Source organism: Alkalimonas delamerensis, assembly GCF_030717955.1.
GTDB classification, from domain to species: domain Bacteria; phylum Pseudomonadota; class Gammaproteobacteria; order Enterobacterales; family Alteromonadaceae; genus Alkalimonas; species Alkalimonas delamerensis.
The window spans coordinates 342727-804099 of the sequence record NZ_JAUZVY010000001.1 but is presented as its reverse complement, the minus strand read 5'-3'; the positions used below and the strand labels follow the sequence as shown (position 1 = coordinate 804099).

General features: G+C 53.2%; 407 protein-coding genes, 9 tRNA genes, 1 other RNA gene and 1 riboswitch (2 of these 418 cut by a window edge). Of the genes, 132 read left to right on the top strand and 285 right to left on the bottom strand.

Annotated elements, in window-relative coordinates:
- Positions 1–320: the start of an asparagine synthase-related protein gene (locus Q3O59_RS03655; protein ID WP_305944277.1), read on the bottom strand. It extends 1201 nt beyond the left edge of the window; only the first 320 of its 1521 coding nucleotides appear in the window; the start codon lies at positions 318–320; the stop codon falls past the left edge of the window.
- Positions 321–324: 4 nt separating this feature from the next.
- Positions 325–2046, bottom strand: a complete 1722-nt coding sequence (locus Q3O59_RS03650) for an asparagine synthetase B family protein (protein WP_305944276.1) — start codon at positions 2044–2046, stop codon at positions 325–327.
- A 352-nt stretch (positions 2047–2398) separates the two neighbouring features.
- Here Q3O59_RS03650 and Q3O59_RS03645 point away from each other — a divergent pair, with 352 nt between their 5' ends.
- Positions 2399–4003 carry a phosphotransferase gene (locus Q3O59_RS03645; RefSeq protein ID WP_305944275.1) on the top strand — a complete coding sequence of 535 codons (1605 nt, stop codon included), beginning with the start codon at positions 2399–2401 and terminating at the stop codon, positions 4001–4003.
- Positions 4004–4030: 27 nt separating this feature from the next.
- On the opposite strand, the gene Q3O59_RS03640 is transcribed toward Q3O59_RS03645, so the two are convergent.
- The 9 genes from Q3O59_RS03640 to wecB form a co-directional block, all read right to left on the bottom strand.
- Entirely contained in the window at positions 4031–5461 is a 1431-nt protein-coding gene (locus tag Q3O59_RS03640) for an oligosaccharide flippase family protein (RefSeq protein WP_305944274.1), read from the bottom strand.
- Positions 5461–6567: a glycosyltransferase gene (locus Q3O59_RS03635; RefSeq protein ID WP_305944273.1), complete on the bottom strand. Its 1107-nt coding sequence runs from the start codon at positions 6565–6567 to the stop codon at positions 5461–5463. The genes Q3O59_RS03640 and Q3O59_RS03635 overlap by 1 nt, the downstream gene beginning before the upstream one ends.
- Positions 6564–8498: an asparagine synthase (glutamine-hydrolyzing) gene (gene asnB, locus Q3O59_RS03630; protein ID WP_305944272.1), complete on the bottom strand. Its 1935-nt coding sequence runs from the start codon at positions 8496–8498 to the stop codon at positions 6564–6566. Before asnB ends, Q3O59_RS03635 begins: the two co-directional genes overlap by 4 nt.
- Positions 8499–8505: 7 nt before the next feature.
- Complete coding sequence (locus Q3O59_RS03625) at positions 8506–9981, bottom strand: O-antigen ligase family protein (protein WP_305944271.1); 1476 nt, start codon at positions 9979–9981, stop codon at positions 8506–8508.
- Between the two features lie 63 nt (positions 9982–10044).
- The gene (locus Q3O59_RS03620; protein ID WP_305944270.1) at positions 10045–11136 is read right to left on the bottom strand and encodes a GNAT family N-acetyltransferase; all 1092 of its coding nucleotides are present in this window, start codon (positions 11134–11136) and stop codon (positions 10045–10047) included.
- Complete coding sequence (locus Q3O59_RS03615; RefSeq protein WP_305944269.1) at positions 11133–12266, bottom strand: GNAT family N-acetyltransferase; 1134 nt, start codon at positions 12264–12266, stop codon at positions 11133–11135. Before Q3O59_RS03615 ends, Q3O59_RS03620 begins: the two co-directional genes overlap by 4 nt.
- Positions 12267–12311: 45 nt before the next feature.
- On the bottom strand, positions 12312–13319 hold the full coding sequence (locus tag Q3O59_RS03610; protein WP_305944268.1) for an NAD-dependent epimerase: 1008 nt from the start codon (positions 13317–13319) through the stop codon (positions 12312–12314).
- 29 nt (positions 13320–13348) lie between these two features.
- Positions 13349–14674, bottom strand: coding sequence for a hypothetical protein (locus tag Q3O59_RS03605; RefSeq protein ID WP_305944267.1), 1326 nt, complete (start codon positions 14672–14674; stop codon positions 13349–13351).
- Positions 14647–15774: a non-hydrolyzing UDP-N-acetylglucosamine 2-epimerase gene (gene wecB, locus Q3O59_RS03600; RefSeq protein WP_305944266.1), complete on the bottom strand. Its 1128-nt coding sequence runs from the start codon at positions 15772–15774 to the stop codon at positions 14647–14649. Before wecB ends, Q3O59_RS03605 begins: the two co-directional genes overlap by 28 nt.
- A 349-nt stretch (positions 15775–16123) precedes the next feature.
- On the opposite strand from wecB, the gene wecC reads away from it, so the two are divergent.
- Positions 16124–17371: a UDP-N-acetyl-D-mannosamine dehydrogenase gene (gene wecC / locus Q3O59_RS03595; protein WP_305944265.1), complete on the top strand. Its 1248-nt coding sequence runs from the start codon at positions 16124–16126 to the stop codon at positions 17369–17371.
- Between the two features lie 23 nt (positions 17372–17394).
- Positions 17395–20148 (top strand): XrtA/PEP-CTERM system TPR-repeat protein PrsT, encoded by a 2754-nt coding sequence (gene prsT, locus Q3O59_RS03590; protein WP_305944264.1) that lies wholly within the window; start codon positions 17395–17397, stop codon positions 20146–20148.
- A 47-nt stretch (positions 20149–20195) separates the two neighbouring features.
- Here prsT and Q3O59_RS03585 read toward each other — a convergent pair whose 3' ends face one another.
- Positions 20196–20957, bottom strand: coding sequence for a PEP-CTERM/exosortase system-associated acyltransferase (locus Q3O59_RS03585; protein WP_305944263.1), 762 nt, complete (start codon positions 20955–20957; stop codon positions 20196–20198).
- 298 nt (positions 20958–21255) lie between these two features.
- Between Q3O59_RS03585 and Q3O59_RS03580 the strand changes: the two genes are divergently transcribed.
- Positions 21256–21966 (top strand): PEP-CTERM sorting domain-containing protein, encoded by a 711-nt coding sequence (locus tag Q3O59_RS03580; RefSeq protein WP_305944262.1) that lies wholly within the window; start codon positions 21256–21258, stop codon positions 21964–21966.
- Between the two features lie 69 nt (positions 21967–22035).
- Here the strand turns inward: Q3O59_RS03580 and Q3O59_RS03575 are convergent, their stop codons facing one another.
- From Q3O59_RS03575 to Q3O59_RS03565, 3 genes are all read right to left on the bottom strand, one after another.
- Complete coding sequence (locus Q3O59_RS03575; RefSeq protein WP_305944261.1) at positions 22036–23670, bottom strand: FAD-binding oxidoreductase; 1635 nt, start codon at positions 23668–23670, stop codon at positions 22036–22038.
- Between the two features lie 304 nt (positions 23671–23974).
- Positions 23975–24850 (bottom strand): PEP-CTERM/exosortase system-associated acyltransferase, encoded by an 876-nt coding sequence (locus Q3O59_RS03570; RefSeq protein ID WP_305944260.1) that lies wholly within the window; start codon positions 24848–24850, stop codon positions 23975–23977.
- Between the two features lie 55 nt (positions 24851–24905).
- Complete coding sequence (locus Q3O59_RS03565) at positions 24906–25748, bottom strand: patatin-like phospholipase family protein (RefSeq protein ID WP_305944259.1); 843 nt, start codon at positions 25746–25748, stop codon at positions 24906–24908.
- A gap of 136 nt (positions 25749–25884) precedes the next feature.
- On the opposite strand from Q3O59_RS03565, the gene Q3O59_RS03560 reads away from it, so the two are divergent.
- Genes Q3O59_RS03560 through prsR form a run of 3 tightly spaced genes read left to right on the top strand, consistent with a single transcriptional unit; the run spans position 25885 to position 30058 of the window.
- Entirely contained in the window at positions 25885–26628 is a 744-nt protein-coding gene (locus tag Q3O59_RS03560) for a S1 family peptidase (RefSeq protein ID WP_369812341.1), read from the top strand.
- A gap of 14 nt (positions 26629–26642) precedes the next feature.
- Positions 26643–28667 (top strand): XrtA/PEP-CTERM system histidine kinase PrsK, encoded by a 2025-nt coding sequence (prsK, locus tag Q3O59_RS03555; RefSeq protein WP_305944257.1) that lies wholly within the window; start codon positions 26643–26645, stop codon positions 28665–28667.
- A 26-nt stretch (positions 28668–28693) separates the two neighbouring features.
- Positions 28694–30058 (top strand): PEP-CTERM-box response regulator transcription factor, encoded by a 1365-nt coding sequence (gene prsR / locus Q3O59_RS03550; RefSeq protein WP_305944256.1) that lies wholly within the window; start codon positions 28694–28696, stop codon positions 30056–30058.
- A gap of 37 nt (positions 30059–30095) precedes the next feature.
- Here prsR and Q3O59_RS03545 read toward each other — a convergent pair whose 3' ends face one another.
- The 14 genes from Q3O59_RS03545 to tkt form a co-directional block, all read right to left on the bottom strand.
- Positions 30096–31202: a nucleotidyltransferase domain-containing protein gene (locus Q3O59_RS03545; protein ID WP_305944255.1), complete on the bottom strand. Its 1107-nt coding sequence runs from the start codon at positions 31200–31202 to the stop codon at positions 30096–30098.
- Positions 31189–32070: an HprK-related kinase A gene (locus Q3O59_RS03540; protein WP_369812340.1), complete on the bottom strand. Its 882-nt coding sequence runs from the start codon at positions 32068–32070 to the stop codon at positions 31189–31191. Before Q3O59_RS03540 ends, Q3O59_RS03545 begins: the two co-directional genes overlap by 14 nt.
- A complete protein-coding gene (locus Q3O59_RS03535; protein ID WP_305944254.1) occupies positions 32036–32302 on the bottom strand; it encodes a hypothetical protein in 267 nt (88 codons plus the stop codon). Before Q3O59_RS03535 ends, Q3O59_RS03540 begins: the two co-directional genes overlap by 35 nt.
- A 19-nt stretch (positions 32303–32321) precedes the next feature.
- Complete coding sequence (locus tag Q3O59_RS03530) at positions 32322–32915, bottom strand: hypothetical protein (protein WP_305944253.1); 594 nt, start codon at positions 32913–32915, stop codon at positions 32322–32324.
- A gap of 290 nt (positions 32916–33205) precedes the next feature.
- Positions 33206–34477 (bottom strand): tetratricopeptide repeat protein, encoded by a 1272-nt coding sequence (locus tag Q3O59_RS03525; protein ID WP_305944252.1) that lies wholly within the window; start codon positions 34475–34477, stop codon positions 33206–33208.
- Positions 34478–34479: 2 nt separating this feature from the next.
- Entirely contained in the window at positions 34480–35100 is a 621-nt protein-coding gene (locus Q3O59_RS03520) for an energy transducer TonB (RefSeq protein WP_228591956.1), read from the bottom strand.
- Positions 35101–35104: 4 nt separating this feature from the next.
- Positions 35105–35503, bottom strand: a complete 399-nt coding sequence (locus Q3O59_RS03515; protein ID WP_228591958.1) for an ExbD/TolR family protein — start codon at positions 35501–35503, stop codon at positions 35105–35107.
- Between the two features lie 12 nt (positions 35504–35515).
- A complete protein-coding gene (locus Q3O59_RS03510) occupies positions 35516–36040 on the bottom strand; it encodes a MotA/TolQ/ExbB proton channel family protein (protein ID WP_091342575.1) in 525 nt (174 codons plus the stop codon).
- A 2-nt stretch (positions 36041–36042) separates the two neighbouring features.
- Positions 36043–37410 (bottom strand): MotA/TolQ/ExbB proton channel family protein, encoded by a 1368-nt coding sequence (locus Q3O59_RS03505; protein ID WP_305944251.1) that lies wholly within the window; start codon positions 37408–37410, stop codon positions 36043–36045.
- A gap of 7 nt (positions 37411–37417) precedes the next feature.
- Positions 37418–38176 (bottom strand): DUF3450 domain-containing protein, encoded by a 759-nt coding sequence (locus Q3O59_RS03500; RefSeq protein WP_305944250.1) that lies wholly within the window; start codon positions 38174–38176, stop codon positions 37418–37420.
- Positions 38177–38505: 329 nt separating this feature from the next.
- Positions 38506–39543, bottom strand: a complete 1038-nt coding sequence (fba, locus tag Q3O59_RS03495; protein ID WP_305944249.1) for a class II fructose-bisphosphate aldolase — start codon at positions 39541–39543, stop codon at positions 38506–38508.
- 64 nt (positions 39544–39607) lie between these two features.
- Complete coding sequence (locus Q3O59_RS03490) at positions 39608–40789, bottom strand: phosphoglycerate kinase (RefSeq protein WP_305944248.1); 1182 nt, start codon at positions 40787–40789, stop codon at positions 39608–39610.
- 14 nt (positions 40790–40803) lie between these two features.
- Entirely contained in the window at positions 40804–41823 is a 1020-nt protein-coding gene (gene epd / locus Q3O59_RS03485; protein ID WP_305944247.1) for an erythrose-4-phosphate dehydrogenase, read from the bottom strand.
- 75 nt (positions 41824–41898) lie between these two features.
- Entirely contained in the window at positions 41899–43899 is a 2001-nt protein-coding gene (tkt, locus tag Q3O59_RS03480; RefSeq protein ID WP_305944246.1) for a transketolase, read from the bottom strand.
- Positions 43900–44263: 364 nt separating this feature from the next.
- Between tkt and metK the strand changes: the two genes are divergently transcribed.
- Complete coding sequence (gene metK / locus Q3O59_RS03475) at positions 44264–45412, top strand: methionine adenosyltransferase (protein ID WP_305944245.1); 1149 nt, start codon at positions 44264–44266, stop codon at positions 45410–45412.
- A gap of 70 nt (positions 45413–45482) precedes the next feature.
- Here the strand turns inward: metK and Q3O59_RS03470 are convergent, their stop codons facing one another.
- The 11 genes from Q3O59_RS03470 to Q3O59_RS03420 all read right to left on the bottom strand — a co-directional run bounded on the left by Q3O59_RS03470 (position 45483) and on the right by Q3O59_RS03420 (position 61399).
- The gene (locus tag Q3O59_RS03470; RefSeq protein WP_305944244.1) at positions 45483–47399 is read right to left on the bottom strand and encodes a SurA N-terminal domain-containing protein; all 1917 of its coding nucleotides are present in this window, start codon (positions 47397–47399) and stop codon (positions 45483–45485) included.
- A gap of 187 nt (positions 47400–47586) precedes the next feature.
- Positions 47587–47859 (bottom strand): nucleoid-associated protein HU-beta, encoded by a 273-nt coding sequence (gene hupB / locus Q3O59_RS03465; protein WP_091344524.1) that lies wholly within the window; start codon positions 47857–47859, stop codon positions 47587–47589.
- A 208-nt stretch (positions 47860–48067) separates the two neighbouring features.
- Entirely contained in the window at positions 48068–50464 is a 2397-nt protein-coding gene (gene lon, locus Q3O59_RS03460; RefSeq protein ID WP_305944243.1) for an endopeptidase La, read from the bottom strand.
- A 156-nt stretch (positions 50465–50620) separates the two neighbouring features.
- The gene (gene clpX, locus Q3O59_RS03455; RefSeq protein ID WP_305944242.1) at positions 50621–51901 is read right to left on the bottom strand and encodes an ATP-dependent protease ATP-binding subunit ClpX; all 1281 of its coding nucleotides are present in this window, start codon (positions 51899–51901) and stop codon (positions 50621–50623) included.
- A 76-nt stretch (positions 51902–51977) separates the two neighbouring features.
- Positions 51978–52604, bottom strand: a complete 627-nt coding sequence (gene clpP / locus Q3O59_RS03450) for an ATP-dependent Clp endopeptidase proteolytic subunit ClpP (RefSeq protein WP_305944241.1) — start codon at positions 52602–52604, stop codon at positions 51978–51980.
- Positions 52605–52762: 158 nt separating this feature from the next.
- Entirely contained in the window at positions 52763–54076 is a 1314-nt protein-coding gene (gene tig / locus Q3O59_RS03445; protein WP_305944240.1) for a trigger factor, read from the bottom strand.
- 231 nt (positions 54077–54307) lie between these two features.
- A complete protein-coding gene (locus Q3O59_RS03440; protein ID WP_305944239.1) occupies positions 54308–55558 on the bottom strand; it encodes a glutamate-5-semialdehyde dehydrogenase in 1251 nt (416 codons plus the stop codon).
- The gene (gene proB / locus Q3O59_RS03435) at positions 55555–56682 is read right to left on the bottom strand and encodes a glutamate 5-kinase (RefSeq protein WP_305944238.1); all 1128 of its coding nucleotides are present in this window, start codon (positions 56680–56682) and stop codon (positions 55555–55557) included. The genes Q3O59_RS03440 and proB overlap by 4 nt, the downstream gene beginning before the upstream one ends.
- Before the next feature lie 262 nt (positions 56683–56944).
- A complete protein-coding gene (locus Q3O59_RS03430; RefSeq protein WP_305944237.1) occupies positions 56945–57970 on the bottom strand; it encodes a malonyl CoA-ACP transacylase in 1026 nt (341 codons plus the stop codon).
- The gene (locus tag Q3O59_RS03425) at positions 57967–60180 is read right to left on the bottom strand and encodes a thiamine pyrophosphate-dependent enzyme (RefSeq protein ID WP_305944236.1); all 2214 of its coding nucleotides are present in this window, start codon (positions 60178–60180) and stop codon (positions 57967–57969) included. Before Q3O59_RS03425 ends, Q3O59_RS03430 begins: the two co-directional genes overlap by 4 nt.
- A gap of 43 nt (positions 60181–60223) precedes the next feature.
- Entirely contained in the window at positions 60224–61399 is a 1176-nt protein-coding gene (locus Q3O59_RS03420) for an acyl-CoA dehydrogenase (protein WP_305944235.1), read from the bottom strand.
- Positions 61400–61515: 116 nt separating this feature from the next.
- On the opposite strand from Q3O59_RS03420, the gene Q3O59_RS03415 reads away from it, so the two are divergent.
- A complete protein-coding gene (locus tag Q3O59_RS03415) occupies positions 61516–62340 on the top strand; it encodes a LysR family transcriptional regulator (RefSeq protein WP_305944234.1) in 825 nt (274 codons plus the stop codon).
- Between the two features lie 215 nt (positions 62341–62555).
- Here the strand turns inward: Q3O59_RS03415 and Q3O59_RS03410 are convergent.
- From Q3O59_RS03410 to Q3O59_RS03395, 4 genes are all read right to left on the bottom strand, one after another.
- A tRNA-Pro gene (locus Q3O59_RS03410) sits at positions 62556–62632 on the bottom strand.
- A gap of 15 nt (positions 62633–62647) precedes the next feature.
- Positions 62648–62723: transfer RNA gene (locus Q3O59_RS03405), tRNA-His, on the bottom strand.
- A gap of 28 nt (positions 62724–62751) precedes the next feature.
- Positions 62752–62828, bottom strand: a tRNA-Arg gene (locus Q3O59_RS03400).
- Between the two features lie 114 nt (positions 62829–62942).
- Positions 62943–63019, bottom strand: a tRNA-Pro gene (locus tag Q3O59_RS03395).
- A 244-nt stretch (positions 63020–63263) separates the two neighbouring features.
- On the opposite strand from Q3O59_RS03395, the gene folD reads away from it, so the two are divergent.
- Complete coding sequence (gene folD / locus Q3O59_RS03390) at positions 63264–64124, top strand: bifunctional methylenetetrahydrofolate dehydrogenase/methenyltetrahydrofolate cyclohydrolase FolD (RefSeq protein WP_305944233.1); 861 nt, start codon at positions 63264–63266, stop codon at positions 64122–64124.
- Positions 64125–64457: 333 nt separating this feature from the next.
- Here the strand turns inward: folD and Q3O59_RS03385 are convergent, their stop codons facing one another.
- Together Q3O59_RS03385 and cysS are read right to left on the bottom strand one after the other, a co-directional pair.
- Positions 64458–66029 (bottom strand): methyl-accepting chemotaxis protein, encoded by a 1572-nt coding sequence (locus Q3O59_RS03385; RefSeq protein WP_305944232.1) that lies wholly within the window; start codon positions 66027–66029, stop codon positions 64458–64460.
- 163 nt (positions 66030–66192) lie between these two features.
- Entirely contained in the window at positions 66193–67590 is a 1398-nt protein-coding gene (gene cysS / locus Q3O59_RS03380; protein ID WP_305944231.1) for a cysteine--tRNA ligase, read from the bottom strand.
- Between the two features lie 122 nt (positions 67591–67712).
- Between cysS and Q3O59_RS03375 the strand changes: the two genes are divergently transcribed.
- On the top strand, positions 67713–68207 hold the full coding sequence (locus Q3O59_RS03375) for a peptidylprolyl isomerase (protein ID WP_305944230.1): 495 nt from the start codon (positions 67713–67715) through the stop codon (positions 68205–68207).
- On the top strand, positions 68200–68937 hold the full coding sequence (locus tag Q3O59_RS03370) for a UDP-2,3-diacylglucosamine diphosphatase (RefSeq protein ID WP_305944229.1): 738 nt from the start codon (positions 68200–68202) through the stop codon (positions 68935–68937). The genes Q3O59_RS03375 and Q3O59_RS03370 overlap by 8 nt, the downstream gene beginning before the upstream one ends.
- Positions 68938–68976: 39 nt before the next feature.
- Here Q3O59_RS03370 and Q3O59_RS03365 read toward each other — a convergent pair whose 3' ends face one another.
- Together Q3O59_RS03365 and miaE are read right to left on the bottom strand one after the other, a co-directional pair.
- Complete coding sequence (locus Q3O59_RS03365) at positions 68977–69147, bottom strand: hypothetical protein (protein WP_228591255.1); 171 nt, start codon at positions 69145–69147, stop codon at positions 68977–68979.
- Between the two features lie 77 nt (positions 69148–69224).
- Positions 69225–70007, bottom strand: a complete 783-nt coding sequence (gene miaE, locus Q3O59_RS03360) for a tRNA isopentenyl-2-thiomethyl-A-37 hydroxylase MiaE (protein WP_305944228.1) — start codon at positions 70005–70007, stop codon at positions 69225–69227.
- A gap of 226 nt (positions 70008–70233) precedes the next feature.
- Here miaE and Q3O59_RS03355 point away from each other — a divergent pair, with 226 nt between their 5' ends.
- Entirely contained in the window at positions 70234–70833 is a 600-nt protein-coding gene (locus tag Q3O59_RS03355) for a Yip1 family protein (RefSeq protein ID WP_305944227.1), read from the top strand.
- 65 nt (positions 70834–70898) lie between these two features.
- Here the strand turns inward: Q3O59_RS03355 and Q3O59_RS03350 are convergent, their stop codons facing one another.
- Entirely contained in the window at positions 70899–71243 is a 345-nt protein-coding gene (locus tag Q3O59_RS03350; protein WP_228591249.1) for a Grx4 family monothiol glutaredoxin, read from the bottom strand.
- A gap of 278 nt (positions 71244–71521) precedes the next feature.
- Here Q3O59_RS03350 and sodB point away from each other — a divergent pair, with 278 nt between their 5' ends.
- From sodB to Q3O59_RS03330, 4 genes are all read left to right on the top strand, one after another.
- Positions 71522–72106: a superoxide dismutase [Fe] gene (sodB, locus tag Q3O59_RS03345; protein WP_228591247.1), complete on the top strand. Its 585-nt coding sequence runs from the start codon at positions 71522–71524 to the stop codon at positions 72104–72106.
- A 209-nt stretch (positions 72107–72315) separates the two neighbouring features.
- A complete protein-coding gene (locus Q3O59_RS03340; RefSeq protein WP_305944226.1) occupies positions 72316–74238 on the top strand; it encodes a PrkA family serine protein kinase in 1923 nt (640 codons plus the stop codon).
- Positions 74239–74257: 19 nt separating this feature from the next.
- Complete coding sequence (locus Q3O59_RS03335; protein ID WP_228591243.1) at positions 74258–75526, top strand: YeaH/YhbH family protein; 1269 nt, start codon at positions 74258–74260, stop codon at positions 75524–75526.
- A 21-nt stretch (positions 75527–75547) separates the two neighbouring features.
- Positions 75548–77062 carry a SpoVR family protein gene (locus Q3O59_RS03330; protein ID WP_305944225.1) on the top strand — a complete coding sequence of 505 codons (1515 nt, stop codon included), beginning with the start codon at positions 75548–75550 and terminating at the stop codon, positions 77060–77062.
- A gap of 40 nt (positions 77063–77102) precedes the next feature.
- On the opposite strand, the gene Q3O59_RS03325 is transcribed toward Q3O59_RS03330, so the two are convergent.
- Positions 77103–78071 carry a sensor domain-containing diguanylate cyclase gene (locus Q3O59_RS03325; RefSeq protein WP_305944224.1) on the bottom strand — a complete coding sequence of 323 codons (969 nt, stop codon included), beginning with the start codon at positions 78069–78071 and terminating at the stop codon, positions 77103–77105.
- A gap of 2 nt (positions 78072–78073) precedes the next feature.
- On the bottom strand, positions 78074–79093 hold the full coding sequence (locus tag Q3O59_RS03320; protein WP_305944223.1) for a response regulator: 1020 nt from the start codon (positions 79091–79093) through the stop codon (positions 78074–78076).
- 95 nt (positions 79094–79188) lie between these two features.
- Between Q3O59_RS03320 and tpx the strand changes: the two genes are divergently transcribed.
- Complete coding sequence (tpx, locus tag Q3O59_RS03315; RefSeq protein WP_305944222.1) at positions 79189–79800, top strand: thiol peroxidase; 612 nt, start codon at positions 79189–79191, stop codon at positions 79798–79800.
- A 47-nt stretch (positions 79801–79847) separates the two neighbouring features.
- On the opposite strand, the gene adk is transcribed toward tpx, so the two are convergent.
- From adk to apt, 6 genes are all read right to left on the bottom strand, one after another.
- Positions 79848–80492 carry an adenylate kinase gene (gene adk, locus Q3O59_RS03310; RefSeq protein ID WP_305944221.1) on the bottom strand — a complete coding sequence of 215 codons (645 nt, stop codon included), beginning with the start codon at positions 80490–80492 and terminating at the stop codon, positions 79848–79850.
- A gap of 271 nt (positions 80493–80763) precedes the next feature.
- Complete coding sequence (htpG, locus tag Q3O59_RS03305; protein ID WP_305944220.1) at positions 80764–82686, bottom strand: molecular chaperone HtpG; 1923 nt, start codon at positions 82684–82686, stop codon at positions 80764–80766.
- A gap of 130 nt (positions 82687–82816) precedes the next feature.
- Entirely contained in the window at positions 82817–83419 is a 603-nt protein-coding gene (recR, locus tag Q3O59_RS03300; protein WP_305944219.1) for a recombination mediator RecR, read from the bottom strand.
- A gap of 14 nt (positions 83420–83433) precedes the next feature.
- A complete protein-coding gene (locus tag Q3O59_RS03295; protein WP_228589668.1) occupies positions 83434–83760 on the bottom strand; it encodes a YbaB/EbfC family nucleoid-associated protein in 327 nt (108 codons plus the stop codon).
- 57 nt (positions 83761–83817) lie between these two features.
- The gene (dnaX, locus tag Q3O59_RS03290) at positions 83818–86016 is read right to left on the bottom strand and encodes a DNA polymerase III subunit gamma/tau (protein ID WP_305944218.1); all 2199 of its coding nucleotides are present in this window, start codon (positions 86014–86016) and stop codon (positions 83818–83820) included.
- Between the two features lie 12 nt (positions 86017–86028).
- Positions 86029–86577, bottom strand: a complete 549-nt coding sequence (gene apt / locus Q3O59_RS03285; RefSeq protein WP_305944217.1) for an adenine phosphoribosyltransferase — start codon at positions 86575–86577, stop codon at positions 86029–86031.
- A 358-nt stretch (positions 86578–86935) separates the two neighbouring features.
- On the opposite strand from apt, the gene Q3O59_RS03280 reads away from it, so the two are divergent.
- The gene (locus Q3O59_RS03280) at positions 86936–87304 is read left to right on the top strand and encodes a TraR/DksA C4-type zinc finger protein (RefSeq protein WP_305944216.1); all 369 of its coding nucleotides are present in this window, start codon (positions 86936–86938) and stop codon (positions 87302–87304) included.
- A gap of 4 nt (positions 87305–87308) precedes the next feature.
- Here the strand turns inward: Q3O59_RS03280 and Q3O59_RS03275 are convergent, their stop codons facing one another.
- The 5 genes from Q3O59_RS03275 to Q3O59_RS03255 all read right to left on the bottom strand — a co-directional run bounded on the left by Q3O59_RS03275 (position 87309) and on the right by Q3O59_RS03255 (position 94225).
- Complete coding sequence (locus Q3O59_RS03275) at positions 87309–87578, bottom strand: hypothetical protein (protein ID WP_305944215.1); 270 nt, start codon at positions 87576–87578, stop codon at positions 87309–87311.
- Between the two features lie 70 nt (positions 87579–87648).
- Positions 87649–89589 carry an alpha/beta hydrolase family protein gene (locus Q3O59_RS03270; protein WP_305944214.1) on the bottom strand — a complete coding sequence of 647 codons (1941 nt, stop codon included), beginning with the start codon at positions 89587–89589 and terminating at the stop codon, positions 87649–87651.
- Between the two features lie 28 nt (positions 89590–89617).
- Positions 89618–90268 carry a putative 2OG-Fe(II) oxygenase gene (locus tag Q3O59_RS03265; RefSeq protein ID WP_305944213.1) on the bottom strand — a complete coding sequence of 217 codons (651 nt, stop codon included), beginning with the start codon at positions 90266–90268 and terminating at the stop codon, positions 89618–89620.
- Between the two features lie 2 nt (positions 90269–90270).
- Positions 90271–91290 (bottom strand): prolyl hydroxylase family protein, encoded by a 1020-nt coding sequence (locus Q3O59_RS03260; protein WP_305944212.1) that lies wholly within the window; start codon positions 91288–91290, stop codon positions 90271–90273.
- 31 nt (positions 91291–91321) lie between these two features.
- Positions 91322–94225 carry a TonB-dependent receptor domain-containing protein gene (locus Q3O59_RS03255; RefSeq protein ID WP_305944211.1) on the bottom strand — a complete coding sequence of 968 codons (2904 nt, stop codon included), beginning with the start codon at positions 94223–94225 and terminating at the stop codon, positions 91322–91324.
- A gap of 470 nt (positions 94226–94695) precedes the next feature.
- Here Q3O59_RS03255 and dinG point away from each other — a divergent pair, with 470 nt between their 5' ends.
- The 4 genes from dinG to Q3O59_RS03235 are packed head-to-tail and all read left to right on the top strand — an operon-like array spanning position 94696 to position 99016.
- Positions 94696–96741: an ATP-dependent DNA helicase DinG gene (gene dinG, locus Q3O59_RS03250; protein WP_305944210.1), complete on the top strand. Its 2046-nt coding sequence runs from the start codon at positions 94696–94698 to the stop codon at positions 96739–96741.
- An 11-nt stretch (positions 96742–96752) separates the two neighbouring features.
- Positions 96753–97532, top strand: coding sequence for a sulfite exporter TauE/SafE family protein (locus Q3O59_RS03245; protein WP_305944209.1), 780 nt, complete (start codon positions 96753–96755; stop codon positions 97530–97532).
- 1 nt (position 97533) lies between these two features.
- Positions 97534–98085 (top strand): primosomal replication protein PriC, encoded by a 552-nt coding sequence (priC, locus tag Q3O59_RS03240; RefSeq protein ID WP_305944208.1) that lies wholly within the window; start codon positions 97534–97536, stop codon positions 98083–98085.
- Position 98086: 1 nt separating this feature from the next.
- Positions 98087–99016, top strand: a complete 930-nt coding sequence (locus Q3O59_RS03235) for a histone deacetylase family protein (RefSeq protein ID WP_305944207.1) — start codon at positions 98087–98089, stop codon at positions 99014–99016.
- Here the strand turns inward: Q3O59_RS03235 and Q3O59_RS03230 are convergent.
- On the bottom strand, positions 98990–100084 hold the full coding sequence (locus Q3O59_RS03230; protein ID WP_305944206.1) for a tryptophan 2,3-dioxygenase family protein: 1095 nt from the start codon (positions 100082–100084) through the stop codon (positions 98990–98992). The genes Q3O59_RS03235 and Q3O59_RS03230 overlap by 27 nt on opposite strands.
- A 432-nt stretch (positions 100085–100516) precedes the next feature.
- Here Q3O59_RS03230 and Q3O59_RS03225 point away from each other — a divergent pair, with 432 nt between their 5' ends.
- A complete protein-coding gene (locus Q3O59_RS03225) occupies positions 100517–100777 on the top strand; it encodes a late competence development ComFB family protein (protein ID WP_228589641.1) in 261 nt (86 codons plus the stop codon).
- 11 nt (positions 100778–100788) lie between these two features.
- Here Q3O59_RS03225 and ffs read toward each other — a convergent pair.
- Positions 100789–100885, bottom strand: an RNA gene (gene ffs, locus Q3O59_RS03220) — signal recognition particle sRNA small type.
- An 84-nt stretch (positions 100886–100969) separates the two neighbouring features.
- Positions 100970–101884 carry a DUF3014 domain-containing protein gene (locus Q3O59_RS03215; protein ID WP_305944205.1) on the bottom strand — a complete coding sequence of 305 codons (915 nt, stop codon included), beginning with the start codon at positions 101882–101884 and terminating at the stop codon, positions 100970–100972.
- 219 nt (positions 101885–102103) lie between these two features.
- On the opposite strand from Q3O59_RS03215, the gene Q3O59_RS03210 reads away from it, so the two are divergent.
- A complete protein-coding gene (locus Q3O59_RS03210; RefSeq protein WP_305944204.1) occupies positions 102104–103246 on the top strand; it encodes a patatin-like phospholipase family protein in 1143 nt (380 codons plus the stop codon).
- Between the two features lie 140 nt (positions 103247–103386).
- Entirely contained in the window at positions 103387–104286 is a 900-nt protein-coding gene (locus Q3O59_RS03205) for a GGDEF domain-containing protein (RefSeq protein ID WP_305944203.1), read from the top strand.
- Here Q3O59_RS03205 and tilS read toward each other — a convergent pair.
- From tilS to rpsB, 18 genes are all read right to left on the bottom strand, one after another.
- Positions 104277–105641 carry a tRNA lysidine(34) synthetase TilS gene (gene tilS, locus Q3O59_RS03200; RefSeq protein WP_305944202.1) on the bottom strand — a complete coding sequence of 455 codons (1365 nt, stop codon included), beginning with the start codon at positions 105639–105641 and terminating at the stop codon, positions 104277–104279. The two genes, Q3O59_RS03205 and tilS, sit on opposite strands and share 10 nt — an antisense overlap.
- A 40-nt stretch (positions 105642–105681) precedes the next feature.
- Positions 105682–106638 carry an acetyl-CoA carboxylase carboxyl transferase subunit alpha gene (accA, locus tag Q3O59_RS03195; RefSeq protein WP_305944201.1) on the bottom strand — a complete coding sequence of 319 codons (957 nt, stop codon included), beginning with the start codon at positions 106636–106638 and terminating at the stop codon, positions 105682–105684.
- Positions 106639–106666: 28 nt separating this feature from the next.
- Positions 106667–110140 carry a DNA polymerase III subunit alpha gene (dnaE, locus tag Q3O59_RS03190; protein WP_305944200.1) on the bottom strand — a complete coding sequence of 1158 codons (3474 nt, stop codon included), beginning with the start codon at positions 110138–110140 and terminating at the stop codon, positions 106667–106669.
- Positions 110137–110733, bottom strand: coding sequence for a ribonuclease HII (rnhB, locus tag Q3O59_RS03185; protein WP_305944199.1), 597 nt, complete (start codon positions 110731–110733; stop codon positions 110137–110139). The genes dnaE and rnhB overlap by 4 nt, the downstream gene beginning before the upstream one ends.
- The gene (lpxB, locus tag Q3O59_RS03180; RefSeq protein ID WP_305944198.1) at positions 110726–111895 is read right to left on the bottom strand and encodes a lipid-A-disaccharide synthase; all 1170 of its coding nucleotides are present in this window, start codon (positions 111893–111895) and stop codon (positions 110726–110728) included. The genes rnhB and lpxB overlap by 8 nt, the downstream gene beginning before the upstream one ends.
- A 53-nt stretch (positions 111896–111948) precedes the next feature.
- Positions 111949–112719 (bottom strand): acyl-ACP--UDP-N-acetylglucosamine O-acyltransferase, encoded by a 771-nt coding sequence (gene lpxA / locus Q3O59_RS03175; RefSeq protein WP_305944197.1) that lies wholly within the window; start codon positions 112717–112719, stop codon positions 111949–111951.
- Position 112720: 1 nt separating this feature from the next.
- On the bottom strand, positions 112721–113173 hold the full coding sequence (gene fabZ / locus Q3O59_RS03170) for a 3-hydroxyacyl-ACP dehydratase FabZ (protein WP_305944196.1): 453 nt from the start codon (positions 113171–113173) through the stop codon (positions 112721–112723).
- 25 nt (positions 113174–113198) lie between these two features.
- Positions 113199–114236 carry a UDP-3-O-(3-hydroxymyristoyl)glucosamine N-acyltransferase gene (lpxD, locus tag Q3O59_RS03165; protein WP_305944195.1) on the bottom strand — a complete coding sequence of 346 codons (1038 nt, stop codon included), beginning with the start codon at positions 114234–114236 and terminating at the stop codon, positions 113199–113201.
- Positions 114237–114752, bottom strand: a complete 516-nt coding sequence (locus Q3O59_RS03160; RefSeq protein WP_228590703.1) for an OmpH/Skp family outer membrane protein — start codon at positions 114750–114752, stop codon at positions 114237–114239.
- 25 nt (positions 114753–114777) lie between these two features.
- Positions 114778–117270 (bottom strand): outer membrane protein assembly factor BamA, encoded by a 2493-nt coding sequence (gene bamA / locus Q3O59_RS03155; RefSeq protein WP_305944194.1) that lies wholly within the window; start codon positions 117268–117270, stop codon positions 114778–114780.
- A 25-nt stretch (positions 117271–117295) separates the two neighbouring features.
- Positions 117296–118651 carry a sigma E protease regulator RseP gene (rseP, locus tag Q3O59_RS03150; RefSeq protein WP_305944193.1) on the bottom strand — a complete coding sequence of 452 codons (1356 nt, stop codon included), beginning with the start codon at positions 118649–118651 and terminating at the stop codon, positions 117296–117298.
- Complete coding sequence (gene ispC, locus Q3O59_RS03145; RefSeq protein WP_305944192.1) at positions 118648–119859, bottom strand: 1-deoxy-D-xylulose-5-phosphate reductoisomerase; 1212 nt, start codon at positions 119857–119859, stop codon at positions 118648–118650. The genes rseP and ispC overlap by 4 nt, the downstream gene beginning before the upstream one ends.
- Complete coding sequence (locus Q3O59_RS03140; RefSeq protein ID WP_305944191.1) at positions 119860–120723, bottom strand: phosphatidate cytidylyltransferase; 864 nt, start codon at positions 120721–120723, stop codon at positions 119860–119862.
- A gap of 1 nt (position 120724) precedes the next feature.
- Positions 120725–121495, bottom strand: a complete 771-nt coding sequence (gene uppS, locus Q3O59_RS03135; RefSeq protein ID WP_305944190.1) for a polyprenyl diphosphate synthase — start codon at positions 121493–121495, stop codon at positions 120725–120727.
- 85 nt (positions 121496–121580) lie between these two features.
- Complete coding sequence (gene frr, locus Q3O59_RS03130; protein ID WP_369812350.1) at positions 121581–122102, bottom strand: ribosome recycling factor; 522 nt, start codon at positions 122100–122102, stop codon at positions 121581–121583.
- A gap of 80 nt (positions 122103–122182) precedes the next feature.
- A complete protein-coding gene (gene pyrH, locus Q3O59_RS03125; protein ID WP_228590718.1) occupies positions 122183–122917 on the bottom strand; it encodes a UMP kinase in 735 nt (244 codons plus the stop codon).
- 142 nt (positions 122918–123059) lie between these two features.
- On the bottom strand, positions 123060–123932 hold the full coding sequence (gene tsf, locus Q3O59_RS03120) for a translation elongation factor Ts (protein WP_305944188.1): 873 nt from the start codon (positions 123930–123932) through the stop codon (positions 123060–123062).
- Between the two features lie 91 nt (positions 123933–124023).
- Positions 124024–124752, bottom strand: coding sequence for a 30S ribosomal protein S2 (gene rpsB, locus Q3O59_RS03115; protein WP_305944187.1), 729 nt, complete (start codon positions 124750–124752; stop codon positions 124024–124026).
- 267 nt (positions 124753–125019) lie between these two features.
- Here rpsB and map point away from each other — a divergent pair, with 267 nt between their 5' ends.
- The 3 genes from map to dapD are packed head-to-tail and all read left to right on the top strand — an operon-like array spanning position 125020 to position 129278.
- On the top strand, positions 125020–125808 hold the full coding sequence (map, locus tag Q3O59_RS03110; protein ID WP_305944186.1) for a type I methionyl aminopeptidase: 789 nt from the start codon (positions 125020–125022) through the stop codon (positions 125806–125808).
- A 14-nt stretch (positions 125809–125822) separates the two neighbouring features.
- Positions 125823–128444 carry a [protein-PII] uridylyltransferase gene (gene glnD / locus Q3O59_RS03105; protein ID WP_305944185.1) on the top strand — a complete coding sequence of 874 codons (2622 nt, stop codon included), beginning with the start codon at positions 125823–125825 and terminating at the stop codon, positions 128442–128444.
- A gap of 9 nt (positions 128445–128453) precedes the next feature.
- Positions 128454–129278 (top strand): 2,3,4,5-tetrahydropyridine-2,6-dicarboxylate N-succinyltransferase, encoded by an 825-nt coding sequence (gene dapD, locus Q3O59_RS03100; protein WP_228590728.1) that lies wholly within the window; start codon positions 128454–128456, stop codon positions 129276–129278.
- An 81-nt stretch (positions 129279–129359) separates the two neighbouring features.
- On the opposite strand, the gene Q3O59_RS03095 is transcribed toward dapD, so the two are convergent.
- Genes Q3O59_RS03095 through Q3O59_RS03085 form a run of 3 tightly spaced genes read right to left on the bottom strand, consistent with a single transcriptional unit; the run spans position 129360 to position 130943 of the window.
- Positions 129360–129809 carry a flavodoxin gene (locus Q3O59_RS03095; RefSeq protein WP_305944184.1) on the bottom strand — a complete coding sequence of 150 codons (450 nt, stop codon included), beginning with the start codon at positions 129807–129809 and terminating at the stop codon, positions 129360–129362.
- Entirely contained in the window at positions 129806–130609 is an 804-nt protein-coding gene (gene truC / locus Q3O59_RS03090) for a tRNA pseudouridine(65) synthase TruC (protein ID WP_305944183.1), read from the bottom strand. Before truC ends, Q3O59_RS03095 begins: the two co-directional genes overlap by 4 nt.
- Positions 130587–130943, bottom strand: coding sequence for a YqcC family protein (locus Q3O59_RS03085; RefSeq protein WP_369812339.1), 357 nt, complete (start codon positions 130941–130943; stop codon positions 130587–130589). Before Q3O59_RS03085 ends, truC begins: the two co-directional genes overlap by 23 nt.
- A gap of 92 nt (positions 130944–131035) precedes the next feature.
- Here Q3O59_RS03085 and Q3O59_RS03080 point away from each other — a divergent pair, with 92 nt between their 5' ends.
- Complete coding sequence (locus tag Q3O59_RS03080) at positions 131036–131350, top strand: DUF3301 domain-containing protein (RefSeq protein WP_305944182.1); 315 nt, start codon at positions 131036–131038, stop codon at positions 131348–131350.
- Between the two features lie 29 nt (positions 131351–131379).
- Here the strand turns inward: Q3O59_RS03080 and Q3O59_RS03075 are convergent, their stop codons facing one another.
- Entirely contained in the window at positions 131380–132030 is a 651-nt protein-coding gene (locus Q3O59_RS03075; protein ID WP_228590736.1) for a GNAT family N-acetyltransferase, read from the bottom strand.
- Between the two features lie 124 nt (positions 132031–132154).
- Between Q3O59_RS03075 and Q3O59_RS03070 the strand changes: the two genes are divergently transcribed.
- Entirely contained in the window at positions 132155–132385 is a 231-nt protein-coding gene (locus Q3O59_RS03070; protein ID WP_305944181.1) for a DUF2789 domain-containing protein, read from the top strand.
- Between the two features lie 52 nt (positions 132386–132437).
- Here the strand turns inward: Q3O59_RS03070 and Q3O59_RS03065 are convergent, their stop codons facing one another.
- Positions 132438–132803: a DUF3192 domain-containing protein gene (locus Q3O59_RS03065; RefSeq protein ID WP_305944180.1), complete on the bottom strand. Its 366-nt coding sequence runs from the start codon at positions 132801–132803 to the stop codon at positions 132438–132440.
- A 155-nt stretch (positions 132804–132958) separates the two neighbouring features.
- Between Q3O59_RS03065 and Q3O59_RS03060 the strand changes: the two genes are divergently transcribed.
- Complete coding sequence (locus Q3O59_RS03060) at positions 132959–133258, top strand: DNA-binding protein (RefSeq protein ID WP_305944179.1); 300 nt, start codon at positions 132959–132961, stop codon at positions 133256–133258.
- Complete coding sequence (locus Q3O59_RS03055) at positions 133258–134031, top strand: DUF2310 family Zn-ribbon-containing protein (protein ID WP_305944178.1); 774 nt, start codon at positions 133258–133260, stop codon at positions 134029–134031. The genes Q3O59_RS03060 and Q3O59_RS03055 overlap by 1 nt, the downstream gene beginning before the upstream one ends.
- 326 nt (positions 134032–134357) lie before the next feature.
- On the opposite strand, the gene syd is transcribed toward Q3O59_RS03055, so the two are convergent.
- Positions 134358–134909, bottom strand: a complete 552-nt coding sequence (syd, locus tag Q3O59_RS03050; RefSeq protein ID WP_305944177.1) for a SecY-interacting protein — start codon at positions 134907–134909, stop codon at positions 134358–134360.
- Between the two features lie 81 nt (positions 134910–134990).
- Here syd and queF point away from each other — a divergent pair, with 81 nt between their 5' ends.
- The 9 genes from queF (at position 134991) to Q3O59_RS03005 (ending at position 144478) form a co-directional block, all read left to right on the top strand.
- Entirely contained in the window at positions 134991–135830 is an 840-nt protein-coding gene (gene queF, locus Q3O59_RS03045; protein ID WP_305944176.1) for an NADPH-dependent 7-cyano-7-deazaguanine reductase QueF, read from the top strand.
- 468 nt (positions 135831–136298) lie between these two features.
- The gene (locus tag Q3O59_RS03040; RefSeq protein WP_369812349.1) at positions 136299–137858 is read left to right on the top strand and encodes a diguanylate cyclase; all 1560 of its coding nucleotides are present in this window, start codon (positions 136299–136301) and stop codon (positions 137856–137858) included.
- Between the two features lie 17 nt (positions 137859–137875).
- Positions 137876–139234 carry a nucleotide 5'-monophosphate nucleosidase PpnN gene (gene ppnN / locus Q3O59_RS03035; RefSeq protein WP_305944174.1) on the top strand — a complete coding sequence of 453 codons (1359 nt, stop codon included), beginning with the start codon at positions 137876–137878 and terminating at the stop codon, positions 139232–139234.
- 3 nt (positions 139235–139237) lie between these two features.
- Positions 139238–140062 carry a flap endonuclease Xni gene (xni, locus tag Q3O59_RS03030; RefSeq protein ID WP_305944173.1) on the top strand — a complete coding sequence of 275 codons (825 nt, stop codon included), beginning with the start codon at positions 139238–139240 and terminating at the stop codon, positions 140060–140062.
- Complete coding sequence (locus tag Q3O59_RS03025; protein ID WP_305944172.1) at positions 140055–140447, top strand: DUF3192 domain-containing protein; 393 nt, start codon at positions 140055–140057, stop codon at positions 140445–140447. The genes xni and Q3O59_RS03025 overlap by 8 nt, the downstream gene beginning before the upstream one ends.
- Positions 140419–142053 (top strand): hypothetical protein, encoded by a 1635-nt coding sequence (locus tag Q3O59_RS03020; RefSeq protein WP_305944171.1) that lies wholly within the window; start codon positions 140419–140421, stop codon positions 142051–142053. Before Q3O59_RS03025 ends, Q3O59_RS03020 begins: the two co-directional genes overlap by 29 nt.
- Before the next feature lie 164 nt (positions 142054–142217).
- Complete coding sequence (locus tag Q3O59_RS03015) at positions 142218–143225, top strand: isocitrate dehydrogenase (protein WP_305944170.1); 1008 nt, start codon at positions 142218–142220, stop codon at positions 143223–143225.
- Positions 143226–143513: 288 nt separating this feature from the next.
- Positions 143514–143972 carry a hypothetical protein gene (locus tag Q3O59_RS03010; RefSeq protein ID WP_305944169.1) on the top strand — a complete coding sequence of 153 codons (459 nt, stop codon included), beginning with the start codon at positions 143514–143516 and terminating at the stop codon, positions 143970–143972.
- A 98-nt stretch (positions 143973–144070) separates the two neighbouring features.
- Positions 144071–144478, top strand: coding sequence for a hypothetical protein (locus tag Q3O59_RS03005; protein ID WP_305944168.1), 408 nt, complete (start codon positions 144071–144073; stop codon positions 144476–144478).
- A 126-nt stretch (positions 144479–144604) separates the two neighbouring features.
- On the opposite strand, the gene rlmM is transcribed toward Q3O59_RS03005, so the two are convergent.
- The 6 genes from rlmM to mutY are packed head-to-tail and all read right to left on the bottom strand — an operon-like array spanning position 144605 to position 148953.
- Positions 144605–145678, bottom strand: a complete 1074-nt coding sequence (gene rlmM / locus Q3O59_RS03000; protein WP_305944167.1) for a 23S rRNA (cytidine(2498)-2'-O)-methyltransferase RlmM — start codon at positions 145676–145678, stop codon at positions 144605–144607.
- Positions 145675–146061: a DUF423 domain-containing protein gene (locus Q3O59_RS02995; protein WP_305944166.1), complete on the bottom strand. Its 387-nt coding sequence runs from the start codon at positions 146059–146061 to the stop codon at positions 145675–145677. Before Q3O59_RS02995 ends, rlmM begins: the two co-directional genes overlap by 4 nt.
- Positions 146048–146707 carry an alpha/beta family hydrolase gene (locus tag Q3O59_RS02990; protein ID WP_305944165.1) on the bottom strand — a complete coding sequence of 220 codons (660 nt, stop codon included), beginning with the start codon at positions 146705–146707 and terminating at the stop codon, positions 146048–146050. Before Q3O59_RS02990 ends, Q3O59_RS02995 begins: the two co-directional genes overlap by 14 nt.
- Positions 146670–147605, bottom strand: coding sequence for a transcriptional regulator GcvA (locus Q3O59_RS02985; protein WP_228590328.1), 936 nt, complete (start codon positions 147603–147605; stop codon positions 146670–146672). Before Q3O59_RS02985 ends, Q3O59_RS02990 begins: the two co-directional genes overlap by 38 nt.
- Positions 147606–147641: 36 nt before the next feature.
- The gene (locus tag Q3O59_RS02980) at positions 147642–147914 is read right to left on the bottom strand and encodes an oxidative damage protection protein (RefSeq protein WP_228590330.1); all 273 of its coding nucleotides are present in this window, start codon (positions 147912–147914) and stop codon (positions 147642–147644) included.
- 37 nt (positions 147915–147951) lie between these two features.
- Entirely contained in the window at positions 147952–148953 is a 1002-nt protein-coding gene (gene mutY / locus Q3O59_RS02975) for an A/G-specific adenine glycosylase (RefSeq protein WP_305944164.1), read from the bottom strand.
- 258 nt (positions 148954–149211) lie between these two features.
- Here mutY and trmB point away from each other — a divergent pair, with 258 nt between their 5' ends.
- From trmB to Q3O59_RS02960, 3 genes are all read left to right on the top strand, one after another.
- Positions 149212–149883 carry a tRNA (guanosine(46)-N7)-methyltransferase TrmB gene (trmB, locus tag Q3O59_RS02970; RefSeq protein ID WP_305944443.1) on the top strand — a complete coding sequence of 224 codons (672 nt, stop codon included), beginning with the start codon at positions 149212–149214 and terminating at the stop codon, positions 149881–149883.
- Position 149884: 1 nt separating this feature from the next.
- Complete coding sequence (locus tag Q3O59_RS02965) at positions 149885–150901, top strand: class I SAM-dependent methyltransferase (protein WP_305944163.1); 1017 nt, start codon at positions 149885–149887, stop codon at positions 150899–150901.
- A 136-nt stretch (positions 150902–151037) separates the two neighbouring features.
- Positions 151038–151223 carry a hypothetical protein gene (locus Q3O59_RS02960; protein WP_228590336.1) on the top strand — a complete coding sequence of 62 codons (186 nt, stop codon included), beginning with the start codon at positions 151038–151040 and terminating at the stop codon, positions 151221–151223.
- On the opposite strand, the gene Q3O59_RS02955 is transcribed toward Q3O59_RS02960, so the two are convergent.
- The gene (locus Q3O59_RS02955) at positions 151206–151601 is read right to left on the bottom strand and encodes a DUF3293 domain-containing protein (protein WP_305944162.1); all 396 of its coding nucleotides are present in this window, start codon (positions 151599–151601) and stop codon (positions 151206–151208) included. The two genes, Q3O59_RS02960 and Q3O59_RS02955, sit on opposite strands and share 18 nt — an antisense overlap.
- 176 nt (positions 151602–151777) lie before the next feature.
- On the opposite strand from Q3O59_RS02955, the gene Q3O59_RS02950 reads away from it, so the two are divergent.
- Together Q3O59_RS02950 and arcA are read left to right on the top strand one after the other, a co-directional pair.
- Positions 151778–153388 (top strand): sensor histidine kinase, encoded by a 1611-nt coding sequence (locus Q3O59_RS02950; RefSeq protein WP_305944161.1) that lies wholly within the window; start codon positions 151778–151780, stop codon positions 153386–153388.
- A gap of 204 nt (positions 153389–153592) precedes the next feature.
- Complete coding sequence (arcA, locus tag Q3O59_RS02945) at positions 153593–154303, top strand: two-component system response regulator ArcA (RefSeq protein ID WP_228590344.1); 711 nt, start codon at positions 153593–153595, stop codon at positions 154301–154303.
- A 2-nt stretch (positions 154304–154305) separates the two neighbouring features.
- Here arcA and Q3O59_RS02940 read toward each other — a convergent pair whose 3' ends face one another.
- Both Q3O59_RS02940 and Q3O59_RS02935 read right to left on the bottom strand, forming a co-directional pair.
- The gene (locus Q3O59_RS02940; RefSeq protein WP_305944160.1) at positions 154306–156594 is read right to left on the bottom strand and encodes an ATP-binding protein; all 2289 of its coding nucleotides are present in this window, start codon (positions 156592–156594) and stop codon (positions 154306–154308) included.
- A 7-nt stretch (positions 156595–156601) separates the two neighbouring features.
- Positions 156602–158128: a cyanophycinase gene (locus tag Q3O59_RS02935; protein WP_305944159.1), complete on the bottom strand. Its 1527-nt coding sequence runs from the start codon at positions 158126–158128 to the stop codon at positions 156602–156604.
- A 401-nt stretch (positions 158129–158529) separates the two neighbouring features.
- On the opposite strand from Q3O59_RS02935, the gene Q3O59_RS02930 reads away from it, so the two are divergent.
- The 5 genes from Q3O59_RS02930 (at position 158530) to Q3O59_RS02910 (ending at position 170439) form a co-directional block, all read left to right on the top strand.
- Positions 158530–161445, top strand: coding sequence for a TonB-dependent receptor domain-containing protein (locus Q3O59_RS02930; protein ID WP_305944158.1), 2916 nt, complete (start codon positions 158530–158532; stop codon positions 161443–161445).
- Between the two features lie 65 nt (positions 161446–161510).
- Positions 161511–163001, top strand: coding sequence for a putative basic amino acid antiporter YfcC (gene yfcC / locus Q3O59_RS02925; RefSeq protein WP_305944157.1), 1491 nt, complete (start codon positions 161511–161513; stop codon positions 162999–163001).
- A gap of 10 nt (positions 163002–163011) precedes the next feature.
- Positions 163012–164193, top strand: coding sequence for a beta-aspartyl-peptidase (gene iadA, locus Q3O59_RS02920; RefSeq protein WP_305944156.1), 1182 nt, complete (start codon positions 163012–163014; stop codon positions 164191–164193).
- Between the two features lie 359 nt (positions 164194–164552).
- Positions 164553–169016: a glutamate synthase large subunit gene (gene gltB, locus Q3O59_RS02915; protein ID WP_305944155.1), complete on the top strand. Its 4464-nt coding sequence runs from the start codon at positions 164553–164555 to the stop codon at positions 169014–169016.
- A 10-nt stretch (positions 169017–169026) separates the two neighbouring features.
- Positions 169027–170439, top strand: coding sequence for an FAD-dependent oxidoreductase (locus tag Q3O59_RS02910; RefSeq protein WP_305944154.1), 1413 nt, complete (start codon positions 169027–169029; stop codon positions 170437–170439).
- Between the two features lie 73 nt (positions 170440–170512).
- Here Q3O59_RS02910 and Q3O59_RS02905 read toward each other — a convergent pair whose 3' ends face one another.
- Both Q3O59_RS02905 and Q3O59_RS02900 read right to left on the bottom strand, forming a co-directional pair.
- Positions 170513–171517 carry a DUF4382 domain-containing protein gene (locus Q3O59_RS02905; RefSeq protein ID WP_305944153.1) on the bottom strand — a complete coding sequence of 335 codons (1005 nt, stop codon included), beginning with the start codon at positions 171515–171517 and terminating at the stop codon, positions 170513–170515.
- A 92-nt stretch (positions 171518–171609) separates the two neighbouring features.
- Complete coding sequence (locus Q3O59_RS02900) at positions 171610–173640, bottom strand: spermidine synthase (protein ID WP_305944152.1); 2031 nt, start codon at positions 173638–173640, stop codon at positions 171610–171612.
- A gap of 166 nt (positions 173641–173806) precedes the next feature.
- On the opposite strand from Q3O59_RS02900, the gene Q3O59_RS02895 reads away from it, so the two are divergent.
- Positions 173807–175243 carry a YfcC family protein gene (locus tag Q3O59_RS02895; RefSeq protein WP_305944151.1) on the top strand — a complete coding sequence of 479 codons (1437 nt, stop codon included), beginning with the start codon at positions 173807–173809 and terminating at the stop codon, positions 175241–175243.
- A 231-nt stretch (positions 175244–175474) separates the two neighbouring features.
- Here the strand turns inward: Q3O59_RS02895 and Q3O59_RS02890 are convergent, their stop codons facing one another.
- The 9 genes from Q3O59_RS02890 to dnaQ all read right to left on the bottom strand — a co-directional run bounded on the left by Q3O59_RS02890 (position 175475) and on the right by dnaQ (position 179393).
- Entirely contained in the window at positions 175475–175942 is a 468-nt protein-coding gene (locus tag Q3O59_RS02890; RefSeq protein WP_305944150.1) for a helix-turn-helix domain-containing protein, read from the bottom strand.
- 175 nt (positions 175943–176117) lie between these two features.
- A complete protein-coding gene (locus Q3O59_RS02885; protein WP_305944149.1) occupies positions 176118–176405 on the bottom strand; it encodes a hypothetical protein in 288 nt (95 codons plus the stop codon).
- A gap of 173 nt (positions 176406–176578) precedes the next feature.
- Positions 176579–176669, bottom strand: a tRNA-Arg gene (locus tag Q3O59_RS02880).
- 53 nt (positions 176670–176722) lie between these two features.
- Positions 176723–176799, bottom strand: a tRNA-Asp gene (locus Q3O59_RS02875).
- Between the two features lie 53 nt (positions 176800–176852).
- Positions 176853–176929: transfer RNA gene (locus Q3O59_RS02870), tRNA-Asp, on the bottom strand.
- A gap of 48 nt (positions 176930–176977) precedes the next feature.
- Positions 176978–177054 (bottom strand) — tRNA-Asp (locus tag Q3O59_RS02865).
- Between the two features lie 23 nt (positions 177055–177077).
- Positions 177078–177154, bottom strand: a tRNA-Asp gene (locus Q3O59_RS02860).
- 107 nt (positions 177155–177261) lie between these two features.
- Complete coding sequence (locus tag Q3O59_RS02855) at positions 177262–178701, bottom strand: TIGR03503 family protein (RefSeq protein ID WP_305944148.1); 1440 nt, start codon at positions 178699–178701, stop codon at positions 177262–177264.
- Positions 178683–179393 (bottom strand): DNA polymerase III subunit epsilon, encoded by a 711-nt coding sequence (gene dnaQ, locus Q3O59_RS02850; RefSeq protein WP_305944147.1) that lies wholly within the window; start codon positions 179391–179393, stop codon positions 178683–178685. The genes Q3O59_RS02855 and dnaQ overlap by 19 nt, the downstream gene beginning before the upstream one ends.
- Before the next feature lie 97 nt (positions 179394–179490).
- Between dnaQ and rnhA the strand changes: the two genes are divergently transcribed.
- Positions 179491–179964 carry a ribonuclease HI gene (gene rnhA / locus Q3O59_RS02845; RefSeq protein ID WP_305944146.1) on the top strand — a complete coding sequence of 158 codons (474 nt, stop codon included), beginning with the start codon at positions 179491–179493 and terminating at the stop codon, positions 179962–179964.
- Positions 179965–179971: 7 nt separating this feature from the next.
- Here the strand turns inward: rnhA and Q3O59_RS02840 are convergent, their stop codons facing one another.
- Positions 179972–180523 (bottom strand): glutathione peroxidase, encoded by a 552-nt coding sequence (locus Q3O59_RS02840; RefSeq protein WP_305944145.1) that lies wholly within the window; start codon positions 180521–180523, stop codon positions 179972–179974.
- A gap of 179 nt (positions 180524–180702) precedes the next feature.
- On the opposite strand from Q3O59_RS02840, the gene Q3O59_RS02835 reads away from it, so the two are divergent.
- The 3 genes from Q3O59_RS02835 to Q3O59_RS02825 all read left to right on the top strand — a co-directional run bounded on the left by Q3O59_RS02835 (position 180703) and on the right by Q3O59_RS02825 (position 186424).
- The gene (locus tag Q3O59_RS02835) at positions 180703–183675 is read left to right on the top strand and encodes an EAL domain-containing protein (protein WP_305944144.1); all 2973 of its coding nucleotides are present in this window, start codon (positions 180703–180705) and stop codon (positions 183673–183675) included.
- Positions 183676–183861: 186 nt separating this feature from the next.
- Positions 183862–185829, top strand: a complete 1968-nt coding sequence (locus tag Q3O59_RS02830; RefSeq protein WP_305944143.1) for a methyl-accepting chemotaxis protein — start codon at positions 183862–183864, stop codon at positions 185827–185829.
- A 49-nt stretch (positions 185830–185878) separates the two neighbouring features.
- Positions 185879–186424 carry a GGDEF domain-containing protein gene (locus Q3O59_RS02825; RefSeq protein WP_305944142.1) on the top strand — a complete coding sequence of 182 codons (546 nt, stop codon included), beginning with the start codon at positions 185879–185881 and terminating at the stop codon, positions 186422–186424.
- Positions 186425–186504: 80 nt separating this feature from the next.
- Here Q3O59_RS02825 and folE read toward each other — a convergent pair whose 3' ends face one another.
- Positions 186505–187152, bottom strand: a complete 648-nt coding sequence (gene folE / locus Q3O59_RS02820; protein ID WP_305944141.1) for a GTP cyclohydrolase I FolE — start codon at positions 187150–187152, stop codon at positions 186505–186507.
- Positions 187153–187242: 90 nt separating this feature from the next.
- The gene (locus Q3O59_RS02815; RefSeq protein ID WP_305944140.1) at positions 187243–187596 is read right to left on the bottom strand and encodes a DUF2750 domain-containing protein; all 354 of its coding nucleotides are present in this window, start codon (positions 187594–187596) and stop codon (positions 187243–187245) included.
- Between the two features lie 142 nt (positions 187597–187738).
- Between Q3O59_RS02815 and ettA the strand changes: the two genes are divergently transcribed.
- A complete protein-coding gene (ettA, locus tag Q3O59_RS02810) occupies positions 187739–189400 on the top strand; it encodes an energy-dependent translational throttle protein EttA (protein ID WP_305944139.1) in 1662 nt (553 codons plus the stop codon).
- A 23-nt stretch (positions 189401–189423) separates the two neighbouring features.
- Here the strand turns inward: ettA and Q3O59_RS02805 are convergent, their stop codons facing one another.
- From Q3O59_RS02805 to Q3O59_RS02795, 3 genes are all read right to left on the bottom strand, one after another.
- The gene (locus Q3O59_RS02805) at positions 189424–189846 is read right to left on the bottom strand and encodes a CBS domain-containing protein (protein ID WP_305944138.1); all 423 of its coding nucleotides are present in this window, start codon (positions 189844–189846) and stop codon (positions 189424–189426) included.
- 116 nt (positions 189847–189962) lie between these two features.
- Positions 189963–191156, bottom strand: coding sequence for an amino acid aminotransferase (locus Q3O59_RS02800; protein ID WP_305944137.1), 1194 nt, complete (start codon positions 191154–191156; stop codon positions 189963–189965).
- A 14-nt stretch (positions 191157–191170) separates the two neighbouring features.
- Positions 191171–191884: a GAF domain-containing protein gene (locus Q3O59_RS02795; RefSeq protein WP_305944136.1), complete on the bottom strand. Its 714-nt coding sequence runs from the start codon at positions 191882–191884 to the stop codon at positions 191171–191173.
- A gap of 94 nt (positions 191885–191978) precedes the next feature.
- Here Q3O59_RS02795 and Q3O59_RS02790 point away from each other — a divergent pair, with 94 nt between their 5' ends.
- Both Q3O59_RS02790 and Q3O59_RS02785 read left to right on the top strand, forming a co-directional pair.
- On the top strand, positions 191979–192371 hold the full coding sequence (locus Q3O59_RS02790; protein WP_305944135.1) for a translation initiation factor: 393 nt from the start codon (positions 191979–191981) through the stop codon (positions 192369–192371).
- A gap of 182 nt (positions 192372–192553) precedes the next feature.
- Positions 192554–193237 carry a PEP-CTERM sorting domain-containing protein gene (locus tag Q3O59_RS02785; RefSeq protein ID WP_305944134.1) on the top strand — a complete coding sequence of 228 codons (684 nt, stop codon included), beginning with the start codon at positions 192554–192556 and terminating at the stop codon, positions 193235–193237.
- 45 nt (positions 193238–193282) lie between these two features.
- Here the strand turns inward: Q3O59_RS02785 and Q3O59_RS02780 are convergent, their stop codons facing one another.
- The 3 genes from Q3O59_RS02780 to Q3O59_RS02770 are packed head-to-tail and all read right to left on the bottom strand — an operon-like array spanning position 193283 to position 200686.
- Entirely contained in the window at positions 193283–194563 is a 1281-nt protein-coding gene (locus Q3O59_RS02780) for an amidohydrolase family protein (protein WP_305944442.1), read from the bottom strand.
- A 29-nt stretch (positions 194564–194592) separates the two neighbouring features.
- Positions 194593–197703, bottom strand: coding sequence for an amidohydrolase family protein (locus Q3O59_RS02775; RefSeq protein WP_305944133.1), 3111 nt, complete (start codon positions 197701–197703; stop codon positions 194593–194595).
- Positions 197704–197725: 22 nt separating this feature from the next.
- Positions 197726–200686, bottom strand: coding sequence for a bifunctional diguanylate cyclase/phosphodiesterase (locus Q3O59_RS02770; RefSeq protein WP_305944132.1), 2961 nt, complete (start codon positions 200684–200686; stop codon positions 197726–197728).
- 210 nt (positions 200687–200896) lie between these two features.
- Between Q3O59_RS02770 and Q3O59_RS02765 the strand changes: the two genes are divergently transcribed.
- Entirely contained in the window at positions 200897–201358 is a 462-nt protein-coding gene (locus Q3O59_RS02765; protein ID WP_305944131.1) for a c-type cytochrome, read from the top strand.
- 39 nt (positions 201359–201397) lie between these two features.
- Here Q3O59_RS02765 and Q3O59_RS02760 read toward each other — a convergent pair whose 3' ends face one another.
- The 4 genes from Q3O59_RS02760 to Q3O59_RS02745 form a co-directional block, all read right to left on the bottom strand.
- On the bottom strand, positions 201398–202051 hold the full coding sequence (locus tag Q3O59_RS02760) for a cytochrome b/b6 domain-containing protein (RefSeq protein WP_305944130.1): 654 nt from the start codon (positions 202049–202051) through the stop codon (positions 201398–201400).
- A 304-nt stretch (positions 202052–202355) separates the two neighbouring features.
- Positions 202356–203129: an SEL1-like repeat protein gene (locus Q3O59_RS02755; protein ID WP_305944129.1), complete on the bottom strand. Its 774-nt coding sequence runs from the start codon at positions 203127–203129 to the stop codon at positions 202356–202358.
- Positions 203126–210028 carry a toxin TcdB middle/N-terminal domain-containing protein gene (locus tag Q3O59_RS02750; protein WP_305944128.1) on the bottom strand — a complete coding sequence of 2301 codons (6903 nt, stop codon included), beginning with the start codon at positions 210026–210028 and terminating at the stop codon, positions 203126–203128. Before Q3O59_RS02750 ends, Q3O59_RS02755 begins: the two co-directional genes overlap by 4 nt.
- 27 nt (positions 210029–210055) lie before the next feature.
- The gene (locus tag Q3O59_RS02745) at positions 210056–210334 is read right to left on the bottom strand and encodes a hypothetical protein (protein WP_305944127.1); all 279 of its coding nucleotides are present in this window, start codon (positions 210332–210334) and stop codon (positions 210056–210058) included.
- Positions 210335–210751: 417 nt separating this feature from the next.
- Between Q3O59_RS02745 and pheA the strand changes: the two genes are divergently transcribed.
- A complete protein-coding gene (gene pheA, locus Q3O59_RS02740; protein ID WP_228592584.1) occupies positions 210752–211906 on the top strand; it encodes a prephenate dehydratase in 1155 nt (384 codons plus the stop codon).
- 61 nt (positions 211907–211967) lie between these two features.
- On the opposite strand, the gene Q3O59_RS02735 is transcribed toward pheA, so the two are convergent.
- The 3 genes from Q3O59_RS02735 to Q3O59_RS02725 all read right to left on the bottom strand — a co-directional run bounded on the left by Q3O59_RS02735 (position 211968) and on the right by Q3O59_RS02725 (position 215636).
- The gene (locus Q3O59_RS02735) at positions 211968–212339 is read right to left on the bottom strand and encodes a DUF3718 domain-containing protein (protein WP_228592581.1); all 372 of its coding nucleotides are present in this window, start codon (positions 212337–212339) and stop codon (positions 211968–211970) included.
- Between the two features lie 126 nt (positions 212340–212465).
- Positions 212466–212556, bottom strand: a riboswitch (cyclic di-GMP riboswitch).
- 79 nt (positions 212557–212635) lie between these two features.
- Positions 212636–214042 carry an MBL fold metallo-hydrolase gene (locus Q3O59_RS02730; protein WP_305944126.1) on the bottom strand — a complete coding sequence of 469 codons (1407 nt, stop codon included), beginning with the start codon at positions 214040–214042 and terminating at the stop codon, positions 212636–212638.
- Positions 214032–215636 carry a Na/Pi cotransporter family protein gene (locus Q3O59_RS02725; RefSeq protein WP_305944125.1) on the bottom strand — a complete coding sequence of 535 codons (1605 nt, stop codon included), beginning with the start codon at positions 215634–215636 and terminating at the stop codon, positions 214032–214034. The genes Q3O59_RS02730 and Q3O59_RS02725 overlap by 11 nt, the downstream gene beginning before the upstream one ends.
- Before the next feature lie 147 nt (positions 215637–215783).
- Between Q3O59_RS02725 and Q3O59_RS02720 the strand changes: the two genes are divergently transcribed.
- Complete coding sequence (locus Q3O59_RS02720; protein ID WP_305944124.1) at positions 215784–216668, top strand: LOG family protein; 885 nt, start codon at positions 215784–215786, stop codon at positions 216666–216668.
- Here Q3O59_RS02720 and tyrA read toward each other — a convergent pair.
- From tyrA to ffh, 8 genes are all read right to left on the bottom strand, one after another.
- On the bottom strand, positions 216665–217798 hold the full coding sequence (gene tyrA / locus Q3O59_RS02715) for a bifunctional chorismate mutase/prephenate dehydrogenase (protein WP_305944123.1): 1134 nt from the start codon (positions 217796–217798) through the stop codon (positions 216665–216667). The two genes, Q3O59_RS02720 and tyrA, sit on opposite strands and share 4 nt — an antisense overlap.
- Positions 217795–218856: a 3-deoxy-7-phosphoheptulonate synthase gene (locus Q3O59_RS02710; protein WP_305944122.1), complete on the bottom strand. Its 1062-nt coding sequence runs from the start codon at positions 218854–218856 to the stop codon at positions 217795–217797. Before Q3O59_RS02710 ends, tyrA begins: the two co-directional genes overlap by 4 nt.
- Before the next feature lie 252 nt (positions 218857–219108).
- Entirely contained in the window at positions 219109–219708 is a 600-nt protein-coding gene (locus tag Q3O59_RS02705; protein ID WP_305944121.1) for a DNA-J related domain-containing protein, read from the bottom strand.
- Between the two features lie 93 nt (positions 219709–219801).
- On the bottom strand, positions 219802–220161 hold the full coding sequence (gene rplS, locus Q3O59_RS02700) for a 50S ribosomal protein L19 (protein ID WP_228613278.1): 360 nt from the start codon (positions 220159–220161) through the stop codon (positions 219802–219804).
- A gap of 22 nt (positions 220162–220183) precedes the next feature.
- Positions 220184–220960: a tRNA (guanosine(37)-N1)-methyltransferase TrmD gene (gene trmD, locus Q3O59_RS02695; protein WP_305944120.1), complete on the bottom strand. Its 777-nt coding sequence runs from the start codon at positions 220958–220960 to the stop codon at positions 220184–220186.
- A complete protein-coding gene (gene rimM, locus Q3O59_RS02690; RefSeq protein ID WP_305944119.1) occupies positions 220960–221490 on the bottom strand; it encodes a ribosome maturation factor RimM in 531 nt (176 codons plus the stop codon). Before rimM ends, trmD begins: the two co-directional genes overlap by 1 nt.
- 26 nt (positions 221491–221516) lie before the next feature.
- Positions 221517–221768: a 30S ribosomal protein S16 gene (gene rpsP, locus Q3O59_RS02685; protein WP_228613285.1), complete on the bottom strand. Its 252-nt coding sequence runs from the start codon at positions 221766–221768 to the stop codon at positions 221517–221519.
- 109 nt (positions 221769–221877) lie between these two features.
- Entirely contained in the window at positions 221878–223245 is a 1368-nt protein-coding gene (gene ffh / locus Q3O59_RS02680) for a signal recognition particle protein (protein ID WP_305944118.1), read from the bottom strand.
- 50 nt (positions 223246–223295) lie between these two features.
- On the opposite strand from ffh, the gene Q3O59_RS02675 reads away from it, so the two are divergent.
- Complete coding sequence (locus tag Q3O59_RS02675) at positions 223296–224240, top strand: cytochrome C assembly family protein (protein ID WP_305944117.1); 945 nt, start codon at positions 223296–223298, stop codon at positions 224238–224240.
- 72 nt (positions 224241–224312) lie between these two features.
- The gene (locus tag Q3O59_RS02670; RefSeq protein ID WP_228593362.1) at positions 224313–225587 is read left to right on the top strand and encodes an HlyC/CorC family transporter; all 1275 of its coding nucleotides are present in this window, start codon (positions 224313–224315) and stop codon (positions 225585–225587) included.
- 38 nt (positions 225588–225625) lie between these two features.
- Here the strand turns inward: Q3O59_RS02670 and Q3O59_RS02665 are convergent, their stop codons facing one another.
- The 7 genes from Q3O59_RS02665 to guaB all read right to left on the bottom strand — a co-directional run bounded on the left by Q3O59_RS02665 (position 225626) and on the right by guaB (position 233520).
- Positions 225626–226249: a transglycosylase SLT domain-containing protein gene (locus tag Q3O59_RS02665; protein WP_305944116.1), complete on the bottom strand. Its 624-nt coding sequence runs from the start codon at positions 226247–226249 to the stop codon at positions 225626–225628.
- 120 nt (positions 226250–226369) lie between these two features.
- Positions 226370–227956 (bottom strand): glutamate--cysteine ligase, encoded by a 1587-nt coding sequence (gene gshA, locus Q3O59_RS02660; RefSeq protein WP_305944115.1) that lies wholly within the window; start codon positions 227954–227956, stop codon positions 226370–226372.
- A gap of 103 nt (positions 227957–228059) precedes the next feature.
- Positions 228060–228893 (bottom strand): CDP-diacylglycerol--serine O-phosphatidyltransferase, encoded by an 834-nt coding sequence (pssA, locus tag Q3O59_RS02655; RefSeq protein ID WP_305944114.1) that lies wholly within the window; start codon positions 228891–228893, stop codon positions 228060–228062.
- Between the two features lie 89 nt (positions 228894–228982).
- The gene (locus Q3O59_RS02650) at positions 228983–229561 is read right to left on the bottom strand and encodes an HD domain-containing protein (RefSeq protein ID WP_305944113.1); all 579 of its coding nucleotides are present in this window, start codon (positions 229559–229561) and stop codon (positions 228983–228985) included.
- A 106-nt stretch (positions 229562–229667) separates the two neighbouring features.
- A complete protein-coding gene (locus Q3O59_RS02645) occupies positions 229668–230087 on the bottom strand; it encodes a DUF5412 family protein (protein WP_305944112.1) in 420 nt (139 codons plus the stop codon).
- Between the two features lie 313 nt (positions 230088–230400).
- Positions 230401–231978: a glutamine-hydrolyzing GMP synthase gene (gene guaA / locus Q3O59_RS02640; protein WP_228590197.1), complete on the bottom strand. Its 1578-nt coding sequence runs from the start codon at positions 231976–231978 to the stop codon at positions 230401–230403.
- Positions 231979–232050: 72 nt separating this feature from the next.
- Positions 232051–233520, bottom strand: a complete 1470-nt coding sequence (gene guaB, locus Q3O59_RS02635; RefSeq protein ID WP_228590199.1) for an IMP dehydrogenase — start codon at positions 233518–233520, stop codon at positions 232051–232053.
- Between the two features lie 135 nt (positions 233521–233655).
- Between guaB and xseA the strand changes: the two genes are divergently transcribed.
- A complete protein-coding gene (gene xseA, locus Q3O59_RS02630) occupies positions 233656–234990 on the top strand; it encodes an exodeoxyribonuclease VII large subunit (RefSeq protein ID WP_369812338.1) in 1335 nt (444 codons plus the stop codon).
- 33 nt (positions 234991–235023) lie between these two features.
- On the opposite strand, the gene Q3O59_RS02625 is transcribed toward xseA, so the two are convergent.
- The 20 genes from Q3O59_RS02625 to trmJ form a co-directional block, all read right to left on the bottom strand.
- The gene (locus Q3O59_RS02625) at positions 235024–236247 is read right to left on the bottom strand and encodes an amidohydrolase family protein (RefSeq protein WP_305944110.1); all 1224 of its coding nucleotides are present in this window, start codon (positions 236245–236247) and stop codon (positions 235024–235026) included.
- A complete protein-coding gene (locus Q3O59_RS02620; protein ID WP_305944109.1) occupies positions 236244–237521 on the bottom strand; it encodes an amidohydrolase family protein in 1278 nt (425 codons plus the stop codon). Before Q3O59_RS02620 ends, Q3O59_RS02625 begins: the two co-directional genes overlap by 4 nt.
- Positions 237522–237679: 158 nt before the next feature.
- Positions 237680–240811 carry an efflux RND transporter permease subunit gene (locus Q3O59_RS02615; RefSeq protein WP_305944108.1) on the bottom strand — a complete coding sequence of 1044 codons (3132 nt, stop codon included), beginning with the start codon at positions 240809–240811 and terminating at the stop codon, positions 237680–237682.
- A gap of 3 nt (positions 240812–240814) precedes the next feature.
- Positions 240815–241957 carry an efflux RND transporter periplasmic adaptor subunit gene (locus Q3O59_RS02610; RefSeq protein WP_305944107.1) on the bottom strand — a complete coding sequence of 381 codons (1143 nt, stop codon included), beginning with the start codon at positions 241955–241957 and terminating at the stop codon, positions 240815–240817.
- A gap of 149 nt (positions 241958–242106) precedes the next feature.
- Positions 242107–243573 (bottom strand): ribosome biogenesis GTPase Der, encoded by a 1467-nt coding sequence (der, locus tag Q3O59_RS02605; protein ID WP_305944106.1) that lies wholly within the window; start codon positions 243571–243573, stop codon positions 242107–242109.
- 78 nt (positions 243574–243651) lie between these two features.
- Positions 243652–244836 (bottom strand): outer membrane protein assembly factor BamB, encoded by a 1185-nt coding sequence (gene bamB / locus Q3O59_RS02600; RefSeq protein ID WP_305944105.1) that lies wholly within the window; start codon positions 244834–244836, stop codon positions 243652–243654.
- A 5-nt stretch (positions 244837–244841) separates the two neighbouring features.
- Positions 244842–245480, bottom strand: a complete 639-nt coding sequence (locus Q3O59_RS02595) for a YfgM family protein (protein WP_305944104.1) — start codon at positions 245478–245480, stop codon at positions 244842–244844.
- Positions 245481–245501: 21 nt separating this feature from the next.
- The gene (gene hisS / locus Q3O59_RS02590) at positions 245502–246773 is read right to left on the bottom strand and encodes a histidine--tRNA ligase (protein ID WP_305944103.1); all 1272 of its coding nucleotides are present in this window, start codon (positions 246771–246773) and stop codon (positions 245502–245504) included.
- A gap of 86 nt (positions 246774–246859) precedes the next feature.
- Positions 246860–247969, bottom strand: coding sequence for a flavodoxin-dependent (E)-4-hydroxy-3-methylbut-2-enyl-diphosphate synthase (gene ispG / locus Q3O59_RS02585; protein ID WP_305944102.1), 1110 nt, complete (start codon positions 247967–247969; stop codon positions 246860–246862).
- A gap of 3 nt (positions 247970–247972) precedes the next feature.
- Complete coding sequence (locus Q3O59_RS02580) at positions 247973–248860, bottom strand: RodZ domain-containing protein (protein ID WP_305944101.1); 888 nt, start codon at positions 248858–248860, stop codon at positions 247973–247975.
- Positions 248850–250763: a type IV pilus biogenesis/stability protein PilW gene (gene pilW / locus Q3O59_RS02575; protein ID WP_305944100.1), complete on the bottom strand. Its 1914-nt coding sequence runs from the start codon at positions 250761–250763 to the stop codon at positions 248850–248852. The genes Q3O59_RS02580 and pilW overlap by 11 nt, the downstream gene beginning before the upstream one ends.
- A gap of 22 nt (positions 250764–250785) precedes the next feature.
- Positions 250786–251913 carry a dual-specificity RNA methyltransferase RlmN gene (rlmN, locus tag Q3O59_RS02570; protein ID WP_305944099.1) on the bottom strand — a complete coding sequence of 376 codons (1128 nt, stop codon included), beginning with the start codon at positions 251911–251913 and terminating at the stop codon, positions 250786–250788.
- A gap of 112 nt (positions 251914–252025) precedes the next feature.
- Positions 252026–252457: a nucleoside-diphosphate kinase gene (ndk, locus tag Q3O59_RS02565; RefSeq protein ID WP_228590226.1), complete on the bottom strand. Its 432-nt coding sequence runs from the start codon at positions 252455–252457 to the stop codon at positions 252026–252028.
- 150 nt (positions 252458–252607) lie between these two features.
- Positions 252608–253021, bottom strand: a complete 414-nt coding sequence (locus Q3O59_RS02560) for a type 2 periplasmic-binding domain-containing protein (RefSeq protein WP_305944098.1) — start codon at positions 253019–253021, stop codon at positions 252608–252610.
- Between the two features lie 9 nt (positions 253022–253030).
- Positions 253031–254116, bottom strand: a complete 1086-nt coding sequence (locus Q3O59_RS02555; RefSeq protein WP_305944097.1) for a porin — start codon at positions 254114–254116, stop codon at positions 253031–253033.
- 17 nt (positions 254117–254133) lie between these two features.
- The gene (locus Q3O59_RS02550; RefSeq protein ID WP_305944096.1) at positions 254134–254553 is read right to left on the bottom strand and encodes a type 2 periplasmic-binding domain-containing protein; all 420 of its coding nucleotides are present in this window, start codon (positions 254551–254553) and stop codon (positions 254134–254136) included.
- Positions 254554–254562: 9 nt separating this feature from the next.
- Complete coding sequence (locus Q3O59_RS02545; RefSeq protein WP_305944095.1) at positions 254563–255693, bottom strand: porin; 1131 nt, start codon at positions 255691–255693, stop codon at positions 254563–254565.
- Positions 255694–255891: 198 nt separating this feature from the next.
- Positions 255892–257064, bottom strand: coding sequence for an IscS subfamily cysteine desulfurase (locus Q3O59_RS02540; protein WP_305944094.1), 1173 nt, complete (start codon positions 257062–257064; stop codon positions 255892–255894).
- 26 nt (positions 257065–257090) lie between these two features.
- Complete coding sequence (iscR, locus tag Q3O59_RS02535) at positions 257091–257567, bottom strand: Fe-S cluster assembly transcriptional regulator IscR (protein ID WP_228591921.1); 477 nt, start codon at positions 257565–257567, stop codon at positions 257091–257093.
- Positions 257568–257693: 126 nt separating this feature from the next.
- Positions 257694–258413 carry a tRNA (cytosine(32)/uridine(32)-2'-O)-methyltransferase TrmJ gene (trmJ, locus tag Q3O59_RS02530; protein WP_305944093.1) on the bottom strand — a complete coding sequence of 240 codons (720 nt, stop codon included), beginning with the start codon at positions 258411–258413 and terminating at the stop codon, positions 257694–257696.
- Positions 258414–258635: 222 nt separating this feature from the next.
- On the opposite strand from trmJ, the gene Q3O59_RS02525 reads away from it, so the two are divergent.
- Entirely contained in the window at positions 258636–259463 is an 828-nt protein-coding gene (locus Q3O59_RS02525; protein ID WP_305944092.1) for a class I SAM-dependent methyltransferase, read from the top strand.
- 12 nt (positions 259464–259475) lie between these two features.
- The gene (gene purD / locus Q3O59_RS02520; RefSeq protein WP_305944091.1) at positions 259476–260771 is read left to right on the top strand and encodes a phosphoribosylamine--glycine ligase; all 1296 of its coding nucleotides are present in this window, start codon (positions 259476–259478) and stop codon (positions 260769–260771) included.
- Here purD and Q3O59_RS02515 read toward each other — a convergent pair.
- Positions 260757–261623 (bottom strand): transporter substrate-binding domain-containing protein, encoded by an 867-nt coding sequence (locus Q3O59_RS02515; RefSeq protein ID WP_305944090.1) that lies wholly within the window; start codon positions 261621–261623, stop codon positions 260757–260759. The two genes, purD and Q3O59_RS02515, sit on opposite strands and share 15 nt — an antisense overlap.
- Positions 261624–261706: 83 nt before the next feature.
- On the opposite strand from Q3O59_RS02515, the gene Q3O59_RS02510 reads away from it, so the two are divergent.
- Positions 261707–263527, top strand: a complete 1821-nt coding sequence (locus Q3O59_RS02510) for an ExeM/NucH family extracellular endonuclease (RefSeq protein ID WP_305944089.1) — start codon at positions 261707–261709, stop codon at positions 263525–263527.
- On the opposite strand, the gene Q3O59_RS02505 is transcribed toward Q3O59_RS02510, so the two are convergent.
- The gene (locus tag Q3O59_RS02505) at positions 263524–263916 is read right to left on the bottom strand and encodes an MAPEG family protein (RefSeq protein ID WP_305944088.1); all 393 of its coding nucleotides are present in this window, start codon (positions 263914–263916) and stop codon (positions 263524–263526) included. The two genes, Q3O59_RS02510 and Q3O59_RS02505, sit on opposite strands and share 4 nt — an antisense overlap.
- A gap of 36 nt (positions 263917–263952) precedes the next feature.
- On the opposite strand from Q3O59_RS02505, the gene Q3O59_RS02500 reads away from it, so the two are divergent.
- The 3 genes from Q3O59_RS02500 (at position 263953) to Q3O59_RS02490 (ending at position 267996) form a co-directional block, all read left to right on the top strand.
- Positions 263953–264885, top strand: a complete 933-nt coding sequence (locus Q3O59_RS02500) for an ion transporter (RefSeq protein ID WP_305944087.1) — start codon at positions 263953–263955, stop codon at positions 264883–264885.
- 67 nt (positions 264886–264952) lie between these two features.
- Positions 264953–265849 carry a phosphoribulokinase gene (locus tag Q3O59_RS02495; protein ID WP_305944086.1) on the top strand — a complete coding sequence of 299 codons (897 nt, stop codon included), beginning with the start codon at positions 264953–264955 and terminating at the stop codon, positions 265847–265849.
- 122 nt (positions 265850–265971) lie between these two features.
- The gene (locus Q3O59_RS02490) at positions 265972–267996 is read left to right on the top strand and encodes a hypothetical protein (RefSeq protein ID WP_305944085.1); all 2025 of its coding nucleotides are present in this window, start codon (positions 265972–265974) and stop codon (positions 267994–267996) included.
- Positions 267997–268054: 58 nt separating this feature from the next.
- Here Q3O59_RS02490 and speD read toward each other — a convergent pair whose 3' ends face one another.
- The 16 genes from speD to rpe all read right to left on the bottom strand — a co-directional run bounded on the left by speD (position 268055) and on the right by rpe (position 286910).
- Positions 268055–268861 (bottom strand): adenosylmethionine decarboxylase, encoded by an 807-nt coding sequence (speD, locus tag Q3O59_RS02485; RefSeq protein WP_305944084.1) that lies wholly within the window; start codon positions 268859–268861, stop codon positions 268055–268057.
- Between the two features lie 55 nt (positions 268862–268916).
- Positions 268917–269345: an OsmC family protein gene (locus Q3O59_RS02480; RefSeq protein WP_305944083.1), complete on the bottom strand. Its 429-nt coding sequence runs from the start codon at positions 269343–269345 to the stop codon at positions 268917–268919.
- A gap of 136 nt (positions 269346–269481) precedes the next feature.
- On the bottom strand, positions 269482–269832 hold the full coding sequence (locus Q3O59_RS02475; RefSeq protein ID WP_228592609.1) for a DUF3802 family protein: 351 nt from the start codon (positions 269830–269832) through the stop codon (positions 269482–269484).
- Between the two features lie 102 nt (positions 269833–269934).
- Positions 269935–271404 carry a succinylglutamate-semialdehyde dehydrogenase gene (gene astD, locus Q3O59_RS02470; RefSeq protein ID WP_305944082.1) on the bottom strand — a complete coding sequence of 490 codons (1470 nt, stop codon included), beginning with the start codon at positions 271402–271404 and terminating at the stop codon, positions 269935–269937.
- Positions 271405–271452: 48 nt separating this feature from the next.
- Positions 271453–272469: an arginine N-succinyltransferase gene (astA, locus tag Q3O59_RS02465; protein WP_228592613.1), complete on the bottom strand. Its 1017-nt coding sequence runs from the start codon at positions 272467–272469 to the stop codon at positions 271453–271455.
- A gap of 93 nt (positions 272470–272562) precedes the next feature.
- On the bottom strand, positions 272563–273783 hold the full coding sequence (locus Q3O59_RS02460; protein WP_305944081.1) for an aspartate aminotransferase family protein: 1221 nt from the start codon (positions 273781–273783) through the stop codon (positions 272563–272565).
- 546 nt (positions 273784–274329) lie between these two features.
- Entirely contained in the window at positions 274330–275445 is a 1116-nt protein-coding gene (locus Q3O59_RS02455) for an HDOD domain-containing protein (RefSeq protein ID WP_305944080.1), read from the bottom strand.
- A 77-nt stretch (positions 275446–275522) separates the two neighbouring features.
- Positions 275523–276140 carry an anthranilate synthase component II gene (locus Q3O59_RS02450; protein ID WP_305944079.1) on the bottom strand — a complete coding sequence of 206 codons (618 nt, stop codon included), beginning with the start codon at positions 276138–276140 and terminating at the stop codon, positions 275523–275525.
- Positions 276141–276206: 66 nt separating this feature from the next.
- Positions 276207–277838, bottom strand: coding sequence for a diguanylate cyclase (locus Q3O59_RS02445; protein WP_305944078.1), 1632 nt, complete (start codon positions 277836–277838; stop codon positions 276207–276209).
- Between the two features lie 21 nt (positions 277839–277859).
- A complete protein-coding gene (locus Q3O59_RS02440) occupies positions 277860–281003 on the bottom strand; it encodes a PAS domain-containing protein (RefSeq protein ID WP_305944077.1) in 3144 nt (1047 codons plus the stop codon).
- A gap of 13 nt (positions 281004–281016) precedes the next feature.
- Positions 281017–281403, bottom strand: coding sequence for a response regulator (locus Q3O59_RS02435; RefSeq protein ID WP_305944076.1), 387 nt, complete (start codon positions 281401–281403; stop codon positions 281017–281019).
- Between the two features lie 42 nt (positions 281404–281445).
- On the bottom strand, positions 281446–284322 hold the full coding sequence (locus tag Q3O59_RS02430; protein WP_305944441.1) for a response regulator: 2877 nt from the start codon (positions 284320–284322) through the stop codon (positions 281446–281448).
- A gap of 41 nt (positions 284323–284363) precedes the next feature.
- Positions 284364–284762: a fluoride efflux transporter FluC gene (locus Q3O59_RS02425; RefSeq protein ID WP_305944075.1), complete on the bottom strand. Its 399-nt coding sequence runs from the start codon at positions 284760–284762 to the stop codon at positions 284364–284366.
- Positions 284759–285148, bottom strand: coding sequence for a fluoride efflux transporter FluC (locus Q3O59_RS02420; protein ID WP_305944074.1), 390 nt, complete (start codon positions 285146–285148; stop codon positions 284759–284761). The genes Q3O59_RS02425 and Q3O59_RS02420 overlap by 4 nt, the downstream gene beginning before the upstream one ends.
- An 11-nt stretch (positions 285149–285159) precedes the next feature.
- Positions 285160–286164: a tryptophan--tRNA ligase gene (trpS, locus tag Q3O59_RS02415; protein ID WP_305944073.1), complete on the bottom strand. Its 1005-nt coding sequence runs from the start codon at positions 286162–286164 to the stop codon at positions 285160–285162.
- A gap of 74 nt (positions 286165–286238) precedes the next feature.
- The gene (gene rpe / locus Q3O59_RS02410) at positions 286239–286910 is read right to left on the bottom strand and encodes a ribulose-phosphate 3-epimerase (RefSeq protein WP_305944072.1); all 672 of its coding nucleotides are present in this window, start codon (positions 286908–286910) and stop codon (positions 286239–286241) included.
- 224 nt (positions 286911–287134) lie between these two features.
- Between rpe and Q3O59_RS02405 the strand changes: the two genes are divergently transcribed.
- The 3 genes from Q3O59_RS02405 to Q3O59_RS02395 all read left to right on the top strand — a co-directional run bounded on the left by Q3O59_RS02405 (position 287135) and on the right by Q3O59_RS02395 (position 288272).
- Positions 287135–287740, top strand: a complete 606-nt coding sequence (locus Q3O59_RS02405) for a TorF family putative porin (protein ID WP_305944071.1) — start codon at positions 287135–287137, stop codon at positions 287738–287740.
- 102 nt (positions 287741–287842) lie between these two features.
- Entirely contained in the window at positions 287843–288088 is a 246-nt protein-coding gene (locus tag Q3O59_RS02400; RefSeq protein ID WP_305944070.1) for a hypothetical protein, read from the top strand.
- The gene (locus Q3O59_RS02395) at positions 288075–288272 is read left to right on the top strand and encodes a DUF2970 domain-containing protein (RefSeq protein WP_228591686.1); all 198 of its coding nucleotides are present in this window, start codon (positions 288075–288077) and stop codon (positions 288270–288272) included. Before Q3O59_RS02400 ends, Q3O59_RS02395 begins: the two co-directional genes overlap by 14 nt.
- On the opposite strand, the gene Q3O59_RS02390 is transcribed toward Q3O59_RS02395, so the two are convergent.
- The 9 genes from Q3O59_RS02390 to Q3O59_RS02350 all read right to left on the bottom strand — a co-directional run bounded on the left by Q3O59_RS02390 (position 288214) and on the right by Q3O59_RS02350 (position 297076).
- The gene (locus tag Q3O59_RS02390) at positions 288214–289101 is read right to left on the bottom strand and encodes a Dam family site-specific DNA-(adenine-N6)-methyltransferase (protein ID WP_305944069.1); all 888 of its coding nucleotides are present in this window, start codon (positions 289099–289101) and stop codon (positions 288214–288216) included. The genes Q3O59_RS02395 and Q3O59_RS02390 overlap by 59 nt on opposite strands.
- A complete protein-coding gene (locus Q3O59_RS02385) occupies positions 289098–290453 on the bottom strand; it encodes an SPOR domain-containing protein (RefSeq protein WP_305944068.1) in 1356 nt (451 codons plus the stop codon). Before Q3O59_RS02385 ends, Q3O59_RS02390 begins: the two co-directional genes overlap by 4 nt.
- Positions 290435–291514 carry a 3-dehydroquinate synthase gene (gene aroB, locus Q3O59_RS02380; RefSeq protein ID WP_305944067.1) on the bottom strand — a complete coding sequence of 360 codons (1080 nt, stop codon included), beginning with the start codon at positions 291512–291514 and terminating at the stop codon, positions 290435–290437. The genes Q3O59_RS02385 and aroB overlap by 19 nt, the downstream gene beginning before the upstream one ends.
- A gap of 24 nt (positions 291515–291538) precedes the next feature.
- Positions 291539–292057 carry a shikimate kinase AroK gene (gene aroK, locus Q3O59_RS02375; protein ID WP_228591677.1) on the bottom strand — a complete coding sequence of 173 codons (519 nt, stop codon included), beginning with the start codon at positions 292055–292057 and terminating at the stop codon, positions 291539–291541.
- Positions 292058–292253: 196 nt separating this feature from the next.
- A complete protein-coding gene (locus tag Q3O59_RS02370; protein ID WP_369812348.1) occupies positions 292254–294308 on the bottom strand; it encodes a type IV pilus secretin PilQ in 2055 nt (684 codons plus the stop codon).
- A gap of 17 nt (positions 294309–294325) precedes the next feature.
- Positions 294326–294814 (bottom strand): pilus assembly protein PilP, encoded by a 489-nt coding sequence (locus tag Q3O59_RS02365; protein WP_305944065.1) that lies wholly within the window; start codon positions 294812–294814, stop codon positions 294326–294328.
- Positions 294815–294843: 29 nt separating this feature from the next.
- Complete coding sequence (locus Q3O59_RS02360) at positions 294844–295449, bottom strand: type IV pilus inner membrane component PilO (RefSeq protein ID WP_228591670.1); 606 nt, start codon at positions 295447–295449, stop codon at positions 294844–294846.
- Positions 295446–296009, bottom strand: a complete 564-nt coding sequence (locus tag Q3O59_RS02355) for a PilN domain-containing protein (RefSeq protein WP_305944064.1) — start codon at positions 296007–296009, stop codon at positions 295446–295448. The genes Q3O59_RS02360 and Q3O59_RS02355 overlap by 4 nt, the downstream gene beginning before the upstream one ends.
- A complete protein-coding gene (locus Q3O59_RS02350) occupies positions 295997–297076 on the bottom strand; it encodes a pilus assembly protein PilM (RefSeq protein WP_305944063.1) in 1080 nt (359 codons plus the stop codon). The genes Q3O59_RS02355 and Q3O59_RS02350 overlap by 13 nt, the downstream gene beginning before the upstream one ends.
- Before the next feature lie 151 nt (positions 297077–297227).
- Between Q3O59_RS02350 and Q3O59_RS02345 the strand changes: the two genes are divergently transcribed.
- Entirely contained in the window at positions 297228–299783 is a 2556-nt protein-coding gene (locus Q3O59_RS02345) for a penicillin-binding protein 1A (protein WP_305944062.1), read from the top strand.
- Positions 299784–299840: 57 nt separating this feature from the next.
- On the opposite strand, the gene argH is transcribed toward Q3O59_RS02345, so the two are convergent.
- The 8 genes from argH to metB form a co-directional block, all read right to left on the bottom strand.
- Complete coding sequence (argH, locus tag Q3O59_RS02340; RefSeq protein WP_305944061.1) at positions 299841–301223, bottom strand: argininosuccinate lyase; 1383 nt, start codon at positions 301221–301223, stop codon at positions 299841–299843.
- A gap of 2 nt (positions 301224–301225) precedes the next feature.
- Entirely contained in the window at positions 301226–302446 is a 1221-nt protein-coding gene (locus tag Q3O59_RS02335; RefSeq protein WP_305944060.1) for an argininosuccinate synthase, read from the bottom strand.
- Between the two features lie 8 nt (positions 302447–302454).
- Positions 302455–303369 carry an ornithine carbamoyltransferase gene (locus tag Q3O59_RS02330; RefSeq protein ID WP_305944059.1) on the bottom strand — a complete coding sequence of 305 codons (915 nt, stop codon included), beginning with the start codon at positions 303367–303369 and terminating at the stop codon, positions 302455–302457.
- 20 nt (positions 303370–303389) lie between these two features.
- A complete protein-coding gene (argB, locus tag Q3O59_RS02325) occupies positions 303390–304160 on the bottom strand; it encodes an acetylglutamate kinase (protein ID WP_305944058.1) in 771 nt (256 codons plus the stop codon).
- On the bottom strand, positions 304153–305202 hold the full coding sequence (argC, locus tag Q3O59_RS02320) for an N-acetyl-gamma-glutamyl-phosphate reductase (RefSeq protein ID WP_305944057.1): 1050 nt from the start codon (positions 305200–305202) through the stop codon (positions 304153–304155). The genes argB and argC overlap by 8 nt, the downstream gene beginning before the upstream one ends.
- A gap of 157 nt (positions 305203–305359) precedes the next feature.
- Positions 305360–306262, bottom strand: a complete 903-nt coding sequence (gene metF / locus Q3O59_RS02315; protein WP_228589437.1) for a methylenetetrahydrofolate reductase — start codon at positions 306260–306262, stop codon at positions 305360–305362.
- Positions 306263–308653, bottom strand: a complete 2391-nt coding sequence (metL, locus tag Q3O59_RS02310) for a bifunctional aspartate kinase/homoserine dehydrogenase II (RefSeq protein WP_305944056.1) — start codon at positions 308651–308653, stop codon at positions 306263–306265.
- Positions 308654–308657: 4 nt separating this feature from the next.
- Positions 308658–309971: a cystathionine gamma-synthase gene (gene metB / locus Q3O59_RS02305; protein ID WP_305944055.1), complete on the bottom strand. Its 1314-nt coding sequence runs from the start codon at positions 309969–309971 to the stop codon at positions 308658–308660.
- Between the two features lie 220 nt (positions 309972–310191).
- On the opposite strand from metB, the gene metJ reads away from it, so the two are divergent.
- Positions 310192–310527 carry a met regulon transcriptional regulator MetJ gene (metJ, locus tag Q3O59_RS02300; RefSeq protein ID WP_228589434.1) on the top strand — a complete coding sequence of 112 codons (336 nt, stop codon included), beginning with the start codon at positions 310192–310194 and terminating at the stop codon, positions 310525–310527.
- A gap of 169 nt (positions 310528–310696) precedes the next feature.
- Here the strand turns inward: metJ and Q3O59_RS02295 are convergent, their stop codons facing one another.
- From Q3O59_RS02295 to Q3O59_RS02255, 9 genes are all read right to left on the bottom strand, one after another.
- On the bottom strand, positions 310697–311287 hold the full coding sequence (locus Q3O59_RS02295) for a hypothetical protein (protein ID WP_305944054.1): 591 nt from the start codon (positions 311285–311287) through the stop codon (positions 310697–310699).
- A gap of 662 nt (positions 311288–311949) precedes the next feature.
- On the bottom strand, positions 311950–312210 hold the full coding sequence (locus Q3O59_RS02290) for a hypothetical protein (protein WP_305944053.1): 261 nt from the start codon (positions 312208–312210) through the stop codon (positions 311950–311952).
- A 305-nt stretch (positions 312211–312515) separates the two neighbouring features.
- Complete coding sequence (locus Q3O59_RS02285) at positions 312516–313049, bottom strand: hypothetical protein (RefSeq protein ID WP_305944052.1); 534 nt, start codon at positions 313047–313049, stop codon at positions 312516–312518.
- Positions 313050–313071: 22 nt separating this feature from the next.
- Positions 313072–313578, bottom strand: coding sequence for a hypothetical protein (locus tag Q3O59_RS02280; RefSeq protein WP_305944051.1), 507 nt, complete (start codon positions 313576–313578; stop codon positions 313072–313074).
- A gap of 177 nt (positions 313579–313755) precedes the next feature.
- A complete protein-coding gene (locus Q3O59_RS02275) occupies positions 313756–314973 on the bottom strand; it encodes a malic enzyme-like NAD(P)-binding protein (RefSeq protein ID WP_305944050.1) in 1218 nt (405 codons plus the stop codon).
- Between the two features lie 349 nt (positions 314974–315322).
- On the bottom strand, positions 315323–315799 hold the full coding sequence (locus Q3O59_RS02270) for a magnetosome magnetite crystal formation protein family (protein ID WP_305944049.1): 477 nt from the start codon (positions 315797–315799) through the stop codon (positions 315323–315325).
- A gap of 69 nt (positions 315800–315868) precedes the next feature.
- Positions 315869–317167: an inosine/guanosine kinase gene (locus tag Q3O59_RS02265; protein WP_305944048.1), complete on the bottom strand. Its 1299-nt coding sequence runs from the start codon at positions 317165–317167 to the stop codon at positions 315869–315871.
- Positions 317168–317223: 56 nt separating this feature from the next.
- The gene (gene yaaA, locus Q3O59_RS02260; protein ID WP_305944047.1) at positions 317224–318000 is read right to left on the bottom strand and encodes a peroxide stress protein YaaA; all 777 of its coding nucleotides are present in this window, start codon (positions 317998–318000) and stop codon (positions 317224–317226) included.
- A 47-nt stretch (positions 318001–318047) separates the two neighbouring features.
- Positions 318048–319688: a response regulator gene (locus Q3O59_RS02255; protein WP_305944046.1), complete on the bottom strand. Its 1641-nt coding sequence runs from the start codon at positions 319686–319688 to the stop codon at positions 318048–318050.
- Between the two features lie 206 nt (positions 319689–319894).
- On the opposite strand from Q3O59_RS02255, the gene tal reads away from it, so the two are divergent.
- The 3 genes from tal (at position 319895) to Q3O59_RS02240 (ending at position 322778) form a co-directional block, all read left to right on the top strand.
- Positions 319895–320851 carry a transaldolase gene (gene tal, locus Q3O59_RS02250; RefSeq protein ID WP_305944045.1) on the top strand — a complete coding sequence of 319 codons (957 nt, stop codon included), beginning with the start codon at positions 319895–319897 and terminating at the stop codon, positions 320849–320851.
- Between the two features lie 21 nt (positions 320852–320872).
- A complete protein-coding gene (gene pgi / locus Q3O59_RS02245) occupies positions 320873–322504 on the top strand; it encodes a glucose-6-phosphate isomerase (RefSeq protein WP_305944044.1) in 1632 nt (543 codons plus the stop codon).
- 94 nt (positions 322505–322598) lie between these two features.
- Positions 322599–322778 carry a DUF3545 family protein gene (locus tag Q3O59_RS02240; protein ID WP_228589426.1) on the top strand — a complete coding sequence of 60 codons (180 nt, stop codon included), beginning with the start codon at positions 322599–322601 and terminating at the stop codon, positions 322776–322778.
- A 57-nt stretch (positions 322779–322835) separates the two neighbouring features.
- Here the strand turns inward: Q3O59_RS02240 and ung are convergent, their stop codons facing one another.
- From ung to Q3O59_RS02205, 7 genes are all read right to left on the bottom strand, one after another.
- Positions 322836–323507, bottom strand: coding sequence for a uracil-DNA glycosylase (gene ung, locus Q3O59_RS02235; RefSeq protein WP_305944043.1), 672 nt, complete (start codon positions 323505–323507; stop codon positions 322836–322838).
- The gene (thrC, locus tag Q3O59_RS02230; protein ID WP_305944042.1) at positions 323500–324786 is read right to left on the bottom strand and encodes a threonine synthase; all 1287 of its coding nucleotides are present in this window, start codon (positions 324784–324786) and stop codon (positions 323500–323502) included. The genes ung and thrC overlap by 8 nt, the downstream gene beginning before the upstream one ends.
- Positions 324777–325733, bottom strand: a complete 957-nt coding sequence (gene thrB, locus Q3O59_RS02225; protein ID WP_305944041.1) for a homoserine kinase — start codon at positions 325731–325733, stop codon at positions 324777–324779. The genes thrC and thrB overlap by 10 nt, the downstream gene beginning before the upstream one ends.
- 15 nt (positions 325734–325748) lie before the next feature.
- A complete protein-coding gene (gene thrA, locus Q3O59_RS02220) occupies positions 325749–328208 on the bottom strand; it encodes a bifunctional aspartate kinase/homoserine dehydrogenase I (protein WP_305944040.1) in 2460 nt (819 codons plus the stop codon).
- A 231-nt stretch (positions 328209–328439) separates the two neighbouring features.
- Positions 328440–329423 (bottom strand): sensor domain-containing diguanylate cyclase, encoded by a 984-nt coding sequence (locus tag Q3O59_RS02215; RefSeq protein ID WP_305944039.1) that lies wholly within the window; start codon positions 329421–329423, stop codon positions 328440–328442.
- 11 nt (positions 329424–329434) lie between these two features.
- Positions 329435–330037, bottom strand: a complete 603-nt coding sequence (locus Q3O59_RS02210) for a chemotaxis protein (protein ID WP_305944038.1) — start codon at positions 330035–330037, stop codon at positions 329435–329437.
- Positions 330037–330402, bottom strand: coding sequence for a response regulator (locus tag Q3O59_RS02205; RefSeq protein WP_305944037.1), 366 nt, complete (start codon positions 330400–330402; stop codon positions 330037–330039). The genes Q3O59_RS02210 and Q3O59_RS02205 overlap by 1 nt, the downstream gene beginning before the upstream one ends.
- 307 nt (positions 330403–330709) lie before the next feature.
- On the opposite strand from Q3O59_RS02205, the gene Q3O59_RS02200 reads away from it, so the two are divergent.
- Both Q3O59_RS02200 and Q3O59_RS02195 read left to right on the top strand, forming a co-directional pair.
- Positions 330710–332455, top strand: coding sequence for an ATP-binding protein (locus Q3O59_RS02200; protein ID WP_305944036.1), 1746 nt, complete (start codon positions 330710–330712; stop codon positions 332453–332455).
- A gap of 85 nt (positions 332456–332540) precedes the next feature.
- On the top strand, positions 332541–333437 hold the full coding sequence (locus Q3O59_RS02195) for a recombination-associated protein RdgC (RefSeq protein ID WP_305944035.1): 897 nt from the start codon (positions 332541–332543) through the stop codon (positions 333435–333437).
- A gap of 17 nt (positions 333438–333454) precedes the next feature.
- On the opposite strand, the gene Q3O59_RS02190 is transcribed toward Q3O59_RS02195, so the two are convergent.
- From Q3O59_RS02190 to Q3O59_RS02120, 15 genes are all read right to left on the bottom strand, one after another.
- Positions 333455–334294 carry an HDOD domain-containing protein gene (locus Q3O59_RS02190; protein WP_305944034.1) on the bottom strand — a complete coding sequence of 280 codons (840 nt, stop codon included), beginning with the start codon at positions 334292–334294 and terminating at the stop codon, positions 333455–333457.
- Positions 334295–334296: 2 nt separating this feature from the next.
- Entirely contained in the window at positions 334297–334746 is a 450-nt protein-coding gene (locus Q3O59_RS02185) for an HIT domain-containing protein (protein WP_305944033.1), read from the bottom strand.
- Positions 334739–337375, bottom strand: a complete 2637-nt coding sequence (locus tag Q3O59_RS02180) for a hybrid sensor histidine kinase/response regulator (RefSeq protein WP_305944032.1) — start codon at positions 337373–337375, stop codon at positions 334739–334741. The genes Q3O59_RS02185 and Q3O59_RS02180 overlap by 8 nt, the downstream gene beginning before the upstream one ends.
- 106 nt (positions 337376–337481) lie before the next feature.
- Positions 337482–339029 (bottom strand): M17 family metallopeptidase, encoded by a 1548-nt coding sequence (locus tag Q3O59_RS02175; protein WP_305944031.1) that lies wholly within the window; start codon positions 339027–339029, stop codon positions 337482–337484.
- A gap of 125 nt (positions 339030–339154) precedes the next feature.
- The gene (gene nqrM / locus Q3O59_RS02170; RefSeq protein WP_228593532.1) at positions 339155–339367 is read right to left on the bottom strand and encodes a (Na+)-NQR maturation NqrM; all 213 of its coding nucleotides are present in this window, start codon (positions 339365–339367) and stop codon (positions 339155–339157) included.
- Positions 339367–340410 carry an FAD:protein FMN transferase gene (locus Q3O59_RS02165; RefSeq protein ID WP_305944030.1) on the bottom strand — a complete coding sequence of 348 codons (1044 nt, stop codon included), beginning with the start codon at positions 340408–340410 and terminating at the stop codon, positions 339367–339369. The genes nqrM and Q3O59_RS02165 overlap by 1 nt, the downstream gene beginning before the upstream one ends.
- A 9-nt stretch (positions 340411–340419) precedes the next feature.
- Positions 340420–341646 carry an NADH:ubiquinone reductase (Na(+)-transporting) subunit F gene (gene nqrF, locus Q3O59_RS02160; protein WP_228593528.1) on the bottom strand — a complete coding sequence of 409 codons (1227 nt, stop codon included), beginning with the start codon at positions 341644–341646 and terminating at the stop codon, positions 340420–340422.
- Between the two features lie 22 nt (positions 341647–341668).
- Positions 341669–342283 (bottom strand): NADH:ubiquinone reductase (Na(+)-transporting) subunit E, encoded by a 615-nt coding sequence (gene nqrE, locus Q3O59_RS02155; protein WP_305944029.1) that lies wholly within the window; start codon positions 342281–342283, stop codon positions 341669–341671.
- Between the two features lie 11 nt (positions 342284–342294).
- Positions 342295–342924 carry an NADH:ubiquinone reductase (Na(+)-transporting) subunit D gene (locus tag Q3O59_RS02150; protein ID WP_305944028.1) on the bottom strand — a complete coding sequence of 210 codons (630 nt, stop codon included), beginning with the start codon at positions 342922–342924 and terminating at the stop codon, positions 342295–342297.
- A complete protein-coding gene (locus Q3O59_RS02145; RefSeq protein ID WP_305944027.1) occupies positions 342917–343705 on the bottom strand; it encodes a Na(+)-translocating NADH-quinone reductase subunit C in 789 nt (262 codons plus the stop codon). Before Q3O59_RS02145 ends, Q3O59_RS02150 begins: the two co-directional genes overlap by 8 nt.
- A complete protein-coding gene (locus Q3O59_RS02140) occupies positions 343698–344900 on the bottom strand; it encodes an NADH:ubiquinone reductase (Na(+)-transporting) subunit B (protein ID WP_305944026.1) in 1203 nt (400 codons plus the stop codon). Before Q3O59_RS02140 ends, Q3O59_RS02145 begins: the two co-directional genes overlap by 8 nt.
- A 2-nt stretch (positions 344901–344902) precedes the next feature.
- Entirely contained in the window at positions 344903–346240 is a 1338-nt protein-coding gene (locus Q3O59_RS02135; RefSeq protein ID WP_305944025.1) for a Na(+)-translocating NADH-quinone reductase subunit A, read from the bottom strand.
- Positions 346241–346581: 341 nt separating this feature from the next.
- Positions 346582–347775 carry an enoyl-ACP reductase FabV gene (gene fabV / locus Q3O59_RS02130; protein WP_305944024.1) on the bottom strand — a complete coding sequence of 398 codons (1194 nt, stop codon included), beginning with the start codon at positions 347773–347775 and terminating at the stop codon, positions 346582–346584.
- A 159-nt stretch (positions 347776–347934) separates the two neighbouring features.
- The gene (locus Q3O59_RS02125) at positions 347935–348261 is read right to left on the bottom strand and encodes a BolA family protein (protein WP_305944023.1); all 327 of its coding nucleotides are present in this window, start codon (positions 348259–348261) and stop codon (positions 347935–347937) included.
- Positions 348262–348389: 128 nt separating this feature from the next.
- Entirely contained in the window at positions 348390–349001 is a 612-nt protein-coding gene (locus Q3O59_RS02120; RefSeq protein WP_305944022.1) for an alpha-ketoglutarate-dependent dioxygenase AlkB family protein, read from the bottom strand.
- 32 nt (positions 349002–349033) lie between these two features.
- Here Q3O59_RS02120 and Q3O59_RS02115 point away from each other — a divergent pair, with 32 nt between their 5' ends.
- From Q3O59_RS02115 to Q3O59_RS02095, 5 genes are all read left to right on the top strand, one after another.
- On the top strand, positions 349034–350200 hold the full coding sequence (locus Q3O59_RS02115; RefSeq protein WP_305944021.1) for a methyltransferase: 1167 nt from the start codon (positions 349034–349036) through the stop codon (positions 350198–350200).
- Positions 350197–350766, top strand: coding sequence for a YajG family lipoprotein (locus Q3O59_RS02110; RefSeq protein ID WP_305944020.1), 570 nt, complete (start codon positions 350197–350199; stop codon positions 350764–350766). Before Q3O59_RS02115 ends, Q3O59_RS02110 begins: the two co-directional genes overlap by 4 nt.
- Positions 350763–351353 carry a peptidylprolyl isomerase gene (locus Q3O59_RS02105; RefSeq protein WP_305944019.1) on the top strand — a complete coding sequence of 197 codons (591 nt, stop codon included), beginning with the start codon at positions 350763–350765 and terminating at the stop codon, positions 351351–351353. The genes Q3O59_RS02110 and Q3O59_RS02105 overlap by 4 nt, the downstream gene beginning before the upstream one ends.
- Positions 351354–351438: 85 nt before the next feature.
- Complete coding sequence (locus Q3O59_RS02100) at positions 351439–351759, top strand: hypothetical protein (protein WP_305944018.1); 321 nt, start codon at positions 351439–351441, stop codon at positions 351757–351759.
- Between the two features lie 71 nt (positions 351760–351830).
- Entirely contained in the window at positions 351831–353204 is a 1374-nt protein-coding gene (locus Q3O59_RS02095) for an AmpG family muropeptide MFS transporter (RefSeq protein ID WP_305944017.1), read from the top strand.
- 92 nt (positions 353205–353296) lie between these two features.
- Here the strand turns inward: Q3O59_RS02095 and Q3O59_RS02090 are convergent, their stop codons facing one another.
- Positions 353297–353536, bottom strand: coding sequence for a helix-turn-helix domain-containing protein (locus tag Q3O59_RS02090; RefSeq protein ID WP_228590554.1), 240 nt, complete (start codon positions 353534–353536; stop codon positions 353297–353299).
- 299 nt (positions 353537–353835) lie between these two features.
- Between Q3O59_RS02090 and Q3O59_RS02085 the strand changes: the two genes are divergently transcribed.
- Positions 353836–354009, top strand: a complete 174-nt coding sequence (locus tag Q3O59_RS02085) for a hypothetical protein (RefSeq protein ID WP_228590556.1) — start codon at positions 353836–353838, stop codon at positions 354007–354009.
- A 13-nt stretch (positions 354010–354022) separates the two neighbouring features.
- On the opposite strand, the gene erpA is transcribed toward Q3O59_RS02085, so the two are convergent.
- The gene (gene erpA / locus Q3O59_RS02080; RefSeq protein ID WP_228590558.1) at positions 354023–354364 is read right to left on the bottom strand and encodes an iron-sulfur cluster insertion protein ErpA; all 342 of its coding nucleotides are present in this window, start codon (positions 354362–354364) and stop codon (positions 354023–354025) included.
- 147 nt (positions 354365–354511) lie between these two features.
- Here erpA and Q3O59_RS02075 point away from each other — a divergent pair, with 147 nt between their 5' ends.
- Together Q3O59_RS02075 and Q3O59_RS02070 are read left to right on the top strand one after the other, a co-directional pair.
- Positions 354512–356242 (top strand): chloride channel protein, encoded by a 1731-nt coding sequence (locus Q3O59_RS02075; RefSeq protein ID WP_305944016.1) that lies wholly within the window; start codon positions 354512–354514, stop codon positions 356240–356242.
- Positions 356239–356667 (top strand): CopD family protein, encoded by a 429-nt coding sequence (locus Q3O59_RS02070; protein WP_305944015.1) that lies wholly within the window; start codon positions 356239–356241, stop codon positions 356665–356667. The genes Q3O59_RS02075 and Q3O59_RS02070 overlap by 4 nt, the downstream gene beginning before the upstream one ends.
- A gap of 23 nt (positions 356668–356690) precedes the next feature.
- Here the strand turns inward: Q3O59_RS02070 and Q3O59_RS02065 are convergent, their stop codons facing one another.
- Genes Q3O59_RS02065 through Q3O59_RS02050 form a run of 4 tightly spaced genes read right to left on the bottom strand, consistent with a single transcriptional unit; the run spans position 356691 to position 361725 of the window.
- Positions 356691–358211: a proton-conducting transporter transmembrane domain-containing protein gene (locus Q3O59_RS02065; protein ID WP_305944014.1), complete on the bottom strand. Its 1521-nt coding sequence runs from the start codon at positions 358209–358211 to the stop codon at positions 356691–356693.
- A complete protein-coding gene (locus Q3O59_RS02060) occupies positions 358204–359703 on the bottom strand; it encodes a complex I subunit 5 family protein (protein WP_305944013.1) in 1500 nt (499 codons plus the stop codon). Before Q3O59_RS02060 ends, Q3O59_RS02065 begins: the two co-directional genes overlap by 8 nt.
- A gap of 1 nt (position 359704) precedes the next feature.
- Entirely contained in the window at positions 359705–361120 is a 1416-nt protein-coding gene (locus tag Q3O59_RS02055; RefSeq protein ID WP_305944012.1) for a complex I subunit 5 family protein, read from the bottom strand.
- Positions 361117–361725 carry a hydrogenase subunit MbhD domain-containing protein gene (locus Q3O59_RS02050; protein WP_305944011.1) on the bottom strand — a complete coding sequence of 203 codons (609 nt, stop codon included), beginning with the start codon at positions 361723–361725 and terminating at the stop codon, positions 361117–361119. The genes Q3O59_RS02055 and Q3O59_RS02050 overlap by 4 nt, the downstream gene beginning before the upstream one ends.
- A gap of 345 nt (positions 361726–362070) precedes the next feature.
- On the opposite strand from Q3O59_RS02050, the gene Q3O59_RS02045 reads away from it, so the two are divergent.
- Together Q3O59_RS02045 and hemL are read left to right on the top strand one after the other, a co-directional pair.
- A complete protein-coding gene (locus tag Q3O59_RS02045) occupies positions 362071–363093 on the top strand; it encodes an aspartate carbamoyltransferase (protein WP_305944010.1) in 1023 nt (340 codons plus the stop codon).
- A gap of 16 nt (positions 363094–363109) precedes the next feature.
- The gene (gene hemL / locus Q3O59_RS02040) at positions 363110–364399 is read left to right on the top strand and encodes a glutamate-1-semialdehyde 2,1-aminomutase (protein ID WP_305944009.1); all 1290 of its coding nucleotides are present in this window, start codon (positions 363110–363112) and stop codon (positions 364397–364399) included.
- Here hemL and Q3O59_RS02035 read toward each other — a convergent pair.
- From Q3O59_RS02035 to pepB, 6 genes are all read right to left on the bottom strand, one after another.
- Positions 364396–366477, bottom strand: a complete 2082-nt coding sequence (locus Q3O59_RS02035) for a winged helix-turn-helix domain-containing protein (protein WP_305944008.1) — start codon at positions 366475–366477, stop codon at positions 364396–364398. The two genes, hemL and Q3O59_RS02035, sit on opposite strands and share 4 nt — an antisense overlap.
- A gap of 122 nt (positions 366478–366599) precedes the next feature.
- On the bottom strand, positions 366600–366812 hold the full coding sequence (locus Q3O59_RS02030; protein ID WP_305944007.1) for a hypothetical protein: 213 nt from the start codon (positions 366810–366812) through the stop codon (positions 366600–366602).
- A gap of 100 nt (positions 366813–366912) precedes the next feature.
- Positions 366913–369024, bottom strand: coding sequence for a winged helix-turn-helix domain-containing protein (locus Q3O59_RS02025; RefSeq protein ID WP_305944006.1), 2112 nt, complete (start codon positions 369022–369024; stop codon positions 366913–366915).
- 191 nt (positions 369025–369215) lie between these two features.
- A complete protein-coding gene (gene mrcB, locus Q3O59_RS02020) occupies positions 369216–371315 on the bottom strand; it encodes a penicillin-binding protein 1B (protein ID WP_305944005.1) in 2100 nt (699 codons plus the stop codon).
- Positions 371312–373768, bottom strand: a complete 2457-nt coding sequence (gene hrpB, locus Q3O59_RS02015; RefSeq protein WP_305944004.1) for an ATP-dependent helicase HrpB — start codon at positions 373766–373768, stop codon at positions 371312–371314. The genes mrcB and hrpB overlap by 4 nt, the downstream gene beginning before the upstream one ends.
- Positions 373769–373835: 67 nt before the next feature.
- Positions 373836–375131 (bottom strand): aminopeptidase PepB, encoded by a 1296-nt coding sequence (pepB, locus tag Q3O59_RS02010; protein ID WP_305944003.1) that lies wholly within the window; start codon positions 375129–375131, stop codon positions 373836–373838.
- Positions 375132–375353: 222 nt separating this feature from the next.
- Between pepB and dksA the strand changes: the two genes are divergently transcribed.
- From dksA to cutA, 7 genes are all read left to right on the top strand, one after another.
- Positions 375354–375803, top strand: coding sequence for an RNA polymerase-binding protein DksA (gene dksA, locus Q3O59_RS02005; RefSeq protein WP_228592168.1), 450 nt, complete (start codon positions 375354–375356; stop codon positions 375801–375803).
- 1 nt (position 375804) lies between these two features.
- The gene (gluQRS, locus tag Q3O59_RS02000; protein WP_305944002.1) at positions 375805–376695 is read left to right on the top strand and encodes a tRNA glutamyl-Q(34) synthetase GluQRS; all 891 of its coding nucleotides are present in this window, start codon (positions 375805–375807) and stop codon (positions 376693–376695) included.
- A 122-nt stretch (positions 376696–376817) separates the two neighbouring features.
- Positions 376818–378230, top strand: coding sequence for a polynucleotide adenylyltransferase PcnB (gene pcnB, locus Q3O59_RS01995; protein WP_369812347.1), 1413 nt, complete (start codon positions 376818–376820; stop codon positions 378228–378230).
- A 51-nt stretch (positions 378231–378281) separates the two neighbouring features.
- Complete coding sequence (folK, locus tag Q3O59_RS01990; RefSeq protein ID WP_305944439.1) at positions 378282–378776, top strand: 2-amino-4-hydroxy-6-hydroxymethyldihydropteridine diphosphokinase; 495 nt, start codon at positions 378282–378284, stop codon at positions 378774–378776.
- 73 nt (positions 378777–378849) lie between these two features.
- Positions 378850–379644 (top strand): 3-methyl-2-oxobutanoate hydroxymethyltransferase, encoded by a 795-nt coding sequence (gene panB / locus Q3O59_RS01985; RefSeq protein ID WP_305944001.1) that lies wholly within the window; start codon positions 378850–378852, stop codon positions 379642–379644.
- A 3-nt stretch (positions 379645–379647) separates the two neighbouring features.
- Positions 379648–380490 carry a pantoate--beta-alanine ligase gene (panC, locus tag Q3O59_RS01980; RefSeq protein ID WP_305944000.1) on the top strand — a complete coding sequence of 281 codons (843 nt, stop codon included), beginning with the start codon at positions 379648–379650 and terminating at the stop codon, positions 380488–380490.
- Positions 380491–380805: a divalent-cation tolerance protein CutA gene (cutA, locus tag Q3O59_RS01975; protein WP_305943999.1), complete on the top strand. Its 315-nt coding sequence runs from the start codon at positions 380491–380493 to the stop codon at positions 380803–380805.
- Between the two features lie 108 nt (positions 380806–380913).
- On the opposite strand, the gene Q3O59_RS01970 is transcribed toward cutA, so the two are convergent.
- A complete protein-coding gene (locus tag Q3O59_RS01970) occupies positions 380914–381237 on the bottom strand; it encodes a hypothetical protein (protein WP_305943998.1) in 324 nt (107 codons plus the stop codon).
- A complete protein-coding gene (locus tag Q3O59_RS01965; protein WP_305943997.1) occupies positions 381234–381512 on the bottom strand; it encodes a BrnT family toxin in 279 nt (92 codons plus the stop codon). The genes Q3O59_RS01970 and Q3O59_RS01965 overlap by 4 nt, the downstream gene beginning before the upstream one ends.
- 193 nt (positions 381513–381705) lie before the next feature.
- Between Q3O59_RS01965 and Q3O59_RS01960 the strand changes: the two genes are divergently transcribed.
- Entirely contained in the window at positions 381706–381936 is a 231-nt protein-coding gene (locus tag Q3O59_RS01960) for a type II toxin-antitoxin system CcdA family antitoxin (RefSeq protein WP_305943996.1), read from the top strand.
- 2 nt (positions 381937–381938) lie between these two features.
- Positions 381939–382229, top strand: a complete 291-nt coding sequence (locus Q3O59_RS01955) for a putative type II toxin-antitoxin system PemK/MazF family toxin (RefSeq protein WP_305943995.1) — start codon at positions 381939–381941, stop codon at positions 382227–382229.
- 41 nt (positions 382230–382270) lie between these two features.
- Here the strand turns inward: Q3O59_RS01955 and acnA are convergent, their stop codons facing one another.
- Both acnA and Q3O59_RS01945 read right to left on the bottom strand, forming a co-directional pair.
- The gene (gene acnA, locus Q3O59_RS01950; RefSeq protein ID WP_305943994.1) at positions 382271–384922 is read right to left on the bottom strand and encodes an aconitate hydratase AcnA; all 2652 of its coding nucleotides are present in this window, start codon (positions 384920–384922) and stop codon (positions 382271–382273) included.
- Between the two features lie 97 nt (positions 384923–385019).
- Positions 385020–385763 carry a ferredoxin--NADP reductase gene (locus Q3O59_RS01945; RefSeq protein ID WP_305943993.1) on the bottom strand — a complete coding sequence of 248 codons (744 nt, stop codon included), beginning with the start codon at positions 385761–385763 and terminating at the stop codon, positions 385020–385022.
- A 151-nt stretch (positions 385764–385914) separates the two neighbouring features.
- Here Q3O59_RS01945 and Q3O59_RS01940 point away from each other — a divergent pair, with 151 nt between their 5' ends.
- The 5 genes from Q3O59_RS01940 to frdD are packed head-to-tail and all read left to right on the top strand — an operon-like array spanning position 385915 to position 390133.
- Positions 385915–386817 (top strand): prenyltransferase, encoded by a 903-nt coding sequence (locus Q3O59_RS01940; RefSeq protein ID WP_305943992.1) that lies wholly within the window; start codon positions 385915–385917, stop codon positions 386815–386817.
- Positions 386817–388607: a fumarate reductase (quinol) flavoprotein subunit gene (frdA, locus tag Q3O59_RS01935; protein ID WP_305943991.1), complete on the top strand. Its 1791-nt coding sequence runs from the start codon at positions 386817–386819 to the stop codon at positions 388605–388607. The genes Q3O59_RS01940 and frdA overlap by 1 nt, the downstream gene beginning before the upstream one ends.
- A complete protein-coding gene (locus Q3O59_RS01930) occupies positions 388607–389359 on the top strand; it encodes a succinate dehydrogenase/fumarate reductase iron-sulfur subunit (RefSeq protein ID WP_305943990.1) in 753 nt (250 codons plus the stop codon). The genes frdA and Q3O59_RS01930 overlap by 1 nt, the downstream gene beginning before the upstream one ends.
- Positions 389356–389757: a fumarate reductase subunit C gene (locus tag Q3O59_RS01925; protein WP_305943989.1), complete on the top strand. Its 402-nt coding sequence runs from the start codon at positions 389356–389358 to the stop codon at positions 389755–389757. The genes Q3O59_RS01930 and Q3O59_RS01925 overlap by 4 nt, the downstream gene beginning before the upstream one ends.
- A complete protein-coding gene (gene frdD, locus Q3O59_RS01920; RefSeq protein WP_305943988.1) occupies positions 389744–390133 on the top strand; it encodes a fumarate reductase subunit FrdD in 390 nt (129 codons plus the stop codon). The genes Q3O59_RS01925 and frdD overlap by 14 nt, the downstream gene beginning before the upstream one ends.
- Here the strand turns inward: frdD and Q3O59_RS01915 are convergent.
- The 6 genes from Q3O59_RS01915 to mpl form a co-directional block, all read right to left on the bottom strand.
- Positions 390130–391101, bottom strand: coding sequence for a hypothetical protein (locus Q3O59_RS01915; RefSeq protein WP_305943987.1), 972 nt, complete (start codon positions 391099–391101; stop codon positions 390130–390132). The genes frdD and Q3O59_RS01915 overlap by 4 nt on opposite strands.
- A gap of 10 nt (positions 391102–391111) precedes the next feature.
- A complete protein-coding gene (gene panP, locus Q3O59_RS01910) occupies positions 391112–392755 on the bottom strand; it encodes a pyridoxal-dependent aspartate 1-decarboxylase PanP (RefSeq protein ID WP_305944438.1) in 1644 nt (547 codons plus the stop codon).
- Positions 392756–392858: 103 nt separating this feature from the next.
- On the bottom strand, positions 392859–393647 hold the full coding sequence (locus tag Q3O59_RS01905; protein ID WP_305943986.1) for an ABC transporter permease: 789 nt from the start codon (positions 393645–393647) through the stop codon (positions 392859–392861).
- Positions 393644–394573, bottom strand: a complete 930-nt coding sequence (locus Q3O59_RS01900; protein ID WP_305943985.1) for an ABC transporter ATP-binding protein — start codon at positions 394571–394573, stop codon at positions 393644–393646. Before Q3O59_RS01900 ends, Q3O59_RS01905 begins: the two co-directional genes overlap by 4 nt.
- The gene (locus Q3O59_RS01895) at positions 394570–395199 is read right to left on the bottom strand and encodes a flavin prenyltransferase UbiX (RefSeq protein ID WP_228591641.1); all 630 of its coding nucleotides are present in this window, start codon (positions 395197–395199) and stop codon (positions 394570–394572) included. Before Q3O59_RS01895 ends, Q3O59_RS01900 begins: the two co-directional genes overlap by 4 nt.
- Positions 395189–396610 (bottom strand): UDP-N-acetylmuramate:L-alanyl-gamma-D-glutamyl-meso-diaminopimelate ligase, encoded by a 1422-nt coding sequence (gene mpl / locus Q3O59_RS01890; protein ID WP_305943984.1) that lies wholly within the window; start codon positions 396608–396610, stop codon positions 395189–395191. The genes Q3O59_RS01895 and mpl overlap by 11 nt, the downstream gene beginning before the upstream one ends.
- 145 nt (positions 396611–396755) lie before the next feature.
- On the opposite strand from mpl, the gene Q3O59_RS01885 reads away from it, so the two are divergent.
- From Q3O59_RS01885 to Q3O59_RS01875, 3 genes are all read left to right on the top strand, one after another.
- Positions 396756–397742 (top strand): class 1 fructose-bisphosphatase, encoded by a 987-nt coding sequence (locus Q3O59_RS01885; RefSeq protein WP_305943983.1) that lies wholly within the window; start codon positions 396756–396758, stop codon positions 397740–397742.
- 65 nt (positions 397743–397807) lie between these two features.
- Positions 397808–398338: an inorganic diphosphatase gene (gene ppa, locus Q3O59_RS01880; RefSeq protein WP_305943982.1), complete on the top strand. Its 531-nt coding sequence runs from the start codon at positions 397808–397810 to the stop codon at positions 398336–398338.
- Between the two features lie 168 nt (positions 398339–398506).
- Positions 398507–400126 (top strand): methyl-accepting chemotaxis protein, encoded by a 1620-nt coding sequence (locus Q3O59_RS01875; RefSeq protein WP_305943981.1) that lies wholly within the window; start codon positions 398507–398509, stop codon positions 400124–400126.
- 60 nt (positions 400127–400186) lie between these two features.
- Here the strand turns inward: Q3O59_RS01875 and Q3O59_RS01870 are convergent, their stop codons facing one another.
- Complete coding sequence (locus Q3O59_RS01870) at positions 400187–402409, bottom strand: bifunctional diguanylate cyclase/phosphodiesterase (protein WP_305943980.1); 2223 nt, start codon at positions 402407–402409, stop codon at positions 400187–400189.
- 232 nt (positions 402410–402641) lie between these two features.
- Here Q3O59_RS01870 and Q3O59_RS01865 point away from each other — a divergent pair, with 232 nt between their 5' ends.
- Entirely contained in the window at positions 402642–403589 is a 948-nt protein-coding gene (locus Q3O59_RS01865; RefSeq protein WP_305943979.1) for a TIGR03899 family protein, read from the top strand.
- On the opposite strand, the gene Q3O59_RS01860 is transcribed toward Q3O59_RS01865, so the two are convergent.
- From Q3O59_RS01860 to Q3O59_RS01830, 7 genes are all read right to left on the bottom strand, one after another.
- A complete protein-coding gene (locus tag Q3O59_RS01860) occupies positions 403543–405633 on the bottom strand; it encodes a response regulator (RefSeq protein WP_305943978.1) in 2091 nt (696 codons plus the stop codon). The genes Q3O59_RS01865 and Q3O59_RS01860 overlap by 47 nt on opposite strands.
- Positions 405634–405665: 32 nt before the next feature.
- Complete coding sequence (locus Q3O59_RS01855; protein WP_305943977.1) at positions 405666–406412, bottom strand: TIGR04219 family outer membrane beta-barrel protein; 747 nt, start codon at positions 406410–406412, stop codon at positions 405666–405668.
- A gap of 12 nt (positions 406413–406424) precedes the next feature.
- Positions 406425–406865 carry a copper chaperone PCu(A)C gene (locus Q3O59_RS01850; protein WP_305943976.1) on the bottom strand — a complete coding sequence of 147 codons (441 nt, stop codon included), beginning with the start codon at positions 406863–406865 and terminating at the stop codon, positions 406425–406427.
- 265 nt (positions 406866–407130) lie between these two features.
- Entirely contained in the window at positions 407131–407409 is a 279-nt protein-coding gene (locus tag Q3O59_RS01845; protein WP_228590956.1) for a hypothetical protein, read from the bottom strand.
- 212 nt (positions 407410–407621) lie between these two features.
- A complete protein-coding gene (gene dusA / locus Q3O59_RS01840) occupies positions 407622–408593 on the bottom strand; it encodes a tRNA dihydrouridine(20/20a) synthase DusA (RefSeq protein WP_305943975.1) in 972 nt (323 codons plus the stop codon).
- 82 nt (positions 408594–408675) lie between these two features.
- Positions 408676–409095 (bottom strand): type II toxin-antitoxin system HicB family antitoxin, encoded by a 420-nt coding sequence (locus Q3O59_RS01835; RefSeq protein ID WP_305943974.1) that lies wholly within the window; start codon positions 409093–409095, stop codon positions 408676–408678.
- 33 nt (positions 409096–409128) lie between these two features.
- Complete coding sequence (locus Q3O59_RS01830) at positions 409129–409290, bottom strand: type II toxin-antitoxin system HicA family toxin (protein WP_305944437.1); 162 nt, start codon at positions 409288–409290, stop codon at positions 409129–409131.
- A 193-nt stretch (positions 409291–409483) separates the two neighbouring features.
- On the opposite strand from Q3O59_RS01830, the gene Q3O59_RS01825 reads away from it, so the two are divergent.
- Both Q3O59_RS01825 and Q3O59_RS01820 read left to right on the top strand, forming a co-directional pair.
- Entirely contained in the window at positions 409484–409924 is a 441-nt protein-coding gene (locus Q3O59_RS01825) for a transcriptional repressor (protein ID WP_305943973.1), read from the top strand.
- Positions 409925–410029: 105 nt separating this feature from the next.
- Positions 410030–410503, top strand: coding sequence for a chemotaxis protein CheX (locus Q3O59_RS01820; RefSeq protein WP_228590950.1), 474 nt, complete (start codon positions 410030–410032; stop codon positions 410501–410503).
- Here Q3O59_RS01820 and alr read toward each other — a convergent pair.
- The 10 genes from alr to Q3O59_RS01770 all read right to left on the bottom strand — a co-directional run bounded on the left by alr (position 410500) and on the right by Q3O59_RS01770 (position 417723).
- On the bottom strand, positions 410500–411582 hold the full coding sequence (gene alr / locus Q3O59_RS01815; protein WP_305943972.1) for an alanine racemase: 1083 nt from the start codon (positions 411580–411582) through the stop codon (positions 410500–410502). The two genes, Q3O59_RS01820 and alr, sit on opposite strands and share 4 nt — an antisense overlap.
- A gap of 2 nt (positions 411583–411584) precedes the next feature.
- Positions 411585–412967: a replicative DNA helicase gene (dnaB, locus tag Q3O59_RS01810; RefSeq protein WP_228590946.1), complete on the bottom strand. Its 1383-nt coding sequence runs from the start codon at positions 412965–412967 to the stop codon at positions 411585–411587.
- 161 nt (positions 412968–413128) lie between these two features.
- A complete protein-coding gene (gene rplI / locus Q3O59_RS01805) occupies positions 413129–413581 on the bottom strand; it encodes a 50S ribosomal protein L9 (protein WP_305943971.1) in 453 nt (150 codons plus the stop codon).
- A gap of 36 nt (positions 413582–413617) precedes the next feature.
- Positions 413618–413845, bottom strand: coding sequence for a 30S ribosomal protein S18 (gene rpsR, locus Q3O59_RS01800; RefSeq protein ID WP_228590942.1), 228 nt, complete (start codon positions 413843–413845; stop codon positions 413618–413620).
- An 11-nt stretch (positions 413846–413856) separates the two neighbouring features.
- Entirely contained in the window at positions 413857–414159 is a 303-nt protein-coding gene (gene priB, locus Q3O59_RS01795; protein ID WP_305944436.1) for a primosomal replication protein N, read from the bottom strand.
- A gap of 6 nt (positions 414160–414165) precedes the next feature.
- Positions 414166–414546, bottom strand: a complete 381-nt coding sequence (gene rpsF, locus Q3O59_RS01790) for a 30S ribosomal protein S6 (protein WP_305943970.1) — start codon at positions 414544–414546, stop codon at positions 414166–414168.
- A gap of 148 nt (positions 414547–414694) precedes the next feature.
- Positions 414695–415429, bottom strand: a complete 735-nt coding sequence (gene rlmB, locus Q3O59_RS01785; RefSeq protein WP_305943969.1) for a 23S rRNA (guanosine(2251)-2'-O)-methyltransferase RlmB — start codon at positions 415427–415429, stop codon at positions 414695–414697.
- Positions 415426–416040 carry a YjaG family protein gene (locus Q3O59_RS01780; protein WP_305943968.1) on the bottom strand — a complete coding sequence of 205 codons (615 nt, stop codon included), beginning with the start codon at positions 416038–416040 and terminating at the stop codon, positions 415426–415428. The genes rlmB and Q3O59_RS01780 overlap by 4 nt, the downstream gene beginning before the upstream one ends.
- Positions 416027–416347 carry a putative signal transducing protein gene (locus Q3O59_RS01775; RefSeq protein WP_228591401.1) on the bottom strand — a complete coding sequence of 107 codons (321 nt, stop codon included), beginning with the start codon at positions 416345–416347 and terminating at the stop codon, positions 416027–416029. Before Q3O59_RS01775 ends, Q3O59_RS01780 begins: the two co-directional genes overlap by 14 nt.
- 11 nt (positions 416348–416358) lie before the next feature.
- A complete protein-coding gene (locus tag Q3O59_RS01770; protein ID WP_305943967.1) occupies positions 416359–417723 on the bottom strand; it encodes a coiled-coil domain-containing protein in 1365 nt (454 codons plus the stop codon).
- A 153-nt stretch (positions 417724–417876) separates the two neighbouring features.
- Between Q3O59_RS01770 and Q3O59_RS01765 the strand changes: the two genes are divergently transcribed.
- Positions 417877–418272 (top strand): DUF2721 domain-containing protein, encoded by a 396-nt coding sequence (locus tag Q3O59_RS01765; protein ID WP_228591405.1) that lies wholly within the window; start codon positions 417877–417879, stop codon positions 418270–418272.
- Here the strand turns inward: Q3O59_RS01765 and Q3O59_RS01760 are convergent.
- Positions 418269–418856, bottom strand: a complete 588-nt coding sequence (locus Q3O59_RS01760) for a DUF3833 family protein (protein WP_305943966.1) — start codon at positions 418854–418856, stop codon at positions 418269–418271. The two genes, Q3O59_RS01765 and Q3O59_RS01760, sit on opposite strands and share 4 nt — an antisense overlap.
- A gap of 157 nt (positions 418857–419013) precedes the next feature.
- Between Q3O59_RS01760 and Q3O59_RS01755 the strand changes: the two genes are divergently transcribed.
- On the top strand, positions 419014–419640 hold the full coding sequence (locus tag Q3O59_RS01755) for a 2OG-Fe(II) oxygenase (protein WP_305943965.1): 627 nt from the start codon (positions 419014–419016) through the stop codon (positions 419638–419640).
- Here the strand turns inward: Q3O59_RS01755 and ubiA are convergent.
- Both ubiA and Q3O59_RS01745 read right to left on the bottom strand, forming a co-directional pair.
- Positions 419637–420506, bottom strand: coding sequence for a 4-hydroxybenzoate octaprenyltransferase (gene ubiA, locus Q3O59_RS01750; protein ID WP_305943964.1), 870 nt, complete (start codon positions 420504–420506; stop codon positions 419637–419639). The two genes, Q3O59_RS01755 and ubiA, sit on opposite strands and share 4 nt — an antisense overlap.
- Positions 420503–421033, bottom strand: coding sequence for a chorismate--pyruvate lyase family protein (locus Q3O59_RS01745; protein WP_305943963.1), 531 nt, complete (start codon positions 421031–421033; stop codon positions 420503–420505). The genes ubiA and Q3O59_RS01745 overlap by 4 nt, the downstream gene beginning before the upstream one ends.
- Positions 421034–421183: 150 nt before the next feature.
- Between Q3O59_RS01745 and Q3O59_RS01740 the strand changes: the two genes are divergently transcribed.
- Entirely contained in the window at positions 421184–421594 is a 411-nt protein-coding gene (locus Q3O59_RS01740) for a flagellar basal body-associated FliL family protein (protein ID WP_305944435.1), read from the top strand.
- A gap of 6 nt (positions 421595–421600) precedes the next feature.
- On the opposite strand, the gene glpG is transcribed toward Q3O59_RS01740, so the two are convergent.
- Together glpG and glpE are read right to left on the bottom strand one after the other, a co-directional pair.
- Positions 421601–422431, bottom strand: coding sequence for a rhomboid family intramembrane serine protease GlpG (gene glpG, locus Q3O59_RS01735; protein ID WP_305943962.1), 831 nt, complete (start codon positions 422429–422431; stop codon positions 421601–421603).
- On the bottom strand, positions 422424–422744 hold the full coding sequence (gene glpE, locus Q3O59_RS01730) for a thiosulfate sulfurtransferase GlpE (RefSeq protein ID WP_305943961.1): 321 nt from the start codon (positions 422742–422744) through the stop codon (positions 422424–422426). Before glpE ends, glpG begins: the two co-directional genes overlap by 8 nt.
- A 186-nt stretch (positions 422745–422930) precedes the next feature.
- On the opposite strand from glpE, the gene Q3O59_RS01725 reads away from it, so the two are divergent.
- The 7 genes from Q3O59_RS01725 (at position 422931) to Q3O59_RS01695 (ending at position 428162) form a co-directional block, all read left to right on the top strand.
- Positions 422931–423521, top strand: coding sequence for a LemA family protein (locus Q3O59_RS01725; protein WP_228591419.1), 591 nt, complete (start codon positions 422931–422933; stop codon positions 423519–423521).
- A gap of 6 nt (positions 423522–423527) precedes the next feature.
- The gene (locus Q3O59_RS01720; RefSeq protein ID WP_305943960.1) at positions 423528–425384 is read left to right on the top strand and encodes a M48 family metallopeptidase; all 1857 of its coding nucleotides are present in this window, start codon (positions 423528–423530) and stop codon (positions 425382–425384) included.
- Positions 425385–425451: 67 nt separating this feature from the next.
- Positions 425452–425913 (top strand): hypothetical protein, encoded by a 462-nt coding sequence (locus tag Q3O59_RS01715; RefSeq protein WP_228591424.1) that lies wholly within the window; start codon positions 425452–425454, stop codon positions 425911–425913.
- A gap of 78 nt (positions 425914–425991) precedes the next feature.
- Positions 425992–426867, top strand: coding sequence for an HDOD domain-containing protein (locus tag Q3O59_RS01710; protein ID WP_305943959.1), 876 nt, complete (start codon positions 425992–425994; stop codon positions 426865–426867).
- A 2-nt stretch (positions 426868–426869) separates the two neighbouring features.
- Positions 426870–427031 carry a DUF2256 domain-containing protein gene (locus Q3O59_RS01705; protein ID WP_305943958.1) on the top strand — a complete coding sequence of 54 codons (162 nt, stop codon included), beginning with the start codon at positions 426870–426872 and terminating at the stop codon, positions 427029–427031.
- Positions 427024–427302 carry a peptidylprolyl isomerase PpiC gene (ppiC, locus tag Q3O59_RS01700; protein ID WP_091343414.1) on the top strand — a complete coding sequence of 93 codons (279 nt, stop codon included), beginning with the start codon at positions 427024–427026 and terminating at the stop codon, positions 427300–427302. Before Q3O59_RS01705 ends, ppiC begins: the two co-directional genes overlap by 8 nt.
- A gap of 155 nt (positions 427303–427457) precedes the next feature.
- The gene (locus Q3O59_RS01695; protein ID WP_305943957.1) at positions 427458–428162 is read left to right on the top strand and encodes a substrate-binding periplasmic protein; all 705 of its coding nucleotides are present in this window, start codon (positions 427458–427460) and stop codon (positions 428160–428162) included.
- 12 nt (positions 428163–428174) lie between these two features.
- On the opposite strand, the gene Q3O59_RS01690 is transcribed toward Q3O59_RS01695, so the two are convergent.
- From Q3O59_RS01690 to Q3O59_RS01675, 4 genes are all read right to left on the bottom strand, one after another.
- Positions 428175–428699: a hypothetical protein gene (locus tag Q3O59_RS01690; protein ID WP_305943956.1), complete on the bottom strand. Its 525-nt coding sequence runs from the start codon at positions 428697–428699 to the stop codon at positions 428175–428177.
- A gap of 110 nt (positions 428700–428809) precedes the next feature.
- A complete protein-coding gene (locus tag Q3O59_RS01685; RefSeq protein ID WP_305943955.1) occupies positions 428810–429817 on the bottom strand; it encodes a LacI family DNA-binding transcriptional regulator in 1008 nt (335 codons plus the stop codon).
- 48 nt (positions 429818–429865) lie between these two features.
- On the bottom strand, positions 429866–431209 hold the full coding sequence (locus Q3O59_RS01680; RefSeq protein WP_305943954.1) for a glycoside-pentoside-hexuronide (GPH):cation symporter: 1344 nt from the start codon (positions 431207–431209) through the stop codon (positions 429866–429868).
- A gap of 15 nt (positions 431210–431224) precedes the next feature.
- Positions 431225–432223 carry a family 1 glycosylhydrolase gene (locus tag Q3O59_RS01675; protein ID WP_305943953.1) on the bottom strand — a complete coding sequence of 333 codons (999 nt, stop codon included), beginning with the start codon at positions 432221–432223 and terminating at the stop codon, positions 431225–431227.
- Between the two features lie 226 nt (positions 432224–432449).
- On the opposite strand from Q3O59_RS01675, the gene Q3O59_RS01670 reads away from it, so the two are divergent.
- The 9 genes from Q3O59_RS01670 to Q3O59_RS01630 all read left to right on the top strand — a co-directional run bounded on the left by Q3O59_RS01670 (position 432450) and on the right by Q3O59_RS01630 (position 450142).
- The gene (locus Q3O59_RS01670) at positions 432450–433709 is read left to right on the top strand and encodes a sugar MFS transporter (protein WP_305943952.1); all 1260 of its coding nucleotides are present in this window, start codon (positions 432450–432452) and stop codon (positions 433707–433709) included.
- A 57-nt stretch (positions 433710–433766) separates the two neighbouring features.
- On the top strand, positions 433767–436280 hold the full coding sequence (locus tag Q3O59_RS01665) for a glycoside hydrolase family 3 protein (RefSeq protein WP_305943951.1): 2514 nt from the start codon (positions 433767–433769) through the stop codon (positions 436278–436280).
- 205 nt (positions 436281–436485) lie between these two features.
- A complete protein-coding gene (locus Q3O59_RS01660; RefSeq protein WP_305943950.1) occupies positions 436486–439455 on the top strand; it encodes a TonB-dependent receptor in 2970 nt (989 codons plus the stop codon).
- A 63-nt stretch (positions 439456–439518) separates the two neighbouring features.
- Positions 439519–441117: a tryptophan halogenase family protein gene (locus Q3O59_RS01655; protein ID WP_369812346.1), complete on the top strand. Its 1599-nt coding sequence runs from the start codon at positions 439519–439521 to the stop codon at positions 441115–441117.
- A gap of 10 nt (positions 441118–441127) precedes the next feature.
- Entirely contained in the window at positions 441128–441835 is a 708-nt protein-coding gene (locus tag Q3O59_RS01650; RefSeq protein WP_305943948.1) for a SapC family protein, read from the top strand.
- Position 441836: 1 nt separating this feature from the next.
- Positions 441837–442835: a cupin-like domain-containing protein gene (locus Q3O59_RS01645; protein WP_305943947.1), complete on the top strand. Its 999-nt coding sequence runs from the start codon at positions 441837–441839 to the stop codon at positions 442833–442835.
- 25 nt (positions 442836–442860) lie between these two features.
- Positions 442861–444351 (top strand): tryptophan halogenase family protein, encoded by a 1491-nt coding sequence (locus Q3O59_RS01640; protein ID WP_305943946.1) that lies wholly within the window; start codon positions 442861–442863, stop codon positions 444349–444351.
- A gap of 194 nt (positions 444352–444545) precedes the next feature.
- Positions 444546–447167, top strand: a complete 2622-nt coding sequence (locus Q3O59_RS01635; protein ID WP_305943945.1) for a glycoside hydrolase family 16 protein — start codon at positions 444546–444548, stop codon at positions 447165–447167.
- A 26-nt stretch (positions 447168–447193) separates the two neighbouring features.
- Positions 447194–450142: a TonB-dependent receptor gene (locus Q3O59_RS01630; protein ID WP_305944434.1), complete on the top strand. Its 2949-nt coding sequence runs from the start codon at positions 447194–447196 to the stop codon at positions 450140–450142.
- 64 nt (positions 450143–450206) lie between these two features.
- Here the strand turns inward: Q3O59_RS01630 and rraB are convergent, their stop codons facing one another.
- From rraB to nudF, 10 genes are all read right to left on the bottom strand, one after another.
- Positions 450207–450578 carry a ribonuclease E inhibitor RraB gene (gene rraB / locus Q3O59_RS01625; RefSeq protein ID WP_305943944.1) on the bottom strand — a complete coding sequence of 124 codons (372 nt, stop codon included), beginning with the start codon at positions 450576–450578 and terminating at the stop codon, positions 450207–450209.
- A 4-nt stretch (positions 450579–450582) separates the two neighbouring features.
- The gene (locus Q3O59_RS01620; protein ID WP_305943943.1) at positions 450583–451323 is read right to left on the bottom strand and encodes a 1-acylglycerol-3-phosphate O-acyltransferase; all 741 of its coding nucleotides are present in this window, start codon (positions 451321–451323) and stop codon (positions 450583–450585) included.
- A 48-nt stretch (positions 451324–451371) separates the two neighbouring features.
- The gene (parC, locus tag Q3O59_RS01615; protein WP_305943942.1) at positions 451372–453654 is read right to left on the bottom strand and encodes a DNA topoisomerase IV subunit A; all 2283 of its coding nucleotides are present in this window, start codon (positions 453652–453654) and stop codon (positions 451372–451374) included.
- The gene (locus tag Q3O59_RS01610) at positions 453651–455069 is read right to left on the bottom strand and encodes a tetratricopeptide repeat protein (protein ID WP_305943941.1); all 1419 of its coding nucleotides are present in this window, start codon (positions 455067–455069) and stop codon (positions 453651–453653) included. The genes parC and Q3O59_RS01610 overlap by 4 nt, the downstream gene beginning before the upstream one ends.
- A 92-nt stretch (positions 455070–455161) precedes the next feature.
- Positions 455162–456166: a virulence RhuM family protein/type II toxin-antitoxin system death-on-curing family toxin gene (locus tag Q3O59_RS01605; protein WP_305943940.1), complete on the bottom strand. Its 1005-nt coding sequence runs from the start codon at positions 456164–456166 to the stop codon at positions 455162–455164.
- Positions 456167–456252: 86 nt separating this feature from the next.
- Complete coding sequence (gene parE, locus Q3O59_RS01600) at positions 456253–458145, bottom strand: DNA topoisomerase IV subunit B (RefSeq protein ID WP_305943939.1); 1893 nt, start codon at positions 458143–458145, stop codon at positions 456253–456255.
- Positions 458142–458747 (bottom strand): YqiA/YcfP family alpha/beta fold hydrolase, encoded by a 606-nt coding sequence (locus Q3O59_RS01595; RefSeq protein WP_305943938.1) that lies wholly within the window; start codon positions 458745–458747, stop codon positions 458142–458144. Before Q3O59_RS01595 ends, parE begins: the two co-directional genes overlap by 4 nt.
- Positions 458744–459505 (bottom strand): metallophosphoesterase, encoded by a 762-nt coding sequence (locus Q3O59_RS01590; protein WP_305943937.1) that lies wholly within the window; start codon positions 459503–459505, stop codon positions 458744–458746. Before Q3O59_RS01590 ends, Q3O59_RS01595 begins: the two co-directional genes overlap by 4 nt.
- Positions 459505–459960, bottom strand: coding sequence for a DUF1249 domain-containing protein (locus Q3O59_RS01585; RefSeq protein ID WP_305943936.1), 456 nt, complete (start codon positions 459958–459960; stop codon positions 459505–459507). The genes Q3O59_RS01590 and Q3O59_RS01585 overlap by 1 nt, the downstream gene beginning before the upstream one ends.
- 24 nt (positions 459961–459984) lie before the next feature.
- A complete protein-coding gene (nudF, locus tag Q3O59_RS01580; protein ID WP_305943935.1) occupies positions 459985–460614 on the bottom strand; it encodes an ADP-ribose diphosphatase in 630 nt (209 codons plus the stop codon).
- Positions 460615–460730: 116 nt separating this feature from the next.
- Between nudF and tolC the strand changes: the two genes are divergently transcribed.
- Positions 460731–461373, top strand: the beginning of a protein-coding gene (tolC, locus tag Q3O59_RS01575; RefSeq protein WP_305943934.1) for an outer membrane channel protein TolC. Its footprint extends 689 nt past the window's final position; the window shows 643 of its 1332 coding nt (coding positions 1–643); it begins with the start codon at positions 460731–460733; its stop codon lies beyond the right edge, outside the window.

Here is a 461373-nt window from a genome sequence, read left to right as displayed (position 1 = left end):
CGCAAAAACAGGCTAAGCGCTTCGGTATCGACATCCAACTCATGCTGCTGCCGAATCAACGGCACCGAATTGCTCAGCAGTAACCCATGCTTCGTTTTGAGGTAGTACAGTGGAAACAAGCCAAGACGATCGGTCGTTAGGGTGAAACGCCCATCCTGATAGTGCCAGCGAACAAAAACACCATCATCGCACGCTTTGTCCAACCGATAGCCAACAAAACCTTGTGGCTCACCTTCGAAGATCAACCTTTGTTGCTCTATTCGGAGCCGCAAGCAGAAATCTTGTTTGGTACCTAATTCAAAAAATGCCGAAGCAGCCATGCGCTCAACCTTGAGTGCCATTGCGGCTGGCAAAGCCAGCCCGATCCGCGGTGTGGGCAAAATAACCCGCCAGCGGCTTTTGTCGCAGCCATTGCCAGACCCGCCAGTAAAACAACAACTGCAGAGCTTGTGCCGGGACCGGCTCGCCTTGTTGCAGCTTTGCCAAAAACCCGGGTTCCACCACGCTATCTTGCTGCTGCCACAGCAAGGGGTTGCTCAGATAGTTCGAGGGCAATGGCTTGCGGTTGCTTGGGTTTAACCGCAATAACTTCATCAGCCTGGGCCGCTGTTGTAAAAAGTGATGAGCAGACATGCGCCCCATAAACAAATGATCGGAAAGCCTTCGGGATTGCAGCAAATCAGGCTTCGAGCCGTGCACAACCGGAAAATGCAATGCGGCCGGATCAATCTTACGATACAGCTGCTGATAAAATTGGTTGCCTTGCTTGCGGGCTGGATCGATTGCCATGGTTGCCAACAGATAGTCACGGGTCATGCCTGGCATGCAGACTCTGGATTTTTGCTGAAAGACTTTAAAGGGGTTTAACCCGTATCGATTCCGGGTACGGTGGGCGTAGTTAAATAACGCAGTGCCATCGCTGTCGTTGCTAAAGCTGGCTTTTTGTTGCTGCCATTTGCTTTCAAAGGCCTGCCACATCTCAGTTGCATGGGACTTGCCAAACACCAGTTCGGCATCACGCCAAATCCGGTGATGATGCCATTTAATTTTTGTGGCCTGAAACTCATCAAAGTCATCTTCACTGGCTTTTAAGGTTTTACCCGGCAACAACCCTTCCCACAACACATCAGCCTCGACAAAGTGCGCCACCTGACTGATAAAGAGATAAAGGCTGGGTACCAGACCTTCAGAAGCCTCAAGGTAATCCAGATAAGCAGGCGTGGAGAAAAAGTCTTTCTCAGGGCTAGCCAGCTGGTAAGGGATCTTTAAGTGACGAGCCACGGCCATGGCAGAGCGGCCATCCAAATCCAGGTTCTCGTCTGCGTGCGAGACAATGATCGCATTCAGATCGAGGGAGCGCTTGCTTAACAAGAAGGCAATCAACCGGGAATCATAACCACCACTCAATAAAATGCTGTGTTGTTGCTGCTGACAGGGTTGCAATGCCAGGTCCACACTTTGATGCAAGGTTTCCAGCACTTCAGTAATGCTGCCTGAGCTGCGGCGATAGTCAAAGGTCCAGTAAGTCTGTTGCTCGACCCGGATGGGATCGGGCTCAACCAGCATCAGGGTGGCGGGCGGCACTCGTGCTACATCGCTGGTCAGGGTATCCGAGCCAAAGGTATAGCCCAGGGCTAAAAAAGCGCCCCAGCCGACCGGACTGTGATCCCCGACAAAAGCCCGGGTGCAATCTGAAAAAACCACCTCTGTGCTGCTTTGCTTCCAGTACAAAGGCTGCAAGCCCAGGATGTCTGTGCACAACACCAACTTGCGGGCTTTGTCATCCCAGAACAGTGCCACAAAAACCCCTTCCCGCTGCGGCAGCTCTTGCATCGCCTGCTGCCAGTTGGCGGGCATGGGATCAATGGCTGGCAAGGGTGTGCCAAGCACCAACAACAGATTATCGCCATCACGCTGTACGTTGCCATTGCTGGCCAGACTGAACGAAAATCGTTGCACTTGCTGCTGTGAGGCGAACTGCTGCTCAAAATAATCGGACGTGGTGTTTGAGGTTTTCTGACCAACCCTGATCAATGACTGTTGCATACGCTTCCTGCCTGCTGCTTGTTTTTAGCTAAAATAGAACTGCGCTGCTCCTGAATTGACCGAAGGCGCTATGTTGTCCCCATTTACACTAGCAGCCAAATACAGAAATGGCTAAATTTTAAGCAGAAAAATACCCGGACATACAACAGAGTTCGCAATGAGTCATCCAGCATTGGCTATGTAAATAATCGGTTGGTAAATGTTTAGCTTCGCGTGCATCGAAATAGTATTTATCCTGAACTGTGATCTTGGTATCATACAAAGGTTGCCGTATAGAACTGCACGTCAGTGAGATTGCTTACGCTTTTTGCATCGGTAATAGCCATCAAATGAAGTGATATAGGAAGTTGTCGTGCAGCTACCCAAAGAAGTTATCCCCCTCCTACCCATAACAACCAGCAAGGCACAGGCACTGTCACTCTGGGTACAACCGGGTCATGTTGCACTGGGTAGTCTTAAAGAGTTTCATACACGACAGCAGCTGACCGATTGGCTCACCGGCACAGAAACAACTGAGCTCTCCAGATTAGAAAATGACTTCGACCAACGGGTTTTGCAAGCAGAGCTAGGTTACACCTTTATTTTTTTGGATACCTTAAGCCCAATGGCCATCAGGGGCCTGGCCACTTGGGTAGCTCGCATTCATCAGGCTGGTGGCCAACTTGGCCGCCTTGTTTTCTTTCGTCGTCTCACCAGCGCCAGCCTGCTGCGTAAAACGCAGGAAACTCAGCTACGACGACGTCTAAGAAAGCTGGCAACAGCTCTGCTGCCAGATCCTGAGCAGTCCATCTGCAAAGCGCTGCCATCATGGCAACAGAACCTGGGTGGCTATCTGGTCGAGCGCGTCCTCGATGGTAGCATCAAACGCTTTACCCCCTGCTCGCGGACATCGGTTGACGCCACTCAAGCGAAAACAAAACACACCTTGAACAAACAGCTGGCAGATCACGCCATTTCATTTGCCATGCAGCCTGCAGAGCAAGCCCCCACACCAGTTCACAGTTTGCTGCATCAGATAGCAACTGCTTTGGCCCCCAGGTCAGTCTCGCTGCAACAGATCCTGGTCAGTCAAAAAGACAAACTAATTTTATTCCTGCAAGCTGGCACCACCATCATTGGTAAAATGACGTTATCCGACAGAGCTGCGTTGGATGCCCGTCATAACGCAGCTGTACTAAAGGAATTGTCGCCCGAGCGTGGCATAAAGATACCGCAAATGCTGCTCGAGACAAAGGTAGAGGAATACGCCAGCTTTGTTGAAACAAGCTGTAGCGGTCTGCCATTAAAAAGCTTAGGGGATATCCAGCTGGAGCAGCAAATTATGTTGCAGGTGTTGACCCACCTTCGCAGCTTTAGCAGCAAACACCATGCTGCAGATGCTTCTCCAAGGCTGTCGCTATTGGAACACAGCTACCAACAACTGACCGGCTTTTTATCCGAAAGCCAACTCAACAAAGTTCGCTACTATTTTGAGCGTTGTTGCTGCTTTCAAACCGTACCGCTTGGGGTTGTGCATCACGATTTAAGCCAAAGCAACGTCCTTTATGACAGCAGCGAAAACGCCATTGCTATCATTGACTGGGATGAGAGCACCTTAGAGGGTCCTTTGCCTCTAAACTTGCTGTCTTACCTGTTCAGTCGATGCAGCAGGCAAAGCAAGAACCAATACGATGCTTTTAAAATGGTACTCCATGCAGATCGTGACGCGGAGCGGCTGGGCGCTTTTACCCAACAAGCCTATGATGCCTTAGGCTGTCCTTTGTCACAGCACCCGGTGTGGACCAGATTGCACTGGTTAATTACCCTGGCGCACCAGGTTCAGTTTGACGGGTTTTCTGGCCGTAGTCACTTATCGGAACACACAGCGAAGATTATTGATCACTTTTTTGACACTGCAAGCAGCTGTGGTATCGACCACAGCCCCCAAGTCGCACAACCGCTTTTTGTCGCAAAATAACATCTTCCGCGCAGAGCTAAATCTTAGCTAGCCTCTGGCCAGCAGACGTTGGATTTCTGCGCTTACCGGATGGCGGCATACAAAAACCAACATCAACCAAACCAGTGGAACCACCAGCAGCAGCAACACCAAAATAAAGGGCAGGCTTTGCTCTGCCACCGGACGCCACAGATCAACCAAAGTCACAAAACCCCAACACAACACCGCGATGAGAAATGCTGGTGATATGGCGCGATAAAAAGCGCGCAACGACAAACCAAGATAGGCTCTTAATGCCAGGCTGGACAGCAGTAGGTCCAACACCCCGGTGACCACAAAGGCCCAAGCAATCATGGTCAAACCATAAGGAAAAGCTTGAATCACCAATACCACGAAGAGCGAAAAAACAATCAACTCTTTGTAGAACATGATTTTTTCAGCATGATTGGCAATCAGCGCCTGAGGAGACAGCAAGTGGATGGCTCTGAACATCGCCCAAATCGCCAGAATACTGGCCGGGGTCGCGGCTTCCAGCCACTGCTCGCCAAACATAATCCGAATGGCTGGCAAGGTCACCACACTGGTCACACTGAGGACCGGCAATATGATCCCCAGCAGCATGTGACTGGCATGGGTGTAAGCCTGCGCCAGATCGGCACCGGCATTTTTCTTTTTCGATAAAAAGGGCTGCACCACAGGGCGAACGCCGGCATAAATAGAATCGGTGACAAAGTTGATAAAGCCCAAACCACGCGAAAACATCGCCACCTGCGCGGTGCTGCCAAGTTTACCGATAATGACATCCGGTGCCGTCAGTTGCATGTTGCGCAGGGTCTTCCCCAGAGTGGTGTATATACCCAAGCTGGCAATGGGCTTCATCTGGCTAAATGCCGGCCACACCAAGCTCTGTTGACGGGTAGCATACATGCCAAGGCAAAAAGTAGTCACAACAGAGACGATATGCCCGATGGCAAGGGCATAGTAACTAAAGCCCAGCAATATTAGGCCAATGGTGCTGACCAGTTGCAGGCAGGCCGCTGTAATGGCTATCAGGCTGATGCGATCAAACTGATACTCCCGACTCAACAGTGCATTGGGAATGCTGATAAAAGGCGCCAATACAAATCCGGTCGACAACATAAAAAAGATAATGCCAAGATTTTCAACCTCAAAAAAATCCGACACCCAAAATGAGGACAGCATAATCAGTGCCCCCAGTGACCAACTGACCAAGATGGTTAAACCGTAGGATGCCTGGATCTTGGCTTTGGTCAGCTCTTTTTCCCGCACCAGGTAGGTGTTGGCGCCGAGCATCCGAAAGTCAGCCATAATCATCACCAAGGCACTGGCAATGGCAAAGGTGCCAATTTCTTCCGGGGTCAGTAAGCGGGCGATGGCAATGGTGCTGATCAGTGAAATAACTTTGATCAGGTATTTACCGGCAGCCGAATGCAAAATAGCAGAGCGAACAGTGCGCATTAATGCCCTGCCTTTAAGTAAAGCGCAGTAAATGCAGTGCAGCAGGCGCTAGCTGAAAATTGCTGCTCAAAGGCGCTCTGCGCTCCCTGCCCCAGCTGAGCATGCTTAGCAGGATTGGCTAACAACTGCACAACGGATCCCTTGAGTGTATCTGCCGTGTTTTGCGCCAGCACCAGACCGCAGTACTCATGCTGCACCACTTCCGGGTTGCCCCCGACATCCGATACCACACAAGGTATCCCCAGGCTCATCGCCTCCAACAGTGTCATCGAGGTGCCTTCACTGAGCGATGGCAGCAAAAACAGCTCCATCAATGCCATGTAGTCGGTGGCTGGGCTTTTAAAGCCGGCAAAGATAACCCTATCGCTGATATTTAATCGACCAGCCTGTTGCTCTAGGTTGTGGCGCTCCGGGCCATCGCCGACCAACAGCAACACCAAATCTGGAAACTCCGGTGCCAGCAAGGCAAAGGCTTCCAGCATCATGGCCTGGTTTTTAATCGGGTCAAGCCGTGCGACTGTGCCAATCACCCGTTGTTCAGGCTTTATGCCCAGCTCTTGCCGGGCTTGGGCCCGGCCTGCTTCGGTGCTGACCAAAGGCTTAATGCCGTTGTAAATCACCTCGATTTTACTGGCAGGAATAAATTCGTACTCGACCAACGCTGCCTTGGTGGCTTTGGAAATGGCGGTAATTTTAGCTGTGGTGGCCGCCATCAGCTTGTTGATCAACCAGGCTTTACGGCGATGACGGTCGGGGAAAAAGCGGCCGTGTTCGGTAAAAATAACCTTCGCCTTGGTGCCTAAAGCGGCAAACCAGCCATAAACCCAGGGGGTGTATTGATGGCAATGCACAATATCGATGCGGTGCGCTTTAATCAACTGGCGGATGCCTTTGATGAGCGCCCAATCAAAGCCTGGCTGTCGGGTCAGCACCTCAATGCCAACACCCTCGCTTTGCAACGCCTGACCAATGGCACCAACGCTGCCTTCAATGCAGCAAATGCGGTGCTCGACTGCACTTTTATCCATGCCACGGATCAGCTGATTGATCACCTGCTCGGTACCGCCAATGCCCATGTCGTAGGTGATGTGCAACACTCGCTTCATGCTGCCGTACCCTCAAATTGTTGCTTCAAAGGAGTTGTGGCACTTAAGGCCGGTTCTATGTAGTGCTGCCACCAGGCTTCAAACACCAGGAAAGTCCAAAGCTCCTGGGTATAGCGGTGATCACCAGCCTGGTGCTGCTGCCACAGCTGCTGCACCTTGGGCAGCACAAAAAACTGCGCCAGCCCCGGAGCCTTGGCCAGCAAGAGTGCATCGCCGATGGGCTTGAGCTCGTGGCACAGCCACTCGGCCAGCGGCACGGAGAAGCCCATTTTTTTACGGTACAAAATATCGTGCGACAAAATGCCTTGCTGACTTTTTTTGAGCAGGTATTTCTTGTCGCGGCCATGCAGCTTTAAACGAGAAGGCACAGTGGCGGCAAACTCCACCAGCCGGTAATCCAGCAAGGGGGCTCTGGCTTCCAGCGAATTGGCCATGGTCATGCGATCCACTTTGACCAGAATGTCGCCCGGCAAATAGGTTTTAAAGTCGGTGTAGAGCACCCGGCCCAGGTGATCCTCGGTATCCGCCGCCTGGTAGGCATCGGTGGTGACTGCCGCCGAGTCGTAACCGGCCAGCTCGCGGGCCAATTCAGGCCGGATCAATTGCGGCCACAGCAGCGGGTTAAAAAAGGCGTTGGTTAAAAAGAACCCCTGCTCCGGGCTAAGCGACAAGGTGCGCAGCAAGCTGTGCGCTTTTCGGGCCGGCGTGCCGGGCAGCTTGGCGGCAAGAGCAGCAAGTGGACTGGCGGCCTGACGCAACCAGGCCGGCAGTTTTTGCCGCAGCTGCTGCTCGGTTTGGTCCACCGCGTACTTGCTGTAACCGGCAAAGTTTTCATCGCCGCCATCGCCGGCCAGCGCCACTGTGACTTTTTTGCGGGCCAACTCCGCCACAAAGTAGGTCGGCACAAAGGACGGATCGGCAAAGGGCTCATCAAAGTAGCGGCTGATGCTTAGAAAGCTGTCGGTGACATTGGCACGAACGGTAAACTCATGGTGATCGGTGCCAAACTGCCGGGCGATCTGTTTGGCGTACTGCACTTCGTCGAATTTTTTCGAATCAAAACCAATGGCGCAGGTGGTCACCGGCTGCTCATTCTGTTTTGCCATACTGGCCACCACAGCGCTGGAGTCCACCCCACCACTTAAAAAAGCCCCCAGTGGCACGTCGCTTACCATGCGGATTTTCACCGCATCGTCCAACAGCGCACGCAGTTGATGCGACAGCTCTTCTTCCGAAGCGGCGCTGCTGCTGGCAAAGCTGAGGTCCCAATAACACTGCTCGGTTAAGCTGCCCTGGTGCCACTCCAGGTAATGGCCGGGTTTCAACTTACGGGCGTATTTAAAAATACTTTTGGGGTCCGGCACGTACTGGTAAAAGAAGAAGTCTTGCAGCGCTTGCAGATTGAGATCGCGGTTAAAAAATGGCAGTGGCATCAAGGCTTTTAATTCCGAGCCAAAGGCAAAGTAATCGCCCTGCTGGTACAGATACAAAGGTTTTTTGCCCAGACGATCGCGCGCTAAAAACAGCTTTTGCTGCTGGCTATCCCAGATGGCGATGGCAAACATGCCATTGAGCCGCTGCAAACAGGCCGGGCCCTGTTGCTGATAGAGCCGCAGCAACACCTCACTGTCGGTATGGCTGACAAAGGTTTCGCCGGCGGCGACCAGTTCATCCCGTAGCGCCTGAAAGTTGTAGATTTCGCCGTTAAACACCATAACATAACGGCCACAGGCCGAGTGCATCGGCTGGCTGCCAGCGGCGGACAAGTCCAGAATACTTAAGCGCCGGTGCACCAGCGCCATCTTTTCATCCCACCAGAGGCCGCCGGCATCGGGGCCACGGTGCAGCATGGCCTCGCCCATGCTTGCAAGCAGCGCTTCGGTCTGCTCTACCGGCTCACCAAAGCGCACAAAACCTGCCAATCCACACATGCTGATGTTACTCCTTGTTGCTGCGCGCTGCTTGCTCGGCCAGCATTTGTTTGCGTAGTAGCGCCTTGGTCACCGGGCCATTGTAGTCGCGCTCCATCACTGGCCCGGAATCCGACTTTGTTGCTAGTGTTGCTGGCTCAGCCTCTCGGCGGCCCAATGCTTTGGCCGCACTGGCTGTTGCTGTTTTTGCCTGATGCTGCAGGTAATAGACATTGCTGGCTGAGGCCAGGAACAAAATCATCCAGAACAACACTTCTGCCCGGGCCCGGTCAATAAAAGTAGCCGCTACCAGAAAGCCAATCAGGGCGCATTCCAGTGCCAGGATTTTGTGGTAAATTTCCGGCCGGCCCTGCTTAATCATGTATTTCTTGGTTTTATGGCTCATCCGAAGTGCTGACAGCAGCATGCCAACAAAAACAAAGAGCCCCAGCCAACCAAAGTCGCCCAGCACCTGGAACCAGGTGGAGTGTGGCACCCGGCGCTCGATGGTGTAGTTGGTTTTGGTAGGGTCCAGATAAATGGCACTGACCGTCGAGTAGCCACCGACCCCCATGCCAAGCGGGTAATCTTTGATCATATCGAAGGTGCCAAACCAAAAATGCATCCGACCCCGACCATCGGCGCCGCGCTGGCCGTATTCATCGGCTTGCAGGGTTTGCATCCGGTTCCAGAACGACTCATCGGTCAGATACAAGGCACCGGATAAGCCCGCGATGACAATAGCTACCGCGGCCATCCGCTGCCGGGCTTTTTGAATGCGGGAAAACAGCATAAAAAATACAAAGAGTGAACAGCCGGCCAGCACCCCTAAAAAAGCGCCGCGGCTGTTGAGCAATACCAGCACATTGACCACAAAGGCACTGCAGATAAAGACCAGTGCCCGGGTTTTCCAATTGCCCTGCCAGGCGTAGTACAGCAATAACACCACGGCTGGCACCAAAGCCGCCGCTGCCAGGTTGGAATCTGCTGCGGTGTCAATCATGCCAATGCCGGACAAGCGGCCCCGGTTGTCACGCCCCATCGAGTGGCCGTAATAGCCGACATAGGCGGCGCCCAACAGGTAGACCCAGATGGCAATGTTCAATAAACGCTCGGTATTCAGCAACTTGTAGGCCACCAGCATCACCACCACCAGACGCCAGAAATAATCGGTAAAACGGCTGTGGGCGGCCGGGTCCAAGGCATAGAAAAAGGCAATGTAGTGCAGCAGCAAAAACACCAGCATCCAGCCAAATACCGGCTGTTTGGTCCAGGGGCTGATTTTGCTGAGCTCCTGGTATTTCGCAGCCAACACCAACAGCATCATCACCGAGGTGATAAAGGAATAGCGCATGCTTGGGATATCTGCGCTCCACCAACGGTTTTCCGGATTGAGCATGTAGACAATCTGGTACAGGAAAAACGCCGCTGCGCCGTTGTAAGCCAACACAGCCACCAAGCCACCGCCGTACAGCAGCAAGAAAAACAGTGCAAACTTAGACATAGCCAACTCCCTGCATGCAGCGGCAGATACGGATCAACACGAATACTGGATAAAGTGTAACCATCATAAGGCAATGTACCGCCGGATACGAGCCCCCAGGCTATTGGCCAGGGTCAGCGGCAACCGCTGCCAGCTTTTCTCCGCCAAAGCGCGCAGCCGGGATGGCCCGGCTTCATCGGCACTGAGCAGATGACTGACCTGACCTTGATTGGGTTGCAGCAATTGCCAGTCGAGCGCAACAGGCTCCGCGCCCCATTGCTTTTTAAAACGGTAAGTGCCTTCGTTGGGAGTGGAGCGCCCCATATCAAAAAAACGCACGCCGTGATCGGCTAAATGCGCTTGCAAGGTCCAGTACAGCAGCATGTTGGGGGCCAGGTGGTTGTAATCGGCCAGGGTCGAGGCCCAGGGGATCACGGCCTGCTGCCCTTGCAGCAATACCAGACCAGCACCGACCACCTGCTGCTCAAACCAGACCAGGCCAATTACAGCCTGCCCTTGCGGGTAATGCTGCAAAATCGCCTCGAACCAGGCCAGACTGTGCGGTGGTGAGCCGAGGCGTTTCATATTGATGCTGTAAACCTGATAAAACAGCTGCACCGCCTGCTGATCGGTGCGCACCTCAGCGGTCAGGCCATTTTTGCTGGCTTTTTTAATCTGGCTGCGCAGCTTGGGTTTGTAGCTGGCGAGCAGAGCCTCGGAGCTGTCGGGTAAGGCTGTCACCATCCGGACTTTTTGACTGGCCAGCGCTGTTGTCTCTGCCTGACCGTAGCGGATTTCCAGCGCCAGCGGCTGATTGCGATGCAGCTGTTGCACCAGTGCGGCTGCAATGGCGGGCGTGGTAGCTGCAGGGCCAGAGAAGTCGCAAAAAGGCTGAGAGATAAGCCGGGTGGCGGCAAAAGGACGCTTAAAATGGACATAGGGCAAAACCCCTATCACAGCAGCCTCTGACTGGCTGCCATCACGTGCGACCAGACACCCTGCCTGATGGCCATAGGCCTGCTGTACCGCCTTGCGCCAACCGCTGTGCAAATACGGACTGGCCGTTTCCAGACTGGCGAGAAAGTTATCCGCTTGATGCGCCTTGGCGGATGCCAGTTCGCTGAATACCAAGTCACTGGTCTGGTGGCTTGCCTGCTGTTCCATCATTCCATTCATTGTCGCTTTCCTACTCCCAACAGTCCGCTAAGCCGTTGCTTGCCAGCTTTAGCGGCGGCTTCCAATCTCAGATCAAATCTTGGGCGCTGCAAACGCAGTTGACACAAACTATTGTGCTCAAACCCCAACTGACGCTTGTAACGCTCATCGCCGGCCATAAAGTCGTAAAAGTCCAGCCCTTCGGCACTGTAGTGCTCAATGCAAAGGCTGTGGCCTACCAAGCCCGGCTTCAGATGTTTGTCCTGCTCTGGTTTAAAACCAGCCAGGTAAAAATACACATGCTGGCGATAACGCAGCTGATAAAACGTCGCCAGATGCTCATCACCGGCCATCAGTGCCAGCAGCTCTACCCCCTGCTGCGGCCAATAGTCGGCCAACATGGCCTGGTGAAAGCCGATAAAATCCGGGTTGCTAAAACCACTTTGGCCCGGGCCTGTACCCCAGCGCTGCTGATGCCAGGGGCCAATGGCGGCAAACCAGGCCTGCGCCTCTGCCAGATCCTGCGGCTTTGCCAGCCGTAAGGCACCTCGCTGTTGATAACGCTTTTTGCTGCGGTTGATTTGATAGCGGCAGTTGGCTGACAAGGAGGCCAGGTAATCCCCGCCCTGAGCTCGCAGCTGCTGCAAATCAACACCAAAACAAGGTGCCTGCCAGTCCAGGACCGCAGTCAGCCCAGACTGGTGCCAGCTCAGGGCTTGTTGCTGCGCTATGCCGGCCAGAATCAATTCATCCCAGCCAGGTTGTTGCAACACAAAATCTTGTGCCGCTTGTTGCACTTTGACTTCCCAGCCTTGCTTGGACAGAACAGCATTGTATTCAATCCAGATTTGATCCTGGCTGTCCACACCGCTTTGATGCAAACGCCACTGCCTGGCAGCAACAAAACCATGGCGGCGCTCAAAGCCAGGGCTGATGATGGCGAGGCCAACCAGCTCAGCGCCCTGCTCGCTACTTTCGTACAGCCGCAGCAAAAAGCGTTCAGCTGGCCAGGTTTTCAGCCAGGTGCCTATCCACTGCCAGGATAAAAAAACTGAACAGTCGGCCAGGGCTTCCAGCTGCTGCCAATCCTCAGCAATGGCGCGCCAATCGCTTAGCGGCTGCCAACGGGTGCTGATGTCAGGCTGCATCATGGCATCGGGTATCCATTCAAAGTTAACCGCCGGCGGTGCAAACGATCAACTCCGGTTCCGATAATAATCCTGATACCAGGCGACAAAGCGCTGCACTCCGGTCGCCACCGGCGTTGCCGGCTGAAAACCAACCGCCTGGCTTAAGTCGTCGATATCGGCATAGGTGGCAGGTACGTCGCCGGCCTGCATCGGTAAAAACTCTTTGATGGCCTCTTTGCCCATCGCCTGCTCAATGTGGCCGATAAAAGTCATCAGCTCGACCGGCTGGTTGTTACCGATATTAAAAATTTTATAAGGAGCGGTACTTTCCGAAGCGATGGCCGGATCCCAGTCTGGGTTGGCTTGTGGGATGCAATCCTGCACCCGCACCACCCCTTCGACAATGTCGTCGATGTAGGTAAAGTCGCGCTGCATTTTGCCCTGATTAAAGACTTTAATCGGCTTGTCGTTGGCAATGGCATCGGCAAACAAAAACATCGCCATGTCCGGCCGGCCCCAGGGGCCATAGACGGTAAAAAAGCGCAGCCCTGTGGTCGGGATGCGGTACAAGTGGCTGTAGCTATGCGCCATCAGTTCGTTGGCTTTTTTAGTGGCGGCGTACAAAGACACCGGGTGGTCCACCCTGTCCTGCACTGAAAAAGGCATCACCGGGTTCATGCCATAGACCGAACTGGACGAGGCATAGACCAAGTGCTCCACCTGTTGCTGCCGACAACCTTCCAGCACATGCAGCATGCCGGTGAGGTTGCTGTCGCCATACACCAGGGGGTTTTCGATGGAGTAGCGCACCCCGGCCTGAGCGGCCAGGTGAATCACTCGTTGGAATTGATGCTGGCGAAACAGCTCGGCCATGCCGTCGCGGTTGGCAATGTCCAGTTCAATAAAGGTAAAGTTGGATTCGGGCAGTAATTGCGCCAAGCGGTCTTGCTTCAGCTGCACCGCGTAGTAGTCGTTCAGATTATCGATGCCAACGACCTGATGACCAAGCGCCAGCAACCGCTGGCAGACATAAAAGCCGATAAAACCGGCCGCACCTGTGACTAAAAACTTCATGCTTCATCCTTGGTTTGAAAGGTCATTGGCTAATCCTTGCCACGGTAGAGCGGCATTGCCCCTAATTTTTGCTGGAGTGCCGCCAGTTGCTTTTGATAAGCCTCGGACTCCAGGTTGGTATAATAGCGGATAAAGTGCTCATATTGAATACCCTCCTGCAGTGCATCGAAAGCGGGCAGCAAATCGCTGTCATCAATACCGCGAGCAAGTTGTTGTTGCAGCCTGGTCGCTGAAGCTTTGGAGCTTAGGGCCTGGCTGGCAAAGTACAAACCGGCTTTATCCGCCAGTAAGTCGACAAAGCTAAAGCCGCTTCGTCCCGGGTTGGTATCCAGCAACTCCTTCATCTCCCCTGCCAACCAGGCAATTCTTCGGTTACTGAGGGCTTCAATCGCCGCCGAATAGACAAAGTGCAGCAGCAAGTCTTCCCGCCCGGCCAGGGTTACCTGGATGGACGACGATAACAAACCTTGCCCCTCGCTACTGCCCCAAAACAGCCAGCGAAAATGATCGGTGCCAAAAAAACTGGCCAGTGCCAGCAAAGCAGCCCGATGCTCATGCTGCAGCGAGCTGCCCGACCGCTGGCTTTGTTCGCCAGCCAACTGAAAGGCCGCCATCAGGTAAGCACTGAGCTCGGTGGCTGCCGTGTCGCGCTGAAACTGATACAGTTGCTGCTGGTAGCGACGCAGCTCTGCCGGGGCAATGGCGGTGAGTTGCTGCAGTGGTGACCAGTCCTGCGTATCCTGTTGTTCATCCTCGGATAACACCAGCCGAAAACGAACCAGCTCCGGCGTGATGCTGAGCTGCTGAATGCCGGCGAGCAGCTCTGCCAGCTCATCACTGGCCGGTAGCACAGAGCCAGAAAGGCGTAGCGCAGGCAGCAGCCAAGGGCCCGGCACCCTGAGTTTGCCCAGTTGCAGCCGGTGCAGCCACTTAGATTCGGCATCACCTGCCTGCAGTGTCAGGTTTAGATAAGCACGGCCGGACCAAAGTGGGTAGCTGACACGAAGCTCTGCCTGCTGCTCGGCCAGCATCAGCTGAGTGCTAAACTCTGGATAAGCATGCCCAGCAATCGCCAACAAAGCTTCCAGCTCAGGCCGGTGCAATTGCAGGCTTTCTGCTTGTAAAAACTGCTTTATAGCGCGCTGACCTGCAGCTTCCGCCAACAGCGTTGTGCCTGGTGTAAGTTCGGTGTTGGCTTGTGCACGAGGACTTCGCTCGATGATTACTACCAACAGCAAAATTGCCAACAGCAAAGTACTTAGCAGCGCTATTGATGCACATTTGAACAAGCGCCTGAACCAGTACGGTGTCATGCCAGGGCGACCAACTAACCGGGTTTGAAGGTACTGAGGCATTGGGCAATCTGCTGACAAGCGGTACCATCACCATATGGGTTATGGGCCACACTCATTTGCTGATACCAGGCCGTATCGTCCATCAGGCGGGAAACCTCCCGGACTATGCTGTCTGTGTTCGTCCCTACCAACAGGACAGTGCCTGCGGCAACGGCTTCTGGCCGTTCGGTGGTATCGCGCATCACCAGCACCGGTTTGCCCAGCGATGGTGCCTCTTCCTGAATGCCACCCGAATCGGTTAGCACCAGGTAAGATTGGCGCATCAGATAGACAAAAGGCAGGTAATCCTGCGGTTCAATCAGATGAATATTGGCTTGTTCGCCGAGTAAGCGATACACCGGCTCGCGCACATTGGGGTTGAGATGCACCGGATAGACAAAGTCACAATCCGGGTACTGCTTGGCCAGTTGCTGCAAGGCGGCGCAGATGTTTTCAAAGCCACTGCCGAAACTTTCCCGGCGATGGCCGGTGATCAAAATCATCCGTCGCTGCTGACCATAAGGCAGCTTGGCCGACAATTGCTGACGCAAGGCATCGTCCTGATCAATTTTTTCAACCACCGCCAGTAAGGCATCGATCACCGTATTGCCGGTCACTTCAATTTGCGTTGCTGGCACACCTTCAGCCAGCAGGTTTTGCCGGGCGGTCGCTGTGGGTGCAAAGTGCAACTGGGTCAGGACTCCGGTGAGTTTGCGATTGGCTTCTTCGGGCCAGGGGCTGAACAAGTCACCGGTTCGCAAACCGGCCTCGACATGACCAATGGCGATTTTTTCGTAGTAACAAGCTAAAGCCGTAGCAAAGGTGGTGCTGGTGTCACCGTGCACCAACACCAGATCCGGTTGCCAGTCACGCAACACGGCTTTTAAACGCTCTAAAATGGTGATGGTGACATCAAACAAATCCTGCCCCGGTTTCATTATGTCCAAATCGTAATCCGGTTGGATGGCAAATAAATCCAGCACCTGGTCCAGCATCTGCCGGTGCTGCGCCGTGACACAGACACGGTTGTCGATGCCGGGGGCCTGCTGCAATTGAGTAACCAGAGGCGCCATTTTGATGGCTTCCGGGCGAGTTCCGAACACAATCAGTGTTTTTAGCATGGGGTGACCTTATCCTTAATGCTGGACCATGAGCGAATATCCTAAGCGCGATGGTAGCAAAAAAATACCATCCAAGGTGAAGTTTTTGCTGCCAACCCCTTGCAAACCGTGCCCTTCGCTGCGACTGGCTATTGCGCTTTAACCGGCTATCGTTTAGGCTGATAATTATTTTTGACAGGTAAGTCGAACAGGCAGCAATGGAGTGCGGGCATCTGCTTTCGTAGTACAGTTTCCCGGCTTAGACAGCGTCGCTGGCCCTTGCTGGTATCGTTCGATACAACCACGGACTGGTCGCTCTTTGGTGACTGGTTAGTAACCATCACCCACCCAGGTGGGAAGCAAGGAATCTATGAAGCAAGAATTCAGTAAAGTCTCCGTCATTGGTTTGGGCTACATTGGCTTGCCCACGGCTGCAGTGATCGCCTCACGCGGTGTCCAGGTGCATGGTGTTGATGTCTCCGAGCACGCCGTTCGTACCATCAACCAAGGCAAAATTCATATTGTTGAGCCCGATCTGGACATGCTGGTACAAGCAGCGGTCTCAACAGGCAAACTAAAAGCTGCGCTGAAGCCCGAACAAGCCGATGTCTTTATGATTGCCGTACCCACTCCGTTTCAGGATGGGAAAAAACCCGACTTGAGTTACATTGAAGCTGCGATTCAAGCCATTGCCCCTTACCTGGAAAAAGGCAATCTGATCATCCTGGAGTCCACCTCGCCAGTTGGCACCACCGAGCAAATCGCCCGCTGGTTGGCTGAGCTTCGCCCGGATTTGACCCTGCCGCATCAGGACCCGGAGCTGGCGGATATTTTCATCGCACACTGCCCCGAGCGGGTATTGCCTGGCCGGGTGTTGCAAGAGCTGGTCAGCAATGACCGCATTATTGGTGGCATCAGCCCACGTTGTGCCCAGCAAGCCATGGCACTGTACCAATTGTTTGTCCGTGGCGAGTGCCTGATGACCGATGCCCGTACCGCCGAGATGGCCAAACTGACCGAGAATTCCTTTCGCGACGTCAACATTGCCTTTGCCAATGAGTTGTCGATGGTGTGCGATCACCTGAAAATCAACGTCTGGGAATTGATCCAACTGGCCAATCGCCACCCCCGGGTCAACATCTTAAACCCAGGCCCTGGGGTTGGTGGTCACTGCATCGCGGTGGATCCCTGGTTTATTGTCGACTCGGCCCCCGAGCAAGCCAAGATGATCCGGCTGGCACGCGAAATCAACGATGCCAAACCCCAGTATGTGATAGAGCGGGTGAAAAAGGCAGCGGATGAATTCAAACGTCCGGTGATTGCCTGTCTCGGCCTGGCGTTTAAGGCCGATATTGACGATCTGCGGGAAAGCCCGGCGCTGGATATCGCAAAGCAGCTGAGCGAGCAAGGGGTCGGTGACGTTCTGTGGGTTGAGCCCAACATTCACCAATTGCCGGAAAAATACCAGGCCCATCAGCAGCGGCTGGTTTCACTGCACGAAGCCTTAGAGCGCGCCCATATTTTGGTGGTGCTGGTGGATCACAAACAATTTAAGTCCCTTAAGCCTGGCGATGTTGCTGCCAAGGTTGTCATCGATACCCGCGGCTTGTTTGGTTAACCGGCTGCAAAAGGAGATAAAACATGAAAACGACAACAAGGATTTTATCCGGTATAGCGCTGCTGGCAGTGCTGACCGCCTGCAGCAAGAAAGACAGTGAGGCGCATTATCAGTCCGCGCAACAATTTTTGGCCAGCAACGAATACAATGCCGCAGTGATTGAACTGCGTTCGGCCATTCAACAGTCACCCGATGAATACCGTTACCGCCTGGCTTTAGGCAAAGCCTTGCTTGGTATTGGCGATACCGCCAGTGCAGAGCGGGAGTTGGAACGCGCGCTACGCTACGGGGCCCCGGAAGAAGATAGCGCCCTGGCGTTGATGCAGGCCTATTACCTGTCTGGCAACTATCAGGCGGCGATTTCAGCTTTTGAGGCCACTGACCAGCTGTCCGAGCGCACTGCCGCTTTGGTCGACAGCTACCGAGCCCTGGCAGAAATTGAGCTGGGAGACGGCCCTTCCGGCTTGCTGCACTTTGAGCGTCTAAGCCAAAGCGTTCATGCAGATGTTGCCACCATGGCACAAGCGCACTTAAAACTCAGTGCCCAGGAGCCGGCCGAAGCCCTCGCTCTGCTGAACAACATTACCAAGGACAGCGAGCTCTATGCAGAGTCGTTGTATTTATCGGGCAAAGTGTATCTGGCTCAAAACGAACATGCAGCGGCAATCGAGCAGCTCACACACTACGTAGCACTGGCTCCCAGCAAATTGCTGGCACGTTTGCTGCTGGCACAAGCTTCGATTCAGCACGGTCAATTTGATGCCAGTGAGCCCCATCTAAAGCTGTTGCTGCAATTATTCCCAGAGCAGCCTATGGCCAATTACCTGCAAAGTTTGGTCAGTTTTCAACGTAACGATTTTGAAGCTGCCAAAACACACAGTGAGCGTGCCATCCGGCATGGCCTGGTTGGCACCAGAGCCCGGGTGATCGCAGCGATTTCGTCGACGCAGCTGGGCCTGGAAGAGCAAGCCTTGCGTCACCTGGATCCCATCCGCAATCAATTGCACGAGATCCCGGAAGCGCAGCGCTTGTATGCGTTACTGCGGTTAAGAGCCGGAGAAACCGAAGATGCGGCTACTATTCTGGCAACCCTGCCTGAGCACGAGCAAAATCTACAGCTGATCACCAGCACCGCCTTTGAACTGGTGCGCCGTGGCGCCCCGGACTCTGCCCGCCAACTGCTCAGCCAATATCAAGGGGAGTTGGATGCCTCAGGCTTAGCGACGATTGGGACAGTCAAGCTGGGCATCGAAGGTCAGCGTGAAGCTGGGATCCGGGATCTGGAGCAAGCCCTGGCCTTGGATCCATCCATCACACAAACACGCATGGTTCTGGCAATGAGCTATTTGCAGCAAGGCGAGCACGATAAAGCCTCTGCTTTGGCTGAAAAGTGGATTCAGGATCCTGAGATGCAAGTTGCCGGTTACAATCTGCAGGCTTATGCCCAGTTCCTGCAGCAGAACTTTGACAACGCCATGCAGCTTACCGAGAAAGCCTTGCAGTTAAAGCCACTAAACCCGTTCTCGTCCTTGTTGCAAGCCATGGTGCATGTGCAGCAGCGCGATCTGACCAAAGCCAGCCAGCAGTTGAAAGCCATGCTGGATCAGCACCCGGAGTACCTGGCCGGTCAAGAACAATACTATGCCATTTCCAGGGCCTTGCAAGATACCAGCGACGCTACAGCGCGCATTGATCGGCTTCATCGTCAGAATAAAGAGGTGTACCCGGCCCGTTTGCTTCGTGCACGGGTTGCTTACGATCAACAAGACTTCCAGCAGGTCGTAACCTTGTTGCAGGGTATCAGTCTTCCGAACCAACAATTGCCGGCTACCCATCATTTGTTGTTAATTGAGTCCTTCCTAAGACTGGGGCGTCCCGCAGATGCCGTGCAAAAAGCAGAGCGCTGGCACCGTCAGGAGCCAGCTAACCTTCAGGCCGGCTATGCTTTGGCAAACGCTTTAACCATAAACAACAAGCAGGAACAAGCACTGGAGGTTTTAAATAACTTGCTGAAGCAAGTACCGGGCGAGCCACAGCTACTGATTGCACAGATGACCCTGTTGGTGCAAATGCAGCGGCTCGACCAGGCGCTGGCAGTGCTAAACAACATCCCTGAAGCATTAAGCCAACACCCGCAGATGCAGTTTGTGCGAGGCCGGCTGGAATTAATGCGCAATAATCCTGCGGCTTCAAAACGGGCTTTCCAACAAAGTTATGCTCAATACCCAGCCCACGAAACCGCACTCTTTATCGCGGTCAACTTAACCTCGACCGAGTCAGAGCAAAGTGCGCTGGCTTTTATTGATCAGCACAAAGAGCAGCATGGTTCGGACGATGGTTTAAATACCTACTATGCAACCTTGCTTTTGCACAGCGACTCGACCCAAGCCAAGCAAATGTACCAGGAACTGCTGGAGAATGAGCCGAACAATATCATTGCCTTAAACAATTATGCCTGGTTACTGACCGTGGCTAATCAGGCTGAACAGGCACGTCCCTATGCACAACGTGCGATGGAGTTGCTGCCCAATCATCCGGACGTTATCGATACGTACGGCAAGGTTTTGTTGCAGCTGGACCAGCCTCAAGAAGCTTTGCAGCACTTCGAGCAATCGTTAAGCATCCGGCCGGATCACCCCGAAGTGATGCTGAACTACGCAGAAGCGTTGCTCAAGACCAATCAGCAGCCCAAAGCAAAGCAGGTACTGGCTGAAGTCAGAAGTGATGATCCTATTATTCTGGAGCGTCTGGCAACACTGCAAAATCAGCTGAACTAAGTTGTTAGCAAGGCGTTAACCTGGCCAGCTGCATGCAGCTGGCTTTTTTATGCGGTTTCTAATGCGTAACAGGCTTGCTTGTTCAGGCTTCTGGCAACTTCTTCGGTGACAAGGCGGACGAACGGCTGGTAACAGGGGCAAATCGACTCGGTAAGGTCTATGCGGCGAAGAATGCATGGCTTTCGGCGGCCATGATAATCCACCAGGTTGCCGGCTGATTTTACCTGGAAGCCGGTTCGTTGCAGCAGCTTCATCAAAGCCGGCTCCATCATCGCTATTAAAGCTTGCAGATTGGATTGATGCTGAAAAAAGGCCACCAATGCAAAATACAGGCAGGCCGAGATACAGGCAAAGCTTTTTGCTTCACCGGGCTTTGGCGAATAGAGTTGGTGGTTGAGGTTTAAATGTTCATCCATCCATTGCGGACAACGAAAATCACGGCGTACAGCTAACCGGGACACTTCAGCGTAATCCCCTCGCTTTAAGCCCATGGCGGTTACCACAGCCGGGTTCAGTGCTGTCGGGCAATGCTTTTCTGCCGGCAAGGGCCGCTTGGCATTAAATTGATCGTAAGGCAAAACACAACGGGCAGTGCCAGCAAAGATGCCAGTTGCCTTATGCCGGATTAGAAAGTGCCAGGCATGGTGGTCAAAATCATCCCGCTCCAGACCATGCTGAAAAGCTGCTTTATCTTCATAGCCAAACTCTTCACAATACACCTGATAGCGAATGGCATAAGCCTCCCGCTTTAAACGCGGTGTATCGGCCGCGATCAACTCAAAGTAATCGAAGAAATTCGCGATGGACATCACTGAAACCCCAAATGTGACTACCGAGCACTCCATCGCTCTGATTTATTGTTTGTTATCTGCACTGAAGCAGTGTGTTGAGCCAGTCTAATTCAATCCATTCTTGATTGAAAACTATTTTTTAACTCAGCTGCTGCGATGTCTGATTTTTTTACAGCCGCAAAGACCGAAGCAATCACCTGCAAATCAACTCATTTAAAAACAACAACTTAAAAAAAATAAAATTCTGGCACAGAATTGGCATTGATATTTGTAACTTCAGAAAATGATGCGAAGTTGCTTAAACAAGGAGCACAATATGAAAATTCGTACTATGTTAGTTGGCGCCGCTTTACTGGGATTGTCCAGTGCCGCTTATGCAGCCCCAATCACTGTTGGTGGTGTGACTTGGGATCCAAATGCCGCAATTGATTTTAGAGCACAATTTGATTTTGCTCAGGAGTTCACTGGTAACCCAGCAGTTGCTGGAACAGAACTGTTCGGTTACGGTATTGTTCGTTCCATCAATGGCACAAACGAAAGTGTTTTTTGCACATCGTGCGAGTTAACTTTCGAAATCGGTGGCTTCTTGACTGATGGTGCTGGTGGTTTTGTTCAAGAAGAAGGCTTTATCAGAATTTTTTCTGACTCAACGCCTGATTACGATTTCACCAATAACCCAATGGACGCAGCAACTGCAACTAATGGTTCCTTGTGGTTGGAATTGCTTGCTCGTGATATTGCATTCGTGACTTTATCACCAGACCCAGCAACACCATACACTACTGGTATTTTATCTGCGACTTGGGTACTAGGTGATGTTACAGCCGCAGCTTATGGTAATTTCCAGCAAGGCTTATTTAACGGCAATGATGCTTCCAGTGTATCAGAAGCGTCACTTTTCATAGGCAGTACTTTTGATGGTTCAGGTGTTCTGCGCGCAAGCACAATCCCAGAACCAGCTACCATCGGCATCTTAGGTTTAGGCTTACTGGGCTTAGGTGGCATGGCCCGCCGCAAAAAAGCTTAATCGTAAGCACCGCTAATAAAAAACCTCCTGCAATTCAGGAGGTTTTTTTATGGCTGTTTTATGGGGTTGTTATGGGTTGTAGCGCCCCGGGCTAAGCAAGTGATGCGGATCCAACGCCGTTTTCAGCCGTGCAACCAGTTGCCAAAAAGCGCTGTCTTTTTGCAGCAAACGTTGCTGCTGCTCCAGATTGAGGCGGTACGGCACCCAACCCTGCTCTAAGCCATAGGCCACCAGAGCCGTTAAACAGGCTTGCGCCTGCTCACAGGCCGTTGAGTTGCTGGCATCAAAAATGATCGGAATGGTGCTATCCACGCAATCATGCCGTAAATTGGTAAAGGTGATCATCGGCTCGATACCGTATTGTGGGCAGATTCGACGGACGGTTTCGACAAAGTGCCACATCGCCTTGGTTTCCATTGGAATCAATGGCGCATACCAAAGCAAACCACAGCCATCCCGAGCCGGGTTTAGTGGATTTCCGGGGGCCGGCTGCAGCGATGCGTTACGCCAGTAGGGCAATGGCAGGGCGACCTGGTTGGGCTTGCCCAGCATAATCTCAATACCCGCTTGCATCGAGGCCAACATTCCCCGCTCTTTCGCCAACCAGGATGCCGGTAAATGCGGTAACAAACGGCTCGCTATCCGAATCAGAGGGCCATTGGATAAAATAATCTTACAGCCCAGCCCCTTACACAGTTGCTTCACAACAGCCTGAGCCGCGGCAACCACTTGGGGCTCACCGTAAAGCGATCCGACAACGGTCCAGGCAGGGATTTGAAAGTTCTTTGCAATAGTTTGCAGCTGCTGCTGACTCATCACCTGATGCTGAGCCGGGCCATTGGGATTGGGAGCCATCATGGCAGCCAGCCGGCGTTGATCCATCAGGTTGATGGAGCCGACGACCCCTTCCAGCCGCTGCAACAGCTTAAACACCAGCTGTTGTGCTTTGGCAAAATCAGTATCCTGCTTAAATTGCAGATAAAAGGCGCAAAAACCTTTCGGTCTGGCTTTTAAACGTAGCGACAGGGAAGTGACAATGCCCAGATTGCTCTGGGTCCATAGTCCATCCAGATAAGGCCCTACCCCGTATTTGTAACTGTGATCGATTCTATCTTCGCCAGATTGATCCAGTTCAGCAATCGCCGAGCGAAATGGCGTGCCGTCGGCAAGAAAGCCCCGGATACTGGCTACCGCACCAAAGTGATCGGTATAAGGCGTGATGCCATAACCGCGCTCCAGCGCATTGGCGAGGATGCTGCAGCTTGGTCCTGCCCCGGTCACCGGGACCATAAAGTCCAATTGCCCGGCCTGCAAAAACTCCCACAGCTGTTGCTGCGTGACGCCTGGCTCAACCTCGATCAGTCCAAGCTGGGCATCAATCAGCCGGATCTGGTTTAAGGCAGAAAGATCCAGCAATACGGAACTCTGATTGGGTGCCCGGCTCGAACCGTAGCCCCAATTATTGCCGGTACTGATGGGGTGGATTGAAAAGTGCAGTTCACTTCCGGCCAACTGATTTGCCAACTGCAGCAAAGCTTTGATATCCGAGACCTGCCTGGCACAAACAACAATGGGTGCCTGATAGCGGATAGCTTCACAGTTTTGTCCATAGCGTTTCAGGTCCTCAGGGCTCACCAAGACCTGCTCTGGTTGCAACAAAGCCATCAACTGCTTGCTGAGCGCTGATTTTTGTTCATCATTCATCTTGATTGTCCACTTCGGTTATCAAGCCAGCCACGCTATCTATGGCATGGTGTTGTCAGATAAAAAGCAGCGCTGTGACTTAAAAGCCTGTTGGCCTTTGCTGTTTGTTTTTTCAACTGCCTGGCTGGCCTGTCTACAAGGAAAATTAGTTAGTGCCCGTCCAGAAAGGCGGGCACTAGCGCAGCGCACGGATGCGCTACCATTTTCAGTGCGTGGTAACGCATTGAAAATGTGAGACAAATGGAAATCGCAATTTTCATTTGTCGTTCCTGAATAAGGGCAGGAGCCCGTTTCTGGATGAAAACTAGTTAGTACTCACCTGAGGGTTCATGCTGAAGCCGTTGTTGTAGCCTTTATCCGTCGTCGGCTTTAACCCCCCCGATTGGATCAGATCACGCTCAACCGACTCGAGCAGTTTTAAATAGCCCGGGCTCAGGTTTTCACGCAGTTGCCTTGCATCAATATAAAAAGGGGCTCGCTTGCCATGAAACTCGATCAGCTTACCAATTTGCTGAAATTGGATCCCGACAAAAGTCAGACTTCGGGCCAAGCGGGGCTCCATCATCACAAAACCGTGGTAGCGCTTGGTTTGCATCGCCATAGCCGTTGCCGCTAAATAAAGACAAATGGCAATGTAGGGGAAACAACGCAGCTCAGTTTCCGAAAACGCCTGCTCATTAATGGCACCGGTCGCAGCACCTTTAAACTTATCGATGGCCCGTTTACGAAAATTTTCCGGCACTGCAAGCCTGGATATTTCGCAGATAGCGTCGCGCGGAAAATTTGCCGGAGACAGTTCAGGATGGTCAATGGCATGACTGCAAAACTGTTCGATAGGAAGCAACTCCTGCTCCGCATTTGACTGGATCAGCCGCACGGTTCCGGCCAGGCTTTTAGAGCTCAGATGACGGACAAAACAGTGGATGGACCGGTTATCAAATTCGTCATGCTCTTCATGACTCTCTTTGATATCTTCAAAGTTCAACTCTTCGCAATAGACTTGATGACGTAAGTGATAAACCTCATGCCGCAGCTCTTCGGTGTTGGCGATTTGTGGTCGCAGATATTGTGAAAAGTGTTTGGAAATAACCTTAGCGTCATTGCTGGCTAAGGAGGTCATCGCGCGTTTTACTACGCCACCAATGATGGGTTTATCGGCAAGGCTTTTGAGTTTTTTCATGGTCCGTCATTACTGCATCGCGTTAAGTCTGAGTTCATCTTAGTATGGCTTGAGTTTACTGCCGAAGCCAGTTTAATTTTTTCGGAATTACATCCATCGACGTCTCGTAACCCAGGCGCAATAAATGCAGTTTGGCTTCGAGCGACAAACTAAAATCCACAGAGGACACATCGCCGGTATTGATTAGGATGGTGTTGTGCCAGTACTCGGCGTGAACGTATTCTCTGGATACAGCGTTCATAAAGGTCTGGATCAGCATATTGATGTAAGATACCAGCGGAAATAGCCGGTTTTTACGAACCGGCTTCTCTTCTGAGTCACTTTTTAGCCGGAAGCATACCGCAGGAATATGACGACCAGACCAGTCTTTGTGCAATGCATCTTCCGATAAAATCACGCCATCGGCCATCACGTGGCTGTGAAAGCTCTTGAATGAGAACAACAAGGGAATGGACATCGAATAACGAATGGCCTGCGAGATTTTAACCGTTGGCGTCAGGGCTTTATTAAAAACCACTGGGCCACCACCATTAATATCGGTAGCCAGCACATGCAAATCAAGCTCAAGATCGGCGAAGGTTTTCCCTTCCAGCTTGTCATCCAGCCACTGCTCGAACCGATTGCCATCGGACAAGCCTCCGGTGCGCAATAACGACCAAAACGAAATTTCTTTAAATTGCTTAAAATCCGTATCCATCGCCAAGACTTTGATGGCATCCAGGCTCCAGCCGGCTGCATACAAAGCCGCCACAATGCTCCCCCCTGATACACCAACCAGATGATTAAAATGCAGCCGCATTTCTTTTAGGGCCATCAAAATGCCGATATAGCAACAGAGCCGGGTACCTCCGCCGGAAAAAATTGGCACAATTTCACGCTCCAGGGGTTGGACTAACATCGGTATATCCTTGTAAAAATAGCCCTGAAAACCGGCAATAGAGTGAATCATTTTTGCAAAGCTGACACAATACGATACACTCACTTGTGTTGAACGCTTAGCGTTTCGATCAAAGTTTAGACCAAGGATGATGAAAATGCGTTTGCTAATCGCGTGGTTGCTGTTTTTTTTCGGCTCAGTCCAAGCGGCTGAGTTGGTGGAACTGATCCCTCAGGTCAAGCCTTCAGTCGTTGGTATCGCCATTCATAACCCTACCGCCTCCCCCCGTTTGCAGTTTATTGGCACAGGCTTTGTGGTTGGCAACGGCAAGCAAGTCGTGACCAATTACCACGTGATAGGTCGTGCTTTGGATGAGTCCAGGCGTGAGCAGTATGTGGTGGTATCGGGCTCGGCCCGTGACATCACCATTCACCCGATGACCGGTCGGCGTAACGCGCCCCAGTATGACCTGGCGATCATGGAAATAGAGCAGGCATTGCCAGCGCTTCGCCTGGCGGGAAAAGACTATTACCCGGAAGGCAGCCGCATTGCTTTTACCGGCTTTCCAATCTCCAATGTGTTGGGTTTGTATCCTGCAACCCATCAGGGGATCATTGCTGCCATTACCCCTATTGCTATCCCGGTCGATAATTCACGTGATTTGCACATTCAGGCACTACGCCAACTGCGTGAGCCTTATTTAATTTATCAACTGGATGCGACCGCCTACCCTGGCAACAGTGGCAGCCCTTTGATCCATCAAGCCAGCGGCAAGGTGATTGGTGTGATCAATATGGTGCATGTTAAAAGTACCCGGGAAGCGGTGCTCAGCGATCCGAGCGGGATTAGCTATGCCATTCCGGTTCGTTATGTGCATCAGTTACTGCAACAAACCCCTTAACGCCGGCCACTCGAATGCTGCCGCTCTGGAATCAACTGGCCCTGGATAAAATTGGTTTTGTTCTGGCCGCCATTGGTTATTTCTTTTTCTTTGCTTTACTCCTGACGGTAAAAGCTCGCAATGTGCCACGAAGCATCTTGCTCGGCTTTGTCTTGTTGACGGTGGTCTGGGCTTCGCTTTATGCCTGGCAGCCGACCACAGCTTACCAGAACCAGTGGTCACTCTGGCTCGAGAATAGCCGCTTGCTGGCGTTGGTGCTGTTTTTGTACGCAGCCTTGCAAAGTCAGCAGCAGTCGCTGTGGTTGTTTGTGCAGCGTAAAGAGGTTTGGACAACTGTCGTGGTGATGCTGGCGTGGACCCTGCTCGCCTCTATTCAGTTGGTGCCGGTTAACTTACTGCTGACAGGGCAATTGGTTCTCTGCGTTTTTATTCTGGCTCTGATTGAAGCCTTGTATCGCCGTGCAGGCAGTGCGCGTTGGCAGTTTAAGCCATTGATCGTCGCCCTTAGCATCATGGTGCTGTTTGATTTTGTACTGCTGGCCGAAGCCAGCCTTTTTCTGCGGATAGATGCGCAGCTGTGGTCAGCCCGAAGCTTTATTCAGCTGCTGATGTTGCCGCTGCTGGTCATTTCCATTCGTCGCATCAAGGCCTGGAACATTCGTGTCTATATCTCCAGGGATATCGTGCTGCAAAGTTCCCTGGTGCTGGCTGCTGGCCTGTACCTGAGTTTGCTGGCGTTAGCAGGTTTCTACATTCGTTTCAGTGGTGGTGCCTGGTCTGAACTGTTGCAAGCGACCTTCATCGTACTTGGCTTCGCCATTCTGGCCGCATTGTTGCTGTCCGATACCATGCGACGAAAGCTTAAGGTGTTTATTGAAAAACACTTTTTTGAAAACACCTTCGATTACCGGGCCAAATGGCTTGAATTAACCCACAGGCTGCGGCAAATAGACGTCAATCACGACGATGTGCATCAGGAAGCCCTTGCCAGTTGGCTGCAAGCCATTGGCTACCACAAAGGCTTATTGTTACGCACTCAACCGCAGATCCGGGTGTTGGCTCGAATCAACCGCCCCGAGCTGACCCCGGCCGAGCGAACTATTGCTGAGCATTACCTGGCGCAACAGCAACTGAAGAACTGGATTGTCGATTTAAAGCAGACGAAGGATCCATTCGTTGCGCAACTGGCATTGCCTCCCCAATCCTGCCACTCCCAGATTATTATCCCAATCCTGGCAAAAGACGGTCTCTGGGGACTTTGCATGCTCGATACAGATCCGGCCCTGCAACTAAAATTGAACTGGGAGTTACGGGATTACCTGCTGGCAGTCACCGAGCAAATTGCCAGTTATCTGTTTTTGATGGAAGCCAGCAACAAACTGATGGAAAACGCGCAGTTTGCGGCTTTTAGCCGAATGTCGGCTTTTGTGGTGCATGATCTTAAAAACATCACCGCACAATTGGGCTTGCTGCTGAAAAATGCAGAGCGTCATCAGTCGAACCCTGAATTTGTGGCCGATGCCTTTGACACCATAGCCTCCAGCAAGCGGCGAATGGATAAAATGCTGGCCCAACTGATGGATAAAGAGCGGCACGATGAGCAAGAATCCAGATTTCAGCTTGCTCCTTTGTTAGCGCAACTGATTGACAGTCGCTGTCAGGGCCAGCAGCCAATCCCTCGGTTGCAAGTTGAACAGGACAGCCAGTTATCGCTGGATAAAGAGCGCTTTGCCAATGTGCTGTTTCATCTGATTGATAATGCCCAGCACGCGACGCCTGATGATGGTCAGATCACCCTGACACTCAAACAAAACAAGGATTGGGTTGAGCTCAGCATTCAGGACACTGGCTGCGGCATGAGTGACGATTTTATTGCGACCCGGCTTTTTAAGCCCTTTGACTCGACCAAAGGCAACGCTGGCATGGGGATTGGTGCTTACGATGCGCAGATTTTTGTTGAGCAATGTGGCGGCCAGCTGTTGGTACACAGCAAGGAAGGTGAAGGGACTACCTTTACCATGCGACTTCCTTTAAACTAGTACAGAGTTAGGACAAGGATTGTGACATGAAGACACTGTTAATCGTAGAAGATGATCTTGGTATTCAGAAGCAACTAAAATGGAGTTTACCCGATTACGAACTCGTCTTTGCCGAAGACCGTAGCTCAGCACTGACTCAGGTACGTCGTTACGAGCCAGCTGTCGTGACACTGGATCTTGGTTTGCCGCCGGACCCGAGCAATGCTTCTGAAGGCTTAGCCTGCCTGACCGACATTCTGGCCATACACCCCGATTGCAAAGTGATTATCATCACCGGCAATACCGACAAAGAGCATGCGCTTAAAGCGGTCAGCCTGGGTGCTTACGATTACTACCAAAAACCCATTGAACCAGAAGTGCTGAGCGTCATTCTGGCCAGAGCTTTTAAACTAAGTGCATTGGAGCAGGAAAACCGCTACTTGCGCCACTCCGGGCTGCACCAACAGGACATCATCGGCAACAGCGATTCCATTTTAAAAGCCTGCCGCATGGTTGAAAAAATTGCCCCCACCGAAATTACCACCTTGCTGCAAGGTGAAAGCGGCACCGGCAAAGAGGTTTTTGCCCGCAGCATTCATAAACAAAGCCCCAGAGCCGACAAACCCTTCGTCGCCATTAACTGTGCCTCCATTCCGGAAACCTTGCTGGAAAGTGAGCTCTTTGGCTACGAAAAAGGCGCCTTTACCGGTGCCAATAAAACCACCCTGGGTAAAATTGAATGTGCCAACGGCGGCACCTTGCTGCTGGATGAAATTGGCGATATGCCGCTGAGCCTGCAAGCCAAGATGTTGCGTTTTTTGCAAGAGCGCGTCATTGAGCGATTGGGTGGCCGTCAGGTGATTGAAGTGGATGTGCGGGTGATTTGTGCCACCCACCGCAATCTTTCTGAGATGGTTGCTGAACAAAGCTTTCGGGAAGATTTGTACTACCGGATTAGCGAAATGACGCTCTTTATCCCGCCACTGCGAGACCGTGGTCAGGATGTGCTCATTATCGCCAAGGCACTGCTGCATAAGTTTAACCAGGAGTTTAAGACTCAGGTGCATGCCTTTTCTGAGGACGCGGTTCAGGCTTTGTTACAGCATCGTTGGCCGGGGAATATTCGTGAGCTGCAAAACAAGCTTAAATCTGCTGTTATCTTAGCGGATAGCAAACAAATCACCGCGGATGATCTTGGTTTGAGCAGCTCCGGCGAGCACAGCGCACCCAGAACCTTACGCAAAGTGCGTGAAGATGCAGAAAGCCAGGCCATTCGCGAAGCCTATGCGCTAAGCAATGGCAACCTGTCAAAAACAGCGGACTTGCTGGGCATTACCAGGCCAACCCTGTACTCGTTGATCGATAAATACCGCTTGATCGAGTTGCGGAACAACGAACCTGCTAATTCCTAGTGACTCAGCGTCACCGACATCCTTCAACCAGAGCGGCTTAACGGCGCTCTGGTTCGAAGTAGCTTTTCCCCAGCACTGCCATCATTACAGCCCTGCTACTTTTGACTGCAGTATGCCACAACAGCACAGAGAGCGGCATTTTAAGCCAATGGCCACGTAACCAGCTTAATTGATCAGCCAATCGATGTTGCCAGCCATCGGTTACCGGATGGCGGGGACACAAAACCCGCAAAAAAATAAAATCAAGCAAGGCTTGATGCAGCTGGTTTCTCTGCTGTGCCGCCAGTTCATCCAGGAAGAACTCAGGAAAAGAGGTCCCAAGCAGCTGCTTGCAGTAACGACATGCAAGAAATAGCTCAAACAAAAAGCCGGTTTGTTGTGCCAACTGCAGTAACTGCTGCCAATCATCAGCTTGCCTAAACTGCCCAAAAAGCAAATGCAGATCGGTGAGATCCCGAAAGCCGTGTTTGAACTCCTCATTAAACAGCAGATGCACCAGACTGTGCAGTGTCATTGCAGGCAAGGCCAGTACCTGAAAACCTTGCGGCGACTGCACCAATTGCTGCAAAAAGACAGCCATATCCGGGGCACGACCAGAAATCGGTGGAATCAGGTTGTGATGAATGTCGAGCACAGTGCCGCGGCTATGATGGCGGATCGGCGGAATTTCATGAGTCCAGCGACGATAATAGTGCTGATCGTAGGCTGTCATGGCTTCACCGTAATACCCGTGTAAAGCAAGTCGTTGCTCCACCGCAGTGATCTGCTCTTTTGGCACCAGCACATCGATATCGCTGTAAGTTCTACCAGAGCCCACTGAGGCTTCAAACGCCAGTGAATACGCAGCTCCTTTTAAAAACACCGGACAGACTCCTAGCGGAGCCAACAGGCTCACAAGTTCAGCCGCTTCAAAAACAACCTGATGCTGCTGCTTGCTCGCTAAAATCTCAGCATTGCGTAAATGATGCTGAGCATAGTGGGGCAATTGCTCAAATACCCCTGCCTGGCGAAACCAATGGCCATACCGGGCGAGCAACTGATGTTTTCTAAGCAACCTGACCATTAAAGGCCAATGCTGCTCAGGGATAGCCACAGCTGCTTCAGGCGACTTTACCAGCCGCATCAGCCAGTCAGTCGGTAGCATCAATCAACTCCTGCTGCAAAAAAGCATCTACCTCGGCCAAGTCCTGGTAAAAAATTTCAAAACCGGGCACTTGCTCAATCAACTGACACAAGGTGCTAAAACCATCATCACCAATCACGCCATAATTGAAGGCATTTTGTGCCAGCTGCATAAAGCTTTCGGTTTTATTCAGTTGATACACCTGCAGCGCCTGATCTGCGCGGAAGTTTGGAAAAACCACGCCAATGATTTCAGCCGGGGTGCAGCTTTGTTGCCAGCTGTCTTCAGGTGGCGATAGGTGGATGACATCCCCTTTGTGGGTATCGGAGGCAATGGTCGAGAAAGTTGCATCCGGAAACCAGCTTTTTGCCAGCGTAATGGAATTGTTTTTTAAACAGATGGGACGAACAAACGGCAGCACCGTCCGACTAAAAGGCTGAATCAAGGCCATTTCATCGGAAAGCAAGCGCCAGCCATGAAAAGCCAGCCAGGTCGTTAAGGTGCTTTTGCCTGAGCCTGGTGGTGCTGGAAACAAAATGGCTTTGTTGTCTTTGGCTAACACAGCGGCATGAATAATGACGTGCTGCATTTCATGGGTGGCGATGCACCAATTCATGCCCCACTCCAGCATGGCGTAAGCTTGCTGTTGCTGCAGTGGCTGAAAAGGTTCTTGTTGATCGGCAAAAAAACGTGCTTGTGGCCGGTAAAAGCTGCGGATGCCCTCGGCTTTTTTGACGGAGACATAGTAGTCAGGCTTGTCTAAGCAGTCGCTGACTGCAGAGCCATATAACCGACGAATGTTCTCATAAACAAAAGGGATATCCGATTCAACCAGAAAACGAAACGGAGCCAGTTCAAGTGCTAGGGTGCGGGTCATCTGATTGTTCACTTTGCTTCCAGGGAGCGGCCAGCATCTTCTCGAACTGGCGTATCTCATTGCCTTGAAGCGTCTCAGGATAACGCTTGGACAGGCATAACGCCATAAAAGCATCGTAATCCAGTGCTAATCCAAGAGTTTCACCAGTCAAGCGATTAAAAAAAACCACCCCGGAGTCGTCGGAAAAAAAATGGCAGCTAATGTTAGCTGCCAATACATTCGATACGTCTTTCGCAATAGCCACGGCTGGTCTGCAATGACAATTAAGCGTGGTTGTGATCTATCAGCTGACCCAGAGCACCACCGTAGATACTTGGCCCCTGATCTAAAGCCTGCTGGTAGAGGTAAGTTGCAAAAGCGATGTCATCTGCAAAAGGTTTATCATGACCGATAATTGGATAGTACATAGCCGGTTCACCTAGCGCAGAGAAATAGGCATTCAGATAGATACCAACCAAATGGAAATTGATGTTACCTGGTCCACCAAGCTTCCCATTGCCATTGCCAGCACTGTTCAAAATATCGCCAAGGGTAGCATTGTGGCCAGACTTTAAACTGGAATAAGGGGTACCTGTGCGATTAAAAGGGGCACCACCAAAAACATCCACAAAACGACGATGATTTTGTGAAGTTAGCGAATTCATAAAGTAACCAGGAGACTGGAGCTTGACAGGAACCCCATTAGCAAAATCAGAGCCATGCCCGGAAGCTACGATGGATTGCGCAATACCACCGCTTCCCGCCCAGACCGAGCGAGCTGGTAGCGACGCGATAACAATGCCGGCACCTGTCCGCATTAAAAATTTGCGGCGACTTTGGCTGGCTTTGTGATTTGCGTGATGATCCTTTTTATCCATCGAAGACGACTCCTTTGCACAACGATTTTGACGGTATAGCACAACCATTAAGACTGCAAAAAACACGCCAAATATAAAATTCATTTACTAATCAAATGATTAATCAGCTAGCCTTAAGCACCCAAACTGTCATTGTAAACTAACCTGACAACTTGATAGCCAATCACTGCTGAGCAAGTATACAACAAAAGATGGCTGCTGAATAGCTCAGCTCAACTGAGGGGTGAGGGGCTGATAAAACAAAAAGGCCCGATGCAATCGGGCCTTTGGTAACAGAAAATGAGCGACCTTTAGAGGTCGACTCCTTTCTGCTTGGCTTTTTCGCGAATGTACTGCTCCCAACTCCTAGCCTGACGGGCAAGGGCTGAATCGCGTCTTGCCTGTTGCGCAGCTGCTAAAGCCTGCGGATACTGCTCGAGGTAGAAATGTGCATTCACCAGGCTCATCTGAACTCGGGCAGGATTTTCCACATTCAACTCCAACGCACGATTAAACGCAGTGATGGCGTTGCGGTAGCGTTGGATGTTTAGCAGAGCATCCCCTTGCCGACGGAATGCCTCAGGATCATTTTCCAATTGACCGAGACGACCGTAAAACTCAGCTGCTTTTACGTACTCACGTGCGGCCTGGAAGTTGCTCGCTGTCGCCATTAACAAGGTACGATTTTCGGGGATGACCCCGGCTTTCATCTGCTCTTCGAAAATAGAAGCAGCACGGAAAGGTACTTCGTTGTTGGCATACATCTGACCGTACATTTGAAAATGCTGCGAAGTCTCCATATAGCCAAGGATCCGAGCAACACGTAGAGCGCTCAATGCCTTGATAAAGTCTTCCTGCATTTGGTAAGTGCTGCCCAGGTAGAACCACCACTGCGCGCTTGCTGGGAATAACACCACCATTTCTTCAAGTACAGCCGTTGCTTCCGGGATCCGTTGCGCTTCAAACAAAGCAGCAAACTTCAGCGTGTAGTAGGCTTCAATTGGCTCTGGTGCCATCGCAATAGCGCGATTGATCGGATCGATAACCTGAGCGTACTGTTCAAGCAATTGGTGCGCCTGGGCAATACGCATAAACACATCGTGCTTTTCGTCACCAGTAAAGTGCATCCATTTATTGTATGCTTCAATGGCTTCGCGGAAGTTTTCTTCCCCCATATGCAGTTGCGCGATGGTCTCAAGAACATTGGCTTGATCGTTGAAGCTCAACACATCGGGTTGGGCCGCACGCTGCAAATACTCCAGAGCACGTTTGTTGTCATCACCGATAAAGAGCTGACCGATGTATCTGTCAACAAAGGCGCGGTCAAAGTCCGAACTTGTGCGGGTATCGATCAGGATTTGACGTGCCTCATTGGTCTTGTCTTCCTGATACAAGTCAAAGGCACGAGAAACTGAACGGCCAGTCCGCTCTGAGACGACCTGAGTGCGACGATCACGACGCTCTTGGATACGTTGCTGCCGCTCGGCTGCAGTTTCCGCAAAACTGACTGGGGTGTAAAAGCCACCAGCAGACAGTGCGAAAGCCATTGCCAATGCTGAGGTAAGTTTTGTGAACTTAGTCATCATTAACCTCCGGCCATATCTAAAGTGAAGTCAAGTTGCACTTGCAAGCCATGCTGCTGCTGAGGGCGACCATCCACAATTTTTGGTTGGTAGCGCCAGCGGCGCAGTGCACGTATGGCTTCACGGTCGAACACACGGCGTGGTTCTGCTTCGATCACTTCGACGTTGTCAACACTGCCGTCTTCCATGATGCTGAAGCTCAAACGAACCCAACCCTGCAAACCATCCCGTGCTGCCTGAACCGGGTAACGCGGTTCAATCCGGACGATAGGCTGAGCATCGCCATCACGCATCAAAGCGCCCGAGGGGTCACCGATACCGCCGGTGGCACCACCTAAATCCAAACCTGGCATATTAAAGCCGACTGCGCCTGACACATCGGTTTGCTCCGGTGGTGTTTGCGGCTGCTGCGGCGGTTGTGCCGGTGGTGGCGGTGGTGGTGGCGGAGGTGGCCGCCGCACCTGGGTGTCCATATCCGGCGGTGTGGTATTAATTTCTATCACAATCCGCTCTTGCTCGTCAGCTCGACGTTCCCCGGTCCCTTTGACCAGGGTCGCCATTAACAAGAACAATAGAAACGTTACCACAGCACCAAGAAATAGCGATGTAAGTAAACGTGCCATAGTATCACTGCTCCCCGGCGATAGTGATGATGTAATCACCTGCCGCTTTGATTTGATCCATGACTTCCATTACCCGGCCGTGCATAGCTTCTTTATCGGCCTGGATAATAATGGTATCGGTCGGTGACTCAGCAACCAAACGCTCAATGTTTGCTGCGACCCGCTCCACATCCACCATACGACGGTCCATCCAGATCTCACCATTTGGACGAATGGCAATAAAGATGGTTGCGCTGGGTTTTTGTTGGGCCTGAGTTGCCTCAGGCTTGTTGACGTCAATACCGGCTTCCTTGACGAAGGAAGTGGTCACGATAAAGAAGATCAACATAATGAAAACGATATCCATCATCGGCGTAATGTCGATTTGGGCCTCGTCGTCTTCACGAATACGTTTACGTGCCATAAAAATCTCTCTTTAATGATGCGGTAAGCTATCAACCAAGCTCGCTTTTTCCCGCTTTGCTCTGATCTCTAACCGCGAGCTGAAAAAGACTCCGGAAAGTGCAGCAACCATCCCAGACATGGTCGGAATTGTTGCCATGGAGATACCTGACGCCATGGTTCTTGGGTTGCCTGTACCTTGAGTCGCCATCACATCAAAGACCGCAATCATCCCGGTGACAGTTCCCAAAAGTCCAATCAAAGGACACATAGCGACCAGCGTCTTTATCAGCAGCATATTCTGGTCAATTTTTGTTGTTGCTTCAGAAATCCAGGTATCACGGATTTTATGAGCATACCAAGAGGTGGTGTCCTCCCGGGCATCCCAGCGGGCGATAATCGCTTTCTTTTCCTTTGGGAAAACCGCTTTCAGATACCAGTAGCGCTCTAACATGAGAAACCACATGATGAAGAGCACCAGGGCGACAATGTACAAGACATTGCCCCCGGTATGAATAAAATCCTGTACCGATTCCCACAGCTCAATCAGCTGGAGCATCATTAGGCTTTCTCCTTCTCCGCATGAGCAGCAATGATACCAGCGCTTTGCTCATCCAGTACGTGAAGCACAGATTTGGCTTTGGTAGCAACAATGCTGTGAGCGAAGATCAGTGGCAGTGCCGCGATCAGACCCAAAGCAGTGGTTACCAAGGCCAGAGAGATATCACCTGCCATCAGTTTCGGGTCACCAGTACCGTACAGAGTGATGGTTTGGAAGGTCATGATCATACCGATAACGGTACCCAACAGACCCATCAAAGGTGCAACGGCAGCAAACAGCTTGATCATGCCGATACCACGCTCAACCTTCGGCGTTTCACGCAGGATGGCTTCATCCAGCTTCAGCTCCAGGTTTTCCACATCAGCAGATTTGTTGTTGTGGTAAACCTTCAGGATACGACCCAGTGGGTTGCCATCGGAAGGATTGGACAGGTTTTTCAGTTGAGCACGGATCTTGCCACCAACCAGTGTCAGCACCACAAAACGCTCAATCGCAATCAACAGACCAATGATCAACAAGGCAGTGATCAGGTAACCAACAAATTTACCCTGGTGGTAGTACTCAGACAAAGTTGCACGCTGCTGGTTCAGACGCAGAATACTGTTGCCTTTAGTCGGGTCAACAAACAGGCTGGTCAGGTTGCCAGCACGAGTGCCGTGGAAGTCCGCAACTGAGTTGTGTACACGCGAGATAGGAGCGCGACCCAGAGGCTGCAACTGGTTGGTATCCGCGTTGTAGTAAAGGTAGTCACGGTCTGTGGTGATGTGGAAAGAACCAAAACGGGTTACCCGTTGCGTGGAGCTACCGCCATCCAGGTTAACGACTTCGGCGTCGAAACGGGTGATTTTCGCCGACTCAACCATTTCAGTCAGCAAAGCAACCCACAGGTCTTCCATTTCAGGAATGGTTGGCAGCTCAGTCGCTGCAGCCAAACCACGCAGTGGCTCGTGACGGCCCGGGTACTGGGCACTCACGATGGAAGTAGAAACAACACCGATGGCATCGCTGGCACTACCACGAACCATACCGAACAGCTCACCCAGAGTACCCTGAGCAGAGATCAGCTCTTGCTCTTTTTGGGCAATCAGGATGTCATTGTCGGCGTATTCTTTTTGCAAACGCTCACCACGGGCTTCTTCGTTGGCCAAAGCACGACGTGCTTCGTTCAACAGGCGCTGTTGATCCTGACGGGCATTGATAAAGGCTTGTTCGCGTTCCTGGTTGATACGACCTTCCAGTTGGCGCTCACGCTTTACTTGCTCCAGGATTTGATCCAGGCGCGTAGAATTGGCTGAAGCATCAAATGCCGTGCTGGCAGTAGCAGTCACCGCAACAGCAACAATTAGTGATTTTAATAAGGTTCTCATTGTCGTCTTACTCCGTTGCGATCAGTGGTACACGGGCCATATCAAAGTTAATTTCACGGCGAGCCATTTTGATAAAGTCGCTCACGCCATTCAAATAACTGGCTGGTAATTGATCCCAGCTGTTGGTCTGACGATTCCAATGCCATGCATTGCTGCCATCCAACGACATCGCCATCAGTGCCAGACGGCCTAAATGCACATAATCGACGGTTAATTCGTTGCCACCCAGATCCAGGGTGCCCTGGAAGGCAGCCAGCTCAGAGCCATAACCGGCTTCAATGCTGTAAGCTTCCATGATTTGACGGTACTGTTCAGAAAGCTGAACATCTGAACGTGACATCACTTCACGCAGACGCTCTACCCGCTCCATACGACGCTCAGTTCGTAATGGGATGTCGTTTTTAACGAATTCTTCTAAAGCATCAATCATCTTAAACATCAACGGCACTGTGCCGCGACGGGTATCTTCCAGCGTGTCAATCTGACGCTGAATGGAGTTGATTTGACGCTGCTGATCATTAACCAGAGTCTGCAGGAAGTCGTTGTAGACTTTCAGGCTGTCGGTCTGATCCACAACCTGGCGATACTGACCCAGTAACTCCTGAGTTTGCTCGTAAATGGTGTTGATGCGTTCCTGTGAGCGAACGGCTTCGCGAATGATCTGGCTATTTTCCTGATGAATTTGCTCTAAGCCGGAATTCGCCATCGCTCCGCCGGAAAAGGCGAAGACACCGGCAAAAGCCGATGCGATAAGACTTTTACTCATTTTATTGTTAAGCATAGTTCCCAACCAATAATTGCTGATTAACGTAACCTGGAGTTAAGGGCTTTTCTCAAACTACCCTTGTGACGATGTCGTAAAGCACTTCTAAACCTACGCATCGACCACGAATAGAGAGCCCTGGTTAGAGGGTAAACCAACTGCATCATTGCAGCTAAAAAGCCCATTGTCAATACGACAACGGGCTTTGCCAATAATTCAAAGACTGCTTATTTATGCGGTTTGCAGGCCTGTTTATGCGCTATTAAAGCGCTGCTTTTCTTCTTGTTATACTTTATTAAATAAAGTGGGCAAAAAAGCAGCGCGCTAGTACTTTAGCTGTAAAAGCCGACCATGGCTTCCAAACTGACCGGTTTGATCTTGCTGGCATTGCCCGCACAACCAAAGGCCTCATAACGGGCAATGCAAATATCGGTCATGGCTTTGGTGGATGCCTGCAAAAACTTGCGTGGATCAAACTCGGCCGGATTGGTCGCCAGAAAACGACGAACAGCACCGGTTGAAGCCAAACGCAAATCGGTATCTATATTCACTTTACGGACACCGTGCTTGATGCCTTCCAAAATTTGTTCCACCGGCACACCGTAGGTTTCCGGGATCTCACCACCGAACTCATTAATGACCTTCAGCCATTCTTGCGGCACCGATGAGGAACCGTGCATCACCAGGTGGGTATTAGGGATTTTGGCGTGAATGGCTTTGATCCGATCAATCGCCAGAATGTCCCCTGTCGGTGGCCGGCTGAATTTGTAGGCACCATGCGAAGTTCCGCAGGCAATCGCCAATGCGTCCACGCCGGTGGCCTGCACAAAATCAAAGGCTTCATCGGGATCGGTCAGCATTTGCTCGTGCGTTAAGGTGCCCTCAGCACCGATGCCATCTTCTTCACCAGCGGTTCCGGTTTCCAGTGAGCCCAGGCAGCCCAACTCGCCTTCCACGGAGACACCACAGGCATGGGCAATGTCGACCACGCTCTTAGTGACCGCCACATTGTAGTCGTAATCCATCGGCGTCTTGCCATCTTCTCCCAGAGAACCATCCATCATCACCGATGAGAAACCCAGCTGAATCGAGCGCTGGCAAACGGCCATAGAGGTCCCGTGGTCCTGGTGCATCACCACAGGAATGTGCGGAAACTCTTCAATCGCAGCCAAAATCAGATGGCGCAAAAATGGTGCTCCGGCATACTTTCGGGCACCGGCCGAAGCCTGCACAATGACCGGACTGTCGGTTTTATCCGCCGCCAGCATAATGGCGCGCATTTGCTCCAGATTGTTGACATTAAAAGCCGGAACGCCGTAACCGCGCTCGGCTGCGTGATCCAGCATCTGACGTAATGAAATAAGTGCCATGAGATCCTCTCTCTGTTAGGGTACAAAGTTATCAATGCTCTTTGAGCTATTATTGTGTGGTTCGTCAGGCCTGTTTGGCCCGCTCTTCCAGTATAGCGACTGCCGGCAAGGTTTTGCCCTCTAAGAACTCAAGGAAGGCCCCGCCGCCCGTCGAAATGTAAGAAATTTTGTCCGCAATGCCGTACTTGTCGATAGCCGCCAGAGTGTCACCGCCTCCCGCTATCGAAAATGCAGCGCTCTCTGCAATGGCTTTGGCCAGTGCTTCGGTCCCGCCAGCAAACTGATCGAATTCAAAGACCCCAACCGGGCCATTCCAGACGATGGTACCGGCATTTTTCAACAGTTTCATCAGAGTTGCCGCGGTCACAGGACCAATATCAAATACCATGTCATCGGCGGCAATCTCATTGACCGCTTTGAGCTCCGCCTTGGTGTCCGCGCTGAAGGCTTTGCCGGTGACCACATCCGAAGGCACCGGAATACTGGCACCGCGAGCTTCTGCTGCCGCCATCAGGCGTTTGGCTTCAGGAATCAAATCATCTTCGCACAAGGATTTGCCCACGCTGTGTCCAGACGCAGCAATAAAAGTGTTGGCAATGCCACCACCGACGATCAACTGGTCCACCACGCTGGATAAAGATTCTAGGACGGTGAGCTTGGTGGATACTTTGGAGCCGCCGACTATGGCCACCAAAGGACGTTTCGGGTTTTTTAGTGCCTTGGCCAGTGCGTCCAGCTCATTGGCCAGCAAGGGGCCGGCGCAGGCAACAGGCGCGAATTTAGCCACACCATGGGTCGATGCCTGAGCACGGTGCGCCGTGCCAAAGGCATCCATCACGAACAGATCGCACAAAGCGGCCAGCTGCTGCGCCAGCCCATCGTCATTTTTCTTTTCGCCTTTGTTAAAACGCACGTTCTCAAAAACGACCAGCTCACCCGGTTTTACCTCGACACCATTCAGATAATCCCGCTCAAGACGAACCGGGACAGTCAAGGCTTTGGTCAGCCAGTCCACCACTGGCTGCAGCGACGCGTCCTCGCTGAACACGCCTTCTTCCGGCCGCCCCAGATGCGACATCACCATCACAGCAGCGCCTTTGGCTAACGCCAGTTCAATGGTGGGTAGCGCTGCCTTCAAACGGGCATCGGATGTGACTACGCCGTCTTTGACCGGCACGTTTAAATCTTCCCGAATCAGAACCCGCTTACCAGCCAGTTCCAGTTGACTCATCTGTAGTACTGTCATTATTTTCTCCTAATTCAGGCCATCATGGCCTTGGCGGTATCCAGCATGCGATGGGCAAAACCCCACTCGTTGTCACACCAAAGCAGGCACTTGACCAACCGTTTGTGGCTCACCCGGGTCAGGGAGCCATCGACAATGCAGGAATGGGAATTGTGGTTAAAATCGACCGAGACCAGCGGCTCCTCGGTGTAATCCAGAATACCGGCTAATTGCGACTTGCCAGCTTGCTGCAACACTTGGTTGATGGCCGCCGGTTGCACATCCTGATGCAGCGTTAAGCTAACATCCATCGCCGTGACATTGACGGTGGGCACCCGTACGGCGATGGCTTCAAAGCGGCCGGCCAATTGCGGTAAAATCCGCTCGATACCGAGTGCTAGCTTGGTGTCGACCGGAATAATCGACTGACTGGCAGCACGGGTACGACGCAAGTCCGGATGATAGGCATCGATCACTTGCTGATCATGCATCGAGGCATGAATGGTGGTAATGGTGCCACTTTCAATGCCAAAACGCTCATCAAGTAGTTGCAGTACCGGCACCACACAATTGGTGGTGCAGGAGCCATTGGAGACAATGCGCATCTCAGCGTTAAGCTGCTGATGATTGATACCAAAGATCACAGTCGCATCCACATCGGCATCGGCAGGATGGGAAAACAACACTTTTTTTGCTCCGGCCGTCAGATGCCAACCGGCATGCTCACGCGAATGAAACACACCGGTGCACTCCAGCACCACATCAATCCCAAGCTCCTGCCAGGGCAACTCAGTTGGATCGGCTTCAGCAAACAACTGAATCCGATCGCCATTGACCCGGATCCCCTGTTCAACCCGCTCAACTTCGGCAGCAAAACGGCCATGGGAACTGTCGTACTTCAAGAGGTGTGCAACGCCTTTGGCATCGGCCAATTCATTGATGGCCACCACCTGCAGATCCCGTCGGCCCGACTCGTACAAAGCCCTTACAATGTTACGGCCAATCCGGCCAAAGCCATTAATCGCCAGGCGAATCGGCTGCTGTATCTTTGACATCGGTGTTTATTTACTCCCAAGACTGCAAGCAGCAGTTTAAAAAAGGACAGCATTGGCTGTCCTTTCTTTTTGATGTTATTGACTGAGCAGCTCACGGGCAGCTGCCAGCACCTGGTCGCTGGTGATGCCAAAGTGTGCGAACAGCTGATCGGCTGGCGCTGACTCACCAAAAGTATCCATACCGATAATACGGCCATTCAGGCCGACGTACTTGTACCAGCCGTCTTTGCTGCCGGCTTCGACCGCGACACGACGGCTGACAGCCGCTGGCAGTACCTGCTCTCGGTAACTGGCATCCTGTGCATCAAACACATCGGTCGATGGCATCGACACCACACGAACTTTACGGCCTTCTTGCTGCAACTGAGCGGCAGCACTCATCGCCAACTGCACTTCCGAGCCGGTGGCGATTAAAATCAGCTCCGGGGTACCGTCGCAGTCCAACAGTACATAGCCGCCCCGGCGAATGCCGGCCAATTGCTCGGCGTTGCGCTCTTGCTGTGGTAAGCCCTGACGGGTAAAGATCAGGCTGCTCGGGCCTTCGGTACGCTCAATCGCCGCTTGCCAGGCCACCGCCGACTCGACCTGATCGCATGGGCGCCAGTTCATCAGGTTGGGGGTGGCGCGCAGTGCTGTCAGCTGCTCGACCGGTTGATGGGTTGGCCCATCTTCGCCCAACCCAATGGAGTCGTGGGTATAGACAAAAATAACCCGCTGCTTCATCAAAGCCGCCATCCGCACTGCATTGCGGGCGTACTCCATAAACATCAGGAAGGTGGCACCGTAAGGCACAAAGCCGCCGTGCAGCGCTATACCATTCATCATGGCCGACATGCCAAACTCACGCACGCCGTAGTAAATGTAATTGCCACTGGCGTCGCTGTGCGTCAGTGGCTTAGAGCCGGACCAGATGGTCAGGTTGGAGCCTGCCAAGTCGGCCGAGCCTCCCATAAACTCAGGCAATAGCGGACCAAAGGCATTGAGCGCATTCTGCGATGCTTTACGGGTGGCGATGTTGGCGGGGTTGGCTTGCAACTGTGCAATGTAAGCAGCGCTGTCGCTTGCCCAGTTGGCCGGCAGTTCGCCTTTGCTGCGGCGCTCAAACTCAGCAGCCAGTTCCGGATAGGCTGCGCGGTAGGCTGCCAGCTTTTGCTGCCAGCTTTGCTCTGCGCTTTGGCCTTTTGCTTTGCCATCCCACTCGGCATAAATATCCGCTGGGATCTCAAAAGGTGCATGGGGCCACTGCAAAAACTCGCGACTGGCCGCAATTTCGGCATCGCCCAGTGGCGCACCATGGCAATCATGGCTGCCGCCTTTATTCGGAGCACCGTAGCCAATGACCGTTTTGCAGCAAATCAGTGTTGGCTTGCCGGTTTCGGCCTGGGCCTGCTCGATGGCTGCTTTTACCGCCTCAGCATCATGGCCATCCACCGACTCAATGACTTGCCAGCCGTAGGCTTTAAAGCGTGCCGGTGTATCATCGGTGAACCAGCCTTCGACTTCGCCATCGATGGAAATACCATTGTCATCCCAGAACGCTATCAATTTGCCAAGGCCCAGAGTGCCCGCCAGCGAACAGGCTTCGTGCGAAATGCCTTCCATCAGGCAGCCATCGCCCAAAAAGACGTAGGTGAAATGATCGACAATGGCATGGCCCGGTCGGTTAAACTGGGCTGCGAGGGACTTTTCTGCAACGGCCATACCGACCGCATTGGTAATGCCCTGCCCCAGAGGGCCTGTGGTGGTTTCAACACCGGGCGCATAGCCATATTCAGGATGCCCTGGCGTTTTGGAGTGCAATTGACGAAACTGTTTTAAATCGTCAATGCCGAGCTCATAGCCTGATAAGTGCAACAGCGAGTAGAGCAGCATAGAGCCATGTCCGTTCGACAGCACAAAGCGATCGCGATCCGCCCAGTTCGGGTTCTGCGGGTTGTGCTTGAGGAAATCACGCCAAAGCACCTCAGCGATATCCGCCATGCCCATAGGGGCGCCTGGATGACCTGAATTGGCTTTTTGAACGGCATCCATGCTAAGCGCACGAATGGCATTGGCGAGTTGTTTACGAGAAGGCATGCTAACTCCTGGGTAGTGGGTAAAAAACTGTCATGAGCCCGGTCCGGACCCGGCTCTGATACTTGCTGTTATACCGTGAGTATGGCATCAGGGTCTTGGCGCCCCGATTTTGCCGGCTATTTTCGCCCAGCCATCGGGTAATGGCAAATTTAAATAGTCAACGCCACAGAAAACCCGAGCGAGACCGCAACGTCACAGCTTTGAAACACCAAGCAGCACAGCGTCAAAGACGTCTGGCCGTCAACTTTTTCTAGCCAACTGTGATCGATTTCACTAAAATAGCGCTATAACACGGAACCCGCACTGGCGAATGCCTTTGCCGCGGGGGTATTTTATTTTAACATTTTTGGTGGATAACTGGCCCATGGCACAACATATCTTCACTTCTGAATCCGTCTCTGAAGGACATCCGGATAAAATTGCTGATCAGATCTCTGATGCGGTGCTGGATGCCATTCTTGCGCAAGACCCGAAAGCCCGGGTTGCCTGCGAAACCTTTGTAAAGACCGGTATGGTGTTGGTCGGTGGTGAAATCAGCACCAGCGCCTGGGTTGATATCGAAGAGCTGACCCGTAAAACTGTTCGTGAAATTGGCTATGTGCACTCCGACATGGGCTTTGATGCTGACTCCTGTGCTGTGCTTAATGCCATCGGCAAACAATCACCGGATATCAATCAGGGTGTCGATAAAACCGATCCGAAAGAACAAGGCGCTGGTGATCAGGGCTTGATGTTTGGCTATGCCAGCAACGAAACCGATGTGCTGATGCCTGCCCCTATTACCTACTCGCATCGTTTGGTTCAGCGCCAGGCGGAGGTGCGTAAAAACGGCACCCTGCCTTGGTTGCGGCCGGATGCCAAGTCGCAGTTAAGCTTTATCTACGAGAACGGCAAGCCTGTCGGCATCGATGCGGTGGTTTTGTCGACTCAACATTGCGATACCATCAGCACGGACGATCTGCGTGAAGCAGTGATGGAAGAAATCATCAAGCCGGTACTTCCGGCTGAATGGTTGAACAGCCAAACCAAGTTTTTCATCAACCCGACCGGCCGCTTTGTCATTGGTGGGCCAATGGGCGACTGCGGTCTGACTGGTCGTAAAATCATTGTTGATACTTATGGCGGCATGGCTCGCCATGGTGGTGGTGCTTTCTCTGGTAAAGATCCATCAAAAGTGGATCGCTCTGCTGCTTATGCCGCTCGCTATGTTGCGAAAAACATTGTGGCGGCAGGCTTGGCTGAGCGTTGTGAGATCCAGGTATCCTATGCCATTGGTGTAGCTGAGCCGACTTCGATTAGCGTCGAAACCTTTGGCACCAGCAAGCTGGAAGAAAGCCAACTGATTGGTTTAATCCGCGAGCACTTTGATTTGCGTCCGTACGGACTCATTGAGATGCTGCAACTGGAACGCCCCATCTATCTGCCAACGGCTGCTTATGGCCATTTTGGCCGGGATGAGTTCCCGTGGGAACAAACCAACAAAGCAGAAGCGCTGCGTCAATACGCCAAGTAAGCTTCCCCAAAAAAATCCCCCGCAGAGTGCGGGGGATTTTTTTATTCACTTGTAGCCATTTAGTCCGGGCTTAAAAGCTCTCTTCAGGAGCTTCCAATCGAGGGCGACGGATTTTTGCACTGGCTTTTAGCGCCGCTAACATGGCTTCGTACGACTGCTGCGCTTGCTGATTGGCAAAACGCTCCAGATCTTCCACCTCTGGCAGTTCAGTGACTTCCACATCACGCACCGCAGTGACAGCGACCAGCGCCATGTCGCCATTCATTAGCTCAACCAAATCGGCTGTTGCAGGCTGATTTTCGGACGGACGTGGCAAGGCGAAAGCTTTCGCGCGAACTTCAGCATCCAGACTGCCGCCAAAACGCGAGGTGTCGCTGGCAAACTGTGGCTCAAGTCCTACAGCCATGACCGCAGAGGTAAAGTCACCTTCTTGCTGAAATGCCGCCAACACAGCTGCAGCTTGCTGGCGAGCCAACTCTGAGCTTAGCTGTTGCCGCACCCCTGCGACCACCTGATCACGCACCTCATCCAGAGACTGCGTGCGGGCTGGCTGATGGTCGGTCACCCGAGCCACAATCAGATGCTGAGCACCCACTTCGATCGGTTCACTGTTCAGGCCTTCACCAATAAAGCGCAAATTAAACAGTCGCTGCAGCACTTGCGGATGATTCAGTGGCGCGGCGGCTTCCTGGCGCGAAAACAAGGCCTGGCTACGCAATGGCAACTGTGTCATATCGGCAGCTTCTTGCAAGTTGTCCGGTACGTCAAAGCTGACATCGGCCAATAATTGTTGCAGTTCGAAGAAACGATCGTAGGCTTGCTCTTGTTGCAATGCCTGGACGATTTCACCCTGAACCTCAGCAAAGTCACGTGCTACCGTAGGCTCAAAACGGTGCAATTTGATAATGTGATAACCAAAGCTGGTTTGCACCACACCACTTAATGCGCCTTCTTCAGACAAAGCAAAGGCTGCCTCTTCAAAAGCGGCTTCCATATCTCCCCGGTTTAACCAAGGCAGTACACCACCCTCGGCTGCGGAAAAGGTGTCATCCGACTCTCTGGCAGCAACTTCAGCAAAATCGGCTCCGGCCTCAAGCTCGGCCAAAATGCTTTGAGCCCGAGCTTCAAGTTCACTGTCCGCTCCCATGCTCTCAAGCAAAATGTGAGCGACCTGACGGCGCTCTTGTGTGCTGTACAGTGCCAAGTTGGCTTGGTAAAAAGCCTTCGCCTCGGCTTCTGATACGGCGATGTCTTTCGCAATTTGCTCAATCGAAAGCTCAATAAATTCGACTGCGACTTTTTCTTCAGTTTCAAAGCGTGCCAGTTGATCGTAATAATACTGCTCAATTTTGGCATCGGTGACCTCGACTTGGTCACTAAACTGCTCTGCTGAGAATTTGACGAACTGAATATCCCGACTTTGCTGCTGCAAGGTCATCAGACGCTGCAACTCATTCGGCGTTGCAAACTCAGAGAGAATCAGGCCTTGAATCAATTGTTGGCGCATCATCTGCTCGCGCAACATTTCACGAAATTCGCCGGTTTGCAAACCTGCCTGACGCAGCAAAGCAAGGTAGCGATCATTGTTAAAGACACCACCGACCTGAAACTCAGGTAAGGTGCGGATCACTTGGCGAATGGCCTCATCGCTGATGCGTAAGCCCAGCTTCTTCGCATATTGCTTTTGCAGGGTTTCATCGATTAAACGCTCAAGTACATCTGCGCGAAAACCAGCCATGTAGCTTGGATCGGATGCCAGCAGCTCGAACATCTCGCCAAACTGCTGTTCCATCCGTGCCCGCTCATTCTGATACGCCTGCTCCAGGGCAGCGCGGGAAACGCCTTCACCATTGACTTCAGCCGCCGGCGTTTCCTGACTGGAACCCAGATAGCCCCCTACACCCGCTAAGGCGAATGTCACGATTATCAAGCCCAGAATAATCTTGGCGGTTAGCCCTTGTGAACCTTCTCTGATTTTCTCTAACATCGTGCCTTTATCTCTGTTTGCTACGCAACATTATAAAAAAAGCGCATCTTAACAGATGCGCCTTTCTGATAGAAGCCTTCGTAGCAGAGCTGGTCAAAGAGCGGAACCGTGACACTAGAGCTGTGCAATAATGGCGGAGCTGCTGCTGCGTGGCTGAGTTACCCGGCGCGCCGGGCAAGTTTCATTCTTAGTTGACAGCGTCTTTTAACGCTTTGCCTGGCTTGAATGAAGGAATTTTCGCTGAAGCGATCTGGATAGTAGCACCGGTTTGTGGGTTACGGCCGGTACGGGCAGCACGCTCACGAACAGAGTAAGTACCAAAACCTACCAGAGCAACAGAATCGCCTTCTTTCAATGCATCCGTCACGGCACCAATGAAAGCATCCAGTGCACGACCAGCATCCGCTTTAGACAGCTCAGCACCGGCAGCAATTTTGTCGATAAGTTGAGACTTGTTCACAATATCATCCCCTTCAATTGTTATTGTTTTCAACAACTACACGTATTGATGTTGTAAGTACGCGCCCATGTTATAACAAGCATTCAGAGCGCTTGCAAGCAGAAGAGAGCATCCTACAACTATTTTTCCACTTTGAGCCCCAGCCCTTATCCAATAAGGGCTGGAGAACTTTCCTTAAGTTAGCACAGCCATAGAGAATGAAAAGCCTTTAATGGGCATTTTTTTCTATTTTTGCGCTTTTTGCTGCTTTTTTTTGCAGGATCTCCGGCTGAAAACGGCTGACAGGCTCTTGCAACGCCAATTCCAGCACCTCATCAATCCATTTGACGGCTTTAATTTCCAGGTCGGCTTTGACATTTTCCGGAATTTCTTTCAGATCGCGCAGGTTATCGTGCGGGATCACTACCCGCTTAATGCCACCACGATGAGCGGCCAACAGCTTTTCTTTTAAACCACCTATCGGCAACACTTCACCACGCAGCGTAATTTCGCCGGTCATAGCAACATCCGCCCGCACCGGATTACCGGTTAAGCTGGAGACCAGAGCCGTCACCATGCCAATACCGGCACTTGGCCCATCCTTCGGCGTTGCGCCTTCCGGTACATGCACATGGATATCCCGTGTTTCGTAAAAGTCATCGTTTATGCGCAGCAGCTCAGCGCGGCTGCGCACCACGGTCATCGCCGCCTGAATGGACTCTTTCATCACATCGCCAAGCGAGCCGGTAAAGGTTAGCTTGCCTTTGCCTACTACGGCTGCAGCTTCGATGGTCAGCAAGTCGCCACCAACCTCGGTCCAGGCAAGGCCAGTGACCTGACCGATGCGGTTGTTGTCTTCGGCCTTGCCGTAATCGTGGCGCTGCACGCCCAGGTAACTTTCCAGGTTGGCTTGTTCAATGACGACCGTTTTGGTGTCTTTGTTCAGCAAAATTTCTTTGACCGCCTTACGGCAGAGTTTGGAGATCTCCCGCTCCAGACTCCGTACGCCTGCTTCACGGGTGTAATAACGGATAATGCCGATGATGGCATCGTCTTTAATCTCAATTTCGTGTGGCTTTAAGCCATTGCGGCCAATCTGCTTGCTGATCAAATGCTGTTTAGCAATGTTCAACTTTTCATCTTCGGTATAGCCTGACAAGCGAATCACTTCCATCCGGTCCAATAAAGGGGCTGGGATATTCAGGCTGTTCGAAGTGGCGACAAACATCACATCGGATAGATCGTAATCAACCTCCAGATAGTGATCGCTGAAGCTGGTGTTTTGCTCCGGGTCCAGCACTTCCAATAAGGCTGCTGCCGGATCGCCGCGAAAATCCGATGCCATCTTATCGATTTCATCAAGCAAAAATAGTGGGTTGCGAACCCCGACTTTGGCCATTTTTTGAATGATTTTGCCAGGCATCGAACCAATGTAAGTTCGGCGATGGCCACGAATTTCGGCTTCATCGCGCACGCCGCCAAGGGCCATTCGTACGTATTTACGACCGGTGGCTTTGGCGATGGACTGGCCAAGGGAGGTTTTACCCACTCCAGGAGGCCCTACCAGGCACAAAATAGGACCTTTGAGTTTGTTGACCCGCTGCTGCACCGCCAAATACTCGATGATGCGCTCTTTAACTTTTTCCAAGCCATAATGATCGGCATTCAGGATTTGCTCAGCGCCTGCCAGGTTTTTCTTCACCTTGCTGCGGGTTTTCCAGGGCACATTGCTCAGCCAATCGATGTAGCTACGGACCACAGTGGCTTCGGCTGACATCGGCGACATCATTTTCAGCTTTTGCAGCTCGGCCTTGGCTTTATCGGCTGCTTCGGTCGGCATTTTGGCCTGTTCAATCTTGTTGCTCAGGGTTTCGAATTCGTCCGGCGCATCTTCGAGCTCACCCAACTCTTTCTGAATGGCCTTCATCTGCTCATTCAGATAGTACTCACGCTGGCTTTTCTCCATTTGCTTTTTGACGCGGCTACGAATACGACGCTCCACTTGCAAAATGTCGATCTCGCTTTCCATCATCGCCATTAAGTATTCAAGACGCGCCGTGACATCGCTGATTTCCAGCACTTTTTGCTTGTCTTCGACTTTAAGCGGCATGTGCGCTGCCATGGTATCGGCCAAGCGGGCTGCGTCTTCGATGCCACTCAGGGCCGTTAATACCTCTGGCGGGATCTTTTTATTCAGCTTGATGTAGCCTTCAAACTGATTGATGGCTGAGCGCAGAAAAACTTCTTGCTCACGGCTATCTACTTCGGCCGAGGCAATCATCTCAATATCAGCAGCAAAACTTTGCTCGGTCTCGGTAAACTCCAGCAGGCGAGCGCGTTGGCTGCCTTCCACCAACACTTTGACGGTACCATCCGGTAGTTTTAGCAGCTGCAAAATGGTGGCAACGGTACCAATTTCGTACAGATCTTCTGCTTTCGGATCGTCCTGACTGGCATCTTTTTGTGCCACCAGAAAAATTTGCTTGTCGTTGTCCATGGCGGCATCCAGGCACTTGATGGATTTCGCCCGACCGACAAACAAGGGGATCACCATATGCGGGTAGACCACCACATCACGCAGGGCCAACACCGGCATATGACGACGTTCAATCTGTTGTTCAGTCATTCTTCACTCTCGAGTAAGTTGCTTGCAGACGCAATCGGGTATGTCAGTTATATAAGGGCACTGGGACAGAACTTCAATTGCTTGCAGTCGATTTCCTGCATCAACCAGGCTGAAGCTGGCAAAAACTCGGGCAGCGGACTGCTGCCCGATGAAGACTTAATGCGATTCAGCGACTGCTGGATCTTTACGTTGGTAAATCAGAATGGGATCGGACTCGCCGCGGATCACGGTATCGTCAATCACCACTTTACTCACATCTTCCATTGATGGCAGTTCGTACATGGTATCCAGCAAGACACCTTCTACAATGGAACGCAGGCCGCGGGCACCGGTTTTGCGCTCCATGGCTTTTTGAGCAATGGCGTTCAGCGCATCATCACGAAACTCCAGCTCAACCCCTTCCATATCGAATAAGGAAGCAAATTGCTTGACCAGCGCGTTTTTGGGCTGACTTAAAATCTGCACTAAGGCGTCCTTGTCCAGCTCAGTGAGTGTCGCCACCACCGGCAGACGACCAATGAACTCGGGGATCAGACCGTACTTGACTAAATCCTCGGGTTCAACCTCTTTAAAGGCCTCGGTCAGGCTACGGCTGCTTTCTTTGCTCTTTACTTCAGCACCAAAGCCAATACCCGCACCTTTGGCCGATCGCTGCTCAATCACTTTATCCAGTCCGGCAAAAGCACCGCCACAAATAAAGAGGATCTTGGAGGTATCGACCTGCAGAAACTCCTGCTGCGGGTGTTTGCGACCCCCTTGAGGTGGCACGGAAGCAATGGTGCCTTCGATCAGTTTCAGTAAGGCTTGCTGTACCCCTTCCCCCGATACATCCCGGGTAATGGACGGGTTATCGGATTTGCGCGAAATTTTGTCAATTTCATCGATGTAAACAATGCCTCGTTGGGCTTTCTCGACATCGTAATCGCATTTTTGCAGCAATTTCTGAATGATGTTTTCCACATCCTCACCGACATAGCCGGCTTCGGTTAAAGTGGTGGCATCGGCCATGGTGAAAGGCACATCCAGCAAACGCGCCAGGGTTTCTGCCAACAGTGTTTTGCCGCTGCCGGTTGGACCAATCAACAAGATATTGCTTTTGCCCAACTCAACATCCGGTTTGCTGCCGGCATTGCGCAGCCGCTTGTAGTGATTGTACACAGCAACGGCCAATACTTTTTTCGCATGCTCCTGGCCGATTACATAGTCGTCCAAATGGCTGCGGATTTCATGCGGTGTCGGCAATTTGTCGGCTTCACGCTTGGGGGAGATATCTTTGATCTCTTCCCGGATAATGTCGTTGCATAAGTCAACGCACTCGTCACAGATATAGACCTGTGGCCCTGCGATCAGCTTGCGCACTTCATGCTGTGACTTGCCACAAAAAGAGCAGTACAACAATTTACCGCCTTTGTCACCGTCAGTGCGGTTATCAGCCATGTAACTTCCTCTTCCACTTCGCCCGCAATAGTAGACTGCGCGCTTTACCTCTTACTACCATAGCAAAAAATTGCCGTTATTTCGCGTCTCGTTGCGTCAAAATTGCATCGACCAGACCGTATTCCTTTGCCGCTTCGGCGGTCAGGAAGTTATCCCGCTCGGTATCCTGACACACTTTTTCGTATTTTTGACCGGTATGTTCGGCCATTAAACGGTTTAACCGTTCCTTTATACTTAAGATCTCACGGGCATGGATCTCAATATCGGTAGCCTGCCCCTGAAAACCGCCCAATGGCTGATGAATCATCACCCGCGCATTCGGCAGGCAATAACGCTTGCCCTTGGCGCCACCGGACAACAAAAAGGCCCCCATGCTGGCAGCCTGGCCCATACAGACGGTGGCGACATCCGGTTTGATAAATTGCATGGTGTCGTAAATCGACATGCCTGCAGTCACAACACCACCAGGGGAATTGATGTAGATATAAATGTCTTTTTCCGGGTTTTCGGATTCTAAAAACAACAACTGGGCGCAAATCAGGTTGGCCATGTGGTCTTCAACCGGGCCGGTCAGAAAAATAACACGCTCTTTCAGCAAGCGAGAGTAAATGTCAAAAGAGCGCTCACCTTTGGCGGTTTGCTCAATCACGATGGGAACTAAAGCGTTGACTAAATCCTGATGCGAAGTGCTTTGAAACGACATAGATAGCTTCCTGATGCAAGGCGACGAGGCGCCGGAAAATAAAATGGCCCGAACAAAACTGTCCGAGCCATTAAAACTGCGTTACCAACAGAAGTCAATCTTAGTTGACTGGGCTGGCGACTCCATGAAACGGCAGGAATGCCGTTTCAGGATGGAAACTAGTTCGCAGTTTGTGGTGGGTTCATGATCTCATCAAACTTGGCCGGTGCATCGGTCACAGCGGCTTTGCTCAGTACCAGCTCAATGGCCTGGTCTTCCAGGGCGACATTGCGCATGCTTTGCAGCAGCTCCTGGTTGCTGTTGTAGTACTGCACCACTTCTTGCGGATCTTCATAAGCAGAAGCCACATCGGCAATCAGTTCCTGCACACGGTTGTCATCCACTTTCAGCTCGTTGGTCTTGATGATTTCGCCCAGCAACAAACCGACTTTAACGCGGTCTTTGGCTTGCTCTTCAAACAAAGAGGCTGGCAGCTCAGGCAGTTGCTTCGGATCCAGGTTCTGGCCAAAACGTTGCATGGCTTGCTTACGCAGTACGTCGACTTCGCCGGCAATCAACGACTTAGGTACTTCGACTTCGTTGTTGGCCAACAGACCTTTGATCACTTGATCTTTGACTTTGCCGCGAACGGTTTGCTTCAGCTCACGTTCCATATTTTTGCGCACTTCAGCTTTCAGCGCATCAACAGTGGCTTCGGTCAGACCAAACAAGGCTGCGAACTCATCGTTCAGTTCAGGCAATACCTGCTTCTCAACTTTTTTCACCGTTACAGCAAACTGAGCGGCTTTGCCTTTTAAGTTTTCTGCGTGGTAATCCTCTGGGAACGTGACGTCCAGGGTGGCTTCCTCGCCAGCTTTTTTGCCAATCAAGCCATCTTCAAAGCCTGGGATCATTCGGCCCTGGCCCAGTTCCAGTGTGAAATCAGTGGCCTTGCCGCCTTCAAATTCTTCACCGTCTACGCTGCCAACAAAATCAATGATGATGCGGTCATTTTTCGCCGCTTTGCCTTTTTTCTCGGCCCAGCTGGCGTGTTGCTTACGCAGAGTTTCCAGCATTTTATCCAAATCAGCATCGGTGATTTCCACCACAGGCTTGCTGATTTCGATTTTATCCAAAGCCTGAACTTCAACCTCTGGGTAAACTTCGAAGGTCGCAGCAAAGGTCAGATCTTTGCCGGCTTCCAGCGCTTCAGGAGCAAAAGCGGGTGCACCGGCAGGGGTGATTTTCTGCTCAACGATGGCTTCGTAAAAGCTGCGCTGCATCTGCTCCGACGCAACTTCCTGCAGTACCGCCTGGCCGTAACGCTTTTGAATAATGGAGACAGGTGCTTTGCCTGGACGGAAACCATCGATGCGCTGGCGCTTGGCCAGATCACGCAGACGGTTTTTAACTTCCGACTGGATAGCATCCGCCGGAACTGTAATGGTTAAACGGCGCTCTAAACCCTGAGTGGTTTCTACAGAAACTTGCATCTTGTTACCTCAAAATCAAATTCAGGCGCTTGCAGTCACGCCGAAAAAATCGAGTCTGATTCTCGCCTGAGCCGCAGCTCAACAGACTTGTAGTTGAATAGGACGCGGCATTATAGCGAGCGAAAAACAGCAAGTCGAGTCCCTTGCCCGAGTTTCGTTGTCCAGGGCTGGACTTGCCCTTTCCAAGCAATAAAAAAGCCGCCCGTAGGCGGCTTCGGAAGTACAGGGTTGTTAGCGGGTTTGGCCCTGGCCAGACACCACAAAACGCTCTGTGGTCAATGCTTCTAAGCCCATCGGGCCATAAGCATGCAACTTGCTGGTGGAAATGCCAATTTCCGCGCCAAGACCAAGCTCACCACCGTCGGAAAAACGCGATGAGGCATTGTGCATCACCACAGCAGCGTCCACCTGATTGATAAAGGTGTCGGCACTGGCCTGATCCTGAGTGCAAATCACTTCGGTATGATAGCTGCCAAACTGATCAATGTGCGCCATGGCGGCATCTAGATCATCCACCACCCGAATGGCAATTTCCGGCGCCAGATATTCCTGACCATAATCAGCGGCGGCAATGGGTTCAGCACCGTCAAAGTGGCTGATGCTGCGCTCACAGGCGTGTACTTTCACCTGATGGGCGCGGAAGGCTTCTGCCACCATTGGCAAGAAATCCGCCGCCTGATGTTGGTTCACCAGTAAGCACTCCAGCGCGTTGCAGACGCCCGGGCGTTGTACCTTGCCGTTTAGCAACAGCTCCAATGCCATATTCAGGTCGGCACTTTGATCGACATACAGATGGCACACCCCTTTAAAGTGCTGGATCACCGGCACCCGGCTGTTGTCGGTGACAAAACGGATCAGGCCTTCGCCACCACGCGGGATCACCAGGTCGATGAACTGATCCTGCTGGATTAAGTCCAGCATCAGCTGACGATCCGGATCTGGCACTATGGTCACTACTTCCTGCGGCAATTGATGCTCTGCCAGCGCCTGATGCATCGCATTGGCGATGGCCAGGCTGGTTTGAATGGCTTCACGGCCACAGCGCAGGATCACAGCATTGCCCGATTTAAAGCACAAAGCACCGGCATCGGCGGTAACGTTGGGCCGGGCTTCATAAATCATGCAAATCACGCCCAAAGGAATACGGCGCTTTTCGATACGGATGCCGTTGGGGCGCTCTTCAATAAAGCGCTTGCTGCCAACCGGATCCGGCAGTTGAATAATTTGCTCGATGGCTTGTGCCATGCTTTCAATCCGCTCGGGAGTCAGGGTCAGGCGATCCAGCATTGCAGCGGAAGTGTTGTTGGCTTTCGCTTGTTCCAGCTCGGCGCTGTTGGCCGTTAAAATAGCTGGGGTGGCAGAGCGGATGGCGTTGGCCATGCTTTGCAACACATAATTCTTTTGTTCCGTTGATAAATGCGCAACGGCTTTGGCTGCCTTGGCAGCCTGAGCGGCAAGTGTCGCCGCACTCAAGGTACTCATAATCTCTCCAATAATGTCATTTCATCACGGTGAATCACTTCGTAGGTGCTGCCAGGCAAGATTTCCCCCAGCTGCTCTGCGATTTCACTCGTCTGTTGACCTTTGATGCTAAAAAGCTCACGGGCACTGTAGCGGCTGACGCCTTTGGCAATGGACACTTTGCCAGTACCACAACGCACAATCACCGCGTCACCCGGCTCAAATTCGCCTTCCACATGGACAATGCCGCTGCACAGCAAGGAGGCGCCCTGATGACGCAAGGCTTTCATGCAGCCATCGTCAACCCAGATCTCGCCTTTAGCCCGTAAGGTATGGCGCACCCAATGCTTTTTACCGGACATTGGGTCTTTATGACCATAGAAAATGGTGCCCGGATTAAAGCCATCCAACAGTCGATGAAAGGTGTCCTGCTGGTGCCCATCTACAATCAAGGTATCGACGCCATGGGCCGTGGCTTTTTCTGCCGCCTGCACCTTGGTCCGCATGCCACCGGTCCCGACGCTCGAGCTGGCACCACCGGCCAGGCTATAAATGCGCTCATCAATGGTCCGTACTTCCGGGATCAGCTGGGCTGATGGATCCTTATTGGGATCGGCGGTAAAAAGCCCGGTAATGTCCGAACAAATGATCAACGCATCCGCGTCAGCCACGGTGGCAACCATGGCGGCCAGGTTGTCGTTATCGCCAACCTTAATTTCCTCGGTTGCTATGGTGTCGTTTTCATTCACAATAGGCAAGACTTGGTGATCCAACAAACGCCGAAAGGTATTGCGTACATTGACATGCCGCACCCGATCACTGAGATCACCATGGGTCAGCAGCACCTGAGCACAAGGAAAGCTAAAACAATTGGACCAGAAGTTCATCATCTGGTTTTGGCCCACCGCCGCCATCGCACGTTTTAACGCAATAGGCACCCGGTGATGATTGAAATTAAAATGATGACGGCCTGCAGCAACACTGCCTGATGATACCAGGATCACTTCAATGCCACGCTCGCGGCACTGACGGATAAAGTCAGCAATGGGGCCTAAGTATTTTTCACTGCAACCTGCCTGGGGATCGGGTGCGATTAAGGCACTGCCGACTTTGAGCACTATCCTGCTCCAGGATGGGTTTAACATAGCTCCTCCGTTTTCAAAACCGCGGCTATGATAGCAAATTTTGTAACCCAGCACCACCGGCTTTCAGGAACCAAGCTCTGACAAAGCCCCTGCACAACCTAAAAATATTCATTAATAACAGATATTTATTCACCAATATTCGCTAAGTGATTACTTTTACGCCAAAAAGAGCCTCCTGCATGGGTCTTTATTCTGTAATAAAATTACAAAAAATCTGCAGCCAACGCCTGCAGATTTTTCAGGTCATGACAAGGATAGGACGTCAGTCCAAGGTGAGCCGCTGGCGCTGCTCTGGCAACCCCATCGACAGCACCAGTGGGTTGTGTTGCTGACGCGCGCTGAAGTCGGCTTTGCTGCCGAGCCCTTGCCAGTTAAGCCGGATCAGGCTCTGGGCCACGGCACCGCCCAGACTGGCACCAGGACCAAGCAAAATAAGAGCATCGGGGGCAAATTCTTTGACCGCAACTTCAATCGCCAGGCTGAAGTCGTAACAGCCTTGCACCTGTCTTTCCAGTGTGTAGCGCTTTAATGCTTCAGCTTCCGTCGCATAGGGCTGCCAAATACGGCCACAACCGTCGACCAATGGCAGCCTTGGCCTGGCAAAGCTACTGCCATCAATGCTGGCCATGGCATCGCTTGCCGCCTGAGCCATCAAAGGTGAATGAAAAGCAGCATGCCCTGGCAACTGCATCGGGAAACGCTCATCCACCTTGGGTAAGCGATCAAGGGCCGCTTTGATGGCCCCTTCGGTACCGGCCAGCACCGCATAGCCACCAAAGCGGATGGATTCAAATAATTCCCCGGCATAGTCAGCCAGTAGCGCATCAACCAGGGCAATCTTTTCAGCATCCGGCTGCCAATCGCTGTTGACCAGCGGATAAATGCACTGACCGCCGGCTGCGCTGGCAGTCAGTCGGGCCATCTGACTAACGTACTGGATGGCGGCAGCCGGATGCCAGACACCGGCGCACCCCAGGGCGGTGTACCACCCCATGGAGTTGCCCGTGATGGCCACCACCTCAAATTGCTGCTGATTGATGCTGTGATAATCCAGCAAGCCAGCGCTGAAGATAAGGCCGGCCGCATTTTCAGGCTGTTGATGCAGCCGGCTGCTGAAGCTTGCCGCGCCATCCAGCTCGCTGATACTGGCCAGGCCAAGTTCATGCCGCACCGCATCGAGCTGCTGAATCAACGGCTGCTGGCTGGCGTGCAAGCGGCCAATGCTGCCCAGCTCCGCTTTGTTGTAACTGCCCCGCCCCGGGCAGACCACCACGGCTGTTTTTTTCATGCCCGACGCTCCTTAGCCGCTGACGGCAACAGACTACGAACCCGCTCGATGATCTGCGCCTTAGCAGGCAACACCTGATAGGCGGCAGCGCCAAGTGGTATAAAGCTGTCATCCGCAGTTAAACGCTCAATCTGGAAGTGCCCTGGCCTGGCTTCGTGCAGCAAGGTCACCAGCTCTTCGCTGACCGAGCCCCGGCGCCGGCACTCATCGACAATCAACAGCCGAGTGCATGGTCCAATGGCAGCAAGAATAGCATCCAGCTGCAAGGGGATCAGGCAGCGCAGGTCCAATAGACGCAGCGACAGGCCTTCGACACGCAGCTCCAGCTCAGCCTGACGCGACAGATAATAGCCATTGCCATAGCTCAGAATACAAAGCTCTTCACCCCGACCAAATACTGCAGGCTCACCCAGAGCCGGCAATGCTGTCGTTGGCTCAGGGTACTGGCACAGCCAGAGCCCATCCCCGGGCTCTTGCAGATCCCGGGTCATGTAGAGGGCTATCGGTTCTAAAAACACCACCAAGCGCTTCTGCTCGTGCGCCAGCTGCATTGCCTGACGCAACAACAAAGCCGCATCCTCACCGTTGGAGGGGCAAAGCAAAATCAATCCCGGTATGTCGCGGAACACGGCAAAGGAATTGTCGTTGTGAAAATGCCCACCAAAGCCTTTTTGGTAGGCAAGGCCAGCAATGCGGATTACCATGCCATTGTGGTACTGACCGTTGGAAAAAAATGGCAAGGTTGCTGCCTCACCACGGATCTGATCCTCGGCATTGTGAACATAGGCCAAAAACTGAATTTCCGGCATGGCGACAAAGCCCTGTTGCGCCAAGCCTATTGCCAGCCCCAGAATGCTTTGCTCATCCAGCAAGGTATTGATCACTCGGTTGTAACCAAAGGCATGCACCAGATGCTGGGTGACATTGTAAACCCCGCCTTTTTTGGCAATGTCTTCACCACAAAGCACCAACTGTGGGTATTGCGCCATCAAATCATGCAGTGTCCAGTTGAGTAATTTAGCCAAGTGCTGGGGTTTGCCTTGATTGTGTTTATCAAAAGCAAAGAGCTCCGCCCGGCTGGCGGCATCCGGTAAGGCTGGCAGTGGTAAAGCCGGCCGCTTTGGTGCAATCGATGCCATCACATCGGCCGACGACGTCAGTTTAGGCCGACGGCTGGCTTCTTCGGCAATGCGCTCAATGCGCGCATCCAGCGCCTCAATCCAGGCCACCAGTTCGCTGGCACTCATCCAGCCCTGCTCCAGCACAGCGGCTGTGCTAAACAGCAGTGGATCCAGCTCCAGTTCATCGGCGATGCGCTCTTTTTTACGATAAGCTACTTCGGCATCCGAACCGGCATGGCCAAACAGTCGCACGGTCGCTAAGTGCAGCACCGCCGGCTTTCGGCTGCGTCGCACGTAATCGGCGGCCTGACAAGCCACCTGATAGCTGCCAGCCAGATCGCGGCCATCGGCATGAAAATAACGCAGGCCCGGCCGGTTGCTCAGGCTTTGCTGCACCCAACCGGTGGGTGTTGGTGTCGAAATCCCCAAACCATTGTCTTCGCAAACAAAGAGCATTGGCACTGGTACCTGCTGAAAGGCAGCCCAGCAGGCTGCATTCAAGGCTCCCTGAGCGGTGGAGTGATTCAGCGACGCATCGCCAAAACTGCAACAAGCAATGCTGTCAACAGGCCAGCTGCCCTGATGCTGCATGCGTTTGGACAAGCCAATTGCAAAAGCTGCTCCAACCGCTTTGGGCAAGTGGGATGCGATGGTGCTGGTTTGCGGCGGAATGTTGAGCACCAGGCTGCCCAGCACCTTGTGCCGGCCACCGGAGATGGGATCGTCCGACGAGGCGGCAAAAGACAGCAGCATATCGTACAGCGGTGTCTGCCCCTCCAGCTGCTTGCTGCGCTGCAGGAAAAAAGCACCGCTGCGGTAGTGCAAAAAAGCCGGATCCGTGGGCTTTAAGGCTGCAGCCACAGCAGCATTGGCCTCATGACCGCTGCTGCCAATGGTGTAAAAGCTTTGTCCTTTGGCTTGCATCAACCGGGAGCGCAAATCCAGCAAGCGGCTTTGCAACTGACTTTCGAACAACTGAAACAACAAAGCCGCTGGCAAACCAGCACCACCACTGGCGGCTTGCGGCAATTGCGACTGTAGAATACGGGCATGGTACTGCTGAACCCAGGGATGCTGTGAACTGGCCATCGAAACTCCTGTTAGACTGGGACCGGGATTGCCGTCAGCGCTGTTAAGCAAAGGCCTGCAGGCCGGTCTGAGCACGCCCCAGGATCAGTGCATGCACATCGTGAGTTCCCTCGTAGGTATTGACCGCCTCCAGGTTCATCAGGTGGCGGATGACATGGTATTCATCGGCAATGCCGTTGCCACCATGCATATCCCTGGCCTGGCGGGCGATTTCCAGCGCTTTGCCACAGGAATTGCGTTTAATCAATGAAATGGTCTCCGGTGCCAGGGTGCCGGCATCCATCAGTCGGCCGGCCTGCAAACAACCGAGCAGGCCCAGGCTGATGTCGGTTTGCATATCGGCCAGTTTCTTTTGCACCAACTGTGTCGCTGCCAGGGGCCGGTTAAACTGCGTTCGGTCCAAGGTGTACTGACGGGCCGCATGCCAGCAGAACTCGGCCGCGCCAAGCGCGCCCCAGGCAATGCCGTAACGAGCCTTGTTCAGGCAACCAAAGGGACCTTTGAGCCCACTGACATTGGGCAATAAAGCGTCTTCTCCGACTTCCACCTGATCGAGCACGATTTCGCCGGTTATGGATGCACGCAACGAAAACTTGCCTTCAATTTTCGGTGCACTCAGACCTTTCAACCCTTTTTCGAGCACAAAACCACGGATTTCACCATCCAATTTGGCCCAGACCACAAAGACATCGGCGATCGGCGAGTTGGTGATCCACATCTTGCTGCCATTGAGCAGATAACCGCCAGCAATTTTTTTAGCGGTGGTACGCATGCTGGCCGGATCCGAGCCGGCATCGGGTTCAGTCAGGCCAAAACAGCCGATCCACTCACCAGTAGCCAATTTGGGCAGATATTTTTTGCGCTGCGCTTCAGTGCCATAAGCATGAATGGGGTGCATCACCAGTGAGGATTGCACACTCATCGCGCTGCGATAGCCGCTGTCCACCCGCTCCACTTCACGGGCTACCAAGCCATAACAGACATGATTGACACCAGCACAACCGTATTCTTCCGGTAAGGTTGCTCCCAACAGACCCAGCTCACCCAACTCATTCATAATGGTACGGTCGAAATCCTCATGGCGATTGGCTTCTAAAATGCGAGGCATCAGGCGCTCCTGACAGTACTGATACGCACTGTCGCGGATCATCCGCTCTTCTTCGGTTAACATCTGGGACAAATGGAAAGGGTCTTGCCAATCAAAAGGGGCTCTGCTCATGCTGGGGCTTCCTTAAAAAACAGTTCAGTTGCTAGCCAGATTAGCCAGCCTTGATGTAAAGTTAAAATATATTATTTTGGTATCTGGTATAGCTTTTACCTATGGACATACGCCATTTGAAGTACTTTGTTGCCGTCTATGAGCAAGGCAGTGTCAGCGCGGCATCACGGCAGTGCTATGTCGCCCAGCCGTCGCTGTCGGCTGCCATTCGTCAGCTGGAAGAGCAGCTTAATGTCAGCTTGTTTGTCCGCCAACCCAAAGGGGTTACCCCAACCGAGGATGGGGAACGGCTCTATGGTCATGCCTGTCGCTTGCTCAGTCAGTTTCAGGCGCTGCAACGCTCTTTTACCGCTCCGGTCAATAAAATTCGTTTTCGATTGGGCTTAAGTCGGGCGCTGGGGGTGGAGCGAATGAGTGACTTGTTGCGTCAGTTCAGCCAGCAAGTGCCAGGTCTGGAGTTGCAACTGGTGGAGCCCGATGCCGCTTGCGATGCCCGCATTATTGCCCCGGAGCAGCTTAAAACTGGCGAGAAGTTTCAACCGATGTACCACGATCAATTTCAACTGGCAATGCCGGCCGGCCATCCGCTGGCTTTGCAACAACGCATTCAACTGCAGGATTTTTCCGGCCTGGCACTGATTAAACGCACCCCCTGCGAAGCCTGGCAGAAGTTGTATCCCGAACTGGTGCGTCAAGGGATACAGCCGGATATCCGCGCCGATATTCATACCATTGAGTACGCCCTGGGCCTGGTATCGGCCGGAGTGGCTTGCGCCCTGGTGCCGGATTTTGAGCAACTGCATCAACGGCAGGATTTGCTGCTGCGCCCCATTGCAATGGCCGGGCTGGAGCGGCGAATAGGACTGGCATACAGCCCGGTGCAGGCTAGCGGACCGGCTCTTGAAACTTTACTAAGGCTTTGTCAAAAAAGCATGGCGTGAAAGAATAATTTCAGCAAGTAAGGTACTAACACCATCGAGGCTGGGGTGGGTGGACTTTTTCCGGAAACCTGACACGCCCGGACGGCGTGTCAAGAGCGCCCAGGGATGGGTTCACAGCGTGTTCCGGAAAAGATCCAGCCAGCCCGGCCGTGCTACGAAGAACATAGCAAGCACGAATAACTAATAATTTGAATGATAGAAAAAGAGAAGGGAAATGGTCGGTGATGCAGGATTTGAACCTGCGACCCCTTGGACCCAAACCAAGTGCGCTACCAAGCTGCGCCAATCACCGACATTTCGAACGAGTTGGGGTGGATGATGGGGCTCGAACCCACGACAACCGGAATCACAATCCGGGGCTCTACCAACTGAGCTACAACCACCACAGTATAAACTTGCCTTGCACCCAAATGGCGCGCCCGATAGGATTCGAACCTATGACCCACGGCTTAGAAGGCCGTTGCTCTATCCAACTGAGCTACGGGCGCACATGTCAAACGCCTACGCGGGAGAAAATTAGTGGTCGGTGATGCAGGATTTGAACCTGTGACCCTTAGGATCAAGAGTACCCAAACCAAGTGCACTACCACCACGGTAAATATTGGTCGGTGATGCAGGATTTGAACCTGCGACCCCTTGGACCCAAACCAAGTGCGCTACCAAGCTGCGCCAATCACCGACAGTGCTGCATCGCTGCAACGGGGCGGAATATTAACGCCCGGACGATGGATCGTCAAACCTTTTTTTTGTCCAGGCCTTTGATTGCTGCTTATTTATACCAAGCCATCAAATAGGATGAAAATCCTTAACTTCAAAGCTTGGACAGTTACGAGTAGCTTGTTCGCTTGGATCAACCCTGTGCATCTGGTCATCCTGCGATGGGTATGAGAAAATAACAGCATCTACTAAGATTGAGAGAAGCTATGACCGCCCAATTGATCGATGGTAAAGCCGTCGCCAAGTCCATTAAAGATCAAGTCGCCGCCAAGGTACAACAGAGAATTCAGCAAGGCAAGCGGGTGCCTGGCTTGGCCGTGGTGCTGGTGGGTCAGGATCCGGCCTCCCAGGTCTATGTAGGCAGTAAACGTAAAAGCTGCGATGAGGTCGGTTTTCGCTCTTTTTCCTACGACTTACCCGCCGACAGCTCTGAGCAGCAACTGCTGGATTTGATCGACCAACTCAATCAGGACGCAGAGGTCGATGGTATCCTGGTGCAATTGCCTCTGCCAGCCGGGCTGGACGCGTCGCGGATTTTAGAGCGGATTCATCCCCACAAAGACGTCGATGGTTTTCATCCTTACAACATTGGGCGCTTAGCTCAGCGGATGCCGGCACTTCGCCCCTGCACGCCCAAGGGCATTATCGCCCTGCTGGAAAGCACAGGACACCCCATTAAAGGCTTGCATGCCGTGGTAGTTGGAGCTTCCAACATCGTCGGTCGCCCAATGGGACTGGAGCTGTTGCTGGCTGGTTGCACCACCACCATCTGTCATCGCTTTACCCGCGACCTGGAATACCATGTGCGTCAGGCCGAGCTGCTGGTGGTTGCCGTAGGCAAGCCCAACTTTATTCCGGGTGAGTGGATCAAGCCCGGTGCTCTGGTGATCGATGTTGGCATCAACCGGCTGGAAACTGGCAAGCTGGTCGGTGATATCGGCTTTGATGCCGCTGCCCAGCGCGCAGCTTTTATCACACCCGTTCCAGGCGGTGTTGGCCCAATGACGGTTGCCTGCTTAATTGAAAATACCCTGGAAGCCTGCGAGCGCTATCACGAGCACGCTTAATACTAGGGCGTGTTGACCTTTGCTGTTTAGATTTTGTTCGCTCTGGCGGCGCTTTGATCGCGAAACGAGGAGCGTAGTTTAGTGATTCTAAATGAGTGACGAGTGACAAAGAGCAGAGCGTCGCCAGACGAACCCTTCGGGCAGCGCTTGGCTGGCATTTCTACTGCGTTAAAGCTTGTTTCATGTAGAATAACTACACCTTACAACCTTTGCCTTGTATAAATACCAGCCAAGCGGCTGCAAAAACAAACAGCAAAGGTCAACACGCCCTAGACAGACCGCCATAAAAAAACCGCAGCCTGTTGGACTGCGGTTTTTTATGCTCAGCCTGCTCTAGTGGCTACGACTAAAGCGCCGCACCAGGTCTCTTAAATCATTGGCCGTATCCTGCAGCCGGAACACACTTTGCGCTGCCTGTTCGCCTTTGCCTGTGCTGTCGTGCCCCAGCTCTGAAATACTGACCACCTGACGGTTGATATCATCGGCCACATGCGCCTGCTGCTCCACCGCTGTCGCCATTTGCATCGCCATAGCGGCAATGCTGTTAATGGCCTGACTGATGCCATCCAGCATTTTTTCGGCATCGGCCACCATGGCAACCCCTTTTTCGGCATCGCCTTTGCCGCTTTCTGCCACTTCTACTGCAGCATCAGCTTTGCGGGTAAGCTCAGAAATAATGCCGTGAATGTCCTTGGTCGACTCGGTGGTACGGGCTGCCAGTTGCCGAACTTCATCGGCCACCACAGCAAAGCCCCGACCTTGTTCGCCGGCACGAGCCGCTTCGATGGCAGCATTTAATGCCAGCAAGTTGGTTTGATCGGCAATCTGCTCAATGATCTGCGCAGCTTTAGCAATGCTGCCAGTTTGCGCCGCCAACTCCTGCACCGAATTGCTGATTTGATTGACCGATTGCTGCAAGTGCACAATGGCACTGCGGGTCTCGCCGGCAATTTGCTGACCGGACAGCGCCAGTTTATCGGCGTCCTCGGCCTGAGAGGCCGTTTCCTGCACGTGCACCGACACTTCAGCAATGGTGGTGGTCATTTCATTCATTGCTGTCGCTACCTGTTCGGTTTCCTGCTGCTGACGACCAATTTGGGCGATGGCCTGCTCCGAAGTCGATTTGGCATCCATAGAGAAATCTGACACCCGCTCTGCTGCGTCTTCTATTCGGGTCAGTACCGTGTTTAAATGCGCCTGCTCGGCTAAAATGGCCACCTCGAACCGGGCCTCAACCCCTGTTGCATCGCTGTAGGATTGCATCGCCAGAGGATCACGAAAGGCTTGTGGTAAGAGCTCGTCCAGACGGCTCAAACGTCCGGCGCACTGCCACTGCGCAATGGCATACACCAGCACAGAAGTGATGGCAAGCGACACTGCAGCAGCACCGGCACCTACCCACTGCCACAATATCAAGCCAAGCAGCAGGGCGATAGCAGGTGCCCAGCTCAGCTCCGCCCAGCGTTTGGCCTGTGCCGCCAGCACGAGCGTATTTTTACCTTCCCGAATGCGTTGGTACAAGGCATCGGCCCGGGCGACATCGTCGCGCTTAGGGCATACCCGGACCGACTCGAAACCCACCACTTTACCGTTTTCATGCACCGGTGTGACATAGGCGTTGACCCAGTAATGATCGCCATTCTTGCAGCGATTTTTTACCAGCCCCATCCAGGGTTTGCCCTGCTTTAAATAGGACCACATCGCCTCATAAGCAGCCGGCGGCATATCCGGATGCCGCACTATGTTGTGGGGTTGGCCGATCAACTCATCACGACTAAAACCACTGATTTCCACAAAAGCATCGTTGCAAAACTGAATGGTGCCTTTGAGATCGGTGGTGGAAATAAGCTTTTGCTCTTTTGGGAAAGTCCGCTCACGTTGCGTGACTGGCTGATTATTGCGCATCGCCATTCCTTTTACAGTGCTTGATTTTTTTGATTTCGAATCAACAGTATACCACCTTTTGGGTAGTTTGCTTTGCCGCCGTACCGATTTAGTGTAGTCCAAATAAAAACAGCCTGCAGTTTGAGCTGAAGGCTGTTGGCAAGAAAGCTACTTTTTAGCGAAGTTAGAGCCGGTGCCAGCTGGTTACGCCGTTTTTATCTTCAACCACGATGCCAAGAGCGGTCAGTTTGTCCCGGGCTGCATCGGCAGCTGGCCAGTTTTTGTCTGCTCTGGCCTGATTACGCTCGGCTATCAGCGCCTCAATTTCAACCACATCATCGGCCTGACTGCCAGCCGTACCGCCACGCAAGAAGGCTTCGGCATCGCCCTGTAAAATACCAAGCACACCGCCCAGCATATGCAGCAAGGTAGCCAGCTCACGAGCTTTTTCCGGCTCGGCTTCTTTGCAGCGGTTGGCTTCGCGCGCCAATTCAAACAGCACAGGCAAGGCTTCCGGCGTATTGAAATCATCGTCCATCGCTTGCTGGAAGCGATCGACATAACCAAAGCTGATGTCATCGGATAAGGCAATTTCCTCGGCAGGCGGCAGCTCTCGCAGTACGTTGTACAACCGGCTTAAAGCCGCATGGGCCTGCTCCAGATTTTCGGTGCTGTAGTTCAGCTGGCTGCGGTAGTGGCTGGATAACAGGAAATAGCGCACCGACTCGGCATTGTATTTGGCCAGAACTTCGCGCACGGTGAAGAAGTTACCCAGTGATTTGGACATTTTCTCTTTATCAACCTGCACCATGCCGGTGTGGATCCAGGTATTGGCGTACTGGGTGCCATGGGCACAAGTCGACTGAGCGATTTCATTCTCATGATGCGGAAACTGCAAGTCCGAGCCACCGCCGTGAATATCAAATTGCGTACCCAAGTGGCAAGCACTCATCGCCGAGCACTCGATGTGCCAGCCAGGACGCCCTTTGCCCCAGGGCGACTCCCAGTTGGGCTCCCCCGGCTTGGCACTTTTCCACAGCACAAAATCCAGCGGGTCGTCTTTGCTGTCATTGACATCCACCCTGGCACCGGCTTGCAGCATGTCGAGGTTTTGTTGGCTTAAAGCACCGTAGTCCTCGTACTTGCTGACATCAAACAGCACATCGCCATCTTTGCTGACGTAGGCATAACCTTTGTTCTGCAAGGTTTGAATTAACTCGATGATTGGCTGCATATGGCCGGTGACGGTTGGCTCGATATCGGCAGGCAGCAGACCCAGGGCCTCGAAGTCTTCGTGCATCGCCTTGGTAAAGCGAGCGGTTAATGCATCGCAACTTTCGTTGTTTTCCGCCGCCCGCTTAATGATTTTGTCATCAACATCGGTAATGTTGCGGACATAGGTGACGTCGTAGCCGGAAAAGCGCAGGTAACGGTTAATGACGTCAAAAGCGACGTACGTGCGCGCATGGCCAATATGGCAGTAGTCGTAGATCGTAATACCACAAACATAAAGCCCCACTTTGCCTTCAACCAATGGCTGAAAGTTTTCTTTTTTTCGGGTAAGGGTATTGAAGATCTGCACTAGGGACTCCTGCCTTTCGATTCGGATGAAAGCGCTAGTTTAGCATCGCCCGGGGCTGTCGCGCTATGTCGCCACCGGCAAAAAAAGGCTACAATGCTGTTTTTTATCCGGAGGAAGATCCCATGGTTCAATTGCACACCAATTTTGGCGTTATCACACTGGAGCTGTTTGCTGACAAAGCCCCTGAGACGGTTGAAAACTTTCTGAGCTACGTTAAAGACGGCTTTTTCGATGGCACCATTTTTCACCGCGTGATCCCGGGTTTTATGATCCAGGGAGGCGGTTTTACCAGCGACATGCAGCAAAAGCCCACCAAAGCGGCCATTAAAAATGAAGCCAACAATGGTGTAGCCAATACCCTGGGCACCATTGCGATGGCGCGGACGTCGGATCCGCACTCGGCTACTTGTCAGTTTTTTATCAATATCGCCGACAACGACTTCTTAAACTTCCGGGCTGAAAACAGCCAGGGCTGGGGTTACTGCGTCTTTGGCAAAGTCAGTGCCGGCATGGAGGTGGTGGAGAAAATTGCAGCGGTGCAAACCGGTCGTCACGGCCACCACGCCGATGTGCCACTGGAAAGTGTGGTCATTGAGCGCGCCGAGCTCAATGGCTAAGCCATACAGCCTCTTTATCGCCGATCTGCATTTAGCGGCCGATCGGCCCGATATCACCCAGGCATTTCTGCGCTTTTTACAGCAAGAAGCCGCTCAGGCAGATGCCCTCTATATACTGGGCGATTTGTTTGAAGTCTGGATTGGCGATGACAACCCCGAACCTTTGCTGGACCAAGTGGCCGCCGGTTTAGCCCAGCTGAGCCAGCAACTGCCGGTGTATTTTACCCATGGCAATCGTGACTTTTTACTGCGTGAGCGCTATGCCCGACGTGCCGGTATGCAGCTGTTACCACCTGCCAATGTCATTGATTTGTACGGTACGCCAACCCTGATCATGCATGGCGATAGCCTCTGTACGCTGGATGTGGATTACCAGAAGTTTCGACGTTGGTGGGATCAGCGCTGGTGGCAGAATCTGATGTTGGCCATGCCGTTGTGGTACCGTCAGCATTTGGCCCGTAAAGCCCGCCGCAAGAGCGCCGCCTACAAAGCAAGCCTGACCGAAGAAGCGAACACCATCATGGATGTGACGCCGGACGAAGTGGTACGGGTGATGAATGAAGCAGGTGTTCGCCATCTGATCCACGGTCATACCCACCGGCCCAAGATCCACCAGGTATCCTTAGCTCAAGGCGACGGCAAGCGGTATGTGCTGGGCGACTGGTACCAGCAGGCCAGCTACCTGAAAGTCAGTGCCGACGACTGGCAACTGTATTTCGAAGAGCTCTAGCTCCCTGCCCTACAGCAACCAACCGTCGGAACTGTGGCGCTAGTTGTAGCCAAGAACAGCCGTTGGTTCCAGCTCGGGGCGCTCACTGAAAGGTTTATTCCCAGCCAATAAGGAGGGTGCCTCACCGAAGTGACGGCGGCTTGGTTGGTAGCTGTCTTTGGGTTGGTTTGAGCTGCGTGCTCTTTCTTGCGGTTGTGGCAATGCATTCATGGTGTATCTCCTTCACCGGTAGCGTATAGAAGCATCTTAATCCATCGATGCTGAAGCTAAGCTTAATCAAAGATTGGTTATTTTTCAAGCAAGGCAGCTGGCACGCCACTGTGAAAACGAAAGGATGCATCCGGTTGCAAAATCAATTGGGCTTCAATGGCTGCCAATTGCTGCACTCTTGGCTCAATGGGCTCGGGGCTAATGTCCGCAGCCAGCTGCAAGTAATCCTGATAGTGCCGGGCTTCTGAGCGCAGCAAAGAGATGTAAAAGCGTTGCAACTCAGGATCGAGTCGCGGTGCCAATGCGGCAAAGCGCTCGCAGGAGCGGGCTTCAATCAAGGCGCCAATAATGAGTTTATCCACCAGCATGGCTGGATCCCGGCTGCGCACATGCCGCAACAACCCCGACGCGTAACCAGCAGCACTGAGCGGTTCAATGGCAATAGCACGCTGACGGATAAAATCGAGCACCTGCTCAAAGTGGTGTAGCTCCTCTTTAATAAGCCGTACCATTTTATCCAGCACTTGCTGCTGCCAGGGCTCAGCGCCTTTGGCACTGAGCTCACCAATCAAGTCATTTTTGCGCTGATGAAACTGACCATCACCCACTTTGCGGTAAACAAAGTCCTCGTAGGGTTTCAACCAGGCCAGCAAGGCTTTGGCCGAAGCATCATCGGTGGCGTAACGGCGGATCAGCAAGGCAGCACTTTGTGCGGCTTTTAACTCGCAATGCATGTGATCAATCAGCAGTGCCGGTAACTGCGCTGGCAAGGCAGCCCATGCCAACCAAGACTCGGGAGTACGGCAGTGCAAAAATTGATGGATGGGGCTTAGTAAGGCAGCAAGCTCAGCAGGTTTCATCGGATACAACAGCAGCCAGAAAAACCACCATTATACCGTTTTAAACACAGCACAACCAGCCGAAGTGCATGCCAGCCTGATCCGGATCAAATTTTGTGCAACATGACTTGACGGCTGCCTCAAATTTGGCCATAACTGAGTTATACCAATGAGGTAGTCTGGTATAGCCCGATTGGTACCAATGAGCCATTTGCTCAAGACGTAGGCAGTGTAAAGGATAATAATTATGATATTGAACCACCTATGGGGACTCTATGCCCACCCGAAAGAAGAGTGGCATACCATCGACCAGCGCCATGAAAGTTTTCGTTACAGCCTGGCGCACATTTTGATTATTGCGCTGATCCCCTCCATCTGTGCCTATTACTCTTCCGTCCATATCGGTTGGAGTATCGGTGTGGGTGATACTATGAAGCTTACCCCGGACAGTGCTTTGATGCTGTCGGTTGCGATGTACTTTGCATTGATTGCAGGTGTCTTTGCTCTGGCCTTCCTGGCACATTGGATGGCCCATACCTTTGGGTCTGAGCCGACATACACCCAAACGCTGGAGCTCGCCGCTTACACCTCAACACCACTCTTTATGGTCGGCTTCGCAGCCTTCTACCCAGAGCTATGGTTTGTGATGGTGGTTGGTCTGATTGGTTTGGCGTATTCCGTGTACCTGCTGTACATCGGAGTGCCGATACTGATGCACATCCCTGAAGAACGCGGTTTCATTTATGCCAGCTCGGTGGTGACTTGTGGTCTGGTGTTGCTGGTCTGTGTGCTGGCTGGTACCGCCATTTTATGGAGTTCCGGCTTCGGCCCTGCCTTTACGCATTAGCGTCTGATTTCACCCCAGTTTAATCATCGTCCAGAGCTTGCTCTGGACGATCTTTTTCACACTTTTTACTCTGAAGCCGGTTCGTTTTGCGCAAACTTGGCCGCCGTTTCTTTGATTAACGGCTGCAGCTCACCGCGCTGAAACATTTCCAGAATGATGTCGCAACCACCAATCAGCTCGCCCTCAACCCACAGCTGTGGAAAGGTCGGCCAGTTGGCATAAGCTGGCAGCTCCGCGCGTATATCCGGGTTCTGCAAAATATCGACAAAGGCAAACTGTTCACCACAGCTAATCAGGGCCTGGGCCGCCTGGGCAGAAAAGCCACAGCTAGGCAGCTTGGGTGAGCCTTTCATATACAACAGAATGGGGTTCTCAGCGATTTGCTGTTTGATTCTATCCAGCGTTTCCATAACATGTCCTCATCTGATTATAGCGTTGCACCTATTGTACCTTGTTCCCGGTGCGAATTCCTCTGGTCCCCCTTGTTTTTCCACCAGCAGACCCAATTTAGAAAGCAGCAATAAGCGTGGCTGCAATCGCCAACAGCGAATGGCTGAACGCTTGATAGCCTCTTGGCTGGCCTTTGCCGCTAGCCGTTGAGATCAAGGGGTTAAAACTTGAGTATTTTACTCGGGTATTGTAGTCTACCCGGTGCAGACACACTTAACAACGTGAATGGAGAATAAAAATGGCTTTTGAACTACCTGCCCTGCCGTACGCGAAAGATGCGCTGGCTCCACATATCTCTGCTGAGACGCTGGAGTATCACTATGGCAAACACCACAATACCTACGTCGTCAAACTGAATGGTCTGATTGAAGGCACGGACTATGCTGGCAAATCGCTGGAAGACATTGTTCGTACATCTGAGGGTGGTATCTTCAACAATGCAGCACAAGTCTGGAACCACACCTTCTACTGGCACTGCCTAAGCCCGAACGGTGGCGGTGAACCAGCCGGTGCGCTGGCCGATGCCATCAACGCCAAGTGGGGCTCTTTTGCCGACTTTAAAGCCGCCTTTAACGACAAAGCGGTTAACAACTTTGGCTCCAGCTGGACCTGGCTGGTTAAAAAGGCCGATGGCAGCCTGGATATTGTCAACACCAGCAATGCCGACACCCCACTGGCCCACGATGGCCTGACGCCAGTACTGACTGTCGACTTGTGGGAACATGCTTACTACATCGATTACCGCAATGCCCGCCCAACTTACCTGGATGCCTTCTGGGCACTGGTGAACTGGGACTTTGCCAGCAAAAACTTTGCCGGCTAACGCAGCGCAGTTACCCCCAAGCCCGGTCAGCTGACCGGGCTTTTTTTGTTCCCGGTTCGCCAGCAGCGTACACAAAAGCACACCCCGCAGTCATTTTTGCACTCGATTAAATGCATCTTTTTTCGATGAATTCTGAGCGAATCCACTTTTTAGTGTCTAACCTTAAGGTAACGGCTTTCCATTTTTTCGTTCGCTGATCGGAGGTGCGTATGAGCATTGTTGAGCACTTTAAGTCCAGATACGAAGCCACCAAGGAAGAGGAATACAGCATTCAGGAGTTTTTGCAATTGTGCAAAACCGACCGCAGCTGTTTTGCCAGTGCGGCTGAGCGCTTGTTGCTTGCCATTGGTGAGCCCGAGCAAGTGGATACCTCGCAAGATCCCCAATTAAGTCGTTTGTTTTCCAACCGGGTGATCCATCGCTATCCGGCTTTTGCCGATTTTTATGGTATGGAAGAGGCCATTGAGCAAATCGTATCTTACCTGAAACACTCGGCTCAGGGGCTGGAAGAAAAGAAGCAAATCTTGTATTTGCTGGGCCCGGTCGGTGGTGGTAAATCCTCTTTGGCCGAAAAGCTCAAGTACCTGATGCAGCAAGTGCCCATTTATTATTTAAAAGGCTCGCCGGTGTACGATCATCCGCTTTGCCTGTTCGATGCCGATGAGGATGGCCAACTGCTGGCCGACGAGTTTGGCATCCCGCGCCGCTACCTTTCCACCATCATGTCGCCCTGGGCCAGCAAGCGCCTGCACGAGTTCAATGGCGATATCAGCCAGTTCCGGGTCGTCAAGCGGCATCCGTCGATTTTGAATCAAATTGCCATTGCCAAAACCGAGCCTGGCGATGAAAACAATCAGGACATCTCTGCCCTGGTCGGTAAAGTCGATATCCGCAAACTGGAGCACTTTGCCCAGCATGATCCAGATGCCTACAGCTATTCCGGCGCTCTGTGCCGTGCCAATCAGGGCCTGATGGAGTTTGTTGAGATGTTTAAAGCTCCCATCAAGGTGCTGCACCCATTGCTGACCGCAACCCAGGAGGGCAACTACAACGGCACCGAAGGGCTGGCCGCTCTGCCCTTTGACGGCATGATATTAGCACACAGCAACGAATCGGAATGGCAAACCTTTAAAAACAACAAAAACAACGAAGCCTTTCTTGACCGGGTCTACATCGTCAAAGTGCCTTACTGCTTAAGGGTCTCCGAAGAGCAAAACATTTACCACAAACTTATTGATCATTCCGAGCTGCGGGATGCCCCATGCGCGCCGGGTACCTTGTCGTCGCTGGCCCAGTTTGTGGTGCTGTCCCGGTTAAAAGAGCCGGAAAACTCCAGCATCTACTCAAAAATGCGGGTGTACGATGGCGAAAGCTTAAAAGACACCGATCCCAAAGCCAAATCCTATCAGGAGTACCGCGATTATGCCGGGGTGGATGAGGGCATGACCGGGCTATCAACCCGCTTTGCCTTTAAAATCCTGTCGCGGGTCTTTAACTTCGACTCCACCGAAGTGGCCGCCAACCCGGTCCATTTGTTCTACGTGCTGGAGCAGCAGATTGAGCGCGAACAGTTTCCGGCCGATATGGCCGAGCGTCTGCTGGAGCACCTGAAAGGCTATCTGATCCCAAAATATGTCGAGTTTATTGGCAAAGAAATACAAACCGCCTACCTGGAGTCCTACTCCGAGTACGGACAAAACATCTTTGACCGCTATGTGATCTATGCCGATTTTTGGATCCAGGATCAGGAATACCGGGATCCCGAAACCGGCCAGTTGTTCGATCGGGCCGCGCTGAACGCAGAGCTGGAAAAAATTGAGAAGCCGGCTGGCATCAGCAATCCGAAGGATTTTCGCAATGAGATTGTCAATTTCGTGCTGCGGGCCAAAGCGAAAAACAATGGCAAGAACCCGGTGTGGACCAGCTACGAAAAACTGCGGACGGTGATTGAGAAAAAAATGTTCTCCAGCACCGAAGAGTTGCTGCCAGTAATTTCATTCAACGCCAAAACATCGACAGAGGATCAGAAAAAGCACGATGACTTTGTCAACCGCATGATGGAGAAAGGCTATACCCGCAAACAGGTCCGGCTGCTGTCAGAATGGTACCTGCGGGTGCGTAAATCGCAATAAACACGGTACCGGAGGTAGTATGGTGCACTTTATTGATCGACGACTGAATGGCAAGAACAAAAGTGCTGTCAACCGGCAGCGCTTCTTGCGGCGTTACAAACAGCAGATCAAAAAGGCAGTATCCGATGCCATCAGCAAACGCAGTGTCACCGACATTGACAGCGGTGAGAGCATCACCATCCCAAGCAAAGACATCACCGAACCGATGTTGCACCACGGCAAAGGCGGCCGGCGCGAAATCGTCCATCCTGGCAACGATCAGTTCAGCCAGGGTGACCGGATTAAACGCCCGGATGGTGGTGGCGGTCAGGGCAGCGGTAAAGGCGATGCCAGCGCCGATGGCGAAGGTGAAGATGACTTTGTCTTTTCCATTTCCAAGGACGAGTATCTGGACCTGTTGTTTGAAGATTTAGAACTGCCTAACCTGAAAAAGAATCAGTTGGATAAGTTGGTGCAGTACAAACAGGTCCGGGCCGGTTACCGGGCCGAAGGTGTTCCCAGCAACATTGATATTGTTCGCTCACTCCGTGGCTCGTTAGCACGGCGCATCGCCATGTCGGCAGACAAAAGACGCGAGCTGGCGGAGCTTGAAGCACAGCAGCAAGCCCTGGAGCAGGCTCCGGTGCCTGATCAGCATCAACTGAAACTACTGGCCGAGCAAATTGCCGAGCTCAAACAGCGCATTGCCGCCGTCCCCTACATCGACAGCTTTGATTTGCGCTATCGCAATTACCAAAAGCGTCCGGAACCAACCAGCAAAGCCGTGATGTTTTGCCTGATGGATGTATCCGGCTCAATGGATCAAGCCACCAAAGACATGGCCAAACGCTTTTATATTTTGTTGTATTTGTTCCTAACCCGCAGCTACAAAAACGTCGAAGTGGTCTACATTCGACACCATACCCAGGCCAAAGAAGTGGATGAGCAGGAGTTTTTCTACTCGCAGGAGACCGGCGGCACCATCGTCTCCAGCGCCTTAAAGCTGATGCATGAGATTATCAGCCAGCGTTACAACCCGGAAGAGTGGAACATCTACGGTGCCCAGGCGTCCGATGGCGACAACTGGACCGATGACAGTCCCTTGTGTCAGCAAATCATGCGAAGTCAGTTGTTGCCACTGGTCCGCTATTACGCCTACATCGAGATTACTACCCGGGCCCATCAAAGTCTGTGGCAACAGTATGAGACCTTGCTGCCACAGTTTGAAAACTTTGCTATCCAGCACATCCGGGAGCAAGCCGATATCTACCCGGTGTTTCGAGAGCTTTTTAAAAAGCAAGCAGCATAATGATGCAGCGGAGGTAGTGGTATGGCCAAAGCACAGCCTAAAACAGAACCCTTGTCCGATGGACCGGACTGGACTTTTGAATTGCTGGAGTCTTACCATCAGCAAATAGCCCGGGTAGCCCGGCATTACGGTTTGGACACCTATCCAAACCAAATTGAAGTCATCACGGCCGAGCAAATGATGGACGCCTATTCCAGCATTGGTATGCCGCTGGGCTATCATCACTGGTCTTACGGCAAGAAGTTTATTCAAACCGAGCAGAACTACAAGCGTGGCTACATGGGGCTGGCCTACGAAATAGTCATTAACTCCGATCCTTGCATTGCTTACTTAATGGAAGAAAACACCATTACCATGCAAGCCCTGGTGATGGCCCATGCCAGCTATGGGCACAACTCTTTTTTTAAAAACAACTACCTGTTTAAAACCTGGACCGATGCCTCATCGATCATTGATTACCTGCTATTCGCCAAAGGTTACGTCAGCCGCTGCGAGGAAAAATACGGCATTGCTGAGGTCGAAGAAGTGCTGGATTCATGCCATGCCCTGATGAATTACGGGGTCGACCGCTACAAAAGGCCGCAGAAGATTTCACTGGAAGAAGAACAAAAACGCCAGGAAGAGCGCGAAGCCTATCTGCAGTCTCAGGTCAATGATCTCTGGCGTACCATCCCAACCAAACCAGTTACCGAAATTGAGCGCAACAAGCGATTTCCATCCGAGCCGCAAGAAAACATTCTGTACTTTATTGAAAAAAACGCCCCACTGCTTAAGCCCTGGCAGCGTGAGTTGGTGCGCATTGTGCGGAAAATCTCACAATACTTTTATCCGCAAAAACAAACTCAAGTGATGAATGAAGGCTGGGCCACCTTTTGGCATTACACCATTTTGCAGCATCTGTACGATGAAGGTGTGGTCAGCGAACGCTTTATGATGGAGTTCTTACACACCCATACCAATGTAGTATCGCAACCTGCCTACAACAGCCCACACTATTCCGGCATCAATCCTTATGCGCTGGGCTTTGCGATCTTCACCGATTTGCGCCGCATCTGTGAAACGCCTACAACCGAAGATCGGGAGTGGTTCCCGGACATTGCCGGCTCCGACTGGTTGGAAACCCTGCACTTTGCCATGCAAAACTTCAAAGATGAAAGCTTTATCAGCCAGTATTTGTCACCCAAAGTGATTCGGGATTTTCACCTCTTTGCCATTGTCGATGACAGCAAGGATCCCAGTTTGGAAGTGGCAGCCATTCACAATCAGCAAGGCTATCAGCAAATTCGCCAGATGCTATCCGCGCAGTACAACCTGAGTTTGCTGGAGCCCAATATCCAGGTTTACAACGTGGATGTGCGTGGCGATCGCTCCTTGACTCTCCGGTATGTGCCACAACGAGGCATCCCTCTGGAGCCCCAAAGCACTCAGGAGGTCATGAAGCACCTGCATCGCCTGTGGGGCTTTCAGGTCTGTCTGGAGCAGCAACAAGAAGACGGCACTATCACAGAGCTGTGCCGCTGCCCGGATGCTTTATGATGCCGCTTCACGGAGTCGCCAAGACAGGCACTAATTAAATTTACTCTTTCATTTCGCTGGCCAATGTGACCTGATTACGGCCATTGGCTTTGGAGGAATACAAGGCTTTGTCGGCCAACTCGAGCCATTGGCGGTGCTCTTCCATCGCAGGGTTGGATTCAGCAATGCCAATACTGACCGTGCATTGGATTTGCAGATCATGATGCTGCACCGGTGTTTTTTCCACCGACTTGCGCAAGCGCTCGGCAAAGTACACGGCTTGTACTTCCGGCGTGTCCACCAACAAGACCGCAAACTCTTCGCCGCCATAGCGGCCTGCAATATCGGTCTCGCGCAGGTTACGCTTCACCAACCGGGCAATTTCGCGTATCACCTCATCGCCAGCAGCATGGCCATAATCGTCGTTAACCCGTTTAAAGTGATCAATATCGATCATCAGCAAACTGCTGACATGGGCATGACGTTTAATGCGTTTGTATTCTTGCACCAGGGCATTTTCCCAACTGCCGCGATTGTGCAGCTGAGTTAAAAAATCGGTTTTGGAAAGCTGATGCAAACGATGATTCATCGATTCCAGCTCTAACCGGCTCACTGCCACATCGGTCACGTCGTAAATAATCAAACACAGATGGGTCACATCGCCCCGGGTATTGCTTAACGGAAAAATGGTGCTGTTCTGGTACATAAAGTCGGCTGCGCCGGTAATGGGACGATAATTGCGGAATTTAAAGATGTAAGGTCGCTGCTCCCAGATGGTAAAAGCACGGTTTTTTAACAGCACCACAGGATCGCACTTGCGTCTGAGCCAATCTTCATCAATCTCAGGGAAAAGATCGAACAAGTAACGATCGCGCACCTGACGGGGACTCAAGCCACTGTGGCTTTCCATAAAGCCGTTCCATACCTGAATGCGGTAGTCGCAGTTCAGCACCACCAAGCCTACATCCACCGTCTGGAACATGTCCATCAGCCAGTGAATTTCTGAGACTTCGACCTGGGCATCCGTCATAACTAATCTTCCAATAAAAAGGCGACTTTATTTTTTAAAGTTTTGACACTGTCTTCGGTAAAGAGCAACAGTAGATCACACATAATGTCGTAGTTTTCGATGCCATAGCTGATTTCTATCGCCAGGGTTTTACGCCAGCGGCCAGCATTGGCTTTAATCAGCTCACTGACCGCAGCATGCTGGCCCAGTACCACAGGGTGGCCCTGACTAAAACCCATATCCAGTTGTTCTGACAAGCCTTTTAACACCGAACCAATCAGAATATTGGCAATGTCCATCAAGAGTTCCAGCTCAACCTGATGCGTCAACTTACCATGGTAGTTCATTAAGCGAGCCACGTCTTTGAAGCTGGAGTCGGTTAAAATAAGCAACGCTTCTCCCGATACGCCGCCACCAATAAAGCCCTGACAAACGGCGGAAGTGCTGCTTTCGTCTTCAACCGAAGCAAGCGCCATATGCAGCTCACTGACCTCGATTAGATTGACATTGGGAATCGGCAGTTTCACAAAGACATTGAGTAAACGCGCCAGCAGATCACCAGCCTGCCCCATAGCAACATTGGTGATTTCCTGAAACACATCGCGCAACTCTGCATCCACCTCAATTCGCTGGGTGAGGGCTGGCTTAGGTGGCATGGAGCCCTTTGCCTCAGCCTGGTGTTCAGCAGCGACAGTATCCAACAGAGCACTGATTTTATTAACATCGACCGGTTTTTTGACAAAATCTGCCGCTCCCAGTTTCATCACCCGCTCATAGGCTTCCGGCTGGACATCACCAGAGACAACGATTACCTTAATGCTGGATTGCATTTCTTTGAGTGCGGCCAGTACCTGATAACCATCCAGCACCGGCATATTCAGATCCAAAAACAACAGATCGACCGTGCCGGACTTGATAAGTTGCAGAGCTTCAGCCCCATGGGCAGCAAATTGAATGCGCGACTGCCAACTGTCTGGCAAACAGCGCGCCATTTGCTTTCTAGCCAGGTTGGAGTCATCACAAATTACTACAGCAGGGATCATAGGCCGTTCGTTATTATGCTGGTTTGTTTATAGTTTATACGCTCAATGGATAAATAGCCATCTTACCTTAACCCTGAGTTTGCGAGGTACCGACAATGAAAACAACGTCCTTTTATTTACCCCTTTTGCTCGGCAGTGCTTTGTTAGCGGGCAGTTGCCATGCCATTGATCTGACTGCTCAGCTACCCAGCAGGTTAAGTGATATCCGAGCAGGCGACCAACGCGTAGTGCTGCAAGGGCATCCGGTGGAAGTGGGTCAGCAAGCACCTGATTTTCGTGTGGTGGATCAGCAATTTCGTCCGGTTGCATTGCAAGACTTCGCGGGCAAACCCGTGCTGATCAGTGTGGTGCCAAGTATTGATACCGGAACCTGCTCATTGCAAACCAGACGTTTTAACCAGGAGGTTGCCAATGTGCCCGACGAGGTGGTGATGCTGACTATCAGTACCGATCTACCATTTGCTCAGCGGCGGTTTTGCGAGCAAGAAGCGGTGGATCAGTTGCAGGTGCTGTCCGATGCAGTATGGCGAGACTTTGGCAGCAACTATGGTCTACTGATTAAAGATATGGGGCTGCTGGCACGCACCGTCATCCTGATTGATGCCAAGGGGGTAATTCGCTACCTGCAGCAAGTGCAAACACTGGCCAACGAGCCGGATTACGACGCGGTATTGGCCGCACTGAACACCATGCTAGCCGAAGGGTAAAACAAAAAAGCGATGCCCTGAGCATCGCTTTTTTCTGTCAAACTGCTTTATGCAAGCAAGGTGGTCAGTTGCGCAGCAATGGCATCGACTTTTTGGGTGCCATCCAGGTGGTGATAACGCGTTTTGCCAGCAGCTGCCGCTGCGCGGTAAAAGTCAACCAGTGGCTTGGTCTGATCATGGTAAATCGCCAGACGCTTACGGACGGTTTCTTCGGTATCATCGGCCCGAATCACCAGCTCTTCACCGGTGGCATCGTCTTTGCCTGCAACTTTTGGTGGATTGTACACCAGATGGTAAACACGGCCAGAAGCTGGGTGAACACGACGCCCCGCCATCCGCTCCACAATCACATCATCCGGCACATCAAACTCAATCACATGATCAACGGCAATGCCGTGTGCATCCATGGCTTCTGCCTGCGGAATGGTGCGCGGAAAGCCATCCAATAAAAAGCCTTTGGCGCAATCCGGCTCTGCAATGCGCTCTTTCACCAAGCCAATGATGATGTCATCGGACACCAGTTGGCCTGCATCCATCACTTGCTTGGCAGCCAGGCCCATCTCCGTACCCGCTTTAATAGCAGCGCGCAGCATGTCACCGGTTGAAATTTGCGGGATGCCAAACTTGTTCATCAGAAACTGAGCTTGAGTCCCCTTACCGGCACCAGGGGCACCCAACAAAATAATCCGCATACAACACCCTCATGTGTTCTTAATTTTTCAAAAAATGGACTGTCCGGATCTTTACACAATGGCGCAGTTGAAACAAGAAATTTGTCCGGTGACAAAAGGATGCCTGCTGCACTGTTGGCCTTTGGTCGAATGCAGGCACCCAAGGGCTCACGCGGCAGCTAAAAAAACACCAGCATATCCGCTGGTGTTTTTCGTTTTGGTTACGACTTTAGTCGGCCAAGAGCTCGGTTTTTGTTCAGCGCTGCGTTAGTGCCCGCCTTTAAGAATGGTACTACTTAGTCAGCGACAGCAGCAGCTTGTTCAGTCGTCCAACAAAGGTCGCGGGGTTTTTCAGACTGCCACGCTCAGCCAACAAGGCCTGCTCCAGCAGCACTTCGGCCCACTCTTTAAAGCGACTTTCGTCCTGCTCGTCGGCAATGTGCTTGACCAACTCGTGTTCAGGATTGATTTCAAAGATCGGCTTCACCTCGGGTACCTTCTGTCCCACCGATTCCATCAGCTTCATCATCTGCGTGCTCATATCAAACTCATCCGTGACCACACAAGCTGGGCTATCGGTCAGACGGTGACTAACTTTGACATCTTTGACTTGCTCACCCAAAGCCGTTTTAAAGCGCTCTACGGCACTGGCGAAGGCTTCTTCGGTTTGCTGCTGCGCTTCTTTGTCGGCTTCATCGTCCAGTTTGGACAAATCCAGGCCACCTTTGGCCACAGAGCGGAATTTTTTCTGCTCAAACTCGGTCAGATGCTGCATCAACCACTCATCGATGCGATCCGACAGCAACAACACTTCGATGCCTTTCTTACGGAATACTTCCAAATGCGGGCTGTGCTTGGCCGCAGCAAAATTATCGGCCACCAGGTAGTAAATTTCATCCTGGCCTTCTTTCATCCGGCTCAGATAATCGCTCAGGGCAACATTCTGCACACTGTCGTCGTTGTGGGTGGAAGCAAAGCGCAGCAGAGCCGCAATTTTCTCTTTGTTCACCATGTCTTCAGCCGGGCCTTCTTTCAGCACCTGACCAAATTCATCCCAAAACTGCTGGTACTGCTCGCTGTCCTTGGCCAGCTTTTCCATCATTTTCAGAGCGCGGCTGGTACAGCCTTTACGTAGTGCCTGGGTGACCTTGGTATCTTGCAGAATTTCACGGGACACGTTCAGTGGCAAGTCGCTGGAGTCCAGCAAGCCTTTGAAGAAACGCAAGTAACTTGGCATAAACTCTTCGGCATCGTCCATGATAAAGACGCGCTGCACGTACAGCTTTAAGCCATGGCGGGCTTCGCGATTCCACAGATCAAAAGGTGCTTTTTTCGGGATGTACAACAAGCTGGTGTAGTTGGTGCTGCCTTCGACTTTGTTGTGGCTCCAGCTCATCGGCTCGGTCCAGTCGTGGGAGATGTGCTTGTAAAACTCCTGGTACTCTTCGTCACTGATATCGGACTTATCCCGGGTCCAGAGCGCAGTCGCCTTGTTGATGGCTTGCCAGTGCGCAGGCTTAGCCGGAATAGTGTCTTCTTCCGACTCACCTTTGACTTCGGCTTGTTCTTCCTGCCACATTTCGACCGGAATGCTGATGTGATCCGAGTACTTGGTAATGATGGACTGGACCCGGTATTTTTCCAGGAACTCCTCTTCCCCTTCACGCAGGTGCAAAATAATGTCGGTACCACGGCCTTCTTTTTTGCACGGTGCCAGGCTGTACTCGCCTTCACCGGCCGACTCCCACTCCACCGCCTGACTGGCGTCAGCGCCGGCCTTTAAGGTACGCACCGTCACTTTATCGGCCACAATAAAGGCCGAGTAAAAACCGACACCAAATTGACCTATCAGCTTGGAATCTTTGCTTTGATCACCGGACAGCTGGGCAAAAAATTCTTTGGTGCCAGATTTGGCGATGGTTCCCAGATGCTCTTTGACCTCTTGTTCGGTCATGCCGATGCCGTTGTCGCTGATGGTCAGTGTTTTCGCATCCTTATCCATGCTGATCCGAACCCGCAATTCACCATCATCGCCATACAAGCCTGGCTCTGATAATGCCAGAAAACGCAGTTTATCGGCGGCATCGGATGCGTTGGATACCAGCTCACGCAGGAAAATTTCTTTATTGGAGTACAAGGAGTGGATCATCAGGTTCAGCAATTGCTTTACTTCAGCCTGAAAACCATGGGTTTGCTTTTGTGCTGTCTCAGCCATAGCAACAAAGTCCTCTGAAATCATCGGTAGACAACAGTTGGTGCTTGATGCACAAACTGCACGTTCAAGTCGCCGGCAGAGCCGGCAGGAATGATGGGTATATGGGGAGAGATGCGCTGAATTTCAAGCGCTAAAGACGTTTTCTGCCACTAAAAGCGTGCGACAAGGTGGAGCCATCCAGGTATTCCAGCTCACCACCGAACGGAACCCCTTGCGCCAAACGCGACACCGCCACATGATGCCGCTGGCACAGTTCAGACAGGTAGTAAGCCGTAGCATCGCCTTCTACTGTGGGGTTGGTGGCCAGAATCACTTCGTCAATACCACCGGCAGCCAGCCGCTGCTCCAACTGATCCAGCCCCAGTTCAGCCGGGCCAATGCCATCGAGTGGGGAGAGCTGCCCCATCAACACAAAGTAACGGCCATCGAACTGGCCGGTCTGCTCAATGGCCTGCATGTCCGCCGACGACCCCACCACACAAAGCAGCGGGGATTGGCTACGCGCTGGGTCCTGGCAAATACCACAGAGTGGTTGCTCGCTGAAGGTACGGCAGCTCTGGCAATGACCAATACCATCCATCGCTGCCAACAGCGCCTTGCCCAGTTTGTTACCGGCCTCCCGGTTGCGCTCCAGCAGTTGAAACGCCATACGCTGTGCTGTTTTCGGGCCAACACCAGGTAAGGCTTTTAATGCCTCAATCAACTGCTGCAGCAAGGGGGTCTGAGCGGACATCCGAATACTTCCGGTTAGAATGGCATTTTAAAACCAGGCGGCAATTGCATGCCACCGGCAACCTGAGCCATCATTTCGCGGTTGGTTTCTTCGACCCGACGCACCGCATCGTTGGTGGCGGCTGCAATCAGATCTTCCAGCATTTCTTTGTCGTCTTCCATCAGACTGTCGTCCAGGTGCACTCGTTTAACCTGATGCGAACCCGTCATGGTGACTTTCACCATGCCCGCTCCTGCTTCACCGGTCACTTCCATATTGGCAATTTCCTGCTGCACTTTCTGCATTTTTTCCTGCATGGCTTGCGCCTGCTTCATCATATTGCCCATTCCGCCTTTAAACATGCTTTGTCTCCTGTTATTGATGCCGCTTGCAATGCGCGCAGCATACACAAAATGAAGTTAATTGACCACCAGGCTATCTGGGATCAACTCCGCAGACAGGCTCTGACGTAAGCTTTGCACCACAGCGTCGTGCTCCATCAAGTCCGCGACATAACATCGACGCGCTTCATCCAGCCGCTGCTGGATAGCACGCGGACAATCGGGTACCTCGGCTTGATAATCAATAGCAACGCTCGAGGTGCCGGGAAAAGCCTGCATCACCAGTTGCACGATGCGTGCCCGGAACTCGGGTTTATCCAAATGCCGCTCACTCTCAGCGACCGTCAGCTGCACCTGGTCGCCCTGCACCTTTGGAACCGCATTGATCAAAAACAAACGGTACAAGCCCCCGGCTTGCAACTGCTCAATCGCCTGCGCCCAGCCATCAACCTGGTGAGCATGACGACACTCAAAGCCAGTTGCATCCAATGGCTTGGCCAGCAACTGCTGGGCTGCTCCTTCCGCTATTAATGGGGCTGGAGATGACTCTACAGCGGTACTGACAGGTATAGGTTCACCTTGCTCGCTGGTTGATTCAGCCAAACCGGGGGCTGCAGAAGAAGCTGGCTCAGCGGCCTGACTGGTTTGCACTGGCTTGGCTGCCGACGGTATTGCTTCAAAAGAGGCTTCAGGCGACCTGGCAGTTGTTGCCTCGGCAGCAGCCGTCTTAGTAGCTTGCTCCTGATGTGCATTTGCTTCAGTGGCCAGGGCTTCTGCTCTATCTGCCGCAGCCTGCTTAGGTGGCTCTGGCAAAGCTGGCATGGACTGCGCAGTTGCTTGCTCTGGCAAGCGGGCATCAAGACCACGGCGCGCGATAATGCTGGCGGTAATGGGGTCAATCGCTAGCACTTTACCCGCATTCGCTGCAGCAGTTGTGAGTTCTGACTGTGGAGTAGCTTGTGCCGCCGAATCGGACACAGTGTCGTTGACGGTATCGGTTAAAAGCTCGCTCTGCGGGACGTCAACAAGCTCTGCAGCCGGCTCAGTAACCCGCTCTGCCGCTATTAGCTCATCCATTTTGCCACTGACAGCCTGGCTGCCAATGGCTTCAGGCTTTTTTGCTGCAGGCTCCCGGCCGACTGTCGCGCCGAGGCCGCTGCGAGTGACGGGGGGCTGAGCCGCTTGCTCAGATGTTGCCGGCACAAACAGCAAAGCGCGCAGCAATGCCATTTCAAGGCCAGCTCGCACATCGGGCGCAAAAGGCAGCTCTTTCTTGCCAGAGATTAACAGCTGATAGTGCAGCTGCAGGGTTTCAGCATCCTGACTGGCAGCAAGCTCCGTGACATAGGCGGCTTGCTCGTCGGCCAACGCAGCCGCTTCGGGTTGAAACTGGCAGATAGCGGCAAAGTGCAGCAGGGCCAGCAGATCGTCCAGCACTAATTCGGGCTGACTGCTTTGCAGCATCAAGGCATCGAGTTGTTGGCGCAGCGCTGCAACATCCTGCTGCAACAGCGTATCCAATACCCGTTGTCCCCAATGCTGTGGCAATAAGCCCAGCATATCCCGCACCGAAGCTGCAGTGATCTGACCATTGGTTTGGGCTATGGCCTGGTCGGTCAGGCTGAGTGCATCCCGTACACTGCCCCGGGCGGCTTTGGCCAGCAAGCTCAAGGCTTCGACTTCAGCCTGAACCTGCTCGTGCTGCAACACCATTTGCAGTTGCTGCTGGATCTCGGCATCGGTTAAGGCTTTTAAACTAAATTGCAAGCAGCGCGACAACACCGTGACCGGGAGCTTTTGCGGATCCGTGGTCGCCAGTAAAAACTTCACATGTGGCGGCGGCTCTTCCAATGTTTTTAGCAGGGCATTAAAACTGTGCCTGGACAGCATGTGCACTTCGTCAATCAGATAGACTTTAAAGCGCCCACGGGTTGGCGCGTACTGCACATTGTCCAGTAGATCGCGGGTGTCTTCGACCTTGGTACGGGAGGCGGCGTCAATTTCCAGCAAGTCAACAAAGCGCCCGGCTTCAATTTCTGTGCAGCTGCTGCACTTACCACAAGGGGTAGCACTCACCCCTTGCTCACAATTGAGGCTCTTGGCAAAAATCCGGGCAATGGTGGTTTTGCCCACGCCGCGGGTTCCGGTAAACAAGTAAGCATGATGCAGGCGTTCCGAGCTGAGTGCATTGCTCAGGGCTGACTTCACATGCTGCTGCCCTAGCAGTTCATTGAACTGCTGGGGTCGCCATTTTCGTGCCAGCACCTGATAACTCATATCGACCTCGGCTTAATGACCGTCGTAATCCACCAAAGACACCACATTTAGACCCAGCTTTTCCAACCGCTCAATGCCCCCTAATTCAGGCAAGGCAATGACAAAGGCGGCATCTGTTACCTCGCCGCCCAAGCGCCGAATCAACTGAGTCGTCGCTTCTATGGTACCACCTGTGGCCAGCAAGTCATCCACCATCAGCACTTTATCGCCCTGCTGGATCGCGTCCAGATGCAATTCCAGAATATCTTCACCGTACTCGAGCTGATAGCTCTGCTGAATGCGCTCACGCGGTAACTTACCTGCTTTGCGTACCGGCACAAAGGCTACCCCCAGGGCATAAGCCAATGGGGCACCAAAGATAAAGCCACGTGATTCGGTGCCGACAATTTTGGTAATTTGATGCTCAGCGAAGTGCTTTTTCAGGGCATCGATCACCTTGGCAAAGGCTGGCCCATCCTGCATCAGGCTGGTGACATCGCGAAATAAAATCCCCGGCTTCGGATAATCCGGTACCGTTTTAATCACTTGTTTTAGTTGCTCGCTAAGGGCTGTGTTGATCATGGTCGTTAGTAATCCTGTTCGTGGTGAACCCAGACTGTTGGCAGCGATTAAGCCACCAGCAGTTGAAACCAGCGTACAATAGGTGCTTGCAGCAACAGCACAACCAAAAGCACCAGAAATAGTAAAAATTGCTTAAGATTAAAGCTTTCTTGGAAATTTTCGTCAGCCACAGGCTACCTCACTGAAGTCATTGCAATCGAACCCATTATTCTAACGGAAGTCCAAGCCGGGCACTAACCCTTTTTCAATTCAGCGACTCTGCGTCGATAAAACCGCGACTTGCTTTGATATACATCAGATCACAGCACGCTGGTATTGGTCATACTCTGGATATAGTTCGTCAATAACAGAGTGCGCCATGTCAATCCGTCTGAATCAGCTTCGAACCCGACTGCTGGCAGAGCAGTTGCAACTGCAACAACAGATTAGCGATTTTCTGGTCGCCCAAGCCAACCCGGATTACCAACAACTGTTGCTTAAATTGCAACAATTGCCTTTGCCGCGCTGGCCCGAGGTGCTGGTGCATTGGCATACACCTGAGTTGCGGGCACCCAGTCAACGACTGGAAGCTGTTCAGGCAGCCCTGATCCAAATGGAAATAGGTTTGTATGGCATTTGTTGTGATTGTGAGGCGAGGATTGAGAACGAGCGATTGGATAAAGATCCAGCGGAACAACGCTGTAAAAGCTGTGAGCGGCTTAGCACAAACAAAGCAGCCCACAGCTGAAATGTCAGTTATCGTCTATATGGCCACGGTCGTTGGCTGCGGCTCGACGCAAAGCATCTCTGGCATCATCCTGGCGCAATCGGAACTCTTCTTCAGTGACGCAACTGCGTCGGCGAAGGTTACTGCCAGCCTCACGCACCATACGACAAACATAACGTACACCTTCTTCATCCACGACTTCACCGGCTGATGAGTTCATCGCAGTACGCTCGCCTGTGGATTGGCAAGCTGCCAAAAAAAGCAATGAAGCCAATACAGCTGTAGTCCTTAACATAAATCCCCCTTATTGTTTCAACTACAACCTAACACACAACAACCAAAAACAACAGGGGGATTAACAAAAATTAACGATTTAGGTATTTATCCAGGAACTCAAGCACCTGGGTCCACAGCCGAACGTTGTTTTCTGGTTTATAAAAACCATGCCCTTCATTCGGTTCCACCAGCCATTCATAAGGATGCTGGTGCTTTTCTAAAGCCGCACGCAGCACATTGGCATGATCAATGGTAGCTCGCATATCTTTCTCACCATGGATAATAAAGACGGGTGCTTTCAACCTATCGATATGGTGAACAGGTGACTGAGCACGCAGCGATTCAGCATCACGACCAATCACCCGCTCCAGATAATTAATACCGCTTTGCCGCTCAGGAATATCCCCAGTGGTGTACAACATCTCCAGGTCATAAACTCCAACATAACCCAGCACACATTGATAGAGATCAGGCTCCCGGATGGCACTCATCACAGCCGCATAACCACCGTACGAAGCACCAAAGGAGCAAACACGGCCTTTGTCGACAATCCCTTGCTCGACTAAATGCAACACGCCATCGGTCATGTCGTCAATCATCAGCGTACCCCAGTTGCGGTAGCCGGCAATTTGAAAGCTGCGGCCAAAACCACCTGAGCCGCGGAAGTTGGGTTGCAAGACAGCGTAACCGTGTTGAGCCAACATTTTTACCGTCGGGTCAAAGAACAAAACGTCTCTGATACCATGAGGTCCACCATGAGGCATCAGTATCAAAGGAAGATCTTTAGCTTCCTGCCCTTTTGGCAAGGTCAAAATGGCATGAATGGCTTGACCATCCCGGGCCGGATAAACAATGGACTGGCTAACAGCAATGTGCTCAGGATTGATCCAGGGACGGGTATTGAGCAAGTAACTGACCTGCTTACTTTCCCGGTCAAATAAATAAAATTCAGCCGGTTCGGACTCTGAAGAGACAGAGACAATGCTCAAACGATTGTCTCTGGTTGACGAACGAAGAAACAGTCTCCGGCCATCAAAGGCATTGATTAAACCTGCTAATTCGTCACGAAAGCGGGTGTCTTGCACATGGTCAAAAAATTCGTACTCCAGGGTTTCGTATTCGGATACAGCACCGATGACTTCATCGGCAAAGCCATTGCGAATACTGAAAATAGGTGCCACATCCACGTTTTCATTGTGGTACAGCAAGCGCTCGTCACCAGTTTCAATATTAAAAATCACAATGGCCCGGGTCTCCGTCATCCGATCGCTGATGCCAAGCACCTCGTTGTCATTGGCCAGAAAAATGTAAGGGGAAAAGCCACCTTGGTCGCTGTCGTAACGTGAGACCTCCTGCCAGTCACGACTGCCGGGCGCCCGATGCACAATCACCACTTCATTGTCTCTGCGAATATCAGCACCAACGGCCAATCGCGGGTAACCATTGCCATCCGTGATGATGGTGGCTTCACGAACCGGAGGTCTGGCGACCTGGCGCTTACGAGCCGTTTCGATGTTTAACCGATATACCGTGGTATAGGTTTCATTGCGCGAGTAAGGACGTGCCTGGATCAGGATATGACGCGGGTCATCAGGCAGCCAGTGAATAATGCGAGCTGTCGCCAGGTCTCTGTCACGGGCATTGGGTCCAAACAGTGGGAGCTGACGGGTCCCATCAGCATTCATCGCAAGTAACTCACCGGTTGGCACAGCAGCTTCCTGCGAGCCGAACTCGCGGCTTAACGAGAACACAATGCGCTCATCATTCGCCCAGTTAAAATCGTAAATAGAGTTATTGCCACTAAAAGCAGAACGTGAGATTGGTTTCATATCTTGCTGCATATCCAGCACAACCAACTCGATTCGCCCTTCTTCTCCCCGCATGGTGGCGGCCAAATACTGACCGCTGGGTGATATTTTGATATCAATAAATTGCGCATGCCGGGCAAAATCTTCCAGGCTGTGTTTTGCGCTGACGGTGATCGACCAGAAGGCCAAGAACAGCGCTATCGCCCAACCAAACTTCTTCATAACAATTCCCTCTTCGAGTACACCACCCTTATGGGCGCATATGAAACCAACAATTAAATGCAACGGTAATACGTTCACCCTGACCAAAATAGGCTTTTACTTCATGCAACAACCATGATGGAAAAAGCACCAACTGACCAGCTTTCAACTGAAACCCTTGGCTCACATGACTGAAAGGCTGTTTCATTTGTGCATTGCCCGCATCAACAAACATTGTACTTTGTATAAATGGATTTATAAATGTTAATTGTGCATTGTTTTTAATGCCAGGATCCGGTTCACCGTCACTGACGCAATACACCCCTGACCAGGAGGCCATTGGGTGGTTATGAATGGCAAAGTAACCACCATCTTTGGTCACATGAAACCAGGAGTCGGCCCCCAACTGGATCCGTTTCAGAGTGGCCTGATCGTAACCATTGATTTCTGCAACGCACTGCATCACGCGAGAGCAACAAAAGTCGCTCAACTGGCGAATCACCGGCTCAGGCCAGCTAAAAAGATCGAAACGACTTTCGTACAAGGCATCATTTCGAACGGTATAGGGATTCGGATTGGTGAACTCAGGCTGAGCCATCTTTTGGTGGAAAAGCTCAGTCAGTGCGGTATTCATTGCAGCTGGATCCGGGTGTTGATCCCAGTACAAGGGTACAGCAAAACCTGCGGTCAGTTGGCCCATAATCAGTTATCCTTTTTTGTTAATAATCCACGACGATGCCACATTGGCTTGGTTCTGTACCAGGTGGTACAAATCCACTTTTCACCAGATTCTACAGGCGCACCACAGTGTACTGAGTCCTGGTTTAGTTGACCATCTGCTGTCAGGTTACGGAAGTGGACAAAGCTATGGGCTTTCGGCTCAACACTGAATTGCCATTTTTTAAAGCAGGTCGCACCGCCACTGCATTCGTCATTTAAATAAAAAATAACGGTATCAGAACGCTGGCCAAACATCGTCAGTTCTTGGTGGGTCGAAGCATTGGCGTCCACAATGAAGTCGCAATGCCATTTGTATTCTTCACCGGGTCGATAGCGATAGACAATCAAAGGCTCTGCATGATGCACCGCTAAGCCAAGGGCCTTGGAAATCATACGTTGCAATGAAACGCTGAATGGCTCCGTAGGAGGCAGGGATAAAATTGCTTGCTGGTTATTCCGAATGCTATTTAACCGCACCCCGGTTTTGTCGGGGCCATACAATGCTGCTTGCGCCATATTCTCCGAAGCAAGCTGAATGATGGTGGCCGCTGTATCTTCGGAGCTGAGTTTACCAAGCCTGATCTCAGGAATGGGCTGAGACAGCTCAGCGGCTGGATGGGGCTGGGTTAAGCAGGCCCAGAGCGCGACCGTCGTATTGGAGACACTGCTTGACAGCGGATAGGGCTGGATGCAAGCCTGAAAACTTTGTTGGTTTAACGCTGCTGGCGTTTGATTATCCGACTGCCAGATGGTTGCCAATAGCTCTAGGTCTGATTTTAGGCCCGTCTGTTCGGCAATCGCCAATACCACGGCCAGCTCTGCCTCAGTAGCATCACTGCCCAGCGAATGAAACAACCATTGACGGCAAAATGCCTGTTCAGTCAGTGCTCGCTCAATAACAGCGTCATCAGCTTCAGGTTGCCGGTGATAAATGTTTTGCAACAAGGAAATTAACGCGTTTTGCTGCATGGTCGAACCCTTAGTTGTAAAAAAAGCGGCCATCAGGCCGCTTTTTTAATGGTCAGAGAAGTTCTTAGAACTGCTGACGGTAAGTCATGAAGTAAGCACCACCTGGGATGTCATAGTTCTGCAGGAAGCTGTTCGCAAACGCAGTCAATGAGATAGGTGGGTCCTTACGGAAGACGTTACGAGCACCTACACGAACGCTGGCGTTCCAAGGCAGTTCATAACCAACCGATACGTCATGGTAGAACACAGAACCAATGCGGTTGAAGGAATCACCAACATTGTTGCTGCCATCGGCGTTCTGAACGATGTTGTTACAGATACCAACGTTAACTTCACCGGCCGCACATGGCTCGGTCAGGCTGCTGGTGTGACGGATAGTCCAGTTCACGTCCAGATCATCGTAGCGCCATACAGTAGCGATGTTAGAACGCAGACGCCAGGTTGGGCCACCGAAGGCACCAATGGCACGGCCCACTACGCTTTGTGCTTCAGACAGCTGGCCCAGAGTCGTTTTGGCCGACATGGTGTAGGTGCTGTTGACACGCACAGCAAAGGTACCCATGCTGTCGGTTTCATAGCGGTAGTTAGCACTCAGGTCTAAACCTTCCACTTCAACGCTGGCCAGGTTGAATGAAGAACGACGAATGGTCTGAACTTCACCGGTACCGGAACGTTCAATGAAACCACAAGCAGTGTCATCAGCTTCGATGATACAGTTGCGCATGATGGTGTTGGCCGCTACAGACGACAGTACATCTTTCAGGCTGATTTTGAACCAGTCGACTGACATATCAAAACCGTCAATGAAATCTGGGTTGTAAACAAAGCCTAAGGTCTTGGTGTTGCCGCTTTCTGGCTGCAGGAACGGGTTACCACCGACCAACTGACGAATTTGCGAGGTTGGCTGCGGAGCGCCATCCGGGCCGATACCAAACACAGCAGCACAACGCGCTTGCTGCTCTGGCGTCAACTGTGAGTAGGCAAAACCAGCAGCAGGCGAGTCAGAACACAAGTCAGTTGCACCACCGAAGCTCTCGGAGCCACCACCAAACAAGTCACTGACTGAAGGTGCACGGAATGTCTGAGCGTAGTTACCACGCAGCATCAGGCCTTCAAACGGTACGTAGGTAAAACCAATTTTACCACTGTTGTTGCTGAACGACTCAGTGACAGGGTTAGGGCCTACCAAACCATCGTTGGTGAACTTGGAGTAGCGCATTGCCAAACTCAGTTCCAGATTCTGGGCACCTGGCAGGTCACGCAGTACCGGCACAGCAAACTCCACGTAGCCTTCTTCTGCTTTTTTCGCACCTTGGGTAGTCTCACGGAAGTTATCAGAACCCAAACCAGATTGAACGACAGAATCAGGTACGTTGTTGAAGGAATCTTCACGCAGCTCAACACCGGCCGCCATAGAGACCACACCAGCTGGCAGCTCAAACAAATCGGTAGAAATGTTGGCTGTCAGGTTGCGGACCCGGGCTTCAGTTTTTTCATGAGAAGTGTAGGTGATGTAGTCAACCATTTCTGGCGTCATACCAGTCACGCCATTGAAGAAGTTGACAGGCACACAGTTGGCGATAGGCGCGTCAGCAGTACCACAACGCAGCTCACCATCGGCATTGACGAAAGATGGACCAAGACCATTGCGCAGACGACCCAGGTTCACGTAGTTCTCACCACGGGCGTGACGGCTGGACTCACCACGGGAGTAGGCAACATCCCAGTAGAATGGCATATCGCCAATTTCGAAGTCACCTTCAAAGCCGACAGTACCGAAGTAGGTGTCGTAGTCCTGATAACGGTCACGTGGGCCAGCCGGAGACATCCGGAAGCCAGAGCCGTTGATCTCGGTGTCAAATGGGTTAAATACGTTGTCTGCTGCAATAGGGATCTGCCACTGCGGACCAGAGAAGTAGTTGGTCACAGGCACAGCAGCAATCTGGGTGTTGGATTTACGCTGGTTGAAAGTAAACTGGCCAAAAGCACGGACGTTGTCAGTCAGCTCATGGCTGGCTTTAACAAATACAGAGGTCCGCTCTGAAGGTGTCATCAAGTAGTTTTGCGGCGCGTAGTTAAAACGCGTATCTGGCCAGTCATCACTGACACCGTAAATCGCAGAAGACAGTACGAAGTCATCAGCTGTACGATCGCCTGGTGCCAGACCAGCAATTTCTCGGGACGGATCCAGAGAAAGGTAAGCACCATCTACAAAGAAAATACCGTACTCACCAAAGGCAGACAGATAAAGGTCGGTGTTTGCCAGAGGCACAGCCGAGATATCACGGTCGCCGGCACCGATAGCTCTTTGTTCAACGCGGTTAAAGTTGACGAACAAGTTGCTACGGGCATTGGACACACCCAGGCTGAAGCCATAGGACATGTTTTCGCCGTCACCTTCGAAGTTGCCACCGTAGCTGGCATCGATTTCGAAACCTTCGTAGTCAGAGCGGGTGATGATGTTGATTACACCACCGATGGCATCAGAACCGTAGATGGCAGATGCACCGTCAGCCAGAACTTCAATACGCTCAACAGCAGCAACTGGGATCTGAGAAATATCAACCTGACCACCGCCCAATGCCAACCAGCGACGGCCATCAACCAGTACCAGTGTACGGCTTGAACCAATACCACGCAAAGAAATGGTCTGAGTACCGTCGTTGCCGTTGGTGTCGTTGGTGACGTTGGTCAAACCCAGCGCATCCGCCTGGTTCAGTGTTGTCAAAATTTCACCCAGGTTACGGAAGCCGCCGGCATCGATAGAAGCACGGTCTACTACAGTAATAGGTGATGCAGTTTCTAAGTCAGTTCTTCTCAGACGTGAACCGGTAACTTCAATACGCTCAACGCGTGCTGATTCTTCTTCATCTGCCGCTACGGTATGCGCAGTAAAAGCAGTTGCAGAAGCAGCACCAAAAGCAATGGCCAAGCGCACAGCTTTGCTTAGTTTATTATTTGTATACATGTATTTCTCCCTGGACCACTGTAAGTAAGTGATTCTATTTTTCACATTGACCAAACCTTTTCGGCGTCTGGCATTCCGCTTAAACCGGGCAACCCCCAGTTCGTCACTCTTTGATGATAAACGTAATTTTTCTGCAGGGTCAACACCTTTTATTGAACTTTCGCAATGAAATTAACTCAGCCACAGATGTTAAAACTTTTTACCGGCAAATTTTCCTTCCACGATTATTGGAAGAAAACAGAAAAATCAATAAAAACCATTTAAAATGATGGATTTAAACGCAACCTCTAAAAAGTAGCATCAAGAATTTCGCCCGCAACCGAGCCATTTTACTGTAAACATTGGCATACAAGCGACCAGCTTACACTTGAAGCATTCATAGAAAATAAATGAACTTTCCCTGAAATCCGACGTAGCTCGAAACTGTGTGCTGCGTTATCATAAATAAACCAAGCTCCTGCTGCAGCTTTATGCTTACAAAAAAAACACAAACACAGATTCAGCTTGTTCAAAAGCGGTTAAAACAACAACTCGCAAATTACCGCTCACGCCCCGGCCAAAACCAACTGATCGCCGAAATCGCCCATACCATTGCCGGCAGTTACCACCGCCACAATCGCATCGCTTTGGTCGAAGCTGGCACAGGCACCGGTAAATCCCTGGCTTACTTGCTGGCCGCCATTCCCTATGTACTCACCCACAACAAGACGCTGGTGATCGCCACCGCGACCGTGGCGTTGCAGGAGCAGCTGGTTGCCAAAGATCTGCCTTTTTTTCAGCAGCACTCAGGGCTGGACTTTGAGTTTTGCCTGGTCAAAGGCCGGCAACGCTATGCCTGCATCGAGCGTCTGCAGGAGTTGCTGCAACAACCCGAACTGTTTCCTGACAGCAGTTCAAAACATCAGGCCGTTGCTGCCAAGTTGCTTAAAGCCTGGCAGCAACGGCACTGGCTGGGCGATAGCGATAGCTTGCCGTTTGCAGTGCCGGATGCGCTCTGGCAGCAGATCCAGGCCGATCCCTACCATTGCCACCGCGCCAGCCGCCGGCATCAGCACTGCCCTTTTCATCTGGCCCGCGCCGAAATCAGTGGCAGCCAGGTGCTGGTGACCAATCAGGCATTTTTACTGGCCGATCTGGAAGCGGGCTCGGCTCAGTTGCCACCACCGGAAGACTGCGTGTACGTGATTGATGAAGGCCATCATCTGGTGGACAGTGCCCGCAGCTTTTTAGCTGCGAGTGCGCCCTTGCTGGGGCAAGAGGTCTGGCTGGAAAAAGCCTTGAAATTCAGCCAGCGGATGCAGGCCAATTTGCCTGAGTCAGCCCTTAAAACCGCCATCAAACTGCAAGAGCGGATTGACGATTACCGCCGTGACTACCAGCCAGTGAAACTGCAACTGCCGGCCTTTATCACCAGCTGGTTTCAGAACCAACCGCAGCACCGTTTTGCCGATGCCGCCTTGCCGCTGCTGCTGAGCCAGCAAGCGGAATCGCTGGCAAAGTCGAGCCGCCAGGTGCTGAATCAACTGGAGTTGCTGCATCAAAAGGTGCGTGAAGCAATGGCAGAGCAACAGCTTCCGGGCAAAGCTATCAGCACGACCTTGCAAGAGCTGTCGTACTTCGACCAACGCTTTAGCCAGCAACAGGCGCTGTGGCAGCTGTGGGCCGAGCCTCAGCAAAGCCCAGCCTATCAAGCGCGCTGGGTCGAACAACCCGAGCCAACATCGTCGCACATCATAGGTTGTGCCAGCCCACTTAAAGTACAGGCGCAGCTGGAGCGCTTGTTGTTCCGGCCAGCCTTTGCCTGTGTGCTTTGTTCGGCCACCCTGACCGCGCTGAACTCCTTTAATTACCCACTGCGAGAGCTTGGGCTGGAGCAGCTCGAAGGGGTGCGGACCCTGAAAGTGGAGTCACCTTTTGCCTATGCCGAACAGGGCCAAATCCTGCTGCCTAAGATGCAGCATGAACCCACCGCCGATGGCTATACCGCAGAGCTGTGCCAGCTCTTGCCGGCTTATCTGCCCGACGGGCAAGCCAGCCTGGTACTTTTTGCATCGTACTGGCAGATGAATCAGGTGGCTGAAGCGCTGCGAGCCCAAGGCTTTGAGCTACTGGTGCAAGGTGAAGCGGCCCGGCAACAACTGCTCGAACAGCACCAGCAACAAGTGCAGCAGCAAAAAACCAGTATTTTGTTTGGCACTCAAAGCTTTGCCGAAGGTCTGAATTTGCCCGGTGCCCTGCTAACCAACCTGGTCATTACCAAGCTGCCCTTTGCCGTGCCGACCTCCCCGTTGGAAGAAGCCATGAGCGAGGCCATCAGCCGTCAGGGCGGCAATCCATTTCTACAGCTGACGGTGCCGGCAACCGCCAAGAAACTGGTGCAGGCTTGTGGTAGACTGCTGCGTCAGGAACAGGACAGTGGCCAGATTGTGATCCTGGACCGTCGCCTGGTGACCAAAGCCTATGGCAAAGCCATGCTGGATGCTCTGCCGCCCTTTAAGCGCTCGATTCATTATTAGGAACCCCGAACTTGCTTGCAGAACTTGCCATCGATCCCAGTGTATTGTTGCTGTTGTGCGCCGTGGCTTTTGTGGCCGGTTACATTGATGCCATCGCCGGCGGTGGTGGCCTGTTAACCATTCCGGCGCTGCTGACCGCTGGATTACCGCCCCATCTGGCACTTGGCACCAACAAACTGGCTGCAACCTTCGGCTCTTTTACCGCTTCGCTGACTTACTACCGCAAGCGCTTGTTCAACCCGGGATTCTGGCAGCAGAGCTTAATTTTTACGGCGCTTGGGGCTGCGCTTGGTACCCTGCTGGTGGATCAGTTAAGCCCGGCAGCGCTGGAGAAATACCTGCCGGTGGTGATATTGGCGGCCGCCATCTACAGCCTGTTCAACCGCGTTGTGCCGGATGATAATCTGGAGCTGCCAACACAAAACCGTCGCTTATTCTGGCAACAGCGCAGTCAGGGGCTGGCACTGGGTTTTTACGATGGCGTGGCAGGCCCGGGTACCGGCGCCTTCTGGATGGTATCGACCATGGCGCTGTACCGGATTAATCTGCTGCTGACCTGTGGCGTGGCCCGCACCATGAACTTTATCAGCAATGGCGTTTCGCTGGTGGTCTTCTTGCTGCTGGGGCATGTTTTTCTGTTGCTGGGGCTGGCGATGGGGCTTTGCCTGATGGCGGGAGCCTGGCTCGGTGCTCATTCTGCCATTCGTTTTGGCAGCCGTTTTATCCGTCCGGTCTTTGTCTGTGTGGTGGTTGCCATCGCGCTGCGTCTGGCCTGGCAAGCCTGGAGTTAAGATGTCGCCATTGCATGAGCTCAAAGCACGATTGGATCAACTGCGCCAGCAAGCGGTTCAGCTGGATAAAGCCCCTATGGCTGGCAAACCCATCGACTGGTTTCAGTCCGAACTTTTTAGCTGCCACTCGCCTTTTTTAACCGATTACGTGGATGAAGCCTTGCAGCAATTAACACGACTGCAGCAGTTCCAAAGCGGCCAGCAGAGTGTCAGTGCCGAACAACAGCAAAGGCTGGCTGAACGCATAGCTGCTCAGTGCCATGCCCTGACCCGGGCCTTTGCCAATCACCAAACCCGCAACAGCTTTAAAGTGGGCAAACGCAAGGCGCAACAGCTGGTGCAGCAAATCACTCAATCCAGCCGTGATCTTTACCAGCAGTTAAGTCAGTACAAAGAGTTTGAACAGCGGTTAGAAGACATGCTGCGACTGGCTCAGCAACAAAACCAGCCGGTAGCGCAGCAACTGGCGTTGCAGGCACGGTTGGGTCGTTGCCGTCGTGCCATCAGTGAAGTCGAACAACAGATCCAGTTTCAGGAGCAGCGTAAGCGTTAAGATGCCGGTCCCGTTGATTTACCACAGCTGTTACAGTGAACTGTCGCTGCCAGAGCGGCACCGCTACCCCATTGGCAAGTACCAAAAGCTGCAGCAACAACTGCTGTCCATTGGTGTTGCCCCTTCGCAATTTCAGCAGCCTGAGCCCATTCTACCGCACGAACTAAGCCTGGTGCATTGCCCTGATTATGTCCGGGCCTTGTGTGGTGGACAGCTGGATGCCAGAGCGATGCGCCGCATTGGTTTTCCCTGGTCAAAAGCCCTGATTGCCCGCTCACTGACCTCGATGGCCGGCACCCGGCTCTGTGCCGAACTTGCACTTGAAAAGGGTCTGGCGCTGCATTTAAGTGGCGGTTACCACCATGCCTTTTACGATCAAGGGTCTGGCTTTTGCCTGTTTAACGATTTGGTGTTTGCAGCCCGCTCGCTGCAGCAGCAAGGTGTGCGCCGTATCCTGATTTTCGATTTGGACGTGCATCAGGGCGACGGTACCGCTCTGATGTTGGCCGATAACCCCGACATTATCACCTGCTCGGTGCATTGTGATAAAAACTTTCCCTACCACAAGCAGGCATCGGACTGGGATCTGGCGCTGCCGGCCGATATCGCCGAGCAAGATTACCTGCATGAAGTGGCGCAGGCTCTGGATTGCCTGCTCAACTGGTTTCAACCGGATTTGGTGCTGTACGATGCCGGTGTCGATTGCCACCAACAGGATGAGCTGGGCTTATTGCAACTGAGCACAGCCACTTTACTGGAACGGGACCGGCTGGTGCTGCAACGCTGCTATAATGCACAAATTCCGCTGGCAGCCGTCATTGGCGGCGGCTACCAGCGCGATTTGAATGCATTAACGCAACTGCACCTGCAACTTTTTAAAGCAGCCTTTGAACTAACCGCGCCGTTACTCGCCGGAAAAATAAAAACCTAAACGCTTTTTCAGCTGCTGAGGCAAGGCAGGCAAGGCCGACTTTGGCAGTAAAAAAGTCGCCATATGAAAGAGATCGGTGAAAATACGATTCTTTTCAGTCGTGCGTTTTAAATAATCATGGCCGGATGAGCCACCGGTGCCAATTTTCGTGCCCAACATCCGCTGCACCATCATGGCGTGCTTGTAGCGCCAGATGGTTAAATTCTCGTCGATTTCCGTCAAACAAGTCAGCAACTGAAACGGCAGGTTGAACACCGGCTCTTCCTGGTACAAGCTGATAAAAAGTGCTGATAGCATGGCGCGCTGACTTAACCGAAAAGCCCCTTGTTGCTGCAATTCCTGATAAGCGCTGCTATCTAGCAGTGCAGCAAACTTGTGGCGGGTTTTATCAATTTCGGCCAGTTGCTGTTGCCGCTCCGGCTCCGCCAGCTGCTCAATGCCGCGCACAATGGCTTCGTCCTGATCCAGCATGCTGCTGGTGGCCTCCTGGTACAGCTGCCAAAAGCTAAAGTCGCCGAACTCCAGAAATGGCATGCGCTCCAGCCACTTTTCAATCAGCTCGAACAAGCTGGGCTGATGCTCCAACGCTTGCAGGAAGGTGCGGTCTTTGTCGTTTAAGCGGGTGTAAAAAGAGTTCTTGTCGAAGTCGATGCGGTAATCGCTTTTTAAGCCCAGTCCAATTTCCAGCATTTTAAACTGCACACTCTGAAAACCAGAAGCCGGTACCAGGTAATCACGAAACGACATAAAGTCCTGTGGCGTCATGGTCTCCATCACGGCAATTTGCTGATTCAGCAACTGCTGGATGCTAATCACCCGTTTCAACTTGTGGACAATGCCGGTCAGCTGCTCATCTTTGACTTCTTCGGCTGAAAACACCGCCAACACCGACTTTAATTCATGCAAAATTTGCTTGAACCACAGCTCATACACCTGGTGCACAATGATAAATAAGGTTTCATCATGGGCTTCTGCACCGTAGTGGGCACTTTCTGGCGCCTGGGCGTTTAACAGCTTGTCCAGCTGAAGGTAGTCGCCGTAGTAACAAGGCTTTTGATTTTTCTGCATGATTTTATTTCCTGACTTGATAGGGCGTGTTGATGATAGGGCGTGTTGACCTTTGCTGTTTGTTTTTTCAGCTGCTTGGCTGGTATTTATACAAGGCAAAGGTTGTAAGGTGTAGTTATTCTACATGAAACAAGCTTTAACGCTGTAGAAATGCCAGCCAAGCGCTGCCCGAAGGGTTCGTCTGGCGACGCTCTGCTCTTTGTCACTCGTCACTTATTTAGAATCACTAAACTACGCTCCTCGTTTCGCGATCAAAGCGCCGCCAGAGCGAACAAAATCTAAACAGCAAAGGTCAACACGCCCTATGGGCTGCATTGTAGCAAGCAGCCAAAGCATTACCAATGCAGTGGTTTTTTTGCTAAAAGCCGATTATGCTAAACGGCAGTACTCTCTGCTTTACAACAAGCTGCTTTACAACCAGGAAAAAAAGCCATGATCCTGAACGATGATATTCACAATTACTACGAAAAACTGGTGGTTGATTACATTTCCGAACAAGGGCTGGACCAGGGCAAAGACCCGGATTATATGGCCGACCTCTGCTGCATCATTCTGAATCAATTGCCGCCACGTTACATTCGCTACGAGGTCGATATGGCATTTTACTTGCCACAGAGTGAGCGCTTTGAGATGCAGATGAAGGTCGAAGAAGCGGTGCGAAAAGCAGTGGAGTTTTTGAACAATCAGAGCTGATTGGGTGGCAACCCCACCAGCCACATCCCGGCACATGCGTCATAAGCTGCGGCTGCTTCCTTCCGGACCTGACCGAGTTCACCTACTAGCATTGCGAGAGGACCGATGGGGTTACCATAGTGGCCAACGCATTGGCAGGGCGCATTATGCGCAAAAGCTGCCAGGGTTGCAACCACAGTTGCCGCTTTGCCGCTACTCCAGCTTACTTTTTAATCGTTGCAGCAGTTGATTCAATCGGCGCTGGTTGTCTGGTCCGATACGGATCAGTTGCTTTTGCACATCGTTCATTGCTTCCAGATGCGGCTCAGCAAAGTGATACATCACTGTCGGCAGCTCCAGCTCAAAAAATCCATCCATCACCGGCTGCGCCAGCAAGTAATCAATGGCTTCGAGCAAACGTTGCTCGAAGGGCGTATCCGGATACCCAAGTTCAGCAAAGGCTTCATCCAGCAATGGCTGGTACTGCCGCAACAGCGCCAACTGGGCTTCCACCGGGACACTTTCCAGCAATTGCAGGTAAGGCTCGTAACGGCTGAAACCGGCCGGGTCCAGGCTAAGCTGCCCCTCCTGCTCTCTGACCGCAAAAGGGGTGTCCGGTGTGGTCAGCACCAGATGATCGCTGCTGATTTGCCCTCTGCTGAGGTTGTCAGTAAGTACCACAAAGCGTCGTACCATATCCTCGCGCACAAAGAGTCCTGCTAGGCCAGGCTGCCACGGCAACGCCAGCAAGGAGTCTTTAACCACCGGATCCGATTCGTTCAAGCCGGGTAATTCTGGCTCAGGCACGTCTTCAGGCTCCAATGCAGGCAGTCCGGCAAGGATTTCTGTCTCAGCGACAGCTTCCGGCTGCTCCGTCACTGGCTCTGGCATGGGATCTGGCTCCGCTGCTTTCTCAGGTATTGGCTCCGGTATCGGCTCCGGCACGGGTTGCGCTACCGGTGTGGCAACCGGCGGTACCACCACCCTCTCAGGTTCAGGGCTGCCTGAACGCAACAACAGCCACAAGGCCAACAACACCGCTACTGCTACGGCTGCCAACCCCAGATAATACAGCTGCTGCCCTGATGCTGATGTTGCGGATGACTCGGAGGGATCTCGCTCTGACATAGCTAGCCTCGTTTAGTAATTAGGTTGCGTTCAATTCATTCTACGACCAGACTATAAATCAAGGCGAAGTATAAATAAGGTCGTCTTTGTGGCCTGCTCAGCATACAATAGCAAATAGATTCTCAATAAACCTTTTTGAGCCAGCAGTTTAACGAGTTTTATGGACTCTGGACAAGCGCACACTCAGAAGAGCCCGAAAACAGGTAAAAGTTCAGTCGTATGAAAGGATCCGAAGCCCAGGGCAGAAAAAAAGTTGCTTTGCTGCTCGCCGGCGGTGGCGCCAGAGCGGCCTACCAGGTTGGCGTGCTCAAAGCCATTGCCAGCCAGTATCCGCGCAACAGTAAAATTCCTTTCGATATTATTTGCGGCACCTCAGCCGGCGCCATCAATGGCACCGGCATCGCCTGCTATGCTTCCTGCTTTCATTTGGGCGTGAAAAAAATTGAGTGGGTCTGGCGCCAGTTTCATACCAACCAGGTGTACTACTCGGATTACCCTCGGGTATTCCGGCATTTGCTGCGCGGCTTGTTCAGTGCCTTTCAGGCCGATTACGCCAACAAACGTGCGGTCAGCCTGCTGGACAACACCCCACTAAAACAATTGCTTGGGAAAATCCTGGATCTGAAGCGCATCGATCGCAACATTATGGGAGGCTACCTCTCCAGCGTCTCTGTCACCGCGTCCAGTTACAACGATGGCGATTCCATCACCTTTTTTCAGTCCGACCACGCCAATGAGTGGCGGCGGGCGAAACGTTGTGGCCAGCGTACCTTGCTGGGCTTGCACCATCTGCTGGCCTCGGCAGCGATCCCTTTGCTGTTTCCATCGGTGCAAATTCATCAACAGTATTTTGGCGATGGCTCGGTCAATCAGCTTTCCCCGTTAAGCGCCCCTATTCATCTTGGTGCAGAAAAAATTCTGATCATCGGTCTGGAGCAACCCCGTAGCCATGATCGCAGCCAGCATTTGCCTCATCACCCGGGGCTGGCTACCATAGCCGGTCATTTGCTCGATACCATCTTCGCCGATACACTGAACTCGGATCTAGAGCGGATGCAACGGATTAATGGCACCATCCAAACCATGCAGCAACATGGCATTGAGACCAATCTCAAACCCATCGACAGTTTGTTGATCAACCCCAGTCAGAACTTCAATCAAATAGCCAGCGAGCATTTTTTATCCTTGCCGCTTGCCATTCGCACCATGTTCCGGCTGATGGGCATTGGCCAGCACTCCGATTCCAGCCTGGCCAGTTATCTGCTGTTTGAGCAGGAATACACCCGCCGACTGATCGAAATTGGCTATCAAGATGGCCTACATCAGCTGGACAGCATCATCGATTTTTTGCAGTCGGATTAGGGCTTGTAGCTGACGCCAATAAACCGACAGTTGAACTCACGCCTGACACCGTACAACTCAACCAGCTGTTTTAATTAGAAAATAATAATAAGGCATGTTTTTTGCTTAAGCAGTAAGGTCATTGCAATCAGGACACCACTATGAGCCTATGCCTGCTAAGCGAAATAAGTTTGCCGGATGCCCCCAGCTACGCGGCGGTAGCGACCGACGAGTATTGGCGTGCGCCTCATGTGCAGCAGCACCAGTCCTTATTGGGGCAACTGCAAAGCACGCTGGATTTGCGTGAGCAATTGCAGATTTTCTCGATGGCAGCAGGCAATATTTTGCCGCTGGCAGGCGTGCACTTGCAGACCGCCATTGGTGATTTTGGCGCTGCCGGCTCCAGCGAAGCCAGCCATCAGCACCGCAGTTTATTGATGCTAAAAGAGCAATGCCTGGCCAAGCTGCATTACTACAGCGAGCAGCCATTTACGCCCTTAATTTGCACCCGATTGCAGGCACTTGAGGTGGAGTGGTTGTATTCATTGCGCAATGCTTTGGTGGTGACCCGTTTGCAGCAAATGGCCCTGAAAGATACCCTGACCGGCCTTGGCAATCGGCGCTTCTTTGACGACAGTTTGAGCAAAGCCATCCAGCTGGCAAACCGCAACAACAGCCACTGCGCGATACTGCTGCTGGATTTGGATAACTTTAAGCAGGTCAATGATCTTTATGGCCATGCCGCTGGCGATGAAGTACTGATAGCAGTGGCAGAAGCCATGCACAGCACTCTTAGATCAACCGATTCCTTGTTTCGCTTTGGCGGTGATGAGTTTGCTGTCGTGCTCAGTGATGACGATGTCGCCAGCAGTGAGCTGATCGCCCGGCGGTTGGTTAAAGCCATTCAACGCCAGCACAGTTGCCAACAGCATCAGGTCACAGCCAGCATCGGCATTGCCCATTGGCAAAAGGATCAGCAGCCTGAGGCACTCTTCAGTGCGGCCGACAAAGCACTCTATTTAGCCAAAGAAGCCGGTAAGAACAGAGTTCGTCAGGCCTGATCCTTGTTGTCTGGCTCAGTATAACGAAACCATAGCCTAGCAGACTCTGCTGGGTAACAGCTTGCTTGCCCAGCAACGGCCATCAGACGCCCTTCGTGCACCAGCAAAGGCAAATAAGGTCGCTGCCACGGAGGGATGCCCCACAACCGGCACCACTGCTTTAAAGGTTTACTGTGTGGCATCTTCGCAGGCTTGAAGCGCAGGTTCATCTTGCCAAAAACGACCTGCAATGAGTCGCAGTCCAGCAAAGGCAGCCAATCCGGTCCCGGCGCTTCGTCAGTACGGACAAACTGCAAGTGCCCAAGTTCTGCCGGCAACTCCAGCTCTGCCTGCCCTTGCCACTGCAAAGACACTTGCGGTGCTGCTGGCTGAAAGGAGCACAAATACAAAGCGCCCTGAAACCGTCGTAACCAAAAGTGCTGCAATTGCAGCTGCGGGCAGGCATCGTCTTTGGCAGCGATTACCTCCTGCTGCAATCGCTGCAGCCAACTCAGCTCCGGGTTCAGTTGATGTCGCCTTAGCCAGGCACGCACCAGCGAGTGCTGATCAGCCAGCGGCTTTTCATGCAGTGCTTGCAGCGACAAACGCCGGTCGCTATCGCTCAGGTAGGGAGCAAGCTGCTGCTGCCAGTGGTCATCCAGTTGTCTGGCTGCTTGCTGACAGTGGTCCATACTGCGCAGCGCGCTGCGGCCAAATGCAGGCCAACGCTGTTTGAGCAAAGGCAGCACCTGCTGCCGTAAAAAATTGCGATCGTACTGGCTGTCCTGATTGCTGGGATCCTCAACCCAGCTCAGTTGCTGCTGGCTGGCATAGGCTTCCAATTGCTCCTTGCTGACAGCAAGCAAAGGACGCAACAACACCCCTCCGGCAAAAGGACGACTCTCAGGCATACCGGCCAGGCCATCCAGCCCACTGCCGCGCTTTAACGCCAGCAACAAGGTTTCCAGTTGGTCATCGGCATGATGGGCCGTCACCAGCACGGTGCAAGGCTGTTGGCAATAGGCCGCCAGCTGCTGATAACGTGCCTCTCTTGCTCTGGCTTCGAGATTGTGCCGCCCTGCCAGCTGCAACCGGTGACTGGCAAATGGCAAACCACGCTGGAGGCATTGCTGTTGACAAAACGCCAGCCAGCTATCGGCCTGAGGCTGCAAACCATGATGGATGTGGACCACCTGCAACGTCCAATTGGCCGTTGGCTGGATGCGATGCAGCAGGTCTAGCAACACCATGGAGTCTAAACCACCACTGAAGGCCAGAACGATGGTCGCAGGTTGATGCAAATGCAAACAGGCAGTCAGATGCTGCTCTAACTGCCTGTTGCTTGTTGGGTTCGAACGAGGCTCGGCTCTGTCCATGTCGATAAGGCCAGATCTTAAAGGGAGCTGGCCGCCGCCGTTAGCAGTACCCGAAGGACATCAAACGCTGATAACGCTTGTCCAGCAATTCTTTGACCGACAGCGTATCCAATTGCTGCAGATCATCCAAAATGGTTTCTTTGAGCGACAAGGCCATTTGCTGAGGATTGCGATGGGCGCCACCCAATGGTTCAGCAATCACCCGGTTAATCAAATCCAGCTCTTTTAACCGCTCGGCGGTAATGCCCATGGCGTCAGCAGCCAGTGCAGCTTTTTCAGCACTTTTCCACAAAATGGAGGCACAGCCTTCTGGTGAAATTACCGAATAGGTGCTGTATTGCAACATATTAACCCGGTCACCCACCCCAATTGCCAGAGCACCGCCAGAGCCGCCCTCTCCGACCACGGTACAGACCACCGGGACTTTTAAACCGGCCATCACTTTAAGATTTCGGGCAATGGCCTCACTTTGGCCACGCTCTTCGGCACCAATGCCCGGGTAAGCACCAGGTGTATCAATAAAGGTGATGATGGGCATGTTAAAACGCTCGGCCATTTCCATTAAGCGCAGCGCCTTGCGATAGCCTTCCGGGCGTGGCATGCCAAAGTTGCGCCGAACTTTTTCTTTGGTGTCGCGTCCCTTTTGGTGGCCAATCACCATCACCGGCCGGTCATTCAGCCGGGCCGTGCCACCCACAATGGCCACATCATTGGCAAAAGTGCGGTCACCGGCCAACTCATCAAAATCGGTAAAGATGTGTTCGATGTAATCCAGGGTGTAGGGGCGATTGGGATGGCGCGCCAGTTGCGCCACTTGCCAGGCACCCAGATCGGAGAAAATTTTCTTGGTCAGCGCCAGGCTCTTTTCTTTTAATCGGTTGACTTCCTCTTCCAGCCCCAGGTCAAAGTCGCCATTGCGGCTGACATTGCGCAGCTCATCAATTTTCGCTTCAAGCTCAGCAATGGGTTGTTCAAATTCCAGATAATTTAACATCATGAGTCGTCAAACCTTCTTCTGATTCGGTTCAGTTATGAAAATCCAAGGCGATTTCTGCCAGTTGTCTTAACTGATGCAATAATAAATCGGTTGGCGTAATCCACCATTCACTTCCCAGCCGCAAACTAACAGCGCCTTCCGGCCGCTGGTAATGCACCAGTACCGGCACTGTGCCGGCCTTGTATTCCGCCAGAATCTGTTGCAGCTGTTGCAGGAAGCTGGCATCACATTGTGCAGATTTTAGCGTAATTTGCAGCGATTTTAGATACTTTTCTCGTACAGATGTGATTTCAGCCAGATCGCGGCCGGTCATTGTAAGGCCACCACTGAAATCATCAAATCGTACCTGTCCGCTTATTACCAAAACCTTGTCTTTTTGCAGCAGGGCTTCAAAGGTTTCAAACTGGTCCGGAAACAAGCGCACATCCACCCGGGCGGACTTATCGTCCAGGGTTAACAATGCCCAACGCCGGCCTTTTTTATTGACCAGTACCCGCACCGCCACCACCAGACCGGCCACTGTAATGCTCTGCTCACCGCGGGTCGGCTGCAAATCAACCAGACGACAGCCAACATAGTGGGACAGCTCATCCAGATAACGGTTGATCGGATGGCCCGTCAGGTAAAGCCCCAGCGTTTCCCGCTCGCCTTCCAGCCAGACTTCATCCGGCCAGGGCGCCACCTGACGGAAAGATTGCATCGCTTGCTCTGGCTCAGGCGTTAACGCACCAAAGAGGTCATCCTGGCCAATGGCTTCGGCACTGGCCTGTTGCTCAGCCGCCCTAACGGCGTCTTCCAGCGTAGCTGCCAGAGCAGCCCGGTGCGGTCCCAACTGATCCAGAGCACCGGCCATAATCAATTTTTCGATGACCCGCTTACCCAGCTTCTTTAAATCCACTTTGTAGCAAAAGTCGAACAAGTCGGTAAAAGCGCCGGCGCGCTGCCGCGCTTCAATAATGGCAGCAACCGGCCCTTCGCCAACCCCTTTAATGGCACCAATGCCGTAGATAATGCGGCCCTGATCATCAACGGTGAACTTGTATTGGCCGGCATTGACATCCGGTGGCAACAATTTGAGCTTCATCCGCTCGCATTCATCCACCAGGGTGACAATTTTATCGGTGTTGTCCATATCGGCCGACATCACCGCCGCCATAAACTCAGCCGGGAAGTGGGTTTTCATCCACAAGGTCTGGTAGGACACCAGTGCATAGGCTGCCGAGTGCGATTTGTTAAAACCGTAACCGGCAAACTTTTCCACCAGGTCAAAGATCTTGATCGCCAGGTCGCCGTCGATGCCGTTGTTGCGGGCCCCTTCTTCAAAGACCGCCCGTTGCTTGGCCATCTCTTCCGGCTTTTTCTTACCCATAGCGCGTCGTAACAAGTCGGCGCCACCCAGAGTGTAGCCGGCCAGCACCTGAGCAATCTGCATCACCTGCTCTTGATACAGAATGATGCCGTAGGTCGGCTCCAGAATAGGCTTTAAGGATTCATGCTGGTAATTGGCATCCGGATAAGAGATGTCTTCACGTCCCTGCTTGCGGTCAATGAAGTTATCCACCATGCCCGATTGCAAAGGGCCGGGCCGGAACAAGGCCACCAGGGCAATCATGTCCTCAAAACAGTCTGGCTTTAACCGGCGGATCAAGTCTTTCATACCGCGCGATTCCAGCTGAAACACGGCTGTGGTGTCGGCCCGTAGCAGAGTTTGAATGCTCTTTGGATCGTTCAGCGGTATGGTGTTGATATCCACCAAAGGCTGATTGCCCTGTTGGCGACGGGCATTGACCATATCGACCGCCCATTGCAGGATGGTCAGGGTACGCAGCCCCAGAAAATCGAACTTGACCAGACCGGCAGTTTCAACATCATTTTTATCGAACTGGGTAACCGGGTTCTTGCCCTCATCATCGCAGTACAGCGGTGAAAAGTCGGTAATTTTGGTGGGGGCTATCACCACGCCGCCGGCATGCTTGCCAGCATTACGGGTCACCCCTTCCAACCGCCGCGCCATATCAATCAGATCGCGGACCTCTTCATCCTGTTGATACAATTCTGGTAAGCGTGGCTCCTCTTTAAACGCTTGCTCCAGTGTCATGCCAGGTGTGGGTGGAATCAGCTTGGAGATGCGATCGACAAAGCCATAGGGATGCCCCAGTACCCGACCCACATCTCGGATCACCGCCTTGGCGGCCATGGTGCCGAAGGTGATGATTTGCGACACAGCTTCCCTGCCATACATCTCGGCAACGTGCTCGATGACTTCATCGCGCCGGTCCATGCAAAAGTCGACATCAAAATCCGGCATCGACACCCGTTCAGGGTTTAAGAAACGTTCAAAAAGTAAATCGAACTCCAGTGGATCCAGATCGGTAATCTTCAGCGCATAAGCCACCAAGGAGCCGGCACCAGAGCCCCGCCCCGGTCCCACCGGAATACCGTGGTCTTTACTCCACTGAATGAACTCCATCACCACCAGGAAGTAGCCGGGAAAACCCATCTGGTTGATTACATCAAGCTCAATTTGCAAACGCTCGTCGTATTCGCCCCGGCGGGCAGCACGAACTTCGGGCTCAGGAAAAAGCTGTTGCAACCGCTGCTCCAGACCTTCACGGGACTTGAGCACCAGAAAATCAGCGTCGGTCATGCCACCGGTCGGAAAAGCCGGTAAAAAGTATTCATGCAAGCGGATGGTGACGTTGCAGCGCCGGGCGATTTCTACCGAGTTCTGCAGCGCTTCAGGCAGATCGGCAAACAGCGCCTGCATTTCTTCTTCGCTGCGCAAATACTGCTGCTCAGAGTAGTGTTTTGGCCTGCGCTTATCATCCAGCGTGAAGCCGTCATGGATAGCCACCCGGATTTCGTGCGCTGCAAAGTCATCGGCCGTTAAGAACACCACCTCGTTGGTGGCAACCAGTGGTAAATCAGCAGCCGCTGCCAGGTCAACCGCCAGCTGAATGTAGTTTTCTTCATCGGCTCTGCCGGTGCGAATCAACTCCAGGTAAAACCTATCCGGAAAGTACTGCTGGTAAAACTGCACCAAGTCTGCCGCCTGCTGCCGATTTTGTTTCAGCAGCGCCTTCCCCAACAAACCGTCCTTGCCACCGGACAACAAAATCAAGCCCTGATGGTGTTCGGCCAGCCACTGATGATCGATTTGAGGCTTGCCCTGTACATGGCCCCGTAAATAGGCTTTGGAGAGCAATAAGGTTAGATTTTTATAGCCAGTATTGTCAGCTGCAAGTATCAATAAACGGCCAGAGTCCTGGCACAGCTCTTCGTCCTGCACCCAAAAGTCGGCCCCGATGATGGGTTTAATGCCCGCATCGATGGCCCCGCCGTAAAAGCGCACCAGTCCGCAGAGGTTCATTTGGTCAGTCAGCGCCAATGCAGGCATCTGCAAACCGGCCGCGGCTTTTAAAATGGGCTTGACCTTAGCCAGACCATCGACCATTGAAAAGTCGCTGTGTACCCGCAGGTGCACAAAGGCCGGTGCGGTCATGGCTGCACTCCAAGCTGCAGCTGCACCGGTTTAAAACTGCGGCGATGCTCCGGCAACACACCAAACTGCTGAATAGCCGCTAAATGCTCAGGCGTTGGGTAGCCTTTGTGGCGGTTAAAACCAAAGCTTGGGTAACGCAGGTGCAAGGCATGCATTTCTTCATCACGGGCAACCTTTGCTAAAATAGAGGCGGCACTGATTTCAGCAACTTTGCTGTCGCCTTTGACCACCGCAGTGGCGGGTACGGCAAAATCCGGACATCGATTGCCATCGACCAATACCCACTCGGGCTGAATCGCCAGGCCGGCAACGGCCCGCTGCATCGCGACCAAAGTCGCCTGCAAAATATTTAAGCGATCAATTTCATCTGGCTCTGCCCGTCCCAGACTCCAGCACAAGGCCTTTTGCCGGATTTCCAGTGCCAACTGGTTGCGCTTTTTTTCACTGAGCTTTTTCGAGTCGGTCAGCCCGGCAATGGGCTGCGCCGGGTCCAGTATCACCGCAGCGGTAACCACAGCGCCCACCAAAGGGCCACGGCCCACTTCATCGACGCCACAAAGCAGCTGAATCTCTGGCCGGACAAACTCAGTCATGGCCAGTCTCCTTCGGCAGCAAAGCAAAAAGTGCTTCTGCAGCTTGCTGGCTGGCATTGCAGGCCAGTTGCTGATGCAGCTCGGTAAACTGCTGACGTAAGGCATCGCCTTGCTCATTCAGTAAGGGCAACATCGCCTGCACCAGGTTGTCCGCCGTCACCTCAGCCTGCAACAACTCAGGGACCAATGGTGCATTGGCCAGTAAGTTGGGCAAACTAAAATAATCAATCTTGACCAATCGCTTGGCCAGCTGATAAGTCAATGCATTCATTTTGTAAGCCACCACCATCGGGCATTTAGCCAACATGGCTTCCAGAGTGGCGGTGCCCGAGGCAATAAAGACTGCATCGGCTGCGCAGAGCAGCTGACGCGACTGACCTATCACCACAGTAAGCTCAAGATCAGCCGCATGCTGTTGATGCAGTTGCTCAAAAATCACGGCCTTTTGCTCCGTTACCATGGCACAGACAATTTGCAACTCAGGCTGCTGCATTTTAAGCCACCGTGCTGCCTGCAAGAATTCAGGGGCCAGTAATTTAATTTCGTTGCTGCGACTGCCGGGCATCAGAGCCAACAATGGGGCATCGCTCAGTCCCAGTGCTTGACGAGCGGCTGCTTTCTCAGGCACCAGCGGCATTTGATCGGCCAGAGTATGGCCAACAAAGCGACAAGGCACCTGATGCTTATCGTAGAAGGCTTTCTCAAACGGCAAGAGCGCCAGCACCAAATCGGTGGCAGCTGCAATCTTATGAATCCGCTTTTGCCGCCAGGCCCAAACAGAGGGACTGACGTAATGCACTGTAGTCAGGCCAGCTTGTTTTAAACGATGCTCAACCGGCAAATTAAAATCCGGTGCATCAACCCCCAACACCAGATCCGGCGGGTCGGCCAGCAGCCGTGCCAGCAATTGTTTGCGTACAGACAACAAGCGGGGCAATCGTCCCAGCACTTCGACCAACCCCATCACCGCCAGTTCTTCCATATCGAACCAGGCATCAAAGCCTAAAGCTTGCATTCTGGGGCCGCCGATACCGAAAAACTGAATGTCGGAGCGCTGCTCGAGCATGGCTTTCATCACTCCAGCGGCAAGGATATCGCCGGAGTGCTCACCAACAATAATAGCAACACGCAATGGGGAAACTAAAGAATCGACTGTCGACATCTGCGGGGTCCTGAGCATCAGCTTGGCTGCTACCGGAGCAGCCGTGCTAATGATTAACGAATAATACCGCGCTGGGATTGCTCGATAAACCGGGTTAAGCGATGGATCTCCGAGTTAGCTTGGCTCTGCTCAGCCAAAGCCGCCAGGGCTTCCGCAACGGTGTTGCCTTTGCGGTAAATTTCTTTGTAGGCACGACGGATCTCCAGCAGGGTTTCAGCAGTAAAACCACGACGCTTTAATCCTTCGCTGTTGATGCCGACCGGTACAGCAGGACTGCCGTTGGCCATGACAAAAGGCGGTACATCTTTAAGCACAATGGCACCACCGCCAATAAAGCTATGGGCACCAATATGGCAAAACTGATGCACGCCACTCATGCCACCCAGAATTGCCCAATCGCCGACATGGACATGGCCTGCGGTGGAGGCGTTGTTGGCATAAATGACATTGCTGCCAATCACGCAGTCATGGGCTACATGGGTATAGTTCATAAAGAGGTTGTGGCTGCCAATCACGGTTTTGCCTTCATCCTGAATGGTACCGCGGTGCACAGTGCAGCCTTCCCGGAAAATATTGTAGTCACCCACGATAAGCTCAGTAGGCTCATTCTTGTACTTTTTATCCTGGCAAGCTTCACCAATGCTGGCAAATTGGAAAAAGTGATTGCCCTTACCAATAATGCTTGGGCCTTTGATCACCACATTGGATTCGACAATGCAATCATCACCCAACACCACATCAGCACCGATGTAACTGAAAGGACCAACCGTTACATTGTTACCCAGTTGAGCCGTTGGCTCTATCACAGCAGATGGATGAATCACCTTAGAATTCTCTCCTAGCACACATCAGCTCTGCACTGCAGACCAGCTGACCATCGACTTTGGCTTCGCCGTAAAACTTCCACATATTGCGACGCTCTTTTAAGAATTTTACTTCAAGTACCATGGTGTCGCCAGGAACCACCGGCTTTTTAAAGCGGGCATCATCAATAGCAGCGAAAAGGTAGAGCTCATTTTCGGAACGCTCGGCAGCCGTTTTGAAGCCCAAAATGCCGGTAGCTTGCGCCATGGCTTCTAAAATTAATACCCCCGGAAAGATGGGGCGGCCTGGAAAATGGCCTGTAAAAATTGGCTCATTAATGGTGACATTTTTAATCGCCGTCAGACTTTCCCCTGGGGTGTAATCAAGCACCCGATCAATTAATAAGAACGGGTAGCGGTGCGGCAATAACGCCATAATGTCCTGGACTTCCAGGGTAGAAATCGGATTAGCCAAGGTTGATCCTCAGTAGTAGGTAGACTTAGTTGCTGTCTGTCAGAACGTCATCAAGCCGTTGCTCAAGTTCTTTGACGCGCTGATAGAGTTGATCAATTTTCCGCAACCGGGCTGTGTTTTTTCGCCACTCGGCATTGGTGGTGGCCGGTATACCTGAAGTATAGACGCCTTTTTCGGTCACAGGCTTCATCAACATCGCCATACCACTGATTTGAGCGCCGTCACAGATTTCGATGTGGCCATTGATCACAGCGGCTCCACCAATAATGCAGTAGCGGCCTATAGTGGTGCTACCAGCTATGGTAGTACAACCGGCTATGGCTGTGTGATCACCAATCCGCACATTGTGTGCTATCTGACATAGATTATCGATGATCACATTGTCGCCAATCACGGTATCTTCAATAGCCCCACGGTCGATGCAGGTTTGGGCACCAATTTCACAGTCATCACCAATGAGGACAGTGCCGACTTGTGGGATCTTCAACCAGCGACCACCTTCATTGGCAAAGCCAAACCCATCGGCTCCCAACGTAGCGCCACTGTGCACAATGCAATGGTTACCAAGCTCAACCCGATGGTAAATGGTGACGTTCGGCCAAATCCGACAGCCTTCGCCCAATTTGGCACTTTCGCCAACAAAACAGTGCGCGCCGACTTCACTGTTATCGCCGATCACAGCTCCAGCTGAAATCACAGCATAAGGGCCTATCGAAACCCCTTTTCCCAGGCTAGCACTGGGATCAATTTGCGCACTGGGGTGAATACCAAGTGCAGCTGGCGGAGTCGAGTCCAGTAACTGGGCTAATTTGGCAAAAGCCACATAGGGGTCCGCCACCAGCAAAGCCGCCCCAGACCAGAGCGACTTATCATCAGGCCGCAGCAACAAAAGACCCGCCTGGCAGGCCGGTAGCAAATGTTTGAGCTTGGGGTTCGATAAAAAACTAACCTGATCTGGCCGCGCCCGCTCCAGGGTACCGACACCGGTAATTTCCAGGCTTTCAGAACCAACGAGCTCAGCATCGAGATGCTGAGCCAGTTGCAAGGCAGTCCAGGCTTTCATTTAGTTACCGCTGGTAATTTGACGAACCACAGCAGCAGAAATATCGTAACTCTCTTTGGCATACACAGCGGCACCAGAGTTCAGTACGATGTCGTAATTGCCCTGCTCGGCAACAACGTCAATGGCGTTTTTAATTAAGGCCAACAGCTTATTGCGCTCTTCAGCCTGACGCTGGCGCATTTGCTCATCCAGTGGCCGCGCCATTTGCTCGTACTGCATTTGCTGACGTTGGATGGTTTCGGCCAATTGCTGTTGTTCATCTTCACTCATGGTCGGGCCATCGCGACGGATTTTTTCCACATTGAAGTTGATATCCCGCTCCAATTGGCCGATGGCCTCAATGCGCTCGCCAAACTCAGCCATGATGGTTTCCTGAATTTGCTGCGCCTGTGGCAACTGGCTGGCAATCGTCTGCACATCAACAAATGCAATTTTAGTAGCATGAGCGGCAGTAGCGCCCAGTAAAAAAACACCGAATACTAAGGTTGCTGCAGTTTTAACGAATAAATTTTTCAAGGTTGTCTTCCTATGTTTTTCTGGATCAGAACGTAGCGCCGATATTAAAGCTGAAGTTTTCCTGCAAGTCACCCTCATATTTTCTGAGGATACGTGCAAGGCTAAAGGTCAAAGGACCCATCGGTGAAATCCATTGCAAGGATACACCGGTGCTGACCCGTATCATAGTCGGATCAGAGTAATCTGCCAACAGCGGCTCACGCTCAAATTGACGCTGCTGAGTCAGATTGGCATAACGATTGAAATCAAACTCGGTATCCCAGACATTACCCGCATCGACAAAGATACTGGTCCGAACGGAGTTACGACTGTCTTCACCCACGAAAGGAGTCGGCGTAATCAGTTCCAGCGTGGCCACAGCCATGGCATTGCCACCAATGGAGCGCTGCGACACACTGTAGCGGTCTGTCGATGGATCGCCCGGCAAGTTGCCACTGCCACCACCAATCGGGTCCGGTAACCCTGGAATGTTGGTTGGCAAACGGAATACAGCGCGCGGACCAATAATACGGTGCTCAAAACCCCGAATATTGTAACCACCAGCGGTGAAATTCTCGTTAAATGGCAGGGTGTAATCGTAGCCATTACGGCTGCCATACCCATTGCCATACCCAAGCTCCAGCTTGCTCATAAAGGTCCAGCTGTGGTCCCGGCTTAATGGGATGTATTTGCGTGCTTCAAAATTCGTTTTGAAGAACTGCAAATCTGAGTTTGGTGTCGAAATCCGTCCATTCAAGCCAAAATAATGGCCCGCTGTCGGGAACAAGCCGCGGTTCAGGGTACTTTGCACCCAGCCAGCGGTGAGTTCGTAGTTGACATACTTTAAGCGACCATCCGGATCATTGCCATCCAGTAACACATTCTTGAAATGGCGCAGCTGATCGTAGTTTTGCAGCAAGCTCAGGTCATTGACACTGATCGAGCCACCAAAGTTCAGCCGATTGAACTCGTTAATCGGAATGCCCATGCTGGCACCGACGCCATAGCGGGTCTGACGGTAGGCTTCTAAGTTTGAGCTCAGGCTGCTGTAGTCGGTTTTGGTGTAAAACAGCTGCCCACCCAAACTAACACCATCCAGCGTGAAGTACGGGTTGTTGTAGTTCAACGATACAGTGCGTTGATATTTATTGGTATTGAGGTTGATACCGGCACTGTTGCCAGAACCCATAAAGTTACTTTGCTCAACGCCAATCTGAAAGGCCAGGCCCTGGAAGTCGCCATAGGAAATACCGGCATTAAAACTGCCAGAAGGCTGCTCACGAACATTGAAGGTAATATCGACCTGATCCTCCACACCAGGCACATCGCGCGTTTCAAATTCGATACGTTCGACGTAAGGCAAGCGCTGGATCCGGTTTTTCGACAACTCCAAGGCATCGTTGGACAACCAACCGCCTTCCAGCTGACGCAGCTCACGCCGGAATACTTCATCCTTGGTATTGGCATTGCCCGCTATATCGATCCGACGCACATAAATGCGTTTCCCCGGGTCGACGTTGATGGTCAACTCCACCTCTTTGTTTTCGTCATCAATATCAGGGATGGTGGTGACACGTGAATTTGCATAACCAAAACGAGCTAGAATCCGGCCAATGGTTTCTTCAGTGAAGGTAACCAAAGCGCCATTGTACAGCTCGCCAGGCTTAATCGGCACAACCCGTTCAATCAGCGCATCCTGACCAATCAGGTCGCCAGCAAAGCGAACACCACGAACCTTGTATTGTTCGCCTTCGGTCACATTCATGGTGACATAGACGGACGATTTATCCGGACTGACAGAAACCTGGGATGAGTCGATGCTAAACCGAAGATAACCGCGGTCCAGGTAGTAGCTTTGGACCCGTTCAAAATCGCCTTGCAGGGTCTGCTTTTGGTAGCGATCGGAGCTCCAAAATCGCCAGCGGGGCATGTCCTGCCGGGATTCGAAAACACTCAGCAAGGTGTCATTATCAAAGATCTCATTGCCAACGATATTAATTTGACGAACTGAGGCAGCATCGCCTTCGTCAAAGTTGATTTTGACATTGACCCGGTTACGCGGCAGGTAAATCAGTTCAACCTCGACTGACGCCTGGTATTTACCGACACCATGGTAGAACTCGGTCAAGCCATTTTCGATGCTGCGCAGGATGGTTCTGTCAAGCGGCTCACCCACCTGGATCCGCTGGGCAGCTAAGCTTTCGTTGAGTTGGTCATCTTTGATGTCTTTGTTGCCATCAAATTCAATGTTATTGATGGTTGGACGCTCTTTCAAACGAAAGATGACGCGGTCACCGTCGCGCAGTACACGAATATCGTCAAAATGACCGGCCGAAAAAAGTGTCTTGATGCTCCGTGACAGCGTGTACTCGGTGACGGAATCACCGACACTGAAAGGAATATTGTTTAACGCGGCCCCTAAGGCAACGCGCTGCAGGCCATCGACCTGAATATCCTGCACCACAAAGGGTTCATCTGCGTAGATTGTGTGACTGATTCCAGCAAGCAGCATGGCAGCTGCCAATCGTTTCATTATCATTCTGTGAACAACTTTTGATTAGTGATTACAAACGAGAAATATCGTTGAGTAGCGCAATTCCCATCAACAGCAGCAGAACCATGGCCCCTATTCGAAAACCTATCTCCTGCGCCTTTTCAGAGACAGGTTTGCCACGTATTAGTTCAACAACCATGTACATTAAGTGCCCACCATCCAAGATAGGCAGCGGCAATAAATTGATAACCGCAAGATTGACGCTAATCAGAGCCAAAAAGGTTAAAAAGGCAATCAAACCGATGCTTGCGGTGGTACCGGCGCCCTGGGCTATCGAAATAGGCCCGCTTAAATGCCGCACCGACACGTCGCCAAAAATAAACTTGCCAATCATGCTGAAGCTAAGCCGGGTTAACTGCCAGGTTTGTTGCACACCAACCTGCAATGCTGCGATCGGGTTGTATCGACTTGTGTACCGGATCCCTTCAGGCCAGCCACTGCTGGCAGGAACAATTCCCAGATAACCCTGCGAAAAACCATCGGCAGTTTGCCGCTGTGCAGGTATCACTGTCAAGGACAGTGTCTGCCCATCACGAAGAATACGGATGTCAAGCGGTTGATCTGGGTTATTTTGTATCCACTCCGTTAATTGCTGCCAACCTTGCAGTAATGAACCATCAACATGAGTGATCTCATCCCCGACGTTCAGGCCTGCTTGAGCAGCCGGCGAGTCCGGTTCAATATAAGCCAAAGTTGTCAGCGGAACCGGCAGCACTAAATCAATGCCCAGACTATCAAAAATAGTCTCTCGGTCTGGATCAAACTGCCAGCCCTGTGTATCCAATTGACGTTCAATCACAGTGCCGGCGACTCTGTCTTGCAGCTCCAGTGTGAGTCGATTGCGCCCCAATTGCTCGACCAACAGCAAATTCAGCGTACGAATATCGGCTGCACTGCGACCATTAACAGCGGTAATTTGGTGATCGGCCGGTAAGTCAGCACTGGCGGCAATGGAACCCGCCCGCACATCGGCAATCACCGGGCGCGCTTCCGGCACTCCTATCATGTACATCAGCCAGAGGGCAAAAATTGCAAACAAAAAGTTGGCCATAGGGCCAGCTGCGATAATGGCCATGCGTTGCTGCACGGTTTTTTGATTAAAAGCCAGATCTTTGAATTGCGGCAAGACAGGATCAAAACGATCATCCAGCATCCGGACATAACCACCCAACGGGATCATCGCCACCACAAATTCGGTACCCTGACGATCGCGCCAGCGAAACAGAGCTTTGCCAAAACCAATGGAAAATCGTTTCACCAAAACACCGTTGCGGCGTGCCACCCAAAAGTGGCCAAACTCGTGTACGGTAATCAGAATACCCAGCGCCAGCACAAAACTGGCAATATTCCACAGCAATACACTCATGGTTGCAGCCTCTTGACGATTTGGGTCGCATTCGATCGCGCTTCCTCATCCAGTGCCAGGATACTGGCCAGCTCATCGACCTGCTGGCTTGCAAGCAACGACAACACTTCCGCATTGACAGCAGCGATGTCAACAAAGTTAAGCTGTCCGGCTAAAAAGGCGGCAACGGCAACTTCGTTGGCAGCGTTTAAAGCGGTGGTGGCGGCCTGGCCAGCACGGCAAGCCTCAATGGCTAAATACAGGTTAGGAAAACGCTCAGGCTCTGCCGGGCAAAAACTCAAAGCGCCCAACTGGCTAAAGTCCAATGCGGGCACTGCTGTGCTGATTCGCTCTGGGTACGCCATGGCATAAGCAATGGGCGTGCACATATCGGGCTGCCCCAGCTGCGCTATCACGGAGCCATCCTGATACTGCACCATGGAATGGATCACGCTTTGCGGATGAATCACCACTTCAATTTGATCAACCGGGCACTGAAATAGCCAATGCGCTTCAATGAACTCCAGCCCTTTGTTCATCATGGTCGCACTGTCGACTGAAATTTTTTGCCCCATGCTCCAGTTCGGGTGTGCAACCGCCTGCGCCGGGGTTATCTGCTGAAACTCAGTCAAAGGCTTTTGCAGAAAAGGGCCTCCGCTGGCGGTCAGCAGCAGCTTGCTAATGCGATATTGTCCGAGGCTATCGGCCGGGAGCTGCTGATGCACCACCGCCTGCTGCAAAGCGGCAGGCAGGCATTGGAAGATGGCATTGTGCTCGCTGTCTATCGGCAACAAACGGGCCTGATGCTGACGGACTTGCTGCATAAAGAGCCCACCGGCCATCACCAAAGCCTCTTTATTGGCCAGCAGCACGCTTTTCCCGGCCTGAACGGCGGCAAGTGTTGGCAATAAACCAGCGGAGCCCACTATCGCCGCCATCACCAGGTCGGCATCCGGGTGAGCAGCAAGCTGCTGCAATGCCTGCTCACCAGCCAGCACTTCAGTAGGACTATGGCTTTGTTGTAGTTGTCGCTGCAGTTCGGAGGCGGCAGCCGGATCGGACATCACGGCATAACGCGGTTTGTACGTCCGGCACAGAGCCAGCATCGCATTGACAGAGCGCTGGGCTGTCAGTGCCAGGACTTCAAAGCGCTCAGGGTGCTCTGCGACCACTTTTAAGGTGCTTTGGCCAATAGAGCCTGTGGCTCCCAAAATTACCAGTCGCTGCATCTAGTAAAAACCACCCAATAAGGCCACCAGAAAGGCATAAAGGGGTGCGGTTGCTGTCAGGCTGTCGATGCGATCCAAAATGCCACCATGGCCGGGTAACATACGGCCGCTGTCTTTCACACCAGCCACCCGCTTTAACATGCTCTCGGTCAGATCGCCAAACACCGATAGGGTCGTCAACACAAAGGCAGCAACAAAAAGTACCGGGCTTTGCGTGGGCCAATCCAGATACCAGCAAAAAACGGCCAGCAATGCAAAAACCATCAGCAAACCGCCCAGCATCCCTTCTATGGTTTTACCGGGACTGACTTTCGGCATCAGCTTGGTCCGCCCAAATGGCTTACCTACCAGGTAACCGCCGATATCTGCCGCCCACACCAAAGCCAATAAGCCACAAATCAACCAGGCGCCGGTGTAGGGGTTGGTCTCGATACCAACACTGCGCACCAGCACCAGGCCAAGCCAGGCCGGCACCAGGGTTAACAGGCCCATCAGGGCTCTAAGCCACAGCCGTTCAGACCAAAGCGACTGACTGGCCGGGAAGCTAACCACCAAAGCGACGGCCAGTCCCCACCAAAGCAGTCCACAGGCCAGCACCGCCAAAATCAGTGCCGAGCTGGTATAAGGCCAGTTCAAGCCTACCGGCAACAGCCAGTACAGGCAAAGCAGAATGGCAGCCATCAGGGCAACAAAACCCCAACGCTTTCGACTGTGCTGCAGGCCACAGAAGCTCCCCCACTCCCAGGCGCCCAATAAAAAAGCAATAGCGACAAAGGTGGCAAAACCCGCCAAGGGCAAAAAAAATACGGCGGCCAGTGCCAGTGGCGCCAGAATGACTGCTGTTATTATTCGTTGTTTTAGCAAATTAGGTTCCTTTCGATTGGCGGAAGGCCAGAGCGCAGACTTGCTCAGAGGTACAGCCAAAGCGTCGTTCACGACTGACATAAGCCGCTATCGCCTCGGAAAATACCTGCTGATTAAAATCGGGCCAGAGCGTTGGAGTAAACCACAACTCGGCGTAGGCCGCCTGCCATAATAAAAAATTACTGATGCGCAAATCACCACCGGTGCGGATCAGCAAATCCAACTCGGGCAAATCGGCCAACTGAATGTTTTGCCCCAGTCGTTGCTCGTCGATGGCCTCGGGTTGCAAATGACCAGCAGCAACGTCCATCGCCAGCTGACGCGCAGCCTGAGTGATATCCCAACGGCCACCATAATTGGCTGCAATGGTCAGTGTCAATGCCTGGTTGTCTGCGGTTAACGCTTCAGCACTTTCAATTTGCTGCCGCAAGTCCGTCGAAAAAGCACTCAAATCTCCACAGACCCGCAGCCTTACCTGATTTTTATGCAGATTTTTGACTTCACTCTTCAGCATCAATTTGAAAAGCTGCATCAAGCTGCTGACTTCGTCGGCCGGTCGTTGCCAGTTTTCACTGCTAAAGGCGAACAGCGTTAAGGCCGGAATGTTTAACTCGCGACAAAAACGCACACTTCGGCGCACGGCATCGGCACCTTTTTTATGTCCCCAGACCCGGGGCCTTCCCTGTTGCTTCGCCCAGCGCCCGTTGCCATCCATGATGATGGCAACGTGTTTTGGCAACTCATTCTGGCTCAGTTGCGACGAACTAGACATGCGACTCCTGCATCAAATAAAAAACGCCGTGAAGTTCGACCTGGGTCTGAACCCAAACACGGCGTTCCATCGGTCTGTGACCGCTTTAAACTTCCATCAACTCTTTTTCTTTGTCCGCTAAAGCCTCATCGACCCGCTTAACATACAAGTCGGTCAGCTTTTGGATTTCATCCGCGGTACGACGTTCATCGTCTTCAGTAATTTCTTTTTCTTTTAACAAGGCTTTTAAATCGTTGTTGGCATCACGGCGAATGTTCCGAATGGCAACACGACCTTGTTCAGCTTCAGCTCTCACCACTTTCACCAGATCGCGACGACGCTCTTCCGTCAATGGCGGCAAAGGAATCCGAATGCTGGTGCCGGCGCTCATCGGGTTGAGCCCCAGATCCGAGTTGATGATGGCTTTTTCCACAGCGGCCGTCACACTTTTGTCAAAGACCGTCAGGCTTAAAGTACGGGCATCTTCTACCGTAATGTTGGCGACCTGGCGTAATGGCGTATCTGCGCCGTAATAAGGCACCATAATGTTATCCAACAAGCTGGGGTGTGCCCTGCCGGTCCGAACTTTAGACAGTTGCGACTTCAGCGCATCGACACTTTTTTCCATCCGGCTTTTGCTGTCGTTGATAATGTCATTAATCACGTGAGTTATCCTTGTTAGCAGTGCTTACATGCAATCGAACTAGTTTACTGTAAATTTTCCGCGTGGTCGATCAGTGTTCCTTCCACTTCCCCCATCACCACCCGCTTTAAGGAGCCGGCGGTATTCATGTTGAAGACACGAATCGGCATGCTGTGATCCCGTGCCAGGGTGAAGGCAGCCAGATCCATCACTTTCAATTCTTTCTCCAGCACTTCGCCATAGCTTAAGGTGCTGTACATGGTTGCCGCCGGATCTTTCACCGGATCGGCGGAGTAGACGCCGTCCACCTTGGTGGCTTTAAGCACCGCATCGGCTTCAATCTCAATGGCGCGCAGGCAGGCTGCCGAGTCGGTGGTAAAAAATGGGTTGCCGGTACCGGCAGAGAAAATAACCACCCGCCCCGACTTCAACAAGCTGATGGCTTCAGCCCAGCTGTAGTTGTCGCAAACACCATTGAGTGGCACAGCGCTCATCATGCGGGCATTGACATAGGCGCGGTGCAGCGCATCCCGCATCGCCAGGCCATTCATCACCGTTGCCAGCATGCCCATGTGGTCACCAACCACCCGATTCATGCCTGCCTTTGCCAAACCTTCGCCGCGGAAAATATTCCCGCCACCGATCACAATCCCCACTTGCACGCCCAACTCGACGATCTCTTTGATCTCCTGCGCCATCCGATCCAGGACTTTGGGATCGATGCCAAAGCCTTCGTCCCCCATCAGGGCTTCACCGCTCAGTTTCAGTAGTATGCGTCGGTATGCTGGTTTCGGATTCATGCGAGCTCCATCTTATTAGCGTATGGTTGAGGTGAGGTTCGGCTGCCGTGCAGGCTGACTCGCCTGGTTGCAGGCCAAAAAAAACCGCGACCTGGGGTCGCGGCTATTCTAGCGTTTTTTGCCTTCAGGCTAAAGCGCAAATTTATTTCTTCGCGGCAGCGATTTGAGCAGCAACTTCGGCAGCGAAGTCTTCCTCTTTCTTTTCGATGCCTTCACCCACTTCCAGGCGAATGAACGAAACAGCATCAGCGCCATTTTGTTTCAGGAATTCACCGGTAGAGATGGATGGATCTTTCACGAACGGCTGGCCAGTCAGGCTGACTTCACCGGTGAACTTGGCCATACGGCCGGCAACCATCTTCTCAGCAATTTCTTGTGGCTTGCCGCTGTTGACAGCAATTTCGATTTGGATAGCGCGCTCGCGCTCAACCACATCAGCTGGCACATCTTCAGGCTTAACAAAACCTGGATTGTTAGCAGCAACGTGCATGGCGATGTCTTTGGCGATGTCTTCGTTACCGCCTTTCAGCACTGCCAAGACACCGATACGGCCAGAGTGGATGTACTGACCAATGGTCTCGCCTTCCACCACAGCAATGCGACGTACATTGATGTTTTCACCGATTTTAGCAACCAGAGCGGCACGGGTTTCTTCCACAGTGTTGCCGTTCAGGTCAGCCGCCAGTAAGGCTTCTACAGTGAACAACTTCTGGCTGTGCACCAGATCGGCCACGCTGTTGGCAAAGGCCAGGAAGCTACCATCACGGGCAACGAAGTCGGTTTCACAGTTGAATTCAACCGCCACACCGAAACCATCGGCAACGCGCGTGATAATGGTGCCTTCAGCAGCAACACGGCCAGCTTTCTTAGCCGCTTTGGCCAGACCGCTTTTACGCATTTCATCGATCGCCGCTTCAATGTCACCATTGGTTTCTTGCAGCGCTTTTTTACAATCCATCATGCCTGCGCCGGTACGCTCGCGCAGCTCTTTTACTAAGGCAGCAGTTACAGCCATCTGAGTATCCTCGTTATCAATCGGGTTGAACAAACAGAGGCCGAAGCCTCTGTTGATGTCTTAATCCGCACAGCCCTTTAGGGCCAGCAGCTTATTCAGCTTCGACGAAACCTTCAGCTTCCGCCTGAACTTCGATGGTGTTGCTACGGCCTTCGCTGACCGCCTGACTTACCGCAGACAGGTACAACTGAATGGCGCGGATGGCGTCATCGTTGCCAGGAATGATGTAATCAATGCCTTTCGGATCAGAGTTGGTATCGACCACAGCAACCACTGGAATACCCAGGTTGTTGGCTTCTTTCACCGCAATGTGCTCGTGATCGGCATCGATAACGAACAACACGTCTGGCAAACCGCCCATATCTTTGATACCGCCTAAGCTCTTTTCCAGCTTGTCCATTTCACGGGTACGATCCAAAGCTTCTTTTTTGGTCAGCTTGTCGAAAGTACCGTCCTGGCTTTGTGCTTCCAGATCTTTCAAACGCTTGATGGATTGACGAACCGTTTTCCAGTTGGTCAGCATGCCGCCCAACCAGCGGTGATCAACGTAGAACTGGTCACAGCTTTTCGCTGCTTCTTTGATGGCTTCAGAAGCTGCACGCTTGGTGCCTACGAACAGGATTTTGCCTTTTTTAGCAGAAACCTGCTGGATGAAGCTCAGCGCATCGTTCATCAGAGGAACAGTTTTTTCCAGGTTGATGATGTGCACTTTGTTGCGCGCGCCGAAGATGAACGGCTTCATTTTCGGGTTCCAGTAACGAGTTTGGTGACCGAAGTGGACACCCGCCTGGAGCATGTCACGCATTGAAACTTTTGCCATGATACAATTACCTTAATTTTAGGGGTTAGGCCTCCATACATCCCATGTTCCGACCTGCTTTACGCAGGCACCCCGGCCCATGTGCCGATGTATGTGTGTTATTTAAGTGATTTCGCAGCATAAGCAATAACGAAATACTTTGAAGAAAAGCAGAAAGCTATTTGCTAATTTGCGGCGCGCTTTATACCATAGCCACCTACAAAACACAAGATTAAAGCTGGAGTGCTGCAATCTGATGACACCGTTTCAACCACAGAGAGAGATCGGATGACTCCCATCATCAAAAGCCCGCAAGAAATAGAGAAAATGCGGCTCGCAGGCCGCCTGGCCGCCGAAGTGCTGGAAATGATTGAGCCTTATGTTGTGGCAGGCGTCACGACGGACGAATTAAACAGCCGCTGTCACCAGTACATTGTTGAGCAACAGCAAGCCATACCGGCCCCACTCAATTACCACGGCTTCCCCAAGTCCATTTGCACCTCGGTCAATCATGTCATTTGCCACGGCATCCCGAACGACAAGCCGCTAAAAGACGGCGATATCATCAACATTGATATCACCGTGATTAAGGATGGTTACCATGGCGACACCTCGCGGATGTTTGTCGTTGGTGAGCCCAGCATTCTGGCCGCCCGACTGATCAAAGTCACACAAGAAGCCATGTACCTCGGCATCAAAAAGGTCAAAGATGGTGTCCGTTTGGGCGACATTGGCCATGTGATCCAACAGCACGCTGAAAAACACGGTTACTCGGTGGTACGTGAGTACTGCGGGCATGGCATCGGTGCTGAGTTCCATGAAGAACCACAGGTACTGCACTATGGCCGCCCTGGCACAGGCTCGGTTTTAAAAGCAGGCATGTGCCTGACCATCGAGCCGATGATCAATGCCGGTGCCCGTCACAGCAAACTGCTGAAAGACGACTGGACAGTGGTAACCAAAGATCGCAGCTTATCGGCTCAGTACGAGCACACCATTTTGGTGACAGAAACCGGCTGCGAAATTCTAACCTTACGCAGTGACGATACCATCGACCGCATCCTGACTGCTGACTAAACCGGAGAAAGCGCATGAAAGACGCCGTTGCTTTTCAGAAAAGCTGGCCCAGCCAGTTCAGTCTGGAAGACTACAAGAAGCACATGGCCGACTTTCTGCGCTGGTCCGAGCAAGCCTTCGAGCAGCAGTCGGTGCAAAGCCTGGTCAAAGCCAGAGCCCGCTTTATTGATCAATTGCTGACCACACTGTGGCAACAGCAGCAGTTGCAGCAGGACCAGGCATTGTGCCTGATTGCCGTCGGCGGTTATGGCCGTGGCGAGCTGCACCCTTTTTCGGATATCGATCTGCTGATTCTGAGTGACCAGCAGCTGACCAGCACACAACAAGAGCAACTGTCGGCCTTTATCACCCAATTGTGGGACCTGAAGCTGGAAGTCGGTCACAGCGTTCGCACCCTGGAAGAAACCCTGCAGCTTGGCAAAGACGACATCACCATCGCCACCAATCTGATGGAAATGCGGCGGCTGGTTGGCAACAAAACCTTATACCAGCAATTAAAAGACGCCATCAATGCGCCGGAATTCTGGAGCAGCCAACAGTTTTTTGAAGCCAAGCGCCATGAACAGCAACAGCGTCATGCGCAATACCATGGCACCGCCTACAACCTGGAGCCCAACTTAAAAGCCAACCCGGGTGGGCTGCGTGATATTCAAACCGTAGGCTGGGTGGCCAAAAAGCACTTTCAAACCCGTACCATGCGAGAGCTGGTGGCCTACCAATACCTGACGGAAGATGAGTATCAGGAGCTGATGGAGTGTGAGGCCTATCTGTGGCAAATGCGCTTTGCCCTGCACCTGGAAGCCGGACGCAACGAAAACCGCCTGCTGTTTGACTACCAGCCAGCCGTGGCTGAGCGGCTTGGTTTCGGCAGCGATGGCAAAGCCACGGTCGAGCGGATGATGAAGCGCTTTTTTCGCACCGTGCAGCGGGTCAGTGAACTGAATGAAATGCTGTTGCAGCATTTTGAAGGCAGCATCTTAAACAATCACCAAAGCGCTAAAGTGCAGCCGCTGGATGACAGCTTTGAGCTGCACGGCCACCTGATCAAAGCGCTGGATAACGGCGTGTTTGCCCGGCGCGATAACCTGCTTAAATTATTCTGGCACATTGCCAACAACTCCAACATTACTGGCATTCACTCCGATACCTTGCGCTTGCTGCGTCAGGTGCGCCGTCGTCTGATGGGAGACTTGCAGGATTACGAGGCCTGCCGCCGCTTGTTTCTGGCGCTGATGCGCCACCCGCGTGGCATGGACACCGCCATTACCTTAATGCACAAATACGGCGTGCTGGCGGCCTACCTGCCGCAGTGGCGCAACATTGTCGGCCAGATGCAGTTTGATCTCTTCCACGCCTACACCGTGGATGAGCACACCCACCGACTGCTGAAAAACCTGTATCGTTACACCTTGCCGGAGTACGACAACGAATTCCCACTTTGCTCGGACATAGTGCGGCGGATGGAAAAACCGGAGCTGCTGTTTTTAGCCGGCATTTTCCATGACATTGCCAAAGGACGTGGTGGCGATCACTCGGAGCTTGGCGCCATGGATGCCAAGGAGTTCTGCCGGCTGCACAAACTCAGTGACTTTGACAGCAAGCTGATCAGCTGGCTGGTTGAGCAGCATTTGCTGATGTCGGTCACCGCCCAGCGCAAAGACATTCATGATCCGCAGGTGGTGACCGAGTTCGCCGAAAAAGTCCGGGACGAAACCCGGCTCAATTACCTCTACTGCCTGACGCTGGCCGATATTCGGGCCACCAACGACAACCTGTGGAATGACTGGAAAGGCTCCTTGCTGCGCGATCTTTATCTTTCCACCCAAAAAGCCTTTCGTCGTGGCCTGGAAAAACCAATGGACATGCGGGACCAAATCCGCGAAAACCAGGCCGAAGCCATGCGACTGTTGCAGCGGCAGGCTTTTACCAAAATCGAAATTCAGCATTTGTGGAGCCGGATCAAAGCCGATTACTTTATCCGCTACAATCCAAGGCAAATTGTCTGGCACTGCGAGCACATCCTGCGGCACAAAGATGCCAGGCACCCCTTGGTGCTGGTCAGCAAAGCGCCGATCCGCGGCAGCACTCAGGTCTTTGTTTACACGCCAGACCAACCCAACTTGTTTGCCCGCTTGGTCGCTGCGCTTGATAGCAAAAAAGTCGCTATTTTTGATGCCCAAATTATGACCAACAAAGACGGCTATGCCATGGATACCTTCGTAGTGCTGGAACAAAGCGGCCAGCCGGTGACCTCTCCTTCCCGGGTGCAGAGCATCAAGCGGGCAATGGAACAAGCCATCGCTGGCAAAGCCGAGCCGCAGCGCCAGTCCCGACTGTCGCGCCAGATGCGCCAGTTTAACGTGCCGCCCAAGGTCAGCTTTTTACCCGGCAACAGCAAAAACCGCACCATGGTTGAAATTGCTGCGCTGGATGCACCTGGCCTGCTGGCCCGAATAGGCGATGTGTTCCAGCAATGTGCAATACAAATTCATGCTGCCAAAATCACCACCTTAGGCGAGCGGGCAGAAGATTTTTTCATGGTCTCAACGGCTGAAGATAAAGCCCTTGATTTGGACCAGCAAAGCCAGTTGAAACGGACTTTGATTGACCATTTAACTCAAGTAACAGAAGGTTGATAACCCAAGATGGCAGACTTAAAAACCATTATTGAACAAGCATTTGAGCAGCGCGATTCCATCACGCCCAGCACCGTTTCGGCCGAGTACAGAGCAGCCATAGAAGCGGCGCTAGAGCTGTTAGACAGCGGCAAAGCCCGGGTGGCTGAAAAGCTGGCTGGCGAATGGGTGGTGCATCAGTGGTTGAAAAAAGCCGTCTTGCTGTCATTTCGCATTAATGACAATGAAGTGCTGGATGGCGGTGAAACCAAATTCTACGACAAGGTACCGATGAAATACGCCGGTTACGATGCCGCCCGCTTTGCCGCTGAAGGTGTGCGGGTAGTACCACCGGCCGCGGTTCGTAAAGGCAGTTACATTGCCAAAAATGCGGTACTGATGCCATCCTACGTCAATATTGGCGCTTACGTCGGCGAAGGCACCATGGTCGATACCTGGGCCACGGTCGGCTCCTGTGCTCAGATTGGTAAGAATGTGCATTTATCCGGTGGCGTTGGCATTGGTGGCGTGCTGGAGCCGTTGCAGGCCAATCCTACCATCATCGAAGACAACTGCTTTATCGGTGCCCGCTCTGAAGTGGTGGAAGGGGTTATTGTTGAAGAAGGTGCGGTGCTGTCGATGGGCGTTTACATCAGCCAAAGCACCCGCATTTACGACCGTGAAACCGGTGAAATCAGCTACGGCCGGGTACCAGCCGGTGCTGTGGTGGTGCCAGGCAGCCTGCCAAGCAAAGACGGCAGCCACAGCCTCTATGCCGCTATTATTGTAAAAAAAGTGGATGCCCAGACCCGCGCCAAAGTTGGCATTAATGCCTTGCTGCGTAACGTCGAGTAAGCTCGAGTAACGCGTCTCAGTAGAAACAACCAAGGCCAGCAATTGCTGGCCTTTTTAGTTTGGCAACTAGCCCTTTGCGATTTAGCCGAGTGGCGGAAAATGCGCTTCCAACCATGGCAGCGCCACTGTTTCTGGCTCCAGGGTTTCGCAAGCATCGATGTAGAGCGGATCGGCCAGCGGTTTGCCTTGCAGCTCCTGCAAGAGCTCGGCAAATTGCTTACCGGCACCACAGAAGTGTTGGTAACTGCTGTCGCCAAGACCGATCACCGCCACAATTTTATCGGTCAGCAGTGGGAAACGATCCCGCGCATCGAGATAAAAGGGCAAAGCGTTGTCCGGGATATCGCCCTGGCCGGTGGTGGAGCTGATTACCAGCCAGACATCCGGGTCTTCTGCCAGCACCGCATCCAGCTTGGGATCCAGATGCAGCGCACACTGATAGCCCCGCTCAGTCAGTAGTTGCTCAGCCTGGCCGGCTAAAAATTCGGCACCGCCATAAACGGTACCGACAATGATAGCAATTCGTTTCATCGTTGCTCCTTGTACAGCTGCTCAAAGGCCTGCTGATAAAATGATTCCTGCAGCGGCCAGCCAAGCCGCTGCAATAGCGGCTGCCAGCCAGCAAGACTGGCTTCAATACAGAGTGTTTTACCGCTGATGGGATGCGTCAGGATCAGTTGCTTGGCCAACAGCATTAACTGCGAACACTGCAAATGCTCCCGAAATAAGCGATTGTGTTTGCCGTCGCCGTGGCTGGTGTCGCCCACAATGGGGTGCCGTAAATGGGCCAAATGCCGCCTTAGCTGATGCTTGCGCCCGGTCCGGGGCGACAGTGCTACCAAACTATAACGCGCCGCCGGGTAACGGCTGACCGGTATTGGCAGCTCGACTTTGGCCAGCGGCAGGTAATCGGTGACGGCACTTTGGGCAGCCTTGTCATCGCTGCTGAATTTATCGGCGATTTTATCCTGCTGCTCTTTGAGTGGGTAATCCAGGGTACCACCTTGCTCCAGATAACCACGCACCACAGCAAGATAACCCTTTTGCCAGTGTTGGCTGGCATTTTGCTCGCTGAGCAAGCGCGCCACCTCACTGGATAGTGCAAACAACAAGACGCCCGAGGTTGGCCGGTCTAACCGATGCACCGGAAACACATGCTGGCCCAGCTGATCACGCAGCGTCTGCATCACAAAGCGGGTTTCGTGTTTATCCAGAAATGAACGGTGTACCAGCATGCCAGCGGGCTTATCCACCGCCACCAGCCATTCATCCTGATACAAAATGGTCAGCTCTGACAGCTGCGGGCACTCAATCCGTTTGGAAACAGGCATCGAATCGTCCAAGCCAATACATTAATAACCGCATGTCTTGCGAATAATCGGCAAAAGCCACCTCCGCCATCGGCAGTATGCTGACTTTGGTGGGTAGCGGATGGCCGCCATCCAACAAAGCCTGCATGCGCGGCAGCAGCACAAACTGCAACCATTGTTCAAAAGGCAGGGTATCGCAACAAAAAGGCGCAGTGCTGGCCAGTGCCTCCGGGCTGGGCGGCAGCGAGCTCCAAAGCTCCAGCGCTATCAGCTCGGTTTTAATTTCAGTCAGTGCTGCGACAATGTGTTGAGTCATCATCACTCCGGTATCAGGAATATGGCGCGATCTTAGCATAATTTGGCCAGGAGCCGACACGGCAAAGCAAGGTTGCCAGCTACCAGACTTTGCCAGTACCATAGCGACCGTTATCACTAAAGGACGCTGCGATGGGCACCACCTGGCTGATCATTGGTTTGCTTGTTATCTGTTATTTATTCTGGTTGCAACGCAAGCAGGATGAGCGGGCTATTCTGCTGGCCAGGCACTTGTGCAAGCAGCGCGACTTGCAGTACCTGGATTGCGCCCGCCTTGGCCACAAGCTGGAGCAACGGCAAGGTCGATTACGCTGGCTTACCTATTATTGCATCGACTTTAGCAGTGATCGGGAAAGCCGCTACCAGGCGACACTGAGTTTAAATGGGCTGCAGTACACTGCCTTTGAGGTGCCGCCTCACCGCTTGCCGGAGCCGCCAGCCAACTAACACATCACTTAGCGCCAAATAATGCTACCTCAGGCACTGCTTTGCAGCGACACCGCCTGACGCGGCCGGAACAACAAAGTGCCCTGCACGGTATTAAAACTCAGGTCCACCACGGCCTGATAGGCATCGCCACTGAAAAACGGCAGGTATTTTTCCAGGGTAACGAACACCCCCACACCCGATGAGCTGGCATCGGCGTCCACCAACTGATCGACCGCATGCAGCAGGTGATGCCCCAGCCCTAATTGCTGATGACGTGGCGACACCGCAATAAAAGCCAGCATATGGTAATCTTTTGCCGGCATTGCAGCATGAATGCGTTCTTCTTTTTCCAGCAATTGCCGGGTTGACACAAAGCCCGCCGTCAGCAACATCTTAAGCCGCCAGTGCCAGAAACGATGCCCTCCCAAACCAGAGCTGGCTTTCACCAGGCAGGCCACCCCAACCAATTGCTCTGCCTGAAACAGGCCCAGCATGCTTTGGCCGCTTTGCCAAAAAGCACTCAGTTCTTCACGGATTGCCGCTCTTAACTTTTTTTCATAATCGGCTTTTTCGGCCTGAAAGATGGTCATAAAAAGTGGGTCATCGTGGTAGGACTGATACAGAATAGAAGCTGCGACTTTTAATTCCGGTCCTTCCAACTCCCGTACCTGCAAATGATTTAACTGTTCGACCGACATAGCTACCTGCATATTATGATTGTTTTTTCACCACCATAGCAGGGCAATTAGCAATTGCCAATCTTGTTGAGTCAGCTAGGCTTATAGTCAGGTATGGATCAAACCGTAAAATAGGAGCCACGCGATGGATACATCCCCTCACAGCCTGACGACTTTGTTTGCCCAACTGGGTCTGGAGAACGATCAGGCAGCCATTGATCGCTTTATTGCCGACCACCGTTTGGCCGAGCATGTGCCGCTGGAAGAGGCTCCGTTTTGGACGCCAGCACAGGCAAGCTTTATCGCAGAATCGCTAAAAGCCGATGCCGACTGGTCCGAAGTCATTGACGAGCTGAACACCTTACTGCGTAAATAATAGAGCCAGAGCCAGAGCCAGAGTCAGACTCTGGCTCAAATCGGCTGAGTGTTTAAAGCTGGGCGTAGGCTTTATCCCCCCAGCCGGTTAAGCGGCCATTGCTAAAAATCAACGGCGTGCATTCATCTTTGCTGGTCATGCCATCGCTGCGGCGATGATGGGTCCGGTAAAACAGCACCTGCACCGAGCTGTCCGCCTGCTGAAAGGCTTCGGTAAAGTCCGGTGTCCCCAGGTCCTGCATTACTTGCACCAAAGAAACGCCAGTTGTCAGCTGGTTGATGTAATTGCGATTGGCTTTTTGCGTCTGACGCCAGTCCGACTCGTTAAAACGAGCATCTTTGGAACCATTGACCGCCACCACACAGCCAGACAATGGCAGTATCAGCGCAGCGACCACCAGCAGATTTTTGAGTCTCATTTTTTTCTCCTTTTGTTTTTGCACAGAGCAATAAGCAAAAACAAAGCCAAGATAAAATCAATTATTAATCAATAATTTAAAAATACACACTGCCATTTCCCACCGCAATACTGTAGGATTTAACCATTGATTGGCGAATTTCACCACTGAGCCCTATGAGCGCATTCGACTTACTCAGCCAGGAAGCAGCCCGCTTGCTGCACGAAGGAAAAACCCCCAGCCTGGCCTTGCTACGAAGCCGGCTAGGGCGCAAAGTCTCGCCCGCTGAGTTACTGCCTGCTTTTCAGCAGTGGAAGCAGCTACCTGCTGAAGCGCAGCGCAGCATCCAGCTTTCGGCGTCAGCCGAAGCAACAGCGCCCGAGCCAGACAAAGCCGACTCTCTGGCAGAGCGGGTGCAGCAGCTGGAAACCAAACTAGCTGAACTGGAAAAACGCCTGGCAAGGCTGGAAAGTTAATGTGGCTGGCTGAGCTAAAGTTCCGGGTTCTGGCCAATACCAGCTATACCCAGGCCGAGCAGCATATCCGCCAGTATCTGGAAGCACTTATTTTTCAGGGGCAGATCATCGGTCGCGAGTTTCCGACCTATTTAGCGGATACGCACTTTTGCAGCCGGGTGATTTTGTCTGCTCAGGATGCATTGCAACCGAAACACCATAGCCAGCGTGGTCAGAAAGCACTGCAGGCACTGGGCAATGCTGGCCTTGGTTATCCGAAACTGCAACTGCTGGGGCAGGATTTGATGTCCAGCGAAACCGATCCCTGCACTGAGCCACCAGGCTATATTCTGTTTACCAACTTTGCAGAGCAGGTTTCACCGCTGCGCTGCAGTGCTGATTTTGCACCAGTTCCCTTGTTTCGTCTGGGCAGCCTGAATGGAGAAGACTTCGAAGCGCTGATCCGCTGGCAACTGCAGTATCAGGCTCTGGATGAAATTCAGATGCAGCAACAGCGGGTGCTGCCTAAATCAGCCGAGCAGGCCTTGCAGCAGCTGCACAGTGCGCTCAATCGGCAAGGGCGTCAGCTGGCTAAAAAACTGGCTCGGCAAACCGGCAAAGCCTGCCACTACTACCTTTACAGCGGCAGTAGCAAAAACTGCCAGGCAGAAGCCTCTAAAAAGTGTCCATCTTGCGGTGCTGACTGGCGTTTAACAAACAGCTGGCATCAACTTTTTCAGTTTCGCTGTGACAGCTGCCAGCTGGTTTCCAACATTGCCTGGGATTGCCAGTAATGACCCGTATACTCAAGTGACCTCAAGATGCAGGCTTCAGCGGGAGATAAAAGCGCTTTAGGCAAGGCAGTTGTTGGAAGCTTTGGTGGTTCCAAATCGACAACAGCTAACGCCGCATAAAGCGCTTTTAGCCCCGCCCTGCGGGAGCCTCTGGGCGCTTCCACTGCGGTGTTACCCTGGCTAGCAAGGTGGTCGACATTGCGTCGCCAGGGTGCCTTGCATTGAAAGCGGGTATAGGGATATACCGTTTCGCGAACCTGAGGATGGAAAGCGCCCAAAGGCTCTGAAACTCGCATCTTGAGGTCACTTGAGTATATCAGAGAGCTCTAGAAGCCTTCGCTGTCAGTCGGGGTCAGCTGTTGCAAAAAATCGGCCAGCGAATCGGCCAGCTTGTGTTTGACCTCTTTGCCTACCGACTCGGCATAGATCTCGCCAGTCGCATTCAACACCGAAACCATCACGTTTTCATCATCGGTCACGGCAAAAAACACCGTTTCCCGTTGGCGCAATCTGCGCTTCATCAGAATATGGCCAATGATGTTTTCTTTTAAACGATCGCAGTCGGCCTCGTGCCAGGGCATCAGCAGCAGCAACTTGCCTTCGGCATGCTCCGCCGCCAGTCCGCCACCAAAGTACAAACCGTAATAGGTTTTAATATCCGGGTGCAGCGTCAACTCCAGCGCCTGCTCGACCGCCGTAAAATCCAGCACTGGTTGCTGGCGAACCGGCTGCCAATAGACTAAGTCGTCGCCCTGCGGCTCCAATTCACAAGGCGATGGCAACACCTTATCCCGCTCGGTCAGCAACCGCTGATTCTGCTGCTTTGACCAGGTGAGGCTGCGCTCGATAAAATCCTGCCAGCTGCTTTCTAAATCCATGCCTGTCATCCTTATTTGGGGGCTGATAGCAGCCACATCACTATGCTACAATAATCCCATTCTACCCCGACAGGTGCGCGCATGACAAAGTTACAGCCAGAACTGGAGCAACAACTCAGCCTTGGTAAAACCACTAGTTATGCGTCCGACTACGCCCCTGAGCTGTTGCAAGCCGTCCCTCGCGCTGTCGGCAGAGCCGAATTAAAACTGGATGCGCGGTTGCCCTTTGTCGGTCAGGACATCTGGCATGCTTATGAGTTGTCCTGGTTAAATCAAAAAGGCAAACCTGTGGTCGCGCTGGCCACCTTTGTGGTGCCTATTGACTCGCCAAACCTGATCGAATCCAAGTCGTTTAAGCTTTATCTGAATAGCCTGAATCAAAGCCGTTTTGCCGACTTAGGCCAGGTCTACCGGACATTGCAACAGGATTTATCGGCCTGCGCCGGCGCTGCGGTCGATGTCACCTTGCACAATGTCAATGAGTTGCAGCCTTTTCAGCCGACCTGGATCCAGGGCACTTGCCTTGATGAGCAGGACATCAGCATCACGGATTACAGCTACCGACCAGAGCAACTGCAACACCGCAAGGATGGCGATTGGTGCGATGAAAAAGTTTTTTCGCACCTGCTAAAGTCCAATTGCCTGATCACCAATCAACCCGACTGGGCCAGCGTTTTTATTCATTATCGTGGTCAGGCCATTTGCCACGAGGCACTATTGCGCTACCTGATCGGCTTTCGCTTGCACAATGAGTTTCATGAACAGTGCGTTGAACGGATCTTTACCGATATCTGGCAACACTGCCAGCCGGAGTTTCTGGCGGTTTATGCCCGTTACACCCGTCGGGGCGGGTTGGACATCAATCCAATTCGCAGCAGTGAGCCCTACCCTACACCGGTCATACGGTTAAGCCGGCAATAAGTCAGCTTGAAACCCTACAACAAAACTTTCAGCATGAAAGCTCCCTCATGACAGTAGACGCTTGATTTTTAATTGAAAGCTTGATTGTTACCACCAAATCAATGAAAACCACACTGAAAACTTTCAGTTTAACTTTCAAAATGAAGCTTTTTTGCTTATAATTCATTCAGTAGTTCAGATCGACTGAGCTGCACTCGAGCAATGGATGAATTTGACGATGGAACAGCTGACCTCAACAGAAGAGCAATCCTGGTTACCCTACTACTTATGTAAAAAGTAACCTGGTGGACACAAACAGCCAAAGAGCTGATGGTCCCCACCCTACAACAAACAAGCCGGCGGATGCCGGCTTGTTTTTACCGCAAACAAAACCTGCTATTGTCAAACAACAGTCGCAATTCTTGTGCTAGCATATATACTTAGTGCTACTCCCCTTCATTTGTTTCAACGAACTTACATTCATTCATGGTGACGCCGTTGCAAGACGACTTAAAACAGCAACTGGAGCAGGCGCTTAAAGCCCGTAAACAGCTGGAAGACACCTACCAAAGCCAGTTTACCATTCTGGCTAAGTTTGTTTCCCGCTTGTCCCTGGCATGCAAAGGTTTGGATATTGAGCTGGACAACAAACTGGCCAAACTCCGGCTCGAGCTGGCCAGAGGCACTGATCTGGAAAAGTTATTGCCTTTAGTGCAAAGCTTAAGCGATGGGTTAAAGCACCTGGAAAGCAAGAATGAACAGGATATACGCAAGCTGCAGCATGGGCTAAAAGAAGCCGGCCAGCTGCTGCAAAAACAACGCGGCTTGCCGGATCAACTGCGGCGTGACTTACGCGCCTTGCTGAGCAAAGTGAATGAAAGTTCCCCGACTGTTCATGCCTACCTACCGCATTTAACCGATCTGGCCAGGCTGTATCAAAATGCATTAACAGCCAAAGCAAAACTGGACACTGAAGTCGAACCGGATACCGATCGTTACGGCCATATCTGCCGCCAAATTTCAGTCGAGCTAACCAACTTACTGAGCGAAATGAGTTTCGCCGAGCAATTTTCCAACGATATCGATCGGATTCGTCAATCGCTGATGGATCATCTTGGGATCGAAGATTTACTCAATGCCTGCCTCAATACCATCACCATCATTGTGGCCAGCATCAACACCGAGCGTCAGTCGGCCCAGCACTTTTTGTTGCAGCTGCACAACACATTGGAGCAGGTGCAAAAATCACTGGTTTCCTCACTCAGCCAATCCAGCAGCCTGCATGCCAAACTCAGTCAGCTCAATGCACAGCTCGAGCTGAAAATCGATGCCTTTGGCAAAGACAGTAAAAATGCTACCAGCCTGGATCAACTAAAAAGCCTGGTCAATGAGCGTCTAAGCGAGATCACAGCGTCACTGGCGGAAAAAGAGCAACTGGAAAAGCAAGAACGCGATCTGATGCTCAACTCACTCAAAGCAATGGAACATCGCTTGATTGAGCTGGAATCCGAAGCCCAACAATTCCAGAAAAAACTGGCGGAGCAAAAATTCCGCAGTCTGCAAGATGCTTTAACCGAAATCCCCAACCGGGCAGCTTTTGATGAACGCTTTCAATTGGAGCTCAAACGCTACCAACGCTATGGCACCCCGCTTTGTGTCGCTCTTGGCGATGTCGATCACTTTAAAAGCATCAATGACAACTATGGCCACAGCGCCGGCGACAAGACCCTGAAAGTCATCGCCAAAGCCTTGAAACAAAGCCTGCGTGAAACCGACTTTATCGCCCGTTATGGTGGCGAAGAGTTTGTTATTTTATTTCCGGAAACACAGCTCAGTGAGCTGGAAAAACCGCTGAACAACCTGCGGGAAAAAATTAAGAAAATTCCATTCAAATTCAAAAATAAACGAGTCCCTATTACCCTGTCTTTCGGTGCGACTGAACTGGTGAATCACGATAATGTGCAGGCGGCCTTTGACCGTGCCGATGAAGCCTTGTACGAAGCCAAACACGCTGGCAGGGATCGGGTGGTATTAAAACCCAAAGCCTAGGGATCGGGGAGTCATTCATGCATGTGCAGTTAAACCCTGTTGGCTCAATGAGCCTGTTGTCGCAGCTGGAAGTAGACCGGCTAAAACAAACCACCAACAAAGAAGCCTTTCAGTTGTTTCGCAACTGCTGTCTAGCGGTGTTAAATGTCGGTAGCCACACCGACAGCTCAGCCGAAATTTACCAGCAGTTTCAGGATTTTTCCGTCAACCTGATCAGCCGCGAACGGGGCATTAAAATCGAGCTGTTTAATCCTCCACAGGATGCCTTTGTCGATGGGCAAATTATCCGTGGTATTCATGAACATCTGTTTGCGGTGTTGCGCGACATCCTGTTCTACCACACCCAGCTTAAAGTCAACGCCAACCGTTTAGACTTAGCCAACAGCGCACACATCACCCACAGTGTGTTTGATATCTTGCGCAACGCACAAGTGCTGGGCTGCACCACTGAGCCCAACATGATTGTCTGCTGGGGCGGCCACTCCATTCGGGAAAAAGAGTACCAGTACACCAAAGACGTGGGTTATCAGCTGGGACTGCGTGGCCTGAATATCTGTACCGGCTGTGGCCCCGGCGCGATGAAAGGGCCGATGAAAGGCGCCACCATTGGCCACAACAAACAACGGATCGGCCAGGGCCGTTACCTGGGTCTGACCGAGCCCAGCATCATCGCAGCAGAGCCACCCAATCCTATTGTTAATGAGCTGGTGATCTTACCCGATATCGAAAAGCGGCTGGAAGCCTTTGTCCGGGTGGCCCATGGCATCATTATTTTCCCGGGTGGGGCCGGCACCGCCGAAGAGCTGCTCTATCTGCTGGGCATTATGCTGCACGACGACAATAAGGCGCAGAAGCTGCCGGTGATTCTGACCGGGCCAAAAAGCAGCGAAGCCTACTTCGAAGAAATCATTCACTTTATCGAACACACACTGGGGCAAGAAGCGCTGGATCTAATTCAGGTCATCATTGACGATCCGGCAGCGGTTGCTCAGGCATTAAAAGCCGGTTGTCAGGAGGTCCGCAGCTACCGCCGGGATGCAGGGGATGCGTACCACTTTAACTGGACCCTTAAAATCGAGAAAGAGTTTCAGCAACCATTTGTCCCGAACCATACCAATATGGCCGCATTGGACTTGCACCGCCAGCAAGATACCGCGACACTGGCAGCAAATTTACGGCGTGCTTTTTCCGGCATTGTCGCCGGCAATGTCAAAGATGAGGGCATTCGTGCCATTGCGGAACATGGTCCATTTTTACTCAGTGGCGAAGCAGAGCTGATGCGGATGATGGACAAGTTGTTGCAAGCCTTTGTTGAGCAAGGCCGGATGAAGCTACCGGGCAGCAGCTACGAACCCTGCTACAGGATTTTACAATAAGTCATGACTCATCTGGTGTTGATAGATGCAATGAACCTGATCCGGAGGCTCTACGCTGTGCAGGAGCGTCCTTATCAGCCTTTGCCTGATCAACTGACCGAAGCCACCCGTCAGCAGATCATTCAAAACACCACTCAGGCTCTGGACAAATCCCTGCTCAGCATCGTTAAACACTGTCAGCCCAGCCATCTGTTGCTGGTGTTTGACAGCAGTAGCAGTCAGCCCACCTGGCGGCATCAGCTCTACCCCGATTACAAAGCCAACCGCAGTCCGATGCCCGCTTTGTTGCAGCAGGCCTTGCCCGGCTTGCTGCGTCATATGGAAAGCTCGGGCATCAGCAGTTATCAGCAGGACGGTTTTGAAGCCGATGACATCATTGCTTCGCTCGCCAGTAAAATGCGCCAACACCAACAAGAGGTTACGGTAGTCTCCACCGACAAGGGGTACTTCCCGTTACTGGATAGCGGCGTCCGGCTGTACGATCACTTTAAGCGGGAGTGGCCAGATGCCAACTACGTTCAGCAGAAGTTTGGCGTTGCGCCCAATCGCTTAATTCGCTACTGGAGCCTGGTGGGAGACAGTACCAATCATATTCCTGGCGTTGCCGGCATCGGACCCAAAACAGCGGTCGAGATCCTGCAGCTGGGCGATACCTTCAGCGCCATCATGCAACACCCGGATTGCCCGAAAGCAGTGCGCAGCAAACTGGCCGAGCACAAAGCAGCCATCCAGTGCTTTTTGCAGTTGTTTCAGCCTCGCTGTGATCTGGAGCTGGGATTGAACCTGCAGCAATTGCGCTACCCGAAATCTGAGGCCGCCCATGCTTAGGATCCTGGCTCTGGTCGTAGGCGGCATCGCCTTGTATTTTCTGATTATGGCAGCCATTTTGCGCTTTTACCCGGACGATCCCTCCCAGATGAACTGGCAAATCCGGGAAACCTTCAATGCCAAGTTCATTAAAACGCTGGAGCCAACAGCAGGGGTACAACAGCAGCAAGTGATTGAGCGGCTGGGCGGGCCCGATATTACCCGGGCCTACCGCAAAGATGGCGTAGTCCACCAACTGTTGTACTACCGCACCCACCGCGCCATTGCTGACGGCATCACCACCGAAGATGAGTGCACCGCCCTGCTGTTTGTCGATCGGCAACTGGTCGCCATCGGCAACGAAGCCATCGAGCGCTATGAACGCGAACGCCCAACCCCAGACTAAGCCACGCAGCTGGCCGGCTTTGTATCAGGCAATCAGCGACTTTTACCGCTCGGGGGGCGAGCCGGCTGGCCTGGAAAACTTGCAATCTCAAGCCGAGCAACTGGCTCAGGCGATACTGGCCCAGGCTGAGCAGAGCCCATACAGTTTGCTGGCTCAACTGCAATTAAGCGCCGAACAAGCACCCTTCGCGACCCTGGTAGCCATGCGGCAAGCTTGCCTGCTGCTGGTGTTGTCTTACCAGCAGCAATGGCCTGAAAAGCTGCGCATTCAACTGCTAAGCACTGCTTTGCTTGGCTTGCTGGCTGTTGCCGAGCCCTTGAATCGCCTGAGCGCAGAACAGCGCTCAAACTCCAAACTGCTGCACTTAGCCGCCCGCTACAGTCTGGCCCGCTACAATCAGCAATTGCCCGCTTACAGCCGCCATTGGCTGCAACAGTGTCATCCCAAGGCCGCGAATCTTCCCTATTGGCAACAAAACCCATTCAGTAGTGCTTTAGCGCTGAGCTATCAGTTGGCCAGTCGATTGTGTCTTAGCGCCAATGCCGGCTTGTTGCTAAAGCTGCAAAGCTTGTTCTGGCGGCAGCTGGATCCCTATAGCCAACACCATCTGAGTACACTAGCCAGCACAGGACCAACTCTGTGGCGCTGTGGTCAACGCTTGCAAAGTGCCGGGCAATGCTATCTGGTGCTCGACCAGCAAGACGATTGCTGGCTGCTGCTGCCGCTGCAAAGCGACCGGCTGCAAGGGCCAGTGCAAGCCGTGACTGAGCTGGTAGAGCCAGAGCATCAGCTTCAAAGTCGCTTTAGCGACTGGGGATGGCTGGAGCAAATCGACAAAGCCTGCGCCGCTGAACTGATCCCGCAGCTCTGGCCAGAACAAAGCACAGCCTCTCCGCTCAATTATGCAGATATTGAAGCACTTTGCGCTTTGCCTCAACCCGAGCTGCTGCAACAGTTGGAGCAAAACCCTACCGACACGCAGCTGCTGCTTGAAGCGGCCAGCCAGGCCAATCGCAGTAAGCAAGCCATTGGCCAGCTGAAACACGCACTCTTGTTGCTGGGGAGCAGTCAGCTGCCGTGGTTGTTGGCGCAAAGCCAGTGTTTGCAATTTGCGCAGCAACAGCAACAGCCCTTTAATCTGTGGTTGCTGCAACTGCGGCGTATGCTGCATCTGGCTCTGCGCAAGACTGAAACCAACCTGCCGGCCGCTCAGACCGAGCTGCTTAGCTGGCTGCTTTGTCTGCCTTTGTGGCAGCAAGGCGCTTTGCGTTATCTGCCCGGCTTGACGCCAGCCGGTTGCCAGCACTTGCAGCAGCTGTGCCGGCGACAAATCTGGCAGTCCAATGAGTTTTTAAAACGGCTGCAGTGGCTCTGTCATCATTACCAGTTGCCCCCTGCCCTGCAAAAGGCTTTGCTGTACTTTCGGTTGCCCGACAGCGCGCATGCTCAGCCTGCCACAGTCCGGCTATACAGCCAGCAACTGCATCAGGCTTACACACAGTGCGATCAACTGATGCTGCAACCAGCACCACCCACTCAGCTCACAGAGCAAGCCGATGCCGCCCTGTTAGCACTTTGCTATTACCCACTGCCCAGCATGATGTAGTTTTATTACTTAATTTATGGCGGCAAAGTCTGCGACTAAGGTCGTATATCAAGTAAGCTTCCTACAAACTGGCATCATATCAGGAAAAAGTGCTATAATTTGCCGCGATTTCGGGCAGCTCTGCCCAGCCTCCAATTCCACGATAGCTAATTAAAGGGTTTTTCATGACTACCCAAACCATTACGGTCATCAAAGGTGATGGCATCGGTCCCAGTATTGTTGAAGCAGCCATTCAGATCCTCGACAAGGTTGGCTGTGACTTTGCTTACGAGTACGTAGATGCTGGCTTAACAGCGCTGGAAAAAACAGGTGAGCTGTTGCCTCAGGCGACACTGGATGCGATTGCCCGCAACAAAATCACCTTAAAAGGGCCATTGACCACGCCGGTTGGCGAAGGTTTTACCTCCATCAATGTGACCTTACGCAAACAGTTCAATCTGTACTCCAATGTACGGCCGGTGATTTCGTTCAAAGGCACCAAAGCCCGTTACGAGAACATCGATATCATCACCATCCGGGAAAACACCCAGGGCATGTACTCCGGCCATGGCCAGGTGGTGTCCGAAGATGGCCTGGTCGCCGAGGCTACCAGCATCATCACCCGTGAAGGTGCCGAGCGTATTGTGCGTTTTGCCTTTGAGCTGGCACGCCGTGAGCAGCGTCAAAAAGTGACCGTAGTGCACAAGGCCAATATCCTGAAGTCCACTTCTGGCCTGTTCTTAAAAGTAGCGCGTGAAGTGGCGGCTCAGTACAGCGACATTCAGATGCAGGAAATGATTGTTGATAACGCCTGCATGCAGCTGGTGATGAACCCGCAGCAGTTTGATGTGATTGTCACCACCAACCTGTTTGGCGATATCCTGTCCGACTTGTGCGCTGGCTTGGTCGGCGGCTTGGGCATGGCTCCGGGTGCGAACATTGGTGAAGACTGCGCGATTTTCGAAGCCGTGCACGGCAGCGCGCCGGACATTGCTGGTAAAAACCTGGCCAACCCTAGCTCGGTTATCCTGGCGTCGATTCAGATGCTGGAGCATCTGGGCATGAAAGACAAAGCCGAGAAAATCAAAGCGGCCCTGACCGATGTGATTGCCAGCGGCGATCGCACCACCCGCGATCTTGGCGGCAGCCACGGCACCACCGACTTCACAGCAGCTATGCTGGAACGGCTGTAAGCTCCCCGCTTACTCCACTAAAAAAACCGCTGCGGCGGTTTTTTTAATGCCAAAAATCAGCAAGCCTGGCCTGTACAAACACTCTGTTCAAAGTACACCAGCTGCTTACCTGCAAATCGCAAGCAAAAACCTGTCATAACAGGTCATATCACAATCAAGCGTTAAAATTTTGTTTATTGTCAACAAGCTTTTCGCTAACTTTACTTCATCAAAGAATTGAAAAAAGCTCCAGTTGGTATCAAAATGCTTCTAAACAATTGGACTATGTCATTTAGCAGAGTCATACCCATGAAATACTTACTCATTTTAATGCTTTTTCTTCTAACGGCATGTGCCTCTGCACCAAAAGATGCCCTGACGTTTGATGAGGTGAAAATACCAGCACCATCTGATGGTGAAAGTATCTTAGTGTTTTACAGGAGAGTTTCACCTCCAACAGCCTATGAGATGAAAGTTCACATCAATGATGTGGAGAAGGCGTCTTTACCAAATAATGCTTTCTCATTTGTCAGATTGACGCCCGGCACTGTAACAATAAAGACCAGCTGGACCAGGTGGTCAGGCATGCCAAGCAGAAGCGAAAGTCTTGAAATACCCGCAAATAGTACCATTTTCCTTGAATTAAATAGCTCTGTATATACGCCTGGCGGGATGCAGTTTGGCAGCGATAGAACTCAGCTTCAATCTGATAACTTCGCAATCAATGTCATAAGAGATTGCTGTAAATATGTGGATTCAAAACCCTAACAGGTTTTTTATTCTTACCCAGATCACAACAGGCGTTGCTTCTACCGGGTTGGCAAACATACACCGAGCATTGGGGCATCAGACAATAAGGACCATAGATGGAATCTCTAAAAAACCGACTCATCGCAGTGATTTTAGGAGTTGCGCTGGCTTATGCATCCATAGTGATTGCTGGCATAGGTGCTGCGGTCGTTATCCCTGCTGACATGTTAAGACCTGTTGCACAGGTATCAGGCTTGCTGGCATTTACCCTGGTCGATTTGTTCACGGTCGCAGTGCCGCTGGCGGCAGCGTTTTTGGTACTGGCTTTGATCAGTAAGCTGGCCGTTAAAAAGCCTGATGCAACTTTTTATGCCTTGTTGCTTGCACCTGTGGTGCTGTTGCAGTTGTACTTTGTAATGCAATCACAACCTCAGTTGCTCCATACCATCGCCATCACACTACCACGCTATGCATTGCTGGCTGTGTGTTTTTATTTTTTAGCTCGCAGCGCGAAGCCGGCTTAAACCTGGCAGCCCTTCAGCAAAAATCTGCCAGTTGTCGTTGATAAAGCACAGCAGCACTACCCCCATAAAAAAACCGCCTGATTGAAAGCTGGCGGTTTTCGGTTGAAAATGAACACCAAAATGGCGTTACGACTTGCGCTGAATATGCACCGTCACTTCTTCGCGGTCGTGATACAGATGCTTGGCCTGCAAGCGATAGCGGATTCCGGCTTCGTGCAAGCGCTGATGCACCTGCTCCAACACCTGCTCCACCATCTGATGGCGTTTTTTCATCGGCAGTTTCAGGTTAAAAATGCTTTCCTGACACCAGCCATTGATTAGCCAGTCGCAAATGAGCATCGCCACCCGATCCGGCTTTTCAATCATATCGCAGACCAGCCAGTAGACATTTTGCTTGGCCGGCTGGAATTTAAAGCCATCGACCTGCAGGTGCTTGACCTGGCCGGTTTCCATCAGCGCCGGATCCATCGGGCCATTGTCAATGGCAGTGACCATCATGCTGCGCCGCACCAATTGATAGGTCCAGCCGCCAGGGCTGGCGCCAAGATCCACCGCTCTCAGACCTGCAGCCAGGCGCTGTGGCCGCTCACTGGCCGGAATAAAGGTTAAAAAGGCCTCTTCCAGCTTCAAAGTGCTGCGGCTGGGCGCGTCTTTTGGAAACTTCAGCCGCATGATGCCGTTTTCCAGCGGGCTGTTGTTTTTCGGGTAGCTGAGCCCCAACATGGCCTCACTGCCGGAGAGCAAAAACAGGTGCAGCACCGGCTTGTCATCCCGCTCTTTTGCCGTTAAAGCGTGCTGGTTGCGCAGTGCCAGCCGCAAAGGTACCGTCAGCTTACGTGCCAGCGTCGACAAGGTCTTGCCGTCGTTGGTTTCCGGGTACTCTACCCGCAGCTGGCCACAGCCTTGCAGCTCATGCGCAGTGGCCGCCTCCAGCACTGTGCTGACCCTGTCGTGCGGCTGCAGCTCCAGCAAAGGTTCCAGCAACAGGCACCACTGGCGGGCAAACACCAGTTGCGACAAGGCGAAGGTACGAAAGAAATGCAGCAGTGCTTCGCCATCGTAAGCCTCAAAAATCACATAAGCGCTGTGATTGCTGAGCTTGCAATAGCCAAACACCTCATGCTGTGCTGCTTTTTCCTGAATTTCCGCCGCACAGTCTTTTTCAAAACCGGAACGACAATAGAGCAATAATTGCTTCATGTGCGCTTTCCAAGCCAGGGGTTGATGGCCAGTAGCAACCAACCCAGAATCATCAATTGTCCCCCAAGCGGGGCTAAAGGACCATAGTGCAGCGGTAACTGCCACACACCAGCCAATAAGGTGTAAACAAAAAACCAGCAGCCCAGATGCCAGCATAGCAGAACGGTTTTTTCCATCCAGCGGGCCTGTAACTTGCTGCCAAGCAGCAAAATGGCCAAGCTATGCAGCGCCAGCATCGACAGCGCACTGACCACCACAGCAAGCTCTGCTGATGTCAGTTGCGTTAGCCCAAGGTGCATGGTGACCGCCGCCAAGGCGACCACAGCTGCGCCATAGAGTCCGGCCAGACTGTTACTGAGCTTCAGCAAGCTAGCGCCCGGCATGTGGCACCTCTGACTGTGACGCCATCCAGCCCCGGCTGATGGCTGCGGCCTGAGCAATCAGTTGCGCCTGGGTCAGGCCGCTTTTTTTACGAGGTTTAAAACTGTGATCGCCATCCGCCAGCCAATGCAGGCTGACCCCTGGCCACTGCTTATCAGCCAACTCGCTCTGGTTACCAAAGGTATCGCGTTCACCCTGCAGGATCAGCAGTGAGCTGGTCAGATCGGCAAAGTGATCGGTGCGGTACTGGTCTTTACCCGGTGCATGAAATGGATAACCGTAGGCCAGCACCCCCCGGATTGGCAAATTAGCTTCCACCGCCAGCATGGATGCCACCCGTCCGCCCATGGATTTGCCGCCAATGAAGAGCGGTAAATCCTGCGGGCACTGCTGGATTTGTGCAACAAACGCCTGTTGCAGCTTTGGCATTGGGTTGGGCGGCCGCTTTTTTTGCTCCGCCAACTGTTGCTGCATGTAAGGAAAATTAAAGCGCCAGACTTCGATGCCTTCGGCCACCAAAGCCGAACTTAGCCACTGCATAAAGTCGCTTTGCATGCCGGCGCCAGCACCGTGCGCCAGTAGCAAACGGGCGAACGGCCTGGCCGGGCGCTCAATCAGCGGCGACGGCATTGGTAAATTGTTGCTCATTAAATTGTTCCTGCTCCTGCTGCACCACAGCGGTCAACCATTGGCGAAAGGCGGTGATTTTGCCCAAATCGGCCTGACTTTCCCGACACACCAGGTAATAGGCATCCTTGGACAAGAGCACATGATTAAAAGGCACGATTAAACGGCCCGAGCTGATATCCGGCCGGGCCAGCACATTGTGCGCCAGCGCCACGCCCTGACCATGAATGGCCGCCTGCAGCACCATCGAGGAATGGCTGAAAATTGGCCCCTGATTGACATTAAAGTGCTTGTACCCCTGACTGGCGAACCAGGACTTCCAGGCCTTGCGTGAACCATCATGCAGCAGGTTATGAAAGCGCAAATCGGTCACTTCCGACAAGGGTTTGCCGGAGCTTAACAGCAACGGCGAACAGACCGGCAACAGGTACTCGGCCTGCAGTTTGTCCGATCGCAGGTTGCGCCAATTGCCCCGACCATAGTAAACCGCCACATCGACATCGTCGGTCAAAGAGCCTTCGTCCTGATCCACCGCTTTAATGCGCACATCAATGTCCGGGTGCTGCTCACTGAACAAGTTCAGCCTAGGCACCAGCCATTGAATGGCAAAGCTGGGCTGCATGCTGACCGTCAGCGAGCCTTTGGCACCGCGCGCCAGCAGCTTTTCGGTGGCATCATGCAATTGCAAAAAGATCTCGCGAATATCCTGAAAGTAGCCCTGCCCCTCTTCGGTCAGCAGCAAAGCGCGGTTTTTCCGCAAAAAAAGTTTCAGCCCCAGGTGCTCTTCCAACGCTTTGATTTGATGGCTGACCGCTGCCTGAGTGACAAACAGCTCTTCGGCCGCTCTGGTAAAACTCAGATGACGGGCAGCAGATTCAAAGGCTTTTAACGCATTGAGCGGAGGTAATCGTCGCGCCATGGCTCAGTGAGCTCTCCTGAGATTCAGTCGGTTGGTTCAGCTTTTGGGTGGCGTATAGCCGTCAATGGCAATGTCTTTGCCTTCAAACAAAAAAGCTTTCATTTCAGCTTCCAGCAACTTGCGATGCTCGGCATCCATCATATTGAGCTTTTTTTCATTGATCAGCATGGTTTGTTTGGCTTGCCACAAAGCCCAGGCTTCTTTGCTGATGGAGTCAAAAATTTGCTTGCCCAGCTCACCGGGGTAGAGCTGAAAATCCAGCCCGGCCGCTTCTTTTTTCAGGTACTGGCAAAAAACTGTACGTGCCATAAACGCCTCTTAACACCTTAGTTCTGCTTAGTTTATCTTAATCCACACCAGATTGCTTTAACTGCTGCTCTATCCATTTGCGGATCGGCGCCGGTAAAGCGACTTCCGTCAGCTGACGGCGGTGATACCAGCCCTGCCCTGCCAGCTCCTCGACCTGCTGCTGCGGCTGCCAAATGGTTGCCTCCAGCTGGTAATGACTGAACTGATGGCGAAAACTGCCGACCGACTCGGCCTGCTGCAGCACCGGATCCGCCGGATCCACTTGCGGCAATGCCAGCAGCGACGACCAGATACCACTGTCGGGTCGTTGTTCCAGCAACAGCTGGTCCTGCTGCTGCACCCAAAGAAAGTGTCCCTCTTTGCTGGGTTTGACTTTTTTCGGCTTCGGCCGTGGAAAGTGCTCGACCTGTTGCAACCGATACGCCTGACAGTCGGCTTGCAACGGGCAGCGCTCGCAGTCTGGTTTACGGGCAGTACAGAGTGTGGCACCCAAGTCAAGCAAGCCTTGAGCAAAGCGGCGGTTGTTCTGCGCCGGTGTTAACTGCTCGGCCAGCTGCCACAGGCGTTTTTCCAGTTGGCTTTGACCGGCATGCCCCTCCAGCGCGAAGTAACGGCAAAACAACCGGCGAACATTGCCATCGACAATAGGGCCATACGCATCGTAAGCAAAGGATAGGATGGCCCCGGCGGTGTAGCGCCCTATGCCCGGGATTTGTTGCAGGCTGACCAGATCGGACGGAAAAGCCCCCAGTTCGGCAATGGCTTTGGCCGCTTTGTGCAGATTGCGCGCCCGGGCGTAATAGCCCAGCCCCTGCCACAGAGCCATCACTTCATCCTGTTCGGCCTGGGCCAGGGTTTCCACATCGGGAAAACGCGCCAACCAGCGTTGAAAATACGGAATCACAGTGCTGACCTGAGTTTGCTGCAACATCAGCTCCGACACCAGCACCTTGTAGGGAGTGATCGCTTGCTGCCAGGGCAAGTCATGCCGCCCCTGCTGTTGTTGCCAGTCGATCACCTGTTGTGCAAAATCGTTCAAGGCTACCTCTGTTTAAGCCCGACCATCGGCACAGTATGCCACAGCCAGCTAGCTAGTGCCCGTCCAGCAAGGCGGGCAGGAGCCCGTTTCTGGATGAAAACTAGCCGGCAGCTATGTCGGAAAAATGCAGGTTGAGCTTCAAAGGCAGAACACCGATAATACGCGGCCATAGTTTGATAGCCGGAGCCCGCCATGAGCGAACAGCCAACCCCTTCTGCTGAGCCTGCAGTCAGCCAGCAGCCTGAGTCCCCATCGTACATGCGGAAAATCCGTAGCTTTGTGCTGCGGGAAGGGCGCTTAACCAAAGCACAGAAACTGGCGCTGGAGCAGCACTGGGCCGGCATGGGGGTAGATTACCAACCCCAACTGCTCGATTTAACCGCCCTGTTTGGCCGCAAGGCCGATACCGTACTGGAAATCGGCTTTGGTATGGGAAAATCCCTGGTGCAAATGGCAGCGGCCGCGCCGGAAAAAAACTTTATCGGCATTGAAGTACACCGGCCTGGTGTCGGTGCTTGCCTGGCTGATGCGGCAGCTGCTGGCATTACCAATCTGCGGGTATTTCAGCACGATGCAGTCGAAGTACTGGCGCAGATGATCCCCGACCAAAGCCTGGCTTGCATTCAGTTGTTTTTCCCCGATCCCTGGCCGAAGAAGAAGCACCACAAACGCCGTATTGTGCAGCCTGACTTTGTGCAGCAGCTGCGGCAAAAGCTGGCGCCAGGCGGCGTGTTTCATATGGCGACCGACTGGGAGCATTATGCCGAGCACATGCTGGAAGTGATGCAGGCCGCCGAAGGCTTTGCCAACCTGTCCGCAACTGAGGATTATATCGAGCGCCCGGCACATCGGCCCCTGACCAAGTTTGAACTCCGTGGCAAAAAGCTTGGCCATGGTGTTTGGGACTTGATGTTCAAGCGGGAGTCTTAACATGCTGAGCACTGCCAGCCAAATGCTGCTGCGTAACCTGGCCGACTTGCCGGGTCCGACCTTGCTGGTCGAGCCACCACTGGACCAGTTGGCCAGCCAGCTGCCTGCTTCGTTTCGTCCGCAGTGCGCCGTTTACAGTTCACACCTGGCGGTGGCCGAACGCTACTCGCAAGCAGGGTTGCCATGCAGCAGCGCGCTAAAGCCCAGCTTTGCCCAGCGCTTCGCATCGGCGGTGCTGTTTTACCCCAAGAGCAAAGAGCAGCTGGGTTTTATGCTGGCTCAGCTGGAGCCTCTGCTGGCCGAAGCGGCTGAAGTTTTTATCGTCGGCGATAATAAAAGTGGCATTAAAACCTTGCCCAAACAACTGAGCAACTGGCAATTATCAGCCCATAAACTGGACAATGCCCGCCATGCACTTTGGTTTGTGGTGAACGGCAAGTTAAGCCCTGCCGCTATAGCCAGTCAGCCATTTACAGCCACTCTGGCTGGCATCGCATTGCAAATCCATTCCTATCCCGGGGTTTTTAACCATGGCAAACTGGATAAAGGCACCGCTTTATTGCTCAAGCACCTGGATAACATCCAATCGGGTCGGGTGCTCGACTTTGCCTGCGGCTCCGGTGTCATCGCCGCCTGGCTGAAAGCGAAAAACCCGGCCCTTGAGATTGTTGCCTCCGATGTCAGTACCCTGGCCACAGCGGCCACCGAAGCAACCCTGGCAGCCAACCAACTGTCGGGCCTTGTGCTGTTGGCAGATGGCTTGCCAGCAGAGCCAGCGGTTTTTCAGCACATTGTCAGCAACCCGCCTTTTCATACCGGCCAAAAGACCGACTACAGCATTGCCGAAGCCTTTATCCGCGCTTGCCCGTCCAGGTTAAGCCCGGGAGGCAGCCTGACGCTGGTCGCCAACAATCACCTGCCTTACGCGCAATGGCTGCAGGAAAGCTTCGGCCACTGTACTATACTGGCTCAGGAAGCTGGCTTTACCATCTACCAGTGCATCAAAACAGGAGCCTGATCCCATGTTTAGCAGGAAAGTTTCGATTGCAGCAGCATGCTTGCTCTTTGGCCCGGCAACAGCGTGGGCAGCCTTTGAGGATTGTTTGCAAGATCCCAACCGAACTTTTCCCTGCCCACATCAGCTGGTGCGTATCATGCAATTACCGGATCAATCCGAGCCTGCAGTGCGCTGTATCTGTGTCAGTGATTTTGCGCCTTTTCTTCAAACTCCGGAGTCGGAAGTGGCGCAAATTCGCCAACGCATGGATAAGCGCCAGCTGGAGGCCCAGCTTGGCATGGAACTCGAGCCTATATTGCGCGTGCTAAGACGCGAGGATTAAACGCTGCTGAAAAGAACCAAGCGCTTTTTCTTCTTGCTGCATCAGCGCCGGCAGCAACCATAACTCCCCCTGCTCAATCCAATACAGTGCATTTTGTTGCCAGGCCATGGCTATGGAAGTTGCTTCTTGCCTCGAACAAAAAACAGCCCAGCTTGGTTCTTGAAAGCTTTTGTCCGGGGCAGCGCCGATAATTTTCCGATAACGCACACCAGACTGATGCAAAGCAGCAGCCAATGCCATATTTCTGCATAGGTTAAAGCCTAAGGGAGTGTTGTTTCCTGCAGGGTTGGCGGCCGAGATAATGGCAAAACTGCTGTCTTTAGCAAACGGCTGGTGGCTGATAAAAACGACCTGTTGGTACTGGTGCCACAAATCCATGGAAGCCTCAACTGTCATTCAAAATTAAAAGCAAGTCAGGGGTTTGCGAAATCGTCATTTTCTGCATACCATCATAGAGGCAGACGCCTGACTTTGCGAGCAGAAAGCATCTGCTTTTTGTGAATTGTTTTTTGCACGCAATCACCTCTAAGACCTGACCGGGATACCATGCGCAGATGATGCATAAAAACTTTTCAATTAAAGGACTGCTGATTGGCATGGTGATGCTCATTTGCAGCCTGACCTTGATCGCGTCGCTTGCCCTTTCAAGTATCCATGACATTAATGCCCAATACCGAAAACTTGAGCAACAGCTTGAGGCTTACGCTACCATTATTGCCATTAGCACCGCAGCGGCTTTGGAGCGCCAGGACACCGATACCCTGGAGCAACAACTGCAGGCCTTTGCTGCGGTGCCCATCATCAACAATATTCATTTGTACAGCCTGAACAGTGCCGACTCGCAGCCTGAGTTTTTTAGCAGCTACAACAGAGTCACCATTGGCCCCTACCCCACCCAATATCATCGTCTGGACCAACTGCAAAAGCCCGTTCAAAGCCGCGACTACCTGGAGTTGATGCATCCGATCGAATATCGGGATCAGTTGATAGGCTACACTTACCTGCGTGCCACCAAATCCGAGCTGGCAGCCTACCGCCAAAACAGAGTGTTATCCGATATTGCCATCGGCTTAGTCGCATTGCTGCTGGCTTTTCTTGCAGCAAATCACTTGCAACGGTTTTTGACCGGTCCGTTGCAGACCCTGCTTGAGCAAGTGCAAAGCATTACCAAAACGCAAAACTTCAGTTTAAGAGCACCAGACACCCATCTGGCTGAGTTGGCTGCTTTTAGCAAGGCTTTAAATCAAATGCTGGATAAAACTGAGCGCCAGTTCAGTAAGTTACATCATGCCGAACAGGAAATCCGGCAATTAAACCAAAGCCTGGAGCAAAAAATATCGGAGCGCACTCTGGCGCTGAAAGAATCCAATCAAGAGCTGCTGAACACCCTGGAAACACTGCACCAGTACCAAAATCAGATTGTCGAAACCGAGAAGATGTCCAGTTTAGGTCAAATGGTAGCTGGCATCGCCCATGAGGTGAATACGCCTATTGGTCTGGGTGTCACAGCCTCCAGCCTGTTGCAAGACAAATTGAAAGTCATCGAACAAAACTTTGCAGCAAAGACCCTGACGTCATCGCAGCTGGCGCGTTTTTTAAGTGAAGCAGAGGAAAACCTGGGTATTGTGTACCGCAACCTGGAACGGGCAGCCAGCCTGATCCGCAGCTTTAAGCAAGTCGCGGTCGATCAGTCCAGCGACAACACCCGCGACTTTAGCGTGGCGCAACTGATCAATGAGGTACTGCTGTCTCTTCGACCTAACCTGAAAAAAACCAATCATGAAGTCATTGTCAACTGCCCGGAAAATCTCAGGATAGAGAGCAAGCCCGGCCCGATTAATCAGATCCTGATTAACCTGATTATGAACAGTCTGATTCATGCGTTCCCCGACGAACAAAGCGGTAAAATCAGCATTACAGTCAGCATTGAAAACGAGCAGTGCCAGCTTATTTATCAAGACAATGGCGTCGGCGTGCCAGAGCAAATCCGCAAGCGCATCTTTGACCCTTTTGTCACCACCAAGCGGGGAGAAGGCGGTAGCGGGCTTGGTTTGCACCTGGTGTATAACCTGGTAACACAAGCGCTGCGGGGCAAGATTCAACTGGAGAGCTCTTTGGGGGAAGGTGTGCATGTGCTGATTGAGTTTCCGGTAATCACCAAGTAGACGGCTAAAGATTAACCAACTGATTTCCCAATACAAATTAAGCAAAAGGCGATGAATACACAGCTTCCAGCGCTAAATGTTAACAAAAATACTTGTTAACAAAGACGGGCAAAGCTATAATTGCGAATTAATTGACAATGTTCTGTCATTATTGCGCGTCGTACAGATTCACTAACTCTACAAATTTTACATAAGGTTAATTCTATGCAGACTCCTGTCGTTCTGATCGTTGAAGATGAAGAAGTGACCCGCACCAACCTGGTCAGCCTGTTTCAAGGTGAAGGCTATGATGTTATTGAAGCCGTCAACGGTGAAGAAATGAACCAACGCCTGGCCGAAAACAAGGTCAACCTGATTGTGATGGACATCAACCTGCCAGGGAAGAATGGCTTGATTCTGGCCCGTGAACTGCGTCAAAAGGAGAAGATTGGCCTGATTTTCCTGACCGGACGCGACAGTGAAGTGGACCGTATTCTGGGGCTGGAAATTGGTGCCGATGACTATCTGACCAAACCATTCAACCCGCGTGAGCTGACTATCCGTGCCCGCAACTTACTGAGCCGGACCGTTGCTCAGCCAGTAGTCACTGAGCACAAAAGCGTGGTGACGTTCAATGGCTGGACTTTGGATGAAAACAGCCGCAACCTGACCTCGCCCAAAGGGGAATCGCGTCGTTTGCCAAAAGGCGAGTATCGCGCCCTGCGCCTGATGCTGGACACCCCTGGAAAAATCTTTACCCGTGAACAGCTTATCCGCCATATGACCGGCCGTGAATTGCGCCCGAATGATCGTACCGTCGATGTCACCATTCGCCGCATTCGCAAACACTTTGAAACCGATATGGACACACCAGAGCTGATCAGCACCATTCATGGTGAAGGCTACCGCTTCGTTGGTACCATCGATCAAGACTAAAACTATTGCTCCAGGTAATCATACAGAGCGGCCAGGTGCCGCTCTGCTGTTAGATGAAAGTCAATCAATTGCCGCTCCAACTGGGCCCAATTCGGTGCCGTCATGTCTTCGTACTTCTTTGCTTGCTTTTGCACCCACAACAACCCAACCGAGGCCGCCGCACCTTTTAGGGTATGAGCCGCTTCCTGAAATGCTTCCAGCCGTTGGTGTACAGCTTCTTCCAACATCTTGTTGATGTACCCCGGCAGCAGTTGCGCAAAGAGTTTGGCACTGCGCTGCATGGTGGCTTTGCCAAGCGACTGCAGGTAATCATCCAGAGTTGCTGTATCGAGCATGTAATCGTTTTCTGCTTGCGGCCTAGTGGCCGAGGTTTTTAAAGCGCTGGGGGAAAACAGCTGTGCCAACAATTGATCCAGGTTATTGGTATTCAGTGGTTTGGCTAAAGAACCATCCACCCGAATGCCCGCCAGCTGCTCTTCGGCTTTACGAACGTTAGCACTGAGCACCACGATTGGTAAATGCTTTAAATGCATTTCCTGGCGAATGATTTTGGCAATTTGATCCCCTGTCATATCCGGCAGCTGCATATCCAGCAAAACCAAATCCAGATCATCTTCCGTTTCCAATAAAGCCAGTGCATCCTCACCCGTTTCAGCATGGATCACGGTATGACCACGCTGCTCCAGCAAGCTGATGGCAATATCCGCATTGAGTGGAATGTCCTCTACCAGCAAAATGGTGAGCTCAGGGCACTCGATCGCGGCTGGTTTAGGAGCTGCCATTAAGCGGGTTGGCAATAAAATTTCAAAGCAACTGCCTTCGCCCACATCACTGTGCAGGCTGATCGCGCCTTCCATTGCCTCGATCAGGGCTTTGGAAACCGATAAACCAATGCCAGAGCCAACCACACTCAAGCGACGGCCGTCACTCGACTTGTAATACATATCAAAAATACGTGCTTGCTCGTGCTGACTGATGCCAATACCGGTATCCTCCACTTTGAGCAGCAATTGACTGCGGTCATGCTGCAACAATTCACAATGGAGTCGGATGCTGCCCTGGCTGGTAAACTTGACGGCATTGTTCAGTAAGTTCCAGAGAACCTGCCGAACCCGGGTTGGATCCAACTGCAGGTAACAGTCGGAAGGTGCATGCAACGTCCATTCAAAGCTCAGGTTTTTCTGCTGGCAAATCAATTCAGCAAAGTTGCAGATGTCTTTTACAAAGCCATTGATTTCGACACTCTGATAAACAATATCCAGATCCTGCCGATCGATTTTATCCAGATCGATGATGTCGTTGAAAATATTGCCCAGGGTCTCGGCACTGGTAAAAATGGTCTGTCCCCAACTGCGCTGCGGCTCCGACAGCTCACTGTCCAGCAAGCGCCGAGTCAGACCAACAATGCCATTGAGTGGGGTTCTCAGTTCATGGCTCAGCGTCGCTATAAACTTGCCTTTGTCCTGATAGGCTTTTTCCAGCGCCTGCTCGGCCAGCTTACGGGAGGTAATGTCCCGGCCAAAGCCAAGCAAGCCGATGGAGCGCCCTTGCTTGTCGAAAAACGGCACCTTGCGCATCTCAAACCACAGGCTTTGTCCTTTGCTGTCACTAAACTCGACGTCCAGAATCAACTCCGATTGCTGAGCGGTGACTTCATGGTCGCTCAAAATGGCAGAAGGCACCGTATCGTCTTTAAAAATATCCGCTGGGTGGCGCCCCAGTAACTCGGCAGCAGGCTTGCCCATAATGACTTCGAACATTTTATTGCAGCTGGCAAAACGGCCGGACTCATCCCGGTAATAGAACAAGTCAGGCGAGCTGTCGACAATGGAGCGGATCAGCAGGGTTTGGCCTTCCAGCTCTTGTTGGGCCTTTTTCCGCTCCAGGATCTCGACTCTGAGCTCATCAATAGCCCGGCGCTTGGCTTGAAAGGCTTTTTTCCGCTCCTCAATTTCAAAGTTCAGCTGGCGGATATTCTCCTGCAAATGCTGATTTAACCGCTTTTCCTGCCTGCTGGAGTCTTCCAGATAAAGCAAGGTAGCATCCAGTTGCTGAATCAAATAGAACACCAGCCCTACCACCAGCGGCCCTATCAGAATAGTCAGCACCAGCACTGTAAGCACTGTGTTCCAATGAATACCAGCGCCAAGCAACATAGAGACACCCAGCGCCAACAAGGTGGTAGCCAGCAGCACAAACAACTGGACCAGGGTAATCAGCTTCAACCAGCCCCATTGCCTGAGCCGATCGGCCAATCCTTTTACCAGTGGATGCACAGGTTGCACTGCCATCAAGACCTCATTCGTTGGTTAAAGCTGCTGTTCTGCGCTCAAGATCAAGCTGAACATGCTGATAGGAGCAAAAGGCAAAACGACCATTGTCTTTTTCAACCTCACCCACTTGGCTTTGAGTTTGCCCGACACGTCTGAGCCTAACCCGAAAGCTAAAATCAGCCAGTTGATCGCTGCCCAGTGCTTCGGTCGCTCCCGTTGCACACAAAGTATCCGCCAACTGCTGGTAGTGATTGGATTGCATCACCGCATCAGCGCTTGGCATTACTGACGACTGAGTCAGATTGGGCTGCTTCCAGTCGGCAAACTGAATGCTAAAGTCGCCCTCACGAAGCACAGCACGGTCACCATGGGTTAAGTAATGGGTGGTGACGGCATCAATCGCCAGAGTGCTATCTTGCTCCAGCTGCTTGGCATCAGCAAGGTCAGCAATAAATACCCCGCCTTTGCCCTGCACTTCAAACCAGACTTCATTGGATGAATTCGCAGGGGTCGAAACCAGCAGCGCTGTGGCTTCATCCACACCAAAGCCAAAACGGGTCTCTGTACTCAGGGCCAGTTTGATTAACCGGCCTTCCCGGCCCCGCTCAGAAAAATGTGTATCCAAAATCCCCCAAGGGAATAATGCTGCACCACCTTCTGGGTTGTAGGTCAGGGACAGCTCTTGCAAACCTTCTGGGCAAGTGCCGGCTTCGTCACAGTCGCGCTCTGGTGGCTCAGTCGCATGGGCGCCATAAGCCAGCGCATGCCGCGACTCACCATTGGTGATCATCGGCAGCTTAGCGGTTTCACGGCCTGACATCACCGCAGTACCAGCACTGGTGCCCCCGACCAACAAGCGCCCTGCCGCCAGGCCACGCTGAATCGCTTGCAGCTCAGGCGTAGCCTGACCATCGCCGGTACGCAATGCCTGTAAAGTTCTGGACTGATCGCCACCATTGAAGAAAATCGCATCGGCCGCTTCAATCATCGCCACGGTGCGGTCATGGCCCCCTTTACAAATATCCTGTTGATAGCGCATCAGGTCAGGATAGCGCTCAGAAGGAGCCTCCAGCCCATGGTAGTTGGCGAAAAGCGCATCCAGCTGGCTACAGCCCTGCTCAGCCCCCAGTCGTTGTGCATGTTGGAAAGCTGTATGAATCGGCAGCCAGACGACTTCGGCACCCGCTTGCTCAAACAGTTGCTGATAAAAATCAACCGCAGCAAAAGGATTCATTGAAGAGGCTGTGACCACCAAGACTTTCGGCTTAGCACGCTCGGAAATAGCTGCTGCTCTTCGGACAAACTCTGGCATCAACTGCCGTGAGAAAGGATCTTTGGTCTGTTGCAACAAGACCTGCTCGCTGCCATCCGCTGAACTTGCTGCAGATAAATGTGCATCCGCAACACAACTGTCCAGTGATCGGGTGGTACAAATACTGACGCCACCACCCAACAACATCATTTGATGTTGCAGTTGAGAATCTTCGGCAGCATGCAAAGAAGTTGCAGCTAAAAGCGCCGAAAAAACAGATTTATTGAGGTATTTATTCATAGTTTCGTTTGCTTCATTTTATGGCTTATCAGACAGGATTGGACCTGTTTTGTTGTTTTTTTTATCGCTGCATAGAGTATCCTGTATTGACTTCCTTGCCAATTAGAGATAAATCTATAGGCAGAATTTGACGCATTTTTGTCCCAGGGTAGCGATATGCTGAAAAAAGCAGTACAGCTTAGCTCATATCACTATTCGTCTTACTACCTCTCTGAGTGGTTTAACGAATAGCACAACCGGTCATCCCTGACCGGCAGGTGTTATTGGTTCCTGCCCACTAAGTTTTACCAACATCAAACATAAAACGATATCGACGCTTACAGCTAGTACTGTGGTCTTTTGCCTGTATTGGGTAATGGCCTACTGTGCAACTGTCCGTCGAGCAGCACAGGTGTAACATCATGCGTAAAATCTCTGTATTAGCAACAGCCATTACCACGGCTCTGATTTCCGGGGCTTTATTGGCGGACGAGCAAGCCACTGAAGGCGCCAAGGTAGAGCGTATCGAAATCACGGGCTCGCGCATTCGCGGTGTCGACCTCGAAGGAACTCAGCCTTTGGTGGTGATTTCCTCAGAGGACATCAAAAACTCGGGTGCCAGCGATATTTATGAATTACTGCGCGACCTCGGACAGGTTCGTGGCGGCAGTGGTACTTTCTCAACCTCGGAGAGCGGTGCCACCTCCACCTCCACCCCTGGTGGTCAGGCTGCCGCCTCACTGCGGGGCCTTGGCCCGGCCTCAACGCTGACCTTAATCAACGGTCGTCGTGTTGCCGCTTCTTCCTTTGCAGCCGGCACGCAAAACTTCGTCGATATCAACAGCATTCCTTTGGCCGCCATTGAGCGGGTTGAAGTGCTGGCCACCGGTGCCTCCGCCATTTACGGTGCTGATGCCGTTGCTGGTGTTATCAACTACATCTTAAAAAGCGATTACGACGGTGCCGAGTTAAATCTAAACTATGGCAACAGCACAGCGTCAAGCAATGATGGTCGCGCCAACATCAACTTTGTGATGGGCCGTGAAGTAGCCGGTGGTAACCTGACGGTATTCGCCGACTACTTTGACCGTAAAATGCTGACCGCTCAGGATCGCAGTTTCACCCGCGACCCTGCTCTGGTGAGCAACTATTCTTACCTGCCGAAAGGCACACCTAACATTTATTTTTGGTCTGCCCGTTCAGGCGATGAAATTGGCAGCCCAGACTGTAAAACCGACTTTGTCACCACAGAGTTTGGTGAAGAAATCTGTGCTTATTACGGCAATGAAGACGATGTACTGGTCAGTCCATTTAAAAGTGCCGCCGTTGGTTTTATGTTTAACCGCGACTTAGCCAATGGATTACGTTGGAATACCGATCTGTTCTATACCCGCACCAAATCTACCGCTTTCTCCAGCCCTGCACCAATTGATCAAGTCGATGATACTGAAGGTCCATGGGTGCAGGAAACCGCACTGGATATTTTCCCGGATGCCATTCGTGACGACTTGTTGGATCAGATTTGGATTGATCCTTTCTGGTCAGAGGCAGGGCAACGTCTTTGGGGCTTCCGCTTTGATGCCCGCTTTAACGATCCAAGAACCATTGAAGTAGAAAGTGAAGCCATTCGCTTTGTTTCATCTTTAGGAGGCGATATCGGCCACTGGGAATGGGAAAGCGCCATTCTGTTATCCCGCTCTAAATCCACCCAGGAAGCTGTTGCCGGTATCTACAATCGATACAAGTACCACGCTGGTATCGCCGGTGAGCTTTGTCTGGACGGTACCATCGCCGATTACGATGGCTTTGACCTGACCTGCGCTTCCGGTGCTGGCCTGGCTGGTGTTTACAACCCATTCCTACAGAATGACCCAGCCAACGAAGCTATTTTAGGCCTGGCTCAGGAAGTCCCCACCCGGGACGGTCGCAGCACGGTTTATGGCTGGGACGCCCGTTTCAGTGGCGAGCTGTTTGAAATGCCGCATGGCTATGTCGGCGCCGCTTTAGGTCTGGAGCTGCGTCGTGAAGAAATCACCGATACACCATCACTGAATGCTCAGGCCCGTCCAGAAAACAACTACCTGGTCGATGTGTTTGGTTTTGGCTCCAGCTTATCGGCTGCCAGCCGCAATCAGGCCGCCGCTTTTGCTGAAATTTACGTTCCACTCGCCGAGCGCGTTGAGCTGCTGGCAGCCGGCCGCTACGATCATTACAACGACTTTGGTGGCACCTTCAACCCGAAAGTAGGTTTAACCTGGCGTCCGATCGATGAGCTGGTACTGCGTGGCTCCTGGGCCACTTCGTTCCGTGCTCCCTCCTTGACGCAAGCCGGTGTCCAGCTGCGAACCACCACAGCCACTTACGACTGCTCTGCCAATCAGACGGTTTCTGACCTTTACTGCGAAGGCCAAAACTTTACCAGCAGCCCGAATGTGCTTGAACTGGGTAACCCGGACTTGCAAGCAGAAACGTCGGAGTCCATCAGCCTGGGCCTGGCCTGGAGCCCAACCCGGGATACCACTATCACCATCGATTACTGGCAGTTTGATCACAAACGGCTGGTCGATACCGACATGACCGCCATGCTGGCACGCACGGCAACAGACGCCTCTGTTCGTCATTGTGGCCTGGTACCGCAAGGACAAATTGGTATCGCTTACAATCCGGATGTCTGTGACGTCACCGATGCCGAAGGACGCCGTATCGATCAGGCTGGCGCCAATCTGAGTGAAATTCTGTCGGCTTACGTCAATGAATTTGACCCACGCTTTGCCGAACTACCTTTGCTGCGGGATCATGTTATCCAGCTGGAAAACGTCGGTCAGCAGGAAGTGAAGGGTCTGGATATCAGCTTTAAGCACACGCTGGACTTTGCCGGCGGCCGTTTAGGGCTGGATATCGACTGGACCAACTACCTGTCCTTTAAACGCAATAAAGCCGGCTCGGATGAAATTGAGTCGCTGGTTGGTACCTACCGTTACCCACGCAACATCGGCAGTGCGCGGATTTCCTGGCGCAACGATGACTTGTTCCTGGGCTTAACCGCACTGTACACCTCTTCTTATGAGGACGATATCAGCCGGTTACGCCGCAGAAACATTTGGGAGCTGGAAGACTTGGGTGAGCTGAATGAAGAAGGCACCCGTCAAGTGGCCTCCTGGACCACCCTGCGGGCTAGCGTCGGCTACGACTTTGACAATGCCGCCATTAACCTGAGCATCGACAACTTGCTGGATCGGGACCCACCACGGGTATTCGGCAGCAGCCGTGGCTTTGATTCCATCAATCACAATGCCATGGGCCGCAGTTATCGTTTATCCTTTACTTACTTCTTCTAAGAAGCAATTTAGGGGAGCTTAGCTCCCCTCCTTCTTTTCAATAGAACGATACAGGCGAATTCGTTATGAAAACCGCGGTAAAACAACCGGTTGCCATGCCTGATGCTTTTGTGATCCTGTTTTTTGTCATGGTGCTGGCAGCCATTGCTACCCACCTGATCCCAGCAGGCAGCTTTGGCATGCAGCAGGTCGAAGTGTCTCAGGACGGCGTCACCGAGTTGCAACAACGCATTGATCCCGCCAGCTTTAAGCTGGATACAGAACAACAGCATGGCGTGCCTCTTTTTGCGGAAGGAGGCGGCATTGGCTTTTTAAACTATGCCTTTGAAGGGCTGGTATCCGGCTCCAAATGGGGCTCGGCCATCGGCGTGATTGCTTTTATTTTGCTGACCGGCGGCGCTTTTGGCATCATTATGCGCACCGGCGCCATTCACAATGGCATTCTGGCACTGATAGAGAAAACCAAAAACATGGAGGCGCTATTTATTCCTCTGATGTTTGTGTTGTTTTCTTTGGGAGGTGCCATTTTTGGCATGGGCGAAGAAGCCATCGCATTTTGCATTGTACTGCTGCCGCTGATGTATGCCCTGGGTTATGACGCCATCACCACAGTACTGGTGACTTATGTCGCAACTCAAATCGGCTTTGCCGCTTCCTGGATGAATCCGTTTAGCATTGCCATTGCACAAGGCATTGCCGATATTCCGCTGATGTCGGGAGCCGAGTTTCGTTATGGTCTTTGGTTCGTACTGACGCTATTTGGCATGGTGTTTACCATGCGTTACGCCAAGCGGATCAAAGCCAACCCGGAGCTGTCGCCCAGTTACCAAAGCGACTTGGAGGTCAAAGCCAAGCAGCAAAACACCGCTCAAGAGCACAGCCACTACACCGGGGTGGATACGTTGATTTTGCTGGCCTTTTTTGCCGGCCTTGGCTGGATTATCTGGGGCGTCACCACCCGGGAATACTACATACCGGAAATAGCCAGCCAATTCTTTACCATAGGTCTGGTAATCGCCGTGCTGGGTATTTTGGGTGGTCGCTTAACCGTCAATGGTGCAGCCGATGCCTTTAAACAAGGCGCAGCGGAGCTGTTGCCGGCGGCACTGATCGTCGGCATGGCCAAAGGCATTGTGTTGGTGCTGGGCGGGGACAATCCGGAAACACCATCGGTGCTCAATACGCTGTTACACTACTCGGGCCAAGCACTGGGTGACTTGCCGGCCTGGTTATCGGCCTGGGCGATGCTGGCGCTGCAATCGGTGTTCAACTTCTTTGTTGCCTCCGGCTCTGGCCAGGCAGCTTTAACCATGCCGCTGATAGCACCCTTAGCGGATTTGGTCGGACTATCACGACAAATCGCTGTGCTGGCCTTCCAGCTGGGTGATGGCCTGACCAACATCATTATTCCAACCTCAGCAGCACTGATTGGCTGTCTGGGCGTGGTACGGCTGGATTGGACCCTCTGGGCCCGCTTTGCCTGGAAACTGTATTTGTGGCTCTTTTTACTGGCCAGCGTCGCCATGCTGCTGGCGGTTGCCATTGGCTACCAATAACGAGGTATTTGTGAACGGATTAACACTCTTTAAAGGGGCCGAAGTACTGGCTCCAGAGCCACTGGGGCAGCAAGATGTGCTGATTGGTGGTGGTCAAATTCTGGCGATTGCCAAGTCACTATCGCTGGGCAGCAGCAACTTGCCGGTGACCGAGGTGGATGCCAGCGGGCATTATCTGGTGCCAGGCTTCGTCGACTCGCTGGTGCACTTTATCGGCGGAGGGGGCGAAGCAGGTTTCGCCAGTCGCACGCCGGAAATGCAACTGACCGATGCAACTTTAGGCGGCGTGACCACCGCTATTGGTGTGCTCGGTACTGATGCCACCACCCGCACCCTGACCAACCTGCTGGCCAAAGCTCATGCGTTGGAAGAAGAAGGCATCAGCACCTGGTGCCACACCGGCTCTTACGAGATCCCATGCCGAACTCTGACGGGCAATATTACCGACGATTTAATCTTGATCGATAAGTTTATCGGCGTTGGTGAAATTGCCATCAGCGATCACCGTTCGTCGCAGCCGACCATCAGCGAAATTCGCAAAGTGGCGGCAGCCGCCCGTGTTGGTGGCATTTTGTCAGGGAAAAGCGGCATTGTCAGCGTGCATATGGGGGCTGGCGACAGCATATTGCAGCCAATACTGGATGCTGTCAGTGGCAGCGAGCTGGAACTGACCCAGTTTTACCCTACCCATATGAACCGCAATCAGGCGGTGTTTGCTGCCGGTCTTGCCTATGCCAAACAAGGCGGTTATCTGGACTTTACCACCAGCACCACCGATTACGATTTAGCCCATGGCGAAGTTGCTGCGGCCGAGGCTTTGGCCATCAGTCTGGCGGAAGGGATCCCGGTATTGCAACTGACCTTAAGCTCCGATGGCAATGCCAGCCTGCCGATTTACGATAAAAAAGGCAGCATGCTGGGGTTGGAAGTCGGCCAGGTACGCACCTTGTTCCAATCGGCCCGTCAGGCCGTGCAGCAATTTGATGTCGCCTTAACGGATGCCATCTGCAGCATTACGGCTTCACCGGCCGATATTCTGGGGCTAAAACAAAAAGGGCGTGTTGCTTCGGGCAAAGACGCCGATTTGGTTCTGCTTCGCCGGGACGATCTGTCGATAGATCAGGTTTGGGCCAAAGGCCGGCAATTGGTCGGCAACAGCCAGCCACTGGTCAAAGGAACCTTTGAAAGCTAAACGCATAACATAAGCATAGTTTGGCATTTATCAAAAGCTGCTTCGGCAGCTTTTTTTCTGGCTAAAACCCCATAGGCAGCCGAAATAGCCGCAATTCGTGTAATTTATTTTCATATTCAACTGATTACTTTCTATACTCTAGGGTGCGAAAAGTCTGCTTGCTTTTTCACGCCAAAGCCGGTATACCTATTGCTTAACATTATTTAGACGGCTAGACGCTCTAAGAGCTTTTACTCTAGAAACACTGAAAAACTAAATTCATTTTGTTGTTTTATTTCAGTTTTACGCCGCGCACACAAATAGAATAAAAATTCACAAATTATAAATTTATATCCATTTTGACAAGTTTGGAGGTGTGTATGGCGTTGTACCAACACGCACAAGCCCGTGAAAACTGCGGCTTTGGCCTGATTGCCCATTTAGCAGGAACCCCCAGCCACAAGCTGGTGCGAACTGCCATCAATGGTTTGGATCGGATGCAGCACCGCGGCGGTATTTCTGCCGATGGGAAAACCGGCGATGGTTGCGGCCTCTTGATGCAAAAACCCGACAGTTTTTTCCGCGCGATTGCCGAAGAGCAAGGCTGGACCTTGGGTAAAAAATACGGCGTTGGCATGCTGTTTTTAAGCCCAGATCCGGACAAAGCAGCTTTTGCCCGTAAAGTGATTGAAGAAGAAGTGGGCCATGAAACCCTGACGCTGGTCGGTTGGCGGAAAATGCCGGTTGACGCATCCGTGCTCGGCCCCATTGCGTTGGACTCGATGCCGCAAATTGAGCAGGTCTTTGTCAATGCCCAACCCGGCTGGCGCAAGCGCGATTTGGAGCGCCGCCTGTATATGGTGCGCCGCCGCATTGAAAAGCGGCTGGCCGATGATAATGATTTTTATATCCCTAGTTTTTCCTGCCTGGTGACGGTCTTTAAAGGCCTGATGATGCCAGCCGACTTGCCGCGCTTTTATCTGGATCTGGCCGATATCCGGCTGGAAACTGCCATTTGCGTGTTCCATCAGCGTTTTTCCACCAATACCATGCCGCGCTGGCCACTGGCGCAGCCATTCCGCTTTTTAGCGCACAATGGTGAGATCAACACCATCAAAGGCAACCGTCAGTGGGCCCGTGCCCGCCAGTACAAATTTGGCTCGCCGCTGCTGCCCGATCTGCAGCAAGCCGCTCCTTTTGTTAAAGAAGACACCTCGGATTCCAGCTCGCTGGACAACATGCTGGAGCTGTTCTTAGCCGGCGGCATGGATTTATTCCGCGCCATGCGCTTGCTGGTGCCACCAGCCTGGCAAGGCAACCGGGTGATGGACGATGACTTAAAAGCCTTCTACGAATTTAACTCCATGCATATGGAGCCCTGGGATGGCCCGGCTGGTATCGTCATGACCAATGGCCGCCATGTGGCCTGTAACCTGGATCGCAACGGCCTGCGCCCTGCCCGCTTTGTCATTACCAAAGATCAGGTGCTGACACTGGCCTCAGAAGTCGGGATCTGGGATTACAGCCCGGATGAAGTGCAGGAAAAAGGCCGGGTTGGCCCGGGCGAAATGCTGGCGGTCGATACTTACACCGGCAAGGTCTGGCGCTCCTGCGATATCGATGAAGATTTAAAGCAGCGCCATCCATACCGGGCCTGGCTGAATGAAAACGTGCAGCGCTTAATCCCCTATGAACAGTATGAGCTGGATCTGATTGGCAAGCGAGTGTTTGACGATGCCACCATGCAGGTCTACCACAAGCTGTTTAACTACAGCTACGAAGAAATCGATCAGGTGATGACGGTACTGGCCAAAGACGGTCAGGAAGCGGTCGGCTCCATGGGTGACGATACGCCGATGGCGGTGTTGTCGCAAAAGCCACGCACCCTGTTTGATTACTTCCGTCAGCAGTTTGCTCAGGTCACCAACCCGCCCATCGATCCGCTGCGGGAAAACCACGTGATGTCGCTCGCTACCAGCATTGGTCGTGAGCACAACGTATTCAGTGAAACTGCAGGATACGCCCGCCGCATTCAGTTTGAGTCGCCGGTGATGATGTACTCGGATCTCAAGCAACTAAAAGCAGCTGACGACGAGTTCTATCGCCACCGCCAGTTCGCACTGAACTTTGACCCAGAGCAGCAAACCCTACAACAGGCACTGGAAAGCCTGTGTCAGGACGTAGTGACCGCAGTGCGTGATGAGCAGGTGGTGTTGGTGATGTTATCCGATCGCGCCATTGCTCAGGGCAAGCTGCCCATTCCTGCCGCAATGGCTGTCGGTGCTGTACAGCAAGCGCTGGTCAAGGCACAGCTGCGCTGCGACTCCAACATCATTGTCGAAACCGCCACTGCCCGCGATCCGCACCACTTTGCTGTGCTGGTAGGTCTGGGTGCCACTGGGGTCTACCCCTTTATGGCGTACGAAACGGTCGAGCAACTGGTGGAAAAAGGCGTGCTGAACTTAAGCGCCCGTCAGGCAGTACTGAATTACCGCAAAGGCATCAATAAAGGGCTGTACAAGATTATGTCGAAGATGGGGATCTCGACCATCGCCAGTTACCGCTGCTCCAACTTGTTTGAGATCATCGGCCTTGGCAACGACATTATGCAGCTGTGTTTTGCCGACATCGACTCCCGCATTGGTGGTGCCAACTTCGACGATATTCAGCAGGATTTGCAGCAACTGGCCCATGTCGCCTGGCTCAAGCGCAAACCACTGAATCACGGCGGCCTGCTGAAATACGTGCACGATGGTGAGTACCATGCCTACAACCCGGATGTGGTGCAAACCCTGCAACAGGCAGTGCGTAGCGGCGAGTACCGCGATTACCAGCGCTACAGCCAACTGGTAAATGAACGGCCTATTGCTCATATCCGCGATTTGTTGCGGATTAAGCCGGCCGATAAGCCACTGCCGCTGGAGCAGGTGGCGCCCGATAGCGAGCTGTACCCGCGCTTTGACAGTGCGGCTATGTCGATTGGCGCCTTAAGCCCGGAAGCGCATGAAGCCCTGGCCATTGCGATGAACCGGCTGGGTGGTCGTTCGAATTCCGGCGAAGGTGGTGAAGATCCGCGTCGCTTTGGTACCGAGAAAAACTCCAAAATCAAGCAAATCGCCTCCGGCCGTTTTGGCGTGACGCCACATTACCTGGTCAATGCCGAAGTGCTGCAAATCAAGGTTGCCCAGGGCGCCAAGCCTGGTGAAGGCGGCCAGTTACCGGGCGAGAAAGTCACCGCTGAAATCGCCCACCTGCGTTATTCGGTGCCTGGTGTGACTTTGATTTCGCCGCCACCGCATCACGATATCTACTCGATTGAGGATTTGGCCCAGCTGATTTTCGATTTAAAGCAGGTCAACCCCAAAGCCCTGGTATCAGTAAAGCTGGTCTCTGAGCCCGGCATCGGCACCATTGCCACCGGTGTAGCCAAAGCCTATGCCGATTTGATTACCGTGTCCGGCTACGATGGCGGTACCGGCGCCAGCCCGCTTACTTCGGTCAAATACGCTGGCAGCCCCTGGGAATTGGGCCTGGCCGAAGTGCATCAGGCGCTGGTGGATAACGGCCTGCGCCACAAAGTACGGTTGCAGGTCGACGGTGGCCTGAAAACCGGCCTCGATGTGGTCAAAGCCGCGATTTTGGGTGCGGAAAGCTTTGGTTTTGGCACCGGCCCCATGGTAGCGCTTGGCTGCAAATTCCTACGGATTTGCCATTTGAACAACTGCGCCACCGGCGTAGCCACCCAGGACAGCACCTTGCGTAAAAATCACTTCAATGGCTTGCCGGATATGGTAGTGAACTACTTTACTTTCCTGGCACGCGAAGTACGTGAGTTGTTGGCGCAGCTTGGAGTCGAGAAGCTGGAAGATTTAATCGGCCGCACCGATTTATTGGAGCTGGTAGAGCCGCAAACCCAAAAACAAAGCCGGTTGGATTTGAGCGAAATTCTGGACTCTTCCGGTGTGCGCTCTGAAAAACCACTCTACTGTGTTGAACCCAATACGCCCTTTGATGCCGGAGATCTGAACTTAAAGCTGGTGGAGCTTTTGGGCGATGCGGTCAAGCGCAAGGCTGGCGGCAGTGTCCGGCTGCCCATTCGCAATACCGATCGCTCGGTTGGCGCTATGCTATCCGGCTTAATTGCCCGCCAGCACGGCAATCAGGGCATGGCGGTCGAGCCGGTGCAGGTCCGGTTAACCGGCACGGCTGGCCAGAGTTTTGGTGTCTGGAATGCCGGCGGCCTGCACTTGTCTTTGCAAGGCGATGCCAACGATTACGTCGGTAAAGGCATGACCGGTGGCCAGATTTCGGTGTTCCCGCCCAAGGGCGTGGGCTATGCCAAAGAAGGCGCGACCATTATCGGCAACACCTGTTTGTACGGCGCTACCGGCGGACGGCTGTTTGCCGCTGGCAAAGCCGGTGAGCGTTTTGCCGTGCGCAACTCCGGTGCTATTGCTGTGGTGGAAGGCACTGGCGATAACTGCTGCGAATACATGACCGGCGGTGTGGTGGTGGTGCTGGGTGATACCGGTGTCAATTTTGGCGCTGGCATGACCGGCGGTTTTGCCTACCTGCTGGATGAGCAGAATGATCTGGAGCTGCGGGTCAATCCGGAGCTGGTCGAATGCCTGGATATCAGCATGCCGATTTTGCAGGAACACCTGCGCAGCCTGCTGCACCAACACGTTGAGCAAACCGGCAGTGAGCTGGCGCATCAGATCCTGTCGGACTTTAAAACCTATTTACCCAAATTCCGTCTGGTCAAACCGAAAACCAGCGATGTACACACCCTGCTAGGTCACCGGGCTCGTTCTTCCGACGAGCTGCGCGTGCAAGCGATGTAAGGAGACGGTGATGGCGCAGAATGTTTATCAGTTTATTGATGTCGAGCGGATCGATCCGCCCAAGCGTTCCTTGCAGGAGCGCACCATAGAGTTTGTGGAAATTTACCAGCCGATGACCGATACCCAGGTAGCCGGTCAGGCCGATCGATGCCTCGATTGCGGCAACCCTTACTGCGAATGGAAATGCCCGGTGCACAACTACATTCCGCAGTGGCTGCAACTGGCCCACGACGGCAAAATCATTGAGGCGGCCGAGCTGTCGCACAAAACCAACAGCTTGCCGGAAGTCTGTGGCCGGGTTTGCCCGCAAGACCGGCTGTGCGAAGGGGCCTGCACCCTGAATGAAGGCTTTGGTGCCGTTACCATTGGTAGCATCGAAAAGTACATTACCGATAAGGCCTTTGAAATGGGCTGGCGGCCGGATTTATCGGCTGTGACCAAAACCGATAAAAAGGTGGCCATTGTCGGTGCCGGCCCTGCGGGGCTGGCCTGTGCCGATGTGCTGATCCGTAACGGTGTTACGCCAGTGGTGTTTGATCGCAACCCGGAAATTGGTGGCCTGCTTACCTTCGGCATTCCGGCCTTTAAGCTGGAAAAAGAAGTGATGCAGCTACGCCGGCAAATCTTCAGCGAGATGGGCATTGAGTTTCGCTTAAACACCAGCATTGGCAGCGACATCGCCTTTGACACCCTAGTGCAGGACTACGATGCGGTCTTCCTGGGGCTGGGTACCTACACGCCAATGAAAGGCGGTCTTGCCAACGAGGAAGCACCAGGCGTACTGGAAGCCCTGCCCTTTTTGATTGGCAACACCAATCAGTTAATGGGCTGGCAGACCGAACATCCGTTTGTCAGTATGGAAGGCAAGAAAGTGGTGGTGCTAGGCGGTGGCGATACCGCTATGGACTGCGTGCGTACATCCATCCGCCAGGGCGCGCACCAGGTGATTTGTGCCTATCGGCGCGATGAAGCCAATATGCCAGGCTCACGCAAAGAAGTGCAAAATGCCCGCGAGGAAGGCGTCGAGTTCCAGTTTAATCTGCAGCCTTTGGGGATTGAAGTCGATCCGGCTGGCAATGCCTGCGGTGTGCGGGTGGTGCAAACCAAACTGGGCGAGCCGGATGCCAATGGCCGCCGCAGCCCCGAGCCGATCGCTGGCTCTGAGCAGGTGCTGGAAGCCGATGCCATCATCATTGCCTTTGGTTTTCAGCCAAGCCCACCGGCCTGGTTGCAGGACTACGGCATTGAGCTCGATAGCAAAGGCCGGGTCAAAGCCAGTGAGCAAAGCACCTATGCACTGCAAACCAATCAGCACAAGATCTTCGCTGGCGGCGATATGGTGCTGGGCTCTGATCTGGTAGTGACCGCCATCGCCCAGGGCCGCAAAGCAGCCGAAGGCATACTGGATTATTTACAGGTATAAAACAAAGCGCCCGGCTGATGCCGGGCGCTTTATGTGTAGCAGAAATGACTAGCCAGTAATTATCCGATTGCGGCTAAAAATCCAGCTGATGCGGTTGCTGCTGCGCTTCGATGCTGATGTTCTGTGCCGCTAAGAACAGGATCTCATCCACTTCTTCTGGATCATCCTCTAGATCGCAGGTGATAGCGACCGTATAGTTGCCTGCAGCGATAAAGCCAATGCTGTAACGGTACTCAGTCGCATCATTGACAAAGAAAACACCGGTGCTGGCGTAAGGCAGCTGCAGCTCATCGCTGGCATTGTCGTCCGAGCGATTATCCGACATGCCATCCAGCGCCACATCCGCACCTTCAAACAAATAGACAGCCGCTACTGCCGCCCGCTCATCGGCCGGATTGACATCGCACTGGTTATCCAGCAGAAAGCCTTCACTGACCAGCCCTTCCAGGTGCCCTACTTCACTGTTATCCACCAACCGCAGGCCTCTTGGCTGCACTATAAAGCCCGGTTGGCCAACCGGGTTAACCAAAGCACGGCGTAAATCAAACTCCAGGGTGTAACTGAAAGTGCCACCAGCACTTAAGGTCGGTCCATCCAGCCGCAACTGGTTGGATGGTACCCGAACCGGTTGACGGCTGCCATCCAGCAACTCAACGTAGCTGCCATCGGCTATATCCAGTCGTAACTGACCATAAGAACCAGCCGATACCGTCGCACCGGTAATCAAGGCTTCAGCATTAGCCCCTTGCAAAGTCAGCAAATCAATACCACGGCTGTTGGGCACTACATTGCCGGCCTCATCACGGCAAACATCATTGGTTTCGGCAGTAAAATCGTCCGAACCCAGAGTAAAGCGCTGCGGCGGCATGCCATTGCCCACTAACTCAATGCCGGAGAAGCAAATCACCACTTCCGCCGCCTCAGTCACCGGGGCGTCACTAACGCCCAAACTAAAGACCGCACTGGTTGGATCTTGTTGCGTCGGCGCTTCGTCTTCCGAGCTGTTACCACAAGCTACCAAAGCTACAGAAACCGCAGCGGCCATTGCCGCCAGTCGAAATGAGTTTGTGTTCATCATCGTGCTTACCTCTTGTCCTATAAACAAAGTGACGACAAAGCGCCTTTCCTACAGTTAACGGATCAGCGCACCACTTTATTCCACACTTTTTATTATTTTAGTACACGCAGTAAATTGCTAAAATCATCCGTCCACTGAATCGCCGGGTTTAGCCTGGTTGGCCAGTTGCCTGCCGCCTGCTGAATCGCTTCTTGCCGGATAAAGTCCTGATTCGTGGTGAGCAATACCCACTCGGTCGCCGCCGGGTTTTGGCTATCGGCCGGGGTGTGAAAAAACAGCGCATCCAGCCCAAAGTGATGGGCGTGATTGCGCACCACTGAGGTCAAGTCCAGGTAGTTGTTCGAGATATGCACCGCCAATACGCCATCAGCGCGCAAATGCTGCAAATAGAGCGCAAAGGCTTCGCGGGTCAGTAAATGCTGCGGGATGGCATCGCTGCTAAAGGCATCCAACACCAGCACATCAAACTGCTGGCTGCCCTGCTGCTGCAACTGCTGTTGCAGCACCAAGCGGCCGTCCCCCTGCAGCACTTCAATAGTCGCAGCGCTATCGGCCAGATAACTAAAGTGCTGCTGCGCCGTGCTAATCACCGCTGGATTCAGCTCGTAAAACTGAATGCGATCCCCTGCCTTGCCATAAACCGCCAGAGTACCAGCCCCCAGGCCAACCATGCCAAAATGCCGGCCAGCGCTTTTACTGCCATTGGCCAGGCCAGCCTCCGGTTGACCATACTGCAGCGCCAGCGCCACGCCGGTACCAGGTCGGTAGTAACTCAGCGCTTGTTGCCGTTGATCCTCAACCAGATACTGAGCGCCATGGCTAGTAGTGCCATCAATCAGAATACGCTGTAACTCACCGGCCACTGGGATATCCCGCACCACCAGGCTGCCGTAAAAATTACGCTCTTGATGCACGGTAAACTGGTTCAGTAGCAAATGCAGCCAAATCGCCAACAGCGCAAAACTTGCAGCGCCACTCAGCCAGGCGACTTTTCGCCACAGCACCAGTTGACGCTGCCAGGGCAGCACAGCCAGCAGCAGGATGGCCAACAGCACCAACGGAAATTCATGAAAGTCGTTCAGCAACAACGGCGCAAGCAAATTGACCAACAAGCCACCCAGTACGCCGCCAAGTGCCATCGCCAGATAAAAACGGGTGAGCTGACTTGCTGCCGGCTTTAAGCGTGCCAGTTCGCCGTGACAAAGCATGCAGCCGCTGAACAGGATCAGCAGATACAAAGCCAGCTGCGAATAGAGATCGAATAACCTTCCAAAGTGGATCAGCACCAGCGCCAGCACCAGACCAATGCCAAACAGGTACAGCCAGATCGCGCGTTGATACCAGTGCTCGCGGTTAAATACCAGAATAAAGCTCAGCAGATACAGTGCCAGCGGTACTACCCACAAAAATGGCACTGGCGGTACGTTTTGCGTCAGTTGCTGCGTCACCGCCAGCAATAACACCACCCCTGCGGCCGATAAACTGAGCCAATAACCCCACTGCCTGCTACTGGCAGCAGCAACAGCTTCAGAAGTAGTACTGGCCTTCGGCAACTGCCATCTAAGTAAGGCCAATAGCAACAAAGCCAGGCCAGTAAAGCCCCACTGCCAACCAGTAAACTGCTGCGACAATGGCAGCCAGGGCTCCACAATAAAGGGGTAACTGAGCAAGGCCCCCAAGGAGCCGACATTGGATAAGGCATAAAGCCGATAAGGCGAGCGCAGTGGGAAACGATCGGCAAACCAGCGCTGTACCAAAGGGGCACTGGCCGCTATCACCAACAACGGCAAACCAAACAACAGCAGCAGCCAACTTAAGATGCTAAGCAAAGGATAGCCGGATGGCTCGGGCGCTGAGACCACACTGCCAGCCCACCACAACCAAAGCAGCGCCAACAGCACCAGACTGCCGTGCACAGTGCGTTGCTGCTTTAAACTCAGCCTATGAGTCAGCCAATGCGCATAGCTGTACCCGGCCAGCAGCATCAGTTGAAAGAACAGCATGCAGGCAGTCCAGACCGCAGCGCCACCACCGTAATAGGGCAATAACCAACGCGCTGCCAGCGGCTGGATCAGAAACAACAACAAGGCACTGAGAAAAATGGTGATGGCAAATAGAGGCACAGCGGCATCCGGCTGGTTTTACAAGGCGCTCAGCCTAGCTAAAGCCAGCTCAGACTGCAAGCCTGTTCAGACCAGCAACAAAAAACCAACAGGGCCTTGGTTGCTTACCAGCCTTCAGGTAGACTTGGCGGGTTTGTATTCACCCTCATAACAAAAAGGTCTTTCCATGAAGAAAGCATTTAAGGTCCCCCATACCCTCACGCTGCTGTTTAGCATGATGATCGTGGCCATGATCGCCACCTGGATCGTGCCACAAGGTTTCTTTGACACCGCCCTAACCGATACCGGTCGCACGGTCGTAGTCCCCGGCACCTATACCCTGGCGGAAGAGCGGGAGCTGCTTACCCCCTGGCAACTGCTGACCGCCGTACCCCGCGCTTTTGCCGCAGCGCAAGACATTATCTTTTTTGTCTTTATCGTCGGTGGTGTGCTGGCGGTGGCCCGTAGAACCGGCACCGTTGATGCGCTGATTGGCCGCTTGCTGGAAAAACACAGTGACGCCCCGCATAAATTGATTTTTATGGTGATCTTCTTTTTCTCACTGGCCTCCGGTGCCATTGGTACCGCCGGTGAATACATTCCCTTTGTGCTGATCTTAGTGGCGCTGTGCAAAGCGATGCGGCTGGACAGCATGACAGCAGTTGGCATGACAGTCGCTGGCTACGGTGTTGGCTATGGGGTGTCGGCTTTTAATCCCTTTACCGTGCTGATTGCTCAGGGCATTGCCGAAGTGCCGCCTTACTCCGGCATGTGGCTGCGGTTGGCACTGATCTTGCCTTTTTGCATTATTGCTTACCACCATGTCTGGAAATACGCGCAGAAAGTCATTGCCGATCCCACAGCATCGATGGTGGCCGATTTGCCCTGCCCGGTTGGCGATATCAGTGAAAAAAACTACCCCAGCCTGAACAAACGCCACAAGCTGATTTTAGCTAGCTTTTTAATCACCATCGGCATTGCCATCTACGGTATTTCGCAGCATGGCTGGTATCTGTATGAACTGGGTGCCTGCTTTATCGGCTGGGGCCTGCTGACCACTCTGATTGGAAGGCTGAGCTTTGATCAGGCCTCTGACAGCTTTATTGAGGGCGTCAAGGATTTAACCACCACCGCAGTGCTGATTGGTATTGCCCGGGGGATTGCGCTGATTTTAGAAGACGGGCAAATTCTGCACAGCATCGTACACGGCCTGTCCATGCCGCTGTCGCATGTCCCTGCGACCATTTCGGCCTTTGGCATGCTGGTGATTCAGACCATTTTGAATCTGTTTGTGCCATCAGGCAGCGGCCAGGCCTTTGTCACCATGCCACTGATGGCACCTCTAAGCGATTTAGTGGGCGTACCGCGTCAGGTGGCCGTACTGGCGTATCAGTTTGGCGATGGCTTCTCCAACATGATCGTACCGACCAATGCGGTACTGATGGGCATCATCGGCATTGCCGGTGTGCCTTACGATCGCTGGTTTAAGTTCTGCATGCCGCTGCTGCTCAAGTTAATGCTGGCTGCCGCTGTGGTGCTGATGCTGGCAGTGGTGTTTGGCTACGGTGCCGATGTGCAACCCGAGGTAGTGCTGGCACCTGTTGAGGCCATCACCGCTTCTTGATTTCCTTCCTAGTGCCATGATCAGCCTGGCTGGTCATGGCCGTCCCTTTTCATGAGAGCCAATTCCCCGGTGACCTGCCAGCAAGCAGAACATCATTCCCACGAATACAGGCAATCCTGGCATGATTGGACTGCGTAGAAAAGCCTAATGGTTCCCATGCTTTCCTAACGCTGTGCGCATGCGCGCGAACTTGTTGCGAGCGCCCAAGGGGCGCGTTTTTGATGGCTATTGTTATGTGCTTGATGCTGCATCAGGCTCGTACCAGATACCATACTTGTCACCTTGCCACTTCAGAAAATAATACGAGTAGGCTGTTGCAAGCATGATAATACCGCCAGTTAAAGCCGCCTCGCTAACAAACCCAAGACAGCAAAATGGAAAGCCAAAAAAGTGTGATATTTTTTCAACTCTCACAACTGTTCTGCGTGCGGGCCTGATCTGCAAAAAATTTAATGCAAACCAAATCTTCAAAAATATCGGTAATCTTTGCCAATTAAGGGTGTTTTTATCAATCATAAAAGTCTCCTGGTTCAGTGTTTTTACATCGACATCAAGAGCCGCAGCAAGACATTTTAATGATTCAAAACTAGCATTGTGACCACTCTCGATACGCTGAATGGTTCGGACATTTAATCCCGACATTTGCGCTAATTGCTCTTGAGAAATATGCCGACTAAGTCGCAGTTCTTTTAAAATCATAAAATGGCTCCTGTACTCCTGAACCAAGAGTGTTACTTATATTTTAATCTGTCAGGTACGTAAAGTACCCGACATTAAGCCGACAGCTGCGTATTTTCAGCACATAACGACCAAATTTAGCGCGAAAAACCGCGTAGCGGATTGACGTCCCAGCGGGAGCGAATGGTGCGTTTTGTTAGCCGCCATCGATGCTCCTTTGCTTGAATTTTTTCGGGACAAAAGCGTAAATTGCAGAGCTAATGATAATCACAGATATAGCAAGGAATAAAAAACCAACTGCCTCTAAAGCGTCTGGTTTGCACTCCTTACCTAAAACAGAGCAATAAACAAAATCGACGGCAAATGGCGATGCAATTCCCAACGCAAAAATTAGCAAAAAGCTGAATGATGCTTTTAGTTTTAGTGGAATCACAATGAATAGAATGGCGAGAACTGGAAATCCAATTACGAGAGTTGTTGTCATAACACAGGTCCTTGTTTCGTTTTGCAGCTAACGCCGTGCGCACCAGCTCACTTAACTCTTGGTATAACTGATGCTAATGGAATTAAATTTACATGGGAACAGCTTATTTACAGATTTAGATATTTAGAGATGATGCATAAAATGCAGGATTTAAATGCAGAAACAAAACGAAATGGCGGAGCGGACGGGGCTCGAACCCGCGCCCCCCGGCGTGACAGGGCGCTAAGTTCGTAGCTAAGAGCGAACCAACTGAACTACCGCTCCGCGAAAAGCGATGATACTAGAATGCAGGCTTTGAAAGCAGAACAACAACGAAGTGGCGGAGCGGACGGGGCTCGAACCCGCGACCCCCGGCGTGACAGGCCGGTATTCTAACCAACTGAACTACCGCTCCGCGAAAAGCGATGATACTAGATTGCAGGCTTTGAAAGCAGAAACAAAACGAAGTGGCGGAGCGGACGGGGCTCGAACCCGCGACCCCCGGCGTGACAGGCCGGTATTCTAACCAACTGAACTACCGCTCCGCAGCGGTATCGTACTACTTTGCACCTGTTACACGAACAATTCGATAGTGGCGGAGCGGACGGGGCTCGAACCCGCGACCCCCGGCGTGACAGGCCGGTATTCTAACCAACTGAACTACCGCTCCGCTATCGGATGCTGCGTAAGGTTTGGCGGAGCGGACGGGGCTCGAACCCGCGACCCCCGGCGTGACAGGCCGGTATTCTAACCAACTGAACTACCGCTCCAAACCAAGGTGCGCTGCCCATCATGTCAGTGATGTTGCAGTGCGGCGGGAATGATAAGGGCTAGGGTTTGCTGCGTCAACTCCTTTTTGGCCGCAATTGCGCAAAGCTTAATCATCCGGTAATGACAAGTCGAGAATATCGTCCAGATCGTCTTTTTTGCCAGCAGTTTTGTTGGTCGGCTCTACTGCCTTGCTTTCTTTTTTCGCTGTTTTATCACTGGCGGCTTTTTTCTTCGGCAGCAAATCACGCCAGGACTTCCCGCTCATCATCAGCCAGATGACAAAGCCACCCACTGACAAAATCAGTAGGTTGGCTGCAATCACCCAGCCCCAGGGGAAAGATGCAGGCTCTTCTTGCTGCAGTCGTGCGGCTTCTTCGGCCAGGATTTCCTCGGGCAGGCGCTCCAGCTCAGGGGCCTGAAAGGTTTCAATATTGACAGAAAAACTTAAGTTGGGCAGTGTCAGCATAAACTCACGGCCACTGTGCAGCTCACCAAAAGCCTGAACTTCCACCACATAACTGCCAAAACCGCGATGCTCAAGCGGTAAATCAAAGCCATGCTCTTGCGCCAGCACGGTAAACTCCAGCACATCGCCATCCGGATAACGGGCCCGGCCCTGGAAAATTAAAGACTCACTGCGAATTTGTGGGTCCGTCACCTCAAAGTGCACCCGATGCGTTCCCTCTGGCTGCTCGGCTTGCTCCACCCGAAGCTGAACCGGCAGCGGATGCACCATAACGGGCTTTTGCTCTACTTCACGGGTGTAAAGCGGGGTTTTCACCAGGTATTTCGGGATCCATTCGCCAGCGGCAAAATCCAGCTTGAACTCTCCGGTAAAAATACCGTCGCGGGCGCGCTCGTCCAGCCCACGACCATCGTCACGAAACTGAGCCACCTCGACGATGCCGCGGCCAAAATTATCGTGCTCGGGGTTATTGGCACTGATAAAGATCACATCCAGTGTCAGGATCTCGCGAAAATCACGGGCATTGATGGGTTCACCGGCATTTTGCAACCGTGCCGTCACTTTCAGGGTTTCACCACTCATCACATGCTCAGGCAGTGGGTCCACATCCAGCAGAATATCGCTCAACACCATAATACGACTTTCCGGCAGAATGCGCCCCAGTGCCTGCCAGGGCCCCGGCATCGGTGTCGGTATTTGAATCAGATCGTACTGGCGGCTGCTGTGCCAGACCACCTGCTGCTCTTCCGCATTTCGAAAGTTGATTTTACTGCCATCCGGGCGCACCAAAATAACCGAGGGTGATCCGGGCCGCCGGAACATCAGCAGCGTAATTTCATCGACCTCGCCATCAATGCGAAACCGGTTATCGAACAAAGCAACCTGGTTTTGGGTCGGCAGCTGCTCTAGCATTTCAAAGCCAACGTCAAAAGGCGTATCGGCCAACAACTCGGAAAAACTGAGATCCATCTGCTCCAGTTGTGCCAGCTCTTCGGGCGATAACGCATCCTCATGCACAGGCTCTGCCGCTGCAACCACAGCGCAGCACAACAACCAGAGTGTTAACAGCCTTCGGACCATAGGATGGCTCCTGCTTTCTTTTCAATGGCTTGCAAACGCTGTTGGTGCGCTTCCAACTCTTGCGGATTGGCTCGAATCACCTTAAGGCGATCGCTGCGGCGAATTTGTCTGGGTTGCTGCTGATCGTGATCGTCTTGCTGTTGCTCCGAGGCCAGGTTCAGGCTGACCTGACCACCGGTCATCCGCAGATAAACATCGGCCAGAATTTCCGCATCCAGCAAGGCCCCGTGCAAGGTACGGTGGCTGTTGTTGATGTCGTAGCGCCGACAGAGTGCGTCCAGGTTGTTTTTCTGGCCAGGGTGCAGATCACGGGCCAGTTTCAGCGTATCCAGAATGGCGCAATACCCTGCTACAGCGGGCAGGGTTGGCCGCAGCATGCTGAACTCATGGTCAATAAAGCCGACGTCGAAAGCTGCGTTGTGAATAACCAGCTCAGCCCCTTGGATGTACTGGAAAAAGTCCTGTGCGATATCACGAAATTTTGGCTCATGCATCAGGCGCTCATTGGTAATGCCGTGCACCGCAATGGCTTCGGCCTCAATTTCCCGCTCTGGATTGATGTAGACATGGTAGTTATTGCCGGTAAAGCGGCGGTTGATGAGCTCCACACAGCCAATCTCGATAATACGGTGGCCTTCTTTGGGGTTGATGCCGGTGGTTTCTGTATCCAACACAATCTGACGTTTTGCCATCTGCGGTTCCGCTGTCGTCGCTTTTACGGTAAATTATAACAAGGAAGCCTCTGCTGCGCGCGCCTGCAACACAGCATTCAATTCGAAGGACAACCCAATGCAAAAAACTGTCACCATCTTTACAGATGGTTCCTGCCTTGGCAACCCTGGCCCAGGCGGGTACGGTATTGTCATGCGCTATCAACAGCACCACAAAGAGTTGAGTGCTGGCTTTGTGCAAACCACCAACAACCGGATGGAGCTGTTGGCTGCCATTGTTGCACTTGAAACCTTAAAGTCGGCTTGCCTGGTGGAACTGTATACGGACAGCCAGTATGTTCGACTGGGCATCACCCAGTGGCTGGCCGGATGGAAGCGCAATAACTGGCTAACCAGCCAGAAGAAAGCGGTGAAAAATCAGGATCTCTGGCAACGGTTGGATGCTGCCAGCCAACGGCATCGCATTAGCTGGCACTGGGTCAAAGGCCATTCCGGCCATCCGGAAAATGAGCGCTGCGACCAGTTGGCGCGGGAGGCCGCAACAAATGCGGCCACCAACATCGATGCAGGCTTTGAAAGCAGTCCAAGTTAGACTGGCTTTAACCGCCTGCCGCCAGTAACTTTTCCAACTCAGCCACAAAGGCTGGATCCGATGGGCTGACCCGGCTGCCAAAATGCAGCACGGTTTGCTCGTCGGCACTCACCAGGTATTTATTGAAGTTCCACGATGGTTGCTGGCCACTTTTATCAATCAAGGCACGAAATACCGGGTTTGCACTCCGCCCCCGGACCGAGGTGGTGGAGAACATCGGAAACTCGACCCCATAGTCCAGATAGCACACCTCGGCAGTTCTGGCCTCATCGCTGTGCTCCTGACGGAAATCATTGGAAGGAAAACCCAGCACCACCAAACCTTGTTCGCGATAACTCTGATAGAGTTGCTGCAAGGCTTCAAACTGAGGCGTAAAGCCACAGCGGCTGGCGGTATTGACCACCAACAGCGTTTTGCCTTGATACTCTGCGCACAAATCGACGGTCTCACGGGTATTTAACTGTTGCATCGAGTGGCCAAGGACGGCACCGCATTGACTGGCCAGCAACTGGCCACTGAATACAACTGCGCCAAACGTGATAAACCAGGTGGTTTTCATTGGAAAGCTCCGCAAAGGTTGAAAAGTAAGTCTGGATGATACGGTAGGATAGTTCAACTGGATCCAGTTTTCACAGCATTAAATCTTTGATTGGTCTACAATAAGGAACATTGCATCATCACAGCTCCGACTTTAATCGTACTAAGCGGGCACCACAGAGCAAAAATCATCCACATTTCATGAAGACACTTCGTACTTTAGGACAATTTAAAGCGCATCCGGCTGCCATGGCATTACTTTTGGCCGGCCTGCTGCTGAACACGGCCTTTGTGTGGTATTTGGACACTCAACGCACTGAACGCCAACAACTGGCACTGGCACAAACCGCCCAGTCATTTTTGAATCAGTTGCAGCTTCGTCTGGAGCGTAACTTTACCACGGCCTATGCCATTGCAGCCGGTATCATGCAACAAGGTAATGAGCACATTGATTTTTCAAGCTACGCTAAAGAGCTGCTTGCTTACTACCCCGACATTCAGGCCATTTCGTTGGCACCTCAAGGGGTTATTGAAGCCGTTTACCCACTGACGGGCAATGAAGCTCTGCTCGGTTTTGATATGTTTGCCCATCCCGGCCAACAACAAGAAGCAAGGCGCGCCAAAGCCGCAGGAGAACTGCGACTCAATGGACCTTTTTCCCTGGTGCAAGGCGGCTTTGGTGTGGTTGGCCGGCTGCCCCTTGTTGTCCAATCCGAAGACCCGGCATTCTGGGGTTTTATCAATGTCACCCTGCAGCTGGATCCCATCCTGGATAGCCTGCAAACCGAGTTTTTTCAAAGCCCTGGGGTACGTTTTCATCTGTGGCGCCAGGCTCCGGACCAAAGTCATCAATCGATTCGACAACACCCGCAGTTTCATCAGCCAGAGCAGTCCTTTACCCTACCCTTAGCCGATAACCCCTGGCAATTGGACTTGCACTACGTCCCCAGCTGGCAAGAGCGGCTGCCGTTTTGGCTGGAACTTGTTTTTGGGTTGCTCTCCAGCCTGATGCTGTATGGCTTTGCGTTGTTTTATTTGCAGATGCGCGGTCAACGCGGCTTGCTGGCGCATCAGGTAACCGAGCGTACCCAAGAGTTGCAGCAAACCCTGGAGCGGTACCGCTCTTTTGTACAGGCGTCCGATACCGGCGGCTGGGAGTACGACCAAAGCCGCAACTTCTTAAAGTGCAGTCGCGAGTACTTCAGCATGCTAGGGCGAGACCGGCAAGGCTTTGATCAATCAGGCAAGGACAATCTGGCGTCCTGCTGGCTGGATCTGATTCATCCGGATGATGTTGCTGCGGCCAGCCAGGCCTTTCTGGACTACCTGCAACAGCCAATCGGCTTGTATGAAAGCCAGTTTCGGATGCGCCACCAAAATGGCGACTGGGTTTGGGTTTTATCCCGTGGCCGCACTTTGACGGGGATAGATGGTACCCCTTCGTCAATAACAGTAGGCACCCACATTGATATCAGCCGGCAAAAACAGAGCGAGCTGAAATTAAAACTGCTGGAGCAACTGTTTGAGCAAAGCTCAGAGGGTATGCTGATTACCGATCCGGAACAAAAAATTCTGCTGGTCAATCGCGCCTTTTGCCAAATTAGCGGCTACACAGCTGAAGAAGTGCAAGGAAAAACACCCAGCATTCTATCTTCCGGCAAACACGACAAAAGCTTTTACCAGGCGATGCAACAGGCCATTCAACGTCATGGCAGCTGGCAAGGCGAGATCTGGAACCGACGCAAAAATGGCGAACTCTACCCGGAGTGGCTTAGCATCAGCCAGATTCTCAACGCGAAGGGTCAACTGACCCATTACGTCGCTTCCTTTAGTGACATTAGCAGCTACAAACAAGACCAGGAGAAACTCAACTTTCTGGCCCATTTTGATTCCCTGACCCAGCTGCCCAATCGAACCCTGTTGCTCGACAGGACCGAGCAAGCCATTCAACGCGCCAAACGCAATCACAGCCAACTGGCCATGCTGTTTATCGACCTGGATCGCTTTAAAAAAATTAACGACTCTTTGGGGCACCAGGTGGGTGATGAGCTGCTGGTGCAAGCCGCTCAGCGCTTGAAAAGCCTGACCCGCAGCCAGGACACCTTAAGCCGGCTTAGCAGCGATGAGTTTATTTTGCTGTTGCCCGACACCGATCAGCAGGCAGCCGGCAAGCTGGCCGGGCGCATTTTGCAAACCCTGCAAACACCTTACTTTTTGACCAGGGACCCGCTGAGTGTCTCTGCCTCCATCGGCATTGCCATCTATCCGGCGGATGGTGACAACTTCTTTGATCTCAATAAGCATGCCGATATTGCCATGTTTCAGGCCAAAGAAAATGGCCGCAACAGCTACTGCTTTTTTACCGCAGGCATGCAAAGCCAGTTCAATCGCAGCTTGCAGCTGGAGAATGCGCTGCGCCATGCCATCGAGCGCGATCAACTGCAACTGGTGTATCAGCCGCAGTATTGCTTGCTGCAACAGCGCCTTACTGGCTTTGAAGCCCTATTGCGCTGGCAACACCCAGAGCTTGGCTTTATTTCACCGGCCGAATTTATTCCTATTGCCGAATCCAGCGGTTTGATGACCAAGCTGGGTGACTGGGTGCTGCAGCACGCCATACAGCAACAAAAGGCTTGGCAGCAAGCAGGATTCGAACCTTTGGTGATGGCCATTAACCTGTCACCGGTGCAATTTCGCCAGCCAGACTTGCTGTCGACCATTGTCAATCAGTTGCAACTGGCCCGACTGCCAGCCAACCAGATTGAACTGGAAATCACCGAAAGCGCCATGGTCGACGATGCCGAAAAAGCCATCGCAACGGTTAACGCCATTCGGGAAGCTGGCATTCAGGTCGCCATCGATGATTTTGGTACCGGTTACTCGTCGCTGAGTTACCTGAAACGATTCAAGCTGAATAAACTCAAGATCGATCAGTCCTTTGTCCGCGACTTGCTGGACGATCAGGATGACCGCGCCATTGTGACCGCCATTATCCGGCTGGCGCAAAGCCTGGGACTAAAAACCATCGCCGAAGGGGTCGAAACATCAGAGCACCAAGGCTTGTTGCAGCAACTCGGCTGCGAAGCCATTCAGGGCTACCATTATGGCCGTCCTATGCCAGCAGAAGCGGCCACCGCCTTTATTCAGCAAGCCTTTGCGCAGCAACAAGCCTGACAGCCTAGTGGCTTTCGCCAGCAATCGTTCGATTTTATCGGCACTAACCTTACTATTTTTTATTACTCAACAAATTCAGAATGTTATGTAGATTTTACTAAAAAAGGGACTTTTAAACTCCCCTGCTGTGAACCCAGCCAAGCACGGAGGAGTAAATATTGGTGGACACTTATTGGAGAATCCATCATGGCGACTTTCTACCGCTTGCTCTGCAACATGACCGTACAGAAAAAATTATTCAGCGGCTTTGGTTTGGTACTCGCCATCCTGCTTGGAATCAGCTGGCTCAGTATGCAAGCTCTGAGCAGCCTGAGCGAGCGCTTTGCGCTGTTGAATCAGGTTAAAACCATCAGCATTTTGGTCGGCGAAGCCCGGCAGCAGGAAAAAAACTTTATGCTGCGCCTCGATGAGCAGTATTTAACAGAGGCCAATGCACTGATTGCACAAAGCATAGAGCTGGCGGACAGTGCCTCGGCCGCTTTTACCACCAGCGACAGCATTGCCCAGATGCAACAAATGCAGCAAGAGGCCAGCCGTTATCAGCAGGAGCTGGCAACTTATCTGGAGCTGGAGCGAACCAGCCAGCTGCGGCAGCAACAAATGGAAGAAAATGCCCGCTATGCCTTAAACGTCTTTAACCAGCTGGAACTGCAATTGCGCGAGCAAACTATTGGGCTTATCCAGGCGCAAGGCGATCAGGCCAGCATTCAGAGCCTGCAGCAGTCACAGCTTGCCAGCGATGCCGCCCGGGCCTTGCTGGAAGCTCGTCGGTTGGAGCGCACCTTTGTAATGAGTGAGTCACTGGATGATTACAACGCTTTGCAGCAACAACTGGGGTTGGTTGAGCAGTACAGCCAGCAACTGCGGCAAAGTGGCTTGCACCGCAGCCTGTTGACGGAGCTGGACTACAGTCTGGAGCAATTGCAACAATACCAGCAGTACTTTACCGAATTCCGTCGCTTGGTCGAAGCGGCCAATACATCGGAACAACAACTGAATACCCAGGCCAGATTGGTGGTAGACAGTGCCGAGCAATCGCTTGAGCGCCAACTCGGCCAAATGCAGCGTCAGGAGCAGCAGCTGCGTTGGGTGCTGTTGATAGCCAGCAGCATGGCACTGTTGCTGGGCATCGCTGCCGCCCTGCTTATCACCCGCTTGATTGTGCTGCCACTGCAGCAAGTGGTCGCTGTCGCCAATAAAATTGCCGATGGCGATTTAACCGAAGATTTGCACAGCGATCGCAAGGATGAACTGGGCCAATTGACCCAAGCCATGCAGCGTATGACGGTCAGTTTGCGTCAGTTGATCCTGCGATTATCCAGTGGCATTACCCAACTGGCCAGCTCGACCGAGGAAATGGCGGTAATTTCTCAGCAAACCAGCGCCGGTGTCAGCCAGCAAAAAGTAGAAACTGAACAAGTAGCCGCGGCGATGAATGAAATGACGGCGACGGTCCAGGAGGTTGCCCGCAGCGCGGAAGAAGCCTCCAATGCTGCAACCCAATCGGCCGAGCAAGCAGAGCTGAGTAATCAAATTCTGGACAAAACCATGTCCGGCATTAAGCAACTGGCAAAAGATGTCAATCAATCGGCAAGCTCCATTGCCGAGTTGCAGGAAGAAGCCAACAGCATTGGCTCGATTTTGGATGTTATTAGCAGCATTACCGAGCAAACCAACCTGCTGGCCCTGAATGCTGCCATTGAAGCAGCACGCGCCGGTGAAGCAGGCCGCGGCTTTTCCGTAGTCGCAGATGAAGTGCGGCAACTGGCCACCCGGGCCCAGGCATCGACCGCGCAAATTGACGATGTGATCAAACGGCTGCAGCGCAAAACCGAACTGGCGGTCGCGGCCATGCAAGCCAATACCGAGCTGGCAAACAATGTGTTTGAATCCACCGACGATGCCAGCGATGCCATCGAAAGTATTTTGCAGAACATTCAGAATATTCAGCAAATGAACCAGCAAATTGCCGCCGCTGCCCTGCAGCAAAGCACCGTGGCCGAAGAGATCAATCGCAGCCTGACCAATATTCAGGTCGCTACCGAACAGTCTTCGGTGGCGATTGAAGAAACCGCCAAAACCAGCAGCACCTTGAGCCAATTGGGGTTGGAACAGCAGGAGCTGGCACATCAGTTCCGTCTATCCGCCGCTTAGTCCAACCGGCTGGCAGCCCATGCTGCCAGCCATTGCAAGGAGGTGCACCATGCTGGAGTCAACTCCATTCGCAGCCAAAGCCCAGGATCCACTCACCAAACTAGCGAACCGTGCCTTGTATCTAAATACATTGGAAACCGTCGTTCACAGTTACAACGAAACCAAGTTGCGATTTGGCTTGTTTTTGATCAATCTGGAAAACTTCAAGCAGCTCAACAAATCAACCAGCTACCACTTTGGCGACCTTGTGCTGCTCCATGTTGCGGAGCGGCTGCAACAACATTTCGGCCCCATATACGAGCTGGCTCGGGTAGGTGGTAATGAATTTGCGGTACTTTGGCCACTGTTGGCAACCGGGGAGGATACAACATCACCCGACCTTAGCATTGCAGCCACACAACTGTTTAACCTGATTGCACTTCCCATTAAGAAAAGCGGTTATCATTGCGAACTTGGTATCAAAATCGGCGTCTGTTTATTGGATCCCAAGCTTAATGCCAAGCAGTGGCTGCAAGGGGCTGAGATAGCACTTAGACATGCTCAAAACGATGCTGAAAACCACTATCATGTCTATTATCAGCATCCTACGCAATAGTGATTTGCCGCAGCACAGCGATAAAAAACGGCAGCCGTAAAGCTGCCGTTTTTTATCGCTTACGCCTTTTCGGGTAAAAATTAACTTAACCGAGAAAAGAACTCTGCCCGGGTACGGGCGTCTTCACGGAAGGAGCCACCAAGGGCCGTGGTTTGAGTTTTGGAGTTGGTGTCCATCACCCCACGGGCTTTGACGCAGTAATGCACCGCTTCAATGCTGACGGCCACATTGTCGGTTTCCAGCAAGGTTTGCAGTGCTACCAACACCTGCTCGGTTAACCGCTCCTGCACCTGAGGGCGCTGGGCAAAAAAGCGCACTATACGGTTGATTTTCGACAGGCCAATGACTTTTTGATCCGGAATGTAGGCGACAGTGGCATTGCCATCGATGGTGATAAAGTGATGCTCACAAGTGCTGGAGACACTGATATCCCGCACCTTGATCATCTCTTTGACATTCATTTTGTTGTCAATCTGAGTGACCTTGGGAAAATGACGGTAATCCAGCCCCGAGAAAATTTCGTCGACATACATCTTGGCAATGCGGTGCGGCGTTTCCGCCAGGCTGTCGTCGGCCAAGTCCAGCCCAAGGGTCTGCACCACCTCGGTCATCAGCGCCGAAATTTTCTGGTATTTCTGATCACGCGATAAGCCGGTATCCAGCATCGGCGTTTCCAGGCCTTTTTCCTCAAGCGCGCTACGAACGCGAATGGCTTCTTCAGATAACATAACTTTTCCAAAACAAGGGGATTCTGCCCCTTTATACAGCGGTGCCCTCAGGCTGGTTCAGCCAAAGCCAAGCCAATCTGAAATAACCGCTTATTGTACCAGACGCAACGCCGCCAGCAAAACAGTCGGCTCGACTTCCGGCCCGGTTAAGTCCTGATCCCAATTGGTGCCAATCAACAGGCCGTCGTCGTACATTTCTTTTAGCCAGGCATCGCAAAACACATCCAGTGGAATCGCCTCTGGCTGGTAACTGGCCCACTCATCACTGCAATGGGCTTTGGCATCGGCCTCGGAGGACCAAAACGGGATCACATCGGTTTCTTCGTATTCGACCGACTCCACCACCAATAAGTCTTCACCTTCGGCCAGTGCATAAACCACCCCATTGGTTTTTGCGGCTTCGACAAACTGTTGGTATTTCGGATCATGCTGTGCTTCAGACATAAGGCTTCACAAAGTTGGCTGTCATAGCGTCTATTAGAACAGAAATCAGGGGCAAAGTGCCAGCCTTATCGGCTAGCCCGGCTTCACGATCTGCGGCAAATCACGTACAATCCGAGCACTTGCAACCAGGAAGATGGACGCTATGGCACAGTACATTTACACCATGCATCGGGTCTCAAAGGTGGTCCCACCGAAAAAGACCATTTTAAAAGACATTTCATTGTCGTTTTTCCCCGGCGCCAAAATCGGCGTGCTGGGCTTAAACGGCGCTGGTAAATCCACCCTGCTGCGCATTATGGCGGGCGTGGATCAGGATTTTGAAGGCGAAGCCCGGCCACTGACCGGCACCAAAATTGGTTATTTGCCGCAAGAGCCGGTACTGGATACCAGCAAAACCGTGCGGGAGATCGTGGAAGAAGCGGTCGCCGATGTGAAGCAAGCCTTCACCCGGCTGGATGAGGTCTATGCCGCTTATGCCGAAGAAAATGCCGATTTTGATGCACTGGCCAAAGAGCAAGGCGAGCTGGAAGCCTTAATTCAGGCCAAAGATGGCCACAACCTCGACAATACGCTGGAGCGGGCCGCCGATGCGCTGCGCCTGCCGGCCTGGGATGCCAAAATTGAGCATTTGTCCGGTGGTGAGCGCCGCCGGGTGGCCATATGCCGCTTGCTGCTGGAGCGCCCGGACATGCTGCTGCTGGACGAGCCGACCAACCACCTGGATGCCGAGTCGGTGGCCTGGCTGGAACGCTTCCTGCACGACTACCCGGGCACTGTGGTCGCCATTACCCACGATCGGTATTTCCTCGACAATGTCGCCGGCTGGATTCTGGAACTGGACCGTGGCTACGGCATTCCATGGGAAGGCAACTACTCATCCTGGCTGGAGCAAAAAGAAGCCCGTCTGGCGCAGGAAGAGCGCAGCGAGCAGGCACGGCAGCGCTCCATCAAGCAGGAGCTGGAGTGGGTACGCACCAATCCCAAAGGACGTCATGCCAAGAGCAAGGCGCGGATGGCCCGCTTTGAAGAATTGCAAAACTCCGACTTTCAAAAGCGCAATGAAACCAACGAGCTCTTTATTCCACCTGGTCCGCGCCTGGGTGACAAGGTACTGGAAGTCAGCCACCTGCGTAAAAGCTTCGGCGATCGCTTGCTGATTGAAGATTTAAGCTTCAGCATTCCGAAAGGGGCCATTGTCGGAATTATCGGCCCGAACGGTGCCGGTAAATCGACGCTGTTTAAGATGATCACCGGCTCCGAGCAGCCAGACTCCGGCAGCATTGAGCTTGGCGATACCGTGCAGGTGGCGTCGGTTGAGCAGTTCCGTGACAGCATGAACGCCAAAAACACGGTTTGGCAGGAAATCTCCGATGGCCAGGACATCCTGCAGATTGGTAATTTTCAGCTTCAGAGCCGGGCTTATGTCGGTCGCTTTAACTTTAAAGGCAACGATCAGCAAAAGTTTATCGGTGATTTATCCGGTGGTGAGCGCAACCGGGTGCATTTGGCCAAGCTGCTGCGCGCTGGCGGCAACATGCTGCTGCTGGATGAGCCGACCAACGATTTGGACGTAGAAACCTTGCGCGCTTTGGAAAACGCCTTGTTGGACTTCCCCGGCTGCGTCATGGTGATCTCGCACGATCGCTGGTTCCTTGACCGTATTGCCACCCACATATTGGATTACCGTGATGAAGGCCAGGTCAATTTCTTTGAAGGCAACTACTCGGATTACGAAGCCTGGATGAAAGAAACCCTGGGTGCTCAGGCGCTGGAGCCGCATCGCATCAAGTACAAGAAAATCTAAAAGCCTGACAAAGCAGCCACGCTCTACTCCGGACGTGGCTGTTTCTTTTCCAGCGCCTGCATGATATCGCGCCAGCTGACAATACCCAGCGGCCGGTTAAAACTATCCACCACCGGAATGCAGGAGACCCGCTCCCGGTTGAACAGCCGCACCGCATCCATCACTTCGGCGCCAACCGACAGACTTATCGGTTGACGATGCATCACCTGATGCACCCGCTTCTTCAGGGTGGCCAAGTCTTTGGTGGTCTCGGCCGCCGTGCCTAAATTAGGGCTTAAGGCTTTAAACAAGTCACGATCTGAAATCACCCCAAGCAGTTGCTGCTTCTCGACCACCAGCAAGTGATGGAATTTCACCTGATCGAAAATCTCTTTCACAACTTCAAGGGTGTCATCTGGCGACACGCTAACCGGATTACGGCTCATTAACTGAGTAATTGCTGGCATTGACAGCTTTCCTGTGGTGTTCTCTGTTCTAAGTGTATGATCATTTGCCAGAAAAACAAAAGCCGCAGCACAACCTATCAAGGCGTCACTGCGGCTTTTGCAATGGCAGAACGAACTTACTTCAGCACAGCAGCAACCGACTTGGCAAAGTAATCGATGTTGCTGTGGTTCAGACCGGAAATGCTAACCCGGCTGGAACCCACCATGTAGATGCTGTACTCATCCCGCAAGCGATCAATTTGCGCTTTGTTGATCCCAAGAAAGCTGAACATCCCATGCTGACGAGTGATAAAACTGAAATCCTGTGCAATGCCTTCGGCTTTAAACTTATCGACCATCAGTTGGCGGTAATCATTGATGCGGTTGCGCATCTCAGCCAGCTCTTGATGCCAGAGTGCGGTCAGCTCATTGCTATCGAGAATATGACTGACAATAATGGCGCCATGCGCCGGTGGCATCGAGTAAATGCTACGCACCACACTAAGTAGCACTGAGCGGGCAATTTCGGCGGCTTTGCTGTGCTCTGTTAACAAGGTGCAAGCACCAATGCGCTCACGGTACAAACCAAAGTTTTTCGAGCAGGAGCTGCATAAAATCAGCTCTGGCACTTCCGCGGCCAAATGGCGTAATCCGGCAGTGTCTTCATCCAAACCAGCACCAAAGCCCTGGTAAGCCATATCCACCATCGGGGTAAAGCCCCGCTCTTTTGCCAGTTCGGTAAAACGCTGCCACTGAGCAAAGGTCAGGTCCAGACCGCTTGGGTTGTGGCAACAGGCATGCACCAGCACCACGTCACCCGGCTGTACTTGCGCCAGCTCGGTAAACATGGCTTCTTCTTGCAAGCCTTTGGTGTCGTAATCGTAGTAGCTGTATTCTTTGACCGTCAGGCCGGCAGCCTGAAACAACGAAATATGGTTGGCCCAGGTTGGTGAGCTGACCCAGATGGTCGCAGCCGGATTAGCGCGCTTAATAAATTCGGCGGCAACCCGCAAGGCACCGGTTCCGCCCGGAGTGTGAGCCGTGGTCAAACGACCGGCCAGCAGTGCAGGATGCTGCTGGCCAAAAGCCAGCTGCTCAATGTGGCGGTTAAAGCCCAGATCACCGGCCATGCCGATGTAAGTCTTGCTGTCTTCTTTGGCCAGACGCAAGGCTTCGGCTTTTTTCACGCACTTGAGTACAGCCGTATGGCCCTGCTCGTCCTTGTAGACGCCTACACCTAAATCAATTTTTTGTGGATTTGTGTCCTGCTGATAGGCAGCCATCAAGCCAAGGATGGGATCGGTTGCCACTGGCTGTAACTGAGAAAACATAGTGCTCACCTGTGTTAATCACTGCATGGTTGAACTGCGGCGGGTAAATAAGCGGGTACCATTAAACAAATGGCCACCAGCAAAGTCAGAGTCGCAGCGTTAAAGACATCTTTGTTGAATGCTTCAGCATCAATAATGCCGACTATTTTGCCTGAATGGTCGAACAGTGGCAAACAGGCTTCAGCCTGAACTTTGGGGTCGCAGCTGTAATACTGTCCCCCTGAAGCCAGGTAGGCAGGTACATCGTTAATGACCCGGGCTTGCCCGCTCAAACCGACACTGCTGTTGTTGCTACTCAGGGCAAAGACTTCGTTCAACGGAAACTCGGCTCTGGATGGCTCGCCGTAGTAGGCCAATTTGACCAAAACCGGCTGTGGCTTAAGTCTCGCCTGATAAATGCCGAACCACTCCAGCCCGGTCCGCTGCTCAAAGGCCTGGCAAAACAGCTGCAGTTGTTGCAAAGCATGCTCTGTGTCAGCTTTTTTTCCACCCAAAGTTAGCGCCAAATCGTAAGGCTCTGCGGCCAGCTCCCCAAACAGTGAGCAAGCGCCGCCTTCACCCAGCTCAGGAACCGGGTACTGCCAGCGTACACTTGGCCGCACGGCTTCATCCAGAAAGTGCTCCAGCCACTGAACGTCGCGTGCGATATCGTGTTCATCAAGTTCTTGCTGAAGCTGAAGACCGCTTCGTTGCAGGTACTGCTGGATCAGGGGGTTGCACTCAGACATTTTAGACATCCAGATTTCTAAAAAATAGTGCGCCATTTTAGGCAAAAAATGGCAAAATGCCAATAAGATTTCACTCCCAGCTCACGGAGTTATCATGAGCCGAAAAACCATTTCACTGGCCGACTGGCAACAACAGGCCGGAATCAGCCCGGAAGCAAAGGATAGTCCACCAGAACAACTGGTTTACAGCACCGACCAGGGGCGCATCAAAGCCGAAAAAAGCGACGACATGCATGCAGGCTCACCGGATGGCAAAGTTCGGCTGCAGCGGCAGACCAAAAAACGTGGCGGTAAAGCGGTCATCGTAATCAGCGGCATCGCTGGAACGACAGAAGAGCTGCAAGCGATTTGCAAACAGCTAAAACAATTCTGTGCTTGTGGTGGCAGTGTCAAATCTGGACAAATTATTGTGCAAAATGACCAGCGTGATAGAGTAGAAGCAGCACTTAGACAACTTGGGTTTAATTCTGTCTGGTCAGGCGGTTGAGCGCGCTGTCCGTTTTTTTTACAACAAAATCATTCGTGCTGACAATTCGCCGAAACCAACATCATAATATACTGTTATTAAAGGAAAAGCATTTTAAGGCATGTTTTTTGCATAAAAATTAGCCATGAAGTGAGGATGCTATGGATGCTCCCCGTCGTTATTGAGGTTTAAAAGGAATCATTATGAAGTTGAAGCCATTGTTCACTACTGCCCTGACTCTGGGTTTACTAGCAAGCTCTGCTCATGCCACCATTATCGACTACCAATCCGGGACGCGCTTCGAAGTGCAACAAGTGATTGAGTTCAGTACAGGCGCAGATTTGCATGGTATGAATGTCACCGCTTGCTTCCTTGATCTGAGCTGTCAAACTGTAAGTTTTAACGGTACTCTGGAAGACCCCATCGATGGAGATGCAGATGTATATGGTGCTGCCATTGGTGATGGCTGGAAACTTAGTTTGGCAGGTGATAGCTTCTTAAATGACTTCGTATTTAATACTACCGTTGCAGTAACCAAGTTGCATTTGAATGGTGCTTCGGGCAATACAGTATTTGATGCTAAATATATAGAAAGTGATACAGCATCAGGGACTCCGGGCTCTCAGCGCGGTGCTTACTTTACACATATTAGTGGTATCGAACCAACAGAAGTCGTTTACAGCAATGAGGTGTGGTTCAATGGTAACTTTTATTATGATTTATACACCAGCATGTCAATTTACTTTGGCTTAGAAGGTGCAACCGGCGAGATGGTATTTTTTACCGATACCGATCAAGCCAGAGGCTTGCAGGTTCCTGCACCAGCAACCTTACTGCTAATGCTAGCCGGCTTGGCTGCTTTGCGTCAGCGTAAATCTAGGAAATAATCTTTCATTGTAAAAAAGGGTGCAAATTTGCACCCTTTTTTATTGTTAACGCGCTTGATAGCGCTGCTGATATCGCCGATGCAGCTGTTTATGGCGGTTATCCAGATCCACTGCCCTGCCATCAATCCACATCTGCTCTACCTGATGCCCAAGGTAATCAAAGATATCCCCGTCCGACACCACCAGGGTGGCACTTTTACCAACTTCAATGGAGCCCAGCCGATCGGCAACCCCGGCAATAGTTGCGGCATCCAAAGTCAGGGCTTTTAAGGCATCTTCGGCACTTAAGCCATAGCGGGTAACATGGCCGGTCGCAAAGACCAGATTGCGGGTGTCCCAAAAGCCATCCAACGATAGCGCAATTCGGACACCAGCATCGCGCAGGATGCCGGGGGCGGTAAAGGCCTGGTCGTAGGCTTCATCACCACGGCTTGGTAAACCGAACGGAGCAGTGTAGATCACATCGACCGAAGCCGCAGCCAGTTCATCGGCCATGCGCCAGCTGTCACGTCCACCGACAATCACCAGCCTGGCTTGATAACGCTCAGCCAACCGCATCGCCTGGCGAATTTGTCGCAGGTCATCGGCATGAACAAAGAGCGGTAGCTCGCCGCTGAAAAAAGGCATCATTCGGTGCCAGCGCGAGTCCAGACCACGGTTCAAGCCGGCTTGTTCAGCCTGATAGTAGGCATGCGCCTGCTCAAAGTAATGATGCAATTGCTGCAATTGCTGCTGCTGTTGTTCACGCTGATGCTCCGGGCTTTGGCTGCTGCGCCAGCCACGCTGAATGCTCATCGATGGCCAGTTCACATGCAGCCCCACCTCCGATTGCACCAGCGCATCTTGCCAGTTCCAGCCATCCAGTTGCATCAAAGCTGAGCGACCGGTGATCATCGAGCCTGAAGGGTAAATCAAGCTGTGAGTAAAGCCATTGCTGCGAATGGTTGGAATAACGACGGAGTCCGCATTAAAGGCCACTTCGACCCGCAGATCCGGGTTGGTCGGGGTGACTTCACGATCATCGCGAGTCGCCCTTACGGCCTCCACTTCAATCAACCCCAGCTGGTTTATCAGCGCCAGCAACCCCGGGTACAGATGTTTACCAGTGAGGTCCTTGGTTTGGGTGTTTGGCGGCAGCGATAAATTACGACCTACCGCAGCAATTTTGCCATCGACCAACAACACATCCTGCACAGCAGGTGTTGCATCCACCACCGTATGCACCAGCGCATTTTGCAACAAAATAGGCTGCTGCTGCTCTGCACCTGGCACCGGGTTCACTGCCAGTACCCAAGGCGCCAGCAGCATCATGAGCATGGGTATCATCCATTTAACACCGAAAGTTAGCTGCTTCATTAGTGTGCTCCTCCATGGTGATGGCCGTGCTGGTGAAAGTGTTGATGGCCAAAGCGGATCTGCAACCAGTCATGGTGATCATCGCAGTGCCAGATCGGATCTTCATCCTTATAGCCTTGCTGACTGCCTTGCCGTGCCGACTCGCCCGCGGTCAGAACTTTCTGGATCAATTGGTAACGCTCTTGCTGCAGCTGATCTCGCATGGCCAGATCGGCAGCACGATCAAAGTAGCGCGCACCCTGGATCCAGGTTTGCTGCACCTGACTGTACACAGACAGCGGATGCCCATCCCACAACACAAAGTCCGCTTCTTTACCGACTTCAATTGAGCCCACCTTATCGTCAATTTTTAATTGGATCGCTGGGTTGATGGTGACCATCTTAAGAGCCTCATGTTCATCCATACCACAGTACATCACCGATTTAGCCGCTTCCTGATTCAGGCGGCGCAACAGCCCCGGGTCGTCCGAGTTCACGCTGACATTCAGTCCCTGCTCATGCATCAGGCAGGTGTTGGTCGGAATGGCATCATTGACCTCCATCTTAAATCCCCACCAGTCGGCGAAAGAAGAGACAGTGGCACCGTGCGCTTTCATCTCAGAAGCGACTTTGTACCCTTCCAGAATGTGGGTAAAGGTTTGGATGTGAAAGCCCATATCTTCAGCCAATTCCAGCAGCATCAAAATTTCGGATGCAACGTAAGAGTGGGTATGAATATGACGCTCACCATTTAAGATTTGCACCAGAGTTTCCAGCTGGTAATCACGGCGTGGTGGCACCACTTTGGCCCGGTCACGGCGTGATAACCCCTGATAGGCCTGCCAGCTCGCTTGGTACTCTTTGGCGGCCTGGAATTGATCGCGGATAAAAGTCTCAACCCCAATTCGGGTTTGCGGGTAACGGGTCGAGAACTGAGCTCCCCAGTTGGACTGCTTCACATTTTCACCCAAGGCAAATTTGATGCTGGGTGGGGCATTTTCAAATTTCATGCCCTCGGCATCCTGGCCCCAGCGCAGCCGCAGGATCTGTGCCTGACCACCAATGGGATTGGCACTGCCATGCAGCAGCTGCACCGCGGTGACACCACCAGCAAGGCCACGGTAAATATTGATGTCATCCGGGTTGACCACATCCCCAAGCCGCACTTCAGCGGTATTGGCATGCGAGCCTTCATTGACGCCCTGGGCTGTAGCAATATGCGAATGCTCATCAATGATGCCGGGGGTCAGATGCATCCCGGTCGCATCGATCAGCGTATAGCCACGCGGCGTTGACAGCCCCTGACCAATCCGGTGAATACGGCCATCACGCACCAGAATGTCGGTTTCGGTCAGAACACCGGCATCGGCCGCTGTCCAGATGGTGGCGTTTTGAATGTGCAAGTTTTGCTGGCGCGGCAACTCAGTGAAACCAAAAGCGCGGTTCGGAAAGGTTAACTGCGACAGCAAAGGTGCGGGTGCTGCTGCTTCTTTCGGCCCATCAGCAGGCAATGCGTGCCGCTGCGTTTGCACCGCCTGGCGCTGGCCGTCGGCTTTTAGCCAATGACCACTCAGCACTGAGTCGGCAACCATGCCGCTAAACTGCAACACTTCGGCACGGCCCAACCAGTCTTGCAATGGCAAGCTAAATTGCAGTTGCGGCCCTTGCTGCTGAAGATGCTCCAGCTTAATGCGCTGTTCACCGACTCGAAGCTCACCTTGCAGCCGACCTGGCCGCCCGGTCAGGTGAAGATCAGCGCTCTGGCCTTCAACAGAGATTGCATAACGCCCCGTCAAGTCAGCAGCCTCGACCTGATGCCGAACCGGTTGACCACGTAACCAGGTCGCAACAATTTCACCATCGGCAAACAGATTGCCGCGGCTTACCACCAGATCGGCCTGATACCCAGCTTGCACTTTGCCTAGCTGGGCATTCAAACCTAACAACTCAGCAGGCACTGTAGTTAAGGCAGCCAGAGCCTGCTGCTCGGTCAAGCCATGGCCGATAGCCCGCCTTAAGTTGGGCCAAAAATCTTTTTTCTGCTCCAGACCATGACTGGTCAGCGCAAAACGAATACCGGCGCCAGCCACCGCAGCAGGGTTGGCTGGTGCCCGTTCCCAATGCCGTAAATCGGCCAGGCTGACATCCAGCTGCGCATCGGCGTAATGCACGTCCGGCGCTGCCGGAAAATTCAATGGCAACACCAGAGTCCGATTGCTGGCTTTGATTTGCTCCAATCGGCTGTATTCATGGCCAGAGCCCAGCATCGCCACTCGCTCTATACCAAACTCAGCCAATAAACGATGCGCTCGAAGCAAAGACTGTTCGTCGCTGGTTTCAAACAAGATGCCCTGGTTGGGAAGGTTGGCTAAAGCCGCCAAAGCAGCATTGTACTCAACCGGCTGACTGTGAAAGCGCAAATCCGTTTTGCCGTAAGCTTGCTGATACCAGTCGGCATCCGACAAAGTCTGTCGGATCAGTGCAATACTGCCCATCAGGGAGGAAGGATAGCTTTGCGTTGAACTGCCTTTACTGAACGACATAAAGTGCTGCCCGGTCGCTTTTAGCACCACCTCATTGGCCAGACCGTCTTTTAACGATGCCACCACACCGGTGCCTCGAAAGATACCATCGTGCCTGGCGGACTGCACCGTAGTAAAGCCTTGCTCCAGCAATGGTTTAGCTTGTCGGGCATCCGGCTTAAACTCATCGGCCCAGCGACGCTCGGCGTGAATCGCTGCATTACCAGCATTGCCACCACGACGCTCGTTGTCGTATTGTGGCGGCTCACCAAAACGAAACCCCGCCCCCGCTTTTGCCTGCTCTACCCCATACTGGGTAAAGGGGTCGATAAAACCGGCATAAATGTAGTGGCCACTCATATCCTGCTGCTGGTAACCAGCCGGAACGGGTCCTGATGCCCGAACCGATTCAATGACGCCATTGCGGATAAGCACGGTGGCATTTTCAATGGTTTTGCCTGGTTCTGTCGTGACGGTGGCATGGGTTAAAGCAATCAGATTGGGGGTCTTGTCCCGGATCCCCAACTCCGGCGTCGTTTGGGCAGCATAAAGAACAGGCGATGCCAATGCAATGGCAACCACCCCCACCCGAGGAAGCTGTTTAATCATGTTCGTGTTCCTGATGTTGGCATCAATTAATTGTGTAGTGCAACTGACTCAACTCTTGCTCGGCCAGGGGCATACTGAAGTAATAGCCCTGCACCAGAGCGCATTGATGTTGTTTTAAAAACGCAACCTGCTCGGAGGTTTCAACGCCTTCGGCGACCACCCGTAAATTCATTTGCTGAGCCATGGCGATAATGGCGGAAACAATATCCTTATCGTTCTGATCCTCTGGTATATCCTGCACAAAGGAACGATCGATCTTAAGCTCATCCACCGGGAAGCGTTTTAAATAGCTTAATGATGAATAGCCTGTACCAAAATCATCGATAGATAAAGAGACCCCCAGCTTTTTCAACTGATTTAATTGATGAATAGCCGCATCGGTATCACCCATCAACATGCTTTCGGTAATTTCAAAGATAATACGTTCAGGCTCAACGCCGGTTCGCTGCAATACCCGCTCTACGGTTTCAGCCAGACTATTGTCTTTAAACTGACGTACCGACAGGTTGATGGACAGATCCACATTCAAGCCACGACTGCGCTGTCGAGCCAAAAAGCGGCAACCCTCCCACAACACCCACTCGCCAATCTGCACAATAAGCCCTGTGCTTTCAGCAACCGGAATAAAACGTGCCGGTGGTACCAGGGTGTTGTTTGGTCTAAGCCAACGTAGCAGCGCTTCGTACCCAACCACGCGCTGAGTGGTCAAATCAATTTTGGGTTGGTAGTACAGCATAAACTGATGCTCACGAATGGCTTCACGCAGCTGACTTTCCAGCTCCAACCGCTCTTTGGCCGCCTCGTTTAAATCCTGACTAAAGAAATGAAAGGTGTTCTTACCCCGGGCTTTGGCTTCGTACATCGCCAAATCGGCATGTTTTAGCAGCAGCTCCTCTTCACCGGCATCCTCCGGCGCCATGGTAATGCCGATGCTGGCGCTGATAGCCACTTCCTGAGAACCCAGCTTTACCGGCATCGAGAACGAATGCTGTAAATTCTCAGCAATCAGCGCGGCTTGCTGCCGGCTGTCCACACCACTTAAAATTACGGCAAATTCATCACCACCCAAGCGCGCTATGGTGTCTTCATCCCGCAGCCGACTGGTCAAGCGCCTGGCAACTTCTTTCAATAACTCATCACCGGCATCGTGCCCTAAAGTGTCATTAATGAGTTTGAATTCATCCAAATCAAAATAAAGCAGCGCGAAGGCATAGTGGCCGCGCTGCGACATCGCCAACGCTTTTCGCAGCTGCTCTCTGAAGTAGCCCCGGTTGGCCAGGCCTGTCAGCACATCAAAGTAAGCCAGCTGCTCCATTTTTTGCTGGCTTTCCTTAATAAAAGAAATATCCTGCAACGCGCAGACATAATTGGTAACCACTCCTTTTTCATCCCGAATGGGCGCAATCGCCATTGACATCCAGCATGCTTGTTCCTGGTGTGCCAGGATAATATCCCCCCGCCAGTGGTGGCGGGACAAAATTGTCTGCAAAATGTCTTCGCGGGCAAAAGCCATTTCCGGTGACAGCAAGTCTGTCAGCGGCTTGCCTTCGGCCTCTTCCATCGGAAGCAACAGTAAATCAACCAGAAACGGATTCAGGTACTCGATACGAAGCTTTGCATCGGTCAGTACAATGCCGGAGCTGGAAAAAGACACCGCCTTGGTCAGTTTTTTGGTAGAGCGCTCCGCTTGCTCTTTTTCGGCGATCCGGGTATTGAGCCCCTTAAGCAGCTCATTGATTTCATCCGACATTCCTTCGACGGCACGATTTAATACACCGATTTCATCGCTGCCTTTATCCAGATTCAACAGGTGGTAGCCGCCTCGCCCCATACGGACTACCGCGTCAGAGACCCGCTTTAACCGTTTGAGGACCAAGCGGTAGATAAAAAACTGCAGCAACAGAGCCACAATGAGGGCTATCAACACAAAGAAGGCCACCATTTTGGATTGAATGGCTTCAAGGGTCACGAAGGCATCTTTCTTCGGGCGGTACACCGTTAAAAACCAGCCAAGACGCTCGACCGGTGCAGCTTGCAGCAGGTAAGTTTCACTTTGCGCGCTACGAAATGCCTGCTGTTCGGGACTGGCCAATACACTGCTCTTGAAGTCTTGCAACTCGCTATCCTGCAGCTCCATACCTTGCAGCAAAGTATTCATCCGGGCATCCCGGCCAGGTTGATGATCGGGCACCAGCAATAAATTGCCACTGCGCTCAAACACCATCAGTCGGTGCTGCCTGCCCAGTTGCGCTGGCGGTATCAAGTCCGCAAAAAGCTCATCCAGTAGGTAGTCGGAACCCGTCACGCCGACAAATTCATCACCAAAATAAACCGGGATAATCAGGCTGATCATCCATTGTTGCCAGATATCGTCAAAATACACCGGTGTCCAGCGCGGTACCCGGGCTGGATTGTACTCCGGCATAGCCAGTCGGAAAAAAACATCCTGATGAAAATTATGATCGGCATCAATCGCCATCGCCCAATCCGATGGTGAAATGCGGATAAAGTGATCCTGGCTGATAAAGTAAAAATTAAAAAAGTCTTGCCGCATCATGGCGGCCAGTGCCGGCCAGTCACGGCTGGTGGCATCGAACCAACGCTCTGCCTCCGTGCCCCGCTTTCTGGCAGGCAAAAAAGCACCGGATACCTCATCCTGCAACCGAATGGCACCATCGGCATGCTGAGGCAAGGGGGGCCTGCTGTTAGCCTGATGCTCCCGCAACGAGCGCGTCAGCAACTGGTTGGCCATCAATGCTTTTTTTTCTTTGCTGGTAATGAGTTGCTCGACATGGCGCGCACTGTGCTGCGCCAGCAGGGTTAGGCTGGTTTTCTCCTGCTCCAGCAACACCGCCCGTTGCAGAAACAACACCGCCCAAAACACCACTACACCCGCGGCGAGGGTACACAAAAAAACCAGCAAAGCCAGCTTCACACTGAGCGAGCGCACTCCGGTAGGTTTTTGTAATTGCAGTTCTTTCACGCAAAAAGCCTGTTGTTGTTATGCTGCGGGCTACGACTTGTTGACCAACTAAACTGCCTGGTCAACAACCACCTTAAGGTACTACACTTTTGGCTGCAAGTCCCTTAGTATAGGTTGAACAAATAACACAGGGAGGAGTAGTCGATGTCCCTGTAACTCCATGAAACGGCTACTGGGCTGTTTCAAAATGGAAACCACCAAGGAGCGTCCATGAAAAAATCACTAATTGCCATTGCCTTACTCTGTTCTGGAATCGTTTTTAGCCAAAGCAGCCACGCCAATGCCTTCGTCAATGGCGAAGACGCCGTGACCTACCGCCAGGCGACGTTTCAGGCTATCCGTTTTAACCTGGTAGACATCAACGACATGTTTAGGGGCAATGTGCCATACGATCTGGAGCGGGTGCAGCGCCGGGCCGAAGCCCTGGCAACCTTAAGTCAGCTGCCGTGGGAAGCCTTTAATTTCCCGGGTGCCGATCATGCCAGCGGCAAAGTCAAAGCCGCCTTGTGGCAAAACCTGGAAGACTTCAACCAGCGCGGTGAAAAGTTTGCCGCCGATGCTGCGGCTTTGCACCAGGCCGCACAAGGCGGGGAACGTCGTGAAATCCAGGGCGCTTTTCGCGAGTTTGCCAACAACTGCAAAGCCTGCCACGACAACTACCGGGCAGACTAATCCAACACCACCACAGGGGCTTGCCCCTGTGGTCTTTTATCAAAAGCTGAGCATACGAATCAGATCCGCACCTTGCCACCAATAAAACCCTAGCCAGAAGATCACCACCAACACAAAGTAGCTCCAGCTGTTTTTCAACGGCTGCGCCGACTGGCCCGGTACCGCTCGAAGTTTGCCATGCAGCATGCCCATTATCACATTGTGGTGCCGCCTACTGTGCCAAAGCGCTGCGGCCACATGCACCGCCACCGCAATCAACAACACATCAATGCCCACTTTATGCCAGCGTGTCGCCAGCGACACCGTGTCACTGGAGACATAACGCACCAAGGGGCCGTCGGTAAAGATATGATCCGTGGTCATTAAACCTGAAATAAACTGCAGCAACACCAGCAGCAGCAGGGCAAAAATCATGTAAGAAGAAGCCGGGTTGTGCCCCATCACCGCTTGCGGCTGTCGTAAATAGCGCCAGGCTTTTAAGGGACTGGCGGCAAAACGGTGAAAGCGAGCGCTGGGACTGCCATAAAGCCCCCAACAGATCCGAGCCAATAATACGGCTGCCAGGCTATACGCCAGCAGCTGGTGCCACTCCATCAACCCTTCGGTACCGGTGTACCAAAGCCCGGCCAAGAGCAGCAGCTGACTCCAGTGAAAAAATCGCACCGCCGGATCCCAGACTTTTTCCATCTTCATCGCTCTCTATTCCCGCAAACCCCTGATTTGATGCAAAGAGTTTAGCACAGGCCGGTTTTGAAATGGATGCAGAGTATAACCGTAACTGCTTAGCAACCGGTGGAGCCGAGCCCGAAGATATGAAAGTAATGCACCGAGCTGGTGTTGTTGCTGCGCCGCACCACCCGGGCAGCCGCCCCAGAACTTGTGCTCGATGATACCACCCGGCAACTGCACCCGCTCGTACAGGCCATCCAGCAGCAGACTGTCGGTGACTTCCCCTGCTTTTTATGAACGGGGGCCGCACGATTCGCGAACGGGGTATCTAATCATTTTGCTGAGAAGCTTTTTCATAGCTCTTCCATAAGCTAATAGCTCGTTCATGCCCTTCTTCAATAGCTTTAGTCCAATGCTGCACAGCCTTAGCAGAATCATAGTGTGCGGTTCTTTTATCCATGTATATTTCAGTCAAATAAAAGTGCCTATCACCGGATAACTCAATAAAATCAAATTCTTCCAGAATAGCAATCGCATCAGCCGTAAGGGCATGTTGCCCAGTAGCAACTGATTTCAAGTGAAGATAATGCCCATAATAGAGTACAGCTTTCTCGTACCCATTTTTATAAGCGTTTTCCAGAAGCTGCACCCCCTTTTCACTATCGTATTTACCTTGTCTTGAGAGAGTAAATAAGTTGATCATCGCTAGATTCACACCATTTGACGATGCAAACTCGAGTAACTCAATACCCTCCTCCAAATTGTAAACTCTTTCATTTGAAATAAATAAGCTACCAAGCAAAGCAGCAGCTTGTTCATTCCCCATTTCAACAGATTGCTTAAGATAGCTAACAGCTTTTAAGATGCTATGAAATGGTGATGCAGAATCAAGATACAAATATGCAACAATAAGACTCGCCTGATCTATACACTGTGGATACTTCGACAAAATCAACTCAACTGATTCATCTTCAGGTATTTGAAAATATTTTCCAAAATTACTTAGTTCATTTTCTGTAATAACTTGTATATCGCACATATCTGCTTGCGTTATGCAAGCAACACCAAGCAAAGATAAAGCTATAAATATTTTTCTCATCATTTTGAATGCCTTATGTTTGGACCTCTATTTGCATCTGCATACAGAACCTCAGAAATTACAACCTTCAGATGATGCCAATTACTCGCCACATTACTACTATAAGAAGCGGTTGCTCGTAACGGTCCAAGACTGGCATGCCCTTGCATTCCCGCACGCCCAGTACTATCAGCAAAAACACTCCCTCGTGCACCAGCATACCTTGAGCTAAACCCAGCCCCCAGATCAAATATTATTTTACCATCAGTATCAATTGAAAAGCCGGGACCTGCTAGCATTGAATATGAACCAGAAAGCTTCGATCCATCAAACTGAACGTAGTCATTTCCTACCTGAAGATCAAAAGACAGCTGCCCACTATCCCAATTTTGCTCCAAGTATTCTTCTGGTGACAACCCGCCAGTCAAAGATGGGCGCGAATAATGATTATACAAAGCCTGCATAGCCCCAGTAACAGCGCCATTCGCAAACTTACCACCCGCTATCACCGAAGCGGTGCCGCCGATGGTGGCGGAAATCACCGTGCCGCCCACTACGTTTTGCGCAAAGCTGGCATCCATAAGCGGGGTGCCCAGCCCTTTGGTCACCCCTGCGCTAAAGAAACCATGGCCAAACTTGCCGCCTTGCAGGCTGCTGCTAACCCCACCGACCATCGCATGCGAAAAGATTTGACCGGCTACCTGGCCCGCGGTTAATAGGTTGCCACCAAAATCAAGATAATTCCCAAGCTGGGCACCATTGAATACCACATTATCCACATTAGCGGCACTTAAATCCGAATAAGAGCCGCCAATTTGCTGAATCGTCCAGGCTGTGCCAAAGGTGATTAAACCGGTACGAAGCCCTGCACCTAAACTGCCGGTCATGGCAAAGCTCTGAGCACCGGCGTAAACACCGCAAACAACCGGCCCTCCGGCCATGCAAACACCAATCTGCACCGCAGCATTTAAGTACTGATTTCGCCCAAGCTCCCGCAGCACTTTGCGTGTTCCTGTGCCTTCCATCACGCCTTTAAGGGCTTTCTTCACAAAGTTATAGCCACTGGGATCGGTATAACTCATCGGGTTATTCAGCACATAGCTGTAGCGGTTGTAGTTTTGCATATTCAGCGGGGCCTGAATAAAGGGATCCGGCTGCATAAAACGGCCAACAAAGGGGTTGTAAGTACGCCCGCCCATATGCACCACTTCAAACCCCTTCACCATCCGGTGGCCGGTGTAGCCACGGCTGTCGCCCGGTAAGCTGTAGCTGAGCATTACACTGCGGGTATGCACCGCGTACTGCCGCCCCCAGGGATCATAAGTCAGCTGCTGCAAGACATTTTTGGCTTGTGAGGTCACCGCTACAGTGGAGCCCAGCCCATCACTGTGGAAATAATGCACCGAGCTGGTGTTGTTGCTGCGCTGTACCACCTGGGCATTGCCGACCCGGAACTTGTGCTCGATGACGCCACCCGGCAACTGCACCCGCTCGTACAGGCCATCCAGCAGCAGGCTGTCGGTCACTTCCCCGCCGCGCACATCCCGCTGGCGGTACAGCTCGCGATTGGGGCCGTACCAGAACTCGGTCTGGTCGCTGCCCTGGGTAATGCGGCTCGGCTTGTTAAAGGCGGTGTAGGTAAAGTTGTGCCTGCCATCCGAAGTCACATTGCCGTTGTTGTCGTAGCTGAAGTTGTAATAGCGGGTACCGGTATGATCGCTATTTTGCCAAATACCAGTCAGGCGATGATGAATGCTGCTGTGGTACTTGTAATGCCCGGTACCTTCCTTGTGCATCAAGCCACCACGATGGTTGTACGTGTATTCCTGCGACATCCGCATGCTGGCAGGCAGGCTGTTGTACTGACTGCTGCTACCAAGATTGCTGATGGTACGCCGTCTTAGCCGGTAACGGGTGTCGTAACTAAAGACCTCTTTAAAATTGGATTGATGACCAATGCCAAATTGCTGGGTGCGCTCCTCGGTATTGCCAACCAAGTCGTACTGGTAGCCGGCGCTGTACAGCAAGTTGCTGTCCAGCTGCACTTCGGTATAGTCCAGCCAGCCACTGGCGTCGTTCCAAACCCGGCTTTCACGGGCCCCATTGGCATAGCGGGTGGTGGTCACCTGACCGCGGCTGTTGAAGTGGGTGTGGCGCTGATAAATTCGCCCTGTGTTGTTATCAATCCAGCGCACCGGGGTGCCGTAGTCGTACTCGGTGCGCACAGTCAGTGCCGGTGTGCTGCCGCTGATGGCAGGGTAGTCCAGCTCTGCCAACCGGTTGCTGCTGTCGTAGCGGTAACCAAAACGGTGGCTCTGGCCCAGCGTTTGAATCAGCTTATCCTGCAACAGCGCCCGGCTGTTGTAGCTGTACGTTTCCTGGTACACCGGAGTGCTGGTGGTGCTGCAAGCCACCGAGCTGCTAAAGCTGCGCACCCGGGTTAACTGACCGCGGTTAAAATTGGCTGCCGAAGTGCCATAGGTCCAGCAGGTGGTACCAGATGGATCGCGCCGCCGCACTTGCCGGCCGGCGCTATCGTATTCCCATAATGTGACCTGGCCTTTGGCATCGGTTTGCGACAGCAGCTCACCAAAGGCATTGTGGCTGTAGGTCCATTCGCCGGTGTCCTGATCGATGGTGTTGATTTTACGGCCGTATATATCGTACTCGATGGTCTGGCGGTTAGAACGGGCACCGCCAACATGGTTGTAGGTGCGGGTGGTGAGTACCTGACCATAGGCGTTGTAACTGAACTGCACATAGTTGTTGGCCGCTTCCTTGCTGATAACGGTTTGCCCCAGGTAGTTTTTTTCAACCCGGCGATGGCGGCCCCGCGCATCGGTGTAGCGGGTCAGGTAACCGAGGTAGCGAATGTGCTCACTGCCACCACTGGCCAAGTTGGTGCTCTTCAATCGGCCAAAATTATCGTAACTGTACTCATTGAAATACAAGGACTGCACGCCTTTGCCCGGCACATACTCCTTCTCTAATTGCCCCTGGTTGTTGTAGCTAAGCCTTACCAACGACCAGCTACCATCCGGCAGTTGGGTTTGCTGCTCGATTTGCCGGCCAAAACGGTCCAGCCATTGCCGCTGCTCTGGCTGTCCTGCACCAAAGCTTCTTATCCTGAGGTAAGCGCCAGGCACCGCCGAGCAATTGATATCGCTGCAAAAGCGCTGTTCGGTATTGCGTGCAACCCAAGGATCACTGCTGGCCTGCCCTTTGGTTTCCCGCCGCCTTTCCTGCCCCAGCACATTAAAATGCACCTTGCTGATTTGATTGTTCGCATCCTGGCTGCGTACCGAGATAATTCGTCCTGTGACCGAACTCGGCGCCAGGTCGTTGTAGCGGTAGGTAGTTCGAAGGCCCGCTGCATCGGTCCGGGCCGATACGAAGCGGAAACGCCCTTCGTACTCGGTAGTGTGGCTGCGGGTTTGTTGCTCGCTGCCACTGGCATTGATGCCCGCAGTGACATCCTGCCGCGTTATCAGACCAGCTGCGTTGTAGTGGTAGCTGGTTGTGTGACGATATTTGGCATTGTCCGGCGCTAGCTCTTCTGTTTCCAGCATCAAGTCGTTGTTGTAGCTAAAACTGCTGCGGCGACGTATATCACTGCTGACACTGCCATTTTCGTATAGCCGTTTTCGCACCACGCTTAGCGTTAACCGGCCATAGCGCTGATACAAGGGGTTGTTATCACCATAGGTGTTGGTGGTGTCGGTGCGCAGCGAGTTCTGTTCATTGTGGGGATCGTACTGCCGGATGGTCGAACTGGTCAGGTTGCCATGCGCGTTCTGGCTAAAGGTGCTGACAACCCGGCTCAATGCATGCAGATTGCCGTCACTGTCCAGCTGGTTGGACAGCTCTTCACTGCTTGATACATAGACATAGCGGCCACCCGAGTGGGTGCTTCTGTTGGTCAGCTGGTTGGTCGCCTGGCTCAGTAAGTGCTCACCATAATACTGGCTGGTTACTTTTGGCATACCGGTAAAAGGCCAGCGTTGATGGTACTGGGTTTCGGTGACGATACCGCTTTGCTCATCAGTAGTTCGCAGTACTTCAAACCCCAGCATGCCACGGCCTTTGCGGTGTAGCAATAAACCGCCATACTGATAGCGCACACCAAGCCAGTGGGACGGCTGCACCTGAGTACGCACCCGTGAGACCAGGGTGATGCCTGCCCTGGGCGACAAATAGTCGCCATTCACCCGCTGCGACGAGTCCTGGCGGAAATAGACCTGGCTATTGGTCATTGGCACATAGGTCACTTCGGTCTGCACACCAAAGCTGTCATGAAAGGTGCGAATGACGTGCTCCTGAATTCCGGGACGGCTAGCCCGGAAAATTTTCCAGCCACTGTCGTTGGTCGCAGTCAGCAAGTCCAGCTTGCCGTCGCCATCGACATCGGCAAACTGAATGCTGGCGCCCGAGTCGAAGGTCCGCTCGCCCCGTTTTTCAAAGATAACTTGCTCATGGGTTAAGCTGGGCCGGGACAAAAAAATCGCCCAGCGATTATCGGCAATCGGCAGCAGGATATCGATGCGGCCATCCTGGTTCAGATCAAGGAAGTGGGTAAGATGAGCACGCTGATTGCTGGTGCTGAGGCCGGTGCTGCGAGGCGGCAGGAACTGATTGCCATTGGATAACCGGTAATGCCAGGTGGTGCCGATGCGGTAGACTAAATCGGTATAGCCATCGCCATTCACATCCAACATAGCAGCTGAACGCAGATCAGCCGAGTAACGAACAAAGCCCTGCCCAGGGATAAAAGACTCCGCGCCTACTGTTCCAAGATTCGTTTGGTGTGAAAATCCAAGATGCTCCCCGGCGTGGCTCAGCCCAAGATTGCGGTACATCTCAAAACGGCCATTGCGGATAAAGAGGATATCCTCCAGGCCATCGCCATCGACATCCGCGACATAAACCTGTCCTTCCAGGCCATGAGCAGTTAACTCAGTGTTGATTAATTTGTAGTGATGACTGATGGTCACTGGCTCGCAGTGCCGGTGCACCCCGCCATTGGGTTCGCACACCGTATGGGTGCTGGTCGAAGGCTCCAGGGTCATAATGTGCCAGGGGTGACTGGCACCATTTGCCACCAACAGGGCGCGCTGACCATTGCCGTAGTAGTCGATGGTCTGCATAAATTGGCGCTTATTCACACCAGTGGCCGCCAGAGTTTGCTCATTGTTGTAGCTGAAACTGCTATTACCGCGGCGGATCCGCCAGCGTCCGTCCCGCACATAGACCATATCGGCAAAACCATCGCCATCCATATCAATCAGCTGCTGATAGGCTCTGTCGACCGAGCTGCCCCGTTGCACAAAGCTGCCCAGAAAAGGCTGAAAATTCTCTGTGACCGGCTCCTGCCAGCAATAGGTGGGAGCCCCTGGTTCATTGACACAGCGCTCAACGGTACTGGTTGACTTTGGCGGAGGTCGTTGCCAGTCAAATCGCAGCGCCGGGAAACAACCGGTATTGCCATTATCGGCGCACTCTTGCACCGACAGCAGGTAGTTCTTCTCCTCCAACACATGGGAGGCGAAATAGTTCAGTCGGTACTGACGAAACCAGCTACCATCGACCCGGATATTGATATTGCTCAGTAACTTGCTAAGTAGCACCTTCTGACCGGCATACCAGCCACTGCTGATTTTGGGGTTGTTTTCATACTCAAAGGAAACCTCGGCAAAAGGGGGCCGGCCAGGCCGACCGGTATACTGAATGGCTCTTAGGTAGTGCTCGCCGCGAGCCACATCTTTGTGGTAGCGGTAAAGAATGTAATTGCCTTTAACATCGCGAACAGCTTTCAGCGCCCAGTGACGGACCACAGCACTGTTGCTGGCGGACTCCAACACCGCATCGGTGGATGTTTCTGTGCTGCCACCATAGCGCTGCAGCGATAAGGCCAATGAGCGGCCCATGCTGTCGTTACCGCTGACGGCGCCGACATCGCCATAATAATGAATTTCACCGGACTTGGTTTCAACAGTAAAAGCCCTTGGGCTTTGGCTGTTGCCACCGTGAGCGCGCACCACCGAAAACTCATCAATCTCGGTGTGGTAGCTGGCAGCTGTCCAGTACTGGTTGTCGGTACGATTCACATCACTGGCCCGGCCATCGCTGACCAGCCGTTGTCCATTGAGGCAAAGGCGATCGGCCCGGCTCAAACTGATCCGGTGTTGACTGCCATCCTGCACCAGGTTTTTAGGACAGCGACTAATCGCGGCCTGGCCGGTAAGTTGCCAGCCGCGTCCAAGGTAGCCATCGCCACCATGACTGCTGTAAAGCAACCCTAACTCCGGCTGCACACCAGCAATGCCATCGGGCAAACTCAGTGGGAGATGATAGGTCGCAGCACCGGACTCATCCACCCGAAAACTACCCGCAGAATGGCCCACCAGCAGGTTGGCTGAACTGCTCATTGGCTCCAGACCATCGGATGTCCAGGCATGGAGTGTTTCACGGTAGGGGATGGCTTCATCGGTATTTAGCAGCTCAGACGCCTGCAGGGTTGGAGGATTCCGATAGGCATTTACTTGACGCCCATCGGAAAAGAGCAGACGCCAGGGGGCTTGCTCAGAATCGCTGGCGATAATCTGCTCCAGCCCTATGGCATTGAATGGATCAAGCTTTAAGGAGGCGATCTCCTTCGCGCTGACTGGTTGCGCAAGCCAGCGTTGCCCATCCCAATGAAAGCGCCACCAAGCAGGATCTGTTTCCGATGGATGGAGTGCAGCTGCCGTTTCACCGGTTGGGTACCACACTTGAGGGGGTTGCCAATAAATGGCATCTTTAGTATCAAATAGAAACCCCAGATGGCCAGGCAGACTGCCTTGAGCAGCTTTTGACTGTAGAAGCATGCCAAAAAGCATCAGGGAAGCGAGCAGCCAGGCTGCACAGTGATGACGACACCATGTCATGGTTGCACTCCTTTGCAGACGAAGACGTTAAGAGCGGGGTTTAAGCTCGACAGCGGTAATGGTGCACTCCGGTAGCTCGGGGTGGAACTCCAGCTGAATGTCCTGCTTATTCATCAGAGCCGTCAACAACAAGGCATGTGCTTGCGGCAATAGACTGTTCTCCTCCAGCAAAGCGAAACGTTGCTGATGCAATAAGCAGCTCAGTTGAAGGCTTTCCTGCATGGGCAAGGCCAACAGCAGTTGATTGGACTCCAGACGCACCCCATGAATGATGGCTTCAGCCGGTCCCGAACAATGCAGTCCCATGCATTGAGCGGAAGCACAAAAGCTTGCCGCGCCCAGAATTGAAACAATGATTGATTTAATAAAACCCCCTTGTAACTATAATGTTTAATTTTGACGATAATTGAGCATTTATCAAACAAAATAATTTTGTCGTAAACATGAACAAATTTTATCGATACAAAGAAATATCATCGTAAGGGCTGCCGTAAAGAACTGTGGTGTCATTTTCTAAATGCTGCATTAGCAGTTGACTTTAGCCATCCAGACTGATAAAAATGAGGAATGAAACAACATACCGCCAACACCTTCTTTTTTGACTTTTTTACCACCCGTCACGGGAGGTAGTGTTGCGCGCTGGCAGAACACCGAAAACCTCCTCATCTGGGAGGTTTTTTTTTGGCTCTAACAAATAAAAATTGCAATGAAGGAAGCTCCAGCATGGAACTGAATGAAGTACGACAACAGATACAGACAACCGATCAGCAATTGCTGCAGTTGTTGGCCAAACGCCGTCAACTGGCATTGGCGGTAGCGGAAGCTAAAATCAGCCAAAACAAGCCAATCCGGGATCAGGAGCGTGAAGAAGCTTTGTTGCTGCGCTTGATCGAAAGTGGTAAAGCGCTCGAGCTTGATGCGCCTTATGTCACCCGTTTGTTTCATGTGATTATTGAAGACTCGGTGCTGCAGCAGCAAGCAAAGTTGCAAGGCGAGCTGCGCGGCATGCAAGGGCCCTCAGTCAAAGTCGCTTATCTGGGTGGACAGGGCTCTTACAGCTACTGGGCGACGCAAAAGTACTTCACCCGCCGCGCTGAGCAAATTATTGATATTGGCTGCGACAGTTTTAATGACATCATTAAAGCGGTCGAAACCGGCCATGCCGATTATGCAGTCTTGCCGATTGAAAACACTTCATCCGGTAGCATCAATGAAGTCTACGACTTGCTGCAACACACCCGTTTGTCCATTGTTGGCGAGCTAACCCACCCGATTGATCACTGCGTACTTGGTGTACCTGGGACTGCGCTGAACCAAATTCGCCAAATCTGTGCCCACCCTCAGGTGATCGCTCAGTGCAGTCAATTCTTGCTGGGCCTGACCAACATCAAGGTCGAGTATTGCGACAGTTCCTCCGATGCCTTTCAACGGGTGCAACAAAAACAGGATCCGACCATGGTTGCCATTGGCGGTGAAGCTGGCGGGAAGATCTATGGGCTGGAGGTGCTGGCACGCGATCTGGCCAACCAAAAAGACAACGTCAGCCGCTTTATCGTGGTGGCGCGTAAAGCCGTGACGGTCGCCAAAGCCATACCGGCCAAAACTACCTTTATTATGTTCACCGGCCAACAACCCGGCGCTTTGGTTGACGCCCTAACGGTGTTAAAGCGCCACGGCATCAGCATGGCCAAGCTGGAGTCCCGGCCTATTCCCGGCAACCCTTGGGAAGAAATGTTTTATGTCGACGTACTGGCCAACACCCACGATTACGCCATGACCCGGGCGCTGGAGGAGCTGAATCGAATCACCAAATTTATTAAAGTTTTGGGTTGCTACCCCAGTGAAGCCATTCAACCGACGGAAGTGCCAACCAGCTGAAAAAAAGGCGCCTCATGGGCGCCTTCTAAATAACAGGGAGGGTAAAATCAGTACAGCATTTTTAGCTGTTGGCGCGAGAGCGGATGGACTCAATCACCGGAGAGCTACCAAAGCCATTGCTCTCAGCCCATTCAATATCACCAGAAGCCGCAACCTGGCTGCCTGGCAGCTGACGGATGATGAAGTCGGCAGTATCGTTGGCGTTGTGACGAATGGCATGGCGTACCAGCGGCAAACCATCGCAAACGATGCCATCGTAGACATTGCGTAAACGCAGGCGATGGTCACTCAGAGTTTTGCGCAAGTCGTTACGGCTATCGGCAGCCACAAAAGAGCAAATCGAAACAGCAAGTTGCTGATCGGCCTGAGCCTGTGAGCTGAACATCGCGGTGGCTGCAAGAACAGACGCTAAAGCTACAAATTTCAATTTCATTTTCTGGCTCCATGGTACAATAATTAGTCAGAACCCATTCATCTGTGAATGGCGATTAGCTTGTGCTTGCGAAAGGTCAGTCAGACACTGCAGAGTGCAGTTCACATTAAGGTCAGGACGACGCTTAATGGCAGCCCAGCTATCATGGGAAACAGGGTTTCCGTTAGACCTGAAGCTTTGCGTGATCATCCTTTCGGATGTCTTGCCTTTCGAAGTGCGCACAGAATAACCAATTCAAACGCCCTTGGCAATAGCGTCATAAAAATTTCATCGATAAAAGCGGTACAGCCATCGAATCACAGACTGATTTGCTGGCCCTGTTCAGCAATCTCAACCGCCATGCCCTGTTGTTGCATCGCTTGTTGTAACGCCTGCTGCGCTTTGGGCTCGCCATGCACCAACCAAAACTGGGGTTGACCACCAATAGCCCCGGCCCACTGCAACAACTCACTCTGACCGGCATGGGCTGAAAAGCCACCTATGGTGTGTACTTTTGCTTTCACCACAATGTCCTGACCAAAGAGTTTGATGCGCTGCTCGCCATCCACCAGCCGACGCCCCAAAGTGCCCTGCGCCTGGAAGCCAACAAAAATAAGGTGGTTGGAGTTTTTCCACAAGTTGTGTTTGAAGTGATGCACTATACGGCCGCCATTGCACATGCCGCTGCCTGCGATGATGATGGCCCCCTGCTTAAAGCGATTAATGGCCATGGAATCTTCCACCGTTTCCGACAGCTTTAAAATCGGCAAAAAAGATGCCAAATCGCGCACGTTTTGTTGCTTCAACAAACGGGTATCGTCCGGGTCCATGCTGTGAAAGAAGCGATCGTAGATCTCGGTAATGCTAATCGCCATCGGGCTGTCCAGAAACACCACCTTTTGCTTTAACTTACCCTGATGGTACAAGACACCGAGGTAATACAGGATCTCCTGCGAGCGCCCCAGCGCAAAAGCCGGAATGTACACATTGCCGCCAGCCTGGTAGGCGTCTTCCAGCGCTGCAGCAAACTCCGCCACCGTGTGCTCGACATCCTGATGATTGCGATCGCCATAGGTGCTTTCCATCAGCACCAGATCGGCATGAGCTATTTCAGCCGGATCATTCATCAGCACCGTTGCCGGGTTGCCCAAATCACCGGAAAACACCAGATGGCGCATGCCCTGCTTGCCTTTTAGCCAGAGCTGTACAATGGCCGAGCCCAGGATATGGCCGGCATCGTTAAACTCCAGCTCCATCCCGGGCATCGGCACCGTGCGCTTGTTGTAAGGCAGCGGCTCACACAGCTCGATGACCCGTTCGGCATCGGAAAGCTGCATCACTGCTGGCAGCTCTTTTTTCCCAGCCCGGGCTGCCCGGCGGTTTTTCCACTCCAGATCTTTTAAATACAGATGCACCGAGTCTTTCAACAGTACCGGCAACAGCTCGGCGGTCCCTTTGGTGCAGTAAATTTTGCCATGAAAGCCTTTGGCCACCAGCAGGGGCAACAAACCGCTGTGATCAATGTGGGCATGGGACAGGATCACCGCATCTATGTCTTTTGGCTTAAATTGAAACCGGAACTTATGCCATTCGCGAATTTGATCGCTGCCTTGCACCATGCCGCAATCCAGCAGCACTTTTTTGTTATTTAGTTCGACTAAATAGCAAGACCCTGTCACCTGACCGGCTCCGCCGATAAAGGTTAATTGCGCATTAATGGGCATGAAGTTCTCCTGTTTCGGTTGGCAACAGCTCCTGCTGCTCATAGGCGTTTTGCAGCTGAGCAATACTCAGCATGCATTTGGTTAGATGATGGTCAAAGCGACGCAGCTCTGCCAGACGCAGCAGCAGCTCGCCGCCCTGGCCACTGTGCAGATGGCTGCTTAACTGCTCCGGTGTTAACAGCTGTTGTTTTTGCTCGACGCGTTTGCGACTGATATCCCGGTACAACGCCGAGATCTGACCGGATGCGGCTGGCAAATCCAGCGCCGCCAAGGCCCGCCAAAACTCCGCCTGCACCTGGACTGCTGGCCGCTGGTTTTCAAACCGGTGTTCCAGTTGCGGCAGCATTTGCAGCAACAACTCAAAACGCAACTGGCTTTTGGCCAGTCGGTTTAACAACTGGGCTTCAGCAGACTGCAAGGGTTGTTGCCCCAACTGGTTGGTAAAGCTGGCAATATCCCGCTGCAACTGGCGCAGCTCATCCAATACGCTTCTATCCAGCGGCTTCTGGGCCAGATTGGCCGCCAGCCGACACAGCTGCTGTACTTGATGTTGCTGCTCCATGGTCAGGGTTTTCAGGGCCAGTGCCGGTATCGCCAGGCTGGATTGATCCAGCATCCGCAACCGATCGCTTGGCTGACGGCGAAAACGGCCATTTAACCACAACACCAAGCGATCACTGATGGGCCACATCAGCAAGACACCAAGCAGATTAAACAAGGTATGGAACAAAGCCAGGCTAAAAGCAGCATGGTGCACATCAAACAATTGATACTGCAACCAAAGCAGCAACCACAGCAAAGGCTGTAGCAACAGCAGCGCGACAATGGCAGTGATCACATTAAAAATAAGATGCAGCATCGCCAGCCGCTTGGCTTTAGCGGTCGCAGCCAGAGCAGATAAAATCGCGGTGGAGGTAGTGCCCAGGTTAGAACCGATGACAAAAGCTGCACCCAGGCTTAATGGCACCACGCCACTGGCAACCGCCGTGATCACCAAAGCGATCACGGCTGCAGAAGCCTGCATCACGGTGGTGAGTAAAGCGCCAATCAGCACCGCCAGCAGCAGCCCCCAGATGCCCATTTCTACCAGCCAGCCAAACTCTAAATTCACGAAAGCAGCATCAAAGCTTGTCTTTAGCAAACCGATGCCTAAAAACATCAAGCCAAAACCAGCCACTCCCTGGCCACTGCCTTGCCAGACCCGGGATTTGACAAAGGACTTCAGCAGAATACCGACACCAATCAAGGGCAGCGCCAGCGCATCGATTTTAAACTGCAAGCCAACCAGGGCGACAAACCAACCGGTAAAGGAAGTCCCCACATTGCTGCCATAAATCACGTAAGCGGCATTGCGTAGCGACACCAGGTTGGCATTGACAAAACCTATGGTGGTCACGGTCACTGCTGTCGAGGACTGCACTGCAACGGTAGCAAAGGTGCCTATCGCCAGTCCTTGCAACGGCCTGCCTGTCCAACGCTGCAAACCGGTGACCAGATTATTGCCAGCCGCTTTTTTCAGACCAAGCGTCATCCACTCCATACCAAGCAGGATCAAACCCAGTGCCCCCAATGCCATCAGTCCGTCATTGATCATGATCCCTGTCGTTTTCCTTTTGTCTGCTTGGTTGATGAGAAGTTATTGTGACACAATTGGATACTCTGTAATCTTAGTTTAAATCAAAGCGGGCTGCATTTTTCGTCCAATCAGCTGCTTAGAAAACAACCATTTACAGAGGTTCTTATGTCAACGCCCAATGCTTTGCACAAACGCCACTTCAACAGTGCCCAGGACTCCGTCGATGCCATCAATCAATTGCAAGACCACGCCTCCTATCGCCTGGCCTTTGCTGATCATGACTTTTTACTGCAGGATGAATTGCGGCATGTTCGGCTGCAACTGGAGTATTTGAAACCGCAGTTGGTGATGGAGCAACATGGCATTGATGCCACCCTTGTGGTGTTTGGCAGTGCCCGGTTTTTAGCACCTGGCGAAGCAAAAGCTGCGCTGGAGCAGGCCGAAACCGCTTTGGCTGCTGAACCGGACAACAAAGCACGGCAGCAGCAACGGCAGCAAGCACTGCGCGATCTGCATAACAGTCGTTACTATCAGGCCTCACGGGATTTTGCCTATCTGGTAGCCGAGCATGGCCAGCAGCACCCGGAGGAAAAGCTGACCATCATCAGCGGTGGCGGTCCTGGCATTATGGAAGCAGCCAACCGGGGGGCAATGGAAGCCGGCAGCCCCAGTATTGGCCTCAACATCGTGCTGCCTAAAGAGCAAAACCCCAACCCTTACATTACACCGGAGTTTTGCTTTCAATTTCACTATTTTGCCATTCGTAAAATGCATTTTTTACAGCGGGCCCGCGCATTGGTTGCTTTCCCGGGTGGCTTTGGCACTTTGGATGAGCTTTTCGAAACCCTGACTTTGCTGCAGACCAAAAAGGCCGAAGCGGTACCGGTGATTTTGTACGATGAGACGTTTTGGCGGCGTTTAATCAACTTTGATTTGCTGGTTGAAAGCGGCGTGATCAGTGCAGAGGACTTGGATTTAATTCAATTTGTCGATACGCCCGAACAGGCCTGGCAAGCGATCCGCACAGCCTACCAATTGGCAGAAGCTTAGCTTCTGCCATCGGTGGCCTTTTGCAGCAGCTGACGGCTTTCATCAAGAAACTGCCCGGCCAGCTCACCAAAATAGGCTTTGCCCTTATTGAACTCAGTCATCAGGGCCGCTTTGTCGGACTGTTGCACCAAGGACAAGACTTGCTGAAAGCGCTGCAGATAGCGCTCCAGCAGTGCCGAGGTTTGGGCCGAAGACAGCATAATGTCGGCGTATAGCTCGGCATTTTGCGCGAACAAGCGACCGATCATCGCCAGCTCCAGCCGGTAAATCGGTGAACTGAGCGCCAACAGCTCGGGCAAGTTGGCATTTTCTTCGGCCAGATGCACCCCATACACCAAGGAGGTGAAGTGCCGCATGCCCTGGATCAGTTGCATTCGCTCATCATGCACCACCGCACTTTGCTCGACCAGCTCGGCCCCCCAAACCACCAACTGCTGACGCAGCCAATCGCTTTGTTCGGCAAAACGGCCATCACACACCACTATGACCTGTTTCACCAAATTGCTGACATCGGGGCCAAACATCGGGTGCAAACCCAGCACCGGACCACGATGCTTGGCCAGCATGCAAGCCAACGGCTGCTGTTTGATGCTGGTGATATCAGCCAACACGCAATCTTCTGGCAACTCAGGCAATTGGGCAATCAGCTGGCAGGTTAAGGTGATTGGAGTCGCCATCAAAACCAATGCCGCCTCCTGGCATAATGCGCTGGCGTTGGGCCAATCATCGGCTTCCAGCACCTGCACCTGATAGCCGGAGCGTTGAAACAGGCTGACAAAACGGCTGCCAAGTGCGCCGGCACCACCGACCACCACCACCTTGCCACCGGCTGGTCGGCAGCACACAAAGCTGTGCTCTTGGGTCTGGTAAGACTCGCGCATCACCCGGCGTAGTACATCTTCGATCAATTCTGGCGATAAACCATGCTGGGTGGCTTGCTCGCGCCTGGCTTGCAATAACGCTTGTTCTCGTGCTGGCATGTAGACCGGCAAACCAAACTGCTGCTTGACCCGACCAACTTCGGCGGTTACTTCGGCTCGCTTGGCCAGCAGCTGCACCAACTCGGCATCCAGCGCATCGATTTGTGCCCGAAGTGGCGCCAGCGCCTGTTGCTCTGGCGAACTACTCATGCAGCAGCGACCAAGCTTTGCTGCATCCGCTGATGGCATTCAGCCAGCAGCTTTGCCGTGGTGTCCCAGTCGATGCAGGCATCGGTCACCGAGACGCCATACAAAGGTGCTTTGCCATTGACAATGTCCTGCCGCCCCGCATGCAAATGACTCTCCAGCATAATGCCGATAATGGCTTTGTTGCCAGCCTGGCGCTGCGCTATCACCGCAGTGGCCACCTCTGGCTGGCGATTGTGATCTTTGTTGGAGTTGCCATGGCTGCAATCCACCACTACCGCAGTGGCCAGCGCCAGTTTGTCCAGGGCAGCGACGGCTTCGCCGATGCTTTTTTCATCGTAATTTGGCTGCTTGCCACCCCGCAGAATAATATGGCCATCCGGGTTGCCCTTGGTTTCGACCAAAGCGACCTCGCCTCGCTGACTCAAACCAATAAAGCGATGCGGGCTGGCGGCCGACTGCAGGGCATTCAAAGCAATGCTCAGGTTGCCATCGGTGCCATTTTTAAAGCCGACCGGCATCGACAAACCACTGGCCATTTCGCGGTGGGTTTGCGACTCCACAGTGCGGGCCCCTATCGCCGCCCAACTGATTAAATCGGACAAGTACTGCGGGCTAATAGGATCCAGCGCTTCGGTTGCGGTGGGCAGTTCCATTTCCACCAGTTTGAGCAGCAGCTCGCGGCCCCAGGTCAGGCCAGTCTCCAGATCAAACGAATCGTTCAAATGCGGATCATTGATAAAGCCTTTCCAACCCACCGTAGTGCGTGGCTTTTCAAAGTAAACCCGCATCACAATGTAGAGGCTATCGCTGTAGCGTTGCTGCAGCTCTTTTAAGCGCTCTGCGTACTCCAGTGCCGACACAGGATCATGAATGGAGCAAGGCCCGGTCACCACCAAAAGACGCGGATCCCGGCCATGAATAATGTCGGCAATGGTTTGGCGGGCTTGCTGCACAAATAAGGCGCCCTGCTCCGACAATGGCAAAGCCTGCTTTAATACATTGGGTGGGCTTAACAGGCGCTCAGAGCTGATGCGCAGGTCATCTACACGGGTGGTCATGGTAAGGTTCCTCTTTAGGCAGCTTCAAGTTTAAGGCAGCTTTGTCATCGCTGCTGTCTGATCGGAGCAGGTCGGCACCAACTGTAAACTTAAGAATACAGACCGTACTCTTTTAATTACAAAAATACAGTGTACGCAGATACTCCATGGAGTTCAACCCTTGGCAAGGCCTATTTTTAAAACGCTTTAGTGAAAAACGCACAGTCACCAGAATGTAATGAATAATGAACAGCAAGTCAGCCGGATGCCAGCCTAAAGAAATTCAGCTCTAAGTTGCTGATAAGCCATTCGGATCTGGACGAAGCTGTCAGCGTCTCCGCCTCTATCCGGGTGATGCTGCAAAGCCAGACTGCGGTACTGCCGCTTTATGGTAGTGAGATCGCAAGGCCAGTCGAGTTCGAGTAAGCTGCAGGCCTGTTGATGACTAAATGAAGGAGTTGGAGCAGAGCTTTGGCTGGCATAGTGTTGCCAAAACGCATCCAATTGCTGTTGCAAGGTAGCGGCATCCATCTGGTAAAAATTGTGCCAGTCCAGATACCAGAGTGCACGCCCCTGATCCTCAGCAGACAACTGCTGGCCCTGGTAAGGCAGCAATTCGACCCGGGCGAGATCGATCTGCAACCAGGCCAGTTCATCATCCAGCCATTGCTGCTGAATGCGGTACAGCAAATGCTGTAGCACAAAGTGGCGCTGAAAGAGTGCATGGTTGGCATCGGCCGGAACGGGGCTCAATTGCAGCCCTAGCCGCTGCAGCAGAGCTTGTTCGGTTTGCACACCAGACTGCTGCAACAACAGAGTTTCCAGCTGGCCTTGCAACAGGGTTAATTGTGGGGCAGGAAGCGGTGCTTGCATACAGCTACACTGCCAGAGCGCAGCAGCAACTGCAAGTCAGCGATAAAAAAAGGCTGGCCCAGTGGCCAGCCTTTTTTAATGCAGCAAAAGCGCTTAGTTAAGCTTTTCGCGGATACGCGCTGATTTACCTGAACGATCGCGTAAGTAGTACAGTTTGGCACGACGTACCGCACCGCGACGCTTAACGGTGATGCCTTCTACCAGCGGGCTGTGTGTTTGGAACACACGCTCAACCCCTTCACCGTTTGATACTTTACGCACGGTGAAAGAAGAGTGCAGACCGCGGTTGCGCTTGGCAATCACGACACCTTCGTAGGCCTGAAGACGGGTTTTCTCGCCTTCTTTAACACGTACCTGAACAACCACGGTATCACCCGGGGCAAAAGCAGGTACGTCCTGCTTCAGTTGCTCATCTTCAAGCTGCTTGATGATGTTTTGGCTTACTTTGCTCATAACAATCTCTCTTTACCTGGAGTTAACTGTCTTTCTGCTGCAGCGTCTGGTGTTCCTGTTGGAACTCTGCCAGTAACTGTTGCTGCTCCTCAGTCAGAGCCAGGGAATTTAACATATCTGGCCGTCGTAACCAGGTCCTACCCAGGGCCTGTTTCAGACGCCAGCGTCTGACTTTCTCGTGGTGACCACTCAGTAAAACCGGCGGTACCTCTTTGTTTGCCAACACTTCGGGCCGGGTGTAGTGCGGACAATCCAGCAAACCGGATGCAAACGAATCCTGCTCTGCCGATAAATCATGCCCAAGCACGCCAGGTACCAAACGCGACACTGCATCAATCAGCGTCATGGCCGGTAACTCGCCCCCACTTAACACGTAATCGCCGATTGACCATTCTTCGTCAATTTCGGTTTCTATCACGCGCTCGTCAATGCCCTCGTAGCGCCCCGCGACCAACAGCAATTTGCTGTGCTGCGCCAACTCTTGCACCCCTTGTTGATCCAGCTTCCGGCCTTGCGGCGAAAGATAGATGGTGTGCACTTTGCCACCTGCAGCAGCCTTGGCTGCACGTATGGCATCGGTGAGTGGCTGTACCATCATCAACATGCCGGGTCCACCACCATAGGGCCGGTCATCGACGGTGCGGTGTTTGTCCGTGGTAAAGTCCCGCGGATTCCAGCACTGCACATCAATCAGCCCCTGGCGTAAAGCCCGCCCGGTCACCCCGTACTGCGTTATGGCCTGAAACATCTCCGGGAACAGGGAAACCACCCCAACCCAAAGTTTGCTTGATTCCGGCATTAAAACGCGGGATCCCAGTCGACGACAATACGTCGCTCAGTCAGGTTCACTTCCTTAATGACCCTATCGGTTAAAAAAGGCAGCAACCGTTCTTTTTTTCCGAATGCATCGGTGCGGTTGGCTTTCACCACCAGCACGTCATTGGAGCCGGTCTCCATTAAATCGCTGACTTCACCTAAGTGATAACCCGCCTCATTCACTACGGCCAGACCCATCAGATCTTTCCAGTAGTAATCGCCTTCGCCAAGCGCAGGCAAAACACTGGCTGGCACAGCGATGTCGGCATTGACCAGGCTTTGAGCCTGATCGCGATCGGAGATCCCATCCAGCTTGGCAATCAAACCATTGCTATGGCGTTTCCAGCTGGTGACCTGCACTCGTTGTTGACGCCCCTGAACACTGACAACCCAGGGTGTGTAGTCAAAAATCCCTTCCGGGAAATCCGTATAGCTGTTCACTTTCAGCCAGCCATTGATGCCGTAAACCGCACCAAATTTGCCAACCAGAATTAGTTCATCGTTCGAACTCAAGCGACAACTCCACAGACAGTGCTAAATTAAGCCGCAGCTTTCTTAGCTGTTTTTACCAGATTAGCAACACGCTCGCTCAAAGATGCACCTTGTGCAACCCAATGCTCGACGCGTTCCAGGTCCAGACGCAGTTTTTCTTCCGTGCCGCTGGCGATTGGGTTGAAGAAACCAACACGCTCAATAAAACGGCCATCACGGGAAAAACGGCTGTCCGCAACCACAACTTGGTAAAAAGGACGCTTTTTCGCGCCACCACGTTGTAAACGAATAGTTACCATACCGTCCTCTAAGTTTTCGTTCAGGTTTTAAAAATACCAACACCTCCGACGGTTCGGAGGGCTGGTGCATTGTACGGATTTTTGCCCTGATTGCAAGGCATTTCGCGGTTTATCGGGGGGGCAGCATCCCAGGTGGCAACTTGCCGCCAAGGCCGCGCATCATCTTCATCATGCCACCTTTGCCTGACACCTGCTTCATCATCTTCTGCATCTGGGTGAATTGCTTCAGCAGCTTATTGACATCCTGCACCTGAGTGCCAGAACCTGCAGCGATGCGCTTTTTGCGTGAGCCTTTAATTAAATCAGGGAATTGGCGCTCTTTGGGTGTCATCGAGTTGATGATGGCCTCCATCCGGATAAACTGTTTATCATCCATTTGGCCGGCGACATTGGCTGGCAGGTTCTTCATGCCTGGCAGTTTGTCCATCATCGACATCATGCCGCCCATGTTGCGCATCTGACCCAACTGATCGCGAAAGTCTTCCAGTGAAAAGCCTTTGCCTTTCATAACTTTCTGCGCCACCTTGGCCGCTTTTTCTTTATCGACTTTTTGCTCAAGCTCTTCGATCAGGCTCAGTACATCGCCCATGCCCAAAATACGCGAAGCCACCCGGTCCGGGTGGAATGGCTCGAGCGCGTCGACTTTTTCACCCATACCAATGAATTTAATCGGCTTGCCGGTTATGTGGCGAATCGACAAGGCAGCGCCGCCGCGGGCATCGCCGTCAGCTTTGGTCAGAATAACGCCGGTGAGAGGCAAAGCATCGTTGAAGGCTTTGGCGGTATTGGCCGCATCCTGGCCAGTCATCGCATCCACCACGAAGAGGGTTTCAATCGGCGTTACGGCCGCATGCAGCGCTTGAATTTCCTGCATCATGCCTTCGTCAACGTGCAAGCGACCGGCAGTATCCACCAGCAGCACATCAAAGATCCGGGTACGGGCATGAGCAATGGCCGCATTGACGATATCAACCGGCTGCTGCGACACATCGCTGGGGAAGCATTCCACCCCCACTTCGTTGGCCAGGGTTTGCAGCTGCTTGATTGCCGCCGGACGGTAAACGTCGGCGCTGACCACCAGCACTTTTTTCTTTTTACGCTCGGTTAAAAAGCGCGCCAGCTTGGCCACCGAGGTGGTTTTACCCGCCCCTTGCAATCCAGCCATCAGCACCACGGCCGGCGGCTGGGTATTGAGCGCCAACTCTTCATTAGCCTGCCCCATGGCTTCTTCGAGCGCTTTGCGCACGATTTTAATGAACTCCTGGCCCGGGGTCAGACTTTTGCTGACCTCAAGGCCAACCGCCTTTTCTTTCACCTGCGCCACAAAGTCGCGCACCACCGGCAGGGCCACATCGGCTTCCAGCAGCGCCATCCGCACTTCGCGTAGCGTTTCTTTGATGTTGTCTTCGGTCAGCCGGCCCCGACCACTGATGTTTTTCAGCGTACGGGTCAGCCGCTCGGATAAATTCTCAAACATGGCATGGTCCTGCATTCGATATCTAGCGGTAAGTATACCTGAGTCCGATGATGGCGTCAGCCACCGTACCAGCGCGTATTCACTTGCTGCTGTGCTGCGAAACAACCACTGATGCCGCTTTAGGCATTGGTATTCGTGGCAAGTTGCAATACAATGGCTATCTGACTGTAATTCAGGGAAAGTTTTGCATGCACTCGCTGTTGTTACCGCTGCTTGCCATGGTGGCCTATGCCGTGGCTGCGGGCACAGTTTTGAATCGTTTGTTTCACCCGGCCGGGCCGGCGCTGAAACTCACCTTTAGCGCCGCTTGTCTGGGCCTGGTGCTGCATGCCATCCATTTATCCTCGGCTTTATTTACCGCCGAAGGGCAAAACTTTAGTCTGCTCAATGTCAGCTCGCTGGTCAGCTGGTTGATTACCATGGCCGTCACTCTGACAGCATTGCGCTCGCCCCTTATTTTACTGCTGCCAGTGGTCTATGGGGTGGCAGCTTTACTGCAACTTGGCGTGCTGGTGCTGCCACAAGGCACCCAGCTGGTGAAGATTGATCAGAGCCCAATGTTGCTGCTGCACATTCTGGTGGCCTTTATTGCCTATGTCATCCTGATCCTGGCGACGCTGTACAGCGTGCAGGTCAGTTACATCAGTTACAAGCTAAAGCACAAAGCACTTAGCATGACCTCGCAGTTGCCACCACTGATGCAGGCAGAGCTGCTGCAATTCCGTTTGCTGCTGATCGGCACCCTGCTGCTGGGCATCACTCTGCTCAGCGGTGCCCTGTTTACCGGCGACTGGTTTGCCAAACACAATCTGCATAAAAATGTGCTGAGCTTGCTGGCTTTTGGTGTCTTTGCCATGCTCAGCTGGGGCCATGCCCGTCTGGGCTGGCGAGGTAAAACCGCCATCAGTCTGACGCTGCTGGGCAGCATCTTGCTCACACTGGCTTATTTTGGTAGCCGTTTTGTGCGTGAAGTGCTGTTAAACGGTGGCTTTTGATGTTTTACATCTGCTTAAGCAGCAACCATACTATGCTTTCGAACTCCCTTAGGTCATACAGGTAACTCAGATTTGGACGCGATAGCCACCAGTACTTTATTTATTATTCTTGGCGTACTTATTCTGATTTCCGCGTACTTCTCTGGCTCTGAAACCGGCATGATGTCGGTGAATCCCTACCGGTTAAAGCACCTGGCCAATGAAAAGGACAAAGGCGCGGTCCGGGTCAGCCAACTGCTGAAGCGCCCTGATCGGCTGATTGGCCTGATCTTAATTGGCAACAACCTGGTCAATATCGCCGCTTCAGCCATCGCCACCATCATTGGTCTGCGGCTGTTTGGGGATATTGGTATTGCCGTGGCCACCTTTGGCCTGACGCTGGTGATTCTGGTGTTTGCCGAAGTCACGCCAAAAACGCTGGCAGCCCTGCACCCGGAGCGGGTGGCCTTTCCCAGCTCTTTTATTTTAAAGCCCCTACTCAAGCTGCTGTACCCAGTCGTGTGGCTGGTGAATCAGATTACCAATACCTTTTTGAAACTGTTTGGTATCAGCGCCGAGCAGCATCAGGGCAACAGTTTAAGCGCCGAAGAGCTTCGTACTGTGGTGCACGAAGCGGGAGCCCTTATTCCGGAGCAGCACCAGAACATGCTGGTTGGGGTGCTGGATCTGGAGCATGCCACAGTCGAAGACATCATGATCCCACGCAATGAAATCAATGGGCTGGATGTCAACGACGACTGGAAGCAGCTGGTACGCCAACTGGCGAACTCGCCGCACAGCCGCTTGTTGCTGTACCGCGATACCATCGACGATGCGCTGGGCTTTCTCAATACCCGCGATCTGGTGCGGCCTTTGCTGAAAAAGCAATTGAGCAAGGCCACTTTGTTGCGGGCGGTGCGGGATATTTACTACATACCCGAGGGCACGCCGCTGAGCACTCAGCTGCTCAAATTCCAGGCTTCCAAAGAACGCATCGGTCTGGTGGTGGATGAGTACGGCGATATCCAAGGCCTGGTTACGCTGGAAGATATTTTAGAAGAAGTGGTCGGCGACTTTACCACCGATGCGCTGGAAGACAATCACGAAGAAATTATTCCGCAACCTGATGGCACCGTGCTGGTGGAAGGTGGCATCAACCTGCGCGACCTGAACCGGGAGTTGCAGCTTAACTTTCCGACCAATGGCCCTAAAACCCTCAATGGGCTGGTACTGGAGTATCTGGAAGAGATCCCGCAAGGCAGCCTTAGCCTCAAACTGGCTGGTTACAAGCTGGAAATAGTTGAGGTGCAAGACAACATGATTAAAACCATCCGGCTGTTTCCGCTGTCCAAAAAGCGGCGGGATTAACCGCCGCTCTGCAATCAAGCTGTTAGGACGCGCTTAGATTAAAAGCCAATCAAACGACGGAACCAGCCTCGCTGCAGCTCACGCTCACAACTTGCCAGCTGAGTCGCGTACATTTGTGCTCGGTCATCAACCCGGCGCGCAACGGCAATCAACCAGGCCTTGTCCCGGTAGCTGCCGCGGCGGTAACCACCCCAACCTTCATGGTAATTCAGGTACTGATTGTAGGCGTCCCATTTGGATACCCCGTTCAGCCGATGGGTTTTATCCATGTACCAACCCATAAAGTCCATCGCATCGGCAAAGTTGCTGCGACTGGCGAATCGGCGGTTGGTTTCGCGCTGGTAATCGGCCCAGGTTTCATTTTTGGCCTGAGAGTAACCATAGGCCGAGCTGGCACGGCCATAGGGAATAAAGCCAAGGAAATAGCGCATCGGCGGCCGGGCATTATGCCGGAAGCTGCTTTCCTGAAACATCATGCTCATCGGCACATGGATCGGCACGCCCCATGTGTCACGGGTATTGGCCGCAGCCCGGTACCAGGAGCGGTGCTCTTTAAAGATATCGCAAATATTGCTGCTGTTCTGCGGTGGTGGTGTGCTGCAACCGGCCAACAGCAGTGTTGCAACAAAAAATACCGGCATTAAAAGTTTTTTAATTTTCATCTGAACTTTATCTGGTTGGGTGCTTCTAACAAAGTGCAAGGACGCTTAATCGAGTTTTACGTTTCCCTGGATTTCAATCCTGTCTGCGGTCACCCCTCTCCTGGTGACCGCTTTTTTTTGCTACAACGAACAAGGCTTGGGTGCAAAGTAATCCTGCAAGTACTGCTCAAAACTCAAGGTATCTGCTGCCTCTACCGAGGCTTGCTGCCGATGCGACTGAGCGGCCATCGCCTGCATGGCAGCGTCATCGTACTGCTGATAATCCCGCGCCAGCAACTGACTGCGGTACTGCTCTGCCAACTGCAATGCAAAAGGACCATTGTCCTGTTGCTTGCTTAACAGCAGCTGAAGCAAGCGACCGGAGTAGGTCTGAGCCGGGTCCAGCAGGCTAAGGTAAAATCCTTTGACCGTGTCCTGATAGCTACTGCCACCATAGGCCTGATCCAGCCAGGCCGCTACAGCCGTTAAATCAGCAAAAATTTCTTCAGCCCAGTCCTGCATCAAGCGCGGCTGCCCCTGCTGCTGCAGCTCCAGATTTTGCCGGCGGCCATCGGTCACGACTTTTTTCAGGTTCTGCTCGGTCACCAGCTGATCGTCATGGCTCAGCTCAGGGCTTTCCAGCAACAGGCAATAGCACAAAAACACATCCAAAAAGCGCATTTGCTCGGCACTTACCCCAAGCGGACTGAATGGATTGACATCCAGCGCCCGTACTTCAATGTACTCTACGCCGCGCGCAGCCAGGGCGCAGGTCGGCCGCTCACCACTTTGAGTGGTCTGCTTGGGCCGAATGGTCGAGTAAAACTCGTTTTCGATTTGCAAAATATTGCTGTTCAGCTGCTGAAATCCCTGCTCAGCAGAGCAAGGGATATCGGCGTACTCCTCCGATGGCATGGTAATGGCCTGATGCAAACCGGCAATGTACTCATCCAGCGAGTTGTAGGTGACCTTGAGCCGCGACTGGGCGCTGTTGGTGTAGCCCAAATCGCTCATCCGCAGTGAGGTGGCATAAGGCAAGTACAAGCTGCCCTTGCCCAATTGCTGAAATGGGTATTTGCTGTCCCGCCCCTGCAAAAAAGAGCTGCACAGCGCAGGCGAGGCACCAAACAAGTACACAATAAGCCAGGCCATGCGCTTGTAGTTGCGCACCAAGGCCAGGTACTGCGCGGAAATAAAATCTTGCTCAACTTCGGGCTGCCCTAAAACAGCAGCGTAGTGCTGCCAAAAGCCAGCTGGAAACGAAAAGTTAAAGTGGACCCCACTGATGGCCTGCATCATGCTGCCGTAACGGCGCTTTAACCCCTGGCGATACAGGGTTTTCATCCGGCCAACATTGGAGCTACCGTACTGCGCCAGTCGGATTTCATCTTCATGGGCGATGTAGCACGGCATGCTCAGGGGCCACAATCGCTCCTCACCCAGTTGCTTCAGGGTAAAGGTATGGATATCGGCCAGCTGGTTTAAGGTGGTCTCGATCTCTGTCGAGACCGGGGTGATAAATTCCAGCAGCGACTCGGAAAAGTCCGTGGTGATCAGCGGGTGGGTCAAAGCAGCTCCGAGCTCCGGCTGATGCCCGGTTTGCGCTAAGGTGCCATTGGGCTGAATGCGAAGGCACTCGCGCTCCAGTCCACGCTGGATGCCACGAATGCTGCTAAGATGTTCGGCAGCAGAGAGCGCTGCCAGACGTTGTGAAAGCAATGAGTTCAACGGATACCCTTCCTCAATTGAAGGCTCGCATTACGGAGCGACAGGCCAAGCCTGCCGCTTACTCTACTTTGGAAACAAGGCCGCGACAAGGCATCACGGCGCTTTATCCCTTGGTTTCTTGCTGTTGCGGGTCTTGCTCGCTGTTTGACTCTTCTGCCTGAGGCTCTTCAAAGTCGGTTGGATTAACATCCCCCACCACGTGCTCAAGCTTCAACTTGTTGACCGAGCGAATGGTGGTAATGGGGCCTGAGCAGGCATACAACAGGAAAATCAGCAGCAACATTTCAGCGGGTCGTGCCGCTATCACCACAAAGATCAGCACCACCAGCAAAATGGTGACAAAAGACACTTTGTCGCGCCAGTTTACATCCTTGAAGGAGTGGTAACGGAAATTGCTGACCATCAGCAGGCCAGCAAGTATGGTCAGAATCCCAAACAAAAAGCCCAAGCCCTGGCCATCCAGCTCGTAGTAAGCACCGGTCCAGACCAGACCGGCCAGCAAGGCCGCTGAGGCAGGGCTTGCCAACCCCTGGAAGAAACGCCCATCGGTCACCGACAAGTTGGCATTAAAACGCGCCAATCGCAGGGCGGCACAGGCGACGAACAAAAAGGCCGCCAACCAGCCAAATTTGCCGGTATCCGACAGTGCCCAGTTGTACATCACCATGGCCGGCGCCATGCCAAAGGACAGCATATCGGCCATGCTGTCGTACTGGGCGCCAAACTCGCTTTGGGTATTGGTCAGGCGCGCTACCCGGCCATCGAGGCCATCAAAGATCATCGCTACAAAAATAGCAATGGCCGCGGCTTCAAAGTGGCCGTTCATCGATGAAATGATGGCATAAAAGCCGGAGAACAAGCCGCCGGTAGTGAGTAAATTTGGCAGTAAATAGATGCCTTTACGCGGCTGAGATTCAGGTTTAACCGGTTCTGTCATAAAGTCCTGGCAGCAGAATAGTCTGAAAGATTATGCCGTTAATGTAGCACGGATCGGAAAAACGCAAAAGAAAAGCCGCTCGTCGGCCGTCATTTCAACAGCCCATCCCGAACCGCAGCCTCTAGCCTGGTACGCATCACCGACCAGAGGGCTTCACTGCCAGCGGCAATGCGCTGGTTGACGGAAAAGACCTGGTCGGCTGTAACGCCATGCGTTTTCCAGCTGTGGCCATCGCCAAGCAGGTTATGCAGTAATGGCGGCACTCTATCAATGGCTTTGGCAAAGCGGGCTTCTGCCGTCTCGCCGGCTTCAAACTCCTGCCAGAGCGCAGTAAATTCCTGCGCCAACTCAGCAGGCAACAGCTGCAACAAGCGGCGAACCCCGGCTGCTTCTTTGGCTTTGTTGTCGCTGGTTTCGCTGGCATAAATGATGGTATCGCCGGCATCGATTTCGCCCAGATCATGAATCAACAGCATCTTGATCACCCGGTGAATATCAACGGCCTCATTGGCAAAGTCTTTCAGCATCAAGGCTGCCAGACACACATGCCAGCTGTGCTCGGCCGAGTTCTCAAATCGATCAAGCCCAACCGGCCTAGTTTTTCGATACACGTCTTTGAGTTGTTCAATCTCGACAATAAAGTTCAGCGTTTTTTCGATTGCTTCCACAGCCCCTCCCGGGCACTTTACTTTGCAGTTGTGTTAGTTGTTATGTGTTTAGCGCGTGTTCGCAGGTGCCCCACCAGCTGCCATGGGCCTGGGGTACTGTGTTCGGTTAACTATCACTTACGGCATAACTGACTTCAATTTTATTCAACCAGCCCTGACTTTGTGCAGCCTTGACCTCGGAACCATCAAGTTGCCTATTGATGAGTAATTCCTTGTTTAAAAGCCATTTCAATTCCAACGCATGGGCATCCGGATGACCTCTGACAATAAACGTATTGCCACTTTTATTTTTCAGCGCTGCGTTGTTCTTCAAAATAGAAATCTGGGTACTGAAGTCCGTGCTTGCGCCGCAATCACGCTGGAAAACAATGGCTTTGTACCGCCTGTCCGGAGAGTGAATTTCCGCATAAATGTCATTGCCACAGATGCCATCAGCACCAAAAGAAAGCACCAAAGCAAACATCAATATTGGCAAACCGACAATCACCAACAAAATCACCAATGCCACTTTAATGATAGATTTCATGCAACAGCTTTCTTTAAAATCATGGTAGCTCCCCCGTCATCCACTGGTCGTATGCATGACGCTATTAAGCCATCTTTTGCCAATGAGTGATAGCTTGAATTTCTGCCAACACCCTCTGCTCGGCTTGTTGGGTCTTGCTACAACCCCACCTCAGCTGCATGTTCCATCAAAGTCGGCCAAGACACCCAGGAATCAGGCCAAACAAAGAGCAGTGCCGGGCCTATTACCTAACTTTTGAGTCACTGGGCTTTTGATTCACTGAGTATAAAAAAACCCCGGCATCGGAGCCAGGGTTTTAGGTTCGCTTAGGGCTTTATTCCCACTCAATGGTCGCCGGTGGCTTGCCGCTGATGTCGTACACCACGCGGGAGATGCCGTCGATTTCATTGATAATGCGGTTGGATACCTTGCCCAGCATGTCGTAAGGCAGGTGGGCCCAGTGCGCCGTCATAAAGTCGATGGTTTCAACCGCACGCAATGAAATCACCCAGTCGTACTTGCGGGCATCGCCCATTACCCCAACCGAGCGAACCGGCAGGAAGACAGCAAAGGCCTGGCTGACTTTGTGGTACAAGTCCGCTTTGTGCAGCTCTTCGATAAAAATCGCATCGGCACGGCGCAGCAAGTCGCAGTACTCTTTTTTGATTTCGCCCAGCACCCGCACACCAAGGCCCGGGCCTGGGAATGGGTGGCGGTACAGCATGTCGTACGGCAAGCCCAGCTCCAGGCCGATTTTGCGCACTTCGTCTTTAAACAGCTCGCGCAGTGGCTCAACCAGGCCCATTTTCATGTGCTCTGGCAAGCCGCCAACATTGTGGTGCGATTTAATCACATGGGCTTTGCCAGTAGCAGAGCCTGCCGATTCAATCACATCCGGGTAGATGGTGCCTTGCGCCAGCCAGCGGGCATTTTTCAGCTTCTGCGATTCTTCGTCGAACACCTCGACAAAGACCCGGCCAATGGTTTTCCGCTTTTGCTCTGGGTCGTTCTGGCCCGCCAATGCATCCAGGAAGCGATCTTCAGCGCTGACATGGATGATGTTCAGACCAAAGTGGTTGCCAAACATGTCCATCACCTGCTGGGCTTCGTTTAGCCGCAGCAAGCCGTTGTCGACAAAAACGCAGGTCAGCTGGCTGCCAATGGCCCGGTGCAGCAACATAGCAGTGACCGAGCTGTCAACACCGCCGGACAGGCCCAGAATGACTTCGTCGTCACCGACCTGCTCACGAATGCGCAAAATGGCATCTTCAATGATGGAAGCCGGCGTCCAGAGTTTTTCGCAGCAGCAAATATCCACCACAAAATGCTCCAGCATCCGCAGACCCTGACGGGTATGGGTTACTTCCGGGTGGAACTGCACCCCGTAGAACTGGCGCGCTTCGTCGACCATGCCAGCATGCGGGCAGGTATCGGTGCGGGCCACGGTTTCAAAGCCGGCCGGGATTTCGATGACTTTATCGCCATGACTCATCCAGACATCGACCAGCGCTGTATTGCTGGCACTGATGTGATCTTCGATGTTGGCAAACAAACGGTTTTTAGCAATGACTTCCACCTGCGCATAACCAAACTCACGCATATCGGAGCAAGACACCTTGCCACCCAGCTGCTCAGCCATGGTTTGCATGCCGTAACAGATGCCAAGCACCGGCACACCGGCTTCAAACACATACTGTGGCGCACGGGGTGAGTTGGCCGCAGCCACGCTTTCCGGACCACCGGATAAGATAATACCGGTTGGGTTAAAGTCGCGAATTTGCTCCTCGGTCACGTCCCATGCCCACAGCTCACAATAAACGCCGATTTCACGAATACGGCGGGCAATCAGTTGGGTGTACTGGGAACCGAAATCCAGGATCAGAATGCGGTGCAGATGAATGTTTTTGCTCATAGGGACCTTTTTAAATCCAATCGTTGTTAAAACAAACGGCTGGCAAGCGCCAGCCGCTGTAAAGCGCAGCCTTTAGCCCATGCGGTAATTCGGCGCTTCCTTGGTAATTTGCACATCGTGCACGTGCGACTCGCCCATACCAGCGGCAGTCACTTTGACAAATTCCGGCTTGGTGCGCAGCACCTCAATGCTCGCGCTGCCGGTCAGGCCCATCGCAGAGCGCAGACCGCCCATTTGCTGGTGAATAATGTTTTCAATCGGGCCCTTGTACGCCACCCGGCCTTCGATACCTTCCGGCACCAGTTTCTCGGCGTTGTCGCTGCCCTGGAAATAACGGTCGGACGAACCATGCCGCTGCGACATCGCGCCCAGCGAACCCATGCCGCGGTAAGATTTGTAGTAACGTCCCTGATACAGCTCAACTTCACCCGGTGACTCTTCGGTACCGGCAAACATCGAACCAACCATCACGCAATGGGCACCCGCCACCAAAGCTTTGGCAACATCACCGGAGAAGCGGATACCGCCATCGGCAATGATTTTCACCTTGGTGCCCTTCACCCCTTCCACTGCATCAGCAATGGCGGTGATTTGCGGCACACCACAGCCGGTGACAATACGGGTGGTACAAATAGAGCCTGGGCCGATGCCCACTTTCACTGCATTGGCACCGGCTTCTGCCAGTGCTTTGGCACCTTCGGTGGTCGCGACATTGCCGGCAACAATTTGCAAGTCCGGGTACTGAGCACGGGTTTGTTTCACCCGGTCAATCACCCCCTGCGAATGGCCATGGGAGGTATCAATCAGCAGAATGTCGACCCCGGCTTCGACCAAAGCGGCAATGCGCTCGTCGGTACCGGCACCCACACCGACGGCAGCGCCAACCCGCAAACGGCCCAGTTCGTCTTTGCAGGCGTTTGGCTTGCTGGCGGCTTTGTAATAATCGCGAACGGTAATCAGGCCTTTTAATTTAAAGGCATCGTCCACCACCAGCACTTTTTCAATGCGATGCTGATGCATCAGTTTGAAGGCGGCTTCACGTGAGGCTTGCTCATTCACCGTCACTAAGCGATCTTTTGGTGTCATCAGCTCAGCGACCTTGGTGCCAGCACTGGCTTCAAAGCTCATGTCACGGCCGGTAACAATACCGACCAGATTGTGGTTGGCATCCACCACCGGGAAACCGGAGAAACCGTGTTGCTGCGCCAGGGCCTGAACTTCACGGACCGTCATCTCAGGCGATACGGTGACCGGATCCGACACCACGCCACTTTCGTATTTTTTCACCCGACGAACATGCGAGGCCTGTTCTTCAATGGTCATATTTTTGTGGATAAAACCAAGGCCGCCTTCTTGCGCCAATGCAATGGCCAAACGGGCTTCGGTCACGGTATCCATCGAAGCGGAAACCATCGGAATATTCAGCGAAATGCTGTCGGTCAGTTGGGTGCGTAAGTCGGCAGTATGGGGCAGTACGGTGGAGTGCGCCGGTACCAGTAACACGTCGTCAAAGGTAAGGGCTTCTTTCTTGATCCTGAGCATCGCAACAATCTCGCTTCTGGAAAAACCTAAGGAATGTTGCGGCGCAATTTTAACGCTTTTTCGCCGCTGGAACAAACGATTTTTTAGTTTTATGTTAGAGTAAGGCCCTATTCACAGCAGGCTTTGGCTATCCACATGCAAAACAACGACATTTACACCGTGTCCCGACTGAACAGCGAAGTCCGGATGGTGCTGGAGCAGCAATTCCAGCGCATCTGGCTGCAAGGCGAGGTGTCGAACTTTGTCGCGGCAGGGTCCGGGCATTGGTATTTCTCGCTGAAAGACAGCGGGGCTCAGGTGAAGGTGGCGATGTTTCGGCAGCACAATCGCATGGCCAGCGTGCGGCCACAAAACGGCCAGCAGGTGCTGATCAAAGCCCGCATCAGCGTCTATGAGCCCAGAGGGGACTACCAGTTGCTGGCCGAGCTGCTGGAAGATGCCGGCAGCGGTGCATTGCAGCTGCAATTTGAACAGACCAAGGCTCGCTTGCTGCAGGATGGCTTGCTGGCGTCTGAGCGCAAGCGCCCTTTGCCTGCCATGATCCAGCGCCTGGGCATCATCACCTCCCCTACCGGCGCCGCCATCCGGGATATTTTAACGGTGTTGCAGCGCCGGGCTCCTGGCATGGAAGTGATTCTGTACCCCAGTCTGGTGCAAGGTGCCAGTGCGGCCCGACAATTGTGCCAGGCGTTGACCACCGCCTACCGCCGCGATGAAGTGGATGCATTGATCATCGGCCGGGGAGGCGGCTCGCTGGAGGATCTGTGGTGCTTTAACGACGAAGCACTGGCCCGGTTGATCGCACAAAGCCCGGTGCCCATTGTCAGCGCAGTAGGTCATGAAATTGACGTCACCATCAGCGATCTGGTGGCCGATATCCGCGCTGCCACGCCCTCAGCTGCTGCAGAGCTGGTCTCGAGCGATCAACTGCATTTGATGGAACGGCTGCACCGGCTGCGCCGGGCTCTGGTGCAGGCACAGCGTCAATTGCTGCAGCGTTTCTCCCCCCGGCTTGAGCAGCTCAGCCAACGGTTGCAGGCGCGCCACCCAGCGCGGCAGCTGCAGCAACAGCAACAGCGGCTGGATGATGTAGGCTTGCTGTTGCAACGGCGGATGCAACAGCAGCTGCAGCGCCTGCAAGCTCAGCAGCAACTGCTGGACCAGCGGCTGCGGTTGGCATCGCCGGTTCGCACCTTGCAGCAGCAACGTGCTCAGTTGCAGCCGTTGCAAAAAGCGTTGTCACAAGCAATCCGGCAACGGCTGCAACAGCCTCAGCAACGCTGGCAGCTGCTGCTGGCACGGCTTGATACCGTCAGCCCGCTGGCAACACTGGCCCGGGGTTACAGCATTAGCTTTGATGCGCAGCAGCAGGTGCTGACCGATGCCAGCCAGCTGCAACCCGGCCAGCAGGTGCATACCCGGCTGGCACAGGGCAGTTTTGTCGCCGAAGTCAAAGCCACGACTCCCTAGAGCGAACGCTAATCAGCGCCAACAACAGCAGCTTTAATGCGGCTCATCACTGACCAGCTGGCCATTGATGATCACCTGACGCACCTGGGTGGTGTATTCAAAGGGGTCGCCGCTAAAGAGCACCAGATCGGCATCTTTGCCGACGCCAATGGAGCCGACCTGCTGTTCAATACCGAGGATTTTGGCAGCATCAATGGTGATAGCTGCCAATGCGGCTTCAAAAGGTAGCCCGTAAGCAGCTGCAATGGCCGCTTCCCACAGCACCACCCGGGTTTTGGGCACATAGGCTTCGTAACCACTTTGAAATGCAAAGGGAATGCCCGCCTGGTGCAGTTGCTGCGCCGTGGTAAAGCTGGCATTTTCCAGCTCACCAAATTGACGCGCCATGGTCGGATGCAGAATCACCGGCACGCCGGCCGCCTTGATGGCATCCAGCATTAAGTAGGCCTCGGCAGCGCCATCAAGCACAATGCGGATCCCAAACTCATCGGCAATGCGCAGGGCTGAGCGCATATCCTGTTCACGATAGGCGGTGACAAGCAAAGGCACCGAGCCATCCAGTACCGCAACCAGTGCTTCCAACTCCAGATCACGGGCAGGCGCTTTGCCTTCCTCGGCCACCTGCCACTGCTGCTGGTATTCCTGCGCCCGGATCAACTGTTGCCTTAGCATGGCAATTTGCTTGGAGCGGGTCCCGGGGCTGCGGTTCTCGGCGCCAAAAGCACCGGGCCCCAACTGTGCCACAATCATCGCCAGCGGTTGCATTAAGCCATCATCGACCTGAGCCCCATAACTTTTACGCAGCATGGTCTGGCCGGAAATCAGTGCACCCGGGCCATGGCCGGTATGCAAAGTGGTGACGCCCAAGCTGCGCACCCAATCGACCAGTCGCTCCCGGGCGTTAAAGGCATCCAGCGCACGCAACTGCGGCTGCATGGCGGTTGAGTTTTCCAGTTGGTCCTGATCGTGCGGCTGATTCAGATAACCGGCCAGTCCCACCACAGTTCTGGCATCGATCAGACCCGGTGTCACTACAGCGGCATGCAAGGTCTGAATGCCAGCTGGTGGGCGGATCTCCGCCTGGCGTCCAACCTGGCGTATTTTACCATCCTGGATCAGCACGGCACCGGACTCGATCACAGGCCCGTTTTTGGTGTAGAGCCTGTCGGCCAATACCAACATGGATTCAGCCTGCAGCGGGCTACTCAGCAGGCACAGGCCCACCAAGCCGGATAAGGCGTTGCGTCTGGTAATCATTGTGCGGCCTCCAACTGCAGAACATCACTGGCCACTTGATCGCGACCGGCACCATAGCCCCCGGTAGCAAAAAGTGCATGCTCGGGGTTGTTCAAATCAAACACTTGCTCGCCCTCCACCCAGGTTTGCTCCACCCGGGTATAAAGACTGAGCGGATCACCACTTAATACAATAAAATCGGCATCTTTGCCGACTGTCAGGCTGCCAACACGATCTTGCAGATCCAGCATCTTGGCACCATTGATGGTGACGGAGCGCAGCGCGGTCTCGCGATCCAGACCAAAGCGAACCCCCATGGCAGCGGAGCGCAAAAACAAGCGGGAATCGGTAATGGGATCGTCGGTGTGGTACGCCAACAGCACCCCGGCATCAGCCAATACCTTGCCATTGTCGGGCAGCAAGTTCATTACCTCCAGCTTGCCGCCGGGACTGTCAATATGGATGATGGAGGCAGCGACCCCTGCCTTGGCAATGGCATCAGCCACCAGAGCACCTTCACTGACATGGTGCAGCACCACCCGAAAGTTAAACTCGTCGGCCAGGCGCAACACCGTCAGCACATCGTCATGACGGTGGCTGTGATGGTGGACAATGCGTTCGCCACTGAACACCTCGCAAAGCGCATCTTGCCCCAGGTTGCGAGCCGGGGGATTGTCGGACTCACGGCGCTGGCAGTACTCCTGAGCGGACACCAGCTGAGCGCGCATTAATGCAGCCGCTTTGCCACGGGTACCAGGAAAAGGCGAAGCCCGCAGTGGATTGGTGCCATTGGCCATTTTAATGCCCCCAGCCATGCCCCCCGACTCGGTGCGTATCGCCAGCTGCTCAATGCTGCTGGCATTGCGCAACTTCAGATAACTGGTTTGCCCGCTTAGCAAATGCCCGGAGCCCGGCATCACATTCACGGTAGTAATGCCACCGGCCCTGGCTTTCATAAAGCCGGCATGGCGGCTGTTGATGGAGTCCAGTGCCCGCACATCCGCCTGGATCGGTGCACTGCGATCGGCACCAGCCACCTGGCCAATGTGGGAATGGGTATCCACCAGACCCGGCATAATGACTTTGCCATCCAGCTGGTGCACTGTTGCCGTTGCGGGTATGGCAACCTGGCTGCCGACCGCTACAATCCGGCCCTGATCCACCAACAGAGTGCCATTGGCAATGGGCGGACCATCCATCGTCAGCAGCGTTGCCCCGACAAAAGCCTGAGGGCTATCTTGCGCCTGAACTGCACAAACAACACATCCGAAGGCCAAGAGAAACGATTTTCGCATGGTACACACCTTTTAAAAAACAGTTCTCCAGCATAGGCAGGGATTGCTGTCACAACAAGCAGCATTGATCCTAAAAAGCGCACCGGGTATCGCAAAGACAAGCGGGCTCATTGAGCCCGCTTGTCGTTTAGCGCTGATTCCAGAGCAGATTCAAAGTATCAGGATGCTGCATCCACCGTAGCATTACGGCTGAAGAGCCGTCTCTTCAATGCCTTGAACGGTCGTTTGCAATCCTCCAAAATCAGGTAGAGGCAAGGCACCAGCACCAGGGTAATTAAGGTGGCAAACAGCACCGCAAAGCTCAGCGATACCGCCATCGGAATCACAAACTGCGCTTGCAAACTGGTTTCAAACATAATGGGCACCAGACCAAAGAAGGTGGTTAAGGAGGTCAGTAAGATGGCGCGAAAACGCATCTTACCGGCACGTACCACCGCATCGGTCATCGACAAGCCCTCCCGGCGGGCCTGATTGACGTAATCGGTCAGCACCAGGCTGTCGTTAATCACCACCCCGGCCGCGGCAATCATGCCGAAAAATGAAAACAGCGACAGATTCATGCCAAAGACAAAGTGGGCCAGCACGGCACCTATCATGCCAAAGGGGATCACCGACATCACAATCAGTGGCTGGCTGTAGCTTTTCAGCGGGATAGCCAACAGAATGTACACCATCAGTAAGCCGGCAATCATGAACAAAAACATCTGGTCGCGCTGACGCTGCTGCTCTTCAATCTGGCCGCCCAGCTCGGTGCGGACGCCGGGAAAGCGCTCGAGCAAATCCGGTAAGATATCCGAGCGCACCAAGCGTACCACTTCACTGGTGGTGACCTGGGCCTGGTCGACATTGGCCGAGACCCGCACCGTGCGAAAACCGTTTTCCCGGTTGATGCGGGAAATGCCCGGTGTTTCAACCAGCTCTGCGACATCGCCCAGCAAGACAAAGTCCCCCGATGGCAGCCGAACCTTGCTGTAATCCAGGGCGGCGATTTGCTCACGCTGCTGTCTGGGGTAGCGCACCATCACCCGAACTTCATCGCCGTCACGGATCATCCGCTGCGCTTCCAGACCATAAAAGCCTGCACCGACCTGAGACGCCAAATCAGCCGGTGTTAACCCCAGCTGGTAGGCAACCGGCTTTAACTGCAAGTTCAGCTCCTTACCAGCCGAGTCGATGGTTGAGCTGAGATCAAAGACCCCTGGCACTTTTGCCAGATCGGCAATCAACGCCAACCCAGCGCGGTTCAACTGGTCAATGTCGCGACCAAACAAACGGTATTCCAGATTGTTCTGCCCGCCCATGCTCAGCACATCGTCAATCACACGCGTCAAGCGCACGCCAGGCAATTCGGGCATGGCTTCGCGCCAGCGCCGCGATAGGGTAAAGGCATTGAAAGGCCGGTCGTCTTCCGGTACCAGCGTCACCAAGACTTCGCCACTGGTTTGGCTGTTTAAAAAGGCAAACACATCCTGCACCAGCGGCTTACCCGTCTCTGCACGCACCCGCTCCTCTTGCTGGTAAATCATGGCTTCAATGGCCAGCAGACTTTCCAGTGTTTGCTGCTCGGAGGCGTTTTGATGCATCTCAAAACGAATGGATGGGTAATCATGCGGTACCGGTGGCGTCATCACTACTCGCAGGTGGTTGGAAGCCATCAGTGCGATGCAGACCATCAACAGCGAGACAAAAGCAGCCAGCGTGGCGTAGCGGTGGCTGATGCAACGGCGTAAAAATGGCTGGTAGCGCTGCTCTATCAGCTGCTGGAACCTGGCCTGAAAGCGACTGCGCCAATGGTTGGGCGACAAGGGCTTGATGTTGCTGTGCGCCAGGTGTGCCGGCAGAATCAGTTTGGACTCGATCAGGCTGAATACCAGACAGAGCACCACCACAATGGAAATATTGCGAAACTCATTCGACTCCATGCCCTGTGCAAACATAAAGGGTGCAAAGACCGCGATGGTGGTCAAGACACCAAAGGTCGCAGGTGTGGCCACCCGCCTGGCTCCCCGGACGATGTTATCGACACTGTGGCCGCGTTGTTCGGTTTCATGGTAGGCACTTTCCCCTATGACAATGGCATCATCGACCACAATCCCCAATACCATGATAAAGGCAAACAAGGTGACAATGTTGATGGTAACGCCGGCAAAAGGCATCAACCAGATGGCGCCCAAAAAGGCAATCGGCAAGCCCAGCATCACCCAAAAGGCCACTTTTACCCGCAAAAACAGCATCAGCATCAAAAACACCAGCACCGATCCTTGCAGCAGGTTGCTCCACATCATGTTCAGGCGACCATTGAGGTAATAGGTCATATCCACCAGGGCTTCAAGCTGGTAGCCCTCGGGCAGCTGTTCGTTTTTGTAGGCCAGGTATTGATGCACACTGCGCGCGACATCGGGCAGCGACTGGCTACTGGAAGCCTGTACCTGCAAAAATGCGGCATTGCGGCCATTGCTGCGCATGTAATTGATTCGCTCTTCAAAACCATCGGAGATTGCCGCAATATCACCCAGCAGCACCCGCTCACCTTGAGGCCCAAAAATCACCGGAATACGGGCAAAGTCGGCAGCACGGTATGCACGCTGCTCTGAGCGAATGGCGATCATGCCGGATTCACTGCGGATCATCCCGGCCGACAGATTGTCCGAGTGATTGCGAATCGCCCGGCTGACATCCTGCAAGCTGAGGTTGTAACGCTGCAAAGTTTCAGGCGCAATTTCGACCGCCACTTCCCAGGCCGGCATCGAGCTAAAGTTGACAAAGTTAATTTGCTCCAGCAGCAGCAACTCGTTCTGGATCTCCCGCCCCATCGCCTTCAACTCCAGCGAGTCCTCACTACCGGTCAGTACCAGCTCCACCGCTTGCTGTCGCCACTCAACCTGATAGATGGTCAAAGGCTCCATGCCGGATGGAAAGGTACCAATGGAGTCAACCCGCAGCTTGATTTGATCGAGGCGGCTGCTGATGTCTTCACCGACTTCCAGCTCAATGCTAAGCCGGCCACCGCCACGCCAGGCAAAGCTGCGAATTCGCTTGATGCCTTCGATGTCCTGCAAGGCTTCTTCGATTTTTATCAAAATGCCTTCTTCGATTTCCTGCGGTGCTGCACCACGAAAAGTCGCATTGATGTGCACGTAATTCACTTCAACTTGTGGAAACATCTGACGCTGAATGCTGCTGTAGGTGACAAAGCCCATCACCAATATAAATACCATCATCAGGTTGGCAGCGACCGGATTGTTGGCGAACCAGGCGATAATACCGCGTTTGGGGTCAATGTGATCCATGCCTTACTCCACTTTCGCCAGTTCGTCGTGGCCCGATTCAGTACGCACCTGCATGCCTGGCTGCGGGAAACTGGGTGCCAGCAGCACCAGCTCATCGCCAGCGCTGAGCCCTTGCTCGATCAGCACCCGGCTGCCCTCTTGCCGCAGTACCTGCACGGATTGCCGGCGCAGAGTTTGATCCGGGTTAAGCAGCCAGACATGCTGGCTGTGGACAGCATCTTGCGGCACATCGAACAGCGCCGGATGGGTTAGCCCCGCCAACACCACTTCAACATAATTCCCAAAGCGCAACACCGGCTGCTCTGCCTGCATGCCGTAAGGGTCCTCGACCCGAACCACCAGGTGGCCCATCCGGGTTTGGCCATGAATAAGACCCAGATCCCGCACCACTTCTGCAGAGCGTTGCTGGCCATCGAACAGCACCTGTGCCGGAATGCCCGCCACGGGTTGAGGTAAAAAGCGCGCATCAAAACCGGCCAATGGCAGATGGATCTCCGCCTGTTCCACACTGTAGATTTCACCCAGTGCCGAGCCAGCCGACACCACCTGCCCCAACCCGACCTGACGGCTCACCACCAGCGCATCGTAAGGTGCCACAATGCGGGTACGCTCCAGATCGCGCTGCGCTTTTTGCAAGGCGGCTTGCGCCGATTTCACACCGGCTTCGGCGCTGTGCAGCTGCGGTTTGCGCAGCCCGAGGGCCGAGACTTCTTCCGGCGATAGATGACTAAGCTCTCTGGCGGCAACCCGGGCCAGGGCCCGCTCTTGCTCCAACACCGACTTGGCAGCAGCCAAACCGGCTTCAGCCGACAACACGGCCGCCTGATAATCAGCATCATCCAGCCTGGCCAGTACTTCCCCTTGGTGAATTAAACCGCCGGCAATAAAGTTGGGATGAATGGCGTTGATCCGACCTGAGACCTCAGGCATCAACCGGGTTTTTTCCTGCGGCTGTACCTCCCCAAAAACCCGGACTTCAAAACGGTGGGCTCTTGGTTGTAACAGCTCGGTACTGACTAAAGGCGCCTGAGCACGGTCACTGTCGGTGGTGACCGATTCGGGTGCCGTCAACACAACAAGCGCCACCAGGACGATCCCCAATACAAAGACGCCAACGGCAATGCCAACTTTGGTAAGGCTGCTCATGTTTCCTTCCCCTGCTGAGCAAAAATTACCTTATAAGGTAGCAGACTTGCCGGGGTGAGCTGAACTTAAGAAGTGTTACGCTTTATGAAGGCTGAAACACTTTGTTGCAACTTGTTGAGCAGCCACAAAGTGTTTCAGTGGGAAGGGCGTTAATTTTTTTTCAGCTTTTGCCGGGCTTTGAGCAGACGCTCACGTTTGTATTGCTGATTGGGTGTTAAACTGGCTCGTTTTTTCTCGGTGGCATAGGGGTTTTCACCTTCACGGAACTCAATGCGTATCGGCGTTCCCATAATCTGCAAGGCTTTGCGGTAATAGTTCATCAGGTAGCGCTTGTAAGAATCTGGCAAGGCAGTGACCTGGTTGCCATGGATCACCACAATCGGTGGGTTGTAACCACCGGCATGGGCATACTTTAGCTTGACCCGACGCCCTTGCACCAGTGGGGGTTGGTGATCATCCTGAGCCATTTTCATAATCTGAGTCAACACCGAGGTATTGATGCGACGGGTCGCAGACTGATAGGCCTCTTCCACCGACTCGAACAAGTTTCCAACGCCAGAACCATGCAGCGCCGAAATAAAATGCAGTCGTGCAAAATCAATGAAACCAAGACGGCGATCCAGCTCACGCTTCACCTCGTCTTTGATGGTCTCGTTCAATCCATCCCACTTGTTGACGGCAATCACCAAAGAGCGACCAGCATTGAGCGCAAAGCCCAACAAGCTCAGATCCTGATCGGCAATGCCCTGGCGCGCATCCAATACCAGCAGTACCACATTGGCTTCTTCAATGGCCTGCAGGGTTTTAATAACCGAAAACTTCTCGACTTTGTCGTCAATTTTACCCCGCCGACGCACCCCGGCGGTATCGATCAGAATGTAGTCCCGCTCATTGCGCTGCATCGGGATGTAAATGGAGTCCCGGGTGGTGCCTGGCATGTCGTACACCACCACCCGCTCTTCACCGAGAATGCGATTGGTCAGGGTGGATTTCCCGACATTGGGCCGACCAATGATGGCCAGTTTGATCGGCTTATCCTCGGCTGGAGGCTCTACCGCGGCTGCATCTTCGCCATCGGGCACGGCTTCCACCAGTTCAGCTTCGACTGCGTCCACCGCAGGCAAACTGAGTAATGGCCGCAAGGCTTCATTCAACAGCACCGACAAGCCCCGGCCATGGGCCGCTGCAATCGGCCATACCTGGCCCAAACCCAGGCTATAAAAATCGGCGACAGCGCTATCGGCATCCAGACCATCGGTTTTGTTGGCGACCAAAAACACCTGCTTTTGTGCTTTACGCAGGTAATCGGCAATGCCAATATCGCCGGCCGTTAAACCGGCTCTGGCGTCCAACATAAACAGCACCACATCGGCTTCGGCAATGGCACGTAGGGACTGGTCGGCCATTTCAACTTCTATGCCCTCGGCGTCGCCATCAATACCACCGGTGTCTACCACGATAAAGGACAGCTCCTCGAAGTGCACCGAGCCATACTTGCGATCCCGGGTCAGACCAGGAAAATCCGCAACCAGGGCATCCCGGGTGCGGGTTAAACGATTAAACAGGGTCGACTTACCAACATTGGCACGGCCTACCAGAGCAACGACCGGTAACATGAGCTCACCTCAAAATAAAAATAACAGGCTCATCAGAGCCTGTTATAGCTTAACGCAAAAATTGCTGTTGGTATGGCTTTATGGTTGACGCAATACAACCAGGTCGCCATTACGGCTTTGCAGGACCAAAAGTTCACCATTGGTCACCGGAGCTGCATACATGCCAGAGCGATGGAACTGGTGTCGTGCCAGCATGTCGCCGCTGCGTCGATCCAGCCAATGCAGATTGCCTTTATTGTCTCCAAACACCAGATAATCACCAAAAACAGCCGGGGCCGTCAAGAAGTGGCGTTCCAGTGCCGTTTGCGACCAGAGTTCCTGACCGTTGCGACGATCGATGGCATGGACCCGGCCTACGGAATCGACAATGTAGAGTACGTTATCGGCCAGAGCCATATTACGGAAACTGGCGTAATCCCGTTTCCAGAGAGTACGCCCGGAGTTGAGTTCAAGTGCCACCAGCTCGCCATTGTAGGCAATGGCATAGATGGTGTTACCGACCACCAATGGCCGGGCATCAACATCCACCAGGCGAGACAAATCGGTGGCCCCTTGCGGCGTGGCAATCTGCTCTTCCCAGGCAGGCAGCCCATGATCAGAAATCAACACACCGACCTTACCGGAGCCGGAACCAAAAACAACGCCACCCGGCACGATGGAAGGTTCAGCAACGCCACGAATGGTCAAGGCAGGTAGTTCTTGCTCAAATTGCCAGCGATGGCTGCCATCGGCCGGATTCAACGCTACAATGAAGCCAGAACCGGTATTGACGGCTATCATGCCATCACCGGCTGCAGGTGCGGCCAAAACCTCACCCGGCACTTTGCTGGTCCAACGCCGTTCACCGCTAGCCGGATCCAGCGCAATGACTTCCCCATTCTCGGTGCCAAACAACAAGTGACCAAAACCATGCGACAGCCCACCCGAGACCCGGGCCGTATTGGTACCGCGATGGGTGAGTACGCGCCAGGTGCTGAGCACTTCGTCACGACGGACATCGTAGGTCCAGAGTCGCTTACCGCTTTCCAAATCATAGGCATTGATCAGGCCTGTGCGGCTTGCTGCATACAGTTTATCGCCTAAAATAAGCGGTCTGAGACTGGAATCAAAGTGTTGGACGCCGTCCGCTGCACTGTGATCCCAGGCCAATACCGGAGCAAACTGATTGTTGACTTCTGGCAAGACCAACCGCTCTTTTTTTGATGAGCAGCCACTGATGAGCAGTACCGCTAAAGCACCAGCCGCGAGAGTTCGTATCGACATCCGCTTCACAGCCGCTCCTCTACCTGAATATGAGCCAGTTCATCCAGCTTAATTTTTAACAACTGACCGGCTTCCACACCACTGCTGGCTTTCGCTAGCAGGAAAGCTTGTTTGGCAGCTTTGGCATCGCCTTGCGCCAGCAAAATATCGCCTTTTAACTCTTGCTGTTGGCCCTGGAAGCTGTCAGGCAGTGTTGACGCCAGCAGCGCCAGGCCAGCGTCGTATTGCTGTTGCTGCAGGTGGACTCTGGCCAGACGCAAACGGGCAATGGCATCAATCACTGGATCCTTAGTACTCGCAATCACCCGGCTTAGCTGTTGTTCAGCCAGCTCAAAATCGCCAGCCAACACCGCGTCCCTTGCTTTTAACAAGGCTGCAAAGGTGGCATAGGCGGTCCCATCGTGTTGATCAATGTAACCTTCCACATCCTGATGCCAGTCACTGCTTTGCTCCTGAGCCAACAGCAATTGCTCAAAATTGGCCGAAGCCTGTTCAGCCTGAGCCAGTTGATGGCCCTGGTAATAGCGGAAACCATAGAGGCCACCCAGACCTAAAATGGTACCTGCTACAATGGTGATGCCATATTCTTTCCAGAAACGTTTGATGGCTTCAACCTGTTGTTCTTCATTGCTGTAGACGTCCATAACTGCTCCGTTATTCCTGCGCTATTTCGATTGCAAAAAACTGACCAACTCAGTCAGCGCAATACGTTGCTGTGGTTGCTCTTGTCGCAGCCACTTGATGGTAATACTGTTGGTGGCCAGCTCATCGCTGCCCAACACCAAAGCCAGTTCTGCACCTGACTTATCAGCTTTTTTAAATTGTTTCTTCAGGGCACCGCCACCGCTGTGCTGCATAATGCGTTTCTGTGGGAAGGCCTGACGTAGCTGTTCGGCAACCGGAATCAGTGCAAGTTCCTCAGTCAGACCCGCAGCCATCAAATACCAGTCGGCCTGCGGGCTTGGCTCCGGCGCCAGTTCCAACGTTTGCAGCAACAAAATGAGCCGCTCCATCCCCAGGGCAAAGCCAACCGCCGGGCAGGCTTTGCCTCCCAACTGTTCGACCAGACCATCGTAACGGCCACCGGCACACACCGTGCCCTGAGCCCCCAGACTGTCGGTAACCCATTCAAACACAGTTTTGTTGTAATAATCCAGCCCCCGCACCAAGCGCGGATTCACTTCGAAGTCAATGCCCGCTGCCGCAAGCCGCTGTTGCAATTCAGCAAAGTGCTCGGCCGACTCAGTATCCAGGTAGTCTGCCAAACGAGGTGCCTTTGCTAGCAGTTCAGCCAGGGCTGGGTTCTTGCTGTCTAATATTCGCAGCGGATTGCTGTGCAGACGTCGCTTGCTGTCTTCATCCAGCTGCTCTTGATGCGCTGACAAATACTCAACCAACGCAGCCCGATAGTGCTGGCGCGCTTCAGGGCTCCCCAAGGTATTGAGTTCCAGCCGGACATGACGACTTAATCCCAGCTGTTGCCAAAGTCGCGCACTTAAGCTGATGACCTCGGCATCAATGGCAGAGCCCGCCATGCCAAAAGCTTCCAAACCAAATTGATGAAACTGCCGGTAACGCCCTTTTTGTGGCCGCTCATGCCGAAACATCGGCCCCATGTACCACAACCGTTGCTCCTGATTGTACAGCAAGCCATGCTCGTTGCCGGCCCGGACACAGCAAGCGGTGCCTTCCGGCCGTAAGGTCAGGCTGTCGCCATTGCGATCGGTAAAAGTGTACATCTCTTTTTCAACGATGTCGGTCACTTCACCAATGGAGCGCTTGAACAATTCGGTCATTTCGACAATCGGAAAGCGAATCTCCTGATAGCCATAACTGGCCACCGTCTGCCGCAATTGCTGCTCTAAATACTGCCAGACACTGCTGTCTTGTGGCAGACAGTCATTCATGCCACGAATGGCCTGTACTTGTTTCGACACCTTGATCTACCCGGCTTGATTAAAAATAGGGGGAATTATAGGAGCATCGGCGCTAAACACCAAACTTTCCCGTTGCTTTCTCGCGTTTAGAGTCTGGTGATGGCAATTTGCTGTTTTTGCCGGGCCAGATAATCGCGGATCTGTTGCTCCAGTTGTTCAGCAATGTGCTGATTATCCAGCCGCAGCTTTTGCCGTTCGCCATTGATGTAAAAGCCGCTCATCCGATTGGCACCGGCCACCGCCAGATCCGACACCAAAGCCTCGCCTGGACCATTGACCACGCAGCCAATGACAGACACCGTCAATGGCTCGGTCACATCTTCCAACCGCTGCTCCAGTGCATTCATGGTTTGAATGACATCAAACTCCTGACGCGAACAGCTGGGGCAAGCAATAAAATTAATACCGCGCGAACGGATCCGCAGCGACTTCAAGATGTCAAAACCGACTTTGACTTCTTCAACCGGATCCGCCGCCAAAGATACCCGCAGCGTATCGCCAATGCCTTCAGCCAGCAGCATACCAAGGCCAATGGCAGACTTAACCGCACCTGAGCGCGCCCCACCCGCTTCGGTAATGCCCAAATGCAGTGGCTGGTCAATTTGCTTGGCCAGCAAGCGGTAAGCCCCAACGGCTAAAAACACATCCGAGGCTTTGACGCTGACTTTAAACTGGTCAAAGTTCAATCGATCCAGAATATCCACATGCCGCATGGCCGACTCGACCAAAGCTGCAGCAGTTGGCTCGCCATATTTTTGCTGAATATCGGCCTCTAAGGATCCGCCATTCACACCAATGCGAATTGGGATCTGATGATCCCGTGCACAGTCCACCACGGCCCGAATGCGGTCTTCCCGGCCAATGTTACCAGGATTTATCCGCAAGCAATCGACCCCGTACTCGGCCACTTTAAGCGCAATGCGGTAATCGAAGTGGATATCGGCCACCAGGGGGACCGGTGACTGTTGCTTGATCAACCGAAAGGCTTCAGCAGCCTCCATGGTCGGCACCGATACCCGGACAATGTCAGCGCCTGCGGTGGCAATGGCTTTAATTTGCGCCACAGTGGCATCGACATCGGTGGTTTTGGTATTGGTCATCGACTGCACGCTGATGGGAGCATCGCCCCCTACCAGCACAGTCCCTACTTTAATTTGCCTACTCTTACGGCGTTGGATTGGGTTCTCAGCAAACATGCTTTACTCTTGTAACGGAATAGAAAATTTAGCGACGCGTCCTGGCCGGAAGCCGGACATATCCACCGGCTCACCATCCAACTCAATAGCGACCGCGCTGGGATTGCCAAGCGTCAGGGTAAAAGGGGGACGGCCATGCACTTGCAGCTGGTAGCCAGCGACTTTGGTGCCAAAAGCCACTCGGGAGCCATCTGCGTCCAGCACATCGATCCAGCAATCTTCCGAAAATGCCATCCGCAGCTGATGCACGTCCGCTGTCGGCTCCGCCGCAGTCACCTCAGCCTCGTTATTTGCTTCAGTGACCTCCAGCAAGGCAGTCAGGGCGCTGGGGACCTGGACGGGTAAAGCCGCAGCCGTTGCTGCGATTTCTGGCTCCATCTCATCGGACTCAGCATCCGTATCCATCACAGCTTCAGCCGGTAAGGTAGAGGAAATAGCAGTTTCTGTCGTGCTGCCAGCAGAATCATCGGTTAACCAATGCGTTTGCCACCACCATAGCAGCAACAAGCCCAACAACAGAGCCCCAACCAGGTACGTCAGCAACACAAAGCGACTTTCTGTGGCTTCTTTTTCGGTGCGATTGGAAAAGCTGTGCATGGTGCGGGGTTCGATGGTCTGATTGCCATGATGCTGTTCGTAAGCAGCCAGGACTTGTTGCTCCGGAATTTTCAGCAGGCGAGCGTAGGAACGCAAATAGCCACGGATAAAGGTCGGCAGCAAGTTTGCTTCGTATTGATCGGCCTCCATGCTTTCGATCAGCGCCATGCGCAGATTCAGCTGACTGGCAACTTCTTTTTGCGACCAGCCTTTTTCTTTGCGGGCGCTTTTTAACAGCTCACCAGCCCGCAGCTCATTAGAAACGTCGTCAGCTGCTGTGTATTCAGTTGTCATGAGTCAATTGTGCCGGATCAATAAGGTAAATGCGTTGCCCAAGGTAGACGCGACTGCGCTCTGTCAGGTTGTTCCACTCCAGCAGGCGAGCCAGCCGCACATTGTAACGCATGGAAATACTAAACAAGGTGTCTCCTTCGGCGATGATATGGTAATCAGGGCGTGTTACTTCAGCTACTGTCGCCACCAGCTCAGGCTCTGGCGGTGGCTCGGCCAACCACAAACGCCGACCAACCCGGATACTGTCACCCGGTGACAGCCGGTTCCACTGCTGCAGACGCTCCAGCCGGATGTTGTATTTCATCGAAATGGCAAACAATGACTCCCCCTGCTGTACTCGATGGTAGGGAGGCTCTTCAGACTGAACCATTTCAGCATTGCGCTGTTCATACTCAGGGCTGTTCGACTCTGGTTGAGTGCTAAAGGTGTCAAAAGTTTCTGAATGGACAGAGCCAGCCGCATAAAGTTCATTTTCGGCGGCATAATCTGGCTCTACGGTCTCATCCGTCACAATCTCTGACTCAGCAATCATCGCATCAGCATCGGCTTGCAAACCCGGAGAAAGGCTTGTTACTTCCAGTTTCGGAACTGCCAATAAGCCGTTCAGGCTTTGCTGGATGCGCTGGCGGATCTCGGTGTCTGGCGAGAGCTCTGGCTCAAAACGTAAAGCAGCGTGCTCCGATGCCACAGGCACCGCAGGCGGCTGCCGAAACTGGACCGTTTCGATAGGCGCAACCTCTTCGACTTCGGAAGCTGCCAGCTCAGAACCCACTGCAGCGGCGTCCTGCTGCGGCAACGATACTAAGGCGGCGTTGACTTCCGGCAGCGGCAGCGGCTGGCTTAAACTGGCAGCAATGGAGCTGGTTTCGTGCCGGGCCACGGCTTCCTTTACCGCTTCACGGGGACTCTGAGCGGGCTCGACCGCTCTGGAGTCGCGGCGCGTGCGGGTCAAAGACTCGGAGCGCACTGCCGGTGGTGGCTCGGTTTGCGCTGGCTGGCGGCGCACAATCCGAATTTGTGGCTGTTCCGGCTCTGCTGTGCGCTCAGCAACGGATTCGGGCATCTCGAGGTTGGCAATCAGGTATTGTTTGTAGCGCTCCCGTAGCTGCTCAAACTCACTGTCCTGCAATCGGTTCTGGCGCAGCAAACGTGCCGCCTCACTGTCCGGATAAACTTGCAACAACAATTCCCGGCTGTTTTGCTGCGTTTCCTGATCCAGCTCTTTGTCGGCCAGTAAATAGCTCAACAAAATACTGTCGGCAGAGACATGGCCTAGCCGCTGAATACGGGTCAAATGTTGGCGAGCTCGTTGATGGTTGCCCATGGCATAATCGAGCCCGGCCAAATTCAATAAGCTGCTGATGCGGTTGCCACTGTGCAGAACTGCCGATTCCAGATAGCGCTGCGCCCGGCTAAAATTATTTTGTTGCAACTGACACAAAGCCAGATTTTCGTAACTTTCGGAAACCCGCATGTAACCGGGCCGTCGAATGGCAGTCAGCAGCAGGTGCTCGGCTTCATCGTACTTACCCTGTTGACAAAGAAAAGCCCCGTAATTGTTGTAGGTGTCGGCATTGTCCGGATCGCGGGCCAAAGCTTGCTTGTAAGCAGCTTCGGCTTGCTCGGGCTCATTGACGTTTTGATAGTAAAAAGCCAGCGCATTGTAAACTTCGGGCAGTTGGGGGGCTAAAGCTCTGGCGCGCTCCAGGTTAAAAATAGCCTGCGCATTCTCGCCACGTTGCAGGTAGTTGAGCCCGAGAGACATCCGGGTCCGAGCGGCCTCAGTATTATCGACCTGCCGCTGCTGCACAGGCCTGTCCGAGCCGACATAAGTACTTTCAGACACACAGCCTGACAACACCAATGCACTGACAACCACCATGCTAACCGACAGTTTTTGCATGCTATTTTTCCTGCCCCTTGCGTTATGAGGTCATTCTGACCGAAATTTCCTGACCTTTCATTTGTTTTTTTAATAAGCGTTTGGTTCTGTCAACCACATCCCCAACCAACTGACCACAGGCAGCATCGATGTCGTCACCACGCGTCTTACGTACCATGACGGTAAAACCATGTTCTTGCAAGACTTTATTAAAGCGATCGATGCGCGAGTTGCTGGAGCGACTGTAGGGTGAGCCAGGATAAGGGTTAAAGGGGATCAGGTTAATCTTGGCCGGCGTATCTCGCAGCGCATGCGCCAGCTCATGAGCCTGCTCCATGCTGTCGTTGATGCCTGACAGCATCACGTACTCAACCGTGACTTTGTCATTGGCTTTCGACCACTCAACATAACGACGGGAAGATGCCAGAAAATCTTCCATTGGGTACTTTTTATTGACCGGCACCAGCTCATTACGCAGCGCATTATTAGGAGCGTGCAACGAAATAGCCAGAGCAACATCAATTTTACCCAACATCGCATCCAGAGCGGGTACAACGCCAGAGGTACTGAGAGTCACCCGGCGTTTGGACAGACCAAAGCCGTAGTCTTCCATCATCAGTTCCATTGCGGGAATGACATTGTTCATGTTCAGCAATGGCTCACCCATCCCCATCATCACCACATTGGTTACCGGCTTCTCACCGGTCTCACCAAAGCTGCCAATCAACTGACTAACCCGCCAGACCTGGCCAATGATCTCAGCCACCGTCAGGTTGCGGTTGAAGCCTTGCTGTGCGGTTGAGCAAAAGGAGCAATCCAACGCACAGCCCACTTGAGAGGAAACACAGAGGGTGCGACGGTCTTTTTCCGGGATCCAGACCGTCTCAACTTCCTGGCCACCATCGAGGCGCATGACAAACTTGATGGTGCCATCCGCGCTGTCTTGTCGGGTGGCTACTTCTGGCGCCCGAATTTCGCACAACTGCTTAAGCTTTTCGCGCAGCACCTTATTAACATTGGTCATTTGATCGAAGTCGTCAACACAGTAGTGGTAAATCCACTTCATGACCTGATCCGCGCGAAAGGGTTTTTCGCCCATCTCAGCAAAAAACGACTTCATTTGCTCGCGATTCAAGTTCAGCAAATTTGTTTTTGCGGTCTGTGTTGTCATTGTCATCATTCCTGTCTGGCCAAAACTGCGCTGCCCTTGTCACTCAATACTCACGCCGTTTAAGACGCAACAAGGGGGCGATGCCCCCTTGATGTTATGCTACCGGTGCCGATTAACGGGTGCGTGGGCAAACTTCCGCATCGGTAAAGAAGTAGGCGATTTCACGCGCTGCAGACTCTGCAGCATCCGAACCATGAACGGCATTCTCGTCAATGCTGTCGGCGTAATCAGCACGCAAAGTGCCAGCCAAAGCATCCTTCGGGTTGGTAGCGCCCATGATTTCACGGTTTTTACGAACCGCATCTTCACCTTCCAGTACCTGCACCATCACAGGGCCAGAGGTCATAAAAGCAACCAGAGCACCAAAGAAAGGACGCTCTTTGTGTTCTGCATAGAAACCTTCAGCCTGTTCTTTGCTCAAGTGTAGCATTTTTGACGCCACAATACGCAGACCTGCAGCTTCAAAGCGCTGATAGATAGCACCGATCAGATTTTTTGCCACTGCATCTGGTTTAACAATCGAGAAAGTACGTTCTAAGGCCATGAAAGGACTCCTTGGTGAGTTGGTTAAATTTTAAAGGCGCGAAATTATACGTGATCTGTTGCAAAAAACCTATTTTTTAGCGGCTGAGTTTTTAAAAAAGAAAAGCTCCCGTCTGGCGGAAGCTTTTCTGTTAGCGAACAGGGTAAACGATCAGAAGGTCGCAACGACTCGAACAGTATCGTCAACATCGCTGCTGGCAATGTAGCCAATGGCTGTAGGATCGGACGCAACAGCCGCCTTCATGGCAGCCGCATTAGGGTGCTCAGCCGGCGGCGTGCCTTTGCCGGTAAAAACCAGCCGCGACCAATAGGCTTTCAGCTGAGCAGAACTTCGATTCAGCACCTGAGTGTCAAAATGCTCACGAGCAGCTTGCCCCTCTGCCAGATTGAGCGGCGTAGCCCTGTTGCCGTCACTAAAGTTGCTACCGCGTCCTAAAAACAACCGGTTCAGATCGGACTGGTCCACACTTACCGCATTGGATGGATGCACAATCACCGAAATTTCGGCCAGAGCAGCTCCTGATAACAACAACAAAGCGCCCAGCATGGCTTTTAGATAGTTCATAGCTCCTCCTTAGAAAACCAGGTCGATACCGAAAGAAACGGACTTGCTGTCACCAGCAACCTCCCAACCCGGCACCCCTTTATCATTGACATCATCGTACTGGAATTTAAAGGCAGCATTGGAATGAAAATCCCAGCGCAGTCCCAGACTGGTGGTGTTGTGCTTCTCATTTTCGCTATCAAAATCGGCGAACGAAATGTACGGGGTAAATTGATTAATACGATAACCAGCAGATACCATGTAGGTATCGAACTTGGCTCCATCCAGATCGAGCCGGTTTAACTCAGACAGCAACAACCAGTCACCAAAGTCCATGTTGACTGAGATACCGGCAAACTTACCACGCCGGGTTAAGGAGTCGCCCCAGGTCACCCGCTCTTCGATACCGTCGATGGTCCGGTAACGCTCATTGATGTAAGTCATGTAGGTCAAGCGAATATCCAGCCAATCCCGGTTCAGGTTGACGACCCCACCAACGATATCTTTCCAGATCTCCCGTACCGGTACCGAGCCAAAAAATTGCGACAAGAGTTTGTTTTCTTTGTCATCTTCCCGGCCGGTGTAGATATTGCCGCTGATGTCCCAGTCACCGACAAAGTAATTAAACATGGCGTTGACACCCGTGTAGTTGAAAATTTGCCAGGTGTAGTTGTCCGCGGGTGGCCGGATCCAGAGGTAGGCGTAGCCAACATCAAAAAAATCCGAATAATAATACAATGGCAAACGCTTTTTACCGGCTTGCAGCGTCCAGTGATCGTTCAGGTCGTAAGACAGATAGGCCCATTCAAAGCGGGCATCAAAGTCATCCGCACCGCGGGCAACCACCTGAGCTGTCGCTGACAAACCATCCATTAGATTGGCACGGAACTGCAAGCCAAAGCGGGTATCCGGCTTGAAAGTCCATTCTTTTTCGTAGACACCAACCAAAGGGTAATTGGCTAAAAAAGTTGGTGGCAAGTCAAAGGCCTCAACACCTGAGCCACTCAATACCCGCCCCCCAATCACCGAGGCATAGCCAGAGATATCCACGTTGGCATGTGCCAATGGCTGCATTAGCAAGAGACTCGAGGCCGTCACTAGTAAGCTTTTCTTCATTATGCTCTCCTGTTCAACTAATCCAGCTGCATCACGACTCGGACACGATCGTCCGCTTGCGATGCCGGCAGATAGCCGATAATGCTGGGGTTGGTGGCTACCAATTTAAGAACTTCTTCGTGGCTTTCCGCTTCCTGCGGTGGCGTCCCTTTGCCGGTAAAGACCAGTTTGGACCAATAGGCTTTTAACTGAGCTGAACTTCGGCTCAAAGCCCGCTCATCAAAACGTTCTCTGGCAGGCATGCCTTCTGCCAGGTTAATTGGAATGGCCGAGTCGCCATTGGGGAAAGTGCGACTTCGCCCGAGATACAGACGCGAGAGGTCGTCGCCACTTAACTCTGCCATATTGGACGGATGCACCACGATGGCCAGTGGCTCCGCATGCAAGGCCGAAGCACTTAGCAGGGCAATGGCCATAATCAGAGTTCGAATACGCATAACCTGCTCCTAAAACACGATGTCGACGCCAGCAGCTATCAAATCGTGTCGGTGACCCGACAAATCATTTTTCTGACTGCTGTACTGCACCTTAAAAGCAGCAGCTGGATGAAAATCGTAGCGCAGCCCCAGATTCCAGGTTTTGGTATCCACCGCCTGGCTTTCCACCACCGCCATCAGAGGTTGCAATAACGCCTCTGGCAGCACGCTGACAAAAGGTTGGTACAGCTCCGATTTGCTGCGATGATCTTCGCGCTCATAGGAAACAAAGGGCGTGACAACATCCAGCCGATAACCCAAAGACAGGTAGTAGTTTTCACGCTTGGCAAAGAAAGAGTCTTTGACATCAATCCGGTTGTACTCGGTAATCAGAACCCAATCGCCCTGATCCAAGGTCACACCCAAGCCAATGAATTCGCTGGTATCGTCATTAAAATCCAATGCAGCAACCAGTCCACCCAATCCCGCCTGAGACAAACCGGCAAAAAGCGGCGATAACGCCGGAGCCTCAATGGTCGATTTACCGTTCAGGTAAGCTGCCCGAAACGAGAACCAGTCACGCTCCAGCTCCCAGGTGATGCCTGCGATGTTATCAATGCGCGCATTGGCCGAGTTGCCAGCCAGGGTAATACCGCCGCTAAAGGAGCCCCACAGCAATTGCAAACTGGATTCAAAGTCACCCAGCTGCGCCATCCGGTACAGTGAAACGCCCTCAATATTGTCGAGCCCAAGGCCATAGACACCTTGAGGGACCCTGAGCCAGTCGTAGGCAAAACCGACATCCATAAAATCGGAGAAACGGTAAAAAGGCGTTCGGAGCCGGCCGGCGTTAATCCGCATGGCATCGGTCAACTCGTAAGTCAGGAAAGCCCACTCAAAGCGGGCATCAAAATCGTTGCTGCCACGTCCCATCACTTGAGCGGTAACGGACAAACGGTCGCCTAAATCCGAGCGCACCTGAATGGCAAACAAACTTTCGTTTTTAAAGTCCAGCTCGTTGCTGTAACCATACAGCTGGTCGTTGCTGCCGGTAGTGGTACCTGCTGTGATGGAGGCAAAGCCATTGATATGCAGATCAGCCTGGACCGGTAAAGCAAAAGCGAACGATAAAGCACTGACGGCGAGAAGGGATTTTCTCATTGATTTCACTCCGAAAAAAATAATGGTTTTAACGGGGAACTTTTTTTAGCCTAGCTGAGGCCTGAGAAAACGCCAGTATGCGCATCAAAAAAGCCAGCGTAAATCAAGGCGCTGGCTTTACCATGAAGATAAAATTCAATTTTTGTCACAAAAAAAACACAAACCACTCCAGCTGTCTACAGCTCGAGCGGTCTTTTGTCAGCTGTGTTGCCACAAGGATGGCGAAGCACGCAAATGGCCGATGGCCGATGTGACCACTGCTATGGTGTGATCGATATCCGCCTCCGTGGTATAGCGACCAAGACTAAAGCGAATCGAACTGTGCGCCAGCGCATCCGACAACCCCAAAGCACGCAGCACATGAGACGGGTCCAGGCTGGCCGAGGTGCAGGCAGAGCCAGTGGATACCGCAATGTCCTTCAGCGCCATCAACAGTGTTTCGCCATCCACCTGACCAAAAGCGATATTGAGAATTCCGGGAACCCGCTGTTGGCTGTCGCCATTCAGAAACACCTGCTCAATCGAACTCAGCCCTTGCCACAGGCGCTGGCGTAACCGCTCCAGCCGCTGTGTTTCGTCCGCCATTTCTTCACGAGCAATCCGAAAAGCTTCGCCCATACCCACCAGCTGATGACTGGCCAAAGTACCGGAGCGCATGCCTCGCTCATGACCACCGCCATGGATTTGCGCTGCCAGCTGGATACGCGGCTTGCGCCGTACATAAAGAGCACCTACGCCTTTGGGTCCATACACTTTATGCGCCGAGAAGGACATCAGATCGACCGGCAGTTGCTGTACATCGATGGCCACTTTGCCAGCGGCCTGGGCGGCATCAACATGGAGCAAAACACCGTTTTGCTGACAAATTTCAGCCAGGCTGACCATGTCCTGAATCACGCCAATTTCATTGTTGACGAACATCACACTGAGCAGGATGGTGTCCGGCCGAATCGCCGCCTTGACGGTGGCCAGATCCAACAAACCATTGGCAGCCACATCCAGATAAGTGACTTCAAATCCCTCGGCTTCCAACGCTTGCATCGGATCCAGCACCGCTTTGTGCTCGGTTTTCACAGTGATTAAATGCTTGCCGCGGCTGGCGTAGCTTTGTGCCGCGCCTTTGATAGCCAGGTTATTGGACTCGGTAGCCCCTGACGTCCAGACGATTTCTCTGGGATCGGCATTGATCAGCTCAGCGACCTGACTGCGCGCCAGCTCCGCCGCTTCTTCGGCTTGCCAGCCATAGCGATGCGAACGTGAGGCCGGGTTGCCAAAGTGACCATCAAAGGTCAGGTACTGCATCATGCTATCGGCCACGCGCTGATCGACAGGCGTGGTGGCAGCATAATCCAGGTAGATGGGACGTTTCATTTTGGGTTCCGCTGAAACAACAACAATTAGAGCTGGCAGTTTACCTGAATACTGTGCTCGGATGAAGCTGGGCCAGCTTTGGCGTTGGCTTTGTCGTCAGCATCGTTTTGCGCCACCAGCTCAGCCAAAGTGATGCTGGTCAGAAAGTCTTCAATCCGCTGACTTAAGTCACTCCACAAACTATGGGTTTGGCAACGGACGCCGCCATGGCAATCCGACTTGCCCTGGCAGCGGGTGGCATCGATCGATTCATCCACCGCACTGATCACTTCAGCCACGGCAATGGTATCGGCAGCACGACCCAGCTGGTAACCGCCACCCGGGCCGCGCACACTGCTCACCAGGCCACGTTTGCGCAGACGGGCAAATAGCTGCTCCAGATAGGACAAGGAGATGCCCTGACGCTCCGAAATATCGGCCAGGGATACCGGACCCTTGTTGTGATGCAGGGCGACATCCAACATGGCCGTGACGGCGTAGCGCCCCTTTGACGTTAATCTCATGCTGCACTCCGGTTGGTGATGCCTGATGCCTCACCGCTGTTCATGGGCACCATTGTACATTCCCGACTATTTCAGTCAAGTATTAAACCATGCAGCCTGGTCAGGTATTTCAAAGCGCTGCAGGCCCTAGCGAATACGCTTTTGCACCGAAGTCAGCATACCACGCAGGATATTGTATTCAGCTTCTTCAGGCCGCGCCCGGTTGAACAAACGCCGCAACTTGGTCATCACCATCCCAGGGTGTTGCCGGATGATAAAGCCGGTTTGATCCAGCGTCTGCTCCAAATGTTGGTAGAAGTTTTCCATCTGGCTGGAGTCCGGGTAGGCAACCGGCTCCAGAGGCTGAACCGCCTGCTGCTGGGCCAGTGCCGCCATTCGGACTTCGTAGGCGATAATTTGCACCGCCATCGCCAGATTGAGCGAGCTGTACTCTGGATTGGCCGGAATGCAGACATGGTAATTGCAAAGTTGCAATTCGTCGTTGCTCAGTCCGCTGCTTTCGCGGCCAAACACCAGCGCCACCTGATGACTGTGCGCTTCCTGCACCGCCAGCTCTCCAAGCGAGCGCGGCTCCAACATCGGCCAGGAAAGGGTGCGTGAGCGGGCACTGGTGCCGACTACCAAACCACAATCAGCCACCGCCGGGCCCAAAGCGTCGAAGTGCTCTGCTTCGCTGAGCAGCTCACTGGCTCCGGCGGCCAGCGCATAAGCCTGCCCGTCCACTTCCGCCTTGGGCTGCACCAGACAAAGGCGACTCAGCCCCATGGTTTTCATGGCTCTGGCGACCGAGCCGATGTTTCCGCTGTGGGAGGTTCCCACCAACACAATTTTGATTTGTTCCAGCATAGCGTACCCTTTGTTCAAGGTCGCAATTCTAACACAGCGCCAGGGAAAGCTGGAACCAGAATGGATGCTTGCCAGCTTGGTGCTCAGCGCCTGTCTAAGGCGCTGCTTTTTTTGCCGGACTTTGCTACACTAGCCCACCTCGGCAGTGTGCGTGCAGTCCAGGGGTACTTCGCCTGGCGCACCGGGTAGATACGAAATTCAACCCAACCACAGGATACCCCCATGACGGCAAAAAACACCAACTACAGCTGGCTTTGCTTGATCGCTATCGTGTTCAGTGGCTCGCTGGTGGCTTCCGAAGCCGCCATTCAGGCCGCAGTGGATCACCCCAGCCGCACCGAAGCCAATACAACCCGGGATAACTTCCGTAACCCGGTTGCAACTTTGCACTTTTTCGGAGTCCAGCCCCAGCATACCGTGGTCGAAATCTCGCCGGGCGCAGGCTGGTATACCGAGATCCTGGCTCCGTTACTGCATGACGAAGGCACCTTGTATGCCGCCCACTTCCCGGCCAACAGCAGCTCCGATTTTGCCCAGCGTTCACGGGCCGCTTTTCGCGAAAAAATGGCCTCACACCCCATCTATAGCCGAGTGCAACTGAGCGAGTTCGCCCCGGTTGAGGGCGTGCAAATCGCACCAGACAACAGTGCTGATCGGGTACTGACCTTCCGCAACCTGCACAACTGGTACATGCAAGGTGGCGACGATGCGATGCGGGTGGCCTTCAATCATTTTTACCGCGCCTTGAAACCAGGTGGTGTGCTGGGCGTAGTGGAGCATCGTTTGCCTGAAGATCGCCGTGACAGCGACTGGGTTAACAGTGGCTATTTCCCACAGAGCCTGGCCATCGAATTGGCAACAGAAGCGGGTTTCGAGTTTGTCGGCAGCAGCGACGTTAACGCCAACCCTCGCGATACCGCTGATCATCCACGAGGTGTCTGGACCCTGCCACCCAGCCTGCGGCTGGGCGAGCAAGACCGAGACCGCTATCTGACGATTGGCGAAAGCGATCGCATGACGCTTAAGTTTCGTAAACCTCAACAGCAATAATCGGAAAATCGAATGAACGTATTGGTAGTCGGCGGCGGTGGCCGCGAACATGCACTGGCATGGAAAGCAGCTCAGTCGCCTTTAGTGCACAAAGTATTTGTTGCCCCAGGCAATGCCGGAACCGAGTTAGAGCCGGCGCTTCAGAATGTCGCCATTGCAGCGGATGATGTGCCTGCCCTGCTGGCGTACGCCAAAGCACAGCAGATTGAGCTGACCATTGTCGGCCCGGAAGCGCCGCTGGCCAAAGGCATCGTCGATGCCTTTCGGGCCGAGGGCTTGGCAATTTTTGGCCCCAGCCAGGCAGCAGCGCAGCTGGAGAGCTCCAAAGCCTTTGCCAAGGACTTTCTGGCCCGGCATCAGATCCCAACCGCAGCTTATCAAACCTTTACCGACATCGAGCCCGCCAAAGCCTTCGTGCAAGAACTCGGCACTCCCATTGTCATTAAGGCCGATGGTTTGGCAGCTGGCAAAGGCGTGATCATTGCCCAGACCGAGGACGAAGCTTATGCCGCCATTGACGACATGCTGGCCGGCAACAAGTTTGGTGATGCGGGCAGCCGGGTGGTGATTGAAGAATTTTTAACCGGTGAAGAAGCCTCTTTTATTGTGATGGTGGATGGCAGCCACGCGTTGCCTTTCGCCTCATCGCAGGATCACAAAGCCCGGGATGAAGGCGATAAAGGCCCAAATACCGGCGGTATGGGAGCGTATTCACCGGCTCCGGTGGTGACTCCAGCCGTACACGACTGGGTGATGCAGCAAGTGATTGAGCCGACCGTGCGCGGCATGGCCGCCGAAGGCAACGTCTTTACCGGCTTTCTCTATGCCGGCCTGATGGTGGCGCCGGATGGAACGGCCAAGGTGCTGGAATTCAACTGCCGCTTTGGTGATCCGGAAACCCAGCCCATCATGATGCGGTTGCAATCGGATCTGGTAGCACTCTGCCAGGCCGCTGTGGCTGGCAAGCTGGCACAAAGTGACATTCAATTCAGCTCCGAAGCTGCCGTAGGGGTGGTCCTGGCAGCTGGCGGTTACCCGGATAGCTACGCAAAGGGCGCTGAAATTCAGGGGCTGGCTGATGCGGACTCAGCCAAAGCCAAGGTCTTTCACGCCGGTACCAGCATGAAAGACGGCAAAGTAGTCACCAGTGGTGGACGGGTACTCTGCGCCACAGCGCTGGGTGAAAACGTCACAGCGGCCCAGCAAGCAGCTTACCAATTGGTGCAGAAGATCAGCTGGCCGGAAATGTTCTACCGCAGCGACATTGGCTACCGGGCCGTTGCCAGGGAGCAATCAGTCAAGGGATAACCAAAACTGCGCGGCGCTCAGTACCTCGCTATCTTTAAACAGTGGGTTATCGAGCTCCAGTACCCGCGCCTGCTGATAGCGCGATAGCGGAAAGGCGGCCTGAGTCACCGGGTGCTGCTGCATAAATTGCAGCAGCACCCCGCTTTCGGCCAGCAGTTGCATGCCCTGCTCAATACGCTCGGCCAGGGCGGTATTGTCTTTGTGTACAAAGAAGTACATCACCAGCGGATAGCGCAGCAACAGCTGGTCAAAGAACACTAATTCTGGAAAGCGCTCTGCCACAGCGTCCAGCTCAGCCTGACCTTCCACGATGCTCAGTGGCAAATAATCACAGCGCTGCCGGGCCAGCATCTCCAGCATCGACTCAAAGCGCCCTACCCGGGCCACCCGTAAGCCGGCAGCCTCCAGCACATCGGCATCTGGCCAATGCTCGCCCTGACAAGCGATAAATGGGCGCAAATCCGACAGACTGCGCACTTGCTGAAAGTCCGATAGCCGGTCTTGATGAATTAACTGCCCACGGATCCCGAGCCCTCCCAAAAAGATCGGTACTTTAATGGCGCGCAGCGTTTCCTCACGCTGCTCTGAGGTGCCGGTCCACATCACATCGTAATGCAAATTCATCGCCAACAGACGGATAACCCGTCCCTGACCGGGATGCTCCACCAATTCAAGCCGCGCCGGACCAAAGCTCTGCTCCGTTACAGCGATCACCTGCTCAAGTAGATCGGTGTAATAAGCATGGCTGCCATCAGCCGTCGATTGCGGCCCTATGGTCCGGATCACCGATTCAGCCCAACTGCTGTTGAATAAAAGCAAGCCAAATGCCATTGCCAGCCATTTTAAACCCATCGCCAAGTCCTATTCACTCTGTGCATTCAGTATAGCTGAACTCTGCTAGACTAAGCTCCAGACGACTTCTGGAAGACAGCTCCATGCTACGATTGCTCACCACTCTCATTATGATGCTAGCACTGACTGGATGCAGTCGCTACCAGGCTTTGCATTGCGATGACGATTTCATTGCTATCAGCAGCCTGCAAGCAGGCACAGAGCTAAGCCCCAAGCTGGGCCAAAAGGTGCGTACTCGCGGGGTGCTGACCAGCTATCTTTATCCGGATAGCGAGCGTGCTGGCTGGTTGCTGCAGCAGCCTGGAACGCCAAGCTTGCAAGCAGCCTCGCAGGCCATTTTTTTGCCGGACTTTTTGCCCGGCCCTGAGCACGACCAAAACTCACTGCACCAACTAACTCCGGGCCGGCTGCTAGCAGTCCGTGGTAAGGTGGCCGAAATCGAGCAGATGACCAGCCTGGTTGATCTGAACTGGCTGGACTGTGGTCCGGCCGAAGTCGAGCCGCTGGAGCTATCACTGCCGCTACCCGAGTCTCTAAGCTGGGAATCGCTCGAAGGGATGTGGCTGCGCTTCAAGCAGCCTTTGGTGGTCAACAGCACTTTTTGGTTGGGCCGCTATGGCGAGCTGACCCTGGCAGACAAACGGCTCTGGGCGCCAACTCAGATTCACCCGCCAGGTGCCAAGGCTCAAGCTCATCAGCGAATGCAACAACAACGCACTCTGGTGCTGGGCTATGGCAGTCTGCAGCAACATCCGGATCCACTGCCCTACCCGCCCGGAGGCCTATCCCCTAACCGTCCGCTGCGGCTGGGCGATACCTTGACGCAGCTGGAAGGTTTTCTGGTGCAAGACAGCCGTGGCTACCGGTTGGAGCCAAGCCGGGTACCACAGTGGCAGCCAGCCAACCCAAGGCCTAAGCCACCAGCGCCGCGCCAGCCAGAGGAACTTCGGGTAGCCAGCTTTAACCTGCTGAACTTTTTTACCGGTGCCGACCAAAACCCGCCTTTTCCAACCCGCCGCGGTGCCAGTAGCCAGTTTGAGCTGGAGCGGCAAAGTGCCAAACTATCCGCTGCCATTTTAGCGCTGGATGCCGATATCCTTGGACTGATTGAGCTGGAAAACAACGGCTACCAGCCAGGCAGTGCCCTGGAAACACTGGTGGCAACCCTCAACACCCAGACTGAGCGCCCTTACGCCATGGTTACCACCGACCAGCGCCCCGGCAGCGATGTCATTAAGGTTGGTCTGATTTACCGGCCCGATGCCGTGGTGCAAGCAGGCCTGGCCAGTACTCTTCAGCAGACACACTTCGATCAGCTGCACCGGGCGCCAGTGGTACAAAGCTTTCGTCACCACAGCAGCAATCAGTTGCTGACCGTAAGCGTGAACCACTTTAAATCCAAGGGGGGCTGCCCAACAGACAATCACCCGGACTACCGACAGATGCGGGACCATGGGGATGGCCAAGCCTGCTGGAACCAAGCCCGTGTCGAAGCCGCCACCGCCTTGCAGCAGTGGCTCAACACGGAGCCGACCGGCGTTAGCACGCCATATCAGCTGTTGATGGGGGATTTAAATGCCTACCGGATGGAAGACCCCATCCGACTATTGGAGCAGGCAGGTTGGCATTACCTGGAAAACTCAACCGGAGAACCGTCGTACTCTTTTGTGTTTCGCGGTAAAAAAGGCGCACTGGATCATGCGCTGGCAAGCCCGGCGCTGGCGGCGCTCAACCCCAGAGTCAAGCATTGGCCCATTAACGCTGACGAGCCGGTGCTGCTGCAGCACAGTCTGCGCCACAAGACCCCGGCGCAACAACAAAAGCTGTATGCACCTGACGCATTTCGCTCCAGCGACCACGATCCTATCCTGATCACTCTTCGCTTCGATGCCAGAGCCGATTAGGCCCAGATTGCCCGACCCACCATGCCAAAAGCAGCGGCCATACTTAGCAGCCAAATCAGGGAGCGAGCTGTGGCCGCATCGTACCAGTAACAGAGCAAATAGCCGCAGCGGCTGACAATAAAAAGCCACCCCAGCAACAAACTGATCTGATCCGGACCACCGGCCAGGCCGGTGGCCAGCACAGCACAAGCGTAAACAATCAATCCTTCAAAGCTGTTGTAATGAGCGGCATTGGCGCGCTGACCAAAGCCGCTGAGCCTGGCTTGCTGCTGGCGCGGATTGTGGTTATCGTAGCCTTCGGGCTCGCGATGCATCGCCAGAACCAAAGGCGCCTTGGCCAGATAAGGCAACAGCATTGCAATAAATAAGGTAAGTAGTAAGCTGGACATGTAGCACTCCCGTAATTCATAAACAAGGATTTCAAAATGTTGGCACGTGCCACGATGTCAAAATGGCTGGAGCCATCCACCGAATACGACAAGCGCTACCTTTGGGTGGATATTGCCCTGATCCTGCTGATAGGGCTGAACATTATTGCCCTGATCTTGCAGTCCATTGAGAGCCTGGATCAGGCTTACCATCGGTATTTTTGGTACTTTGAAATCTTTTCCATTACCGTCTTTACGCTGGAATACGGTGCCCGGATCTGGAGCATCGTCGATGCACCCGAGTACCAGCAGCAAGCAGGCAGCAACTGGCAAAAGCGCTGGCGCTACATACGCTCACCAATGGCCATCATCGACTTGCTCGCGTTCCTACCGTTTTACCTTGGCTTGTTCATCGATCTCGACCTGCGCTATCTGCGGGTCTTCCGGCTGCTGCGGGTATTTAAACTCACCCGCTACTCTCGCTCCATGCAACTGTTGATGAATGTGTTTAAAGAGGAACGGTTCTCCTTATTTGCCGCCTTCGCCGTGCTCTTTATCATTATGCTGGTGGCAGCCTGCGCCATGTATTCGCTGGAAAAAGACATTCAGCCCGAACACTTTAGCTCCATCCCGCAAGCCATGTGGTGGGCTTTGGTGACGCTAACCACAGTCGGTTATGGCGATGTAACGCCAGTAACCGATCTGGGCAAGCTGTTTGGCGGCCTGATTACCATTGTCGGCATTGGCATGGTGGCCTTGCCGGCCGGTATTCTGGCATCCGGCTTTTCTGAGCAACTGTCGCGCCGCCGCCAGTTTTATCAGTTGGCGCTGGATCAAGCTTATCAGGAAGGTAAATTAGTACCCGGTGCTGAACCCATGCTGGATAAACTTCGCTGCGAGCTCGGCGTCAGCCATACCGAGGCCCGTATCATGCAGCAATTGATGGAAAAGCGCTATCAGGCGATGCATGTGACGGATCAGGACTCCTAAAAAGCAACTTGCCTGAATGCCACTGGTCTTATAAGGTATGGATCCATGACCATAGGGTGGGCTTGTAGTGTCCGATAAAAATCCAATCATTGCCATTACCGGCTCCTCGGGTGCCGGTACCAGCACCACCAGCAATGCCTTTCAGCATATTTTCCGTACCTTAGGCGTAGATGCAGCCTTTATCGAAGGCGATTGTTTTCACCGTTACAGCCGGCCCGAAATGGATTTGGCGGTTCGTAAAGCGATGGAGCAAGGCAAGCACATCAGCTACTTTGGACCGGAAGCCAATGACTTTGGTGCGCTGGAAGACTTCTTTGCCAGCTATGGCAGCAATGGCAGCGGCCGCTACCGCAAGTACCTGCACACCTTTGAAGAAGCCGTGCCCTACAACCAATTGCCCGGTACCTTTACCCCCTGGCAAGAGCTGCGCCCCAATACCGATTTGCTGTTTTACGAAGGGCTGCATGGTGGCGTCGTCACCGACCAGCACAACGTTGCCCAGCACGTCGACTTGCTGATTGGCATGGTGCCGATTGTAAACTTAGAGTGGATCCAGAAAATCATCCGCGATACCCACGACCGTGGCCACAGCCGCGAAGCCGTGATGTCCAGCATCGTGCGCAGCATGGACGATTACATCAACTTTATTACCCCGCAGTTTTCCCGTACCCACATCAACTTCCAACGGGTGCCTACGGTGGATACCTCCAACCCCTTTAGTGCCAAAGACATCCCGTCATTGGATGAAAGCTTTGTGGTGGTGCGCTTTCGCGGCATCAAGCACGTGGATTTCCCCTACTACCTGCAGATGATCCACGGCTCTTTTATGTCGCGGGTCAATACCCTAGTAGTGCCAGGCGGCAAAATGGGCCTGGCGATGGAGCTAATCTTAACGCCACTGATTGAAAACCTGATGAAAAAACGTGCCAACACCCGCGGCCAGCTGGATTGGCTGGGACGGTGAACCACAGCGCCACAAATAAACCTTTATACATGAACAAACTGCGCAACAATTAAACATTATTGTTGCCGAATTTATTTATTAGAATTACACTCCGAAAAATTTACTCGGAAATGGAAATTCTAATGATGAAGGCGTTAAAATTTTGCACAGCTACTGTCCTGTTGCTGCTCACCGCCTGCGGTGGAGGTGACAGCTCTCCGCCTGTGGCCGGTGGAGGTCAAACGGGTAGCAACATGGATAAGCCACCATTTTTGATCGAGGCTGATTATCTCGAGGCTTATGGTGCCATCGCGGTGAACCTGCCAGAAGGGATGCTCCAGATCGCGCACTACAGCGACACCATACTGATACAGCAAAGTTTATCATTTGAGACTTTTCTGCTGTGTAGTAATGGCGGTGGTCGTACAGTCTCCATCAACCAGCCACTGCCCATCACCCAGGGTACAATCATCACAGATGAGCTTGAAGATTGCTATGTAGACACACTCGATTCCATCCTTAACGGCAAAATTGAACTCACCATCACCGACCATCAAATCAACAACAACAGCGAAATCCTGATGTTGGATGTCGATCTGAGCTCAGTACGGTTCAGAGGTTCACCAGAGCTGACGGTGCAAGATACGGTAACAGTGGCCTTAACCTCAGAACCATTGTTGCGTACCATGAAAGTCACACCAAAACAGGCTCAGGTTCGCTTCCGTTTTACCGACGGTGACGTTTTTAGTCTGAGTCAATTCCAGCTCACGAGTGAGCTGGACTTATCTACAGCGCTTTATCGTGCTGAGTTTCAAGGACGTATTGCGCTGAATCACTTTAGCAGCGACTTAGCGATAGCCACCAAAGAGGCATTGCAAGGCTATTTGGGTGAGTATCCTCACCAAGGCCAGGTTGAACTGACTGACAGCCGAAATAATAAACTTATGATCAGTGCCAATCAGGTTGTCAATTCTGAGCTGGCCAATGTACAACTCAATCAAGGAGCACCATATCTTTTCTACTGGACATCTCTGACCGACGGCACTTACTGGAGCTGGCCTGGTTTAAATGAACCCGGTTATGCGCAGCGTTTTCGTCATGATAATTTCGAGTTTCTTGGTATGGTTGGGACAACAAACTTTGAGGATTTCCCTACCCAGGGAACGCTCTCCTATTTATTTTCTCGGCCAGTCGCCTCGGTACAGGGGTATTGGCTTGAGCACTTTTTTGATACCTGGGACTGGGAGCATGAATCCGTAGCTGCTGAAATCACTATTGAGGGAGCTTTGGTGCATATCCGGCCGAAAACAGCACTAAGCCCGGGTGTTCGTTATAGCACCAACACCTTTGAAGCGACCAATACACTCGGCATTAGCCGTTATATCTACACCAGTCAGCCCCTGACTGCCACCAATGTCATCAGAGCGGTGATTCAAAAAGACAGCCCCTTAGTGACGACAACGACCCAACCGACTTTATCAGCCGAAAATTCTCAGATTGCTGCAGGCTTATCCGCTTCTTATCAGTGGCAAGAACTGACAATGCACGGGATCGTATTTGATGATCCTACAGCTGCGTCGACCAGTTTCAGCCTGACCAAGATCCCTGACGACTCACGGATTCAAGTACGTGTTACAGTTACGGATGAATTGGGACGGAGCCATAGTGCTGAAACACTCCTTTACTTCCTCAACGGTCAAGTCAATGCAGCTTTCTACGAGAGCGACAGTGCAGAAGACTGGATTGGTCAGGGGAAAAGCAGCCTGCTAACCACTGAAGAAGTTTATATCAACGGCTACAGCTGGAACAAAAGCTCACTCAGGGTGGGCATTGAAGGTTACAACGACAATGATTACATTTGGTGGTCGCTTGATTTGGCAACAGCTGAAGGCCAAGAGCTAAAACCTGGTCTGTATCAGGATGCAACCCGGGCAGCATTCAAGCCTTCACATGGGAATGGACTGGAGTTTAGCGGCAATGGTCGTGGCTGTAACTCTCTCAACGGCTGGTTTGAGATACATGAAATTGAATTAACCCATGCCGGTTACGACTACGATCCTGATTATATGGTCGTAAGCAGCTTGGCTGTTGATTTTGTCCAGTATTGTGATGGTTCAGAAGCTGCTCTTCGTGGTGGGGTACGGATCAACTCCGACCATCCTTTCTGAACTTTAAGGCAATAAAAAAACCGCTCTGTGCGGTTTTTTTATTGCGTGAACACCAAGTTTATTTCACATCCGGCAAGTTACGGCCATAGAAAATTTCGCGGATTTCTTTAAACACCTTGCTGCTGATTTCCTTCACCTGCTCTTTGCTCATTGAGTCGGTGCCGACGCCAAACAGATAGTTGTCCAGATCACCTTGTTTAAGCATCATCTTGGTGTGAAACAGGTTTTCCTGATAGACATTCACATCAATCATCTGAAAGGCATTCTTGGTTTCTTCATCCATAAAGTTCTGGATGGAGCTGATCGGGTGATCGATGTAGTGCTTGGTGCCGCTGACATCCCGGGTAAAACCACGCACCCGGTAGTCGATGGTGACCACATCGGATTCAAAGCTGTGGATCAGGAAGTTCAATGCTTTCAGTGGCGAGATAATGCCGCAGGTTGAGACTTCAATATCGGCCCGAAAGGTACAGATGCCATCGTGTGGATGCACTTCCGGGTAGGTGTGAACGCATATATGGCTTTTATCCAGATGCGCCACCACCGTCTCAGGCAAAGGCCCCGGGTTTTCCGAGTTATCCGGGTTTTCCAGCACCGGCTCTTCACTGACCAGGATGGTGACACTGGCCCCCTGTGGATCGTAATCCTGGCGGGCAATGTTCAGCACATTGGCACCGATAATATCCACCACTTCGCACAAGATATCGGTTAAGCGATCGGCATTGTACTGCTCGTCGATGTACTCAATGTACTCTTGACGGTGCTGTTCCGTTTTCGCGTAACAGATATCGTAGATGCTAAAGCTTAAGCTTTTGGTCAGGTTGTTAAAGCCATGCAGCTTTATTTTCTCAAACGGATTGATCACTTAGGGTGCTCTCCACTACCGCTGCCTGCGGCAACCGTTATTTGACGACTGAAAGTTAGTCGGCGCTGGCCAACCCTTCCACGGTTTTTATACTGAACGAATGTGATACCTGAACGCTTTTGGCCAGCATCAGGGACACCGAGCAGTACTTGTCGGCGGATAGCTCTACCGCCCTTGCCACCTGTTTTTCACTCAGGTTTGACCCTGTCACCTCAAAGTGCAGATGCATTTTGGTAAAGACCCTGGGAATGCTGTCGGCCCGCTCTGCGCTCAACTTCACTTCGCAGTGCGCAACTTGCTGGCGGGATTTTTGCAAAATGCTCACCACATCGACCGACGAACAAGCGCCGGCAGACATCAACAACATCTCCATCGGGCTTGGTGCTGTGCTTTTATCTTTGTTGGCATCAAACACCACCTGATGGCCGCTGCCTGAGCGCCCCACAAAGGTCATGGAGTCGAGCCACTTTACACTTGCTTCCATCGCAAACACCTCAGCATTACCACAAAGGGGGCATATTCTAGCGAAAACTTTGCCGGGCCGCCAGCATTGACCGCAGCTAAATCAAGCCCCCCGCAAACACCGTTTACGGGGGGCTTGATTCTAAGTGCTAACCGGCTTAATCCAGCAAGGCTGCGACGGCATTATCAAACAAATTTTTAATCAGTAAGGCAATCTCGTGAATGATTTCGGCTTGCTCGCAACTGATTTCATTGTCCAGCACCGAGCCCAGCACTTCCTGGAAATCGTACACAATGCCATCCACCTCACGGATGATCAGACTGCGATGATTCATCTCCAGCTCGGTATGCTGGGTACAAAGTTGAATAATTTGCTCAGCAATGCACTCTTCCAGAAACTCGCCCACGGACTTGGCTGGACGATAAGGCGTGCCGGCCTGTTCAAACAAGGCCAGATTTTCAGTTAAAAACTGAATCAGATGTTCGTAGCCGGGTTTATCTATCACCATGGTCGCGGTACTGCCTTTCGCAAGCTGTAGTTGCCTAACAGTTAAGCAAAATTTGACCGAGAAAACAAATCGGGGCCTTAGCCCCGATGTATTTTTTTGCGGTTAAAATTTCAGCCCTGGTGACAACTGCTCTGGCAGTTGCACCCTGTCCAGCTCGACCGACGCAACCGGATAGGCACAGTAATCGGCCGCGTAGTAGGCGCTGGCTCTGTGGTTGCCACTTTTGCCAATGCCACCAAAAGGCGCCGCTGAGCTGGCACCGGTGATAGGACGGTTCCAGTTGACGATACCAGCACGAATGCGGCGGAAAAAATGTTCATAAAGCTCAGCACTGTCGCTTAGCAAGCCGGCAGACAAGCCGAAGCTGGTGCGGTTGGCTGCATCAATGGCGGCATCAAAATCGGTAAAACGAAAGACTTTCAGCAAAGGGCCGAAATGTTCATCGTCCGGGAAGTCCTGAATATCGGTGCAGTCGATAATGCCCGGGCTGACCAAAGCGGTATCGGGTTTCAGGTGCTTCATGGTCAACAAGGAGCGCCCACCCAGCTTTTGCAGCTCATCTTGCACAGCCAGCATGCCTTTGGCGGCTGCCACCGAGATCATCGAACCCATAAAAGGTTGCTGCTCGTCATCGTACAGGCCCACTTTGATGTTGGCTGCGACGTCCAGCAGGCGGGCCAGGATGCGATCACCTTGCTCGTTGGCTGGTAAAAACAGTTTCCGCGCGCAGGTACAACGCTGGCCGGCAGAAATAAAAGCGGACTGCACGATGTCATGCACGGCGGCATCAATATCGGCCACATCTTGCACCAACAAGGGGTTATTTCCGCCCATTTCCAGCGCCAGAATTTTTTCCGGCCGACCGGCAAATTGCTGATGCAGAATATGACCGGTGCGGGAGCTGCCGGTAAAGAATAAGCCATCAATGTCATCGTGGCTGGCCAGTGCTTTGCCGGTTTCCACTTCGCCTTGCAGCAAGTTCAGCACACCAGCTGGCAAACCTGCCTGCTGCCACAACTTCACCGTCAACTCCGCCACCTTGGGTGTCAGCTCGCTAGGCTTAAACAACACCGTATTGCCAGCTAACAAGGCTGGTACAATGTGGCCATTGGGCAAATGACCGGGGAAGTTGTAAGGACCGAATACTGCAACCACACCATGTGGCTTATGGCGCACAAAGGCTTTGCCTTGCGGCATTGGGTTTTCCTTGGTGCCGGTCCGCTCTTGATAGGCCCGGACCGAGATGTCAATTTTGCCAATCATGGCAGCTACTTCGGTACGGGTTTCCCACAAAGGCTTGCCTGTTTCTTCGGCAATGCAACCGGCCAGCACTTCTTTTTTTGCTGCCAGCTGTTCGCCAAAGGCTTTGACAATGGCCAGCCGCTCGTCAAAGGATTGCAGGCTCCAGTTGTACTGCGCGGCACGAGCGGCAGCAACAGCGGCATTGACCTGCGCAACCGACGCTGCGGCACCTTGCCAGACTTGTTGATTTTTAGCGGGATCCAGTGAGACAAAGGTATGGCCTTCGCCGGCAACCCACTCACCTTGAATAAACTGTACAGGACCTGTCATGCTTTTCCCCTGATAATGGCCCAACGACTGCAAGCCGTCAGGCTGGAATTAAATTCTGGTGACCCGAACCCAGTCACCGGCCTGGACCAATAAGCCTTCTGCGCAGGCAGCAGGCAGCACCACTTCATCGCTGTCTTCTGGCACGGACAACTCAAGCCAGGTCGCCCGGAAGTTTTCCAGCTGAGTGTTGCACACCATGTACGCCGTGCCTTGACCGACATCGCCAATCCGTACCCGGCGCTTTTCACTGTCGCGGGCCGAACGGATGTGTTCCAGGTTGGCTTCAACCGTCGGACCTGCGTCAAAGATGTCGACATAACCGCGGTGCGAAAAACCCTCGGATTGCAGCAACGAAATCGCCGGTCGGGTCTTGCCATGCACCTGGCCGATCACAGCCTGAGCTTCTTTGCTCAGCAAGCTGACGTAAATTGGGTATTTCGGCATCAACTCAGCAATGAACACTTTCTGCCCGATGCCAGTCAGATAGTCGGCTGTCGGGAAGTCTACTGAAAAAAAGTGCTCCTGTAACCACTGCCAGAAAGGAGAGTTGCCATTTTCATCGGAGACGCCGCGCATTTCAGCAATAATACGATCGGAAAAACGCTCGCTGAACTCTTTCAGGAACAGGAAGCGAAATTTAGACAGCAGCTTGCCATTGTTCTTCTGACGGCAGTTCTCACGCAGGAACAAGGTACAAAGCTCACTGGCTCCGGTGTAATCGTTGCACAGAGTTAGAATATCGACTGTTTTATAAACATTCAGCGAACGTGAACTGTGCACCACCTTACCCAGGTGGTAATGATAAAACGCATCATCCAGGCCAACGGCGGCTTCCAAAGCGCTGGTTCCCATCACCAAGCCGGTGTCGGTGTCTTCCAGCACAAATAAATAGCCCTCATCCCCGGGCGCGGTCACGGTTTTTTGAAAAGAGCGCTCAGAGCGGCTGATTTTCCGCATCAACAGCTCATCATTGACCGGCAAGGAGGTAAAGCCATGGCCAGACTCGACCGCGATGTCGTACAAAGCGGCATAGTCATTGGCACGGATTGGGCGAATCACAATCATTGTCGCTTACTCCAGTTAGGAACAGATAAAAGAGGCAGCCAGGCTGCCTCAGTGCTTCATGTTGACGCTTAAACGCCTTATTGCTTTTTTGCGTTAAGCTGCGCTCACAACCTGAGCGACAGCTTTTTCAAAACGGTCCATACCATCCTGAATATCTTGCTCGGTGATCACCAGTGATGGTGCGAAGCGCACCACATTCACGCCTGCCACCAATGCCATCAGCCCCTGCTCAGCTGCTGCCAGGAAGAAGTCCCGGGCACGCCCCTGGAAGCGTTCATTTAACACAGCACCCAGCAGCATCCCTTTGCCGCGCACCTCACTGAACACCTGGTACTGTTCGTTGATGGCCTCAAGACGCTGCCGGAACAATTGCTCTTTGGCCAAAACGCCTTCAAGTACTTCGGGGGTATTGACGGTATCAATCACCGCTTCCGCCACCGCACAGGCCAGCGGATTGCCGCCGTAAGTGGTGCCATGGGTTCCAACCTTCAGATGCTTAGCAATCTCGGTGCTGGTGAGCATAGCACCAATCGGGAAGCCGCCGCCCAGAGATTTTGCCGTGGTTAGAATATCCGGCGTCACGCCGTAGTTCATGTAGGCATACAACTGGCCAGTCCGGCCTACGCCGGTTTGTACTTCATCCATCACCAGCAAGGCCTGATGCTCATCACAAAGTGCCCGAACACCAGCCAGGAAGGCCTGAGTGGCAGGAATAATACCGCCTTCGCCCTGGATTGGCTCCAGCACCACAGCACAGGTACGCTCACTGATTAAGGCTTTGACACTGTCCAGATTGTTAAATTCCGCATGCAGCACCGCGCCTGGCTTGGGACCAAAGCCATCGGAGTAGCTCGCCTGGCCACCTACCGTTACGGTGAAAAAGGTACGGCCATGAAAGCTTTTGCTAAAGGAAATAATCTCTTGCTTGTGCTCACCGTGAACATCCAGCGCCCAACGACGGGCCAGCTTGAAAGCTGCTTCATTGGCCTCGGCACCCGAGTTGGCAAAAAAGACCTTTTCAGCAAAGGTCTGCTGCACCAGTTTGCTGGCCAACCGCAGTGCAGGCTCATTGGTCAGCACATTGCTCAGATGCCAAAGCTTGCCAGCCTGCTCGGTTAAAGCGCTCACCATAGCCGGGTGGCAATGCCCCAGACTGCTGACGGCGATACCACCGGCAAAATCGACGTACTCCCGCCCTTGCTGATCCCAAACCCGTGATCCCTGACCTTTCACCGGAATCATAGCGGCCGGGGCGTAGTTAGGTACCATAACCTCATCAAACAAACTGCGGGTGACCTGAATATGTTCTGCCATTGCTCAATGACCTCTTTTTAACGGCTCGAATTAAGCTCATTATTGCAGAATAATTCAGTGCTGTCTCCCCCCTGAAATCGCGCAAAGCCAATAAAATCAAGGGCTACAGATATATTTGCAATCGGAGTGAATAACTAAGCAGCCTTTATTCAGGGTAAATTCAGACTAAGTCAGAAGCAGCCAAGCAGCCGCCTCTGTTGGCTGAATGCAAGGCGCCGGAAGTCAGGGAGTGACGCTTTGCATGTTTATTGGAAAAAAATATCAGCGATTAAGGGCGTGTTGACCTTTGCTGTTTGTTTTTGCAGCTGCTTGGCTGGTATTTATACAAGGCAAAGGTTGTAAGGTGTAGTTATTCTACATGAAACAAGCTTTAACGCAGTAGAAATGCCAGCCAAGCGCTGCCCGAAGGGTTCGTCTGGCGACGCTCTGCTCTTTGTCACTCGTCACTCATTTAGAATCACTAAACTACGCTCCTCGTTTCGCGATCAAAGCGCCGCCAGAGCGAACAAAATCTAAACAGCAAAGGTCAACACGCCCTAGCTTAAGTCAGGTATCAAGCTTAAGTAAGTTGGTTTGCACCAATAGCTGCAAGGCATCCTTGGTGATGCCCGTTGCTTTTAGCATCTGCTGCATCTCTTCTGGTGTTAAACGCTGCCGCTTTTTTAATTGCTGCCACTGCACAAAGGTCTGCGCTTGCTGCACGACTCTCGCCATCGGTGAAGCACCGCTGTAACCCACTCCTTCGGCCAACTGATCCAGCGTTTGGCACAAAGGCAAGCGTTTCAACCCCCAACGGGAGGTGAGATCGGCACTTAGCACCGCAGCATGCTCGGTCAGTTGCTCGCTCAGAAAGTCGGCTTCCGGCTCCAACACGTCCAGTGCATCGATCAGTTTAATGTCCCGGGCTTCACGGGCCTTCAACAGCTCTTCGCGCTTAACTTGCTGGTAAAGTTTTAAATAATTGCGGGTCACAGCCACATGGCCTAGCGTATGAAAAAGACCGGCGCAAAACACGGTAAAGGCATGTTCCCGGTACAAGCCGGCTAAAGCTTTGGCCGCATTGGCGGTCGCAAGGCTGTACTCCCAGAGTACGTTTTTTAACTCATGAAAGGGCTCTGTCGAATGAGGCATACAGCGCTTCATCCCATACACCGGAATCAGGTATTGTAGGGCTTCAATACCCAAAAAGCCCAGGCCGGTTTTCACATCTTTGATCAAGCCCCCCGATGCGGTGCGCCCCCGGTATTTCGGTTGGTTAATAAGCTTTAAAAGGTCCGCTTCCAACCAGGGGATTTTCTTGATAGCCGGGTCCAACTGATTCAAAGTCACCGCTTTAGCACTGAGTAAATCCAACAAGCTATAAAAGTCTGGAGTTAGATCAAACAAACTGGCTTTAACATCATCCAATGAGGTCAACCGCTCGGCCAGCAAGTCGGCGACCTGGTCATGCAAATGTGCTTGAGCAAATTCGCCAAACTGCTCTTTGGCCTTGGCATCAGCCAGCCGTGCTTCCCGGGCAGCAGCTTCTACCGCCAGCAAGGTTCGCTCTTTGTCAGGGCTTTGCTGCTGTGCTTTTTGTTGCCGCCTGACAGGGTCGACCCCTATCAGTACATCAAAAAAACGCAAGGAATAATCGTTGCCTACCATGCTGGCATTCTTCACCACAAAAAACCTCGTATTGAATAGCCAGTACGACTGACGGGCTGATTGTTAAAAATTACGCAGCAGGACCTTGACTGTCAAGCCACACCATCGGCTTGCACCTTGTTGTGCAATACAATGTTCTGTTGCAAAAAGTTCTGCAGCAGCGCCAAACCAGCATCAGACAGGATGGCTTCCGGATGAAATTGCACGCCAAACACCGGCAAATCGCGGTGTCGAAGCGCCATCAGTTCGTCTGGCTTAGCACTTTGCCCGGTCCAGGCCTGAGGCTCCAGACAGTCGGGTAAGCTGTCTGCAGCCACCACCAGGGAATGGTAACGGGTAATGCTTAACGGATTCGGCAAGCCTTGAAATAAATCCTGTTGCCGATGGTGGATCCAGGAGTTTTTACCATGCATCACCTGACGCGCCCGCACCACCTGGCCACCAAACACCTGCGCAATCACTTGGTGCCCCAGGCAAACCCCAAGCAATGGGATCTTGCCGGCAAAGTGCCGAACAGCGTCCAGTGAAATGCCGGCCTGAGCAGGGGTACCAGGGCCAGGCGAAATCACCAGATAGTCCGGCGCTAGCTGTTCAATACCGGCCAGGTCAATCGCATCGTGCCGGCGTACCACCACCTGCTCACCAAGTTGCTGGAAATACTGCACCAGATTCCAGGTAAAGGAATCGTAGTTGTCTATCATAAGCAGCATGCAATTGTCCGCACTGACAAGCGACTCACTCGTAGATGAGTTCACTTAAAACTAAAAAGGGGTATTCTATGCAAGCACCCGGTTTCGGCCAAGCGATTTTGCCTGATAAAGTTTTTCATCTGCCTGGGCCAGCATAGACTCGGCATCGTCAAACCCTTGGCTGCTGCAAGCAATACCGGCTGAAAAGCTGCAGGCAAAGTCTTGTGCACTGCTGTGAAAAACGATGGTATTAAAGCTGTCTAAGATGCTCTGCATCAGCTGCAAAGCATCCTCAGATGCACACTCCGGCAACACCAACAGAAATTCTTCACCGCCATAACGCCCTGCTTTATCGGTGCGCCGAATGCGCTTTTGCAGCAAGGTAGCCAGAGTGGTAATCACCAGGTCGCCCATGGCGTGACCAAAACGATCATTCACACTTTTAAAATGATCAATATCCACCATCACCAGACAAAAAGTGTTACCACTGCGTTTGGCGCGCTGATACTCCAACACCGCCGCTTCTTTGATGGCACTGTGTTTCATTAAACCGGTCAGGCTGTCTTTAACAATCAGGTTTTTCAGCTCGCGACTGCGCCGCAGACGCACCTGCACCGCCTTCACCAGCTGTGCATCGCTGATGGGTTTGGTTAAAAAGTCATCGGCACCAAAGGCCATGGCTTTCAGTTGCTGCGCTTTGTCCTGCTCTGCCGATAAATACACAATGGGCAAGCTTTTCAGTGTGTCGTATTGGCGGATCACCCCCGCAAGCTCTGGCCCGCTGTAGGTTGGCATATGGAGATCCAACAACACCAGATCCGGCTGATACTGCAGAATATCGGCAATGAGGCTTTCAGGGCTGGTCAATAGTTGACAATCAATGCCAGCCGTTTGCAGCGTCAAGGCAAAGTGCTCCGCCAAAAGTGCATCATCGTCCATGACACAGACACGGCCGCCTGACTCAGCCTGCTGCTCCGCTAAGTCCGAAATTCGTCCCAACATGGCGGGCACATCCAGCGGTGAGACATAAAACGCCTGCGCCTGATACCGCGCCGCCTGCACCCGCAGCGAAAAGTTATCCTGGTCGCTGAACAGCATCCAGGGGATCTGCCTGTCTTGCATCACCTTTAACAGTTGCTGTTGCTCGAACAGTTGGCTCACCCCATCATCCAGGCTGGCAGAGCAGTACAACAAGGCTGGAGACTGGCTGGCTAAGCTTTCCAAACAATCCTGGTAGGAAGTAAACATCTGCAGCGGATAGCCAAAAGCGCTCAGCTGATTCGTCAATTCAGCGGTGAGGTCATTGTTATCAAGCAACAACCATATCTGCTCAGGCGCCAGCCTGGTGATGGCCTGACTTTCTGAAACAGCGTCCCCTGCCGCCAGCACTTGTTGCATGTGATGATGAAAAGCAGCCACAGCCTTCTCAAGCTCGGATAACCGAGCTGCCTCAAGCCTTTGTTCTCGCTGCATGCTCAGCGCAAGCTGCTCAACCTCTCGTGCCTGTTGGCCCAGTTCCGTTAAGCGAAATGTTCCGCAAGAACCACTTAGCTGGTGGCTGATAGCAATCAGCTCTGTGAAAGCAGCCTGCTCACCTGCAACCAGCTTCTGATATTGCTCCTCCATCATCGCGGTCTTAGACGGCAACGTCTCGATAAAACGTTGCTGCAAGGCAGCAAAACGCTGTTGGTGTGTATTGTTTTTGTTCTCAGAACTCACAGCTACTCCCTACAACCAAGCTCAAGACACAAGCGAAAACCAGACGCAAAAACGAGCCCCTTGCTGGTAACTGGTATCGAGCGCTATGCGTCCGCCCATACCTTCAGCCAACTCTTTGCAAAGTGCCAAACCTAAACCTGTGCCACCTTTTTCTTTAGCGCTGCTGGCATCGGCCTGAGAAAAGCGTTCGAACAGATGGTCATGAAATGCCAGCGGGATACCAGGCCCTTGATCCTGCACAGCAATCTCCAACTCGGAGCCAGTCAATCTGGCCTGAAGGGTGACCACACCTTGCGAAGGTGAATACTTCATCGCATTGGACAGCAAATTGGCCAAAATTTGCTGCAAGCGGTGCTCATCCAGCACCACTTTGGCCTGATCTGCCGGCGGCGTTATGTCCAGCTGCAGCTGCAATCCAGCTTTTTCGAGAAAGGTCGAATGATCCGAGATGGCTTGCTGCAATAAGGGCAAGATCGGCAGTGTTTTCAGCTCAAAATTCATTTTACCGGCAATCAACTTTTCAATATCCAGTAAATCGTTGATCAGGTGCTGCAACCGGCTGCTGTTGCTGCTGGCAACCTGCAGCAGCTTTTGTCCTTTTTCAGTCATGGAACTGCTTTGGGTCGCCAACAACAGCTTTAAGGCCCCATTGATGGAGGTCAGCGGCGTTCGCAGCTCATGACTGACGGTGGAAATAAACTCATCTTTCATCTTTTGCATGCGCATGCGCTCGGTCACATCCTGCACCGAGCCAATCATGATGAGCTCCGGGTTATCAGACTCAGGCAGCATTTGCGCCAATTCATGCACCCAGCGGATTTCACCATCCGGGCGGATAATGCGGTGCACCACATCGTGCAAACCGGTAAACTTGGCTTTTTCCTCACTGGCCTCGACCAACGGCAAGTCATCCGGGTGCACAGTGCTTTTAAACAAAGCCACACTGGGCTCTGTGGTGGAAGCATCAAAACCAAAGACATCATAAATCATCGGTGACCACCACAAGGAACCGGTTCTAAGAGATGCCTGCCAATAGCCAATTTGTGCCTGCTGGCTGGATAGCTCCAGCCGTTGCTGCGCCAGATGCAGCTGCTCGTTGGCTTGCTCCAGTGCCAGATAATACTGTTTGGTTTCGGTAACATCGTAAATGTACCCATGCCAGAGCACACTGCCATCCGGCATGGCTTCCGGCATGGCCCGGCCAGAGACCCAAGCCAGACTACCGTTCTCTTTTCGAATGCGGTACTCATGCTGCCATAGCGACAGATCCTGGGTTGAGCGTTCAATGCTGGCAACCAGTGCAGGCAGGTCATCCGGGTTGATAACAGCAAAGGCCTTGCTGGCATCCTCTTTCACCTCATCCGGCAGCACGCCATAAATTAATTTAAATTGGTTGCTGGCATAGGGAAAGGCCGTCCGGCCATCCGGCCATTGCTGAAACTGATACACCACCCCCGGCAGTTGCTCAGTTAACTTCAGCAACTGACGTTTCAATGCTTTTTCGCTGGTTACATCCAGAATAAAACCATCCAAGCAGCGCAGGCTGCCGTCATCAAGGTACTCGCCCATGCCTCGCTCTTCGACATAACGAATACTGCCATCTTTGTGGATAACCCGGTAATGTAGCAGCCAGCTGGTTTTCTCAGCAACGGCTTTAGCTATGGCCTGCTCCAGGTAGTCGCTGTCATCCGGATGGATGACACTGGCATAGCTACGCACCTTGTTTTGAATAAAGTCACTGGCCGGATAGCCGGATAGCGGATCGATGCTGCCGCTCATGTACACCATGGTCCAGTGCTCATCAGCCAGACAGCGGTAGGTGATACCGGGAATATTGGCCACCAGGGTTTGGAATTGATCGCGGCTTTGTTGCAAGGCTTCTCTGACTTGCATCTCTTGGGTCAAATCTACATGACTACCTACCATTCGGATCGGCTTGTTGTCCTCTGACCACTCAATCACTTTACCAAGACAACGTACCCAAACGGTAGAGCCATTTTTATGCCGATAGCGCACCACATTATCAAAGGGTTTCTCCCCTTGGCTATCTATATGCTGCTCAAAAGAAGCCAGAACTTTGGTCAGGTCATCTGGAAAAACAATTTTTTGCCATGCTTCTGGTGAGTTTTCCATTTCATCATCATGATACCCAAACATCATTTTGAAGGATGGGCTAAGATACTCGGTGTTGTCCTGGATGTGCCAATCCCAATACCCAGCCATGGTTTGTTCAAGAATCTGCTCAAACAGGCTGCGCTGTTCTGCCAGCTGCATCTCGGCCTGCTTTTGTTCGGTGATGTCGGCATGGGTACCATACATCATCAAAGGTTTGCCATCGTCGGTCCAGGTCACCACCCGGCCCCGATCATGCACCCAAACCCAATGCCCCGCTTTGTGCTTCATCCGGCACTTGACGTCGTAAAATTCAAGCTCGCCCGAAAAATGCCGCTCCAGTAAGGCAGCCGACGCTGTTAAATCCTCCGGATGGGCCAGGCCTAGCCAGGTATCGATGGTGATAGGCGCCAACTCATCCAAGGTATAACCAACAATCTCCGCCCAGCGCTCGTTAAAAGTGGTCGCCCCGGTTTGCACATTCCATTCCCAGGTACCGATACGGGTTCCTTCCAGTACCGAGCGATAGCGCAGCTCACGCTCGGCCAGTTGCTGGTGCGCCTGCTCTTGCAAGCGATCCTGGATTTCCTGCTGCACGGCATTGGCAAACTCACGTAAAATGGCTTGCTCGCCTGCATCCAGGGTGCGGGGTTTGGCGTCAATCAGACACAAGGTACCGATATTATGCCCGTCGACCTGCAGCGGTGCCCCGGCATAAAAACGAATGTGAGGCGCTCCTGTCACCAGGGGGTTATCGGCAAAGCGGGGATCCTGGCTGGCATCGGGGATCTGAAAAATATCCGATTCTAAAATAGCATGACCACAAAAAGAAATGTCGCGGCCGGTTTCGCATGCGTCCAACCCCTGTTTTGATTTAAACCACTGCCGCTCTGCATCCACCAACGAAATCAACACAATCTCGGTTTGCAAGCACTGCTGCACCAGCCGGGTCAAACGATCAAAGCGGGGCTCGCTCGGGGTATCCAGCAGCCCGGTGTACTGCAAGGACTGCAAACGTTCGGCTTCGCATTCGGGTATCTTTGGTGGCTGCATGCAGTCAATGCTCCTAAGCCTGGCGGGCTTGTTGATAGAGCGCGCGCAAGGTATCGCCCAGCTCCATCGGCTCAAAGGGTTTTTCCACCACCGCAATCGCCCCTGCATCCAGGTACTGCTGTTTTTCTGCTTGTTGTATTTTGGCCGTCATAAAAACCACCGGGGTAGTCGCCAGTGATGGCAGCTTGCGTAGCTCTGCCAATGTTTGCAGGCCATCCATTCTGGGCATCATCACATCCAGCAAAACCAACTCTGGCGCAAAAGCTTCGGCTTGCGCCAGTGCCGACTGACCGCTGTCACAACTGAGCAACTCAAAACCTGCCACATCCACCAATGCCATCTCAGCCACCATACGGATGGACTCATCGTCTTCAACATGCATGATGCGGTTTAACGTCATAGCACTCTCCTTTTTATTTGCACTAGCCACTGAGTGCGCCGCTTATTCATTACTGAGTATAGCTTTGATACGCTTAACCAACTCGGCTGGTTCCACTTTGGATTTGGCGAAGGTCGCCTGCACCTTGCCATGCTGATGCACCGATAAGTCTTGCGCCGAGAAAACCAGCACCGGAATATCGCCTTGCAATGCCCGGATGTCTTGCAGCAAATCCCAGCCTAACCCATCCGGTAAGCCAATATCCAGCAATAACAGATCAAACTGATGTTGATGCAGCAACATCCGGGCTTTCTGCAGCGTTGCAGCTTTGTAATAACGGCAGTGTGCCTCCAGATGGGCTTGCACTATGGTGGTGATGTCCTCGTCATCTTCGACATGCAGGACTCTGGCATCCTGTTGCCAGCTTGCCTGCTCGAGCAGCTGGGTTAACTTTGCCGCCAACACCTCTTGCTGCACCGGTTTCTCCAGCCAGTCAATAGCTTGTGCCATACTCGCCAGCTGCACCTTTCCCTCTTGCAGATAAGCAGAAATAATCAATACCGGCAGGTCGCGGGTAGCAGGGTTATCGCGCAAGCGTAAAAAGAAGTCGCTGCCATGTTCATTTTGCAGCCTAAGATCCAACGTCAACAAGCGATAATGCTGCTTTGCAAGCAACTGCCAGGCGGTGGCGGTATCCGGTGCCCAGTCGGCTTCAAAACCTTCTTGCTGCAGCATGGCAGCGAGCATCGAAGCGATATCGGCATCGTCTTCAACCACCAGCACTTTTTCCAGGCTGCTCTGCTCACTGCCCATGTCTGCAAGTGGCAACTCAAACCAAAAAAAAGCCCCCTGGCCGGGTACACTGTCCACACCAATGCTACCACCCGACTGATGAATGATTTCCCGGCAAATAGCAAGGCCCAGGCCAGTGCCACCTTGTTGTTTGGTCGTACTGTTATTCAGTTGCGAGAAGCGCTGAAATAAAGAGCTGATTTCCTCCTGACTCAGGCCCGGCCCTTCGTCCTGAATGCCAATCCGCACTTTATCCTTGCCAAGCTCAGCCTGAATACAGACCTGACTGCCGGCTGGCGAAAACTTCACCGCATTGGAAATAAGATTGGTAAGCACTTGCTGGATCCGGGCTGGATCGGCAAAAATGGCTGCAGCCGGCGCATTGGCCAGCAACAACTGAATTTGATGCTTATCGGCAAAGGGCTTGTTTTGCTCCATCGCGTCTTGCAACAAAGTCTGCAGCGGGATAATTTCCGGGAAAAAAGCAACCTTGCCGGCCGCCAGCTTTTCCATATCCAGCAAGTCGTTCACCAGCAAGGTCAGTCGCTTGCTGTTGCGCTCGGCAATGCTGAGCATCTTACGGCTTTTTTCGGTCAACTCACCGGCTGCGCCAGCCAGTACCAATGATAAAGAGCCAGCAATGGAGGTAAGTGGCGTACGAAGCTCGTGACTCACCGTAGCAATAAACTCGTCTTTCATTTTGTCGAGCTTGTTGCGCTCAGTCAGATCCATCACTATGGTCCAAATCATCGACTCGCCTGCCGGGTTTTCAAAGCGCACGCCGTTGAGCTCGATATCAATTAAGTGCCCATCCTTGTGACGGTATTGTTTGCGGTAAGGCCCATAGCGGCCTTTACTTTGCAATGATTCCAGTTGCTTTTGTTCATCATCCGCGTAAATCTCAGGCGTTAGATCCCAATAACTTAACGCGGCCAACTCTTGCTGATTGTAGCCAACCAGTTGCTCCATCGCGTGGTTGGCCTCGATAAAAGCACCATCCTCCATGCGATTAAGTAAAATAGGCAGGGGCGACAAGCTGAACAATGCTTTTAACCGCTGCTCAGACCAGCGCAGTGCCTGCTGTTGTTTTTGCAACGAGTGCGCGGTGGCTTTTTGCAGCCGTTTAACCAGAAAAAACAGCGCCAGCACACTGATGACAATGGCCCCAAGCCAAAGACCCCAAATTTGTCTGTTTTGCGCTTGGTGCGCTGCAATCATGGAGCTGATATCCTGCCAACTCACCAACACCACCGCAGCGGACGCCTCCATCTGCTGGCCATAACTGTGCCAGGGCACCAGGCTCAGTGCGTAGTGGTGTTCATTGTGCATTACATGCAGCGACTGCGGACTCGCTACCCGGGAAGGAAAAAGCAGCTGCTGCAACCAGTAGGACATGCGATTGTCAGTTTCGACATCAATCAACCAATCAGGGTGCGCATCCTGAAGCGGATAGACAAACTGCTCTCCCAAGCGTGCACTCACCAGCACTGAAATACCAGCATCATGCACGCCTTTTTGACGCAGCTGTTGCTGCCGTTGCCAAATAAGATCATTCAATGCAAAGCCAGTTTCCATGCTGGCAATCACGCTATCATCGCTGGCTTTGATGGGCAGCACGGCCCGAACGCCAAGACCAAACCGACCGACCTCCAGCCCAGCCATGGCCTGCCCTTGCTGCTGAACCTCAAGCACCATAGGCCGGATATCCGCCAGGCTGTCACTGTGATGCTGAGGTTGGTGCACCCGCAATAGCGAGACAACATCGGGTACCAGATGGAACTGCAATTGCCGAATGGCAAAGGGCTGCAGAGCCTGCCAGCTGGGGGCAAGTTCAGCCATCAGCTGACTACGGATATCATTAAAGCCGGCCGGGTCCTGTTGCTGCTGGAAGCGTGCAGCCGCTTCAGCCACCAATGTACGCACCGTGCTGTTGGCGTACACCAGATCGGCGGCAATCAGGGCATCTTGCTGCAACTGAAATTGCAGTTGCTGCATCGACTGCACCTGCAATTGATGCACCCTATCCAGATCTGCCATCAATACAGCGTCACGCTGCTGCTGCGCCAACCAGGCGGCAGAAAGCATAATGATGATGAGCAACAGGGCGATACTGAACAACCAGAAGTTGGTATGGCGGGTGCTAAGCATCAACGGTAAGTATCCTGAAAAGAAGCGCTTTTTTTAGCAGTTTAGACCAGTGAATAGCGCTTAGCCAGCCTGTAGCCAACAAACACAAAATACAGCCAGGCAAGCAACGACAGCCCCCCATAACTGACTGCCAGCCCGGGATACCCCGCTTGCACCAACCACAGGCATTCCAGGCTAAACACCGAAAAGGTAGTAAAACCACCGCAAAAGCCGGCCAGCACAAACTGCTTTTGCGCCTCACTGACTTGCCAGGCGCCCTGCTCGCTGACCATGGTGGCATAAAACCCCATGGCCATGGAGCCGGCACAATTGGCCAACAAGGTCGCCCAGGGCCAGAGTGTTTCCGGCTGATGCAGCCCAACAGACAGCAGCAAGCGCAGGCTGGCCCCTAAACCAGAGCCCAGCCCAACCAGCAAGTAGATGTGCGGACGAATGCTCACCCTTGCCCCCAGTAAAAACCAAAGGCGACCGCGATAATACCAAGCAGTATGGTTAGTCCAACATTGGCCATGGCTCGGGCTGCTCTACCCGAATGCCAGAAGCTGAAGCTTTGCCAGCTAAAACTTGAAACCGTGGTGTAAGCGCCTAAGAAGCCAATACCCACAATCAGCCAGAGGGAGGAGTTGGCCCCGGCCAGCAACCATGCTGCCAGGTAGCCAATGGCAAAAGCCCCGCTGACATTCACCGCCAGGGTGCCCCAGGGCAGAGCCATGCCAAGCCAGCGACTCAGCTGATTGCTCAACCAAAAACGCAGCATGCCGCCACTGGCCGCCGCCAGGAAAAACAATAAGCCCTCAACAGCAGTCAGTGACAGTGGTGTATTCACTCAAGCACTCATTAAGGTAAGACAAAGCCGACGGCGTCGTAGACGTTGCGTAAAGTCTGTGCAGCACGGTGCCGCGCTTGCTCAGCCCCCTGATGCAGTACCTGGTGCATCAGATTTTGATCGGCCCGGATTTCTTTAAAGCGCTGCTGCAGAGGCTCGAGCAGGGCGACCACGGCATCTGCCACGTCGGTTTTTAAATGACCGTACATTTTGCCTTCGTACTCGGCCTCGAGCTCTGCCACCGTTTTGCCGGTAACGCCGCTTAATATACTCAACAAATTGGCTACCCCTGGTTTGGCTTCCAGATCAAAGGTCACTCGCGGCGGATCGTCGGAGTCGGTCACAGCCCGTTTGATTTTCTTGGCGATGACTTTGGGATCTTCCAACAAACCAATGAAGTTTTGCGGGTTGTCGTCGGATTTTGACATTTTCTTCGTCGGATCCTGCAGGCTCATCACCCGGGCTGCGACTTTGGGAATAAAAGGCTCTGGTACGGTAAAGACATCGCCATGCAGGGCATTAAAACGCATGGCGACATCACGGGCCAACTCTAAATGCTGCTTTTGGTCCTGGCCGACCGGAATTTGATTGGCCTGATACAGTAAAATATCGGCCGCCATCAGCACCGGATAGGTAAAAAGACCGGCGTTGATGTTGTTGTTGTGACGCTCGGATTTGTCTTTAAACTGCGTCATTCGCCCCAATTCACCAAACTGGGTGTAGCAATTGAGTACCCAGGCCAGTTGACTGTGCTCAGCAACATGGGACTGCATAAAGATACTGGAGCGCTTAGGATCAATGCCACAGGCCAAATACAGCGCCAGGCTGTCCAGGGAAGCATTTCTGAGCGCCTCCGGGTCTTGCCGCACGGTAATGGCATGCAAATCGACGATGCAATACAAGCAATTGTAGTCGTCCTGCATCTGATCCCATTGCCGCAGTGCGCCCAGGTAATTGCCAATGGTCAGTTGTCCTGAGGGTTGCGCTCCACTGAGCACGATCGGCTTGCTTGTCATAAATCTTGTCCGTAATAGGGTGTTTAAACGAATCATGCAGTATAACCGCATGCAGCGGTTAAAGGCAGCAGCTGTTAGGGCACTTTGGCTAACTCTGTCCGCATCGCATCGATGGTATCCCGGTAGCTCGGGCTGTTAAAGATGGCAGAGCCAGCCACAAACATATCGGCGCCAGCGGCTGCAATCTCGGCGATGTTATCGGTTTTCACGCCGCCATCGACTTCCAGCCGAATTGGTCGGCCGGATTGGTCAATCAGCTGCCGCACCTGTTTCAGCTTCTGCAAGGTCGAAGGAATAAAGCTTTGCCCGCCAAAGCCAGGATTCACCGACATCAACAGAATCAAGTCCACTTTATCCATCAGATAATCCAATACCGATAAAGGCGTGGCCGGATTCAGCACCAAACCAGCTTCACAACCATGTTGACGAATTAATTGCAGGGTACGGTCCACATGACGGCTGGCCTCGGGGTGAAAACTGATGATACTGGCACCCGCCTCGGCAAACTGCGGCACCAAGGCATCCACCGGCTCCACCATCAAATGCACATCAATCGGTGCCTGGATGCCATAATCACGCAGTGCCTGGCACACCATAGGTCCTATCGTTAGATTAGGCACATAGTGGTTGTCCATTACATCAAAATGCACCACGTCTGCACCGGCAGCCAGCACTTGGTCGACATCCTCCCCTAAACGGGCAAAATCGGCCGATAAAATAGAAGGGGCAATTAAGTAAGGTTGCATGGCTAAAATCTCCGCACCAAAAGAGTGGCTACTTTACTGAATTTACGCCGGAAAAGCACCCGCCTTTGCTGCACAAAAAGCAAGCAGCACTGCACCATCAGCGTACAGTCAGTCAGCAGCAACACAACACAATTTTAGAAAGTCATTGTTTTTACAGTAGAAACAATGCTGGCATGTTTTTTGGAGTTCCATGCTGACTCTTATAAAACGCAAGGACAACTACCATGAAGAAAACCCTGTTAGCCAGTGCTCTGATACTCGCCCTTGGCAACCTTAGTACCCTGCAGGCCGAAGAAGTGGGTATTAGCGCTGAGGTCAGCGGTATGACCAAGTACCTGTTCCGTGGTTACAAGCTGACCAATCACTTCCACATTCAGGGGGCAATCGAAGCTGATTATCAAGGCTTCTACGCCGGCTTTTGGGGCACCACCGATCAGGAGGTAGGATCTGAAACCAACCTCTACCTGGGATATGGCTTTGATCTCAATGACAGCATTGCGCTGGATATCGGTGTTTTACAGTACCGCTTTGACGGCATCGATGAGGACTATCTGGAGTACCACCTTGGCATCGACTTTGGTTTTGCCAGCCTGACCTTTTACTACGACGAATTCGACAACATTTACCTTGAAGCCAGCACCGAGTTTGCGCTCAGTGATCAGTGGAGCCTGGGCTTGCATGCAGGCTGGGAAGATTCGGATGAGTCCTTGTACGATGTTGCTATCAGTCTGCACTATGCCATCACCGACACTCTTACTGCATCGGCTTTTGCCACCAAAAAGCAAAGTGGTGATAGTACGGTCTTTTTCGGTCTGACAGCCGCTTTCTAGCGGAAACTGCTTATCAGGTCAGCAGAAAAGTAAAAAACTTGTATCTCCGGGCATTTCCTGCTAAGTTGTGACCCTATAACAGGAAGCTCGGGATTTTCATTGATGAAAGCTCTATTTCAGCACAAAAGTCGCTTACTGCTGATGGTCCTTACCATCACAGCAGGGTTGGGTCTTTGGTTGCTGCTTTCCTCCTATGCGCCTGTTGGCTGCTCACAAGGCACCGAATGCCAAAGTCAATTTAACTGGCTTAGCTGGCTGCAAGGTCAGAGTCGCTCGTCTCAATTCCACTTTGTCGATTTGCTTGAACTGTTGGAGCGAATGTCGCCTGCCAAACATGACCAGCAGTAATCCATCTTCATTCAAGCGTGTACTGAAGGCTGTGGCTGGTGCTTTTATTGGCGTTCAGTCTGAGCAACAACGTCAGCATGACTTTAACGCAAGCACCCCCTGGCCATACATCATCGCGGGTTTAGTTATGGCTGTGCTTTTCGTACTGGCTGTGATGCTGACCGTATTCTTGGTACTACGCTAACTACGTCTGCTGTTGGTGTATAGAGAGCAAAAAGCTCGCCAACCTTTTGTCTTCCTTTGCCATTTTGGCTGATAAAACGTGCTACCTGCAACGAGTGCAGCCTGGCCTGCTGATACAGCTTTCGGGTTAAGGTAGTGTCGTGGTTGCTGATCAGCACCGGACTGCCGGCAGCACAAGCCTGCTCTGCCAAATTCGCCAGGTTAGCCTGATCATCCAGATTAAAGCCCTGCCGGGCATAGCTGGTGAAGCTGGCGGTTTTGCTCAAAGGGACGTAAGGCGGATCGCAATAGACTACGGCGTCTTTCGGCAGTGAGGCAAAAATATCCTGGTAGCTGCTGCAACGAAACTCAGCCTGTTGTGCTTTTTCGGCAAAGAAGTTTAGCTCAGCTTCCGGGAAATACGGCTTTTTGTAACTGCCAAAAGGCACATTAAAGATGCCTTTTAAATTGTAGCGACAAAGGCCATTGTAGCCATGCCGGTTTAAGTACAAGAACAACACGGCACGTTCGTAACGATCCTGGCTTTGGTTAAAACGCTGACGAAAGCTCAGGTAGCAGTCTTTTTGGTTGCTGCTTTCAACAAAACAACTGCGTGCATCGGCAATAAACTGCGTGGGTTGTTGTTTCACAATTTGGTAGAGCTGGATCAGATCTGGATTGATGTCATTCAGCACATAACGTTGGTAGTTGGTATTCAAAAATACCGAACCAGCCCCAACAAAGGGCTCTACCAGGGTATCGCCTGACGGCAAAAAGCGCTGCAAAGACTCCACCAGGCTGTATTTTCCTCCGGCCCATTTCAAAAAGGCCCGCTGCTTGGCTGTCCTCATGGTAAGTTGCTTCCTGCATCTTCGACCGAGTCAATCTCTGACCAAACTTGTTGCATCGCTTTTATAAAAGGCGTTTCAGCCTGCAAGAGAGCAGGCAACTCGGTGCGCTTTGCCCTTGCTTCATCGGCACTGGCATAAGGAGCCAACACCAGAACCCATTGCGGTTGTTGCTGCATCGTCCGCTGATAGATCAACATCGACAACTCTGAGTACTGACTGCGCACGCGCTCCGCAGCAGCAGGCTGTGCAAAGGCACCCAACTGCAACACATACTGATGCGACGCCATGGCCAACAGCAAGGCTTCATCATGCGACCAGGCCGATACCTCGGCCTCCACTGGCAAAGGTTCCTGAGGCAGCTTATCGTTGTTCGACAGCGGCTCTGGCGAAGCAGGCAGCTCTGTCGCTTGCTCGGTGCGCTGCTGAGGTTCAGTCTGAACTTCGGTTTCTGCTTGCGCATTCTCAACAGGCCCGGGATCTGATCGGGTTTCATTTGCAAAACTTAGCTCATCATGGCCGTTACTGGCCTCGGGGGCGCCAAGCTTTTCTTCCCCATCACTATCAGACCCTTGGTAGCCTGTATCGGCAGGCCGCCAGGCTTCGGCCAGTAAAGGGCCCTGATTGTCAGCCTGAAGGATTTCCTGCTCTGAAGCTGGATAAAGCCACCAAAACAGCAACACCGCAAACAAACCTATTCCAGCAAGCAGCAAAGAGGCCGTACGATAATGCAGTGCCTGGCTATTTCGGGCTTCCGGCGGAGCCGTTACCGGGGAAGCCTGAGGCTCCAGCAAACGGTGAAGGTTGCCATCCACCGTCTGCAAACGCTCAGCAGCGGGCATGGCATGCAAGGCTTTCACGGGCAGCAGCTGCTCCACTTCAGCTTCAGAGAGCGTGGCAATTGTCAGGTTTAGATCGGCCTCTGGCAGGAAATCATTGCTGGTGGTAATGATGTGCACTGGATGAGCACGCAACTGAGCCAGGCAAGCCAGTGGCAAGGCTCCCTGGCCATCCAGTACTAAAGCTAGTGGCTGGTTTTGGCGCTGTTGCAACAAGTTGGATAAATCTGCATCGAACTCGGCCGCGCCAAACCATTGCTGCAGCAGCTGCTTCTGACACTGTGCAGTCGTCATATCCTGCGGGGCCGGGAAATAGGCGAGGTTCATCGACTCTGACAACAGCTCTGCCAAAACCAAACAGAGGGTTGTTTTGCCAGAGCCAGGGCCGCCTTGGAGGTGGATATGTTGGCAGCCATTGAACTCTATTTGGAACAGCACCCGCTCCAACAGCTCTCGCTGTGAAGGCAAAATGGTACTGTGAGTTTGCAGTTTTTCAGCTAGGCTCGATGGCGACATTCAGAAAAAACACTCAGCAATTCAGGTTCAGTCACATCATCAATCAGTTCACTATAACCAAAGGACACCGGCAACACAAACCGCATCCTGCCGGCACGAACTTTCTTATCGGTTTTCATAAAGGGTAAGAAGTCGGCTATCTGCATACCTGATGGAGGCTCTACCGGTAAGTCGAACTGCTGCAGCAACGCCTGAATTCGCGCCACCTCGTCCAAAGTAAGCCAGCCACGATGCTCAGAAAGCCGTGCAGCCATCATCATGCCAGCAGCGACAGCTTCACCATGCAGCCAGTGGCCATAACCTAACCAGGCTTCAATTGCATGACCAAAAGTATGCCCCAGATTCAGCAGTGCACGCTTTCCTTGCTCCGTTTCATCGGCCGCGACAATATCGGCTTTCATTTGGCAGCAATGACGGATGACCTGCGCCAGAGCACCAGGTTCCAGTTGACGAATGGCTGTTGCCTGCTGTTCAAGAAATGAGAAAAAATCGGCGTCGGCTATCAGAGCATATTTAATCACCTCAGCCATACCGGCAGAGAACTCTCGAGCAGGCAGCGTTGACAACACATCGGTATCAATCAGCACCTGTTGTGGCTGCTTGAAGGCACCAATCATGTTCTTTCCCAGTGGGTGATTGACTGCAGTTTTCCCTCCCACCGAAGAATCGACTTGCGATAACAAGGTGGTTGGGATCTGAATAAAGTCAACCCCTCGCTGGTAACAGGCAGCAGCAAAACCTGTGATATCGCCAACCACGCCGCCACCCAAAGCCACCAGAAGGCCATCACGCGGGAAACGCTGCTCCAGTAAAAAGGTCATGATGCGGCTGAATTGATCGAGTGTCTTGTAGGCTTCGCCATCGGGCAAAAGAAAATGCTTTACCGTGCAGCCTGCGAATAACTGCTCAGCGGCAGTCAAGTAAAGCGGCGCTATGGTATCGTTGCTGATAATGACTATCTGAGGATAGTCACTGATGCCTAGGCCGGCCTGCTGCAGCAGGCCTGCATCTATACGGATTGGGTAGCTGCGCTCACCCAGTTCAACCTGAACACGATGCATTGGCAGCCCCCTTGATGAAAACAGTTAGAAACCCAGTTGCTCGACGATTTGATTGGCGACAGCGCGGGCGCTTTGCTCGTCTGTCCGGACCGTAAAGTCGGCAATTTCTTCGTACAATGGGTTGCGCTCAGCAGCCAGTCGACGCAACACTTCTTCCGAGTCTTCCTCAGTTTGCAACAAAGGACGTCGTTTATCACGCTGCGTACGAGCCACCTGTTTCTCAATCGGAGTTTCCAGGTAGACCACGATGCCACGGGCGGATAAGCGATTGCGGGTTTCTTTGCTGGTGACGGAGCCGCCACCTGTTGCCAGAACTATACCCTGCATTTCGGTGAGATCTTGAATGACGTTCTCTTCACGCACCCGAAAACCTGCTTCACCTTCTAAATCAAACACCCAGGCAATGTCAGCACCGGTTCTGCGTTCAATTTCCTGATCCGAGTCGTAGAAGTCCAGGTGCAGCATATCTGCCAAATGACGGCCAATGGTACTTTTACCAGCCCCCATAGGACCAATTAGGAAAATATTACGTTTTTCTGCCATATGTCGTCGTGCTAATTCAATTACTTGGTGAACTAAAAGTCAGGAACAAAGGCTCCCACGAAGATTTGAAGCGCTGAATTATGTCAGTAATGAAGATGGCTTGGCAAGCTTATTTCAAAAAATATCCCTGAGCTGTCTTTGCCAAGACCAGGAAGGCTTATTTGCTAGCTTCCTGGTCCTGGCAGAGCATCGGGATTTACATCCCCTCGGTTAGGATTCTTGGCGTCACGAATATCAGCAGTTCAGTTTTTTCGTTGAACTCACTGGTGTTCTTGAACAAACGCCCAATGTAGGGAATGTCACCAAAGAGTGGTACTTTATTGGTCGCAGAAATCGCTTGTTGCTGGTAAATACCACCCAGCACTATGGTTTCGCCATTATCCACCAGCACCTGTGTCTGAATGCGCTGCGTATCAATAGCAGTAGCCGGACCCGTTGGTGTTTGTACGGTATCACCACGAGTATCCTGGGTAATCACCAAGTCGAGGATAATGCGGTTATCCGGGGTGATTTGTGGTGTCACCTCCAGACTGAGCACTGCCTTTTTAAACTCAACAGTCGTAGCACCGCTCGAAGCTGCCTGAACGTAAGGGATTTCGGTACCTTGCTCAATACGGGCTGTTTTTTGATTGGATGTGGTGATCCTTGGACTGGCAATAATCTCAGCTTTGTTTTCTTGCTCCAGCGCTGAAAGCTCCAGATCCAAAATGGTACCATCGGATAGGCGTGCAACATGAAAGGCAATGTTACCGGCCGGATTGGTCACTGGCAGGTTGACATTCCAGCGTTGATCCAGGCTTGGAATCACGCCACCGGCAATGGCATTGGCGCCTGCTGCAGTGCCGGATGTTCCTTTGGTTCGCTGCTGATCAGAGAAGCCCCAGCGGATCCCCAAGTCTTCCTGGACGTTGTCTTTCACCGTGACCATCCGGGACTCAATCACCACCTGACGCACAGGGATGTCCAATCGTTCGACCAGACGACGTGCATTTTCAATGGAACGACTGGTATCGCGAATTAAAATTGTATTGGTGCGCTCGTCTACAGTCACGGCTCCCCGCTCCGTCAACAGGCTGGTGTCCTGATTGCGCAGCAAAGCAGCAATATCACTCGCCTTGGCGTAGTTGATGACCAGAAAATCGGAGTACAGCGGCTCCAGGTTTTCTACGTCCAGCCGGGCTTGCAACTCACGAGCTTCGCGACTGGCCAGTTCATCGGTTGGCGCCACCATCAAAATGTTTCCGTCCATCCGTTTATCGAGCCCACGAACCCGCAGCACAATATCCAGCGCCTGATCCCAAGGTACACCATCCAGTCGCAGAGTAAGGTTGCCGGTGACAGAGTCACTGGTCACCAAATTAAAATTGTTGTAATCGGCGATAATCTGCAGCACAGTCCGAACCGGAATGTCTTGAAAGTTCAAGGAGATCGCCTGCCCTTGATAGTCGCGGCCACCAAGCACACTGCGCTGAGTGGTATCGCGCTGCACGTCCAGGGTGAAAATATTGTCGACCTGACGGTAACTGTGGGTGAAAGCCTCAGTTGGTTCTATCACCAGTCTGCTGACACCATTATCATGGAAAGTTTCGATTTGACGAACAATGGTGCCAAAATCCATCACATCCAAAATGTACAGCATATCTTCCGGGATGCTGGTATTGTGAAAGTCTAGATGAATGCGGCCACCATGCTCGGAGACATTGACTGCAGCGGCATTGTTCCGCAAGAACACTAAGACACGTCCCTCGCCACGCTCGCCCCGACGAAAATCAATCGCCTGAATGCTATTCAAAGTTCGTGGTTTAATTTCATTATCGTGTCTTGGTGCTGCCTCGCTACGCGCATCTTTCAGATGAAGGAAAAAGCTACTGCCTTCCTGCCGGGTTTGATACGGGTTCAGTTGCTCCAGGTACACTACAATTCGGGCGACGCCATCGTCTTCGAAGGCATTGATGGTTTTTATACCCGCACGGCCAACCTCAATGTTGGCAAGTGCTTGATCAATTTGCCCTTGCTGGAACAGCAACTCGATACGAGCAGGCTGATTGAAGACCTGCACTTCAGGCTCCTGTCGCACAGAGCGATCGAAGACAAACTCGAGCTCAGTTTCTCCACTCATCAAAGGGCTGTAACGCACATCATGCAGAACTGGCCCGGCTGTAGCTGGTAAGCTTAGCAACAAGGTCAGGGTCATCGCCATATAGATGGCATATGTCACATGGCTTTTCATTGTTTTAGTCATCGTATCCATCATGCATTACACACCTGTTAATTAGCAGATCCAGCCATCTGCAACGTTGTTGTTCTTTCCTGCCAGCAACCGGAACCATCGGGAATCATTTCAAGTAGCTCGACATGGGTCGGCGTAACTCGCTGCACCTTGCCATGGTGCAACCCCATGTAATGGCCAGAGGTTACCCGATGCAAAGTTTGATCATCCGCCTGAATCAGCGCCCAAAGCTGGGTACTATCACCCAAAGTACCGCGCATCACCAGGTTATCCAGTGCAAAGCTTTCCAGCGGCTCACGGCGACGATTCGGATCAGGATGCGGACAATCCTGTTGCTGCACAAAGCGCTCTTCAATGGCTTCACGCCTTGGCAAAGTAAAAGGGCTTCGTGCCTGATTGCTTTGGTACGCAATGTGTTGAAACTCGCGTAATTCAGGCAATGGCTCGATTCGTGTCCGGGTATTGGCTTTTACTTCTTCCTCAAACTGATGAATATCCGACAAATCATCAAAACATGCTGTCAGCATCAAGATGCCTGGAACCAACCATAACCACCTCATTGGTCAGCCTCCTTGTAACGGTATGTTTTCGCTACCACATTAAAGCGTAGTTGACCATTTTGCTCTGAGCTAATGGTGAAGTCATGCAAACTGACAATACGCGGCAATCGAGCAACTTCACTGACAAAATTACCAAATTGGTGATAACCACCAATTACCTCAATGCGAATGGGCAATTCGGTGTAGAACTCTTTCTCAATTTCCGGCATCCAGTTAATTCGCACAAAATTCAGCCCACTGGTGGTACCGATATAGGTAATGTCATCCAGCAATCCGGGAGTCTCATGTGTCGCCGGCAATTGCTTCAACAAAAATGAAAACGTCTGTTCCATTTCTGCCATTTGCTGCTTGTATGGCTCCAAATTCACCGCCGAGGCATATTTCGTGCGGTATTCTTGACGCAGCTGAGCTTCCTGACGCTGCGCCGCATTGAGATCATCAATCTTACTGCTTACCAACAAGTAGTGGCTAAGTGCAGCCACAGCGATAGCAAGCACTACTGCAAAAATAACTTTGACCACTGCTGGCCAGCTACCAATGTTGTCCAGGGTCAGTTCATTGACATCGATATTGGAGAAGTCCAGTTTAAAATCCAGCTTCATGGCGCTTCTCCTTGCATGGCGTCGAACTCCTGAACCCGGACATGCATCTTGAAATCACTCAGCAACTGGTTACTGCGACCGGTTTCGATAAACTCGAGCAAAGGGTCGGACAACAGAGCAGAGTCCTCTACCAGGCGAATCATGTTAGCCAGACGATTGTTCGATTCACTGCGTCCATGGATTAAAATGGCATTATCACGCTTCTCGAGACTGGTCAGATAGACACCACTGGGCACAACCCGTACTACCTCATCCATGATTTGTGTCCCTTGATTCCGCCCCCCCTGCAGTTGAGCAATCAAACTCATCCGTTGCTGCAAGCTGTTTTTGGTTTCGTTCAAATCGCGTATCTCAGCAATTTGGCGGTTGAGTTTGTTTATTTCACCTTGCAAGTACTGATTGCGCTTTTGCTGACCTTCCAACCGGGCGCTGTAGATTGAGCTGATGACAAACACCAGCATAAAGCTCATTAAAGCCACAGCTGACAATATAGTAATATACTGTTTTTGCTGCTCTTTTCTAGCTTCCTGACGCCAGGGCAATAAATTTATATGTGCCATGGTGAAAAACTCCTTAACGCAAGCCCGGCTGCGACCATTAACTGCGGTCCCTGGCGTTTTAACAAGTCTTTATCCACGGTACTGGCACAGGCCATCTCATGAAACGGCCGGGCTATCACAGTGTAAATACCCAGCTCATCGGTTAACAGCTTGTCGATTCCTTCCAGCAACGCAGTACCACCTGAAATCACCAAATAATCGATACTTTCTTTACCACTGGTGGTCAGGTACATCTGAACACCACGCCGCACTTGCTGCAACAACATGGTTTGGAAAGGAGCCAGTACTTCAAAAGTATAGTTTGGAGGCAGGTCACCACTGACCTTGGCTTGCTCAGCTTCTTCGTAGCTTTTGTTGTAGTAGGACAAAATACTGCGGGTGTATTGCTCGCCACCAAAAACCTGATCGCGGGTGTAGAGTGTTTTGCCTTTTTCAATCACCGACAGCAGGGTCATGGTCGCACCGATATCCACCATGGCAACCACTTTGTCTTTGGCATCTTCTGGTAATTGCTGCATGCACAAAGTGGCCGAACGGCTCAGCGCATAACTTTCGACATCAATCACCTTGCTGGTGAAATTGCCCAGCTCAAGAGCTGCTACCCTGCTCTCCACGCTTTCGGTGCGGGCAGCGCTCAGCAAGACATTGACTTTGGAAGGATCGGATTCGTTGATATCCAACTTTTCGAAATCCATGCTGACTTCATTCAGCGGATAAGGGATCAAACTGTCTGCCTCGACTTCGATCTGACTTTCAAGTTCAGCATCGGTTAAGGCAACATCCATAAAAATGACTTTGCTGATAACGGTCGACCCCGACACAGCGGCGGCAGCAAACTTGATCGAACGAGGAAATTTTTTCCGGATCTTACTCAGCACATTGCCAACAGCCTCGATGTCCTGAATTTCACGATCGGACATGGCACCTTTGGCCATGGGCTCGATGGCAAAAGCTTCAAGCTGGTATTTATCCTGTTGCTGACTCAGCAGCACGGCTTTCACCGAGTGAGAGCCGATATCGATGCCTACCATCATTGGAGACTGCTTTTGGAACAGTTGTTTTATCATAGCAACACACAGCCGTAGTGATTACATTTGTTATTGTTATACAATGTAGCTTAGATCCTTTTTAAAGGAATAAAAAGAGTTTATTCAAAAACAAACGACTATATACTAGTAGTTTAGTGGAAAAATTGACAGTTGTAACAGAGGCGGATGGGTGTCCTGGCTTAAAAAAATACTGATTTTGTGCCTGATTGGGCTTGTTGTCGCCATCCTGGGGGTGGCCGCAGCTTACTGGTATGTGAAGGATGATCTGCCTGATGTAAGGCAGTTGCAAGATGTCCGTTTGCAAACCCCAATGCGGGTTTTCACCGCCGATGGTGAGCTGATGTCGCAGTTTGGCGAGCAGCGCCGCATTCCTCTCACACTGGATCAAATGCCCCCGCAATTGATTGAGGCCTTCCTGGCTACAGAAGACAGTCGCTTTTACGATCACCCAGGCTTTGACGTGATTGGCATGATGCGGGCCGCCATTGTGGTCGCCAGCACCCGCGATGCAACCCAGGGGGCCAGTACCATCACCCAACAATTGGCGCGAAATTTCTTTTTGACCCGTGAAAAGAAAATCATCCGGAAAATTAAAGAAATTTTTCTGGCAGTCAAAATTGAGCGGGTGCTGAGCAAAGATGAAATCCTCGAGTTGTACCTCAATAAAATTGAGCTGGGCCATCGTGCATTTGGCGTCGGTGCTGCGGCTCAGGTGTACTTTGGTAAAACCGTCGATGAGTTAACACTGGATGAAATCGCCATTATCGCAGGCTTGCCCCAGGCACCATCCGTACTAAACCCTGTCCGTTCGCCAACCAATGCACGCAATCGACGCAACATTGTGCTCGGTCGGATGTTGACGATGAATTACATTACCGAGCAGGAGTACCGCGAAGCGCTGCAAGCGCCGGTGATTAGCCGCCGCCATGGCGCCCAGATCACCGCCTCCGCCCCTTACGTCGCCGAAATGGTCCGACAGCAAGTGGTGGATATGTATGGCGAAGACTTTGCCTACAGTGCAGGCTTGCAAGTGCATACCACCGTGAGCAAACCGATTCAGGATGCAGCCCGTCGCGCCGTGCAGCAAAATCTGTACGACTACGATGAGCGCCATGGGTACCGGGGGCCGGAAGCCAAGTTATGGCAACAGGATGACGAAGAAGGCCAGGATGCCTGGCCTGAGTCCGAGCTGCTGCGCTATTTAGCTGAGCAAAGCAGCCTGGAAGATCTGCTGCATGCGGTGGTGCTTGCTACCGAGGAGCAGACAGCTCAGGTGCTGATGGCCGATGGCCAGCACATCACTCTGCCCTGGGAAGGGTTAAAGTGGGCGCGCAGTTTTATCAGCGATCACCGCCAGGGGCATGCGCCCAGACAAGCAACGGATATTCTGCAGCCCGGCATGCACATTCGGGTGCGTCACAATGGTGAGCATTGGCAACTGAGTCAGGTACCGGCTGCCAGCAGTGCCTTCGTCGCGATGGATCCCAATACCGGCGCCATTCAGGCCCTGGTTGGTGGCTTTAGCTTTGCCCAAAGCCAGTTTAACCGGGCAACGCAGGCCAAGCGTCAGGTCGGTTCTACCATCAAGCCCTTTATCTATTCAGCTGCACTGGAGCATGGTTATACCCTGGCTTCCATTGTCAACGACGCTCCCATTCACCATTGGGACCAGGGAGCAGGCATTGCCTGGCGTCCCAGGAACTCCCCGGCGGTGTACGATGGTCCTATCCGGGTACGGGAAGCCCTGGCCAAGTCCAAGAACGTCGTGTCGGTGCGCTTAATGCGTGGTGTCGGTCTGGACGAGACCATTGCCCACCTGCGTAACTTTGGTTTTGCCGAGCAGGATTTGCCACGCAATGAAACTCTCTCCTTGGGCTCTGCGTCGTTAACGCCGCTGGAGCTGGCCAATGGCTATGCCGTTTTTGCCAACGGCGGCTATCTGGTCGATCCCTATGTCATTGACCGCATCTACAACGAGGAAGGCGAGCTGATTTACCAGCACCAGCCCAGGATTGCTTGCCCAAAATGCCAGCAAGAAACAGCAGAGCAACCGGCAGAGCTGGATAGCGAAGCTCAACTGGCTCAACTCTTTGCTGCCCTGGATGCCGGGCAAGAAAGCAGCGACAGCACTGCCTTGCCGGCCGCGCCACGGGTTCTGAGCGAACAAAATGCTTTTTTAATTCGTGAAGCGCTCAAGACCAGTATTTGGGGCGGTGGCAACTGGAACCGCGGCACCGGCTGGAATGGTACCGCCTGGCGTGCCCAAAGCTTGCAGCGACGCGATTTGTCCGGGAAAACCGGTACCACCAACGACTCCAAGGACACCTGGTTTGCCGGTTTCAATCGCCAGCTGGTCGGCATCAGCTGGGTTGGTTTTGACGATGCCAACCGCAGCCTGGGCCGGGCTACCTGGAACGCCAACCTTGGTCGGGATCAGAGCAGTGGCCTGGAGGCCGGTGCCCGAACCGCCCTGCCAGCCTGGATCAGCTTTATGCAAGTGGCAATGCAGGATATGCCCGCCGATCCGGCAGAGACCCCTTCGGGCATCAGCTCAGTGCGGATCGATGCTGAGACGGGCTTGCTAAGCCGTGCCAACGATCACACCAGCATGTTTGAGTTTTTTATGCGCGGTACCGAACCCAGTCAGCATGCCCAGCCAGGATCACCCAGCTTCTCTTTTGATGATGAAGTACCTGACACCGAGCTGCTGGAGCTTTTTGATTAGGGCGTATTGAGCACTCAAAACAAAACGGCCAGCTCTACCGCTGGCCGTTTTTTGTCGCTACAACTGTGCTGCGCACCAGGCTTTGGCTGCAGCTAAAGCGGTCTGCACCTGCTCTGGGCTGGTGCCACCCAACGCATTGCGTCTGGCCATACCGGCTTCAAGTGTCAGCGCCGAATAGACGTCGTCGTCAATCTGTGGGCTGATCTGCTGCATCTGTGCCAATGGCAACTGCTCCAGCGGCAACTGCTGCTGGGATGCCAGCAACACCAACTGACCGGACAAATGATGGGCATCACGAAACGGAATGCCCTTCCCAACCAGATAATCCGCCAGATCGGTGGCATTGCTGTAGCCAAGCTCTGCTGCCTGGCGGCAGACACCGGCTTTGACCGTTAAGTGCGGTAGCACCGTGGCCAATACCTGCAACGACTGTTGCCACTGCTGCATCAGCTCAAAAAAGCCTTCTTTGTCTTCCTGCATGTCTTTGTTGTAAGCCAGTGGCAAACCTTTCAGCACATGAATAATCGCCACCAGCTGCCCTAAGATGCGGCCACTTTTTCCGCGCAGCAACTCAAATACATCCGGGTTTTTCTTTTGCGGCATCAAGGAAGAGCCACTGCTGATGGCATCGCCCAGTTTGAAAAAACCGGCTTCGCCCGAGCAGAAAAAAATCACATCTTCGGATAAACGCGAGACATGCGTCATGCACAAACTGGCGGCCGCCGACAACTCAACCACAAAGTCACGATCCGACACTGCATCCAGGCTATTGGCAGCAGCAGCATCAAAACCTAGTTGCTGCGCCAGCCAGCTGCGGTCCACCGGTACACCAGTGCCCGCCAGAGCACCTGCCCCAAGTGGACACACATTCAACCGACTGCAGGCATCGTCCAAGCGGCCCAGATCGCGTTTCAGCATCTCGACATAGGCCAGTGCCCAGTGCGCCACCATTACAGGCTGAGCACGCTGCAAATGGGTGTAACCCGGCATCACAGCGCTGCCGGCAGCCTCAGCAAAATTCAGCAATGCCTGAATGCTGCCCAGCAAACTGCTGCGAACCCCAGCCGCCGCAGCCCGGGTCCAAAGCCGCAAATCGGTTGCCACCAGGTCGTTGCGGCTGCGGCCGGTATGCAGCTTACGCGCCACCGCGCCCAGCCGCTCCGTCAGTTGGCTTTCCACCCAGCTGTGAATGTCTTCTTCACCACTGGTCACCGGCAAGGTCGGCTCTGCCAGCAGCTCATCGGCCAGTTGCTGCAACGCCTGTTGCAGCTGCTCGGCTTCCTCTGCAGCAATCAGGCCCGCTTGCGCCAGGCCCGCGGCCCAGACTTTGGAAGCGGCAATATCCTGCTGCGCCAGTTGGTAGTCAAAGCGAATGGAGTCATTAAAAGCCTTGAACTCCTCCAGCGTCGCCTCGGTAAAACGCCCGCCCCACATCGCCATAATCAGGACTCCTGTGCTTTGCTATCAGCCGCATGCATTGCGCGGATCCGGCTGGCCAGGCTGTACAGCCGGATGAAACCGGCCGCATCCTGCTGGTTGTAGACTTCATCGTCTTCAAAGGTCGCAAAGGCTTCCGAATACAGACTGTGAACCGAGCGACGTTTCGCCACTGTGACCCGACCTTTGTACAACTTAACCACCACATCGCCGGTCAGCACTTGCGCCAAACTACTCGCCGCCGCCAACAGCGCATCTTTTAAGGGAGTAAACCAACGGCCATCGTACACCAGCTGCGCAAACTTAAGGCCAATTTCCTCGCGGTAATTCAGCGCTGTCCGATCATACACCAGCGCTTCCAGCCCCTGCAGCGCCGCCAGCAAAATGGTGCCGCCCGGCGTTTCATAGCAGCCACGGGATTTCATGCCCACCAAACGGTTCTCAACAATATCAATCCGGCCGATGCCGTGCTCAGCACCAATGGCGTTTAACAACGTCAGGGCATCCACCGGCTCCAGTGCCTGGCCATTGACTTTGCACAGTTCACCTTCGGCAAAGGATAACTCAACATAGGCAGGGTGATCAGGCGCCTGCTCTGGTGATTTGGTCCAGGTCCAGACTTGCTCGGACGGCTCGCACCAGGGATCTTCCAACTCACCGCCTTCGTGTGAAATGTGCCACAAGTTGGCATCCCGACTGTAGATTTTGGTCGCCGAGGAGGTGGTTGGGATCTGCTTTTCAGCCAGGTAATCCAACAAGGACTGACGGGAAGTGAAGTCCCATTCCCGCCAGGGAGCAATCACTTTGAGCTGCGGTGCCAGCGCAGCAAAGGCCCCTTCAAAGCGCACCTGATCGTTGCCTTTGCCGGTACAACCATGACTGAGCGCATCGGCACCCACCTTTAAAGCCAGCTCAACCTGAGCCCTGGCAATCACCGGGCGCGCCATCGAAGTACCCAGCAGGTACTGGCCTTCGTAGACCGCTCCGGTTTTTAAGGTTGGATAGACCACTTCACGCATCAGTTCGTCACGCAGGTCCACCACGTAGCAGCTGGAAGCACCGGAGGCAATGGCTTTTTCTTCCACTCCGGCCAGCTCCTCATCGCCCTGTCCCACATTGGCCACAAAAGCCACCACTTCACAGCCATAATTGTCTTTTAACCAAGGCACGATGGCCGAAGTATCCAAACCACCGGAGTACGCCAATACGACTTTTTTTACACTCATCTCGCACCTCATGCTAAAAGTTGGATCAGCACCGCATTTTGCGCGTGCATTCTGTTTTCCGCTTGTTGCAACACCAAAGAAGCCTGGCTGTCCAGCAGCTCACTGGTCACTTCCTGGCCCCGATGGGCTGGCAGGCAATGCATCAGGTAGCCGATATCAAGCCGCGCCAGCACCTCACTGGACAGCTGATAGGCACCAAAGCGCTGCTGCTGCTCAGCGGCATCCATCGAGTCTCCCATCGACACCCAGGTGTCGGTGTAAATCGCCTGGCTGCCATGGGCTTCGGATAAATGGTGGCTCAGTGTCAGTTTGGCGCCGGTTTTGGCGGCCAGTAACTGAGCCTGCTGCAGCACATGACCATCGGGTCCGTGGTTCGGTGGCGTAATCACCACCAGCGACATGCCGGCCAGAGCAGCGCCCAGCATCAGCGAGTGACAAACATTGTTGCCATCCCCGACAAAGGCTAGCTGCACTTTGCGTAAATCGCCAAAGGTCTCTTGCAAGGTCAATAGATCGGCCAGCGCCTGACAGGGATGGTACAGATCGCTGAGAGCGTTGATCACCGGGATCCCACTGCTGGCCGCCAGTTTCTCCAGCGTGCTCTGCCGGTACACCCGGGCGACAATGGCATCGGTCCAACAAGCCAAATTACGGCCAAAGTCTTCCACCGTTTCGCGCCCGCCCAGGTCGCCGTTTTGCTGATCAAGATAGACGCTGTGACCGCCCAGTTTCTGAATACCAACATCAAAACTGACCCGGGTTCGCAGCGAGGGCTTCTCAAACAACATCGCAATGCTTTTGCCAGCCAGTGCCTGCTGATACGCGGCAGGTTGCTGTTTCACCTGCAATGCCAGCTGCAGCAATTGCTGCAATTGTTCCGGATTAAGCTCCTGCAGCGACAGGAGTTGATGCATGGATGTCATAAGCGTACTCATTCGTTTTTTTAGGGATAAATGCGGGTTCCTACCGCCTGACCAGCCAACAAAGGCAGCAACAGTTCCGGCTGTTGCCAGCCTGCCACCACGATTGGACGTTGCAATGCCTGAGCAGTGTCCAGGGCCGCATCCAGTTTCACTTTCATGCCGCCTTTAATAACGCCCTCTGCCACCAATACCTTGGCCTCGGCAGCACTGAGCTTCGTCATTACACGACCATCGTCTTGCAGAATACCGGGCACATCGGTCAGCAGCAGCAAGTCGCCCTGCAGTAATTGACACAAGGCAGCTGCCGCCAAATCGGCATTGACGTTCAGCAGGGCGCCGTCGTAGTGACCAATCGAGCTTAGCACCGGGGTAAAGTGTTGCTGCAATAAGCTTTGCAGCAAGGCTGGCTGTCCTGGCAAAGCTTTGGCGACAGCGCCCAGCGCTGGGGTGCACTCAAAGCGGCAACTGCCGCCGGCCCCCAGTGTCAGCCCGACCGGTGCCAGCCCGGCCTGATCGGCCAGCGCCACCAACTCGGCATTGACCGCACCGGCCAAAGCCCCGGCAATCACCGGCATCTGCTCTGGTGGCGAAACCCGCTGACCATCGACTTTCTCGGTGACAAAACCAAAGGTATGCAACCAGCTTTCGACCTGAGCGCCGCCGCCGTGCACCAGCAGCAGTGGCCGGTTGGCTTTTATTTGCTGACAAACAGCCAGCAGCTCAGCAATGGCCTTAGGCTCCTGCAACAGGCGCCCTCCAAGTTTCACCACCAAAGGCGTTGCTTCAGTCACGGTACCCTCCTGCCAACAGGCCAGTCGACTCGCCAAAACCAAATTTCAGGTTGGCCAGTTGCACCGCTTGTGCCGCTGCGCCTTTTAACAGGTTATCGATGGCCGACACCACCACCAGCTGCTGGCCATCCTGCTGCCAGTAAAGATCGCAAAAGGCGGTACCAGCCACATCGGCCACATTGGGGGAACGATTAACTAAGCGCACCATCGGCTTGTGCTGATAACTATGCAGATAGGCCGCGCTGACATCCGCCGGACTGACTCCGGACTTTAAGCCAACACTAATGGTGGCCAGAATGCCCCGCTTAAAATTTCCCAGGTGTGGGGTAAAGACCACAGAGCGCCCCAGTGTCTGTTCAATTTCCGGCCGGTGACGGTGGCCGAAAAAGCCATAGGCCGCTAAACCCACTTCACAAAAGGAGGTGCTGAGGCTGGCTTTACGGCCGGCACCGGAGACACCACTGACCGCACTGATCACCGGTACCGCCCCTTCGGCCAACAGGCCGGCGCGAACCAATGGCAACAAGGCCAGTGCCGACGCGGTTGGGTAACAGCCCGCCACAGCAAACAGCGACTGCGCTAGCTGGTCGGTTGATATCCACTCGGCCAAGCCGTAAGGGGCTTGTGCCAGCAGATCCGGATGAGCATGATCGTAGCCATAAAATTTGGGATACAAAGCAGGGTCTTTTAACCGGAAGGCACCGGATAAATCAAACACCACCAGGCCCGCTGCCAGCAGTTTCGGTGCCAGGGCTTCACTTGCCTCGTGCGGTAAGGCCAAAAAGGCCAGCTCGGCGCGCTCAGCGAGCCCTTCCAACAGGGTGTCCTGCCACGGCAGGACCTGCAGCTCCAGCTGACCAGTGTAACGTGGGTACAACGAACAAAAGGCTTCGGGTTCCCGCCCCGCCGATGCATAAGCAGCCACCAGCTCGATGGCCGGATGCTGACTCAGCAGCTGCACCAGCTCAGCACCACTGTAGCCGGCAGCGCCCAGCACGATAGCCCGTTTTTTAGACAACACAATAGATTGAGATGACGACATCAGCAGCCTTCCATACCAGGATAAGCCGTCAGTCTACGGATTGAGGCAGCAAAATACAAGAATTATTATGCTATTTTTGTGAATTTTTACCCATAGAGGTAAGGTATCAAACAATCAGTCTGCCGGCCTTCCATGACCGACAGATGACAAGCCAGTTTTAGGCGCTCGCACTCACCGGGCGAACTCCCAGCAGGTGACAGATGGCGTAACTCAGTTCACTGCGGTTTAAAGTATAAAAATGGAAGTGATCCACCCCTTCCCGGCTCAGTACTTTCACCATTTCCATCGCAATATTGGCCGCCACCAAATTGCGGGTGGTGGCATCCTGCTCCAACCCTTCATAGGCTTTGTGCATCCAGCCTGGCACTGCCACGTTGGTCAAACCAGCAAATTTGAGCAATTGCTTGAAGTTGGTGACTGGCAAAATCCCCGGAATAATATCCACATCGATGCCAACAGCAGCACAGCGATCGCGGTAGCGCAAAAACTTTTCCACGTCGAAAAAGAACTGGGTAATGGCACGCGAAGCACCGGCATCCACTTTGCGCTTTAAATTCAGCAAGTCAAACTGAGCATTGGGCGCTTCCGGATGGACCTCCGGATAGGCAGCCACCGAGATGTCAAAGTCCGCAACCGAGCGCAAAATTTCAACCAGATCTGCCGCATAAAGCCCGGGTTTTTCTGTGGTTCCGGGCGGCAAGTCACCACGCAAGGCGACAAGGTGGCGAATGCCGTTGTCCCAATAATCGCGGGCAATTTGCTTCAGTTCATCGACGCTGGCATCGACACAGGTCAAGTGCGGGGCAGCAATCAAGCCCGTGCGCTGCTTGATGGATTTGATGATGTCGTGGGTACGGTCACGCTCACCGGAGTTGGCGCCATAGGTTACCGACACAAAGCTTGGTGCCAAGGGCGCCAACCGCTCTATCGATTGCCAGAGGGTTTGCTCCATCTGTTCGGTTTTGGGTGGGAAAAACTCAAAGCTGACTTTGGCTCTTCCTTGAACATCCTGCAAGTTGCGATTGATCGCATCTAAAAACTGGGCATTGGCAAAGGACATTTACGACAACCTCGATGAATAGGCAGCAGCGGGCAACTGCTGACAAAGCTGTGCCAGATCGGCATGCACGCCGCCAGCGGTTACGGTACGACCGGCACCGGGCCCTTTGATCACCAAAGGCAACTCCTGGTACCAGTCGGATTCAATCACAAATACATTGTCACAAGGTAAAATGGCCGCCAGCGGATCACTGGCCGGCACCTGCACCAAGCGAACTCTGGCCTGGACACCGGCTTCGGTTAGCGACAGCTCACCGACATAGCGTAGCTGCAAGCCTTGTTGCTGCGCTTGTTGCCAGGCGGCCTGCATCAGCGCATCGAATTCAGCGCGCTGTTGCCAGAACGCCTGCCAACTGTCACCGGCCAGTGATTCAGGCAGCAAAGGTTCCAGTGCAATGTCATCCAGCTCCAACGAGCACCCCATGGTACGCGCCAGCACCAGCAACTTACGCTGCACATCACGGCCAGATAAGTCTTCGCGCGGATCCGGCTCGGTGTACCCCAGCTCCCTGGCTTGCAGCAGCAGATCGGAAAAGGCACTGCTGCCATCGTACTGACACAGCAACCAGGACAAGGTGCCGGAAAAAATGCCACTGATCCGGCGTACCTGATCGCCAGCGCTGTGAAGCTCCTGCAAAGCACGTTGCACCGGCAAACCGGCGCCAGCCGTGGTAGTGCTGTACCAATGCAGCTGCTGCTGGTCCAAACGGTCCAGAATGGCCTGATACTCGGCTTCTGGCAAGGTAACACCTTGCTTGTTGGCACTGATGAGATGACAACCCGCCTCAATAAAAGCCGGGTATTGCTCGGCCAGTTGTTGGCTTGGGGTTAAGTCGATCAGAACCTTTGGCCCCTTCAGCTGAGCGATTTCGGCCAGCAAGGCCTTCTGATCCAATGGCCTGCCCTGCTGCATTTGCTGCGCCAGCTCTAGACCGTTGTCTGGTTCAAACACCATCTGGCGCGAATTAAACAACACAGCCAAGCGCAGTGCATGGCTGTGACAACGCTGCTGATGCCCCGGCAGTAAGCGCAAAAACTCCGCGCCAACATTGCCGGTGCCGGCGACGATCAATTGAATTTCCGGTCGGGGCTGAGTACAGCATTGATGCAGCTGGGCAAGATTCACCGCAGATAACTCCTGGTCGAACAGCCAGATGGCCAGTTCATGGTTTTGATAACGATGCGCCGGGGCCAGCCGCTTCACACAAGCCGCTACATCGGCTGGCAAGTCTGCTTGCTGGACCTGAGCGGGTTTTAACCAGGCGACAGCGTAATAGCGACTGGTGTCATGCACGGCGTGCACCTGATGCCTGGCCAGCAATTGCACCGCCTCGTCGGCGACCCTGGCCGGTAACAACCAAACATGAGCATCGCAGCTTTGTGGCAGCGCAATCACTGGCTGATGCAAGGCATTGGCCAACCAGCTGGCATTCAAGCCATGCAATTGATGCATGCTTAGCAGCACCATGTCGTGCAAATCGGTGACAAAGCTGGCCAAACAATCGGCATCCGGCAGGATATGGCAGCCGCTTCGCTCGGGCTCAAAGCTGGAACGCACCAGCAATTTGGTCTGGCTGTTGTGCAGTGGCGATAAGGTTCGGGCATGCAGCACCGGGTTGCCAAGCTCGGCCAGCAAACAGGCCTGACGCCAACTGACCTGCTGATACGGCACTGCAGCCGGCAGACGACGAGGATCGCCACTGTAGATGGCATCGACGTCGGTCCAGATGGTCACTTGCTCTGCCTGCACCAGTCGGCCAAGAATGGTGGCGGAGTAATCGCTGCCATTGCGCCCCAGCGTCAGACTGTTGCCCGCCAGGTCCCGACCAATGAAGCCAGTGACCACCCGGATACCGGGCTGGCAAAGCGCTTGTAAGTCCTGCTCGGATTGATCCCAGCGGACTTGCTGACCATCCACCGTCAAAAACTGCCGGCTGTCGAGCCAATCGGCCGCCAGCCCCAGCTGCCGCAGTAAACGGCTCAGCAACAAGGCCGATACCGATTCCCCCAACGCCAGCACATCGGCAGCACGGCCAGCCTGCGCCAGCTCTGGCAACAGCGCCAACCATTGTTGCAGCTGAGCCAATACGTCGCTTTGCTCAGGCTCGGTCAGGCTTTGCTGCACTAGCGTGGTCAGACTGTGCTGCACCTCGGCAAGCACCGGCTCCAGCGCTTCGCCACGGGCCGCCATATCCAGCAACTGGCACAGCTGGTCCGTGGTTTTGCCGGGGGCAGAAACCACCAGCCAGCACTGCTCTGGCGTCGCACAGTGCTGCTGCACTATGGCCGCCACAGCACGAAAACGTCCGGCATCGGCCAGACTGGTTCCACCAAATTTATGCACCTGAGCCAAACCCGCCCAGTGTGCTGTCGTTAAAGCTTGTGTTGTCATGCTGTCACCATAAAGCAGTCAGAGCCGGATTCAACCGGAACGACTGTGAAGATTCTTGCTGCGGCGGCACTTCGGTCGCCTCCGCGTTGCTATTCTTGGCCGAGACCTGATTCTTGGCTGAGCCCGCCCCGCCAGTTGGCGTCGAGGCTGCCTGGATGGCCGCATCCAGCGCCGCAAAGCCTTGGGCCAGATCGGCCAACAGATCCTCAATGCCTTCAATCCCGACCGATAACCGCAGTAAGGTTGGCCCTATGCCAGCAGTTTTCTGTGCTTCCGGGCTCATCGAGGCATGCGTCATACTGCCGGGGTGGCAAATCAGGCTTTCAATGCCCCCCAGGGATTGCGCCAGTGTGAAACAGTGCAAAGCATCCAGAAACACCTGCAACAGCGCCGGCTGCACCGCCAGGTCAAAGCTGAGCATGGCCCCAAAGCCTTGCTGCTGAGCCTTGGCAATAGCATGCCCCGGATGCTGCGCAAGCCCAGGGTAATACACCTGACTGACCAGCGGCTGTTGCTGCAAAAATTCGGCTATGCGTGCGGTGTTGGCCTGGTGCTGCTGCATCCGGGGCAATAAAGTGCGCAAACCACGTAGCGTCAGGTAAGCATCAAAAGCCGCCCCGGTAATGCCCAGACAATTGGCCCACCACTTGAGTTCCTCGCCAATGGCCTGATCGGCGCAAATTAATGCACCGGCCACCACATCGCTGTGGCCATTGATGTACTTGGTGGTGGAGTGCACCACAATATCGGCTCCCAGAGCCAGTGGTTGTTGCAGCACCGGTGTCAGAAAGGTGTTGTCCACCACAACTTTGGAACCGAGCTGTTTGGCCAACTGGCACACCGCCCGGATATCGGTAATTTGCAACAGGGGGTTGCTGGGTGTTTCCAGCCAGATCATCGCAGGCTTGGCGGCCTGAATGCGCTCGGCCCAGTCGGCTTGCTGGAAATTTACAATCTCCAGCTTAAAACTGCGCTTGCGCTCGGCCAGATTGGTAAACAACCGGTAGCTGCCGCCATAGCAATCGTGGGGGATCACCAGGGTGTCTTCCGGTGTTAGCAGTTGCAACGCCAGCACACAGGCGGACATGCCGGTGTTGGTGACGATGGCTTTGGCTCCGCCTTCCAGCTCCGCCAGCGCCTCGGCCAGCAGATCGCGGGTTGGGTTGTTGGAGCGGCTGTAATCATAAGCCCCGGCCTGCCCCAGAGCTTTCAACCGGTAGGTTGTCGTCAGGTACATCGGCGGCGTCACAGCCTCATGGGCAGGATCCTGGGCAATGCCCGCTCTGGCCGCGATGGTGGCAAAGTGACGTTGGCTCATATCAGCTCCACATGGTTTTAGATGTTTAGACGTCTAAAAGTATAACCAGATAAATGGCGATGTCAAAACTTTTCTCTGCTAAGATAATGCATATTGCTGGATGGCTATTTGACTGAAGCGGTAAAAGAGTTAAAATTTCGGCACTTGCTAATACCAGTACCCAATGGACAGGCAAGACTGGTAATTAAGCCCCTAATGATGACAATTACAAGGTAAAGTTATGGCTAAATGGAATGGTGAATACATCCACCCCTATGCGGAGCACGGTAAAAAATCCGAACAAGTAAAAAAAATTACGGTGTCCATTCCGCTGAATGTGCTGAAAGTTTTAACCGATGAACGCACCCGCCGTCAGGTCAACAACCTGCGCCATGCCACCAACAGCGAACTGCTGTGCGAGGCGTTTTTGCATGCCTTTACCGGCCAGCCCTTGCCCAGCGACGAGGACTTACGCAAAGACAGCCCACATCAGATCCCACAAGAAGTGCGCGATATCCTGACCAGCATGGGCAAACCCATCCCGGAAATCATCGAAGCCGAAAACGCTGAAGATTAACCCGAGCCCCAGCTAAAAAAACCGCAGCCCTGAGCTGCGGTTTTTTTAGCTGGATTTAACTTGCACTGCACCCCATTCTGCTGGCGCTGTACCGCATTGCCAGCCCAGCTGTTTTACACTGATCACTTCTGCCGGAATACACTACTCGCCCCGCTGGGGTTTTGATCTATCAATCTCCAGTACGGGGTCTATCTCGCGCTTTTTGCTTATGTTGTTTGTTTTTGTAATCCAGCCAGCGCTCTCGTAGTGCCTCTATCAATGCCAGTGCAATAAAGAAAAAAGCCAGACACCAAGGATTAGGGTTGTAGTGAACACCTAAGCCTCTTGCTGGGTAAATTAAGGGCTTATTGGGGCTTACTAGATCTACTGCATAAATCCATAATGCCCCTTCGGCATCACGACTCAGTACCCCTTGATATGTTTTAGTATAAAATACAGCTTGTTGAGGATCTCTTGCTAGATGCATAATAGAATCTAGGTTGTTGCATTTCTGCCAACTACCGAACCAAACTCCCCTTTCTCTTAAAGAGGTATATAAAATAATATCATCTTGACCTGTTAGCCTTGGAACACAATCAAAGGTATAAAGTATCCCCTCAACTTTTATCAGCTCAGCTTCATCGACACCATCGGTGTAGTACCTGAAGTGCCAGGTTAAATAAAGCAGAATAACGATCAGTACAATTTGTAACGGCACCGGCAAAGTTTTTAACCAAGCCATAACTTTTAATTGTTTGGGCAACGTCGGGATTTTTTGCACGGATTAATCCTTTTTATCAAGAGACTTTGCTAATTCCGCAGAATCTATACGACCACTCACGGAATAAATAGGCGTGCGGCTTACCACATTAGCTACCTAAAAGTTAGGGGGCTTAGCCTAAGGGATCCCCACAAATTTCTGCAAATTCAAAAATATCAACCGGCATCTCTAACAGATCGCCTGTAGACAAAAAATAAAATAACGCTCCCTACAATATTAAAAAGCAAAACAATAAAAAGAGCGAACGAAAGGCTTTTTTTCATGACAAAGGAAGCTAGCAGTGGAATTGCAACGACAAAAACAGAATTAGCTATCAACACAAGGAAAAAGCACAAATGAATAAAGTCACTGTCATTCCCAGGCTCCGGGGCAGTCGCGAAAAACAAAACTAAAAATAAAAAAAATAACAATAGGCTCCATTTCCAAATAGAGATTATTTTTTCAGATGCAATCATTAAAGAACCCAATTCAATTGTTTTTTGCGCCAAAGTAAAATTGTCAGAATATTTATTTTCTCTGCCCCAAATTTCTTAAGCTGAGTCTCCCACTGCCACTCCTGCTGTTTTACACTGATCACTTCTGCCGGGATGCACTGACCGGGCTGCTGGTATTTTTTGCATAGTTGGCATGAATAACTCTTAAGCAATTACAACTGCGGTTAACTACTTATTCCCTTCTAAAGCCTCTGATTTTTTTTCTTGCTCATTCTCAGCAAAAAAAGCGATAAAAATTAGTGATACTAAGCCGAAAATACCGAACAATACAAAAAACCAAAACAAAACGGGTTCTCCTACCCTTGAAAAGGTAGTGCCTCTTACATGAATACTTCCTTTTCCAAGAACATTGATCAATCCATTCGCGATCCATCCTGCCACTAAGAGCAAGACAATATTCTTTGCATTTAACCTTTCAAAAAGTCTCATCAAATACTCCTAGGGCTCGATTTCTTTATCAGGTTTAATCGACTCAATTCTGCCATTCACTTGATAAAAAGCAACCCCCTGCATAGTACTACGATCAGATTACTGCTCAAAAAACAATATCTCCATAATTTCTTACACTCTCTGAAGATTGTTGTGAAACAGATTGTGATACTTCCAACTAAAGCCAACTATAAAAATTGGGGGGGCATAAATCTTAGAGCAGAGTGAAATTATCAGACTACTTTATTTTTCTTTGACCTCGAATATCCCGTAATTTCCTGAAGCTTCGTAGCTAGTATAAGCTATTATCTATTTAATTTTTTCTTAGCTTGATATATATCCCACCACTTATCACGCAGGTTATCGGCCAAAACAAAAGCGACGCAAGCCAAAAGAATCGCCAATATATTTGGATTTAAACGTTTTCCTAGCCCATTTGCTGGATAAATTAGTTGTTTCCTTGGGGATTTTACATCGACAGCGTAAACCCTTAAAACCCCATCTGTTTTATTTATTGTACTGAATATTCCTCGGGTTTTTTGGGTATAAAAAATTACTTCCTGTGGCGAAGCTGCATATGACATAGCATCGGATAGATTTTTACACTTTTGCCACGCTCTCAGCCATATTTCCTCTTCTCTCAAAGAGGTATAAAGTACGATGTCATCAGAACCCCGAAATCTGCTCTTGCACTCGAAGCTATAAAGAGTTCCTTCAACTTTCGACAGCTCAGCCTCATCCACACCAGTAGTGTAATAACGAAAATGCCAAGCTAGAAAAAGCAGAGCACAAATCAAGATGCATTGGGCCGGCACAGGCAACCGTTTCAATCGAGCCATAATCTTCGATTCTTTGGGCAGCCTAGGAATCTTCTACATGGTTTATGTCCAGCGTTATCAGGGTGATGTTTGAACCCACTGCACTCCCCTCAAGAAAAACCCAATACAAATCAGAATCCCGCGAGTCTTTATCGAGCAGCAAAATTAATGTCTTCTCATTAAAATGGATTGTCAGGCTATTGCGTTCTGTTGGATGCGAGCCTCGATGCTTAGTTTGCTTTCTATTTGCGAACGCATACCTCAGTTGCTCGCGCATTTCTGCCGAAACGGAAGCATCGTTCAGTGTCACGACAGAGTCCTCAGCCATCAGCGCGTAATCTACGTAATCAAATATTCTAACCCTTGCATACAACTGCAAAGAGAACGCTAAAATTATAGAAAGTACAAGCACATAAAAAGGCCAACCCAACACGTCTCGTACTGGCTTTTGTGCTTTTTTAAGCATGTTTATGCTAAAGAAAGCCATCGGGAACAATGCTAGAAGCGTAAGAAAGAAGAATATGCTTGAGTAATCAAAAAATTTAACCATGATTCCGTCTTTTGGTTGCGGCTAGCAATCTAAGGCTGAAATAAGCACCATCTCGATTTCATCTTTATAACACTGCGAAAACTCATCACCTACACTTTTTATTAGCTGAAACACAAAAAGCACCCGCAGGTGCTTTTTGTGAAACGGCAGTACTACCGGTTTTGCAGAGCTGTCACGCTAAATTCGAGCGACACCGGAGGCGATAGCAGCGTCGGATACGGCTTTGGAAACCCGCTCCAGCAGCCGTGGATCCATCGGCTTGGGAATAATGTACTCCGGGCCAAATTCCAGCGCGGCCACATCGGCGGCTTTTAATACCGCCTCTGGCACCGGCTCTTTGGCAATGCTGCGAATTGCTTCTACTGCGGCGATTTTCATTTCATCGTTAATTTCTCTGGCACGCACATCCAAAGCACCGCGGAAGATAAACGGGAAGCAAAGCACGTTGTTCACCTGATTTGGGTAATCCGAACGGCCGGTGGCCATAATAATATCGCTGCGGGTAGCGTGAGCCAGTTCCGGCTTAATCTCTGGATCCGGGTTGGAGCAGGCGAAAATAACCGGCTTGTCGGCCATCAGCTTCAGGGCTTCCGGTGGCAAGACATCCGGCCCGGAGACACCGACAAAGACATCGGCACCTTCCAGTGCATCTTCCAGCGTGCGCTTGTCGGTGTTGTTGGCAAACAGCTTTTTGTACTCGTTCAGATCGTCGCGGCGGGTGTGGATCACGCCTTTGGTATCCAGCATGTAAATGTATTCACGCTTCGCACCGCACTTAATCAGCAACTCCATGCAGGCAATGGCGGCAGCACCTGCCCCCATGCAAACAATGGTGGCTTTGCTGATGTCTTTGCCCTGAATTTCCAGTGCATTCAGCATGCCCGCCGCCGTTACAATGGCAGTGCCGTGCTGATCGTCGTGAAACACCGGGATGTTGCAGCGCTTGATCAGCTCTTTTTCAATCTCAAAGCACTCTGGCGCTTTGATGTCTTCAAGATTGATGCCGCCAAAGGTATCGGCGATGTTGGCCACGGTGTTGATAAACTCTTCGGTGGTGCGATGACTGACTTCGATGTCGATCGAATCCAGGTTGGCAAAGCGTTTAAACAGCAGCGCCTTGCCTTCCATCACCGGCTTGGACGCCATCGGCCCCAAGTTGCCAAGGCCCAGAATGGCCGAGCCATTGGAAATCACCGCCACCAGGTTGCCTTTGGCGGTGTACTTGTACACATCGTTGGGATCTTCTGCAATGCAGCGCACCGGCTCGGCCACGCCCGGGCTGTAGGCCAGAGCCAAGTCGCGGACCGTTTCGGCCGGCTTGCTGATTTCAATGCTGATTTTGCCGGGTTTGGGTTCGGCATGGTATTTCAGAGCTTGCGCTTTAAAATCGGACATCGTCGTTTCCTGAATGGGTTGTAGGGTGCATTCGGGTGATGGATTCAGTTCATCACAGGCGGGCTTTGTACAGGGCTGCTATTTTATCCGCGGACGTTGCGGAAAAGAATCGTTGTTCGTCACCTCGTACCAGTCACTGCTGCCATCCAAAGATTAGTGCATTTACTCTGGATGTAAAGCCGTCTGGAATGATTTATAGCAAGTTTTTTCGCCAACGCCAAGCGCCCGGCCGGATAGCGGCTGCTGGCAGTGCTAAAGGATGCAGTCAGAATGGATGCTCATGCAGCGCAGCACCCGGCGAGCCTTAGTGGCCCGGCCAAAGGCAGGGTGCGACTGCATAAAATTTTTTTTACTCAGATTCCGACGCATCAACACGAAAAAACCGGATCGACAGCGGGTAATTGGCAATCACACCCTCTTTGGCTTTGATGGCCCCCAACACCGTGAAGGCAATGGAACAGATAACCAACGCCAACAACATCGGAAAACCAATGATAATGACGGTTAGCAGCAGCGCAATAAAGCCGTACAACACCACGCTTAATATCCAGTTAAAAATCACCTTGCCGTGCCGGTCGATGGTGCTGTCTTCATTGCGCGCCAACCACATCACCAAAGGCACCACCCAGCCCAACAGCGGCAAAATAAAGACGCACAGCTGGGCCAGATGCATCAGCATGCTGTAGTGATTGGTTTGCATCACAAACTCTGTCAGCCCATGACTGGGTTGATCAAGGATTTTCTGCTTTTGCTCGGCGTATTCTTGCTCGGTGAGAATGCCCTTTTCCCGCAGTTCGTTCAGTTTTTCCAGTCGCTGTAAGTCCATTCGTCACCTGCTTTATTGCTGCGATTTACGAATAATGTAGCCAAGATAACGCCAAACAGCAACGTGCAGTTAACGCTCCCAGTAGGCTTCTTCCAGGCTGTCCTCGCGCTCTGGCAGCCCCTTGCTGAGGCGAGAGCCATACTGCACCAGGATTTCATAGCTGACCCGGTTGGCGTATTTGCATATTTGGGCAAAAGAGGAATACGCCAGATAAGGGTACTCGTGTTTGCTGGATTTGGGTTGCAACTGCCGGTGGTGGTGGTTGGCCGCCATATCGTGCAGCAAAGCCGCCAGGGCGCCATCACCGGCCCCGTTGGTGTTGGCTATCCGCTCGGGCCCACCCAGATAGGGATCGATGTGAGAATAGACTTTCAGTGGCTGCTGACAATCGCGTTTGAGCATTGGCCGGCTGAATTCAAAACGGTTAAAGTCGGCCAGGCTGCCGGATTTGATCGGATGGCTGGTTTCACGTTTTAGCGCCTCGTCGGTGTAACCGCATAAGTACAGACCCTTAGCACCGGCGGTAATCAACACCATATCGACCCACTGCAAAATCTGCTCGGCTGCCAGCAGCGGATCGGCAAAGCCGGTTAACGCTTCGGCTTCCTGCTCATTCATCGCCAGAATTTGCACATGCTGCATAGCCGTCTGCTGAATGCTGTCGCGCAACGCCTCGACCAGATGACGGGTTCCTAAGCTCATCACCACCGGAACCTGCTGCTGATTGGCCAATTCCAGCGTATGCTGCATGGCAGCAATGATCGGCTGACCGGTGGCTCGCAGCGGGTAGGCACTGAGCACCAGTGCCGAGGCGTTGCTGACCAGCTCGGCTGGAATGGCTGCTGGAGTCAGTTGATCCATATCGCCCGGATCAATCACAAAGGTGCGTTCGCCATCGGGTGTAATCAGGGTAATGCCACGGCCTATATCACCGGTAACCCCTTGCAGGTGGTTTAAGTCGACTTTGCTGCTGGTATGACAGAGGTAATGATAGGCCGGCGAGCCAAGGGTGATATTGGCCGACATGACACCCAATAACACCGATTTGTCGTCGGCCAGCACCGAGTAATTGTGCACGGTATTGCCAATGGTGCCGCCGGCAAAATGATCCGAAATGGCACCACAGTTGAGCAATTGCTGGTAGATGTCATTGGCTTTGTCGTGTGCCACCAGATTGGACAGCCCCTTGCCAATGCCATGCTGCGCTAAAAAGGCATCCTCCACCTTGGCCACCACATCGACAATGACCTGATCCAGCCCGACCACATAGGTATCCCGTCCCGGATCCACTTCAAAACGCGGCAGCTCCGGCTTGGGAGCTGACACCGGAAAGTAGTGTTTAATCTTGCGGTGGCCGGGAAACTTCATGGCGGGTCTTGCCTCTGCACAAAAAAAGGGGCGCTAGTTTACTTGATTGCCCGGCCTCAGGCTACTTGATCCCGCAGGAAAACCAGTTCTTGCTCGGTCGATTGTGCGGCGCAAAAATAATAGCCTGCAGAATCAAAGGCTTTTAGCTTTTCTACCGAATCCACCTGCTGTTCAATCACGTAGCGCGCCATCAGGCCCCGGGCTTTTTTCGCATAAAAGCTAATGACTTTGTACTGACCATTTTTGGCGTCTTTGAACTGTACATTGACGACTCTGGCGTTCAGGGCTTTGGGACGGACCGCTTTAAAATACTCCTGCGATGCCAGGTTCAGCAACAGATCACTGCCAAGGGTCGCCAACTGCTGATTGAGCTGCTCGGTGATGCGATCCTGCCAAAAAGCATAGAGGGTCTCACCGGCTTCGGTGTGCAAGCGGGTGCCCATTTCCAGCCGGTACGCTTGCATCAAATCCAGCGGTCGCAACACGCCGTAAAGACCGCTTAAAATCCGCAGGTGCTGTTGGGCAAATTCCAACTGCGGTTGGCTCAGGCTGGACGCATCCAGTCCCTGATAAACATCGCCATTAAAGGCCAAAATGGCTGCGGTGGCATTGTCCTGGGTAAATGGGCGCTGCCACTCGGCAAAGCGAGCTGCATTCAGCCCGGCCAGCTTATCACTGAGCTTCATTAAACGGGCAATATCGACCGGGGTCAGCTGACGACAGACGTCAATCAGACGGCTGGCGTCATCCAGCAAGGCCGGTTGGGTCAACGCCATAGCAGGCGCTGCTCTGTCCATAGCCAGATCTTTGGCTGGCGAAATCACCATTAACATTGTCTCGGTATCCTGTTCAGTTCACTATGAAAGTTGCCACTAACGAGTCAGGCTTTGGCCGACTGCGAAGCGGTTAACTTGTAGGGCTCAGCCAACTGCTGATAAATAGCGGTAAAGCGTTCGGCATTGCTGCCGGAAAGCTGACTTTGCTGCAACAGCTGACTCAGCAACTGCGCCATGGGCCTTAACTTCTCTGCCGGTGGCAGGTTGGCCAGTGTTTGCCACAAACTAAGCGCCAGGCTGCTATTGGCCGGCATGTACAAAAAAGCCTGCCACAATCGGCCTAGTGCCTGGGCAAAGGATTGAGCCCGGTAATCTTTTTGCCCTTGCTGCATCCAGCCCTTCGTCTGTGACCATAACTGCGTCAGCTGCTGCTGCCAAAAAGCGGCTAAAGCGGACTCAACAGCGCCGGATAAATCCGTACTGACGGCAGCAACCGACAACTTAGCAGCCACTTGCTCCAACCCTTTTTGGTCGCCAAAAGCCAGTTTCAGCAGTGCCAAATCCACCCGGGCAGCCAAGGACCAGTGGTTAGGGTCCTGCTGCAAAGCTTCATTCAAATAGTGCTGAGCCTGCGTCCACTGCCCCTGCAATAAGGCAATACGGGCTTGCACCAGCTGCAGTTCAGGTTGCAGGCTGTCGGTCAAAAAACGTTTCGGCAATGCTTGCAAGGACTCTTCGGCTTTGGCCAGCAAGCTGGCTGGTCGCAGCGACTTGCTCTGCGCCACTTTCAGCAGCTGCAACCGAGCTGGGTTCAGGTAGTGCTGCGCCGAATCCAGTGCACTGTATCGATGCTGTTGGCTGGCTTTTTGCCAATAGCGAATGGCCTCATCGGTGTCCTGGCACAAGGCCGCAAGCTGCGCTTGCACCTGAACCACTTCAACCGACTGTGGCATAGCGCGGGCCAGTTCCTGAGCATAACTCAGCGCTTGCTCGGGTTCTTGCTGCTGCAACGACAGTCGTATCAGCCAATCCAGAGCTTCCGGTCGGGTTTCTTCGGCTTTACTCAGCAACTGCAACTGCTTTAAAGCCTGGTTGTTCCCAGTCTGAAACAAGGCAATGGCGTTGCCCAACAAGGCCCAGCTTAACTCCCTGCTTTGCAAGATTTGCTGGTACAAGGCCACCGCCTGTTGCGCCTGACCTAATTGCAGCAACAACTCCCCTTTCAGACGCAACGCATGGAGCGCATGCGCCGGCGCCTCTTTCACCACCCGGTCGCACTCCAGCAATGCCTGCTCAGGCTTCGCCGGCAGTGCCTGAAACACCTTGCGCAAGGCCAGACGCTGTTGCATCGCCCTGGCCAATTGTTTTTCCAATGTCAGATACGTGAAGGGTTTTTGTATGTAGCAATCTGGCTGGCGCTGGCTGATGCCAAACACCACTTTACGAATCGAGTCGGCGCTGATCAGTGCCACGCAACTGCTTTCTTTCAACAACTGGCGCTTTTTCAGCGTCTCGAACAGTTGCACACCATTGAGTCCATTTTCCAGCTGAACGTCGGCCAACACAAAATCAAAAGCCGTCAGTTCGGCTTTCTCCAATGCACTGGCCGCATCGGCAACTGCGGTAATCTGCTCGAAACCTATCTGCTGTAGCATGCCCCGAATCGAAGCCCGGATCGGCTCACAATCTTCGACCAGCAAAATACGTTTGGTTTGATAAAAACTGCTTTGGAAAATCATGGACATCCTGTGATAAGTTTCCAGCACGGGCTCGCGCAGTTTGCTAATTATGGCACTATAGTAATATCAGCTGGTCTGCGCAACGGATTTTGCCCGCTTCGGACCACACTGATCGCAGGGAAAGCAACCTTCATGTTGTAATTTTCCTACATTAATTTATGATTGCGGCTGTAAAAGCTATTTTTCAGCCAGAATGATGGTAATAAAACAATATGAGCACATTACTCGAACAGCTTAGAGCCGTAACCACAGTGGTTGCTGATACCGGTGATTTGGATTCCATTGCCGAATTTAAGCCGGTGGATGCTACCACCAATCCATCCTTGTTGCTCAATGCCAGCCAACAAGCCTTTAGTCAGCCTTTGTTGGCTCAGGCCGTGGCGTATGCCCGCGCTCAAAGTAGCGATGCCACAACACAGCTGCAACTGGCTTGTGATAAGTTTGCTGTCGAAATTGGCACCGCCATCAGCCGCCTGGTGCCAGGCCGGGTCTCTACCGAAGTAGACGCCCGTTTGTCTTTTGACCAGCAAGCCACCATCGACAAAGCCCGTCAGCTCATCGCCTTGTATCAGGAGAATGGCGTTGGCGCAGAGCGGGTGCTGATCAAAATTGCCTCAACCTGGGAGGGGATCCAGGCGGCCCGGGTGCTGGAGCAAGAAGGCATCCAATGCAATCTGACACTGCTGTTCCACCAAGCACAGGCCATCGCCTGCGCCGAAGCCGGTGTCTTTTTAATCTCCCCTTTCGTCGGCCGGATTCTGGACTGGTACAAAGCCAATACCGGGCAGGAATACAGTGCTGAAACCGATCCTGGCGTCCAGTCGGTACGTGAAATCTACCGTTATTACAAGCAACACGGCTATGCCACCATCGTGATGGGTGCCAGTTTCCGCAACACCGGTGAAGTGCTGGCGCTGGCAGGCTGCGATCGACTGACCATCAGCCCGGCCCTGCTGCAAGAGCTGGAACAGCAGCAAGGCAAACTGGCCATCATGTTGCAAGATGAAGGCGCCAGCTTAGCCAAGCCAAAGCCACTGTCCGAAGCGGCATTTCGCTGGGCCATGAATGAGGATGCCATGGCTACCGAAAAACTGGCCGAAGGGATCCGAAAATTCGCCGTTGATCAGTGCAAACTGGAAGCCCTGATCCAACATCAATTGTCGAACTGACTTGAGCAAAAGGATGAACCTATGAGCGCCCTCTGGCAGGCCTTGCAGCAACAAGCTGCAGAACCATTTTCATTGCGGCAGGCATTTTCAGCCGATCCTGAGCGTGCCAACCGCTACCGTGTTGACGCCTGTGGCATTGAGCTGGATTACTCCAAAAATCTGATTGATGCGAAGCGCTGGCAAAGTTTGCTGCAGCTGGCTGCGCAAAGCGATATCGTCGCTTTGCGGCAGCGTATGGTGCAGGGCGAGGCCATCAACCATACCGAGCAGCGTGCCGTTGGCCACATGCGCTTGCGCTTGCCAGAGCAAGCCTTGCAGCAATTGGACGATGCCAGCGTGGTCTCGGAGATCCGGCAGTGCCGGCAAAAGATGACAGCGCTGGTCAATCAGCTGCATCAACAAAGTTACCTTGGCTACAGCGGTCAACCGATACGCGATCTGATCTGGGTCGGCATCGGCGGCTCCTTATTGGGCCCGCAAATGGCCTGTGAAGCGCTCAGCCCCTTTAATAAAAGTCCGGTCAGCATTCACTTTGCCGGCAATATTGATGGTGCCGTGGTGCATGACTTGTGCCGCTCCTTGCAACCGGAAACCACCTTGGTGGTGGTAGCCTCCAAGTCCTTTGGTACCGAAGAGACCCGCCAAAATGCCCTGACCCTGCGGCAATGGTTTTTGGACCAAGGCGCCGATCAGGCGGCCATTGCCCGCCACTTTTGGGCAACCAGCTCCAACATTCAGGCTGCGGCTGACTTCGGCATCGTGCCAGAGCACATTCTGCCGATGTGGGACTGGGTCGGCGGCCGTTACTCCATCTGGTCGGCCATCGGCCTGCCACTGGCACTGCAATTGGGCAACGAGCAGTTTGACCAGTTTCTGGCCGGTGCTTATGCGATGGACCAGCATTTTCTGTCGGCCGATGCGGCCAGCAACATGCCAGTCATTCTGGCCTTGCTGGGGGTTTGGTACATCAATGGCATGGGCTGCCAAAGCCAGGCACTGCTGCCATACAACCATTATTTGCGACTGCTGCCATCCTACGTGCAACAGCTGGATATGGAGAGCAACGGCAAACAGGTGGATCATCAGGGCCAGCCCCTGCCCTGTGCCACCGCCCCGGTGATCTGGGGCGATGCCGGCACCAATGGTCAGCACGCTTACCATCAGTTGCTGCACCAAAGCCAGCTGGTAATCCCGGCAGACTTTATTCTCGCCGCCAAACCACAGCACGGATTGCACGACCACCAGCTGCGCTTAGCCGCCCACTGCTTTGCACAAACGCAGGCATTGATGCAAGGCAAGACAGTCGAAGAGGCCAAAGCCGAGTGCCTGGCGCAAGGCATGAGTGAAGCCGCAGCCAGTGCTCTGGCACCCCACAAGGCCTCTCCAGGCAATAAGCCCAGCAACACTCTGCTGCTGCCCGAGTTGTCACCCTATTACCTTGGAGCCTTGCTTGCGCTGTACGAGCACAAGGTATTTTGTCAGGGGGCTATCTGGCAACTCAACTCCTTTGATCAATGGGGTGTTGAGTTAGGAAAGCAGCTATCAGGGCCTATTTATCAAGCACTTAACGGAAAGTCGTCGGTATTTGATAGCTCCACCAATGCCTTATTGGCCAGCCTGCAAAGACATCTGACCAGTAGCGAAAATGCCTAAAATGTCATCACGCTGTCACTTTGGTGCTTTATTTTTGACGAGGTCTGTGGTACTTATTTGTTGAAAATAACAACAACATCAGAGAGGCACAACAATGGAAAGCTTCGAAGATTTACTGAATATGTTGGAACGTCCGGCGCAAAAAGCGCGCAGTACGGGGAAGCGCAAGTGGCGGGAAATTGAAGCCATGAAAGAGCGGCAACGCTTAAAGCGTGAGCTGGCCGACATGGACTGGACCATTGAACCAGAACTGGATGACATTGAGTTATTTTAATAAAAACGCCTGAACACTTCGTTCAGGCGTTTTTATTTGTGCTCTGGTTCAGAAGGCTCAAGGCAGCAGCGGCAATTGCCAATCGATCGGGCTTTGGCCATGCGCCTGCAATGCCTGATTGGCCTGCAGAAAGTGGTTGCAGCCAAAAAAACCACGGTGTGCCGATAACGGCGATGGGTGCGGTGCTGTCAGCACGGTATGCTTGTTGCCGTCAATCAATCTGGCTTTGCGACCGGCATGTGAGCCCCACAACAAAAATACCAGATGTTCAGCCTGCTCGCTGATGGCTGCAATTACCCGATCGGTAAATTGTTCCCAGCCCAGATCCCGATGCGAGTTTGCCTGGTTGGCCACCACGGTTAAAGCCGTGTTGAGCAGCAATACCCCTTGCTCTGCCCAGGCCGTCAGGTACCCATGAGTGGGGATCCGGTAATCGGGATACTCCAGCGCCAACTCCTTATACATGTTACGAAGCGACGGTGGGATCCTCACCCCAGGCCGGACCGAAAACGCCAATCCGTGCGCCTGGTTCGGACCATGGTAAGGGTCCTGCCCCAGAATCACCACCTTCAAACTGGCAAAGGGTGTCAGCTTAAAGGCGTTGAACACCTCTTTTTCCGGCGGGTAAATCACCTGGCCACTGGCGCGGGCCTGCTGCAGTTGCTGCATAATTTCCTGAAAATAGGGCTGACTTTTTTCAGCCCCGAGTACATCCTGCCACTCAGGCATGGTCTTCCAGCTCCAGCAAGAGTTGCTCCAAAGCTGCGAAATCAGCAGGCAGTTCCCGGCTCAGGCTTGGCTCGGCCTGGCACTTGGCCAGTACCGGTGGCAAGGCGATTGGGCAACCAAGAATATTCTCGACCTGTTCTTTAAACTTGGCCGGATGTGCGGTGCCAAGAAAGATGCCGATCTCCCCTGGCTGCAAGGAGCGTTTGAGTGCTTTGTAGGCCACCGCCGCATGCGGCTCACTGATGTAGCCATCTGCCGCCAGCTGACGCATCCCCAACTGGGTATCGTCTTCATCCACCGCCACGGCTTCGAGATCAGCGCGCTGAATAACACCTTGCTGCAGCAGTGCTTCCACCCGCGGCCAGTTGTTTGGCGCACTGATGTCCATCGCATTGGATAAAGTGGCCTGCGTGGCCTTAGGTTGCCACTGACCATCACGCCAATAACGCGGTACCGTATCGTTGATGTTGGTGGCTGCCACCATCCGCTTGAATGGCAACCCCATCGCCTTGGCAATTAAACCGGCAGTAACATTGCCAAAGTTGCCGCTGGGTACAGCAAAGACCGCATCCTGCCGCCGCTCAGCAGGCAACTGGGCCAAAGCTTCAAAATAGTAGCAAACCTGCGCCAATAGCCGACTGATATTGATGGAGTTGGCCGAGTTGATATTCAGACGCTTGACCAGCGCCTGATGATCGAAAACCTGTTTCACCAGCGCCTGACACTGATCAAAGTCCCCGTCAATGGCCAGAGTAGTAATGTTCTCACCCAGGGTGGAAAACAATTTTTCCTGCAGACTGCTGATCTTGCCTTTCGGATACAAAATCACCACCTGCACACCGGGTTGACGGTAAAATGCCTGCGCAACCGCAGCTCCGGTATCGCCCGATGTAGCGGTGACAATGGTAACTTTATCCTGTTGCTTGGCCTGCCCAAGAGCCTGCGCCATAAAACGGCCACCAAAGTCTTTAAAAGCCAGCGTGGGCCCGTGAAAAAGCTCAAGGCAATAGAGCTCATCTTTGACCGGCTGCAACGGCGCCGGAAAGGTAAACGCCTGCTCCACCATCTGCTGTATCTGCTGCTCGGTCAGCTCATCGCCAAATAAGGCCTTCATAATGGCTGTGCTGCGCGCTTGCAGTGGCAATTGCAGCAAGGCATCGCAATCGAGCTGGGGCCACTTGGTCGGGAAAAACAATCCTTGTTGCTGGCCAAGGCCGGTACGGACCGCCTGTAAAAAACTGACCTGCTCGGCAGGTACTTTCAAATTGACTAATTGCATGAGTTTGGATCCTTCACAAGGCGGGCACCCTTTGGTGCCAGCCGACAAAGATGCGTCATCGCATCCTGATTCTTATGGTAATGCTGCGTCAGATAAGCGGCCACATCACGGGCAGCACAGTCGGTTGGGCAAAGTGCAAACACCGTTGGGCCAGCCCCGGAAATGCCAAGATGGGCAGCACCAAGGGCTTGCAGTGCGCTTCGCAGCTGCGGCAGCTCAGGCATTAAATGAAGCCGCACCGGCTCGGCGACCACATCGTTCAAGGCCGCCATCGCATCGGCTTCATCCTGACTGTACAGGGCTGAAACAAAGCGGCTTAGACCGGCAGCAAAAGCGATGCTGGTTGCCAGCGGCAACTGCGCCGGGATAGCGGCACGCGCGGCCTTGGTCGACAAGGTGGTGCCAGGATAACTCAATACCACCCGCCAGTGGTCAAACCAAGGCAGGGCGCGGCAAAGTTGTCGGCTGCCTGGCAACATCAATTGCAGCCCGCCCAGATAAGAGGGTGCCACATTGTCGTAGTGCACGGAGCCGCTGACGCCACCTTCGGCTTCGGCCATCAGCTGCAACAACTCCGACTGACTCAGTGGCTCGCCAAAATAATGGTTAAAGGCGTAGCAGGCCACCACAATGGAGCAGGCACTGGACCCCAGACCGCTGCCAACCGGCAAGGCTTTGATAAGCTCGAGCTCCAGCCCCGGCAAGGGCTTCCCCAAGCGCTGCTGGAATAAGCGGTAACAACGAAGCACCAGATTGTCGTCGGTATCGGCCGGCAGCTGGTGCTGGTAACGACCGCTAAGTCGAAGCCGACTCTGAACTGCCTCGCCATGAATGGCCAGCACATCACCGAGCAGTTGCCCATCGACGGGTTCAAAAGCCGCACCCAAGAGGTCAAAGCCCACGCTCAGATTGCCGGTTGAAGCCGGCGCATAATAATACTGTGTCATTGTTATGCGCTCCGCTTAGACTTCCTGCTGCCAGGACAAGGTCCGCAGAATATCACTGAAGACCCCAGCGGAGGTAACCGCAGCGCCTGCACCATAACCACGCAGCACAAAAGGGATCGGCTGATAATAACGGCTGTGAATGGCCAGGGCATTTTCCCCGTCTTTCACTTTTGCCAGCGGATGATCCGGCTCCAACGCCTTGATGGCGACCTTGCACCGCCCGTCCCGAATCTCACCGATGTAGCGCAGCACCTTGCCTTCTGCTTTGGCCGCCTCCGCCCGCTTGGCAAAAGCCGCATTGGCTTCAGGCAATCGCGCCATAAAGGCGTCAATGCTGCCGCTGGCATCGAAGCCAGCCGGCAACACCGACTCGACCTCTACCTGATCCAGCTCCAGCTCAAGACCGGACTCCCGTGCCATGATCAGCAGCTTGCGCGCAACATCCATCCCCGACAAATCATCGCGGGGATCGGGCTCGGTAAAGCCCATGGCTTTGGCTTTGGCGGTGACTTCTGACAAGCTGAGCCCTTGCTCCAGCATGCCAAAAATGTAGGACAGGGAACCGGATAAAATGCCTTCAAAAGCCAGCAGCTCATCGCCCGCGTTTAGCAGGCCCTGCAAAGTATCAATCACCGGCAAACCTGCGCCTACCGTGGTTTCATACAAGAAACGGCGTCGATGCTGCTGTGCCTTTTGCCGCAGCTCACGGTAATACGCCATGCTGGCGGTGTTGGCTTTTTTATTTGGGGTCACCACATGAAAGCCAGCGGCCAGGAAATCGGCGTACTGAGCAGCAACGCTTTCCGAGCTGGTGCAATCGACCAACACCGGATTGATCAAATGCTGCTCCTGCACAAACTGGTTCAGGGCATCGAGGCTAAAAGCCTGTTTGCTTTGCGCCAGTTGCGGCTGCCAGGCGGCTAAATCCACCCCTTCCGGCTGCAGCAACAGTTGCCGGCTGTTGGCGATGCCATAGACTTTCAATTTCACGTGACGCTGCTGCAAGAAGCCTTGCTGTCGCTCAATTTGTGCCAACAGCTCCGCCCCAACCACACCACAGCCCACCAGGAAAACATCGATGCTGGGGATATGACTAAAGAAGTTTTCATGACACACCTTGACCGCATCCTGACAGGCCGACTGCGCCACCACGGCCGAAATGGAACGCTCGCTGCTGTCTTGCGCAATGGCCACCACATTCACCCGAGCCTGAGCCAGGGAAGCAAAAAACTTGGCAGCCACACCGCGGTGCTGCCGCATGCCATCCCCGACCAGACTGACAATGGCCATATCCGGTGCGATATCAAGCGGCCTTAGCAGCTTGCTTTGCAGCTCCAGTTCAAACTCGGTTTCCAGCGCTTTTTTGGCGGCCGTCAGGTGCAGCTGCGGGACACAGAAGCTGATGCTGAATTCAGACGACGACTGAGTGATCAGATTCACTGAAATCGAGGCACGAGCCATGGTTGCAAAAACCCGGCTCGCCATGCCAACCACCCCTTTCAGACCAGGACCGGAAACGGTAATTAATGCCAAATGCTGCAAACTGGAGATGCCCTTGACCAGCGAATCACCATCGCCCTGAGTCGAAATGCAGGTACCGGCTGCGCTGGGATTCAGCGTATTTTTAATAAAACAAGGGATATTAAAGCGTGCCAACGGGCCGATGGTTTTAGGATGCAGTACTTTGGCGCCAAAGTACGACAGCTCCATCGCTTCATCGTACGATAACCGCTCAATCAATTGGGTTTGTTTGACCTGACGGGGATCGGCACTGTAGACACCATCCACATCGGTCCAGATTTCACAGGCAGAGGCTTTTAAGCTGGCAGCGACTATGGCGGCCGAGTAATCCGAACCATTGCGGCCCAGCAAGCAAAGCTCGCCCTGCGCATTGCTGGAGACAAAGCCTGCCAGCAGATAAACCTCGGCCGTGGCTTCCGCAATGGCACTGGCCAAGGCTTGCTCGGAAGCGGGTATATCGGCCGTCGCGTTCAGGTAGTCGCCTTCACTGCGCACACAGTGTGCGGCCGGCAATAACCGAACCCGAACGCCCTTGGCCTGCAGCAAGGCTTGCATCAGGCCGACACTGAACTGCTCCCCAAGACCAAGCAACTGCGCCTTGATGTGATCGGGGCAGTGCCTGAGCAACTGCACCCCTTGCAAGCGCTGCGCTAGTTGCTCCAGCTGGGCTTGCATCAGGGTCCGAACCGGGCTTAAAGCCTCTGCACCAATATGACTTGCTGCCTCATCCAGCAACTGCTGGTAGCGCTGCTGCAAGCTGAGCAGTACCTCCTGATAATCGGCTCCCATGTAAGCCAAATCCGTCAACTCCACCAACAAATTGGTCACCCCTTGCGGGGCCGACAACACCAGGCAAAGCTCCCCTTCCCGGGCACGGTCAGCGACGATGCTGGCCACCCCCTGAAAGCGTGTGACCGAGGCCAGCGACGAACCGCCAAATTTAAGCACGCGCATGTTTTACTCCTGAATCATTCAACATCGAAATTGTGTTGGTCCTGGTTGCATTTGCCGGGTCTTAGTGCCCTTAAACAAAAAACCCGTGACGGTTGAGGTCACGGGTTTTCTGATGACAAAGCACCACCGACCTCCTACCCCGACAGGGTGGTGGTAATAATGGTGGTGGTGAGTGTCATTAAATTTTTCATAGGCTTCATAATGCACAGACTTATAGACGTCTGTCAACCGTTAATGGGCGCTTTCGGTGATCTTCTGCAGGTAGTGACGCAATTCATCCCGATAACTGGTGCTGCGATTGCGGCCTTCACGCTTGGATAAGTACAGTGCCAGGTCCGCACATTGCACCAGGTCATGCACATCCTGCTGCCGGTGAGGATTCAACTCAGCCACCCCCAAACTGATGGTGGCACGAATGTCCTGCTGCTGATAATGCAACGGATGCGCAGCGACCTGACGACATATACGCTTAGCCACCTCACTGGCCCCTTGAAGTCCAGTATTGGGTAAGATAATGCCAAACTCTTCGCCACCATATCGCCCCAGCAAATCCGACTCCCGCAGCAAGCTTTGAATGAAAGCAGACAACTCAACCAGGACATAATCGCCTCCCTGATGGCCATAGATATCGTTCAGCTGCTTAAACTTGTCTAAATCAAATAAAATTAATGATAAAGGTTGGTGGTAACGTCTGGCGCGCAAGATCTCCGCATTCAACAACTGTTCCCAATAACTGCGGTTAAACACCTGGGTGAGACCATCCATGCGGTTGGCTTGTTGCAACGCCTGCATATTGCGTTGCAGCTCCTGCTGATACAGGCTGACATCGGTGGCATCCTCGATGAGCAGACAAACAAAGGTTTCACCGGTATGCGGATGCAACAAGGGCAACATGCTGCAATTTTGAATCATGTAATCACTGACATTGCTGATCGGACGCAGGTGAGGCAGTTTCAGCACATAAGGCCGTTGCTCCCATGAGCTAAACACCGGCGCGTTCAAAGCGACCACACTGTCCAGCTTGCGCTTTAACCAGGCTTCCGGTAAATCGGTGAAAACATCAAAGACGGATTTGTGACGCACCTCGGCCAAGGGCACACCCAGCCTGCGCTCAATAAACTGATTGTAAAAGCAGATATGATAGTCGGTACTGAGCACCAGCACACCGCTGTTTAACTGCTGCAAAATAGGCATTGCCAGCCATTGTGCGTCCATCCGTCCTCCTGCTAGTACTCCAGCAAAATAGCATCCAACCGCTGCTGCAGAGTCTGCAAGCCAAGTTCCGGTATCAAAAGCACCATCTCGCATTGAAACGCATAGTCAATCACCTGATAGTGGATGCTGACCTGCAAAGCAGCACGCCAGCCAGGGGTCTCGATACGCTGCACCAACAGTTCCTGCTGATCACTTAACAGCCTGGGAGCACTGTAAGACAGCTGAGCACTCAACTGCCCGCCCAGACTGTTGAGAAAGGTGGTGGTCAAAATGGAGCTGATATCGGTCAGCATTTCGGCATCGTTGGCATCATCTGCCGGATAGCCCAGCATCGTTGCCAACTGACGGGCATTGCTCAACTGGTAAAACAACACCGCTTCGCCCTGAAAGCCGGCATCGCCAATAAAGCCCTGACTCACTATCTGCCGTTGCTGATCAGCATTCTCAGGCTCGAGCTGCGCCAACAAATCCGAAGGCTGGACCAGCCGGATGGCTGGTACTTGCAAATGCACCAAGGTGTTTAAATAACGAGCCAGCTGATCGCTGGCCATGCCCATAGCGACATTCATTAGCTCTTGCAACGCATCCTGTTGGTCAGCAGATAACATCGCCATCAGATCAAACCATACTGCGACAGTATCTGGTTGAGTTTGTCCGGGTTCACCGGTTTTTGAATAAAGGCCAGGGCACCAAGCTCCGCGACCCGCTTTTGCATTTCGGGCTGAATATCGGCAGAAATAACAATGACACAGGACTTCAACTGCCGGGCTTTAATAGCCTCCAGCACACCAATGCCATCGAGCTCCGGCATGGTCAAATCGAGGAAAACCACGCCAATTTCTTGCGCGCTCAATATATCCAGTGCTTCCAGACCATTGGATGCCGTTAAAACGGTAGCAGCGAAGTTTTCCGGCAGACTTTTTTTAACCTGTTTGCGGGCCAGGACAGAGTCATCACAGATTAAAGCGGTTAAGCTCATGCGCACAGCTCTCTGAGGGTTGTTTTTATGAGTGTTGTTCGATTGCTCCGAATCAATCACTCGACTATAACCAGAAGCCAAATACAATGCAAGTTGGCTAAAAGTCTGCTAGTTTAAGCATGTAAAGACTCAAAAATTTGCATTGAATACCAGCAGCTTGAGTCTTGCATGGCTTGGATAATACCACCTATACAGAAGAAATTAGGCTATAGTCTATAGCTGGCAGCCTTAGAACCCCTTCCGGTAGCGATCGCGGAAGGCAAAAACTGCCCGAGAACGTACCGTGCTGTTTTAAAAGGACCACCTAATGCAGCAAAGAAGTTTGTCCAGAACCCTGTTGACCAAAGTCTTATCGGTGTACTTTATACTGACCTTTGTCGTCACTTTGGCGCAAATCGGTGCCGAGTACCTGAATACCAAACGTTACATCAACAGCGAACTGGCCACTTTGCAGCAAACCTTTTCCGGTAGTCTGACCCGGGCCATCTGGGAACTCAATACCCAGCAAGCGCTGGTGATTGCTGATGGCCTGCTGGCCATTCCTGCAGTCGAAGGCATTATCGTTCGGGATGACAGCGGTACGGTCATTACCCAACTTGGCCGCCATGTCGATATTAGCCAACGCCATGGCAGCGAACTGGTGCGAGAAGGGATCCAACTGGCGGAGCAACAATCCGGTCTCTTTGGTTACACCTTTCCATTGATTTTTGAGTTTTCTGGCCGAGCCACTCAGGTAGGCGATGTCACCCTGTTTTCCAGCCGGGCCATCGTGATCGATCGGATTAAAATTGGTATTTTCTTTCTGATCGGCAATGCCATGCTGAAAACCACCTTCCTGATTATTCTATTCTTACTGGCGTTTCGCCGTTATTTAACCGAGCCGATGGCCGAACTCACCCAGCAAATCGAAGAACTGGAGCTGGACCATCTCGATGGCGCCCGCATCGAAACCGGCCGCAGCGAAAGCAGCATTGAACTCGGCGTGATGACCACGGCTTTTAACCGCTTGATCAACCGGGTGCAGGATTACAAGTCCCGGTTGGAAAGTACCCAGAAGGAACTGGTGGTTAGCAATGAAAAGCTAGACCAACACAATCTGGTACTGGAGCAAGAGGTCGCACGAAAAACCTCCGGTTTAAGCCAGGCCATGATGGACTTGCAGCAACAAAAGCAGCAACTGGAAGTCAAACAGCAGAGTTTAAAAGAAGAGATCGAGCGACGCCGTCATATTGAGCAAGCACTGCGCAGCAAGCAAACCGAGCTGGAAAATCTGGTGGAAGATTTAAAACAAACCCAGGATCGCTTGGTGCAATCGGAAAAAATGGCCGCTTTGGGAGGCCTGGTTGCAGGCATCACCCATGAGGTGAATACGCCGGTCGGTATTGGCGTCACGGCTACCAGCTTTTTATCGGAAAAAATTCAGCACTTGCAAAAGGCTTACCAGGCCAAAACGCTGTCTCCGAAAAACCTGGAGCAATTCATTGCGGAGGCGACCGAAACCGCCACCTTACTGGAATCCAACTTAAACCGGGCTTCGGATCTGATTGCCAGCTTTAAACAGATTGCGGTCGATCAGACCAGCGAAGCCATACGCACCATTCGGCTGGATGCTTATTTGCAGGAAGTGATCCGCTCCTTGCATCCGCACTTTAAAAAAACCAAGCACCAGGTAGATGTCAACTGCCCGGCCGACTTGCAGCTAACCTGCCCTGCCGGCGCTATCTCGCAAATTTTCACCAATTTACTGATGAACTCTTTGATCCATGGCTTTGAAGAGATGGCAGAAGGACAAATCCGCATCACCGTTCTCGACGATGGCGATGACATTGATATTCGCTACAGCGATAACGGCAAGGGTTTAACCCCCGAGCAGCTGGAGAAACTCTTTCATCCTTTCTTTACCACCAAACGAGAAGCCGGTGGCAGTGGTTTAGGGACTCATATAACCTACAACCTGGTACGGCAAACCTTAAAAGGCAGCATCGAAGTCAGCAGCGAGCCCGGCAAAGGGCTGAGCTACCATATACGTTTTCCCAAGAAGCAAACTGCTTAACACCCAGCTCCCAGACTCCTGGGCGCTATACCCTGCGGCTGCAGCACGTTATACTGATGCCCTTTTTTGTCGTTAAGAGCTTGGTATGTGGTTTAAGAATTGTCGTATTTATCAGTTAAGTTCCCCAGTCACTGTGGATAAAGCCAGTCTGGAGCAAGCCCTGCACGAATTTCGCTTCAAGCCCTGCAGCGGTCAACAACCATCCAGCCAGGGGTTTAGTTTTCCGTTTGAGTCTGTGCAGAATTATTGCTACCAAAATCAACAGTACTTGTTTTTTGCCCTGAAGCGGCAGGAAAAAATTCTGCCCGCCGCCGTGGTGCAGGACGAAATGCAGCCGAAAATTGAGGCCTTGACGACAGAGAAAGGTCGGCCGTTAAGTCGCAAGGAAAAAGACAGCATCAAAGAAGAAGTCACCTTTAGTTTGCTGCCACGCGCTTTTAGTAAAACTCAAAGCGTGATTGCCTGCCTGGATTTGAACAAACAGCGTATTATCATTAACACTAGCAGCAGTAGCCGGGCAGAAGATGTGCTGGCGTTGCTGCGCAAAGCTTTGGGTTCTTTACCCGCACTGCCCTGGCTGGACCCTTACCGCTTAAGCGATGCTCTGCAGCACTGGTTGCAGGCGCAGCAGTTACCAGCCAGCTTTCAACTGGGTCACGAAGTTGAATTAAAAGCCCCGGATGAAGAAGGTGCTAAAGTGCGTTTTAGCAACCATCTGCTGAGCACCGATGAGGTACTCAGCCATCTGCAGGATAAAGCCGTAATTCGACTGGAGCTGGTGCAGGAAGAAGGCATTAGCCTGAAAGTCTGTGAAGATGGCAGTGTCAAGAGCCTGCGCTTCCATGACAGCATCAGCAGTAAAAACGACGAGTTAGGCTTTGAGGATGCCGAGGCGCGGCTGGCTGCCGACTCGCTATTGATGGCTTCGACCTTAACTGCCGCGCTGGATCACATCGCCGCAGCCGTCACACCGGCCGAGTAACCGCCTTCAGAAAAGCTTTAAGCAAACAGAGCCCGGACATCCTGATACACAGCAGTGATGGCCGGCTCTTGCATAAAATCAGCGTCCGGCAGCACACCTTGCTCAATGTAGTGGTTGAGCAGAGCCTGCTGCTGGTCTTGTACAGGAAAGCTTTGCTGCACTATGGTGGCGATACGGACAAAGTCGGTGTAATCCGGTTGCGCTGAGTGCTCCGGCTTTTGCCAGTTGGCAATCACTCGCTGATACATCTCTGAAAAGCCCCAGGCTTGTAAAATAGCCAGACCAATTTTTGGTGATAGCTTCACCATCGCATGGCGCATAAAGCCAGGATGACCAAAAGCATTTTGATGCTGCTCCGCCTCGGTCAAAATCGGCAGTAAACCAATGTGATGCAGCAGTGCTGCCAGCGTCATTTCATCAATGCTAAGGGCACAGTGCCGCTGAGTCGAGCGGTAGTAGCTGAGACAGGCTACTGCAATGCTGGTCACCTGCACGGTATCTCGCCAGGCCTTGTCCATCATCTGCTGAATTTGCTTGTTCTGACTGACAAAGAGTTGCTCCATGGCCATGGCAGTGGCAATGGTTTTAATCTGGCTCAGCCCAATGCGGGTCACAGCTTGGCTTAGTGTACTGACTTTGATGGTTCGACCTAAAAAAGCACTGTTGGCCACCCGTATCATCCTGGCTGCCAAAGCTGGATCCATGCTAATCACTTCGGCCATATCGGCCAGGCTGACTTCTGGATCATCGGCAGTGCGACGTACCCGGAGTGCAATTTCCGGCAAGGTGGGCAGCACCAGGCGGTCGTGGCGCAATTTGTCAACCAGAATGGAAATGAGTGTGTGCTCTGCTGACATAGTTAAACTCCGTTGGATGATGGCGATGGCATTCTCGCGACAAGGCTTGGCTGCCACAGTTCAATCAGCTGTTGCAACTTGACCTCTGGATAAGGCTGCATCGGCACCTTGCCCCAGATCGGAGCAGGCCAGGCCAGATCTGTCCGAAAGCGGGCAATTTGGTGAATATGTAATTGTGGCACCATATTGCCAAGAGCGGCAATATTTAATTTGTCGGGTTGGAACTGCTGCTGCAACCAGCCGGAAAAGGCCCGAATTTCTTGCAGACACTGCCAGTAATCCTGCTCGGTCAAGTCAATCAACTCTGTCACTGCGGACCGTCTTGGAATCATCACGAACCAGGGATACTGCTGATCGTTCATCACTCGAAGCTGACATAAAGGCCAGTCCGCAACAAAGTTGCTGTCGCGCTGCAGCGCATCAGCCAGTTGAAATGGGATCGGTTCAGACATCCGTAAGCTCCTCCAGCACAATTTGCTCCATCCTGGTTACCAATTGTTGGCAAGCCTGGGCTGATTGTTGTTGAGCTTGCAGCTCCAACTCAGCCGCCAATTCAGTTAGTTGCTGAAACCCCATACTGCCAGCACTGCCTTTTAGGCTGTGCGCATCAAACGCCAGCTGTTGCCAACGCTCTGCTGCACTAGACTGGACCAACTGCTGCACCAAATCCGGCAACCGTTCACGGAAATTGTTTTTCAAAGCCTGCACCACTGGGTCTTCGGCCAGACGGCGTTCAAACTCCCGATGATCACTTTGAGGTTGATCTGGCCGATACGACTGTACCAGCTTCAAAAATTGTTGTTGATCAATTGGTTTGGATAAGACGTCTTGGCAGCCCGAGGCTTTGTAACGCTCGATATCTTCACTCATCACATTGGCCGTCACCGCGATGATAGGGGTGTTAATACCGGCATGGCGTATCAAGCCGGTTGCCTCCTCCCCTCCCATAGTCGGCATCTGCATGTCCATAAATATCAGGTCAAAATCTTCGCTCAACGCTTTTTCAACCGCTTCATGGCCGTTCACAGCCATCACATAACTTGCGTTCACTTGCTGCAACAAGATGCCCAGCAACAATTGATTGTCGGGATTGTCTTCTGCCACCAGAATATGCAGTGGGCACTGCTCGTTGACCAGGGCCGCAGGTTGCTGTGGCTGTGGAGCCTGATAGGACTGCACCAGCTCAATCGACATCCCTGTGCAATCCAGGATCACTTCAAAATTACTGCCAACACCTTTCACACTGTCGACCCGAATGTCGCCTCCCATTTGCTGGATCAACTTTTTCGAGATACACAAACCTAAACCGGTACCGCCAAAATGACGGGTGACAGTAGCATCAGCCTGCACGAAAGGTTGAAATAACCGGGACAGCTCTGCCGGAGCAATGCCAATGCCGGTATCTTTCACTGAAATTTTAAGTTGTTGTGCCATCAACTCATACTCAACCCGACCTTGCTCGGTAAACTTAATGGCATTGCTGACCAGGTTTAACAGCACCTGACGGAAGCGAACTTCATCACCAACAATCTGTTTGGGCAATGGGAAACGCAGCTGCAGTTCGCAATCAAGTCCCTTGGCTTTGGCCTGCGTCAAACTCAGTTGGTAAACATCGTCAATGATTTCCAGACAGCAATACGGCTGTTGTTGCAGCTCCAGCTTATCCGCTTCAATTTTAGACAGATCCAGGATGTCGTTGATCAGGTTCAGCAGATGTTGGCTGCTTTTTAATACCCGTAGCTGATAATCTTTGATCTGTTCAGGATTTTCCGTTTGCACGCTCTGCTCGCTAAAACCAATGATGGCCGTCAGTGGCGTGCGAATTTCATGGCTCATATTAGCCAAAAACACACTCTTCAATCGACTGGCCTGCTCGGCAGTTTCCCGGGCAACAATCAGCTCCTGATTCGCGGCAGCTAAATCATCATTGGCCCGGGCTAAGTCCTGGGTTCGCTTTAATACCTTGTCTTCGAGCTGCTGCTTGTACGCTCTTTCCCGCTCACGGTACACCCGCAGCTGACGGACCATCACATTAAAAGCCGCAAACATATCTCCCAACTCGTCCTGTTTGCTTACCGGCAACAAGGTTGACAAATCCCCGCGTCCAACAGCCGTTTTGGCTTGCGTCAATTTACGAATAGGGGTAAATACATGTCGGATCAGCAACCCATAGATACTAAAGGGCAGTAGCAGCATGATGGCTACCAACAAGGCCCCGATCACCCAAGGCTGAAATCGGGTCGCAGCCATCAACTCTTGCTGGTTGATGCCAAGCAATAACTGAAAGCCCCCTGGCAACTCAGCTCCTTTTAGCAGCATGGGTTGCCCCAATAAAGTACCAGGCACCATGTCCTGCTGCTGAATGCTTTGTTGAATGGTACGGAAATGGCTGGGGGCGAAAGTGCTGCCAATCAAGGGTAGCCTGTCTGAAAAAGCGATCGTTGCGGCCGGGCTAATAATCAGTGAAATGCTGCCAGGTGTTAACGATTGCTGCAATATCTTCCGCACAGCCTCAGGCTCAAGGCTGAGCACCAAATACCCCCAAAGCTGCCGTGTGTCGCTGTTGGCGGCCGACGGGTTGTAAACTTTTCGAGCGATAAACAGTCGTGGCTCGCTGGCATCTGCTTCGGTGGCAAAAAACAGCAGCTCTTCCTGAATCATTCCCTGCAACCGGGCCAAATGCCGTTGTTGAAAGCGAGCCGAAGGCAAGGTATCACTGATGATTGGCCACACCAGCTCGGTAGCGCCATTTAACCGAACCAATTTGATACTCGCCTGTTGAGCAGCAAAGGGCTGCAATCGTCGTTGCCACTGCTCAAGCAATAACTGAGGCTCTGCACGCTCAGCGGCCAGGTAGTCCATCAGCTGGCCGCTGGATGTCAGATCCTGCAGTTGAATGCTCAGTTGCATCAGCTCGGTATGAATGGCCAGCTGTTGCTGCTGCAAAAAACTGCTGGCTTTTAGGTTTGCTTGTTGCCAGTAAAACGACTGGCTGAACTTGATAGCAAGCACACCAAACAACAAAGCTGGCAACAGCATTAAAGGGACCAGATACACCAGCAGTGTTTGTCTTAATCTCATTGCCGCATCATTTGCCGTTTCTAACCAGTCCGTTATTTGACAGCATAACCAGCATTGAGGAGCAGAACAAGCCTTGCGCAGCCAGCAACTGCACAAGGCACCTTGTTTAGCTGCCCAATGAAGCCATCAACAACGCCAGCACCGGTGCCGCCGACGGTTTGCCATGGATCCAGTCACTGCCATCGACCCCACTGCCGGCAATATCAAGGTGCAGATAAGGGATTGGTTTGTTCTGCGCCTGACCATGGCTGGACAGGCCGGATGCCTCTACCAGAAAGGCCATTGGGAATTGATGGCCCCGCACCGTCACCGAGGATGCGGCATTGTTGCAACTGAGCACGTCCTCTGCACTGGTTTTGGCCTGAATAAATTGGAAGTCTTCGCGCCGGCTGCGCGAAATCTCACAAGGATCGCCCCACAGGTCGCCCTGCTGCTGCACTCGCTCCGCCAATTTGAGGCTTCTGGCCGGACCATTCTCAACCAAGGCGGTGTAAGGCCCGACCGATCGAGCAGCGTGTCCTGTCAAAGTAGCAATGGAAAACAACTGAGGCGTAACTTCATTCAGCGCTTGCTCACGCAGATGCGACAGCAAATCCGCCAACACCAGGCGACCTTCGGCGTCGGTGTTGCCAATCCGCACCCGAACCCCGGCGTGGCTGGTAATAATTTCATCGGGAACAAAAGCATCTGAACCAATGCTGTTTCGAACGGCACCGATTTCGGCGACTACCTTAATGCCTTGAGGTTTGAGTCCTGCCAGCGCCATCATGATACCAGCCACTGCCGCACCGCCACCTTTATCACGGCTCATACCGGCCATGCTGCCACCAACTTTGAGATCGGCGCCTCCAGTGTCGTAAACCAAGCCTTTACCGGCCAGCAGCAAGGTTTGAGCAATGGCACCTTCTGGCGTATAACTCAACCTGATCACCGCCGGGTGATGCCGCTTCACCGCCAACGAACTGCGCGCGACTGCCATCATCAAAGGGTAATCACGTTGCAAAGTTGGCACATCGGTCACCACCTCGACCTGGACCGCGCTGCCGGCAAAGGCTTGCTGGCAGTAGGCGGCAAAGTTCAAGGCACTCATCCGCTCCGGCTCAGTGCCGGCCAGATCGCGCGCCAGGCGCCGTCCAGCCTCAATGGCCATCAGCTCATTGGCCTCTGTGGCGCTAAGGCCACAGAACCCCAGCTTGACAACAGGCTCAAGCTTTTCTTCGCCAACGACCTCCCGGCCTTCCAGTGGCTGCCATAAGGCCTGACACATCGCCAGATAACTGACCGCAGCAGCTTGCTGAAACACAGCCGACTCCACCGGCTCGGTCCAGACCAGAGGTGCTCTGGCTCCCATCTCTTTCGCCAACGCGATAGCGCCTTTTGCCGCATCGGCAAAACTGCGCACATCGTCGTAGTCACGGTCAAGACTTCCCACCGGAGCAAGAATCAAGCGCTGGCCAGGTACATCCGGACAAAGCACTGCGGTCAGTTGTTGGCCAACGCGTTGATCGCGCTCGGCTGCCTGCTCAAGTTGCGGCTGCAAAAAATTCAGTTCGGGATGGGCAAAATTTGAAGCCAGCACTATCAATGCATCGTAGGAGGGATCAGTAAGGGCCTGAGTAAGCTCAGGTAAGGCATCAAGCTGCGGATAAGACATAATGGCTTCCGTTTAGGTTAAAAGGCCATTATTTCGGAAAATAAAAAGCAGAACAAGCCAGCACGCTCTAAAAGCGGCACGTTGCTGGCAGTTCTGCTTTACGATGCTGTCTGCAAAAAGGTCGGTTAAATGATTTTATTTTCCTGCCAGAATTGCTCTTTTTTCATTCTGGCCTGGCGTTTTTCACAGGGGTTGTCGCAATCACAGGCTTTCTCAATGCCCATGGCGCCCAATCCACCGCAACTGCCACTGATGGCCTTACGCTGCACCAGATAGCCGATGGCCATCGCCACGACCACCAGCAACAAAACACCAAAAGTGAGTAAAAATGTAGTCATCATTGGGCACTGCCTCCAGTTTCCAGATAAGGTTGAAAAGCGTCACTCACCAGCTCATCGTAGCCTTGCTCGGTTCGCACAATCAGTAGCGCTGCAATACCATGACGGTTGGCAAACTGCAAAGCCTCCTCGGCATCCATGATCATCAGAGCAGTGGAATACCCATCGGCGGTCATGCAAGATGGATGAATCACCGTGCTCGACACCACCCGGCTTTGGATTGGACGTCCCGTGCGTGGATCCAGGATGTGGGACAAGCGCACCCCATCCTCTTCGAAGTAATTGCGGTAATCACCCGAAGTTGCCAGCGCCATATCACCTGGCTCGATAATGCGCTGTACAGCACGGCCAGCGGCATCGGGTTGCTCAATGGCGATGCGCCAGGGGCTACCGTCGGGTTTAGGCCCACGAGCACGGATCTCCCCGCCGACCTCAACCAGATAGGCGTCGAACCCTTTGGTATCAAGCAAATCGGCTACCCGGTCAACCCCATAGCCTTTGGCGATGGTGGACAGATCAACTGAGACGCGGGGATCGGCTTTGCTCAGCCAGAGACCATCCAGCGTCAACTTGTCGATACCAATGTACGGCAAAACCGCCTGGTACTGCTCGGTACTGGGCGATTGGGTGATCCGTCCCTGAGCGCCAAAGCCCCACAACTCAACCAGAGGTCGGATGGTGACATCCAGCAGGCCACCCGTAGCCAGGCCAATCCGAATCGACTCTGCAATAACCTCGGCGGTCGGCTCCGACAGCAAAAACGGTTGGGTGCTGTGCCAACTGTTAAAGCGCATCAGTTCTGACTGTGGAATGTAGGTCGACATCAGCTGATTGACCAGCTCAAGCTCGGCATCAATCTCCGTTTGCAGCGCGGCCAAGTCGACCGACTGCTCACCGGCGAAAATGGAAACCACGTAATAGGTCCCCATGGTCTGGCCATGCATACGTTCGGGAACCAGCCGCTCCTGCTGAACCGGGCTGCAAGAAACGAAAATGGCCAGCCCAAGAAGGGCCAGCCAGACTTTGTAATGCACTTTCAACATAGGAAAGAATTAACCACCGAAGTCATCAAGCATGATGTTTTCGTCTTCAACACCCAGGTCTTTCAGCATGTTGATGACGGCTTTGTTCATCATTGGCGGACCACACATGTAGAACTCACAATCTTCTGGTGCTTTGTGGTTCTTCAGGTAGTTCTCATACAACACATTGTGGATGAAGCCGGTGTAGCCTTCCCAGTTGTCTTCTGGTTGAGGATCCGACAGTGCTACATGCCACTCAAAGTTGTCATTCTCAGCAGCCAGCATGTCGAAATCTTCCACATAGAACATCTCTCGGCTGGAACGGGCACCGTACCAGAAGGACATTTTACGCTTAGACTTCAGACGGCGCAGCTGATCGAAAATGTGCGAGCGCATCGGTGCCATACCAGCACCACCACCGACAAAGACCATCTCAGCTTCGGTTTCTTTGGCGAAGAATTCACCAAAGGGACCAGAAATGGTCACTTTATCGCCTTCTTTCAGGCTCCAGATAAAGGACGACATTTTACCGCATGGCAGTGACAGGTTGTTTGGTGGCGGCGTAGCAATCCGCACGTTCAGCATGATGATGCCTTCTTCTTCAGGGTAGTTCGCCATGGAGTAAGCACGGATGGTTTCGTCATCCACTTTGGACTCCAGGCTGAAGAAGTTGAAGCGCTCCCAATCACCACGATACTCTTCTGGAATATCGAAGTCTTTGTACTTCACATGGTGTGGTGGCGCTTCAATCTGAATGTAACCACCGGCGCGGAATGGCACCGACTCACCATCTGGAATACGCAACACCAGCTCTTTGATAAAGGTCGCTTTGTTGTCATTGGAAATGACTTCACAATCCCATTTACGAATGCCGAATACTTCATCTTCGACTTCGATTTCCATATCGCCTTTAATCGCCACCTGACAAGACAAGCGGCAGCCTTCACGCGCTTCTTTTTTGGTGATGTGGTCCAGCTCGGTTGGCAGAATTTCACCACCACCCGCATGAACGTGGACCGTACACTGACCACAGGATCCACCACCACCGCAAGCGGATGACAGGAAGATCCCGCGGTCGGCCAGGGCGCCCAACAACTTGCCGCCTGGCTTGGTTTTGATGGCTTTTTCCGGATCGCCGTTGATCAGGATGGTCACTTCACCGCTGGCAACCAGTTTGGATTTCGCGGCAAGAATGATGAATACCAGGGCCACAACGACCAGGGTAAACATCACTACGCCAAGAATAATCTCTTGCATCGTTTATTCCTTCTACTGCTGCTTACAATGAAACGCCGGAGAACGACATAAAGCCAAGGCCCATCAAACCTACAATCAGGAAAGTTGAACCCAGGCCACGCATACCGTGCGGCATATCAGCGTACTTCAGTTTTTCACGGACGGCGGCCAACAAGGTAATGGCCAGAGCCCAACCCACACCACTGCCCAAACCGAATACCACACTTTCAGCAAAGTTGTAGTCACGCTCCACCATGAATGCTACGCCACCAAAGATGGCACAGTTCACTGTGATCAATGGCAAGAAAATGCCAAGGGCGTTGTACAGAGCCGGGAAAAACTTATCCAACGTCATTTCCAGAATCTGCACCATGGCTGCAATGACACCAATGTAGGTGATAAAGCCCAGGAAGCTCAGATCCGCATCCGGGAAACCCGCCCAGGCCAAAGCACCTGGTGCCAGCAAGTTGTGATACACCACATTGTTGATTGGCACAGCCAGGCCCAGTACCACGATAACCGCAACACCCAGACCAAAAGCGGTGGTGACTTTCTTGGACACAGCCAAGAAAGTACACATGCCGAGGAAGAATGCCAGCGCCAGGTTTTCAATGAAGACGGCGCGGACAAATAAACCTAAATAATGTTCTAAACCCACTTGTCAGCTCCTTATGCCTGCTCAACCTGCTCTGGACGGAAGGTCCGCAGCACCCAAATGAAGAAAGCAATGATGATGAAAGCACTCGGTGCCAACAACAGCATGCCCATTGGCTGGTACCAGCCGCCTTCACTCACCAACGGCAGAATCTCAACACCGAACACTGAACCAGCACCGCCTAGCTCCCGTATAAATGCTACGACCAACAGGACAAGGCTGTAACCCAGCGCATTGCCAAGGCCATCGAGGAAACTCATGCCCGGAGTGCTCTTCATGGCGTAGGCTTCCGCCCGGCCCATCACGATGCAGTTGGTAATGATCAAGCCAACGAAAACGGACAGCTCTTTCGAGACTTCATAGGCAAAGGCTTTCAGGATTTGGTCGACGATGATTACCAAGGACGCAATGATGGTCATCTGCACGATGATCCGCACACTGGATGGAATGTGATTACGGATTAACGAAATAAAGAAGTTCGACAGCGTAATTACAAAGGTCAGTGCAAAGCACATCACCAAGGCTGTCGCCATCTGTGTCGTTACCGCCAATGCAGAACACACACCCAACACTTGCAAAGCAATGGGGTTGTTTGCAAAAACCGGCCCAAAGAGTACGGTTTTAATTTCTTTTGCACTAGCCATTGTTCAAAGCTCCTTGCTGCACTTTGCTCAGGAAAGGACCGAAGCCTTTGTCACCCATCCAGAAGGTAAAGGTATTCTGGACACCATTGGCAGTCAGAGTGGCACCCGACAAACCATCGATTTCATGGTAAGGATCGGAGGCGTTGCCAGGACGAACAATGGTCAAAGCCAGATTGCCTTGCTCATCGAACAGCCGTTTGCCTTCAAACTGACCAATCCAACGTGGGTTTTCGATTTCACCACCTAGGCCCGGAGTTTCACCCTGCTCGTAGTAGTTCATCCCAATGATGGTATTGCCATCGGTTTCCAGTGCAATAAAGGCATGCATGGTGGACCAAAGACCATAACCATGGATAGGCAACACCAGAGACGTCAGTTCACCGGCATCGTTGCGTACCAGGTAAACCGGCGCATAATGCGGCGCACGGCGAATCGAAGCCACGTCCTGCTGCTTGCTCAGCTGAGTGCTGAGCTCTGGATCACGCCAAGAGGCACGGTAATCAAACTGCATCGGGTCCTTGTCGGTGAACTCGCCGGTGCTCAGGTTGATCACCCGCTCTTCAACGTACTGGTCGAACAGTTCGCGAACTCGAGCCGCAGAAGCTGCACCATCCAATACCCGGGCACTGCGCAGAATGTTGGTCTGGGCATCCAGCAACATATTGGCTTGCTGCAATGGACGCAGTTGCACTGCTGCGGTCGAGACCACGAGAGCACACACCAGACATAAAGAAATGACCACAATCAGCGTTTTACTGATGGTATCGTTGTTACTAGACATTGCGTGCCAGCCTCCGTTTGATATTGGCCTGTGCCACGAAGAAATCAAATAATGGCGCGAACAGGTTGGCGAACAGGATCGCCAGCATCATCCCTTCCGGGTAAGCTGGGTTCACTACCCGGATCATCACCACCATAAAACCAATCAAAATGCCGTAAGCCCATTTACCCTGATTGGTGAAAGACGCTGAAACAGGGTCGGTAGCCATAAAGAACATACCGATTGCAAAGCCGCCGATCACCAGGTGCCAATGCCATGGCATAGCAAACAAGTGATTGGTCTCTGAGCCAATGGCGTTAAACAGCAGGGCCGTCAGCACCATACCGACCATGACACCCAGCACAATGCGCCAGGAGGCAATGCGGAAGTAGATCAGGGCCAAACCACCAATCAACAGCGCAAGCGTTGAGGTTTCACCAACAGAGCCAGGAATAAAGCCCAGGAAAGAATCCCACCACAGCTGCATGTCACTGTAATCCAGCGTCGCATTTTGGCCTTGGCTGAGCAGGGTTGCGCCCGAGTAACCATCGGCTACTGTCCAGACAGCATCACCGGAGATTTCTGCCGGGTATGCAAAGAACAGGAAAGCACGACCCGCCAGTGCTGGGTTTAAGAAGTTACGGCCAGTACCACCGAATACCTCTTTGGCAACCACCACACCGAAGGTAATACCCAAAGCGGCTTGCCACAATGGAATGGTGGCTGGCAAGATCAGCGCAAACAAGATGGAGGTCACAAAGAAACCTTCGTTGACTTCATGCTTACGGACCGAAGCAAACAGCACTTCCCAGAAGCCACCCACCACAAAGACAGTGGCGTAAATCGGCAGGAACCAGCAGGCACCATACAGCAGTTTCATGCCCCAGCCTGAGCTTTCCGTCAGACTACCGCCGAGCAGATGGAAAACCCCAACCTGCCAGGTATCCGGCGTACCAAAGCCTTCAGCCAAAGCTGCGACAGCTTGGTGCCCGACATTAAACATGCCGAAGAAGAGTGCCGGGAACAAGGCCAGCCAAACAAAGATCATAATCCGCTTCAGATCGATGCTGTCGCGAACATGAGTCTTGTTTTTGGTGACATAACCAGGCGTGTAAAGGACAGTAGCAATGGCCTCGTACAGCGCATACCACTTTTCGTATTTGCCGCCTTTCTCAAACTGCGGTTCAATGCGTTCTAAATAATGCTTTAAACTCATGATTAGCCTTCCTTCTGGATCGTCGTCAGGCAGCTACGCAGAATGGAGCCGTAATCGTACTTGCCTGGGCACACAAAGGTACACAGAGCCAAGTCTTCTTCGTCCAGTTCAAGGCAGCCAAGTGCCTGGGCGCTGTCGGTATCACCGGAGCACAGATCACGCAACAACAAAGTGGGCAAAATATCCAGTGGCATGACCCGCTCGTAATTTCCGATCGGTACCATGGCACGGGAAGAACCATTGGTAGTGGTGGTCAGGTTGAACAGCTTTTTCGGCGCCAGGTGCCCCAGATAGGCACGGGTAATAGAGAATTTCTCTTTCCCCGGAGCAATCCAGCCAAGGAAGTGTTTTTCACTGCCGTCAGCCAAAACGGAAACCTGCGAATGAAAACGCCCCAGGTAACCGTGCACACCGTGAGCTGCAGTACCGGCCAGAACCGATCCTGAGATAATACGATGATCGCCTTCGACAAGTTCACCAGCGCAAAGCTCTTCCAGTGAAGCGCCCAGCACGGTTTTAACCAAACGTGGCGATTTCACTACAGGACCGGCCAAGGCAACAACCCGCTCGGCTGGCAACTCACCGCTGGTGAACAACTGGCCAATGGCAATGACATCCTGATAACCAATGTGCCACACCACTTTTTGTAAGGATGCACCTTCCAGATAGTGGATATGGGTACCCGGCAAACCAGCCGGATGCGGGCCATCAAATTCCGCCGTCTCGACACCAGCCACTTCAGGCAAAGCCACACCGGCTTTTTTGCACAGGTACAGCTTGCCGGAGGTCAGGTGCTTCAACACCGCCAGTCCTTGCTGGAAAGCATCGGCATTGGCGTTGATGATCACAGCCGGGTCGGCAGCCAACGGATTGCTATCCATTGCTGTGACGAAAATGGCTTTGGCGGTGCTGTCGATGGCCGGGGTCTGGCTAAATGGACGGGTACGGAAACCCACCCACAAACCGGAGTCGACCAGGTTCTTGCGCACCTGCTCTGAACTCAAGCCTGCCAGTTGCTCTGGGCTGTATTTCTCGAATTGCACTGCATCGCTGCCCTGCACCTCAATCACCACAGACTGCAACACCCGCTTAGCACCACGGTTGATCTCAACCACTTTACCCGAAGCTGGGGCGGTAAAGATGACACCAGGGGTTTTCTTGTCTTCAAACAAGCCCTGGCCTTTCTTTACCGTATCGCCAACTTCGACCAACATGGTCGGACGCATACCATGAAACTCTTCGCCGAGTACGGCGACGCGCTTGATAGCAGGCCCGTCGGTTATCTCTTGTTTAGGACTGCCCGCGAGGGGAATGTCCAAGCCTTTTTTGAGTTTTATCATACGTACTTGCACTACTAGTTTGGGAAGAAACAGGTTCAGTTTTTCAGCTGCCGACCTCGCAGCGCACCCGACTGGCTGGGAACTTCTGCAAGTTTGCAGGTTCCAAAGTCAGATACACGTAATAAAGGCGCGGATTTTACCATCAAACGCCGCGGCTATCCATGCGTTCATGAAAATTTATCGTCGTCCATGCGCTTGCATTCTAGTCTAGTCAAATTGTACAAACTTTCATCAGCTTGGTTGCATTTTACTGATTTTTCATGCCGGGGGCTATGCCAACTTTGGTGGTATAGCGCCGAGCGTTTAGCCAATAAAAAGCCACCCGAAGGTGGCTTAAACAATCAGTCCTGCAATTGCAGTAGCGGCACTTCAGGGCTGACATCGGCCTCGTAATCGACGCCTTCAACGCCAAAGCCAAACAGCTGCAGGAAGTCCTGATGGTAACCGGCGTAATCGGTAAGGGTGTCAATGTTGTCGGTCTCGACTTGCTGCCAAAGGGCTTTGACTTCAGCTTGCACATGTTCGGCCAGCTCTTTGCCATCTTGACGCAGACGGCCGGCGTCATCCAGTGCAGGCGCTGCATGATACAAGCCTTCACGAAACAGACCATCGATCTGCTCGATGCAGCCTTCATGGCTGCCTTCCGCTTTCATCACCCGATACAGCAACGAAATGTACAATGGCATAATCGGAATGGCAGAGCTGGCCTGAGTGACCACCGCCTTTAATGAGGCGACATAAGCTTTGCCCTTTTTATCCGCTAACTTGGCGGTCAAAGCAGCGGCAGCCCGGTCCAAGTCTTCTTTTGCCTTACCAATGGTTGCTTTGCCATAAATCGGCCAGGTTAACTCTTTGCCAATGTAGGTGTAAGCCACGGTCTGGCAATCATCCGCCAGCACACCAGCGGCATGAAGCTGATCCAACCAACGCTCCCAATCTTCGCCACCCATTACTTTGACAGTATTGAAAATTTCGTCCTCGTTGGCTGGCTCCACACTGACTTCTTCAATCACCCGCTTGCTGGTATTGAGGTTTTTCTCGGTGTAGGCCTGACCAATCGGTTTTAATACCGAGCTGTAGACCTCCCCACTGACCGGATCTTTTCGGCGAGGCGCGGCCAGGCTGTAAACCACCAAATCAATTTTGCCCATTTCCTGCTGAATCACATCGATGGTTTTGGCTTTCAGCTCGTCGGTAAAGGCATCGCCATTCAGGTGTTTGCACCAAAGACCGGCTTTTAACGCTTCCTGCTCAAAGGCGGCACTGTTGTACCAACCGGCAGAAGCCGTTTTGCTGGCGGTGGGCTCTTTTTCAAAGAAAATACCCAGGGTGTTGGCTCCGGAGCCAAAGGCGGCCGCAATGCGCGATGCCAATCCGTAGCCAGTGGATGCACCAATCACCAACACATTTTTAGGCCCATTGGCGATGGGGCCACGCTGGCGAACATAATCAATTTGCTGTTTGACATGAGCGGCACAACCGGTTGGATGGGCATTGGTACAGATAAAACCACGGATTTTGGGTTGAATTACCATCATTCAGTCCTGTTATTCAGAGTAGAAATTGCGACTAGTGTAAGACTTTAGCAGACAAAGCTGGTCGGATCAGGTGATTTTTCATCGGGCAACAGCATCGCAATCAGGCCCGAGCCTACCGTACGATGCTGTTTAATTGGATGCTATTTAATTGATAAGCTAGACGATGGCTTTCTTTTCGCCACCCAGGCATTTGGGAGAAGCTGGTGGCTTTTCGGCATAGTACTGGTACCACTCGCTTGGTGTGTAAGTGTGCAGCGCCAGCGCATGGATGTGCTCGGCCAACTCTTCGGCAACAATGGCATTCACGGCCCGATGCCGCTGCAACAGCCGCATGCCTTCAAATTGCGGCGTGACGATAACCACTTTAAAGTGGGACTCCGAGCCGGCAGGCACATTGTGCAGGTAGCTTTCGTTGGTTACATCCAGTACCTCGGGGTCAAAAGCATCCAGTAACTTTTGCTCTATTCGTGTGTGGATTAACATTGACTTCATCCTCTGTAGGTCCCTCGGTTTTACTCTAGTTAAGCCGGCTAAAGTTGCCAGTCCCATTTTGCTGTCAAGCATTTTATTGCAGACTAAACCGCTGGCGACACGTGAAAAAATAAATTGGTCTAAACAGCAGGCACAATATAACGAAAGGTCAGGTTCAGCCGCCCCCCGCTGACACGGCTCTGTTTCGGGATCCGATGCAACCAGTGCTGCTGACAGCCTGCCGCCATTACCAACAAGTCGCCATGCCCCAGATTCAATTGCAACTGCCATGGATGGTGACGATGCTTTAAATCAAACCGCCTCGCCTCCCCCAAACTCAGGGACGCTATGCAGGGATCGTTGCCAAGCTCCGCTTCGTTATCGGCATGCCAACCCATGTGATCCAATCCAGAACGGTACCAATTGAGCAGAGCCGAATTAAAGGGCTGCTGCAAGGCTGTACTCAACCGTTGCTGCCAGTTTGCCACCAGAGGATGCCAGGCATCTGGCTGGAACAAAGTGCCCGAGTAGCGATACCGGGCCCCCTCATCCCCCATCCATACCTGACGTCTGGGTATCGGGTGCTCCCGACCGAACAATCGGATCGAAGGCTGCTGCCAAGGCAACTCATCCACCAACTGGCGGTAACCTTTGCTTGCCTCTGGCTCAGCCAACCAACCGCGCCAAAGCTGCAATGACGCACCGGGAAGTTGCCAGCACTCTGGCTTGAGCTGTGAGATAGCACGTGTCAAAATGACTGCCCTGATTTACGTACAGAATTTCTATGAATACGCATTTTACGTTGGCCGGGATCCATCTGCAATTAAAGCGCTGGCCAACCGACACTGACTTTGTCAATTTACAAGCCTGGGATGCGGTCGACGAGTTGCTGCTTAGCGCTGCATTGAAACGACTGGCATCCAACCAGCTTAGTGTCAGCCAGCCTGTGCTGGTGCTCAATGACCAATTTGGCGCTTTAAGCTGTCTGCTGCTGGCACGCTACCCTCAACTGCAGCTGGTTCATGTCAGTGATTCCCTGGTCAGCCAGCAGGCCTGCAAGGCTAATTTGCAGTTGAATCAACTGCCAACACAGCAGGTGCAGTGGCTAGATAGCCTGGCACCACTGCCAGATTCGTTTGCTTTGGTGCTGATGCGTATTCCTCGCGATCATGGCTACCTGGCGTATCAACTGAACCTGCTGGGTGCCAAGCTTCAGCATGGCGACCAACTGCTGGTGGCTGCCAGAGCTCGGGATATTCATAAGAATTTGCTGCTGCTTTTTCACAACACACTAGGACCGACCAGCGCTTCTTTAACCCAGCGCAAATGCCGTTATCTGCAGACGTCACTGGCAACACCTCGTCACGCACCTCAGTCTGACTGGCCGAAAAGCTGGCCATTGGAGCAAACTGGACTCACCCTGGTCAATCATGCCAATGTGTTCAGTGGTGAGCGGCTGGATATTGGTGCCCGCTTTTTCCTGCAGCATTTACCTACCACAGAACCAGAGCAACGACTGGTCGACTTAGGATGTGGCAATGGTGTGCTGGGGCTGAGTGCTTTAGTCGCCAACCCGGCATTGCAGGTACTTTTCAGCGATGAGTCGGCGATGGCTGTCGCATCCGCCAAGCTCAGTGTCGCGCAAAGTCTGCCTGCCTTGCTTGAGCAATGCACTTTTTCGCAAGACGATGGTCTGAGCCAACTGGCAGACCAAAGTGTGGACTGGGTGCTGTGCAACCCTCCTTTTCATCAACAGGACACCATTACCAGCCACTTGGCCCGGCAAATGTTTCACGATGCCTGGCGCGTGCTTAAGCCGGGCGGCCGGCTGCGCATTGTAGCCAACCGCCATTTGCCCTACGGCCAACAACTCAGTGCCTTGTTTGGCGGTGTACGTTGTCTGGCCAGCCAAAAGAAATTTGTTATTCTGGAATCGGAGCGCCGAAAATGAAGTTGTTTTTTGCCATAGTATTCAGCGTGCTGCTGATCAGCGCCTGCGCCAGCCCGCATCGCCCGCTTTTTATTAGTCCAAAGCCTGAAGCCAGCGCCAGTTTAAACCTTGGCACCAGCAGCTTTGGCTGGCAATTGCTGGATAAAAGGCCAAAATCCTCCATGCTGACCATCCAGACAGTGGACAAAGTGGTCGCCTTACCCAACAAGCCAGATTGGCGTGCACAGTTGCAATCGCTGCTGGCACAGCAGTTCCAGGCCGCCGGCGCTCTGCTGGAACCGGCCGCCAGCACGCAGTTGCAATTCAATGTGCTGACCCTGCTGGCGCAAGCCAAACAGCACCCACTGGATCATGAAGTGCACTCCGAAGTGGTGATTGAAGTCGCCATCCGCTCAGAAGGCGGGCACTACCGCAAACGCTTTAGCGGTCAGAGCAGCTACACAGCACCCTTTAAAGTCGATCCCGCCTCAGTGGAGCGCGAGCTTAACCAACTGACAGAGCGGGTATTGCACGATATTCTGCACGATCAACACTGGCAACAGTACCTAAGGAGACAACTACAATGAAACCCTGGCTTATCAGCAGCATTCTTTTCATAGCCACCCTCTTCTTTCCTGCCACAGCAGGCGAAAGTCTGCAGCCAGATAACCTATTTCCGCGGGTGGTGTTTCATACTTCCTTAGGTGACATTAAGGTGGAGCTGGATCGCAGCCGCGCTCCCATTACGGTGAACAACTTCCTGAGCTATGTGAAAACCCAACGCTACAACGAAACAATCTTTCACCGGCTGATTGCCGATTTTGTGCTGCAAGGCGGTGGTTACAACCTGGATTTTGAAGGCATCGCCACCTTAGAACCTATATTTAATGAGTCCGGCAATGGCCTGCGTAATGAGCAAGGCACCATTGCCATGGCGCGCACCAATAATCCGCACAGTGCCAGCAGTCAGTTTTACTTTAATCTGAAAGACAATGGGAGCCTGGATCCAGGTGCGCGCTGGGGCTACACCGTCTTTGGCCGGGTGATGGAAGGCATGGACATCCTGCAGCAAGTCAATGAGCTTGAAACCGCACACCACCAGGTTACTGGCTGGCCCGATGTCCCGGTAGAGCCGATCGTACTGCATCGGGTGAGTCTGGTGCCGGAAGAGTAATTTTTCCGGCATCGCCGACACAGCCAGCTATACTTGCACTAACAGCAAGGCATTTTGCTGGCATCACAAGTGCAGAGGTCGGTGTATGCTGGAACAATTTATCGAGCTAAAAACACGGCAACTTATCTTTTACGCCTCCCGCTTTTTCCGCGGGCAGCTGCCCCACCATGAGCTGCATCTTTTTATCTGGGATACGCTGGAAGAGTGGGGCCAGTTTGGCATTCAGCTTAAAACCCCTCAAAACCTCCGGGAGCAAGTGTTCTGGCATCTGATGCATCAACTGGAGTTCTGGCCGGAGCATCAGCTAAAAAGCGATCAGGTACTGCAACACAACCTGCTTAACTGCCTGAGTTTTCTGCGTGGCAAAGGTCAGCTGCCACTGGATTGCGTTGGGATCCGCCCTTAATTTAATCCGGACTATTTTCGAACCGGCCGAGCTTTGCTATGGTTTGCCCTTCGCAGCCTTGAGATCTCCCGATGTTATTCAAAGCAGAAAGCAAAGTACAAAGCTGGCGCGAGGCGCTGGACAGTTATTCCGATATTCGTCTCTTGTATATTTTCCTGATGGGCTGTGCCTCTGGCTTTCCCTGGGTGTTGATTGGCTCCAACATGAGCGGCTGGCTGCAAGATGCCGGCTTATCCAGGGCCGCCATTGGCTATTTTGGCTCCATCTTTGTGGTGTACGCGCTAAATTTTTTATGGGCCCCCTTGCTGGATAGGGTCCGGCTGCCCTTGTTGTATCGCTGGTTAGGTCAGCGCCGCAGCTGGATTTTGCTGATGCAAAGTTTGATTCTGGCTGCAACCTTAACCATTGCTTTTACCAACCCAGGCTACAGCCTGCTTTGGACCTCTTTGCTGGCGCTGTCCATCGCCATCGCTTCCTCCACTCAGGATGTGGCCATTGATGCCTACCGCATCGACATCATCGCCGGCGATAAGCTGCGACTGCCCCCTGCCGCGGCCATGGCGGTGATCGGCTGGTGGACAGGCTACTCCCTGCCTGGGGCACTGGCTTTTTTCAATGCCGATACCTTCGGCTGGCCCGCAGTCTATTTGGGCATGGCTGGGGTGCAATTGCTGCTGATACTGGCGACCCTGTTTATCCGGGAGCCCGGCAAAGAGCGCGAAGCCCTGCAACAGCAAGCCAGTCAGCGCTACCAACAGCACCTGGGCCAAGGCGGACTGCGCGGCTACCTGGTTTGGCTCAGTGTGACCGTGATTGAACCTTTCGCCGAGTTTTTTCGTCGCAATGGCTGGGGTTTGGCGTTGGCGATTTTGTGCTTTGTGTTTTTATTCAAAATTGGCGAAGCTTTTCTGGGCCGAATGTCGATTCCATTTTACCGGGAAGTCGGTTTTAGCAATGAACAAATTGCCGAATACTCCAAGCTGATTGGCTGGGTTGCCATGGTGGTGTTTACATTGCTTGGCAGTGCCATCAATATTCGCTTTGGCATTTTACGTGGTTTGTTTATCGGCGGTGTTGCCATGGCGGCCAGCAACCTGATGTTTTCCTGGATCGCCATGGTCGGCCCAAACACCAACCTCTTTTTAGCCACCATTCTGGTTGATAACTTTACCAGTGCATTTTCCACGGTGGCTTTTGTTTCCTTCCTGACCTTTTTAACCGGGCGCGCTTTCTCAGCGACACAATATGCCCTGCTGGCTTCCTTGGGGAACCTGGGACGCACTACCCTGGCTTCGTTTAGCGGCGAACTGGTCGACTATCTGGATGGCAACTGGGCGCTGTTCTTCGCCATTACCGCCTTGATGGTGATCCCGTCACTTTGCTTGCTGATCTGGATTGGCCGGCGTTTTCGGCATCAAATGGCCAACACCGAACAGAGCCCTTGACAGTGACATACCCAAGTAACTTCAAGATGCGAGTTACTTAAGTATATAAAAAAGGGATGCCGTTTCAGGCATCCCTTTTTAAAGGAAGTCCATTAATTGAGGGCTTGCTTTAAGCCTTCGGTCGGGTCCACGTCCAGTGCCTGACAGTAGCGGATAAACTCCACCACATCCAGCCGACGTTCCTGGTTTTCTACTTTACCAATGAAGGAGTGTGGCGTGCCCAATAGTTCAGACAAGCTGCGCATGGTGTGTCCTTTTTCCTGGCGCTGACGCTTCAGCCACACACAAAGTCGTTTATTCTCTTCTGAGATAACGCTTTTACCACCTTTCATTTATGTTGTACTCCCAGCGTTTTGCTACGCTTTTATTATTCAGTTTACATTTTATTTGCCCTGATTCATGCAGTTGGTCGAGCCGAAACCACATGAAACAGCCTCATTAAAACATAGGATGCGACAGGCGTACAGCAATCGGCGTTAAAAATACAAATCAAGCTTGACAGGTCGGGCAAGAGAAACTAGGAGCGAAAATAGGGAAAACAAAAGATTAACACAAGTAAGTTACAGGACCGGGTCGTCAACCATAGTTTATTCTTCTATACTGACAACAACTTAGTTGCAGTGAGGTCCGGATGATACGGCTGATATTTTTGTTGCCTTTGCTGATGTTTGCCGCCTGGTTCTGGTTTCTTCAAACGCAGGGGCTTAGCCTGAAGCAAGGGCAAAAAGGCTTTATTTACATTGCGGTGTTTAATCTGGTGATTGGCGCCTTGCTGGCTGGCATTATCTGGTTGACTCAGCGTTAAAACTGTCCCGACTCTAGACAGAGAACGATGAGCCACAACCGCAGGTGGTGGTTGCGTTGGGGTTGTTGATGACAAATCGACTGCCCTGCAAGCCCTCGCTGTAATCGACGGTACCGCCCATTAAATATTGCAGGCTCATTGGGTCCACCACCATGCTGACGCCCTGTTTTTCCAGCACAAAGTCACCCTCATTGATTTTTTCATCGAAGGTAAATCCATACTGAAAGCCAGAGCAGCCGCCACCGGTGATGTAGACACGCAATTTCAGCGCCGGATTCTCTTCTTCGGTCACCAAAGCCAGTACTTTTTGTGCGGCAGCATCGGTAAATTCGAGCGGCACCTGAAAATCGGACATAGAAACTCCTAACACTATCGACCGGCAAATTATCCAATACCTGACTATTTTATTCAAGTATTACCGGCGCAGGGTGATAATGAAAAAATTTATGCTTTTACAGCAGTCTGTTACACTATAGACATTCCTTACTGACAGCAGCGCCTCATGAAATTCTGGTCCGAAAGCTGGCAGCGGCTGCAGCTGGCACTGCCGGGTTTACGCAAGCAGCTTGCCTTCCCCCAAACCTCACTGCAGCTCTGTATTCTGGGCGCTTTGGGTGGCCTGCTGGCAGCCATCCTGATTATTCTGTTTCGGCTGGCAATCCTGGCCTTACAAAGCTTTTATCTGGATAAGTTTGATGATTTTGCCACCGCCTTGCCGGAGGTTCGCTGGCTACTGCCCTTCGCCGGCGCTTTTTGCATTGGCCTAATCGCCCTGCTAACAGGCTACAAGCACTACCGGCTCGGGATCCCCTTTGTCATCCATCGCATTAAAACCAGCTACGGCATGATGCCCTTTCGCAATACCTTCAACCAGTTTTTCGGGGGTGTTGCGGCACTGGCCAGTGGTTTTTCGGTTGGGCGCGAAGGGCCATCGGTGCATCTGGGTGCCTACGGCGCCAGTTTTGTTGGCAAAAAGCTCAAGCTGCCCTACAACAGCGTTCGCACTCTGGTTGGCTGTGGCATAGCTGCTGGCATCGCCGCCTCGTTCAACACCCCTTTGGCCGCAGTGATTTTTGTAATGGAAGTGGTGCTGCGCGAATACCGTATTCATATTTTTATTCCGGTGATGCTGGCGGCTGTGGTCGGTGCTTTGGTCACCCGTCTGGTCTTTGGCATGGAGCGGGAGCTGGCCATCCTGCAGATCACCACCTTACCGGGTTGGCACTTCCCCTACCTGATCCTGTGCGGTGTGCTGATTGGCATGGTTGCTTTTGTATTTAATACCAACATGATGCGTATTATACGCACCTTTAAAAACTGGCCCTTACCAATCCGGTTGCTGCTGGCGGCAGCCATTACCGCCGCTATTGGCATGCTGATCCCGCAAGCCATGGGGGCAGAAACAGGCGCCATTCAATACGCGGTCGAGGCCCCCACCGATGTGCAACTGCTGCTGGCGCTTTTCATCGGCAAAATGGTGCTGACGCTGGTGGCACTGGGCCTGGGTGTTCCGGGCGGTGTGGTAGGGCCTATTTTTGGCATTGGCATCATCTTTGGCACCTTGCTGGCACTCGTCCCCGGCTTGTTGCATGGCCACAGCGAGCATGCCGGCACCTACGCAGTGCTGGGGATGGCCGGTTTAATGGCGGCTTGCCTGCATGCACCACTGGCCGCTCTGGTGGCAGTGATGGAGCTGGCTTCCAATCCGGACATTATCCTGCCAGCCATGCTGGTCATTGCCACCGCTTATGTTACAGGTGTGCAATTCTGTCATACCAAGTCCCTGTTTTTAATGCAGCTGGATTTTATGCAGCTGCCCTACAAGGTATCGCCCGCCCTCGATGTGCTGCAAAAAGTCGGGGTGCTGGCCCAGCTGGATCATCGCTATCATTTGCTGCTGCAAAGCGATGAAACCAGCATCCGGCAAGCGCTGGATCAACTGGCTGCCGATGAACTCCTGCTGCTGAAAAGCGAAGGCGAAGATGGGCCTGTCTATCAACTGGTCAGTTACGATGTCAGTCTGTCGGTCAGTGATGGCAGTGCCTTGCGCTATTTGCCGGTGCCTCTGCTCACACCACAAGCGACCATGGCAGAAGTCTATCAGCTGCTGGAAACAAGCCGGGAAGGCGCGGTTTGCATTTTAGATGAGGATCTTGGTGTGCCTGAGCCAGCGGGATTGGTTCGTTGGGATCAGGTGCAAACTTTATTGGTAAAGGAGAATAACCTGCTATGACCCTGGTATTGCTCTACAAAGCCTTGCATCTGATTTTTATGGTGGCCTGGTTTGCCGGCATTTTTTACTTGCCAAGACTTTTTGTCTACCACGCAGAAACCAGCAACCCGGAGATTCAGGCACAATTCAAAGTGATGGAGCGTCGCTTATTGTTCTTTGTAACCCCCTTTGCCATTCTGACGCTGGTGTTCGGCCTACTTCTGATCCAGGCATACGGCATGGACTGGTTTCGTGCCAGCCGCTGGCTGCATTATAAACTGCTGTTGGTAGTCTTGTTGTACGGCTACCACGGCTATTGCTTTAAGCTGCTGGCCGACTTTAAAGCCGATAAAAATTGCCGCAGTGGCCGTTTTTACCGTTGGTTCAATGAGCTGCCAGTGCTGATTTTGTTTGCCACCATCTTGCTGGCAGTGCTCAAACCCTGAGTGGCTGGTTTTAAAACAGCGGCTCAGCCACTCAGCAGCCACAGCAACAACAGCAAACTGAGCAGCAGTGCACAGACCCCAGGCAGCAAAGACTCTGTTGCCAAACGGCGATTGAGCCAGCGCTCACTCTGCCGCCAGGCTGGCAATCTGAGCTCAGGTAGTGCACGACTTCTGCTTTGATAACCTGCTTTTAGCCACAAAGACCAACCAAGGGCCGGACTTCTGGGCTGTTGCCAGGCGGCCGCTAGTTGCCAACCGCTGCGTTGCCAGCCCCAGTGCAGCAACAGCGCCAAGGCAACCGGCCAGAGCGCCGCCAGCACCGCGCTAAAACTCAAACTGGCCAACCACTGCGGCCGCAAAGCAGCGAACCAGCCTGGCATGCTGAGCGAAGCCAGCACCAGGATCCCCCAGGCCAGGCTGGCTGTCCCTGGCAGCGAAGGCCCCGGCAGCTGCCACTGTGCTTTGGCCAGACGCAACCAGTGAAGCGCCAGCAAGGCGGTGCACAAAGCACCGAAAGCAAGCAGTGCATCGAGCAGCGGTAAAGCAGGTAAGCTGCTTTCGGACACCCCTTGCTTCAAGCCATATTTCACCATGGCACCAGAGCTGAGCGGTAGCGCTACCAGGCTTAACAGTGGCCAAAGCAGCAAGGCACCATGCCAGGAGGATAAACGGTAGTGATTGACAGAGCCAGCAGCCAGAAACAACGCCGATTTCAGCAAAGCATGATGGCAGCAATACCCAACCAGCAGCCAGGCAGCAGCCGTTTGCAGCTCAAGCGGGCTGGCCCAATACAGCACCAGCGCCAACAGCATATAGCCCATCTGACTGACCGACGAGTACGCCAGCACCACCTTGCTGCTCTGATGCAGCAAGGCGATCAGAGCGCCAAACAATGCAGAGCCCAACGCCAGCAATGCCAAGCCCGGCAACCAGGATACGAGCAGCGGATCCTGAGCCGGCAAAAACTGCCACAAGCCCAACAAGCCCGCTTTGATCATAGCGCCGGACAACACCGCACTGGCGGGGACCGGAGCCGCCGGATGTGCCAACGGCAACCAGATGTGCAGCGGGAAAAAGCCAGCTTTTAAGCCCAGGCCCAACAGCAACAAGGTCAGAGTTAGCGGGGTAAGCTCAATGGTTTGCAGATTGGCAATCAGCAATGCCCCCTCAGCCGCATCCACCCGGAGCAACAAGCCCGCAAACAGCAGCAATTCACCAAGGATTGCCAGTTGTAAATAGAGTCGCCCGGCCTGCCGGGCCGTTTTATCGCCACGATGGATCACCAGCCCATAGGCCGACAAACTCATGAGCGCAAACCCAAGGTAAAACCCCAACACATCCTGCGCCAGCAGCAGCTGCAGGTTGCCGAGCATCGCCAGAACAAAACTGATCCAGTACAACCTTTTCCGGCTTTGGATGGTTTGCATGCTGTATAGCGCCGCACAGCACCAGAGCAACAAGGTAAAACCGAACCAGAACACCATTGGCCCCTGCGGTAGCGCATAACTGGCACCCGGCCAAAGCCATAGCGTCCACTCAGTCATAGCTAAACTCCCGCTCAACAATCAGTTTGCTCCAGCTCAGCGGGCTGATATCGGTCCCGGCCAATAGCCCCATCAGCAGTACCAAAGCGGCCGTCAGCACCGGGGGCAACAACAGCATCCAGTGTGTTTCAAATCGGTTGGACAGAACGCGCTCTTGCGGCCAGGGTGCTGCCGGTAAAAACCAGATCCGGTACAGCAAAGGCAAAAAATACATGGCATTCATGGCACTGGAGCCAAGCAGCACCAAGAGCACCCAGGGGTAACCGGCCTCAAGGGCACCAGTCGCCAGATACCATTTACTAAGCATGCCAGCAGTCGCTGGTAACCCTATCATGCCGGCTGCCCCCAGGGTAAAGGCCGCACTGCTCAGTGGCATGCGCCGCCCAACACCATTGAGCTCCTGAATTTTGTGGATCCCGAGCGTCTCGGCAAAGTTACCGGCACAAAAGAACAGGGTTATTTTCATCACGCCCTGATGCACTAGGTGCACCAGGCCGCCAATCGCCGCAACAGGCCCAAGCATGGCCACCCCTAACGTGACATAGGACACCTGACTCACCGTCGAGTACGCCAACCGGCGCTTTAAATCCTGTTGCTGCAAGGCACGCCAGGAGCCATACAAAATGGTGCTGCTGGCCAGCACCACCAACAGCCATCCCAAATCCAGCTGCTGCATGACCTCGACACCAAATACATCGTACACCACCCGGACAATGCCAAAAGCACCGGCTTTGACCACAGCAACAGCGTGCAGCAAAGCACTGACCGGCGCCGGTGCCACCATGGCCTCTGGCAGCCAGCCATGCAAAGGCAACAAGGCAGCTTTCACTCCTAGCCCGGCTATCAGCAAGACAAAAGCCAGCGTTAACACGCCACTGTGCTCGGCCAACAAGGGCTGCAAATAGCCTCCCGGCATAAACACCGGGCTACCGATCAGGCTGTGGAGCAAGGCAGCACCAAACAGCAAGACGGTGCCGCCTGTCAGGGTATAGGCCAGATAACGCCGGCCGGCTTTTAAAGCGGCGGCTGTGCCCCGATGCACCACCAAAGGAAAGGTGGCCAGCGTCAACAGTTCGTAAAACAACACAAAACTGACCAGATTGCCGGAAAGAGCCAGCCCGACCGTGGCGCTGACGCAGAGGTTAAAGTAGCCAAAAAAGCGCGACCGCAGTGGCGAGCCTTCCAGATAGCCAATGGCATACAAGGTGGTGACACACCACAGCACGGACGACAACAACACAAATTGCATCGACAGCGCATCGCCATGCAGCACCAGGGGAGCACCGGGTAAAAAAGGCAGTTCGAAATAATAGTCCTGCCCGGCCTTCACCCCTTGCCACATCCAGCCCACCAAGCCCAGCTTGAGCAGGACTCCGCCCATATTCAGACTGGTACGAAGTACATAGCGATCTTCAGCCAGGGTGAAAATCAACAAGCCCGGCAGCAAGGAGCTGAGCACGACCCAGAGTGGCAACCAGCTGTTCCAGTCCATGCTAGCCTCCGAGCCAATGCAGTAAAGGAAGGCTGAACAACGCCAGACCCCACACCAGCAAGGCAGGCATTAGCGCCAGCCATTGCGGCAATACAGGTGCTTTAAAACCGGCCGGACGAGGCCGTGCCCGGTAAAACGCCAGCACCACCAAACGAAACACATAACCGGCCGATAGCAGAGTGCCGAGCAGGATCACCAGCAGCACAGGCCAGTACTGGCTCTGCTGCCACAGCGGCACCAGCAATTGCCATTTGGCCAGAAAGCCGCCACTGGGTGGTAAACCAATCAAGCTGCCACCGGCGACCGCCAGGGCAAACATCGCCAGCGGCATGGTTTGACTGGCACCACGAAAGGTCGTCAGCCGCTTACCGCCCAAGCGCAATTGCATTTCGCCAATGGCGAGGAAGGCTGCAGCTTTTGCCAGCCCATGCGCCATGACAAAGAGCCAAAAAGCCTGTTCCAGTGCCGGATCGGCCAGTGACAGCATCAGCCCTAAAGCCAATAAACCATAACCCAGCTGAGCGACCGTCGAATGGGCGATCATCAGCTTGGGTAAAGGCGCGCGCAATGCCGACCAGCCCCCCGCCAGCAAGGCCAGGCTGCCGGTAAGCAAAAACCAGACACTGCCAACCTCAGCGATGGCTGGCGTCGCCAGTTGGCTCCAGAGCATCCAGAGCAGAAAAAGCGGGGCTTTGATGATCAAGCCCGCATGCAAAGCACTGACGGCGGCCGGTGCGACCAGGTGTGCCGCAGGCAGCCACCAGTGCAGGGGCCAGAGCGCGGCTTTGAGCATCAAACCTAGGGTCATCAGCCAAAGTGCCAGCCGGGGATCGGCAGAGGACTCTACGATACCCAGCGTCAGCTCACTCAATGCAAAGCTGCCGTACTGGGTGTAAAGTAGTGCAACGCCCAACAAGAAACAGAGCGATCCGGCCAAAGACAACAACAAATAGCGCAGCGCCGCCTGCCAGGCTTTTTTCCCGCCCAGCAACACCAGTGCAACTGCCACCAACCCCAGCAGCTCCAGACTCAGGTACCAAAACAAGAGATCTGCCGACAGCAACAACACAAAAAACAGACTCTGCACCAGCGCAGCCAGTGGCCAAAAGTAAAGGGACAAGCCGGCAAACCGCCATTGACTTAGACTATAACTGGCGACCAGAAAATGAATGCTTGCTACCAGCAGCATCAGCAAAGCCGTTAAAGGTGTTAGTTGCCAATGCAGCAGCTCGGTTTCTATGCTGCTTAGCAACAACGGCTGTGAGCCTGAGGTGACCACCTGCCACAAGGCCACAGCCAGCAGCGGCAAGTTTAGCAAGGCCGCCAGCCAAACCAACCAGGCAGCTTGACGGCGCCAGTATAACGCCAGCACAGCAGCCAGCAGCGGCAATGCCAAAGCCACCAGCACCTGACTCATAAGGACTCCGCCTGAAGACGATGGATCAGCCACAGCGCCAGGGCCGTCGCCCCCAGGGCAATTACCATCGCCATCAATACCAATACATAGAGCCGGCTGTCGATCGCCCCCCCGAGACTGGCCGCTAACACCAGCACGGAAAAAACCGCCGCCCCCATCAGGTTCAGGGCAATTACACGCCGCAACAGTTCTGGCCCATTCACCAAAGCGAAGCACGAAAGTCCCCAGACCAGCGCCAGCCAAAGGCTAAACGGGTGCGCCTTTGGACCTTGCCATAAAGTCCATGCCAACACAGCGCTCAGCAGCAGGCAGCCAACAAGCAGCAGCACTTTGGTTGGCCCGCTTAAGCGATTGACCGAAGCCGGTTCCACGGCAACTTGACGGGACAAGGCCAGCATCAGCAGGCCTCCCGTCAGAACAGCCCCAATCACCGCTTCGGCCAGCGCCAACCCGACCGCTCCCAACCAGGCCCAGGCCAGTGCCAACAACAGGCTAAAGCCGATGTAGCCGCGGACGGACCACAGCAGCGGATGCATCAAAGCCGAGACCAGAGCGGCCAGTAGCAACAAAGCCCCAAGCAAGGTTGGCACTGCCCATTCAAGCATGGGGTGGCTGCTCCTGCCTGCTACCACAGAGCCGTGCGCCCTGCCCCCACAGCCAGTTCAAAGCGGCGAACCGACCCCGCCTGTGTTGAGAGCCTTGTTCGACAGTGCTGTTGATGCCTCTTTTGATAGTGCTCATAAAGGGCCATTACTCGCTGAAATTAAAACTAAAAGTAGTACCTAACCTCATTCTATACTATGGGTAAAGCAGCGAAAACTCAAACAACGAGGGCTGAACAGCATTCGCCTTTCCCCTGCGCTATAGCGTATAATGGCCAGCCAAACACGGACAGCCCGGCAACCCCGGTGCCGTCTCCCAGCCACACCTCAGATCACAGGCACCAGCGTATGAGCTTTACAGGCCAGCATATTCTTTCCGTCAATCAGTTTGATCGCGAGCGCATTGCGCAGGTATTTCAGGTGGCCCGCAGCATGGAGCCTTATGCCAGCCGGCAAAAGCGCACCAAGGTGCTGGATGGCGCCATTTTGGGCAATCTATTCTTTGAGCCCAGTACCCGGACCCGGGTTAGTTTTGGCTGCGCCTTTAACCTGTTGGGTGGCGAAGTACGGGAAACCACCGGCATGGAAAGCTCCGCTCTGGCCAAAGGCGAGTCGTTGTTCGATACCGCCCGGGTGCTCAGCAGCTACAGCGATGTGATTGCGATGCGCCACCCCCATTCTGGCTCAGTGGCTGAATTTGCTGAAGGCAGCCGGGTGCCGGTGTTAAATGGGGGCGATGGCGCCAATGAACACCCGACTCAAGCGCTGCTCGACCTTTTTACCATTGAAAAAGAGCTGGCAGCCAGCGGCCAAAGCATTGATGGCATGCACATCGCCATGGTTGGCGATTTAAAATTTGGCCGCACCGTGCACTCACTGGCAAAATTGCTGTGCCTGTACAAAAACATTCGTTTTACCCTGATTTCTCCAACCGAGCTGGCGATGCCAGATAGCGTGGTCAGTGCCATCGAAAACGCCGGCCACAGCATTGAGTTCAGCGATGCACTGGAAGGCAAACTGGCCGCCGATATTGTCTACCAAACCCGGGTGCAGGAAGAGCGCTTTGCCAGCAAAGACGAGGCCAACCTGTATCGCGGCAAGTTCCGGCTCAATCAGGATATTTACACCAAGCATTGCAAATCCAACACCGTCATTATGCATCCACTACCACGCGACTCACGGTTGGATGCCAACGAACTCGACAACGATCTGAACCTGAATCCGAATCTGGCGATTTTCCGCCAGGCCGACAATGGCGTGGTGATCCGGATGGCGCTGTTCGCCCTGACGCTTGGTGTTGAGCACCTGGTAACCCGATACGAGTGCGATGTGCCCTGGTACAGCAACAAGTCCTCCCTTTCTCCGCTTTAATCTGCAAGGAACCCGTATGAACAAATCAGTGCAACTTTTCGAACGCGCCCAAAACACCATTCCCGGTGGTGTCAACTCACCAGTACGGGCTTTTAAAAGTGTTGGCGGCACCCCGGTTTTTATTGAAAAAGCCGACGGTCCTTATATTTTTGATGTCGATGGCAAGCGCTATATCGATTACATTGGTTCCTGGGGCCCGATGCTGCTGGGGCATAATCATCCGGCCATTCGCCAGGCAGTTCAGCAAGCCGCAGAAAATGGTTTAAGCTTCGGTGCGCCCTGCCCGGCGGAAGTTGAAATGGCCGAGCTGGTCAGTCAGTTAGTGCCTAGCATGGAGATGGTGCGCTTCGTCAGCTCCGGTACCGAAGCCACCATGAGCGCCATCCGGCTGGCCCGCGGCTACACGGGCCGCAATACCATTTTAAAATTTGAAGGCTGCTACCATGGCCACGCCGACTCCCTGCTGGTCAAAGCGGGCTCTGGTGCCCTGACGCTAGGCGTACCCAACTCACCGGGCGTACCGGCTGACTTTGCCAAGTACACGCTAACGGCGGAATTTAACAACCTGACTCAACTCGAAGCCATCTTTGCGGAACAGGGCGACGACATCGCCTGCATTATTGTGGAGCCAGTCGCCGGCAATATGAACTGCATTCCACCAGCACCAGGTTTCTTAGAAGGGCTAAGAGCGCTGTGCGATCAATACGGCAGTGTGCTGATTTTTGATGAAGTCATGACGGGCTTCCGGGTAGCATTAGGCGGAGCTCAGGCGGTGTATGGCGTGCAACCGGATTTAACAACCTTAGGTAAAATCATCGGTGGCGGTATGCCAGTAGGGGCCTTTGGCGGCAAGCGCGCCATTATGCAACACATTGCGCCCACCGGGCCGGTCTATCAGGCGGGCACCTTATCCGGCAACCCGCTGGCCATGGCCGCTGGTTTGGCAGCGCTGAATGCCATCCGCCAGCCTGGGGTCTATGAAGCCCTGACAGAGAAAACCAGCCAGCTGATCGCCGGTATCAAGGCCGCTGCCGACAAACACGGCATCCCATTGGCGACCACTCAGGTCGGCGGTATGTTTGGTCTGTTTTTTACCAAAGAGCAAGCCATCACTAATTTTGCCCAAGCCACTCAGTGCGACATTGAGGCCTTTAAGCGCTTTTTCCATCTGATGCTGCAAGAAGGCATCTATCTGGCACCATCGGCGTATGAAGCAGGCTTTTTGTCACTGGCGCACAGTGAAGCTGATCTGGCAGCAACCATCGCCGCCGCCGATCGCAGTTTCGCTCAGCTGGCCACCGGTTAAGGCGTTCTATCCGGCAACAGGCGAACAACGTCACTGTCCTGTTGCCGGCTTTGTTGCAACAACCACTGGCTGCCACTGCGATCACTGTAGATCGCTGTTGGTGCCTGGCCAGCCGGCAGCTCAAACTGCTGGTACTCATCTTGCCAGCTCATAAAGCTCAAGGTACCCACTGCCGTATCCAGCCAGGCAATGCCCAGGTCGTTGGTCAGCCACTGATGGCGTTCCACAGCAGGGACCGAAAACCCCGGCAAAGAGAGAGACAAAAAACGACCATCCTGACGCCACAACTGCAGACCCGCAACCCGATCACGCCGAATCACCAAACCATCTGGCGCACAACGAACATCCAGCACATCGTCCAACACCAACTCGACCCGATTCGCTGCCATCCGATAGAGCTGCCAGCCCGTTTTGCCATCAAACTGCGTCCAGTACAGCTGCTGACGGCACACCTCCAGCTGACTGGGCTCCACTTCCGGAGGCAACAACGCTTGCAATTGCCCTGTTTCGGTATTCAACTGAAACACTTTTCGATTGATGACCGCCAACAAATGCTGCCGGAACCAGAGCAATTGCTGAATTTGTTGGTGACCAGCTAACGATGTCACTTGCTGCAAATGGCCGCGCTGTGCCAGCCAGATTTGCTCGTTACCGGAGCGGTTTGAGACAAAAGCAACCTGTGTACCAGAGACTGCCGCCAACCGCTCGGTCCGATTCGACGGATACCAATGCTGCCAACCCAAGCCATCAGCCGCTTTGGTTGCAAACCAAAGATCATCGATTGGCTTTGCGCCTGAGACTGCAACAGGCTCGGCTGGACCGACGAAAATCAGATCCCGTAACCCCACCGACAATGGTCCAAGGCTGGCAGCGTTATTGCCCATGGGTGTAAACGGCTGATAAGGCTGTTGTGATTGACTAAGCCAAAGCCCTTTGCGGCTTTCGGCCAGTTCAATAACAACTTGCGGATACTGCTTCATCAACTGCCAGTCTTTTTCGCCAGAGTGCATTCGAATCAGTTGAGTCTGCGAAAAACTTACTTGCACCAACAAGTACAAACTGCCCTCGTGCGCAATCAATCGGTGTATGGCAAGGGCAGCTATGGCCTCCATCGGCACAGCTTCAGGCTGTAAAGGAGCATGCCCCACAGGCACCGTAGCACGCCAAAGTTGGAACTGAGCTTGCCGGTCCGGCACGGCATCCAGCCAGTATAAGTGCTCTCCCAGCAGGGTCATACCGCTGGGCAGCCATTGCCGACAGACCGCCAGCTGTCGGGCTGGCAAGGGTGGAAGGGTTACCGCCTGCTGAAAAATACCACAGCCCTCTTCAGTCAGAGCACTGAAATACAGATTGTTGTCTGCGAAGCTGGCCGGCCCAAGTGCCTTGTAACTTCCGGGTAAAAAAACCGGGCTCACTTGCTGACTAGGTTGTGCCACCCACTGCCACTTCGACTGGCCATTGCGTTGATGCTGATAAAACATCTGTTGCTGGCTCGAGTCCCAAAGCGGCAAACGCTCACGACCATTGAGCGCACTAATGGGTTCGAGATGGTGGAAACTTTGCTGTGCTGCTCCCAGAGTAAGATGGGTTAAACCATAAGCCACGATGCCGCAGCTGATCAAAAGCGACAACACAGCCAGCAGAATAAATTGACGATTGGGGTATCGCTGCAAGCCTACCCCGCGGATCTGAGCTGAATTGCCATGTTCAAACTGTCGGTTCTGTTCCGCCTGAGGGGTGGTGAGTGGCTCCAGCTCAGCCAACCAGCAATAACCCTTTTTCGGTATGGTGGCAATAAAAACAGGCGCTTGTGTATTATCCTGCAGCAATTTCCGCAGAGCTCCAACGGCACGCATCACAGCGCCATCGGTTCCCTCTCCAGCCGGCCACACATCTTCAATCAGCTGGTTTTTTGTCAGCAGCTGATTCGGATGCAATAAAAAATAGTTCAGCAACTTCTGCAGTCTTGGCTCAAGCAAGGCAGCCACCGACTCATCGGCATCAGCTGGCCATAACTTACCAACCGAAGCACGATAACGCCAGCGACCAAATTGAACCAGGGGTTCCAGCTTAGACAAGGCAATCCGTCCTTACACAGGGTATGGACGGATTATAACGGAAAGCAGCAAAATTTCAGGTACGCAATTGTTACAGAGTGATGCAATGACTGCTGAACCGGCTTGAAAACCGACATCGCAGCTCAGGCAACAGCATCTTCCATGGCATCTATAGATTCTGAGCCCAGGTTTTGATGCATTTCCAGGTCTGGATCCCAGCAGAAAGGAAACCAGGCACAAGCCAATAGGGGCTCTGCATCCAGTTTGGTTTCGCCGGAAGTGTCTGCCCCTTTGGCAGCAATGGCAAGACCGACGACAAAACAAGTGGCAACAACAGTAGTTAGTAAGTTTTTCATTAGGATGTCCTTTATTGAGTTAAATGTACAGAAGCAGCTGGTGTTGCTTTAAGATTGCACTGCACAAAAAAAATAACTCGATGAAATCCTTATAAAAAGCTTATAAATTTTGCTGTTCTAACGAAATTTCGGCAATATCCATATCTCCACGCCACATCGAAGGGATATAAAAATAGCGCTGATCGCCACTCAGGCTGAACTCGCTGTAGGGCACCGACTCCATTTCTGTCGCAATTACTGTTTGCAGGGTTTCAAAATCGAGAAAGTAAAGCTGATAATTGTTGTTTGAGAGATAGCTGGAAAAATACAGCCCCTGATCCACCAGCACAAAACGCAATGGGAAAGACACTTGCAGCGGCAACTCCAGTCGTTTCGCTTGCAGTTCCTGCTGCGGTTGCAGGTAATAAGCACCATCGCTGCTATTGCGCCAGAAACTGTAATCGCCGGACGGACTCTCCAGGTGAAGATCCATATCCGGGTGAAACAGTGCGATGCCTTGTTTATCTTCCAAAGAGGTAGCCATCATTTGCCAGCGTCCTTGGTACGAAGCAGCAAAATAAATGGTGGTATTGTCTGCCCCCCAACTCGGATTTGCCACCATAAAGTCATCTCTGGAAGTGAGCCTTTTCGGAAGCTCAGCTTCCCTGAACAGCCATAACTCCTGGCTAATCAAAGCCAACAAGTGCTGCCCATCGGGTGAAAATGCCAACTGGCTAATCCGCTCGTTTTCGGTAAACGCTGTCAATTGCGATTGACTGCCATCAGGATGAAACAACCAGATCTGAGGTAAACCAGAGCGCCGCGAAACTACGGCAATAGTCCCATCAGACGTCGGGCTGGCCTCGGCAAACGCTTCGCTGCGGTTAGAACTAAAAACTTGCTGTGACAAAGTGTCCGCTTGATTTACGATACGGTTGGGTACTTTTAAAATATTGCGCTGAGAAAAAGCACCCACCGAGGCAATGATGCGCCCGGACGGACTGACCTGAATTTCTCTGGCGGAATGATCGGTGTAAGCAATAATGCGCTCTTTTCCGGAGTGAACATTGACCGCCGCCAGCATTGAGCGACCGGCGGGATAGATAATCTCCTGGTCATCCGTCGACCAATCAACATTGCCTGGATAGCGATCCTGCAGCTGAGTCAGCTTTCTCGATGAGCGAGTCACTAAATCCAGCTCCCATAGCTGAACAACATCCGTGGTATGCCTTAAAAAAGCCAGTCGGCGACCATCCCGGGAAAAACGTGCAGCGTAGTCGCCAAATCCGCTGGATGGAGGTGCTGTTAGTGCTTCGACACGATTTGCCGCCAGCGAGAAACGCATCAAGGTCATTTGATTTTGGTCGGCTTCCCTCGACGGAAAAACGATGTATCTGCCATCCGGCGACCAGGCTAGTCGGGCTGATACTGAGTTTTTACCACACTCGGTTAACAGCTCATCGGATAGGATCCCATCCCGGGCAGCATTCAGCGTCAGCAATCGGATCTGACACAACTCGCCTGATAGCATGCGGTGATAAGCCAGCTGTTGAGCATCCGGGCTCCAGCTTGCACCAAAGCTACTGTAGGGAGCATCGGTCAATTGCACCACCTGATGCGTTTTCAGGTTTTGCAGCTTTAATCGAACAATGGTATCACCGGGACTGCTGGCATAACTAAAGGCCAGCAAGGCTTCATCCGGTGAAATGCTGTGATAGAACTCAATACCGTCTAAAAAAGTGACAGGTTCAAAGCGCCAAAGCGGAATACTAGAGGCCGGCTCCTCTGGTGAGCTGACAGCAAGCCAGAAATAAGCCGCCAGCAGTATAGGCATAGCCAGTAACAGCCCCAATGCCAGCCGCCTTGGCCAAGGCATGTTCATTGAGAGCTCTGACTCCGATGCAGCAGTAGCCGGACTTTCTGTAGTCGGCTCGGAAGGACTGCTGTATGGCAGATCGAGCGGTGTCACTTCAGCGACCAGTCGATAACCCCGTTTGGGTACGGTTTCAATGTAACTGGGCGTTCGGCTATCATCGCCCAAGGCTACCCGAAGCACCCTTATCACGCGGGTAATACGACCATCAGAGACCGCCCGAATGCCCCAGACTTTTTCCAGCAGCTCATCTTTACTGACCAACTCGCCGGCATGCACCACTAAATAGTTCAAGACATTCTGGCAAAGATTATCCAGCTCGGCGGTCTCGATCACCTGACCAGCGGCGTCGAACTTCACCAGCTTATCCTGCTCTGGCAAATAACACCAAGCGCCAACTTGTAGTCGATGTTCCGGTTTAATCGCCATGGTTTATTTACAATTCTTCCGCAATGCGCATTTAGGTTCAGCCACCATTATCAACCTAAAAGTCAAAGAATAACAAGTACCTTTGGTTTCAATGGTCACCAGTTGACGCTGAACTAGACGAATCAGGGGCGTAAGTTTTGTAAACGATAGTACTGCAAAGCCAAACGCATGGCCCCGGAACTGCCTGTTAGCCCGGTGGAAACATTGTCATCCCGCCCCTGCCAGACGGTGACCACATGCTGTGCGTCCATCACCACAAACCAACTGTCGCGGTAATCGCTGGAAGTACCGGTTTTTCCAGCCAACTGGGGAAACTGCTGCCCCAAAACACGAGCCGTCCCACGCAGCACACTTTGCTGCATGGCCAGGTGTACATTGGCCGTGGCCTCAACCGAGTAACGCCGAATAGGGGTCTGAGGGCGTTGATACAGCAGATGCCCTTGCTGATCCGTCACTACGGCAATGCTGGCCAGCGTCTGGTGTACGCCCTGATTGGCTAAGGTCTGGTACAACTGGCTGACTTCCAGAGGTGTCAGCTCCACCGCACCCAGCAAGGCCGACGGATGCAACCGGACACGGCGCTCCAACCCAAGCCGGCTTAAAGCGGCCGCAACCGAGGGCATTCCAAGCTGCAAGCCAAGTCGGACCATCGGCACATTGTAGGAATAGACCAGGGTATCGAGCAAACTGACCTCGCCCCGGAACTGCTGATCAAAGTTCTGCGGCTGCCAGTCTTGCTGATTGCTGCGCAGTTGAATGGGCGCATCCAGCAAGGGCGTTGTCAGATCAAAGCGCTCTGGCTGAGCCAGAGCTTCAATGGCGATCACCGGCTTGATCAGGCTGCCAATTTGCCGCCGGGCTTCCATCACCCGGTTGTAGCCGGCAAAACGTGGATCCCGGCCGCTGATCAAAGCGGTAATGGCGGCGTGCTGGTGATCGGCTACCACCACCGCCGCTTCGATGGCCGGATCCAGCCCTTTCATACTGCGCTGCATTGCCAGCTCGGCCTGCTGCTGCACCACGGGGTCAAAGTAGGTAAAAATACGCAAGCCGCTTTGCTGCAAGGCCGAATCCGGCAAGCGCTGCCGCAGCTCCTGTCGTACCTTGGCCGAATAGGCCGGGAAACGGTCGGCCTGGTGCTGGCCACGGGCGATCAGGGTTATTGGTTCATCCACCGCCTGCTGATACGCCTGCTGATCCAACATGTGGTGCTCGAACATCAACCGCAGCACCAGATCCCGCCGCCGCTGCGCCCGCTCCGGGTTGCGTCTGGGGTCGTAAAAGGAAGGGCCACGGATTAAACCAACCAGCAATGCGGTTTCGGCTTCGGTCAATTCGTTCAGGGGTTTGGCGAAATAAAAGCGACTGCCCAGCCCAAAACCATGCACCGGATGGGCAAAGTTCTGGCCGATATAAACTTCATTGATGTAAGCCTCTAAGATTTCATCTTTGCTAAAGCGCAGTTCCAGAATAACCGCCATCAGCGCTTCATTCAGTTTACGCCACAGGGTTCTGTCCTGGGTCAGAAACATGTTTTTCGCCAGCTGCTGCGTCAGGGTAGAGCCGCCCTGCACCGTTCGGCCTGCAGTAAGATTGACCCAAAAAGCCCGGGCTATTGCCGAGGGCACCACACCGCGGTGCCGGTAAAAGTCACGGTCTTCCACCAAAAGTAAGGTATCTCTGAGCAAGGGCGAGACCTGTTCCAGCCGCAGCAGCTCCCGGTCTTCTTGCTGAGCCGACATCAAATGCTCAATCAGCGGTGCTTCCAATCGAGCCTCGCCGCGCTCGGTATCCGGCCCGGCAACCAACCAACGCAGCCCTTGGATCTGCTGCTGTTGAAACTGCACTTCGAACCGCTCTGCTGGCGCATAGCCATCGGCAAAATAAAACTCACGCCGAAACACCTCCACCGCCTGCTGCGCTAACCGAAACTGGCCGGGGCCGGTAATGGTGCTGACCCGACGGTATTGCAGCAACTCCAGCTCACGCACCAGTACCTCGGGTGTCAGTGACTGGCCGGGACTTAGCGACAGGCTGCGGCCAAACACCTGAGCCGGCACCTGCCATTTCTGGCCTTGAAAACTCTGGGTGACTTTGCTGTCCAGGTAGATCAAATACAACACCGCCACGGCCAACAATGCCAGACTCAGCTTGAGCAGCGTCAGCCCCAGGTAACGCAGAGCCTGCTTCGGTGACGGTAGCTTTTGTTTAAATGTGTTCATCCTTGCTCTGACCGCATGGCTTTGGTGGTTTTGGTGGTGGGCATGGCTTGAGCCGGGTCTTCCGGCCAATAATGCTTGGGGTAACGACCTTTCATTTCTTTACGAACCTCTTTGTAGGCATTTTGCCAGAAGCTGGCCAAATCGGCTGTTCGTTGCAAGGGTCGACGGGCCGGTGACAGCAACTCCAGCGTCAGGGGCAGACGACCCTCTGCCAGCAAGGGAGTGCTTAACTGACCAAAGACTTCCTGCATCCGCACCGCCAGCACTGGCCCGCCAGCAGCCAGGTAATCGATAGCAAGGCGACTGCCGGTGGGTGCCTGCCAATGACTGGGCAAGAGTGCAGCCAGGCGCTGCTGTGCCGAGTAATCCAGTCGGCTTTGCAGCGCTTGCAGCAAAGGCAGCTTTTTTATGTGTTCCAGCTGCAGGCACTCGCCAAGCCAAGGCCCCAACCAATCGGCCAGCTGTGCCAGTAACGCTTCTTCCCGCCAGTCGCCGGGACATTGCTCGGGCTCAAGCTGCTGCCACCATCGCAACCGAGCCAGCCACTGCTGGCTACCGACATCCCAGGGCAACACCGAGAGCCCCCGCTGCTGAATGTATTCCAACCAGGCCTGACAGCGCTGCTCAGCACTGAGGGTTGAGGCAGCCGGTTTGCGGGCAAGAATGCAGGCGCCCAAGCGGCGCTGCTGCTCGCTGATAAAGCGCCCTTGCTCGCTATCAAAAGCGGTATGCAGTTGCCAGTCCAAAGCTTCGGCAAAACAGTCGGATAAGATCGCATCGGACAAGGGCTCGGCCTGACGGATCAGCAAGCCCTGACCGGTCAACTGCAGATGGGTGACCAGCAGCAAAGACTGACCGCTCAGTGGATGCCCGGCGGGCAAGATAGCACCAGCGCCATTGGCCAGTAAATAGCCTTTACCTCGTTTCACCGCCACCCGGTCCGGGTACGCCTGGCACAGCAGCCGCGGCAACAACTGCTGGCACAGTGCTCCCCCCTCCTGGCCACCCAGCTGACGGCACCATTGCCGGGCTTGTAGGTAAGGCGGGCTGTTTTTTTGCTGCAGCAAGCGCTGCAATTGCTGCCACAAGGCATTGTCGTCCTGGTGCTGCTCCAGCACCACCGCCAGCATGGCAGCCAACCAGATAGCGCCGGCTTCACCGGCTTGTTCCCATTGCTGAGCCCGGCACAAAAGCGCTGCTAAACGGGGCTCCGTGCCAAGGCGCACCATCTGCTGCCCAAAGGGTGTCAGCTTCAGCTCTGCCGATAAGGCCCCTAACTGTTGCAACAACTGCTCGGCCACCCGCAAATGCCCCTCCGGCGGTGGGTCCAGCCAGAACAGTTCGTTCGGCTGAGCTCCCCAGGCGGCGAGCTCCAGCCGCAAGCCGGTCAACTCGGCTTCCAGCATTTCTGCTGGCGTAAACTCAGCCCGACGCTGCCATTGACTGTCGCTGTCCAGCCGGATGCAGAGCCCGGCAGACAAGCGTCCTGCCCGACCAGCGCGCTGAGTGGCAGATGCCTTACTGATGGCAACGGTTTCCAGTTTCATCACCCCATGCTTTGGATAAAAACGCACCCGGCGATAAACCCCGCTATCCACCACCAGACGAATGCCATCGATGGTCAGGCTGGTTTCTGCCAGGTTGGTGGCCAGCACCACCTTGCGCTGCCCGGCAGCGCAAGGGGCAATCGCCGCTTGCTGCTGCGCCAGCGATAAACTGCCAAGCAGGGGGTGAACCTGCACTGAATCCGGTAGCGGTTGTTGCAACAACCATTGCTGCGCCTGGCGAATTTCAGCCTGCCCGGGCAAAAAGGCCAGCACACTGCCATCTTCCTGCTGCAGCAACTGCCAACAGCAGCGGGCGACTTGCTGCCAGAGGGGTTGGCGATCCGGTGTTTGATAGCGGATTTCAACCGGGAAACTGCGACCTTCACTGGCAATCACCGGCGCATCCAATGCCTGCGCCAGTTGCCCGGTATCGAGCGTGGCCGACATCAGCAGCAAAGTTAAATCATCACGCAGTTGCAGTGCTTCCAGGCTCAGAGCCAGTGCCAAATCGGCCTGCAGGGAGCGTTCATGAAACTCATCAAAAATCAGCAGATCCCAGGATGATAACTCAGGATCTTGTTGCAAAAACCGGGTTAGCAGCCCTTCGGTGACAATCAACAAACGGGTGCTGCTGCTGGCTTTTTTTTCCAACCGAACCTGATAGCCCACCGTCTGACCAACCGGCTCATTCAGCTGGCTGGCCATAAAGCTGGCGATGCTTTTCGCAGCCAGCCGTCTGGGCTCCAGCAGCAGAATTTTCTTACCGTCAAAGGCCGGTTGCTGCAATAAAAACAGCGGCAACCAGGTTGACTTTCCAGCCCCTGGTGGAGCAGACAGAATTACCCGGGCATGCTGAGACAAAGCGTTCAGCAGTTCGTTGGCAATGGCAGCAACAGGTAAGGACATAACCGGCGGGTTCTCTGACGAGGGCGATTTGCCACGGCAGGCTCAGCTCTGCCGTGGCGCCCAACAATTAACCTTTGCCTGCTTCCTGGCGCAGGGTTTCGGCAATGGCACGGATCCCCATACCGGTTGCGCCAGCTGCCCATAAAGGGCCATTGCTGCTGTTAAAAGCGGCAGCCAAATCAAAGTGCAACCAGCCTTTGCCGCCCTCCGGCACAAAGCGACTTAAGAAGCCCGCCGCATTGCTGGCACCGCCGGTTCCCCCGCCTTTGACTGGGCGGCTGTTGGCGGTATCGGCGTAAGGCGACGGGCACTGCCCTTGATGCCAGGGCGCCAGAGGGAGGGGCCAAGTAGGTTCCTGCACCTCGGTTGCATAACCAAGGGCCCTTTGCTGCAAGGCCGTATCCAGCGCAAAGAGGGCGTTGTAATCATTCCCCAGCGCCACCATCGCCGCCCCGGTCAAGGTGGCAGCGTCGATGATCAAAGGCGCGCCGGTTTCGCTGGCATACAAGAGACCATCGGCCAGCACCAGGCGGCCTTCGGCATCGGTATTAAGGATTTCGACGCTGGTGCCGTTCTTGTAGGTAAGAATATCGCCCAGTTTGTAGGCATGACCGCTAATCAGGTTCTCCGCACAACACAGCACCAGTTGAACCCGGCGGGACAAGCCTTTCATCACCGCTAGCCCTAAGGCCGCGGCCACGGTGGCAGCCCCACCCATATCGCACTTCATGTAGGACATCGACTCACTGGGTTTGATGGAGTAACCGCCACTGTCAAAAGTGATGCCTTTGCCCACCAGCACCGCATCGACAGGTGCATCGGCCTTGCCGGTTGGGTTGTAGTCCAGCACCAACATCACCGGTGGCCGTTCGCTGCCACGGCCGACGCCATGAATCCCCACCCAGCCTTCGGCCAACAGGGCATCGCCGGTAATCAGCCGATGGCTGATGGCATCCGGCGCCAGCGGCGTTAAAAAGGCCACCGTTGCATTGGCCAGAGCCTCCGGTGAAAGCTGCTCAGGAGTCTGATTGGTGATTTGGCGGGCCCAACTAAAACAATGAGCCAGCTGGCTGAGTTGGGTGGCGGCCTCACCTTGCCACTGCACACCGGCCATTTTCTTGGCCGAAGTAAAGCCCAGGTAGAAAGCCCACTGCCGCTCCAGATCCCAGCCGTCTCCGCTCAAGGTAACCTCTTCAACCCCCAGCCCATCCAGCTGCCGGGCGGCTTTTTGAATGCTGCGCGCCGGAAAAGCGTTGTCCAGGTGGATCTGAAAACCGCTGTCGGTCGGTGTCAGGCTGGCTTTTTTGCCCCATTTGGCTTCAGCGGCTTTGGGTTGTAGGGTAATGTGAATGCTGTCCGTCATAGCGAGGGTCCTGTTTCGGCTTTGTGTTCGAATCCGTCGATTGTACCATGACCGTCAAAAAAAGCAGATCGCTGAACATCGGTCCAGTTGACAGATGCGTAAAAACAGATGACGCGCCGCAGTTCACTCTGTATACTTCCGCGTCTTTTATTTGCGATGTGCTTGATATTCTGCTATGAATATCCGCCATTTTTGCTTGGCTGTATTGTACAGGAGATGACTATGCCAGAAGGCAAAGCAAACAAAACGCTGGGGCTGCTGGCTCTGGCCGGAGTCGAGCCTTATCAGGAGGCTGTGGGCGAAGAGTACATGAACTCCAAGCAGCGGGAGCACTTCCGTAAGATCCTGGACGCCTGGCGCCAGCAACTGCGGGAAGAAGTGGATCGCACCAAGACCCACATGGCCGATGAAGCTGCTAACTTTCCGGATCCGGTAGACCGTGCTGCTCAGGAAGAAGAGTTCAGTCTGGAACTGCGCGCCCGGGATCGTGAGCGCAAGCTGCTGAAGAAAATTGAAAAGACGCTGCAAAAAATTGAAGATGATGATTTCGGCTACTGCGATACCTGCGGCATCGAAATTGGCATCAAGCGGCTGGAAGCCCGTCCGACTGCTGACATGTGCATCGACTGCAAAACCCTGGCAGAAATCAAGGAAAAGCAATACGGCGGCTAAGATGCCAGCCCTTGCTTCCCCCCCTATTGGCCGGTTTGCGCCCTCGCCTTCCGGCCCACTCCACTTCGGCTCCTTAGTGGCCGCTGTTGCCAGCTATTTGCAAGCAAAATCCCAGGCAGGCAGTTGGTTGGTGCGAATGGAAGACATCGACGAACCCCGAACTCAGGCAGGTGCTGCCGATGCGATCTTGTCCACACTGGAGCAGTTTGGGCTGGAGTGGGATGGCCCAGTCTGGTACCAAAGCCAGCGCAAAGAACGCTATCAGTATATTTTTGACCAGTTGCAGCAACAAGGGCTGCTCTATGGCTGCGACTGCCCTCGTAAAGCAGTTGCTGCCATGGGAGGGATTTACAATGGTCACTGCCGGCAGCGCAAACTCAGTCCAAAGCCCTCAAAACCACTGGCCTGGCGCTTGCGCGTCGATACCATCCACAACCAGTTTGATGATCGTTACCTCGGGCGCCAAAGCCTGGATGCCAGCCTTTGTCAGGAAGATTACGTCATTAAACGGCGTGATGGCCTTTTTGCCTACCAGCTGGTGGTGGTGGTGGATGATTGGGATCAGGGCATTACCGAAGTGATCCGTGGTGCCGACTTGCTGACCATGACCTGCCGCCAGCAGCAACTGTTTCAGCGATTGGGCGCAACCCCGCCCCAGTATGGCCATATCCCTCTGGCCAGTACGGCTCCTGGGCTGAAGCTTAGCAAACAAAATCATGCGCCGGCTCTGGATCCAGCCAGGGCCGTGCCGTTACTGTTGCAAGCCCTATCCTACCTGGGACAAGAAACACCCGCTGAACTGGCCGATGCCCAGGTTGATGAGCTTATCGCCTATGCGACCCGGCACTGGCAGCCAGCCCGGATCCCACGACAAACTGAAATTTTGCTCTAATGTCGTCTTGCTGAGTTTTTATTGCACTGTTTTGTAAAAAGTGCGGTAAAATAGCGCATGCATTGTTTTCACGCTGCCATTGCAGCCAACCAGATGTTCAGGAGCTAGCCATTATTTCCCGTGTGCTCGATTTTTGCCGACGCAATTTGCGCAAAGGCAACAACGCTGATAAACAAGCCGCTTTGGTAAAACACAGTGTGTTACCCCCCCTGCAACGGCTCAGTCGTGATCAGCATCCAATCTCCCGCAAGCAGATCAGCCCCAATGCACTGAAGGTGCTGTATCGGCTGAAAGACGCCGGTTTTGAAGCCTATCTGGTCGGCGGTTGCATCCGCGATCTGATGCTGGGGCTGGAACCGAAAGACTTTGATGTCGCCACCAACGCCAAACCGGAAGAAGTGCGACAGGTCTTTCGCAACTGCCGTCTGATTGGCCGTCGCTTTCGGCTGGCGCATGTGCTCTTTGGTCGCGAAGTGATTGAAGTCGCCACCTTCCGCGGCCATCACAGCCAACCGGATGAAAGTGACGAAGGTGAGCATCACCTGTCCAAAGCCAGTGAAGAAGGCTTGATCCTGCGTGATAATGTCTACGGCACCATCGAAGAAGATGCCGAGCGCCGCGATTTTACCATCAATGCGCTGTACTACTCGATCAACCACTTTGAAGTGCTGGACTTTGCCAACGGCGTCCAAGCCATTGCCGAGCGTAAAATTGAGCTGATTGGCGATCCTGAAACCCGCTACCGCGAAGATCCGGTGCGGATGCTGCGCGCCATTCGTTTTGCCACCAAACTCAATATGCTGATAGCACCGGCAACTGCCGAGCCTATCCCTCAGTTGGCGTCTTTGCTCAAAAGTATTCCGCCTGCCCGCTTGTTTGAAGAGTTCCTGAAGCTGTTCATGGCCGGCAAAGCCTTCGATAACTTTATGCTAATGAAGCAATACGGCATCCTCAAGCAACTGCTGCCGTCCTTGCACAAGGCCATTGCTCAGGAGCCTGAAGGCAAGGTCTTTCAGCTGGTTAGTCAGGCACTGCAGGATACCGATCAGCGTGTCGCCGACGGCAAGCCGGTCACCCCCGCTTTCTTGTTTGCCGCCTTTTTGTGGTATCCGGTCGAGATCCGCAGTCAGACCCTGCAATTGGAAAGCGGCCTGCCACCGGTCGATGCACTGAACATTGCCATGACCGAAGTGCTGAGTGAGCTGCAGCAACGCATTGCCCTGCCCAAGCGCTTTAGCCTGGTGACCCGAGATATCTGGTCATTGCAAAACCGGCTGGCGCGCAGCCGTGGCAAGCGGGCCTTGTCGCTGTTACAATTGCCCAAATTCCGCGCTGGTTACGACTTTTTGCTGCTGCGTGCCAAAGCTGAAGGCGGCGATCTGCAGCAGTTGGCCGACTGGTGGCTGCGTTTTCAGCAGGAAAACGAAACAGGCCAGCAGCAGATGCTGCAACAGCCTGGTCCAGCCGGTGGCGAGCACAAGCCGCGCCGTCGCCGCAATTACAAACGCAAGCGCAGCTCGCAACCAAAACCCTGACGGACACTGCAGATGTCAGCGAAACCAACAGAATCATCAAAGCAGTCAGCCATGCAGCGCTGCTTTATTGGTTTGGGTGCCAATCTTAACAACCCAATGGGCCAGTTGCGTGCGGCCATCACTGCCCTGACGACGCTGCCAAACAGCGTTCTTGGCCGGGTCTCTTCACTCTATGGCTCCAAGCCGATGGGGCCACAAGACCAGCCGGATTATGTCAATGCGGTGGCTGAACTCTATACGGAGCTGTCGCCACTGCAGCTGCTGGATGCCTTGCAGCAGATTGAACAGCAGCAAGGCCGGGTGCGTAAAGACGAGCGCTGGGGGCCGCGCACGCTGGACCTGGATCTGCTGCTCTACGGCAACGCACAATGGCAGTGTGCACGCCTGACAGTACCCCATTACGGCCTGGCCGAACGCGAGTTTGTGCTCTACCCTTTGCAGGAGATAGCCGCCGACTTGCAGTTGCCGGATGGCCGCAGCATTCACGGCTTGTGCCAACAGCTACCCCGCCGAGGCTTAACGGTGGTGGCTCCGGCACCCCGTTAAAACAAACTTGCAGCGCCCCCCGCTTTATGACAAGGTGCGCAGCGGATTGATTGAAAGAGGTCAGAGCAGATAAATGGCTAAAATTACCACCGCCGTACTGCAAAAAATGAAACAGCAAGGCGATAAAATCACCTCCTTAACCGCCTACGATGCCAGCTTTGCCAAGCTGTTTGCCGATGAGGGCGTCGAGGTTCTGCTGATTGGCGACTCGCTCGGTATGGTGCTGCAAGGCCATGGTGACACCCTGCCGGTCACGGTGCAGGACATCGCTTACCATACCCGTTGTGTGCGCGCTGGTGCACCCGATGCCTTTGTCATCGCCGATCTGCCCTTTATGAGTTACGCCAGCACCGAGCAAGCCTTTGCTTCCGTTACCCCGCTGATGCAGGCCGGTGCCAATATGGTCAAACTCGAGGGCGGTGATTTCTTACTGCCTACCGTCAAAGCCTTGACCGAGCGCGGTGTGCCGGTGTGTGGTCACTTGGGGTTAACGCCGCAATCGGTGCATTTATTTGGTGGCTACAAAGTGCAAGGCCGCAGCAACGAGCAAGCCGATGCCATGCTGCGTCAGGCCAAAGCACTGCAAGAGGCCGGTGCCCAGTTGTTGGTCCTTGAATGCATCCCGGTCGAGCTGGCCAATCGCATTACCGCAGCACTCAGTATTCCGGTGATTGGCATTGGCGCCGGCGCCGGTACCGATGGCCAGGTGCTGGTGATGCATGATTTACTCGGCATCAGCAGTGGCTACATACCAAAATTTTCGAAAAACTTTTTGCAGCAAACCGGTGAAATCCGCTCAGCCATCCGCCAGTTCGTGGCCGATGTCAAAAACCAGAGCTTCCCGGCTGCCGAGCATACCTTTCAATAAACCATGAAGACGTTAACCACCATCGACAGTCTGCGGGCTGAGATTGCCAGCTGGCGTAAAGCTGGCGAACGCATCGCCTTTGTCCCCACCATGGGCAACCTCCATCAGGGCCATTTGCGCCTGGTGGAAATAGCGAAACAGCATGCTGAACGGGTCATTGTCAGTATTTTCGTCAATCCGATGCAGTTTGGTGCCAATGAAGACTTGGACAGCTACCCGCGTACGCTGGACGACGATTGCCAGGCGCTGCAACAGCTGCAAACCGATGCAGTCTTTACCCCAACGCCGGAGCTGATTTACCCGCGCGGTCTTAGCGAGCAAACCTTTGTTGAAGTCCCCAAATTGGGCGATCACCACTGCGGTGCCAGCCGGCCTGGCCATTTCCGTGGTGTGTCCACTGTTGTCTGCAAGCTGTTTAATCTGGTGCAGCCGGATATCGCCTGCTTTGGGCAAAAAGATTATCAGCAACTGGCGATTATCCGTCAGATGGTTGAGGACTTGTCCTTTCCGATCGAGATTATTGGTGTACCGACCGAACGGGCAGCCGATGGTTTGGCGCTGAGCTCGCGCAATGGCTATCTAAGCGCAGAGCAGCGCGCTCAGGCCCCTGCTTTGCAGCAAGTGCTGCAACAGGTGGCAGCACAGATCAAGACGACCGATGCCGATTTTCGCAGCATTGAAAGCGCTGCCAAGGCACAGCTCGAAGCCGCTGGCTTTCGACCGGACTACCTGACCATCAGCGATCGCAGCAGCTTATTGCCAGCCGAACACCGGCAGCAAGCTTTGGTTGTCCTGGCCGCCGCCTGGCTTGGCAAAACCAAGCTGCTGGATAATCTGGAGGTGTAAGTGGCTGAGTTCTGTCTGGTGATGACCACCTGCCCCAACCAGCAGGAAGCCGATCAGATCACCGCAGCCCTGCTTAAGCAGCAGCTGGCGGCCTGCATTCAGCAGCAAGCCGTCAGCAGTCACTATGTCTGGCAGGGCAAGCTGGAGCAAAGCAGCGAAATCCTGTTGCTGATAAAAACCACTGGCCACTGCTACCCAGCGCTGGAAGCCGAAATCCGTAAGCTGCACAGCTACGACACTCCGGAGATAATCCAACTGCCAATCGAAGCTGGCTTTGCCGATTACCTGCAGTGGGTGAAAGATAGCTGCCGCTAAATTTCCCACTGCTAAGGTTTAACGCTGCTCTTTTGCTGCTAACAGATGGCGCTGAATCAATAACCTGCATCAACCTAAGTGGCTAGACAAGGGCTGCAAGCGCAGGAGTTACACCTTCTTTTTATTGTATTTGCCTGCCGGTTCACGCACTTTGCTGGCAACCACATCGGTTAAACCACCGGAGACATACTTATGAAGTACGCTGGCGACCAAGGTCTGATAAGGCATGCCTTCTTCCAACGCCCTGCGTTGAATCGCTTCTAAATCCCGGGCAGAAATACGGATATTGATACGCTTATCTTTTCGAACCGTACGCTCTGCCGCAGCAGACAATTCCGCTCGCCGTTCGGGCGTCAAAACCGACTTGAAGTCGTCACTTTCAAGGTCGTGCAACAGCTCGGCGTCGTCTTGATCCAGTTTTAGCTGGCTCATTTGGCCCTCCTTAGATACTGCTTCGTGGCTTTGCGACTGGGAATGATGCTTTTTAAGAAAATTTCATCCGTGGTTTCAACAAAAGGAACCAGCCAGGCATAGTCATCAATGCAAACAATAAATACTCGCTGCTGAGGGTATTTTTCGGTATTTGGGTGTGCAACTTCGTCCAGCAGCTGGCCGGCTTGAAAAGCATATAGCACATCCTCGAGCGAGACTCCGCGCTCTGCCATCAGCAACTGATTTTTGTCTGCATTCCAGTTAAATTGCTTCATTGGTTAAAATTAGCACAACGTGTGCCTTTTGTCATCAACCAAGCTTATACTGCCGTCAAGATGACCACTAAAAAACTAAGCCTATAAAATGGGTATCAACTACTCAGTTTCAGTTATTCTTAAATGATACGCAGGTTTTATGCGCAGACTAATTGCGCTATACTCTGAATAGCTTTGCATTGAGGATCTGATGATGAACCAACCAACAAAAACAGCCTGCAACACCTCTATCGATGCGGCATTGCTGGCCGAGGCAAAATCATTCAATATCAGTCCGTCCTTACTACTGGAACAAGCATTGCGCAAAGCCGTCAGCCAGGCTAAAGCTGATTTATGGCGAAAGCAAAATGCTGATGCCATAGCGGACTATAACCAACTTATTGAGCAACACGGTACCTTTGCTGAGCGGCTGGGGCAACTGTAAAGATGGATCAATTCAGTGTTGCCACTATCGATCAGCAAACCGTAGTTATTCTCACGAACACGCTATTTCATGATATTGACGCATTACTGGTAGCAGTAGTAAAACCAGTAAAGCAACACAAGTTATTAGCCCCTTTTCAGTTTCCCGTGATGCTTGATGATCAGGCCTGCTTTGTCGATTTACTGGATATTGCTTCGGTGTCAGCCAAACGCTTAAAATCCACATCGTTCTCGCTACAGCAGTACCGAACCCAAATCAAAGCCGGTCTCGATTTACTCATTGATGGTTTTTAAACTTCGGGTTCTGCCACAAGAGCAGCAATCACCCGCTAACTTTACAGCAGTTGCGTCAGCACATGCTGCAAGATACCGCCGCTGCGGAAGTACTGCAGCTCGTTGTCGGTGTCGATGCGGCATTTGACCTGAAAGCGTTTTACTTTGCCATCGGCCCGCTTGGCTTCAACGGTGAGCAACTGGCCGACCGCCAGATCCGCATCCAGCTCTGGCAGGCTGAAACGCTCCTCACCGGTCAGTTGCAGCACCTCGATGTTTTCGCCGTCGCTAAACTGCAGCGGCAGCACGCCCATCCCTACCAGATTGGAGCGGTGAATGCGCTCAAAGCTCTCGGCGATGACGGCTTTGACCCCGAGCAAACGGGTGCCTTTAGCGGCCCAGTCGCGACTGGAGCCGGTGCCGTATTCTTTACCGGCCAACACCACCAAGGGTTGTTTGTCCTGCTGGTAGCGCATGGCCGCATCGTAAATTGCCAGCTGCTCGCCGGATGGAAAATGTTTGGTCTCGCCACCTTCCACACCTGGCAGCAACTGATTACGAATACGGATATTGGCAAAGGTGCCACGCATCATCACCTCGTGGTTGCCACGGCGCGAGCCGTAGGAGTTAAAATCCGCTTCAGCCACCCCCTGCTCGCTCAAATAACGGCCGGCCGGTGAGCTGGCTTTGATAGCACCGGCCGGGGAAATGTGATCGGTGGTGATGGAGTCGCCAAACAGCGCCAGCACGTAAGCATCGGTGATCGGCTCTATCTGCACCTTTTCACCAAAATCAGCAAAAAATGGCGGCTGCTGAATGTAGGTCGAGCGGTTATCCCAATGGTAGGTGCGTCCTTCTGTGACTGGCAATTCTTTCCAATGAGTATCGCCGCTAAACACATCGGCGTATTGTTTGCGGAACATAGCACCATCCACCAGAGCCACCGCCTCGGCGATTTCTTTTTGGCTCGGCCAGATGTCTTTTAAATAAACCGGGCCATTTTTACCCTGCCCAATCGGATCCTCTGCCAAATCGATCAGCATGGTGCCGGCCAGCGCATAGGCCACCACCAAAGGCGGCGATCCCAGCCAGTTGGCTTTGACCTGCGGGTGAATACGGCCTTCAAAGTTGCGGTTACCAGACAGCACCGAGGCCACCGTCAAATTGCCCTGATCGACGGCATCGCTGATGGCATCCGGCAAAGGACCAGAGTTGCCGATGCAGGTGGTGCAGCCATAGCCGACCAGATGAAAGCCCAACTGCTCCAGCGACTTGGTTAAGCCGGCTTTATCCAGGTAATCGGTCACCACCTTGGAGCCCGGCGCTAAGGATGTTTTTACCCAGGGTTTTACCTCTAAACCATGCTCAATGGCTTTTTTGGCAACCAAACCAGCGGCCATCATCACACTGGGGTTGGAGGTATTGGTGCAGGAGGTAATGGCGGCAATCACCAGATCACCGTGCTTCAGCGCATGCTCCATGCCGTCGATGGCAACCGCAGCCTGTTTGTTTTTCAGTTGCTCGATTTCCAGTTGCATCACCCCTTTGATATCAGGCAGGGCAACTTTATCCTGCGGCCGCTTTGGCCCGGCCAGCGCCGGCTTTACCGTGGCAAGGTCCAGCTCCAGCACCGCACTGAATACCGGCTCCTTGCTGACATCGTGCCACAAGCCCTGCGCCTGGCAGTAGGCTTTCACCAGCGCAATCTGCTGATCGGAACGGCCGGACAGCTCTAGATATTTTAGCGTTTCCTCATCCACCGGGAAGAACCCGCAGGTGGCACCAAACTCCGGAGACATATTGGCGATGGTGGCGCGATCGGCCAGCGGCAAGTGCGCCAAGCCGTCACCAAAAAACTCGACAAATTTGCCCACCACGCCCTTGGCCCGCAGCATCTGAGTCACGGTGAGCACCAGATCAGTAGCCGTCGTGCCTTCCGGCATCTTGCCGGTGAGTTTAAAACCAACCACTTCCGGCAGCAGCATCGACACCGGCTGGCCCAGCATGGCGGCTTCAGCTTCAATGCCGCCCACGCCCCAGCCCAGTACACCGAGACCATTGATCATGGTGGTGTGGGAGTCGGTACCGACCAGCGTATCCGGGTAGATCCAGGTATCACCGTCTTTGTCTTCGGTCCAGGCTACTTTGGCCAGGTATTCCAGATTCACCTGATGGCAAATGCCGGTGCCAGGCGGCACCACCCGGAAATTGCCAAAGGCTTTCTGGCCCCAACGTAAAAAGGCATACCGCTCTTTATTGCGCTCGACCTCCAGCGCTACGTTGTCGGCAAAGGCGTTCGCATTGGCGAAGGTGTCGACCATCACCGAGTGATCGATCACCAGATCCACCGCCGATAATGGGTTAATGAGCTCAGGATCGCCACCGGCTTTGACCACCGCATCGCGCATCGAAGCCAAATCCACCACCGCCGGCACCCCGGTGAAATCCTGCATCAGTACCCGGGCTGGCCGGTACTGAATTTCCCGGCTGGAATTTTTCTCCTGCAGCCAAGCATGTATTGCCGTCAGATCCTCGTACTGCACCGTCACCCCATCCTGATGACGCAGCAGGTTTTCCAGCAGAACTTTCAGCGACACAGGCAGCCGGCTGATATCCCCCAAGCTTTCAGCGGCCTTAGCCAGCGAGCAGTAACGGTATTCTTTGTCTGCTACGGTAAGACGGGCATCGCATTGGATTTTTTTTGAAGTCATCATGGTGCTCCTGCATCGTTGTTGTCAGCTTAGTGGACTGACGGCTGTTCAGCCATGTCACTGCGAGTCTTCGAGCAGTCTTCGCTGCTCATGCCTGGGATCAGTTCCAGTATTGCTCCACTGTAATGTGGCCTGGTGTTCGGCGCAGGTTTTTACGCAGCCCCAGGCTTTCCAGCTCAGCCGAGACCTCTTTGATCATGGCCGGGTTGCCACACAACATGACTTGTGTGGATAAATCGAAGTTGGCCGAGGCAGCTTGTTGCAGCCGACCCGTTCGAATCAGCCCGGGCAGCCTGGCCTGCAAGGCATCAGGATGGCTTTCCCGGGTCACCACTGGCTGGTAATGGAACTGACTGGGGTAGCGCTGCTGCCAACTTTGGATTTGCTCGCGGTACACCAGGTCCTGCAGCTGCCGCACGCCATGCACCAGCACGATGCGTTCAAAGCGCTGCCAGGGCTCGGCGGTGGCCAGCATGGATAGATAAGGCCCGATGCCGGTGCCGGTTGCCATTAACCACAGGGTCTTGCCAGCCGGCACTTCCTGCAATGTGAAAAAGCCGGTGGCTGGCTGAGTAAGCTGCACCTCGTCACCGGGCTTGAGTGCATGCAAACGAGGCGAGACCTTGCCATCAGCGACCGGCGTCAATAAAAAATCCAGGCGCTCTGCACCGGGCGCATTCACCAGCGAATAAGCGCGCTGCACCCGGCCTTCGCTGGTTTCAAGCCCCAGGCGGACAAACTGGCCGGCAACAAAATCAAAGCCCGGCAATGCCAGCCGCAGGCTGCACAGGCCAGAGTGCCAGGCGTAATTTTCATCCACCTTTGCCGTAATCCATTGAGCCATAAAGGGTCTCCTGTTACCGGAACTCAGTTCAGCCTAAAATACCCGACTAAAACAGTCAACTTAATCCACCTAACCCAACAGAAGTTGGGCTGGATCAAGACTTGTCATCTGGTGTTGCTATACTGTAGCAGATTCACATCAGGAGGATGCTGTGCTGACAACTCTACTGGGCGTTGCCCGCCTGCCTTTTTTAACCCTAAGTGTGCTTTGTGTTGGCTTGGCGGCAGCCGGAGCCTGGTACCAGCATGGCAGTCTATCCATCGCTTTACTGCTGCTGGTGATGCTGCTGGCATTGGCGGCGCATATCAGTGTCAATGCCTTTAATGAGTACTTTGATTTTCGCTCCGGGCTGGATTTTCTGACCGAGCGCACACCCTTTAGTGGTGGCAGCGGTACTCTGGTGGCAGCGCCACAGCAAGCCAGACTGGCACTTTGGTTAGCCCTGGGTACCTTGCTGTTGGTGAGCGTGCTGGGCCTCTACCTTAGCGCTCGGATTGATTGGCATTTGTTATGGCTGGGTCTGGCGGGAGTGCTGCTGATCTACAGCTACACCGATTACATCAATAAATCCCCGCTGTTGTGCCTGCTGGCGCCGGGCCTTGGTTTTGGTGCTTTGATGACCTTTGGCAGTTACTGGGTGCTGGCCGGTGCACCCGATATGCTGGCGGTCAGCTTGTCGGGGCTCTTGCTGCTGCTGGTCTGCAATTTGCTGCTACTGAACCAGTTCCCGGATGTCGAGGCCGACCGTAAAGTCGGCCGACGTCATCTGCCCATTGTGCTGGGTCGCGCACAAGCTGCCAACATCTTCAGCGCTCTGCTATTGTTGTGCTACCTCTGGCTGCTGCTCAGTGTGGTGCTGGGCTGGCTGCCCGTGGCCAGCCTGCTTGCTTTGCTGAGCCTGCCGCTGGCACTGGGCTTGCTGCGCGATGTAAAACCGCTGGCCGATAGTCCGAAACAACTACCGCCCCTGCTTGGCCGCAATGTGCTGCTGACTCATGCCTTGCCCGCTTTGGTGCTGCTGGGGCTTGTACTTGCCCGACTGATGGAGATCTAATGCAACAACTCACAACCGATGTACTGGTGGTCGGTGGCGGCGGTGCCGGTTTGCGCAGTGCCATTGCGGCGAGCGAAGCCAACCCCAGGCTGTCCGTTACCCTGCTGTCTAAGGTGTACCCGATGCGCTCACACACAGTAGCCGCCGAAGGCGGTGCTGCAGCGGTAACACTGAGTCACGACAGCCTGCAAGCTCACTTTGACGATACCGTGGCTGGCAGCGACTGGCTGGCCGAGCAAGGGGTGGTGGATTATTTTGTCAAACACGCCTTCGATGAGCTGGTGCAGCTGGAGCACTGGGGCTGCCCCTGGAGCCGGCAGCAAAGTGGTGAGGTGCAGGTCCGACGCTTTGGCGGCATGAAAACCGAACGCACCTGGTTTGCCGCCGATAAAACCGGTTTTCATATCCTGCATACCCTGTTTCAAACCTCGCTGAAGTACCCACAAATTCGCCGGCTGGATGAGTACTTTGTGCTGGACTTGTTGGTGCATGAACAGCGCTGCTATGGCGTGCTGGCGATTGAGATTGCCAGCGGCGAGCTGGTGCAAATTAAAGCTGCCAGCGTGATCCTAGCCACCGGCGGCGCCGGCCGGGTTTATCAGTTCAATACCAATGGCGGCATCGTTACCGGCGATGGCATGGCGCTGGCCTATCGTCATGGTGTGGCGCTGCGTGATATGGAGTTTGTGCAGTACCACCCAACCGGCTTGCCGGGCTCCGGCATTTTAATCACTGAAGCCTGCCGCGGCGAAGGCGGTATCCTGCTAAATAAAGATGGCTACCGCTACTTGCAGGATTATGGCCTGGGGCCGGAAACACCGCTGGGTAAGCCGCAGAATAAAACCATGGAGCTGGGGCCTCGCGACAAGTTATCCCAGGCTTTCTGGCACGAGCAGCAACAAGGCCGCACCATTTCGCACCCACAAGGCGAAGTAGTGCATTTGGATCTGCGTCATCTTGGCCAGCGCTACCTGCTGGAACGGCTGCCCTTTATCTGCGAGCTGGCCAAAGCCTATGTCAATGTCGATCCGGTTCAAAGCCCTATTCCGATCCGCCCGGCGGTGCATTACACCATGGGCGGTATTTTAACCGATGCGAACTGCGCCACCAGCATTGCAGGTCTTTATGCGGTTGGCGAATGCGCCTCAGTCGGGCTGCATGGCGCCAACCGGCTGGGCTCCAACTCTTTGACCGAACTGCTGGTGTTTGGCAAGGTAGCAGGGCGTGAAGCCGCCCGGGTTGCCAGCGAGCCGCATTCTGCTGCTACGGATCCATTGCTCAGCAGCCTGACTGAGCAGGCATTGGCCCCGCTCAAACAACTCCACAACAGCAAGGGCACCGAGCGCTGGCACGAACTGCGCCAGCAACTGGCTGCAAGCATGGAGCAAGGCTGTGGCATTTACCGCAGTGAAGCTGGTCTGCAGCAGACACTCACCACCTTAGGCCAACTGAAACAACGCTACCAGCAACTGCACCTTAGCGATACCGGCAAAGCCTTTAATACCGAGCTGCTGCATGCGCTTGAGCTTGGTTTTGGCCTGGATGTGGCCGAAGCCATGTGCCAGGCAGCGCTTGAGCGCAAAGAATCGCGCGGTGCTCATCAGCGCCAGGAGCCAGGCCTCACCAAGCGCAACGATCAGGATTTTTTGCGCCACAGCCTGGCTTTTTATCAAACTGGATCCGAAGCCCGTATTGAATGGCAGGCGGTGGATACCAGCTTGTCAGCACCGGCTGAGCGCCGCTATGGCGGCCAAGCACAAACGGACAAACCGCCTAAGGAGACCTCCTGATGCCCAGCATGGCTATCCAACTGCAGCGCTACCTGCCCGAGCGGGACAGCACCCCTCACTGGCAAGCGTTTAACGTCGAGTACGACGACAGTACCTCGGTGCTGGATGCACTGGAACAAATCAAAGCCGAGCAAGACAGCAGCCTAAGCTACCGCTGGTCGTGCCGGATGGCGATTTGCGGCTCTTGCGGCGTGATGGTCAATGGCGTCCCCAAGCTGGGCTGCAAAACCTTTTTGCGCGACTACCCCAAGGGTTTGCAACTGGCTCCCCTGGGTAATTTCCCGGTGGAAAAAGATCTGATTGTCGATATGTCGCGATTTTTGGAGCATTTAACCGCCATCAAGCCCTACCTGATTGCCGAGGCCGCGCCACAAGGTCAACCCCACCGACAAACACCGGCTCAGTTAGCGCGCTACAAGCAGTTTTCCAACTGCATCAACTGCGGCCTTTGCTATGCTGCCTGTCCCCAGTTTGGCTTAAAACCGGAATTTTTAGGCCCGGCCGCCATTGCGCTGGCACATCGCTACAATCTGGACAGTCGTGATAGCGGCAAGGCTGAGCGCATGGCGCAGCTAAACAGCGACAACGGCGTCTGGGGCTGTACTTTTGTTGGTTACTGCTCGACCGTTTGCCCTAAGGGCGTAGATCCTGCTGCAGCCGTCAATCAGGGCAAGATCGCCTCGACGCTGGACGGGGTGATTCAGTGGTTCAAGCCGGCTAAGGAGCCACGCAACAAGGAGCAAAGCAAATGAGCCGAAAACCCTATCAGTCACCGATGCCGGCCAGCTGGTGGTTAAAGCATCCGGCCTACCGCTTTTACATGCTGCGCGAAGCCACCGTGCTGCCACTGCTGTTTTTTGTCGCCAGCCTGCTGTATGGCCTCTATGCACTGGGGCAAGGTGAAAACAGCTGGCTGCAGTACCTGAGCTGGTTGCAACAGCCCTGGGTCATCGCACTGAATAGCCTGGCGCTTGTAGCCAGCTTGTTTCATGCCTGGACTTTCTTTGTGCTCTTTCCACAAGTGATGCCGCTACGCCTTGGCAGCTGCACCCTGCCCGCCTGTCTGATGGTCAGTGCCCAGTGGGCCGGGGTGCTGCTGGTGATTCTGGCGCTATGGTGGCTGTTAGGAGGTATGAATGCCGATGCTTAACAAAAACGCCTCTCAAACAACCCCACACCGTTCGGATGAGCCCATCTGGTGGTCGCTGTTTAGTGCCGGCGGTGTCTGCGTGGCCATGCTGGTTCCAGCCATCACTCTGCTGGTGCTGCTTGGCATCCCGCTTGGGCTGGTCAGTGCCGAGCAGCTCAGTTATCAGCGGCTGCATGCGCTGGTGTTTCATCCGCTGGGGCTGGGGGTGGTGCTGGGGGCTATGGTGCTGCCGCTGTTTCATACCATGCACCGCATCCACCACGGCTTGCACGATCTGAAGCTGGCCCATGGCCGCCTGGCGAAATGGCTGTGTTATGGCAGTGCTGTGCTGCTGAGCCTGCTGGCTCTAGGGCTTTGGTTATCGGGTTTGGGCTAATGCTCTTCCGTTGGCTGACAGCGCTCAGCGGCTTTAAACAGCTCAAACGCAGCAGCGACCTCGGCTGGTAACTCAATCTCGATACGCTCCGGCTGACCGAGCTGGCTGCGGTGAAAACGCCATTCACTTTTCAGCTCGTCCAGCTGAGCAGCCAGCAGCTGCTGCTCCTCGCGGCTAAACTCCGTATCGGCGATACCAAACATAAAGGGTTCGGTGCGAACTTGTTCCAGCACTGGACTAACCCATAGATCAAACTCCAACAAGGCATTGATCCGCACCAGCAACTGGCGCTGCTGGCTGAAATACGGCTCTGGCAGCTCGCCATCGGCCGTTTTATTTTGCTCCAGGGCAGTCAGTTCATCCAAATGGGTAAAGGCCTGAAACGCAAACATCATCGGCACATTGTGCAAAGCGGCCTGATACAACCAGTAGCGGGCCTGATGAAAAGAGGGCTCAGGCAACTCAGCCGGCGCCTGCTGCTGGAACTCAGGTCGCAACATAGGTGCAGCGTAGTAAATGGCCAAAGCCCGCATCGCCAGCGCATTGCCCGCCTGCGCTTCAATCAGGATGGCGGCTTCATCTTGCAGCAAAAAATGCTCTTCCCCCCAGTTGTAGAACAGCAGCGCATCGCGCAGCCATTCGCGTGCCAGCGCCGTGGCAGGATGGTTTTCCAGCTCGGCCAGTGTCAGGCAGTCTTCAGTGGCCCGGGTATTTTTTTCAGTGGGAATGCTTTGATCCGGGGATGGCACATCGTCGGAAACCGCTGACGGAAATTCATCAGCAGGGAACTCAGCAGCGGGGATTTCTGCTGGCGATAGAGCTTCTGACGGCGATAAAGCTCCGCTCTGATTGTCATTTATAACCGGAGCATCGGCCCCAACAGCAGGCAACCAGTCCGGCGCAGGCTGACGCACCCACCAGCCAAGGCCCAGCAAGAAAAGCAGCAACAGCAAAAAGAACCATTTCATCCTCGATTGCTCAGGCCGCCAGCTCTTTCACCCACTGCATCAGCTTGGGGTACACCTGCCGGCTTTGCCTGGCAATCTCGGCTTGCTCCTGCAGCACCTCGTGCAGGATATCCTTGGTTGTTAGCGGATTGGCCAATACCACCCGAAAGACGATGGTTTCCTGACGCTGGTACTGCTCTGGTGTTAAGCGGGTCCGGGAAACGAAGGACTTGCCCTGCTCGCGTTGCCGCTTCTGAATAAATTTGGTCAGGCTGTTCAGCAGCTCATTGATTTTTTCACGCTGCTCCGGGCTGGCCTTGTGCAGCGCCTGCTGCACCTCTGCCGGCACATAGCGGTAGGTCAGCAAACACAACTCCGGCTCACTGATCAGCTCAAAGTCTGCATGCTTTTCAATTAAATCGGCAAAGTAACGAGCTTTTTCTAAGCTGCGGTTGATCAGAATTTCGTAACCATCGCGGCCAATCACCTGCAGACAGGCATGCACCAACATCGCCATGCCCGGGCGGGAGCCTTCCAGTGTCTGGCTGCCGAGATCCTTGGAGCCCTTCCGCAAAATGTACTCGGCGTGGTGCTCAATGGCATGGGCACTGGAGGGATCTTTAAACACCACCATGCCAGCACCCATTGGCACATACATTTGCTTGTGGGCGTCGATGGTGACCGAGTCGGCCCGCTCAATGCCATCCAGCAAGGGGCGGTACTTTTCCGACAACAGGGTGGCACCACCCCAGGCGGCATCGACGTGGAAACAGCATTGCAGCTCTTGCGCCAAATCAGCCAGCTGATGCAAGGGGTCAATGTTGCCGGTTTCAGTGGTACCAGCCACCCCCACCACCGCCAACACCCGGATATTTTTTGCTTGCAGCTCCGCGCAAATGCGGCGCATCTCGGCCATATCCACCTTGTTGTTGCCATCGGTTTTAACCGCAATTAAATCATCGCGGCCAAGCCCAAGCACATCGGTCGCCTTGCCAAGCGAATAGTGGCCACGCTCGGACACCAGCACTGCCAGGCCATCGTAGCCGTAGTGCTTCATGGCACGAAACAGGCCTTCGCGGGCAATGCCCCGAAAGTCGCCATCTGGCCCCAATAAACGGTTGCGGGCAATCCAAAGTGCACTGATGTTGGCGATGGTACCGCCCGAGCAAAAAGCACCCAACGCATGGTTGGCACTGTGCATCCACTTGTTGTAAAAGCTGGCTTCCTGCCGGTAGACCAGATGGTGCATCATACCCAGCACCTGGCGCTCCAGCGGGGTAAAGGCTTTGGAGGTTTCAATTTTGACCAGATTCTGATTCAGGCCCACCATCATTTTCGACAATGGCAGCACAAAGTACGGCAAGGCTGACGTCATATGACCGATAAAACTGGGCGAGGCGGTATGCACCGAGTGCGCCACCAGCTTGCCCATCATGGCATCGGCGTAATCGGAGACAAACTGCGGCGAAGCCGGGATCTGGTAATCCTGAAAGTCGCGCTCAATTTGCCACAGTGGTTTCTCCACCGCCACAATGCTTTCGCGCAGGAATCCGGCCAGATTCTGCGAGATGTTCTGTTCGATTTTACTCAGCGTTGAATCCGGCGCCTCCGGCACGGTAAAAATCCGCCAGAGTGCTTCTTCCGATGCTGTCGCCTGCCGTTTACTCACATCTATCCTGCTCTTTCATGCCGGCTCTCTGGCCGCTGCTCGAACTGCAAAAAAAGGCATCCACTTTACTGCATGCCCGGGGAAAAGTCTGCAAAAAACCTGCAAAAAACTAGCTTCGCAAACCGATGCCTTTGTTGATCAAGTACATCGCATAACTGAAGAGTAGCACAATCAGTGCCAGCAGCAGGCCAAAAGCCAGCCACAGGCTGACATCGCTGATGCCAAGAAAACCAAAGCGAAAGGCGTTGACCATGTAGACCACTGGGTTAAGCGCCGCCACCTGTTGCCAGAAGCCAGGCAGCAACTGCAGTGAGTAAAAGACACCGCCCAGATAGGTCAATGGCGTCAGCACAAAAGTTGGAATAATGCTGATGTCGTCAAAGGTTTTGGCATAGACTGCATTGATCAGCCCCCCCAGCGCAAACACCATCGAGGTCAGCAACACCGTCAGCACAATGATACCGATGTTGTGCAACTGCACGCTGACAAACAGCAAAGACACCAAGGTGACAATCAGCCCCACCAGAATACCGCGCGCCATGCCGCCGCCAATATAACCCAGCACGATGATGTAATTGGGCACTGGCGCTACCAGCAGCTCTTCGATATTGCGCTGAAACTTGGCGCTGAAAAAGGACGAGGCCACATTGGCATACGAGCTGGTGATCACCGACATCATAATCAGGCCAGGCACAATGAACTCGATGTAGCTGAAGCCGCCCATCTCGCCGATGCGCGAACCAATCAGGCTGCCAAAAATTACAAAGTACAGCGTCATGGTAATGGCCGGTGGCACCAGGGTTTGCACCCAAATTCGCAGAAAACGATTGGTTTCTTTATTTAAAATACTTTTCAGTGCCACCAGGTAGTTGGCTTTGGAAAATGTCTGCTGACTCATGCGCTTTGCTCTCCCCGTCCCTGCTCTACCAGTTTGACAAACAACTCTTCCAGCCGGTTGGCTTTGTTGCGCATCGACAGCACCTTGACCCCTTGTTCGGTTAAGTGGCTGAAAATATCGTTCAAGCCGGCAGATTTCTCCACATCCACTTCCAGACTGTGATCGTCCAGCAGCCGGGTTTGAAAGCCATCCAGTTGCAGCCGGGCCGGATCGGTATCGATATCCAGCACAAAGGTTTCCTGACCCAGCTTGCTGAGCAACGCCTTAACGCTGGTATGTTCGATGATCTGGCCCTGATCGATGATGGCAATGTTGCGGCACAGCATCTCGGCTTCTTCCAGGTAGTGAGTGGTCAGAATGATGGTCACCCCCTGCTGATTGATGCGGCGCAAAAAATCCCACATCGAGCGGCGCAATTCAATATCGACGCCGGCAGTTGGCTCATCCAAGATCAGCAGTTTGGGCTCGTGCATCAAGGCACGGGCAATCATCAGACGGCGCTTCATGCCACCCGATAGCTCACGCGCCCGACTGTTGCGTTTGTCCCAGAGTCCAAGCTGGCCGAGGTACTTTTCCGCGCGAACCAGCGCCAGCTTTTTTGGCACCCCATAATAACCCGCCTGGTTGACCACGATTTGCAACACCGTCTCAAACTGGTTGAAGTTAAATTCCTGCGGTACTAAGCCCAGCTGACTTTTGGCCAGTTCCAACTGCTGATCGATGTTGTGACCAAACACCTCGACCGAGCCTGCGCTTTTGTTGACCAGCGAGCAGATAATGCCGATGGTGGTGCTTTTACCAGCACCATTGGGTCCAAGCAGTGCAAAAAAATCGCCCTGCTGCACGTCCAAATCAATACCTTTTAACGCCTGAACCTTGTTTTTGTAGGTTTTTGCCAGCTGCTTAATGGATAATGCTGCGCTCAAGAGGCTCCCCCCTGATAGCCCCAACGGGGCACCAATTGTTGTTCCAGCTCCAGATGATCAAGCAAACGGGCTACCATAAAGTCGACCAGATCCTCAATCCCTTTGGGCTGATGATAAAAACCCGGCGCGGCCGGCATTATGGTGACGCCAAGCCGTGCCAATTTCAGCATGTGCTCCAGATGAATAGCATTAAGCGGACTTTCGCGCACCACCAGAATCAACTGGCCGCGCTCTTTTAACACAACATCGGCCGCACGCTCGATCAGATTTTCACTGGCACCATTGGCAATGGCAGCCAGGCTGCCGGTAGAGCAAGGGCACACCACCATCTGGCTGGGTGCAGCCGAGCCCGAGGCTACCGGTGAAAACCAATCGTCTTTGCCATAAACCTTCAGTAAGTGGGGCGGACACTGCAGCATTTCAACCAGCTGCGCCTGGCATTTGTCCGGTGCCGCCGATAGCTTGATGTCGTGCTCGGTGGCAAACACCACCCGGGCCGCACTTGAAATCAGCAAATGCACCTGCACCTGCTGCGCCAGCAGGCATTGCAGCAAACGCCAGCCATAAGGGGCGCCACTGGCGCCGGTAAAGGCCAGGGTGATTTGCCTCGTAGTTTTATCCGACATGCTCTGTTTCCCTTAATTCAATGGCATGGCGTAGCCGTTGATGCAAGCCACCAAAGCCGCCATTGCTCATCAGCAGCAGTTCATCGCCCGCTTGCAGCTCGGCCAGAACGGCTTGCTCCAGGCTGGCCAGATCATCATACACCACCGCTTTTTCCCCAAGACGGGCCGCAACCTGGTCCATGCCATCGGCGGCGCCTTGTTGCTGGTAAATAAACACCCGGTCGGCCGTACTCAATGCTGCAGGCAGCGCCTGCTGATGCACACCGCGCTTCATGGTGTTGGAGCGCGCTTCCAATACGGCCACAATCCGCTGTTGGCCCACTTTGGCACGCAGCGCCTGCAAGGTGGTCTGTATGGCGGTGGGGTGATGGGCAAAATCATCGTACAAGCGCACTCCTGCGGCATCGATGAGCAACTCCAACCGGCGCTTGGGCGCCTGAAAACTGCACAAGGCCTCAATGGCCACCGCCACCGGCACACCCACATGGCGGGCGGCAGCTATCGCCATCATGGCGTTATCGACATTGTGCTGCCCCAGCAAGCCCCAATGCACCTCGCCCTGGTGCTGTAGGCCTTGCGCCTCATCGGCCAGATAGACCGCAAAAGCCGAGCCATCGGCGCTTAACAAACGGCTTTGCCAGGGGGCCGCTTTGGCAGCTGTGCTTTCATCGGCTTTCCCTTGGGCAGCATAGCTTTGACGCGCACTCCAACAGCCTTGCGCCATCACCTGCTCAATCGCAGGCTCGGCTGCTGGCGTCAGGATCAAGCCACTGGCCGGTACGGTGCGGACAAGGTGGTGAAACTGGCGCTGAATGGCCGCCAAATCCGGGAAGATATCGGCATGATCGTACTCCAGGTTGTTGATCACCAAAGTACGGGGGCGGTAATGGACAAACTTGGAGCGCTTATCAAAAAAGGCGGTATCGTACTCGTCGGCTTCAATCACAAAGAAAGGACTCTCACCCAGCCGGGCCGACACACCAAATTGTGGCGGCACCCCGCCAATCAAAAAGCCTGGCGTTAAACCGGCCTGCTGTAAAATCCAGGCCAGCATGCTGCTGCATGTGGTTTTGCCATGGGTGCCGGCCACCGCCAGCACCCAACGTTGCTGCAGGACCTGCTCTGATAACCACTGAGCGCCCGAACTGTAGGGCAGCTGCCGTTCCAGCACGGCTTCCACACAAGGATTGCCGCGCGACAAAGCATTGCCTATCAGCACCAGATCCGGTGCCGGCTCCAGCTGCTCCGGCTCAAAGCCAGCCGTCAGTTCAATGCCCAACTGCTGCAGTTGGGTGCTCATTGGCGGGTACACATTGGTATCCGAGCCGGTCACCCGGTGCCCCAGCGCTTTGGCCAGCGCCGCAATGCCACCCATAAAGGTGCCACAAATTCCCAGAATATGAATATGCATTGGCTACACTCATCCGTTTGAAGCTGGTCATTGTAGCAAAACTGACGCTGGCTGCGATTGAAACTGCAATTTTGGCAAAAATTCTTTAAACTAGTGGGTAAAAAAACAGCCACCTCAAACCTACACCATCAACAAGGAATGCCCAATGCGCCGTATTTCTCCGGTCTTGCAACAAGATGGGGTCGATAGCGACCTGATTTCTTTGATAAAAACCATTCTGGCGGCCTGCCGTGAAATTTCATTTCGGGTCAGTCAGGGCGAACTGGCCGGGGTCTTGGGCTCGACGCTGTCGGAAAATGTGCAGGGTGAAACCCAGAAAAAGCTGGATGTGATCGCCAACGAACTGCTGAAAGAAGTGATTCTGGAAACCGGCGTGGTCAAAGCCATCAGCTCGGAAGAGGAAGACGATATCGTTGCCGGCAACCCCAAGGGCCGCTATCTGGTGACCTTTGATCCGCTGGATGGCTCCTCCAACACCGACATCAACAGTCTGATCGGCACCATTTTCTCCATTTTACCAGCTCCGGCTGACAAAGACGCTGACGATGCCAGCATCTTTCTGCAACCTGGTACTGCTCAGGTGGCAGCCGGCTATGTGCTCTACGGCCCCTCGACCATGCTGGCCCTGTCCACCGGCAAAGGAACCCGGTTGTACACCCTGGACAAAACCTATGGCGGTTTCTTATTGACCGAAGACAAGGTCACCCTGCCGAAATACACCTCGGAGTTTGCCATCAATATGTCGAACCAGCGCTTTTGGCAGGCACCGATGCAAAGCTACATTCAGGATTTGCTGCTGGGTAAAGAAGGACCGCGCGGAAAAAATTACAACATGCGCTGGATTGCGGCCATGGTCGGGGATGTGCATCGCATCCTGTGCCGCGGCGGCCTTTTTGCCTACCCGACCGATAACAAGGATCCGAACAAGCCTTACAAACTGCGGCTGATGTACGAAGCCAACCCGATGAGCATGCTGGTTGAACAGGCCGGCGGCCTCAGCATTACCGGCACAGAGCGCATTTTGGAGATCCAGCCCGACGACATTCACCAGCGCGTGGCGGTCATTCTGGGTTCACGCCATGAGGTTGAAACCTGTTTGGCCTACCACCAAAAGGCAGTTTCGACCAATTGAGGATAGCCATTTCGATGGCTAACGCTATAATAAGCGCCATTTCATTCAGCAATTAGGACACTAGCATGAGCTTAAGCGACGTAGCAGCTGGCAAGAACCTGCCAGACGAAATCAATGTTGTCATTGAAATTCCGGCCAATGCCGACCCAATCAAGTACGAAGTGGACAAAGATACCGGCACCGTCTGGGTTGATCGCTTTATGGCCACCCCGATGTTTTATCCGTGCAACTACGGCTTTGTCAATCAAACTCTGTCACTGGATGGCGACCCGGTGGATGTACTGGTGCCAACGCCTTATCCACTGGTACCAGGTGCGGTGATCAAATGCCGTCCGGTTGGCGTGCTGAATATGGAAGACGAGTCCGGCCAGGATGCCAAAGTCATTGCGGTCCCAGTCAGCAAGCTGACCAAGCTGTACGATCACATTCAGGATATCAACGATGTGCCTGAGCTGCTGAAGCAGCAAATCCAGCACTTCTTCGAACGTTACAAAGAGCTGGAAGCCGGCAAGTGGGTTAAAGTCACAGGTTGGGCTGATGCTGCTGCCGCCAAAGCAGAAATCGTCAGCTCTTTTGAGCGCGCCAATCAAGGCTAAGCTCTGCTCGCAAGCAGGCAGGCAGGAGCCCCCTCCCTGCCTGCTATCCTCCCTAAATGTAAATTTTTTTTCGTTTTTCCTTTCCTTTCTTGCTGCTTAGCGCATCTTTCTGACTATACTGATAAAAGCATTCAACAGCCCCCCCGAAGTGACAGAGGCTAAACATCCATGGAATTTTTGAAACAGCTATCGATTGCAAAAAAAATCTACCTGATCCCACTGATTGGTACCATAAGCTTTTTGATTTACCTGCTGCTTGCCACCTCCACGGCGCAAAACAATGCCCGCACCCTGGAAAATACCCGTGACGTGCAGTTTCCGGTGTTGCAGGCAGCAGAAAACAGCCTGGTGCTGCTGGAGCGCATTAGCGAATCGCTGGCCAGTGCAGTCACCACCGGCGATGAAGACTCCTTGATGCTGGCCCGACAGTTTTCCGAGCAGATGAATCAGGCGCTGCAGCGGATCAATCAACTGGATCAGCGCTTCGCACAGGAAGTTCGGACTATTCAGCAAAGCTTTGATGGCTATTACCGGGCGGCTTACACCATCTCGGAAGAAATGGTCAACAATACCGCCGACTTTACCACCCTGGCAGAGCGCAGTGAGCGAATGAACGAGCAATACGAGCAGACCCTCCAGCTGCTGTCGGATTTTCGAGATATTAAAGAGGCCGATTTTACCGATGCCATTGATGCTGCCAGCGAGCAGGCTTCACGGCTAATATTGGTGGGTATTCTGATGGGACTGATCACCACTGTGGTGCTATTTGGTACCGCCATTCCCATTGTGATGGGGATTCGCAATAACCTGAACAGCATTATTTCGTCCTTGCGCGATCTGGCCAAAGAAGATGGCGATTTGACGGTCCGCATTAAAACCCAAAGCAAAGATGAGCTGGGTGATCTGGCCTACTGGTTCAATACCTTTATGGAGAAATTACAGGGCATTGTGAAAGATGTGGTCAATACCGCCTTGCCCTTGTCATCCCTGGCCAAAGATTTGAATGAACTGACCGACGACACCAACAAGACCATTCAGGTACAACGCAAAGCCGCCGATCAGGCTCGGCAGGCAGTGGACCAAATGAATCATAGTGTGATGGCAGAAGCCAGCAGTGCCAACGAAGCGTCCCATGCCGCCAATGAATCCGGCGAGGCCGCTAACCGGGGGCAAAGCACCGTTGAGCAAACCGTGTCCAACATCAAGCGACTGGCAAACAATGTGCAAGAAGCCTCTACCGTCATTACTCAACTTGAAAATGACGCCAACCAGGTTGGTGCCGTGCTGGATGTGATTAAAGGCATTGCCGAACAAACCAATTTACTGGCGCTGAATGCCGCCATTGAAGCGGCACGGGCCGGTGAGCAGGGCCGCGGTTTTGCCGTTGTTGCCGATGAGGTGCGGACTCTGGCTTCCCGTACCCAGGCATCGACCGAGGAGATCCAAAAAACCATTGAGCAACTGCAAAGTGCTGCCCGCTCAGCCGTGCAAAAAATGCAGCAGAGCACCAGTCAGGCGGATGAAAGCGTGACATCGGCCAATCAGGCTGGGGAGGCACTGGGGCTGATTACTCAGAGCATTCATCAGATTCGGTTGATGAACCAACAGATTGCCGATGCGACTGAAGATCAGCAGCAAATGGCCACCACCATTGTCAATCATGTCGATGAGATCTACACCCATACCGAGCACAGCTCAGCCAGTGCCGACAACATCGCCAAGGCCAGTAGTGAGTTGGCCAATCTGGCGCAGAGTCTGGAACAGGTCGCCCGTCAGTTCCGGGTGTAACGCCAGAAGAAAGCAAAAAAAACCAGCTTTGACAGCTGGTTTTTTGTATCTGTATCCCGTTTATTTCTTTTGCTGTTTAATGAAGGTGAGCAGTTCATCTTTGGCCATCGGCTTGGCGTACAAAAAGCCCTGCACCTCATCGCAGCCCATCGCCAAAATCACCCGTTCTTGCGCTACTGTCTCCACCCCCTCGGCGATGGTATGCAAACCAAGACGTTTACCCAGATTAACGATGGTTTCGGCAATAGCGGAGCCGTTCGGCTGCTCAATGTCGTTGACAAAAGCCCGGTCAATCTTAATGCGATCCAGTGGCAGTTGCTGCAGGTAGCTGAGCGAGGAGAAGCCTATGCCAAAATCATCAATAGCAACCTTGATGCCAAAGGCTTGCAATTCCTTTAAGGCTGAAATAACTATCTTAGGATCATCCATCACCACCGATTCAGTAATCTCCAACTCCAACAATTCTGGTTTTACCTGCAGCTCCGTCACGCAATTGATCACCGACTCGACAAAGTGCGGACTTCTAAATTGAGGCATAGAGACATTCACTGCGATACGAAGATCATTAAACCCCTGGCGCTCCAACTCTTTCAGATGCAAACAGGCTTGCTGCAACACCCAGGCGCCAATTTCAACAATCAGGCCAGAGTACTCAGCCAGCGGAATAAAGACCGCCGGAGACACAAAGCCACCGCCTTGCTGTGGCCAGCGTAGCAGCGCCTCCATACCAATCACCTTTCGGCTTTTCAGGCAAATTTGCGGTTGATACCACAACTGCAGCTTGTCCTGCGCAAAATCCTGCCGCAAAGTACGCAACAGCACCAACCGCTCGGCGGTTTCATCTTCCATTTGCTGCTGGTAATACTCAAAGTTACGACTGATGTTTTTCTTGGCCCGGTTCAGCGCAATGTACACATGCTTGAGAATAGCAAGTCCTTGCTCACTGCTGTCGCTCAACCGGCAAAAACCATAGGTTGCATCCACCTGCAGACTGTGCTCCGAGGCCTGAAATGGCTCCATAAAGAGTTGGTCCAATGCCTCAGGAGTGAGAACTTTCTCAGAGCCTATCAAGCCAAACACATCGGCGCCAATACGGCCTATTTGAGCGTCGTTGCCAAACTCCTGCACCAAGCGCTGAGTGATAGCAATCAGCAGCTCATTGCCAACCTCTTGTCCCAAGCCATCATTCACATCGGAGAAATGATTGACATCAATCAACACCGCGACGCTGTCTTTTGCTCCCAGTCTCCGGGTGTCTGCCAACAGGCTGGTAAACTCGTTGCGGTTTGGCGTTTTGGTCAGTGGATCAATATAAGCCGCATGGCGCAGTTGCTGAAACAAAGTAACATTTTCATAGCCGACTGAAATATTACTTAAAAAAACCTCAATCAATTGACGATCAAAGTCTTCAACCGGTCGATTGGTTTCTAAATAAACGGCAGCAGCATGATGCTCAGCGCCCAGATACAAAGTGGTGTCTTTGTCGGTAAAGATATTTGACTTCGACTGCAAACAGCTGTTGATTTGTTGAATGATGCGTTTGTTGTCGATACGCTCCAACCGGCATTTGATAAAGGGAGCGTAGTGACCAGCCGCCCCCAACACATAGATGGTATCGCTGTTGCTGCCATCGTCTTCTATCTGGGCACAAAGCACGCCTTCCGCATTCAAGCCAATCAGAGAAGCAATTTGGGTCACTACCCCTTCGGAGAACTCGTGCAACGAGTGTTGCTCCAGCAGGTTGGCGCCGGCATTGATGATCTTTTGCAGACCAATACGGTTCTGATTGATGGTGCGGATTTGCTGGTAAGAGCGCAGCGAGGCAATGATGGTGGTGACCAACTTGCTGCGGGTCAACTCGGTTTTGGTTTTGTAGTCGTTGATGTCGTATTCTTTGATAACGCTTTCTTCTGGAGCGTAACCAGGTTGGCCAGTTCGCAAAATAATCCGGGTGTCTTCCAGCTTTAACTCATCCCGAATTTGCTGCACCACTTTCAAACCAGCATCATCGCTTTCCATCACCACATCGAGCAGCACCAGGGCAATATTTGGGTGGTCTTTAAGAAACTGCACCGCTTCTTTACCGGAGTAAGCATGATGAAAAGCCAATTGACGACCTTCAACCATCACATCAGAAAGTGCTAATTTGGTGACCGTGTGAATTTCTTCGTCATCATCAACAATCAGTAATTGCCACTCACCCAAGACATGCTGTGCTGGCTCCAAGGCATCTTCATCATCTGCGAGGAACAGAAAATCATCTGAGTTTGCTTCTGGTGCCATGCACGATCCTTAATTACTACCCATGAAAGAATGAAATTTCAGCGTTAAAAACTCCTTTAATAATAATATACAGACTTCTGTTAAGCGCAATGTTTGAACCCGGATATCGCACGAATTCGCCTAAAAAGTCGGTTCCAAAGCCCCGAACCATGGATAACTCATCCTTCAGCTGACTTGCACTTAGCCAGCACAACTGCCAGTATCAGTAGTATCCAACACACTTAACCACGCCATGACCAAACTTACCGTCCCTAAAGCTAGCACAGAGCCTGCATCCGTTCGGCCCGTCCCAGTCAAAGCGAGCCCCCCTCCGGCCGGCACCAAGACGCCCAAAGGCAACAAGGTAAAACGATCACCGAGATTTTATACTAAATTCAAGCGCTTATCCACCTATGCCGGTGTGCAATTAAGCCAGCAAAGCGGCCTGGATCAACTGCCTTTGACGCAGCGGTTGCAACGTCGTTTGCGGATGCAACAAGAGCGCCAGCAACTTAATCTCGAGCGAATTATCGCGCTCAGTGCCGATTATGCACCGGAGCATGTAAGCGAGCGAGAGGTTGACCCGGATTGGTTTCACCATTACTGCGAACTGGCATTAAACATCGCCAACCCGGGGATGCAGCAACTCTGGGCCAAAATTCTGGCCTGTGAAATCGCGACCCCGGGGCAGTTTTCACTGAAAACACTCTATGTATTAAAAAAAATGAGCCACAAAGAAGCCCTGGCACTGCAACAAGCCGCCAGTCTGAGCTGCCGGAGCAGTGTCGAAGGTTCGGGGCGAATTTATTTTGCGGTACTGCGTCGCCCTTCTTTGCTGCGCCTGATAACCGGTCGTGGCAAAGCCATGCTTAACCTAAGCCAATACCGGTTAAGCTACCCCGACATCCTGAGCTTAATGGATACCGGCTTGTTGCATCATGAGGAAATTGAAAGTGGCGAACTGAGCAAAGGCGATAGCATTCAGCTGACCATTCAGCAGCAGCGCCTGCAATGCACAGCTATTCAGAGTGGTTTGGTACTGCATTATTACAAGTTCAGCCCACTCGGCGATGAGCTGCTGCCGTTGCTCACCTTGCAACCTCAGCCACTTTATCTCGAGGCTCTACAACAGCTGCTTAGCCCTTTTTTTGTGGTTAAGCGCCTGCAACAGGCGGAGGCTGACACCAACGCATCAGACTAGCCAGCTTGGAAGCATCCAGCGGCTTAATGACCACATCATCCATACCAGCGGCTTTAAATGCAGCCACTTCATCCGGCAGCGCATGAGCAGTAAAAGCCAGGATTGGGATCTGCTGAAAAGCTGGCAGCTGACGTAATTGCCGGGTCACCTCGATGCCAGACAAATCCGGCAACTGAATGTCCATTAGAATGACATCAAAACGCTGTTGACGACACAGGTTTAGTGCCTGCTGCCCAGTGGTCGCTGAGGTTAGGTGCAATGGGAAAGAAGCCAGCATCGCCTGCACAAAGGCCTGATTGGTTTCATTGTCGTCCACCACCAACAAATGCCGTTTCCCCATGGATTGGCTGCCAAGCTGCTCCAGAGCCTGAGTCAGTTCTGTTGCACTTTGTGGCAAAGGCAAAACCTTAGTGGCACTCTGAGCCTGCCAGGCTGCACAATGCTCCGCTTTGGCCAGCGCAATGCCATGCAAACCAGCAAGCAAGGAGCGGAACAATGCCGCATCGGGATGCTCCGGCTCTGGCAATGCCAGTACGCTTGGGCAGGATGCTGACTGGCCGGCGGCAAAGTGACTGAGTCGAGACTCCTGCAGCAGCTGATGACAGGCCGACTTGATGCTTTGCACTTGTGCTTCCGGCAAAATCCCCGGCAATGCCAGCAGCTGCAATGTCGGCAATGGCATCCAAGGGTGAGCGCAGCTAACTTTGACTGGAATCGTCAACTGGATTGCAGAGCCCAACTCATCCAAACAGGAAACCTCTACCTCCGCCTGCAACTGTTGACAGCAACGACCAAACAATTGCACATCCGAGATAGGGTCCGTTTCGGGCTGTTGCGGAGCCTGTTGCAACTGCTGGCACAAAGAAGCCGGCAATGACTGACCTTTGAGCAGCAAGTGCAGCACCAATTGACCGTCAACCGGGTCCAGCTGCCATTGCATACTCAACTGGCTTTGACCACCATAGGTTGCGGTTAACCGCAGCAGTGCCCGACAACCTAAAGCCAACGCCTCAGCCGCCAGGGTCAGCTGATACTCGGAGGCCTTACTGTCTTCTTCGAGTTGTAGGCACTGATGACTGGGTAACAACGCTCGCCACGACGATGCCTGTAGCCCAACCCATGAAGGCAACTCGATGCTTTGCTCACTGCCAGACTCCTGTCGCACCAACAACAAGTCCTGCAGCAAAGTTGGCTGACAATGGGTTGGTGTCTGTACCAGCTGACGTAAGAGTTGAATCCGTTGATGCTCACACTGTTTCTCAGCCTGTTCTTGTCGCTGCTGGGCCTGCTCACTCTGGTGCAACTGCTCCAGGGTGGCCTGATGCGCTGCTTTTAGCTCAGTCAACTGGTCAGTCAGAGCTTGCTGCTGCTGATGCTGCTGCGCTTGCTGCTGCTGATGTTGATGCTTCCATTGTTTGAGTAAGCCGGACAGCGCGTGATTTTCAGGGAGGGGCAGTTCAGGCTCATTCGCCAGCCAATGCATCAGCACCTGTTCGATCGCCTTGCTTTCTTGCTCTAAAGCGCTGCGTCGATGACTGGCTCGTTGCCAAAGCCAAATTAACAGCAAACAGGGCAGCCCCAGCCAGATCAGCATTTGCCAGAGCCAAAGTTGCCATGGGAATGGTGGATGCGCCACCTCCAACAGCAAAAAGCCTCCAACTTGTTGCGCCAGTTGCACCGGCTGACTGGACAGGATCCTGTCGTCCAGCCAATGGACTTGGTAGCTGGCGGCAAACCAATCCGATTCAGGTTGCTGCAGCAAAGGACTCAGCCCGGTTGAACTCAGAACCAACTTATCGGCATCCAGCAGGGTAATGGACAGCACAGGAAAAGCTGCATAATGCTGAGCCGATGAAAAGAGGGTATTGATGTCTTGCTTGCCATCATCCAACAGCAGCAACTGCGACGCTTTAGCCAGCACCTGGTTCATGGTTGCCAGTTGCTGGCTAAAGTCCTGCCGTGTTTGCTGATGCAGCTGGTAAAACGACAGTACGCTGGTAAAGAGCAACACCAAGAGTATGGCTAGACCAGACAATCGACTCATTCAGCTCCCTCCGATGGCCACTTCCAAAGCGATTAGAAACTTAGCTCCAGTCCAACAAAAACACCGGAGTAGTCCATGCTGGTAGAAACGCCTTGCAGGTTATCCAGCTCCAGACGACTGTCACGGTACCCCAGGCGTAGTGCACCATCGAGTATGATGGCATCGATAAACTGGAAAACCAGCCCAGCGGAGACATCATGCGCCTGATGGCGACCTGGTGTCACACCATTGGCTTCGGCAAACAGCTGCCAGCTAGTACCCACCAGATCCAGGCGCGCCGATGCATGCAACATCGCTAAGTTACCTTTCAGACGTTGCTCACTGGCCAGGCCATTCTGATCCTGCGCAGCGGCTTTGCCGTCCAGACGCTTTACCATAGCACCGAAATTCAGCCCAACCAGATTGTTATCCAACAGTTGGTAATAAAAAACTGCATCAATGTGCGCCAGGTCAAGGCTGGAATCCAGTTCTGAACCAACCGCATAACTTTGACCGGCCAGCGCAAAGGTCTGCGCCAGCTCAGTCCGGCCTTGATGCTTGAGCCCCTGGTAACGTACTGCCAGATTGGGTATTAGCGGAATAGGGTGCTCAAAAGCCAACCCTAAACGCAATTGATTCCGGCTGCTAAAGTCGTGCGGTTGGCTGGCACCGGTCTGACCAAAGTCCCCCTCAGCACTGGCTTGCCAACTATCGAGCTGCAGCTTTACCGCAAAAAAGTCTGCCTGAGCGGTGCCGGCAAACATTAGTGGCAACATAGCCATCATGGTCCATCGCTTCATCGTTTCATCCTTTTAGCGTCTTGGCGGCATCACCAGGCGGGCTGTTACAGCCAACTCGGTGCCATCGTCAAACTGCAGTTGCAGCACAATGCTGCCGTCTTCTTCCAATACCAAACCAGGTTCAAACAACATCAAATGCAAGCCGCCCGGGCGCAGCACCGCTTCGCCGCCAGCAGGAACTTCAATGCTATCGACTTCGATCATACGCATCATGCCATCCACATGGGTATGGGTGTGTAACTCAATCCGCTCGAAGGCTTCGGATTGAACCGCTGTCAGCTGACGACTTTCAGCACCGAGATTACGCAACGTCATGTAGCCGGCGGTGACAGTACGGCCAGGCATCGGCACTCGCACAATGACCTCATCGGCTTCGATCGCCACGGGCACAACCGCCAGCGCAGGGGCTGCCAGCAGCATACAACCAAGTAACAGAGTTGAGAAAATTTTCATAGCGCCCTCTTTATCTTTGGAATACAGAGAGCTACAGCATAGCCTTTCTGCCTGCAGGGTACTAGTCTTTACAGAGTCAGATGAGGGAAAAAGTGGAGGGATAAAACAACAAAAAAGAAGCCAGCAGAAAAATCGGTTAAGCCCCGTACAGCATGAGGGGCCTAACCTTCCAGTTTGGTAAATAACCAGCTACTAAGGATCCCCAGCGGTATCAGTGTCAGTACTGGTGTGAGCAACAATAACAGCAGTTGATCTGCAAAAGGCATTATTCGGCAGCCTCTTGTTGCTCGGATTCCTGGCTGGCTGTTGAACGCTCGCTGCTTGTTGGCAGCTCGCTGGTTTCCGCCAGGCGCGGCACTACTTGCTCCATCATCTGTTGCATAGACTGCTTAGCGGAATGACGCAATTGCTCTCGCAGCTCAACGGCTTGCTTCTGCAGCAGTTCGCCCATCAGCTGGCTGATATTTACTTCATTGGCTTGAGCAGGAAGCAACGCAGCAGTGCAGGTCAATACGGTCGCGGTGAGCATCATTTTTAAAGTCATGGTCGTTCTCCTTGGTTGTTGGGTCATAATGACAACCAAGGTATTTCAAGAGGCGTGCCAGCTTGAACATAAAAAAATAAACTTTAAAAATCAAAATGATAAAGAAGATCCTAGCTTATGTTCCTGTGCAGGGAACACATCGCGGATACAACATTTAGCGAATTTGACCAATCACCTGGTCAAATCCACCACCCGCAATATTTAGCCTCCAGTTATCGTCGAACCTGCGCCAAAGCAGCCCGCAGCAACTCGGGACCAGACTCCGACAAGTGACCGCGCTCCGATAAGGTTCGTCGCCACTGCCTGGCACCGGGCACGCCCTGAAACAGGCCTAACATATGGCGGGCAATCTGCCAGAAGCGCGCTCCCTGCTGCATCTGTCGCTCAATGTAAGGGATCATCTGCTCCACCACCTCAAAAGGGGTTTTGGCAAAAGGGGCTTCGCCGTACAGCTGTTCATCCACTTGGCTGAGCAACCAGGGGTTGGTGTAGACTTCGCGGCCAACCATCACGCCATCCAGGTCGTTCAATTGCTGCTGACAGGCTTCAATGGTTTTCAAGCCACCGTTTAAGGAAAAACTTAACTGTGGGTAGTCACGTTTTAGCTGGTGCACCCGTGGGTAATCCAGCGGAGGAATTTCCCGGTTTTCTTTCGGGCTGAGACCTTTAAGCCAGGCTTTGCGGGCATGAATGATAAAGTGCTCGCAACCGGCGGCAGCACACTGCTCGATTAAGGTGGTTAAAAACTCGTAGCTGTCCTGCTCGTCGATGCCAATGCGGGTTTTCACCGTCACCGGGATATCAGCCTGTTGCCGCATCTGTGCCACACAGGCCGCCACCAGCTCAGGCCGCGCCATCAAACAAGCGCCAAACATACCATTTTGCACCCTATCCGACGGGCAGCCGACATTGATGTTCACCTCGTCGTAGCCGCGCTCAGCAGCAATTTTAGCGCAGTGCGCCATATCGGCTGGATCCGAACCACCCAGCTGCAAAACCAACGGGTGCTCTTCCTCGTTGTAGGCCAAGTAATCGCCCTTACCATGAATAATTGCGCCCGTAGTCACCATCTCGGTGTAGAGTACCGCCCGCTGCGACAACAAACGGTGGAAATAGCGGCAGTGCCGATCGGTCCAATCCAGCATCGGGGCAATGGAAAAGGTGTGGTTAATGGCGGTGGTCAAAACAGTCTCTCAGGCAATAACACAGCGGGTTATTTTATCATTGAAACCATCAGAGAAGCGAATAAAGAACAGCACTCAGCACCTAACCCATGCCCTGTAACTTCTCAAACTCATGGCTGGCCGCTACCTGCAAAAAATGCGAGCGGCTTTTGTAAGCAGGGTTGCACTTCACCAGTTCGTCGATCTTTCTGGTTAGCAGGTTTGGTAAAGTCACATTGATTTTGCTGGCCTTGCCCAAAAATGGCTCTAAATCAATCTCGACCAAGGCCCAGACCCAGCCCTCATAGTCTGGCCGTGTCATGAAGTGATCAATGCTGCTAGCCAAAGGTGGTAACTGCCCCTGCTCCGCCAGAGCTTCAAAATGCAACTCCAGTGCCTCTTTGGCATTGATAACGGCTTCTTCAAAGGTATCGCCAGCGCTAAAGCATTCAGGCACATCAGGCACTGAAACGCCATAAGCGGTCTGGTCATCACCTTTTTCTATCGCGATAGGATACAACATATTTTCCTCCCCTGCGGCTTGCATGCATAGCACTCAGAGCCCTGCTTGTTTACGTATCTTTTGCACCAGACCTTTGCCTAAGTCCTTCTTAGGATGAGGCAAGGTCAACGGCATTACATGATCGGGATGGCGAAATTGGTGGTGACTGCCTTTGACTCTTACCAATACCCATCCAGCGGCTTTAAGCTCTTTCATCAATTCACTGCTGCTGGTCACCGGTACATACCTTCCTTCACAGATGGAGTTATTATAACCCTAAAAATAAAAACTGAAAGTATGATGACGGGCAATCTGAAGTTCCGTCAGCCAAAACCAGCACCCCAAAATTGCCGGATGCAACTTTAATGCGCTATGGTAAACTGAAGGGAATAAAGCACAGGAGCCTGCAATGTCTGTTGAAGTTCTGGTTGATAAAGCACGTTTGGTTTGCATGCAAAAAGGCAGCCGTTTTACCGCCATTCGTGAGAAAGTATTTCGTCTGCTGGCGAAAACCGAAAGCGGTGTGGGTGCTTATGAGCTGCTGGAAGAGCTGAAACAAACCGAGCCGGGCGCAAAGCCTGCCACCATTTACCGGGCACTGGAGTTTCTGACCGAGCAGGGCTTTATTCATAAAATTGAGTCCAACAATGCCTTTATGCTGTGCCAGCACTTTGATCATCAACACCCAGCGCAGCTGTTGATTTGCGAGCAATGCGGTCATGTCACCGAACTGCACTCGCACAGCCTGGATAAAGCTTTTCGTGATCAGGCGGCTAAAGAAGGCTTCCACATTGGCCGACAAACCATGGAAGCGCATGGCATCTGCAACCGTTGCCGGGAAAGCCACTAACCAGAATATCCCGTATACGGAAACTTGAGCTTTGGCTAAACTCTATTACGCTTAATACAGTAACTTATTGTGATGTCACCAAATTAACCAAGCAGGCCTATTTTCATGAATGTTGAATTCGTCAATCCGTTTTTGTCGTCCTTGGTCAATGTGCTCGGCACCATGGCCAATACCAAGATCGTTCCCGGCCAGCCACGGCTAAAAAAAGACGAAGTCGCCCGTGGGGATGTCTCCGGTTTAATTGGCATGGTTGGCAACGAGACCAAAGGCTCCTTTTCCATTACCTTTGAAGAGTCGCTGGCACTGGAGATCATGTTCCGGATGCTGGGTGAGAAGCCCAGTAAAATTAATGAAGAAGTAACCGACATGGTGGGTGAAATCACCAACATGGTGACCGGCGGTGCCAAGCGGATTCTTGGTGAAAAAGGCTATGAGTTTTCCATGGCAACGCCGGTGGTGGTCTCTGGTAAAGAGCACACCATTACCCACAAGTGCGATGGCCCGAAAATCCTGATGCCCTTTACCTCGGATTTCGGCAAGGTACACATTGAAGTGAGCTTTGACAATATGGGCGGTTAATTCCCACCCTGATAGACAAAATCGACCCTGGGGGTAATGTTGCACAGCAGCTCATAAGGAATGGTGCCAACCAAAGCCGCAATCTCTTCCACCGGCAAGCCCTGCCCCCAGAGTACCACCTCATCCCCCGGCTTCACGGCTTGCTGACCGATATCAATGGTGAGCATGTCCATCGACACCCGCCCGACAATAGGAAAGCGCTGACCATGCAGCAGTACCGGGGTACCATTGGGCACCATGCGCGGATAGCCATCGCCATAGCCTATGGCAACCACCGCAAGGCGGGTGGACTGCTGTGCCTGCCAGGCCGAGCCATAGCCGACGGTTTCGCCGGCGGCTACATCACGAATCGCTATCACTCGGCTGCACAGCGTCATCACCGGCTGCAAACCATGGTCCGCTCCTGCCTTGCCCAGCAAAGGGGAAACCCCATACAGCATCAGACCGGGACGAACCCAGTCGCCGTGGCTTTGCGGCCAGCCCAGTAGCCCGGCAGAATTGGCTAAAGAGATGTCCCCACCCAGGCCGTGCGACCACTGAGCAAAACGCTGCATTTGCTCGAGCGTATCGGGGCACTGCAAATCATCGGCACAAGCAAAGTGCGACATCAGCCGGATACCGGGCAAGGCATTTGGACTTTGCGACAGCGCCTGCCAGGCGGCCTGGTATTGCTCGGGTGGCAAACCAAGCCGGTGCATGCCGGTGTCCATTTTCAGCCAGATCCGAATGGGTGCATCCAGCTCAGCCGCGACAATGGCGTCAACCTGCTCCTGTTGATGCACCACCACCTGCAGATTGCTAGCAACGATTTGTGGCAATTCATCGGCATCAAAAAAGCCTTCCAGCAGTACAATGGGCTTGACGATGCCACCGGCTCGAAGGGCCAGGGCTTCGTCCAGCCGGGCAACGCCAAAAGCATCGGCTTGTTGCAACTGCTCCGCCACTTGCAGCATGCCGTGACCATAAGCATTGGCTTTGAGCACCGCCAGCACCTTGCTTCCAGCAGCCTCTTGCCGAACCCGGGTCAGGTTGTGTTTCAGCGCATCGACATCAATCCGCGCTACCGGTTTACGCAGCATGATTAATCCTCGTCGAAACGGTAACTGCCGGCAAAGTTGTCAAAACGGGAATACTGACCGTGAAAGGTGAGCCGAACCCGGCCTATCGGGCCATTCCGCTGCTTACCAATAATGATTTCAGCCGAGCCTTTGTCCGGACTGTCGTCGTTGTAAACCTCGTCCCGGTAGATAAACATAATAAGGTCGGCATCCTGCTCGATGGAGCCAGACTCCCGCAAGTCGGAGTTCACCGGCCGCTTGTCGGCGCGCTGCTCCAAGCTCCGATTCAGCTGCGACAGCGCCACCACCGGCACTTTCAGCTCTTTGGCCAGGGCTTTTAACGAGCGGGAAATTTCGGCAATTTCCAGGGTACGGTTTTCACTCATGCCAGGCACGGTCATCAGCTGCAAATAATCCACCATGATCATGCTAAGGCCACCATGCTCTCGCGCCACCCGCCGGGCCCGGGAGCGCACCTCGGTTGGGGTTAAGCCCGATGCATCGTCGATGTACATTTTGCCTTTGGTGTTTAACAGTTCAATGGCCGAGGACAGCCGCGCCCAGTCCTCGTCTTCCAACTGGCCGGTCCGAATTCGGGTTTGATCAATGCGGCCCACCGAGGCCAGCATCCGCATCATGATTTGCTCGGAGGGCATTTCCAGGCTGAAAATCAGCACCGGCTTGTCGCTGGTAATGGCCGCATTTTCACACAAGTTCATCGCAAAGGTGGTTTTCCCCATCGACGGACGGGCCGCGACAATAATCAGATCCGACGGCTGCAGACCACTGGTCATTTTGTCCAGATCGACATAGCCGGTGGACACCCCGGTGACACCATTGTGGGGCTTGTTAAACAACTCGTCGATTTTTTCGATGGTTTTGCTAAGAATATCGTGGATCGGCTCCGGGCCTTCATTGGCATTGGCCCGCTGCTCGGCAATTTTAAACACCCGGGTCTCGGCGAAGTCCAGCAGTTCGGCACTGGTTCGTCCCTGAGGATCATAACCGGCATCGGCAATGTCATGCGCGACCCCAATCATGTCACGAATCACAGCGCGTTCACGCACGATTTCGGCGTAAGCCAGGATGTTGGCCGCACTGGGGGTGTTCTTGGCAATTTCGCCCAGATAAGCAAAGCCGCCGACATCGTCCAGCAGCTGGTTTTGTTCCAGCGCCTGCGATACGGTGATCAAGTCCATCGGCTGGTTTTGTTCGGCCAGCTTGGTCAGGGCATTAAAAATTAACCGGTGCGCCCGCAGGTAAAAGTCCTGCTCAACCACCTTTTCCGCCACCCGATCCCAGGCTTCGTTATCCAGCATCAAGCCACCCAACACCGATTGCTCGGCCTCGATGGAGTGAGGTGGCATTTTTACCGCAGCAACCTGCTTATCTTTCTTTGTTTGCATAGTACCAGACAGGAAGAAAACAACACTGCCATCCTACCCTGCCACTGGCAGAATAAAAAGCAAGGTGAGTAAAAAGTCCATAAAAAGCAGCCCTCGGTCTGGCTTTCGCCCATAAAAAAAGCAGCACCCTAAGGCACTGCTTTTTTGTCGACCTCAGCCAATTAAGCTTCGGCAACCACAACCAGTTTCACAGTAGCAGTGACTTCAGCGTGCAGCTGCAGATCGATCTCGAACTCGCCAGTCTCACGCAGGGTGCCGTGTGGCAGCTTGACTTCAGACTTAGCAACGGCCACACCCGCTTCGGTGATGGCGTCGGCGATATCGCGGGTACCGATGGAGCCGAACAGCTTGCCTTCGTCACCGGCTTTGGAAGCGATGGTCACTTCTTCCAGCGCAGCAATTTGCTCAGCACGCTTTTGCGCAGCAGCCAGACCTTCTGCCAGTTTGGCTTCCAGTTCAGCGCGACGCTGTTCGAATTTCTCGATGTTTGCTTTGTTCGCAGGAACAGCTTTACCCTGTGGGAACAGGTAGTTACGAGCGTAACCGGCTTTCACTGCGACCTGGTCACCCAAACCACCCAGGTTGGCAACCTTGTCTAAAAGAATAATGTTCATTCTGATACCTCTTCAGTATTCGGTTAAACCAGGCGATCAGCTGTGTGAATCGCTGTAAGGCAGCAAAGACAGGTAGCGAGCGCGCTTAATCGCACGAGCCAGCTGACGTTGATACTTCGCACTGGTACCCGTAATACGGCTGGGTACAATTTTGCCACTTTCAGTGACGTAGTTTTTCAGAGTAGCGATATCTTTGTAATCGATCTCTTTAACGCCTTCTGCAGAAAAACGGCAGTATTTACGGCGACGAAAATAACGTGACATAACACGATCTCCTAACGAATTTGTTCAATTTGTTGGGCATGCAACACCAGTTTGCTCTGGCCGTTGCGCTGCTGGTGTCGGTTTAAAAAGCCCTGCACCCGCACTGTGTCTCCCAACAATAAATGCTGAGTTTGTTGTGCCAAATCCCCACTGCAGACCACCTGAAGGCGAACATAGCACTGACGATTTAACCCGGCTTCCTGCTGCTGGCTGCGGTGCTCAAGCACCAGACTCAACTGCGGGATACCGGCTGGACTTTCACTGCGCGCAGGCTGTCGGCAAATTTGCCCAGCACACACCAGTAAATTGTCCATCACCCCTTACTCTTCTGATGCTGCAGCCTGTTGCTCAGACTCACGCGGAGCACGCTCACGGCGCTCTTCACGAACCTTAGCCATAGGTGACGGCTCAACCACGGCACCGTTGGTACGCATGATCATGTTACGCAGCACAGCATCGTTGAAACGGAATGTCGTTTCCAGATCGTCGATCACGTTCTGTGGAGCTTCCACATTCATCAGCACGTAATGCGCTTTGTGCAGTTTTTCGATTGGGTAAGCCAGTTGACGGCGGCCCCAGTCTTCCAGGCGATGAACAGTACCACCGGCTTCAGTGATAGAGCCAGTGTAACGCTCGATCATGCCAGGGACCTGCTCGCTTTGATCCGGATGGACCATAAAAATAATTTCGTAATGACGCATTGCAGCTCCTTACGGTTAATTAGCCTCGGTCAGGCTCGGCCAGACCTGCATGGAGGCAAGGAACATGGGTAGTGGCCGAAGGGCGCGAATTATAGCGAGGAAAGCCACCGAACACAAGAAAAAGCACGCATCTGGTGGCATCGTTAGATTAGAGCTGACGCTGCCGTACCGCTTCAAACAAACAAATGCCGGCGGCCACCGACACATTCAGGCTGGAAACACTGCCCTGCATCGGAATTTTTACCAGCGCATCGCAGGTTTCGCGGGTCAGCCGACGCAGTCCATCGCCTTCTGCGCCCAGCACAATGGCCAATGGGCCTGTCAGTTCGGTTTGAAACAAGGTTTGCTCGGTTTCACCCGCTGTGCCGATGACCCAAACGCCAGCTTCCTGCAATTGCCGCAGCGCACGGGCTAAATTGGTCACCGCAATAAATGGCACGGTTTCAGCAGCGCCACAGGCCACTTTGCGCACGACCGAGGTCAGTTTGACCGAACGGTCTTTGGGCACCACCACCGCATGCACCCCGGCTGCATCGGCGCTGCGCAAAATAGCGCCTAAGTTGTGCGGATCCGTAACGCCGTCAAGCACCAAAAGAAGAGGAGCACTCTGCTGCTGCACGATAGCCATCAAATCAGCATCGGTTCCGGCTTGAGCCAACCGGATTTTGGCCACGATGCCCTGATGCTGGCCCTGCACCAGATTATCCAGCGTTTTGCGGTGACAAAACTGCACCGCGATGCCTTGCTTACGCAGCTGCTGCACCAAAGGATGCATGCGCTTATCGTCGCGCTCTTTGCTGACAAAGACTTCCAACAGGTCCTGTGGCGAGCGCTCTACAATAGCTTGCACCGCATGCAGACCAAACACAAAATCATTGCTCATGCCTGCTCCTCGCCAGCCAGCTCCATCCCCAGGTTACTGACGCCTTGCTCCGCCACCCACTGTTGCAGCAGCTTGACTTGCGCCCAATCAAATTGGCGCACGGCACTCACTTGCTCAAGCAACTCGGCCAGGCAATCCATTTCATACTGCATCAAGGGATGTTTACGGACATGCTGCTTTAACTCGGCTTCGCTGGTGATATCCAGCTCAGCGGATTCGTACTCAATCAGCCGCGCCACCGAAGCCTGGGAGATTTTAGCCACATTGACCAGCTCAGCACCATCGCGCTGTTCAATGCCGTTGAGCAGGGCGTCCAATGCCGTCGCTGTATCGACCGCCGGGTAGACCCCAAAGCAATCAAAGTGATTAATTTCGGGGGTGACTTCAGCCAGCTCATCGGCCAGACGGCTGAAGTTAATTTTGGCTTTTTTGACCGCCAGCCACTCCCAAACCAGATCCAGCGTATGACGCAACAAACTGGCATCGCCATAGTTCATCACCTGACTGAATAACTGGTAGTTGGGCAGCATCCGCTCCATCAGGGTGGCCGCCACTGCGACTTGCTGATAAAGGTTCAGCTCCCGCAGACGTTGAAAATTAGTTGGTTTCATTCTGTTCCTTGCCACAAGCCCAGCACAGCTCGAACTCTGGCGCATTGATTTCACCGCAACCGCACTGCCATTCACTGCCAGTTGAGGTTCGGGTCTGCTCAAGAATGGTCAGCGCCTGCTGATGATGACGGGGGCTCACCCAAAGGCCAACCGCAACATCGGTTGGCGGCAACTCCCCCAGAGCCCCCAACAACAGCTGGCCCTGATACCATGCTTCGATGCCATGGGTTTGCAACAAACCAACCATCAAAGCCGCTTCAAATTCTGAGGCGGCATGATACACCAATTGCCAGTCTGACTCACGCATCAAGTACCTGCTCAGGCATGCTGCTGCAATTGTTTTTGGGCGTACTCAAATTTTAATTTGTATTCCAGCAGCTGCTCTTGCAAAGTGCTGAGCTGCTCTTGCTGACTTTGCTGCACCTGCGCCAACTCTTGCCGAAGCTCACGAATGGTCTCGCGCGAGGCATCGGATTGTTGCAGTTGTTTCTGCTCGTGGGCTTCCAGGCGCTGCTGCGCATGCTGCAGTTGCTCTTTGGCTTTTTGAAAACGCTGTTGCAGCTCGTCGCTTTCTTGTTGTTGTTGCTGCACTTGCTGCTGGAGTTGCTCACTCTGCTGTTGCGCCTGTTGCAAATCCTGCTCCAACGCCTGGGCATTCGCCACTTGTTGCCGCAGCGATTTTTGTTCGGCATCACGTTGTTCCAACCGGGTTTGCAGCTCCGTTACTTGCTGCTGGGCAGCCTGATGCTGTGATTTTTCATCCTGCAACTCTTGCTGCACCTTGGCCAGGGCCTGCAGTTTTTCTTTTTGTGCTTCAGCCTGCTGCTGTTGTTGTTGCTGCAACTGCTGGTGTTCTTGTTGCAATGCCTGATGCTGCTTTTTCAGCTCAATCAGTTCTTGCTCGACCGGTTGCAACTTGTCTTGCAGACTTTTCAGTTGCGCTTGCGCTTTTTTCTGCTGCTCGTCCAGCTGCTGCTGATTTTTTTGCTGTTGCTTTTCTTGCTCAGCCAGAGCGGCCTCCGCTTGCTGCCGCGACTTTTTCTCCGCAGCCAGCTGCTGACGCAGCGCCTTTTCGTCTTCTTTACTGTGTTGCAGTTGAGCTTTTTCAGCGACCTGCTGATGCTTCAACTCTTCCAGTTCACGCTGCAACTGTTGCAGTTGCTGCTGCAATTTTTTATCGCCGGCTTGTTGTTGCTGCTGGCTGGCGCTTTTAGCTTCGGTTAATTGCTGTTCCAATTTGCTGGCCAGCTGTTGTTGCTCAGTCAATGCTTTTTGCTGCTGTTCCTGCTGTGCAGTGAGCTGTTGCTGCAAATTTTTGACGTCCTGCTCCAACTGCTTTTTTTGACTGATGGCCTGGTCCAGTTGCTGTTGCGATTTCTTCAGGCTCTCTAACTGGGCCGGATCTTCCGGAATCGCCATATCCAGCTGCTGCTTTGCCTGCTGCCAGTCTTTGAACAGCTTTTGATAGGCTTGCTCCTGCTCAATCAGGCGCTGCTGCCATTGCTGCTGCGCACTCTGTACCAATTGCTGGCTTAGCTGTTGCAATTGCTGCTGCTGGGTGGCAAGCAACTGTTCGGAAAAGCCGGTAACCAGAGTTCCCAGCTCCTGATGCATGGTCTCGATCAGAGTTTCGAGTTTTGTGTCTGGCTGCACTGCAGGTTGTTGTTTTTGTTTTGTTGCCATATCAAACCACGATGCCTTTTTGATGTTGTTACTACGAACCCGCTTGCCGGAGCCAGGCAGCACCCGTTGGCAGGTTGACTTTTCTCACGAATTCCGACTAAGTGTAATCCTTTCAGCTCAAATAAGCGAATTCATCCGAATTGGAGAAACACCATGACTTTAACCACACCAGCACTGTTGTTTCCGGCTATATCTTTGCTGCTGTTGGCTTACACCAACCGCTTTTTGGTGCTGGCCCAATTGATCCGAGAGCTGAACGAACGCGAAGGGGAAAAAGTACGGCAGCTGGTGCTGCGACAAATTGCCAACCTGAAGAAACGGATTGGGCTGATACGTGCTATGCAGGCCTACGGGGTATTGAGCTTTTTGCTCTGTACCCTGTCGATGTTTTGTTTGTTTATGGCCTGGGAGCTGGCGGGTCAGCTTACCTTCGCCGCCAGCTTGATTGCATTGTTGGTGAGTCTGGCTTTGTCGCTGTATGAAATTCAGATTTCCTGCGATGCCATTCACATTGAGCTCGAGTCCATGCAGGACAGAACCGAACCTTAAGCGGGTTCGGCATCCGCTGCCAGTTGTTCCAGCTGCAAACGCAGTGGCGTGCAATCGGCGCTGGTATCGACCTGCTGCAACGACATTGTCAGATCGGCGACCTTGAGTCCAAATTTGTGCAAGCTGGTTCGGTTGATAATTTGCTCTGGCGTGACCAGGTACATCCAGTCTTTGACACTGACCGCCAGGCTGTCCCCCCGGTAAGGGATCGCCAGTCGGTACTCCCAATACAAGGCATTGCCAGCCAGTTGACCGCTGGCCTCGCCCAGCACATCGTGCGCCTGCCCGGTCACCCGGCCATCGGCATGCAATTGCAGTTGCCAGTGCCGGTAATCAACCCGACCGTCGCTGAAATAAAAAACCTCGTACAAATCGCCCTGATTTTGCTGCCAGACACCACATAAATCGGCATGAAAGCGCAAACTTTGCCGGCCTCGCCAATCTTGCAGCACCCCATAGGCCCGACCGGTACCGGTAAAAAACTGGTCCAATCGCAGCTCAGGCTGCTCGGCTTGATAATCCAGCACAGAGCGGCTGCAGCCAAGTAGCAGCAAAGCGATAAAAAGTGGTGCGGCAAGACGCATAGGATTCTCCGGTTGCTAGCCATCAACTTTGCACAATACGTCCACCAGACCACTTTGGCTCAATCAGAAAGGTTCTTTATCTTCAGCACAAATTTTATTTGTTAGACAGCGCTGCAGCAGCGGCGTATAAGGTCGGCTCTGATACTCAGGTGGCCTTATGATGGACGCAGCCGAAAACCTTTTACCCCAGCCTACACCTGCCAGCGAACAACAGCCCGGCTGGCTAACTGCCTTTGAGCAGGACGGGTTGGTTGTGTTGCCCAATTACCTGGCGGCGGATTTAACCGACCGCTTATTGCATGAAGTTAAGGCGCAAGCAGAGCTGACACCCGCAGCCATAGGCCGAGGTCAGCAACGGCAACATGCCCGGTCGATTCGGCGCGATAAAACCTGCTGGCTCAATGGCACCAGCCTGCCCCAACAACACTACATGCTGGCACTTAATGCCATTCTGGCACAGCTAAACCGTCACTTTTTCCTTGGACTAACCGGTTACGAATGCCACTTTGCGCATTATCAGCCCGGCGATTTTTACCGCACTCATTTGGACGCCTTTCATCAACAAGCCAGCCGACGGGTGACCAGCGTCTGTTATTTGAATGATGTGCACCAGGGAGGCGAGCTGGTGGTCTACCGAGGCGACACCGAGTGGCTGCGTTTACCGCCACGCGCTGGCACGCTGATTTTATTTGAAAGCAGCCGCTACCCACACGAAGTCACCCCGACGCAGCAGGACAGATACAGCATTGCCGGCTGGTTCCGCCGTGATGAGCTGCCGCTTTAGCTCAGCAGCAAATCCAGTGCCAGGCCGATAAAAATCAACAAGCCCACGTAATGGTTGTGCAAAAAGGCCTGAAAACAGCCTTGCAGGTTTTGTCGGGCCAGCCAAAACTGGTAACCAAACAACGGCAGGCAAAGCAGCAGCGCCAGCTGATACCAAAGTCCAAGCTGCGCCAGCACACCAACATACCAAAGCAGCAGCAGTGTCAGCCCCTGCAGCAGTAGCACGGCGGCAAAGCCGAAACGGCCAAATAAAATGGCGGTCGATTTAATGCCGACCCGTTCATCATCCGGCTGATCGACCATGGCGTAATACGTATCGTAGGCCACTGTCCAGCACAGGTTGGCCAGATACAACCACCAAACGACCACCGGCAGCTGCAACTGGATCGCCATAAAGGCCATCGGCATTCCCCAGCTAAAAGCTGCGCCAAGTACCAACTGCGGCAAATGGGTGTAACGCTTCATAAAGGGATACAGTGCCGCCAGTGCCACCGCGCCTAACGACAGGAGCGCGGTTTGCCAGTTTAAAAACAGCAGCAAGGATGCCGCCAGCAATAACAAGCACCCAAAAAGCTGCAAGGCTTCGGCTGCCGAGACCTTGCCAGCTGCCAGAGGGCGTTGCTGGGTCCGGCTTACCGCGCCATCAAAGTTGCGATCGGCATAATCGTTGATCACACAACCAGCCGAGCGCATCAACACCACCCCGAGGGTAAACACCAACCACAAAGACCAGGGAGGCACACCGTCGGCTGCCAGCCACAACGCCCACCAGGTGGGCCACAACAACAAATAGATGCCGATGGGTTTATCCAGCCGCATCAATTGGCGGTACCAGGGCCAATGCGACCAGCGCAGCTGCCAACTCATAAAGGGTAAACTCCGGGTAAAAAGACCTCAGCCACCAGCAGCGGCTGCTCTGCCAGCTGAAACACCGAGCGACGCGCCCACAACGGAGCGGGCGGGCAGATGTCGCCCAAGCCCAGCTGCCGGCTATCCAGCTGCGCCAATTGCAGCGGCTGCCGTACCAGCGCAGGATGGCGAAAAATGAACTCACCCAACGGCTGTTCCCCCAACTGGGCCAAGGGCGCCACAGTCTGCAAGGTAGGCTGTGGTAACCAGCTTTGGGCATAAATCACCGCCACCTCATCGCACCACAGCACCACTTCCCGCAGCATAGCAGGGCCGCTTGCAGGCAGGCATTGATGCAACTGTGCCGGCAGCGGGTACAACTGCTCATGCAACAGCTGCACCCGAAAGTGCTGACAACGGCTTTTGAGCCGGGCCGTCAGCGAGTCGGTTTCAAGCAACCAGTCGCTTTGCGCTGTCGGCAACCGATAACTGGCGGCAGCTTGCCAGTGGGCATTCAATAAGTAAGTTGCAGTCTCGGTAGGCATAAGACTCATTTCAGGCTGAAAACCGGCGCATGATAGCAATTCCAGTTACAGATTTCAGTAATTCTGCCTCTGGCCGATAGAACAAATAGCAGAAACTGCTATGATCGAGCTAAGCTGCGTTGACTGCAACCTAAGAGAGCCTGAACTGTGATGACACTGAGCCGTATTTTTTTTATCAGCACCGTCCTGGTTGCTTTGCTGCTAAGCAACCCCGCCTCGGCCAACCGTACTGAACAAGATATTGTTTACTACGGCTTTGACCCGGACATTGTCACCAACTACGTGACCTCGGGCCGGCGTTCCCTTGGCTACATTCGGGTAACGGTGGAGCTCATGGTCGCCGATCGACGTTTTTTAAATGACATCGAATACCATGAACCACAAATCCTCAACACCATCATCCGGGTGTTTAATCAACAGCACGAAGACCGAATCAAGTCTCTGACCGGCCGGGAGGAAATCCGCCAAACCGTACTGCACGAGTTGCAAGCGGTGCTGAAGCGGGAGACCGGCCAGGACATGATTCAGGATGTGATCTTTACCAAGTACCTTTACCAGTAAGGTACTTCAGGCGGGGCGCCCTGGTTGATGGCGCAGCAACCAGGCCCAGCCGCAACCGGCCAGCAAGCCCCCCAGGTGGGCCCAATTGGCCATCGATACCCAGAGCACATCCAGGAACCCCAGAACCAGCCAGACCAACATAAAGATGATCAGCCCTTTTTCCAACCGCAGTCCCTGTGCCGGGTTCAACCAGCCAGCCCACCAAAAGTAGCCAAACAGCGCATACACCACGCCCGATAAACCACCAAAATGAGGGCCAACCAACAGGTACTGCGCCACATTCGCCACCAAGGCACTGCTCAATGCCAATGACAGCAGCTGGACGCTGCCCAGGCACCGCTCCAACTGACCGGCCAGCAGCCACCACCACAGCAGGTTAAACACCAAATGGGTCAAAGAAAAGTGCAACAGCGCCGGACTGAACCAGCGCCAAAGCCCACTCAAGCTAACACCAGTGCTCTGAGGCTCTATCCACAAAGCTGACAGCGCCTGCATTGGCGCGAGCAACTGCCAGCCATACACCAGCAGCGCCAGCGCCAGCACCAGCAAGGTGACTGGACCACTGAAGGCCCGGGCGTCCAGACCCGTCCAGAGCGATCCCATGCCCTCGGCCAGTTGACTGCGTTGCCAGGCAGCCTCGTAGTAACGGTTGTGCCCCGGCTCTTGCAAAAATAACTCCAGCGCCTGACTGACCTCGGTCAGCTGAGCTTCATCGACATAGAGTGCCGCACTGTCCGGACCTTCAGCTTCGGCTTGGACCGACCAGCCCTGGGTGACACAGTAATCGGCGAACAGCCGCGCCGCCTGCACCGAATTGAGTTCGCCCAATTTAACCATGGCCGCTTTGTACCGGATGCTGTTGCTGCCACAAAGCCATGCCACCGTCCATGCTGTACACCTCGGCAAAGCCTTGCTGCACCAGATACTGTGCGGCTCCCTGACTGGAGTTGCCATGGTAACAAACCACCACCACCGGGGTGCTGCTGTCGTGCTTGGCGATAAAGTTCGCAAGGCTGGCCTGGGTCAGGTGCCAGGCACCTGCAATGTGCCCTGCCGCATAACTTTGCTCATCACGGATATCGGCAATGACCACGGCAGAATCCGCCATGCGGCTGGCTGTCTCCTGCACTGAAATGTGTTTAAAGTCCACTTGATGCACTCCTTTCGTTGCTGGGCGGCAGTATAGCATGCCATCGAACTTGGAATAGCCACAGTCCTTGCTGCCAACTGTCGTTTTTTTCTGACTTTCTCGCGATGAGGACTGGACAAAGGTTTAAAGGAAAGTTAACACTATACCCATACACATTTTAAGTCGCGTCGTTGACGAGGATACTCCATGACATCTTTAATCATTTTTGCCGTCATTTTGATTCTGCTGTTTTTTATCATCAGCATTTTCAATACGCTGGTAAAGCTCAAAAACCGCTACCAAAATGCCTTCGCCCAAATTGAAGTGCAGTTAAAGCGCCGTTACGATCTGATCCCCAATCTGGTGGAAACTGCCAAAGCCTACATGGCGCATGAGCGCGACACTCTGGAGGCCGTGATTAATGCACGGAATGCCGCAGCAGCCGGTTTGAAGGTGGCCGCCAACAACCCGGGCGATGCAGCAGCCATGAGCCAGCTGGCAGGTGCCGAGTCAATGCTGCAAGGAGCGATGAGCCGCTTGAATGTGGTGATGGAGGCCTATCCGGATTTAAAAGCCAACCAGAATATGATGCAGTTGTCTGAAGAGCTAACCAGCACCGAAAACCGGGTTGCTTTTGCCCGCCAGGCGTTTAACGATGCGGTCACCAGCTACAACAGCTACAAGCAAAGCTTCCCTCAGGTGATGCTGGCGCCGACCTTTGGCCATGGTGCCGATGCCAAATTGCTGGAGTTTGAAGACAGTCAGGCCATTCAGGCTGCTCCGAAAGTTAGCTTTTAAGGCACCATGGCCAGCAACTTTTTTAGCCAGCAGGATTTAGCCAGACGCAACACCCGCATCCTGGTGGTATTTTTTAGCCTGGCAGTGGCCCTGCTGCTGCTGTTGACTAATGTATTGGTAGCACTGGTATTCGGCTTCGCCGATACCGAGGCCATCCAGTCCGGCTTGCAGCGCGGCTTTTTCCAGACCGAGCTGCTGCTGTGGACCAGTCTGATTGTACTGGGTGCCATTGCCACCGCCATGCTGGTCAAGTGGCTGCAATTGCGTCAGGGGGGCCGGGTGGTGGCCGAATCGCTGGGTGGACAGCGGCTTGCACCGGATACCACCGACCCCAGACATCGTCAGCTTCTAAACGTGGTGGAAGAAATGGCACTGGCAGCCAACCTGCCAGTGCCAACCGTCTACTTGTTGCCTGAGAGCGGCATCAACGCTTTTGCCGCAGGCTACAGCCCGGCCGATGCCGTCATTGGCGTCACTGAGGGCTGCCTGCAGCAACTGAACCGCGATGAACTCCAGGGCGTGGTGGCCCATGAGTTCAGCCATATCCTCAATGGCGATATGCGAATGAACATTAAGATGATCGCCGTGCTCAACGGCATCTTGTTTGTGGGCCATGTGGGTTACCTGTTGCTACGCGGCAGTCGCGGCGCCCATATCGCAGCGCGCAGCAGTCGTAGCAACAAAAATGGCGGCGGCGGTGCAGCAGCCATTTTGTTTCTGGGTCTGGGTTTTATTATTCTGGGGTATTTGGGGGCATTTTTTGGCAACCTGATCAAAGCCGCTGTCAGCCGGCAACGCGAATACCTGGCTGATGCCTCGGCGGTCCAGTTTACCCGTAACCCGTCCGGCATTGCCGGTGCGTTAAAGCAAATTGCTGCCAGCAGTCGCGGCACCAAACTGAAGCATCAAAATGCCGATGAAAACAGCCATCTGTTTTTTGGCGAGGCCATCAGCCGCTGGGCCAGCATCTTCGCTACCCATCCCCCCTTGCAGGATCGCATTAAACGGCTGGAACCGCGCTGGAATGGCCGTTTGCCCCAGGCCCGCCAGACAGAAGACAATCAACCACAAACCGAGCCCACACCACAGGCAGAAGAAACGACCACTCAAAGCCCGGCCCAGCGCCTGCTGGCAGCATTGCCGGTGTTGCTGCTGCAAAGTGCCCACCAGCCACTGCAAGCGGAGCCCCTGCTATTGGCACTGTTGGTAAGCGATGACGATGACAGTCGGCAACAGCAACTGCTGTGCATCCGCGAACAAGGATCCAATGCCCTGCTGAGCGATGTCGATCGCTTGCTCAGCCAGGTCGAGCCACTGAGCCCGCGACAAAAGCTAATGCTGGCGCAGCTGTCGGTGCCCAGTCTGAAAACCCTGACCGCCATTCGCTTTGAGCGCTTTGAACAGCTGCTGCAGCAAGTCATCGTAGCCGATGGTCAGTTGCATTTGCTGGAATGGGCCATTGCCCAGCTGGTGGACCATACCGTAGCCAGCCAGTTTCGAAGCGGCGATGTGGTACGCGGCACCTCCGCCCGTGACTTTGCCGCCATTCAGACTGAAAGTTTGCGGCTACTGCGTCTGATTGCCAACGCCAGCTCCGAAGATGCAGCCGTGATACAGCAAAGTTGGCAGGCTGCCCTTACCAGCCTGCAGCTGCCCGCGGATACCAAAGCCCCCGAGTCCAGTTATGAGCTGGTGCAACAAGAACTCAGCACATTGATGGCCGCCAGCCCGAAAGTAAAACAGCAGCTGTGGCAAGCCATTGAAGCCTGTGCCAAAGCCGATGGCCAGGCCTCAGAGACACAACAGGTGCAATTGCTGGCCTTGTCTTTGCTGCTGGAGATCCCGTACCAGGCAGAGGACTAAAAATTAGCACTTTAGCTCCGACCTCTGGTTCGGTACAATAGCGTTTTATTTCTATACAGGGGCTTTGATGTCTGAGCAACGCTTTTTTCTGGTGTATGATCCATCCTTTGACGACATGGATGCCGAAGGCTGTCCGGCCTATGGCTACGTCATGCTGTTTAATGAGCAGGATGCGGCCAGCTATCAGAGTGGCGAAAACCCAGATTCTGCTGCTGTTTCCATGCTGTTTACTGATCACAAAGACGGTCAAATCAGTGCCGATCTGTTGGGCTGGGCTCACCTGGAAGCCGATATTTTTCAAACGCTGCCGCTCGGCCACTTTCTCGGGCTGATGGAACAAGCAGCTCAGGTTGCCATCCACAGCTACCGTCAGGTTGGCCAGGTACCAGAGCGGCTGGTCAGCAGCCAAAACAGCGATGAGTACTTGCAGTTCGAGGTTCATTTTAGCGCCGATCAACAGCCGGATGCCGAAACCGAGTGGCAACTGGCTCGCAGCCTGATCAGTGGCCGGCCTTACCTGGACTCGTAAGCTGGCACTGGTTGGCAAAGGCAACGGACTTTGCTTTAATAATAGTTTATCATTGTACTTCAGGTTGGAGACCTATGTATGGTTCAGCCATTGGATATGACCGCCATCGATCAGGCGCTGCAAGGCTTTACCATCCCGCCCCAGCCCGATGTGTTGCTGCATATTCAGCAATTGGTGCAGCAACCGGAACCCAATATCCAGCGGCTGGCCACCCTGATCAATATGGACATCGGTCTCGCCGGCTTCACGCTTAAAGTCGTCAACTCTGCCTACTTTGGGCTGCGCAGCAAGATCACTTCCATCGAGCATGCCTGCAAGTTTCTCGGCTTAAACCGGGTGGTGAAACTTATTCGCAGTGTCTTGCTGCGCTTTACCCTGGAGCAAGGGCAGCAAAAAGATCCCTTTTCCCAAAAGTTATGGAGCAATGCCCTGCTGGTTGCCAACAGTGCCGCAACCCTGGCACGTCAACTGCAGTGGTCACAGGAGCAGTGCGACGATTGCTATACGCTCGGACTCTTTCGCAATGCCGGCATCGCTTTAATCACCGCGCAGGCGCCCAATTATGTCGATCTGATCAAAGTGGGCGTCCTGGCTGGTCAGAGCTACAGTGAAGCCGAGGAGCATCGTTTTCAAACCTGTCACGAAATCCTCGGCTATCTGATTGCCCAGTCCTGGGGCCTGCCCACCGAGCTGTGCAATGTCATTGCTTACCACCACAGCCCGGCGCTGATTTTAGAGTCGGACAACGAGCTGGAGCAGCGGCTGTTTGCCGTACTCAAGCTGGCAGAGCACATGAGCGGTGAAAGCCGACAGCTGTTTGACATCAATCTGGATCCTGAATGGGAGCAATACGCTCCGCAAATTCTGGATGTGCTGGGGCTCGAACTATTTCAACTCCCCGAGCTGGCCGAAGTGCTGCACCAGCACGAGCTGACTACCATCTACAGCAGTTAGCCATGGCACACCACAAACTGACCCTGCCCGAAAAAACCTGCCCGGTCTGCCTGCGGCCCTTTGCCTGGCGGAAAAAATGGCAACACTGCTGGGATGAGGTCACTTACTGCTCAGAGCGCTGCCGCAGGCAACGCAAATCGACGGAGAAATCAACCGATGGCTAAAGCCTGCGCCTTGCACATTCTGGTCAAAACCAAAGCCGAAGCCGAGAAGCTAAAACAACAACTGGCCAAAGGGGCCGACTTTGGTCAACTGGCCAAAAAGCACTCCCTGTGCCCTTCCGGTAAAAAAGGTGGGGATTTGGGTGAGTTTCGCCCCGGTCAAATGGTGCGGGCTTTTGATGAAGTCGTTTTTAAAAAAGCGGTGCTGGAAGTGCATGGGCCGGTAAAAACCCAATTTGGTTTTCACTTGATCAAAACCCTGTATCGCAGTTAACTCCTGATACCCCTTGCAGCTCACCCTTAAAATAAAGCAATCAAATTCGCTTATTTTTTAAACGCATTGTGCTATGTTAAAAGCTGCAGCCGTATTCATCTGAGGTGTTGGTGCGCAGCTTTGCTCTTACTCTTTTGCTCCTTTTGTCCACCGAAGTGGCCGCAGATCGCCTTGTTCCGCTTCGTGCTATTGTCAGTGAGTCCAATGCGCCCCCTTATGCGCTCTTTGACGACCGAGGCTTCCTCAGCGCCGGCATCAGTAAAGACTTATTGGATGCACTGGTAAAGCGCAGTGGATTGAGCTTGACTCATCTGCCACTGCCGCGAGGCCGGGTTGAGAGCTGGTTGCTTCAAGATGAAGCCGATATCGCTTGCTTTTTAAACCCGGACTGGGTAGAAAACCCAGAACAGTTGTCCTGGAGCCCCAAACTCTTTAGCACGCAACAGCTCCTGGTCAGGCGCAGCAACACGCCGGGCATTCAACAAATGACCGATTTATTTGGTAAACGTATCGGAACCGATCGCGGCTTCAATTATCCAGAGCTGGAGTTGTTATTCTCGCAGCAATTGGCCATCCGAGACGATGCCAACTCTTTACACAGCAATTTAATTCGACTGGAACAACAACGGCTTGATGTTGTGCTGACAGTGGACTTAGCCTACTACTACCATCAACAGAAATTTGGTCACGCGGAGTTCAGGACTGACCCGCTGTGGACAGAGCCTGATGGTGTTTATTGTGCATTTAATCCCCACCAGCCCGCTTTGGTTGAACAGCTGCAACAGACTTTGCACCAGCTGGTGCAAGATGGCACTGTGGCAGCTATCCTTCAGCGCTACCAGCCTGCTAAGAATCAATAACCAAATAAAGTATTAATGTGCCGGATTGTGATGAAAAGCCTGAGCTGCTTGCTGGCACCTCGGGTTGCCATCAGCCAACAAAGATTCAGCAAAAAACCACTCTTTGAAGACCTGCCACTCACCAACAATAGGACTTTGACACTGGCCATTGGCTTGCTGACCAAAGCTGTCTTGGTTGCACAGTGGGGTATCGGCTAGCTCACCCCGGTAGGCATAGGCATACACCACCTGGCAGTGTGGGCTAACATAGGTATCAAACACCACCAACCAGCCCTGCTGGTAACGCACCAGGCTAAAGCTTGGAATACGCTGTGCTACAGCGGTAGCGATGACATCCGCCGCTGCTGCCTGCTCCAGCAACACCAGCTCAGAGCCCTGGCGCTGACGAATTTGCAGCGGCTCACCACGACGCCAGGCAAAACCATCGTAAGCAGTAGCCTCTGCCGCATCGGTCAATGCATTCAAGCCGCGCAGATCGCGACGGACCTCCTGCCGAATGGTCCGCTCTACCTGCTCAGCTTCTGTCAACGCTTGCATCTTATCGCAAGCAGCTAGCAACAAAATCGACAACACAACAACAGAAACTTTGAGCACACTCTACCCTTTTTTACTGCTTAGCTTTTAGACTGCAAGCTATATCTTTATCATCAAGGCTGTGGCAGCACAACACAAGAGTCACGCTCAATCAACCGGGGCTCGAACACCAACTGCAACTCGGGTTGTTTTTGTTGGTACACTTCTTTTAGCACCCAGCGGGCAGCCATTTGGCCCATGGCGGCAATGGGGTAATCGATGGTCGACAGTTTGGGGTAGGTGTAGTGGCTCAGCATGACATTATCGAAGCCGATAATCGACAGCTGCTGCGGAATAAAGAGCCCCTGCTCTCGTGCTTCGGTCATGGCGCCGGAGGCCATTTCATCGTTGGCGCAAATCAGTGCTGTTAATGGGATGCCTTGCTGCAAAAAGTAACGAATGCCGGCACTGCCGCCATCTTCGTGGTAATCCCCTTCGAACAGCCGCTTTGGATCCCAGTCAAGGCCAGCTTCTTGCAGGGCCAGCTGGTGGCCCCGATAACGATCCTGCGCATCGGTTTTCCACAAGGGGCCGGAGATGTAGCCCAGTTGCCGGTGTCCTTGTCGCAACAACAGCTGCGTTGCCAGATAGCCCCCCAGCTTGTTGTTTAAGCTGATGCATTGCGGCTGCAACTGCGGTACCTGGCGGTTGATCAGCACAAAAGGAATTTCCTTGGCTTTTAATTGCACCAGATACTCATCGGACACGGCTTCCACATGCAGGATCAAGGCATCGCAATTGCGGCTAAGCAAAAACTCAATGCCATCGCGCTCGGTGGCTTCTTCACTGTGACCAGCGGCGATAATCACGTGCTTACCCGCTGTACGAAACTCCGCCTCGATGCTGCTGATCATGGCACCGTAAAAAGGACCATGCAACTCGGACACCAGAATGCCAATGCTGTCGGAGCGATTGGATGCCAGTGAGCGCGCAATGGAGTTGGGCCGATACCCCAGCTCCGCCATGGCGGCCTCCACTTTTTTTCGGGTCGATTCCCGCACCGGGCTGGTGTTGTTCATCACCCGGGACACGGTGGCCAGTGACACACCGGCCAGTTTAGACACTTCATAAATGGTTGGCATAATGCGCTTTCATTGCTCTCTAATGGCTGAATTTTAACGGAACTTCTGTCAAGAAGCACCCGCTTCGGACTGACGCTGTTGCAACTCGTTGGCAACCTGCTGCACCTTGTCGCGGGTCAGGATGTAGCGAGTCATCACGGCTGCGACCAACAAAGAGGCGACCGCGGGCCAGACCGTAAAGGACCACAAAATGCCCTGTGCGGTACTTTCGGTCTGCACCACATTGGGCTGGTACTGATAAAACGCCAGCAGCCAACCCGCCAGAGCACCGCCAAGCGCCAGTCCCAGCTTAATAAAGAAAATAATCGACGAGTAGACCAGGCCAGTAATGCGCTGGCCGGTTTTCCAATGGCCGTAATCCACGGTATCGGCCATCTTGGCCCAGAGCATCGGAGTCGCCATTTGCAGGAAAAAGCACCAAACAAAGTAAAAACCGAAAGCCAGCACCGCCTGATCAGGCCCAACAAAAAAGCTGAGCAAACAAATCACGGCAGCAATGCACTGCAAGCCCATGTAGGCGCGGACCTTATCGATGCGGGCGCTGACAAACTGGGCACTGGCACAGCCTAAAATGTTGCCAATCATGCCCAGGGTGATAAACCAGGTGATCCAGTCTTCCCGCCCCAGGTAATACTTCACGTAGTAAATCGCCAGGGTACTGCGCAGCACCATACCGGTTAACAGCACCACAGCAGCTACACACAACACCCGCCAGGCTTCGTTTTGCCAGAGCTGCCTGAGGCTGGAGAAGAATTTCAGCTGCTGATCTTTTGGCGGCTGGACCCGCTCTTTAGTCCCCAGGAAGCACAACAAAAACAGCGCCATACCAAAGATGCTCATCAACAGCATCGTCAGTTGGTAACCGCGGGCCGCATCACCCTGCCCCAGCCAATTAACCATTGGAATGGTGCAGGCGGTGACCAACAAGCCACCGAGCATGCCAAACACAAAACGGTAGGACTGCACCGAGACCCGCTCATCCGGATCCTTGGTCAGCACCCCACCCAGGGCTGAGTAAGGAATGTTGATGGCGGTGTAAGCCAGCATCAGCAAGGTGTAGCTGACAAAGGCATAAACCACCTTGCCCTGGTCGCTAAAATCAGGAGTGGTAAAGGCCAGCACACTGACAAAAGCAAACGGCAGCGCCAGCCAGAGCAAATAAGGCCGGTAATGGCCATGGCGGCTGTTGGTGCGATCGGCCAGCGCCCCCATCAGCGGATCGGTGACAGCATCGATAATGCGTACCAGCAGAAACATACTGCCAACCACCGCCGGCGAAATGCCAAAAATATCGGTGTAAAAGAAGGTGAGAAACAACATCACCGTCTGGAAAATAATGTTGCTGGCGGTATCGCCCAGGCCATAGGCCACTTTTTCCCGTTTGCTTAGCATCACCTGCCCCTGCCCTTAGCGCTTTGCGCGTTCTTGTTTATACCTGAACAGCTGCTGCAAGGCCAGACCGCTGTCTTTAAGCACCCGTTGTTGCGTTGGGTAGTCGACATAAACAATGCCAAAGCGCTTGGCATAGCCTTCGGCCCATTCAAAGTTGTCCATCAGGCTCCAGGCAAAGTAGCCCTGCACCGGAACGCCTTCCACGATAGCCTGCTCGACAGCCTGCAAATGCTGTTGAAAATAGCGCACGCGTTCTGTGTCCTGCACCCGGTTATCAAGCAGCAGGTCCGGCATGGCTGCGCCATTTTCGGTAATGTACACTGGGGGTAAGCTGTATTTTTGGTGCAGACTGGTCAGAATCTCGGTTAACCCCTGCGGGAAAATCTCCCAGCCCATGTCGGTCAATGGTGGCTGTACGGGTTGCACATCCCGAAACCAGCCCGCCTCGTTGGCGGCAAAGACAGTGCGGGTGTAGTAGTTGACGCCCAGGTAATCCAGTGGCTGAGCGATCAGCGCCATGTCCCCCGGCTCGATATCCGGCTGATCGCTCTCTGGCAGTTCATTAAGCAGCTCAGGATAACGCCCTTGCAACAACGGCTGCAGGTACCACTGGTTGTGATAAGCATCGGCCATGGCTGCAGCGCGCTGATCGGCCGCGCTGGGCGAAGCTGGATAGCAAGGGCTGAAGTTCAGTACAATGCCATTTTTCGCGCTTGGGCAGTTGCGTTGCAGCACCTGCATAGCCAAGCCATGCGCCAGCAACAAATGATGCGCCACTTGACGGCCCTGGCGCCGGTTTTGTACACCAGGGGCATGAATGCCCGCTTCGTAACTCAGATAGGCGCTGCAAAAGGGCTCGTTTAAGGTCGCACCAGGCTGAGCACAAAAGGTATCCCAAATGGTAGGCAGGCGGCTGTCGGCGGCGCCTTCTATCTGAAAAGCAGCGGTTGCAACGCCAAACACAAAGTCCGGTTGCAGCAAGGGCGAGGTATCAGCCAGCGTAATTTTGGTCATAATTTATGCTTCGATCTTGGGGGCCAGTGGCAAAAAAATCAACAAAAAGCATTGCCATCAGCCGAAGTTATGCTATAAATGAAAGCGCTTACATTCAGTCTAGTCGGTCATTTGTTCAGCGTCAAATGCTTTCAGCAGCAGACGGCTCAGAACAACAAGACCGTCAATAATCCCCGCGGTACCGCGTTGCCAGGCGGGGAGAATATTGTCCAAACAGGGGGAACTTATGGCCACAGCACCGGTAATGGTTACTGAGGCTGAGCAGTCAAAACAGCCGGGCAACCTGCGTTTTGCACTGACATCACTCACATCGTTATTTTTTATCTGGGGCTTTATTACCTGCCTCAATGACATTTTGATCCCGTATCTGCAGTTGTTGTTTGATCTCAGCTACACCCAGGCCATGCTGGTGCAGTTTTGCTTTTTTGGTGCCTATTTCGTGGTGTCGGTACCTGCCGGCATGTTGGTTGGGCGCATTGGCTATCAGTCCGGCATTGTCACCGGTTTGTTGATAGCCGGTGCCGGTTGTTTGTTGTTTTATCCGGCTGCTGCAATTCAGGTCTATGGGCTGTTTTTGTTCGCTCTTTTTGTGCTGGCTTCGGGCATCACCATTTTGCAGGTAGCGGCCAACCCCTACGTCAGTGTGTTGGGCCGGCCAGAAACCGCCTCATCACGCCTGACCATGACCCAGGCCTTTAACTCCCTGGGCACCACTGTGGCGCCTTTCTTTGGTGCCTGGCTCATTTTCTCCGGCATGGATGTATCCGCCGATGCCCAGGTCTCGCCGACCTCGGTGCAACTGCCCTATTTGCTGCTGGCAGCGTCCTTGATCGTGCTGGCCATTATTTTTGCCTGGATTAAACTGCCCAAGCTGGGACAGAAAGACCGCAGCAACCCGATGCATTTGCAAGGCTCTGCCTGGCAGTACCGCCATTTGGTGCTTGGCGCCGTCGGTATCTTTGTCTATGTCGGTGCCGAAGTTGGCATTGGTAGCTTTTTGGTTAGTTACCTGACCATGCCGCACATTGGTGGCATGAGCGAAGCGCAGGCAGCCCATTACATTGCCTGGTATTTTGGTGGCGCCATGTTAGGCCGCTTTATCGGCGCCGCTGCCATGCAAAAAATTAATGCCGGTAAAGCCCTGGCCTTTAATGCGTTCTGTGCCGTGCTGTTGCTGGCCCTCACCATTCTAAGCGAAGGCAAACTGGCCATGTGGTCCTTGTTGTTGGTGGGGCTGTGCAACTCCATCATGTTCCCCACCATTTTTAGCCTGGCGATCCACGGCTTGAAGCAACACACCAGTCAAGGCTCAGGCATTTTGTGTCTGGCCATTGTCGGTGGTGCCGTGCTGCCGTTATTGCAAGGGGTGCTGGCCGATACAATCGGTGTGCAGCAAGCCTTCCTATTGCCGCTGCTATGCTATATCTACATCGCCTATTACGGCCTGAAAGGCTGTAAACCTCAATCCACTGCCGAACAACCCTAAGGAGCTTTCATGGTTTTTCAGTTCACTGCCCTCTCAGGCCGGATGCGGAGATTACCGATGGCACTTGTTACCGCCAGCGTGCTGGCACTAACGGGCTGCACTCAGCAGCAACCCAGCAGCGATGCTGCCTCAGCCGAACGTGGCGATGTCACCATTTGGCCGGTTATTGACAGCCCGGTTGCCAAGGATCCGGCGATGGAAGCGGCCATCGACGCCCTGCTGGCCGAGATGACACTGCCACAAAAAATCGCCCAGATGATCCAGCCGGAAATTCGGGATATCACCGTAGAAGACATGCGGACTTACGGCTTTGGTTCCTTCTTAAACGGTGGCGGCGCTTTCCCAAACAACGACAAGTACGCCACCCCCGAAGACTGGATAGCGCTGGCCGAAGCCATGTATCAGGCTTCGATGGACGACTCGGTCAATGGCATCCGCATTCCCACCATGTGGGGCACCGATGCGGTGCATGGCCACAACAATGTGATTGGTGCCACAATTTTCCCACACAACATTGGCCTTGGCGCCGCCAACAATCCCGACCTGATTGAGCGTATCGCTGAAGTCACCGCCCGCGAGGTAATGGCCACCGGCATCGACTGGGTCTTTGCCCCGACGGTGGCGGTTGCGCGTGACCCGCGCTGGGGCCGCACCTATGAAAGCTACTCCGAAGATCCTGAAATCGTTCGCAGCTACTCCGCAGCCATTGTACGTGGCCTGCAAGGTGCTGCAGATGCCGACTTTTTAAGTGATCGACGAGTCATCAGTACCGTCAAACACTTTGTTGGCGATGGTGGCACCACCGATGGCATCGACCAGGGCGACGCAGAAGTGTCTGAACAAGAGCTGTTTGACATTCATGCCCAGGGCTATGTCGGTGGTTTATCGGCCGGCGCGCAAACCGTGATGGCCACCTTCAACAGCTGGAATGGCAAAAAAATCCATGGCGATCATTACCTGCTGACCCAGGTGTTAAAAGAGCGAATGGGCTTTGATGGCCTGGTGGTCGGTGACTGGAATGGCCACGGCCAGATCCCAGGTTGCACCAACGCCGACTGCCCGCAAGCTGCTTTGGCCGGGCTGGATATTTTCATGGTGCCGACCGATGCCTGGAAGCCGCTGTATTACAACCTGATTGAGCAGGTTGAAAACGGCGTGATCCCGATGAGCCGGATTGATGACGCGGTGCGCCGTATTCTGCGGGTGAAAAAGCGGGCGGGTCTGTTTGACAAACCAAGCCCGGCCAATCGCCCACTGGCTGGCCGGCTGGAATTGATTGGCGCAGCAGAGCACCGGGAAGTTGCCCGTGAAGCGGTGCGCCAATCGCTGGTGCTGCTGAAAAACAACGATCAGCTGTTGCCACTGGATCCACGCCAGCACTTGCTGGTCACAGGTCCTGGTGCCGATAACATTGGCCAGCAATCCGGCGGTTGGACCATCAGCTGGCAAGGCACCGGCAACACCAATGCCGACTTCCCAGGCGGCACCTCCATCTACGGTGGCATTGCCCGTCAGGTAGAAGCAGCCGGTGGCTCGGTCGAGCTCAGCGAAGATGGCAGCTTTCAGCAACGGCCCGATGTTGCCATTGTGGTCTTTGGTGAAGAACCTTACGCCGAAGGCAATGGCGACATCGACAACCTCGAATTCCAGCGTGGCAACAAGACCGATCTGGCGCTGCTGCAGCAGTTAAAAGCCGAAGGCATTCCAGTGGTGTCCCTCTTTATCAGTGGTCGTCCGATGTGGGTGAACCCGGAGCTGAATGCCTCCGATGCCTTTGTCGCCATCTGGCTGCCGGGCAGCGAGGGTGAAGGGGTGGCGGATGTGATTCTGCGCGATGCCGAAGGTGCAGTGCAGCATGACTTTCATGGCAGCTTGACCTTCTCCTGGCCAGCGACGCCGCAGCAAGCGGTGGTCAATCGCTTTGATGCCGATTACCAGCCACTGCTGCCCTATGGTTTCGGCTTGCGTTACGGTGATGCCGATGTCCTTAGTAATGATTTATCTGAAGAGGTCGAGCAAGACGGTCAATTAAGCGATCTGGTGGTGTTTGAGCGAGCGCCTCGTAGCCCCTGGCAGCTGTTCCTTAACAGTGGCGAGCACCATACCGCGGTAACCAGCAGTGTGCAGGAGTTGCCTGGGTTAAGCAGCCGTACTTTTGACCGCCTGGTGCAAGAAGATGCCCGCCGCTTTGTGTTCAGTGGTGAGCAGCTGGCCCGCCTGAGCTTTATCAGCGCCTTCCCACGTGACTTGCGGGGTTATGGTGAGGCCGACAGCAGCTTGCACATTGAAGTGAAGCGTCAGGGCGCAGTGCCCAATGAGGTTTGGCTCGGCATGCATTGCAACGAGGCCTGTCAGGGCGCTGTCAACATTGCCAGCGAGCTGCAAGCAATGGGCGAAGGCGAATGGGGTACCATTGCCGTGCCACTGAGCTGCCTGCAACAGCAAGGGTTATCGCTGCAACAGGTGTTCTCAGCGATGTATCTGGAAACAGCCGGAGCTTTAAACATCAGCCTGGCCGATGTCCGTATTGTTGCCCAGGACCAGACAGCGGCTCCAGCCAGCTGTCGCTAGGTCAGATGCCGGGCTCATGCAGCGATACATCGCTGCATGACTCCTGCTTTTTTTATTTTTTAACCAGCGCCACATTGATTTTGATTACAAATTGAACTAATCTCAATGTAAGCGCTTACATAAATTATCAAAACGTACCGGTTAGCTCTGCTCAACCATGAAAAACAAGAAGTCTGATAATTATTAGCACACAAGGGGATAGGTTATGCTCAACAGCCGTTTTAAACTTTCACGCCTGGCGGTCAGTATCTCACTACTGACAGGCGCCGGCATGCTCAGCTCAGCGTTGGCTGATGACTTGGCAACACAAGCAGCTGAGGAAGAGATCGAAGTTATTCAGGTCTCGGGGATCCGTGGCAGTTTGATCCGTTCGATGGATATAAAACGCAGCGCCACCGGTGTGGTGGATGCCATTTCCTCGGAAGATTTTGGTAAATTTCCGGACACCAACCTGGCAGAGTCCTTACAGCGGATCACCGGTGTGGCGATCGACCGTTCCAACGGTGAAGGCAGCCGGGTGACCGTTCGTGGCTTTGGTCCGGAATTTAATCTGGTGTTGCTCAACGGCCGGCAAATGCCAGCCTCCTCCTTGGAAGCCACCACCGCATCCTCATCCCGCTCCTTTGACTTTGCCAACCTTGCTGCGGAAGGGATTTCCGGGGTTGAAGTTTATAAAACCGGCCGTGCCAGCATTTCGACCGGCGGCATGGGTTCCACCATTAACATCCTGACCAACCGGCCATTAAACCGCATGAATGCCCCTGGCATGCAGGCTACTTTTGGGGTCAAAGGGGTGATGGACCAATCCACCGACGAAGGCTCAACCATCACACCGGAAATATCCGGCTTATACAGCAATACCTTTAACGACGAAAGGTTTGGCGTTGCCATCAGCGGTTCGTATCAAGAGCGCCATAGCGGCAACAGGCAAGCCAACACTGGCGGCTGGCGCACCTTCCCCGGCACGGTCAATGGTTTCGACTGGGATGGTGGCAATGCCGACTGGGGCGGCCTGATCCCGGATGGCGACAATGCGCACCAAAACTACCCAGCGGCCGATTCCATCTACTCGGTGCCACAAAGTTTAGGCTACGCCTTCCACGAAGTAGAAAGAACCCGGACCAATGGCCAATTGGTGCTGCAGTATCGTCCCGTCGATGCCGTCACCACTACTCTGGATTACACCTATTCGAAAAACGAAGTATCAGACCGTTACAACGACGTTTCGGCCTGGTTCAACTTCGGACCATCCACAGGTGTCTGGAGTGATGGCCCGGTCGCGGCACCCATTGTGTACTCAGAAGCATTCGGTGAGCCAGGTGATTTAGCCATGGGCGGTGGTCAATTTTCGACAGTGAACGAGAACAAGTCACTGGGCTTCAACACCCAATGGCAAGTAAACCCTAACTTGCAATTGGAGCTGGACTATCATAACTCGTCGGCAGAATCGCGCCCCAATAGCCCCTTTGGCAGTAACAATGTGATTGGTACCGCGACCTTCGTCCGCTCAGTGACCACCGCACGGTTCGACAGCGATTTACCGACTTTAGCCATTACCTACCCTGATGGCTTCACCGGTATTCGGGGTGAAGACGTACGGGTCACCGGCAGCTCATTCCGTAACAGCCAAATGCGCAGTGATATCGAACAAGTGCAAGTTCGTGGTACCTATGTGTTTGACCGGGGCTTGCTCACCAACATTGACTTCGGTGTCTCGGTCTCTGAAACCAAAAATCGCTCCGCTTTTTCGAACGTGCAGCAAGATAACTGGGGCGGCTTAGGGGCAGCGGGTGATATCGATCCGTCGGTATTTAAACTGGATCAATTGGCCGATAATTTTGATGCCTCCAGCGGCAGCGACATGCTGCAAGAGTTCTTCCGTTGGGACTTCAACACCATTCGTCAAATTGCCAACGACACTTATGGCAACTTAGGCTCGGTTGGGGATTGTGGTACCTCGTTTTGTGCTTCGTCGGACATGACCACCGACCGCCGCACCACCGAGAAACAGCAAGCCGCTTACGTGCAGTTCAACTTTGCCGGTGACCTTGGTGTCATGCCGTACTTTTTAACCGCCGGTGTCCGCTACGAGAAGACCGATGTCACCTCACGCGCTTTAGTACCGGTCTACAGCGGTATCGCCTGGGCCGGTGACAACGAGTTTAACCTGATCAGCACCGGTGAGAGTGACTTCACCAGATTGACCGGCGATTACAGCAATATCTTGCCAAACATCGACTTCAATGTTGAAGTTGTTGATGATGTGCTGCTACGTGCCTCAGCAAGTAAAACGCTTGCCCGGCCAAGCTATGCCGATATTCAGGGCGGGCAAACCCTGAACTCCCTGGTGCGGATTGATGGCGGTACAGGGGCTCGTGGTAATCCGGACTTGAACCCGTTTGAATCCACCAACTTCGATTTGTCGCTGGAATGGTACTATGACGAAGGCAGCTACATGTCGGTCGGTTACTTCTGGAAAAAGGCGAAGAACTTTATCGGCCGCACTACGGTGCAGGAGCAAACCTTCAACTTGCCGCATCCGGCACAAGGCCCTCGTTATGCCGAAGCCGTTGCCGCTGTTGGCAACAATACCCCAGCCATTCGTAATTATATTCGGGAGAATTTCCCGGACACGGTCGATGCCAATGGCTTCATCCTGGGCGTGCCGGGCGATGCGCCAGCCAACTTTGACATCATCATTCCGGTGAACCAGGACGGTGCCAGGTTGGATGGTTGGGAGCTGGCAGTACAGCACTTATTCGGCGAAACCGGCTTTGGTGTCATTGCCAACGCTACCCTCGTCAATGGTGACTTTGAGTACGACAATCAAAGCTTAGGTGAGCAATTTGCCTTACTTGGCATGAGCGATACCTACAATCTGGTTGGCTTCTACGACAGAGATGGCTTCCAGGCACGTCTGGCTTACAACTGGCGTGGTAAATTCCTCGCATCCACAGTGAATGCCCAGGGCCTGCAAAATCCAATTTACGTAGAGTCTTACGGACAGTGGGATGCCAGCGCCAGCTACGATGTCAACGACAAGCTGACGGTCTTTTTTGAAGCCATCAACCTGACCAACGAGTCCATGCGCTCTCATGAACGCAACTCACTGCAATTAGTGAACTATACTGAAACAGGCCGCCGTTTTGCCATCGGCGCACGGTATACGTTCTAACCTGCTCTTGTCCTGAACAAGTAGCCATCGCAAGATGGCTACTTTTTACAAGAAGTACTGATGATGCAAGCAACCACCCCAGACGCAACCGGTAACCGGACTGACGCAACAAAAGAACAGCCGTTCAGTGAAGGACGGGTTACGATTGTCGTTGTCGGTGGTGGCAGTGCTGGTTGGCTGACTGCCGCCTTATTGGCCGCGGATCATCAAGCTGATCCCCGCATCAACATCACCCTGATTGAATCTGCCTCGGTACCGACCATTGGTGTTGGCGAAGGCACCTGGCCATCCATGCGCGCGACCTTAGCTCGGATTGGCATTTCTGAAACCGAATTCATACAAAGCTGCGATGCCAGCTTCAAACAAGGCAGTGTGTTCCGCAACTGGCGTAGCACTGCGCCGCAAGATTGCTATTACCACCCCTTTACCCCACCCGTGGCAGCGAATGAGCTGAACATGGCTGAGCATTGGTTTCGCCACCATCAGCAGGTCGAGTTCGCAGCAGCAGTCTCCAGCCAACCGGCCATAATTGCTGCTGGGTTAGCTCCCAAACGTATCACCACTCCGGAATACGCGTTTTTACAAAACTACGGCTATCACCTGGATGCCGGTAAGTTTGTGGCGCTATTAAGTAACCATGCCAAGCGACTTGGTGTGAAGCATTTGGTGGATGATGTTGTTGCCGTACAGAGTCATCCGGATGGTCGTATTGCCGGGCTGCAAACTGCCCAGCATGGGGCCTTAACTGGCGATCTATTTGTCGACTGCTCGGGCTTATCAAGCTTACTGCTCGGCCAGCATTATCAAACCCCTCTGCTGAGTGTGCAGCATTCTCTTTTGAACGACAGCGCACTCGCGGTGCAAGTACCTTACGAGAATGATCACGCGCCCATCGCATCGGCAACACTGGCCACAGCCCAAGCACAAGGCTGGGTCTGGGATATTGGCTTACCGACCCGTCGAGGCGTCGGCTTTGTGCACCACAGTGGCCATACCGATGAGGAACAGGCACATCGCACCCTGGCGCAGTACCTGCACTTATCCGAGCAGGAGTTAAACGCCCGTTACCAACCCAGATTAATTCGGTTCACTCCGGGTTACCGAAAGCAGTTCTGGCGGCACAATTGTGTCGCTGTCGGCATGGCGGCCGGCTTTATTGAGCCACTGGAAGCATCTGCCCTGGTGATGGTCGAGCTCTCTGCTACCTTTATTAGCGAGCAGTTACCGCGCAGTCTGGCGCAACTTGCCATCGTCAGTGAACGCTTTAATCAAACCTTCAGTTACCGCTGGCAGCAAATTGTTGAGTTTTTAAAGCTGCATTACGTCTTGTCGACCCGCGATGACAGCGACTATTGGCTGGCGCAACGGGCTGAGGCCTCGATACCAGCATCACTGCAGCAAAAACTGACGATGTGGCAACACCTGGTGCCAAGCCGCTATGATTTACCGATGGCGGAAGAGCTATTTCCGGCGGCTAGTTACCAATACATTCTTTATGGCATGCGGCACTTACCAGTGAGCGAGCGGCCTAACAAGGCAAACTCACGTGCCAACCAGGCCTTTGCCGAAGTGCAGCAACAAATACAACAGCTCAGAGCGGGTCTGGTGCCTAATCGCGAATTATTGCACCAAATCAAAACTCACGGCTTACAAAAAATTTAAAGGGGAGCCGATGGCTACTATCGAATTACTCAATAATGTGGACCACCTGGATGTCAAAATTCGCACAGAACGTAGCACGGAGCTTGGTGATAACCAAATGTTTTGCTTGAGCTTTCCAGCTGAATTCCGTGCAGCGCAAGCCTATTACCCCATCCTCTTCTACAAAGACGGCAACACCGGTCAATTTATGCCGGTGTTGCTGCTGGGGTTTCAAGCGGGTGAAAACCTCTTTGTGCAACAGCAGAAGTGGCAAGCGGGTTACCTGCCACTCGATATCGCACGCCAGCCCTTTACCATCGGCCTGCAAAATGGTGAGCGCGTGATCCACCTGGATACGGCACACCCGAAAGTCAGCCGCACCAGTGGTGAAGCCTTGTTTTTAGAGTTTGGGGGGCACAGTCCCTATCTGCAGCAAGTAGCGGAGCAACTGGAAACCCTGCACCATGGTCTCATTGATGCCAAGCAGTTCAGTCAGCAGCTGCTGGCACTGGAGTTGATTGAGTCCTTTGTGCTGGATGTCACCTTAGACAATGGCCAACAACACAGTTTGCATGGCTTTTATACCATCAACGAACCCCAGTTGGCGCAGCTTGGCAGCGAACAATTGGCACAGCTTCAGCAAAGCGGTTACCTGGAGGCGATTTACATGATGCTGGCTTCGCAAGCACAGTTCGCCCGCTTGATTGGCTTTAAAAATCAACAAGTGGCCATGAACTAAGATGTGGCCCGAAGCACAGCCGGTAGCCACGCTGTCCGGCCAGACCGCGGATAGCATCAGCATGGCTGAACTGAATAGTCCTCAGCCACACTACTTGCCTGGTTTTGCGAAACACTGGCCAGCTGTGCGCGCTGCCTGCCAGGGGCAAGTTGCCATCAGCGACTATCTGTTACGCCACTACAGTGGCGAGCCACTTACCGCTTACACCAGCGATGTGCAAAGTGGCGGCCGGGTGTTTTACAATGCCGATTTCAGCGGCTATAACTTTCAGCCTGTGAGCGCCACACTTGAACAACTGCTGTCTATTTCGGGTGACGCTGCCCACTGGTATGTTGGGTCCACTTTTGTACCGCGCTGGTTCCCCCAATGGCTGCCCGAGCAAAGCGTGCCAGCTTTAGAGCAAAATACCGATAACCCCTTGGTTAGTTTGTGGCTGGGCAATCAAAGCCGCGTCGCGGCCCACGCCGATTTACCGCAAAACCTGGCGGTGGTGGTTGCCGGGCGCAGACGTTTTACCCTGTTTCCACCAGAACAATTACCCAATTTGTACATTGGACCGCTTGATGCCTCGCCCGCTGGCAGACCGATTAGTCTGGTGGACTTTGCTAAGCCCGATCTTGCACAGTTTCCAAAGTTTGCCGAAGCCATGGCCCATGCACAAGTGGTTGAATTGGAACCAGGCGATGCCTTAATCATCCCCAGCATGTGGTGGCATCATGTTGAGGCGCTGAGCCCACTGAATGTGCTGATGAATTTTTGGTGGCGGGACAGCCCGGCTTATGTCCCCAGCCCTCAACTGGCATTGACGTTGGCGATGCTCAGTTTAAATGCGCTCCCAGCCGAGCAAAAAGCGGCCTGGCGTGCGCATTTTGATCATTATGTATTTGACCAGGATCAGGCCGGACACATTCCTGAACACCTACGAGGTTTGCAAGGCCCCCTAACGGAAACTTCAGCCCGGCAAGTCCGTGCTGAACTGTTAAATAAACTCAACCGATAACTTAATGGTGAACAACGAGGTGCAGATGCAGTCGCAAGCAATCAAGCGTGTGGTGATTGCCGGTGGTGGAACCGCTGGCTGGATGGCGGCAGCCGCCTTCGCCAAATTACTGGGCAAACACTTGGACATCTGTTTGGTCGAGAGTGATGATATTGGCACCGTCGGTGTGGGAGAGGCGACCATTCCGCCCTTATTGACCTTGCACAAGCTATTGGGCATTAACGAAGCTGAATTTATGGCCGCCACCCAGGCGACTTTTAAATTGGGCATCCAATTTGAAAACTGGCGCGATCAGGGACAGGATTACATTCACTCCTTCGGCACTACCGGCCAGGACTGCTGGGCGGCGGGTTTTCAGCATTTCTGGCTCAAAGGCCAGCAAGTCGGATTGGCCAGTGACTACGGTGACTATTGCCCTGAGTTGCTGGCAGCTAAAGCCGGTAAGTTTGCCCATTTGCCGAACCGAGCATTAAATTATGCCTTTCACTTTGATGCCGGTTTGTACGCCAGGTTCTTGCGCGCCATGGCGGAGCAGCACGGGGCCACCCGCATCGAAGGTAAAATTGCCAAGGTGGAGACCTGCGAACTAACCGGTACCATTAAAGCACTGCAACTGGCCAGCGGCGAGCGTATTGCCGGCGATCTCTTTATTGATTGCACCGGGTTTCGCGCCCTGCTCATTGAGCAAACCCTGCATACTGGCTTTGACGATTGGAGTCACTGGTTACCTTGTGATTCAGCGATAGCAGTGCAAACCAGCGCCACACGGGAGCCGGTGCCCTACACCCGCTCCATCGCGCATGGTGCCGGCTGGCAGTGGCAAATACCGCTGCAGCATCGGGTGGGGAACGGCATGGTGTATTGCAGCAAGCATTGGTCTGATGATGAGGCCAAAGCGACCTTGCTGGCCAACCTTAGTGGCGACTTACTGACAGAACCGCGACTTATCAAGTTCCGTACCGGCATGCGCCGTAAGCACTGGAATAAGAACTGCATTGCCGTTGGTTTATCCAGTGGCTTTATTGAGCCGCTGGAGTCGACCAGTATTCACCTGATCCAGCGCAGCATTGTCCGCTTGCTGCAAATGTTCCCTCTCAATGGCATCAGTCAGGCGGATATCGATGAGTTTAATCAACAAACCGAACACGAAGTGTTGAACATTCGTGATTTCATTATTCTGCACTACCACGTGACCGCACGCCGCGACACCGCATTCTGGCGTTACTGCCAAAGCATGCCTATCCCGGAGTCACTGGCCCACCGGATTCGCTTGTTCAGGGAAACAGGCCGGGTGTTTAAGGTACCAAACGAGCTGTTTGGCGAAAACTCCTGGACGCAAGTGATGTTGGGCCAGGGCATTACACCAGAGCAGTACCATCCAATCGTGGAATTGATGAGCGAGCCAGAGCTCGAGCATTTCCTAAGCCAGATTAAACTGCAGAATCAGCGGTTGGTTTCGCAATTGCCACAACATCAGGCGTTCTTGCAAAACTACTGTCCGGCGATGACAAAGTAGCCAGCCATGCCGGCGGACCTTGCCAGCATGGCTGGCATAAAGCTTAGGGGCGTGCCCTAGTATTTTTAATTTTTAGCCAGAACAGCATTGACCTTGGTCAAAAATCGCACTAGTCTAAATGTAAGCGCTTACATAAAGGCTGCTGCAACCCACGACAAAAGACAGGTAAGGCAACAACACCAGGAACTCAAGTTATGATTACAACAACACGATTAAAGCAACTCTCGGCCGCCCTTGTGGTATGTGGCTTGATGGGTTGCGACGGGGATGTCAACACCAACTCAGACTTTACTGCGGTCGATCCGACCGAGCCGGTCAGTGATTGGCAGTTGGTTTGGAGCGACGAATTCGATGGCGACAGCATCGATACCCGCAAGTGGAACTTTGAAGTCGACTGTTGGGGCGGCGGCAACTTTGAACAGCAGTGCTACACCGATAGCCCGGACAATGCCTTTGTCTCCGATGGCACCCTGAAAATTGTTGCCTTACCGGCAGAAGAAGGGGCTACCCTGCCCTATACATCAGCCCGGCTAACCACCAAGCATAAAGGTGATTGGCGTTATGGCCGGATTGAAGTCCGGGCCAGAATGCCCTATGGCCAGGGCAGCTGGCCAGCCATTTGGATGATGCCAACCGATTCTGTCTACGGTGGCTGGCCCAGATCCGGTGAGATTGATATTGTGGAAGCCGTTAACCTGAAAGTAGCGGATGAAGAGGGCAACCTGGAATCCAGAGTTTATGGCACCCTGCATTATGGCCGTGAGTGGCCAAACAATGTGTACTCCGGCAAAGAATATACTTTGCCCGATGGTGCCAACCCGGCCGATGGCTTTCATACCTATGCCATTGAGTGGGAAGAAGGCGAAATTCGCTGGTACGTCGATGGCTATCTGTACCAGACACAAATGGCCTCTCAGCTGCGCTTTAACAGCCAGGGCGAAGTGGTTGGGCTACGGCATCGCGGCTGGTTTGCCGAGTACTACAATCAAATCACCGGCGCGCTGGAAACTCAGTACAACAATGCGCCTTTTGATCAGCGCTTTCACTTGATCATGAACCTGGCAGTGGGTGGTAACTGGCCGGAAAACGTCAATAACCTGGGCATCGATGCCGATGCCTTTGCCGAAGGCCAGGTGTTTGAAATCGATTACGTCCGGGTGTACGAATGTGCGTCCAACCCGAAAACGGGCAAAGGCTGTGCCACCGTGCGCGCCGGTTACAAAGATGAAGATACCCTGGTCACTGGCCAGGCACCGATCCCATCGCCACCATCAGCCGGTGTGCCACAAAACCTGACCATTTTCGCCAATGGCACAGCCAACCCAAGCTGGCCGGCCTGGGACTGTTGCGGGGGGTCAACCCCACAACTGGTGGCCGACGACGAGCGTGGCGATGTCTACGAGTTTCTGGTCGGCAGCGAGCCAACCGTCAATGGCTTTATCAGCCGCTCTGCTTTTACCAGCAGCCCAGCAGCTTTTGATGCGTCTCCTATTCTGGAAACAGGCGCTATCCGCTTTGATATGAAAGTGGTTTCCATGCCCAACAATCCGGATGCGGCCTGGTTATTTAAAGTAGAAAGCAATGAAAATACCACGGCCGTCGAACTGCCGCTCTCTGAAAGCCAGGAAGGTGTCTCACCAGTCAGTGGTCAGTGGCAGAGCTATACCTTCCCACTGCAAATGCTGGCTGATCGAGGCCTGGATGTATCCGCAATCGATGTCATTATGGTGTTCCCTGCCTGGGGCGCTGGTGAGGGTGCTGTCTACCTACTGGATCAAGTCGAAATCAGTGGTGCCGAACAAAGCTTCCCGGAACTGGTGATCTTCGACAATGAGCAGAACCTGGATTGGCCAATGTGGGACTGTTGTGGTGGCAGCACGCCGATTGAAGTGATGGATGAAGAACAAGGCTTGGTGGCTGAGTTTCAGATTGGCGCATCACCTACCGTGATGGGCTTTATTGGCCGAGCCCCATTGGGCGGTGGTAATCCATTTGATGCTTCTGCCTTGCTGCATGAAGGTGTGGTGCAGTTTGATTTGAAAGTAGTAAGTGCTCCGGCAAATCCGGATGCCGGTTGGCGATTTAAAATTGAGTCGGACAATGCCAGCACCGAAGTCGAATTGGATTTGGCAAGCGGTAATGGCGGTCAGAGCCCGGTGACCGGAGAGTGGCAAACTTATACCTTTAGCCTGCAAGCGCTGTCTGATGCCGGGTTGGATCTGAGTGCCATCGACGTCATCATGGTATTTCCTGCCTGGGGTACCGGTGAAGGCGCGGTGTACCGCATGAACAAGGTACGAATTTACAATCCCAATGCAGGTGCAGGCAATAACCTGGTGTTGTTTGGCGACACGGTGAATGCAGACTGGTCAATTTGGGATTGTTGTGGTGGCTCTACCCCAACCGTAGAAATGGACGATGAAAAAGGCCCAACCGCCCAGTTTGTTATTGGTAGCCAACCGACTGTCATGGGCTTTCTGGCCAATGAAGATGTAACCTTTGATGCCACCGCTCTGCTGGCCAATGGCGCTGTCAGCTTTGATCTGAAGATTGTCGAGCTGCCGAACGAGCCCAGTGCCCCCTGGCTGTTTAAAATTGAATCCATTGGCGCATCGACCGAAGTGGAACTGCCACTGACCGAAGGTGGTGATGCCCCGGTTGCCGGTGAGTGGCAACGCTACAGCTTCCCACTGCAACGCTTGTTTGATGCTGGTTTAGACATCAGTGCCATCAATGTCATCATGGTCTTCCCTGCCTGGGGACAAGGCGAAGGTGCCGTTTACCGTATGGCCAACGTTGAAATTTCCAACAACTAATGCAGACCGACAAGAGTAGAATGATGATGAACGTACAATTATTTTCCAAAAACCGCATCGCAGCCGCTGTCTCTGTCGTTCTGGCAACCGCCGCTGCGCAGCCCGTACTGGCCGGCAATGACGATGTCACCGCCCAGGCAGACGCCATCGAAGTGATTGAAGTGCGTGGTATTCGTGGCAGTTTGGCCCGTTCTATGGACGTAAAACGTGAAAGTTATGGCGTGGTGGATGCCATATCCGCTGAAGAGATGGGGAAATTCCCGGATACCAACCTGGCGGAGTCCTTGCAGCGCATCACCGGCGTCTCGGTCAGCCGCGCTAATGGCGAAGGCAGTCAGATCACCGTGCGGGGCTTTGGCCCAGAGTTTAATTTGATTACCTTAAATGGTCGACAGATGCCCGGCTCTGGCTATACCCGCTCTTACAATCTGGAGAACCTGTCCTCGGAAGGGGTCAGCGCGCTGGAAGTTTACAAAACCGCCCGGGCCGAAAACCCGAGCGGCGGCCTGGGTGCCACCGTCAACATTGTCACCACCCGTCCACTGCAACGCCCTGGTGAACAGTTTGCGGTGATGGGTAAGGCGCTGTATGACAGCTCCAATGAAAAAGGCGACGACATCACTCCGGAATTTGCTGCTGTGTACAGCAACACCTTTTTTGATGATCGCTTTGGCGCCGCTTTTTCGTTCTCGCACCACCGCCGTGACTTCCAACGCCAACAAGCCAATATCCAGGGCTGGCAGGCCAATGTGCCCTTGCCAGAGCTGGACAGTCAGTTTGTTACCGACGCCAGGCCGCGGGATGCCGAGGGCAACCCCATCGGCAATCATTTCTTCCCGAAAGACATGAACTACAGCATCGAAGACCTGCAGCGCGAGCGTACCAATGGTCAACTAACGCTGCAGTATGCCCCAACAGACAACCTGACCCTCACCATGGACTACACCGCCAGCCGGGCCGTTACCGGTCTTGAGGTCATCGGCTGGGGGATTTGGAACGAGTTTGGCGGCAACGTCAATGCCTACGAGCTGGATGAACGCGGCACTGCCCTTTTTGCCGATATCGGTGGCAACGATGGCTCTTTTACCGCCAGCAAAGGCACCACCGAAGTCAAAGCCCGCTCCATCGGCTTTAATGCCGACTGGTACCTGCACGATGACTTCCGGCTGCAATTCGATTACCACGACTCCAACAACAGAACCGACAACGGTGCTGACAAAGGCAGTGGCAACTGGGGCCAGGTGATTTTGGGCTCGGATCAACTGCAAACCAAAATCTACGACTACCGCACGGGCGAAATCCCGCAAATGGAAATCTTCTGGCGCAATGGCACCAGCGTGCTAAACCCAGACGAGATCGACTCCAACTTTGGTCAATTTATCCACTCGCCGGGCGAGTCGGAAATCCAGCAATTGCAATTGGATGGTACCTGGTTCAATTCCCGCTTTAATCTGCCATTGCTGGAGATTAAAGGCGGTGTTGCCCGCACCGAACAAAGCTTCAGCGGCTGGAATGCCTGGAGTGGGCTGCGCGGAGGCCCGGGCTTCAACCCCAGCTTTTCGGAGATCTTCCCAAGCAGCATGTTCACCTTAAACAGCACCCGCAACTTCCTCAACCAGTTTGCGGGGGGCGGTGCCAGCATGCTGACCGATTACTACTACACCTTCGACTTTGATGAAGCTGTTGCCCGGCAAATGGCCTTTTTGACCGCCGATGTAATGGGCAGCGATGCTTTTGTGCCGGATGCCTACTTCAATGGCATCACCAGCCAAAGTGCGGTATCCGAGGATACCAACAGCATCTACCTGCAATCGGCCTGGGAATTTGATGTGCTGAACTACCCGGTGCAGTTCAATGCGGGTGTGCGCTATGAAGAAACCAAGGTAACCAGTACGGTACGGCAGCGGGTCGAACGCCAGGTCAACTGGGAAAGTGCCTCCGAGTGGATCATGCAGTACGAGCAAGGCGAGGACACCTTCTTAACCCTGAGCGGTAAGCACAATGTTTTGCTGCCGATGCTGGATTTGCGGGTAGAGCTGACCGATGATTTGGTCGGTCGTTTTTCCTGGGGTAAAACCATCGCCCGTGCGCCACTGGGGGCTCTGGCCGGTGGTCGTAGTTTAAGCGGCAGCCCCCGACCAGGGGCCCGCAGTGGTAGTCAAGGCAACACCAACCTGCAACCTTTTAAATCCACCAACCTGGATCTGACGCTGGAATACTATTACGCCGAAGGCAGTTACGCCGCCGTTGGTTACTTCCGCAAAAACGTCGACAACTTTATCCAGACCACCATCACCGATCTGACCATTGATGGCTTGCACGATATTCTAAACGGCCCACGCTACAATCAAGCCGTGGCGGATATCGAGGCCCGTGGTGAGCAGGCCACCAGCACAGCGATTTTTGAGCAAATGCTGGCCAATGGCCACGGCAATGCCGATGGCCGGATTGAGCCTACCGCGCAAGATCCGCTGATTGTCTGGAGCATCAGTCAGCCACAGAACACCGACAGCAAATCGGTTGATGGGATTGAAGTGGCCTGGCAGCATCTGTTGGGCGATACCGGCTTTGGCTTTGGCGCCAATGCCACCTTCGTCAATGGCGATGTGAAGTTTGATACCGAGAGTCTGGAGCAGCAGGCGCCACTGTCTGGTCTCAGCGACTCAGCCAACTTGCAGCTGTTTTATGAAAATGATGGCCTGTCGGTCAAGCTGACTTACGCCTGGCGCGACAGCTATCTGATTGGCGTTGGTCAAGCGCAAGGCTCGTCCGATGCACCGCCGCAATTTGCCCGTCAGTACACCCAGTGGGATTTGAGCGTCAATTACGACATCAACCCGCAACTGACGGTGTTTTTTGAAGGCTTTAACATCACCAATGCCACCGAGCGCGGCTATGGCCGTTACGAAGAGCAGTTCCTGTTTGCCCGGCAGTATGGCCCGCGTTATGCGATAGGGGCCCGCTACCGTTTCTAACGCCCTCCTGGCGCCAAGTAAAATGCCCGCTTAGTGCGGGCATTTTTTTATGCATCACGGACGATTAAAAGTCGTCGTCCTCGTCCGGCTGGTAACCGCCTTCCTCTTCGAAGTAGGTGCCCCAACCATCGTATTCAATGCCATGTTCAGCGGCTACCTTTTCCAGTCGAATGGCATCGGCCGTAATGGCATCGGCGTCGAGCGATTGTTCGCGGATGGCGTCAAACACCCAGGCCAGGCTGCCATCGTCCAGCTCAATTTCTTCGGCATCGGTCACTTCAAACCCCAGTTTGAATACCTCGACCGCCAGCTGCTCCAGCTTCTTGAAATCGGCGTGGTAAAAGTGGTGTTCAATGGTGTACAGCGCATCCGGATCGCTGCCATCTTCCAGTAAGGCTGAAACGGTTTCCTCGGTAAATTCTTGCCAGTTTTCCATCAGGTTAATTCCGCGCAGTGAGACTTTGGGCAGTGTAGTCGCTGGCAAGCTCGCTATCAAGCTCGGCCAGCGTATCGGCCATGATTTGATGCACCTGCTTCGCCAATGGGCGAATTTCTGTGCTGTCGTTCATGGGAATGGGCTCCAACATGGCGATAATAACCTTGCCATTGCGCCAGCGATTCAGCTTGATGTGGGCAGTCGAACTCATGCAGACCGGCACCACCGGCACCCCAGCTTGCTGGGCAATGTGGAAAGCGCCGGTTTTAAACGGCAATAAACCACGGCCATAGCTGCGGGTGCCTTCCGGGAACATCCAGACCGACAACTGCTCTTTGCGGATCCGCTCAACCGCCCCTTGCATGGTGCCCACGGCTTTGCTGCGGTTGTCCCGATCGAGCAAAATGTTGCCGCTCAGCCAGTACAACTGGCCAAAGAAAGGGATCAGGCGCAGGCTTTTTTTGCCAATGGTGACGGTCCGTTGGATCAAGGCCGTCGGCATCAGAAATAAGTCGTAATTGTTCTGGTGATTGGCGGTGTACACACAAGGATGGGCATCAGCTACCGCCGGGTGACGGCGGACCTCGACCTCAACGCCGAAGATGCGGCCACACCAGGCATACCAGTGGCCAAACAGTACCACATTATTTGCATGAAAGGGCCGAAAAATACAGACCACCAAGCCTATCAAGGTGCTTAACACAATAAAAAGCACCACCAACAACAAACGTACCACAGCAATCACAGGCAATTCCCGATGTTATCTAAAGCGCACAGTATAGCCGGATGCAACTTACAGGCTGGTTTGATCACTGCTGGCAACCGCAGTGGGTAACAGCGCCATCTGATCAATCCGCTGCAAACCACGTGGCAGCTTGTTGCCCCGACGGCCGCGCTCACCGCGGTAGTGCTCCAGGTCGGCCGCTTTTAAACTCAGCTTGCGCTTGCCGGCGGTTAGCACCACGCCCCCATCGGCCGGGATCACCGTCATCAAACGGACGTATTCTTCCCGGCTGGCCGCTTTGGCCGAAGGAATGGACAGCATCTTATTGCCTTTGCCTTTGCTCAGCTGCGGCAAATCCTGCACCGGGAATACCAGCATCCGCCCTTCGGTTGAGACACAGACCACCAAATCCGAATCCGGCTGCTGAATCGGCACCGGTGGCAACACCTTACTGCCTGTGGGCAAACTCAGCAGTGCCTTGCCCGACTTGTTGCGGGTCAGCATGTCGTCGAAGCGACCAACAAAGCCGTAGCCAGCATCGGACGCGAACAACAGCAGCTGGTCGTCTTTGGCCATAAACACATGCTCAAAGTTCTCACCAGCGACCACGTTAAAACGCCCAGACAAGGGTTCGCCCTGGCCCCGGGCCGACGGCAGCTCATGCGCCTCGACCGAGAAGCTGCGCCCAGAGCTGTCCAAAAAGGCTGCGTACTGATTGCTTTTGCCACTGGCGGCCGATTTAAAGCTGTCACCGGCTTTGTAGCTCAGGCTGCTGCCATCGACATCATGGCCTTTGGCACAGCGCACCCAGCCTTTCTCCGACAGCACCACCGTCACCGGCTCACTGGGCAGCAGCTCTTTTTCCGACAAGGCTTTGGCTTCTGTCCGGGCGACAATGGGGCTGCGCCGGTCGTCACCGTATTTTTCGGCGGCTTCTAAGATTTCTGTTCGAATCAGCTTGGTTAGCTTGGCCTTCGAGCCCAGAATGCCTTGCAGTTTGTCACGCTCTTTGGCCAGCTCGTCCTGCTCGCCACGAATTTTCATTTCTTCCAGCCGGGCTAAGTGCCGTAACTTCAGTTCCAGCACGGCTTCGGCCTGACGATCCGATAAGCCAAAGCGTTCCATCAACACCGGTTTGGGTTTGTCGTGCTCGCGGATGATGGCAATGACTTCATCAATGTTCAAAAAGGCAATCAGTAAGCCTTCAAGCACATGCAGGCGGTCCAACACCTTGTCCAACCGGAACTGCAAACGGCGACGCACCACCTCTCGGCGAAACACCAGCCAGTCGGTCAGAATGGCTTTTAAGTCCCGCACCCCTGGCCGGTTGTCCAGACCCAGCATGTTCAGGTTGACCCGGTAGCTTTTTTCCAAATCGGTGGTGGCAAACAAATGCTGCATCAGCTGTTCAATATCCACCCGATTGGAGCGGGGGACCACCACAATGCGGGTCGGGTTTTCATGATCCGACTCATCCCGCAAATCGGTCACCATCGGCAGCTTCTTGGCCTGCATCTGGGCAGCAATTTGCTCCAGTATTTTGGCGCCGGAGGTCTGATGCGGCAATGCCGTGATCACCACATCGCCATCTTCGATCAGATAACGGGCTCGCATCCGGATGCTGCCGCGGCCACTTTGGTACATCGCAACGATGTCATCCTTGCTGCTGATGATTTCGGCATCGGTCGGATAGTCCGGGCCCTGAATGTGCTGCATTAAATCTGCGATGGAGCTGTCGGGCTGATCCAGCAACAAGGCACAGGCATGCGCCACTTCCCGCGCATTGTGCGGTGGAATATCGGTGGCCATCCCGACCGCAATGCCGGTAATGCCATTAAGCAGTATATGCGGCAATCGCGCTGGCAAGACTTTGGGCTCATCCAGCGTGCCGTCAAAGTTGGGAGTCCAGTCAACGGTGCCGGCACCAAGCTCAGATAACAAAACTTCGCTAAAGCGCGATAAACGCGATTCGGTGTAACGCATGGCGGCAAAAGACTTAGGATCGTCCGGCGCGCCCCAGTTGCCCTGGCCATCAACCAGCGGGTAGCGGTAGGAAAACGGCTGCGCCATCAACACCATGGCTTCGTAACAGGCCGAGTCGCCATGGGGGTGGAATTTACCCAACACATCACCGACGGTCCGGGCCGACTTTTTGTACTTGGCAATATGGCTTAAACCGAGCTCGGACATGGCGTAAACAATGCGCCGCTGCACCGGCTTTAAGCCATCGCCAATGTGTGGCAAGGCCCGGTCCATAATGACGTACATCGAATAGTTCAGGTAAGCCTCTTCGGTAAAGCGGCGCAATGAGAGCTGTTCCACGCCCTCAGCTGTAATGATGGTGTCGGTCATAGCGACGGGGTTCCCTCATGGTCATTCGTAGCGCTGGCTGTCCCTTTACGACGCGCCAGCCGTTGCCACAGCAACAGAAAAAACAGCACCAGACTGGTCATGGCAAAGACAGCAGTCCACAGCCACTGGATCAATCGTCCGCGTTCTGCTTCTTGCAAACGCAGTGCCTGCAATTCGTGATCTTTTCGCAATAAAGCTTGTTCAGCTTCTTCACGCTGCTGCATAAAGCTCAGCCGTAAGCTGCTCAGGGCCAATTCACTTTCCTGACTAAAGCGATCCTGAAACAAAAAGAACGCCTCTTGCATGGCATGAAACGCCTGCTCAAACTGGCCCAGGCTGGCATGCAACCGCGCCTGCATAAAATGGATATTCAGCGGCATCGAGCCACCATCGGCATCATCCAGCACTTCCAGCTGTTGTTTTGCCAGCATCAGCTGCTGCAAGGCCATCGAGTGCTGCTGTAGTCCACTGAAAATGAATGATTTTTCATAGTAATGCACCACTTTGCTCAGAGGTGCTTGCAGCAAGTGTTTGTATTCTTCAGCTTTTTGCATGTAGGTCAGGGCAGCATTGTAGCTTCCTGCTTCCTGACTGGTAATGGCAAGGCCAAAATAGGCGTAGTACAGATTCAAATCATCCTGATACTGCTGACTAACGGTCAGCATGCGTTGATAGGTATCAAAAGCCTGGTCGTACTGCTGTAGAAAGCTGTAACTGCGTGCCTGATTGTACAGCACTGCAATTTTGCTCTTACGCCAGCCGTGTGCTTTGTACAATTCATAAGCCCGGTCTAAGAACTGCACGGCTTCGTCTTCAAAAGCAATGGTGGCATAAAGCAAACCGAGCTCTGCGTAGACTTCTGCTTCCAGCTCCCAATCATCGAGCGCCTGACGTTGCTGATACACTTGTTGCAGCAGCGCCAAGGCTTCCTGATAGTGCTCCTGAGCACTTAAAATCGCAGCCTGGTTGATCAGTCCCCGCAACCGCAGAGACTCGTCTTCCAGTCGCTCCGCCAACTGGGTAGCCTGTTGGTAATACTGCTGAGCCACCAGATAGTTACTCTGCATCTCGGTGGCAAAGCCAAGATTGAACAGCAGCTCCACTCGCAGCGCATCGGCCGCATCATCCAATGCCAGTCCGCGCTGGGCATAACTTAGCTGCTGCTGATGCTGCCCCATAATGCCGCTTAAGGTTGACAGTGTTTGATAAGCCCTGCGCTGTTGCTGCCTTGGCAAGCTGGTAATCAGGGTTTCATGCTGCTGCATCAGTTGCAACATGGCCTCCGGCTGCAAGCGCTTTTGCTCAACTGCCTGCTGCAACCAGCTCGGTGTTTGCGCGTTAGCCAACGGTGCCAGCGCCAGGTACAGCCAGCACCAGCCCAGCACACACAGCAGTTGCGTTGCCCGTTTTTTCATTTTTATCCTCTGGGACACCTTGGTCATCACAAGCCAGTATACCTGCACGCTATGGTCAGGCAAGAAAACAGTCGATGTAAAGGAACACCTTGTCATGATGTCGTCTCTGGCAGAAGGATAAAGTGTTCAATTAAACGAATCATCAATGTTTTTTGTGCTGGCAAGCTTTCCGCGACCAAAAGCGCCAATGCTACCAACGTGTTGTCATTAATCAACTGTTCGACAGGGCGAGCCAAGAAAACGGTGTTGCGTCGTAGGTACCATAAAAATAGAAAGGAGCCACAACGTTTATTGCCGTCCACCAAGGGATGATTCTTGATAACAAAGTACAATAAGTGAGCCGCCCGGCTGGCAACATTTGGATAAAAAGGTTCATTAGCAAAACCCTGTTCAATCGTAGCCAAAGCCGACTCCAAACCATTGCCCCGAACTTGGCCAAACAGTGCTGTTGCTTCTCCTTTCTGCATCAAGATATTTCTTAGCTTGACGATGGCATCCAACACTTCGTTGTAGCTTAAAGTCTGCATGCCCGCTTGACGGATCGTTATTTCAGCTAATTGTTGCTCATCGTAGCCCTGTAAAAGGCTCCAAGAGCGTGCATATTCGCTGATGACCCGAGCAACAGCCTCTCCCTCTGGGGACACCAACCTCTGGTTAGTCAACGTTTGACTTAGTAAAGCGACCGCCTGTTCAAATTCAATTCCCAGCTCTTCAAGACGGCGCTGGTTGAAGCTATACCCCTGAACCAAGTAATCTTTGAGTACTTGAGTTGCCCACTTGCGAAACTGTACGCCTCGTAAAGATTTCACCCTGTAACCAACAGAAATAATGACATCCAGATTGTAGTGTTCTATTTGTCGACGAACCTCTCGGTTGCCCTCTGTGCGAACTATCCGGAATTTCCGGATAGTTGTCTCACGCTCAAGCTCGCCATCGGCATACACATTGCCAATATGTTCACTCACTGTACGAACATCTTTACCAAACAGCTCCGCCATTTGCACCTGGCTCAGCCAGACCGTGTCTTGCTCGAAAGTCACCTCAAGATCAGCTTTGCCATCCTGTGAAGTAAAGATTCGTACTTGCTGTTTAGTCATTAATTAAACGTTCTCTTAAGAGCTCCGGCATCAATCACTCTTTAATCACTCTTTACGCTTTTTGTAGACTTTGAATTGCCCATCTATCAGGCAAGAATTGCCTTGTCACCCTTTTGCTCCAGCCACTGGCGACGATCGGTCGAACGCTTTTTGGCCAGCAACATGTCCATCAGCTCCATGGTTTGCAGCTGATCGTCGATGGTCAGTTGCACCAGCCGGCGGGTGTTCGGGTCCATGGTGGTTTCGCGCAGTTGCAGTGGGTTCATCTCCCCCAGGCCTTTGAAGCGCTGCACATTGATCTTGCCTTTTTTCTTTTCGGCTTCGATTCGATCCAAAATGCCATTTTTCTCGTCTTCGTCCAGCGCGTAGTAGACCTCTTTGCCGATGTCGATACGGTACAAAGGCGGCATGGCGACATAGACATGACCGGCTTCGACCAGAGCCGGGAAGTGGCGCATAAAGAGCGCACAAAGCAAGGTAGCGATGTGCAGACCGTCGGAGTCGGCATCGGCCAGAATGCAGATTTTACCGTAACGCAGCGCCGATAGGTCGGTGGAATCCGGGTCCATACCGATGGCAACGGAAATATCGTGCACTTCCTGCGAGGCTAGGATTTGGCCGGATTCGACTTCCCAGGTGTTGAGGATTTTCCCCCGCAGCGGCATCACCGCCTGAAACTCACGGTCCCGCGCCTGTTTGGCGGAGCCACCGGCCGAGTCCCCCTCCACCAGGAAGAGTTCAGCCCGTTGCAAATCCTGCGCCGAGCAATCGGCCAGTTTGCCGGGCAGCGCCGGGCCAGAAGTGACCTTTTTCCGCACCACCTTTTTCGCTGCTTTCAGCCGCTTTTGGGCATTGCTGATGCACAGCTCCGCCAGGGCTTCAGCGATATCGGTGTGCTCATTGAGCCACAGACTAAAGGCATCTTTGACGATACCGGAAACAAACGCCGAGGCCTGCCGCGACGACAGCCGCTCTTTGGTTTGACCGGCAAACTGTGGGTCCTGCATTTTTAACGACAGGATATAACTGCAGCGATCCCAGACATCTTCAGGCGAGAGTTTAATGCCGCGCGGCAGCAAATTGCGAAACTCACAAAATTCACGCAAGGCTTCCAGCACACCCTGGCGCAGGCCATTGACGTGGGTGCCGCCTTGCGCCGTTGGGATCAGATTGACGTAGCTTTCGGTCACCAGCTCGCCGCCTTCCGGCAGCCAGAGCAAAGCCCACTCGGCCGCTTCGTGACTGCTGTTAAAGTTGCCGACAAAGGGCTGTTCCGGTAAGGCAACAAAGTCCTTTACCGCTTCCGCCAGGTAATCGCGGATGCCGTCCTGATAGCACCAGCTATGGCTTTCTTTGTTAACCTTATCGTCAAAGTCAATGCGCAGCCCAGGACACAACACCGCCTTGGCTTTGAGTACATGCAGCAGACGCGGCACCGAAAATCTGGCCGAGTCGAAATAACCGGCATTGGGCCAAAAATGCACCCGGGTGCCGGTATTGCGTTTACCAACGGTGCCGGTAATGGTCAGCTCCTGGGTTTTCGCCCCTTCGGCAAAGGCCATCTGGTAGATCTGGCCATCACGACGCACGGTGACATCGACCCGGCTCGATAATGCATTGACCACCGAAATCCCCACCCCATGCAAACCGCCCGAGAACTGATAGTTTTTGTTGGAGAATTTGCCGCCGGCATGCAAGCGGCAAAAAATCAATTCGACACCGGACACCCCTTCTTCCGGATGGATATCGACCGGCATGCCACGACCATTGTCGATCACTTCCAACGACTGGTCTTCGTGCAGCACCACTTTGATCTCGCTGGCAAAGCCAGCCAGGGCTTCATCGACGCTGTTGTCAATGACCTCCTGTGCCAGGTGGTTTGGCCGGGCGGTGTCGGTATACATGCCGGGACGGCGTTGCACGGGCTCAAGCCCGGTCAGGACTTCAATCGAATCGGCGTTGTAGCTTTGAGCTGTCATGGTCGAAACATTACCTGTTCATCTAAAGTTTGATCGGCTTGCAGACAAAAGCGCACCAGGGTGGGCAATTGCTGCAGGTAATTCTGATAACTGTGGTCACCGCCTGACTGCACATCCAGCTGGCACTGCTGATAAAACTGCATGGCGTGACGGTAATCCAGCACTTCGTCGCCACGTTGCAGTAGTACCAGATAGTTTGCTGGCTTGGCAAGCCTTGCAGGCTCCAATTGCTGCAACAAAGCCACTGCATCGGCGCTGACCTCGTAATGCTGTTGCCGCACCGGGTGAAAATAACGCCCGAGATGCTGCTGGAGCAAGCGATAGGGTGCCACTGCCGGGTTAATCAGACAAGCCCGGCAACCATGCTGCTCGGCCAGCCAGGTTGCCAGAAAGCCACCCAGTGAACTGCCAATGACAGCTGCAAGGGTGCGCCCTGCCAGCAACTGAGTCAATTCGGCCACCGCTTCGGTTGGGGTGTAGGGCAAGTCCGGCACCAACAGTTCTACTTCTGGGTGATGCTGCTGAAAATAAGCCCGGGTCTGCTGGGCTTTGAGCGATTGCGACGAACTGGCAAAGCCATGCAGATAGAGCACCAGACTCATGGCATCATCCTTTTAAAGTCAACTTCATAACAGCCTCCGGCATAAAAGCGCCAATCGCACCATTGTGGCCCCTGCGCCTGGGTCTGCCAATCGGAGCTTTGCTGAAATTGCACCGAAGTGGCCGGGCAACCCACCAGGGCAACGCCTTGATAATGGCTGCGATAGCCATGGTGGCAATGACCGTGCGCCAGTCCGGTAACCTGAGGAAACCTCGCCAACAACTGCCAAAAAGTTGCAGCATCCTGCCAGCCGTGGCGATCAATCGAGCTGCCGATGGGCCTGGGGTGATGATGGGCAAAGAGCCAGCACGGCTCGGTATGGCTTTGCAACCGACTGACCAGCGCCTGCGCCCGCGATGCAGAAAAATAGCCAGCCGGGGTTGGGCCAGTGCTGTCCAGCAACAGCCATTGCCAACCGGCCCCTTGCAGGATTTTATCCGGTAAAAAAGGCGGTTGCGCCAGCAAGGACGAAAGCTCGGCCGCATCATCGTGATTGCCCGGCAGCCAGAACACAGGCACCGGCACCGCTTGAAACAACTGCACCAACAGCTGGTACGATGCCAGACTGTGGTCCTGACTCAGATCGCCGGTCAGCACGATGGCATCCGGCCAGTCCCGCGCCAGGCAATGGAGCACCTGCTGCAACTGCCAATAGGGTTGCACCCCTTGGTACCAGCCCTCGGCATCGGCCAGCAGGTGGCAATCGGTTAATTGCACCAATCGCACGCATTCAGTCTGTGGGAAGGAGTAAATGGTCATCAATTCAGCACAGGCTCAGGCCGAAAACCTTGTTGTCGGCACAGCCGCAACCAATCCCCCAGCAAGCGGTTAACCTGGCGCTTTTCATCGGGTTGCAGCATTTCGGTATTGGGGTAATCGTAGACCGCTTTTAAACCACGCCGGCCATGGCAGCTGATGACTTCGGCCAGCCGGGCATCGTGGTACAAACGAACATCAAAAGCAGGCTGTAAGGCTGGCCAGTCTTGCTCTGCATCCATCGCCGTTGCGGCAAGCGGCGCAATGCGCAGCACCGTAGTAAAGGGACAAACCTCCAGCAGCTCCAACCGGAAATAACTGGCGTCATCCACCCCAATCAACTGCCGCTCGCCGACCACCCGCTCTGCGGGCAATAATGGACTGAGCTGAGCGAAGTTTCGTTCGCACAGGCTCAAAAAGTCAGGCAGTTTTGGCCGGTATTTGGGCTTAGCGGTCATACATCTCCTGCGGCCAGGCTTCGGTTAACTCGTTGCAAACAGTTGTTCATAATGCAGCGCCAGCCACTGCAACGCAATGACGGTCGCTGCATTATCTATGCGGCCTTGTTGCAGCCATTGCAAGGCTTGCTCTCTGGGTACGCAATGCACCCGGATATCTTCATGCTCGTGCTTAAGGCCAAACACACCTTCAACGGGCAAGGTGTCCAGTGTAGCAAAATACAACTGAATGCGCTCTGTGGTTCCCCCCGGACTGGATAAGTAGCTCAGCATCGGGGTCAGCTGATTGAGAATCAGGCCCGCTTCCTCCTTACTTTCGCGCTGCGCTACCTCTTCGAGCGACTCACCCGGTGCCACCATGCCAGCAATCACCTCCAGCAACCAGGGGCTGTCGGAGCTGGCCAGCGCACCGGTGCGAAACTGCTCCACCAGCACCAGCTGATCACTTGGAGGGTGGTAAGGCAGTACGGCAACGGCATGACCGCGTTCAAAAATTTCACGCTGCATCCAGTCGCTCCAACCGCCGGCAAACAGCCGATGCCGAAGTTCGTAACGCTCTAATTTAAAGAAACCTTGAAAAACGGGGCGTCTATCGCGGATCTCTACATCTTTTGTCGAAAAAATCGGATACTCTGTGGCCTTGAATTCAGACATCAACGTACTCACATTCTGTTACAGTTGAAGGGGTAACTTTACGGTTTCGGGTTTCACTCTCAAACTTCAAACAGGTTATCATGGTCTCAATTTGATTCACTCAGGATCCTTAACTCATGCACAAAAAACTTCTTGCCACCCTGCTGTGTTCATCCGTTGGTGTATTCAGTTTGCCAGCTCTGGCCGATAACCTGCAAAGTGTTTATCAGTTAGCCACCCAAAAAGATCCGGTCCTGCAACGCGCTGCCGCCAACAGAGATGCCGCTGTTGCCCGCATCGATATCAGCAAAGCGAGCCTGTTACCAACCATTGGTTTTAGCACCAGCTTAACCCGAGCCGATCAGCGTGATTGGACTTTCGGTGATGATCGCACCACCCTCAGTGGTGGCGTTCGCCTCAGTCAAAGCATTTACGACCGCCGTAACTGGCAAGCACTCAATATCGCGGAAAAGCAGGCACTCCAGGCGCAAACATTTTACAACAGTACAGCACAGGCTTTAATTGTTCGGGTAACCGACGCTTATTTTAATGTGTTAAAAGCCAAAGACGACTTAACCTTTATTCAAGCAGAGAAGCGCTCAATTGAACGCCAGCTGGAGCAAACCAAACAGCGCTTTGCTGTGGGCCTGACTGCTATTACCGATGTGCATGAAGCTCAGGCTCAGTTTGATAACGCCATCGCACGCGAAATTGCTACCGAGAACAACCTGGAAATTGCTCGCGAACAACTGCGGGAAATCACCGGCCAGTACCACAGTA

Coding starts and splice junctions, on each gene's coding strand:
- Q3O59_RS03650 (WP_305944276.1), bottom strand. CDS start 2,046: ATGCAACAGTCATTGATCAGGGTTGGTCAGAAAACCTCAAACACCACG.
- Q3O59_RS03640 (WP_305944274.1), bottom strand. CDS start 5,461: ATGCGCACTGTTCGCTCTGCTATTTTGCATTCGGCTGCCGGTAAATAC.
- Q3O59_RS03635 (WP_305944273.1), bottom strand. CDS start 6,567: ATGAAGCGAGTGTTGCACATCACCTACGACATGGGCATTGGCGGTACC.
- asnB (WP_305944272.1), bottom strand. CDS start 8,498: ATGTGTGGATTGGCAGGTTTTGTGCGCTTTGGTGAGCCGGTAGAGCAG.
- Q3O59_RS03625 (WP_305944271.1), bottom strand. CDS start 9,981: ATGTCTAAGTTTGCACTGTTTTTCTTGCTGCTGTACGGCGGTGGCTTG.
- Q3O59_RS03620 (WP_305944270.1), bottom strand. CDS start 11,136: ATGAATGGAATGATGGAACAGCAGGCAAGCCACCAGACCAGTGACTTG.
- Q3O59_RS03615 (WP_305944269.1), bottom strand. CDS start 12,266: ATGATGCAGCCTGACATCAGCACCCGTTGGCAGCCGCTAAGCGATTGG.
- Q3O59_RS03610 (WP_305944268.1), bottom strand. CDS start 13,319: ATGAAGTTTTTAGTCACAGGTGCGGCCGGTTTTATCGGCTTTTATGTC.
- Q3O59_RS03605 (WP_305944267.1), bottom strand. CDS start 14,674: ATGCCTCAGTACCTTCAAACCCGGTTAGTTGGTCGCCCTGGCATGACA.
- wecB (WP_305944266.1), bottom strand. CDS start 15,774: ATGCTAAAAACACTGATTGTGTTCGGAACTCGCCCGGAAGCCATCAAA.
- wecC (WP_305944265.1), top strand. CDS start 16,124: ATGAAGCAAGAATTCAGTAAAGTCTCCGTCATTGGTTTGGGCTACATT.
- prsT (WP_305944264.1), top strand. CDS start 17,395: ATGAAAACGACAACAAGGATTTTATCCGGTATAGCGCTGCTGGCAGTG.
- Q3O59_RS03585 (WP_305944263.1), bottom strand. CDS start 20,957: ATGTCCATCGCGAATTTCTTCGATTACTTTGAGTTGATCGCGGCCGAT.
- Q3O59_RS03580 (WP_305944262.1), top strand. CDS start 21,256: ATGAAAATTCGTACTATGTTAGTTGGCGCCGCTTTACTGGGATTGTCC.
- Q3O59_RS03575 (WP_305944261.1), bottom strand. CDS start 23,670: ATGAATGATGAACAAAAATCAGCGCTCAGCAAGCAGTTGATGGCTTTG.
- Q3O59_RS03570 (WP_305944260.1), bottom strand. CDS start 24,850: ATGAAAAAACTCAAAAGCCTTGCCGATAAACCCATCATTGGTGGCGTA.
- Q3O59_RS03565 (WP_305944259.1), bottom strand. CDS start 25,748: ATGTTAGTCCAACCCCTGGAGCGTGAAATTGTGCCAATTTTTTCCGGC.
- Q3O59_RS03560 (WP_369812341.1), top strand. CDS start 25,885: ATGCGTTTGCTAATCGCGTGGTTGCTGTTTTTTTTCGGCTCAGTCCAA.
- prsK (WP_305944257.1), top strand. CDS start 26,643: ATGCTGCCGCTCTGGAATCAACTGGCCCTGGATAAAATTGGTTTTGTT.
- prsR (WP_305944256.1), top strand. CDS start 28,694: ATGAAGACACTGTTAATCGTAGAAGATGATCTTGGTATTCAGAAGCAA.
- Q3O59_RS03545 (WP_305944255.1), bottom strand. CDS start 31,202: ATGCTACCGACTGACTGGCTGATGCGGCTGGTAAAGTCGCCTGAAGCA.
- Q3O59_RS03530 (WP_305944253.1), bottom strand. CDS start 32,915: ATGGATAAAAAGGATCATCACGCAAATCACAAAGCCAGCCAAAGTCGC.
- Q3O59_RS03525 (WP_305944252.1), bottom strand. CDS start 34,477: ATGACTAAGTTCACAAAACTTACCTCAGCATTGGCAATGGCTTTCGCA.
- Q3O59_RS03520 (WP_228591956.1), bottom strand. CDS start 35,100: ATGGCACGTTTACTTACATCGCTATTTCTTGGTGCTGTGGTAACGTTT.
- Q3O59_RS03515 (WP_228591958.1), bottom strand. CDS start 35,503: ATGGCACGTAAACGTATTCGTGAAGACGACGAGGCCCAAATCGACATT.
- Q3O59_RS03510 (WP_091342575.1), bottom strand. CDS start 36,040: ATGCTCCAGCTGATTGAGCTGTGGGAATCGGTACAGGATTTTATTCAT.
- Q3O59_RS03505 (WP_305944251.1), bottom strand. CDS start 37,410: ATGAGAACCTTATTAAAATCACTAATTGTTGCTGTTGCGGTGACTGCT.
- Q3O59_RS03500 (WP_305944250.1), bottom strand. CDS start 38,176: ATGAGTAAAAGTCTTATCGCATCGGCTTTTGCCGGTGTCTTCGCCTTT.
- fba (WP_305944249.1), bottom strand. CDS start 39,543: ATGGCACTTATTTCATTACGTCAGATGCTGGATCACGCAGCCGAGCGC.
- Q3O59_RS03490 (WP_305944248.1), bottom strand. CDS start 40,789: ATGACAGTACTACAGATGAGTCAACTGGAACTGGCTGGTAAGCGGGTT.
- epd (WP_305944247.1), bottom strand. CDS start 41,823: ATGTCAAAGATACAGCAGCCGATTCGCCTGGCGATTAATGGCTTTGGC.
- tkt (WP_305944246.1), bottom strand. CDS start 43,899: ATGCCTTCTCGTAAACAACTCGCCAATGCCATTCGTGCGCTTAGCATG.
- metK (WP_305944245.1), top strand. CDS start 44,264: ATGGCACAACATATCTTCACTTCTGAATCCGTCTCTGAAGGACATCCG.
- Q3O59_RS03470 (WP_305944244.1), bottom strand. CDS start 47,399: ATGTTAGAGAAAATCAGAGAAGGTTCACAAGGGCTAACCGCCAAGATT.
- lon (WP_305944243.1), bottom strand. CDS start 50,464: ATGACTGAACAACAGATTGAACGTCGTCATATGCCGGTGTTGGCCCTG.
- clpX (WP_305944242.1), bottom strand. CDS start 51,901: ATGGCTGATAACCGCACTGACGGTGACAAAGGCGGTAAATTGTTGTAC.
- clpP (WP_305944241.1), bottom strand. CDS start 52,604: ATGTCGTTTCAAAGCACTTCGCATCAGGATTTAGTCAACGCTTTAGTT.
- tig (WP_305944240.1), bottom strand. CDS start 54,076: ATGCAAGTTTCTGTAGAAACCACTCAGGGTTTAGAGCGCCGTTTAACC.
- Q3O59_RS03440 (WP_305944239.1), bottom strand. CDS start 55,558: ATGAGTACCTTGAGTGCGGCGACACTTGCCGCTCAGGCTGCCAAGGCA.
- proB (WP_305944238.1), bottom strand. CDS start 56,682: ATGTTAAACCCATCCTGGAGCAGGATAGTGCTCAAAGTCGGCAGTGCC.
- Q3O59_RS03430 (WP_305944237.1), bottom strand. CDS start 57,970: ATGAAAAAAACAGCCGTGGTGGTCTGCCCGGGGCGGGGCAGTTACAAC.
- Q3O59_RS03425 (WP_305944236.1), bottom strand. CDS start 60,180: ATGGCCAGTTCACAGCATCCCTGGGTTCAGCAGTACCATGCCCGTATT.
- Q3O59_RS03420 (WP_305944235.1), bottom strand. CDS start 61,399: ATGAGCAGAGCCCCTTTTGATTGGCAAGACCCTTTCCATTTGTCCCAG.
- folD (WP_305944233.1), top strand. CDS start 63,264: ATGACCGCCCAATTGATCGATGGTAAAGCCGTCGCCAAGTCCATTAAA.
- Q3O59_RS03385 (WP_305944232.1), bottom strand. CDS start 66,029: ATGCGCAATAATCAGCCAGTCACGCAACGTGAGCGGACTTTCCCAAAA.
- Q3O59_RS03375 (WP_305944230.1), top strand. CDS start 67,713: ATGGTTCAATTGCACACCAATTTTGGCGTTATCACACTGGAGCTGTTT.
- Q3O59_RS03370 (WP_305944229.1), top strand. CDS start 68,200: ATGGCTAAGCCATACAGCCTCTTTATCGCCGATCTGCATTTAGCGGCC.
- Q3O59_RS03365 (WP_228591255.1), bottom strand. CDS start 69,147: ATGAATGCATTGCCACAACCGCAAGAAAGAGCACGCAGCTCAAACCAA.
- miaE (WP_305944228.1), bottom strand. CDS start 70,007: ATGAAACCTGCTGAGCTTGCTGCCTTACTAAGCCCCATCCATCAATTT.
- Q3O59_RS03355 (WP_305944227.1), top strand. CDS start 70,234: ATGATATTGAACCACCTATGGGGACTCTATGCCCACCCGAAAGAAGAG.
- Q3O59_RS03350 (WP_228591249.1), bottom strand. CDS start 71,243: ATGGAAACGCTGGATAGAATCAAACAGCAAATCGCTGAGAACCCCATT.
- sodB (WP_228591247.1), top strand. CDS start 71,522: ATGGCTTTTGAACTACCTGCCCTGCCGTACGCGAAAGATGCGCTGGCT.
- Q3O59_RS03340 (WP_305944226.1), top strand. CDS start 72,316: ATGAGCATTGTTGAGCACTTTAAGTCCAGATACGAAGCCACCAAGGAA.
- Q3O59_RS03335 (WP_228591243.1), top strand. CDS start 74,258: ATGGTGCACTTTATTGATCGACGACTGAATGGCAAGAACAAAAGTGCT.
- Q3O59_RS03330 (WP_305944225.1), top strand. CDS start 75,548: ATGGCCAAAGCACAGCCTAAAACAGAACCCTTGTCCGATGGACCGGAC.
- Q3O59_RS03325 (WP_305944224.1), bottom strand. CDS start 78,071: ATGACGGATGCCCAGGTCGAAGTCTCAGAAATTCACTGGCTGATGGAC.
- Q3O59_RS03320 (WP_305944223.1), bottom strand. CDS start 79,093: ATGATCCCTGCTGTAGTAATTTGTGATGACTCCAACCTGGCTAGAAAG.
- tpx (WP_305944222.1), top strand. CDS start 79,189: ATGAAAACAACGTCCTTTTATTTACCCCTTTTGCTCGGCAGTGCTTTG.
- adk (WP_305944221.1), bottom strand. CDS start 80,492: ATGCGGATTATTTTGTTGGGTGCCCCTGGTGCCGGTAAGGGGACTCAA.
- htpG (WP_305944220.1), bottom strand. CDS start 82,686: ATGGCTGAGACAGCACAAAAGCAAACCCATGGTTTTCAGGCTGAAGTA.
- recR (WP_305944219.1), bottom strand. CDS start 83,419: ATGTCCGCTCAGACCCCCTTGCTGCAGCAGTTGATTGAGGCATTAAAA.
- Q3O59_RS03295 (WP_228589668.1), bottom strand. CDS start 83,760: ATGTTTAAAGGCGGAATGGGCAATATGATGAAGCAGGCGCAAGCCATG.
- dnaX (WP_305944218.1), bottom strand. CDS start 86,016: ATGAGTTATCAGGTGCTGGCACGAAAATGGCGACCCCAGCAGTTCAAT.
- apt (WP_305944217.1), bottom strand. CDS start 86,577: ATGATCAACACAGCCCTTAGCGAGCAACTAAAACAAGTGATTAAAACG.
- Q3O59_RS03280 (WP_305944216.1), top strand. CDS start 86,936: ATGTCAATCCGTCTGAATCAGCTTCGAACCCGACTGCTGGCAGAGCAG.
- Q3O59_RS03275 (WP_305944215.1), bottom strand. CDS start 87,578: ATGTTAAGGACTACAGCTGTATTGGCTTCATTGCTTTTTTTGGCAGCT.
- Q3O59_RS03270 (WP_305944214.1), bottom strand. CDS start 89,589: ATGAAGAAGTTTGGTTGGGCGATAGCGCTGTTCTTGGCCTTCTGGTCG.
- Q3O59_RS03265 (WP_305944213.1), bottom strand. CDS start 90,268: ATGGGCCAACTGACCGCAGGTTTTGCTGTACCCTTGTACTGGGATCAA.
- Q3O59_RS03260 (WP_305944212.1), bottom strand. CDS start 91,290: ATGGCCGCTTTTTTTACAACTAAGGGTTCGACCATGCAGCAAAACGCG.
- Q3O59_RS03255 (WP_305944211.1), bottom strand. CDS start 94,225: ATGTATACAAATAATAAACTAAGCAAAGCTGTGCGCTTGGCCATTGCT.
- dinG (WP_305944210.1), top strand. CDS start 94,696: ATGCTTACAAAAAAAACACAAACACAGATTCAGCTTGTTCAAAAGCGG.
- priC (WP_305944208.1), top strand. CDS start 97,534: ATGTCGCCATTGCATGAGCTCAAAGCACGATTGGATCAACTGCGCCAG.
- Q3O59_RS03235 (WP_305944207.1), top strand. CDS start 98,087: ATGCCGGTCCCGTTGATTTACCACAGCTGTTACAGTGAACTGTCGCTG.
- Q3O59_RS03230 (WP_305944206.1), bottom strand. CDS start 100,084: ATGCAGAAAAATCAAAAGCCTTGTTACTACGGCGACTACCTTCAGCTG.
- Q3O59_RS03225 (WP_228589641.1), top strand. CDS start 100,517: ATGATCCTGAACGATGATATTCACAATTACTACGAAAAACTGGTGGTT.
- Q3O59_RS03215 (WP_305944205.1), bottom strand. CDS start 101,884: ATGTCAGAGCGAGATCCCTCCGAGTCATCCGCAACATCAGCATCAGGG.
- Q3O59_RS03210 (WP_305944204.1), top strand. CDS start 102,104: ATGAAAGGATCCGAAGCCCAGGGCAGAAAAAAAGTTGCTTTGCTGCTC.
- Q3O59_RS03205 (WP_305944203.1), top strand. CDS start 103,387: ATGAGCCTATGCCTGCTAAGCGAAATAAGTTTGCCGGATGCCCCCAGC.
- tilS (WP_305944202.1), bottom strand. CDS start 105,641: ATGGACAGAGCCGAGCCTCGTTCGAACCCAACAAGCAACAGGCAGTTA.
- accA (WP_305944201.1), bottom strand. CDS start 106,638: ATGATGTTAAATTATCTGGAATTTGAACAACCCATTGCTGAGCTTGAA.
- dnaE (WP_305944200.1), bottom strand. CDS start 110,140: ATGACCGCACCGGCCTTTGTGCACCTGCGGGTACACAGCGACTTTTCA.
- rnhB (WP_305944199.1), bottom strand. CDS start 110,733: ATGACTGAGTTTGTCCGGCCAGAGATTCAGCTGCTTTGTGGCGTCGAT.
- lpxB (WP_305944198.1), bottom strand. CDS start 111,895: ATGTCGACAGTCGATTCTTTAGTTTCCCCATTGCGTGTTGCTATTATT.
- lpxD (WP_305944195.1), bottom strand. CDS start 114,236: ATGAAAGCCTGGACTGCCTTGCAACTGGCTCAGCATCTCGATGCTGAG.
- bamA (WP_305944194.1), bottom strand. CDS start 117,270: ATGATAATGAAACGATTGGCAGCTGCCATGCTGCTTGCTGGAATCAGT.
- rseP (WP_305944193.1), bottom strand. CDS start 118,651: ATGAGTGTATTGCTGTGGAATATTGCCAGTTTTGTGCTGGCGCTGGGT.
- ispC (WP_305944192.1), bottom strand. CDS start 119,859: ATGCAGCGACTGGTAATTTTGGGAGCCACAGGCTCTATTGGCCAAAGC.
- uppS (WP_305944190.1), bottom strand. CDS start 121,495: ATGTCTAGTTCGTCGCAACTGAGCCAGAATGAGTTGCCAAAACACGTT.
- frr (WP_369812350.1), bottom strand. CDS start 122,102: ATGGAAAAAAGTGTCGATGCGCTGAAGTCGCAACTGTCTAAAGTTCGG.
- pyrH (WP_228590718.1), bottom strand. CDS start 122,917: ATGAATCCGAAACCAGCATACCGACGCATACTACTGAAACTGAGCGGT.
- tsf (WP_305944188.1), bottom strand. CDS start 123,932: ATGGCTGTAACTGCTGCCTTAGTAAAAGAGCTGCGCGAGCGTACCGGC.
- rpsB (WP_305944187.1), bottom strand. CDS start 124,752: ATGGCAAAAGTTTCAATGCGTGACATGCTCCAGGCGGGTGTCCACTTC.
- map (WP_305944186.1), top strand. CDS start 125,020: ATGACTCCCATCATCAAAAGCCCGCAAGAAATAGAGAAAATGCGGCTC.
- glnD (WP_305944185.1), top strand. CDS start 125,823: ATGAAAGACGCCGTTGCTTTTCAGAAAAGCTGGCCCAGCCAGTTCAGT.
- dapD (WP_228590728.1), top strand. CDS start 128,454: ATGGCAGACTTAAAAACCATTATTGAACAAGCATTTGAGCAGCGCGAT.
- Q3O59_RS03095 (WP_305944184.1), bottom strand. CDS start 129,809: ATGAAACGAATTGCTATCATTGTCGGTACCGTTTATGGCGGTGCCGAA.
- truC (WP_305944183.1), bottom strand. CDS start 130,609: ATGCCTGTTTCCAAACGGATTGAGTGCCCGCAGCTGTCAGAGCTGACC.
- Q3O59_RS03085 (WP_369812339.1), bottom strand. CDS start 130,943: ATGCTAAGATCGCGCCATATTCCTGATACCGGAGTGATGATGACTCAA.
- Q3O59_RS03080 (WP_305944182.1), top strand. CDS start 131,036: ATGGGCACCACCTGGCTGATCATTGGTTTGCTTGTTATCTGTTATTTA.
- Q3O59_RS03075 (WP_228590736.1), bottom strand. CDS start 132,030: ATGTCGGTCGAACAGTTAAATCATTTGCAGGTACGGGAGTTGGAAGGA.
- Q3O59_RS03070 (WP_305944181.1), top strand. CDS start 132,155: ATGGATACATCCCCTCACAGCCTGACGACTTTGTTTGCCCAACTGGGT.
- Q3O59_RS03065 (WP_305944180.1), bottom strand. CDS start 132,803: ATGAGACTCAAAAATCTGCTGGTGGTCGCTGCGCTGATACTGCCATTG.
- Q3O59_RS03060 (WP_305944179.1), top strand. CDS start 132,959: ATGAGCGCATTCGACTTACTCAGCCAGGAAGCAGCCCGCTTGCTGCAC.
- Q3O59_RS03055 (WP_305944178.1), top strand. CDS start 133,258: ATGTGGCTGGCTGAGCTAAAGTTCCGGGTTCTGGCCAATACCAGCTAT.
- syd (WP_305944177.1), bottom strand. CDS start 134,909: ATGGATTTAGAAAGCAGCTGGCAGGATTTTATCGAGCGCAGCCTCACC.
- queF (WP_305944176.1), top strand. CDS start 134,991: ATGACAAAGTTACAGCCAGAACTGGAGCAACAACTCAGCCTTGGTAAA.
- ppnN (WP_305944174.1), top strand. CDS start 137,876: ATGCATGTGCAGTTAAACCCTGTTGGCTCAATGAGCCTGTTGTCGCAG.
- xni (WP_305944173.1), top strand. CDS start 139,238: ATGACTCATCTGGTGTTGATAGATGCAATGAACCTGATCCGGAGGCTC.
- Q3O59_RS03025 (WP_305944172.1), top strand. CDS start 140,055: ATGCTTAGGATCCTGGCTCTGGTCGTAGGCGGCATCGCCTTGTATTTT.
- Q3O59_RS03020 (WP_305944171.1), top strand. CDS start 140,419: ATGAACGCGAACGCCCAACCCCAGACTAAGCCACGCAGCTGGCCGGCT.
- Q3O59_RS03015 (WP_305944170.1), top strand. CDS start 142,218: ATGACTACCCAAACCATTACGGTCATCAAAGGTGATGGCATCGGTCCC.
- Q3O59_RS03010 (WP_305944169.1), top strand. CDS start 143,514: ATGAAATACTTACTCATTTTAATGCTTTTTCTTCTAACGGCATGTGCC.
- Q3O59_RS03005 (WP_305944168.1), top strand. CDS start 144,071: ATGGAATCTCTAAAAAACCGACTCATCGCAGTGATTTTAGGAGTTGCG.
- rlmM (WP_305944167.1), bottom strand. CDS start 145,678: ATGAAGCAATTATTGCTCTATTGTCGTTCCGGTTTTGAAAAAGACTGT.
- Q3O59_RS02995 (WP_305944166.1), bottom strand. CDS start 146,061: ATGCCGGGCGCTAGCTTGCTGAAGCTCAGTAACAGTCTGGCCGGACTC.
- Q3O59_RS02990 (WP_305944165.1), bottom strand. CDS start 146,707: ATGAGCAACAATTTACCAATGCCGTCGCCGCTGATTGAGCGCCCGGCC.
- Q3O59_RS02985 (WP_228590328.1), bottom strand. CDS start 147,605: ATGGCGCGACGATTACCTCCGCTCAATGCGTTAAAAGCCTTTGAATCT.
- Q3O59_RS02980 (WP_228590330.1), bottom strand. CDS start 147,914: ATGGCACGTACAGTTTTTTGCCAGTACCTGAAAAAAGAAGCGGCCGGG.
- trmB (WP_305944443.1), top strand. CDS start 149,212: ATGCGGAAAATCCGTAGCTTTGTGCTGCGGGAAGGGCGCTTAACCAAA.
- Q3O59_RS02965 (WP_305944163.1), top strand. CDS start 149,885: ATGCTGAGCACTGCCAGCCAAATGCTGCTGCGTAACCTGGCCGACTTG.
- Q3O59_RS02960 (WP_228590336.1), top strand. CDS start 151,038: ATGCAATTACCGGATCAATCCGAGCCTGCAGTGCGCTGTATCTGTGTC.
- Q3O59_RS02955 (WP_305944162.1), bottom strand. CDS start 151,601: ATGGATTTGTGGCACCAGTACCAACAGGTCGTTTTTATCAGCCACCAG.
- Q3O59_RS02950 (WP_305944161.1), top strand. CDS start 151,778: ATGATGCATAAAAACTTTTCAATTAAAGGACTGCTGATTGGCATGGTG.
- arcA (WP_228590344.1), top strand. CDS start 153,593: ATGCAGACTCCTGTCGTTCTGATCGTTGAAGATGAAGAAGTGACCCGC.
- Q3O59_RS02940 (WP_305944160.1), bottom strand. CDS start 156,594: ATGGCAGTGCAACCTGTGCATCCACTGGTAAAAGGATTGGCCGATCGG.
- Q3O59_RS02935 (WP_305944159.1), bottom strand. CDS start 158,128: ATGAATAAATACCTCAATAAATCTGTTTTTTCGGCGCTTTTAGCTGCA.
- Q3O59_RS02930 (WP_305944158.1), top strand. CDS start 158,530: ATGCGTAAAATCTCTGTATTAGCAACAGCCATTACCACGGCTCTGATT.
- yfcC (WP_305944157.1), top strand. CDS start 161,511: ATGAAAACCGCGGTAAAACAACCGGTTGCCATGCCTGATGCTTTTGTG.
- gltB (WP_305944155.1), top strand. CDS start 164,553: ATGGCGTTGTACCAACACGCACAAGCCCGTGAAAACTGCGGCTTTGGC.
- Q3O59_RS02910 (WP_305944154.1), top strand. CDS start 169,027: ATGGCGCAGAATGTTTATCAGTTTATTGATGTCGAGCGGATCGATCCG.
- Q3O59_RS02905 (WP_305944153.1), bottom strand. CDS start 171,517: ATGATGAACACAAACTCATTTCGACTGGCGGCAATGGCCGCTGCGGTT.
- Q3O59_RS02895 (WP_305944151.1), top strand. CDS start 173,807: ATGAAGAAAGCATTTAAGGTCCCCCATACCCTCACGCTGCTGTTTAGC.
- Q3O59_RS02890 (WP_305944150.1), bottom strand. CDS start 175,942: ATGATTTTAAAAGAACTGCGACTTAGTCGGCATATTTCTCAAGAGCAA.
- Q3O59_RS02885 (WP_305944149.1), bottom strand. CDS start 176,405: ATGACAACAACTCTCGTAATTGGATTTCCAGTTCTCGCCATTCTATTC.
- Q3O59_RS02855 (WP_305944148.1), bottom strand. CDS start 178,701: ATGGTCCGAAGGCTGTTAACACTCTGGTTGTTGTGCTGCGCTGTGGTT.
- dnaQ (WP_305944147.1), bottom strand. CDS start 179,393: ATGGCAAAACGTCAGATTGTGTTGGATACAGAAACCACCGGCATCAAC.
- rnhA (WP_305944146.1), top strand. CDS start 179,491: ATGCAAAAAACTGTCACCATCTTTACAGATGGTTCCTGCCTTGGCAAC.
- Q3O59_RS02840 (WP_305944145.1), bottom strand. CDS start 180,523: ATGAAAACCACCTGGTTTATCACGTTTGGCGCAGTTGTATTCAGTGGC.
- Q3O59_RS02835 (WP_305944144.1), top strand. CDS start 180,703: ATGAAGACACTTCGTACTTTAGGACAATTTAAAGCGCATCCGGCTGCC.
- Q3O59_RS02830 (WP_305944143.1), top strand. CDS start 183,862: ATGGCGACTTTCTACCGCTTGCTCTGCAACATGACCGTACAGAAAAAA.
- Q3O59_RS02825 (WP_305944142.1), top strand. CDS start 185,879: ATGCTGGAGTCAACTCCATTCGCAGCCAAAGCCCAGGATCCACTCACC.
- folE (WP_305944141.1), bottom strand. CDS start 187,152: ATGTTATCTGAAGAAGCCATTCGCGTTCGTAGCGCGCTTGAGGAAAAA.
- Q3O59_RS02815 (WP_305944140.1), bottom strand. CDS start 187,596: ATGTCTGAAGCACAGCATGATCCGAAATACCAACAGTTTGTCGAAGCC.
- ettA (WP_305944139.1), top strand. CDS start 187,739: ATGGCACAGTACATTTACACCATGCATCGGGTCTCAAAGGTGGTCCCA.
- Q3O59_RS02805 (WP_305944138.1), bottom strand. CDS start 189,846: ATGCCAGCAATTACTCAGTTAATGAGCCGTAATCCGGTTAGCGTGTCG.
- Q3O59_RS02800 (WP_305944137.1), bottom strand. CDS start 191,156: ATGTTTTCTCAGTTACAGCCAGTGGCAACCGATCCCATCCTTGGCTTG.
- Q3O59_RS02795 (WP_305944136.1), bottom strand. CDS start 191,884: ATGTCTGAGTGCAACCCCCTGATCCAGCAGTACCTGCAACGAAGCGGT.
- Q3O59_RS02790 (WP_305944135.1), top strand. CDS start 191,979: ATGAGCCGAAAAACCATTTCACTGGCCGACTGGCAACAACAGGCCGGA.
- Q3O59_RS02785 (WP_305944134.1), top strand. CDS start 192,554: ATGAAGTTGAAGCCATTGTTCACTACTGCCCTGACTCTGGGTTTACTA.
- Q3O59_RS02780 (WP_305944442.1), bottom strand. CDS start 194,563: ATGATACCCATGCTCATGATGCTGCTGGCGCCTTGGGTACTGGCAGTG.
- Q3O59_RS02775 (WP_305944133.1), bottom strand. CDS start 197,703: ATGATTAAACAGCTTCCTCGGGTGGGGGTGGTTGCCATTGCATTGGCA.
- Q3O59_RS02765 (WP_305944131.1), top strand. CDS start 200,897: ATGAAAAAATCACTAATTGCCATTGCCTTACTCTGTTCTGGAATCGTT.
- Q3O59_RS02760 (WP_305944130.1), bottom strand. CDS start 202,051: ATGAAGATGGAAAAAGTCTGGGATCCGGCGGTGCGATTTTTTCACTGG.
- Q3O59_RS02755 (WP_305944129.1), bottom strand. CDS start 203,129: ATGATGAGAAAAATATTTATAGCTTTATCTTTGCTTGGTGTTGCTTGC.
- Q3O59_RS02750 (WP_305944128.1), bottom strand. CDS start 210,028: ATGACATGGTGTCGTCATCACTGTGCAGCCTGGCTGCTCGCTTCCCTG.
- Q3O59_RS02745 (WP_305944127.1), bottom strand. CDS start 210,334: ATGGGACTGCATTGTTCGGGACCGGCTGAAGCCATCATTCATGGGGTG.
- pheA (WP_228592584.1), top strand. CDS start 210,752: ATGGAACTGAATGAAGTACGACAACAGATACAGACAACCGATCAGCAA.
- Q3O59_RS02735 (WP_228592581.1), bottom strand. CDS start 212,339: ATGAAATTGAAATTTGTAGCTTTAGCGTCTGTTCTTGCAGCCACCGCG.
- Q3O59_RS02730 (WP_305944126.1), bottom strand. CDS start 214,042: ATGCCCATTAATGCGCAATTAACCTTTATCGGCGGAGCCGGTCAGGTG.
- Q3O59_RS02725 (WP_305944125.1), bottom strand. CDS start 215,636: ATGATCAATGACGGACTGATGGCATTGGGGGCACTGGGTTTGATCCTG.
- Q3O59_RS02720 (WP_305944124.1), top strand. CDS start 215,784: ATGTCAACGCCCAATGCTTTGCACAAACGCCACTTCAACAGTGCCCAG.
- tyrA (WP_305944123.1), bottom strand. CDS start 217,798: ATGAGTAGTTCGCCAGAGCAACAGGCGCTGGCGCCACTTCGGGCACAA.
- Q3O59_RS02710 (WP_305944122.1), bottom strand. CDS start 218,856: ATGACCACCCGTGTAGATGACCTGCGCATCAGCTCTGAGCGCCTGTTA.
- Q3O59_RS02705 (WP_305944121.1), bottom strand. CDS start 219,708: ATGCAAGCACCGCTTCCTGCCCCACAATTAACCCTGTTGCAAGGCCAG.
- rplS (WP_228613278.1), bottom strand. CDS start 220,161: ATGAGCAAAGTAAGCCAAAACATCATCAAGCAGCTTGAAGATGAGCAA.
- trmD (WP_305944120.1), bottom strand. CDS start 220,960: ATGCCGGAATCAAGCAAACTTTGGGTTGGGGTGGTTTCCCTGTTCCCG.
- rpsP (WP_228613285.1), bottom strand. CDS start 221,768: ATGGTAACTATTCGTTTACAACGTGGTGGCGCGAAAAAGCGTCCTTTT.
- ffh (WP_305944118.1), bottom strand. CDS start 223,245: ATGTTTGAGAATTTATCCGAGCGGCTGACCCGTACGCTGAAAAACATC.
- Q3O59_RS02675 (WP_305944117.1), top strand. CDS start 223,296: ATGGCGTCAGCCACCGTACCAGCGCGTATTCACTTGCTGCTGTGCTGC.
- Q3O59_RS02665 (WP_305944116.1), bottom strand. CDS start 226,249: ATGAAAATTAAAAAACTTTTAATGCCGGTATTTTTTGTTGCAACACTG.
- pssA (WP_305944114.1), bottom strand. CDS start 228,893: ATGACAGAACCGGTTAAACCTGAATCTCAGCCGCGTAAAGGCATCTAT.
- Q3O59_RS02645 (WP_305944112.1), bottom strand. CDS start 230,087: ATGAAATCTATCATTAAAGTGGCATTGGTGATTTTGTTGGTGATTGTC.
- guaA (WP_228590197.1), bottom strand. CDS start 231,978: ATGAGCAAAAACATTCATCTGCACCGCATTCTGATCCTGGATTTCGGT.
- guaB (WP_228590199.1), bottom strand. CDS start 233,520: ATGCTCAGGATCAAGAAAGAAGCCCTTACCTTTGACGACGTGTTACTG.
- xseA (WP_369812338.1), top strand. CDS start 233,656: ATGCAAAACAACGACATTTACACCGTGTCCCGACTGAACAGCGAAGTC.
- Q3O59_RS02625 (WP_305944110.1), bottom strand. CDS start 236,247: ATGATTACCAGACGCAACGCCTTATCCGGCTTGGTGGGCCTGTGCCTG.
- Q3O59_RS02620 (WP_305944109.1), bottom strand. CDS start 237,521: ATGCGAAAATCGTTTCTCTTGGCCTTCGGATGTGTTGTTTGTGCAGTT.
- Q3O59_RS02615 (WP_305944108.1), bottom strand. CDS start 240,811: ATGGATCACATTGACCCCAAACGCGGTATTATCGCCTGGTTCGCCAAC.
- Q3O59_RS02610 (WP_305944107.1), bottom strand. CDS start 241,957: ATGAGCAGCCTTACCAAAGTTGGCATTGCCGTTGGCGTCTTTGTATTG.
- der (WP_305944106.1), bottom strand. CDS start 243,573: ATGTTACCGGTCGTTGCTCTGGTAGGCCGTGCCAATGTTGGTAAGTCG.
- bamB (WP_305944105.1), bottom strand. CDS start 244,836: ATGTCGATACGAACTCTCGCGGCTGGTGCTTTAGCGGTACTGCTCATC.
- Q3O59_RS02595 (WP_305944104.1), bottom strand. CDS start 245,480: ATGGACGTCTACAGCAATGAAGAACAACAGGTTGAAGCCATCAAACGT.
- ispG (WP_305944102.1), bottom strand. CDS start 247,969: ATGTTTGCTGAGAACCCAATCCAACGCCGTAAGAGTAGGCAAATTAAA.
- Q3O59_RS02580 (WP_305944101.1), bottom strand. CDS start 248,860: ATGACAACTGAATACACAGCAGCTGACGACGTTTCTAATGAGCTGCGG.
- pilW (WP_305944100.1), bottom strand. CDS start 250,763: ATGCAAAAACTGTCGGTTAGCATGGTGGTTGTCAGTGCATTGGTGTTG.
- rlmN (WP_305944099.1), bottom strand. CDS start 251,913: ATGACAACACAGACCGCAAAAACAAATTTGCTGAACTTGAATCGCGAG.
- ndk (WP_228590226.1), bottom strand. CDS start 252,457: ATGGCCTTAGAACGTACTTTCTCGATTGTTAAACCAGATGCAGTGGCA.
- Q3O59_RS02560 (WP_305944098.1), bottom strand. CDS start 253,021: ATGAACTATCTAAAAGCCATGCTGGGCGCTTTGTTGTTGTTATCAGGA.
- Q3O59_RS02555 (WP_305944097.1), bottom strand. CDS start 254,116: ATGAAGAAAAGCTTACTAGTGACGGCCTCGAGTCTCTTGCTAATGCAG.
- Q3O59_RS02550 (WP_305944096.1), bottom strand. CDS start 254,553: ATGCGTATTCGAACTCTGATTATGGCCATTGCCCTGCTAAGTGCTTCG.
- Q3O59_RS02545 (WP_305944095.1), bottom strand. CDS start 255,693: ATGAGAAAATCCCTTCTCGCCGTCAGTGCTTTATCGTTCGCTTTTGCT.
- Q3O59_RS02540 (WP_305944094.1), bottom strand. CDS start 257,064: ATGAAACGTCCCATCTACCTGGATTATGCTGCCACCACGCCTGTCGAT.
- iscR (WP_228591921.1), bottom strand. CDS start 257,567: ATGAGATTAACGTCAAAGGGGCGCTACGCCGTCACGGCCATGTTGGAT.
- trmJ (WP_305944093.1), bottom strand. CDS start 258,413: ATGCTGGAACAAATCAAAATTGTGTTGGTGGGAACCTCCCACAGCGGA.
- Q3O59_RS02525 (WP_305944092.1), top strand. CDS start 258,636: ATGACGGCAAAAAACACCAACTACAGCTGGCTTTGCTTGATCGCTATC.
- purD (WP_305944091.1), top strand. CDS start 259,476: ATGAACGTATTGGTAGTCGGCGGCGGTGGCCGCGAACATGCACTGGCA.
- Q3O59_RS02515 (WP_305944090.1), bottom strand. CDS start 261,623: ATGGGTTTAAAATGGCTGGCAATGGCATTTGGCTTGCTTTTATTCAAC.
- Q3O59_RS02510 (WP_305944089.1), top strand. CDS start 261,707: ATGCTACGATTGCTCACCACTCTCATTATGATGCTAGCACTGACTGGA.
- Q3O59_RS02505 (WP_305944088.1), bottom strand. CDS start 263,916: ATGTCCAGCTTACTACTTACCTTATTTATTGCAATGCTGTTGCCTTAT.
- Q3O59_RS02500 (WP_305944087.1), top strand. CDS start 263,953: ATGTTGGCACGTGCCACGATGTCAAAATGGCTGGAGCCATCCACCGAA.
- Q3O59_RS02490 (WP_305944085.1), top strand. CDS start 265,972: ATGATGAAGGCGTTAAAATTTTGCACAGCTACTGTCCTGTTGCTGCTC.
- Q3O59_RS02480 (WP_305944083.1), bottom strand. CDS start 269,345: ATGGAAGCAAGTGTAAAGTGGCTCGACTCCATGACCTTTGTGGGGCGC.
- Q3O59_RS02475 (WP_228592609.1), bottom strand. CDS start 269,832: ATGGTGATAGATAAACCCGGCTACGAACATCTGATTCAGTTTTTAACT.
- astD (WP_305944082.1), bottom strand. CDS start 271,404: ATGACAGGTCCTGTACAGTTTATTCAAGGTGAGTGGGTTGCCGGCGAA.
- astA (WP_228592613.1), bottom strand. CDS start 272,469: ATGATTGTGATTCGCCCAATCCGTGCCAATGACTATGCCGCTTTGTAC.
- Q3O59_RS02460 (WP_305944081.1), bottom strand. CDS start 273,783: ATGGCAGAACATATTCAGGTCACCCGCAGTTTGTTTGATGAGGTTATG.
- Q3O59_RS02450 (WP_305944079.1), bottom strand. CDS start 276,140: ATGCTGCTTATGATAGACAACTACGATTCCTTTACCTGGAATCTGGTG.
- Q3O59_RS02440 (WP_305944077.1), bottom strand. CDS start 281,003: ATGCAGCCACCAAAGATACCCGAATGCGAAGCCGAACGTTTGCAGTCC.
- Q3O59_RS02435 (WP_305944076.1), bottom strand. CDS start 281,403: ATGACGTTAAACCGCATCATGCATGTTGAAGACGATGAGTCCATCCGT.
- Q3O59_RS02430 (WP_305944441.1), bottom strand. CDS start 284,322: ATGCTTAGCACCCGCCATACCAACTTCTGGTTGTTCAGTATCGCCCTG.
- trpS (WP_305944073.1), bottom strand. CDS start 286,164: ATGACAAGCAAGCCGATCGTGCTCAGTGGAGCGCAACCCTCAGGACAA.
- rpe (WP_305944072.1), bottom strand. CDS start 286,910: ATGCAACCTTACTTAATTGCCCCTTCTATTTTATCGGCCGATTTTGCC.
- Q3O59_RS02405 (WP_305944071.1), top strand. CDS start 287,135: ATGAAGAAAACCCTGTTAGCCAGTGCTCTGATACTCGCCCTTGGCAAC.
- Q3O59_RS02400 (WP_305944070.1), top strand. CDS start 287,843: ATGAAAGCTCTATTTCAGCACAAAAGTCGCTTACTGCTGATGGTCCTT.
- Q3O59_RS02395 (WP_228591686.1), top strand. CDS start 288,075: ATGACCAGCAGTAATCCATCTTCATTCAAGCGTGTACTGAAGGCTGTG.
- Q3O59_RS02390 (WP_305944069.1), bottom strand. CDS start 289,101: ATGAGGACAGCCAAGCAGCGGGCCTTTTTGAAATGGGCCGGAGGAAAA.
- Q3O59_RS02385 (WP_305944068.1), bottom strand. CDS start 290,453: ATGTCGCCATCGAGCCTAGCTGAAAAACTGCAAACTCACAGTACCATT.
- aroB (WP_305944067.1), bottom strand. CDS start 291,514: ATGCATCGTGTTCAGGTTGAACTGGGTGAGCGCAGCTACCCAATCCGT.
- aroK (WP_228591677.1), bottom strand. CDS start 292,057: ATGGCAGAAAAACGTAATATTTTCCTAATTGGTCCTATGGGGGCTGGT.
- Q3O59_RS02370 (WP_369812348.1), bottom strand. CDS start 294,308: ATGGATACGATGACTAAAACAATGAAAAGCCATGTGACATATGCCATC.
- Q3O59_RS02365 (WP_305944065.1), bottom strand. CDS start 294,814: ATGCTGACAGCATGTTTTGATGATTTGTCGGATATTCATCAGTTTGAG.
- Q3O59_RS02360 (WP_228591670.1), bottom strand. CDS start 295,449: ATGAAGCTGGATTTTAAACTGGACTTCTCCAATATCGATGTCAATGAA.
- Q3O59_RS02355 (WP_305944064.1), bottom strand. CDS start 296,009: ATGGCACATATAAATTTATTGCCCTGGCGTCAGGAAGCTAGAAAAGAG.
- Q3O59_RS02350 (WP_305944063.1), bottom strand. CDS start 297,076: ATGATAAAACAACTGTTCCAAAAGCAGTCTCCAATGATGGTAGGCATC.
- argH (WP_305944061.1), bottom strand. CDS start 301,223: ATGGCGATGTGGGGCGGGCGTTTTACCGAGGCGACGCTGGAGGAGTTC.
- Q3O59_RS02335 (WP_305944060.1), bottom strand. CDS start 302,446: ATGAGTGTAAAAAAAGTCGTATTGGCGTACTCCGGTGGTTTGGATACT.
- Q3O59_RS02330 (WP_305944059.1), bottom strand. CDS start 303,369: ATGACATCCATGCATCAACTCCTGTCGCTGCAGGAGCTTAATCCGGAA.
- argC (WP_305944057.1), bottom strand. CDS start 305,202: ATGTCGTCATCTCAATCTATTGTGTTGTCTAAAAAACGGGCTATCGTG.
- metF (WP_228589437.1), bottom strand. CDS start 306,262: ATGTCCTTTGCCAATGCCCAGTTTTTAGATGCGATCAATCGCAACTTG.
- metL (WP_305944056.1), bottom strand. CDS start 308,653: ATGACAACACAAGCTTTAACGACAGCACACTGGGCGGGTTTGGCTCAG.
- metB (WP_305944055.1), bottom strand. CDS start 309,971: ATGAGCCAACGTCACTTTGCCACCATCGCGGCCAGAGCGGGCATTGCC.
- metJ (WP_228589434.1), top strand. CDS start 310,192: ATGGCTAAATGGAATGGTGAATACATCCACCCCTATGCGGAGCACGGT.
- Q3O59_RS02290 (WP_305944053.1), bottom strand. CDS start 312,210: ATGAGACTTTTTGAAAGGTTAAATGCAAAGAATATTGTCTTGCTCTTA.
- Q3O59_RS02285 (WP_305944052.1), bottom strand. CDS start 313,049: ATGGCTCGATTGAAACGGTTGCCTGTGCCGGCCCAATGCATCTTGATT.
- Q3O59_RS02280 (WP_305944051.1), bottom strand. CDS start 313,578: ATGGTTAAATTTTTTGATTACTCAAGCATATTCTTCTTTCTTACGCTT.
- Q3O59_RS02275 (WP_305944050.1), bottom strand. CDS start 314,973: ATGTCCGATTTTAAAGCGCAAGCTCTGAAATACCATGCCGAACCCAAA.
- Q3O59_RS02270 (WP_305944049.1), bottom strand. CDS start 315,799: ATGGACTTACAGCGACTGGAAAAACTGAACGAACTGCGGGAAAAGGGC.
- Q3O59_RS02265 (WP_305944048.1), bottom strand. CDS start 317,167: ATGAAGTTTCCCGGCCACCGCAAGATTAAACACTACTTTCCGGTGTCA.
- yaaA (WP_305944047.1), bottom strand. CDS start 318,000: ATGTTAATGGTGATTTCGCCAGCCAAAGATCTGGCTATGGACAGAGCA.
- Q3O59_RS02255 (WP_305944046.1), bottom strand. CDS start 319,688: ATGTCCATGATTTTCCAAAGCAGTTTTTATCAAACCAAACGTATTTTG.
- tal (WP_305944045.1), top strand. CDS start 319,895: ATGAGCACATTACTCGAACAGCTTAGAGCCGTAACCACAGTGGTTGCT.
- pgi (WP_305944044.1), top strand. CDS start 320,873: ATGAGCGCCCTCTGGCAGGCCTTGCAGCAACAAGCTGCAGAACCATTT.
- Q3O59_RS02240 (WP_228589426.1), top strand. CDS start 322,599: ATGGAAAGCTTCGAAGATTTACTGAATATGTTGGAACGTCCGGCGCAA.
- ung (WP_305944043.1), bottom strand. CDS start 323,507: ATGCCTGAGTGGCAGGATGTACTCGGGGCTGAAAAAAGTCAGCCCTAT.
- thrC (WP_305944042.1), bottom strand. CDS start 324,786: ATGCAATTAGTCAATTTGAAAGTACCTGCCGAGCAGGTCAGTTTTTTA.
- thrB (WP_305944041.1), bottom strand. CDS start 325,733: ATGACACAGTATTATTATGCGCCGGCTTCAACCGGCAATCTGAGCGTG.
- thrA (WP_305944040.1), bottom strand. CDS start 328,208: ATGCGCGTGCTTAAATTTGGCGGTTCGTCGCTGGCCTCGGTCACACGC.
- Q3O59_RS02215 (WP_305944039.1), bottom strand. CDS start 329,423: ATGGACGCACAATGGCTGGCAATGCCTATTTTGCAGCAGTTAAACAGC.
- Q3O59_RS02210 (WP_305944038.1), bottom strand. CDS start 330,037: ATGGCGATGTTATCTGCTGACCAACAGGATGCGTTGCAAGAGCTAATG.
- Q3O59_RS02205 (WP_305944037.1), bottom strand. CDS start 330,402: ATGAGCTTAACCGCTTTAATCTGTGATGACTCTGTCCTGGCCCGCAAA.
- Q3O59_RS02200 (WP_305944036.1), top strand. CDS start 330,710: ATGCAGCAAAGAAGTTTGTCCAGAACCCTGTTGACCAAAGTCTTATCG.
- Q3O59_RS02195 (WP_305944035.1), top strand. CDS start 332,541: ATGTGGTTTAAGAATTGTCGTATTTATCAGTTAAGTTCCCCAGTCACT.
- Q3O59_RS02190 (WP_305944034.1), bottom strand. CDS start 334,294: ATGTCAGCAGAGCACACACTCATTTCCATTCTGGTTGACAAATTGCGC.
- Q3O59_RS02185 (WP_305944033.1), bottom strand. CDS start 334,746: ATGTCTGAACCGATCCCATTTCAACTGGCTGATGCGCTGCAGCGCGAC.
- Q3O59_RS02180 (WP_305944032.1), bottom strand. CDS start 337,375: ATGAGATTAAGACAAACACTGCTGGTGTATCTGGTCCCTTTAATGCTG.
- Q3O59_RS02175 (WP_305944031.1), bottom strand. CDS start 339,029: ATGTCTTATCCGCAGCTTGATGCCTTACCTGAGCTTACTCAGGCCCTT.
- nqrM (WP_228593532.1), bottom strand. CDS start 339,367: ATGACTACATTTTTACTCACTTTTGGTGTTTTGTTGCTGGTGGTCGTG.
- Q3O59_RS02165 (WP_305944030.1), bottom strand. CDS start 340,410: ATGTTGAAAGTGCATTACAAAGTCTGGCTGGCCCTTCTTGGGCTGGCC.
- nqrF (WP_228593528.1), bottom strand. CDS start 341,646: ATGCAAGAGATTATTCTTGGCGTAGTGATGTTTACCCTGGTCGTTGTG.
- Q3O59_RS02150 (WP_305944028.1), bottom strand. CDS start 342,924: ATGGCTAGTGCAAAAGAAATTAAAACCGTACTCTTTGGGCCGGTTTTT.
- Q3O59_RS02145 (WP_305944027.1), bottom strand. CDS start 343,705: ATGTCTAGTAACAACGATACCATCAGTAAAACGCTGATTGTGGTCATT.
- Q3O59_RS02140 (WP_305944026.1), bottom strand. CDS start 344,900: ATGAGTTTAAAGCATTATTTAGAACGCATTGAACCGCAGTTTGAGAAA.
- Q3O59_RS02135 (WP_305944025.1), bottom strand. CDS start 346,240: ATGATAAAACTCAAAAAAGGCTTGGACATTCCCCTCGCGGGCAGTCCT.
- fabV (WP_305944024.1), bottom strand. CDS start 347,775: ATGGTAATTCAACCCAAAATCCGTGGTTTTATCTGTACCAATGCCCAT.
- Q3O59_RS02125 (WP_305944023.1), bottom strand. CDS start 348,261: ATGTTAATCCACACACGAATAGAGCAAAAGTTACTGGATGCTTTTGAC.
- Q3O59_RS02115 (WP_305944021.1), top strand. CDS start 349,034: ATGAATACGCATTTTACGTTGGCCGGGATCCATCTGCAATTAAAGCGC.
- Q3O59_RS02110 (WP_305944020.1), top strand. CDS start 350,197: ATGAAGTTGTTTTTTGCCATAGTATTCAGCGTGCTGCTGATCAGCGCC.
- Q3O59_RS02105 (WP_305944019.1), top strand. CDS start 350,763: ATGAAACCCTGGCTTATCAGCAGCATTCTTTTCATAGCCACCCTCTTC.
- Q3O59_RS02100 (WP_305944018.1), top strand. CDS start 351,439: ATGCTGGAACAATTTATCGAGCTAAAAACACGGCAACTTATCTTTTAC.
- Q3O59_RS02095 (WP_305944017.1), top strand. CDS start 351,831: ATGTTATTCAAAGCAGAAAGCAAAGTACAAAGCTGGCGCGAGGCGCTG.
- Q3O59_RS02090 (WP_228590554.1), bottom strand. CDS start 353,536: ATGAAAGGTGGTAAAAGCGTTATCTCAGAAGAGAATAAACGACTTTGT.
- Q3O59_RS02085 (WP_228590556.1), top strand. CDS start 353,836: ATGATACGGCTGATATTTTTGTTGCCTTTGCTGATGTTTGCCGCCTGG.
- erpA (WP_228590558.1), bottom strand. CDS start 354,364: ATGTCCGATTTTCAGGTGCCGCTCGAATTTACCGATGCTGCCGCACAA.
- Q3O59_RS02075 (WP_305944016.1), top strand. CDS start 354,512: ATGAAATTCTGGTCCGAAAGCTGGCAGCGGCTGCAGCTGGCACTGCCG.
- Q3O59_RS02070 (WP_305944015.1), top strand. CDS start 356,239: ATGACCCTGGTATTGCTCTACAAAGCCTTGCATCTGATTTTTATGGTG.
- Q3O59_RS02065 (WP_305944014.1), bottom strand. CDS start 358,211: ATGACTGAGTGGACGCTATGGCTTTGGCCGGGTGCCAGTTATGCGCTA.
- Q3O59_RS02060 (WP_305944013.1), bottom strand. CDS start 359,703: ATGGACTGGAACAGCTGGTTGCCACTCTGGGTCGTGCTCAGCTCCTTG.
- Q3O59_RS02055 (WP_305944012.1), bottom strand. CDS start 361,120: ATGAGTCAGGTGCTGGTGGCTTTGGCATTGCCGCTGCTGGCTGCTGTG.
- Q3O59_RS02050 (WP_305944011.1), bottom strand. CDS start 361,725: ATGCTTGAATGGGCAGTGCCAACCTTGCTTGGGGCTTTGTTGCTACTG.
- Q3O59_RS02045 (WP_305944010.1), top strand. CDS start 362,071: ATGAGCTTTACAGGCCAGCATATTCTTTCCGTCAATCAGTTTGATCGC.
- hemL (WP_305944009.1), top strand. CDS start 363,110: ATGAACAAATCAGTGCAACTTTTCGAACGCGCCCAAAACACCATTCCC.
- Q3O59_RS02030 (WP_305944007.1), bottom strand. CDS start 366,812: ATGAAAAACTTACTAACTACTGTTGTTGCCACTTGTTTTGTCGTCGGT.
- mrcB (WP_305944005.1), bottom strand. CDS start 371,315: ATGAACACATTTAAACAAAAGCTACCGTCACCGAAGCAGGCTCTGCGT.
- hrpB (WP_305944004.1), bottom strand. CDS start 373,768: ATGTCCTTACCTGTTGCTGCCATTGCCAACGAACTGCTGAACGCTTTG.
- pepB (WP_305944003.1), bottom strand. CDS start 375,131: ATGACGGACAGCATTCACATTACCCTACAACCCAAAGCCGCTGAAGCC.
- dksA (WP_228592168.1), top strand. CDS start 375,354: ATGCCAGAAGGCAAAGCAAACAAAACGCTGGGGCTGCTGGCTCTGGCC.
- gluQRS (WP_305944002.1), top strand. CDS start 375,805: ATGCCAGCCCTTGCTTCCCCCCCTATTGGCCGGTTTGCGCCCTCGCCT.
- folK (WP_305944439.1), top strand. CDS start 378,282: ATGCAGCGCTGCTTTATTGGTTTGGGTGCCAATCTTAACAACCCAATG.
- panB (WP_305944001.1), top strand. CDS start 378,850: ATGGCTAAAATTACCACCGCCGTACTGCAAAAAATGAAACAGCAAGGC.
- panC (WP_305944000.1), top strand. CDS start 379,648: ATGAAGACGTTAACCACCATCGACAGTCTGCGGGCTGAGATTGCCAGC.
- Q3O59_RS01970 (WP_305943998.1), bottom strand. CDS start 381,237: ATGAGCCAGCTAAAACTGGATCAAGACGACGCCGAGCTGTTGCACGAC.
- Q3O59_RS01965 (WP_305943997.1), bottom strand. CDS start 381,512: ATGAAGCAATTTAACTGGAATGCAGACAAAAATCAGTTGCTGATGGCA.
- Q3O59_RS01960 (WP_305943996.1), top strand. CDS start 381,706: ATGAACCAACCAACAAAAACAGCCTGCAACACCTCTATCGATGCGGCA.
- Q3O59_RS01955 (WP_305943995.1), top strand. CDS start 381,939: ATGGATCAATTCAGTGTTGCCACTATCGATCAGCAAACCGTAGTTATT.
- acnA (WP_305943994.1), bottom strand. CDS start 384,922: ATGATGACTTCAAAAAAAATCCAATGCGATGCCCGTCTTACCGTAGCA.
- Q3O59_RS01945 (WP_305943993.1), bottom strand. CDS start 385,763: ATGGCTCAATGGATTACGGCAAAGGTGGATGAAAATTACGCCTGGCAC.
- frdA (WP_305943991.1), top strand. CDS start 386,817: ATGCAACAACTCACAACCGATGTACTGGTGGTCGGTGGCGGCGGTGCC.
- Q3O59_RS01930 (WP_305943990.1), top strand. CDS start 388,607: ATGCCCAGCATGGCTATCCAACTGCAGCGCTACCTGCCCGAGCGGGAC.
- Q3O59_RS01925 (WP_305943989.1), top strand. CDS start 389,356: ATGAGCCGAAAACCCTATCAGTCACCGATGCCGGCCAGCTGGTGGTTA.
- frdD (WP_305943988.1), top strand. CDS start 389,744: ATGCCGATGCTTAACAAAAACGCCTCTCAAACAACCCCACACCGTTCG.
- Q3O59_RS01915 (WP_305943987.1), bottom strand. CDS start 391,101: ATGAAATGGTTCTTTTTGCTGTTGCTGCTTTTCTTGCTGGGCCTTGGC.
- Q3O59_RS01905 (WP_305943986.1), bottom strand. CDS start 393,647: ATGAGTCAGCAGACATTTTCCAAAGCCAACTACCTGGTGGCACTGAAA.
- Q3O59_RS01895 (WP_228591641.1), bottom strand. CDS start 395,199: ATGTCGGATAAAACTACGAGGCAAATCACCCTGGCCTTTACCGGCGCC.
- mpl (WP_305943984.1), bottom strand. CDS start 396,610: ATGCATATTCATATTCTGGGAATTTGTGGCACCTTTATGGGTGGCATT.
- Q3O59_RS01885 (WP_305943983.1), top strand. CDS start 396,756: ATGCGCCGTATTTCTCCGGTCTTGCAACAAGATGGGGTCGATAGCGAC.
- ppa (WP_305943982.1), top strand. CDS start 397,808: ATGAGCTTAAGCGACGTAGCAGCTGGCAAGAACCTGCCAGACGAAATC.
- Q3O59_RS01875 (WP_305943981.1), top strand. CDS start 398,507: ATGGAATTTTTGAAACAGCTATCGATTGCAAAAAAAATCTACCTGATC.
- Q3O59_RS01870 (WP_305943980.1), bottom strand. CDS start 402,409: ATGGCACCAGAAGCAAACTCAGATGATTTTCTGTTCCTCGCAGATGAT.
- Q3O59_RS01865 (WP_305943979.1), top strand. CDS start 402,642: ATGACCAAACTTACCGTCCCTAAAGCTAGCACAGAGCCTGCATCCGTT.
- Q3O59_RS01860 (WP_305943978.1), bottom strand. CDS start 405,633: ATGAGTCGATTGTCTGGTCTAGCCATACTCTTGGTGTTGCTCTTTACC.
- Q3O59_RS01855 (WP_305943977.1), bottom strand. CDS start 406,412: ATGAAGCGATGGACCATGATGGCTATGTTGCCACTAATGTTTGCCGGC.
- Q3O59_RS01850 (WP_305943976.1), bottom strand. CDS start 406,865: ATGAAAATTTTCTCAACTCTGTTACTTGGTTGTATGCTGCTGGCAGCC.
- Q3O59_RS01845 (WP_228590956.1), bottom strand. CDS start 407,409: ATGACTTTAAAAATGATGCTCACCGCGACCGTATTGACCTGCACTGCT.
- Q3O59_RS01835 (WP_305943974.1), bottom strand. CDS start 409,095: ATGTTGTATCCTATCGCGATAGAAAAAGGTGATGACCAGACCGCTTAT.
- Q3O59_RS01830 (WP_305944437.1), bottom strand. CDS start 409,290: ATGAAAGAGCTTAAAGCCGCTGGATGGGTATTGGTAAGAGTCAAAGGC.
- Q3O59_RS01825 (WP_305943973.1), top strand. CDS start 409,484: ATGTCTGTTGAAGTTCTGGTTGATAAAGCACGTTTGGTTTGCATGCAA.
- Q3O59_RS01820 (WP_228590950.1), top strand. CDS start 410,030: ATGAATGTTGAATTCGTCAATCCGTTTTTGTCGTCCTTGGTCAATGTG.
- alr (WP_305943972.1), bottom strand. CDS start 411,582: ATGCTGCGTAAACCGGTAGCGCGGATTGATGTCGATGCGCTGAAACAC.
- dnaB (WP_228590946.1), bottom strand. CDS start 412,967: ATGCAAACAAAGAAAGATAAGCAGGTTGCTGCGGTAAAAATGCCACCT.
- rplI (WP_305943971.1), bottom strand. CDS start 413,581: ATGAACATTATTCTTTTAGACAAGGTTGCCAACCTGGGTGGTTTGGGT.
- rpsR (WP_228590942.1), bottom strand. CDS start 413,845: ATGTCACGTTATTTTCGTCGCCGTAAATACTGCCGTTTTTCTGCAGAA.
- priB (WP_305944436.1), bottom strand. CDS start 414,159: ATGGACAATTTACTGGTGTGTGCTGGGCAAATTTGCCGACAGCCTGCG.
- rpsF (WP_305943970.1), bottom strand. CDS start 414,546: ATGCGTCATTACGAAATTATTTTTATGGTCCATCCGGATCAAAGCGAG.
- rlmB (WP_305943969.1), bottom strand. CDS start 415,429: ATGAGCAATGATTTTGTGTTTGGTCTGCATGCGGTGCAAGCTATTGTA.
- Q3O59_RS01780 (WP_305943968.1), bottom strand. CDS start 416,040: ATGAAACCAACTAATTTTCAACGTCTGCGGGAGCTGAACCTTTATCAG.
- Q3O59_RS01775 (WP_228591401.1), bottom strand. CDS start 416,347: ATGCGTGAGTCAGACTGGCAATTGGTGTATCATGCCGCCTCAGAATTT.
- Q3O59_RS01770 (WP_305943967.1), bottom strand. CDS start 417,723: ATGGCAACAAAACAAAAACAACAACCTGCAGTGCAGCCAGACACAAAA.
- Q3O59_RS01765 (WP_228591405.1), top strand. CDS start 417,877: ATGACTTTAACCACACCAGCACTGTTGTTTCCGGCTATATCTTTGCTG.
- Q3O59_RS01760 (WP_305943966.1), bottom strand. CDS start 418,856: ATGCGTCTTGCCGCACCACTTTTTATCGCTTTGCTGCTACTTGGCTGC.
- Q3O59_RS01755 (WP_305943965.1), top strand. CDS start 419,014: ATGATGGACGCAGCCGAAAACCTTTTACCCCAGCCTACACCTGCCAGC.
- ubiA (WP_305943964.1), bottom strand. CDS start 420,506: ATGAGTTGGCAGCTGCGCTGGTCGCATTGGCCCTGGTACCGCCAATTG.
- Q3O59_RS01745 (WP_305943963.1), bottom strand. CDS start 421,033: ATGCCTACCGAGACTGCAACTTACTTATTGAATGCCCACTGGCAAGCT.
- Q3O59_RS01740 (WP_305944435.1), top strand. CDS start 421,184: ATGACACTGAGCCGTATTTTTTTTATCAGCACCGTCCTGGTTGCTTTG.
- glpG (WP_305943962.1), bottom strand. CDS start 422,431: ATGGTTAAATTGGGCGAACTCAATTCGGTGCAGGCGGCGCGGCTGTTC.
- Q3O59_RS01725 (WP_228591419.1), top strand. CDS start 422,931: ATGACATCTTTAATCATTTTTGCCGTCATTTTGATTCTGCTGTTTTTT.
- Q3O59_RS01720 (WP_305943960.1), top strand. CDS start 423,528: ATGGCCAGCAACTTTTTTAGCCAGCAGGATTTAGCCAGACGCAACACC.
- Q3O59_RS01715 (WP_228591424.1), top strand. CDS start 425,452: ATGTCTGAGCAACGCTTTTTTCTGGTGTATGATCCATCCTTTGACGAC.
- Q3O59_RS01710 (WP_305943959.1), top strand. CDS start 425,992: ATGGTTCAGCCATTGGATATGACCGCCATCGATCAGGCGCTGCAAGGC.
- Q3O59_RS01705 (WP_305943958.1), top strand. CDS start 426,870: ATGGCACACCACAAACTGACCCTGCCCGAAAAAACCTGCCCGGTCTGC.
- ppiC (WP_091343414.1), top strand. CDS start 427,024: ATGGCTAAAGCCTGCGCCTTGCACATTCTGGTCAAAACCAAAGCCGAA.
- Q3O59_RS01690 (WP_305943956.1), bottom strand. CDS start 428,699: ATGCAAGCGTTGACAGAAGCTGAGCAGGTAGAGCGGACCATTCGGCAG.
- Q3O59_RS01685 (WP_305943955.1), bottom strand. CDS start 429,817: ATGCCAACCATTTATGAAGTGTCTAAACTGGCCGGTGTGTCACTGGCC.
- Q3O59_RS01680 (WP_305943954.1), bottom strand. CDS start 431,209: ATGCTAAGCAAACGGGAAAAAGTGGCCTATGGCCTGGGCGATACCGCC.
- Q3O59_RS01675 (WP_305943953.1), bottom strand. CDS start 432,223: ATGACCAAAATTACGCTGGCTGATACCTCGCCCTTGCTGCAACCGGAC.
- Q3O59_RS01670 (WP_305943952.1), top strand. CDS start 432,450: ATGGCCACAGCACCGGTAATGGTTACTGAGGCTGAGCAGTCAAAACAG.
- Q3O59_RS01665 (WP_305943951.1), top strand. CDS start 433,767: ATGGCACTTGTTACCGCCAGCGTGCTGGCACTAACGGGCTGCACTCAG.
- Q3O59_RS01660 (WP_305943950.1), top strand. CDS start 436,486: ATGCTCAACAGCCGTTTTAAACTTTCACGCCTGGCGGTCAGTATCTCA.
- Q3O59_RS01655 (WP_369812346.1), top strand. CDS start 439,519: ATGCAAGCAACCACCCCAGACGCAACCGGTAACCGGACTGACGCAACA.
- Q3O59_RS01650 (WP_305943948.1), top strand. CDS start 441,128: ATGGCTACTATCGAATTACTCAATAATGTGGACCACCTGGATGTCAAA.
- Q3O59_RS01645 (WP_305943947.1), top strand. CDS start 441,837: ATGTGGCCCGAAGCACAGCCGGTAGCCACGCTGTCCGGCCAGACCGCG.
- Q3O59_RS01640 (WP_305943946.1), top strand. CDS start 442,861: ATGCAGTCGCAAGCAATCAAGCGTGTGGTGATTGCCGGTGGTGGAACC.
- Q3O59_RS01635 (WP_305943945.1), top strand. CDS start 444,546: ATGATTACAACAACACGATTAAAGCAACTCTCGGCCGCCCTTGTGGTA.
- Q3O59_RS01630 (WP_305944434.1), top strand. CDS start 447,194: ATGAACGTACAATTATTTTCCAAAAACCGCATCGCAGCCGCTGTCTCT.
- rraB (WP_305943944.1), bottom strand. CDS start 450,578: ATGGAAAACTGGCAAGAATTTACCGAGGAAACCGTTTCAGCCTTACTG.
- parC (WP_305943942.1), bottom strand. CDS start 453,654: ATGACCGACACCATCATTACAGCTGAGGGCGTGGAACAGCTCTCATTG.
- Q3O59_RS01610 (WP_305943941.1), bottom strand. CDS start 455,069: ATGAAAAAACGGGCAACGCAACTGCTGTGTGTGCTGGGCTGGTGCTGG.
- Q3O59_RS01605 (WP_305943940.1), bottom strand. CDS start 456,166: ATGACTAAACAGCAAGTACGAATCTTTACTTCACAGGATGGCAAAGCT.
- parE (WP_305943939.1), bottom strand. CDS start 458,145: ATGACAGCTCAAAGCTACAACGCCGATTCGATTGAAGTCCTGACCGGG.
- Q3O59_RS01595 (WP_305943938.1), bottom strand. CDS start 458,747: ATGAGTCTGGTGCTCTATCTGCATGGCTTTGCCAGTTCGTCGCAATCG.
- Q3O59_RS01590 (WP_305943937.1), bottom strand. CDS start 459,505: ATGACCATTTACTCCTTCCCACAGACTGAATGCGTGCGATTGGTGCAA.
- Q3O59_RS01585 (WP_305943936.1), bottom strand. CDS start 459,960: ATGACCGCTAAGCCCAAATACCGGCCAAAACTGCCTGACTTTTTGAGC.
- nudF (WP_305943935.1), bottom strand. CDS start 460,614: ATGTCTGAATTCAAGGCCACAGAGTATCCGATTTTTTCGACAAAAGAT.